The sequence below is a fragment of the Pseudomonas sp. LBUM1679 genome, assembly GCF_059695565.1.
Map to the genome: position 1 here is coordinate 6,195,782 of NZ_CP166774.1, position 460,291 is coordinate 6,656,072.

414 protein-coding genes, 11 tRNA genes, 6 rRNA genes, 1 other RNA gene and 15 pseudogenes (2 of these 447 cut by a window edge) are annotated in these 460,291 nt (G+C 58.0%); 168 read left to right on the forward strand and 279 right to left on the reverse strand.

The window, feature by feature from the left end; genetic code table 11:
• The 3 genes in view from mlaD to ACA062_RS28285 are tightly spaced (each overlapping or abutting the next) and all read right to left on the reverse strand, a layout consistent with a single transcriptional unit that may run on beyond the window.
• A protein-coding gene (gene mlaD / locus ACA062_RS28275) for an outer membrane lipid asymmetry maintenance protein MlaD (protein WP_338920668.1) crosses the window boundary here: on the reverse strand, positions 1-463 show its 5' portion. 5 nt of this gene lie to the left of the window's left edge; the window shows 463 of its 468 coding nt (coding positions 1-463); it begins with the start codon at positions 461-463; its stop codon lies off the left edge, out of view.
• Positions 463-1,260 (reverse strand): lipid asymmetry maintenance ABC transporter permease subunit MlaE, encoded by a 798-nt coding sequence (gene mlaE, locus ACA062_RS28280; protein ID WP_128873000.1) that lies wholly within the window; start codon positions 1,258-1,260, stop codon positions 463-465. Before mlaE ends, mlaD begins: the two co-directional genes overlap by 1 nt.
• Positions 1,260-2,069: an ATP-binding cassette domain-containing protein gene (locus ACA062_RS28285; protein WP_128873001.1), complete on the reverse strand. Its 810-nt coding sequence runs from the start codon at positions 2,067-2,069 to the stop codon at positions 1,260-1,262. Before ACA062_RS28285 ends, mlaE begins: the two co-directional genes overlap by 1 nt.
• A 277-nt stretch (positions 2,070-2,346) precedes the next feature.
• Here ACA062_RS28285 and ACA062_RS28290 point away from each other — a divergent pair, with 277 nt between their 5' ends.
• From ACA062_RS28290 to ACA062_RS28335, 10 genes are all read left to right on the forward strand, one after another.
• On the forward strand, positions 2,347-3,321 hold the full coding sequence (locus tag ACA062_RS28290; RefSeq protein WP_128873002.1) for a KpsF/GutQ family sugar-phosphate isomerase: 975 nt from the start codon (positions 2,347-2,349) through the stop codon (positions 3,319-3,321).
• A complete protein-coding gene (locus ACA062_RS28295; protein WP_497453976.1) occupies positions 3,321-3,845 on the forward strand; it encodes a KdsC family phosphatase in 525 nt (174 codons plus the stop codon). The genes ACA062_RS28290 and ACA062_RS28295 overlap by 1 nt, the downstream gene beginning before the upstream one ends.
• Before the next feature lie 7 nt (positions 3,846-3,852).
• Positions 3,853-4,425, forward strand: a complete 573-nt coding sequence (gene lptC, locus ACA062_RS28300; protein ID WP_497453977.1) for an LPS export ABC transporter periplasmic protein LptC — start codon at positions 3,853-3,855, stop codon at positions 4,423-4,425.
• Entirely contained in the window at positions 4,412-4,960 is a 549-nt protein-coding gene (lptA, locus tag ACA062_RS28305) for a lipopolysaccharide transport periplasmic protein LptA (RefSeq protein ID WP_497453978.1), read from the forward strand. The genes lptC and lptA overlap by 14 nt, the downstream gene beginning before the upstream one ends.
• The gene (lptB, locus tag ACA062_RS28310; RefSeq protein ID WP_128873006.1) at positions 4,960-5,685 is read left to right on the forward strand and encodes an LPS export ABC transporter ATP-binding protein; all 726 of its coding nucleotides are present in this window, start codon (positions 4,960-4,962) and stop codon (positions 5,683-5,685) included. The genes lptA and lptB overlap by 1 nt, the downstream gene beginning before the upstream one ends.
• Positions 5,686-5,864: 179 nt before the next feature.
• Entirely contained in the window at positions 5,865-7,358 is a 1,494-nt protein-coding gene (locus ACA062_RS28315) for an RNA polymerase factor sigma-54 (protein ID WP_497453979.1), read from the forward strand.
• Positions 7,359-7,432: 74 nt separating this feature from the next.
• Positions 7,433-7,741: a ribosome hibernation-promoting factor, HPF/YfiA family gene (hpf, locus tag ACA062_RS28320; protein ID WP_007941242.1), complete on the forward strand. Its 309-nt coding sequence runs from the start codon at positions 7,433-7,435 to the stop codon at positions 7,739-7,741.
• Positions 7,742-7,753: 12 nt separating this feature from the next.
• On the forward strand, positions 7,754-8,218 hold the full coding sequence (gene ptsN / locus ACA062_RS28325) for a PTS IIA-like nitrogen regulatory protein PtsN (RefSeq protein ID WP_497453980.1): 465 nt from the start codon (positions 7,754-7,756) through the stop codon (positions 8,216-8,218).
• A 2-nt stretch (positions 8,219-8,220) separates the two neighbouring features.
• Positions 8,221-9,078 carry an RNase adapter RapZ gene (gene rapZ, locus ACA062_RS28330; protein WP_128873009.1) on the forward strand — a complete coding sequence of 286 codons (858 nt, stop codon included), beginning with the start codon at positions 8,221-8,223 and terminating at the stop codon, positions 9,076-9,078.
• 15 nt (positions 9,079-9,093) lie between these two features.
• A complete protein-coding gene (locus tag ACA062_RS28335) occupies positions 9,094-9,369 on the forward strand; it encodes an HPr family phosphocarrier protein (protein WP_497453981.1) in 276 nt (91 codons plus the stop codon).
• Positions 9,370-9,477: 108 nt separating this feature from the next.
• On the opposite strand, the gene ACA062_RS28340 is transcribed toward ACA062_RS28335, so the two are convergent.
• The 5 genes from ACA062_RS28340 to pmbA form a co-directional block, all read right to left on the reverse strand.
• Positions 9,478-10,371, reverse strand: a complete 894-nt coding sequence (locus ACA062_RS28340) for a ZIP family metal transporter (protein WP_497453982.1) — start codon at positions 10,369-10,371, stop codon at positions 9,478-9,480.
• 19 nt (positions 10,372-10,390) lie between these two features.
• Entirely contained in the window at positions 10,391-10,855 is a 465-nt protein-coding gene (locus tag ACA062_RS28345; protein ID WP_497453983.1) for a DUF2753 family protein, read from the reverse strand.
• Between the two features lie 27 nt (positions 10,856-10,882).
• On the reverse strand, positions 10,883-12,259 hold the full coding sequence (locus ACA062_RS28350) for a class II fumarate hydratase (RefSeq protein ID WP_497453984.1): 1,377 nt from the start codon (positions 12,257-12,259) through the stop codon (positions 10,883-10,885).
• On the reverse strand, positions 12,240-12,647 hold the full coding sequence (locus ACA062_RS28355) for a FagA protein (RefSeq protein ID WP_497453985.1): 408 nt from the start codon (positions 12,645-12,647) through the stop codon (positions 12,240-12,242). Before ACA062_RS28355 ends, ACA062_RS28350 begins: the two co-directional genes overlap by 20 nt.
• Before the next feature lie 245 nt (positions 12,648-12,892).
• Positions 12,893-14,239, reverse strand: coding sequence for a metalloprotease PmbA (gene pmbA, locus ACA062_RS28360; RefSeq protein WP_497453986.1), 1,347 nt, complete (start codon positions 14,237-14,239; stop codon positions 12,893-12,895).
• A 107-nt stretch (positions 14,240-14,346) separates the two neighbouring features.
• On the opposite strand from pmbA, the gene yjgA reads away from it, so the two are divergent.
• Positions 14,347-14,871: a ribosome biogenesis factor YjgA gene (gene yjgA / locus ACA062_RS28365; protein WP_128873017.1), complete on the forward strand. Its 525-nt coding sequence runs from the start codon at positions 14,347-14,349 to the stop codon at positions 14,869-14,871.
• Positions 14,872-15,008: 137 nt separating this feature from the next.
• Here yjgA and tldD read toward each other — a convergent pair whose 3' ends face one another.
• The 8 genes from tldD to mreB all read right to left on the reverse strand — a co-directional run bounded on the left by tldD (position 15,009) and on the right by mreB (position 26,353).
• Complete coding sequence (gene tldD / locus ACA062_RS28370; RefSeq protein ID WP_497453987.1) at positions 15,009-16,451, reverse strand: metalloprotease TldD; 1,443 nt, start codon at positions 16,449-16,451, stop codon at positions 15,009-15,011.
• A gap of 5 nt (positions 16,452-16,456) precedes the next feature.
• Positions 16,457-17,317: a carbon-nitrogen hydrolase family protein gene (locus tag ACA062_RS28375; protein WP_497453988.1), complete on the reverse strand. Its 861-nt coding sequence runs from the start codon at positions 17,315-17,317 to the stop codon at positions 16,457-16,459.
• Between the two features lie 166 nt (positions 17,318-17,483).
• Complete coding sequence (locus ACA062_RS28380; RefSeq protein WP_497453989.1) at positions 17,484-21,287, reverse strand: YhdP family protein; 3,804 nt, start codon at positions 21,285-21,287, stop codon at positions 17,484-17,486.
• Positions 21,288-21,362: 75 nt separating this feature from the next.
• Entirely contained in the window at positions 21,363-22,820 is a 1,458-nt protein-coding gene (gene rng / locus ACA062_RS28385) for a ribonuclease G (RefSeq protein ID WP_461981396.1), read from the reverse strand.
• A 57-nt stretch (positions 22,821-22,877) separates the two neighbouring features.
• Positions 22,878-23,474 (reverse strand): Maf family protein, encoded by a 597-nt coding sequence (locus tag ACA062_RS28390; RefSeq protein WP_497453990.1) that lies wholly within the window; start codon positions 23,472-23,474, stop codon positions 22,878-22,880.
• Positions 23,475-23,556: 82 nt separating this feature from the next.
• A complete protein-coding gene (gene mreD, locus ACA062_RS28395; RefSeq protein WP_497453991.1) occupies positions 23,557-24,048 on the reverse strand; it encodes a rod shape-determining protein MreD in 492 nt (163 codons plus the stop codon).
• Positions 24,048-25,178, reverse strand: a complete 1,131-nt coding sequence (gene mreC / locus ACA062_RS28400) for a rod shape-determining protein MreC (RefSeq protein WP_497457506.1) — start codon at positions 25,176-25,178, stop codon at positions 24,048-24,050. Before mreC ends, mreD begins: the two co-directional genes overlap by 1 nt.
• 137 nt (positions 25,179-25,315) lie before the next feature.
• Entirely contained in the window at positions 25,316-26,353 is a 1,038-nt protein-coding gene (gene mreB / locus ACA062_RS28405) for a rod shape-determining protein MreB (RefSeq protein ID WP_002555108.1), read from the reverse strand.
• Positions 26,354-26,567: 214 nt separating this feature from the next.
• Here mreB and gatC point away from each other — a divergent pair, with 214 nt between their 5' ends.
• The 6 genes from gatC (at position 26,568) to ACA062_RS28435 (ending at position 31,787) form a co-directional block, all read left to right on the forward strand.
• A complete protein-coding gene (gatC, locus tag ACA062_RS28410) occupies positions 26,568-26,855 on the forward strand; it encodes an Asp-tRNA(Asn)/Glu-tRNA(Gln) amidotransferase subunit GatC (RefSeq protein WP_497453992.1) in 288 nt (95 codons plus the stop codon).
• Between the two features lie 16 nt (positions 26,856-26,871).
• Entirely contained in the window at positions 26,872-28,323 is a 1,452-nt protein-coding gene (gene gatA, locus ACA062_RS28415; RefSeq protein WP_497453993.1) for an Asp-tRNA(Asn)/Glu-tRNA(Gln) amidotransferase subunit GatA, read from the forward strand.
• Between the two features lie 10 nt (positions 28,324-28,333).
• Positions 28,334-29,779 (forward strand): Asp-tRNA(Asn)/Glu-tRNA(Gln) amidotransferase subunit GatB, encoded by a 1,446-nt coding sequence (gene gatB, locus ACA062_RS28420; RefSeq protein WP_497453994.1) that lies wholly within the window; start codon positions 28,334-28,336, stop codon positions 29,777-29,779.
• A gap of 147 nt (positions 29,780-29,926) precedes the next feature.
• Positions 29,927-30,298, forward strand: a complete 372-nt coding sequence (locus ACA062_RS28425) for a septal ring lytic transglycosylase RlpA family protein (RefSeq protein ID WP_497453995.1) — start codon at positions 29,927-29,929, stop codon at positions 30,296-30,298.
• Positions 30,299-30,348: 50 nt separating this feature from the next.
• Entirely contained in the window at positions 30,349-31,410 is a 1,062-nt protein-coding gene (locus ACA062_RS28430; protein ID WP_497453996.1) for a calcium/sodium antiporter, read from the forward strand.
• The gene (locus ACA062_RS28435) at positions 31,407-31,787 is read left to right on the forward strand and encodes a carboxymuconolactone decarboxylase family protein (RefSeq protein WP_497453997.1); all 381 of its coding nucleotides are present in this window, start codon (positions 31,407-31,409) and stop codon (positions 31,785-31,787) included. Before ACA062_RS28430 ends, ACA062_RS28435 begins: the two co-directional genes overlap by 4 nt.
• 139 nt (positions 31,788-31,926) lie before the next feature.
• Here ACA062_RS28435 and ACA062_RS28440 read toward each other — a convergent pair whose 3' ends face one another.
• The 9 genes from ACA062_RS28440 to ACA062_RS28480 all read right to left on the reverse strand — a co-directional run bounded on the left by ACA062_RS28440 (position 31,927) and on the right by ACA062_RS28480 (position 43,681).
• On the reverse strand, positions 31,927-32,868 hold the full coding sequence (locus ACA062_RS28440; RefSeq protein WP_497453998.1) for an AEC family transporter: 942 nt from the start codon (positions 32,866-32,868) through the stop codon (positions 31,927-31,929).
• Between the two features lie 181 nt (positions 32,869-33,049).
• A complete protein-coding gene (gene garD, locus ACA062_RS28445) occupies positions 33,050-34,603 on the reverse strand; it encodes a galactarate dehydratase (RefSeq protein WP_497453999.1) in 1,554 nt (517 codons plus the stop codon).
• A gap of 11 nt (positions 34,604-34,614) precedes the next feature.
• Positions 34,615-35,982, reverse strand: a complete 1,368-nt coding sequence (locus ACA062_RS28450) for an MFS transporter (protein WP_497454000.1) — start codon at positions 35,980-35,982, stop codon at positions 34,615-34,617.
• A 153-nt stretch (positions 35,983-36,135) separates the two neighbouring features.
• Entirely contained in the window at positions 36,136-37,581 is a 1,446-nt protein-coding gene (locus ACA062_RS28455) for an aldehyde dehydrogenase family protein (RefSeq protein WP_497454001.1), read from the reverse strand.
• A gap of 59 nt (positions 37,582-37,640) precedes the next feature.
• Positions 37,641-38,552, reverse strand: coding sequence for a 5-dehydro-4-deoxyglucarate dehydratase (kdgD, locus tag ACA062_RS28460; protein ID WP_497454002.1), 912 nt, complete (start codon positions 38,550-38,552; stop codon positions 37,641-37,643).
• Between the two features lie 555 nt (positions 38,553-39,107).
• Positions 39,108-39,857, reverse strand: a complete 750-nt coding sequence (locus tag ACA062_RS28465) for a FadR/GntR family transcriptional regulator (RefSeq protein ID WP_497454003.1) — start codon at positions 39,855-39,857, stop codon at positions 39,108-39,110.
• A gap of 178 nt (positions 39,858-40,035) precedes the next feature.
• On the reverse strand, positions 40,036-41,763 hold the full coding sequence (locus ACA062_RS28470; RefSeq protein ID WP_497454004.1) for an ABC transporter ATP-binding protein/permease: 1,728 nt from the start codon (positions 41,761-41,763) through the stop codon (positions 40,036-40,038).
• A gap of 96 nt (positions 41,764-41,859) precedes the next feature.
• Complete coding sequence (locus tag ACA062_RS28475; protein WP_497454005.1) at positions 41,860-42,426, reverse strand: response regulator transcription factor; 567 nt, start codon at positions 42,424-42,426, stop codon at positions 41,860-41,862.
• Positions 42,419-43,681, reverse strand: a complete 1,263-nt coding sequence (locus ACA062_RS28480) for an ATP-binding protein (protein ID WP_497454006.1) — start codon at positions 43,679-43,681, stop codon at positions 42,419-42,421. The genes ACA062_RS28475 and ACA062_RS28480 overlap by 8 nt, the downstream gene beginning before the upstream one ends.
• 420 nt (positions 43,682-44,101) lie before the next feature.
• Between ACA062_RS28480 and ACA062_RS28485 the strand changes: the two genes are divergently transcribed.
• The 9 genes from ACA062_RS28485 (at position 44,102) to ACA062_RS28525 (ending at position 55,969) form a co-directional block, all read left to right on the forward strand.
• Positions 44,102-44,818 carry an SIMPL domain-containing protein gene (locus ACA062_RS28485; protein ID WP_497454007.1) on the forward strand — a complete coding sequence of 239 codons (717 nt, stop codon included), beginning with the start codon at positions 44,102-44,104 and terminating at the stop codon, positions 44,816-44,818.
• Positions 44,819-45,184: 366 nt separating this feature from the next.
• Positions 45,185-46,810 carry an ABC transporter substrate-binding protein gene (locus tag ACA062_RS28490; protein WP_497454008.1) on the forward strand — a complete coding sequence of 542 codons (1,626 nt, stop codon included), beginning with the start codon at positions 45,185-45,187 and terminating at the stop codon, positions 46,808-46,810.
• A 301-nt stretch (positions 46,811-47,111) separates the two neighbouring features.
• Complete coding sequence (locus ACA062_RS28495; RefSeq protein WP_497454009.1) at positions 47,112-48,713, forward strand: ABC transporter substrate-binding protein; 1,602 nt, start codon at positions 47,112-47,114, stop codon at positions 48,711-48,713.
• 171 nt (positions 48,714-48,884) lie between these two features.
• Entirely contained in the window at positions 48,885-50,318 is a 1,434-nt protein-coding gene (locus ACA062_RS28500; RefSeq protein ID WP_497454010.1) for an OprD family porin, read from the forward strand.
• 77 nt (positions 50,319-50,395) lie between these two features.
• A complete protein-coding gene (locus ACA062_RS28505) occupies positions 50,396-51,991 on the forward strand; it encodes an ABC transporter substrate-binding protein (protein ID WP_497454011.1) in 1,596 nt (531 codons plus the stop codon).
• Positions 51,992-52,065: 74 nt separating this feature from the next.
• A complete protein-coding gene (locus tag ACA062_RS28510) occupies positions 52,066-53,076 on the forward strand; it encodes an ABC transporter permease subunit (RefSeq protein ID WP_497454012.1) in 1,011 nt (336 codons plus the stop codon).
• Between the two features lie 10 nt (positions 53,077-53,086).
• On the forward strand, positions 53,087-54,010 hold the full coding sequence (locus ACA062_RS28515) for an ABC transporter permease subunit (RefSeq protein WP_497454013.1): 924 nt from the start codon (positions 53,087-53,089) through the stop codon (positions 54,008-54,010).
• Between the two features lie 10 nt (positions 54,011-54,020).
• On the forward strand, positions 54,021-54,989 hold the full coding sequence (locus ACA062_RS28520; protein ID WP_497454014.1) for an ABC transporter ATP-binding protein: 969 nt from the start codon (positions 54,021-54,023) through the stop codon (positions 54,987-54,989).
• A complete protein-coding gene (locus tag ACA062_RS28525) occupies positions 54,989-55,969 on the forward strand; it encodes a peptide ABC transporter ATP-binding protein (protein WP_497454015.1) in 981 nt (326 codons plus the stop codon). Before ACA062_RS28520 ends, ACA062_RS28525 begins: the two co-directional genes overlap by 1 nt.
• A 212-nt stretch (positions 55,970-56,181) precedes the next feature.
• On the opposite strand, the gene ACA062_RS28530 is transcribed toward ACA062_RS28525, so the two are convergent.
• The 4 genes and pseudogenes from ACA062_RS28530 to ACA062_RS28545 all read right to left on the reverse strand — a co-directional run bounded on the left by ACA062_RS28530 (position 56,182) and on the right by ACA062_RS28545 (position 60,252).
• The gene (locus ACA062_RS28530; RefSeq protein WP_497454016.1) at positions 56,182-56,424 is read right to left on the reverse strand and encodes a hypothetical protein; all 243 of its coding nucleotides are present in this window, start codon (positions 56,422-56,424) and stop codon (positions 56,182-56,184) included.
• Between the two features lie 336 nt (positions 56,425-56,760).
• A complete protein-coding gene (locus tag ACA062_RS28535) occupies positions 56,761-58,350 on the reverse strand; it encodes a peptide chain release factor 3 (RefSeq protein WP_497454017.1) in 1,590 nt (529 codons plus the stop codon).
• Positions 58,351-58,568: 218 nt separating this feature from the next.
• Positions 58,569-58,739, reverse strand: a pseudogene (locus ACA062_RS28540) (IS5/IS1182 family transposase); the annotation flags it as partial.
• The gene (locus tag ACA062_RS28545) at positions 58,726-60,252 is read right to left on the reverse strand and encodes a hypothetical protein (protein ID WP_497454018.1); all 1,527 of its coding nucleotides are present in this window, start codon (positions 60,250-60,252) and stop codon (positions 58,726-58,728) included. The gene ACA062_RS28545 and the pseudogene ACA062_RS28540, both read right to left, overlap by 14 nt.
• Before the next feature lie 338 nt (positions 60,253-60,590).
• Here ACA062_RS28545 and ACA062_RS28550 point away from each other — a divergent pair.
• Together ACA062_RS28550 and ACA062_RS28555 are read left to right on the forward strand one after the other, a co-directional pair.
• A pseudogene (locus ACA062_RS28550) lies at positions 60,591-60,978 on the forward strand (transposase); the annotation flags it as partial.
• A gap of 103 nt (positions 60,979-61,081) precedes the next feature.
• Positions 61,082-61,834, forward strand: coding sequence for a hypothetical protein (locus ACA062_RS28555; RefSeq protein WP_497454019.1), 753 nt, complete (start codon positions 61,082-61,084; stop codon positions 61,832-61,834).
• A gap of 39 nt (positions 61,835-61,873) precedes the next feature.
• Here the strand turns inward: ACA062_RS28555 and ACA062_RS28560 are convergent, their stop codons facing one another.
• The 3 genes from ACA062_RS28560 to ACA062_RS28570 all read right to left on the reverse strand — a co-directional run bounded on the left by ACA062_RS28560 (position 61,874) and on the right by ACA062_RS28570 (position 64,691).
• Positions 61,874-63,472, reverse strand: coding sequence for a relaxase/mobilization nuclease domain-containing protein (locus ACA062_RS28560; protein ID WP_497454020.1), 1,599 nt, complete (start codon positions 63,470-63,472; stop codon positions 61,874-61,876).
• On the reverse strand, positions 63,469-63,813 hold the full coding sequence (locus ACA062_RS28565; RefSeq protein ID WP_497454021.1) for a hypothetical protein: 345 nt from the start codon (positions 63,811-63,813) through the stop codon (positions 63,469-63,471). The genes ACA062_RS28560 and ACA062_RS28565 overlap by 4 nt, the downstream gene beginning before the upstream one ends.
• Positions 63,814-64,481: 668 nt before the next feature.
• Positions 64,482-64,691: a hypothetical protein gene (locus tag ACA062_RS28570; protein WP_497454022.1), complete on the reverse strand. Its 210-nt coding sequence runs from the start codon at positions 64,689-64,691 to the stop codon at positions 64,482-64,484.
• Between the two features lie 331 nt (positions 64,692-65,022).
• On the opposite strand from ACA062_RS28570, the gene ACA062_RS28575 reads away from it, so the two are divergent.
• A complete protein-coding gene (locus ACA062_RS28575) occupies positions 65,023-66,531 on the forward strand; it encodes a type IV secretory system conjugative DNA transfer family protein (protein ID WP_497454023.1) in 1,509 nt (502 codons plus the stop codon).
• Positions 66,532-68,384: 1,853 nt separating this feature from the next.
• On the opposite strand, the gene ACA062_RS28580 is transcribed toward ACA062_RS28575, so the two are convergent.
• The 3 genes and pseudogenes from ACA062_RS28580 to ACA062_RS28590 form a co-directional block, all read right to left on the reverse strand.
• Positions 68,385-69,785, reverse strand: coding sequence for a hypothetical protein (locus ACA062_RS28580; RefSeq protein WP_497454024.1), 1,401 nt, complete (start codon positions 69,783-69,785; stop codon positions 68,385-68,387).
• Between the two features lie 255 nt (positions 69,786-70,040).
• Positions 70,041-70,916 carry a trypsin-like serine peptidase gene (locus ACA062_RS28585; protein ID WP_497454025.1) on the reverse strand — a complete coding sequence of 292 codons (876 nt, stop codon included), beginning with the start codon at positions 70,914-70,916 and terminating at the stop codon, positions 70,041-70,043.
• A 1,124-nt stretch (positions 70,917-72,040) separates the two neighbouring features.
• Positions 72,041-72,250: pseudogene (locus tag ACA062_RS28590) on the reverse strand (helix-turn-helix domain-containing protein); the annotation flags it as partial.
• Between the two features lie 11 nt (positions 72,251-72,261).
• Between ACA062_RS28590 and ACA062_RS28595 the strand changes: the two are divergent.
• Positions 72,262-72,621 (forward strand): annotated as a pseudogene (locus ACA062_RS28595) (RidA family protein).
• 26 nt (positions 72,622-72,647) lie between these two features.
• Here the strand turns inward: ACA062_RS28595 and ACA062_RS28600 are convergent.
• The 5 genes and pseudogenes from ACA062_RS28600 to ACA062_RS28620 form a co-directional block, all read right to left on the reverse strand.
• Positions 72,648-72,926 (reverse strand): annotated as a pseudogene (locus tag ACA062_RS28600) (transposase domain-containing protein); the annotation flags it as partial.
• A gap of 158 nt (positions 72,927-73,084) precedes the next feature.
• The gene (locus ACA062_RS28605; RefSeq protein ID WP_497454026.1) at positions 73,085-73,288 is read right to left on the reverse strand and encodes a hypothetical protein; all 204 of its coding nucleotides are present in this window, start codon (positions 73,286-73,288) and stop codon (positions 73,085-73,087) included.
• Positions 73,289-73,300: 12 nt separating this feature from the next.
• Positions 73,301-73,831, reverse strand: a complete 531-nt coding sequence (locus ACA062_RS28610) for a hypothetical protein (RefSeq protein WP_497454027.1) — start codon at positions 73,829-73,831, stop codon at positions 73,301-73,303.
• Between the two features lie 184 nt (positions 73,832-74,015).
• On the reverse strand, positions 74,016-74,570 hold the full coding sequence (locus ACA062_RS28615) for an ankyrin repeat domain-containing protein (RefSeq protein WP_497454028.1): 555 nt from the start codon (positions 74,568-74,570) through the stop codon (positions 74,016-74,018).
• A gap of 2 nt (positions 74,571-74,572) precedes the next feature.
• The gene (locus ACA062_RS28620) at positions 74,573-75,433 is read right to left on the reverse strand and encodes a hypothetical protein (protein ID WP_497454029.1); all 861 of its coding nucleotides are present in this window, start codon (positions 75,431-75,433) and stop codon (positions 74,573-74,575) included.
• A gap of 103 nt (positions 75,434-75,536) precedes the next feature.
• Between ACA062_RS28620 and ACA062_RS28625 the strand changes: the two genes are divergently transcribed.
• Genes ACA062_RS28625 through ACA062_RS28635 form a run of 3 tightly spaced genes read left to right on the forward strand, consistent with a single transcriptional unit; the run spans position 75,537 to position 77,417 of the window.
• Positions 75,537-76,229: a hypothetical protein gene (locus ACA062_RS28625; RefSeq protein ID WP_497454030.1), complete on the forward strand. Its 693-nt coding sequence runs from the start codon at positions 75,537-75,539 to the stop codon at positions 76,227-76,229.
• Complete coding sequence (locus ACA062_RS28630; RefSeq protein ID WP_497454031.1) at positions 76,222-76,848, forward strand: J domain-containing protein; 627 nt, start codon at positions 76,222-76,224, stop codon at positions 76,846-76,848. The genes ACA062_RS28625 and ACA062_RS28630 overlap by 8 nt, the downstream gene beginning before the upstream one ends.
• Positions 76,842-77,417, forward strand: a complete 576-nt coding sequence (locus ACA062_RS28635) for a TerY-C metal binding domain-containing protein (RefSeq protein ID WP_497454032.1) — start codon at positions 76,842-76,844, stop codon at positions 77,415-77,417. Before ACA062_RS28630 ends, ACA062_RS28635 begins: the two co-directional genes overlap by 7 nt.
• Before the next feature lie 46 nt (positions 77,418-77,463).
• Here ACA062_RS28635 and ACA062_RS28640 read toward each other — a convergent pair whose 3' ends face one another.
• Positions 77,464-77,793 carry a hypothetical protein gene (locus tag ACA062_RS28640; protein WP_497454033.1) on the reverse strand — a complete coding sequence of 110 codons (330 nt, stop codon included), beginning with the start codon at positions 77,791-77,793 and terminating at the stop codon, positions 77,464-77,466.
• Between the two features lie 85 nt (positions 77,794-77,878).
• Here ACA062_RS28640 and ACA062_RS28645 point away from each other — a divergent pair, with 85 nt between their 5' ends.
• Positions 77,879-78,334: a hypothetical protein gene (locus ACA062_RS28645; protein WP_497454034.1), complete on the forward strand. Its 456-nt coding sequence runs from the start codon at positions 77,879-77,881 to the stop codon at positions 78,332-78,334.
• Between the two features lie 34 nt (positions 78,335-78,368).
• Here ACA062_RS28645 and ACA062_RS28650 read toward each other — a convergent pair whose 3' ends face one another.
• Positions 78,369-78,866: a GNAT family N-acetyltransferase gene (locus ACA062_RS28650; RefSeq protein ID WP_497454035.1), complete on the reverse strand. Its 498-nt coding sequence runs from the start codon at positions 78,864-78,866 to the stop codon at positions 78,369-78,371.
• A 205-nt stretch (positions 78,867-79,071) separates the two neighbouring features.
• Between ACA062_RS28650 and ACA062_RS28655 the strand changes: the two genes are divergently transcribed.
• The gene (locus tag ACA062_RS28655; protein ID WP_497454036.1) at positions 79,072-79,449 is read left to right on the forward strand and encodes a hypothetical protein; all 378 of its coding nucleotides are present in this window, start codon (positions 79,072-79,074) and stop codon (positions 79,447-79,449) included.
• 69 nt (positions 79,450-79,518) lie between these two features.
• Here ACA062_RS28655 and ACA062_RS28660 read toward each other — a convergent pair whose 3' ends face one another.
• Positions 79,519-79,824 carry a hypothetical protein gene (locus tag ACA062_RS28660; protein WP_497454037.1) on the reverse strand — a complete coding sequence of 102 codons (306 nt, stop codon included), beginning with the start codon at positions 79,822-79,824 and terminating at the stop codon, positions 79,519-79,521.
• Between the two features lie 33 nt (positions 79,825-79,857).
• Positions 79,858-80,370: an antirestriction protein ArdA gene (locus tag ACA062_RS28665; protein WP_497454038.1), complete on the reverse strand. Its 513-nt coding sequence runs from the start codon at positions 80,368-80,370 to the stop codon at positions 79,858-79,860.
• 408 nt (positions 80,371-80,778) lie between these two features.
• Here ACA062_RS28665 and ACA062_RS28670 point away from each other — a divergent pair, with 408 nt between their 5' ends.
• The 3 genes from ACA062_RS28670 (at position 80,779) to ACA062_RS28680 (ending at position 82,674) form a co-directional block, all read left to right on the forward strand.
• Positions 80,779-81,507 carry a hypothetical protein gene (locus ACA062_RS28670; protein WP_497454039.1) on the forward strand — a complete coding sequence of 243 codons (729 nt, stop codon included), beginning with the start codon at positions 80,779-80,781 and terminating at the stop codon, positions 81,505-81,507.
• 13 nt (positions 81,508-81,520) lie between these two features.
• Positions 81,521-81,742, forward strand: coding sequence for a hypothetical protein (locus ACA062_RS28675; RefSeq protein ID WP_497454040.1), 222 nt, complete (start codon positions 81,521-81,523; stop codon positions 81,740-81,742).
• Positions 81,743-81,876: 134 nt separating this feature from the next.
• Positions 81,877-82,674 (forward strand): hypothetical protein, encoded by a 798-nt coding sequence (locus tag ACA062_RS28680; protein WP_497454041.1) that lies wholly within the window; start codon positions 81,877-81,879, stop codon positions 82,672-82,674.
• Positions 82,675-82,680: 6 nt separating this feature from the next.
• Here ACA062_RS28680 and ACA062_RS28685 read toward each other — a convergent pair whose 3' ends face one another.
• A complete protein-coding gene (locus ACA062_RS28685) occupies positions 82,681-83,415 on the reverse strand; it encodes a hypothetical protein (protein ID WP_497454042.1) in 735 nt (244 codons plus the stop codon).
• 299 nt (positions 83,416-83,714) lie between these two features.
• Here ACA062_RS28685 and ACA062_RS28690 point away from each other — a divergent pair, with 299 nt between their 5' ends.
• Positions 83,715-84,299, forward strand: a complete 585-nt coding sequence (locus tag ACA062_RS28690) for a recombinase family protein (RefSeq protein WP_497454043.1) — start codon at positions 83,715-83,717, stop codon at positions 84,297-84,299.
• A 237-nt stretch (positions 84,300-84,536) separates the two neighbouring features.
• Here the strand turns inward: ACA062_RS28690 and ACA062_RS28695 are convergent.
• The 17 genes and pseudogenes from ACA062_RS28695 to ACA062_RS28775 all read right to left on the reverse strand — a co-directional run.
• Positions 84,537-84,758, reverse strand: a pseudogene (locus tag ACA062_RS28695) (transposase domain-containing protein); the annotation flags it as partial.
• Positions 84,759-84,847: 89 nt separating this feature from the next.
• Positions 84,848-86,524, reverse strand: a complete 1,677-nt coding sequence (gene ltrA, locus ACA062_RS28700) for a group II intron reverse transcriptase/maturase (protein ID WP_497454044.1) — start codon at positions 86,522-86,524, stop codon at positions 84,848-84,850.
• 576 nt (positions 86,525-87,100) lie between these two features.
• Positions 87,101-88,406 (reverse strand): annotated as a pseudogene (gene tnpC / locus ACA062_RS28705) (IS66 family transposase); the annotation flags it as partial.
• Positions 88,407-88,489: 83 nt separating this feature from the next.
• The gene (tnpB, locus tag ACA062_RS28710) at positions 88,490-88,825 is read right to left on the reverse strand and encodes an IS66 family insertion sequence element accessory protein TnpB (protein ID WP_017279403.1); all 336 of its coding nucleotides are present in this window, start codon (positions 88,823-88,825) and stop codon (positions 88,490-88,492) included.
• On the reverse strand, positions 88,764-89,132 hold the full coding sequence (gene tnpA, locus ACA062_RS28715; protein WP_497457507.1) for an IS66-like element accessory protein TnpA: 369 nt from the start codon (positions 89,130-89,132) through the stop codon (positions 88,764-88,766). Before tnpA ends, tnpB begins: the two co-directional genes overlap by 62 nt.
• A gap of 298 nt (positions 89,133-89,430) precedes the next feature.
• Positions 89,431-89,547 (reverse strand): annotated as a pseudogene (locus tag ACA062_RS28720) (integrase); the annotation flags it as partial.
• Between the two features lie 4 nt (positions 89,548-89,551).
• A pseudogene (locus ACA062_RS28725) lies at positions 89,552-89,752 on the reverse strand (IS5/IS1182 family transposase); the annotation flags it as partial.
• Positions 89,753-89,895: 143 nt separating this feature from the next.
• Positions 89,896-90,642, reverse strand: coding sequence for a GntR family transcriptional regulator (locus ACA062_RS28730; RefSeq protein WP_497454045.1), 747 nt, complete (start codon positions 90,640-90,642; stop codon positions 89,896-89,898).
• 181 nt (positions 90,643-90,823) lie between these two features.
• Positions 90,824-92,329 carry an aldehyde dehydrogenase gene (locus ACA062_RS28735; RefSeq protein ID WP_497454046.1) on the reverse strand — a complete coding sequence of 502 codons (1,506 nt, stop codon included), beginning with the start codon at positions 92,327-92,329 and terminating at the stop codon, positions 90,824-90,826.
• A gap of 76 nt (positions 92,330-92,405) precedes the next feature.
• Positions 92,406-93,209, reverse strand: a complete 804-nt coding sequence (locus ACA062_RS28740; protein WP_497454047.1) for an ABC transporter permease — start codon at positions 93,207-93,209, stop codon at positions 92,406-92,408.
• Complete coding sequence (locus ACA062_RS28745; RefSeq protein ID WP_497454048.1) at positions 93,206-94,387, reverse strand: ABC transporter permease; 1,182 nt, start codon at positions 94,385-94,387, stop codon at positions 93,206-93,208. Before ACA062_RS28745 ends, ACA062_RS28740 begins: the two co-directional genes overlap by 4 nt.
• Positions 94,384-95,448: an ABC transporter ATP-binding protein gene (locus tag ACA062_RS28750; RefSeq protein WP_497454049.1), complete on the reverse strand. Its 1,065-nt coding sequence runs from the start codon at positions 95,446-95,448 to the stop codon at positions 94,384-94,386. The genes ACA062_RS28745 and ACA062_RS28750 overlap by 4 nt, the downstream gene beginning before the upstream one ends.
• A gap of 117 nt (positions 95,449-95,565) precedes the next feature.
• A complete protein-coding gene (locus tag ACA062_RS28755; protein ID WP_497454050.1) occupies positions 95,566-96,621 on the reverse strand; it encodes an ABC transporter substrate-binding protein in 1,056 nt (351 codons plus the stop codon).
• A 176-nt stretch (positions 96,622-96,797) separates the two neighbouring features.
• Positions 96,798-98,090: an NAD(P)/FAD-dependent oxidoreductase gene (locus tag ACA062_RS28760; RefSeq protein WP_497454051.1), complete on the reverse strand. Its 1,293-nt coding sequence runs from the start codon at positions 98,088-98,090 to the stop codon at positions 96,798-96,800.
• 36 nt (positions 98,091-98,126) lie between these two features.
• Positions 98,127-98,564, reverse strand: a complete 438-nt coding sequence (locus tag ACA062_RS28765) for a RidA family protein (RefSeq protein ID WP_497454052.1) — start codon at positions 98,562-98,564, stop codon at positions 98,127-98,129.
• On the reverse strand, positions 98,564-99,262 hold the full coding sequence (locus ACA062_RS28770) for a haloacid dehalogenase type II (RefSeq protein WP_497454053.1): 699 nt from the start codon (positions 99,260-99,262) through the stop codon (positions 98,564-98,566). Before ACA062_RS28770 ends, ACA062_RS28765 begins: the two co-directional genes overlap by 1 nt.
• Positions 99,263-99,558: 296 nt before the next feature.
• Positions 99,559-100,050: a DUF4147 domain-containing protein gene (locus ACA062_RS28775; RefSeq protein ID WP_497454054.1), complete on the reverse strand. Its 492-nt coding sequence runs from the start codon at positions 100,048-100,050 to the stop codon at positions 99,559-99,561.
• Positions 100,051-100,460: 410 nt separating this feature from the next.
• Between ACA062_RS28775 and ACA062_RS28780 the strand changes: the two genes are divergently transcribed.
• From ACA062_RS28780 to pyk, 7 genes are all read left to right on the forward strand, one after another.
• A complete protein-coding gene (locus ACA062_RS28780; RefSeq protein WP_497454055.1) occupies positions 100,461-100,748 on the forward strand; it encodes a hypothetical protein in 288 nt (95 codons plus the stop codon).
• 58 nt (positions 100,749-100,806) lie between these two features.
• A complete protein-coding gene (locus tag ACA062_RS28785; protein WP_497454056.1) occupies positions 100,807-101,898 on the forward strand; it encodes a D-alanine--D-alanine ligase family protein in 1,092 nt (363 codons plus the stop codon).
• 508 nt (positions 101,899-102,406) lie between these two features.
• Positions 102,407-103,111, forward strand: a complete 705-nt coding sequence (locus tag ACA062_RS28790; RefSeq protein WP_497454057.1) for a GntR family transcriptional regulator — start codon at positions 102,407-102,409, stop codon at positions 103,109-103,111.
• 286 nt (positions 103,112-103,397) lie between these two features.
• Positions 103,398-104,804, forward strand: a complete 1,407-nt coding sequence (locus ACA062_RS28795) for a glycerate kinase type-2 family protein (protein WP_497454058.1) — start codon at positions 103,398-103,400, stop codon at positions 104,802-104,804.
• Between the two features lies 1 nt (position 104,805).
• Positions 104,806-106,080, forward strand: coding sequence for a phosphopyruvate hydratase (gene eno / locus ACA062_RS28800; protein WP_497454059.1), 1,275 nt, complete (start codon positions 104,806-104,808; stop codon positions 106,078-106,080).
• A gap of 34 nt (positions 106,081-106,114) precedes the next feature.
• Positions 106,115-107,236, forward strand: coding sequence for a tyramine oxidase subunit B (locus ACA062_RS28805; RefSeq protein WP_497454060.1), 1,122 nt, complete (start codon positions 106,115-106,117; stop codon positions 107,234-107,236).
• Positions 107,237-107,565: 329 nt separating this feature from the next.
• Positions 107,566-109,011 carry a pyruvate kinase gene (gene pyk, locus ACA062_RS28810; RefSeq protein ID WP_497454061.1) on the forward strand — a complete coding sequence of 482 codons (1,446 nt, stop codon included), beginning with the start codon at positions 107,566-107,568 and terminating at the stop codon, positions 109,009-109,011.
• Between the two features lie 560 nt (positions 109,012-109,571).
• Here the strand turns inward: pyk and ACA062_RS28815 are convergent.
• Complete coding sequence (locus ACA062_RS28815; protein WP_497454062.1) at positions 109,572-109,739, reverse strand: CPCC family cysteine-rich protein; 168 nt, start codon at positions 109,737-109,739, stop codon at positions 109,572-109,574.
• Between the two features lie 311 nt (positions 109,740-110,050).
• Between ACA062_RS28815 and ACA062_RS28820 the strand changes: the two genes are divergently transcribed.
• Positions 110,051-110,227 (forward strand): hypothetical protein, encoded by a 177-nt coding sequence (locus ACA062_RS28820; RefSeq protein WP_497454063.1) that lies wholly within the window; start codon positions 110,051-110,053, stop codon positions 110,225-110,227.
• A 91-nt stretch (positions 110,228-110,318) separates the two neighbouring features.
• Here ACA062_RS28820 and ACA062_RS28825 read toward each other — a convergent pair whose 3' ends face one another.
• Positions 110,319-110,651 carry a hypothetical protein gene (locus tag ACA062_RS28825; protein ID WP_497454064.1) on the reverse strand — a complete coding sequence of 111 codons (333 nt, stop codon included), beginning with the start codon at positions 110,649-110,651 and terminating at the stop codon, positions 110,319-110,321.
• A gap of 534 nt (positions 110,652-111,185) precedes the next feature.
• Between ACA062_RS28825 and ACA062_RS28830 the strand changes: the two genes are divergently transcribed.
• On the forward strand, positions 111,186-111,365 hold the full coding sequence (locus ACA062_RS28830) for a hypothetical protein (protein WP_497454065.1): 180 nt from the start codon (positions 111,186-111,188) through the stop codon (positions 111,363-111,365).
• Positions 111,366-111,729: 364 nt separating this feature from the next.
• Here the strand turns inward: ACA062_RS28830 and ACA062_RS28835 are convergent, their stop codons facing one another.
• Genes ACA062_RS28835 through ACA062_RS28855 form a run of 5 tightly spaced genes read right to left on the reverse strand, consistent with a single transcriptional unit; the run spans position 111,730 to position 117,768 of the window.
• Entirely contained in the window at positions 111,730-112,683 is a 954-nt protein-coding gene (locus ACA062_RS28835; RefSeq protein ID WP_497454066.1) for a PDR/VanB family oxidoreductase, read from the reverse strand.
• 51 nt (positions 112,684-112,734) lie between these two features.
• Positions 112,735-114,252 carry an HAL/PAL/TAL family ammonia-lyase gene (locus ACA062_RS28840; RefSeq protein WP_497454067.1) on the reverse strand — a complete coding sequence of 506 codons (1,518 nt, stop codon included), beginning with the start codon at positions 114,250-114,252 and terminating at the stop codon, positions 112,735-112,737.
• Positions 114,249-115,289 (reverse strand): Ldh family oxidoreductase, encoded by a 1,041-nt coding sequence (locus ACA062_RS28845; protein WP_497454068.1) that lies wholly within the window; start codon positions 115,287-115,289, stop codon positions 114,249-114,251. The genes ACA062_RS28840 and ACA062_RS28845 overlap by 4 nt, the downstream gene beginning before the upstream one ends.
• A complete protein-coding gene (locus ACA062_RS28850; RefSeq protein WP_497454069.1) occupies positions 115,286-116,545 on the reverse strand; it encodes an aromatic ring-hydroxylating oxygenase subunit alpha in 1,260 nt (419 codons plus the stop codon). The genes ACA062_RS28845 and ACA062_RS28850 overlap by 4 nt, the downstream gene beginning before the upstream one ends.
• A gap of 20 nt (positions 116,546-116,565) precedes the next feature.
• On the reverse strand, positions 116,566-117,768 hold the full coding sequence (locus ACA062_RS28855; protein ID WP_497454070.1) for a mandelate racemase/muconate lactonizing enzyme family protein: 1,203 nt from the start codon (positions 117,766-117,768) through the stop codon (positions 116,566-116,568).
• 126 nt (positions 117,769-117,894) lie between these two features.
• On the opposite strand from ACA062_RS28855, the gene ACA062_RS28860 reads away from it, so the two are divergent.
• Positions 117,895-118,809, forward strand: coding sequence for a LysR substrate-binding domain-containing protein (locus tag ACA062_RS28860; protein ID WP_497454071.1), 915 nt, complete (start codon positions 117,895-117,897; stop codon positions 118,807-118,809).
• 90 nt (positions 118,810-118,899) lie between these two features.
• On the opposite strand, the gene ACA062_RS28865 is transcribed toward ACA062_RS28860, so the two are convergent.
• Positions 118,900-119,187 (reverse strand): DUF2934 domain-containing protein, encoded by a 288-nt coding sequence (locus ACA062_RS28865; RefSeq protein ID WP_497454072.1) that lies wholly within the window; start codon positions 119,185-119,187, stop codon positions 118,900-118,902.
• Positions 119,188-119,491: 304 nt separating this feature from the next.
• On the opposite strand from ACA062_RS28865, the gene ACA062_RS28870 reads away from it, so the two are divergent.
• Positions 119,492-119,815: a hypothetical protein gene (locus ACA062_RS28870; RefSeq protein ID WP_497454073.1), complete on the forward strand. Its 324-nt coding sequence runs from the start codon at positions 119,492-119,494 to the stop codon at positions 119,813-119,815.
• Between the two features lie 274 nt (positions 119,816-120,089).
• Here the strand turns inward: ACA062_RS28870 and ACA062_RS28875 are convergent, their stop codons facing one another.
• The 5 genes from ACA062_RS28875 to dndB all read right to left on the reverse strand — a co-directional run bounded on the left by ACA062_RS28875 (position 120,090) and on the right by dndB (position 126,266).
• Positions 120,090-120,929, reverse strand: a complete 840-nt coding sequence (locus tag ACA062_RS28875) for a hypothetical protein (RefSeq protein ID WP_497454074.1) — start codon at positions 120,927-120,929, stop codon at positions 120,090-120,092.
• Between the two features lie 365 nt (positions 120,930-121,294).
• Positions 121,295-121,654 carry a DndE family protein gene (locus tag ACA062_RS28880; RefSeq protein ID WP_497454075.1) on the reverse strand — a complete coding sequence of 120 codons (360 nt, stop codon included), beginning with the start codon at positions 121,652-121,654 and terminating at the stop codon, positions 121,295-121,297.
• Positions 121,638-123,638 (reverse strand): DNA sulfur modification protein DndD, encoded by a 2,001-nt coding sequence (dndD, locus tag ACA062_RS28885; RefSeq protein WP_497454076.1) that lies wholly within the window; start codon positions 123,636-123,638, stop codon positions 121,638-121,640. Before dndD ends, ACA062_RS28880 begins: the two co-directional genes overlap by 17 nt.
• Complete coding sequence (gene dndC, locus ACA062_RS28890) at positions 123,635-125,167, reverse strand: DNA phosphorothioation system sulfurtransferase DndC (RefSeq protein ID WP_497454077.1); 1,533 nt, start codon at positions 125,165-125,167, stop codon at positions 123,635-123,637. Before dndC ends, dndD begins: the two co-directional genes overlap by 4 nt.
• A 1-nt stretch (position 125,168) precedes the next feature.
• Positions 125,169-126,266: a DNA sulfur modification protein DndB gene (dndB, locus tag ACA062_RS28895; RefSeq protein WP_497454078.1), complete on the reverse strand. Its 1,098-nt coding sequence runs from the start codon at positions 126,264-126,266 to the stop codon at positions 125,169-125,171.
• A gap of 8 nt (positions 126,267-126,274) precedes the next feature.
• Between dndB and ACA062_RS28900 the strand changes: the two genes are divergently transcribed.
• From ACA062_RS28900 to ACA062_RS28910, 3 genes are read left to right on the forward strand one after another with little or no spacing between them, the layout of a single operon-like run.
• Positions 126,275-126,937 (forward strand): hypothetical protein, encoded by a 663-nt coding sequence (locus tag ACA062_RS28900; RefSeq protein ID WP_497454079.1) that lies wholly within the window; start codon positions 126,275-126,277, stop codon positions 126,935-126,937.
• Between the two features lie 9 nt (positions 126,938-126,946).
• Positions 126,947-129,022, forward strand: coding sequence for a hypothetical protein (locus ACA062_RS28905; RefSeq protein ID WP_497454080.1), 2,076 nt, complete (start codon positions 126,947-126,949; stop codon positions 129,020-129,022).
• The gene (locus ACA062_RS28910; RefSeq protein WP_497454081.1) at positions 129,022-130,245 is read left to right on the forward strand and encodes a hypothetical protein; all 1,224 of its coding nucleotides are present in this window, start codon (positions 129,022-129,024) and stop codon (positions 130,243-130,245) included. The genes ACA062_RS28905 and ACA062_RS28910 overlap by 1 nt, the downstream gene beginning before the upstream one ends.
• Before the next feature lie 1,183 nt (positions 130,246-131,428).
• On the opposite strand, the gene ACA062_RS28915 is transcribed toward ACA062_RS28910, so the two are convergent.
• The 10 genes and pseudogenes from ACA062_RS28915 to ACA062_RS28960 form a co-directional block, all read right to left on the reverse strand.
• Complete coding sequence (locus tag ACA062_RS28915) at positions 131,429-132,535, reverse strand: Fic family protein (protein ID WP_497454082.1); 1,107 nt, start codon at positions 132,533-132,535, stop codon at positions 131,429-131,431.
• Positions 132,536-132,918: 383 nt separating this feature from the next.
• Positions 132,919-135,735, reverse strand: coding sequence for a hypothetical protein (locus ACA062_RS28920; RefSeq protein ID WP_497454083.1), 2,817 nt, complete (start codon positions 135,733-135,735; stop codon positions 132,919-132,921).
• A gap of 238 nt (positions 135,736-135,973) precedes the next feature.
• Positions 135,974-136,912 (reverse strand): hypothetical protein, encoded by a 939-nt coding sequence (locus ACA062_RS28925; protein ID WP_497454084.1) that lies wholly within the window; start codon positions 136,910-136,912, stop codon positions 135,974-135,976.
• The gene (locus tag ACA062_RS28930) at positions 136,909-137,772 is read right to left on the reverse strand and encodes a hypothetical protein (RefSeq protein WP_497454085.1); all 864 of its coding nucleotides are present in this window, start codon (positions 137,770-137,772) and stop codon (positions 136,909-136,911) included. The genes ACA062_RS28925 and ACA062_RS28930 overlap by 4 nt, the downstream gene beginning before the upstream one ends.
• Before the next feature lie 223 nt (positions 137,773-137,995).
• A complete protein-coding gene (locus ACA062_RS28935) occupies positions 137,996-139,168 on the reverse strand; it encodes a tyrosine-type recombinase/integrase (protein ID WP_497454086.1) in 1,173 nt (390 codons plus the stop codon).
• A 17-nt stretch (positions 139,169-139,185) separates the two neighbouring features.
• Positions 139,186-139,458 carry a hypothetical protein gene (locus tag ACA062_RS28940; protein WP_497454087.1) on the reverse strand — a complete coding sequence of 91 codons (273 nt, stop codon included), beginning with the start codon at positions 139,456-139,458 and terminating at the stop codon, positions 139,186-139,188.
• 43 nt (positions 139,459-139,501) lie between these two features.
• Positions 139,502-139,741, reverse strand: coding sequence for a hypothetical protein (locus ACA062_RS28945; RefSeq protein ID WP_497454088.1), 240 nt, complete (start codon positions 139,739-139,741; stop codon positions 139,502-139,504).
• Positions 139,742-140,570: 829 nt separating this feature from the next.
• Entirely contained in the window at positions 140,571-141,272 is a 702-nt protein-coding gene (locus ACA062_RS28950; RefSeq protein WP_497454089.1) for a DUF1353 domain-containing protein, read from the reverse strand.
• Positions 141,273-142,119: 847 nt separating this feature from the next.
• Entirely contained in the window at positions 142,120-143,325 is a 1,206-nt protein-coding gene (locus tag ACA062_RS28955; protein WP_497454090.1) for a tyrosine-type recombinase/integrase, read from the reverse strand.
• A gap of 198 nt (positions 143,326-143,523) precedes the next feature.
• Positions 143,524-143,586, reverse strand: a pseudogene (locus ACA062_RS28960) (hypothetical protein); the annotation flags it as partial.
• 447 nt (positions 143,587-144,033) lie between these two features.
• Here ACA062_RS28960 and ACA062_RS28965 point away from each other — a divergent pair.
• From ACA062_RS28965 to ACA062_RS28985, 5 genes are all read left to right on the forward strand, one after another.
• Positions 144,034-144,750, forward strand: coding sequence for an ABC transporter permease (locus tag ACA062_RS28965; protein ID WP_497454091.1), 717 nt, complete (start codon positions 144,034-144,036; stop codon positions 144,748-144,750).
• 20 nt (positions 144,751-144,770) lie between these two features.
• A complete protein-coding gene (locus ACA062_RS28970; protein ID WP_497454092.1) occupies positions 144,771-145,664 on the forward strand; it encodes a glycine betaine ABC transporter substrate-binding protein in 894 nt (297 codons plus the stop codon).
• A gap of 12 nt (positions 145,665-145,676) precedes the next feature.
• Complete coding sequence (locus ACA062_RS28975; RefSeq protein WP_497454093.1) at positions 145,677-146,330, forward strand: ABC transporter permease; 654 nt, start codon at positions 145,677-145,679, stop codon at positions 146,328-146,330.
• Positions 146,327-147,484 carry an osmoprotectant ABC transporter ATP-binding protein OsmV gene (locus tag ACA062_RS28980; protein WP_150633942.1) on the forward strand — a complete coding sequence of 386 codons (1,158 nt, stop codon included), beginning with the start codon at positions 146,327-146,329 and terminating at the stop codon, positions 147,482-147,484. The genes ACA062_RS28975 and ACA062_RS28980 overlap by 4 nt, the downstream gene beginning before the upstream one ends.
• 467 nt (positions 147,485-147,951) lie before the next feature.
• Entirely contained in the window at positions 147,952-149,115 is a 1,164-nt protein-coding gene (locus tag ACA062_RS28985) for a type III PLP-dependent enzyme (protein WP_064679767.1), read from the forward strand.
• Positions 149,116-149,280: 165 nt separating this feature from the next.
• On the opposite strand, the gene ACA062_RS28990 is transcribed toward ACA062_RS28985, so the two are convergent.
• A complete protein-coding gene (locus ACA062_RS28990) occupies positions 149,281-150,048 on the reverse strand; it encodes a tetratricopeptide repeat protein (protein WP_497454094.1) in 768 nt (255 codons plus the stop codon).
• Between the two features lie 3 nt (positions 150,049-150,051).
• Entirely contained in the window at positions 150,052-150,732 is a 681-nt protein-coding gene (locus ACA062_RS28995; protein WP_497454095.1) for a Fe2+-dependent dioxygenase, read from the reverse strand.
• Positions 150,733-150,938: 206 nt separating this feature from the next.
• On the opposite strand from ACA062_RS28995, the gene ACA062_RS29000 reads away from it, so the two are divergent.
• The 3 genes from ACA062_RS29000 to ACA062_RS29010 are packed head-to-tail and all read left to right on the forward strand — an operon-like array spanning position 150,939 to position 156,024.
• Complete coding sequence (locus tag ACA062_RS29000) at positions 150,939-153,257, forward strand: TonB-dependent receptor (protein ID WP_497454096.1); 2,319 nt, start codon at positions 150,939-150,941, stop codon at positions 153,255-153,257.
• 29 nt (positions 153,258-153,286) lie between these two features.
• Positions 153,287-153,502 (forward strand): hypothetical protein, encoded by a 216-nt coding sequence (locus ACA062_RS29005; protein WP_497457508.1) that lies wholly within the window; start codon positions 153,287-153,289, stop codon positions 153,500-153,502.
• Positions 153,496-156,024: a PepSY domain-containing protein gene (locus ACA062_RS29010; protein WP_497454097.1), complete on the forward strand. Its 2,529-nt coding sequence runs from the start codon at positions 153,496-153,498 to the stop codon at positions 156,022-156,024. The genes ACA062_RS29005 and ACA062_RS29010 overlap by 7 nt, the downstream gene beginning before the upstream one ends.
• Before the next feature lie 133 nt (positions 156,025-156,157).
• On the opposite strand, the gene ACA062_RS29015 is transcribed toward ACA062_RS29010, so the two are convergent.
• Positions 156,158-157,699, reverse strand: a complete 1,542-nt coding sequence (locus tag ACA062_RS29015; protein ID WP_497454098.1) for an alkaline phosphatase D family protein — start codon at positions 157,697-157,699, stop codon at positions 156,158-156,160.
• Positions 157,700-157,912: 213 nt separating this feature from the next.
• On the reverse strand, positions 157,913-158,242 hold the full coding sequence (locus tag ACA062_RS29020; RefSeq protein ID WP_497454099.1) for a DUF6124 family protein: 330 nt from the start codon (positions 158,240-158,242) through the stop codon (positions 157,913-157,915).
• 537 nt (positions 158,243-158,779) lie between these two features.
• Here ACA062_RS29020 and ACA062_RS29025 point away from each other — a divergent pair.
• The 3 genes from ACA062_RS29025 (at position 158,780) to ACA062_RS29035 (ending at position 160,611) form a co-directional block, all read left to right on the forward strand.
• Positions 158,780-159,970 (forward strand): colicin E3/pyocin S6 family cytotoxin, encoded by a 1,191-nt coding sequence (locus ACA062_RS29025; protein WP_497454100.1) that lies wholly within the window; start codon positions 158,780-158,782, stop codon positions 159,968-159,970.
• Positions 159,967-160,197: a DUF7683 domain-containing protein gene (locus tag ACA062_RS29030; RefSeq protein WP_497454101.1), complete on the forward strand. Its 231-nt coding sequence runs from the start codon at positions 159,967-159,969 to the stop codon at positions 160,195-160,197. The genes ACA062_RS29025 and ACA062_RS29030 overlap by 4 nt, the downstream gene beginning before the upstream one ends.
• A 273-nt stretch (positions 160,198-160,470) precedes the next feature.
• The gene (locus ACA062_RS29035; RefSeq protein WP_497454102.1) at positions 160,471-160,611 is read left to right on the forward strand and encodes a hypothetical protein; all 141 of its coding nucleotides are present in this window, start codon (positions 160,471-160,473) and stop codon (positions 160,609-160,611) included.
• A 190-nt stretch (positions 160,612-160,801) separates the two neighbouring features.
• Here ACA062_RS29035 and ACA062_RS29040 read toward each other — a convergent pair whose 3' ends face one another.
• Genes ACA062_RS29040 through ptsP form a run of 3 tightly spaced genes read right to left on the reverse strand, consistent with a single transcriptional unit; the run spans position 160,802 to position 166,352 of the window.
• Positions 160,802-162,538: a PTS fructose-like transporter subunit IIB gene (locus tag ACA062_RS29040; RefSeq protein ID WP_497454103.1), complete on the reverse strand. Its 1,737-nt coding sequence runs from the start codon at positions 162,536-162,538 to the stop codon at positions 160,802-160,804.
• An 11-nt stretch (positions 162,539-162,549) separates the two neighbouring features.
• Positions 162,550-163,491, reverse strand: coding sequence for a 1-phosphofructokinase (pfkB, locus tag ACA062_RS29045; RefSeq protein ID WP_497454104.1), 942 nt, complete (start codon positions 163,489-163,491; stop codon positions 162,550-162,552).
• Entirely contained in the window at positions 163,491-166,352 is a 2,862-nt protein-coding gene (gene ptsP / locus ACA062_RS29050) for a phosphoenolpyruvate--protein phosphotransferase (RefSeq protein WP_497454105.1), read from the reverse strand. The genes pfkB and ptsP overlap by 1 nt, the downstream gene beginning before the upstream one ends.
• Positions 166,353-166,651: 299 nt before the next feature.
• On the opposite strand from ptsP, the gene cra reads away from it, so the two are divergent.
• Both cra and ACA062_RS29060 read left to right on the forward strand, forming a co-directional pair.
• Entirely contained in the window at positions 166,652-167,647 is a 996-nt protein-coding gene (cra, locus tag ACA062_RS29055; RefSeq protein ID WP_497454106.1) for a catabolite repressor/activator, read from the forward strand.
• 3 nt (positions 167,648-167,650) lie between these two features.
• Positions 167,651-168,427 carry a TatD family hydrolase gene (locus ACA062_RS29060; RefSeq protein WP_497454107.1) on the forward strand — a complete coding sequence of 259 codons (777 nt, stop codon included), beginning with the start codon at positions 167,651-167,653 and terminating at the stop codon, positions 168,425-168,427.
• A gap of 80 nt (positions 168,428-168,507) precedes the next feature.
• Here ACA062_RS29060 and ACA062_RS29065 read toward each other — a convergent pair whose 3' ends face one another.
• The 4 genes and pseudogenes from ACA062_RS29065 to ampD form a co-directional block, all read right to left on the reverse strand.
• Positions 168,508-169,221, reverse strand: a complete 714-nt coding sequence (locus tag ACA062_RS29065; protein WP_497457509.1) for a methyl-accepting chemotaxis protein — start codon at positions 169,219-169,221, stop codon at positions 168,508-168,510.
• A 144-nt stretch (positions 169,222-169,365) separates the two neighbouring features.
• Positions 169,366-170,505 (reverse strand): annotated as a pseudogene (locus ACA062_RS29070) (HAMP domain-containing protein); the annotation flags it as partial.
• 344 nt (positions 170,506-170,849) lie between these two features.
• Positions 170,850-171,686, reverse strand: coding sequence for a regulatory signaling modulator protein AmpE (gene ampE, locus ACA062_RS29075; protein WP_497454108.1), 837 nt, complete (start codon positions 171,684-171,686; stop codon positions 170,850-170,852).
• Positions 171,683-172,243, reverse strand: a complete 561-nt coding sequence (ampD, locus tag ACA062_RS29080; protein ID WP_497454109.1) for a 1,6-anhydro-N-acetylmuramyl-L-alanine amidase AmpD — start codon at positions 172,241-172,243, stop codon at positions 171,683-171,685. Before ampD ends, ampE begins: the two co-directional genes overlap by 4 nt.
• A gap of 150 nt (positions 172,244-172,393) precedes the next feature.
• On the opposite strand from ampD, the gene nadC reads away from it, so the two are divergent.
• Positions 172,394-173,242 carry a carboxylating nicotinate-nucleotide diphosphorylase gene (gene nadC / locus ACA062_RS29085; RefSeq protein ID WP_497454110.1) on the forward strand — a complete coding sequence of 283 codons (849 nt, stop codon included), beginning with the start codon at positions 172,394-172,396 and terminating at the stop codon, positions 173,240-173,242.
• 104 nt (positions 173,243-173,346) lie between these two features.
• Here nadC and ACA062_RS29090 read toward each other — a convergent pair whose 3' ends face one another.
• From ACA062_RS29090 to rlmE, 17 genes are all read right to left on the reverse strand, one after another.
• Entirely contained in the window at positions 173,347-173,652 is a 306-nt protein-coding gene (locus tag ACA062_RS29090) for a DUF6388 family protein (RefSeq protein WP_497454111.1), read from the reverse strand.
• A gap of 133 nt (positions 173,653-173,785) precedes the next feature.
• Positions 173,786-173,861 (reverse strand) — tRNA-Thr (locus ACA062_RS29095).
• Positions 173,862-174,076: 215 nt separating this feature from the next.
• A complete protein-coding gene (gene pnp / locus ACA062_RS29100; RefSeq protein ID WP_497454112.1) occupies positions 174,077-176,182 on the reverse strand; it encodes a polyribonucleotide nucleotidyltransferase in 2,106 nt (701 codons plus the stop codon).
• Between the two features lie 209 nt (positions 176,183-176,391).
• On the reverse strand, positions 176,392-176,661 hold the full coding sequence (gene rpsO / locus ACA062_RS29105) for a 30S ribosomal protein S15 (protein ID WP_003176135.1): 270 nt from the start codon (positions 176,659-176,661) through the stop codon (positions 176,392-176,394).
• Between the two features lie 117 nt (positions 176,662-176,778).
• The gene (gene truB / locus ACA062_RS29110) at positions 176,779-177,696 is read right to left on the reverse strand and encodes a tRNA pseudouridine(55) synthase TruB (RefSeq protein ID WP_150766383.1); all 918 of its coding nucleotides are present in this window, start codon (positions 177,694-177,696) and stop codon (positions 176,779-176,781) included.
• Between the two features lie 3 nt (positions 177,697-177,699).
• On the reverse strand, positions 177,700-178,101 hold the full coding sequence (gene rbfA / locus ACA062_RS29115; protein ID WP_150800591.1) for a 30S ribosome-binding factor RbfA: 402 nt from the start codon (positions 178,099-178,101) through the stop codon (positions 177,700-177,702).
• A gap of 159 nt (positions 178,102-178,260) precedes the next feature.
• Entirely contained in the window at positions 178,261-180,792 is a 2,532-nt protein-coding gene (gene infB / locus ACA062_RS29120) for a translation initiation factor IF-2 (protein WP_497454113.1), read from the reverse strand.
• A 27-nt stretch (positions 180,793-180,819) separates the two neighbouring features.
• Positions 180,820-182,301, reverse strand: coding sequence for a transcription termination factor NusA (nusA, locus tag ACA062_RS29125; RefSeq protein WP_008024459.1), 1,482 nt, complete (start codon positions 182,299-182,301; stop codon positions 180,820-180,822).
• Between the two features lie 47 nt (positions 182,302-182,348).
• Positions 182,349-182,807 (reverse strand): ribosome maturation factor RimP, encoded by a 459-nt coding sequence (gene rimP, locus ACA062_RS29130; RefSeq protein ID WP_497457510.1) that lies wholly within the window; start codon positions 182,805-182,807, stop codon positions 182,349-182,351.
• 138 nt (positions 182,808-182,945) lie between these two features.
• Positions 182,946-183,022, reverse strand: a tRNA-Met gene (locus ACA062_RS29135).
• Positions 183,023-183,118: 96 nt separating this feature from the next.
• Positions 183,119-183,204, reverse strand: a tRNA-Leu gene (locus ACA062_RS29140).
• 22 nt (positions 183,205-183,226) lie between these two features.
• Entirely contained in the window at positions 183,227-183,610 is a 384-nt protein-coding gene (gene secG, locus ACA062_RS29145; protein ID WP_017336473.1) for a preprotein translocase subunit SecG, read from the reverse strand.
• 4 nt (positions 183,611-183,614) lie between these two features.
• A complete protein-coding gene (tpiA, locus tag ACA062_RS29150) occupies positions 183,615-184,370 on the reverse strand; it encodes a triose-phosphate isomerase (protein ID WP_497454114.1) in 756 nt (251 codons plus the stop codon).
• Positions 184,371-184,436: 66 nt separating this feature from the next.
• Positions 184,437-185,774, reverse strand: coding sequence for a phosphoglucosamine mutase (gene glmM / locus ACA062_RS29155; RefSeq protein ID WP_497454115.1), 1,338 nt, complete (start codon positions 185,772-185,774; stop codon positions 184,437-184,439).
• 16 nt (positions 185,775-185,790) lie between these two features.
• A complete protein-coding gene (folP, locus tag ACA062_RS29160; protein WP_497454116.1) occupies positions 185,791-186,642 on the reverse strand; it encodes a dihydropteroate synthase in 852 nt (283 codons plus the stop codon).
• Positions 186,643-186,650: 8 nt separating this feature from the next.
• Positions 186,651-188,561, reverse strand: coding sequence for an ATP-dependent zinc metalloprotease FtsH (ftsH, locus tag ACA062_RS29165; RefSeq protein ID WP_138969134.1), 1,911 nt, complete (start codon positions 188,559-188,561; stop codon positions 186,651-186,653).
• Positions 188,562-188,760: 199 nt separating this feature from the next.
• Entirely contained in the window at positions 188,761-189,393 is a 633-nt protein-coding gene (rlmE, locus tag ACA062_RS29170) for a 23S rRNA (uridine(2552)-2'-O)-methyltransferase RlmE (protein ID WP_201114939.1), read from the reverse strand.
• Between the two features lie 105 nt (positions 189,394-189,498).
• On the opposite strand from rlmE, the gene ACA062_RS29175 reads away from it, so the two are divergent.
• Entirely contained in the window at positions 189,499-189,807 is a 309-nt protein-coding gene (locus ACA062_RS29175; protein ID WP_008057408.1) for a YhbY family RNA-binding protein, read from the forward strand.
• A gap of 9 nt (positions 189,808-189,816) precedes the next feature.
• Here ACA062_RS29175 and ACA062_RS29180 read toward each other — a convergent pair whose 3' ends face one another.
• The 8 genes from ACA062_RS29180 to grpE all read right to left on the reverse strand — a co-directional run bounded on the left by ACA062_RS29180 (position 189,817) and on the right by grpE (position 200,277).
• Positions 189,817-190,221, reverse strand: coding sequence for an MFS transporter (locus ACA062_RS29180; protein ID WP_497457511.1), 405 nt, complete (start codon positions 190,219-190,221; stop codon positions 189,817-189,819).
• A 28-nt stretch (positions 190,222-190,249) separates the two neighbouring features.
• A complete protein-coding gene (gene greA / locus ACA062_RS29185; RefSeq protein ID WP_497454117.1) occupies positions 190,250-190,726 on the reverse strand; it encodes a transcription elongation factor GreA in 477 nt (158 codons plus the stop codon).
• Positions 190,723-193,944, reverse strand: a complete 3,222-nt coding sequence (gene carB / locus ACA062_RS29190) for a carbamoyl-phosphate synthase large subunit (RefSeq protein ID WP_497454118.1) — start codon at positions 193,942-193,944, stop codon at positions 190,723-190,725. The genes greA and carB overlap by 4 nt, the downstream gene beginning before the upstream one ends.
• A gap of 117 nt (positions 193,945-194,061) precedes the next feature.
• Positions 194,062-195,198, reverse strand: a complete 1,137-nt coding sequence (gene carA / locus ACA062_RS29195) for a glutamine-hydrolyzing carbamoyl-phosphate synthase small subunit (protein WP_497454119.1) — start codon at positions 195,196-195,198, stop codon at positions 194,062-194,064.
• Positions 195,199-195,457: 259 nt separating this feature from the next.
• On the reverse strand, positions 195,458-196,261 hold the full coding sequence (dapB, locus tag ACA062_RS29200; protein ID WP_497454120.1) for a 4-hydroxy-tetrahydrodipicolinate reductase: 804 nt from the start codon (positions 196,259-196,261) through the stop codon (positions 195,458-195,460).
• A gap of 10 nt (positions 196,262-196,271) precedes the next feature.
• The gene (gene dnaJ, locus ACA062_RS29205; protein ID WP_019651071.1) at positions 196,272-197,396 is read right to left on the reverse strand and encodes a molecular chaperone DnaJ; all 1,125 of its coding nucleotides are present in this window, start codon (positions 197,394-197,396) and stop codon (positions 196,272-196,274) included.
• Between the two features lie 298 nt (positions 197,397-197,694).
• Positions 197,695-199,611 (reverse strand): molecular chaperone DnaK, encoded by a 1,917-nt coding sequence (gene dnaK, locus ACA062_RS29210; RefSeq protein WP_497454121.1) that lies wholly within the window; start codon positions 199,609-199,611, stop codon positions 197,695-197,697.
• Between the two features lie 102 nt (positions 199,612-199,713).
• Positions 199,714-200,277 carry a nucleotide exchange factor GrpE gene (gene grpE / locus ACA062_RS29215; RefSeq protein ID WP_497454122.1) on the reverse strand — a complete coding sequence of 188 codons (564 nt, stop codon included), beginning with the start codon at positions 200,275-200,277 and terminating at the stop codon, positions 199,714-199,716.
• 241 nt (positions 200,278-200,518) lie between these two features.
• Between grpE and recN the strand changes: the two genes are divergently transcribed.
• A complete protein-coding gene (gene recN, locus ACA062_RS29220; protein WP_497454123.1) occupies positions 200,519-202,192 on the forward strand; it encodes a DNA repair protein RecN in 1,674 nt (557 codons plus the stop codon).
• A 75-nt stretch (positions 202,193-202,267) separates the two neighbouring features.
• On the opposite strand, the gene fur is transcribed toward recN, so the two are convergent.
• Positions 202,268-202,672 carry a ferric iron uptake transcriptional regulator gene (fur, locus tag ACA062_RS29225; protein WP_003197684.1) on the reverse strand — a complete coding sequence of 135 codons (405 nt, stop codon included), beginning with the start codon at positions 202,670-202,672 and terminating at the stop codon, positions 202,268-202,270.
• A 97-nt stretch (positions 202,673-202,769) separates the two neighbouring features.
• On the opposite strand from fur, the gene ACA062_RS29230 reads away from it, so the two are divergent.
• Positions 202,770-203,297 carry an outer membrane protein assembly factor BamE gene (locus ACA062_RS29230; protein ID WP_497454124.1) on the forward strand — a complete coding sequence of 176 codons (528 nt, stop codon included), beginning with the start codon at positions 202,770-202,772 and terminating at the stop codon, positions 203,295-203,297.
• A 61-nt stretch (positions 203,298-203,358) separates the two neighbouring features.
• Here the strand turns inward: ACA062_RS29230 and ACA062_RS29235 are convergent, their stop codons facing one another.
• Genes ACA062_RS29235 through ACA062_RS29245 form a run of 3 tightly spaced genes read right to left on the reverse strand, consistent with a single transcriptional unit; the run spans position 203,359 to position 205,511 of the window.
• On the reverse strand, positions 203,359-203,673 hold the full coding sequence (locus tag ACA062_RS29235; RefSeq protein WP_497454125.1) for an RnfH family protein: 315 nt from the start codon (positions 203,671-203,673) through the stop codon (positions 203,359-203,361).
• The gene (locus ACA062_RS29240; protein WP_497454126.1) at positions 203,666-204,100 is read right to left on the reverse strand and encodes a type II toxin-antitoxin system RatA family toxin; all 435 of its coding nucleotides are present in this window, start codon (positions 204,098-204,100) and stop codon (positions 203,666-203,668) included. The genes ACA062_RS29235 and ACA062_RS29240 overlap by 8 nt, the downstream gene beginning before the upstream one ends.
• A gap of 7 nt (positions 204,101-204,107) precedes the next feature.
• Positions 204,108-205,511: a sodium-dependent transporter gene (locus tag ACA062_RS29245; RefSeq protein WP_150745439.1), complete on the reverse strand. Its 1,404-nt coding sequence runs from the start codon at positions 205,509-205,511 to the stop codon at positions 204,108-204,110.
• A 118-nt stretch (positions 205,512-205,629) separates the two neighbouring features.
• Between ACA062_RS29245 and smpB the strand changes: the two genes are divergently transcribed.
• Positions 205,630-206,112 carry an SsrA-binding protein SmpB gene (smpB, locus tag ACA062_RS29250; protein ID WP_007900551.1) on the forward strand — a complete coding sequence of 161 codons (483 nt, stop codon included), beginning with the start codon at positions 205,630-205,632 and terminating at the stop codon, positions 206,110-206,112.
• 172 nt (positions 206,113-206,284) lie between these two features.
• On the opposite strand, the gene ACA062_RS29255 is transcribed toward smpB, so the two are convergent.
• The gene (locus tag ACA062_RS29255) at positions 206,285-207,052 is read right to left on the reverse strand and encodes a GntR family transcriptional regulator (RefSeq protein WP_497454127.1); all 768 of its coding nucleotides are present in this window, start codon (positions 207,050-207,052) and stop codon (positions 206,285-206,287) included.
• A gap of 262 nt (positions 207,053-207,314) precedes the next feature.
• Here ACA062_RS29255 and ACA062_RS29260 point away from each other — a divergent pair, with 262 nt between their 5' ends.
• The 11 genes and pseudogenes from ACA062_RS29260 to ACA062_RS29310 form a co-directional block, all read left to right on the forward strand.
• Positions 207,315-209,009, forward strand: a complete 1,695-nt coding sequence (locus ACA062_RS29260; RefSeq protein ID WP_497454128.1) for a lactate permease LctP family transporter — start codon at positions 207,315-207,317, stop codon at positions 209,007-209,009.
• Between the two features lie 135 nt (positions 209,010-209,144).
• The gene (locus ACA062_RS29265) at positions 209,145-209,969 is read left to right on the forward strand and encodes a (Fe-S)-binding protein (protein ID WP_497454129.1); all 825 of its coding nucleotides are present in this window, start codon (positions 209,145-209,147) and stop codon (positions 209,967-209,969) included.
• Positions 209,966-211,420, forward strand: coding sequence for a LutB/LldF family L-lactate oxidation iron-sulfur protein (locus ACA062_RS29270; RefSeq protein WP_497454130.1), 1,455 nt, complete (start codon positions 209,966-209,968; stop codon positions 211,418-211,420). The genes ACA062_RS29265 and ACA062_RS29270 overlap by 4 nt, the downstream gene beginning before the upstream one ends.
• Positions 211,420-212,091: a LutC/YkgG family protein gene (locus tag ACA062_RS29275; RefSeq protein ID WP_497454131.1), complete on the forward strand. Its 672-nt coding sequence runs from the start codon at positions 211,420-211,422 to the stop codon at positions 212,089-212,091. Before ACA062_RS29270 ends, ACA062_RS29275 begins: the two co-directional genes overlap by 1 nt.
• Positions 212,088-214,898 (forward strand): FAD-binding and (Fe-S)-binding domain-containing protein, encoded by a 2,811-nt coding sequence (locus tag ACA062_RS29280; RefSeq protein WP_497454132.1) that lies wholly within the window; start codon positions 212,088-212,090, stop codon positions 214,896-214,898. The genes ACA062_RS29275 and ACA062_RS29280 overlap by 4 nt, the downstream gene beginning before the upstream one ends.
• Before the next feature lie 129 nt (positions 214,899-215,027).
• Entirely contained in the window at positions 215,028-215,306 is a 279-nt protein-coding gene (locus ACA062_RS29285) for a PA2433 domain-containing protein (RefSeq protein WP_497454133.1), read from the forward strand.
• 307 nt (positions 215,307-215,613) lie between these two features.
• Positions 215,614-215,892 carry a PA2433 domain-containing protein gene (locus ACA062_RS29290; RefSeq protein WP_497454134.1) on the forward strand — a complete coding sequence of 93 codons (279 nt, stop codon included), beginning with the start codon at positions 215,614-215,616 and terminating at the stop codon, positions 215,890-215,892.
• 95 nt (positions 215,893-215,987) lie between these two features.
• Positions 215,988-216,381: a transfer-messenger RNA gene (gene ssrA, locus ACA062_RS29295) on the forward strand.
• 264 nt (positions 216,382-216,645) lie between these two features.
• On the forward strand, positions 216,646-217,134 hold the full coding sequence (locus tag ACA062_RS29300; protein ID WP_497454135.1) for an isochorismatase family protein: 489 nt from the start codon (positions 216,646-216,648) through the stop codon (positions 217,132-217,134).
• Positions 217,135-217,486: 352 nt separating this feature from the next.
• Complete coding sequence (locus ACA062_RS29305; protein WP_497454136.1) at positions 217,487-217,657, forward strand: hypothetical protein; 171 nt, start codon at positions 217,487-217,489, stop codon at positions 217,655-217,657.
• Positions 217,658-217,830: 173 nt separating this feature from the next.
• Positions 217,831-218,049, forward strand: a pseudogene (locus ACA062_RS29310) (integrase domain-containing protein); the annotation flags it as partial.
• Positions 218,050-218,128: 79 nt separating this feature from the next.
• Here the strand turns inward: ACA062_RS29310 and ACA062_RS29315 are convergent.
• Positions 218,129-218,338, reverse strand: a pseudogene (locus tag ACA062_RS29315) (transposase); the annotation flags it as partial.
• A gap of 191 nt (positions 218,339-218,529) precedes the next feature.
• Here ACA062_RS29315 and ACA062_RS29320 point away from each other — a divergent pair.
• From ACA062_RS29320 to ACA062_RS29350, 7 genes are all read left to right on the forward strand, one after another.
• A complete protein-coding gene (locus tag ACA062_RS29320) occupies positions 218,530-219,135 on the forward strand; it encodes a RipA family octameric membrane protein (RefSeq protein WP_497454137.1) in 606 nt (201 codons plus the stop codon).
• A complete protein-coding gene (locus tag ACA062_RS29325; RefSeq protein ID WP_497454138.1) occupies positions 219,132-219,518 on the forward strand; it encodes a hypothetical protein in 387 nt (128 codons plus the stop codon). Before ACA062_RS29320 ends, ACA062_RS29325 begins: the two co-directional genes overlap by 4 nt.
• 644 nt (positions 219,519-220,162) lie before the next feature.
• Positions 220,163-221,233 (forward strand): PfkB family carbohydrate kinase, encoded by a 1,071-nt coding sequence (locus ACA062_RS29330; protein ID WP_497454139.1) that lies wholly within the window; start codon positions 220,163-220,165, stop codon positions 221,231-221,233.
• A 69-nt stretch (positions 221,234-221,302) separates the two neighbouring features.
• Positions 221,303-222,688 (forward strand): TIR domain-containing protein, encoded by a 1,386-nt coding sequence (locus ACA062_RS29335; RefSeq protein ID WP_497454140.1) that lies wholly within the window; start codon positions 221,303-221,305, stop codon positions 222,686-222,688.
• An 80-nt stretch (positions 222,689-222,768) separates the two neighbouring features.
• The gene (locus tag ACA062_RS29340; protein ID WP_497454141.1) at positions 222,769-223,383 is read left to right on the forward strand and encodes an 8-oxoguanine DNA glycosylase; all 615 of its coding nucleotides are present in this window, start codon (positions 222,769-222,771) and stop codon (positions 223,381-223,383) included.
• Entirely contained in the window at positions 223,380-223,973 is a 594-nt protein-coding gene (locus ACA062_RS29345) for a 7-cyano-7-deazaguanine synthase (RefSeq protein WP_497454142.1), read from the forward strand. The genes ACA062_RS29340 and ACA062_RS29345 overlap by 4 nt, the downstream gene beginning before the upstream one ends.
• Positions 223,973-224,440, forward strand: a complete 468-nt coding sequence (locus ACA062_RS29350) for a TIR domain-containing protein (RefSeq protein WP_497454143.1) — start codon at positions 223,973-223,975, stop codon at positions 224,438-224,440. The genes ACA062_RS29345 and ACA062_RS29350 overlap by 1 nt, the downstream gene beginning before the upstream one ends.
• A 74-nt stretch (positions 224,441-224,514) precedes the next feature.
• Here the strand turns inward: ACA062_RS29350 and ACA062_RS29355 are convergent, their stop codons facing one another.
• From ACA062_RS29355 to ACA062_RS29365, 3 genes are read right to left on the reverse strand one after another with little or no spacing between them, the layout of a single operon-like run.
• Positions 224,515-225,378 carry a DUF4231 domain-containing protein gene (locus tag ACA062_RS29355; RefSeq protein ID WP_497454144.1) on the reverse strand — a complete coding sequence of 288 codons (864 nt, stop codon included), beginning with the start codon at positions 225,376-225,378 and terminating at the stop codon, positions 224,515-224,517.
• Positions 225,378-225,857 carry a TIR domain-containing protein gene (locus tag ACA062_RS29360; protein WP_497454145.1) on the reverse strand — a complete coding sequence of 160 codons (480 nt, stop codon included), beginning with the start codon at positions 225,855-225,857 and terminating at the stop codon, positions 225,378-225,380. The genes ACA062_RS29355 and ACA062_RS29360 overlap by 1 nt, the downstream gene beginning before the upstream one ends.
• A 54-nt stretch (positions 225,858-225,911) precedes the next feature.
• Positions 225,912-227,165: a TRAFs-binding domain-containing protein gene (locus tag ACA062_RS29365; protein WP_497454146.1), complete on the reverse strand. Its 1,254-nt coding sequence runs from the start codon at positions 227,163-227,165 to the stop codon at positions 225,912-225,914.
• A 641-nt stretch (positions 227,166-227,806) separates the two neighbouring features.
• Between ACA062_RS29365 and ACA062_RS29370 the strand changes: the two genes are divergently transcribed.
• The 3 genes from ACA062_RS29370 (at position 227,807) to ACA062_RS29380 (ending at position 229,592) form a co-directional block, all read left to right on the forward strand.
• Positions 227,807-228,502, forward strand: coding sequence for a hypothetical protein (locus tag ACA062_RS29370; protein WP_497454147.1), 696 nt, complete (start codon positions 227,807-227,809; stop codon positions 228,500-228,502).
• A 412-nt stretch (positions 228,503-228,914) separates the two neighbouring features.
• The gene (locus tag ACA062_RS29375) at positions 228,915-229,298 is read left to right on the forward strand and encodes a DUF6124 family protein (RefSeq protein WP_497454148.1); all 384 of its coding nucleotides are present in this window, start codon (positions 228,915-228,917) and stop codon (positions 229,296-229,298) included.
• Positions 229,299-229,337: 39 nt separating this feature from the next.
• A complete protein-coding gene (locus ACA062_RS29380) occupies positions 229,338-229,592 on the forward strand; it encodes a hypothetical protein (protein WP_497454149.1) in 255 nt (84 codons plus the stop codon).
• A gap of 153 nt (positions 229,593-229,745) precedes the next feature.
• Here the strand turns inward: ACA062_RS29380 and ACA062_RS29385 are convergent, their stop codons facing one another.
• Both ACA062_RS29385 and ACA062_RS29390 read right to left on the reverse strand, forming a co-directional pair.
• The gene (locus tag ACA062_RS29385; RefSeq protein ID WP_497454150.1) at positions 229,746-230,945 is read right to left on the reverse strand and encodes a type II toxin-antitoxin system HipA family toxin; all 1,200 of its coding nucleotides are present in this window, start codon (positions 230,943-230,945) and stop codon (positions 229,746-229,748) included.
• Positions 230,946-231,194, reverse strand: a complete 249-nt coding sequence (locus tag ACA062_RS29390; RefSeq protein WP_497454151.1) for a helix-turn-helix transcriptional regulator — start codon at positions 231,192-231,194, stop codon at positions 230,946-230,948.
• 446 nt (positions 231,195-231,640) lie between these two features.
• On the opposite strand from ACA062_RS29390, the gene ACA062_RS29395 reads away from it, so the two are divergent.
• The 4 genes from ACA062_RS29395 (at position 231,641) to ACA062_RS29410 (ending at position 235,219) form a co-directional block, all read left to right on the forward strand.
• Entirely contained in the window at positions 231,641-232,075 is a 435-nt protein-coding gene (locus ACA062_RS29395) for a hypothetical protein (protein ID WP_497454152.1), read from the forward strand.
• A complete protein-coding gene (locus ACA062_RS29400; RefSeq protein WP_497454153.1) occupies positions 232,072-233,532 on the forward strand; it encodes an ATPase domain-containing protein in 1,461 nt (486 codons plus the stop codon). Before ACA062_RS29395 ends, ACA062_RS29400 begins: the two co-directional genes overlap by 4 nt.
• A 10-nt stretch (positions 233,533-233,542) precedes the next feature.
• Positions 233,543-234,565: a sensor histidine kinase gene (locus ACA062_RS29405; RefSeq protein WP_497454154.1), complete on the forward strand. Its 1,023-nt coding sequence runs from the start codon at positions 233,543-233,545 to the stop codon at positions 234,563-234,565.
• Between the two features lie 387 nt (positions 234,566-234,952).
• On the forward strand, positions 234,953-235,219 hold the full coding sequence (locus tag ACA062_RS29410; RefSeq protein WP_497454155.1) for a DUF6124 family protein: 267 nt from the start codon (positions 234,953-234,955) through the stop codon (positions 235,217-235,219).
• Between the two features lie 284 nt (positions 235,220-235,503).
• On the opposite strand, the gene ACA062_RS29415 is transcribed toward ACA062_RS29410, so the two are convergent.
• Both ACA062_RS29415 and pmrG read right to left on the reverse strand, forming a co-directional pair.
• A complete protein-coding gene (locus ACA062_RS29415; protein ID WP_497457512.1) occupies positions 235,504-236,337 on the reverse strand; it encodes a phosphatase PAP2 family protein in 834 nt (277 codons plus the stop codon).
• A gap of 26 nt (positions 236,338-236,363) precedes the next feature.
• Positions 236,364-237,035 (reverse strand): lipopolysaccharide core heptose(II)-phosphate phosphatase PmrG, encoded by a 672-nt coding sequence (gene pmrG / locus ACA062_RS29420; RefSeq protein ID WP_497454156.1) that lies wholly within the window; start codon positions 237,033-237,035, stop codon positions 236,364-236,366.
• Positions 237,036-237,510: 475 nt separating this feature from the next.
• On the opposite strand from pmrG, the pseudogene ACA062_RS29425 reads away from it, so the two are divergent.
• Together ACA062_RS29425 and ACA062_RS29430 are read left to right on the forward strand one after the other, a co-directional pair.
• Positions 237,511-238,437: pseudogene (locus ACA062_RS29425) on the forward strand (methyl-accepting chemotaxis protein); the annotation flags it as partial.
• Positions 238,438-238,581: 144 nt separating this feature from the next.
• Positions 238,582-239,295 carry a methyl-accepting chemotaxis protein gene (locus ACA062_RS29430; RefSeq protein ID WP_497457513.1) on the forward strand — a complete coding sequence of 238 codons (714 nt, stop codon included), beginning with the start codon at positions 238,582-238,584 and terminating at the stop codon, positions 239,293-239,295.
• 157 nt (positions 239,296-239,452) lie between these two features.
• Here ACA062_RS29430 and ACA062_RS29435 read toward each other — a convergent pair whose 3' ends face one another.
• The 4 genes from ACA062_RS29435 to ACA062_RS29450 all read right to left on the reverse strand — a co-directional run bounded on the left by ACA062_RS29435 (position 239,453) and on the right by ACA062_RS29450 (position 241,991).
• Positions 239,453-239,746: a helix-turn-helix domain-containing protein gene (locus ACA062_RS29435; RefSeq protein WP_497457514.1), complete on the reverse strand. Its 294-nt coding sequence runs from the start codon at positions 239,744-239,746 to the stop codon at positions 239,453-239,455.
• Positions 239,746-240,060 (reverse strand): hypothetical protein, encoded by a 315-nt coding sequence (locus ACA062_RS29440; RefSeq protein WP_497454157.1) that lies wholly within the window; start codon positions 240,058-240,060, stop codon positions 239,746-239,748. Before ACA062_RS29440 ends, ACA062_RS29435 begins: the two co-directional genes overlap by 1 nt.
• Before the next feature lie 105 nt (positions 240,061-240,165).
• Positions 240,166-240,378, reverse strand: a complete 213-nt coding sequence (locus ACA062_RS29445; RefSeq protein ID WP_497454158.1) for a FitA-like ribbon-helix-helix domain-containing protein — start codon at positions 240,376-240,378, stop codon at positions 240,166-240,168.
• A 155-nt stretch (positions 240,379-240,533) separates the two neighbouring features.
• Positions 240,534-241,991 (reverse strand): N-acyl-D-amino-acid deacylase family protein, encoded by a 1,458-nt coding sequence (locus ACA062_RS29450; RefSeq protein ID WP_497454159.1) that lies wholly within the window; start codon positions 241,989-241,991, stop codon positions 240,534-240,536.
• A 484-nt stretch (positions 241,992-242,475) separates the two neighbouring features.
• On the opposite strand from ACA062_RS29450, the gene ACA062_RS29455 reads away from it, so the two are divergent.
• On the forward strand, positions 242,476-242,727 hold the full coding sequence (locus tag ACA062_RS29455) for a hypothetical protein (protein WP_155001020.1): 252 nt from the start codon (positions 242,476-242,478) through the stop codon (positions 242,725-242,727).
• Between the two features lie 37 nt (positions 242,728-242,764).
• Positions 242,765-243,310 (forward strand): hypothetical protein, encoded by a 546-nt coding sequence (locus ACA062_RS29460; protein WP_497454160.1) that lies wholly within the window; start codon positions 242,765-242,767, stop codon positions 243,308-243,310.
• Between the two features lie 8 nt (positions 243,311-243,318).
• Here the strand turns inward: ACA062_RS29460 and ACA062_RS29465 are convergent, their stop codons facing one another.
• The 4 genes from ACA062_RS29465 to mdaB all read right to left on the reverse strand — a co-directional run bounded on the left by ACA062_RS29465 (position 243,319) and on the right by mdaB (position 247,645).
• Entirely contained in the window at positions 243,319-244,764 is a 1,446-nt protein-coding gene (locus ACA062_RS29465) for a SulP family inorganic anion transporter (protein ID WP_497454161.1), read from the reverse strand.
• Positions 244,765-244,982: 218 nt separating this feature from the next.
• Complete coding sequence (locus ACA062_RS29470; protein WP_497454162.1) at positions 244,983-245,876, reverse strand: NAD-dependent epimerase/dehydratase family protein; 894 nt, start codon at positions 245,874-245,876, stop codon at positions 244,983-244,985.
• A 103-nt stretch (positions 245,877-245,979) separates the two neighbouring features.
• Entirely contained in the window at positions 245,980-246,891 is a 912-nt protein-coding gene (locus ACA062_RS29475; protein ID WP_497454163.1) for a LysR family transcriptional regulator, read from the reverse strand.
• Between the two features lie 163 nt (positions 246,892-247,054).
• On the reverse strand, positions 247,055-247,645 hold the full coding sequence (gene mdaB, locus ACA062_RS29480; RefSeq protein WP_497454164.1) for an NADPH:quinone oxidoreductase MdaB: 591 nt from the start codon (positions 247,643-247,645) through the stop codon (positions 247,055-247,057).
• 160 nt (positions 247,646-247,805) lie between these two features.
• Here mdaB and ACA062_RS29485 point away from each other — a divergent pair, with 160 nt between their 5' ends.
• Positions 247,806-248,120: a putative quinol monooxygenase gene (locus ACA062_RS29485; RefSeq protein ID WP_497454165.1), complete on the forward strand. Its 315-nt coding sequence runs from the start codon at positions 247,806-247,808 to the stop codon at positions 248,118-248,120.
• Here ACA062_RS29485 and ACA062_RS29490 read toward each other — a convergent pair.
• Complete coding sequence (locus ACA062_RS29490; protein WP_497454166.1) at positions 248,110-248,874, reverse strand: sulfite exporter TauE/SafE family protein; 765 nt, start codon at positions 248,872-248,874, stop codon at positions 248,110-248,112. The two genes, ACA062_RS29485 and ACA062_RS29490, sit on opposite strands and share 11 nt — an antisense overlap.
• A gap of 234 nt (positions 248,875-249,108) precedes the next feature.
• Between ACA062_RS29490 and ACA062_RS29495 the strand changes: the two genes are divergently transcribed.
• The 4 genes from ACA062_RS29495 to ACA062_RS29510 all read left to right on the forward strand — a co-directional run bounded on the left by ACA062_RS29495 (position 249,109) and on the right by ACA062_RS29510 (position 251,502).
• Positions 249,109-249,993 carry a LysR substrate-binding domain-containing protein gene (locus ACA062_RS29495; protein ID WP_497454167.1) on the forward strand — a complete coding sequence of 295 codons (885 nt, stop codon included), beginning with the start codon at positions 249,109-249,111 and terminating at the stop codon, positions 249,991-249,993.
• Between the two features lie 45 nt (positions 249,994-250,038).
• Positions 250,039-250,614 (forward strand): NAD(P)H-dependent oxidoreductase, encoded by a 576-nt coding sequence (locus tag ACA062_RS29500; RefSeq protein ID WP_497454168.1) that lies wholly within the window; start codon positions 250,039-250,041, stop codon positions 250,612-250,614.
• A gap of 48 nt (positions 250,615-250,662) precedes the next feature.
• Positions 250,663-251,034, forward strand: coding sequence for a MerR family transcriptional regulator (locus ACA062_RS29505; RefSeq protein ID WP_497454169.1), 372 nt, complete (start codon positions 250,663-250,665; stop codon positions 251,032-251,034).
• A gap of 123 nt (positions 251,035-251,157) precedes the next feature.
• Positions 251,158-251,502, forward strand: a complete 345-nt coding sequence (locus tag ACA062_RS29510; RefSeq protein WP_128871164.1) for a cupin domain-containing protein — start codon at positions 251,158-251,160, stop codon at positions 251,500-251,502.
• Between the two features lie 244 nt (positions 251,503-251,746).
• On the opposite strand, the gene mmsB is transcribed toward ACA062_RS29510, so the two are convergent.
• Both mmsB and ACA062_RS29520 read right to left on the reverse strand, forming a co-directional pair.
• On the reverse strand, positions 251,747-252,634 hold the full coding sequence (gene mmsB, locus ACA062_RS29515; RefSeq protein WP_497454170.1) for a 3-hydroxyisobutyrate dehydrogenase: 888 nt from the start codon (positions 252,632-252,634) through the stop codon (positions 251,747-251,749).
• A gap of 10 nt (positions 252,635-252,644) precedes the next feature.
• Positions 252,645-254,171 carry a CoA-acylating methylmalonate-semialdehyde dehydrogenase gene (locus tag ACA062_RS29520; RefSeq protein ID WP_497454171.1) on the reverse strand — a complete coding sequence of 509 codons (1,527 nt, stop codon included), beginning with the start codon at positions 254,169-254,171 and terminating at the stop codon, positions 252,645-252,647.
• A 162-nt stretch (positions 254,172-254,333) separates the two neighbouring features.
• Between ACA062_RS29520 and ACA062_RS29525 the strand changes: the two genes are divergently transcribed.
• On the forward strand, positions 254,334-255,281 hold the full coding sequence (locus ACA062_RS29525) for a LysR family transcriptional regulator (protein ID WP_064679849.1): 948 nt from the start codon (positions 254,334-254,336) through the stop codon (positions 255,279-255,281).
• A gap of 35 nt (positions 255,282-255,316) precedes the next feature.
• On the opposite strand, the gene recD is transcribed toward ACA062_RS29525, so the two are convergent.
• The 10 genes from recD to aptA form a co-directional block, all read right to left on the reverse strand.
• Positions 255,317-257,425, reverse strand: a complete 2,109-nt coding sequence (recD, locus tag ACA062_RS29530; RefSeq protein ID WP_497454172.1) for an exodeoxyribonuclease V subunit alpha — start codon at positions 257,423-257,425, stop codon at positions 255,317-255,319.
• On the reverse strand, positions 257,422-261,111 hold the full coding sequence (recB, locus tag ACA062_RS29535; protein WP_497454173.1) for an exodeoxyribonuclease V subunit beta: 3,690 nt from the start codon (positions 261,109-261,111) through the stop codon (positions 257,422-257,424). Before recB ends, recD begins: the two co-directional genes overlap by 4 nt.
• Positions 261,108-264,560: an exodeoxyribonuclease V subunit gamma gene (recC, locus tag ACA062_RS29540; RefSeq protein ID WP_497454174.1), complete on the reverse strand. Its 3,453-nt coding sequence runs from the start codon at positions 264,558-264,560 to the stop codon at positions 261,108-261,110. The genes recB and recC overlap by 4 nt, the downstream gene beginning before the upstream one ends.
• 243 nt (positions 264,561-264,803) lie before the next feature.
• Positions 264,804-264,919, reverse strand: a 5S ribosomal RNA gene (gene rrf / locus ACA062_RS29545).
• A gap of 156 nt (positions 264,920-265,075) precedes the next feature.
• Positions 265,076-267,967: ribosomal RNA gene (locus tag ACA062_RS29550) — 23S ribosomal RNA — on the reverse strand.
• 250 nt (positions 267,968-268,217) lie between these two features.
• Positions 268,218-268,293 (reverse strand) — tRNA-Ala (locus tag ACA062_RS29555).
• A gap of 34 nt (positions 268,294-268,327) precedes the next feature.
• Positions 268,328-268,404: transfer RNA gene (locus ACA062_RS29560), tRNA-Ile, on the reverse strand.
• 165 nt (positions 268,405-268,569) lie between these two features.
• Positions 268,570-270,106: ribosomal RNA gene (locus ACA062_RS29565) — 16S ribosomal RNA — on the reverse strand.
• The 16S, 23S and 5S rRNA genes sit together here with 2 tRNA genes alongside, the layout of an rRNA operon.
• 635 nt (positions 270,107-270,741) lie before the next feature.
• Positions 270,742-272,235 (reverse strand): CoA-acylating methylmalonate-semialdehyde dehydrogenase, encoded by a 1,494-nt coding sequence (locus ACA062_RS29570; RefSeq protein WP_497454175.1) that lies wholly within the window; start codon positions 272,233-272,235, stop codon positions 270,742-270,744.
• Between the two features lie 145 nt (positions 272,236-272,380).
• Positions 272,381-273,730 (reverse strand): omega-aminotransferase AptA, encoded by a 1,350-nt coding sequence (gene aptA / locus ACA062_RS29575; RefSeq protein ID WP_497454176.1) that lies wholly within the window; start codon positions 273,728-273,730, stop codon positions 272,381-272,383.
• Between the two features lie 139 nt (positions 273,731-273,869).
• On the opposite strand from aptA, the gene ACA062_RS29580 reads away from it, so the two are divergent.
• The 3 genes from ACA062_RS29580 to ACA062_RS29590 all read left to right on the forward strand — a co-directional run bounded on the left by ACA062_RS29580 (position 273,870) and on the right by ACA062_RS29590 (position 276,236).
• The gene (locus tag ACA062_RS29580; RefSeq protein WP_064679855.1) at positions 273,870-274,790 is read left to right on the forward strand and encodes a LysR family transcriptional regulator; all 921 of its coding nucleotides are present in this window, start codon (positions 273,870-273,872) and stop codon (positions 274,788-274,790) included.
• A 206-nt stretch (positions 274,791-274,996) separates the two neighbouring features.
• Entirely contained in the window at positions 274,997-275,647 is a 651-nt protein-coding gene (locus ACA062_RS29585) for a TetR/AcrR family transcriptional regulator (protein ID WP_497454177.1), read from the forward strand.
• Between the two features lie 7 nt (positions 275,648-275,654).
• Positions 275,655-276,236 (forward strand): IMPACT family protein, encoded by a 582-nt coding sequence (locus ACA062_RS29590; protein ID WP_497454178.1) that lies wholly within the window; start codon positions 275,655-275,657, stop codon positions 276,234-276,236.
• Between the two features lie 519 nt (positions 276,237-276,755).
• Here ACA062_RS29590 and ACA062_RS29595 read toward each other — a convergent pair.
• Positions 276,756-277,202 (reverse strand): hypothetical protein, encoded by a 447-nt coding sequence (locus ACA062_RS29595; RefSeq protein ID WP_497454179.1) that lies wholly within the window; start codon positions 277,200-277,202, stop codon positions 276,756-276,758.
• 81 nt (positions 277,203-277,283) lie between these two features.
• Here ACA062_RS29595 and ACA062_RS29600 point away from each other — a divergent pair, with 81 nt between their 5' ends.
• From ACA062_RS29600 to ACA062_RS29610, 3 genes are all read left to right on the forward strand, one after another.
• Complete coding sequence (locus tag ACA062_RS29600) at positions 277,284-277,634, forward strand: MerR family transcriptional regulator (protein ID WP_497454180.1); 351 nt, start codon at positions 277,284-277,286, stop codon at positions 277,632-277,634.
• Positions 277,635-277,659: 25 nt separating this feature from the next.
• A complete protein-coding gene (locus ACA062_RS29605; protein ID WP_497454181.1) occupies positions 277,660-278,346 on the forward strand; it encodes an SDR family oxidoreductase in 687 nt (228 codons plus the stop codon).
• A gap of 258 nt (positions 278,347-278,604) precedes the next feature.
• Positions 278,605-279,963, forward strand: coding sequence for an 8-oxoguanine deaminase (locus ACA062_RS29610; protein ID WP_497454182.1), 1,359 nt, complete (start codon positions 278,605-278,607; stop codon positions 279,961-279,963).
• 123 nt (positions 279,964-280,086) lie between these two features.
• On the opposite strand, the gene ACA062_RS29615 is transcribed toward ACA062_RS29610, so the two are convergent.
• On the reverse strand, positions 280,087-281,175 hold the full coding sequence (locus ACA062_RS29615; protein WP_497454183.1) for a calcium:cation antiporter: 1,089 nt from the start codon (positions 281,173-281,175) through the stop codon (positions 280,087-280,089).
• Positions 281,176-281,532: 357 nt separating this feature from the next.
• Here ACA062_RS29615 and ACA062_RS29620 point away from each other — a divergent pair, with 357 nt between their 5' ends.
• Positions 281,533-282,486 (forward strand): adenosine deaminase, encoded by a 954-nt coding sequence (locus ACA062_RS29620; protein WP_128871456.1) that lies wholly within the window; start codon positions 281,533-281,535, stop codon positions 282,484-282,486.
• Positions 282,487-282,602: 116 nt separating this feature from the next.
• Here ACA062_RS29620 and ACA062_RS29625 read toward each other — a convergent pair whose 3' ends face one another.
• Both ACA062_RS29625 and vimR read right to left on the reverse strand, forming a co-directional pair.
• On the reverse strand, positions 282,603-283,337 hold the full coding sequence (locus tag ACA062_RS29625) for an ArsR/SmtB family transcription factor (protein WP_497454184.1): 735 nt from the start codon (positions 283,335-283,337) through the stop codon (positions 282,603-282,605).
• A gap of 133 nt (positions 283,338-283,470) precedes the next feature.
• Entirely contained in the window at positions 283,471-284,400 is a 930-nt protein-coding gene (gene vimR, locus ACA062_RS29630; protein WP_497454185.1) for a transcription regulator VimR, read from the reverse strand.
• Between the two features lie 119 nt (positions 284,401-284,519).
• Here vimR and ACA062_RS29635 point away from each other — a divergent pair, with 119 nt between their 5' ends.
• The 3 genes from ACA062_RS29635 to ACA062_RS29645 all read left to right on the forward strand — a co-directional run bounded on the left by ACA062_RS29635 (position 284,520) and on the right by ACA062_RS29645 (position 286,258).
• On the forward strand, positions 284,520-284,813 hold the full coding sequence (locus ACA062_RS29635; protein ID WP_497454186.1) for a putative quinol monooxygenase: 294 nt from the start codon (positions 284,520-284,522) through the stop codon (positions 284,811-284,813).
• Between the two features lie 30 nt (positions 284,814-284,843).
• On the forward strand, positions 284,844-285,857 hold the full coding sequence (locus tag ACA062_RS29640; protein WP_497454187.1) for a zinc-binding alcohol dehydrogenase family protein: 1,014 nt from the start codon (positions 284,844-284,846) through the stop codon (positions 285,855-285,857).
• A 230-nt stretch (positions 285,858-286,087) separates the two neighbouring features.
• Positions 286,088-286,258: a hypothetical protein gene (locus ACA062_RS29645; RefSeq protein WP_168187361.1), complete on the forward strand. Its 171-nt coding sequence runs from the start codon at positions 286,088-286,090 to the stop codon at positions 286,256-286,258.
• Between the two features lie 8 nt (positions 286,259-286,266).
• On the opposite strand, the gene ACA062_RS29650 is transcribed toward ACA062_RS29645, so the two are convergent.
• Both ACA062_RS29650 and ACA062_RS29655 read right to left on the reverse strand, forming a co-directional pair.
• Positions 286,267-287,463, reverse strand: coding sequence for a multidrug effflux MFS transporter (locus ACA062_RS29650; protein WP_497454188.1), 1,197 nt, complete (start codon positions 287,461-287,463; stop codon positions 286,267-286,269).
• 222 nt (positions 287,464-287,685) lie between these two features.
• Positions 287,686-287,883 (reverse strand): heavy-metal-associated domain-containing protein, encoded by a 198-nt coding sequence (locus ACA062_RS29655; protein ID WP_497454189.1) that lies wholly within the window; start codon positions 287,881-287,883, stop codon positions 287,686-287,688.
• A gap of 146 nt (positions 287,884-288,029) precedes the next feature.
• Between ACA062_RS29655 and ACA062_RS29660 the strand changes: the two genes are divergently transcribed.
• From ACA062_RS29660 to cueR, 3 genes are all read left to right on the forward strand, one after another.
• Complete coding sequence (locus tag ACA062_RS29660) at positions 288,030-288,413, forward strand: hypothetical protein (RefSeq protein WP_497454190.1); 384 nt, start codon at positions 288,030-288,032, stop codon at positions 288,411-288,413.
• A 184-nt stretch (positions 288,414-288,597) separates the two neighbouring features.
• Positions 288,598-290,991: a heavy metal translocating P-type ATPase gene (locus ACA062_RS29665; protein WP_497454191.1), complete on the forward strand. Its 2,394-nt coding sequence runs from the start codon at positions 288,598-288,600 to the stop codon at positions 290,989-290,991.
• On the forward strand, positions 290,988-291,401 hold the full coding sequence (cueR, locus tag ACA062_RS29670; protein WP_497454192.1) for a Cu(I)-responsive transcriptional regulator: 414 nt from the start codon (positions 290,988-290,990) through the stop codon (positions 291,399-291,401). The genes ACA062_RS29665 and cueR overlap by 4 nt, the downstream gene beginning before the upstream one ends.
• Before the next feature lie 95 nt (positions 291,402-291,496).
• Here cueR and ACA062_RS29675 read toward each other — a convergent pair whose 3' ends face one another.
• Positions 291,497-292,390 (reverse strand): PA4780 family RIO1-like protein kinase, encoded by an 894-nt coding sequence (locus ACA062_RS29675; RefSeq protein ID WP_128871446.1) that lies wholly within the window; start codon positions 292,388-292,390, stop codon positions 291,497-291,499.
• Positions 292,391-292,590: 200 nt separating this feature from the next.
• On the opposite strand from ACA062_RS29675, the gene arfA reads away from it, so the two are divergent.
• Positions 292,591-292,755, forward strand: a complete 165-nt coding sequence (gene arfA, locus ACA062_RS29680) for an alternative ribosome rescue factor ArfA (protein WP_017340991.1) — start codon at positions 292,591-292,593, stop codon at positions 292,753-292,755.
• Between the two features lie 62 nt (positions 292,756-292,817).
• Positions 292,818-294,140: a lytic murein transglycosylase gene (locus ACA062_RS29685; RefSeq protein WP_497454193.1), complete on the forward strand. Its 1,323-nt coding sequence runs from the start codon at positions 292,818-292,820 to the stop codon at positions 294,138-294,140.
• Between the two features lie 111 nt (positions 294,141-294,251).
• Here the strand turns inward: ACA062_RS29685 and ACA062_RS29690 are convergent, their stop codons facing one another.
• From ACA062_RS29690 to ACA062_RS29750, 13 genes are all read right to left on the reverse strand, one after another.
• Positions 294,252-295,202 carry a S66 peptidase family protein gene (locus tag ACA062_RS29690; RefSeq protein ID WP_497454194.1) on the reverse strand — a complete coding sequence of 317 codons (951 nt, stop codon included), beginning with the start codon at positions 295,200-295,202 and terminating at the stop codon, positions 294,252-294,254.
• Positions 295,203-295,374: 172 nt separating this feature from the next.
• The gene (gene lipA, locus ACA062_RS29695) at positions 295,375-296,397 is read right to left on the reverse strand and encodes a lipoyl synthase (RefSeq protein ID WP_497454195.1); all 1,023 of its coding nucleotides are present in this window, start codon (positions 296,395-296,397) and stop codon (positions 295,375-295,377) included.
• A 1-nt stretch (position 296,398) separates the two neighbouring features.
• The gene (lipB, locus tag ACA062_RS29700) at positions 296,399-297,046 is read right to left on the reverse strand and encodes a lipoyl(octanoyl) transferase LipB (RefSeq protein ID WP_128871443.1); all 648 of its coding nucleotides are present in this window, start codon (positions 297,044-297,046) and stop codon (positions 296,399-296,401) included.
• The gene (locus ACA062_RS29705) at positions 297,046-297,321 is read right to left on the reverse strand and encodes a DUF493 domain-containing protein (RefSeq protein ID WP_347902201.1); all 276 of its coding nucleotides are present in this window, start codon (positions 297,319-297,321) and stop codon (positions 297,046-297,048) included. The genes lipB and ACA062_RS29705 overlap by 1 nt, the downstream gene beginning before the upstream one ends.
• Positions 297,322-297,401: 80 nt before the next feature.
• Positions 297,402-298,559: a D-alanyl-D-alanine carboxypeptidase family protein gene (locus tag ACA062_RS29710; RefSeq protein WP_497454196.1), complete on the reverse strand. Its 1,158-nt coding sequence runs from the start codon at positions 298,557-298,559 to the stop codon at positions 297,402-297,404.
• Positions 298,560-298,741: 182 nt separating this feature from the next.
• A complete protein-coding gene (locus ACA062_RS29715; protein ID WP_497454197.1) occupies positions 298,742-299,758 on the reverse strand; it encodes a septal ring lytic transglycosylase RlpA family protein in 1,017 nt (338 codons plus the stop codon).
• Positions 299,758-300,768, reverse strand: a complete 1,011-nt coding sequence (gene mltB / locus ACA062_RS29720; protein WP_497454198.1) for a lytic murein transglycosylase B — start codon at positions 300,766-300,768, stop codon at positions 299,758-299,760. Before mltB ends, ACA062_RS29715 begins: the two co-directional genes overlap by 1 nt.
• Before the next feature lie 17 nt (positions 300,769-300,785).
• The gene (gene rodA / locus ACA062_RS29725) at positions 300,786-301,889 is read right to left on the reverse strand and encodes a rod shape-determining protein RodA (protein ID WP_168187363.1); all 1,104 of its coding nucleotides are present in this window, start codon (positions 301,887-301,889) and stop codon (positions 300,786-300,788) included.
• Between the two features lie 31 nt (positions 301,890-301,920).
• Positions 301,921-303,816 (reverse strand): penicillin-binding protein 2, encoded by a 1,896-nt coding sequence (gene mrdA / locus ACA062_RS29730; RefSeq protein WP_497454199.1) that lies wholly within the window; start codon positions 303,814-303,816, stop codon positions 301,921-301,923.
• Positions 303,817-303,826: 10 nt separating this feature from the next.
• Positions 303,827-304,294: a 23S rRNA (pseudouridine(1915)-N(3))-methyltransferase RlmH gene (gene rlmH, locus ACA062_RS29735; RefSeq protein ID WP_007937439.1), complete on the reverse strand. Its 468-nt coding sequence runs from the start codon at positions 304,292-304,294 to the stop codon at positions 303,827-303,829.
• 9 nt (positions 304,295-304,303) lie between these two features.
• Entirely contained in the window at positions 304,304-304,798 is a 495-nt protein-coding gene (gene rsfS, locus ACA062_RS29740) for a ribosome silencing factor (protein WP_497454200.1), read from the reverse strand.
• Between the two features lie 73 nt (positions 304,799-304,871).
• Entirely contained in the window at positions 304,872-305,561 is a 690-nt protein-coding gene (gene nadD, locus ACA062_RS29745) for a nicotinate-nucleotide adenylyltransferase (RefSeq protein WP_128871436.1), read from the reverse strand.
• Between the two features lies 1 nt (position 305,562).
• Positions 305,563-306,834, reverse strand: coding sequence for a glutamate-5-semialdehyde dehydrogenase (locus tag ACA062_RS29750; RefSeq protein ID WP_497454201.1), 1,272 nt, complete (start codon positions 306,832-306,834; stop codon positions 305,563-305,565).
• Positions 306,835-307,023: 189 nt separating this feature from the next.
• Between ACA062_RS29750 and ACA062_RS29755 the strand changes: the two genes are divergently transcribed.
• The 3 genes from ACA062_RS29755 to ACA062_RS29765 all read left to right on the forward strand — a co-directional run bounded on the left by ACA062_RS29755 (position 307,024) and on the right by ACA062_RS29765 (position 313,121).
• The gene (locus ACA062_RS29755; protein ID WP_497454202.1) at positions 307,024-307,719 is read left to right on the forward strand and encodes a DNA-3-methyladenine glycosylase; all 696 of its coding nucleotides are present in this window, start codon (positions 307,024-307,026) and stop codon (positions 307,717-307,719) included.
• A 131-nt stretch (positions 307,720-307,850) separates the two neighbouring features.
• Positions 307,851-309,167: a bifunctional DedA family/phosphatase PAP2 family protein gene (locus ACA062_RS29760; protein WP_497454203.1), complete on the forward strand. Its 1,317-nt coding sequence runs from the start codon at positions 307,851-307,853 to the stop codon at positions 309,165-309,167.
• 414 nt (positions 309,168-309,581) lie between these two features.
• Entirely contained in the window at positions 309,582-313,121 is a 3,540-nt protein-coding gene (locus ACA062_RS29765) for a calcium-binding protein (protein WP_497454204.1), read from the forward strand.
• A 130-nt stretch (positions 313,122-313,251) separates the two neighbouring features.
• Here the strand turns inward: ACA062_RS29765 and ACA062_RS29770 are convergent, their stop codons facing one another.
• From ACA062_RS29770 to ACA062_RS29780, 3 genes are read right to left on the reverse strand one after another with little or no spacing between them, the layout of a single operon-like run.
• Positions 313,252-313,842, reverse strand: a complete 591-nt coding sequence (locus ACA062_RS29770; RefSeq protein ID WP_497454205.1) for an LON peptidase substrate-binding domain-containing protein — start codon at positions 313,840-313,842, stop codon at positions 313,252-313,254.
• A 10-nt stretch (positions 313,843-313,852) separates the two neighbouring features.
• Positions 313,853-314,569: an LrgB family protein gene (locus tag ACA062_RS29775; RefSeq protein ID WP_497454206.1), complete on the reverse strand. Its 717-nt coding sequence runs from the start codon at positions 314,567-314,569 to the stop codon at positions 313,853-313,855.
• Positions 314,566-314,928: a CidA/LrgA family protein gene (locus ACA062_RS29780; protein WP_128871428.1), complete on the reverse strand. Its 363-nt coding sequence runs from the start codon at positions 314,926-314,928 to the stop codon at positions 314,566-314,568. The genes ACA062_RS29775 and ACA062_RS29780 overlap by 4 nt, the downstream gene beginning before the upstream one ends.
• 199 nt (positions 314,929-315,127) lie before the next feature.
• On the opposite strand from ACA062_RS29780, the gene ACA062_RS29785 reads away from it, so the two are divergent.
• The 3 genes from ACA062_RS29785 (at position 315,128) to ACA062_RS29795 (ending at position 318,083) form a co-directional block, all read left to right on the forward strand.
• Positions 315,128-315,583 carry a MaoC family dehydratase gene (locus ACA062_RS29785; protein WP_150767562.1) on the forward strand — a complete coding sequence of 152 codons (456 nt, stop codon included), beginning with the start codon at positions 315,128-315,130 and terminating at the stop codon, positions 315,581-315,583.
• 112 nt (positions 315,584-315,695) lie between these two features.
• On the forward strand, positions 315,696-317,414 hold the full coding sequence (locus ACA062_RS29790) for a C13 family peptidase (RefSeq protein ID WP_497454207.1): 1,719 nt from the start codon (positions 315,696-315,698) through the stop codon (positions 317,412-317,414).
• Positions 317,415-317,441: 27 nt separating this feature from the next.
• A complete protein-coding gene (locus ACA062_RS29795) occupies positions 317,442-318,083 on the forward strand; it encodes an oxidoreductase (protein ID WP_497454208.1) in 642 nt (213 codons plus the stop codon).
• Between the two features lie 13 nt (positions 318,084-318,096).
• Here ACA062_RS29795 and ACA062_RS29800 read toward each other — a convergent pair whose 3' ends face one another.
• From ACA062_RS29800 to ACA062_RS29815, 4 genes are all read right to left on the reverse strand, one after another.
• Entirely contained in the window at positions 318,097-318,381 is a 285-nt protein-coding gene (locus ACA062_RS29800; protein WP_497454209.1) for a YceK/YidQ family lipoprotein, read from the reverse strand.
• Positions 318,374-319,006, reverse strand: coding sequence for a flavin prenyltransferase UbiX (ubiX, locus tag ACA062_RS29805; RefSeq protein WP_064679975.1), 633 nt, complete (start codon positions 319,004-319,006; stop codon positions 318,374-318,376). The genes ACA062_RS29800 and ubiX overlap by 8 nt, the downstream gene beginning before the upstream one ends.
• The gene (mpl, locus tag ACA062_RS29810) at positions 319,003-320,352 is read right to left on the reverse strand and encodes a UDP-N-acetylmuramate:L-alanyl-gamma-D-glutamyl-meso-diaminopimelate ligase (protein ID WP_497454210.1); all 1,350 of its coding nucleotides are present in this window, start codon (positions 320,350-320,352) and stop codon (positions 319,003-319,005) included. The genes ubiX and mpl overlap by 4 nt, the downstream gene beginning before the upstream one ends.
• Before the next feature lie 184 nt (positions 320,353-320,536).
• Positions 320,537-322,450, reverse strand: coding sequence for a sigma-54-dependent Fis family transcriptional regulator (locus ACA062_RS29815; protein WP_497454211.1), 1,914 nt, complete (start codon positions 322,448-322,450; stop codon positions 320,537-320,539).
• Between the two features lie 385 nt (positions 322,451-322,835).
• Between ACA062_RS29815 and exaC the strand changes: the two genes are divergently transcribed.
• From exaC to ACA062_RS29865, 10 genes are all read left to right on the forward strand, one after another.
• Positions 322,836-324,356 carry an acetaldehyde dehydrogenase ExaC gene (gene exaC, locus ACA062_RS29820; protein ID WP_497454212.1) on the forward strand — a complete coding sequence of 507 codons (1,521 nt, stop codon included), beginning with the start codon at positions 322,836-322,838 and terminating at the stop codon, positions 324,354-324,356.
• Between the two features lie 189 nt (positions 324,357-324,545).
• Positions 324,546-325,826, forward strand: a complete 1,281-nt coding sequence (gene eutH, locus ACA062_RS29825) for an ethanolamine utilization protein EutH (protein ID WP_497454213.1) — start codon at positions 324,546-324,548, stop codon at positions 325,824-325,826.
• Positions 325,827-325,924: 98 nt separating this feature from the next.
• Positions 325,925-327,319: an ethanolamine ammonia-lyase subunit EutB gene (locus ACA062_RS29830; RefSeq protein WP_497454214.1), complete on the forward strand. Its 1,395-nt coding sequence runs from the start codon at positions 325,925-325,927 to the stop codon at positions 327,317-327,319.
• Positions 327,320-327,327: 8 nt separating this feature from the next.
• A complete protein-coding gene (gene eutC, locus ACA062_RS29835; RefSeq protein WP_497454215.1) occupies positions 327,328-328,152 on the forward strand; it encodes an ethanolamine ammonia-lyase subunit EutC in 825 nt (274 codons plus the stop codon).
• A 113-nt stretch (positions 328,153-328,265) separates the two neighbouring features.
• Positions 328,266-328,727 carry a GNAT family N-acetyltransferase gene (locus tag ACA062_RS29840; protein WP_497454216.1) on the forward strand — a complete coding sequence of 154 codons (462 nt, stop codon included), beginning with the start codon at positions 328,266-328,268 and terminating at the stop codon, positions 328,725-328,727.
• A 302-nt stretch (positions 328,728-329,029) separates the two neighbouring features.
• Complete coding sequence (locus ACA062_RS29845) at positions 329,030-329,686, forward strand: DedA family protein (RefSeq protein WP_128872456.1); 657 nt, start codon at positions 329,030-329,032, stop codon at positions 329,684-329,686.
• Positions 329,687-329,692: 6 nt separating this feature from the next.
• Complete coding sequence (locus ACA062_RS29850; RefSeq protein ID WP_497454217.1) at positions 329,693-330,514, forward strand: M90 family metallopeptidase; 822 nt, start codon at positions 329,693-329,695, stop codon at positions 330,512-330,514.
• A gap of 274 nt (positions 330,515-330,788) precedes the next feature.
• Complete coding sequence (gene ppa, locus ACA062_RS29855) at positions 330,789-331,316, forward strand: inorganic diphosphatase (protein WP_028620880.1); 528 nt, start codon at positions 330,789-330,791, stop codon at positions 331,314-331,316.
• Positions 331,317-331,544: 228 nt separating this feature from the next.
• On the forward strand, positions 331,545-332,291 hold the full coding sequence (locus ACA062_RS29860; RefSeq protein ID WP_497454218.1) for a S24 family peptidase: 747 nt from the start codon (positions 331,545-331,547) through the stop codon (positions 332,289-332,291).
• Between the two features lie 680 nt (positions 332,292-332,971).
• Positions 332,972-334,033 (forward strand): PDDEXK nuclease domain-containing protein, encoded by a 1,062-nt coding sequence (locus ACA062_RS29865; RefSeq protein WP_497454219.1) that lies wholly within the window; start codon positions 332,972-332,974, stop codon positions 334,031-334,033.
• Positions 334,034-334,126: 93 nt separating this feature from the next.
• Here the strand turns inward: ACA062_RS29865 and ACA062_RS29870 are convergent, their stop codons facing one another.
• The 6 genes and pseudogenes from ACA062_RS29870 to ACA062_RS29895 form a co-directional block, all read right to left on the reverse strand.
• Positions 334,127-334,942 carry a YfaP family protein gene (locus tag ACA062_RS29870; RefSeq protein ID WP_497454220.1) on the reverse strand — a complete coding sequence of 272 codons (816 nt, stop codon included), beginning with the start codon at positions 334,940-334,942 and terminating at the stop codon, positions 334,127-334,129.
• 3 nt (positions 334,943-334,945) lie between these two features.
• Complete coding sequence (locus ACA062_RS29875; protein ID WP_497454221.1) at positions 334,946-336,565, reverse strand: DUF2300 domain-containing protein; 1,620 nt, start codon at positions 336,563-336,565, stop codon at positions 334,946-334,948.
• Between the two features lies 1 nt (position 336,566).
• Positions 336,567-341,131 (reverse strand): annotated as a pseudogene (locus ACA062_RS29880) (alpha-2-macroglobulin family protein).
• The gene (locus ACA062_RS29885; RefSeq protein WP_497454222.1) at positions 341,128-341,808 is read right to left on the reverse strand and encodes a DUF1175 domain-containing protein; all 681 of its coding nucleotides are present in this window, start codon (positions 341,806-341,808) and stop codon (positions 341,128-341,130) included. The pseudogene ACA062_RS29880 and the gene ACA062_RS29885 overlap by 4 nt, the downstream one beginning before the upstream one ends.
• Positions 341,778-343,502 (reverse strand): DUF2138 domain-containing protein, encoded by a 1,725-nt coding sequence (locus tag ACA062_RS29890; protein ID WP_497454223.1) that lies wholly within the window; start codon positions 343,500-343,502, stop codon positions 341,778-341,780. Before ACA062_RS29890 ends, ACA062_RS29885 begins: the two co-directional genes overlap by 31 nt.
• Positions 343,503-343,537: 35 nt before the next feature.
• On the reverse strand, positions 343,538-344,329 hold the full coding sequence (locus ACA062_RS29895) for a YfaP family protein (RefSeq protein WP_497454224.1): 792 nt from the start codon (positions 344,327-344,329) through the stop codon (positions 343,538-343,540).
• 490 nt (positions 344,330-344,819) lie between these two features.
• Between ACA062_RS29895 and ACA062_RS29900 the strand changes: the two genes are divergently transcribed.
• The 4 genes from ACA062_RS29900 to ACA062_RS29915 all read left to right on the forward strand — a co-directional run bounded on the left by ACA062_RS29900 (position 344,820) and on the right by ACA062_RS29915 (position 349,963).
• Positions 344,820-345,062, forward strand: a complete 243-nt coding sequence (locus ACA062_RS29900) for an exodeoxyribonuclease VII small subunit (protein ID WP_064680011.1) — start codon at positions 344,820-344,822, stop codon at positions 345,060-345,062.
• Positions 345,059-345,946: a (2E,6E)-farnesyl diphosphate synthase gene (gene ispA, locus ACA062_RS29905; RefSeq protein ID WP_497454225.1), complete on the forward strand. Its 888-nt coding sequence runs from the start codon at positions 345,059-345,061 to the stop codon at positions 345,944-345,946. Before ACA062_RS29900 ends, ispA begins: the two co-directional genes overlap by 4 nt.
• A gap of 91 nt (positions 345,947-346,037) precedes the next feature.
• Positions 346,038-347,936 carry a 1-deoxy-D-xylulose-5-phosphate synthase gene (gene dxs / locus ACA062_RS29910; RefSeq protein ID WP_497454226.1) on the forward strand — a complete coding sequence of 633 codons (1,899 nt, stop codon included), beginning with the start codon at positions 346,038-346,040 and terminating at the stop codon, positions 347,934-347,936.
• 143 nt (positions 347,937-348,079) lie between these two features.
• A complete protein-coding gene (locus tag ACA062_RS29915) occupies positions 348,080-349,963 on the forward strand; it encodes a TonB-dependent receptor domain-containing protein (protein WP_497454227.1) in 1,884 nt (627 codons plus the stop codon).
• Between the two features lie 135 nt (positions 349,964-350,098).
• Here the strand turns inward: ACA062_RS29915 and ACA062_RS29920 are convergent, their stop codons facing one another.
• From ACA062_RS29920 to nrdR, 12 genes are all read right to left on the reverse strand, one after another.
• The gene (locus ACA062_RS29920; protein WP_497454228.1) at positions 350,099-350,899 is read right to left on the reverse strand and encodes a cobalamin-binding protein; all 801 of its coding nucleotides are present in this window, start codon (positions 350,897-350,899) and stop codon (positions 350,099-350,101) included.
• Positions 350,899-351,318, reverse strand: a complete 420-nt coding sequence (locus tag ACA062_RS29925) for an MFS transporter (protein WP_497454229.1) — start codon at positions 351,316-351,318, stop codon at positions 350,899-350,901. The genes ACA062_RS29920 and ACA062_RS29925 overlap by 1 nt, the downstream gene beginning before the upstream one ends.
• On the reverse strand, positions 351,315-351,932 hold the full coding sequence (gene ribA, locus ACA062_RS29930; RefSeq protein ID WP_497454230.1) for a GTP cyclohydrolase II: 618 nt from the start codon (positions 351,930-351,932) through the stop codon (positions 351,315-351,317). Before ribA ends, ACA062_RS29925 begins: the two co-directional genes overlap by 4 nt.
• A 252-nt stretch (positions 351,933-352,184) precedes the next feature.
• Positions 352,185-352,922, reverse strand: coding sequence for a substrate-binding periplasmic protein (locus ACA062_RS29935; protein WP_497454231.1), 738 nt, complete (start codon positions 352,920-352,922; stop codon positions 352,185-352,187).
• 22 nt (positions 352,923-352,944) lie between these two features.
• A complete protein-coding gene (locus ACA062_RS29940; RefSeq protein WP_128872471.1) occupies positions 352,945-353,448 on the reverse strand; it encodes a phosphatidylglycerophosphatase A family protein in 504 nt (167 codons plus the stop codon).
• Positions 353,445-354,410, reverse strand: a complete 966-nt coding sequence (thiL, locus tag ACA062_RS29945) for a thiamine-phosphate kinase (protein ID WP_497454232.1) — start codon at positions 354,408-354,410, stop codon at positions 353,445-353,447. Before thiL ends, ACA062_RS29940 begins: the two co-directional genes overlap by 4 nt.
• A 175-nt stretch (positions 354,411-354,585) precedes the next feature.
• Complete coding sequence (gene nusB, locus ACA062_RS29950; RefSeq protein WP_008153530.1) at positions 354,586-355,086, reverse strand: transcription antitermination factor NusB; 501 nt, start codon at positions 355,084-355,086, stop codon at positions 354,586-354,588.
• Complete coding sequence (gene ribH / locus ACA062_RS29955) at positions 355,083-355,559, reverse strand: 6,7-dimethyl-8-ribityllumazine synthase (RefSeq protein ID WP_128872473.1); 477 nt, start codon at positions 355,557-355,559, stop codon at positions 355,083-355,085. Before ribH ends, nusB begins: the two co-directional genes overlap by 4 nt.
• A gap of 91 nt (positions 355,560-355,650) precedes the next feature.
• On the reverse strand, positions 355,651-356,742 hold the full coding sequence (ribBA, locus tag ACA062_RS29960) for a bifunctional 3,4-dihydroxy-2-butanone-4-phosphate synthase/GTP cyclohydrolase II (RefSeq protein ID WP_064680021.1): 1,092 nt from the start codon (positions 356,740-356,742) through the stop codon (positions 355,651-355,653).
• Positions 356,743-356,773: 31 nt separating this feature from the next.
• Complete coding sequence (locus ACA062_RS29965) at positions 356,774-357,436, reverse strand: riboflavin synthase (protein ID WP_497454233.1); 663 nt, start codon at positions 357,434-357,436, stop codon at positions 356,774-356,776.
• 46 nt (positions 357,437-357,482) lie between these two features.
• Positions 357,483-358,616 (reverse strand): bifunctional diaminohydroxyphosphoribosylaminopyrimidine deaminase/5-amino-6-(5-phosphoribosylamino)uracil reductase RibD, encoded by a 1,134-nt coding sequence (gene ribD, locus ACA062_RS29970; protein WP_497454234.1) that lies wholly within the window; start codon positions 358,614-358,616, stop codon positions 357,483-357,485.
• Positions 358,613-359,077, reverse strand: coding sequence for a transcriptional regulator NrdR (gene nrdR, locus ACA062_RS29975; protein WP_003228656.1), 465 nt, complete (start codon positions 359,075-359,077; stop codon positions 358,613-358,615). Before nrdR ends, ribD begins: the two co-directional genes overlap by 4 nt.
• Before the next feature lie 128 nt (positions 359,078-359,205).
• On the opposite strand from nrdR, the gene ACA062_RS29980 reads away from it, so the two are divergent.
• The 3 genes from ACA062_RS29980 to trxA all read left to right on the forward strand — a co-directional run bounded on the left by ACA062_RS29980 (position 359,206) and on the right by trxA (position 361,401).
• The gene (locus ACA062_RS29980) at positions 359,206-359,664 is read left to right on the forward strand and encodes a YbaY family lipoprotein (RefSeq protein WP_497454235.1); all 459 of its coding nucleotides are present in this window, start codon (positions 359,206-359,208) and stop codon (positions 359,662-359,664) included.
• Positions 359,661-360,317, forward strand: a complete 657-nt coding sequence (locus ACA062_RS29985) for a class I SAM-dependent methyltransferase (RefSeq protein ID WP_497454236.1) — start codon at positions 359,661-359,663, stop codon at positions 360,315-360,317. The genes ACA062_RS29980 and ACA062_RS29985 overlap by 4 nt, the downstream gene beginning before the upstream one ends.
• A gap of 211 nt (positions 360,318-360,528) precedes the next feature.
• Positions 360,529-361,401, forward strand: coding sequence for a thioredoxin (gene trxA / locus ACA062_RS29990; RefSeq protein WP_497454237.1), 873 nt, complete (start codon positions 360,529-360,531; stop codon positions 361,399-361,401).
• Between the two features lie 307 nt (positions 361,402-361,708).
• On the opposite strand, the gene ACA062_RS29995 is transcribed toward trxA, so the two are convergent.
• Entirely contained in the window at positions 361,709-362,053 is a 345-nt protein-coding gene (locus ACA062_RS29995) for a hypothetical protein (protein ID WP_497454238.1), read from the reverse strand.
• 134 nt (positions 362,054-362,187) lie between these two features.
• Here ACA062_RS29995 and ACA062_RS30000 point away from each other — a divergent pair, with 134 nt between their 5' ends.
• The 5 genes from ACA062_RS30000 to ACA062_RS30020 all read left to right on the forward strand — a co-directional run bounded on the left by ACA062_RS30000 (position 362,188) and on the right by ACA062_RS30020 (position 366,350).
• Entirely contained in the window at positions 362,188-362,766 is a 579-nt protein-coding gene (locus tag ACA062_RS30000; RefSeq protein ID WP_497454239.1) for a DUF2796 domain-containing protein, read from the forward strand.
• Positions 362,767-362,908: 142 nt separating this feature from the next.
• Positions 362,909-363,619 carry an ABC transporter ATP-binding protein gene (locus tag ACA062_RS30005; RefSeq protein ID WP_497454240.1) on the forward strand — a complete coding sequence of 237 codons (711 nt, stop codon included), beginning with the start codon at positions 362,909-362,911 and terminating at the stop codon, positions 363,617-363,619.
• 1 nt (position 363,620) lies between these two features.
• A complete protein-coding gene (locus ACA062_RS30010; RefSeq protein ID WP_497454241.1) occupies positions 363,621-364,886 on the forward strand; it encodes an ABC transporter permease in 1,266 nt (421 codons plus the stop codon).
• A gap of 11 nt (positions 364,887-364,897) precedes the next feature.
• Positions 364,898-365,416 (forward strand): DUF3299 domain-containing protein, encoded by a 519-nt coding sequence (locus tag ACA062_RS30015; protein WP_497454242.1) that lies wholly within the window; start codon positions 364,898-364,900, stop codon positions 365,414-365,416.
• Between the two features lie 235 nt (positions 365,417-365,651).
• Positions 365,652-366,350 (forward strand): OmpW/AlkL family protein, encoded by a 699-nt coding sequence (locus tag ACA062_RS30020; protein ID WP_497454243.1) that lies wholly within the window; start codon positions 365,652-365,654, stop codon positions 366,348-366,350.
• A gap of 191 nt (positions 366,351-366,541) precedes the next feature.
• Here ACA062_RS30020 and pgnE read toward each other — a convergent pair whose 3' ends face one another.
• Positions 366,542-367,471, reverse strand: coding sequence for a UDP-N-acetylglucosamine epimerase PgnE (pgnE, locus tag ACA062_RS30025; RefSeq protein ID WP_497454244.1), 930 nt, complete (start codon positions 367,469-367,471; stop codon positions 366,542-366,544).
• On the reverse strand, positions 367,464-368,348 hold the full coding sequence (locus tag ACA062_RS30030) for a sugar nucleotide-binding protein (protein ID WP_497454245.1): 885 nt from the start codon (positions 368,346-368,348) through the stop codon (positions 367,464-367,466). Before ACA062_RS30030 ends, pgnE begins: the two co-directional genes overlap by 8 nt.
• Before the next feature lie 351 nt (positions 368,349-368,699).
• Between ACA062_RS30030 and ACA062_RS30035 the strand changes: the two genes are divergently transcribed.
• Positions 368,700-373,016 carry an Lhr family helicase gene (locus ACA062_RS30035; RefSeq protein WP_497454246.1) on the forward strand — a complete coding sequence of 1,439 codons (4,317 nt, stop codon included), beginning with the start codon at positions 368,700-368,702 and terminating at the stop codon, positions 373,014-373,016.
• Between the two features lie 179 nt (positions 373,017-373,195).
• Here the strand turns inward: ACA062_RS30035 and ACA062_RS30040 are convergent, their stop codons facing one another.
• A complete protein-coding gene (locus ACA062_RS30040; protein WP_497454247.1) occupies positions 373,196-375,313 on the reverse strand; it encodes a mechanosensitive ion channel family protein in 2,118 nt (705 codons plus the stop codon).
• Positions 375,314-375,592: 279 nt separating this feature from the next.
• On the opposite strand from ACA062_RS30040, the gene ACA062_RS30045 reads away from it, so the two are divergent.
• From ACA062_RS30045 to ACA062_RS30065, 5 genes are all read left to right on the forward strand, one after another.
• Positions 375,593-376,804 carry an MFS transporter gene (locus tag ACA062_RS30045; RefSeq protein ID WP_497454248.1) on the forward strand — a complete coding sequence of 404 codons (1,212 nt, stop codon included), beginning with the start codon at positions 375,593-375,595 and terminating at the stop codon, positions 376,802-376,804.
• A 216-nt stretch (positions 376,805-377,020) separates the two neighbouring features.
• Complete coding sequence (locus tag ACA062_RS30050) at positions 377,021-377,944, forward strand: DUF72 domain-containing protein (protein WP_497454249.1); 924 nt, start codon at positions 377,021-377,023, stop codon at positions 377,942-377,944.
• Positions 377,941-378,738, forward strand: coding sequence for an endonuclease/exonuclease/phosphatase family protein (locus tag ACA062_RS30055; RefSeq protein WP_497454250.1), 798 nt, complete (start codon positions 377,941-377,943; stop codon positions 378,736-378,738). Before ACA062_RS30050 ends, ACA062_RS30055 begins: the two co-directional genes overlap by 4 nt.
• A complete protein-coding gene (gene clsB, locus ACA062_RS30060; RefSeq protein WP_497454251.1) occupies positions 378,735-380,018 on the forward strand; it encodes a cardiolipin synthase ClsB in 1,284 nt (427 codons plus the stop codon). Before ACA062_RS30055 ends, clsB begins: the two co-directional genes overlap by 4 nt.
• Complete coding sequence (locus tag ACA062_RS30065) at positions 380,018-381,004, forward strand: lysylphosphatidylglycerol synthase domain-containing protein (RefSeq protein WP_497454252.1); 987 nt, start codon at positions 380,018-380,020, stop codon at positions 381,002-381,004. The genes clsB and ACA062_RS30065 overlap by 1 nt, the downstream gene beginning before the upstream one ends.
• Before the next feature lie 139 nt (positions 381,005-381,143).
• Here ACA062_RS30065 and ACA062_RS30070 read toward each other — a convergent pair whose 3' ends face one another.
• The 3 genes from ACA062_RS30070 to ACA062_RS30080 all read right to left on the reverse strand — a co-directional run bounded on the left by ACA062_RS30070 (position 381,144) and on the right by ACA062_RS30080 (position 384,293).
• A complete protein-coding gene (locus tag ACA062_RS30070) occupies positions 381,144-381,902 on the reverse strand; it encodes an alpha/beta hydrolase family protein (RefSeq protein WP_497454253.1) in 759 nt (252 codons plus the stop codon).
• Positions 381,892-383,001 (reverse strand): DUF3182 family protein, encoded by a 1,110-nt coding sequence (locus ACA062_RS30075; RefSeq protein ID WP_497454254.1) that lies wholly within the window; start codon positions 382,999-383,001, stop codon positions 381,892-381,894. The genes ACA062_RS30070 and ACA062_RS30075 overlap by 11 nt, the downstream gene beginning before the upstream one ends.
• Positions 383,002-383,300: 299 nt before the next feature.
• Entirely contained in the window at positions 383,301-384,293 is a 993-nt protein-coding gene (locus ACA062_RS30080; RefSeq protein ID WP_497454255.1) for a GlxA family transcriptional regulator, read from the reverse strand.
• A 101-nt stretch (positions 384,294-384,394) separates the two neighbouring features.
• On the opposite strand from ACA062_RS30080, the gene ACA062_RS30085 reads away from it, so the two are divergent.
• Both ACA062_RS30085 and ACA062_RS30090 read left to right on the forward strand, forming a co-directional pair.
• Positions 384,395-384,949, forward strand: coding sequence for a cysteine hydrolase family protein (locus ACA062_RS30085; RefSeq protein ID WP_497454256.1), 555 nt, complete (start codon positions 384,395-384,397; stop codon positions 384,947-384,949).
• Between the two features lie 149 nt (positions 384,950-385,098).
• Positions 385,099-387,297 carry an OsmC domain/YcaO domain-containing protein gene (locus tag ACA062_RS30090; protein WP_497454257.1) on the forward strand — a complete coding sequence of 733 codons (2,199 nt, stop codon included), beginning with the start codon at positions 385,099-385,101 and terminating at the stop codon, positions 387,295-387,297.
• 85 nt (positions 387,298-387,382) lie between these two features.
• Here the strand turns inward: ACA062_RS30090 and ACA062_RS30095 are convergent, their stop codons facing one another.
• Positions 387,383-387,907 (reverse strand): single-stranded DNA-binding protein, encoded by a 525-nt coding sequence (locus ACA062_RS30095; protein ID WP_007896798.1) that lies wholly within the window; start codon positions 387,905-387,907, stop codon positions 387,383-387,385.
• A gap of 9 nt (positions 387,908-387,916) precedes the next feature.
• A complete protein-coding gene (locus ACA062_RS30100; RefSeq protein WP_497454258.1) occupies positions 387,917-389,314 on the reverse strand; it encodes an MFS transporter in 1,398 nt (465 codons plus the stop codon).
• Positions 389,315-389,505: 191 nt separating this feature from the next.
• Here ACA062_RS30100 and uvrA point away from each other — a divergent pair, with 191 nt between their 5' ends.
• A complete protein-coding gene (gene uvrA, locus ACA062_RS30105; RefSeq protein WP_497454259.1) occupies positions 389,506-392,340 on the forward strand; it encodes an excinuclease ABC subunit UvrA in 2,835 nt (944 codons plus the stop codon).
• Between the two features lie 140 nt (positions 392,341-392,480).
• Here uvrA and bfr read toward each other — a convergent pair whose 3' ends face one another.
• The 55 genes from bfr to tyrS all read right to left on the reverse strand — a co-directional run bounded on the left by bfr (position 392,481) and on the right by tyrS (position 435,060).
• Positions 392,481-392,945 carry a bacterioferritin gene (gene bfr / locus ACA062_RS30110; RefSeq protein ID WP_084319637.1) on the reverse strand — a complete coding sequence of 155 codons (465 nt, stop codon included), beginning with the start codon at positions 392,943-392,945 and terminating at the stop codon, positions 392,481-392,483.
• Positions 392,946-393,094: 149 nt separating this feature from the next.
• Positions 393,095-394,549: a catalase gene (locus ACA062_RS30115; protein ID WP_497454260.1), complete on the reverse strand. Its 1,455-nt coding sequence runs from the start codon at positions 394,547-394,549 to the stop codon at positions 393,095-393,097.
• Between the two features lie 206 nt (positions 394,550-394,755).
• Positions 394,756-395,142: a 50S ribosomal protein L17 gene (rplQ, locus tag ACA062_RS30120; RefSeq protein WP_008145500.1), complete on the reverse strand. Its 387-nt coding sequence runs from the start codon at positions 395,140-395,142 to the stop codon at positions 394,756-394,758.
• A gap of 42 nt (positions 395,143-395,184) precedes the next feature.
• Positions 395,185-396,186, reverse strand: coding sequence for a DNA-directed RNA polymerase subunit alpha (locus ACA062_RS30125; RefSeq protein WP_003176403.1), 1,002 nt, complete (start codon positions 396,184-396,186; stop codon positions 395,185-395,187).
• 22 nt (positions 396,187-396,208) lie between these two features.
• Complete coding sequence (rpsD, locus tag ACA062_RS30130) at positions 396,209-396,829, reverse strand: 30S ribosomal protein S4 (protein ID WP_003210056.1); 621 nt, start codon at positions 396,827-396,829, stop codon at positions 396,209-396,211.
• An 18-nt stretch (positions 396,830-396,847) separates the two neighbouring features.
• Complete coding sequence (rpsK, locus tag ACA062_RS30135; protein WP_002555466.1) at positions 396,848-397,237, reverse strand: 30S ribosomal protein S11; 390 nt, start codon at positions 397,235-397,237, stop codon at positions 396,848-396,850.
• A 30-nt stretch (positions 397,238-397,267) separates the two neighbouring features.
• Entirely contained in the window at positions 397,268-397,624 is a 357-nt protein-coding gene (rpsM, locus tag ACA062_RS30140) for a 30S ribosomal protein S13 (protein ID WP_003186020.1), read from the reverse strand.
• 129 nt (positions 397,625-397,753) lie between these two features.
• A complete protein-coding gene (rpmJ, locus tag ACA062_RS30145; protein ID WP_002555468.1) occupies positions 397,754-397,870 on the reverse strand; it encodes a 50S ribosomal protein L36 in 117 nt (38 codons plus the stop codon).
• 27 nt (positions 397,871-397,897) lie between these two features.
• Positions 397,898-399,226, reverse strand: coding sequence for a preprotein translocase subunit SecY (secY, locus tag ACA062_RS30150; protein ID WP_064680055.1), 1,329 nt, complete (start codon positions 399,224-399,226; stop codon positions 397,898-397,900).
• Positions 399,227-399,664: a 50S ribosomal protein L15 gene (gene rplO / locus ACA062_RS30155; protein WP_064680056.1), complete on the reverse strand. Its 438-nt coding sequence runs from the start codon at positions 399,662-399,664 to the stop codon at positions 399,227-399,229.
• Positions 399,665-399,667: 3 nt separating this feature from the next.
• A complete protein-coding gene (gene rpmD / locus ACA062_RS30160; RefSeq protein ID WP_003186033.1) occupies positions 399,668-399,844 on the reverse strand; it encodes a 50S ribosomal protein L30 in 177 nt (58 codons plus the stop codon).
• A gap of 2 nt (positions 399,845-399,846) precedes the next feature.
• The gene (rpsE, locus tag ACA062_RS30165; RefSeq protein WP_007943782.1) at positions 399,847-400,347 is read right to left on the reverse strand and encodes a 30S ribosomal protein S5; all 501 of its coding nucleotides are present in this window, start codon (positions 400,345-400,347) and stop codon (positions 399,847-399,849) included.
• Positions 400,348-400,350: 3 nt separating this feature from the next.
• A complete protein-coding gene (gene rplR / locus ACA062_RS30170) occupies positions 400,351-400,701 on the reverse strand; it encodes a 50S ribosomal protein L18 (RefSeq protein ID WP_003186037.1) in 351 nt (116 codons plus the stop codon).
• 10 nt (positions 400,702-400,711) lie between these two features.
• The gene (gene rplF, locus ACA062_RS30175) at positions 400,712-401,245 is read right to left on the reverse strand and encodes a 50S ribosomal protein L6 (protein WP_003176412.1); all 534 of its coding nucleotides are present in this window, start codon (positions 401,243-401,245) and stop codon (positions 400,712-400,714) included.
• Positions 401,246-401,257: 12 nt separating this feature from the next.
• Positions 401,258-401,650 (reverse strand): 30S ribosomal protein S8, encoded by a 393-nt coding sequence (gene rpsH / locus ACA062_RS30180; RefSeq protein ID WP_003186040.1) that lies wholly within the window; start codon positions 401,648-401,650, stop codon positions 401,258-401,260.
• Between the two features lie 209 nt (positions 401,651-401,859).
• A complete protein-coding gene (rpsN, locus tag ACA062_RS30185) occupies positions 401,860-402,165 on the reverse strand; it encodes a 30S ribosomal protein S14 (RefSeq protein ID WP_003176414.1) in 306 nt (101 codons plus the stop codon).
• Positions 402,166-402,178: 13 nt separating this feature from the next.
• The gene (gene rplE, locus ACA062_RS30190) at positions 402,179-402,718 is read right to left on the reverse strand and encodes a 50S ribosomal protein L5 (protein WP_003176415.1); all 540 of its coding nucleotides are present in this window, start codon (positions 402,716-402,718) and stop codon (positions 402,179-402,181) included.
• 22 nt (positions 402,719-402,740) lie between these two features.
• Entirely contained in the window at positions 402,741-403,055 is a 315-nt protein-coding gene (gene rplX / locus ACA062_RS30195; protein WP_003176416.1) for a 50S ribosomal protein L24, read from the reverse strand.
• 11 nt (positions 403,056-403,066) lie between these two features.
• Positions 403,067-403,435, reverse strand: coding sequence for a 50S ribosomal protein L14 (rplN, locus tag ACA062_RS30200; protein WP_002555479.1), 369 nt, complete (start codon positions 403,433-403,435; stop codon positions 403,067-403,069).
• Positions 403,436-403,458: 23 nt separating this feature from the next.
• Positions 403,459-403,725 carry a 30S ribosomal protein S17 gene (gene rpsQ, locus ACA062_RS30205; protein ID WP_003176419.1) on the reverse strand — a complete coding sequence of 89 codons (267 nt, stop codon included), beginning with the start codon at positions 403,723-403,725 and terminating at the stop codon, positions 403,459-403,461.
• Between the two features lie 2 nt (positions 403,726-403,727).
• The gene (gene rpmC, locus ACA062_RS30210) at positions 403,728-403,919 is read right to left on the reverse strand and encodes a 50S ribosomal protein L29 (RefSeq protein WP_008030901.1); all 192 of its coding nucleotides are present in this window, start codon (positions 403,917-403,919) and stop codon (positions 403,728-403,730) included.
• A complete protein-coding gene (gene rplP / locus ACA062_RS30215) occupies positions 403,919-404,332 on the reverse strand; it encodes a 50S ribosomal protein L16 (RefSeq protein WP_007943783.1) in 414 nt (137 codons plus the stop codon). The genes rpmC and rplP overlap by 1 nt, the downstream gene beginning before the upstream one ends.
• 12 nt (positions 404,333-404,344) lie before the next feature.
• The gene (gene rpsC / locus ACA062_RS30220) at positions 404,345-405,031 is read right to left on the reverse strand and encodes a 30S ribosomal protein S3 (protein ID WP_003176422.1); all 687 of its coding nucleotides are present in this window, start codon (positions 405,029-405,031) and stop codon (positions 404,345-404,347) included.
• Between the two features lie 13 nt (positions 405,032-405,044).
• On the reverse strand, positions 405,045-405,377 hold the full coding sequence (rplV, locus tag ACA062_RS30225; RefSeq protein ID WP_003103908.1) for a 50S ribosomal protein L22: 333 nt from the start codon (positions 405,375-405,377) through the stop codon (positions 405,045-405,047).
• A gap of 13 nt (positions 405,378-405,390) precedes the next feature.
• On the reverse strand, positions 405,391-405,666 hold the full coding sequence (rpsS, locus tag ACA062_RS30230; protein WP_002555486.1) for a 30S ribosomal protein S19: 276 nt from the start codon (positions 405,664-405,666) through the stop codon (positions 405,391-405,393).
• Between the two features lie 16 nt (positions 405,667-405,682).
• Complete coding sequence (gene rplB, locus ACA062_RS30235) at positions 405,683-406,507, reverse strand: 50S ribosomal protein L2 (RefSeq protein ID WP_032884535.1); 825 nt, start codon at positions 406,505-406,507, stop codon at positions 405,683-405,685.
• Between the two features lie 14 nt (positions 406,508-406,521).
• Positions 406,522-406,821 carry a 50S ribosomal protein L23 gene (gene rplW / locus ACA062_RS30240; RefSeq protein ID WP_002555488.1) on the reverse strand — a complete coding sequence of 100 codons (300 nt, stop codon included), beginning with the start codon at positions 406,819-406,821 and terminating at the stop codon, positions 406,522-406,524.
• Complete coding sequence (rplD, locus tag ACA062_RS30245) at positions 406,818-407,420, reverse strand: 50S ribosomal protein L4 (protein WP_007896707.1); 603 nt, start codon at positions 407,418-407,420, stop codon at positions 406,818-406,820. Before rplD ends, rplW begins: the two co-directional genes overlap by 4 nt.
• 12 nt (positions 407,421-407,432) lie before the next feature.
• Positions 407,433-408,068: a 50S ribosomal protein L3 gene (gene rplC / locus ACA062_RS30250; RefSeq protein WP_003186059.1), complete on the reverse strand. Its 636-nt coding sequence runs from the start codon at positions 408,066-408,068 to the stop codon at positions 407,433-407,435.
• 80 nt (positions 408,069-408,148) lie between these two features.
• Positions 408,149-408,460: a 30S ribosomal protein S10 gene (gene rpsJ / locus ACA062_RS30255; protein WP_003186070.1), complete on the reverse strand. Its 312-nt coding sequence runs from the start codon at positions 408,458-408,460 to the stop codon at positions 408,149-408,151.
• A 158-nt stretch (positions 408,461-408,618) separates the two neighbouring features.
• On the reverse strand, positions 408,619-409,812 hold the full coding sequence (tuf, locus tag ACA062_RS30260; RefSeq protein WP_497454261.1) for an elongation factor Tu: 1,194 nt from the start codon (positions 409,810-409,812) through the stop codon (positions 408,619-408,621).
• 32 nt (positions 409,813-409,844) lie between these two features.
• The gene (fusA, locus tag ACA062_RS30265; protein WP_497454262.1) at positions 409,845-411,950 is read right to left on the reverse strand and encodes an elongation factor G; all 2,106 of its coding nucleotides are present in this window, start codon (positions 411,948-411,950) and stop codon (positions 409,845-409,847) included.
• A 30-nt stretch (positions 411,951-411,980) separates the two neighbouring features.
• Complete coding sequence (gene rpsG, locus ACA062_RS30270) at positions 411,981-412,451, reverse strand: 30S ribosomal protein S7 (protein WP_002555493.1); 471 nt, start codon at positions 412,449-412,451, stop codon at positions 411,981-411,983.
• 118 nt (positions 412,452-412,569) lie between these two features.
• Complete coding sequence (gene rpsL / locus ACA062_RS30275; protein WP_002555494.1) at positions 412,570-412,941, reverse strand: 30S ribosomal protein S12; 372 nt, start codon at positions 412,939-412,941, stop codon at positions 412,570-412,572.
• A gap of 216 nt (positions 412,942-413,157) precedes the next feature.
• Complete coding sequence (gene rpoC / locus ACA062_RS30280; RefSeq protein WP_497454263.1) at positions 413,158-417,357, reverse strand: DNA-directed RNA polymerase subunit beta'; 4,200 nt, start codon at positions 417,355-417,357, stop codon at positions 413,158-413,160.
• Between the two features lie 64 nt (positions 417,358-417,421).
• Positions 417,422-421,495, reverse strand: a complete 4,074-nt coding sequence (gene rpoB / locus ACA062_RS30285; protein ID WP_497454264.1) for a DNA-directed RNA polymerase subunit beta — start codon at positions 421,493-421,495, stop codon at positions 417,422-417,424.
• Positions 421,496-421,715: 220 nt separating this feature from the next.
• Positions 421,716-422,081: a 50S ribosomal protein L7/L12 gene (rplL, locus tag ACA062_RS30290; RefSeq protein WP_497454265.1), complete on the reverse strand. Its 366-nt coding sequence runs from the start codon at positions 422,079-422,081 to the stop codon at positions 421,716-421,718.
• An 80-nt stretch (positions 422,082-422,161) separates the two neighbouring features.
• Complete coding sequence (gene rplJ / locus ACA062_RS30295; protein ID WP_497454266.1) at positions 422,162-422,662, reverse strand: 50S ribosomal protein L10; 501 nt, start codon at positions 422,660-422,662, stop codon at positions 422,162-422,164.
• Between the two features lie 198 nt (positions 422,663-422,860).
• The gene (rplA, locus tag ACA062_RS30300) at positions 422,861-423,556 is read right to left on the reverse strand and encodes a 50S ribosomal protein L1 (protein ID WP_128872506.1); all 696 of its coding nucleotides are present in this window, start codon (positions 423,554-423,556) and stop codon (positions 422,861-422,863) included.
• Positions 423,556-423,987 (reverse strand): 50S ribosomal protein L11, encoded by a 432-nt coding sequence (rplK, locus tag ACA062_RS30305; protein WP_282379322.1) that lies wholly within the window; start codon positions 423,985-423,987, stop codon positions 423,556-423,558. Before rplK ends, rplA begins: the two co-directional genes overlap by 1 nt.
• A 117-nt stretch (positions 423,988-424,104) precedes the next feature.
• Positions 424,105-424,638: a transcription termination/antitermination protein NusG gene (gene nusG, locus ACA062_RS30310; protein WP_007896622.1), complete on the reverse strand. Its 534-nt coding sequence runs from the start codon at positions 424,636-424,638 to the stop codon at positions 424,105-424,107.
• Positions 424,639-424,647: 9 nt separating this feature from the next.
• Entirely contained in the window at positions 424,648-425,016 is a 369-nt protein-coding gene (gene secE, locus ACA062_RS30315) for a preprotein translocase subunit SecE (protein WP_150766964.1), read from the reverse strand.
• Positions 425,017-425,061: 45 nt separating this feature from the next.
• Positions 425,062-425,137, reverse strand: a tRNA-Trp gene (locus ACA062_RS30320).
• A gap of 169 nt (positions 425,138-425,306) precedes the next feature.
• Positions 425,307-425,382: transfer RNA gene (locus ACA062_RS30325), tRNA-Thr, on the reverse strand.
• Between the two features lie 26 nt (positions 425,383-425,408).
• Positions 425,409-425,482: transfer RNA gene (locus ACA062_RS30330), tRNA-Gly, on the reverse strand.
• A 24-nt stretch (positions 425,483-425,506) separates the two neighbouring features.
• A tRNA-Tyr gene (locus ACA062_RS30335) sits at positions 425,507-425,591 on the reverse strand.
• A 142-nt stretch (positions 425,592-425,733) separates the two neighbouring features.
• On the reverse strand, positions 425,734-426,174 hold the full coding sequence (locus ACA062_RS30340; protein ID WP_497454267.1) for a hypothetical protein: 441 nt from the start codon (positions 426,172-426,174) through the stop codon (positions 425,734-425,736).
• A gap of 7 nt (positions 426,175-426,181) precedes the next feature.
• On the reverse strand, positions 426,182-426,931 hold the full coding sequence (locus ACA062_RS30345; protein ID WP_497454268.1) for a pantothenate kinase: 750 nt from the start codon (positions 426,929-426,931) through the stop codon (positions 426,182-426,184).
• Positions 426,921-427,880: a bifunctional biotin--[acetyl-CoA-carboxylase] ligase/biotin operon repressor BirA gene (birA, locus tag ACA062_RS30350; protein WP_497454269.1), complete on the reverse strand. Its 960-nt coding sequence runs from the start codon at positions 427,878-427,880 to the stop codon at positions 426,921-426,923. The genes ACA062_RS30345 and birA overlap by 11 nt, the downstream gene beginning before the upstream one ends.
• A gap of 136 nt (positions 427,881-428,016) precedes the next feature.
• Positions 428,017-428,132 (reverse strand): 5S ribosomal RNA (gene rrf / locus ACA062_RS30355).
• 156 nt (positions 428,133-428,288) lie between these two features.
• Positions 428,289-431,180, reverse strand: a 23S ribosomal RNA gene (locus ACA062_RS30360).
• A gap of 239 nt (positions 431,181-431,419) precedes the next feature.
• Positions 431,420-431,495: transfer RNA gene (locus tag ACA062_RS30365), tRNA-Ala, on the reverse strand.
• A gap of 34 nt (positions 431,496-431,529) precedes the next feature.
• Positions 431,530-431,606: transfer RNA gene (locus ACA062_RS30370), tRNA-Ile, on the reverse strand.
• Between the two features lie 165 nt (positions 431,607-431,771).
• Positions 431,772-433,308, reverse strand: a 16S ribosomal RNA gene (locus ACA062_RS30375).
• Between the two features lie 552 nt (positions 433,309-433,860).
• On the reverse strand, positions 433,861-435,060 hold the full coding sequence (gene tyrS / locus ACA062_RS30380; RefSeq protein WP_497454270.1) for a tyrosine--tRNA ligase: 1,200 nt from the start codon (positions 435,058-435,060) through the stop codon (positions 433,861-433,863).
• A gap of 213 nt (positions 435,061-435,273) precedes the next feature.
• Here tyrS and ACA062_RS30385 point away from each other — a divergent pair, with 213 nt between their 5' ends.
• Positions 435,274-436,719 (forward strand): peptidoglycan DD-metalloendopeptidase family protein, encoded by a 1,446-nt coding sequence (locus ACA062_RS30385; protein ID WP_497454271.1) that lies wholly within the window; start codon positions 435,274-435,276, stop codon positions 436,717-436,719.
• 3 nt (positions 436,720-436,722) lie between these two features.
• Positions 436,723-437,814: an anhydro-N-acetylmuramic acid kinase gene (locus tag ACA062_RS30390; RefSeq protein WP_497454272.1), complete on the forward strand. Its 1,092-nt coding sequence runs from the start codon at positions 436,723-436,725 to the stop codon at positions 437,812-437,814.
• Between the two features lie 70 nt (positions 437,815-437,884).
• On the opposite strand, the gene erpA is transcribed toward ACA062_RS30390, so the two are convergent.
• Positions 437,885-438,235: an iron-sulfur cluster insertion protein ErpA gene (gene erpA, locus ACA062_RS30395; RefSeq protein ID WP_007947969.1), complete on the reverse strand. Its 351-nt coding sequence runs from the start codon at positions 438,233-438,235 to the stop codon at positions 437,885-437,887.
• A 166-nt stretch (positions 438,236-438,401) separates the two neighbouring features.
• Positions 438,402-439,436 (reverse strand): N-acetyl-gamma-glutamyl-phosphate reductase, encoded by a 1,035-nt coding sequence (gene argC, locus ACA062_RS30400; RefSeq protein WP_497454273.1) that lies wholly within the window; start codon positions 439,434-439,436, stop codon positions 438,402-438,404.
• 136 nt (positions 439,437-439,572) lie between these two features.
• On the opposite strand from argC, the gene hemJ reads away from it, so the two are divergent.
• From hemJ to coq7, 6 genes are all read left to right on the forward strand, one after another.
• Positions 439,573-440,001 carry a protoporphyrinogen oxidase HemJ gene (gene hemJ / locus ACA062_RS30405; protein ID WP_497454274.1) on the forward strand — a complete coding sequence of 143 codons (429 nt, stop codon included), beginning with the start codon at positions 439,573-439,575 and terminating at the stop codon, positions 439,999-440,001.
• A gap of 30 nt (positions 440,002-440,031) precedes the next feature.
• Positions 440,032-441,000: an NAD(P)H-dependent flavin oxidoreductase gene (locus tag ACA062_RS30410; protein ID WP_497454275.1), complete on the forward strand. Its 969-nt coding sequence runs from the start codon at positions 440,032-440,034 to the stop codon at positions 440,998-441,000.
• 91 nt (positions 441,001-441,091) lie between these two features.
• The gene (locus ACA062_RS30415) at positions 441,092-442,066 is read left to right on the forward strand and encodes a DUF805 domain-containing protein (protein ID WP_497454276.1); all 975 of its coding nucleotides are present in this window, start codon (positions 441,092-441,094) and stop codon (positions 442,064-442,066) included.
• A gap of 62 nt (positions 442,067-442,128) precedes the next feature.
• Positions 442,129-442,917, forward strand: coding sequence for an SDR family NAD(P)-dependent oxidoreductase (locus ACA062_RS30420; RefSeq protein WP_138969247.1), 789 nt, complete (start codon positions 442,129-442,131; stop codon positions 442,915-442,917).
• Between the two features lie 79 nt (positions 442,918-442,996).
• Positions 442,997-443,335, forward strand: coding sequence for a histidine triad nucleotide-binding protein (locus ACA062_RS30425; RefSeq protein ID WP_497454277.1), 339 nt, complete (start codon positions 442,997-442,999; stop codon positions 443,333-443,335).
• A 188-nt stretch (positions 443,336-443,523) separates the two neighbouring features.
• Positions 443,524-444,171: a 2-polyprenyl-3-methyl-6-methoxy-1,4-benzoquinone monooxygenase gene (gene coq7 / locus ACA062_RS30430; protein ID WP_128873946.1), complete on the forward strand. Its 648-nt coding sequence runs from the start codon at positions 443,524-443,526 to the stop codon at positions 444,169-444,171.
• A 156-nt stretch (positions 444,172-444,327) separates the two neighbouring features.
• Here the strand turns inward: coq7 and ACA062_RS30435 are convergent, their stop codons facing one another.
• Positions 444,328-444,750: an OsmC family protein gene (locus ACA062_RS30435; RefSeq protein ID WP_020295492.1), complete on the reverse strand. Its 423-nt coding sequence runs from the start codon at positions 444,748-444,750 to the stop codon at positions 444,328-444,330.
• Between the two features lie 244 nt (positions 444,751-444,994).
• Between ACA062_RS30435 and crp the strand changes: the two genes are divergently transcribed.
• Positions 444,995-445,639: a cAMP-activated global transcriptional regulator CRP gene (gene crp, locus ACA062_RS30440; RefSeq protein WP_497454278.1), complete on the forward strand. Its 645-nt coding sequence runs from the start codon at positions 444,995-444,997 to the stop codon at positions 445,637-445,639.
• A gap of 24 nt (positions 445,640-445,663) precedes the next feature.
• Here the strand turns inward: crp and ACA062_RS30445 are convergent, their stop codons facing one another.
• From ACA062_RS30445 to ACA062_RS30460, 4 genes are all read right to left on the reverse strand, one after another.
• Entirely contained in the window at positions 445,664-446,365 is a 702-nt protein-coding gene (locus tag ACA062_RS30445) for a lipoate--protein ligase family protein (protein ID WP_497454279.1), read from the reverse strand.
• 98 nt (positions 446,366-446,463) lie between these two features.
• Positions 446,464-447,300 (reverse strand): indole-3-glycerol phosphate synthase TrpC, encoded by an 837-nt coding sequence (gene trpC / locus ACA062_RS30450; RefSeq protein WP_497454280.1) that lies wholly within the window; start codon positions 447,298-447,300, stop codon positions 446,464-446,466.
• Positions 447,297-448,346 (reverse strand): anthranilate phosphoribosyltransferase, encoded by a 1,050-nt coding sequence (trpD, locus tag ACA062_RS30455; RefSeq protein WP_128873950.1) that lies wholly within the window; start codon positions 448,344-448,346, stop codon positions 447,297-447,299. The genes trpC and trpD overlap by 4 nt, the downstream gene beginning before the upstream one ends.
• Before the next feature lie 9 nt (positions 448,347-448,355).
• Positions 448,356-448,949 carry an aminodeoxychorismate/anthranilate synthase component II gene (locus tag ACA062_RS30460; protein ID WP_497454281.1) on the reverse strand — a complete coding sequence of 198 codons (594 nt, stop codon included), beginning with the start codon at positions 448,947-448,949 and terminating at the stop codon, positions 448,356-448,358.
• 406 nt (positions 448,950-449,355) lie between these two features.
• On the opposite strand from ACA062_RS30460, the gene estP reads away from it, so the two are divergent.
• Positions 449,356-451,263, forward strand: a complete 1,908-nt coding sequence (gene estP / locus ACA062_RS30465; RefSeq protein ID WP_497454282.1) for an esterase EstP — start codon at positions 449,356-449,358, stop codon at positions 451,261-451,263.
• 309 nt (positions 451,264-451,572) lie between these two features.
• Here estP and trpE read toward each other — a convergent pair whose 3' ends face one another.
• The 8 genes from trpE to ACA062_RS30505 form a co-directional block, all read right to left on the reverse strand.
• Positions 451,573-453,054, reverse strand: a complete 1,482-nt coding sequence (trpE, locus tag ACA062_RS30470; RefSeq protein WP_497454283.1) for an anthranilate synthase component I — start codon at positions 453,052-453,054, stop codon at positions 451,573-451,575.
• Between the two features lie 71 nt (positions 453,055-453,125).
• The gene (locus ACA062_RS30475) at positions 453,126-453,944 is read right to left on the reverse strand and encodes a phosphoglycolate phosphatase (RefSeq protein WP_128873954.1); all 819 of its coding nucleotides are present in this window, start codon (positions 453,942-453,944) and stop codon (positions 453,126-453,128) included.
• On the reverse strand, positions 453,941-454,615 hold the full coding sequence (gene rpe, locus ACA062_RS30480) for a ribulose-phosphate 3-epimerase (protein ID WP_028621492.1): 675 nt from the start codon (positions 454,613-454,615) through the stop codon (positions 453,941-453,943). The genes ACA062_RS30475 and rpe overlap by 4 nt, the downstream gene beginning before the upstream one ends.
• 255 nt (positions 454,616-454,870) lie before the next feature.
• Positions 454,871-455,695 (reverse strand): ABC transporter permease, encoded by an 825-nt coding sequence (locus tag ACA062_RS30485; protein ID WP_497454284.1) that lies wholly within the window; start codon positions 455,693-455,695, stop codon positions 454,871-454,873.
• A gap of 12 nt (positions 455,696-455,707) precedes the next feature.
• Positions 455,708-456,955 (reverse strand): ABC transporter permease, encoded by a 1,248-nt coding sequence (locus ACA062_RS30490; protein ID WP_497454285.1) that lies wholly within the window; start codon positions 456,953-456,955, stop codon positions 455,708-455,710.
• Between the two features lie 193 nt (positions 456,956-457,148).
• On the reverse strand, positions 457,149-458,192 hold the full coding sequence (locus ACA062_RS30495) for an ABC transporter substrate-binding protein (RefSeq protein WP_497454286.1): 1,044 nt from the start codon (positions 458,190-458,192) through the stop codon (positions 457,149-457,151).
• Positions 458,193-458,242: 50 nt separating this feature from the next.
• Positions 458,243-459,367: an ABC transporter ATP-binding protein gene (locus ACA062_RS30500; RefSeq protein ID WP_497454287.1), complete on the reverse strand. Its 1,125-nt coding sequence runs from the start codon at positions 459,365-459,367 to the stop codon at positions 458,243-458,245.
• A gap of 359 nt (positions 459,368-459,726) precedes the next feature.
• Positions 459,727-460,291, reverse strand: the 3' portion of a protein-coding gene (locus ACA062_RS30505) for a response regulator (RefSeq protein WP_497454288.1). The gene runs 89 nt beyond the window's last position; only the last 565 of its 654 coding nucleotides appear in the window; its start codon lies off the right edge, out of view; the stop codon is at positions 459,727-459,729.

Below are 460,291 nucleotides of genomic sequence, written 5' to 3' on the forward strand. Positions count from 1 at the left end.
TGGCTTCTTTGCTAACGGTATTGAGCAGGAATTTACCGATCAGGTCCTCGAGCACCAGCGACGACTGGGTGTCGTGGATGGTTCCACCATCCTTGAGCAAGCCTTCTTCGCCGCCCACGCTGATACCGATGTACTTCTCGCCCAACAGGCCAGCGGTCAGGATAGATGCAGTGGAGTCAGTCGGCAGATTATCTACCGTCTTCTCCAGCTGCATGGTCACTCTGCCGGTGAAACTGTCGCGGTCCAGATCGATCGCCGTGACCTTGCCGATGGTCACACCGGCCATGGTCACTTTAGCTCTGACCGTCAAACCGGCGATATTGTCGAAATAGGCATAAAGTTTATACGTATCGGTCGTTGCGCTCGGGGACAGGCCACTCACCCGCAACGCCAGCAACAGCAAAGCCAGGATGCCAGCCAGCAAGAAAAGGCCGACACCGATTTCCAGGGTGCGGTTTTGCATCAGAAATCTCCAAACATCAAGGCGGTCAGAATAAAGTCCAGGCCGAGCACTGCCAAAGAGGCATACACCACGGTCTTGGTAGTGGCACGACTGATCCCCTCGGAAGTGGGCTCGCAGTCATAGCCTTGGAATACGGCGATCCAGGTCACGACAAAGGCGAAGACGATGCTTTTGATGATGCCGTTGAGCACATCGTCGGCAAAGGTCACGCTGTTCTGCATGTTCGACCAGTAGGAACCTTCATAGACCCCCAGCCAGTCGACGGCCACCCACGAACCACCCCAGATGCCCACCACGCTGAAAATCATCGCCAGCACCGGCAGGGAAATGAAGCCGGCCCAGAGGCGCGGGGCGATGATGTACTTGAGCGGATCGACACCGATCATTTCCAGGCTGGACAATTGCTCGGTGGACTTCATGTTGCCGATTTCGGCCGTCAGGGCCGAACCTGCGCGCCCGGCGAACAGCAAGGCGGTGACCACCGGCCCCAGTTCACGCAGCAACGTCAGCGCAACCATCTGCCCGACCGCCTGCTCCGACCCATAGCTGGACAGGATGTTGAATCCTTGCAGCGCCAGCACCATGCCGATGAACACCCCGGAGACCACGATGATCACCAGGGACATCACGCCCACCGAATGCAATTGCTTGACCAGCAGCCCGAAACCGCCGCCGATACCGCCGCGGCCGAACAGGGCATGAAACAGGAATATCGCCGAACGGCCAAACACGGCCAACACATCGATGCCGGAATGACCGAAGCGGCGCACTCGTTCTAGCAGTGAAATCTTGCGCATCAACGCTTCCCCAGAAGATCTGCGCGGTAATCCGTCGCTGGAAAGTGATAGGCGACCGGTCCGTCAGGATCCCCCGTCATGAATTGACGGATACGGGGTTCACTGGAATTCATCAGTTCGTCAGGCGTGCCCTGCCCCAATACCTGCCCGTCACCCACCACATAGATGTAGTCGGCAATGCTCGCTGTCTCGGCCAGGTCGTGGGACACCACGATACTGGTGATGCCCAGCGCATCGTTGAGCAGGCGGATCAGGCGCACCAGCACGCCCATGGCGATCGGGTCCTGACCGACAAAGGGCTCGTCATACATGAGTATCTGCGGATCGAGGGCAATCGCCCGGGCCAGCGCGACACGGCGCTTCATGCCGCCGGACAGTTCGTCGGGCATCAGGTCGATGGCGCCACGCAAGCCCACGGCCTGCAATTTGAGCAGGACAATGTCCCGGATCATTTCTTCCGGAAGCTCGGTATGAACCCGTAGCGGAAAGGCGACGTTCTCGAACACATCGAGATCGGTGAACAGCGCGCCGCTCTGAAACAGCACACCCATGTGCTTGCGAGCATCGAACAGGTCGCTGCGCGACAGCTTCGGCAGGTTCTGACCGTTGACCCAGACTTCGCCCTTGGTCGGGCGCAATTGGGCACCCATCAAACGCAACAGTGTGGTCTTGCCACACCCGGAAGGCCCCATGATGCCGGTGACCTTGCCGCGCGGTATACGGATATCGACGTTATTGAAAATGCTGCGCGCACCGCGCTTGAAGGTCAGTCCCTTCAGCTCGACCGCGTAGGCGTTATCGGCACTCATCTAAACTCCTTGCGATGCAGCCTCTCACTCGGACGCCTGGCTTTCTTGCGAAAGCACATGCCTCCCCGGGCAGGCCGAACTGGCGGCGAACTATATCACTGCAAAGGCCAAGCGCCCAAGGCCCACGCCGGTTCATGTTCAGCAACATGACAGGGTGAAAGCGTGTATTTGGCGGGATTAAGTAACAGGGAGTGACAAAGCGCGACGAACTTGCGTGAGGGTTTCGATCATTACCGCTATAATCGCCGCCTTTTCATCAGGCTATACGATTTCCGACATGAGCCAATCCAGCGACCTGATTCAGTCTGCACAACGCACCATCCGCCTCGAACTGGAAGCCGTCACCGGCTTGTTGCCCCGTATCGACGCGGATTTCGTACGCGCTTGCGAGATGATTCTGGCCAGCAAAGGCCGCGTGGTCGTGGTCGGCATGGGCAAATCAGGGCACATCGGCAACAAGATTGCCGCCACCCTGGCCAGTACCGGCACCACGGCTTTTTTCGTGCACCCGGCCGAAGCCAGCCACGGCGACATGGGCATGATCACCCGCGATGACATCATCCTGGCACTGTCGAACTCCGGTTCGACCAATGAAATCGTGACCCTGCTGCCACTGATCAAGCGCCTGGGCATCCAGCTGATCAGCATGACCGGCAACCCCGACTCGCCGCTGGCCAAGGCTGCCGAGGTGAACCTCAACGTGCACGTCGAACACGAAGCCTGCCCGTTGAACCTGGCACCGACGTCGTCGACCACCGCGGCCCTGGTCATGGGCGACGCCCTGGCCGTTGCGCTGCTCGAAGCCCGCGGGTTTACCGCTGAAGATTTCGCCTTTTCCCACCCCGGCGGCGCCCTTGGCCGACGCCTGCTGCTGAAAGTGGAAAACGTCATGCACGCCGGGCAGGAACTGCCGCAGGTCCAGCGCGGCACCCTGCTCAAGGACGCGCTGATGGAAATGACCCGCAAAGGCCTGGGCATGACGGTGATCCTGGAAGCCGATGGTAAACTCGCCGGGATCTTCACCGACGGCGATTTGCGCCGCACCCTGGACCGCGCCATCGACATCCACCACGCCACCATCGACCAGGTCATGACCGTTCACGGCAAGACGGCTCGCGCTGAAATGCTGGCCGCCGAAGCCCTGAAAATCATGGAAGACCATCGAATCAACGCACTGGTGGTGGTGGACAAGGAGGACCGTCCGATCGGCGCCTTCAACCTGTCCGATCTGCTGCGTGCAGGAGTAATGTAATGACGACCGATCTGCTGGAACGCGGCAAGAACATCAAACTGGCGGTATTCGACGTCGACGGCGTACTGACCGACGGACGCCTGTACTTCCTGGAAGACGGCAGCGAATTCAAGACGTTCAACACGCTCGACGGCCAGGGCATCAAGATGTTGATGGCAGCCGGCGTGCAGACCGCTATCATCAGTGGGCGCACGACCCCGGTGGTCGAGCGACGCGCGAAAAACCTAGGCATTCCACACTTGTACCAGGGTCGCGAAGACAAACTGGTGGTGCTCGACGAGCTTCTTGCCAAACTCGACCTAAGCTATGAACAGGTCGCCTACCTCGGCGACGACTTGCCGGACCTGCCGGTCATTCGCCGCGTCGGCCTGGGCATGGCGGTGGCCAGTGCCGCCAGTTTCGTGCGCGAACACGCCCACGGCATCACCCAGGCCCGTGGTGGCGAAGGTGCCGCTCGCGAATTCTGCGAATTGATCCTGCGCGCCCAGGACCGCCTCGATGCGGCCAATGCCGCGTACCTGTGAGCCCACTATGCTGAGCAAAAAGATTCGCAAATTCCTGGTGTTCGGCTGCATCGCCGCCATTTTCGCGGCGGTCGGCTACTGGAACATCAGTCCGGAGCGTTTCCTCGACAAGCCGGTCGTCAAGGCCGATGAAACCCGGATCGACTGGTACGCGACCAACACCCATAGCGTGCAGTACCTGCCAGATGGCAAATTGCAGTACGACATGACGTCCGACAAGGTCGAACACCTCAAGGCCAGTGACGTGACGCTGGTCAGCAAACCGGACCTGAACATGTTCCGCGGTACCGAGTTTCCGTGGCATGTGCAGAGCGAACGCGGCGAAGTCAATTCCGGCGGAACCGAAGTCGAACTGATCGACTCGGTACGTATCGCCCGAACCGACGAAAAAAAGCGCACGACCATCATCACCAGCAGTCGCATGACCGTGTTCCCGCAGCAGCAATATGCGCAGACCGAGCAACCCGTTAGAATCGACGGCGCTGGTGGCGTGTCGACCGGCACGGGCATGAAAGCGTATTTGAAAGAAAGCAGGATACACCTGCTATCGAACGTAAGAGGACAGTATGAGGCTCGTTAAAACCCTCCCTATTTTGCTCAGTCTGGGCGCAGCACTGGGAAGCGTGAGCGCCTGGGCTCTGCCGGACGATAGAAACCAGCCTATCCGCATTCAGGCCGACGACGCCCAACTGGACGACAAGCAAGGCATCGCCACCTACAAAGGCGATGTGATCATCACCCAGGGCACGATGAAGGTCACCGGCAACACCGTGACCATCACCCGCACCGCTTCCGGCGACGTCGACGTGGTGACCTCGGTGGGCAACCTGGCCTACTTCGAGCAGATGCAGACTGCCGGCGACTCCAAGCCGGTTCAGGGTTATGGCGTCACTATCCAGTACCATGCCTCGCAAGACCGCGTCGTGCTGATCGATCGCGCCAAAGTCATCGACAAGGACGGCAACGTCACCCAAGGCGAAAAAATCGTCTACGACACGGTCAAGAAACTGGCTAACGCTGGCCGCGCCACCGGCACCAAAGTCACCGAAGAACGCCCGCGCATCGACATGGTGATCCAGCCGAAAAAGAAATCCGACGAGCAAAAGGCCCAGTAATGGCAACTCTGAAAGCTCAGCATCTGGCCAAGAGCTACAAGAGCCGCCAGGTCGTGCGCGACGTCAGCCTGTCCATCGACAGCGGTCAGATCGTCGGCTTGCTTGGCCCTAACGGCGCCGGCAAAACCACCTGCTTCTACATGATTGTCGGCCTGGTACAGGCCGATCAGGGCCGTGTACTGATCGACGACCTGGACGTCAGCCACCAGCCGATGCACGGTCGCGCGAAAGCCGGTATCGGCTATCTTCCGCAGGAAGCGTCGATCTTCCGTAAACTCTCGGTGGCCGATAACATCCTGGCGATCCTCGAGACCCGCAAGGAACTCGACAAGGCCGGTCGCCGCAAGGAGCTGGAAAGCCTGCTGCAGGAATTCCACATCCACCACATCCGCGACAACCTCGGCATGAGCCTGTCCGGTGGCGAACGCCGCCGCGTGGAAATCGCCCGCGCACTGGCCACCAACCCGAAATTCATCCTCCTCGACGAACCTTTCGCCGGCGTGGACCCGATTTCGGTGGGCGATATCAAACAGATCATCCACCACCTCAAGGCCAAGGGCATTGGCGTGCTGATCACGGACCACAACGTCCGCGAAACCCTGGATATCTGCGAAACCGCCTACATCGTCAACGATGGCCAACTGATCGCCGAAGGCGACTCTGCCACCATCCTGGCCAACGAACTGGTCAAGGAAGTGTATCTGGGCCATGAGTTCCGCCTGTAAGCGGTGTCCGCCTTGTCGCCCAAGCGCTTGTCTCGATAAAAAATCAACACTTTTTTATTGTTACAGCGCTCTAGGCAAACGCTAAAGTTTCGGGCATATAATTTGCTTATGTTTGGCGCTCCGGCGCCCTGTAGTGGATGGCGCATGTGCGCCGGCGAATAAGGTGTTAAGCCCCTGCCATGAAACCATCGCTAGTCTTGAGAATGGGCCAGCAGCTGACGATGACACCGCAGCTGCAACAGGCCATCCGCCTGCTCCAATTGTCGACCCTGGACCTGCAACAGGAAATCCAGGAGGCCCTGGAGTCCAATCCGATGCTCGAACGCCAGGAAGAAGGCGACGACTTCGATAACGCCGACCCCTTGGCCGACAAAGCCGAACAGCTCCCCAATGCCGACGTGTCGGAACCCTCCTACCAGGAAACCGCCCCGACGGTGGATAACCTCGAGGAAGGTGACTGGAACGAGCGCATTCCCAACGAACTGCCCGTCGATACCGCGTGGGAAGACGTTTACCAGACCAGCGCCAGCAGCCTGCCGAGCAACGATGACGACGAGTGGGACTTCACCACCCGTACGTCGGCCGGTGAAAGCCTGCAGAGCCATCTGCTCTGGCAACTGAACCTGGCACCGATGTCCGACACCGATCGCCTGATAGCCGTGACCCTGATCGACTGCATCAACAATCAGGGTTACCTGGACGAATCCCTCGACGAAATTCTCGAAGCCTTCGATCCGGAACTGGACATCGAACTCGACGAAATAGAAGCCGTCCTGCATCGCATCCAGCAATTCGAACCCGCCGGCATCGGCGCCCGCAACCTGGGCGAATGCCTGTTGCTGCAATTGCGCCAGTTGCCCGCCAAGACCCCTTGGCTGGCCGAGGCCAAGCGCCTGGTCAGCGATTACATCGACCTGCTTGGCAGCCGCGACTACAGCCAGTTGATGCGCCGCATGAAGCTCAAGGAAGATGAGCTGCGCCAGGTGATCGAACTGGTGCAGAGCCTCAACCCGCGTCCTGGCTCGCAGATCGAGTCCAGTGAAGCCGAATACGTCGTCCCCGATGTCATCGTGCGCAAGGACAACGAGCGCTGGCTGGTGGAGCTGAACCAGGAATCGGTGCCACGGCTGCGGGTCAACGCCCAATACGCCGGCTTCGTGCGCCGCGCCGACACCAGTGCCGACAACACCTTCATGCGCAATCAGCTGCAAGAGGCCCGCTGGTTCATCAAGAGCCTGCAGAGCCGCAACGAAACCCTGATGAAGGTGGCCACCCAGATCGTCGAGCATCAGCGCGGCTTCCTGGAATACGGCGACGAAGCCATGAAACCGCTGGTGCTGCATGACATCGCCGAAGCGGTCGGCATGCACGAGTCGACGATTTCCCGGGTGACCACGCAGAAATTCATGCACACCCCTCGGGGCATCTATGAATTGAAGTACTTTTTCTCCAGCCACGTCAGCACCTCCGAAGGCGGTGAATGCTCGTCCACGGCGATCCGCGCGATCATCAAAAAACTGGTTGCAGCGGAAAATCAGAAAAAGCCGTTGAGTGACAGCAAGATCGCTGGTTTACTGGAGGCACAAGGCATTCAGGTGGCTCGCCGCACCGTCGCCAAGTACCGCGAATCCCTCGGGATCGCGCCTTCGAGCGAACGCAAGCGGTTGATGTAGAGCCACGCCACAGCGTTCCAGTGGCAGGCATTTCTGCCTGCCGCTTTATGCACTGGCAACGAAGGAGAAGCTGTATGCAAGTCAACATCAGTGGACACCAACTGGAAGTGACCGAACCTCTTCGCACCTACATCGGCGAAAAACTCGAACGATTGGAGAGGCACTTCGACAAGATCACCAACGTGCAGGTCACGATGACGGTCGAAAAGCTGAAGCAGAAAATCGAAGCCACGCTGCATATTCCCGGCAATGAAGTCGTCGCCAACGCGGAACATACCGATATGTACGCGGCGATCGACGCATTGACCGACAAGCTGGATAAACAACTCAAAAAGCATAAGGAAAAGACCCAAAGCCTCCTCCAGGGCGCGACCGGTCGTTAACACTCCCAACCCATGATCCGACTTGAAAGCATCCTGACCCCCGGCCGTTCCCTCGTGAACGTGCCGGGCGGCAGTAAAAAGAAAGCCCTCGAACAAATTGCCAACCTAATCCATCGCGAAGTGCCGGATCTGGAGATGCAAGTTGTCTTCGAGGCGTTGATTGCCCGTGAAAAACTCGGTTCGACCGGTTTTGGCAACGGCATCGCCATTCCCCACTGTCGCCTCAAGGGCTGCACCTCACCCATCAGCGCCTTGATGCACCTCGACGCACCCATTGATTTCGACGCCATCGATGGCGCCCCGGTTGACTTGCTGTTCGTTCTGCTGGTCCCGGAAGCGGCTACCGATGCGCACCTGGAGCTGCTGCGTCAGATTGCCAGCATGCTCGATCGCAAGGAAGTACGCGAAAAGCTGCGCAGCGCCCCGAGCAATCAAGCCTTGTATCAGGTTGTCCTGGACGAGCAAAACGGTCCGTAATCATGCGCTTGATCATCGTCAGTGGCCGCTCCGGCTCAGGTAAAAGCACCGCGCTCGATGTTCTCGAGGACAACGGCTTCTACTGTATCGACAACTTGCCTGCCGGGCTCCTGCCGGAACTGGCCGAACGTGCGTTGATCCACACTGAACTCGCCCAGCCGCTGGTTGCCGTGTCCATCGACGCGCGTAACTTGCCGAGCCACCTTTCACGCTTCCCCGAGCTGCTGGAAGAAGTCCGCAGCCGGCATATCCAGTGCGATGTCCTGTACCTGGACGCCGACGAAGAAACCTTGCTCAAACGTTTTTCGGAGACCCGTCGGCGTCACCCGCTGAGCAACGCCAACCGTTCACTGGCGGAGGCGATCAGCGATGAAACCACCCTGCTCGGGCCGATTGCCGACCTCGCCGATCTCAAGGTCAACACCACCAACCTGAACCTGTATCAGCTGCGCGATACCATCAAGCTGCGCCTGCTGAATCAACCGGAGCCCGGTACGGCGTTCCTCGTGGAATCCTTCGGCTTCAAGCGTGGCATGCCGGTGGACGCCGACCTGGTGTTCGACGTGCGTTGCCTGCCGAACCCCTACTGGAAGCCGGAGTTGCGCGAACAGTCCGGGCTCGATAAGCCGGTCGCCGACTACCTGGCGGCACAGCCGGACGTCGAAGAAATGTTCCAGGACATTTCTACATACCTGCTCAAGTGGCTGCCGCGCTTTGCGGCCAGCAATCGCGCTTATGTCACCATCGCCATTGGCTGCACCGGCGGGCATCACCGCTCCGTCTACCTGACCGAACGCCTGGGTCAGGCCCTGCAAAAAACCCTGAAGAACGTCCAGGTCCGCCACCGCGACCTCAGCTAAAGGATTCACATCGCGATGCCTGCTCTGGAAATCGAAATCATCAACAAGCTGGGCCTGCATGCCCGTGCATCTGCAAAATTTGTCGGCGTGGCCGGTCAGTTCAAGGATTGCTCGATCAGGGTAGGACGCACCCCGGAGTCAACGGTCGATGGCAAAAGCATCATGGCGATGATGATGCTCGCGGCTGGCAAGGGCACCAGGATTTATTTGAGTACCGAAGGCGAGCAGGAACAGGAAGCGCTGGATGCGCTGGTGGCGTTGATCAATAACTACTTCGACGAAGGTGAGTAAACTCGCCCATGTAGGAGCGAGGCTTGCCCGCGAAGAACGATGACACGGCTCATCAGTTCCACTGCGTAACGGCATTCGCGGGCAAGCCTCGCTCCTACACAGGCCGTGTTACGCCAAAGCCGTATCCATCACCATCATCAAACAAAACCCGATCAACAACCCCAAGCTGGCCAGCTTGTCATGACCGTGTCGACGCGACTCGGGAATGACTTCATGGGTCACCACCAACAGCATCGCCCCCGCCGCCAGCGCCAACCCCAAAGGCAGCAGCATCTCGGCCAGGCTGACCAGCCAGGCGCATAACAGCGCGAAGACCGGCTCGACCAACCCTGACGCCGCGCCGATCAGGAATGCCTTGACCCGCGACATCCCTGCCCCGGCCAACACCAACGCAATCACCAGCCCTTCCGGCACATCCTGCAAGGCAATACCCATGGCCAGACTGTCGGCATCCGGCATCCCGCCACCGGCCGAGACGCCCACTGCCATGCCTTCCGGTATGTTGTGAGCAATGATGGCAAACACGAACAGCCAGATGCGCGGGGGAATCACCGGATGTTCAACGGTCCCCACGAGCATCTCCGGCGACGCACCGGACACCTTGCGATCCACCAGAAACAGCCCGAACGCACCGAGCATGATGCCGAAGCTGATCAAACCGCTGGCCGCCCAAGGTGTCAGCCCCAGGTTTTCTGCGGCCGAGATACCCGGAACGATCAGCGAAAACGCCGTCGCCGCGAGCATCACCCCGGCGCCGAAGCCCAGCAGCGTATCGCTGACCGCCTGGGGCATCTGCCGAATCACCAATACCGGCACCGCGCCCAACGCTGTGCCCAGAGCGCAGATCGCCCCGCCTTGCAGCGCGCGTAACAGTTTCGGCTCCAGGTCCAGCCATACCAGCCCTTGGGCACCCAACAAGGTCATGCCTGCCAGCAGTAACAGCGATCCCAGCGCGTAACGAAACATTCGTCCACTTCCGATCGCCAGTGTTTCAGTGCCCATAATCAGCCTTGGAAGATTTTTATAGAAGACTCAAGCCAGCGCCGCCTGATAGCGCGCGCAGACTTGTGGCCAATTGATCACGTTGCAGGGCAACATCCATGTCCAGCAAACGATGGCTGCGCGGGTACTCGCCGTGCTCGCTGATGAAATTCAGCAGCTCGACGTAGGTCTTGCTGCTCTGACGCCATGCCGCTTCACGCAAGGCCGGCGCCAGACGCGGGTCCTGCATGGTCTGCAATAACCGCTGATGGATGGCGCACAAATATTCGGCGCTCTCCTCCGGCTGATTCAGACGCAGATGCAGGTCTGCCAGGTTGTGGTGGGAAATCACGCAGGCCGCCACCGCTTCATCGGCATCCGCCCAGCGCTCGAACAACACCTGGGCCAGGGCCAATGCCTGCAAATACGCCTCGCGGGCATCGACCAGCTCGCCCAGCATGAAACAGCGATTAGCTCTTTCGATCGTGCGTTTCCAGTGCTCCATGGTGAGGCTCCAAAGCGCTAACGGTGATTACACGCCGCCTGCGGTGAGTTTTTCCGGGTCGAGCAACACCTCAAGCTGGTTGCGTGTGAGGTCGGTGTGTTCCAGGGCGACATCGATCACCGGACGCCCCTGCTGATAGGCCTTCTTGGCGATTTCAGCGGCTTTTTGGTAACCAATGATCGGGTTGAGTGCAGTGACCAGAATCGGGTTGCGCGACAGCGCTTCCTTGATCCGGGCTTCGTTGACCTTGAAGCTGGCGATGGCCTTGTCACCCAGCAGACGGCTGGCGTTGGCCAACAACTCGATGCTGCTCAACAGGTTCTGGGCGATGATCGGCAACATCACGTTCAGCTCGAAATTGCCCGACTGGCCGGCGATGGTGATGACTGTGTCGTTGCCGATCACTTGAGCCGCGACCATCGCTGTGGCTTCCGGGATCACCGGATTGACCTTGCCCGGCATGATCGAAGAACCCGGCTGCAAGGCTTCGAGCTCGATTTCACCGAGACCGGCCAGAGGGCCGGAGTTCATCCAGCGCAGGTCATTGGCGATTTTCATCAACGAGACCGCCGTGGCTTTAAGCTGCCCGGATACTGCAACCGCGGTGTCCTGGGAGCCGATCAGCGCAAACAGGTCCTTGCCCGGCGTGAACTGCACCTGGGTCAACTTGCGCAATTGCTGACTGAAACGCGCCGCAAACTCTGGATGTGCATTGATCCCGGTGCCCACCGCCGTGCCGCCTTGAGCCAGGGCTTGCAGGCTCGGCAGCAGGTCCTGCAGATGGCCAATGTTCGCCTTGAGTTGCTGCGCCCAACCGTTGAGCACCTGGCTCATGCGCACGGGCATGGCGTCCATCAGGTGCGTGCGCCCGGTCTTGACGTGGTGATGAACGGCCTCGGCCTTGCGCTCGATCACTTGCACCAGATGCAGCAGCGCGGGGAGCAATTGCTCATGCAACGCCAGCGCAGCGCTGACATGGAGGGTGGTCGGGATAATGTCGTTGCTGCTCTGGCCGCAGTTGACGTGATCGTTAGGGTTCACCGGCTCGCCGAGCAGACGGCTGGCCAGGGTGGCGATCACTTCGTTGGCGTTCATGTTGGAACTGGTGCCAGAGCCGGTCTGGAAGATGTCCACCGGGAAGTGCTGCATGAAGTCGCCCTCGAGCAGGCCCAGAGCCGCATCGACAATGGCTTTACCCTGGGACTCGCTGATTTGCTTGAGCTCGACGTTGGCACGGGCGGCGGCGGCCTTGGCCAGGATCAACGCGCGGATGAATTGCATGGGCATCGGTTTGCCGCTGATCGGGAAGTTGTCCACCGCGCGTTGGGTCTGTGCGCCGTAGAGCGCGTCTACCGGGACCTGAAGTTCGCCCATGCTGTCGCGCTCAATACGTGTCTTGGTCATCTGAAAATCCTTGCACCAGTTCTATGAGAGGAATCGAGGGTTGCAACTCGCAGGTCGCCAGTTGCCAGGTGTAGCTTTGCCAGCGCTTGAGGCGGCATTTGCACAGAGAGAGGCGCTCCAGCTCCCGCAGCGGACGCCAGGCCTGATCCAGGCAACAGGTCCGCCAGTGCCACGGCAGCGCGACGTCGGCGGCGGTGTCGAGCAGTAAACGCAAGGAGGTTTCGGCGATGGTCCAGGGTGAGGTCGCCGTGCAACACGCCAGGTACCGGCCTTCGGCCAGGTAGTGATCGATCAGGCGTGGCTCGTCGGGATCCATCGCGCAACGGATCTGGCGACTCATCCAGCGCCAGCTTTCGAGGTAAGGCTGCTCGTGCAAGGCAGAACTCATGATCCGGGCTCATTCGGTAATGAGATTTATTATTAGATGATAATGAGAAGCAAAACAACCCCGGCGATGTACTCAGTCCATTGTGGGAGCGGGCTTGCCCGCGATGAGTCCGGTACATCCAACATATTTGTCGCCTGATACACCGCCATCGCGGGCAAGCCCGCTCCCACAGGGTTCGCGTGAACCCAATAAAAAAAGGCGCGCCACCTGATGGGTGGTGCGCCTTTTCTGTGTAGCGGCCGGGATCAGCTACCCGCCACCATCATCTTCTCGATCAACACCGAACCGGTGCGAATGTTGCTGCGCAGTTCCAGATCATTCCCCACCGCAACGATCTGCTTGAACATGTCGCGCATGTTGCCGGCGATGGTCACTTCCTGGACCGCAAACTGGATTTCGCCGTTTTCGACCCAGTAACCGGCCGCTCCACGGGAGTAATCGCCGGTGACCATGTTCAGGCCCTGGCCCATCAGTTCGGTCACCAGCAGGCCACGCCCCATGCGCCGCAGCAGGGCAGCCTGGTCTTCGTCGCCATGGGTGACGAACAGGTTGTGCACGCCACCGGCGTTGGCGGTGCTCGGCATGCCGAGTTTGCGACCGGAATAGGTGCCAAGGATGTAGGACACCAGCTCGCCTTTTTCGACGAATGGCTTGGCGTAGGTCGCCAGGCCATCACCATCGAACGCCGCGCTGCCCAGTGCGCGCATCAAGTGCGGACGCTCATCGATGGTCAGCCATTCCGGGAACAGTTTCTGCCCCAGCGTGCCCTCGAGGAAGGACGATTTGCGGTACAGGCTGCCGCCGGAAATCGCCGAGAGGAAACTGCCGAACAAACCACCGGCCAGTTCCGCGGAAAACAGCACCGGCACTTCGCAGGTCGGCACCGGACGCGCGCCGAGACGGCTCGCCGCCCGTTGCGCGGCATGCTGGCCGATGCTCACCGGGTCGGCCAGCAGGCTGCCCTGACGGCTCACGTCGTACCAGTAATCGCGCTGCATCTGGCCGTCGGCCTCGGCGATCATGACGCAGCTCAGGCTATGCCGGGTCGAGGCGTAACCGCCGACAAAACCGTGGCTGTTGCCGTACACGCGGCAACCCTGGTGGGTACTGAGGCTGGTGCCATCGGCGTTCTTGATCCGGCTGTCGGCGGCAAACGCCGCCGCTTCACAGGTCAAGGCCATCTCGATGGCTTGTTCCGGAGTGATGTCCCACTGATGGAACAGGTCGAAATCCTGCAGATCCTTGGCCATCAGCGCGGCATCGGCCAGGCCTGCGGCTTCGTCTTCCGAGGTGTGCCTGGCGATGGCCAACGCGGCGGCAACGGTCTCGCGAATCGCCTCGGGGCCACTGGCCGAGGTACTCGCCGAACCTTTGCGCTGGCCGACATACAAGGTGATGCCAAAACCCTGGTCGCGGTTGAATTCGACGGTCTCGACTTCACGCTGGCGCACGGTCGTGGACAGCCCCTGCTCCAGGGACACCGCCACTTCACAGGCACTGGCGCCCTGGCGCTTGGCTTCAGCGATGATCTGCTCGACTTGTTCTTGCAGTGCCGGCAACGCTTGCGGGCCGACGCTTTCAACTGCACTCATGCTGTTCTCCACTCAAATTCTGCTTTCGGTAAGGCCTTCGAGCGACCGGGCCGGACAAGCGGCCCCCGACTGGTTATCATGGCGGCGTTTCTTTGCGGACGGCCACCATGGTTGATTCTTACGACGACTCCCTCGATACGGGAGAAAAAAGCAAATCCCAGGTCAAACGCGAGCTGCATGCTCTGGTTGGCCTCGGCGAGCGCCTTACAACGCTCAAGCCTGACTTGCTGGCAAAACTGCCGTTGACCGACGCCATGCGCCGGGCCCTGGCCGATGCGCCCAAGCACACCGCGAATATCGCGCGTAAACGGCACCTCATGTTCATCGGCAAACTGATGCGCGATCAGGACACTGACGCCATTCTGACTCTGCTCGATCAACTCGATGCCTCCACTCGGCAGTACAACGAACGATTCCATGGCCTGGAACGCTGGCGCGATCGCTTGATCGCAGGCGACGACGGCGTCCTGGAGAAGTTCGTCCTCGACTACCCGGAGGCTGATCGTCAGCAATTGCGCTCCCTGATCCGTCAGGCCCAGCACGAACTGGCGACCAACAAGCCACCGGCATCGAGCCGTAAAATCTTCAAGTACATCCGTGAGCTGGACGAGACTCAACGCGGCCTGCGCTGAGTAACGCCCAACCACATCCCCCGTAGGAGCTGCCGCAGGCTGCGATCTCTTGACTTTCGGTTTTGCAAAATCAAAATCAAAAGCAAGATCAAAAGATCGCAGCCTTCGGCAGCTCCTACGTGGGAGATGCATGTTTCTTACGATCCTGTGCCACCCACAGTGATCGCATCGATTTTCAGCGTTGGCTGGCCGACACCCACCGGCACCGACTGCCCATCCTTGCCACACGTCCCCACGCCGCTGTCCAGCGCCAGGTCGTTACCGACCATCGACACTTTGCTCATGGCTTCCGGGCCGTTGCCGATCAACGTCGCGCCTTTGACCGGGGCGGTAATCTTGCCGTCTTCGATCAGGTACGCCTCGCTGGTGGAGAACACGAATTTGCCGCTGGTGATGTCCACCTGACCGCCGCCGAGGTTGGCGCAGTAGATGCCGCGCTTCACCGAGGCGATGATTTCCGCCGGATCGCTTTCGCCCGCCAGCATGTAGGTGTTGGTCATGCGTGGCATCGGCAGGTGCGCGTAGGATTCACGGCGACCGTTACCGGTGCGGGCCACGCCCATCAGGCGGGCGTTGAGCTTGTCCTGCATGTAGCCTTTGAGTACGCCGTTTTCGATCAGCGTGGTGCACTCGGTCGGGGTGCCTTCATCGTCGACGCTGAGCGAGCCACGACGACCGGCCAGCGTGCCGTCATCGACGATGGTGCAGAGTTTGGACGCAACCATCTCACCCATGCGCCCGCTGTAGGCGGAGCTGCCCTTGCGGTTGAAATCGCCTTCCAGGCCGTGACCCACCGCTTCGTGCAGCAATACGCCGGACCAACCCGAGCCCAGCACCACCGGCAAGGTACCGGCCGGCGCGGGAATGGCTTCAAGGTTGACCAGCGCCTGGCGCAGCGCCTCACGGGCGTAGCCCATGGCGCGGTCTTCAGCGAGGAAATAGCGGTAGTCGGTACGTCCGCCACCGCCATGACCACCACGCTCGCGGCGACCGTTCTGCTCGACGATCACGCTGACATTGAAACGCACCAGCGGCCGCACATCCGCTGCCAGGCCGCCGTCGGTGGACGCCACCAGAATGCGTTCCCAGACGCCGGCCATGCTGACGGTCACTTGCTGGATGCGCGGATCGAGGGCGCGGGTCGCGACGTCGATGCGCTTGAGCAACTCGACTTTCTCGGCGCGGCTCATCACTTCCAGCGGGTTATCCGGCCCGTACAACTGGGCAACGTCCTGGGTGGTGAACGCCTGCACCGTGCCGTTCTGCCCGGCGCGGGAGATCGAACGTGCGGCGCGTGCCGCCGCCCCCAAGGCTTCCAGGGTGATTGCATTACTGTAGGCAAATCCGGTTTTTTCACCCGATTGCGCCCGCACGCCGACACCCTGATCGAGGTTGAAACTGCCTTCCTTGACGATGCCGTCTTCCAGCGCCCAGGACTCGGAAATCTGCCCCTGGAAATACAGGTCGGCCGCATCGATGCCCGGACCGGCCAGGTCGCCGAGCACGCCTTGCAGGCTCTCGATCGTTACGCCACCGGGCGCCAGGAGGTGTTCACTGACTGAGGACAACAACTCGCTCATATGTTTTACGCCTTAAATTCGTCGTTCCGGGCAGGTCGCTGTGCGCCCTGCGAGAAAAAGCGCCGGTGACTGGACACCGGCATCCGCGTCCTGATGGACGCCTGTTCGCTGCTATCCCGTTCGGCCAGCAGCACCGCCTCGCCTTGATCCTTTTGTGCCAGCACCCGCCCCCAAGGGTCGATGATTGCGGCATGCCCCCAGGTTTCCCGTGGCCCCGGATGGGTCCCACCCTGGGCGGCCGCGAGCACATAACATTGAGTCTCGATGGCTCGTGCGCGAATCAGCACGTCCCAATGGGCCGCGCCGGTCACCGCGGTAAAGGCCGACGGCGCGGTAATCAACTCCGCGCCGGCGGCACGCAATTCACTGTACAGCTCTGGAAATCGCAAGTCGTAACACACCGTCAGGCCGACTCGACCGACGGGCGTGTCCGCCACCACCACACCACTGCCATAAGCATAGTCATCGGATTCGCGATAACGCCCGCGATTGTCCGCCACGTCCACGTCGAACAAATGCAGCTTGTCGTAGCGCGCCACCGTTTCGCCCCGGTCGTTCACCAGCAACGAGCAGGCATGCACTTTCGCCGACGGTTGATCCACCGGCGGCAGCGGCAATGTGCCGGCCACTATCCATAAGTTGAGGTCGCGTGCGGTCTGTTTCAACCATGGCAGGATCGGCCCTTCGCCCGCTGCCTCGGCGCGGCCGATGTCGGCAACGTCGCGACGCCCCATGGCGGCGAAGTTTTCCGGCAGCACGGCCAGCTTTGCACCGCCGGTCGCCGCCTGTTCGAGCAGACGCCGAGCCTGAGCCAGGTTGGCCAGCACATCGCTTTGGCTGACCATTTGAATCACCGCGACTGACATGGTTTTTTCCTAATCTGGTGTTAACGCATACCTGTAGGAGCCGGCTTGCCGGCGAAGGCGTCTTCATGGGCGGTGCAAGGCTCGAGGCCGCCTTCGCCGGCAAGCCGGCTCCTACAGGGGTGGCGCCGCTTCGGCCATGCTACTCCATCGGGCCAGGGACGTGATTTCAAAAAGGCTTGTCGAAGGTGATTTTCGGATCTTTCCACGGCCCTTTGACGCTGTACTGCACGCTGGCAAAACGCGCCACGCGATCACCGATCAGCTTGTCGATCAGGAACAGCGCCCCGCCAATGGCCGGTGCGCCGACGATCAGTGCGGCGATCGGCAGGTTGTTGGTCACCGGCAAGGTCACCAGCAACTTGGCATCCACCCTGTCCCCTACCAGGTCCAGGGTGCCATTGAGTTCAAGATTGCTCGACGGCCCGGTCAACCGGATGGGTTCACGGGTGACGTACACGCCGTTGGTCGCCACCAGCAGGCCTTTGACCCGGTCGTAACTCAGGCCTTTGCCAAACAGGTCGGAGAAGTCCAGGCGCAGGCGGCGGCCGATGGAGTTGAAATTCAGCAACCCAAACACTCGCAATGCCTGGGCGCTGCCCTCGACTTCGACAAACTGGCCTTTATTCAACGAGGCGTCGAGGGTTCCGGAGAAGCGCTTGGTGGCCAACCAGGCTGGCGAACCCGGCCAGCGACCGTCGGCGTCCATGTGAAACTCTTCACTGGTGACGCTTGGCGCAAAGCCCCAGCCTTTCAACACATCGGCGAGGTTTTTGCCGCTGACCCGGCCCTTGAACCAACTGCTGCTGGAACCGGGCAGGCCTTCCCAGCCACCGCTACCTTGCAGGAGGATGCCCTTGAGGCCCAGGTCCAGGGTATTGAGCGCGATGCCCTTGGCGGTCGGACGCACTTTCAGCGACCAGCCGCCCACCAGATCCTGCCCCTGGAACAGTTGATTGATGGTGATATCCAGCGCCGGGATTTTCGTCGGGTCTACCGCGGCCAGCGGATCGGGCGATTTTTCGTCCGCCAGCACCGTCGGATCCGGTGCCGGCAACCGCACGTATTGCAGATTGATCGCAATCGGCGCGGCTTTGGCATCGGGGATGCTGGCGTGGCCCTTGACCTGTTGACTGTCGAGTTGCAGGGCCCACGCGCCCGGTTTGCGGTTCAACTGAACGGACGCCTGATCGAGGGTGGTACCGACACCGCTGAGTTTGCCGACCTTGAAATCCACACTGCTGAGCAACTGTTTGGCGTTACCGCCCGGGTCCTGGCCGGCGTATTTGTCCAGCAGGGCCTTCCACGGGCCGACATCCAGTTCCGCCAGCGCGCCACGCACCCGCAGGCCTTTGGCACCGGGCAGTACGGCATTGCCGCCACCGACGATCAACTCACCGCGACCGTCGGCAAAATTGCCGGGCGGCGCTGCGAAGGTGAAGTTGGCCAGCTCGCCATGGTTGACCCAGTAGCGCCGCTCCGGACCTTGCAGGGTCATGCGGAAGGTGGTGTCGCGACCCGCATCGGCCGCCAGGCCGAACGGCGCGGGCAAATCGAGCGCCACGCCCTTGAGACTGGAGCTGACCATCAATTGACTGCTGGCACCCTCAAGATTCAATTGCAGCTGATAGGGAATCAGGCCGGACACTGGCAACGGCTGGGTGACGCTCAACCAGTCCGTGAGTTTCTTGACCTCGACCTGACCCGAGGCGGCAACGCGGGTCTTGAGGTTGCCCGGGCTGCCATCGGCGAAAATCTGTGCGCTGACCGGTTTGTCGAAGGCGCGAGCGCTGATGTTCTGCCCGCTCAAGCCCTTGGCGCTGTCGAAACGGAAATCGCCCTTGAGCTGGGTCAGCTCCAGGCTCGGCTCGGCCAGTTTCAGGCGGGCCTTGGCCGTCTTGAAATCGACGAGGATCTTTGGCTGCTCGCCTTTGGCCAAGGGGATATCCAGTTTCAGCTTGCCCTGCAGATCACCCTCGCCTTCCCACCCGGCAAAGGTCTGGGCGGTGCCGATCGGTGCTTGCTGCAGAATCTTCAGGCCATCGCCCAAGCCGCCGGCGAACGCACCGTCGAGCAACAGGTGGCTGGTTTTGCCGCTCGCTACGTGGGGGATATTGACGTAGATGTCGCGGACCTGGGTGTCGAGCAACTGGCCCTTGCTGGCCAGGATGCGCACACCGCTGTCTTCGACGAACACGTCACCCGTGACCTTGCTGACATGTGGCCAGCCCGGCTGGAAGGCCAGCTCGGCATCGTGCACCTTGAAGAACAGGCTGATGCTGCGATCCGCGTCCGCCGCGCCTTTGTTCAGCGAGCCCTGATACTGGAAGAAACCCTGGTCCACCGCGCCTTTGATAATCGCCGTACGCAGCCATTCGTCCAGCGCCGGGCTGAGCACTTTCGGCAAGTACTTGGCGGTGTACTTGCCATCGCCGTCCACCAGGCCGACCCGCAGGTCCATGTAGTCTTCCTGGGTATGATCGAAATGCAGGCGGATCAGGAAATCACCGGCAATCTTGCCCTCCTCGCCCAGCACCTTCAGGTAAGGCGCAATCAGGGTGAAGCCTTCTTTGTCGAGCTTCCAGTTCAAGGTGGCGTTGGCCTGGATGTATTGCCAGGGCTTGGCGAAGATCGGGTCCAGGTGCAGGGAAAAATCCTTGCTGTCCATGCGCAACTCACCGCGGCCGAGGTCACCGCTGATGCTGCCGCTGACATTACGCGCCGCCGGAGCGCCGTGATAGGCGTCGAAGCCGACCCGGTCGAGGTTGGCGGCAAAGCTGAACTTGCTGTCGTCGGTGGCGTTGGGTCGGAAATCGATCAGCACATTGCGCAAGCCACCGGTCACCTTCAGCCGCTCCACCGCCGTGGAAACACCCTGGGGCAGTGGCCCCAACGCGTTAAGCAGGGGGGTGAGCGCGGTAAGGTCGAGGCGGTCGGCCTGTAGGTGCCAGAGCTCTTCAGTCTTGTCGGTGGCCACGCTCTGCCGCAGTTGCAGATGCGATTCCCAGCGAGTCTCGCCAAGGTTCATGGCCAGGGAATCCAGGCTCGCGAGGACGCCTTCGGCGCGGCGCTGGAAATAACCGTTGAGCGCCAGATTGTTGATCTGGATCGGCTTGCGGTCGGCGTAGGCGCCCTTGAGTTGCGGCGCATTCAAACGGATCGCGGCGCTTTGCAGGGCGCCCTTGTTCCAGTTCAGCCAAAGCTCGCCGCCCGCCTTGATCTCGGAGAAATTCCACTGTTGGGTCAGGCGCTCCGGCAGCCATTTCGACCAGTCGCTTTGCGGCAGACTCAGGTAGGCATCCGCCTCGCCGTCCTTCCACTCACTGGCGCGAATACGCGTACGCAGACTCATGGCCACCGGTTGGCCGTCGGGCAGGGTCAGGCGGGCGTCGAGTCGCTGGCGGGAGGCACCGGTTGTCAGACTCAAGCCAACGTAAGTCAGGGTCAGCGGTGGCTGATCCAGTGGCTGCAAGGTGATCTGGCTGTCGAGCACTGACAGCTGTTGGACCATTTGCAGGCGATTGAGCAGCTGCTGCGGATCAAGCGGCTGATCCTGCTGCACCGGCAGACCTTCCAGCGCCCAATGACCGTCTTCGCCTTCCTTGAGGCTGATCTTCAGGCCATTGAGTTCCAGGTGAGCGATGCGCGCTTCCCGTGCCAGCAGGCTGGCCCAGAGATCCGGCACCGCGCGCACCTGATCCAGGCGCAGGGCATTGGCGCCCTCGCCGACCATCACATCGTGAGCGAGCAGAACCGGCGCGAAACCGCTCCAGTTGCCTTCCAGTTCGCCGATATGCAGCGGCATGCCCAAGGCCGCACCGGCCTTTGTTTCGACTTCGGCGCGGTATTCAGCCACCAGAGGTGTCAACTCCCGGCCGAGACTGACGTAAAGTGCCATCAGCACCAGCACCAACGCGCACAGGCCCAGACCCCAGCGGGTCAGTGCGGCCAATATGCGTGTCAGACGCTCCATGTCAGTTGGCTCCCGTGTTAAAGACATTACAAAAAGCTGAGGCCAGCTGTTCTAGTGAGGTTGAAACACGACGGTTCAGAGCAGCACCACGTCGTATTGTTCCTGGGAGTACATGGTTTCCACCTGGAACCGAATGGTGCGTCCGATAAAACCTTCCAGCTCGGCGACATTGCCCGACTCCTCATCGAGCAAACGGTCGACGACTTTCTGGTTCGCCAATACACGATAGCCTTCGGCCTGATAAGCGCGCGCTTCGCGGAGGATTTCGCGGAAAATTTCGTAGCAAACGGTTTCCGGGGTCTTCAGCTTGCCGCGGCCCTGGCAACTGCTGCAGGGTTCGCACAACACTTGCTCCAGACTTTCGCGGGTACGCTTGCGGGTCATCTGCACCAGGCCCAACTCGGTGATCCCGATGATGTTGGTCTTGGCGTGATCGCGCTCCAGTTGTTTCTCCAGGGTGCGCAGCACTTGGCGCTGATGCTCTTCATCTTCCATGTCGATGAAGTCGATGATGATGATCCCGCCCAGATTGCGCAGGCGCAGCTGGCGGGCGATAGCGGTGGCGGCTTCGAGGTTGGTCTTGAAGATGGTTTCTTCAAGGTTGCGATGACCGACGAAGGCCCCGGTGTTGACGTCGATGGTGCTCATGGCTTCCGCCGGATCCACCACCAGATAGCCGCCGGACTTCAGCGGGACTTTACGCTCGAGGGCTTTCTGGATTTCGTCTTCGACGCCGTACAGGTCGAAGATCGGCCGCTCGCCAGGGTAATGCTCCAGGCGATCGGCGATTTCCGGCATCAGTTCGGCAACGAATTGCGTGGTTTTCTGAAAGGTCTCGCGGGAATCGATGCGGATCTTCTCGATCTTCGGGCTGACCAGGTCACGCAGGGTGCGCAGCGCCAGGCCGAGGTCTTCGTAAATCACACTCGGCGCGCCGATGGTCTTGATCTGGTCGTTGATCTGATCCCAGAGCCTGCGCAGGTAGCGGATGTCCATGAGGATTTCATCGGCGCCGGCACCTTCGGCGGCGGTACGCAAGATGAAACCGCCGGCTTCCTTGATGCCTTCCTTGGCCACGCAATCGGTGACCACTTGCTTGAGGCGCTCGCGCTCGGCTTCGTCTTCGATCTTCAGCGAGATGCCGACGTGGGCAGTGCGCGGCATGTACACCAGGTAGCGCGATGGGATCGACAGCTGAGTGGTCAGGCGAGCACCTTTGGAACCGATCGGGTCCTTGGTGACTTGCACCACCAGGCTCTGGCCCTCATGGACCAGCGCACTGATGCTCTCGACCGTCGGGCCTTCACGCAGGGAAATTTCCGACGCGTGAATGAACGCGGCGCGGTCCAGGCCGATGTCGACGAAAGCCGCCTGCATGCCGGGCAATACCCGCACGACCTTACCTTTGTAAATGTTGCCGACGATGCCGCGCTTTTGCGTGCGTTCGACGTGAACCTCTTGCAGGACACCGTTTTCAACCACCGCCACGCGCGATTCCATCGGCGTGATGTTGATCAGGATCTCTTCACTCATGGCAGGGTCTCGTTCAGGCATGTTCACGATAATGGCCGCATCTTGTCAGTACGACGCTCAGCGCGCGTTAAGGGTTTGCCAACAGGGTATGCCGAAATGGCCGAGCAGCTCCGAGGTTTCGCACAGCGGCAGTCCGACCACCGCCGAATAGCTTCCATTGAGCTGGGCGACAAACACCGCGCCCAGCCCTTGAATGCCGTAACCGCCAGCCTTGTCCCGCGGTTCGCCGCTGGCCCAGTAGGCCGCCGCTTCTTCGCGACTGATGGGGCGAAAACGCACCAGACTGCGCACAACCCGCGACTCGCAACGCTCACCGTCAAGCACGGCAATGGCGGTCAGCACTTCATGGTCCTGGCCTGCCAACATCATAAGCATGGCGCACGCGTCGGCTTCGTCCACCGGTTTGCCGAGAATTTTCCCGTCGAGCACCACGGCGGTATCGGCGCCCAGCACGCAGAAATGTGTCTCGGACACGACCAGACGGCGCCCGGCTTCGGCCTTGCCACGCGCGAGGCGTTCGACATAGGCCGAGGGCGATTCAAGGTTCAAAGGGGTTTCATCGATGTCCGCACTGATGACGGAGAACGGCACGCCGATCTGCGTGAGCAGTTCACGCCGACGCGGCGAGCCAGAGGCGAGGTACAGCTGTTTCATCAAGACATCTCCCTGTTTAGTGCCCTGCCTCACAAATACTGTTCCTTGGCTGGGCACCGGTACGGGCCAATGCCTGACCGAATCAATTGATTCTGTAACGTCGACGCAATCCACGCAAACCGTAGCTGACCCAAGGCCAGAGCAACGCACTGACCAGTGCCGGCAAGACCAGCGCCAGCGTTGGCTGACGATTGCCGGTCAGGGCGCTGAGCCATAGTTGAACCAACTGCGCGAGACCGAAGATCACCAGGATCACCAGGCTCTGCTGCCACATCGGGAACATCCGCAAGCGCTGCTGCAGCGCCAGCACCAGGTAGGTGATGAGCGTCAGGATCAACGCATTCTGGCCCAGCAGCGTGCCATAGAGCACGTCCTCGGCCAGGCCCAGGCACCACGCGGTCACCATGCCGACTTTCTGCGGCAAGGCCAACGCCCAGAACGCCAGCAGCAAGGCGAGCCACAGGGGGCGCAGGATCTCCATGAATTGCGGCAACGGCGAAACGCTGAGCAGCAGGCCGATGGCAAACGTCAGCCAGACTATCCAGTCGTTTCGGGAGGCGGTAGTACCGACCATTATTCTCTTCCCCCAGGGGTAGCCGGCGCGGAGACAGGCGGTTTGGCGGCAGGCCTCACGGCAGCGGGTTGAGCCGTCGGTGGTTTGGCGGGCGGCTTGGTGGCGGCAGGTTTGGCGGCGACAGGCTTGGCCGGGGTGGCCGTAGCGGCAGGCGTGGTCACCGGAGCAACCGGAGCGGCCGGAGCAGCAACGGCAGCCGGGATGACGGCTGCAGGTCTGGGCACGGTCGCGGGAATGATCGGTCCACCGCCGTGCTGATCCAGCGCTTCCTGGGCCTGGGCGGCATCGTTGGCGCGTTCTTCGGCTGTGCGGCTGTCACTGAATACCAACAACAGATAACGGCTGCGGTTCAAGGCCGCGGTCGGTACGGCGCGAACAATGGCGAACGGCTGCCCTGAGTCGTGGATCACTTCCCTGACCGTGGCCACCGGGTAACCCGCCGGGAAACGCTGACCGAGACCGGAGCTGACCAGCAGATCGCCTTCCTTGATGTCGGCCGTGTCTGCCACGTGACGCAGTTCCAGGCGTTCCGGGTTGCCGGTGCCGCTGGCAATCGCCCGCAGGCCGTTGCGGTTCACCTGCACCGGGATGCTGTGCGTGGTGTCGGTCAGCAGCAGCACACGGGAGGTGTAGGGCATCAATTCGACCACCTGGCCCATCAGGCCGCGGGCGTCGAGCACCGGCTGACCGAGCACGACACCGTCGCGCTCACCCTTATTGATGATGATGCGATGGGTGAAGGGGTTGGGGTCCATGCCGATCAGCTCGGCGACTTCGACCTTCTCGTTGACCAGCGCGGAGGAGTTGAGCAACTCGCGCAGCCGCACGTTCTGTTCGGTCAAGGCGGCAAGCTTTTGCATGCGGCCCTGCAACAGCAGGTTTTCGGTCTTGAGTTTTTCGTTTTCCGCGACGAGTTCGGTACGGCTGCCAAACTGGCTGGCCACACCTTGCCACAGCCGCTGCGGCAGGTCGGTGATCCAGTAAGACTGCATCAGCACCAGCGACATTTGGCTACGCACCGGCTTGAGCAGTGTGAAGCGGGCATCGACCACCATCAGCGCGACCGATAGCACGACCAGCACCAACAAGCGCACGCCCAGTGAAGGCCCTTTGGTGAAAAGCGGTTTAATAAGCCGCTCCTCCCAGGCAAATGTTCTCGTTATTCATAGGCAGACCGGCCTGGATGCAGACTGACAGAAGATAAACGCAACAGGCAGCACTGCAAAGTGCTGCCCAGGCGCCAACAGCATAGATGCAACCGGCGATATCACTCGCTGGAAAGCAGGTCCATGGTGTGTTTATCCATCATTTCCAAGGCACGGCCACCGCCGCGAGCGACGCAGGTCAGCGGGTCTTCGGCAACGATCACCGGCAGGCCGGTTTCCTGGGCCAGCAACTTGTCGAGGTCGCGCAGCAAGGCGCCACCACCGGTCAGCACCAGGCCACGCTCGGCGATATCGGACGCCAGTTCCGGCGGCGATTGCTCCAGCGCACTTTTCACTGCCTGAACGATGGTGGCCAGGGACTCTTGCAGAGCTTCCAGCACTTCATTGGAGTTCAGGGTGAATGCGCGTGGAACGCCTTCGGCCAGGTTACGGCCACGAACGTCGACTTCACGAACTTCGCCGCCCGGGTAGGCGGTACCGATTTCCTGCTTGATGCGCTCGGCGGTGGACTCGCCGATCAGGCTGCCGTAGTTGCGACGCACGTAGGTGATGATCGCTTCGTCGAAGCGGTCGCCGCCAACCCGTACGGATTCGGCGTAAACCACACCGTTCAGGGAGATCAGTGCGATTTCAGTGGTACCGCCACCGATATCGACAACCATCGAGCCGCGAGCTTCTTCAACCGGCAGACCGGCACCGATCGCGGCCGCCATCGGCTCTTCGATCAGGAAGACTTCACGGGCACCGGCACCGAGGGCCGATTCACGGATGGCACGACGCTCAACCTGGGTGGATTTGCACGGGACGCAAATCAACACACGAGGGCTGGGCTGCAAAAAACTGTTTTCGTGAACTTTGTTGATAAAGTATTGCAACATCTTTTCGCAAACACTGAAGTCAGCGATCACGCCGTCTTTCATCGGACGAATGGCAGCAATGTTGCCTGGCGTACGGCCGAGCATGCGCTTGGCCTCGGTGCCGACGGCAACGACACTTTTCTGGTTACCGTGCGTCCGAATGGCCACAACCGATGGTTCATTCAGGACGATACCGCGCTCACGCACGTAAATAAGGGTGTTGGCAGTGCCCAGGTCAATTGAGAGATCGCTGGAAAACATGCCACGCAGTTTCTTGAACATGGGGAAAGGACCCTAGGCAACGCGTGGGTAAAAAAGTGCGGCAAACTCTAACAACGACAGGGATTTTGGGCAAGGCGCCAATATGTTAAATTGGCCGCTTTTCTGTGCACCAAACCCCACAATCGCGGCCTTATGACCGTAGAAATGCGGTAGTGTTCCGACAATCTAACACACGGATAGCATCCGTTCTGTTTTCCTTCCACTGGAGAATCCCATGGCGCTTGAACGCTCCGACGTGGAAAAAATCGCTCATCTGGCCTGCCTTGGCCTCAATGAAGCCGATCTTCCACACATCACTTCGGCCCTGAACAGCATTCTCGGGCTGGTCGACGAAATGCAGGCGGTCAATACCGACGGTATCGAGCCGCTCGCCCATCCACTGGAAGCCAGCCAGCGCTTGCGCGCAGACGTCGTGACCGAGACCGATCATCGCGAGGCCTACCAGTCCATCGCACCAGCGGTCGAAAACGGCCTGTACCTGGTTCCGAAAGTCATCGACTAAAGGGAAAGAGCCTGCAATGCATCAATTGACTCTGGCCGAGATCGCCCGCGGTCTCGCCGACAAAAAGTTTTCTTCCGAAGAGCTGACCAAGGTCCTGCTGGCGCGCATTACCCAGCTCGATCCGCAGCTCAACAGCTTCATCAGCCTCACCGAAGACCTGGCGCTCCAGCAGGCCAAAGCCGCTGACGCCCGCCGGGCCAATGGTGAGAGCGGCGCCCTGCTCGGCGCGCCGATCGCCCATAAAGACCTGTTCTGCACCCAGGGCATCCGCACCAGCTGCGGCTCGAAGATGCTCGACAACTTCAAAGCACCCTACGATGCCACCGTGGTTGCCAAGCTGGCCGCTGCCGGAGCCGTGACCCTGGGCAAGACCAACATGGACGAATTCGCCATGGGTTCGGCCAACGAGTCGAGCTACTACGGCGCGGTGAAAAACCCGTGGAACCTGGAGCACGTTCCGGGCGGTTCGTCCGGGGGTTCGGCTGCTGCGGTTGCCGCTCGTCTGCTGCCGGCCGCCACCGCGACCGACACCGGCGGCTCGATTCGTCAGCCCGCCGCGTTTACCAACCTGACCGGCCTGAAACCGACGTACGGTCGTGTTTCGCGCTGGGGCATGATCGCTTATGCCTCCAGTCTCGATCAGGGCGGCCCGCTCGCCCGTACCGCCGAAGACTGCGCGATCCTGCTGCAAGGCATGGCAGGTTTCGATGCGAATGACTCCACCAGCATCGACGAACCCGTGCCGGATTACAGCGCCGGCCTCAACGAGTCGCTGCAGGGCCTGCGCATCGGCGTGCCGAAAGAATATTTCAGCGCCGGTCTCGATCCACGCATCGCCGAGCTGGTCATGGCCAGTGTCGAAGAGCTGAAGAAGCTTGGTGCCGTGATCAAGGAAATCAGCCTGCCGAACATGCAGCACGCGATCCCTGCGTACTACGTGATCGCCCCGGCGGAAGCGTCTTCCAACCTGTCGCGTTTCGACGGCGTGCGTTTCGGCTATCGCTGCGAAGACCCGAAGAACCTGATCGACCTGTACAAGCGTTCCCGCGGTGAAGGTTTCGGCCCGGAAGTGCAACGCCGGATCATGGTCGGTGCCTATGCCCTGTCGGCCGGTTACTACGACGCCTACTACCTGAAGGCGCAGAAGATCCGCCGCCTGGTGAAGAACGACTTCATGGCCGCCTTCAACGAGGTCGACATCATCCTCGGCCCGACCACGCCGAACCCGGCCTGGAAGCTTGGCGCCAAGAACAGCGACCCGGTCGCTGCCTACCTGGAAGACGTCTACACCATCACCGCCAACCTTGCCGGTCTGCCGGGCTTGTCCATGCCTGCAGGTTTCGTCGACGGGCTGCCGGTCGGCGTGCAATTGCTCGCCCCGTATTTCCAGGAAGGTCGCCTGTTGAACGTTGCCCATCAGTATCAATTGAATACTGACTGGCACACCCGCACCCCAACCGGCTTCTGAGGAGAAACACATGCAATGGGAAGTCGTGATCGGGCTGGAGATTCATACCCAGCTCACCACCCGGTCGAAAATCTTTTCCGGTAGTTCCACCACCTTCGGCTCCGAGCCGAACACCCAGGCCAGCCTGGTAGACCTGGGCATGCCCGGCGTGCTGCCGGTGCTGAACCAGGAAGCGGTGCGCATGGCGGTGATGTTCGGCCTGGCGATCGATGCCGAGATCGGCCAGCACAACGTGTTCGCCCGCAAGAACTACTTCTACCCGGACCTGCCGAAGGGCTACCAGATCAGCCAGATGGAATTGCCGATCGTTGGCAAGGGCCACCTGGACATCGCGCTCGAAGACGGCACGGTCAAACGCGTCGGCATCACTCGCGCGCACCTGGAAGAAGACGCCGGTAAAAGCCTGCACGAAGAGTTCACCGGCGCCACCGGCATCGACCTGAACCGCGCCGGCACGCCGCTGCTGGAAATCGTCTCCGAACCGGACATGCGCAGCGCCAAGGAAGCCGTGGCTTACGTCAAGGCTGTCCACGCGCTGGTGCGTTACCTCGGGATTTGCGACGGCAACATGGCCGAAGGCTCGCTGCGCTGCGACTGCAACGTGTCGATCCGGCCTAAAGGCCAGGTTGAGTTCGGCACGCGCTGCGAGATCAAGAACGTCAACTCGTTCCGCTTCATCGAGAAGGCGATCAACACCGAAGTGCAGCGCCAGATCGAGCTGATCGAAGACGGCGGCAGGGTGATCCAGCAGACCCGCCTGTACGATCCGAACAAGGACGAAACCCGTCCGATGCGCAGCAAAGAGGAAGCCAACGACTACCGTTACTTCCCCGATCCGGACCTGCTGCCCGTGGTCATCGAGAACTCGTTCCTCGACGACGTGCGCGCCACCCTGCCGGAATTGCCGCCGCAGAAACGCGAGCGTTTCCAGGCGCAGTTCGGCCTGTCGGTCTACGACGCCAGCGTCCTGGCCACCAGCCGCGAGCAAGCCGATTACTTCGAAAAAGTCGTGGGCATCAGCGGTGACGCCAAGCTGGCGGCCAACTGGGTGATGGTCGAGCTGGGCAGCCTGTTGAACAAACAGGGCCTGGACATCGACCAGTCGCCGGTCTCGGCCGAGCAACTGGGCGGTATGCTGCTGCGCATCAAGGACAACACCATCTCCGGCAAGATCGCCAAGGTGGTGTTCGAAGCCATGGCCAACGGCGAAGGCAGCGCGGACGAGATCATCGACAAACGCGGCCTCAAGCAAGTGACCGACAGCGGCGCCATCTCTGCAGTGCTGGACGAGATGCTTGCAGCCAATGCCGAACAGGTCGAGCAATACCGCGCGGCAGACGAAGCCAAACGCGGCAAGATGTTCGGCTTCTTCGTCGGCCAGGCCATGAAAGCCTCCAAAGGCAAGGCCAACCCGCAACAGGTCAATGAACTGCTGAAAAGCAAGCTCGAGGGCTGATCGGATTGGAGCCAGATATAAAGCCTGGCTCTACCCCTGTGGGAGCGAGCTTGCTCGCGATAGCGGTCCGGCACTCAACACAAGGTTGACTGTCAGAATGCATTCGCGAGCAAGCTCGCTCCCACACTTGTTTCGGGATACCTTTGAATGAAACGTTTGCTCAGTACCTGCGCCCTGCTCTCCCTGCTGGCCGGTTGTTCCAGCAACGACATCATCGATCCACACGGCTACGACAAGACCGGCACAGCCTCCTATTACGGCGCCAAACACCAAGGCAAACGCACCGCCAGTGGCGAGCGTTTCAACAAAAATTCCCTGACCGCCGCCCACCGCCAGCTACCCTTTGGCACACGGGTGAAAGTCACCAACCTGAACAACGACAAATCCTGTGTAGTGCGCATCAACGATCGCGGGCCACATACCCGTGGGCGTCTGATCGATGTTTCACACGAGGCTGCCGACCGGCTGGGCATGCTCAGAAGCGGCACCGCACGGGTTCGTGTGCAAGCCCTCGACTGACCGACGGAGCCTCGACCATCTTCGGACTTGCCGATTTACCGCTGCTCAGCGTGATTGAACTGCTCAGCGGCCTGTTGTTACTGATCGCCGGCGCCGAACTGATGGTGCGCGCCGCCGTGCGCCTGGCCGCGCGGCTGCATGTTCGCCCGCTGATCATCGGCCTGACCATCGTCGCCCTCGGCAGCAGCGCGCCGCAGATGGCGGTCAGCCTGCAAGCGACCCTGGCGCAAAACGCCGATATCGCCGTCGGCAGCGTGATCGGCAGCAGCATCTTCAACATCCTCGTCACCCTGGGGCTCTCGGCGCTGATTATCCCGCTGCGGGTGTCGCGGCAACTGGTGCACCTGGATATTGCGCTGATGATCGGCGCCAGCCTGCTGGTGTTCATATTGGCGTGGAATGAAGAGCTGACCCGGGTCGACGGCGTGCTGCTGCTGGCAGCGCTGGTGCTGTATCTGGGCTTGCTGCTGCGCCAGTCGCGGCACTCGGCCCGTCCGCAATCGACCACCCAGGATGTGGTGCAAGCGCCGTGGTTCAGCAGCCTGCTGATGATCGCCGTCGGTCTGGCGATGCTGGTATACGCCGGGCACCTGCTGTTGGGCGCGGCGGTGTCGGTCGCCACCGATCTGGGGCTTTCCGAGCGGATCATCGGCCTGACCATCGTTGCCGTCAGCACCTCCCTGCCGGAACTGGCCACCTCGTTGATCGCGGCGTTGCGCGGAGAACGTGAGATCGCCGTGGGCAACGTGATCGGCAGCAACCTGTTCAATCTGCTTGGCGTGCTGGGCGTTACCGCGCTGATCGCGCCATCGCCGCTGTCGGTGTCGCCCAATGCCCTGGATTTCGATTTGCCGGTCATGCTCGGCGTCGCAGCGCTGTGCCTGCCGGTGTTCTATTCCGGCTACCGGATGACCCGGGCCGAAGGCCTGCTGTTTCTGGGCCTGTACCTGGCGTACGGCCTGCATGTGGTGTCGTTCACCACCGGGATGCCGTTGGCTGGCAAGCTTGAACACCTGATGCTGTTTTTCGTCCTGCCGGCACTGGTGGCGTATTTGCTGTTCACGTCGCTGCGCGCCTGGCGTCGCCAACACCACAAGAGGGAATTGCCATGACCGATAATAAAAAGCCTGGCGTTAAAGTCCGCCGCCAAGTGATGGGCGACGCTTTCGTCGATCGCGCGCTGGGCAATGCCACCGAGTTCACCCAGCCCCTGCAGGATTTCGTTAACGAACACGCCTGGGGCAGCGTCTGGAACCGCGAAGGCCTGCCACTGAAAACCCGCAGCCTGATCACCCTCGCCGCGCTGACGGCGTTGAAGTGTCCGCAGGAATTGAAAGGCCATGTGCGCGGTGCGCTGAACAACGGCTGCACCGTGGAGGAGATTCGCGAGGCGCTGCTGCATTGCGCGGTGTATGCCGGTGTGCCGGCGGCCATCGACGCGTTTCGAGCGGCGCAGGAAGTGATCGATAGCTACCAGAAGCCTGAGTAACTGGTTGGCATTTGGGTTGGCAGTTAGATTGCTATCGCGAGCAAGCTCGCTCCCACAGGGGTTATGTGATCGACACAAACCCACTGTGGGAGCGAGCTTGCTCGCGATGAGGCCCTGAAGAACAGCACAAAACCTTCGGCTAAATCCACCCACCCCACTGCAACAAAAAGATCCCGACGTTGGTGGTGACCGCCGCCATCAAGGTGGTAATCACGATGATCGCTGCGGCCAGTTCATGATTGCCATTGGCCTGACGGGCCATGACAAAGCTGGCCGCGGCGGTCGGACTGCCGAAGTACAGGAACAGAATCCCCAGTTCCGCCCCGCGAAACCCCCAGAGCCAGGCACCCAGCGTCGCCAGGATCGGCAGGCTGATCATCTTTACCAGGCTTGAACTCAGCGCCATCGAGCCGCTTTTGCGCAATGCCGCCAGCGACAGGGTGCCGCCGATGCAGATCAGCGCCAAGGGCAAGGTGGTTTGCGCCAGGTACAGACCGGAGGTCTCCAGCCAACCCGGCAAACCGATCTTGAAGTAGGCAAACGGCGCCGCCGCCAACACGCTGATGATCAGCGGGTTGATCATCACGCTTTTAAAGATGCTCCACGGGTCGGACTTGATCACCGGGCTGTAGACCGCCAGCACGATGGTCGAGAGCGTGTTGTAGAACAGGATCACCAGCGCCGCGAGAATCGCCCCGAGGGAAATCCCATAGTCACCATACATGCTCGCTGCCAGCGCCAGGCCGATCACCCCATTGTTGCCGCGAAACGCACCCTGGGTGTAGATGCCGCGATCTTCACGCGGGCACTTCCAGATCGCCCAGCCCCAGGCAATGGCGAAGCAGACCAACGTGGCGATAGAGAAATAGATCAGCAGTGCCGGTTGCAACGCGGCGTGCAGGTCGGCATGCAGGATGCCCAGGAACAGCAATGCCGGCATGGTGACGTTGAACACCAGGGCCGACGCTGTGTGAATGAAGTTGTCGTTGATCCAGTCGATGCGCTTGAGCAGCACCCCCAGAAACAGCATGGCAAACACCGGCGCGGTGATGTTCAGGGTTTCGAGGAAGATAGCCAGCATGCCGGAGGTCACCTTGGGTGGGCGTCATTAGGGGGCTAATGATAAGCCACTGGGGACGTTGGCGTCTGGTAGACCGCTTTCGCTGGCAAGCCAGCTCCTACAGGTGCGCGTCGTACGCGTATTTTGTGCTCGACATAATTCCTGTAGGAGCTGGCTTGCCAGCGAAGCAGGCGACTCGGTCTCAGGTGATCGGTGCAGGGTTAAACAACGTGATGTCGTTATGCAGCTTGTGCCGCTCCGCCCACGTCTGCTTCTTGCCGCTGGCCACATCCAGGTAGTAGTGGAACAACTCCCACCCAAGGTCCTCGATCGAAGCCCGTCCGGTCGCAATCCGTCCGGCATCGATGTCGATCAGGTCGGGCCAGCGCTGCGCCAGTTCGGTCCGGGTCGAGACCTTCACCACCGGCGCCATCGCCAAACCATAGGGCGTGCCGCGACCGGTAGTGAACACATGCAAGTTCATCCCTGCCGCCAGTTGCAACGTTCCGCAGACAAAATCACTGGCCGGCGTCGCACAGAAAATCAACCCTTTGCGCTTGAAGCGCTCACCAGGGCCAAGCACCCCATTGATCGCGCTGCTGCCGGATTTGACGATCGAGCCCAGTGACTTCTCGACGATGTTCGACAGCCCGCCCTTCTTGTTGCCCGGCGTGGTGTTGGCGCTGCGATCCGCCTCGCCCTTGGCCAGGTAACGGTCGTACCAGTCCATTTCCCGCACCAGTTCCTGAGCGACTTCTTCGGTTTCGGCGCGGGACGTCAGCAGGTAAATCGCGTCGCGCACTTCAGTGACTTCGGAGAACATCACCGTCGCGCCGGCCCGCAGCAACAAGTCCGAGGCGTAGCCCAGCGCCGGGTTGGCGGTGATGCCGGAGAACGCATCGCTGCCACCGCACTGCATGCCAAGGATCAGCTCGGACGCCGGCACGGTTTCCCGGCGACGCTGATCGAGCTTCTTCAAACGGGTCTCGGCCAGCGCCATGATCTGCTCGATCATCTCGGTGAAGCCATGACTGGAATCCTGCAAGCGGTACAGCCACGGTTCGCTCAAATCCACCGAGCTGTCGTTCTCGTGCATCACCTGCCCGGCCTGCAACTTCTCGCACCCCAGGCTAATGACCAAGGCTTCGCCACCCAGGTTCGGGTTGCGCGCCAGGTTGCGCACGGTGCGGATTGGGATGTACGCGTCAGTCGCAGTAATCGCCACACCGCAGCCGTAGCTGTGGGTCAGCGCCACCACGTCATCGACGTTCGGGTACTTGGGCAGCAACTCGTCCTTGATGCGCTTGACCGCATGGTCCAGCACACCCGTGACGCACTGAACAGTCGTGGTAATCCCAAGAATGTTGCGCGTGCCGACGGTGCCGTCGGCGTTGCGATACCCCTCGAAGGTAAAGCCTTCCAGCGGCGCCTGTGCCGCCGGCACCTCGGTGGACAGCGGCAAGCTGTCCAGCGGTGGCGCGGTCGGCATGCGCAGTTGATCTTCCTTGACCCAGCTGCCGCGTGGAATCGGGTGTAACGCGTAGCCAATGGTCTGGCCGTAACGAATCACCTGCCCGCCCTCGGGAATATCTTCCAGGGTGACCTTGTGGCTCTGCGGCACGAAGTCCAGGGTGACCAGGCCGTCCGCAAACTCGGTGCCGGCCGGCACCCCCTGATCGTTGACCACAATGACCACATTGTCCCGCTCGTGCAGGCGGATGTAGCGCGGCGAGTCGGAATGTTCAATCAACTGCATGACGCCGCTCCTCAGGAATGCGCTTGGGATAATTTGCCGTTGGTTTCAGGTCCGCCGACAGGCGGCTCTTTCAACACCACACGTTTGATCGGGCCAACGATCACCAGATAGCTGAACACTGCAACCAGTGCGTTGCAACCGACGAACACCAGCGCCCATTTGAACGAACCGGTGGAACTGATGATGTAACCGATGACGATCGGGGTGGTGATGGAAGCGATATTGCCGAACATGTTGAACAGGCCACCACTCAAACCGGCGATCTGTTTCGGCGAAGTGTCGGACACGACTGCCCAGCCCAATGCGCCCACGCCTTTACCGAAGAAGGCCAGGGCCATGAAGCCGACCACCATCCATTCCACGTCCACGTAGTTACAGGCCACGATGCTGCTGGAGACCAGCAAACCGGCAATGATCGGTGCCTTGCGGGCGAAGGTCAGGGAATGGCCTCTGCGCAGCAGATAATCGGAAATCACGCCGCCGAGCACGCCACCAATGAAGCCGCAGATCGCCGGCAACGAGGCAATGAAACCGGCCTTGAGGATGGTCATGCCGCGCTCCTGCACCAGGTACACCGGGAACCAGGTCAGGAAGAAGTAGGTGATGCCGTTGATGCAATATTGGCCCAGATACACGCCGAGCATCATGCGGTTGGTCAGCAGCTGGCGGATGTAGTCCCACTTCGGACCGTCGACCTTTTTGCCTTTGCCTTTGTCCTGGTCCATGTCGACCATGCCGCCGTTGTCGGCGATGTGCTTGAACTCGGCGTCATTGATCATCGGGTGCTGGCGCGGGCTGTGGATAACCTTCAGCCAGATTCCCGAGAAGATGATGCCGATCACGCCCATGACGATGAACACGTGCTGCCAGCCAAAGCTGTAGACGATCCAGCCCATCAGCGGTGCGAACAACACGGTGGCAAAGTACTGCGCTGAGTTGAAGATCGCCGACGCCGTGCCGCGTTCCGCCGTCGGGAACCAGGCCGCGACGATGCGTGCATTACCGGGGAAGGATGGCGCTTCGGCCAGGCCCACCAAAAAGCGCAGCATGAACAGCGCAACCACCGCGGTAGACATACCGAATTCGCCGACATAGCCCTGCAGCACGGTGAACAGCGACCAGGTGAAAATGCTCAGCGCGTAGATTTTTTTCGAACCGAAACGGTCCAGCAGCCAGCCACCGGGAATTTGCCCGGCCACATAGGCCCAACCGAATGCAGAGAAGATATACCCGAGGGTGACCGCGTCGATGCCGAGGTCTTTTTGCAGGCTGGAACCCGCAATGGCGATAGTGGCCCGGTCGGCGTAGTTGATGGTGGTCACCAGAAAAAGCATGAGCAAAATCAAATAGCGGACGTGGGTCGGCTTGGTCGCTTGCATGTAGATGTACTCCCACTGATTATTTTTATGCGGGTAATAACAATGTTGTTTTTGTGGGAGCTGGCCTGCCAGCGATGCGGGCACCTCGGTATGTCAGTCACACCGCGGTGATGCCATCGCCGGCAGGCCAGCTCCCACAGGTATTGCGATGTATCAGGAACCGATGTAGCTGGTTTTCACCACGGTGTAGAACTCTTGCGCATAGCGACCTTGCTCGCGAGATCCATAGGATGAACCTTTACGCCCGCCGAATGGCACGTGGTAATCCACGCCCGCCGTCGGCAGGTTGACCATCACCATCCCGGCCTGGGAGTGGCGCTTGAAGTGGTTGGCGTACTTCAGCGACGTGGTGGCGATGCCCGCCGACAGACCGAACTCGGTGTCGTTGGCCATTGCCAGCGCAGCGTCGTAATCGGCCACGCGCACGATGTTGGCCACCGGGCCGAAGATCTCTTCGCGGCTGATGCGCATGGCGGCTTCGCTGTCGGCAAACAGCGTTGGCGCGAGGTAGTAGCCTTCGGTGTCGCAGGTCACCAGACCACCGCCGCTGACCAGACGCGCACCTTCGGACTGACCGATGTCGATGTACTTCAAGTCCTGTTCAAGCTGGGCTTGCGAGACGACCGGACCGATATCGGTGCCGGTTTTCAGCGCGTGGCCGACCTTGATCGACTTCATGCGCTCGGCCATGGCGTCGACGAACTGATCGTGAATCCCGGCGGTGACGATGAAACGGCTCGAAGCGGTGCAACGCTGGCCGGTGGAGTAGAACGCACTCTGCACCGACAATTCGACCGCTTGCTTGAGGTCGGCATCGTCGAGAATGATCTGCGGGTTCTTGCCGCCCATTTCCAGCTGCACCTTGGCCTGGCGCGAGACGCAGCTTACGGCGATCTGGCGACCGACACCCACGGAGCCGGTAAAGCTGATGCCGTCGACTTTCGGGCTCTGCACCAGTGCATCGCCCACCACTCGACCGCTGCCCATCACCAGGTTGAACACGCCAGCCGGGAACCCGGCGCGGGAGATGATTTCAGCCAGCGCCCAGGCGCAACCCGGTACCAGATCCGCCGGTTTCAGCACGACACAGTTGCCATAGGCCAGGGCCGGGGCGATTTTCCACGCCGGGATCGCGATCGGGAAGTTCCAGGGCGTGATCAGACCGACCACGCCCAGCGCTTCGCGAGTGACTTCCACATTGACGCCCGGACGTACCGACGGCAGGTAGTCGCCGGACAGGCGCAGGCATTCACCGGCGAAGAACTTGAAGATATTGCCGGCGCGGGTCACTTCGCCGATGGCTTCGGGCAGGGTCTTGCCCTCTTCCCGAGCCAGCAAGGTGCCTAGCTCTTCGCGACGGGCGAGGATTTCAGTGCCGATTTTATCCAGGGAATCGTGACGAGCCTGAATACCCGAGGTAGACCAGGCCGGGAACGCAGCGCGGGCGGCGTCGATGGCGGCGTGGACCTGGGCCAGATCGGCTTTGGCGTACTCGCCGATGGTGTCAGTCAACTCCGATGGATTGATGTTGGCGCAATAATCACTGCCCGCCACCCACTCACCGTTAATGTAGTTATCGAAACGCTTTGCATCAGCCACTGTGCTATCTCCTCACGCAAAAGGCCGCTGATTACTCAGCGGCCTTGCTTAATCGGTTGTTATTGCGCGCCCTGCTTGTCGATCAGTGCGGCCAGAGCTTCGTACTCTTCCGGCAACAGATCGGTCAGCGGTGCACGCACAGGACCTGCGTCGAAGCCTGCAATTTTTGCCCCGGCCTTGACGATGCTCACCGCGTAACCGGCCTTGCGGTTACGGATGTCCAGGTACGGCAGGAAGAAGTCGTCGATGATCTTGCCGACGGTGGCGTGATCTTCCCGGGCAACGGCGTGGTAGAAATCCATCGCGGTTTTCGGGATGAAGTTGAACACCGCGGACGAGTAAACCGGTACGCCCAGCGCCTTGTAGGCCGCGGCGTAGACTTCGGCGGTCGGCAACCCACCCAGGTAGCTGAAGCGATCGCCGAGGCGGCGACGGATCGACACCATCAACTCGATATCGCCCAGGCCATCCTTGTAGCCGATCAGGTTCGGGCAGCGCTCGGCCAGACGTTCCAGCAGCGGCGCGGTCAGGCGGCACACGTTACGGTTGTAAACCACCACTCCGATTTTCACCGATTTGCACACGGCTTCAACGTGGGCAGCCACGCCGTCCTGGCTGGCTTCGGTCAGGTAATGCGGCAACAGCAACAGGCCCTTGGCGCCCAGACGCTCGGCTTCTTGCGCGTATTCGATGGCTTGACGGGTCGAACCGCCAACGCCGGCCAGAATCGGCACGCTGGTTTCGCAGGTGTCGACGGCGGTCTTGATGATTTCCGAGTATTCGCTGGCCGCCAGAGAGAAGAACTCACCGGTGCCGCCTGCGGCGAACAGTGCCGAGGCGCCGTATGGGGCCAGCCATTCGAGACGCTTGATGTAGCCCGCGCGATGGAAATCGCCCTGAGCATTGAAATCGGTAACCGGGAAAGACAGCAGACCGGAAGAGAGGATGGACTTCAGTTCTTGTGGATTCATTATTCGAACACCCTGGGTAGCGACGTTATATGTGTGAGATAACCGTTCAGCTTTCGCCGAGTTGTAGGTCATCGTACAACTTAAATTATAACCGTCAACTGCATTTCATCGCCGCGGGTGAAAATTGTTGGACAGGATGGATGGGAGACGAATGTTTCCGGGCCTTCGGCTGATAAATATCGAATGCATAGAGGCCGTGCCCGATGGGCGATTAGAAGATACGTTGTCGGAAGAGATTGAGGATTAACGAGGGGAGCTGATTTCAAAAACGGCTAAGAGATGTGGTATGGCTACTGGCCCCTTCGCGAGCAAGCTCGCTCCCACATTGGAGTGTGGTGCACATGGAGTCTGTATTCACACCGGTCGAATGTGGGAGGAACGGCCAGGAAGTGTTGCAGGGCTGCAGGCCCCTTCGCGGGCAAGCTCGCTCCCACATCGGAGTGTGGTGCACATGGATTTTGTATTCACACCGGTCAACTGTGGGAGCGCGCTGGCTCCGGGCGGTGTTCCGACGAAGACGGACCATCAGGCGATACATTATCCAAATCAGAGAACTTACCCCCGCTGCGCCTCAGCCTCTTCATGGGCATGGCGCAACCGTTCACGGCTGTTGGTCAGGTGCAACCGCATGGCCGCGCGGGCCGCATCCGAATCCTGGCGGGCAATCGCGTCGTAGATCTCTTCGTGCTCACGGCTCAGGCGATTCATGTAGTGCTGCTGGTCATCATGGGCCAGGCGCGCCGAATTGAGTCGCGTACGCGGGATAATGCTGGTGCCCAGGTGGGTCATGATGTCCGTGAAGTAGCGGTTGCCCGTCGCCAGGGCGATTTGCAGGTGGAACTGGAAGTCCGACGCCACGGCATCACTGGCGTGGGAGACACTTTCATTCAACGCGTCCAGCGCCGCTCGCATCAGCGCCAACTGCTCGGCGCTGCGACGTTGGGCGGCAAGGCCGGCGGATTCCACTTCCAGGCTGATGCGCAGTTCGAGAATCGCCAGCACGTCACGCAGGGTGACCACGGTCGCCGGGTCGATACGAAAACCACTCGGGCTCGGGGTATCGAGCACGAAGGTGCCGATGCCATGACGGGTTTCAACCTGCCCGGCCGCCTGCAATCGCGAAATCGCCTCGCGCACTACCGTACGGCTGACGCCATGGGCCTCCATGATCGCCGACTCGGTGGGCAATTTGTCGCCGCGCTTGAGTTGACCGTCGCGAATCTGCTCGGACAGCACCGTCACCAATTCCTGTGCGAGGCTGCGGCGCTTGCGAGGGAAGCGTGGCGTGTCGATCGGGTTTTCCATGGTGAACGTCATTCTCGAAAAATTCGGCTGAATCCGCATCATAGCTCAACGCGGTTGTACGATCACCTACCACCCCTGTAGGAGCGAGGCTTGCCCGCGAAGAACGATGACACGGTTTCTCAATGGAACCGTGTCACGGCGTTCGCGGGCAAGCCTCGCTCCTACAAGGTGGTGGTATTCAGGCGGTTACGGCCTGGTCCACCAGATGCCCATTGTCGATACGAATGTGCCGTGGGTGGAAGCGTTTCAGGCTGCTGCGATGCCCGACGCTGACAATGCTCAACCCCGGTATTTCATCGATCAACGCCTGATACAGCGACGCCTCGTCCTCTTCATCCATCGCCGAGGTCGCTTCGTCCATGTACAGCCATTGCGGTGCATAGAGCAGCGCACGGGCGAACGCCAGACGTTGCTGTTCACCCGGCGACAGCATGCGCTGCCAGTGATTGGCTTCGTCCAGACGCGCCACCAGATGCGGCAAGCGGCAGGTTTCCAGCACATGCACGTAGCGCTCGTGCGGGTAAGTATCGCCGGACTGTGGATAACTCAGCGCCTCGCGCAGCGTGCCAATCGGCAGATAGGGTTTTTGCGGCAGGAACAGATACCGCGCCGCCGGCAGACGAATACTGCCGTGGCCCGCCGGCCACAAATGACCCATTGCCCGCAGCAAGGTCGATTTACCGCTGCCGGAACGACCGCTGAGCATGACGCGCTCGCCCTCCTCCACGGTCATGTCGGCGTTGGTCAACAGGTGACGGCCGTCAGCCAGGTCGAGACCCAGGTTGTGCACCTTCAACTCCGAACCTGAATTCTGCACATCGATCATCGGCGCGCGCTCCTCGTTGTCCGTCATGGCCTGGCGGAAACTCAGAAGCCGATCGCAGGTGGCGCGCCATTCGGCGAGGTCCTGGTACGCACTGATAAACCAGCTGAAGTTATCCTGGACGTTTGCGAACGCCGAGTTGATTTGCATCAGCTCACCCAGCTCGATCTTGCCAGTGAAGTAACGCGGCGCGGCGACCATGAACGGGAAGATAACTGCGATCTGCTCATAACCGGAAGTAAAGAAGGTCAGGCGCTTGGACACTTTCATGATGTCCCAGAAATTGTGCCAGACCAGCCCGAAGCGGCTACTCAAGCGACGATTTTCATTCGGCTCGCCGTTGTACAGTGCAATGCTTTCGGCATTCTCGCGAACCCGCACCATGGAGAAACGCAGGTCGGCTTCGAAGCGTTGTTGATTGTTGTTGAGGCCGATCAGGCGACGACCGATCAAATGCGTCAGCCAGCTGCCGATGGCGGCGTAGATCAGGGCGCACCAGAACATGTAGCCGGGAATGGTGAATCCGAACACTTCGATGCTGCCGGACACGCCCCACAAAATGATCGAGAACGAGACGAGGCTGACGACGTTGCGGATCAAACCAAGGCCCAGCCCCAGGGTGTTGGTGGTGAATTTGTTGAGGTCTTCGGAAATCCGCTGGTCCGGGTTATCGGTATAACCGCCCTGCTCCAGCTGGTAGTAATTCTTGTTGCCGAGCCAGCGCGAGAAGTGCTGCTCGGTGAGCCAGGCCCGCCAGCGAATCGTCAGCATCTGGGTCAGGTAGAGCCGATACACCGTGCCGAGAATCGCCACCGCGGCAATGCCGCAGAAATACAGGATCAACTGCCAGAAGGCTGCTTCGTCCTTCTTTTGCAGGGCGTTGTAGAAATCCTTGTACCAACTGTTGAGCCATACGGAAATCCACACGCTGAACAACGACAGCGCAATCACCGCGATCAGCAACGTCCAGGCCTTGCCCTTCTCTTCGCTGCGCCAGTATGGCGTGGTCATCGCCCAGACTTTTCGAAAAAACTGCCCGCGCACAGCATCGTTGACCGCGGAATATTCAGCGTTCTGATTCATGGATAAGGCTCGATAAAGAAAAGAACACACACGAACCGATCATAGATGATCGGTTCGGTTCCTCGCGAGGGCCGGCGATAATCGTTCAGCGCCGGTTCAGCGACGAACGGGACGCTTCTGCAGTTTGCGCTGCAGCGTGCGGCGGTGCATGCCCAAGGCGCGGGCCGTGGCGGAGATGTTGCCTTCGTGTTCGGTCAGCACGCGCTGGATGTGTTCCCATTGCAGGCGGTCCACGGACATCGGGTTTTCCGGCACCAGGGTGTCGAGGTCGGCGTGTTCGGACAGCAAAGCCGCCAGCACGTCATCGGCGTCCGCCGGTTTGCACAGGTAATTGCAGGCGCCGCGCTTGATCGCCTCGACGGCGGTGGCGATGCTCGAGTAACCGGTGAGGATCACCACGCGCATTTCCGGGTCCAGCTCCAGCAGCTTGGGCAACAGCACCAGGCCGGAATCGCCGTCCATTTTCAGGTCCAGCGCGGCATAGTCCGGCAGATCGGCCTGGGCGATGATCAGGCCTTCTTCGGCGGAACCGGCGGTGCTGACGCGAAAGCCGCGGCGAGCCATGGCGCGAGCCATGACGCGGGTAAAGGTTGCGTCGTCGTCTACCAGCAACAAATGCGGCAGTTCTTCGCCTTCGCCTTCGACTTGGATATCGTCACTCATGTTCGTCTCCTCGGGCGACACGGGGCAGGCGCAGCTCGGTGAGCGTGCCGCCTTCCTCATGACTGTAGAGTTTCACTGAGCCGCCGGCGCGTGTCACGCTGGCCTTGCTCAAAAACAGGCCCAGGCCGAAACCTTTGCCCTTGGTGGTAAAAAATGGCTTGCCGATCTGCTCGGCAATGGCCAGGGGCACACCGGCACCGTGGTCGCGGATGCTGATGGTCAGGTCCTCGGCATTCCAGTCCAGCGTCACCTGCAGCCCTTCGGGGCACGCATCGGCGGCGTTGTTGAGCAAATTCAGCAGCGCCTGGGTCAGGTCCGGCGGTGGCGCCATGCGTGGCACGGCTCCTTGGCCCAGGCGCTGGAAGCGATAACTGGCTTCCGGACGCATCAGGTGCCAGCGGTTCAGGGCTTCGTCGAGCCAGTCGGTGACGTCCTGCATCTCCACCGCCAACCGGCGATTGGCCTCCGCCGCCCGAACCAGCTGCTGCAAGGTTTCCTTGCAGAGCTTGACCTGATCCTGCAGCACACTCAGATCGTCCTGCAACATCGGGTCGGGATGGTCCTGGCGCATCTCCTTGAGCAACACGCTCATGGTCGCCAATGGCGTACCCAGTTCATGGGCGGCGCCGGCCGCCTGGGTCGCGACGGCCAGCAGCTGCTGGTCGCGCAGGCCCTCTTCGCGACGAATGGCACGCAGCTCTTCCTGACGACGCAACTCTTCGGCCATGCGCGCGGCAAAAAAGGTAATGACCGCCGCGGCCAGGGCGAAACTCAGCCACATCCCGTACACCTGCAGGTTTTCCCGAGCGATCGGGAAGGTTTGCAACGGGTAGAAACGCGCCAGCAACAGGGTGTACATCGTCAACGCGATACCGGACAAAATCACCGAATACCGCCACGGCAAGGTCACCGCGGCGATCGTCAGCGGCACCAGGTAATAAGAGACGAAGGGGTTGGTCGAACCGCCGGAGAAATACAGCAAGGCACTGTGGATGAACAGGTCGCACGCCAGTTGTACGGCGTACTCAAGCTCGGTGACCGGCCACGAGGTGCGCAGGCGAATCGCCGTGAACGCGCACAGCAGCATCGAGCAGCCGAGGGTCGCGGCCAGTTGGAACCAGGGCAGCGGCAGCAGCTCGAGCCAGTAAGCCAGGCCCACGGAACCGGCCTGGGCGGCCAGCACCAACGTGCGGATGAACGTCAGCCGCCAGAGATTCTGGCGAGTCGCGGAAGTGATTTGAACGGGGGCGAGCATGAGCTCTCCTGATGAGCGCTCCAGGCGGATCGCAGGGAGTATAACCAAGCACGGGGGCTGGCAGGCGAAAGTGCGGCAAACGGCCACATGGCACAACGTATTGTGATGCGCCCCCTGTAGGAGCTGGCTTGCCAGCGAAGGCGGTCTCGAGCCTTGCAGCGCCCATGAAAACGCCTTCGCCGGCAAGCCGGCTCCTACAGGTTTGGCGTTTTTCACAACCCCGCGATGCGCGTGCATTCAGGATAAATGTGGCGCCTAGGAGTGCTTCGCTGGCAAGCCAGCTCCTACAGAGAGACCGAGGTTGGCAGCCAACCATCTGTATAGAAGTTGTAACTGTGCGAACCGGATCATTAAAGTTAGAGTCTGATGGTTTCACGCAGGCTCGGACCTTAACCCCTGCGCATCGCCCAAGGAGTTTTCATGCACACATTTCGCCGCAGCGCCGCCCTTCTTGCCCTTAGCGTTGGCGCCGTTGCCAGTCTCCCGGCCCTGGCCGCCGACGAGCTGCATTACAACCAGATCGCCCTGCGCGCCGAAGTCAGTCAGGAAGTGGCCCGCGACCTGATGATCGTGACGCTCTACACCGAAGAACAGAACAGCGACCCGGCCAAACTTGCCGCCGACGTCAGCACTACCATGAACAAGGCGCTGGCCCAGGCCAAGCAGGTCAAGGACATCACCCTGCGCCAGGGCAGCCGCAACAGCTACCCGATCTACGACACCAAGGGCCAGAAAATCACCGGCTGGCGTGAACGCGCCGAACTGCGCCTGGAAAGTTCGGACTTCGCTGCCCTGTCGAAACTGACCGGCGAACTGCTCACCGACCTGAAAATGGGCGGCATGGACTTCGCCATCGCCACGCCAACCCGCAAGGCCAGCGAAGACGCGCTGCTTAAAGACGCGGTCACCGCCTTCAAGGCCCGCGCCCAACTGGCCACCGACGCGCTGGGCGGCAAGGGTTACAAAATCGTCAACCTGAACCTCAACAGCAACGGTTACCCACAGCCGTACATGCGTGGGCCGATGATGATGAAAGCCGCGAGCATGGACAGCGCGCCGGTCACACCGGAAGTTGAAGCGGGCACCAGCCAGGTCAGCATGACGGCGGATGGGGCGATCGAAGTGTTGATGCCTTGATTCGCTAACCAATAAGGAAACGGCGATCACTTGGGTGATCGCCGTTTTTTTTTGCCAGGCCAAAACCCACTGAGTGCCTACAATATGGGTTAGGTATAAATAAGTAACACCGCGCGCCAATCGAGTGCCTCAGGCACTACGATCGCCCTTTGTCTGTGCGCGGGTTGCACCGAAAAAACCCTGCGCAAACGGTCAAATGCGCAGGTAATTATACATTTGCGACATTAAGGTACGTTCGTGCCACTGTTTGAGGCCTCTCGCCATTCAACATCTTGCATTGGGTATGGCCCCTGCATAAGTATCCGCAGGCACGACTCACGAGGTCGTCCTCTAATTCCAAAAATGACAACAAATCATGAGGCCACCATGCTTAAACACGCGGTCATTCCGTTTTTAGTCGGCGCGAGCTTGTTAGCCAGCGCACCCTTCGCCCAAGCCGCGACTAACCTGGTGTTCTGCTCCGAAGGGAGCCCGGCCGGTTTTGATCCTGGTCAGTACACCACCGGAACCGACTTCGACGCCTCTGCAGAAACCATGTTCAACCGCCTGACTCAATTCGAGCGCGGCGGCACCGCCGTTATTCCTGGCCTGGCGACCAGCTGGGACATTTCCCCGGATGTGCTGACCTACACCTTCCACCTGCGTGAAGGCGTCAAGTTCCACACCACCCCGTACTTCAAACCGACTCGTGAGTTCAACGCCGACGACGTGCTGTTCACCTTTAATCGCATGATTAACAAGGATGACCCGTTCCGCAAAGCGTACCCGACCGAATTCCCGTACTTCACCGACATGGCCATGGACACCAACATCGCCAAGGTCGAGAAGGTTGACGATCGCACAGTCAAATTCGTCCTCAACAGCGTCGACGCAGCCTTCATCCAGAACCTGGCCATGAGCTTCGCCTCCATCCAGTCCGCCGAGTACGCGGCCCAGCTGCTCAAGGACGGCAAGCCCGGCGACATCAACCAGAAGCCGATCGGCACTGGCCCGTTCGTGTTCAAGAGCTACCAGAAAGACTCCAACATCCGCTACACCGGAAACAAGGACTACTGGAAGCCTGAAGACGTCAAGATCGACAACCTGATCTTCGCCATCACCACCGACCCGTCGGTACGTATCCAGAAGCTGAAGAAAAACGAGTGCCAGATCACCTTGTTCCCTCGTCCTGCCGACCTCAAGGCACTGCGCGAAGACAAGACCCTGAAGCTGCCGGAACAGGCCGGGTTCAACCTGGGTTACATCGCCTATAACGTCATGCCCGTGCTCAAGGGCCGCACCGACAACAACCCGTTGGCCGACCTGCGGGTCCGTCAGGCGCTGGACATGTCGGTGAACAAGCCACAGATCATCGATTCGGTGTACCAGGGCGCCGGCCAGCTGGCCGTCAACGCCATGCCGCCCACCCAATGGTCCTATGACACCACCATCAAGGATGCCAAGTACGACCCTGAGAAAGCCAAGGAGCTGCTCAAGGAAGCCGGCATCAAGGAAGGGACCCAGATCACGCTGTGGGCCATGCCGGTTCAGCGTCCGTATAACCCGAACGCCAAACTGATGGCAGAAATGCTGCAGTCGGACTGGAAGAAAATCGGTCTGAACGTCAACATCGTCAGCTACGAATGGGGCGAGTACATCAAGCGCTCCAAGGGTGGCGAGAACCAGGCGATGATCATCGGCTGGAGCGGCGACAACGGTGACCCGGACAACTGGCTCAACGTACTGTTCGGCTGCGACTCGCTGAGCGGCAACAACTTCTCCAAATGGTGCGACAAGGACTTTGACAAGCTGGTCAAAGACGCCAAGAAGACACCTGACCAGGCCAAGCGCACCGAACTGTACAAGCAGGCGCAACACCTCCTCAAAGACCAGGTTCCCATGACACCTATCGCTCACTCGACGGTGTTCCAACCCATGCGCGCCAACGTGCAGGATTTCAAGATCAGCCCATTCGGCTTGAACTCCTTCTACGGCGTCAGCGTCAGCAAATAAGGTGGTGCAACGGCGGCGTTTTGACGTCGCCGTTGCGTTGTCTACCGAGAAAGCAGGAAATTGCCTACATCCTGATCCACTGTTTACTACAGCAGCGGTTTCTGACGTGTCGCCTTTTCCTACGAGTCTTTCGGAATCTTCGTATTTACTGCCGGACCCATGGTTCATACCGTCGGGATCTGACCAGTTCAGCCGTGGGTCTTCGGTTATTGCTGCACGTCATGGCTTGAGATCAGTGAGGCCTCCTCGTCCCCGGACGGGAAACGTCTCATTGTCAAAAACACTAATAAAAGGGAGCGTCATGCGCCATTCCTTGGTTTTTTCCGCATTGCTGGGCACCGGCCTGCTGGCCGCCACTTCCATCAGCCAGGCCGCCAGCAACAGCCTGGTGTTCTGCTCCGAAGGCAGCCCGGCGGGCTTCGATACCGCGCAGTACACCACCGCGACCGATAACGACGCGGCCGAGCCGCTGTACAACCGACTGGCAGAATTCGAAAAAGGCGCCACCAACGTAGTCCCGGGGCTGGCAACCCGTTGGGATATTTCCGAGGACGGCCTCAAGTACACCTTTCACCTACGCGAAGGGGTGAAATTTCACACCACTGCCTACTTCAAACCGACCCGCGACTTCAATGCCGATGACGTGCTGTTCACGTTCAATCGCATGCTCGATCCGCAGCAACCCTTCCGTAAGGCTTACCCGACCGAATTCCCGTATTTCAACGGCATGAGCCTGAACAAGAACATCGCCAAGGTCGAAAAGACCGGGCCACTGACCGTGGTCATGACGCTTAACAGCGTGGACGCCGCGTTCATCCAGAACATCGCCATGAGTTTTGCCGCCATTCTTTCGGCCGAATACGCCGATCAGTTGCTGACGTCCGGCAGGCCGAGCGACATCAACCAGAAGCCGGTCGGCACTGGCCCGTTCGTGTTCAAGAGCTACCAGAAAGATTCCAATATCCGGTACACCGGCAACAAGCAGTACTGGGACCCGAGCCGGGTCAAGCTCGACAACCTGATCTTCGCCATCAACACCGACGCCTCGGTGCGGGTGCAGAAGCTCAAGGCCAACGAGTGCCAGATCACGCTGCATCCGCGCCCTGCCGACGTGACTGCGCTGAAGAACGACCCGAAGCTCAAGCTGATCGAGAAGCCTGGTTTCAACCTCGGCTACATCGCGTACAACGTGCGTCACAAGCCATTCGACCAGCTCGAAGTGCGCCAGGCACTGGACATGGCGGTGAACAAGCAAGGCATTCTCAACGCCGTCTACCAGGGTGCCGGCCAACTGGCGGTCAACGCCATGCCGCCGACCCAGTGGTCCTACGATGAGACCATCAAGGACGTCGCCTACAACCCGGAAAAAGCCAGGGAATTGCTCAAGGCCGCCGGCGTCAAGGAAGGCACCGAGATCACCCTCTGGGCGATGCCGGTCCAGCGTCCTTATAACCCCAACGCCAAATTGATGGCCGAGATGCTCCAGGCCGACTGGGCGAAGATCGGTCTCAAGGTCAAGATTGTCAGCTACGAATGGGGCGAGTACATCAAGCGCACCAAGAATGGCGAACACGACGTCAGCCTGATCGGCTGGACCGGTGACAACGGTGACCCGGACAACTGGCTCGGCACGCTTTACAGCTGCGACGCCATTGGCGGCAACAACTACTCCATGTGGTGTGATCCGGCTTACGACAAGCTGATCAAGGAGGCCAAGGTCGTCACCGACCGTGACCAGCGCACCGTGCTCTACAAACAGGCTCAGCAATTGCTCAAGCAGCAAGTGCCGATCACGCCTGTCGCCCACTCGACGGTCAACCAGCCGTTAAGCGCCAAGGTCGAAGGATTCAAGGTGAGTCCTTTCGGCCGTAACGTGTTCTCGGGTGTCAGCCTGGAAAAATAACCGATTAGCCACAACCGCCGGGGGCGCTTGCGCCCTCACGCAAGCGTATTGCCGCAATTCGTCAAATCGACCCGCAGCAAACGTTTGCGATGCCTTGAATGCGTTCTAAACCAATAGCCGGATCACCAAAAAAAGACCGGCATAAAAAAAAGAAACCAAGGAGCTTCACCCATGAAACTGAGCAGCACCGCGTTATTGGCCCTGGCCATCAGCAGCGTCACCGCCACGGCCTACGCAGAATCCCAGAGCCAGGCGTTTACCCCGGTTACCGTGAAAGAGAAAAGTGCCCAAAGTGCAGCCACCGGCTTCGTCGAAGGTCAGTCGATCAGCGGCACCACGCGTAACTGGTATGCGAATGAGCAACTGAAACGGGGCGGCCAGTTCGCTTACAAGAAAAACGGCGTGTCGACCGATACGGATCGCCGGATCAACTGGGTGCAAGGCACCATCATCAAGTACAACTCCGGTTTCACCGAAGGCACCGTGGGCATCAGCACCGAAGTGGCGGCCTACAACGCCATTGCCCTGGATCGTGATCGCAAGGACCTGGCGTCCAACAACGGCGGCGCACCGGGCACGCGTCCAGGCGCGGGCAACAACCGTACCCTGACCGAAGAAGGCGGCGACGCCGTAGACCAGTGGAGCAAGCTCGGCCTGGCCAACGTCAAGGCCCGTGTCTCCAACACCACCCTGACGGCCGGTCGCCAGAACTTCAGCAGCCCGATGGTCGATGTGATCGGTAACCGTCCACTGCCTTCAAGCTTCGAGGGTGTGAGCCTGCACAGCGAAGAGCTGGAGAACCTGTCCTTCGACCTCGGCACCTTCGATCGCAATTCTCCGCGTACGGAACAGAGCCAGCGCAAGTTCCGCACCGAATATGCCAACGGCATCGTTGAAAGCGATCACGTCCACACCGCCGGCATCACCTACACGCCATTTGCCAGCCTGACCACCAGCCTCTGGGCCACCCAGGCCGAAGACATCTGGAACCAGTATTACTTCGGTGCCTCTCACGTACTGGGCGACAGCCAGGTTTTGAGCCTGACCACCGGCCTGAACTACTACAAGACCCAGGAAGAAGGCAAAGCGCTGATCGGCAATATCGACAACGACACCTACTCCCTGTCACTCGGCCTGACCCACCAGGCCCACAGCCTGACCTTCTCGTACCAGGAAATTAACGGTAACGAGTACTTCGACTACCTGCACGAAACCAACGGCATCTACCTGGCCAACTCCCTGCTGTCGGACTTCAACGGCCCGAACGAGAAATCCTTCCAGGTGGCCTACGGTCTGAACATGGCCGAATACGGCGTACCGGGCCTGAAGTTCAACATCTACAGCGCACGCGGCTGGGGGATCGACGGTACTCACTACAAGGGTAACGAAGGCGTGGCGGGCAAAGGCTACGACGGCATCCAGGCCCAGGATGGCGAACATCACCAGGAATACGGCATCGGCGCTGCGTACGCGGTGCAGAGCGGCCCGCTGAAAGCCACTGCGATCCGCGCGACCTACACCACTCACCGCGCCAGCGAAAACCAGGCGGATGGCAGCATCAACGAGTTCCGTCTCGTGACCACCATCCCGTTCAACATTCTGTAAAACCCCCGCCAGACGCCTGACTCATCATGGGTCGGCCGTCTGGCTTGGGTCCTTTAACCGATTGCAGAGGGTTCTTGATGAACATGCTTGCCCTACGTGCGGCCATCGCGGCCGCGTTGCTGAGTGCCGCTGTCGGCGTCTCGGCCAAGCCCTTGGTGGTTTGCACCGAAAACAGCCCGGAAGGCTTTGACACAGCCCTGTACACGACTGCAGTCACCGCCGATGCCGCAGCCGAAACCATCTTCAATCGCCTGGCCGACTTCAAGCCCGGCACCACCGAAGTGATTCCGGCACTGGCCGAATCCTGGGACATCAGCGAGGACGGCCTGACCTACACCTTCCACCTGCGCAAAGGCGTCAGGTTTCACACCACTGACTACTTCAAGCCGACCCGCGACATGAATGCCGACGACGTGCTCTGGAGCTTCCAGCGTCAACTGGACCCGAATCACCCGTGGCACAAACAATCGAGCGTGGGCTTCCCGTACTTTGAAAGCATGGGCTTCAAGGAACTGCTCAAGAGCGTCGACAAAGTTGACGACAACACCGTCAAGTTCACCCTGACCCGTCGCGAAGCGCCGTTCCTGGCCGACATCGCCATGGCGTTCGCCTCGATCTATTCGGCCGAGTACGCCGACCAACTGCTCAAGGCCAACAAAACCGGCGACCTGAACAACAAACCGGTCGGCACCGGCCCGTTCGTTTTCCAGCGCTACAACAAGGACGCCCAGGTTCGCTTCAAGGCCAACCCGGACTACTTCCGTGGCAAGCCGCCGGCAGACGCGCTGATCCTGGCGATCGCCACCGACAACAACGTGCGCCTGCAGAAACTCAAGGCCAACGAGTGCCAGGTTGCGCTGTATCCGAAGCCGGATGACATCCCGAGCATCAAGAAAGACAGCCACCTGAAGGTTGATGAACTGAACGCGATGACCGTTTCGTACATCGCCATGAACACCACCCACAAGTACATGAGCGATGTGCGGGTGCGCAAAGCCATCGACATCGCCTTCGACAAGGAAGCGACGGTCAACGCCCTGTTCGGCAAGGGCAATGCCACGGTGGCAGTCAACCCGTACCCGGACACCTTGCTGGGCTACAACCACACATTGACCAATCCGCCCCGCGACCTGGACAAGGCGCGCGCCTTGCTCAAGGAAGCCGGCGTACCGCAAGGCACGGTGTTTACCCTGTTCACCCGCAACGGTGGTGGAGCGACCAACCCGAACCCGATGCTCGCCGCGCAGATGATGCAGGCTGACCTGGCGAAGATCGGCCTCACGGTCGACATTCGCGTCATGGAATGGGGCGAGATGCTCAAGCGCGCGAAAAATGGCGAACACGACATGGTGGCGGCCGGATGGGCGGGCGATAACGGCGACCCGGATAACTTCCTGACGCCTATGCTCAGTTGCGAGGCTGCTAAAAACGGCGAAAACTACGCGCGCTGGTGCAACGAGAAGTTCCAGGCGTTGCTCGATGAAGCCCGGGCCACAGTGAACCCGGACGAACGCGCGGCGCTCTATGAGCAAGCCCAGGCGATTTTCAACCAGGACCAGCCATGGATCAGCATGGCGCATACCCGTATGTTCACCGCAATGCGCAACAACGTAGAGGGCTATCACATTAGCCCGCTCACCACGAATAACTTCGCCACCACTTCGGTGAAGTAGATAAGAAAATTCCCGGTGTCCCTGACCCCAGGGACGCCGGGCACGCCTAACCGGCTGATGAGGTACACCACACGATGTTTAGTTTTATTGCCCGCCGACTGGGGTTGTTGATCCCTACGTTCTTCGGCATCACCTTGCTGACTTTCGCGTTGATTCGCATGATTCCGGGCGACCCCGTGGAAGTGATGATGGGTGAACGTCGGGTCGACCCCGAAATGCATGCTCAGGCAATGGAACGCCTTGGTCTGAACAAACCCCTGTATGCCCAATACCTGGATTACATCGGCAAACTGGCCCACGGCGATCTCGGCGAATCCCTGCGCACCCGGGAAAGCGTCTGGTCCGAGTTCAGTTCCCTGTTCCCCGCGACCCTGGAGCTGTCCATGGCCGCCCTGCTGTTCGCCGGCATCCTGGGCCTGCTGGCCGGGGTGATCGCGGCACTCAAGCGAGGATCCCTGTTCGACCATGGGGTGATGGGCATCTCCCTGGCGGGGTATTCGATGCCGATCTTCTGGTGGGGCCTGATCCTGATCATGTTCTTCTCGGTGTCCCTGGGTTGGACCCCGGTGTCCGGGCGGATCGACCTGCTCTATGACATCGAGCCACGCACCGGCTTCATGCTCATCGACACCTTGCTGGCCGATGACATGGGCGCGTTCCTGGATGCGTTGCATCACCTGATCCTGCCGGCCATCGTGCTCGGTACCATCCCGCTGGCGGTGATCGCGCGGATGACCCGTTCTTCGATGCTCGAAGTGCTGCGTGAGGACTACATCCGTACCGCCCGCGCCAAAGGCCTGTCGCCGTCGCGCGTGGTGTTCGTCCACGGCCTGCGCAACGCGCTGATTCCGGTGCTGACCGTGGTCGGCCTGCAAGTCGGCACGTTGCTGGCCGGTGCGGTCCTGACCGAAACCATCTTCTCCTGGCCCGGCATCGGCAAATGGCTGATCGAAGCCATTGGCGCACGGGATTATCCCGTGGTGCAGAACGGCATCCTGTTAATCGCCTGCCTGGTGATTCTGGTCAACTTCGTGGTGGACATCCTCTACGGCTTTGCCAACCCACGCATTCGTCATCAGCGCTGAGATCATGACCATGACCACTCCAGCTTCAACTCCAAATCAAGCGGTAACAGTCGATCAAAGCCTGCTTTACCCGTCGCCGTACAAAGAATTCTGGCACGCCTTCTCCCGCAACAAAGGCGCCGTTGCCGGCCTGATGTTCATGCTGCTGGTGATCTTCTGCGCGATCTTCGCGCCGTGGGTCGCGCCGCATAACCCGAGCGAGCAGTACCGCGACTTCCTGCTGACCCCACCGTCCTGGCTGGAAGGCGGGCAGATCCAGTTCCTGCTCGGCACCGATGAACTGGGTCGCGACCTGCTGTCGCGGCTGATCCACGGTTCGCGCCTGTCCCTGCTGATCGGCTTGTCGTCGGTGGTGATGTCGCTGATCCCCGGGATCCTGATGGGGCTGTTCGCCGGGTTCTTCCCGCGTATTTTAGGCCCGACCATCATGCGTCTGATGGACATCATGCTGGCCCTGCCCTCCCTGCTGCTGGCCGTGGCGATTGTCGCCATCCTCGGCCCTGGCCTGATCAACACCATCATTGCCATCGCCGTGGTTTCGTTGCCGTCCTATGTTCGTCTGACCCGCGCCGCGGTGATGGGCGAATTGAACCGCGACTACGTGACCGCCGCGCGCCTGGCCGGTGCCGGTCTGCCACGCCTGATGTTCGTCACGGTGCTGCCCAACTGCATGGCGCCGCTGATCGTTCAGGCCACCTTGAGCTTTTCCTCGGCGATTCTCGATGCCGCGGCACTGGGCTTCCTCGGCCTTGGCGTACAACCGCCAACCCCGGAGTGGGGCACCATGCTGGCTTCGGCTCGCGACTACATCGAACGCGCCTGGTGGGTGGTAAGTCTGCCTGGCCTGACCATTTTGCTCAGCGTGCTGGCAATCAACTTGATGGGCGACGGCTTGCGCGATGCGCTGGACCCGAAACTCAAGAACGCCGCCTGAGGAGATTCACATGTCACTGTTGGAAATCAAGAATCTCAACGTTCGCTTCGGCGACAAAAACGCCGTTCCGGTGGTCGACGGGCTCGATATCACCGTGGACAAGGGCGAAGTGCTGGCCATCGTGGGCGAGTCGGGTTCCGGCAAGTCCGTGACCATGATGGCGCTGATGGGCCTGATCGAACATCCGGGGATCGTCACCGCCGACGCCCTGAATTTCGACGGCAAGAACATGCTCAAACTGAGCAATCGTCAGCGTCGGCAAATCGTCGGCAAAGACCTGGCCATGGTCTTCCAGGACCCGATGACCGCACTGAACCCGAGCTACACCGTCGGTTTCCAGATCGAAGAAGTGCTGCGTCTGCATTTGAAAATGTCCGGCAAGCAAGCCCGCGCCCGCGCCATCGAGCTGCTGGAAAAAGTTGAAATCCCGGGCGCCGCCAGCCGCATGAACGCCTACCCGCATCAACTGTCCGGCGGCATGAGCCAGCGTGTTGCGATCGCCATGGCGATTGCCGGCGAACCGAAACTGCTGATCGCCGACGAACCGACCACTGCGCTGGACGTAACGATTCAGGCGCAGATCATGGACCTGCTGCTGGCCCTGCAGAAAGAACAGAACATGGGCCTGGTGCTGATCACCCACGACCTCGCGGTCGTGGCCGAAACCGCCCAGCGTGTGTGCGTGATGTACGCGGGGCAAGCGGTCGAAGTCGGTCAGGTGCCACAGTTGTTCGACATCCCGGCGCACCCGTACAGCGAAGCGCTGCTCAAGGCGATTCCGGAACACAGCCTCGGGGCCGCACGCCTGTCAACCTTGCCGGGCATCGTCCCCGGTCGTTACGACCGTCCGCAAGGCTGCCTGCTGTCGCCGCGCTGCCCCTACGTGCAGGAAAACTGCCGCACGCAACGTCCGGCCCTTGACCCGAAAAGCAACAGCCTCGCCCGCTGCTTCTACCCGCTGAATCAGGAGGTGGCGTAATGGCCGTCGTACTTACCGCCCGCAACCTGACCCGTCACTACGAAGTGTCCCGCGGCCTGTTCAAGGGCCACGCCACCGTGCGTGCCCTGAACGGTGTGTCGTTCGAACTGGAAGCCGGCAAGACCCTCGCTGTCGTCGGCGAATCGGGCTGCGGCAAATCCACCCTGGCCCGTGCCCTGACCCTGATCGAGGAGCCATCCTCCGGCTCCTTGAAAATCGCCGGACAGGAAGTCACCGGCGCCGACAAGGCCCAGCGCAAACAGCTGCGCAAAGACGTGCAGATGGTATTCCAGAGCCCCTACGCCTCGTTGAACCCGCGGCAGAAAGTCGGTGATCAGCTGGCCGAGCCGCTGCTGATCAACACCAACCTGAGCGCCACGGAACGCCGCGAGAAAGTCCAGGCGATGATGAAGCAGGTGGGCTTGCGCCCTGAGCACTACCAGCGTTATCCACACATGTTCTCCGGCGGTCAGCGCCAGCGGATCGCCCTGGCCCGGGCGATGATGCTGCAACCGAAAGTGCTGGTGGCGGACGAACCGACTTCGGCGCTGGACGTGTCGATTCAGGCGCAGGTGCTGAACCTGTTCATGGATTTGCAGCAAGAGTTCAACACCGCCTACGTGTTCATCTCCCACAACCTGGCGGTGGTGCGTCACGTCGCCGACCACGTGATGGTGATGTACCTCGGCCGCCCGGTGGAAATGGGTCCGAAAGAAGACATCTACACCCGTCCCCTGCACCCCTACACCCAGGCGCTGTTGTCGGCGACGCCGACCATCCACCCGGACCCGGACAAGCCGAAAATCAAGATCGTCGGCGAACTGCCCAACCCGCTGAACCCGCCGTCCGGCTGCGCGTTCCACAAGCGCTGCCCGTACGCGACCGAGCGTTGCAGCACTGAAGAACCGGCCCTGCGCCTGCTCGACAGCCGGCAGGTGGCGTGTCACTACGCCGAACAGTTCCTCGGCGGCGCGGCATAAGCAAACCTGGAACCGACACAAAAAACTGTGGGAGCGAGCTTGCTCGCGAAGGCGGAGGATCAGTCAATGAAAGTATCGACTGACACTCCGCTTTCGCGAGCAAGCTCGCTCCCACAGGGACTGCGTTTAACCCAGGGATAAGTGTTAACCAAACCTCTTCCACCGCGATTGCACATCAGTCGAGGCAGAAGAGGTTTTCTTTTGCCTGCGTTTTACGTCTGGCTGTCGTCCTCGCCCTCGTCACCGTCCATCGAATCGTCATCGCCCGCGCTGCCACCCTGCCCCTGGTCACCGGGCTCTGATTCGGATTTGGCGATCATCGTCTCGCTCTGCGTGCCCTGCCAATTCCAGGCCTGTTTGTCATGCTCCTGACATTCCGCCCACGCCGCCGACGAACCGAGGGACAGCAGCACCAACACCTTCAGCAACAACACACCGCGTAGAAACATGCTCATAGCCGATTCCCTCTTGCCCACGACGAACCCGGATGCCGTGGCGTATGTGCGAGATTCAGTTGCAATCGAGCGGGTTCTCAAAGTAGGACGTTGATGATCGCCGGGAAATGCCACGGGTGCAGAGAATGGTTTTGCATAAGGTTTATCGCCAAAGTCACTAACGCAGACGCCCTCCTGTGGGAGCGAGCTTGCTCGCGATAGCAATCCATCATTCAACAAATTTGGCGACTGGCAGTCAGCTATCGCGAGCAAGCTCGCTCCCACAGGGGAAAGTGTTGCCCCAAAGAAAAACCCCGCAGCTTTCGCAACGGGGCTTTTGGTGTTTCAGGTCAGCGCTTAATGATGCTCACGGGTCGCGCGGAATTTCACGTCCGGCCAGCGCTCTTCCATCAGCGCCAGGTTGACCCGGGTCGGGGCCAGGTAGGTCAGGTGACCGCCGCCGTCGATGGCGAGGTTTTCCACAGCCTTGATCTGGAACTCTTCGAGTTTCTTCTTATCGCTGCAATCGATCCAGCGCGCGGAATAGACGGTGATCGGCTCATAGGAGCACTCGACCTTGTATTCCTCTTTCAAACGACTGGCGACCACATCGAACTGCAGCACACCGACGGCGCCGAGGATGATGTCGTTGCTGCGCGTCGGGAAGAACACTTGAGTCGCGCCCTCTTCCGCCAGTTGCTGCAGACCCTGACGCAGTTGCTTGGATTTCAGCGGATCACGCAGGCGTACGCGACGGAACAGTTCCGGGGCGAAGTGCGGGATGCCGGTGAAGCCCAGGACTTCGCCTTCGGTGAAGGTGTCGCCGATCTGGATGGTGCCGTGGTTGTGCAGGCCGATGATGTCGCCAGCAAACGCTTCCTCAAGCTGCTCACGCTCGGAGGAGAAGAACGTCAGCGCGTCGCCGATCCGCACGTCCTTGCCGGTGCGCACGTGACGCATTTTCATGCCTTTTTCGTACTTGCCGGAGCAAATGCGCATGAAAGCGATACGGTCGCGGTGTTTCGGGTCCATGTTTGCCTGGATCTTGAACACGAAGCCGGCAAATTTTTCTTCGACCGGTTCCACGGTGCGCTCGTTGGCCACACGGGCCAGCGGTTTCGGCGCCCAGTCGACCACGGCGTCGAGCACGTGATCGACACCGAAGTTGCCCAGTGCGGTACCGAAGAACACCGGGGTCAGTTGGCCGTCGAGGAACTCCTGTTGATTGAATTCGTGGCAGGCGCCCTGTACCAGTTCCAGCTGATCAACGAAGCGATCGTACTCGTCGCCCAGGTGTGCGCGGGCTTCATCGGAGTCGAGTTTCTCGATGATTTTCACATCGGTACGTTCGTGGCCGTGACCGGCGGTGTAGACGATGATGTAGTCGTCCGCGAGGTGATAAACGCCTTTGAAGTCGCGGTAGCAACCGATCGGCCAGGTGATCGGCGCGGCCTTGATCTTCAAAACCGCTTCGATTTCGTCGAGCAGTTCGATCGGGTCGCGGATGTCACGGTCGAGTTTGTTGATAAAGCTGACGATCGGCGTATCCCGCAGACGGCAGACGTCCATCAGGGCGATGGTCCGAGGCTCTACACCCTTACCGCCGTCGAGGACCATCAAGGCCGAATCCACCGCCGTCAGGGTGCGATAGGTATCTTCGGAGAAGTCTTCGTGGCCCGGGGTGTCGAGCAGGTTGATCATGTGGTCGCGATACGGGAACTGCATGACCGACGTGGTAATGGAAATACCCCGTTGTTTTTCCATTTCCATCCAGTCGGAGGTGGCATGGCGGTCGGACTTGCGAGATTTCACCGTGCCAGCAATCGCAATCGCCTTGCCCATCAGCAAGAGCTTCTCGGTGATGGTGGTTTTACCGGCATCGGGGTGGGAAATAATGGCAAACGTGCGTCTGGCGTTGACTTCATTGACAATTTTACTATCGGACATCGCTTAAAATCTCGATTGTGTACGCTGATATGTACACAGTTAAAAAAGTACCTTTGGCCGATTGCAAAGGCCAACACAGAGAACCGCGCATTGTAACAAATGGCGGCCAAGAGTGCCCGGTACGATGGCGTCCATACTGTTGAGCGCAGCATCAGTAGGCCTGCCCACAAGAAGCCGTTCGGAGGCCTACCCCCAGCTTCACCCATACCCAACACGCTCTAGGCACGGTACGAAAAGTACTGTCGTAGACACGCCACTAGCAAGCGAAGTGACCATCGCTGCAAAATTTTCCGCCAGCTCGCAGTAGCGTGTACCCAGGCGGCGGTGCTCCTTTAGCCAGCCAATAGCCGTTCGATGGCATTATCACTCAGGCATCTATAGTGAGGTTTTGCTGAATGGCCACGCCTCGTTAGCCTTACATCTGTTCATAAATTCGCTTAAAGAAACACAAGAAAACTCTTCGATCCTAGTCGAAACTATCGTCGGATACAGCGTAATCATTGCATATCCGGCAAAATCCAATTTGGTGGTGAGATTGAACCTGTGAAAAAAATGCCTTTCGATGCTCTCAACATTATCCACCACCCAATTATATTTCTTTATGAATTTCGCGCTATAGCTGTCCGCCCCTTCAGTAAATTTATAGATATCGTCACGAAACATTTTTGCTTCTGTAGCGAACCCGACCTGCTTAACCTCTATTACCACCAGTAGTTTTTGGGCCTCATGAAAACCGATGAAATCAATCTCGCCAACTTCCGCTGGAATTTTCAATCGTTCAGTCTTGCTCGTGATCAACGTCTTAACCGAAGCAGACCCAGTTATACCTATCGTCCCCAAATTTTGTTCTACTACCTTTTCGAACCACCGACCAGCCTTAAGAGATAAGGCATCGAGAGCCTTGCTCACGCTCTTAGAGCGCCACTCAGATGGCAGCTTCCTAAATGGCACATCTGCAACTAGAAGCCCTAAAGCTTCAAAAGCCATTCGTCGGGAGAAGAATACAAAAGTCACACCATTATAGCGGTCTTTAAAAAACGCTCGCTTGTACGCACGAAACTCCTGCTTTGGTCGGAATAATACACGCTCCTCCATAGACTCGGCGCTCAGGGAAAACCCATCAATAATAAGCTCAGCCTGTGATGGCGTGATACCGAAGGCGCCTGCCATCGTAGCGACCGCTTCCTCCCATATAAAGCCACCAGCCTCTTCGGGTTGCTCACGATTACTATATGTGTCAATAATCCACCCAATCGTCTCAATAGTATTTTTATAACTAAGCCCCATCATCTCTACAAAGCTTGCATCTAATATTTCCCCGTGCGCCACGGAGTCATTAAGAAACATGGGGGATGGTATATATTTTGAAAAACCCTGAACCGACTCGCGAATATCAAACTTGATACTGCCGTCTTGCTCAACATTGAAATAGGTATGCTCGTTAGGATCAAGCTTCAATGTGACTTCATCATGAAGCATTTGATAACCATCGCTCCTCTGATACAGACTGATCAACTCTTCAGCAGCGATGAAGACCATGGAGATAGCGTCCTCTTGTTCCTCTTGGCTGGCGGCGATTTTGCTGTCATCCATTCTCGAAATACAGAGCAATTCCAGAATATGTTTTATAGCTCTCCGCGCATGGCCCGCATAACCCCAAAGTTCCTCATCATCCGCGGATAGCTTATTGAGCTTGTAAGCATCTGCTACTTTTCCGTAGCGTTCGTACTCCGCGGTTAGGAAAGATACAAATTCTCGGGAATCAACCTTGGGGAGATACTCATCCAAGATTTTGTAGTATTGGTCGTACATTAGATTTACGATACTGACAATTACTGACTTATCAATGTACACACCTGGGCTGAATCGCTTGAAAACGGCATCTCTGATTCTCTTGTACACCCTATTCTCATGTGCCTGGCTTGACCTGAAAATCTCAATACCACCAACATTGCGACTTTTTAGCACAAATCATTCCTCAACTTGACCACACACGTATCCATTGTTTAGGCAGCTAGCCCAGCATCAGAAAGCAAAGTGTTCGGATGCTACCACCATAGCGATGGCATATGGCCGCACTCCCCCTGAAATTTTGAGGGTTTCGCAGAGCGCAGAAGCCACCACCTTCTGCACGGACAGCCAGTTCCTAGGTTCTGTATGGAAACCTGTGAAGCCCCATCACAGCCCTCGGCGGCCTGACTTTTCGTAGAGTTCTCGCCTTTTAGGCGAAGGATTCTGCCATGCCCAAGCGATACGAACTTTCCGACGCAGATTGGAGATGGTCGCTGATCTTTTCACTGCTCATCAGCGCACTGGGCGCCCAAGAGCTGACAATCAGTGAGTTGTGGGTGCTTTGCTCGGGTGCAGTATGGCGGGACATGCCAGAGCCGTTCGGCCCATGGTCGACGGTCTATCAACGCTTTCGAGACTGGCGAAACCAAGGCACCTTCAACAAGATGCTCAAGCGGTTACACGTCAAGCTCAACGCGCAAGGATTGATTGACTGGAATCCCTGGTGCATCGACTCAACGGCAGTGAGGGCCACCCGAGCCTCTTCTGAAGCAGGTCAAAAAGGGGGCGGAAGAACCGAGGGACCACGCGCTTGGACGAAGTCGGGGTGGGTTAACGAGACTCCAAATGATATAAGTGGCGTTGCTGACATTTCGCTAGATGGGCAAGGTCGCTGGAAAGAAGACCTGAAAAAATAAATGCGCAGTGCAGGATACCAAGTGTGAAACTTAATACGAGCAGTTTAGATCACTATAAAGACTCTTTTTGCAGCGTTGGTTGGTTTATACCGTCATATGTAACACTTGGATACCTCAACCTGCTTTATAAGGCGATAAGTGACAAGGGTGAGTTTTTCAGTCAAGGTGATCTTGAAGCGGCGCTTTCTTTCATATATTCAGCAGATAATCTGGCGGCAATGATCACCGAGCGTTACCCGGCCACCCCCTATATACAAGACTATAAGATGATTATTGGAGAGGCAATCCAAGCTCATTTTCTTGGTCTTGATCACGTCGCGGTTGCTGGGTTAATGCCAGTGATAGAAGGCGTAGGAAAAAAACTAGCGGCTAGCCGAAGTGTCAAATACAGCTCGATCACGGATGTGTTTGTCAATCTTGCGACGGACTGTAAAAATTACTCCATAAAAAATAGTATTGGAGCAGTTGGAGAGATCATCTCGATGATGGACTCTTTTGTAGATTTTTCCAAAAACCATCTTTACACAAACTCTAATAACTACGCATTTACGGACAAGACAAATAGGCATGGAATTTTGCACGGCGCTTACTCCGACAATGACTACGGAGCACCCATTAATTTTTACAAATCAATAGCAGCAGTTGATTTTTTATGTTTTGTATCTGCATTTAGAGCGCAAATTTCGTGGTTTGCGCCGTCCCCGACTGAGCGTTCAAGGGAGATTGGTAACTATTATAGAGCGTGCGCGGCATTATCAAAGGTGAGCCCTATATAACGATATAGAAATCCATTTATCTTTGCTAGGTGGAGGGCGTTACCTCTCCCTGTCATGCTCATCACTTTTGCTATGAGTATGACAGGGAGAAATAGCTGGCTTAGGTTGTTCCGAGCCTCCGCTTTCCACCCGTTCTTGATGTCCTTTACGAGACGCCGCTGCTGCTCGTTCAAACGCGGCGATAAGATCGGGAGTATCTCTGAGCGGCTGGCGCTTTACCCTTTCAAAAGTTGCCAGCACATCGGGGGCAGCTCTCTCTGGCAGCAAATGCTCGTGATTAACGATCTCAACCAGCGACGGCATCACGCCATCCTCGCCGCGTGCCCTGACATGCTGATCGCGCTTGTTATCTCGCATGAATGCAGATAGCTCTCGCCTATCCACTTTTTCAAGGGATGATGCCTTGCGTTCAATGTCGATTGCCTGAAGCTTGAGGCGGAAATCCAAAGTCTTGGCATCCTGTGTTTGGCGTGCTTTCAGCTGAGCCTGCTGTTCGAGATGAGCGTGAATACGTTTGGCATCTTGATAATGGTGCAATTTCTGGCGTAAGAAATTGACTCCGCTGACCCTGCCCCAGAATTCAGACAAGCCCTTGGGGCGGTTTTGATACCGCTCCCGGCGAACGGCTTTCATCATGGCAAAGTGGCCTGTACGCAATTTGTCCCGCTCTGCCCGGTGCTTTTCCTTCTGCGCAAGACGCAGGCAATGTTGTCGATGCTTGAGTGCTTCTCGCTCCTGCTCTATCGCGCGACGCCGCTCCATCTGGCCGTGCTTCAGCTCGGCGAGCCGGTCGGCGTAGTTATCTTCTCTAACGGCTCGCTCGATCAGCTTGCGGTGCGCCGCAACAAGCTTCTCAGCCTCCTGGACGGTCGGCAGTGATTCACACGGGAACTCTTTCTCAAGAAACTCACGGATGTCCTTTGAACGAATGGACTTATCATCGACTAGCTTTGGTAGCGCGTTCACGTTGCCGTAAAGATCGACCAGAATATAGGGGCGATTTCCGGTGGCCAGCATGTAGCCCCGCTCGGCGAGCGCGTGCACGAACGACCGGGCGTCGTCACTCTGCTGCCAGGCTTCCGTAACCTGCCGCTTATGGTCTTCTTTGGAGAGCCCGGTCTGCCGTAGCTGCGCCTGCTCGTAGAGGGAGATCTGCCCGACCTTTCTGGACTTTTCATACCCAGCGGGAAGCGTCAGACCGTGATCACGGGCGAAACCCCGCGTCACCCGCATCAGCTTGTCCCGGTCAAAGGCCAGATGGACAGCTTTCTGATTATCAGCATCAATCCGTGACCAGACCACATGGCAGTGTTCACGACCATCCTTGATATGGAACACCACGGCGCGGGGTTGATCGCCTAACCCCAGGACATCCTCGGTGCGCCGAACATAGTCAAGGTATTGATCGCGCGTCAGCGGCCCCTGCGCGGGATTAGGGTTGATCGACAGGCTGTAGAGATACTTATCGCACCGGGTCAGCGTATCGGCCTGTACCTGCCACTCTTTGAAAGCACCGTGCAGATCTCCGGCAATGGCCCCTCGCAGATCAGCTACCTCGGCCAACTCATTGTCGTAGGCATTCAGAAGGTGAGTGGCCAGGTCTTGGCCGCTTCCCCGCTGTGAGGCAAAAGGGATCATGGGTCCCTCCCCAAGGCCAGCATGAGATAGCTTCTGATTTCAGCCAGCTCGTCCCGGCACTCCTGGAGAATCAGGCTGGGGCTGCTATCGGTGGACGAGCGACCAGCCTGCTCCAGCCGGTCGTTAATGCGGGCCGCTTGCGACAACAGCATGGCAACCATCTTCTGATCCAGCGGCGAAACACGTTTAGACCTGGGAGCGGTCCTGCCGAAAATGGCGTCAGTGATGTAGCCGTTAATGGACTGACCTGAGTTCTGCACCCGCGCGTGAAACTCCTCGCGCAACCTTTCGGGTGGGCGGTAAGAGATCGGCGCGTCGCGTTTATTCTTTGATCTGGTCATGCCGCCAACATAGCTGCTTCTAAAAAGCCGTCTCCTCCTGGTTTCCTCTCGTCTTCAGCACCGCGCAGTGGTCGATGGAATTCCAAAGGGAGAGCTGAATCTCTCTTTGGTCGGCACCGGGCCGAAACCCGGTCGTGGGTCCAGGGATGCGAAAGTCCCTGGTCGTGGGTTGCAAGGGGCGATGAAGTAGCCCTTTGCTCGATGGGTTCAGGGAGAGCCGAAGTCTCCCTGATCGTGTGCAACGGCGAAACGTTGCGTCTAATCCCTTAGCAAAAATGTTCCCTAGAACATTTGCGCTTAGGGATTCCAAGGGGGGATCGCGGGGGACTGGAAGTCCCCACGCAAGGTGGGCGTGGTACTACCACGCACACCTTGTGCTCACTTCGTTCGCAACTGGCCCTTGAGTCCAGTTTAAGGCTGGGGGTATGAAGATTTTCTAAAAGAAACGACGACTGCTGATGCAGTTTCCGAATTTCTTTTGCGCTCTTCATTGCCTGATAGCATTTGTTTTTGTGGATGTGAATACAAAAATCATAGGAGCCCGCGGACTGCATTGCGGCACTCGCAAATGCATGCGGGAGATTTAGGCGGATCATGACGGATTGATATGGATTGAAGAAAAAAGACGAGCCTTGCGGCTCGCCTTTTCTGTTTTCAATCAGCGATGGCTATTCGCCTGACTGGTCGGTGCTTTCGATTTCGTAAAGCATGAAGTCGGAGACGACCTGCGTCCCGGCTAACTTTATGTAGAACGATCCATCAGTATTTTTCCAGGCGACGCCGATGCGTTCGTACACGGCATTTTCGCCTGAGCCTTTACGCACCTTCGCGACGAAGCCGGGTTTCTTGGAGTCAGAGGCGGTTGTTTTGGTATTCATGTTGAGTCTCCTTTTTTGCTTGAGGCTGGGTTATTCCAGCGACGAGCCCCAGCAGCCAGCGAGCGACGACGTGTCATGGGCAACACGGGCCTGCACAGGGCGATAGCCCGAACAGGTGCAGGCTTGGCGCGGGCCGCCCATTGATACGCCGCCAGAGGTTTCGGCGAGCGATGGCTATGGGTAAAGGCTTATAGCTGGGATAAAAGCAGCCCAGAAAAGGGAGTATCTAAATACCGCAAACGCATGCTGACTGAGCGAGAGGATATCGGGGGGAAGGCTGCATACAAGCGCATGTAATGCTCGTGGCAACACCGACGGTGAGGCCAAAATCATGAGTGATTTCTTCAAGGAGTTTATGCGGGACGTACCGCGTGGCGACTCCACCCGCCCCTTACGGGAGCAGAAAGTTCCTCAAGCGCGGTGGATGATGCTCGAAGACATCGCAGCGAGCCGCACACTATCGTATGACCCACTCCAGCCGGGGAAAAAAGTCCTGATCGGTGCGATGGGGAAGCAACTCATTGGCATCGAGGATGACCGCCATATTCTTACCGTGGCGGGCTCCCGATCTGGTAAATCGGTCGGCCTGATCAGCAATTTGCTGTTCTATCCCGGAAGCATTCTGGCAACCGACCCCAAGGGCGAACTGGCTGATATTACGGCAGACAGACGCGCGGCCCTGGGGCAGAGGGTTTATGTCGTTGACCCCTTCGGGGTTTCCAGCAAAGCAGCCTCAAAATACCGCGCCTCGTACAATCCCATGAGTCTCCTGAAAACAGGCAGTGAAACATTTCTTGAGGATGCCGCGCTGATCGCCGAGTCGATTGTCGTGCAGTCAGCAGATCAGAAAGACCCGCACTGGGATGAGTCTGCCAAGAACTTTATCGAGGGCGTGATTATTCACGTCGCAACCTACTCTCGATACGACAAGGAACGGCATCTCATCATGGTGAGGGAGCTGATCAAGCGGGCACTATGGGTTGAGCCTGGAGATGATGAAGAGAAGGCAAAGCCTCTCCTCTATGAGGAGATGATGGACAACGGCTACCGGCTGCAAGACCGCGCGAAAACAGAAGACATTGGCAGCGCCGTCATGGCGGCGGCGCTCGATTTCTACGGCAAGAAAGGAGCGGAGCTTTCCGGTGTTCACTCGACGGTGAACCGGCACACCAAATTTCTCGACTACTCAGCCTTTCGCAAGGTTTTGAAAGAGCATGATTTTGATTTGTCGGAGCTGAAAAGCAATCCGACAGGCGTCAGTATCTACCTGTGTTTTCCCGCGACGCGGATCGAGATAGCCAGGCGTTGGATGCGGATTTTCATCAATCAACTGCTCGACACAATGGAGCGGGAAAAAACAATCCCGCCTACCCCCGTTCTGGCCTGCCTCGATGAGTTCCCGGTCCTTGGCTATATGAAGCAACTCGAAACCGCTTCCGGCCTGATTGCCTCATTTGGTGTGAAGCTCTGGGTCATCCTTCAGGACTGGAGCCAGGGTAAAGCTCTGTACGGCGAGCGGTGGGAAACCTTTGCAGGCAATGCCGGGATCATGCAGTTCTTTGGCAACAACGATATGGCGACGACTGAATATATTTCCAAGCTGCTTGGTAAAACGCAGGTGGAAGTCGCGCGCACGGGAGAGGTCGCGCAGGATCAACAGCACAAAGGGTTATCGGGCCGGTCGGAAGCTATCGAGCTTTACGACATGATGACGCCGGATGAAATCAGGCGACATTTCTCGCGCAGTGATCGGTTCAAACGACAGATCATCCTCTGGGCGGGCCGTCACCCGATGATGTTGCAACGGGTGATCTGGTACGAACTAGATAACTCAGCCTGATCGTTTTTGTCCTGATTGCAGACTAATAAACAGGCTTACGGAATCTCGTAGAAAACCATGGGCCTTGAGATATCCGTTGAGCCTTCGCATTGAACTCAAACGTCACATGTTCGTCTAGCGCATAAGCTGATGGCTATCTCCGAGAGAAATGTCGACAGTACAGCAAGACTTCACTCCCACTCACACTTTCATTCGGTTTCTACAATGGGAAAGCTACGGATCGATTACCAACATTCATGGCTGGCCGTAATCGGCCATAGCGTAAATTTAGACAGTGTCCGCTTTGGGATCGTCGCTTGTAGCCATTCGAAAGGCAGATGTCGACCCAAGCGGCCCTTCGCAAAGGGCATCTAACGACCGACTGTGTTGAAAAAGACGGTTTTCTGAAATGGCCAGCAGAGCGATCGATGAATACACTATTTTAGGACGCTGCCACCTGAATCTGAGTCCGGCAGCCACTCTCGGAAGTAATGACGTCAATCTCAGACGCGTGCTTTTCTGCTGCGGAAACCATGGCCGACTTTTTCAACAGAATCGACCCAAAGCTGACGCTGGTGACTGGCAGAAATCAGCCAAAAACGGACGCAAACGATTAAGCTAACGGGCGGCCGAACGCGCAGCTTTTGGACGTCCAGCTCACGAAGTGAGCGGCAGTTGAGCGCATTGTTAGAAACTTGGCTGCGGGTTTGGCCATGGATTGCTAACAAACTGAGATTGCATTTCGGAAAGTCGTTGGTTCTTTACTTGCTCGCCAATTGCATAGTAGAAATTATGATTCCCAGACGCATGGCGCATAGCTTGAACTGCCTGATCAAAATTGGCGGCTTTGTAGATTAAGTGATTGTAGAAGGACATATAGGCGACTGTTACGTCGGATAGAAATTCAGTGCTTGTATTTCCGATTAGAATATCGAATGCACTGTCAAATGCATTGACCATGTTTGCGGCGTTAAAGTCAATGCATGAGGGCATACAAACATATGGGTCATGACCCTTTGCTTAGTTGTGAGTTAATAAAAGACTCCGCAGTTCTGGCCAGCCAATAAAGGATCCATCTGTTAAGCCAACGCCGGGCTTTGAGCCGTGCACGCATAGATGTAAGAATGGAATTGCATTTTTATTTGTATCGGGCTGCATCTGGCGGATTGCTTCCGGGAGACGAGTACCTAATGCGGCTTTAAAGTCTTTTACATATGGCCAGCGTGTAGTAGCAAGGTATTCGGATCGCCCTGAGAGCGTCTCGTAAGGCCGTTCCAATGCTATAGCCGTCGAACAAATCATGGTGGTTTGGGGAGTCGACAACGAAGACAAATGGCTTGTTGACAATCTGAATCATTGGGAAAATATACTCCTTGTTTCTAACGCCCAGGTTCAGCCGCTGCCCTGCCGGAGAGCCGAAGGCCCGGAGGCAGGGACGTCGGTTGGAACCTTTTGTTAGACCGGGACCGCACAATTACGCATAGAGTGAAGCAAGATGCGGGACGCCGGGTAGCTCAATTGTCGCGAGCGGAAATTCGCTGCGGCGAGGTGCTACCCGCGGCTCAACTAACCGCTGATCTGAACCTCTGAGGACGCTCATGGACTATGGATGGAATCCATCGTCCATCCACTGCTGAAATTTGAGCAGGCTTTCTTCGCTCCAAGAAGGTCCTCCCTTCGGCATCCGATCGAAAGGGTCAGTGCTGGAAAGCCTAGAGAATGTATACCGTGCATGCCAATGGTCGGCGTACACATCACTGCCGGTCGGATCACACATGAATACCGCATCGGCCAAGGGCCAATGCCTCTTATCCATACAATTGAGATCTTTTTCTCGGAACAAAGGGACGATATCAGCGACGTACGAAAGCATATTAGTCAGTCTCCTTGGCATCCCATATAAAATTATGCTCTTTACGGGCGTTCGTAATTTGTTTCGGGAACTCGAAGTCTGTCGACCATGCGAAGTCTGCCGGGAAGTTGTTGCGGATTCGCGATCGACCCAGCTGAGGAAAATGCTTCGCGTAGTCCGCTCGACTTTTCTCAGGAATCGGCACCGGAGGTGAAGTATTAAGGAGCCAAATGGAGTCTGAAAATTCCATTTTACGAGCAGGCGAGATGCTAGTGGCCTCCGACTGCGTAACTGAATATTGGTGACAGCCAATGCAGTTTGTCTTGTCGTTGTTGATATGCCCTTCTACGTAAGGATTACTACACCAACTGGTGACCTTATCAAAAGGCGATGGACTCGCTTTCGCCGCCGCCGACATCGCGTTAAAGCTCCCTTTGATTGCTGCCGCGAGAGACGGATAGTCTTTCTCGTAGCTTTTCCATGGAGCGGGATCCATCTCGTTGAAGGCGCTGGTCACACACATCTTGTAGTTGCGCCAGACCCCTTGGTTATATCCGTTGATAGATGCCGGACGATCCGCGCCGAAGTCGTTGTTGGGCTGAGGATCCCACCACAAGGTCACCCAGATCCATTCGCGTGTGTCCTTGGTGGAAAAATGGATTGCGTCGAGGCCGTAGGTTACCGCGTCATCGGCTTTTACCGAGTACATCGTACTGGTCGAACGTCCCGCCGCCTTCCCAGAGCGCCATTTTCCGTTCAGCGAACCCAGTTGACGCTCAAGCGCTGGCCCCGAGGTGTCGAAAGCCCAACCGTCGCCGCCATCGTCAATCGGTGACCATGCCGTCTTGACCATTACTGCGCTTCGAGGAAACTCGTCGAGGCAGTAGGAAAACTGTGATTTTGTTCGGGGTGGTGTGTCCGCAGTCTCTCTTCGCGACGCACAGCCCTCAATACCACGCGCCTGGGTTAGTACGTGCTCAACGAAGCTCGGGCTGAACATTGTGAAGCCTTGCCCGAGATGCGCCCGCTTTCCAGTTGGATCAGGCACCTCAAGATTCTTCAGCTGCAACAATGTTTGATTCATGTTCGCACGAGTGAGGCTTTCGCCCAGATCTTTCGTGGAATACTCGACCAATGTCCGCTCAGCGATCCTCGTCTCACTCTCGCCACAGCTACTCTCACGACATTTCTTGAGATTGCCGACATACAAATCGATGACTGAATTGGCTTCAGCGTTACCATCGTCCTCATCCCCGCCCTCATACCATGTGTGCCACAGCGGCACGTCGATGGTCATGCCATCGACCTGCAGCTTTTGAGGCGCAAGCATCGATTCGACAATCTTCCAACCTACTTGCCGCCTTTGCGACATTTCGCGTTCTAAGCGGTCGAAAAGGGTCTTAGGGTCTTCATCGATGGGCACATAGTCTGCACCGCGTTTAATTGCAAGACGTCCCTCTCGGTCCGCCTCTGTCGTGCTTGTTCCCAGCGGGGGCAACGCGTTAAGTATCCGTACCGGCCCGGTTGAGCTCGCAGATTCTTGCGCCACACCTCGCGACTCTACTGCCGCGCCTGAAGTTTCGGACCTATTGCACCCCGCCAATGTCGTTAGCGCGACTACCGCCCAAAGATTAATGCTCAGGCTACGGAACATGCTGATTCTCCCTTTCCTTCATATTCAAACGAATGCGTTCCACTGCTCAATCAGCGCGGTCCATTCCGGGACGAGGAGCGGCCCAGAATTGCTCTCAACTCCGATTTCCGGAGGGACCGCGGTCTCGTCGTCCGTATGCACCGCGATAACGTGTGTATCGGAGTCATCTTGGACAGCTCCGAGCAACACCGGAGCACCACTCGCCCCTCCCAAAGTGTCGACGGTGTAAAACAGTCGACCCTCGATCACTCCAACCGAAACTCCAGAAGCTCGCTGTTGCGTAGAGTGAATTGCTCTTCGCCGAGAATATCCGCTTATCGTCAGCGGCTCACCTCCGACGATGACCTGGTCGGAGATGCCGCACGTGAACCAACCGACGACGCGCCCCAGGTCGTCGTCGAGATGGACTGCGCCAATGTCTACATTCCGTCCGGGGGCATCCAGCCACGCCTCCGTGGCGGAAAAGCGATTTGTGGCGTAGCTACCGAACGGGGCTTCGCTCCGATCACGGCCTGGAATTACCAATATTTTCGTCGCCCATCCGAGACCTTGTTGATGATCGAACACACAGTGGGCGGCGGTGACGACGAGATTTGGGCCCGCCAGCCAACCCGTGCCATAGGCAGGAGCGTCTGCTCCCGGCCACCAGATCTCGAGGGAGCAAATCATTCGCCACGGCGCGCGAACGGTGCTAGCTACAGGGTCCCGATCATCATCGCCAATGATGCTTTTGGTATCGAGACCAAAAAAACCGACGTCCTGTGGTGAAACTGCGTCAGACATCAATTGGTTGTGTGACGCATATCTATCACTCACGAGCGATAAATCCGCGCCGGAACTGCGATTGGCAACATCTTTTCTAGGGCGCCAGTTGGAGCACGACTGCAAACTCGATTTCATAGCAACTCCGTTAGCCACCAGCCGCCAATCACACATTTGAACCGCCCCCGGCTTTTCCGGAGGCCCCTTCCCTTGAGGAGGATTGAGCGATGAGCAAGTCACCGAAAAATTTATGCGGGCCTCGCTGGCGTAGTTCCAATTCCTGAGATTCGGTGTGAACCAAGGTGAAGCGATGCTTGTCATCGTAATAGGCAGCATAGATGAACTCAGGGATTATGTGAGATCGGCGTAGCGGCAGGTCACGCAGACAGAGTTTGCAGATCATCGCCAACGCCCCAGAGCGCTCTAACGTTTTTTTAAGGGGCAGGCGAAGGCGCAGGTTTTGCCTGTCCCAGCAAACGAAGTGAGCGCCTTGAACCGATTGTTAGACAGCGGGGCCAAGGCGAACAACGATGATGGATACCGCAGAGTGGCCGAGCCGCTGCGGGCGAGTGAGCCCGAAGCAGGTGGCAGAATTGAACTTCTTGTACGCCAGCCAGGACGGCGCCAGGGCATGACCCCCACACGGGCAGCATGACGGCTTTGCTAGCCGCGCAAAAGCGGCGAAGTGACGAGAGAAGTAGCGAGCACTAAACCAACTTCCATTCGGATGTGGCCACGTTTTTGCCTAAATAACTAGGAGACAGAAGTGGCGTAATGTTTCCGCCGTTTCTGTCGCATAGCGTTCCTTGTTCATGCGTGATCCCTTGAACCCACTGATTCGGACGTTCGAAGCGCGACATGGGCATAAGAGAAAAATCGACAAGACCTACTCAGAGGTTACGAAGTCGCCGGCTGAGTGTCTATGTCGGTTATGAGGGAGGCGCCTCCACCCGTGAGTGCCTGCTTCTGGCCGATCGTGTTGAAAAAGACGGTTTTCTGAAATGGCCAGGACAGCGGTCGGTGAATACACCATTTGACAACGCTGCCACGTGAAATTTGAGTCCGGCAACCTCTCTCGGAAGTAAAGATTTCAATCTCAGACGTATGCTTTTCTGCTGCGGAAACCATGGCCGACTTTTTCAACAGAATCGGCCGATAGTTGCCTACCGCGATGAAAATCCACTCAAAACTCTCATCTGTCTACGACCCGAAATCTGTTGTCCTTGAGAGTGGCTTTGACTAGTGCTCATCGGCGGTCATTGCTAATGCGACGAGACGTAGATTGATGGCGCGGACGGCATAGGCAGCGCATACGTAGCTTTCATCCATTCAATCTCTGCCTGGGGGGGTCGGCCAAAGAGGCGTTTGAACTCGCGGCTGAATTGCGAGGCGCTTTTGTAGCCTACATTGAACGCCGCATCCGAGGCGGTCATCGCGTTGCGCAGCATCAGTAATCGCGCCTGGTGTAATCGTTCCAGATGATATGAAATTGCTTTGCGAACATCCTGGTTACGCGCCAACTGTGAAGGTAGGGAACACTCTCTAGTACGCTGGCCAAGTAGGCCGTACGGCGGAGTTGTCAGTTATTGAAGACCTGGAGAAGCAGTTTCTGGCAGCGTGGGATAATCTCCGGCTCGTCTTGGCAGCCGGTGGCTGCAAATTTGAGGTAGTAATCGAAATGACGACTTATCACGTCGATATGCACCGCCACATGTCAATCTTCAGACGCGTGAAGGATGAAGTCTTTCCAAGGAGCAAATGTGCATGGACATGCATAGGTGTCAGTGAACTCGCTCGACCGGGTCTGCTAATGGAGATCAGATGCGTCGCGGTGCACCGATGAGTTTTCGCTATACACATCTGCATGTGTCAACCATAAATGGGTGTCAATCTATGGGGCAGCAGATCTGAAATTTCACTCGCCCGTTGTGTCGGCAGACGAGTCAAAACGTCCATCAGATAAGCTCACGGATCATGCCCATTCATGCGCGCAGACTGGATCAAACTCATGATCACCGCCGCCCTTTTTCCGCTGCGTAGCGATCCTGCGAAGAGCCTGTTTTTGCGCCGAAGGGCCCATGGTCGGATCTGGTTCTCCGCCCAATTATTATCAATGGGTACGACCCCATCATTGATAAGATAGAGCTCGAACTCCGATTTCATGACCCTTTTAACGGGGCGCGTACCAGTAGGTTGCTCTGAATGGCGCCGTAAATAAGCGCTCGCGGAGCACTACATTGATGCCCCTGCTAACAAGTTTAAAGGCGTCAAAGGAGCGCGCTTTTTAATAAGAAACAATCCAAAAATTATCTAGATAGGCCCCTTGAGATAAAATAATTGTCCATTTGGTCATCTGTGGGCTTCGGCTTAAATTTCTTAGCAATTCTCTTGACAAGTTCTTTTATTTTTTCATCCGCCAACCCAGTATTATTATTTTTCATATCGCGCACATAATCATCAATAAACCCTTGGGTTTCTTGAGGTAGATGATCATCTGATAGTCGATTCATATAGAGCCTCTCCTATATATCAGCCTTCAGATGATCAAGTATTTTCCTTGACTTCTCCTTTCCGTATATAATCTCTAGATTTTCTTCAAATTCTTCGTCGGACATATTGAACACTTGGCGCAGCTCTTCATCTATGCCGTTCAAATATTCATCTTTTTTCTCAGGAGAAATAAATTTTAGCAAATTGTTTTTGAGCAACAATTTTATCTCGGCGTCCCTATTTGCAAAAGCGTGTGCAAGTTTCATTGTATTTCCTCTCTCTGCAAGAATTTGTATTGCTATCCAAAAAATACCAATTGCTGGCCCTACAGTCAACAGAGTCCTAAATGACAGAGACAAAGATAACCATAACTTATTACTCTGCTGCCCGTTATCCCAGGAAATGCCTAAGGCAATATTTAGCCATTTGAAGATCTCGCCTTTGACATCATTCGAAATAACAACATCGATACTTATGACATAAAAGAATATAGATAATCCCACAAACAGACAGCTTAAAGACGCTAACATGCAACGCTGTTCTGATAGGCTTTCTTTATCCATAATCTTTACGATCCCTCATATCGCTTTAGCATGTAAAGGATGGTCGTTAGCATGTATTCAAGGAAGGATAGCACTGGATTTTCAAGGTGGAGGAAGTCGTAGCAAATATGAAACGCAACGCACCCTGGCCGGATTTCTCACGCCACGATCCGCTACAACGCCAGCTCATTCTGTGGAAAGGCAGTCAGGGTGCATCATCACCGATAATGTCGGCAGGTGACGAGCGGCTTTCCTCATACGCTTGCCGCACCTCTTTCTTCTGGAGAAGGAGGCCCACGGCATAATCCTTGCCCCACTCATAGGCCAATTCGGAGGCAACGCGCCCTTTGTTGTCCTTGAGCAGGTAATTGCATCGCCCAGTGTTCACCAGCAGTCGAATACAGGGACGAAAGCCTGTGGCTGCTGCATAGTGCAACGCTGTCATCCCAAATTTATCCTGGGCATTTACGTCAACGCCTAACTGTATGCCTAATTCGGCACTCAGTATATTTCCGTTTTTCACTGCGCGGATAAACACATGATTCTGATATTTTTCTCGTGATGCAATTCGTGCGGCGTTGGCCTCAGCATCCTGCTGCAGTGAGAGGGTATTTGCCTTACGCTCCTTCAAAACTTCTAGGAGTCTTCTCTTAGCATTTTCATTGGCAGGATCGTTATATCCATATAACTTCCTGAACGAGTGGGCATCAAGGAGAGATAGCCATAACAGCATTGCTTTCTTTTCTTCATCACCGGCCATTTTTATTTTTCCACTGTGCGGTCGGGAATGAAACGGCAGATATTAGGGAGAGTAACCGGCTCTTCATAATAAATATCCCGTGCCCATTGACCACGGCCTGTCACCTCACCGTTTCGCATAAGAAAAAAACCGTTAGTGGCATACTCATCATGCAGTTCGCCAGCTTGTGTATAGGTCATGCGGTCACCGGGAGTGACGCCATCCAAAAAGATGTGAAGGATGTTCAGGCGGGTAACGGGGAAGCCAAAACCTTTGCGGCAAGTCTTCCTGATAAATTCGTTGGCTTTGGAGTGGTGACCGCGAGAGGACCGCTTTAGATGTGTCCTTCCTGCGGCGCTTAACTCTAATTGTACGATCTCTTCGACTCGGACATATTTGCCGGAGGGATCCGGGGTCAAATGCAGGGAGATGGTTTTGCATCCCTTTTCGTTTGGAAAACGGGCTGCACTGTAGGTAAATACTCCTGAAAATGCAGAAACTAAATCTGGCACGTCTTCATAATCGTTGGCGAAATATTCATGCATGGCAAGAAAGGCAGCCAGATCCTGCCGCTCCTCCTGAAAAACCTCGGGACTAAGTAGATCTTCATCGAACAAAAAACGAGCAATATCCTGCATGCGATTTTTGCTCATACTTTTGGTTTTTCTCTCGCCAAAACGTCGCAGTGCTTCGTCATCGAATGCCAACTCTGAATCGTCTTCTTCGTACTTCTCTTGATTGGAGATTGAGCTTGTTAAGAGATCCCGCACCTGACACCAGGACGGCATCCGTCCATTGTGCTTGCTGATCGTGCGGTAACGGCTCAAGGCCGAGCGCAGCTTTTCGATCTGCCAGTCACTGAACTCGATCTCTTCAACATCCATATCCCTTCCCCTTCAAAAGCATTGGCGCGAGGAACCGGCGAGGAAAGCATCATTGATCATTGTGTCAGCGTAGCTCCTAACGCAATCAGTTGAGGACGTTGCCATGAACTCTCCGATGAAAAGCCCACTTACAGGGCGTCCCCCCACTAGGCAAAGGACCGACGAAGCCGGTCTGCTGTCGTTCAAGGTTACGCCGCGCGAACTGAACCCTTTCCGGGTCAAGCTGGCGAATGGGATCACCGCCGCCGTTGGGCTGGGGTTGGCCGCTGCGAATTTCATCCCCCTGCTCCAGGAGCCTCATCCGTATTTGCCCGACCTGGTGACAGCAATTGGGGTGACGGTGCTCGGATATTTCCTGTTGCGCCGGGTCACGTTGGAAGCGTGCCGGGTAACCACCCGGATCGAACTGAGAATGGACCAGGTCAAGGTCAGACGTTTGTCAGGTTGGGAGAGCTACGACCGCCGCATCGAGCATCGTTTTGTGTTGCTGCCGCATGACGAAGCTGAACATGAGCAGCGGAATCATGACTTAGCCACCCGTAAAGCAGCAGCGAACGGCCAAGTCGTTCAACCGCCGATTTATTACGGTGATTCCTTCCATGTCGTTCTGGTGTATGCGGGTCACCGCATTGATCTCCTGACCGTATATGGCAGACAGCAGGCGGCAGCCATCGTTGCCCGTTTGCAGCATTGCGACCAGCTCCTTGATGCCGAGGCGAAACGTGTCGGCGCGGGAATAAATCCCCACATCGATGGGGAATGGCATTACACCCCTGGAGGGCTTAACGATGTTTGACCAAATCTATCCCTACTTAAAAATCGTGGCCGCCGCAGGTGGCGGGATCATCGTCGCCTGTATCGCTTTCAACTTCTTGATGTGGCTGGCAGGGGCGCTTTACCGGCAGTCTCTAATCTTTATCGACTACACAGTGCGTCTCCTCATAAAAGGCTCCAGCTGGACGGGCTGTTATCTGGGCGCATTCGTCACCGGATGCGTGTCGCTGGTTTTCAACATCGTCCGGGGCACATGGATATTCCTTTATCAGCCGTGCTTTCTCGCGGGCAGGAATTTGTCCCGCGCCGTTGGCCAGTACGTAAAGCTGCGCCAGTTGTTCTGGAAGTACGGACGGCAGGAGTTTGCAACCTTCGGGCAATTCAAACGCCACATGCTGGGTGAAGAAGAACCTCCACCGAAGAAGAAGTCTGAAAAGCCTGCGCCAGAAAAAAGCGGTTATGCGCAGGCGCTCGAAGTGCTGGGTTTCTCGGAAGCTACGCCGCTCGATAAGACGATGCTTAAAAGCCGACATCGCGAGCTGGCGGCGATTCTGCACCCCGATAAAGCTTTTCCCAATCAGGTGTTCATGCAACAGGTCAACGATGCCGTTGATTACATCAAGAGGGCAAGAAAATGGTAACCAAACAGCAAGACAAGCCCCCGAGCTTGTTGGAGAAGGCACGACAGGAACTGGCAGCGTTCAACCGCAAGCAACGTGCTGAACCCCAGCCCGCGTCCATATCCAATACCGGGATCACCAAGCAGGAACCATCGCATGGCGAACAAATTCTTTGTTGCTCCAAGGTGCCGCAAGCATCGGCTGTTCTGATCCTGAAACTGCATGAGAAAGGCGCGGAAATCACCGACGTGATTGCGCGCCGCAATGCGTCAGTGTCCGCGCAAGGCGGCACACAAGCCGTGCACGATGATCAGAATACCCGCGCGTTGCTGCTAGGCAACTATCAGGGCTGCCCTCACTGCGATAACGCTGACCTGGTGCTGTGTCCCCGTTGCGGCAACCTGTCTTGCATTGGCAGCCAGTCGACGATGACGTGCCCGGTCTGTGAGCACAGTGCACGTGTGGTCGGCAGCGGGATCAGCCTGGAGGTTTCATGCGGAAAATCCGGGCAACAGGCAGGCTCGCAAACGGAGCAACAATTGCTGGCAAAACCGGCAGGGCGACCGGCCCTGCCCCACAGGCCTGGATAGGGCCATCTTAGGTGGAGATCACCGCAACGAGCGTGCGTGGCAGGGCTCAGGCAGAACCGAATGGCTCAGAGTCTTTGAGGAGCTTTGTCCGCAGTTCAACCAACGTTTCGCATTGGGTTGTCAGCTCTTCTTCGTTAATAAAATCGCGGCCTGTCTGCTGCAAGAACTGCTTGATCCAGAGGCGGCTGCCAATGGATCGGTCGTACAGATCTATGCAGAATGCGAACAGCACCCGTGCCAGAGCGCGAGCAATGGTACGGGGCGGCAGTCCCTGACGTTCAAGCCCGCGAACATGTGCCAGCAATTGCTGCTCAACCCATGCCGTGTCTGGCTCATTCAGAAGTTGGCTTAACGATATTGGCAGGTTCTCTCTCATAACACCCTCCTTGGAAAACTTTGCATCATTGATCCTTTCATATCGCGCACTCTTGCGTCCAGAAAATTCCACCGCGTGCATTATTATGAACTCAAACAAAGAGCAGTTTAAAGAAGCGGCACAAGGCGAAGACAAGGATAAGGCGCAGGCCGTTGCCGAGATAAAAGAGAAATTTCAGCAACGGCTTATCGAACTTGATGAGCAACAGACACTTCGCTGGACGGACGATATGGAAAAGGCAAAGCAGAAAGTTCTGCGCGAACATAACCAACTGGACTGCAAGCCCTCTTATGCACAACGGAAGACACTGACATCTAAACGTCTAAATGAACAAGCCGAACGCATCGTTAAAACGCAACATCTTAAGGAGTCCAATGAGATCAGAGCCAGCCTCCAGCATGAGATAGATAAAATTAAAAACTTAAACACGGCCGTCGAACCTAAGTCAGAGATCGCCCACGAAAGCCCGCGTGAAATCACGAAAATATTTAATGGCATTCCCAAAGAGCACGACGGCAATGAGCCGGAGCGTGAGCGTTGATTCCTAGCCAACTTTAACGTGATCACGTTATGCCCTACAGCTTGCGACAAACCATCTGAATCATGGTTTCCGGCTTGGTAATGCCTTCATATTCCTTCAAGTCCCACACTTCTTTTTCAAAGCCCAACCGCCGATAGTATTCTACAGCGTGATCTCCTGCGTTGACGCAAAGAGATTTAACCCCCTGACTCTTAGCAAACTCTTGCGTCAGAAGACCAAGCACGCGCCCATGGCCACTGCCCTGAAAATTTTCCGCGATGGCAACGGATCGGGTAGCGGCTCTGGCGTCATCAAACTGATCTAAAGTCGTCACCCCTACCGCCTCACCACGCCATTTAAGCAGTAGTAAACTTCTTTGCGCAGGTTGATGGAAGCACACATCGTGATAGTGCGGATCATATTCTTCGACGTCTTGCTGAAACAGCGATGTACGCTGAATCTCGTGAAATCTCACCCAGTCTTCAGTGCCCGGCTCAACTTTTACTATTTCATAAGACTTATCTTCCATGGCACTTTCTTTGAGTTTCGCCATTAAAATGTCAGTCTTAATTTATAGATCAAAAAAATTAAACAATAGTTAACTACCATACCCATCTAACCGGACGACCTCGCCATTTAAAATTTGACGACTCTTATCGCAACCTGAGGAGCCAATCAATTCGGCAATCCTGATCTATACTTGCCCTGCGTGCTCTTCATAACCAATAAGCATCTGTGCACAAAAAGGGAGTCAAAAAATGAAAAAACTTCACCTTGAAACAGTGCAGCGCGGTGTCTTGCAGGACATTGGGAATATTCAACCAGTCAGTGACGCTGATTACGAGGTATTGAGGGATCTAGGCGATATACTGCGTAAGCATAAATGCACGGATCGGTTCGGTGTTTGCCTGCTCCATAAACATTTCGACATAGCTGATGATGAAGAGCTTGTTGAAAAAGTCGATACTCAGGAGCGTATGGCAGTAACAAGCGTACAAAAAATATCTAAGCACACCGAGGGCACTATCGAGACGATGTGGCGATTTTGTGACGACATGCAAACCATCACAAAATGCGTAGTTAGGTGCAAATATATTTTTGGTCATCCCAGAGTACACGTCAAAGAGGGTTATTGAGTATTTATTGATATGGTTAATTAATAAACCTCAGCGCTTGAAATCGCGGCCCGGCAGGGCCGCGATTTTTTAAAACAGTGAGAGCTGCCGGGCTTGGACCTGTTCGTCGAGCCATGCCGGAGATTGAGCGGCGTACTCCAGCCACGCGCGCACGTAAGCTACCGCTCCGCCTTCGGCTGCGATGTTGTCGTCGCGCTCGAAGTACGAGCGATAGCCAGTGTCACTGATCGGCAACGGTGCTCGTCCTGCCGAGCTTACTTGTAGATGGGAGAGCGCATAGCCGTAGGTGGCGCGGTAGCTCTGCGACCAGTTCGGGATATACAGGGTCTCTATGGTGAGGCCCTGCCAGACGAAGGTTTCGCGGATGGTTGCCATGATGAAATCCTTTTCATGCGGTTGAGGGAGGCGTTAGCGGTTCCAGAACACATGCATCTGCCGGTAGCTCGCTTCAAGGGTGAACACGTCGCCATTTAATTCCATGTCACGGGCCATGGCGTCGTAGTCAATGTAATAGCGCAAGGCCTCGGGAATCTCCGTGGTTTCCTCAGTGATCTCCTGCGCGTAATCCGCCAGCGATTCATAGCAGCCACAATAATCCTCCTCGGCTACTTTCCTGGCCTCCTCGACGCTGGAAAACTGATCCAGTAGAGCCCCGCCGAACGCGGGGAATTCTTCGATAAAACAGGCGACCTCATGCGCGGCGTCAATTCCCGCGTATTCGCCTAGGCTGTAACCGTCAAAACCTTCGTAATCGTGAATCGCGTATTCCTCCGCGTCCCCGACCGGAGATTGCTCCAGCATGGCGTGGATTTGATCCTGAATATCTGACGCGTCCAATGTGGCATCGATCCATACGCCGTGGAGGTAGCCGCTGTTATAGGCGGCCAGATCTGCAACGTAAATTCTGGGTTCGGTACTCATGGTCTTGTCTCCTTCTAGGGCTTCGGGTGCATGTGCTTGAAGTCCGCACATGCACCCCTGCCCGTCGGCGAGACCGGGGAGGTAAAACGCAAGGGCTCGATGAAGGGAGGGGGATCACCCGGCCTGCACAAACCCATGCTTTTTATGGGTGCGGAAGGCTGGGGATACCCTTCATCGAGGCAAAGCTTCACCCTTGCGTTGCGCCAGGGACAGCGTCCCTTAGCGACTTTTCGCTCTTGCGGAAGAGACCATAAGGCCGGGACAAGGTGTTCCATTGGCCCGGTACGCATCAAGCGCATTAAGCCCGGTCAGGCGGCTCAACCGTCAGATTGCTTTCCCATACAGTGTATGGCTCTTTTTAGTCTATATTCTAGAAGCGCGCGTTTCACAATATTTTAGGAAGGCCACATGAAGCTCCTTTGGAATGTCCTTCGCGTATTATCGGCACTGGTTATTCCGGCAGCGGCCGCCCTTCTTACCTTGAAAAAAATTGACGACGAAAAATTTCTTATCGTCATTTTATGTTTTGGCGCGTACTTAATTGTTCGAGAGACAATCGAGTTGATGCCTGACCGAGAAATGGCAATTGACGCGAATCGCAAAGTACCCGCAGGCAATACGTTGCTAAAGGCAATGTTGGCAGAATGCAATTCCCTACTGGTCAGCAAGGGGATTTCCGTGCAATCCGATATACGAGCGAACGTAATGATGATTCATCATGGGTTGCTTGGAACCAGAATGCGGATTGTTTTTCAGTCGTCAATGGACAGGCGAACGGGCTATTTTGAGGCGGAAAGAGGGCAATCATGGAAAAAGAGTCAGGGGGCGGTAGGCCGAGTTTGGTCAAGCGGGACGGAAGATGTGTTCTGTAAATCGGACGTCGTATCTTGGAAACAAATCATCTCTTCGCTTTCAACTGACCAGAACAAGGTTGTAGGAAAAGTTGGGTCGATATATTCAGTTCCCATTCATAGCGAAAGGAAAAATTGTGTAATAGGCTTGCTAAATATTGACAGCAAATCCGAAGTTAAAGACTCTTATCTTGCGGATGAAGACATTAAAGGGATTGTTCGTGGATATACGAATGTGCTAAGACCATTATGTGCAGAAAACGGTATTTCAAAAACTGGTAAATAACGCGAGGTCGAAAATGAGCGAATTCTTCAACAAAATCGCTGGCTTGCTGGATTCGAGCCAATTCCAGTACGATGATTTTGATCCACCGGTTTCACTTCCACCCGGCACTAGAATTCTAGTTGCACCACCTGAGCTTCCAGAGGAAATCCGTTGGGCGAATATTACTGACGAGGGGAAGCGCGATGTTGACGCGGACGGCTGCATCACGGTTCCCCCCCGCGAGCTACATCGGTAACAGGCCCCCCAAAACGGGCGGTTTCCTTCTTCACGATTAACTACTTTTTAACTCTGTTCCCATAAGCTATTTCTATCCGACCCCTGCAATCCAAGGCTGCCGGACGTCTCGGCAAACGTTATGGGAAGAGCTTTATGACAAAGCAAGAGCCAGGTTCAGAGCTTCGCGGTTCCCTTGCGGGAGCAAGGGAAACTGCGGCAGATCGACGTAGCGATCTGCCGGACTCCACCGATGCAGACCCCGGCGCTCCCGAAAACGATCTTCACGACATCTCGAAAACCCTGTTTGGGGCGCAGGCCTCGACGGGCAAAGCCGTCTTCTCAGCCAGCCGTATGACGGTGAACCAAGACGCGCAGCAACATGCGTTCCGCGAGCAACAACAACGCAAAGAAGAGCGCGAAGCGCGTGAGCTGGCTAATCTCGCCCGTTGGAACACAGAGACAACCACGATCGGCGGCGTCCAGATGACGAACGCGCAAGCACAGACTGCCCGCCAAAATGTCATCGACAATGCCGATACCTATGCTGACTGGGCCGTTCGCAAGGGGCTTATTCGCGAGGACGAGAAGGACGAGTTCAAGGCAAGCGTCCGGCGTAAGAAAGAACTCGAAGACAAACGCGGTCGCGGAAGGATGACAGCAGCGGAGGCCGATGAAGAGTCGAGACTGGATCGGTCGCGCGTGGGCAATGCGATTGATCAGGCAACCGCTCAAAACCATCTCGATAAAGGCAATGCGCCATCAGCTTCGGCGGATCAGGCTCGTGCGGCGGTGTCTGCAGCATCGGCCCTTGATGGGGACCGCAAATCCCCATTCCAATCCGCGAAAGACTTGAGTAGTGCCTTTGCAGCGGTCGCTCCGCCCGTCCAACCAGCCTCCGCGCCTTCAGCGTCGCCAGCGCCCGAGATCACGGCCACCGGTCTCAGCCTGTAGCAGAGATCATTTCAATGCAGCAAGCCCGTACTCGGTGTACCTCGGATAGGCTAAGGTCGCATTGAGGATCGTTGCCCCGTCGGGCAACGAGCTGTATGCAATGCCGCCAACGATACCCCGTGACAGATGCGCGGGATCGTCGTTGATGCTTCCATTGACATTGCCCGAAACCGTTACCACGCCGCTGGTGGGCTGGTAGATGCCTGATGGGCACTTCGCAACAGTGAAGCCTTGGATCATTACCCGCTCTCCAAGCGGCTCGACGCGGCGAAGAACTTGATTCAGCGAAGAACAATTTCCCTGCGGAAACTTGCCCGCTAATTGGAGACGCTTGCAGTTCGTGAGAGCGTCCTCATCAGGGGCTTTCAGGAGTGCCGCATTGGGTATTCCCGCTGAGCGGGCGTCATATAGCCGTATGTCCGCCAGTCGCTCATAAACGCAAATCTGCCCTGCCCTATCTCCCAGCGGCTGGTCTGCCTTCAAGATGTAGCCGACTTTTCTGTCAGCACTCATTGTGAAAATCATGCCGAACAGCCGTTTGTCCGGAGTAATCATTTGCGCGGATGCAACCGAGTGCTGGTCCTCGACCTTGAGGCGAGCGGTCATTGCCGCTGGTGTGGCGCACTCGCCGACATCAGCGGCGTGGGCTATGCCAGAGCAAGCGGCAGCGAGCGCCAGAGGGAGAAGAATACATTTCAGCATTTGAGCTAAAGACGGCGCCTGAATCTGCACAGTCGTCATAACGGACTCCTTGATCGAAAGAGAACGTGATGCATTACATGCGCCGGTCCTGCACTCGGGATTCCGCCATGGGCATCACAGAGGGAACTCGTCAGGGGAACCAAATATGACGTTCCGAAAACGAACCCTTTTGGAATGTGGTGCTGTCGGCATTTAGACGTGTGCGGAGTCTCAGTAGCAATTGACTCTTTGGGGGCTCGTGAATAGAGTCCTTAAAGGTTCCTTTTCGGAACAACAGTACGTGCGGCTGTGTGACCCTCCTTTTGACGGTGGTGCCTGTCTGCGGGAAAGGCAGAACCATGAAGATCGGGTACGCCCGTGTATCGACAGAAGACCAGCTTCTTGACTTGCAAATCGAGGCCCTGCGACAGTCCGGGTGCGAGCGCATCTTTGAAGAGAAAAAATCCGGCACCCTAACGCATCGCCCGGCTCTCCACGCAACCCTGAGCACCCTGCGTGATGGCGACGTGCTAGTGGTCTGGAAGCTCGACCGCTTAGGCCGCTCTCTGCAAGATCTCATTAAGATCCTTGGGACATTAGAGCGGCGCGGAATAGGCTTCTGGTCAATCTCCGACCAAATTGACACCCAGACGCCAGCGGGCAAGCTGGTCTTTCACATCACCGGGGCTGTGGCGGAATTCGAGCGGACATTGATTTCTGAACGGACCAAGGCCGGCATGCGGGCGGCGCAACGGAGAGGCCGCAAGCCGGGGCGGCCAACGGCCCTGACACCATCCCAGGAATTAACCGTCCAACGTATGGCAATTTGCGATGAAATGCCTCTGGAGGTCATTGCTGCTCGTATGCAGGTCAGTAAGACGACAATCTGGCGAGCAGTGGCCAAGATCAGATCAGGGAAAAAGCGGCCAATCCCTAAAGTCTGACTACATTTTTTGGACGGAGCTCGTCTGCTCCGAAATAGCCCGGCCTGAATAAACGATGATTTTTGGATGTGATAGGTCAGGGAAATGCACGGGCGATGTGGTCAACTTGCAAAACGCAGAGAAGCGCATATGCGCAGACGAAAGGGTGACATGCAAAATCCCGACAGCAGATTTTGCATAAATAGCTGTCTGGTTTGCAGGCTCACCGTAAGCGTTCGCCCAACACACCTTGTGTGATTAAACGGGCGCCCACCTGTGCGGCAACAGCTCGGTTATCTCACTCGCACGCTGCGTCGGCAGGCGTGTAAGAACATCCTTCAAGTAAGCATACGGATCATGTCCGTTGAGCCGCGCCGACTGGATCAAACTCATGATCGCCGCCGCACGTTTACCGCTGCGTAACGAGCCCGCGAACAGCCAGTTCGAGCGCCCAAGAGCCCACGGCCGGATTTGATTGTCGGGTAGTCAGACGCGGTTGCCCGCGTCCAACCCCCTAAGAACCGTGCATGCGAGTTTCCCAGCACACGGCTCAAGCCTCTACTAAGGCGCTATTGGGCACCCGGTTGTACATCGTCGACGTTGGCAAATTGCACATCCCTTGGGCACCGCAGGTGGTAGATCTCAAGATTGGCGGCCGCATCCGTCCCACCGTGACTCAGCTTCACAACATGGCGGCTATGCCATGGTGTGTCTTTGGTGACCGGTTTAAGGCATGCGCAGCAGCGGCCACCTTGCTGTAGCCACACCCGATACAGCTTGGCTCGACCCTTTGGGGAGATAAGCATTCTTTTGCCCCATCGGGATTCGAAGTACTCATCCCATTCAGGGGCGTGAGGGTTGGCAGCAGCCTTGATCTTGATATGTCGCACAATTGGCGTGTCCGAGGCGTCCAATAACGTGTACTGACGCTTCCGACCATCGGCGGATTTTTCAGCACATGAGAATACCCATCGACGCGCCCCTTGTACTTTGAAATACCGATCCTTCACCCATCGGCGTGTCTTGCGAGGGTGGCGGCGTACCGCCCATCGCCAGAGCATTTCCCACACTGCGCTGTCCACCTGATTAAAGACCTTCTTGGCGACGACATGACTGTGATAGTTAGCCCAGCCCCGTAAAACCGGGTTGAGCAAACCTATCAAGTTAGCCTGCCGTATCGTTTTGTTGGTCTTGATCAACTCTCGCAGCTTGGCAAGTAGAGCCCCGATGTTCGCCTTGGACGGCTTGATCAGGAGCTTGCCGTTGTACTTGCGCAGGTTCCATCCGAGGAAGTCGAACCCGTCCCCTATGTGCGTTACTTTGGTTTTTTCCGGAGAGAGGACAAGTCCACGCTCTGCCAAGAAATCAACCACAGCGGGCCTGACTTCATTCTCCAGCCACTCTTTCGAACAGCCTGTGATGATGAAGTCATCTGCATAGCGCACCACGCGCATTTTTCGGGCTGTCCACTTCGCGTTGGGAAATTTCTTCGCCAGCATCGTTTCCAACCCATCCAGCGTCATGTTCGCCAACACCGGGGATATGATGCCTCCCTGCGGGGTTCCGGCGTGGCTGGGGAACAGTTGATTCTGGTAGACATAACCGGCCTGGAGCCATTTCTGCAAAATCGCCTTATCCATGGGAATGTTGGCGATCAACCAGTCATGGCTAATATTGTCGAAACAGCCGTGAATGTCGCCCTCTAACACCCACTCCGCGTTTGCTTTTCGTGACAGCACACCAAAGCACTGTGCGGCGGCATCCGCAGTTGAGCGTTCCGGCCTGAATCCATAAGAGTTCGGGTCGGCGGTGGTTTCCGCTATCGGTTCCAGCGCCAGCAAATGAAGCGCCTGCATGGCCCGGCATTTCATCGCGGGAATTCCGAGAGGTCTCGTCTTACCGTTTTTCTTCGGAATGAGGATTCTCCGAAGCGGAAGCGGCGAGTAGCCTCGCCGCTTCAACGACTCTATCGCACCGATCTTGGCCCTAGGCGTATTCCAAGTGACCTTGTCCACACCGGGGGTATTTTTGCCTTTGTTTTCAGACACACGTTTCACGGCTAGAGCTTTGCCGCTGAACGAGTGAGTCAGCAGCCATTGCAAGGCTCTCGCCTTGTTATGCCTGCCGTCTTGTACAGCCTTCACAATACGCGCTTGCAGCCCTTTGACACGACGTTGTACGGCGATCCAATCGATGCCGTCCCACGACGTGCCGGAAGGTGCACACGCCAATGTTGCTGCGTTCATTTGCTCTCCTTCCGTTGAAAGGGTTCTACCTACTCTCGTGTGAAGAGAGACCATGAGGACGTCTGCCCGCTTTCGCGTGAAGTGATGTTTCAACCTCTATCCAACCCATTACAGGACGGCGTTCGCTTTTTCCTCGTTCCTTCGCCCGCACCACCATGGGCAGTTTTTGCAAACTGCTTTCCCAATGGGAGCGATACGGGATTTCCACGTTCCGCCTACTGAAGTACGTCGGGTTAGGTGCCTGCTATCGACCGGGAGGTATGTGGGTCACGAACGCGTAGTCGAAAGACGCTATTCCCACCTCCATTACCGTTTTGGTTCGAGCGTGTAAGCCATTTCCGCTCGTTCAACTTAACGATCGTTGCGCAGATTCACATGCGTTCACCATACCGACTATCTAGTCCTTGTCCGGCTATGGCTGCCAGAAGAGTACGCCTCTCACGATTGATACCCCGCACCTTGCAGTGCCTCGTTCCATTGTCGAAGGCGCTCTTGATTCAGCCTTCTAGATTCACCCGGTGACACGGGTGGTTCCCGCAGGGGGGAACAACTTCATTAAGCGACTTCGTGTCGCACCTCGCACCAGTTATTATCGATGGGCACAGCACCGTCATCGAGATAGCGCGTCAGCGCTATCCAGCGTTTGAGGCTGTAATCCAGGGCCTTGGCGATGGCCGAACCCTCAGGCACAAGCTGTCTTTGGGCGGTCATCCAGGTATGAAGTGCGTCGGTGATTGGCGCTGCTTTTTCCTGCCGTATTCGCTGTCGATCACCCGGTTCCAGCTCGCGGACTTCTCGTTCAACTTCGTACAAGGCCGCGATGTAGTGCAGCGCTTTTTCGGCGATCTGGCTCTTGTTGGTCGCATGCAAGTCGAAGAACTTTCGGCGGGCATGGGCCATGCAGCCGATCTCCGTAACGCCCAGTTCAAAGCCTGCCTTGTAGCCGGCAAAGTCATCGCAGACCAGCTTGCCGTTCCAACTGCCCAGGAAGGCTCGGGCATGTTCGCCAGCGCGGCTTGGGCTGAATTCGTAAACGACCGCCGCCAGGTCGGAGAACTGACTGGTGGCATAGGCCCAGACATAAGCGCGATGAGTTTTTTTAGCGCCAGGCGTCAGCATTTGTACCGGCGTCTCGTCGGCGTGAACGATGCCGTGCGTCAGCACGGCTTCGCGCAGCGCATCGACTAGTGGTTGGAGTTGCACGCCGCAGTTGCCCACCCACTGCGCCAAGGTCGAACGGGCGATGGGCAGCCCGGCGCGACCGAAGATTTTTTCCTGACGATACAGCGGCAAATGATCAGCGAACTTGGCCACCATGACATGGGCCAGCAGGCCTGCGGTCGGTATGCCTTTGTCGATGACGTGCGCCGGTACCGGCGCCTGGATTAGCGTTTCGCACTGCTCGCAGGCCCATTTCCCACGGATGTGACGCTCGACGGTGAACACCGGGCGTGTAGTCGAGTTTTTCACTGGCATCTTCGCCGATGCGCTTGAGAGCACAGCCGCACTGGCAATGGCTGTTGTCCGGTTCGTGATGGATCAGCGTGCGAGGAAATTGCGGCGGCAGCGCTGCGCGCTTAGGTTGCTGGCGCACTTTGGCTTCGACTGGTGTCGGTTGCAGCGCCTCAAGCTCGGCTTCGATAGCGGCAATATCAGTATCGATCAAGTCGTCGAGCAAGCTGGCCTGATCTGGACTTAGTTGCTCGCTGCGTTTGGCAAACTTGAAGCGCTTGAGCAGCGCGATCTCGTGGGCCAGCTTCTCGTTGACCGACTTTTGATGATTGATCTGCTTGTCCATCGTCTCGACGCGCTGGATCAACTGCGCCGCCAAAGCACGCAGTTCTTCAGGGTTTAATTGATCGAGATTCGGATGCGAAGTCATGCCGCCGATTTTGCCAGAGAGGGCTATGGGCGGCGATAGACTGATGCGCCAATTGCGCTGGCAAGCAGGCCATGGCAGGCGAGTTAGAGCACCGTGATGGCTCCTCCGGAACCGACGCGTTGCCAAGGTAAGCCGAGCACCAAGGCTTGAAGTTGCTCTGCATCCAGCTCGACTTCAGAGCCGTGCCGCACGCCAGGCCAAAAGAAACGTCCTTGATTTAAGCGCCGGGCAGCAAGCCAAATCCCCAAGCCATCATGCACCAGCACTTTCATGCGATTGGCACGACGGTTGGCAAACAGATAAGCACAGTGCGGCTTCGCCGCACCGAACACCGCCACGACCCGCGCCAGCGCAGTTTCAGTGCCGGCGCGCATGTCCATGGGCTCGGTGGCGAGCCAGATGGAGTCGATGCGGATCATCGCAGCAGGTCTCGCAGGAAAGCAGAACACGCCGCTCCACGACTACGCCTTTTGGATGCGGCACTTCGATTCGGATCGTGGCAGGAAGGGCCTGATGCATCGGCACCGGCGGCGATGTCTTGACCGGGATGAAGGCGGTTTGAAGTGTCAGGTTTTTCTGCGCATGCACGCGTATCCATTTATGGACGAGGTTGGCGTTGAGGTTGTGGGTCAACGCGACATTGGCGATCGAGGTGTCAGGCTGCGCGCATTCGGCGATGACCTGGGCCTTGAAGGACTTTGAATAGGAACGGCGTTCTTGTGGCATAGGCGTCCGCTTAAAAAGGCTAAAAATGGTGTCCACTTAAATTTAGGTGGACACCATCGCCTCAAGCGACGGTGTCAGGAAGGTGTGTTGCCCGGACGGTTACGGCTCACCTAACCGCTATCTCCCATAAGTAAATTAGAGAAACCTATCAATTACAATTTGTGGGTACATACCCTTCTGGCAAGTGACGACCATTCATTACAGCAACCCGCTCCTGCTTACAAAGTTCAAGATCTACATTTTGGTAACGCAGAAGCCATTGCGCATATTGACGCTCATAGGCACTACGCTCTTTTTTATAAGCCGAGCCTATTCGAGCATATTGTCTGGTGGAGAGTTGGTCTGAGTCGTGCAGCCGGCACGGAAACAAGAAGTCTTCGCTGCGGAGGCGGGCCTGTTGCATCCAAGCCTCCAGAATCGTCGGTCTGCATGGATCGGAGCATGCTGGTGTTGGCTTTGGTGACGTGCGAACGCTCGTTCTGGAAGGCTCGCCATTCGCTGCGCAGTGCATTGCCGGCCAGGGAGCAGTAATCCTCGGCCTCTTCATTTCATTGGAAGTCGTTGCTCTGGCTAAATGACTGGCAAGCTTGGTCTAGCCTCCCATGCCAAACGTTAACGTTTGCTATGGGTTGCAGACGTTCCGAGAATGTACAGCTGACCGACACACTGATTGACCGAGAGAGAGTAAGCATTTGACACAGGGCATCCAAATCAGATCAGCGTATTCGCTGCGGCAGGACACATGACACGCTTATTCTGACCGTTACTTCGTAGAGGCTCTAGCACGTGGTTTAAGATGTTTTAAACGACCATCGGAGGCGTTATTGGGTGAATCATCAGGTATCATCTGCTGCAGATGGTCTATCAACGTCTTGCCCTCACTTAAATTGTGAGCCTCGGATAAGGTGCCGGCTGACTTGGCATCACCCTCCAAAATCGCGTCTACGAACGGTCGATGTTGCTCGACAATAGTCGAGCCATTCTCGATCAAAGAATCACTCGAGCGTATGTAAAGACGGATCTGTCGTTCAATGAATTCGTATTGGGATAGCAAACGACCATGGTCCGCCAAGGTAATGATCCCCTTGTGCAAAGCAAAGTCGGCTTCGGCTATTTTGTCCGGTTTCTCGGTCCGGCAAGCATCAACAAGCGTCTGAAAGTGCCGCGTCAGGCGTGTGCGCTTGTTGTCGTCGATGTTAGTTGCCACCAGCTGAGCCGCTAAACGTTCTACGCTTGAACGAAGCGTGTACAACTCCCAGACATCCTTCGTCGTAAGGGAAATGACTGTCCAGCCGGTATAGGGGATCAGTGTTGTCAGCCCCTCTTTTTCCAGTTGATGAAGGGCTGCACGGACTGTCGCACGGGAAAGCCCCATGTCTTCGGAAAGCAGGACCTCGGTCACGCGCGCTCCAGGCAAAATCTTGCCAGACATAATAGACGCCCGCAGCACATCAGCAGCTTGCACTTCTGCAGGTCGCTTTACGACCTTGGGAACTTTTAATAGCGTCACGTCTAGTCTCCCCTCGGTTTCAGATTCTCGAACCCCGGATGTTAGCAACTTTGCGGTAACAAACGAATAAAATTGTCGCCAATTTTATAGCTTCCCGGCGATGATGGCTTGTCGATGAGGTTGTGATGGGGAGCAACAGAGCGGCGTACTCCCCATGCAGGCGCGATAAAAGCTGCGAAATTCAGTCAACCCCGCGCAGTGATCGAATCCATATGGTCTTGGTCTGCAGATACTGCTGCATTGCTTCGACCCCCTTGTCCCGAGAGAGGGAGCCCGAACGTCGATAGCCGCCGAAAGGCGTCTTTACGTCACCCTCGCTAAACCCGTTAATGCCGACAACGCCACATGGGAGGTGACGAGCAAAGTGCAGCGCACGGTCAATGTCCCGGGTAAAGACGGAGGCATGCAACCCGTACTCGGTATCGCGTGCAATCTTCAGCGCCTCCTCATCGTTTTGCACCACGATAACGCCCAGCACCGGGCCGAAGATTTCCTCGCGGGCGATTACCATATCGGCCTTCACGTCATCAAAAACAACGGGGGCCAGAAAAAAGCCTTGCTGGTCGAGGTTGCGATTGCCACTGACCAGGCGCGCGCCCTCCTCTATGCCCTTATCGATGAAACCTTGCACCCGATCGCGCTGCTTGCTCGAAATCAGTGGCCCGATATCGGTTTCAGGGTTCAAGGGATCTCCTGTTTTCAACGAAGCCACTTTTGCCTTAACTTTTTGCAAGAACTCATCCTTGCGGCTTGCGTGGACGATCTGCCGCATATTCGCCGTGCAACTCTGCCCCGCATTCCACATTGCTGCGTTGACAGCATTGTCGATGAGATCGTCGGTCAACGGCGCGTCTTCAAGAACAATCAATGGGCTCTTGCCACCCAGCTCAAGCCCGACTGGTTTCAGGTTGCTTTCCGCCGCATAGCGAAGTATCAGCGCGCCGACAACACCGGAACCGGTGAAGGTCATTGCATCGATCCCCTCGTGCCGGCCCATCGCCTGGCCAATGTCATGGCCGTAACCTGGAAGTACGTTAAACACCCCGTCCGGGACGCCGGCCTGGGAGGCCAGTTCGGCCAAGCGAAGCGCTGTCAGCGATGTCAGCTCTGCCGGTTTGAGTATCACACTGCACCCGGCTGCCAATGCCGGAGCCACTTTCCATGCGGTCATCAGCAACGGGAAATTCCACGGAACAATCGCCCCGACCACGCCAATGGCTTCCTGAACCACAAGTGCCGTCGCCTCGTCACCGGTAGGCGCTACTTTGCCGAAGGTCTTGTCGATGAGTTCTGCGTACCACTGGAAAAAGTTCGGCACCTCGGTTCCGATCTCGTTCAGGCAGTCCTTGATGGGCTTGCCACTGTCCAGCGACTCCATTACTGCGAGTTCAGTCGCATTCTCCCGAATCAAACGAGCAAGTGTCAGCAGGACTTCCTTGCGATATTCCGGCCGGGACCGAGACCACACCCCGGAGTCAAAGGTCTCGCGGGCAACATCAACTGCCTGGTCCACATGCCTGGCGCTGCAAAACCAGACCGTGGAAAGGGGGCGGCCCGTCGCCGGGTTTACATTCTCGTAAACCACATCGCAGCCATCGACAAACCGTCCGTTTATATACGGTCGATCAGGCAACACCAATGAGGCCGCGACTTGATGGTAATACGAGGTGTCAAAGTGTCTTTGCATTTCGAGAGTCCAGTAAGGTGAGGATTAGCCTGTCAGCCCGATGACTGCGCGCAGTCATCGGGCTGACAGGCTGCGTTTACGCCAGCTTCACAACTCGGCCACGCGCCGCGTAAAGCCGCATGCGGGCAACAATCAAAACCAGGCCAATGGATATCGTTCCCATGATGAAGAGGAACGCCGCTGCTGCGATTTCGGGGCTGATGTTTTCGCGGATGCTGGAGAACATCTGCAATGCAAGCGTTCGCTGCCCTGGTCCTGCAATGAATAACGTCAGAACCACTTCGTCGAGCGATGTCGCAAAGGCTAGTACGGCCCCCGTCAGGACGCCGGGCAATGCAAGTGGCAGCGTCGTCGTGCGCAGGACTTTGAAGGGGGTCGCGCCCAGGCTGGACGCGGCCAGTTCAATCTTCGGATCGATCCCGGCAAGTGCGCCGGAAACACTGATGACCACGAACGGAACCGCTAAAACGGTATGCGCAACAATCACGCCGGTGTAACTGTTCGTCAGGCCAAGACGCTGCAAAAACATCTGCATCCCAACCCCCAACACCACCGCCGGCACCACCATCGGCAGCATGAACAAGGAGTTGGCCAAGCCACGCAACGGCATGGCTTTTCTACGTAGGCCCAGCGCGGCAAGCGTGCCCAGGCAAGTGGCCAATGCCGTCGCCCCCACTGCCATGATCAGGCTATTGACGATCGACATCTGCCAGGCCTGTGCCGTAAACAGTCGCTCAAACCAACGTAGCGACATCGAGGGTATCGGGTACACCAAGAATGAACTTGATGTGAACGCCAATGGCAGTACAGCCAGTAACGGTGCCAGCAAAAAAACCACCATGCATGCGCCAAAAATGATCAGTACCGGATTCGCTTTCATCGGGTCGCCCCCTCTTCACGGGTGGAAAGTCGCTGATAAACCGCGTACAGCACAATCGTGATGACCAACAGTACGAGACCAAGGGCGCTGGCCATCCCCCAGTTCGCGGCGCCGGTCGCATAGAAGGCAATCACCGAACTGATCATCTGGTCCTTTGGCCCACCGATCAGGGCCGGGGTGATGTAGTAGCCCACGGCTGACATGAACACCAGCAGCACGCCTGACGTGATGCCTCGCATGCTTAGCGGCAGCAGTACTTCGAAAAAGGCACGCAGCGGGCGCGCGCCCAAGGACCCTGCGGCGGGCATCAGGTTGCGCGGAATGCCCAAAATCACGCTGTAGATCGGTAAGACCATCAACGGCAATAGCACATGGGTCATGGCAATGATGACCCCTGTCCTGTTGAAGATCAGGGCAACGGGGGTATCGGTCAGATGCAGCATGATCAGTAACCGGTTTACCAGGCCGTTGTCCTGCAGGACGATGAACCACGCGGTGGTTCGCACCAGTAGCGATGTCCAGAGCGGAAGTAGTACCGCGCCGAGCAGTACGTTGCGCCATAGGCCATTGGCACTTGCCATCAATACGGCATACGGATAACCGATCAGCAGGCAAATCACAGTAATCGTGGCGGTCATGGAAAACGTACGGAGCATGATTACGCGGTTCGCCGACGTATCACTCGACATCTCGCCAATAGCGCCCCGGCTGTCTCGCTGCAAATCCACGGATGCGAGCAGAAACCGATCCGTCACCGGGGAAAGCGCACCCTTGATGGTTTGCCAGTAACGGACATCCCCCCACCGAGCGTCCACGCTCTTGAGGTCGACGGGGCCCTCACTGGCTTGCACTGCTGCCTGGGTGCGACTGATCAATGTGCGAAACCCCGGGTACGCGCTATTGAGACGACGCACCATCTCACCAACGGACTGCTGGTCGGATACGTTGCGAATGTCGGTAACGAATGCCTGTTCCATCTGCGCTCCGGGGAGCGATTGCCCATCCCAGTCGGCCGACGCTTGCTTGGTGAGTGGCAGTACACTCAGCACCGAGTTGTCCGAAACGGCTTGCTGCATGACTGTCCCCAGTGGCCATAGAAAAAACACCGCCATGAACAGGAACAATGGGACTACCAACAGCGCAGCAGACCGACGGTTTGCGCTAGAAAGAGTTTTCATGATGCGATCATCCAGCAATCCCGTGGATCAAAATAAGCCACCACCTGGGTACCTGTGGAACGCTCGGGGGCTGACCGGCACAGACGCGCGGTGAGGGTCAGATTATCTCCTGCCAACTCGGCGCGCAGATGGTCGCCCTGGTACACCGCGTCTACCATCTTCACAGGTAGGGAGTTGACCTTGTTCCCGCTATCGATAAGCGTCAGTCGTTCGGGCCGAACGGAAACCAGCACGTTCTGCCCCACGCTCAAGCCCGAAGACGACACACTGATCTTCACTCCCCCCTCCAGGACAACATCCGCCCGCTCTCCATCGATACAGACGAGCCGTCCTTCGAGCAGGTTCGTCTCGCCGATGAACTCTGCGACAAAACGACTCTTCGGTCGGTCATAAATTTCTCGCGGTGAGCCGATCTGCTCGATCTTGCCTTTGTTAAACACGGCGATACGATCCGACATCGTCAGGGCTTCGGACTGATCGTGGGTGACAAATACAATGGTTAGTCCCAGGCGATTGTGCAGCGCGCGAATGTCCAGTTGCATTTGCTCGCGCAACTGCTTGTCCAGCGCCCCCAGTGGTTCGTCCATCAGCACCACGCGAGGCTCGAAGACCAGTGCCCGCGCCAGGGCGACCCGCTGCTGCTGGCCTCCCGACAACTGGGTCGGACGACGATCACATTGCGCGGAGAGTTGCACCATATCCAGCGCCTTGGCCACCCGTTTCTTGATCTCGGTTCGATTGATGCCACGCATGCGTAGCGGGAACGCCACGTTTTCACCCACGGTCATGTGAGGAAACAATGCATAGTTTTGAAAGACGACGCCCATGTCGCGTTTGTGAGGAGGCAGGTCGTTAACAGTGACACCATTGACGATGATGTCGCCGCCAGTAACTGATTCGAATCCAGCGAGCATCATTAGTAACGTCGTCTTGCCGGAACCCGACGGCCCAAGAAGACTGACAAACTCACCTTCTTTGATATCTAGGGACAGATTGTCAATCACGCTGATCGATCCATAGTCCTTTGTGACGCCTGCGAAACGTATGCTGAAGTCATTCACGATGGGCACCCTCTGAGCCTGTTGTTGTTATGGTGCGGCTGCCGAAACAGCCGCATCTGTTTCGGTGTCAGGGCGTGCTGCAGCGCTCTCTTGCAGCCTTACCCCAACGGCACGCCCTTACTTCGCCAACCATGCGTTGTAACGTGCCGTAAGGTCTTCCAGATGGTCGTTCCAGAACGCTGCGTTCAACGCGATCGCGTTCTTCATGTTCTGCGGATTTGTCGGTAGATCAACAAAGTCGACTTCGGGAATCATCGACGCTGCATTACGATTGGGAACACCGTAGGACACGATGGTCGGCAACTTCGCCTGGTTTTCGGCGCGGCTGGCAAACGAGATAAGGTCCTGGGCCAAGGCTTTGTTCTCGGCCCCCTTGAGAATCACCCAGCTGTCGAGAGCGTAAATACTGCCGTCCCAGACCAGCTTGTAATTCTTGTGCTCAGTCTTGCTGATGTTGGTCAGGCGACCGTTGTAGACTGCCGCCATCACCACCTCGCCCGAGGCTAGGTATTGCAATGGCTGCCCGCCCGCTTCCCACCACACGATGTTCGGGCGCAGCTCATCGAGCTTGTGAAATGCGCGGTCGATCCCTTCGGGTGTAGCGAGTACCGCATACAAGTCCTTGGGCGCGACGCCGTCGGCGAGTAACGCGAATTCAAGGTTGTACTTGGCGCCCTTGCGCAGCGAGCGCTTGCCGGGGAATTTCTTCACGTCCCAGAAGTCCACCCAACTGGTTGGCCCCGTCGCCAGCTTGTCGGCGTCATAACCTAGTGCAACCGACCAGTAATAGACGCCTGCCCCACAGGGGCTGACGGCATCGGGCAGGTACTTGTCCTTGCCATTGATCTTGCTCCAGTCGAGCTTTTCAAAGATGCCGTCGGCACAACCGAGGTCAAGTACGTCCGACTCGACCTGAACGACATCCCAGTTCGGCTTTCCGGCCTTTACTTTGGCCTGAAGAACACCGTAGCCACCATTCCACGAGTCTTCGATGACCGGCTTGCCGACCAGCTTGGAGAAAGGCTCAAAGTAGATTTGCCGAAGCGCATCCTGGGTTACGCCTCCCCACCCGACGACGGTGAGATCCCGAGCCCATGCTTGCCCCGCTGTGACTGCAGAGGCCAAAACCACGACGGTGCCAATACAACGAGTGAACCTAAATTTCTGCAACATGATATTCCCCTTATCGTTACATCATGCGAAACCCTGCGCCGCGAAGCATGAGCAGGGAAGCAACCAACACCGGACAAAAATCACAAAACAGCTGCTGTACTGCTGGGTTCAAACAATCAACTACAGTCCGTGAACAGCGATGGGTTGCACTGGTGCATCGCCGCAAATTGCCTCCATCAATTCACGTCCATCATCCGGAAGTAACTCGACGCAACAGAGGCATAGAGCTGATTCAGGCCATGGAACGGAATACGCTTGAGCCGGGTTACCGGTAAACCCAGTTCCGAAGTGCGATCAAGCAGGTGAGCCGCGATGGACTGTCCCATCGCCGTCATCATTGCGATGCCGCGCCCCTGGCAGCCAAGCACCGCACTGATGCCCGGCGCGGGCTCATGCACGTGCGGCAGATAATCCGGCGTAACGGCCAGGCGACCTGACCAGGCGTACTCGATAGGCATACCCTGGAGCTGCGGGTATGTCGCCTGCATCGACCGGTACAAATGAGAGAAATCTTCAGCGGTCTTGGGACCGCCGGACTTGCCTTCGCCGCCCATGAAAAAACGTCCCGCCGGGTCCTTTCGGAAATATTGAATGAGATGGCGTGTATCCGCCGCATGGTGCCCTTCAGGCAGGATCGATGCGGCGAGGGAGGCCTCCAACGGAACCGTTGCAATCTGGAAAGAATGAATCGGAATGATGGTCTGCTTGAGGCCTGGCCAGAGACCATCGGTATAACCGTTGGTGGCGAGAATGACCTGAGGGGCGCGAACTTTCCCCCAAGGGGTCGTCAGTACCCATTTGCCAGAATCCTTTCTCAGGTCCTGGACGCGAGTATTGTCATAGAGCTGGGCACCTTCGCTGAGGGCTGCACGCGCCAAGCCGCGAACATAACTCAATGGCTGCAGGTTCCCGCCCCGAGGATCGATGATTGCCCCGGTATACGCCCGGCTACCGGTAATTCGGCAGGTTTGTACACGGTCGAGTGTGCGCACCTTGACGCCTCGGCGAATCCAGCCTTCGGCGCGACGCGCCAGGTCCGCCTCGGCACTTTCGCGATGCGCCGGCATCAGCCAGCCAGTGCGTTTGATATGGCATTGGATGTCATACCGGGCGACGATATCAAACACCTTGTCCGGGGCTTTGCCGGCGAAATCGAGCGCATGCTCCGCAATGTCACCGTGCTTGGCGAGAACGACATGCGGGTCAAGTTTGAGTCCCGGATTGATTTGTCCACCATTGCGACCCGACGCACCGTCGCCTACCAGGCCGGCCTCTAGTACTGCGACCGTCAATCCTTGGGAGGCCAGCTCAATCGCGGCGGACAAACCTGTGAAACCCGCGCCGACAATGGCGACATCCACTGCGATGTCTTCACGTAACGGCTGTAGCAACGGCGCACTCTCCGCCGTTGCTGTCCAGGCCGTCACGTCCAGTGGTTGAAGTACCGAATGGAGCATTTTCTTGTTCATTTTTCTACACCATGTCTGCGCGAGGGATAGCCGTTGTCATGCTTTATCGGGAACCGCCACGATCAATTCCACTTCGACTTTGTAGCCCGGGTCTGCAAGTGCCGGCACGATGACCAGGGTGGAACAGGCGCGCACCGTAGGGATGTATTTGTTTCGAATTGTCCGATAGATACCGATGTCATCGGTGCTGGTCAGATATGTGGTCGCCTTGACGATATGTTCCGGCGATGTGCCCGCTTCCTTGAGCAATTGCAGGATGTTCTGCCAAGTGATTTCGATTTGCTCCTGCGCGGTTTCGGCGAGGCGGCCGTCCGGGCCAACACCGACCTGACCCGAGGTGATCAGCAGCCGGGTACCGCGTTCGACCAGGGCTGCTTCCGAAAACTGAGTAGCGGGAGCCGGGCGATCGGAATAGTTCAAACGAGTAAACATGTTGCCTCCAGTGTGGTTTTCATCAAACGTTTGCAATGTCATTACCAACCCAACGACTTGAACAACTTGGGAACCTGTGAAAGGTCAGGAAGTACCGCGTTGGGCGTATAATCGTGCGGCGCCTTGCGCCCGGTGCCGCGATCAATCCAGACGCAGCGAAAACCGATATCTCGGGCAGCCGTGAGGTCGAGCAACGGTGAAGCGCAGATGTGCACGACTTCGTTTTTGTCGATGCCCAGTTCGCGGTATGCATGATTGAAAAGCTGTGGATTCGGCTTGTACGCCTGCGCCTGCTCGGCGGTGATGACACGGTCGATCGCGCCACCCAACTGCGCGACGTTGCCGGCGATCACCGAGTCCTCTGTGTTAGAGACAATGCACAGCTTGAAGCCCATCGACTTGAGTTCCGCCAAGGCCGTAACAACCTCGGGAAAAGGCGGCATTGCCGAAATTCGCGTTAGCAGGATTTCGAAGTCGGTTGAGTCGGTCGTTACACCGAAATGCGCCATCGCCTCGATAAAACTCATGGAGACAATCTTGCGAAACTTCATGAATGGCGCTGATTGCTCGAGCTCATGTTCCCGGTCGTCATGCCAGGCGATGATGTCCTTGATCGCGATGTCGGTACGACCGCGCTTTTCGAGGATTTCCGTGAGCGCCGCGCTGACACCCTCGTCCCACTGGATCAGGGTTCCGTAGCAATCAAACGTCAACCAGGTTGGTTTTTGACCGTTAAGCATTTCATCTTCTCCTCAAAAAATACCGCACTGTTTTCGCCGAAAATGCTTCGAGCCCAAGACGTGCTTTGCTTGACGCTCGACTGTTCGGGCAAATCTCGGGCAGCCCCCCTTACCCCCCGTTTCCTCAGGAGAGGATCCGGGTGTCTGGATTAGTAAAGCCATCCATGAGGGCCCTGAAAAATCTCAGACAGGACTTATCACCAGAACGAGTTTCAAATCGCTGACGTTGGCCCCTGTCGCGTCCGTTTTAACCGCATGAAAAATGCGCTCCAACGCCGGGGTTACATCGTGGAGGATCAGGGCGCGATGGCCAAACCCACTGGCGAGACAAACAGCGATGACGAGCCACCCGTGAAACAACTCAACACGATGTCACCGGCGCGAACTTCACGCAGCAACTCAACAGTTGCCGCCGCAGCTTCGAGCAAAGCCTCATCCGGAATCGGGTGACTGGCCAGACGCAACTCGATGTGTTTGAGGGCACCTTCTTGACCGTATCTGCATGTGACTTCGCCCTTGTGCATGCGCTCGCCGAGCAATTCATCGAGCGCCTTGGCAATTGGAAAACTCGCCTTGCAGGCGCCGACCACAAAAATCCTGCTGCCCTCTTCACCCCCGTAGAAGCGCCCTTCCATGAACAGGGCATAGCCTTCCATCGAGACTTGTCGGCGCAATGCGTTCCCGGGATCTGCGTAGGCAATGCCTGCCTCGGCGATGTCCAGTGCGAGGAGCCGTAATGCGGTCTCGCCTCTGGCAAGCAATGCCTCTTTATTCTTTATGCAACCCATCGCCTCGCACCCATTTTTGTTGCTGTCATTGCTGGTTGTTTAACGCGGCCGGCGGATTTCGTACTCCATCCGTTTTCGCGACATGGCTCAACATCGCTTTGAGCACCGTCAGCGCTCAACCTCCAAACCATCTGAGCCGATTATTGTTTATTGTCGACAATTTTGCAAGATCGGTTTCGACTCTTTTCTCCGCCGGAAAAAATATATTAAGCTATTGTTTTATAAGGGATAAAACAGAAATAATGTGATTTTCATGCCGCTCAACCTCGAGAAAATAGGAAATTATTTTTAAAATTTTTATAATTGATTATTGTCGACAATCATCCAGCTCCGTATGCTGAAACCGTTCCGGCTTGCACCGCGAAGGTGGGAGTCCGTCGTGTACACCCAATACCAAAGGGATACATTTCATGAGTGGCTCCAGCCGCGTTCCAACGATCGACCATTTCATCCTGGGCGCCGGTACCTGCGGAACCTCTGAACGCTTTCAAGAGGTCCGCGACCGCGAAACCAAAACACCTGATGCAGCCCTCACGACAGCGATCGTCAATGGGCTGCGCGAGCGCCGCGTGCTGATTTCTGCCACCGGTTTTGCGGCCAACACCCTGAAGATCCGTCCACCGCTGGTCTTTTCGGAAAAGGATGCAACGCGCCTCATTACCGAGACCGAAGTGGTACTTGCGAAACTGCTGAAGTAAAAAAGGAGCCCGGAGGTTTCCGGCTTTTCTTTGCGAGCGACGTTATTGGGAAGAGTTTATGAAAGTTGCAATTCTGTTTGGTGGTGCAGGTTCAGAATGCAAGGTGTCTGTGGCAAGCGCTCAACATATGTCCACTCATTTGCCGGAGGCGGAACTCTGGTACTGGTTGCCTGACCGCCGCGTTCAATTGATGGACAGATCACGGTTACTCACACATACGACCCCTTTCACTAACCCAATGGAGCCCGACGAGCACCGTCAGCCTTTTGCAGTCGACATCGTCGACGCCCTTCATCAAGCTAGGCAGCGTCATTTGACGCTGCTGTTGGCCTTGCACGGAGTAGATGGTGAAGATGGTACGTTGGCATTACTGTGCGAGGAGACAGGTGTAGCGTTCACCGGGTCGGGTAGCTATGCTTCCCGTCTCGCCTTCAACAAGCTCGCGACAAAAACGGTTGCAGAATCTTACGGTGTTCCTACACTGCCTCATCTGGTTCTGCCTGATGATGGGGCCAGGGTCGAGGCATGGGGTCGCTACTGGTTAAATGAATGTGGCGGAGTAGTAGCGAAGCCCGTTAGCGATGGTTCCAGCCACGGACTGTTCATGATCCGATCACCGGATCAGTGGGAAAGCTTCCTCAAGAAGCTCCCTGAGTTGCCCTATATGATCGAACCCCTGCTTACCGGAATCGAAGCAACCGTAGGCGTGATTGAACACGATGGCCTTGTCGCACTCGAACCGATAGAAATTCGTTTGCCAATCGCCACCGACTTCGACTTCGAATCCAAATATCTGAACCCGTTTGTCGAGAAACTCTGTCCCTCTACTCTGTCCTCTAAAATCGTAGGTTCGCTGAAGGCCCACGCAATTGCGGCCCATCAAGCGGTCGCTGCCGAAGGATACTCAAGAAGCGACTTTATTGTTCGCGATGCAGAGATCATCTTTCTGGAGATCAATACACTGCCTGGTATGACTAGCGCGTCATTGCTCCCGAAAGAGCTAGCAGCGGCCAATATCGACATTCGAACATTTCTCCAGCGACAAATCTTGTTGGGGCAGATCCGCATGGCTAGTGGCCGCTATACGGTACTTGCCTCCCCCGATGCTGACTGTGCATTACCAGAAAAACAGGTAACCAGAGAACCATAATGAAGATTCTTATGGGGACTAGGGCTTTCCACTGAGACAGACAGCCAAATAGAGGGCAGAGGGAACAACAGGGTTTTCTTGCCTTCGTGGAGGGACTTTTTGCCAGAAGCGGTCACCGCCCCATTGGGCGACGGTGGGGTCTAGCCATCCTTCCACGGGCAAGCGCGCCGAGTAAGTGGCTACGTTCGAATGCTTTCGGTCCTATCGCACGCAGATCGGCTTTGGTACCAAACAGTGCCGGTGTACTTCATACAGAAAGTGGCTGTAATCGCGCTCATAGTGGGTGGTGATGTCGTAGTCGGGCCGCGGCCGCCAGCGTTCGGGCAGGGCCTGTCCGAAGCGATCGACAAGCCCCTTCGCAAAGCTGTCAAACGTCAGATTCGTTCTGTACAACGTTGCTTTACCACGCGGGCTATCAGAATGCAGCCCTATCGGTCGACAGGTTTAGCTGCAGTGTAGATTGTAGATTGTTTGACAATCCGATTGTGTCCTTGCTATAAATGGCCCCATGAAAACGAACATAATCAATATCCCTAAAGTCCAAAAGCGAAGCACGGAAGTCAAAGCTGCCGATTTGCTTCGTGAAGCGATCATTTCTGGCGCTATTCCGCTGGGCGCGCGTCTGACTGAGATCAGTTCTTCCGAACAGCTAGGCGTATCGAGGGGTACCATCCGCGCCGCTTTCCATCAGATGGTGCAGGAAGGCCTGGTGATTCAAACGCCTTATACTGGGTGGTCGGTCATGAGCATGAGTCCCGAGGATGCTTGGGAACTTTACACGCTTCGTGGAAGTCTTGAAGCGCTGGCCTCCAGAATTGCAACACTGCGGGTTCAGCAGGAAGGGATTTCGGGATTTACTTTTACAACAATCAGTAAATCCGTCGACGCCCTCAAGATCGCATGCCTAGAGGGTGATAACCGTGCAATCGCCAGCGCTGATATGGCGCTGCACAAGACAATTATTGATGTCACCAAGCATTCACGCTTGATTGACCAGTACTCCCGTATTCAACCCCAAATTTCGATTTACATACGATCTAGCGATGCACTGGTTTCAGATGGTACGACAATCATATCTCAGCATCTGCCTTTGATTGAGGCGATCGAAGCGAAAGATGTGCAAGCAGCTATGAACTCAGCGATGCAGCACAATGAGACCGAAGGGGTCATATTGGTTGAGCATTTGAAAGCAATAAGTCATATGGTGCCTTAGAAACACAGCGCTACATCGTCAGGCGGCGACTGTTTTCTAATGCATGGTCGCTTAATAATGGGCATGAATGTCGGACTGTGAATGTCTGACTTCTAGCCCAAAAAAATTTGCATAAAATCATTGTTGGACAATCGACAATGTGCCAAGTGTCGATTCATGCTGATGCAAGATGTTGAGTAAGGATGTTCAAGGGATCATAAAAAAATTCGCCTAACCGTATTGTTGGACAATCGACAATCAGGCGGTGAGTAAATAAAAACCGGTACTACTGAACGCAGGAACTGAAATGAAAAAGATCCGAAATTACAGGGATTTGCTTGAGTGTGGCGATATCAGCTCTCGCCAGATCGTGCTTGAGATCGCCGACAAGACTCTTGTTCGCCTGGATAGCTATGAACGCATTCGCAGCATCATGCGGCTGGAAGGTGACGTATTACATGTAGGCACGAAAAGCTGGGATCTCACCAAAAAAAGGAACATTTACCTCCTTGGGGCTGGCAAAGCCTGTAATCACATGGCGATGGCCGTTGACCATGTGCTAGGTGATCGCCTCACTCGCGGTATTGCCATCGTCAAGATTCACGAAGCGTCTGACCGCTTCAACAAAACTGATGTTTATGTCGGCGGTCACCCGCTACCCAATGAAGAGGGACACCAGGCCTCACAGGAAATCATCAAGATCGTCGAGCAGGCGGACAAGGATGACCTGTTCATCGCGGTCATCAGCGGTGGTAGCTCTGCGTTAATGTCATGCCCACGTGAAGGGATCAGCCTGCAGGATGAGATCGATGCAACCAATGTCATGCTCAAGTCGGGTGCCGGCATTTATGAAATCAATGCGGTAAGGCGGCATATCTCCGCGCTGAACGGCGGCATGCTGGCCAAGCGCATCCAGGATATCGGCGCAGAGCTGATTGGTATTGGCATCAGTGACGCTGTAGGCACCCCTGCCACCGGCGATATTGCTCAACCCTACAAGGCATATAAAAGTACGCCTATCGGGCCGGATGCCACGACCCTAGATGATGCCCGAGCGACCATCGTCAATTTCAACCTGGCCGACAAGATGCCCCAAAGCATCGTCAATTATCTGAACACCGTCGGCCCCGAGGGTGAGACCCCCAAGGCGTTTCCAAACAATACCTATTACCTACTCAATACCTTGCCGGACTCCTGCATCTACGCCAAGGAAGCATGTGAGGCAATGGGAATTTCTGCGTTAATAGTTTCTTCCTTCCTTGAAGGTGAAAGCCGAGATGCCGGTACCTTCATGGCATCGATGGCGCGTGAAATCCAGGCCTACGGTAATCCAATTAAGCCGCCCTGCGTGCTGCTCAGCTCGGGCGAGGTGACGACGCAGATTCTGGACAACTCGGTCATCAAGGGCCACGGCGGGCCTGGCCAAGAAATGTCGGTCGGATTTGCTATTGCGGCAGCGAAGACGCCCGGCGCTTGCCTGCTTTCCATCGACAGTGAAGGCACGGATGGCACAACCAAAGTCGCCGGGGGCATCACTGACTCGCAGAGCCTCAAAGCGGCAACGGCTCAAGGGATCAACCTCTATCAAGCTCTTCGGGAACATAGCACTTTCGAAGCGCTAGAGGCCATTGGCTCTGCGATCTTCACCGGTAACACGGGTACCAATCTGTGCGATCTCAACATTGTTTATGTGCCAGCCGTAGGGGGTAACTGAGATGGCCGATAAAATTGTCTCCGTCAATGCACAGCAGATAATCGATTGTAAGTGCCGACCTGCTGTTGAAGTAGAAATTCGCACGGAGAGTGGTGCTGTTGGACGCGGCGCCGCGCCGACCGGGACGTCGGTAGGCATGCATGAAGCATTCGTTCTACGTGATGGCGATATTTCGTCTTACGGTGGTTTGACTGTGCATAAAGCCGTCGATGCAGTCATCAATGTGATCGGCCCAGCAATCATTGGTTTGGACGTCAATGACCAGCGTGCGATTGATCAGGTGATGATCAACTTGGATGGCACCTCGGACAAGCATGCGCTGGGCGGTAACGCGATCTATTCTACCTCGATTGCGGCTTTTCGTGCGGCAGCAGACGCTCAACGTATTCCGCTCTATAACCACATCGCTGGTGGCCCAATCGAGACTATTCCAGTTCCCTGCTTCAACGTGGTGAATGGCGGCAAATACAGCGATTTTACGCAATCGTTCAATGAGTTCCTCATCGTCCCGTACGGAACTGAGAGCGTCGACCATGCAATCGAAATGGCCGTAGCGGTTTTCCAGCACCTCAACGATGTGTTGACCGAACATCTCGGTCATAAACCAGGCGTGGCCAGCTCCTATGGATATGCTGCTCCAAGCGATGATCCGGAAGTAGTTCTGGAGCTCATGCAGAAAGCGATTATTCGTTCAGGTTATAGCGGATCGATTGCTTTTGCATTGGATTGTGCATCGAGCGAGTTTTACGACTCGAAAACCAAAACTTACCTGTTAAAAGGTAAGAGAGTCTCCTCGGATGAATTGATCGCTTATACAAAGCAGCTGACCGAAAAGTTTGATTTCGTGTTTGTAGAAGACTTGCTGGATGAGAATGATTGGGACGGCTATCAGAAAGCCAAAGTAGAGCTCCAGCGAACACTGATCCTAGGTGATGACCTGACTGTCACGAAAACGGAGTTCCTCCAGAAAGCGTACGACATGAACGCGATTGATGGGTTTGTTCTCAAGCCAAACCAGGTCGGCACTATCACGGAGTCCTTGGACGCTTATCGCTTCGCGGCTGATCGCGGAATGATCGCTGTGCCTTCGGGCCGTTCCGGCGGGGTTGTCGATGATGTCGTGATGGATCTCTCCGTGGGCTTGCAAGTCCCTTTCCAGAAAAACGGCGCCCCGCGCTCTGGCGAGCGCATCGAAAAACTCAATTTCCTCATGCGCGCAAACGCTCGCAACAAAGGCTGTCGCCTTTTTGACATCAAACCGCTGCTGCGCTTCTAACCGCTGGCCCCTCTAACAACAACGAGAGAAATGTATGTCCCCGAAAATCGATTTTACTTATCTGTCTGAAGCCGACATGGTTGCCGCTGGCGTGCTGGATGCCGAACGTTGCGTGGACGTTTGTGAAGAAACGTTCGGCCTCTTGGGCAAAGGCGACTACCTCATGGGCGGGGCCAACCACAACAGTCACGGTTTGAACATCGTTTTCCCGAAGGAAACGAATTTCCCCAACATGCCTGTGGCGGGGCCTGATCGTCGCTTTGCTGCGATGCCAGGGTACTTGGGTGGACGATTCGATGTCTGTGGCAATAAATGGTATGGCTCCAACCACGCCAACATGGAAAAAGGCCTGCCGCGTTCCATTTTGACCATGATGCTGAATGACAAGGATACAGGCGCCCCGCTTGCGCTGATGTCAGCCAACCTGCTGAGTGCTGCTCGCACCGGCGCAGTACCAGGTGTGGGCGCCAAGCATCTGGCAAATCCCAACAGCAAGAAAATGTCTGTTGTCGGATGTGGCCCGATCAACAAAGCTTGCTTCTCGTCAATAATTACAAAGCTGAAGTCCATTGAAGAGGTCGTATGTTTCGATCTGTTCCTCGATAAGGCCAATGAGCTGGCGGCCTGGATTACCGAAACCTATAACATTAAGGCTAGCGCTACGGACGACACTGAAACGGGTTTCCGTGACGCTGATGTCGTTACTGTAGCTGCCTCCCGTCTAAAGCCGCTATTCTTCAAGGACGAATGGATCAAGGCTGGTGCCACCATCCTGGTTTCGGGGCCGGTCAATACCGATGAATCCTTCCTGACAAGCGCGCGCATTGTCTATGACCATACGAAGCTGCACGAAGCCTACGTGGAAGACGCGATCGGTTCGGGAAACAAGGAAGGCTACTACAGTGGCGTGATTGGCGGCCCTCTGTATCGGCTCATCGACGCCGGCAAGCTACCAATCCTGACTGAATCCACCGGTCTGGGGGATGTCGTCAATGGTAAAAAAGCTGGCCGTACCTGTGCATCTGATCGCGTCATTTTCATCGCCTGCGGCATGTCTGTCTTTGACATCAGCTGGGGCTACGAGGTGCTGCAGAACGCGCAAGCCAAAGGTGTTGGAACTAAGCTAAATCTTTGGGACATTCCTCACCAGGGTTGAGAATAAATGCCGCAGCTAAAACTGCGGCATTTCCCTGAAAGTCATCCCTCCTCTCAACAAGACTTTGCTGCATCAGCCTTAAGTTCTTGCAAGCCTTCTAAATTGGCCCATGCCGCCACTCTCTTGCTTGCATGGTTTATATGCGAACCTGATTTCTTACCCAAGCATGGCCTGCGCCGGTCGCCAAGAGACGATTAATAGATAAATCTTGGAGATCTACCTGGTGTCGACATGAAATATTGCACCATCGCAACTTAAAATTTTTACAAGGGTTTGCCGTGTGCTTAGCGTTGAGCAGTTAACTTCCACAAAAAATTTGGGGTTTCGCAATGCACCGTAAGACAAAAATTGTCGCTACTATCGGGCCGGCGTCCGCATCGCCCGAGGTGTTTTCAAAAATGTTGCTTGCAGGCCTTGATGTGGCTCGCTTGAATTTCTCACACGGCACTGCTGATGATCATCGTCGCAATGCAATTATGATTCGCGAAATCTCTGCGTGTGCAGGCCGTGAGGTCGCCATCATGGCTGACCTTCAAGGGCCAAAAATTCGCGTTGGTAAGTTTGCTGATGGTCGAGTAACACTTAAACCAAGCGACCAATTTATTCTGTGCGCATACCCCGTCGCAGGCAGCGTTGAGCGTGTGTCGTTGGACTACCCCCAACTTGTTGATGAGGTTTCCAGCGGGGACGTTCTAGTGCTGAACGATGGTGCAATCGTACTGAATGTCCAATCTGTTGCAGATAACGAAATTCACACTACGGTACGAATCGGCGGTGAGCTGTCAAATAACAAGGGAATCAATCGACAAGGTGGCGGACTCTCTGCACCAGCGCTTACGTCGAAAGATATTAGCGACCTTGAAGTGGCCCTTGAGCTTGGAGCCGATCTAATTGCAGTTTCCTTCCCTAAAGCTGCATCGGATATGGAGCAGGCGCGAGCACTAGTTGAAAAGTTTTGCAAGAGCGAAACTGCGCGCCCCAAACTGATCGCGAAAATTGAACGCGCTGAAGCCATTCCTGCACTTCAAGAGATCATTGAGGCTTCTGATGGAATCATGGTCGCACGTGGTGACCTAGGCGTGGAGGTCGGTCTCGCCGCAGTCCCTGCATTACAAAAAATGATGATCAAGATGGCCAGGGCCTCTAATCGTCTAACCATTACTGCGACACAAATGATGGAATCGATGGTGACCAATTCGATTCCAACCCGCGCCGAAGTCTCCGATGTAGCCAACGCCGTACTGGACGGGAGCGATGCGGTAATGTTGTCCGCTGAAAGTGCCACAGGCCGTTACCCAGTGCAAACCATTGAATCAATTGTCAATATTTGCGAGGAGGCGATAAAGCTGCGGATCAGTCTTCCCGACACCGACCTTCTAATGCGAGATCTGGATAAGATCGATGAGGCAACCGCAGTCAGCGCCGTCTTTGCTGCCTATCGCTTACGGGCGTCCGCTATTATTGCCTTGACGGAGTCTGGAGCTGCGCCACTGTGGATGAGCAGACATACCTCCTCTATTCCGATCTATGGACTGACTCGATCAGTCGCAACTGCCCGCTGGATGACACTGTTCCAGAATGTTGAACCTCTCGTCGCAGAGTCCTGGACTAATCACGATGAAGTGATTGCAGGCGTCGAGAATTTACTGATTAGCCGAGGAGTTGTAAAGCCGGGTGATTTGATAGTCGTCACATCAGGTAAGCCTGGGGCGGCACTAGGGGGTACCAACTCGATGAAAATCGTCAAGGTGCGCGAGAAAGTTATTGTTAATTAATTTCACCGACAGCTGCAAACTTTACAAGCCTTAAATCTTGGCTCGCTTAGATTGGCTATAGCGTATCTTCCCACAACTAGAGTCACGAAATTAAGGCTCAAATGTTGAGCGAGGAGTAGACCTCTACTTCTTGCTCCACCTAGCAGGATTTAATAAACTTTCCTAACTCTCCGGCGCGAGTAAGGCCGACTTGCAGAGGTATGTAAATATAACTTATCACTGATGTAATTATGGTTAATCAGACTGCCATCATGCTAAGTATTTTGCTAACGCCATAAGTATTGCCAAATTCTTGGACAGGTGCACCTTTTACTGAGTTCCCGCCTTGGTTGGCGAGACTTCTCGCGGCAATGCGGCTTTTGCTGAAGTGGTTAGCCATTTCAACAATATAAGACCAAGAAAACAAACTATGTTCATAACCCTAAAGCGCATCTCTCCAGAAAATTTCGACCTGCTCGCAGACAAAAGAAAATGGAATTAATGATAAGCTCATGTCATTTTAGCTCTTTGTAGTCTTTTGATTTGGACTGCCATTGATCATTCCGCCCTCTATGAATCGTTTACGGTTCCTCGGCATCTGAAGGGGGGCGAACGCTTTGTATAAAACCATTTTTTATGGCTCCATACAGCAAGAAATTCTCCCTCGTTTTACTTAAGCTGATTCCGTTGGCACCAGGAGAGCGGAACAGCCTCATGGTGATCCCTCTTTTGCGTGCGGCGATTGCCATCTATCCATGGGACAGACATCCGGCTCACATCCGCTGAGGCCCTTAGCGCAAGCTATCGTCTCCCCATGCGCATGGATCAAGCGTAGCAGCGTCTTAGCCGCTCATCGCTGCATACAAACCGAAAAAATCCGTCGAGATTCCCGCAACCTGTCTTCATTGGCCTACACTCCTATCAGCTAACGGACTAGCGCCCCTTCGATAGAAAGCCCGCCGTGTGCGGGCTTTCTGTTTTCTGTGCGCCCAACACACTCATTGAGGAATGAGCTACGGCCCACCCAAAACTATTTCTGGTTACGCTGGCTAGCCTTCAATTGAATCAGATGATGATCGGTGAGGCCTTCGAGGAGATCGCGGCCTGGCTGGAAAAGGAAGGCGCAACAGAGACGGCGATGAAGCTTAGGGTTCGTGTTGGCGATCTGAGGTTCAACGCGGAAATAATGGATAAGGCGATTGTTGAACTGCTCAAATCGGATGAGAGCGTGCACTGATGGCCCTTATCAGGGACTTTTTCAAGGGTCACCTCCCACACTCGAACGTATGGAAGGTGACCCTTGGCTGATTATAGTTTTTGTCACATAGTTATTTGATCATCACCAAAAGTTTTTGCGAAAGCCTTCTATAAAAGCTCTCTCTGCTTCTCGGATTTTTTAGTTCAGTACAACACTCGGACAATGCTTTAATAGCGGCAGATTCCGTGAAGGCCCCTTTTAAAATATGAGGCTCTAACTTTTTGTCGTATATATATTGGAGTTCGTTATATCCATTGCACTGTCCGCACGCGATAAATTGTGAGTCTTTATGCCCTTTCGGATGCTCATCCTTGTAATCGTAAAGGGCATTAATATCTTTTATAGACTTCGGGGCAGCCTCATTTATTTTCTTCAAAAGCTCGCTAAACCAGTCGTTGCTCATAAGTATCCTTCCTCATTCCTGTATGACTTCAGAGCAGGTTACGCGACGCCTGAGAAAATGGCGAAGCATTGATGGCATAAGGCCTCACTTCTATGAAAAGCCTCATCGCAAGGTCGAAAAACCCTCATCGTGGCGAAACAGTACCTTTTCGTTGCGCCCGAGGCAGCGCCCTTGAGTCGCTTTGCCTTCTTTAGCGAAAGGGATCGTCGCGGGATAGCCGGGACAAGGCTTTCCATTGGCCCGGTGCACACCAAGCGCATAGAGCCCTGTCTGCGGGAGCAGCCGTCAGATTTTGCCAATATTTATCCCGGTTCTGATGTCGCTACCAGAGCGTTCATTTCTCTTTCGACCTCACGGCATACCTCGCGCCCTTTGGTTTGAGCTGTAGCACTGCCGTCGTCTCCTCCTGCCGCAAGTCATAAATGACTCCTTCTCTCGCGTTACGGCCCAGATGGGGTGCTGCGTGGCCGACGCCTGTGCTGGCACAGCGTGACAAGGCCGCGAAGGGTGGCCGAAAGACGTAGGAGACTTGAAATGAAACTGATAACGATCTTTGAACTGGCCGCAAAATCTGAAGGCGAACTGCGCGTGCTGTACCGGGAGGTCTTCAATGTCGCAGTACGCGGTGATCGGGAAAACCTGGAGCATCAGAATGCCCTGGCCTCGCTGGAAAATATCCACCGCGTGATGATCTCAAGGGCTTTGCGCCCATGAGGTCATGGTTGTTCTTGCTTCTCAAAGCAGATGCTTGCGTGACTTACGGTGAACACTCCCGATTGCGAGGGCATTTATGCCCCTCCATTTGGTCCGCAAGGGGGCATTGCTCGGACGGTAGACATTTTGGAGTGCCCTGCTTTTTGTTAGGTTCGCACTCGGGATGACAATAAGCAAAGGCGGTCTGTCGCGGCCTACGCCGCTTTGCCAACAGTCCATATATGAGTACTCGTGGTAAATCTTTGATAGCAGTCTGACTTAGTCGTGTGTCAGATGAGGATTCCCGCGTCACCCCAATATCCTCCGGCTTGCTATACCTCGTTCATAGCAAAGCCGGGACGAGGTGAATCCGGATGACGGTTAGCTAAAGCGCCAATACCAATCGTCGTGTTTTCGAGCGGGAACAACACGGCGTGAATTGGTCGTTCAACGCGTGCTCTTTGTCGCTCATGAAGACATCCCGATGATCCGGGATGCCCTCGATAACCGACGTCAAGCAGGCGCCGCAAACGCCCTGCTTGCAAGAAGAAGGCAGTTCGATACCGACGGCACACAGTATGTCGAGCACGCTCTTGTCCGCGGGTACTTGAAGGACCAATCCTGACTCTGCCAGCTCGACTTCGAATGCCTGATCGACATCGTGCTCTACGCTAGACACCGCAAAATACTCACGGTGAATCTGTTCAGTCGGCCAACCGAGTCCATGCGCTGCGTTTATTACATAGTCCATGAAACCCTTCGGGCCGCAGACATAGAGGTGCGTATCCGCACAAGGCGCAGCCAACACATGATTCACGTCCAACAATTGTTCCCGCTCGCCACTGTCAAAATGTAGGCGCACATAATCGGCAAAACCAGACGCAGCAATGTGTTGAAGAAATGCCGCGCGTTGCGGCTCACGCACGCAGTAGTGCAGTACAAACTCGCTACCTTCGTGGGCGAGTTGAAAGGCCATCGCGAGCATTGGCGTAATACCGATACCGCCACCCAGCAATACCGATCTGCGAGCCCCTACTTTTAACGGAAAGTGATTTTTCGGCGCACTGATGGACAATCGAACACCGACGCCAATATTTTCGTGCATGCCTCGTGACCCGCCTCGCGACTGCGGTTCGTATAACACGGCAATCAAATAGCGATCGCGCTCCAAGGGGCTGTTGCACAGGGAATATTGGCGAGTGATATCCGCGTTCACTCGCACATCGATGTGTGCGCCCGCCGTGAAGACCGGCAAGGGTTGCCCGTCCTCACGACACAGCTCAAAGCTGCAAACGCCTTCGGCCTCGTTGCGCTTTTGTACGACGATTACTTCAAACATGATTATGCACCGTTATCTAGTTACCCTGCCGCGAGCCCCACTCACTGGTGTTCATTGCACCCTGCAAAGAAAAAGCGTGTCGTCGGGTGCATAGCGCGCAATGAGTCGACTGAGCGCGGCAATGTCTTCGCCCAGCGGACGGTCATCGGCATAACGCGTCACGCGCGTGCGTACCGCATGATAAATCGCCAGCGTCAGGGGTGCCGGTTTCAGGTCTGCCTCCAACAAGTCGTAACACTGGCAAGCGGCCAACAGTTCAATGGCCAAAAGATTTTCAAGGTTGTCGAGTATCTCGTGGGCTTTCAACGCAGCCGGTGTCGCATGGCACAAGATGTCTTCTTGTAATCCGGAGGTGACGCCACCATCGAGACTGGCGGGCGCCGCGAGACGGCGGTTTTGTGCCACCAATGACGCAGCCGTGTATTGCGCGATCATGAACCCTGACTCAACACCGCTGCTGCCCGCCAGGAATGGGGGTAATCCACTAACCAACGGATTCACCAGGCGATCGATGCGACGTTCGCAAATAGCCCCCAATTGCGCCGTCGCAACGGCGATCTGATCCATGGCCAGTCCAATTCCCGCGCCCACTGCGTGGGCCTGAGAGTAAATCTCGGGCGCTTCAGGGCTGCCGCACACCACCGGATTGTCGGTGACACTGGCTAATTCGCGCTCAACCACTGTTAACGCCTGGGCCCACACATCGCGCACCGCACCATGCACTTGAGGAATGCTGCGCAGACTCAACGGGTCTTGGGTCTTGCGCCCGTTGGCGGCAAGTAAAATGCCGGAACCGGCGAGCAATGTGTTCAAGCGTTGACTGACCTGCATCAGTCCGGGTGATGTGCGCAACGCCATGGACACTGGATGCAATGCACGGATCTGGCAGCGCTGGGTTTCAAAGCTCAGCGCTGCAATGGTGTCAGCCCAGTCCATCAGTTGTCGGGTGCGCTCCAGCAACAAACTGCCGAGCCCCGTGACACAGGGCGAACCGTTCACCAAGCACAAGCCCTCCTTCGCTTCCAGCACCAGTGGTTTGATCCCCAGCCGATCCAGCGCAACTGCAGCGGGCATCCGCACGCCATCGAGCAGGCACTGGCCCTGTCCGATCAACAGTAAGCCGATGTGTGCCATGTGACTGATATAACCCACCGATCCGTGACGCGGAACTTGTGGGGTGCAACCGGCGTTGAGCAGCATGACCAGACGTTCGACCACCACCAGTCGCAATCCAGAATAACCGTGGGCATAGTTGTTGACGGCGGCGGCCATAATCGCCCGTGTTTCGCTAACGCCCAGTGGCCTGCCAACCCCCACGGCATGACTCATTAAAATGTTGCGCGACAAGGCGCTTTGCTGCGCCTTTGGCACCACCGTGTCGGACAGTGCACCGACCCCGGTGTTGACGCCGTAGGCACGCAGGTTGTTATCCACCACGCTTCGCACGATGGAGTGGGCGTTTGCAATGCGCGCTTTTGCGGCGTTCGACAATTCCAATACCGCTTGTTTAATGGCCACTTCGGCCACTTGCGCGGCACTCAAGGTTTGGTCAAGCAGAACCAGGCTCATTGGGCACCTCCGGCGCGCGCAACGGGTGGTCCTTGATCGGCATACCGTCCGATCAAATCCCAGAGTTCCAGGGGCACTTCGATACCGTTCTCATTGCCTTGGCGTGCCTGAAGTCGGCGATCACCAGGCAGGCGTACTTGCGGTTCGGCTTGTAGCGCGCCGAACAGCGCTTCAATCCGCGCCACGAATGCCGCCCCGCCAAAAGCTGCGGGATCGAAAGCGATGAGCAGTTGCCCGGTTCGAGGTGGCCCACCTTCGCAATCTCCGAAAGAAGACGCCTCAAACGAAAAGTTGGAACCGCTCAAGCCACCGGCAAGGATGTCGATCAGCAAGGCCAGGCCGGCGCCTTTGTAGCCACCAATCGGGCTCAGGCTGCCGGCCATTGCCGCGTCAGCATCGGTGGTCGGCTGACCGTCGACGTCCAGCGCCCAACCTGCCGGCAACGCGATGCCACGACGGTGCGCATCGATCACCGCCACCTTAGCCACCACACTTGAGGATTGATCAATCACCAGCGGCGGCCGCCCTGCCCGCGGGGTCGCAAATGCCAACGGGTTGGTGCCAAAAAACGCAGTCTTGCCGCCATGGGGCGCTATCGAAGGCGAGGCATTGGCAACCATCAAGGCGACCAGCCCTTGCTCTGCCAGTTCTTCGACAAAATAACCCAGCGAACCACACGCGTAAGACTGCCCCACCGCAAGCGCCGCCATGCCTTGGCGCCGTGCGGCCTCAACCAGCAACGGCAGACCCAGGGCCAACGCCGGGTGGGCGAATCCGGTGCACGCATCGACGCGGATCAATGAAGGAGCCAGCACCTCAGCGCTTGGTCGCGCTGCACCATCGACCTTGCCGCAAGCGGCGTGGTCGCAATAGGTCGGTAAATAAGACAAGCCCACAATCTGCTGACCATCACGCTCGGCAAACGCAATCGAGCGCGCCACGGCCCGAGCATTCTCGGGGCTGACATGGCTGGCCACCAGCGCGCTGGCGGCGCGTTTTTCAATTTCGGCCAGGCTGACAATAAGAGTGGCGGTCATGCGACGGTCTCCCGATGAATAAGTTGGGTTTGAGCCAGCGGTGCCAGCTCGGCAAGCATTTGATCGGCGTACCAGCGGATGAAGTCGCGGGTGCCGCCTTCGATAAACTCGGAGTACGGGCCGGGGCGATAGGCGCTGCCGCGAATCCCCAGTTGATTGTTTTCCGCCAGAAAGCGATCTTGGTCATTGGTGGCGGCCCAGATCTCCTTGAGCCGGTCGACCTGATAATCCACGCCCTCCTGAGCGTCCTTGTGTACCAGCCAGTGGGTGGTCACCAAGGTTTCTTCCGGTCCGATCGGCAATACTCGGAAGGTCACCGCGTGGTCCGCCTGAATATGGTTCCATGTGTTGGGCAGGCTCATCAGGCGTACCGAGCCCAAGTCGGGATCCGTCAAGTTTCCCAACAAGCGCGAGCACCCCGATTTCCCATCCACGGTCATCGACACACGACCATCGGTGAACGGTAGGCGTACCGCGCGGTAACGCTCGCTGCCTTGGGTGTGGGCATGCGGAATGCCCAGTCGGTCCCAGTCCGCCGCCTTGCGTTCGACCAACGCTTTGTATTCCGGCTTGATGCGCGGGTCATTCGGATCGTCGAACTCGGTGATGATGTGCATAAGTTCCGGGTGTGAACCCACGCAGTGATAGCACTCGCGGTTGTTCTCAATCACCAGTTTCCAATTGGCCTTTTCCACCAGTGTCTGGGTGTAGGCCACCTTGGCATCGTCCAGTCCATGAGGCAGCAGATAGGGTTCGACGTCCTGGCGAAACGGTTCGAAGTCGTTCGGCTCATCCGCGAAATTAATGAAGATATAGCCACCGACAACCCCTACCCCTACCTGTGTCAGCTGGAAGTCGGCACGATCGAAGTCATCGCCCATCAAGCGTGTACCGGTCAGTTGTCCTTGCAGGTCGTATGACCATTGGTGATACGGGCAGACCAGCCGCTTGGTGCTGCCGCGCTCCTCCAGACAAATCCGCGAGCCACGATGGCGACAGGTGTTATGGAACGCATTGACTTCGCCGTCCTGGCCACGAATGACAATCACCGAGTCACGCCCCACGTCCACCCGCAGCCAGTCACCGTGCTTGGGGATTTCGCAGGTCATGGCCGCGAACAGCCACTGACGGCGAAAAAACAACTGCATTTCCAGTTCGAAAAAATCCTGATCCACATAAAAGGGCTGGTCCAGCCCCCAGTCCTGGCGCCGCTTGGACAACAGCGCGTAGGCATGATCGATTACATTCTGATTCATGGCTTTGCCTCCAAAAAAGATCAGGCGAGCGGCAGGCGACGGAACGTGCCGGGCTTTTGCGCATAGTGGTATTTATTCATCGGGCCATGTTCGAGGAAGTGTTTATGGCCAAGCGCCAGGCGCTCCTGAGACAGGGTCACTCCCAGCCCGTGGCCTTCGGGCACCCGCACGGTGTTGTTGCGCGGTACGAATGGGCCCTCTTCAATCACGTCTGTGACCTGCATACGGAACAGCGACTGGTTCGGCTCGCGAATCCAGCCCAACGCTGCGCACAAATGCAGGTACACCGCACTGCCCACACCCGAATCGCCGCTGTAGCACCAGAAATCGATACCGGCATGCTCGCAAGCGCCGATAAATCGCAGCAGCCGGCCAATACCGCCTAGGGCCGCTGGGTTGCCGACAATCGCGTCGGGCACCTTGAGCACCATCGCTCGGGCAATGTCGGTGTTGTGAGTGGAAAACGGAATCGAGCAATGGCGGCGTAGTTCGACCATTTCTTCGATGGTCGAGACCGGGTCTTCCCAGTTGCGCACGCCAAGTTCTTCCAGCGGACGAATCAGCCGACGCGCCGTGGCCAACGAGTAGGCCTGGTTCGAATCGATACGCAGCATCACGTCATCCCCCAGGCGCTGGCGGATCAGCTCAAGCATGCGCAGGGACACTTTCGGATCGTGGGTGGAAAACTTGCCCTCGAAGAAGGTCGTACCGTAGGTCTCGTTGAGCATCACGCAGTAATCGGCCACCGCTTCCGGGGTCTGCTCGCCGCGCACCCGGGTGCCGTCCCGTTGCAACGGGCCATCGTTGCGGAGGGAAAAGTAGTCGGTGAACGGAATGTCCTTGCGCACGGCACCGCCCAGCAGCTGATACAGCGGTTGCTTCCAGGCCTTGCCCCGCAGGTCCCACAGCGCCATTTCCACCGCACCAAACGCCATGATGCGCGCATTGTCGTTGATACTCTGGACACCGGCGAAGTAAGGCAGGCAGAGGAACTCGGCTCCGGCAATGTCAAAGGCATCATGGCCAACCAATTTCGGTGCGATTTGATCGCGAATGATCGCCGCAGCGTGCCACGAGGGTGCCTCCCCCAAGCCGACCAGACCGTCCTCGGTTTCGACTTCAATGATGGTCGTGGAAAAGCCTGGCAGTTCACCGAAGACCCAGACGTAGGGTGCGTCCAGCGGTAGATTGATTGGCGTGGCTTTGATGCTTTTGATCTTCATCGCGTGGCGACTCCAGTAAATGGAAAGAGGTGCCGATCAATCTCATCCATGCTTCAAAGAACACTATGTGAGCCGGCATGACTAAGCTAATCTCTATAGTTATTAGAGTAAACGCGGTAAATTCTCATGCAATCCATGCTTCCAGATCATGCATTAAACAGCCCTGCCTTCAACCGTCGCTTGCCGCCGCTGCATGCGCTGGAAGTCTTCGCCGCGGCGGCGCGATGTGGCACGTTCAGCCGCGCCGCCAAGGAACTGTTCGTCACCCAGAGTGCGATCAGCCGTCAGGTGCAACAGCTTGAGGAACATTTGGGGGTCATGCTGTTTATCCGCCATAAGACCGGCCTGCGCCTGACCCCTGAAGCCGAAGCGCTGCTACCCGTGGTCGATGACGCCTTTGCACGCCTGACCACCATGTGCAACAGCCTGCGTAACGCCGGCCAGGTGCTGACCTTGCGCATGCCACCCACTCTGGCGACGCGCTGGTTCCTGCCGCTGTTGCCGGGGCTGCGCACGGTGATGCCGGATATGGACGTGCGAGTGACGACCTACGATGCGTGGGAGCCGCGTTTTGAAGACAGCGACATTGACGCCGCGATCATTCAAGGTCGAGGGGACTGGAAGGACGTCGAGGCCATCCCCTTGATGCCGGAACGACTGACTCCGGTTTGTTCGGCAGAATTGGCAAAGCGTCTCACCGAGCCTGCCGATCTGAAGCATCTGCCATTGCTGCATTGCTTCCCAATACAGGGTTGGAGTCGCTGGCTGGAAGCAGCTGGCGTAGAGGGCATTGCGTCTCATCGGGGCCAGTCGTTCGATACTCTGGACCTGGCGCTATCGGCGGCGACGCGCGGGCATGGTGTCGCACTGGGTGATCTGAATCTGGTGCGCGAAAGCCTGAACGATGGCGTACTTGTCGCGCCGTTCGATATCGAACTCGATCAGGGCATTTCTTACTTTTTGATTTATCCGTCACAACGGGCGCAGTTACCGAAAATTCGTGCGCTGAGAGAGTGGTTACAGGTCGCTCTGGAAGGCTGACCGTGAGCAGCTCGTATTTGCATCCTGCGTGCTCCCTCCGGCAGATCCGGATCGGTCAGGCTCTGGGGCCGGTTTTGGTCAGCGAGCCTATTACGAACGGCCCAGAAGTGCCGCCTTGTGCAAGTCTTCGTTTTCTGCCGGCCGGTCTTTCAGCAGGTTTTTCGCTGGTCCAAGTGACCTGCTGTGCGGGTATCGATTGAGCGACGCCGCTTTTCGTTGCTCCAGAGCCTGCATCAGGGGGACGGTTTTGAATGACCGCAGTTCAGCAGCGAGCTGATCTTGGGCGAGACGCCAATAGAAGAGTGCAGCTCCTTCAGGGCATGCATCCTTTTCCCACAGCGCATAAGCTCGTTCCCGGATTTTTGATTCATCAATCATTGACACTTTCCTGTGATTGGTCCGCTGTCTATTCACGTTGGCTCAACAACGTACTCAGAGCCGGATGGCCACGCTGCGTCGCTTCGGTTGGTACCGCAGATCCTATTAAAGCAGTCGATCTCTCTTTAGCAATGTTCAGGCAAAATCACGGCACCATGTAGGTGAAAAGGCCCCTACACTTTGATCCGGTGCGGGGGCCTGTTTTTTGCGGCGCGGAAACCATACCCCTCAGAGCTGGTCAACCCAGACCCGGCTCTCTGGTTTGCCGCACGGATCGCCACTTCCCCGAAAAGGAAATCCAGCCATGCCCTACGCCTACGAAGGCCCGGCCACCGTGACCGTCATGGCGCTGTACATGGGCCAGGAGCCCAATGAATTGACCACCCTGGAACTGCTGGTGGTGTTGAGCAACGCCGGCCCCCGCATCGCTCGGATGGAGTACGGCCGCTACCTGCAGGGCCCAAAGGACGCCAACGCGCTGCGTGTCGTGCTGCCTGACGGGAGGTTTCTGCACGGTCCGATCATCGATGGGCGCAACGATCCGGACGGCGGTTGGCTGGAATTTGAAGTGAAAGATCACGACCTGGGCCGCGTTCTGCCGGCCAACCTTTGCTGGCAATGGGTATGAGCGGGCGTCAACCACCCAGCGATCCATTGGCAACGTTAGTCCTCCCTGACGCAATCCGCGCCCAGGCCAGCAAGTTGCTGTGCGGTAATCAGTATGTGAACGTCCCGACTCCGTTCCAGACGTTAGGGCTGCGCGCTCACGATCCGCACTGTCGCGCCACAAGCACAGGATCGACAGCACATTGAGCGCATTGTCTAGGCGCTCCGCAATCAGGGACACCATCGCGTCTGCGCTATAGTGCACTTGACCCGCGACCGGCACGCTTCTGTTCTCGTCATTCCTGGATACTAAGGCCGTAGGTCCTATCAAAGCTCACAACCAGCGTACCATTCAGAGCTGATCTCCCCCATTGCAAGGCAATTTGCGCTTGAGACGCGCTACCATAGACCTTTCGAGCATGAGCGACTTGGATTTGCTCCCGATACGCGAGCCAGGAAACCTCCTCGTGATACACATTCGGGTAGTTGGCCTGGAGCAGCGTCGAAATGGTATCCACGACCAAGGGTTCTGGATGCTGAGACAGTTTGTCAAAGTCGAGGTTCTGGAGCGTCAGTACCAATTGTCTAGTTTTGATTTCCATACCCATAGAGCTAGCTGGCTTTGTCGCGGAGTCGTTAAATTCGACTAGTGCATTATTAGCGAGCAGGGTGTCGATGTACTGTTGAACCTTGGCGTAGAAGTCCTGCGGGTCCTGATTTGCAAACAGCCCAGCAGGCGAGAGGCAGTCTTTCCACATCCGCGCCCCCTCGCTGCGCTCTTTGAGCGTTCGGCGTCCGCTGGGGTGCCAATCAACTTTGAGTTCAATTTTCATTACTTTTGCCCTTTGAGTAGCAGAAGCGGGAATCCGCTCCTCATCAAACAAAGCTACTCCCCTAGGCAAGTAATTACAATTGTCAGAATCCACATTCAGTTCGTAAGCTTCCAGAATCTGCTGATGTACATGAGAATATCGCACCAACGCATCGTGCACATTTGACGGAGATGCGCCCGTGATCTTCGCAGCTTCCCCCTGTTTTACCCCTTCCACCAAGACCAGATGAGCGGCTTTGGTTGCAGGGCTCTCGCTATTACCCCTTATGAGTTTCACCAGAAGCTTAAACTGATTATTGGTCAATTGTTGTTGCCTCTGCTGTCATTGATGACCCCGTAAGCTACACGTGAATTTGGGGATTCACACCTAGCGGTGATACGATCCACGGCTGCGGGGCGGTACCGCTAATCGCTTTCAGTATGGAGTTGGCCTATAGCTTCTGACAAACCGTCCCATTGAGTTTAACTGAACAAATGTATGGCTAACTCCAAGCATCTACTTTACGGCCTGAGGAAGCCAGTCACACTAGAGAAAGCTTTTGATCAGCGGTTAACTGCGACTACTCAGGGCAGTGAAAAAAAGCGCTCATCGTTGAGACTCGGATTAAAGAAACTGATCACTCGCATGAAATCACAATTCCGCAAGTGATCAGCCGCAACTAATTAAGACTACTTACAAGCAATCAAAGCCAATTCTTTTATAGACTTAACATGTCCCATCTTGTGAAGACCAACCTCTACAAGAGACCCTATAATTTTGCCAAAATCAGGCTCTAATCCATTATCGTTAATGTATTGAGAAACCAGACAAAAATAAACATCAGTGTTCTCTCCAAATAACGTAGACGAATTAAACTCTTGGCCACTCAACTCAAGACCCGAAGAGTCATCTACATTAATAGAGTCCCGAAGCGCCAAACTTATCGCAAATCGACAAAGAATATTCGGCGTAACCCCTGTCTTGCTCTTTAAGTATTTTAGCTTATCGGTCGCCGCGACAGACACTCTAAGTCTATTTGGAAAATTCATTACCGTCTCCGACACGCTCAAAATATCCATCATGAACTTTGGTTGAACCCGACACATGATCGAAATCAAGATAATACGTATGTGAAATACTACTATCCAGATCACTATAAAAAGAGGGGTCAATTTCAGTATCTGTGGACAAAATTAAAACTTGATGGCTGGCTTGAGGAAAATAATGATCGACAATATTTTTTCTATGATAGGAATCTAGGCGTCCTAACGGAGTATCAATTATGACAGGAAGATTCCTGCCAGATGTTCTAGCTAATCCCTCAAGCAAGGCAATTGCATAAATTTGCTTCTCACCTGCAGACAATTCATTCTTGTTAATCTCAACACCAGATGCATCACGAAGCGTCACGTTATAGCTTTTCTCATCAATGGATATTGATAAACTATCCTGATTTTTCCTAGATAGTTTGTGCAACGCTTTCTCAAATTGACTTTCCAATTCCCGAATTTTTCGCTCAGAAGTCCGTTTAATAAACTCTTTTAAGATTAGCCTGGAGCTTTCCGCCAACTCAAATAAACGATTTTTATTAGAAGACTCTGTCATCTCGCTATATAAACGGTCAAGTTTCCTACTTACATCCAAAATGCTATTAACTAATTGACGAAGCTCACCCGCCAACTGAGAGCGGTATGCCTTTGCCTCCCCAAGCTCAACTGAAATAGATTGGAGTCTTGAAGTCAGTGGCTTAATTACTTCATCATCTGGTGCTCGACTCAAATTGACACCTATAGAGTCAATTTGTTCTTCAATATCATCCAACTGGGTAATTAGTGCCTCAGCCTTATTTAATTGATGCTTTCCTGAACTCTCCAAGCGTTGACTGATACTTGCAACCTGAGTATCTGACAAGTCATGGATCAGTGAACCTTTTTCGCTAAAAATCAAATCAGAAAAAAGAGAATCAAAAATACTTATAAGATCCTGCTGATTAGAAAACGCATCTACTTTACTGACGAAATCATTGCGCTTGGCTGCGATCATACCTCCGAGCTTCAGATCCAATTTCAACTTGCGTTCAAATTCAAGCGCGAAAAGAAGTTTACTCCCCAGTTCTTTTGTAATTGCTAGGGGCAAGGTGGATGAAACTACTTCTCGAAGTGCTGCTTCAAAATGCTCCTTCTTTAAGCGAAGCTCACCAAGGACTATTGTCTCATCCTTTTTTGTTATACTCCAAGCACCCCCTCGAGCATCGATTTCTTTCTGGAGCTTTTCAATATTTTTATTCAACTGTTTGAAAGAAATATCAACCGCCTGAAAATCACTCTGACGTGTAGCCAGAAGAGTTTTCAACGTAGCCAACTCAAGTTCTAGAGCTTCGATAGCTCTTAATTTCTCTTTTGATGCATCTTTTGCCGATCTAGTTCTGATAAGCACAGAAAGATCTGAGTCAAGCCGAGCAACAACATCTAGGCCCAACAACTTCTCAATAGAGCCTTTAAGCAAACTACCCGTGGTTTCTTCCGCAAGCTCTTTTATTTTCTCGCCATCAAAAAAGAATAGTTCAGACACACCAATTGGGATAAGCTCGTTTAAAAACGCTTGGGACTGTTCATATGACAACTCCGACTTTACGTCGCCATCGCATACGACTCTCAAGCTCTCCTTTACTTTTCCCGACTCAAGAAGCGCCCAGTCCCGCTTGACTTCATAGACATTAAACTGCCCATGATGAGCATGCCTAAATGTAATCTGGACCGACGAGTAGTGCGGCTTGACTAAACTACCAGCTGTCTTATGTATAGAAGCTGACAGATACTGATGATAGTCCGTCAACGAAACACTGCCAAGTATACCCCTCCCATATATTGCAAGTTTCAGGGCTGTTAGAATTGTTGTTTTACCAGCGCCATTAAGCCCGCCAAATAAAATTATTGGACGCTCTTTCCCTAAAATTTCCCGTGGAGTAAGATCGAAAGTGTGCTGACCACGAAAGACCCTGAAGTCCTGAAGTACTAGTTCATCAATAATCATTGAGTAAGACTTTCAATCAAGTTTTTCATAGCATTTGCTTCGTCAGTATAATATGTAGAGCTACGCGGTTCGGATTTTCTTTTACTTACACTTTCTAGATCTTCCCAATCTTGATCCAAGACAGATTCAATTTTATTCAGAATTCCTGATCGCTTCGACAACCCCATATATGATAGTTCAGTATCTATTAGGCGCATAATCATCGATGATGATATTCCTCGAGGAGAAGAAAGTTCATCTAAAAGCATCTCGTCGGGAGCAGTAAAAGCCCCAGCATCATTCTTTATCCAACTAATCTCTTCAGTTGAATATACGTCCGAAAAAATCTTAGGAACGGAGTCCTTCCAGTCTGGCTCATTGGGGTCACACAACCACTGCTGCCTTATATATTGAAGTTCGCTACGAGTGATAAGCTCAATATTGTGACCAGCCTGCCTTAAACTTTTCTCAATCTCAAGGAGCCGTTGCAACCACTCGCGCCTATAGGCCATGAGATAAGGTCCAGGGACATGTTTCGCTGTCTTCTCCTCGTCGTTCTCTATATCTTCAGAACGAGCAAAAGTAACTTTCCCTGTCCGTCGCCGGTGATTCCTATATTTAGTTTTGTTCTCAGGAAGAGAACTAAAATGAAGCAAATTCCTAAAATCCAGCAAAGGCTGCATCCAAGTATCTCCAGACTGAATGAGACCCTCGATTGCCTTGTCGTGCGTAACAACTGTACAAGTCCAGCATCCAAATCTGGAGTTTCCGCAGGACGGAGTACTAGTATCGATTACAAGTGGGCATTCACCTGCATTGGACCCCTTGTATAGCTCAAACAATACCCGATTACTACCGCCCCAGGGGCGCGGCGCGCTCATCAGATACTCCCAAACTTCATCCGAGGACCACGCTTCAATTGGCATGTAGGTATAGGCGTTGGGCAGCGAAGAGTGCCTACTTAATGCCGAACCGTCTATCTTATGTTTTGCTATAACCTGTGCTCGAGATGAGCTTTCTTGACTACGCGAGCCTAAAACAACTACGACCTCACCAAATGAGGCCACTTTATCTAATATAAACTCACTTACGGGATTAATTTTCATACGCTCAGTACACCATCTAAAACTTCTAGTTGGCGCAGGATAACCTCGACCTAACAGGTTTACCCAGAAGGTATTATCCATCTTGGGCATCACCGCATGCGCACTGATAGGCATGCAATTAGCCGCAGAGCTGTCGTTAATTGCCGCCAACGACGCCTTAATCATATCCACAACAACAGGGGTTTCAACTAATGTGTCAGACGACACAACATAAACGTGTTTAGTCCGCTTCTCCACCGGCAACAAAAAAATTGCAATATATGTTAAAGATAAAATAACGGTTGAATCTTTACCGCCACTGAACCCAACGACCCAAGGCCGGGAGTCCGCCAAGTATATATTTTGAATTTCTCGTACCAAATCAGCTACCGGCCGATTGGCAGCATGCATCGACGACACAAGCTCTTCGTGAGAGTCGTATATATAGATCTCTTCAGCACCCATATTAAACACCCCCCTCCAATGTAAGTTCAGCGTTCGAAAGTGGTACGCCCAACATAGTTTTAATATAAATAGCAGTTAGCGCTACATTCACGTGGCTTTTGCTGATTCGCCCATGACTTAATGCTCTGCCTTCCCAGTCCGGATTTGACCTAGACCAGTCGACAACTCTAAGTTTAGAAAGAACTGCAACCCATTCGTCCTTCGGACGAGTAACTAACTCTGCGCCAATAATCCCCAACGCTTGAAGAGTTACTGCATGTGCATGGACATATTGTTCCCGTAGCTCTGCAGTCGATACTTCTTTCTTCTTAGCCAAAAGCCAATCAGGCATCTGCGTTGCAACGGTTGCCCAATACAAAACTCCGAGCTCTTTTGCATCATTGGACACGACTTGACCTTTACTGATACGCAAAAGCGTCTTTGACGCATTCTTGATCGCACTAAGAGTAAATAGTTTTGTGCTTCTGTTGGAGATGCTCGACTTCTCCATCTCTGTCATTCTTTCGAAGATCTCAACATTCTTAACCATATATCTTGCGAGATCTGATATCGAATCACGGTGATCATACAAAGTACTTATTGAGTCACCTGGACGAACTGCGTGTTTATTCAAGTCAGCAAACATCTGCTGGCTGCGAGTGAGCCCTTCGTCAATAAAGAAAAGCACTGGTATATTATCGTAACCGATCTCAGGATTAGTCTTGATAGCCTCTTCGATAGCCGCTCGACGGTGCTGCCCATCATTGATCAAAATTTGAGCGCCCATATGGATTGACAGGGTGCCAATATTCTGCCCTATGCCGGTATCTGCAGAGGGTTCAAAAGCAACCACACCGTCGATTGAGGCGGTGATTGCAGACAGCGTATAATCGCGTGCATTATCGACCAGGTAGGCTGCAATTTCCGGGATTCTGGAATGGTTAAGCTTCCTCTGAGCACGTAGGTCTGCTGGAACCTCTTCCTCATTGAAGATAAACATCTTAGGAATCAAGCGCATGGGACACATCGCGATATAGCAAGGACGCCCTGATTGGATTCCCCTCACGGCTGGGAAAGTACTGGTGAAGCCATCAGCTATCGACATTTTTCTGGAAGTCATTTTTTGGCATGGAAGTTTTCAGTGCTAAATTTAACTTCCACACCCATTTTGGTCAACCCATGAGCATGCTTTGGTACTCGATTTCAGATGAAATCGACATCCCTCATTCGCCTGGCATCTATAGCTTCTCAGTAATCCTAGGCAGCAGGCAGAAAGCAGGGTTACTCGGCAAACACCCTTTTGATCCGGCGACGCTCATCACAGCCAAAGCTAGCTTGCTGCGTCGCCTAGGGCGTTTGGAGAGCATTTTTTCGTCTCGCTCCCTTGATGGCACACTTCGAGAATCCGGGAAAGGCAGTGGTGTAAGCGAAGGCTACATCGTAACTGCACGCCAGGTAACATTAAGTAGTTCGATTCGTCTTTTAGAATCCTGCGACCCTCTGGACGTTCCACTATTGCTTGATTCGTTAGAATCATTGAGTACTGTTCCAGCGCCAATTTATTTAGGTATGGCTAAGGAACAAACGTTAAACCAACGATACTTCCAACATAAATCGAACTTTCACAGTAGCAGCGAACGGGACAGTTTTGGCTATCGAATTAGAAGCTTAGGACTACGCTGGGATGACTTAATATATGGTTGTCACCCTATAGCTGATGCCAAGCCCCCGGTAAGAGCGCTCGAAACGCTACTGCATGCTTTGATAAAACCGCCATACTCAAATGGATAAAGATCAAAAATGAAAAAGTTTTCAGAAAATATTTACGATATCAGTTATATCGGTAGCTTTGGCCGTTTCTCATCAGGCAACTCTTTTCCTATCGACTATGTGCAAGCTTCATTCACAGCAGCAGACTTAGTCGATTTGAGCTTCGCCCAGGAATTACACCCGGACGGACAAGATTTTGAATTGCTGATGCAAAGAGACATTGATCACGAACGTGTCTTGCGCGATGTAGTACCTTATCTAAACCCGACAGAAAGGTCGGACCAGGAAATCAAGGATCGAGCGGTTTTCTTTCCGCCTCTTCTTGTAGCCGTAGTACCGGTGCAAGATAGAAAGATGCAGCCCTACTATCCGGACGAAGTCGTTACTATCGATACGGCGCAGTGTAGCGTCACTCGTGAGTGGCCAAGACAAATAAAGCTTGATTTTTTTACAGATGAGAGCGGAGCCAGCTATTCCCCTAGCCTGCTTATAAATGGAACAATGCAAAAAGTAGCATTACAACGTTCTCCGGTAAAAATTTCCATCAGGAGCCCGAAAGGTAATGAACAGGGTGCAAAACTTGTGGTGATAGACGGTCAACACCGTCTCGCCGCATTGCGGTACGTCTACGAACGAAAAAGTGAGCTATTAGAAGGCGTGTGTGTACCGGTTTGTATCTTGTTTCCCCCAAACAGTACTCAAGCCCATAGAGAGATGCTAGGCGACAAAGAGGTGTTAACGGTTCACTCCGTGTTCAGAACCCTTTTCGTCGACGTCAACACCACAATGCAGCATGTTGGTGGTCACTTCAATATTCTTCTATCTGACTCCTCGATCAGCGGAATAATTTGTCGAAAGTTCTGTGATCGGATCCTGAAAACCCGCGGAGAGGAGGCTCTGGCGCAGATCGAGTGGAATATCAAATCCAAGAAAGAATCAACAATAATAAAACGACCTTACTCCATAACCAGTATCGGCATACTAGACAAAGCACTTACAAAGATTTTCTCCGGCGGCACCGTCAGAAATAACAAGTCAATGCTGTTAGCTTACGCACTTGCACTTTCCGAGGTGGAAGAGCAGCTTAACCCTCAAGACAACGATTCCGATGACAATCGAGAGGTAGAGTGGGAGCGCTTTTCACTCAATCAGAAACGCATTATTGAGGCTCAGGTTGTAAAACATTTCGTACCTTGTTTAGAGGAGATATTTTTTGGTCTGGATGGTTTCAACACTTTATCAAATCAGTTTACTACCCAGATAGCTAAATTGAGAACAGAACGGGACGCGTCAAGAAACCCGACCCAGCACACCGCTGCACTGACTCAAATTCTTGAATACAAGCCTATCGATGATGACAAGTATCATGAGTCAGCAAAAAATATTTACGCTGAATTTGAAGAGTCTTTACGGGCATCCAACAAAGACAATGTAATATCATTTTTGCAATATGCGATCGTACAACGAGGCATATTAGAAGCCTGGAGCGTGGTGTTGGATCGGTGCAAGGATCTTGGTATCGCTCCTATTGACGCGACTAAAGCCTTCGTTCCAATCCTGAACCATGCATTGCGGGATGATGGGGAACTGTTCAAACCGCATAAAAAGTACATGCAATATACGGTTTGGGAGGCAATCAATATAAAACCAACGGAAGATTCGAAAACAGCTATTGCCAATTGTATATTGACGCTTTTCGCTACAGATGCCATTGCCTCGGATTTTGCAGCATCAGTTTCTCCCGCAGATTCTGAAAAACTACGTGACCGGCTGAACCGTCTGGGGTGTGAACGCGCGGGATCATTTATGAACCAATATCATGATGCCCGGCAACGGTATTTCATGAAAACATATCGAGTTGAATTTGCAACGCTCGATGATGGAGAGCGCGCGCTACTTATGAGTTTGGAAGAAGAACACAACAGACAACTCCAGGCAGTACGCCACAAGCAGATAAATCAAGATGAAGTGAGCAATGATTTTCTCAAAGCGGTTGCCAAACATGTCAACAGAGATGTGCAGGTTGCAATCGCAGATTTTAGAAGCGCCTTCGACTACGAATACGGTATTGCCATTGATTCGTCTGTTGAAATAGAAGGTGAATAGTGACTCTTTTAGAAGTCTCATTTACACCGGGAGCGCCACTCGATGAGGTGGCGCTTGAAATCTCTTGCTGTTTAGATACGATCAAGGCCGACTCACTTACACTGATTATTTCATCATCAGAAAAAACAGGGAAAGAGCTTTCTGTTGAATTAATCGCGCTGGGAATTGCACCGGTATCAACGTATATATCCGGGTGTGCGCTTTCCAATCTTGACCTGGCCTGCATTGCAATATTATGTGACATAGACAAGCCTTTAAAAAAGACATATAGATTTCAATTTGGAAATCCAAGCTTGACCCAGGTAAAACCATGGAGCTTGACCAATATAGTTTCCCAGCTCAGTATCCCAGAGATCCAGTTGAGAAAAATCAACTTTGACTGGTTTCCTCAATCTTCCAAACATTTGAGAGTATCTATCGATGATTACACTGCTTCTAATATTTCTGAGATCATCAGAGAAGGAATGATCGCACTGGGCGCAATTTTCCGCTTTGAAGAGCTTCGTACCGCGATAGGCTCATGCTCATTACCCCACGTAGTACAGTCAAGCTCTCACATTATATCTACGACAATAAGAGATGCTATAAAATACGCCAGAGACCTTCACTCCTCCAAGTCAATAGCATTTGATGAACTACGACTCTCGCTAGATCACTTATCGGATGGAAATTTAGCTGCAGACGTGTTTAACAACTCAGCCGCCGACTTGATTTTATACCGAAAAGTTTTAGTCTGGCAGTCGAGCTTGCATTTAGCTCTGGCAACCTCATTATCAAAAAGAGAAGGTAGTTCGAACTTGTCATTGCATCACTGCATCCGGACCATCGAGTGCTACCTGATTGGCATACTATCCGCCAGCAACAAACTATATTTGAATCACAAAGGTGTAGTGCTCTACTCGCACAATTCGACAACAGTTCAAGGTGTATCAGGATTACTGGCATTGTCTCCTGAAACGGTACCTTCCATCATCAAAGACATTGTTACCTGGAGAAATAAATCAGAGCTCGCCCACGGGATGCAACGATGGAACTCGGCCACAGCACTCCTGGCTTTATCTGAAGTAAAGAACTTCATTCACAGCATGGACTCTAAATACTCACAAGGTGAATTTTTTGTCCATCTGCGAAAAGCAAACTCGTTGAGTTTCCCTGAAGCAGTAGAATCAATTATAACCGTGACCAAACAAAGGATTAATGATTATCTAATCAAAATTATATAACAGCAATCGTGCTTCCCAGGCAGTTACATAATATACGTCGCATTGTATAACTTCCTCGATTCCTGGAATGGCAAGCTGGTTTGTGATGATTTTGCCGGCTACAAAGCCGGCTTCGAGAAAGGCATGGCCGAAATCGGCCGGTGAACAGAAGCCAATTGGCCGAAGAGGTGCTGGACTCGATTGGCGGCTAGCCCTGCCGCAGCACAATGATTTGGCGCAGAACAATATGTGTTTCAGTCCCGTAGATCGCAGCATCGTGCGGCCCTCAGCCCGACATAGCTCTCGCAGTTTTAGTTGAGCCTAAGCTATCCCGCGACGGTGGGCCCATAGTGCTGAGCGTGATTTCCCACACGATCATGGATGTGTCGGAGGCAGACCGCGTGTTTCTCGGATGATCAACTGCAAGGATGCTCTCGGCTCATCGACCGCGCAAAATCTCCGTAGAACAACTTATCGATCTGAGCGTGCCTAAAACCGCGAACATAGTCATGCCCGGATGCCTAAATGTACTTTAGTAATCAGTGGTTGCCGTTAATTAGTCTGCATTCTTCTCCATTTCAACTGTCCTCACTCTTAGGCTAATTCCTGCTGCGAGCACTCTCCGCATAGTTGTTGTGGTGCGATTAAAGCTCCTGGAGACTCGGTGCTGCTGTGGTGGTTACGCAATTACGAGAGTGAAAAGATCTAAATAAAGCAGTCCTGTTGAAAAAGTTCGATGAGCTCGTCGCGGAGATGAATTAGGTCGGTAAATACTTCAATAAAATCGTAGCCGATACGATAATGCCTCGTAAAGCCTCATCGCTAAGCCACCGGTGTGACAGATTCAGTAATCTACCTAAATCCAAGCTCATCCGGCAGTTTTTGCCACAGATTCGCCACAAGCCCAAAAAGCTCACGGCGGGCAATGCCGGATTTCTGCGGATTTGCGCGGGTGGAATTTTGTGGCAAAAACCACCAAAACGCTCCAATTTAAGATCAAAAACGACCGTTAAACCATTGATTTCATTATGGAGCGGGCGACGAGTCTCGAACTCGCGACCTACAGCTTGGGAAGCTATAAAAATATCTATGATTACAGATACTTAAGTGGCGTTCGCCACACACTTGCCACACACTTGCCACACACTTGCCACACGATTCTCAAGAAACATCCAAAGCCAGCAGTGACCATCCATAAAACTGGTCAAATGACTTCAATTTCGTAATGCGTATTACGACCTTCGCCAGCTTGCCTAAAAATACCGAGTTCAACGAGGTTCTGGAGGTCTCGCGCCGTTGTCGCTTTTGAAGCCCCCGTCATTTTCATGTATGTCTTCGTGCGCATATGAGTGCTTTCGTCTTGGCTGTTTTCCAGCATAAAGCTGATGATACTCATCTGCCTTTCATTCAACTTCCCACGATATCTGTCGAATATTTTGGTTTTGAATAGTGCAGCATTTATCGTTTGCTCAGTATCGTTTTGAGCATCCAGAATTGTGCGCGTGAAATAAGCGATCCACTCTGTAATGTCGTTGGAGGTTTGAGCGTCGCTCAAAGCCCCATAGTAGGCTTTTCGATTAGACTCAATGGCCTTTGACAGGCTCATGACGACAGGGCGGCCCAACCCCTGGGAAAGAGCCTTTTCAGACAAGGCACGCCCGATGCGGCCATTACCGTCTTCAAATGGATGGATGCTCTCAAAATAAAGATGCGCAATGGCAGAACGAACTGCGGGGCTTTTGAGGACGTTTTTACCGTTAGGCGCGGTGTCATTGAACCAGCGGATAAAGCCTGCCATTTCTTTCGGAACGTCGGAAGAGGATGGCGCCTCAAAATGGATGCGCTGTTTACCAAGAGGCCCGGAAACAATTTGCATCGGGTCCTCATGATTTCGCCATTGACCGACGATGAGACGTTTGACGAAGGGAGCCATAAGCCTGCTATGCCAGTCGAACAGCATCGTCTCAGTAAGAGGGGCTGTAAAGCTTTGCCGAACTGCGACCATCAGCTCACCGACACCCTGCGCCTTTTTGTCCCCGACCTCTTCATGAGCAAGGTTGAGGCCGAGATTGTTCCGGATCGAGGACATGACATCGGAGCGATGTATGAACTCTCCCTCAATCTCGGACGTTTTAACGGCCTCCGAAACCATGAGAGAGAGAATTGTTTCCTGCTGGGCACTGTCGGGTAACCCTTGCAGGAGTCCGGCGATATGGCCAGTTTTCTCTGCAAAGGCAAACAGAAGATCTTCCACGACCGAAAGATCGTAACGGAAGTTAGGCCAATCAGGTTGTTGCCAGTTATACGTCATGAGACGAATGTATCTCTTAATCGTCTCATTTCCAGCTAATTAATGAGACGATTAGCCTGATTAATCGTCTCATTAATATGGTTAATTTCACTTCATAGACGAATGAAAGGGCTCATGGTTTGGGAAGCTGTATAAATATGCGTAAGTACAAGCACTTAATTAGTCCCGCCACATAATTGCCACACAAAAAATGAATTCTTAACTGATATACATGAACCGTATTCGTTCATTTTTTAGCCAGCAAGGCGCTCCTGCTTGCTGGAAGGCCTTTGCTCCTACCTCTGTATCCGTACTATTCGGAAATTTAGGGAACAACCAGCGCGGCATTCGCCGCCCTGGCTGAATACTAGTCTCTCTACTTAGGATGTTTACTCTAGCTAATCCTAACTTTCGATCGTGTAGCCGGACAGTTTGAGTGTCGCCAACTCCAGCTCTGTGAGATCCAACTTTAGAGATGGGCTGCTACTCAGGGAGAGGAGCCATGTCGCAAATGGGCTAAGACCGGCGTAGAGATTTTTTTCGGAGAAATCTGCGCGAATGATCGGCTTGGTTCCCGTAAGGCTCGTAAAACCACGGAACATCACTGCCCGATGGCTAAAGACCACAGCCTGCCCTGTTCCCAAGTAAATCGTTTCGTGCCCGCCCTGGGCCATCTTCCATGGAATCTGCTTTTGACCATCTGCCACTGAGGCGCCCTGCAGCACTAGCTCCATTCCGGTAATTCGTACGCCTGGCAGATTTTCCCACATTGGGCTGTAGGTGGGATGATCCCAGCGAATCGTAAAAGAAAGGACCAGTTGCTTTAGGAACAGGTCCCACTGCGCTGGAGAAACCAACTCCCTAAGATCCAGTTCCACCTCGCCAGGTTCCAGTTCCCGGCGAGCTTCGTACCGCTCTTTCGCAGCCACCCAATCCTTAATCAGAAGCTTCTGATGGGCATAGGTAATTGTAGATACGTTTAAAGCGGAGAGTGGGGCATCAGTTGGGCGTCCGAAATGGTAAGCAAGCGCCTTGGTTTCGGCATGAACCATCGACGCGGCGAGCGCGAGTGAATCCAGGTAGATACGGCTCATAAGAACCTTGATATATGCTTCCGCAGGATCAGCAGCTCCTGAAAGCTCGGACTCAAGAGCCGCGACCGCACGGCTTCCAGCGGCAATCTGCGCTTGCATTTCCGTAAGGTGCGCCAGCAAGCCATTGTAGGCCAGCAAAGCTGCATTTCGAGACTCAACGCATTTCAAATACTCGTAGCCAGCCTCCCGATATTCATTCGCTTCTAGAAGGTCCGCATAGTCACGCGCAATCTTGTCAAAGCTTTCACGCTCCATCGTAAATTGGGGAATCTGTGCTTCCTTTTGAGCCGCCGTCAGCTCATCCATTCCCTTTCGTATAGCATCAACACCTTCAGCTACGGAATTGGCTCCTTTCCCGAGTTCTTTCAGGTCATCACTTAGAAGCTTGCTGTTATCCCACAGGGTTTGAAGGCTATCGTTATTAGCGGTGAAATCTCCATAGAGTTTTGTACCTGCCTGAGCTGCAGCAATGAAGCCAGCACCCCCGGTAGAAACACCGACGACAATCGTAGCGACCGCCGTAAGGGTAGTGGCCAAGTTGCAGCCATTGCTCTTTGCGTTGATCGCAGCAGTGAGCTCGGCCTCCTTCTGCATGAGTATTTCCTTCGCTGCTTCAATCTTGTCATCCAGTATAGGGATCTGTTCGAGCTGTGAGCGGGCTTCACCCGTAGCACGCTCGAACTCCACTTCAAGGGAAACTTTACGGTCTTTGGCGGCTGCAACGACGGCGCGAATCTGGTTGCGTTGTCTCTCAGCATTATCGCTCGCATCCCAATACGCGTTAAAGGCATCCTCAATCAACTTGGCCTGGGTGAGAACCGAAGTATTAATGTGCTGCGAGTAGGTTTCAAACGCGAGCAGCGGCGCTCGCTCCTTGGAATAGCCAAAGAAGTCCAAGCCAAGGTTCATCTTTCTCGCCATGGAGTAACCACGGGCCATGACTTCCTTCTTGATCAAGCTGGGCGATTCATCGGCAACACATACATGGAGCAGGAAACCTATGCGGTCTTTCAAATCAGAGCCGATCTGAAGTCCAGCGCTGCGGTATTGGTCCTCCGCGTAGAGAACCAAAAGCTCAAGAAAGGTTCCATCGAAGAGGTCTGCAAAATCAGCATAACTTGGAGTCTCTACATTGAGTTCACCATCCACGCCAACTGGTGCAACCTGACGCTCGGCGACTTCGGTTACCCTTAAATCGCCGCCTAGCCCTGGCTGGCCAGAAGACCCGTTATGCGAGTAGCCATATTCGCAGAAGCTACGAAGAACTTTTGCATCCTCCAGCGCCAACGCAGCCATCTGCAGCCGTGACAAGTTCGGTAAGTCTCGCACTACTATTGCCTTCCCAGTATTTAGTACGTGGCTAAATCCCCGGGGGTCTCGCGGGAAATCTGGCTCGCAATAAACTGGAATGCTAATCCTGCCACCAGGACCAAATTCACCACCCTGCCCTGGGTTACCTGCCTGCCCTGGATCACCATGACGCCCATGAGAGACATCTATGGCGCCATCGGGGAGAGCGTATTGAGGGTCCGAAGTAGAAATCAGGACAGCTCCGCCCGCCCCACCTTTTCCTCTTCTCCCAGGCAACCCGGCTTTGCCTCCTTGACCTCCATCACCGCCAGCGGTCCCAGGAGGATATTCGTTTGCCTTTTTAGCGGTTGCATCTTTTCCTGCAGGTCCAGCAGATCCCCTCTGACCATGCCCACCATCGCGAGGCCGCCCGCCCGCCCCACCCACTGCTGATGCCCTGATTGGACCTTGGATCTCATTGGCACGGATCGTCAGGGCACCGGCAGGCGAGCCATTACCGCCGTCATCACCATCAGGACCGGCCTCACCAGGGTTATGAGCACCCTCAATTCGTTGGTCTGGCTGGAAAGAAGGAATTCCGGCTAATCCATCCGTGCGGATTACACCGCCTGCCTCAAATCTGATCGTTCGGCAAATCAGGTTCAGGTTATGACCATCAGTAAGCACCTCGGACCGGACGACGATTTCATCTGCAAAGACTGTCGTAGGTTTGTCCCGGGCGACAACATCCCAGAGATCTATCGACAGAGCTGAAAGAACTGTCCGCTCGGTCAATCCGTCTTTAGAGAGTAAAAGCTGATTTCTTCCAAGGCCCATGATGCTCTCCATCTAGGTTAATGAACCGCCAAATTGAGGCTAGCATCCAGAAGGTTTATCGCCAGCATACTGACCTTAGGGGGGGACCCGCTCATCGGGGGCTCGAAGATAGTCCGGCATGGCGGATGGAAATGACTTGGCCGAACGCCTACTCATGGCCCCCCATTTCCGCATTCCACCTCCGTATGTAGGCTGATTAATGCCTCGTTGTATCACCGTATCCACAACCGGGTTAATTTCAAAAGGCACTGCGCAGCGCCACATTCAGGACTTGGCAGGCACGTTGGGCGGACATTGCAGCCGTCAAGAAGCTTCCTTGTCCGGTTGGCACAATTTCTCCCCGCGAGTGGATGGCTGCGGCCAGACCATTTGCAGTCAGCCAAAGCAAACCGCTATCTCCGGAAACAGTGCCTGGTGCATCGACCCTCAGGACGACATCACTGTTGTCGTCAACGCCATATTGGTCGACTCCGATCACCTCCGCACTACGAGGACCGGGTATCACACTTCCGACTTGCATAAGGCTTACAGCCTTTAACCTTTGGTTAAGGTACGGCGCCGAGAGAGCTAGAGCTGGCGCGTTCTGGGCGCGCGATCTCAGCAGCTCATCAGTAAGTCCGAACAATCCGCAATCTAGAAAGCCTCGTGAGCCACTAATCATCTCGCCACTTGGCGCAAACAAGATCAGCCCGGATTTGCCTGCCACAATGAACTGTCCGGAATCGCTGTCTTGCATGTAAATATTCGTAGCTGTGTATGGTAGACCGTCACTACCCAACATGCAGTGACCACAACTCAGTCCCCAAAGCCCATCCGGTGACTCTGCAAAGGCAGTAAGCGTTCCTTGAGTGAATTCGTCGCGGATATAGCGTCCATGGCGAAGACTTTGTAGCTCCATTTTTGGCCAGACCACAACATCCGTCAGCACCCGTTGGCCATCGATGGTGAGTTTCTGAGGAATTCGTTCACGAGGCGACAAGTCGTCCAACGGGATCTTTTCTTGCACCAGGTATGTGATGCATAAGCGTGGCTGTACTACTCCACGCTTGATTTTTACTCCGATCATAGAACCCAGGACTGCACAACGATTGTTGACTCGTTCGTCTGCAACTGCCCGTAAGGACCGCAAGACCTTTACGCCACTCCGAATAACGGAGCGAAGAGGACGATCACTCATTGGACTCTCCTCAGATGAATGCCTCCAGCATCTTCCTGGATTTCGTATAGTTCAAAGTCAAGCTGGGTGGCAGGTTCAGGGGTGATTGCTTCCACAATGTTGTCAAGGCGTGGCTTCCAAGTGGCGATGCGTTGTAACGCAGTGGTTCGCACGCTGGAGGCTGTACCTGGGTCCGGAAGCTTGGCAAAGTCTTTTGAAACACCAATCAGTTGATCGCCTAGCGCGGGAAGCAAATTAGTCTTTTCAGGGTGCTTGTCTACGACGTCTACGATATCGCGTAGGGCCTTCGTCACCCCCCCGACTACGAGTTGTTCAGACTGGTCCAACTTTTTCAAATCGGTAACCGCAGGAGCAGCAGTCATATCGCCAAACAGCGACCTAACAGCTGCCATGGTTTTTGTGTCTGGGATTTTCGCGGATTGCGTGGTAGTGCTCCCCGCTCCACTCTTGATCTGTTCCGCTTTGGCCAAAGTTTCGATAGCGCTCGCCCTTGAGGTAAGCAAGCCGCCGACGGCATTTATGAGCTCCGGAATTTTCGCGTCGGTGACCTGGCCAAATTGTGTCAGTTGACCGTGATCAAGCGAAAGCTTCAGATCCGCGGAACCAAAACCGGAGTGAGGAACGGCATAGATCACCTGTGATCGGTCAGTCAGATACTGTATTGAAACGTCTACCGGCTTATCTTTGGCCTGAGTGCGCACAACAAGCACGTATGGCTTGGAGCCATAGATCGGGATACCTGTTTTTTTTGTAAGATCGGGGGCTGAATAGAAATCCACGCCAGCGCATCCCGCCAACACGGCTGTGACCAGAACACCTATGCTCCCCCTGAAGTACAAAGCGTTCGTGCGCGACTTCATTATCCACCTCTCTGGTAAAACCATTCACATGACAGCTAACCGCCATCAACCTCGAATGAGCATAGCTGCAGAAAAAAAAAGCGCCCCTGCGCCCCCTCTTCTTCAGGGCTTTTGTTCCTACTTGGTAGTAAAATTAGGATGACGGGACAAATCTATTTTTTACTCAAAGGATATTGAGCGTGGAAAAAGAATCGCTAGCACGGTCAAAGAATCACCGTGGCGTCTATACTTTTTTCATGCGCGAAATCATACCACTGGTCCTCCCCTTCTCGTCGGTTCCACGGTCAATCAGATGACCATACACATCATAGGTGGTACTGATATCGGTATGCCCCATAAGCGTCTTGATCTTCGCAATGTCAGTTTTTTCTGCAATTAACATAGAGGCGAAGAAATGACGCAGGGAATACGGCGTGTACTTCGGTGAAACAGCCACTCTTCCATCGATTGTTTTGGCAATAACAAGCCCAGCTTTTTCTGACGCAGTAAAAAACCCGCGCTTCCGCCAGTTATCGAGCGATTGCCATCCACCGGTTGACGTTGGAAACACAAGGTCATAGTCGTTTTTTATGGCCAAATTGTGATGATAATGGGTAATCATCTTCAAAGTTTCAGGACTAATCTCGATAAATCGCCGTGAAGCTGGTGTTTTAGGTACGGAAAGCGCTCCGCTTCTATCAATTGCTCTCTCGACTTGTACCCCACCGTTCGCGATGTTACGTCCGGCGAGTGCCAAATATTCTTGCGGGCGCATTCCAGAGTCCACGGCCAGATACAGGATGGGGCGGTAACGCTCCCAAGCTTTTGCAACTCGCAAATTTTTTGAGTTTGCGAGATCATCCGCCGCCTTTAGCAACGCTTCTATTTCTTTTTGTGTTGGAATAGTAATTGGCTCAGAGTAACGCGTGTCTCTACGAATACTGACACCCGACGCCACATTCCTATCCACATAGCCACGTGAAGACATTTCGGCAAGAACTGCGTGAAAATAAGTAAGCGTCTTAGCGGCCAGGTAACGGCCATGTTCACTGATAAGCCATGACCTGAAATTGACGACATCCGGCTTTGTGAGCGCTGATATGTCCTTTGTCCAAGGATAGGATTTCATTAGCCCACCAATGTAGCTATAATACTTAAATGTAGCAGTAGAAACTGGGGCCCTTCCCTCGCGCCCTTCGGTTGCACATACTTTAAGCCACATATCAACCGCCTCTCGCACGGTTTTACCGTCTGCCTTCGATTTGCTGATCCAGCTTTGGGAATCATGCGAATAAGCTTTTGCTTCTTTTAATGTCCTGAAGCTTGCATAGGAGTATCCGACTTTTGATGAGTCATCCGCGTAGCGGACCTGATATGTGGCCCCCTTTTTCCCCATTCTTTTTCTAATATCTGACATGATTCTGTATATCGCAATTAACTTTTCCGGTCAAATACACTCCGTAGGTTGGACGCATTAATATGTGCATTATTTTGAGCATTCACCTGACAACTGGTGTAAATCTCCACCAAAAGATTCTTATCAATTTTTAATCGCCCATCAATGGGATCAACAAAAAATGGAAGCTTACGTTTTCCGTATGCATCCGGGTCTGCCGCCCGCTTTATTTGCCGTTGAGTAAGCTCAACTCCAGTTTCAGCGAGTACATTTCTTGCTTGTTCTATATTCACATAACGCGGATATTCCATGACAACATCTCCTATTCTTTTAACTGAAACATTCTACCTTTAATTATATTTTAAGCTCTTCGGCACAGCTCCGATAAGGGCCATAACTGAATAACTTATGAACTGGCTGCCCAAATTTGTTACGCAATACAACATCCTCTCCAAACTCATTGGTTGGATTTACGTACAAGGTTGCGCCTTTAAAGTACTCGACACCAAACTCTTCCTCCAGTTCCACAAGCTTTTCATAGAAGGCCTGACGCAATTGGGTCATCGTCATTTCCCCCTTCAGTATAATTTGCATTCTGAACATCTCTTTCTTTCACTTCTAAAGGTTAATGAACAATATTCTAATAGTGTTACAAGTTCAGTTTATAATCTCTTAATTTGTACACTTTTTGGTTGTGTTTTTGTCTCGATCAATCTGTATTAATCCGCCACGATCCGTCACGATCCGGATAGGCCTTGAGAGGAATGCGAGAGGCGGCTGGCGCAACGCCCTCATGTAGCGTGCTAGTCATGATCCCGAATGGGGAAATGAGATGACTGCCTATTATTCGACGAAAGATTTATGTGACCGTTTTCGCTGCTCTAGCCGTACGCTGTTTCGTCGTATGAGGCGAATAGTGAATCCATTCCCAGCCCCTTGTATGAAACACGTCGGGAGCTGCAATCTCTGGGATGCCGGCGATATTTTCGAGTGGGAGCAGCGCGAGCGCGATCGCACGCGCGCAGAACCTGAAATTCAGGTTCTGCAGCCGGTTAATTGCACAGACTTGCCCACGCTTCTGCATTCGACCTAACCAGCCAGATCTGACCAATACGCCTCGCAGCCGTGACCGATCGAAAAAGAGCCGAAGCTGCCTGTAATGGTGCTTAGAAGCTAAAGGCCGATGCAGATCGTTCTTTGCAAGATAACGGTCACTGATCGAACAGGCGCTGATCCCATGTGCGTGTAAGAAGGTTTGGAATCAGCATCTAGATGTCATGCACGCGAAACGGGATGTGGTCAGTAGGGTTCTCCCTTCGGAGGTCTTGAGAGTATTTCAGGCGAGCACCCTTTACACCAGCTTGTCAGTGCCCTCGATTAATCCGATGGTTTCAGCACATCGAGATATCGAAGTCGAATTTCGCTACTCGGTAATACCGCCGCTGGACGAAGTATCGAGCAACTCTTGTTTAGGATGCGCTCTGTCGGCCACATTCATTAATTCTTCAACCGAAAGCCCCCCTTTAGCCTCTGTCACTTCAATCATCGCTTCAATTGCCTTCAACTCAGAAGTATTGCTTATGTCATCTAACTTACTAGGTATTTGAATAAATACAGAGTCTTTGGCCTGAATGCAATTATCCGTCGACTCACAAGGGGTGCCAGGAATTAAATAGCCCCATCTCGGTCCGAACGCGTAAACAGCGTAGAACATCAGCTTGGCTTTACGAGACTCAAGACCACTGGCAATCATCGCACTGTAGAAAGCTTTATGGGTAGCTTTCCAAGGTCGAACATGACGGTCACAGTACCAGTCGTGTATGACGGCCGCACGAATGTAACCGTCTTCCCATGGCGATCCCACGAATGCCTGTAGGAGGACTGGGATCGATGCTCCATCGGTTTTCGTTCCTTTGTTTGTTTGCCACCCTATGCCAAATGAATCAATGTAACCAAAGTCCGCCTCAAGAAGTTTTTGCTTTGGCTCACCAGGCAGGTTAACTAGACCAAAGGTTCCAGTAAAACAGTTTCGATCCTGGATGCTTTTGCAACGTGCATCGGAAGCTTGTGAGCTAAACGCTATCAGCATCATCGAGCTAAATATAATGGATATCGCGATTTTCAAGGTCCATCTCCATTTGTGAGGCCTAAAATAGCGCAGCGTTTTATGGGAAAACGACCGTAATCAACTTTCATACCGATTCGTGGACTTTGAGACGCTAAAACGTAGCGTAGACGCGTTTTTTGCTGTCGGCCAGCCAGAACCTGTCGAACCAAGGATATTGCATCCTTCCCAAGCGAACAGTCGTTGCGTAGGAGCGAACTGTATTTCTTGCTGCGATGGATGGAGGCAAATTGCTTTAAGCCCCAGCATCCCAAAGATGGTTATTATCCACCTTGGCCCGATTCCCGCGCGCCCTGTCGTTCATCGCTGATGGCCTGTTTTTAATGTCCGTGACCTACCTGCTGTGGGATGCCTAGAACAAACACTGGAAACTCAAAGGCTCATTGGGTGCTCTGTCGACTGTGTGGGAGTGTCCAAACCTCACGGTCGCATGCGCTTTTAGTCATGCGCTTGGCTGTATAGCCCGGACACCATCGCCCTTAATGCTGGAGTTCGGAAGTGTGTTGGCTGGACGCTTACCGTTACTTCGTAAAATCTGCCAGCCTTTGGTTGGCAGTAGACCTGAAACTCCTGTAGGAACGCGATTTTCGATGCGGTTCTAATTGTCAAACTCGCTCTAAAACATTTTCACACAGCCTGGACCCGAAGCGGACGAATGGTTCAAAGCCTAAACCGACGCAAACCAGAACCAAAATGCACGACTGAACCTTCAGCGCAAAACACGGATTCAATCTCAGACACGTACTTTTCAGCCGTGGAAACCGAAGCCAACTTTTCAATACAATCGGACGATTGCTTCCTATCGCGAAGGGGCTTTAGCAGCGTCCCCTGTCCTTGAATTCAGCGGTTATACCGTTAGGGCAGTGAGCCGCAGCCACCAAGCGATGTAGGCGTCTTTCTGCTCAGTCAGATAGTCATACTGGTCGTAAACCTGCCAGCTCCCCGGAAGCTTGTGTCCGAGCATAATTTCGGCAATATGGGGCTCGGTGAGGGTCGAGAAATTGGTACGCGCGGTCTTGCGCAGATCGTGAACCGACCAATGCTGCATTTCATATTTCTCATGCCGCCGCAGCCACTGCATGATGTTGTAAGGCAGCTGCAAGGGGGCCCCTGCCCCCATCGGCTTTATCGTTCCACTATTCGTGAACAGGAATTCACCCTCGGCGCTGAGCGACATGGCGTGTTTGATCAGCACCTCAATCTCTGGGGGGATTGGACGCAGAAGCGGTTTCCCTGAGGCTTTACCCAGCTTGTGGTTTGCTATGGGCACTGTCCAAATCTTCTTGGCAAAGTCGAAATGTCTTTTTTCGCTAAGGCGCAGCTCGCTGTTGCGACAACCGTAGATCAGACAAAGCTTTAGAAAAATCTTGTTCTTGGTCGCCATGCGCGACTGATCCATGGCTTTCCACACCAGCTTTATTTCCTCATCGGAAAGGGAGCGCGACCCGGCATTTTTTTTAATCTGCAAGTCTTCCTTGGCGTTGATCTCCGATAGCGGGTGCGAGGGTATTAACCGGCGCTTCACACCCCATTTCAGCATCTGCTTGGCATTGACCAGGATACGTTCGGCGATACCAGGTCTTACTTTTGCCTGCCCTTCAAGAAGCGCCAGCCATTCGTGAAGAGTGACTTTCCCGGCAGGGAGCTTGCCGACTCTAGGGAATACATGGAGCTCGAAAGAACGCAGGATCTCTTGATGCCCCTTCTTGTTCCCTTTGCAGTACGTCTCGTACCACTGGCGAAACAACGACTCCACGGAATCAGCCTGGAGGATCGCCTGTTTCTCCAGTTGCTTCACCACCCTCGGATCATGCCCCTGCTCCAGCTGGGCGCGCAGGCGCTGCGTTTCTGTACGCGCCTGCTTGAGCGACATTAGCGGATAGGTGCCGAGATCAAGGCGGCAGGGGCGACCGTCATAGCGAAAGCGCAGCTGAAAAGTGATCTTCCCCTTCGGGGTCACACGCACACCAAATCCGTCGCGGTCTGATTTCTCTTCACGTGTGCTGCGGGGTTTGCCGTTGTTGGCCTTCAGCCATGCGTCTGAGATCGCCATGAGCTCTCCGGACTGCGTACATACTGTTCTGGGGCCCCGAAAGAGTGGTTTGTGTACGCCGCTATGTACACAAAGTGAGTGGCTCAGCTTGTCTTCGGTTGTCTCAGATTGTCGCGGCCGCGGGAATTTTCATCAATAAAATCAGTAGATTAAATCGGAATATGGCGGGGCCTGTCTTCGCCTGACTCAGAGGGTAATGTCAGGGTGGGAAATAATGGCGAAAGTGCGGCGTTTCGCGACTTCGGCGGCCTGTTTGGTCATGGGAAATCGCCTGGCAGGTGATTCAAAAAAGGGCCGCGATTATAGCCCAAGTTGAACCAGGAACCGAACCGTTGAGCACATTAGGGGTGGCCAAATGCTGCTTCAGATGGGAACCTTTCAGACCGTGGAGGCGTCCACTCCCCTGTTACGACTATTCGTCAGGGTTGAAAAAACAGCAAGTTAGCCTGACGAGGCTGCGCTTATGGCTCGATAAGCCGTACGTTTTCCCCCTGTAGGAGCGAGCTTGCTCGCGAAAAAACGTCCAGACAATGCGTTCATTCAGACCGCACGCGTCATCGTTGACGTCCATCGCGAGCAAGCTCGCTCCTACAAGGGAAAGCGCTCGGCATGAAGAGCTGCTTCTCGCGAACGTTGTTATCCCGGCAGCCAGGAATGGTCTGCCACACGGGACTGCGTTCGCCGACAAAGAAAAAAAGGAGTCCGCCTGTGGCTATTCGCTATGGCAAGGGGCTTGTAGGAGGTGCGGTTGTCGTCGCCCTCCTGGCCCTGCTGGTCCACTGGATTGGCATCAACACGATCGAACATTACCGCGACGATTTGTTGTTTTACCTGCAAGCTCACTTGATTCTCGTCCTCGTTTCCATGCTGGCCGCCCTTGTTGTGGGCATACCCGCCGGCATCTTCCTCAGCCGCCCGACCATGGTTGGACGCGCCGAACGCTTCATGCAGATCTTCAACATCGGCAACACCGTGCCGCCTCTCGCCGTACTGGCCATTGCCCTGGGCATCCTCGGCATCGGCAGCGGCCCCGCGATCTTCGCCTTGTTCCTCGCCTCGCTGTTGCCGATCGTGCGCAACACCTATGAAGGCTTGAAAAACGTTCAGGGTTCGCTCAAGGAAGCGGCCGTCGGCATTGGCATGACACCGACCCAGGTGTTGTGGCGGGTCGAACTGCCGAACGCCGTGCCGATCATCATCGGTGGCGTGCGCGTGGCGCTGGCGATCAACGTCGGTACCGCCCCCCTGGCGTTCCTGATTGGCGCCAACAGTCTGGGCAGCCTGATTTTCCCTGGCATCGCCCTGAACAATCAGCCGCAACTGATGCTCGGCGCGGCCTGCACCGCCCTGCTGGCCTTGCTGCTCGACGGCCTGGTGACACTCGCCAGCCGCCTCTGGCTCGAACGCGGGCTGCGCCCGTCTTAAGCCTCGGCAAAGGAATAATCATGAAAAGACTTAGCTTGTTATTAGGCTGCGCCCTGCTGCTCGCAGGATTTGCCCAAGCCGCTGAAAAACCGGTGATCCGCATCGGCGCCCGGGTGTTCACCGAACAAACCCTGCTCGCGGAAATCACCTCCCAGTACCTGCGCACCAAGGGTTACGACACCCAGGTGACCGGCGGTCTGGGCAGTAACCTCGCCCGCAGCGCTCAGGAAAGCGGCCAACTGGACCTGATATGGGAATACACCGGCGTATCGCTCGTGGCTTACAACCACATCACCGACAAACTCGACAGCGCTCAGTCCTACGCCAAGGTGAAAGAACTCGACGCGAAAAAAGGCCTGATCTGGCTGACGCCGTCGAAATTCAGCAACACCTACGCCTTGGCCCTGCCGGAAAAAACCGCGAAGGCTTATCCGCAGATCAACACCATCAGCGAGCTGAACACGGTGATGCAGGCTGAGGCGAAGACCAACCACCTCGTTGCCCTGGACACCGAGTTCGCTAACCGTTCCGACGGCATGGCCGGCATGGTCGACCTCTACGGCATGAACCTGACCCGTAAAAACACCCGCCAGATGGATGCCGGGCTGGTCTACACCGCGCTGCGCAATGGTCAGGTGTTTGCTGGCCTGGTCTATACCACCGACGGTCGTTTGAACGCCTTCAAGCTCAAACTGCTGGAAGACGACAAGCATTACTTCCCGGACTACACCGCCGCGCCGGTGGTGCGTCAGGAGTACCTGGACGCCCATCCGAAACTGGCGGAAGAAATCAAACCGCTGGCCGAGCTGTTCGATGACGCCACCATGCGTGCGCTGAACGCACGGGTCGATGTCGGCCACGAAAGCCCTTCATCCGTTGCCGCAGATTTCCTGCGCCAGCACCCACTCAACTGAGGAGGAAAAGACATGGAATTTCTGAACGCCTTTTCCCATCTCGACTGGGCGCAGGTCGCGCAATTGACCTGGCAGCACATCACCCTGGTCGGCATCGCCGTGACCCTGGCGATTCTGGTCGGCGTGCCGCTGGGCATCCTGATGACGCGCTTCCCGACGCTCGCCGGTCCCTTGCAAGCCAGCGCCACCGTGTTGCTGACCGTGCCGTCGATTGCCCTGTTCGGTCTGCTGCTGCCGTTCTACTCGAAGTTCGGCCAGGGCCTGGGCCCGATGCCGGCGATCACCGCAGTGTTTTTGTACTCGCTGCTGCCGATCATGCGTAACACCTACCTCGCCCTGACCGGTGTCGAACCCGGCATTCGCGAAGCCGCCCGCGGCATCGGCATGACCTTTGGCCAGCGCCTGCGCATGGTCGAACTGCCGATTGCCGTACCGGTGATCCTCGCCGGTGTGCGCACCGCCGTGGTGATGAACATCGGTGTGATGACCATCGCCGCGACCATCGGCGCCGGTGGCCTCGGTGTACTTATTCTCGCTTCAATCAGCCGCAGCGACATGTCGATGCTGATCGTCGGCGCCGTGCTGGTCAGTCTCCTGGCCATCTTCGCCGACCTGCTTTTGCAATGGCTGCAACGCACGCTGACTCCAAAAGGACTCATGAAATGATCGAACTTCAAAACCTCAGCAAGACCTTCCAAAGCAACGGCAAAGATGTGAAAGCCGTGGACTCGGTAAGCCTGACCGTCAATGAAGGCGAGATTTGCGTGTTCCTCGGGCCATCGGGCTGCGGCAAAAGCACCACGCTGAAAATGATCAACCGCCTGATCAAACCGACCTCGGGCAAGATCCTGATCAATGGCGAAGACACCACCGACCTCGACGCCGTGACCCTGCGCCGCAACATCGGTTATGTGATCCAGCAGATCGGTCTGTTCCCGAACATGACCATCGAGGAAAACATCACCATCGTTCCGCGCCTGTTGGGTTGGGACAAACAGAAATGCCACGACCGTGCCCGCGAATTGATGAGCATGATCAAGCTGGAACCCAAGCAGTACCTGAATCGCTACCCGCGCGAACTGTCCGGCGGGCAGCAGCAGCGGATCGGCGTGATTCGTGCGCTGGCGGCGGATGCGCCGTTGCTGCTGATGGATGAACCGTTCGGCGCAGTCGACCCGATCAACCGCGAGATGATCCAGAACGAGTTCTTCGAGATGCAACGGGCGCTGAACAAGACGGTGATCATGGTCAGCCATGACATCGACGAAGCGATCAAGCTGGGCGACAAGATCGCGATCTTCCGCGCCGGCAAGCTGCTGCAGATCGACCATCCGGACACCTTGCTCGCGCACCCGGCGGACGACTTTGTCAGCAACTTCGTCGGCCAGGACAGCACGCTCAAGCGGCTGTTGCTGGTGAAGGCCGAAGACGCAGCGGACAACGCCCCGTCGGTGAGCCCGGAAACCCCGGTGGCCGAAGCGCTGGAATTGATGGACGAACTGGACCGTCGTTATGTGGTGGTCACTGATGGTGAGAATAAGGCGCTCGGTTATGTACGACGTCGCGACCTGCACCGTCAGACCGGCACTTGCGCGCAATACCTGCGCGAGTTCAACGCCACCGCGGCGTACGACGAACATTTGCGCATCCTGCTGTCGCGCATGTACGAGTTCAACCGTTCGTGGCTGCCGGTGATGGATGCCGAGCGGGTGTTCCTGGGTGAAGTGACTCAGGAATCGATTGCCGAGTATTTGAGCTCCGGTAAGTCCCGTGGCGGCAAGACCAGCATCGTTTCGCCTGCGGAGACTGCTGTCGCCTGATCTGACGCCATCGCGGGCAAGCCCGCTCCCACAGTGGTTTCTGTCGTACACAAATCTTGTGTACACCAAGAATCCTGTGGGAGCGGGCTTGCCCGCGATTGGGCGCACCACAAATCCCCGCTGAAACCCCGCAAATATCCCTTCTACGGGAACATCACACTGTCATGCAGGTCCGTTACATCAGTAGATGTCCGGGACCGCACGACGGAAGCGTGCAATAACGCGACATTTTTTGTTGATCTCAAGCCCCTCACGCCCTAAAGTTCGCGCCGAACGTCCATGCTGGAAACGATCCATCCGGCTCAAGTACTGACGACGAGACAGCAAGGCCAAGGGAAAGCACCGCCTCCCGTGGCCTTTTTGCTTTCGGCGACATGCCTTGGGAAGTAGGCGAACCAAAGTGGGGATACGGAGGACGTTCATTTGCACCCATTGTTAATTTCAGTTTGCCCTTAGGAGTCTCCAGCATGTCGATCAACGTCGAAGATTATTTCGAGCGCGCCACCTTTGACAAAATGAAGGCGTTCGCCGACAAGCAAGAAACCCCGTTCGTGGTGATCGACACCGCGATGATCAGCCAGGCCTACGATGACCTGCGCGCCGGTTTCGAATTCGCCAAAGTCTATTACGCGGTAAAAGCCAACCCGGCTGTCGAGATCATTGACCTGTTGAAAGACAAGGGGTCGAGCTTCGACATCGCCTCGATCTATGAGCTGGACAAGGTGATGGACCGCGGCGTCAGCGCCGACCGTATCAGCTACGGCAACACCATCAAGAAATCCAAAGACATCCGTTATTTCTACGAGAAAGGCGTGCGCCTGTTCTCCACCGACTCCGAAGCCGACCTGCGTAACATCGCCAAGGCCGCACCGGGCTCGAAAGTCTACGTGCGCATCCTCACCGAAGGCTCGACCACCGCCGATTGGCCGCTGTCGCGCAAATTCGGCTGCCAGACCGACATGGCCATGGACCTGCTGATCCTCGCCCGTGACCTGGGCCTGGTGCCGTACGGCATCTCGTTCCACGTCGGCTCGCAACAACGCGACATCAGCGTCTGGGACGCGGCGATCGCCAAGGTCAAAGTGATCTTCGAACGCCTGAAGGAAGAAGACGGCATCGTACTCAAGCTGATCAACATGGGCGGCGGCTTTCCGGCCAACTACATCACCCGCACCAACAGCCTGGAAACCTACGCCGAAGAAATCATCCGTTTCCTCAAGGAAGACTTCGGTGACGACCTGCCGGAAATCATCCTCGAACCGGGCCGTTCGCTGATCGCCAACGCAGGCATTCTGGTCAGCGAAGTGGTGCTGGTTGCGCGTAAATCCCGTACCGCCGTCGAGCGATGGGTGTACACGGACGTGGGCAAATTCTCCGGCCTGATCGAAACCATGGACGAAGCCATCAAGTTCCCGATCTGGACCGAGAAGAAAGGCGAAATGGAAGAAGTGGTCATCGCCGGCCCGACCTGCGACAGCGCCGACATCATGTACGAAAACTACAAGTACGGTTTGCCGCTGAACCTGGCCATTGGTGATCGTATGTACTGGTTGTCGACCGGTGCCTACACCACCAGTTACAGCGCGGTTGAATTCAACGGCTTCCCGCCGCTGAAATCGTTTTACGTGTAAGCGCTGCACGCTGTAATCAAAAAGCCCATGACGCGTCATGGGCTTTTTTGTGTCTACAACATGTCCCTCGGAAAAACATGTCCCCGAAAACACCCCGCTCCCTGTAGGAGCCAGGCTTGCCGGCGAAAGCGCCCGTGAGATCGCCTTCGCCGGCAAGCCTGGCTCCTACAGGGGGAGACGTTCTTGCTCGAGTTCGGCGTGGCGCCGGGCATAGTCGGTTGCCAGGGCGCGAATCTGCTGATCGGTTGCGTTCAACAAAGCCTTGCTCGCCACCCGCAGGAAATTCAGATTTCCCCCCAACAACGCTTCACGCAACCAGACCAGCGCCTCCTCAATCTTGCCTTCATCCGCCAGCACAGCGGCATAACTGAACTGCCCGCGAAAATCCCCGCCGATCGCCGAGCGACGATACCAATCGCGTGCGGTCTGCGGATCCGCCGGGCAAACCTGCCCTTCTTCCAGGTATCGTCCCAACAGGTTCATCGACTTCGCATGGCCCAGCTCAGCCGCATGGCGATACAGATTCAGCGCTTGCAGCGGATCCTCGACCACTCCGCGCCCGGTCGCTAGCAGGTTGGCGTAGTTGTACATCGCCCAATCCAGTCCGGCTTCGGCGGCGGCACGATAATGCCTCGCGGCAGTTGAGGCGTCGGCGCTGCAACCCCAGCCATGTTCATGACAACGGCCAAGCATGTTGCGCGCCATCAAGTGCCCACGCTGCGCGGCGATCTCGAACCAGCGCAAGGCCAGTGGCTGATCCTGCTCAATGCCTTGTCCGTCCAGGAGGATCTGCCCCAACAGTGCCTGGGCATCAAGCACACCTTCGCGGGCGGCGATCAGAATCGCCTGGGCCGCGCGTGCAGGACTTTCCTCCAGCATGGCTTTAAGCCGGTTACCATCGAGAACTTCCTCCCGACGCAATTGATAACTCATGACCTACACCTCGACCCAGCGGCGCAACAGGTTGTGGTAAGTGCCGGTCAGGCGGATCAGCGAAGGATGGTCGGGAATGTCCTGCGTCAACTGCTGGATCGCCCCGTCCATCTCGAACAGCAAGGCGCGCTGGCTGTCTTCGCGGACCAGGCTTTGGGTCCAGAAGAACGAGGCAAAGCGCGTGCCGTGGGTGACGGCATTGACCTTGTGCAGGCTGGTGCCGGGGTACAGGACCATATCGCCGGCGGGCAGCTTCACCCGTTGGGTGCCGAAGGTGTCCTGGATTTCCAGCTCGCCGCCGTCATAGTCGTCGGGCTCGCTGAAAAACAGCGTCGCCGACAGATCGGTACGAACCCGCTCGATGCTGTTCTTTGGCTGGCGCACGGCGTTGTCGACATGAAAGTCGAAACTGCCACCGGCCGTGTAACAGTTCAGTAATGGTGGAAAGACCTTGTGCGGTAGCGCGGCTGACATGAACAGCGGATTTTTCCACAGCCGCTCCAGCATCGCCGCGCCCACTTCCTTGGCCAGTGGGTGCCCTTCAGGCAGTTGCAGATTGTGCTTGGCTTTTGCTGACTGATAACCGGCAGTGATCTTGCCATCCGCCCAATCGGCCTGTTCCAGAGCCTCGCGGATGCGCCGCACTTCTTCTTTAGCGAACAGCCCGGGAATGTGCAGCAACATGGGGAAGCACCTGAAGGCAAAAGGATGGCAATGGTATTGATTCTTATTGCCTGTGTAAAACCCTGGCGACGAATGAACCATCAAAAACCGTAAGGTTAAATTGTAAAGAATGTAAATTCAGTGCGAATAGTAATGTTTCGCAATTGATACGAATACCTGTTTACCCTATATTCCGCGGCCTCAAATCCTTGGGGAGGGGAATGCTCATGTCACGCCAACACTCACAATTACCGGTCAGTTCACCGCGTTTGCTCGCGTCTGCAATTGGCGTGGCGATCACTGCCGGCTCCGCTGGCCATATGGTTTTCGCTGCTGAAAAGACCGACGAGAAAGCGCCGAACAATGCGATTTCCCTGGATGCCACCGCCATTACCGGCGACGCTCAGGACGCGACTTCCTACCAGGTCGAGAAAGCCTCCTCGCCCAAGTACACCGCGCCGCTGGTAGACACCCCGCGCTCGATCACCGTCATCCCGCAACAAGTCCTCAAGGACACCGGCGCCCTCAATATGCAGGACGCGCTGCGCACCGTTCCCGGCATCACCTTCGGTGCCGGTGAAGGCGGCAACCCCCAGGGTGACCGTCCATTCATTCGTGGCTTCGATGCCCAGGGCGATACCTACCTGGACGGCGTACGCGATACCGGTTCGCAGAGCCGCGAGATCTTCGCCGTCGAGTCGATCGAAGTCAGCAAGGGCCCGAACTCCGCCATTGGCGGCCGTGGCGCTGCCGGTGGCAGCATCAACCTGGTCAGCAAGAAAGCACACCTGGGCGACTCGCTCGACGGTGGTTTCACCTGGGGCTCGGACCAGACCCAGCGCTACACATTCGACGGCAACTACCAGTTCACCGACACCGCCGCCGGCCGTCTGAACCTGATGAGCCACGAAAGCAACGTCGCCGGCCGGGACAAGGTCGATTACGACCGTTGGGGCATTGCGCCATCGCTGGCGTTCGGCCTGGGCACCGACACTCGCGTGAACCTCGATTACTACCACCTGGAAAGTAACGACACGCCGGATTCGGGCATTCCGTACACCATTCCAGCCGGCCTTGCTGCCGCCCGCACCAAGTCCAATCCGGACAAGCCTTACGCCGGTGGCGATGACAGCAACTTCTACGGTCTGGACCGCGATTTCCGCAAGGGCCGCACCGACACCGCGACCTTCGCCATCGAGCACGACCTGACCGATGCGTTGACCGTCAAGAACACCCTGCGCCACGGCAGCAGCATGCAGGATTACATCCTGACCCAGCCGGATGACAGCAAAGGCAACGTCAACAACGGCAGCGTCTGGCGTCGGGCCAACACCCGCGTCAGCAATACCGAGACCACCACCAACCAGACCGACCTGTTCGGTGAGTTTTACATCGCCGGCTTCAAGAACAACTTCTCCACCGGTATCGAGTTGAGCCACGAGGACAGCGAAAAATCCTCGTACAACGTCAACACCGACACCACGCCGGGCACCCCCGCAGTGGCCACGACCAATTGCACCCCGGCCCTGATCGGCGCGCCAAGCGGTTACAACTGCACCTCGCTGTCCAGTCCGAACCCGAACGACCCGTGGAACGGTGCGATTTCGCGCAACTACGCCGGCACCGACACCTCCAGCACCACCCGCGCGCTGTACGTGTTCGACACCCTGGAGTTGTCCGAGCAGTGGCTGGTGAACATGGGCCTGCGTTACGACCATTTCGACACCAAGTACAAAACCTACACCGCGGCCGGCAACACCACGGCCAAGGGTGACGACACCAGCGAATTCGTCACCGGCCAGTTCGGCGTGATCTACAAGCCGACTGAAAACGGCAGCATCTATGCCTCGTATGCCACTTCCGCCACGCCACCGGGCAACACCCTGGGTGAAGGTCAGGAAGGCAACCCGCTGAGCGGCACTCCGGATCGCAGCGGCAACCTGCTGAGCAGCGACATGGAGCCGGAAACCACCAAGAACTACGAAATCGGCACCAAGTGGGACCTGCTGAACGATCGTCTGTCCCTGACCGCCGATATCTTCCGCACAGAGAAAGACAACGCCCGGGTACAAGTCGACACCACATCCTTTGAAAACGCCGGCAAAACCCGCGTTCAAGGTGTCGAACTGTCGGCCACCGGCAAGATCACCGACAAATGGCAAGTCTTCGCCGGTTATGCCTACATGGACAGCGAGCAAGTCGACGGCGGCCCGTTGGGCGCGGCCAACGATGGCAATGAGCTGCCTAACACGCCGAAAAACAGCGCCAGCCTCTGGACGACCTACCAGGTCACGCCGAAGCTGACCATCGGTGGCGGTGCGTTCTACGTCGACGACGTATTCGGCAGCGTGGCCAACACCACCATGGTGGATGACTATGTGCGCTACGACGCCATGGTGGCCTACAAGCTGACCAAAAACGTCGACCTGCAGCTGAACGTGCAAAACCTGACCGACGAAACCTACTACGACAAAGCGTTCTCGACTCACTTCGCCAACCAGGCGGCAGGCCGTACCGCGTTGCTGAGCACCAACTTCCACTTCTGATAGAACCTGTAGGAGCGAGCTTGCTCGCGATGGTCGTCAACGATGACGCGGAAAACCTGACACCCCGCGTCGTTCTCGGGTTTTTCGCGAGCGAGCTCGCTCCTACAGTATTGGCATTGGGCCAGGCCCCGTTCATCCAGATGAACGGGGCCTTTGTGCGTAAAAAAGAATGCTTCTCGACAACCCACGGCATAATGCGCGCCGTGATGATTATTTTCGAACGAACAAGGCGAGCGACGTGTTGAAGAAAACCCTGTTCCAGTTGCACTGGTTTTTCGGCATCAGCGCCGGGCTGGTCCTGGCCCTGATGGGCATCACCGGGGCAACGGTATCGTTTCAGGATGAAATCCTGAGCGTGCTGAACCCGACCGTGTTGCAGGTCGAGAAGCAGGTCGCCGGCGTCCTGCCACCCGCCGAGCTGGTGGAAAAAATCGAAGGCGCTTCGGGCAAGAAAGTCGCGATGATCTGGGTCGAGACTGACAGCGGCAATGCCGCGCGGGTGTCCTTTACCCCGCCGCCGGGCGAACGCCGTGGCGAGATGCGCTACTTCAACCCGTACACCGCCCAATTCATGGGCGACGTCACCGGCCAGGACTTCTTCGGCTTCATGCTGCAACTGCACCGTTTCCTCGCCATGGGTGACACCGGCCGGCAGATCACCGGTGCCTGTACGCTGATCCTGGTGTTCTTCTGCCTGTCCGGCCTCTACCTGCGGTGGCCGCGCCAGTGGAACAGCTGGCGTGCCTGGCTGACCCTCGACTGGAAGAAAAAAGGTCGCAGCTTCAATTGGGATTTGCACTCGGTGGCGGGCACCTGGTGCCTGGTGTTTTACCTCCTGGCGGCGCTGACCGGGCTGTCCTGGTCCTATGAGTGGTACAACAAGGGCCTGACGCGGCTGCTGTCCGATTCGCCGCAGAATGAGCGCGTTCGCGGCGGCCGTGGTCCTGCACCCAGCGGCCCGGCGCCGACCGCCGACTACGCCGCGATGTGGAGCAGCATCTACAGCGCCGCTGGCCCGGCCTTGAGTGCCTACAACATTCGTATGCCGCCAGTGACCGGGCAACCGGCGACCGTGTTCTATCTGTTGAACAGCTCACCCCATGACCGGGCACTGAACCAGATCAGCCTCGATCCGGCCACCGGCATCGTCAAACGCCATGACCGCTATAGCGACAAAAGTCTCAAGGCGCAGTTGCTGACCAGCATTTACGCGCTGCACGTCGGCAGCTACTTCGGTATCGTCGGGCGGATCATCCTGACGCTCAGCGCGCTGACCATGCCGCTGTTCTTCGTCACGGGCTGGTTGCTGTACCTCGATCGTCGACGCAAGAAAAAGCAGATCAAGGACGCCCGCAAAGGCCTCGCGCAATCGGACAGCCATGCGCCAGCCTGGTTGATCGGCTTCGCCAGCCAGAGCGGGTTTGCCGAGCAATTGGCGTGGCAGACCGCCGGGCAATTGCAGGCCGCCGGCCTGCCGGTGAAGGTTCAGCCACTGGCCCAGGTCAGCGAGCAGGATCTGCGCGATTCCAGCAACGCGCTGTTCGTGGTCAGCACCTTCGGCGACGGTGAAGCGCCGGACAGCGCCCGGGGCTTCGAACGCAAGGTGCTGGGCCAGGCACCGAGCCTGGAGCGCCTGAACTATGCGGTGCTCGGCCTTGGTGATCGCCAGTATCAGCACTTCTGCGGTTTCGCCCGACGCTTGCACACCTGGCTGGGCGAGCACGGCGGCAAGACCCTGTTCGCCCCGGTGGAAGTCGACAGCGGCGACCCTTACGCCTTGCGTCACTGGCAGCAGCAACTCGGCCTGGTGACCGGACAGGCGCCCGTGGACACCTGGCAAGCGCCCGGCTATGACCACTGGACCCTGATCCGCCGGGAGTTGCTCAACCCGGACAGCAGCGGTTCGGGCGTGTACCTGCTGGGCCTCACCGCCCCTACCACCAGCAGCTGGCTGGCCGGTGACCTGGTGGAAGTACTGCCGCGCAATTGCCCGTGGGCGATCGAGCACTTCCTCGATGGCCTGGGCATTGACGGTCGAGCCGCGGTGACGCTCGATGACCTGTCGCAGCCGCTGGAGCAAGCCCTCGCCAGCCGACAGCTACCCCAGAACCGAGCCCATCTGGTCGGTCTGCACGCGCAAGCGCTGGTGGACGCCCTGGTGCCGTTGGCCATGCGCGAATACTCCATCGCTTCGATTGCCGCCGATGGCGTACTGGAACTGATCGTGCGCCAGGAACGGCATCCCGACGGCACGCTCGGCATCGGCTCCGGCTGGCTGACCGAACACGTGCCGGTGGGCAGCACCATCAGCCTGCGGGTACGACGCAACAGTGGTTTCCATCTGCCGACCGAGCCGGTGCCGATGATTTTGCTGGGCAACGGTACCGGGCTGGCGGGGCTACGCAGTCTGCTCAAGGCGCGGATTGCCGACGGGCAGCAACGTCATTGGCTGTTGTTCGGCGAGCGCAATCGCGAGCACGACTACCTGTGCCGCGACGAGCTTGAAGAATGGCTGATTTCGGGTGATCTGGAGCGGTTGGACCTGGCGTTCTCGCGGGATCAGGCCGAAAAGATCTACGTGCAGGATCGACTGCGCGAGTCGGCCGCGGAACTGAAGAAATGGCTGGCGGATGGCGCGGTCATTTACATCTGCGGCAGCTTGCAGGGGATGGCTTCAGGGGTGGATCACGTGCTCAACGAGCTGCTCGGAATCGAAGCGGTCGACCGCCTGATCGAGCAAGGCCGCTACCGCCGCGACGTCTACTGACCAGCCACAGTCCCTGTGGGAGCGAGCTTGCTCGCGATGACGGCTTAACATTCAACAACTATGGTGACTGTTACACCGCTATCGCGAGCAAGCTCTCTCCCACATTGATCGGGTGTCGGCTTGCCGATTCTTCTCAAACCGGCTGCAGTTTCTGCTCAAATACGCTCACCCCATCCAAATCCCGCAACACCACGTTCATCTCCCCCGTCTGCCCATCAATATTCACCTCACCAAAAAACTGAAACCCCGCAAACGGTGAAGTGTTCTGCGCCGGTGGCGCCTTCTCGAACACCACTTCAGGGCCAAAGGTCTTATCCAGCGGATCAGGGCCGAAGCTCCCCGCGTTCAACGGCCCGGCGACGAACTCCCAGAACGGTTCAAAATCCTGAAAAACCGCGCGATCCGGGTGGTAGTGATGGGCCGCGCAGTAATGCACATCCGCCGTCAGCCAGACGAAATTGCGCACCTGCTGCGCCCGCAGGAAACCCAGCAACTCGGCGATTTCCAGTTCACGCCCCTGGGCCGGCCCCGGATCGCCATTGGCCACGGCTTCCCAACGGGCCACGCCCGGGCTGACTTCACCGTCAGAGACACCCAGGCCGATCGGCATGTCGGCGGCGATGACTTTCCACTGGGCACTGGAGCCCTTCAGCTCACGCTTGAGCCAATCCAGTTGTTCACGGCCAAGAAAGGGTTTGGCGGCGCCAAGGTTGTCGTCGTTCGCCCCTCGATAACTGCGCATGTCGAGTACAAATACATCGAGCAACGGCCCATAACCGAGCTTGCGATAAATCCGGCCACCGCTATCGGCGCCCTGCAACCGCATCGGCGCATATTCGAGCCAGGCCTGGCGCCCGTGACTCACCAGGCTGTGGATATCTTTGTTGGTGTAACGCTCATCCAGCTGCTTGCCCGGCGACCAGTTGTTCACCACTTCGTGGTCGTCCCACTGCCAGATCTGCGGCACTTCGGCGTTGAAGCGCCGGATGTTTTCGTCCATCAGGTTGTAGCGGTAGTTGCCGCGATAATCGTCGAGGGTCTCGGCGACTTTGCTCTTGGCTGCGCTGGTGAGATTGCGCCACACGCGCCCACTCTCAGTCATAAGCTGCGCCGGCACCGGGCCGTCGGCGTAGATGGTATCGCCGCTGTGGATAAAAAAGTCCGGCAGGCGCAAACGCATGGCTTCGTAGATGCGCATGCCACCGATGTCCGGGTTGATGCCGAAACCCTGGCCGACGGTATCGCCGCTCCAGACGAAGCGGATGTCGCGGCGAGCCTGGGGCACGCTACGCAGATGACCGAACCAGGGTTCGCTGGCGACCCCGCTCTGGGCGTCTTCAAAATACACCCGATAGAAAATCGCCTGGTCGGCGGGCAGGCCGCTGAGTTCGACCCGGGCGGTGAAATCGGTGCGGGCATCGGCCAATGGCGAGACGAAGCGACGGGGGTTGCTGAACAGGCTGCGAGTGTCCCACTCCACCACCATCCGCGCCGGACGGTCGCTGCGGCTCCAGACCATCGCCCGGTCGCCCAGCAGGTCGCCGGACTGCACGCCATCGGTGAGTTGCGGACGATCCTGGACCGAGGCGATCACCGCTGGCGCCAAGCCTGGCAATAACAGGCCGGCGCCGACGGCTTGCATGACACGACGGCGACCGAGGTCGAATTCGCTCATGGGGTTCTCCCTTTTAAAAGGAAAACTAAAGCATGGTCGTATGACCCACACATGACATAAAAACCTGCCAACACCACAGATCCCTTGTGGGAACGAGACCGGCTTGCCGGCGAAGGCGCCGTGTCAGTCAACATCCACTTCACTGACAGGCCGCCTTCGTCGGAACGCCGCCCGGAGCAAGCCCGCTCCCACAGGTTCTGACGAAACCTGTAACTAGCCGGGCGGTTCGAGGTTATCCAGCACCCGGTTCACCGCCAGTTCTCCCAGCATGATCGACTGCTGAATCCCCAGCAGCGTGTTGCACTGCGATCCTTCCAGATACCTCGCGAAGTCACTCGCCATGACATTCGCTGATGCCAGCGATTCACAGGCGTATTCCAGCAGGGTCTGGTTGTCGATATCGGGGGCGATGAGGAAAATGTTGCTGGGTTGGCGCGGGGGATCGAGGACGCCGTCAGCGGCTTCTTCAAGGTTGTCAGAATCGAGGTTTTCGTTTGGGGATGCCGGGGCGGTGTCCGGTGGATTAGGCGTTACTTTGAACATAATTTGCTGCTCCAGAATGGCGCCGTTTCGCTTCTCTACTAAAAGAAGGGTGGCGGCTGTACGCAGGTTAGTAGACCGGGGAGTCAGCAATACCGGCGCGCCCGAAGGCGCCCTACGCACAACCACCATCAAGTGCAGGAATATGAATACCTGACTGAATGGAGCTCATGCACATTACTGACAACCATGGGCTACTAAACCCGATCACTGAGGATCAGTGACTCGAACTAAGTTACCGACGCCCCCCAAGGTGCACAAGCCGGCGGATTCTGGCGTAGTTGTAGGCAACGACGCAACGTCGTGTAGCCCTCAGGACAACGGCATTTTGATGTAAAGCATCGCGGTTTTCGGCGCCAAGTGCCGGGCCACAGCCGAACCCAAGCAATTACCCTCGCTCTCCAGCAACAACATGAAATAGGAAATTTCAGCGCCGTATTTCGGAAACGTCCTACCGCCAGCGCCTGAGCGATCCGGGTAAGGTCGTGGCAAAACCCGGCTAAACGCTGGGATTGTCCAAGGACGAACAAAGAAGCGCTGATGAAAAAGCTCGGTTTCCCGGAATCCCCGGACTTTCTGCCCGCCCCAACGCGACAACCCACCAGGGAGGAGATCCAAGCCTTCCGGGACGCCAGTGCAGCAGTATCCGCCAAGAACAAAAAGCATGCACTGGACGCCAATGCCCGTTGGGAGAGACATCAAAAAAAACAACAGGACGCCATCGACACAAAGCCCGATTCACAGCTTAACGGTTGCGTATTCGCCAAAAGCTGCAACCTCCCTGATGGCGTCATCAACCACCAAAATTCGACCGGGTTCGTCCCGCTCGAAAGACTGGCCGACTACGGATTGTGGGCCGTGCTGGGCACCGGCGCAGCGATCACCGCCGAAGGCATACCGCTCAAATGGGTGGCCGGTTCGGCCACGGGCGGCGCCCTCGCCCAACGGCTCGGCGGTTCGCTTGCCCTCGCTCTGATAGGCTCGGTGGCGGCTGGCACCGCGCGCGGGACAGTGGCGCTATTAATGCCGAACACCAGCCTTTCGCCCGATAGCGCCTTCTACAAGAAAGAGCAGTACGCGGAGCTCGATGCGGGACGAACCCGTGTGCGCATCAACGTGAAGACACTGCCTGATGGTTCCGTCAGCGCTTACGGCTTCTACACCGGCGGGAAAAAGGACTGGGAATTTGTCCCCGTCATCACGGCAAAAAAGCAAGGCGAGCAGTTCGTCGCCGACATAGGCAACGGCATCGGCCTGACCTGGACGCCAGCGGCGAATCCTGATGACGCACCGAGGATTCCAGCACTGGAAGGCGCCCCGCCACTGCCGACGATATGGGTGTACCCACCCACCGAACAAGCCAACAAGATACTGGTAAACCCCGAGCATCCGCCCGAGTATCAGGATGCAATCATCTGGTTTCCTGCCGATGCGGGGCTTGAGCCGATCTATATTGTTCTGAGCGTGCCTGGAGACTACAAATACCACCCGGCTCCTACGACACTCCCGGCTTTTCCAGATGCAAAACCTGCTCCATTAAAAACTTCAGTGCGTGGAGGGGGGAAAAAACGCCGACGATGGAAGGACCCCTCAGGAAGGATTTATGAGTGGGACTCACAGCATGGCACCGTTGAAATGTACACCAAGCAAGGAAAACATCTTGGAGAGTACGACCCGAAAACAGGGGAGCAAACCAAGCCTGCCAACCCGTCAAGGAAAGTAGAAAAATGAAGCATGTCATAGAAGTCTTCGACAGACAGACTGAGGAACTTCTCCTGAGTGTGGAAGTACCTAACAGCCGTCACCAAGAGCTAGCAAAACTAATGGATTGGCAAACACCGGAGGATGAGTTTGATGGCTACGACCTTTCTCCAGAACAAGTGCAAACACTTGAAACCTGGACCGGAAAAATACTGAGAGACGCGAACCATATCGTTCAGTTGGTGTGCATTGAGTAACGTGCTCCACCACCCTCCGTGCCGGACGGTTACTGCGCCTCCAGACCATCAGTGGTTGGTGGACGATACCGAAGCGATCACCGCTGACGCCAGGCCGGGCAGCAACAGGCCGGCGCCGCAGATCCCTTGTAGTAGCAAGCAGAATTGGCCTAATGATTTTGGACAGATCAATCGGGCGCTGGATAAGTACAACAAGCGTGGCAAACGGTTAGTTGGGGTGACTTGACTGTATTCGAGGTGGATTTGTCCCGGACCATTACCACGGAGTCCCTGATGCCGATAATGGCTTGGCATGAAGAAGAGGATGCCATGGCAAGCTACCTACTATCCGCCGCCCAGGTTACGGCAATAGAGAGTCTCGCCATGATTGAACTTCCCAAAGAGCTAATGCTGTATCTCAGCAGTTACGAGTGAACCTTGGGCGTCCCGCACTTGAATGCTCAAGTGTCAGATATTGTGGTTCTTGCACCTTTGCTCAGGCATGACACTCAAACCTGCCAACACAGCAGATCCCTTGCTCGCGATAGCGGCGTAACAGTCACTATTTTTGTTGAATGTTAAACCGTCATCGCGAGCAAGCTCGCTCCCACAGGGTTTGGGTGTGTCAGGCGTTGACCGGCGCTATGGCCAACTCCACCACTTCAGGCCGCTTGAGCAGTGCATACGCCACCGCCGTCAGCAGACTCCCGGCCACAATCGCCAGCAGATACAACAAGGCATGATTGATCGCATTCGGAATCGCCAGCACAAACAAACCACCGTGCGGCGCCATGAGTTTGCAGCCGAAGTACATCGACAACGCACCGGTCAGCGCACCACCGGCAATGCTCGCCGGGATCACCCGCAACGGGTCTTTCGCGGCAAACGGAATCGCGCCTTCGGAGATAAAGCACAGCCCCAGCACCAACGCCGCTTTACCGGCCTCGCGCTCAGTCTGGGCGAACTTGCGCCGGGCAATGAAGGTGGCGATACCGAGACCGATCGGTGGCACCATGCCGGCGGCCATGGTCGCGGCCATCGGTGCATAACTCTGTGACGCCAGCAACCCTACCGAGAAGGCGTAAGCGGCCTTGTTGATCGGTCCGCCGAGGTCGACGCACATCATGCCGCCGAGCAGCACACCGAGCAGGATCGCGTTGGTGGTGCCCATGCTGTCGAGGAAGTGCGTGAGCCCGGTGAGCATCCCGGCCACCGGTTTGCCGACCACGTAGATCATCACCAGGCCGGTGAACAGGCTCGCCAGCAACGGGATGATCAGGATCGGCTTCAGCGCTTCGAGACTTTGCGGCAATCGTGCATAGCGATTGATCGCCTGCGCGGCATAACCGGCGATGAAGCCGGCAATGATCCCGCCGATAAAACCGGCGCCTAAGGTGCTGGCCAGCAGACCACCGATCATCCCCGGTGCCAGGCCGGGACGGTCGGCGATCGAATAGGCGATGTAACCCGCCAGCAACGGCACCATCAGCTTGAACGCGGTCTCGCCCCCGATCTGCATCAGGGCGGCCGCGAGCGTGCCCTCCTCTTTGAACGCGGTGATGCCGAACACAAACGACAAGGCGATCATCAGGCCGCCCGCCACCACCATCGGCAGCATGAACGACACCCCGGTCAGCAGGTGTTTATAGACGCCGGTCTTCTCTTGCTTGGCCGGGCCTTTGCCGCCCATTGCAGCCGTTTCCTGCTTGCCTTCGGCCAGCGCTTTGTTCAGCGTCGCTTCGGCTTGCTTGAGCGCAATGCCGGTGCCGCACCGGTAAATCTTCTTGCCGGCGAACCGCTCGGTGGCGACTTCGATGTCCGCCGCCAGCAGCACCACATCGGCATCGGCAATGGCGGCGGCGCTCAACGGATTGCGCGCGCCGACCGAGCCCTGGGTTTCCACTTGCAGGTCGTAACCCAGGCGCTTGGCTGCCTGCTGCAAGGCTTCGGCAGCCATGAAGGTATGCGCGACGCCGGTCGGGCAAGCAGTCACTGCCACCAGGCGTGGTGCATTTTTGACCACAGCAGCAGGCTCGGTGACCGCCTGGGCGACGTATACCTGGGCTTCTTCAGCACCACGGCGCAGCACCGCTTCGACATCTTGCAGGGCCTGGGCCGGCGTGCTCTGGAACACCCGCTTGCCGACGAATCGCGACAGGTCCACCGGTGCGCTGGTCACCAGCAGTACCCACTCGGCGGCTTCGATCGTGGCCGCCGACAATTGACGTTCCGGATGCGCGGCATCGACGACTTCGACGCTGGTGCTCCAGCCCTGACGCTGGGCTGCGGCATCGAGCAGCCGGGCGCACAGCACACTGGTGACCATGCCGTTCGGGCAGGCCGTAACAATGGCTAACTTCATGACTAACCCTCTTATTGTTCTGTCAGGGGGCGTATGCGCACACCCTGTTCGAGCCGTGCCAACTGGGCGGTGTCGCCGATGCCAAAACCGATCTGGGTGACCGCCATCGCGGCAATCGCCGTGGCGGTGCGCAGGGTCTGTTCAGGCGTGTCGGCGCTGAGCAGACCGTGGAGCATGCCGGCCAGTAGCGAATCGCCCGCACCCACGGTGCTGGCGACGCTGACCTTGGGCGGCGTGGCATGCATGGCTGAACCGACACTGAACCAGTTCACCCCGTCGGCACCGTTGGAAATCACCACGTGTTCGATGCCTTGAGCGTGCAAGCGGCTCGCGGCCTCGGCCTGGGCAGAGACCGAAACCACCTCGCAACCGAGCACGTCGGCCAGCTCTTCGGTGTTGGGCTTGATCAGCCACGGCGCGGCCTTGAGCCCGGCACGCAAGGCTGCACCGCTGGAGTCCAGCGCCACGTTCAGCCCGAGGTTTTTCAAACGCACAATCAACGCCTGCAGCCATTCAGGGCTGATGCCTTGGGGCAGACTGCCGGCGACGACAACCGCATCATGACCGGGCGCCAGTTGATCCAGTCGATCGAGCAATGCCTGCTGCGCCGCTTCACTGACCAGAGGGCCGGGACCATTGATGTCGGTAATGCGTCCATCGCGTTCCGCCAGTTTGAGGTTGCTGCGCGTTTCGCCGGGGACGCGAATGAAGGCGTCGACAAACCCGCGCTTGGCGAACAGGGTTTCGAACGCCTGGAGATTATCCTCGCCGAGGAAACCGCTGACCGTGAGCTGATGCCCAAGGTCCGCCAGCACCTGTGCCACGTTCACCCCTTTGCCGGCGGCGTGGGTGTGCATCTCGTCGCTACGGTTGACCTGGCCGGGTTCCAGGCGCGGCAACTGGACGGTGAGGTCCAGCGCCGGATTGAGGGTCAGGGTCAAGATCTTGGCCATTACAGGGCCTCCACTAATGCGCGCACTTCATTCGCGCTGCCCACGGCCAGGGCCTGTTGGGCAAGGGTTTGAGTCTGGGCCAGGCTGAGTTCGCGGATGCGCGCCTTGACCTCGGCAATGCTGCGGCCCGACACGCTGAGCTCATCCACGCCCAGTCCGACCAGCACCGGCACCGCCAGCGGGTCGGCCGCCAGCTCGCCGCACACGCCGACCCACTTGCCATGGGCATGGGCGGCCCGCACGGTGATGTCGATCAGTTGCAGCACCGCCGGGTGCAAGCCGTCAGCCTGGGCCGACAAGGTTGGATGGCCACGGTCGATGGCCAGGGTGTATTGGGTCAGGTCATTGGTGCCGACGCTGAAGAAGTCGACTTCCTTGGCCAGCACCGGCGCCAGCAAGGCCGCCGAGGGCACTTCGATCATGATGCCCAATTGCAGATCGGCCACGGGAATTTCCAGGCGCAGGCGTTCGGTCATGTCCCGCGCCTGACGCCACTCATCGACGCTACCGACCATGGGAAACATGATGCGCAGCGGACGGTTATCCGCCGCACGGAGCAAAGCGCGCAATTGCGCCTCCATGATGTGCGGGCGTTGCAGGGTCAGGCGAATGCCGCGCACGCCCAGGAACGGGTTTTCCTCTTTGGCGATCGGCCAATAGGGCAGCGGTTTGTCGCCACCGACATCGAGGGTGCGCACCACCAGCGGCCGACCGGCCAGGCCATCGAGCACGCGACGGTATTCGACTTCCTGGGTCGCCTCATCCGGCGCTTGCGAGTGGGCCATGAAAATCAGTTCGGTGCGCAGCAGGCCAATGCCTTCGGCGCCCTGCTCCACCGCGCTGATGACGCCGGCGCTTTCGCCGATGTTGGCGAATACTTCCACGGCGTGGCCGTCGGTGGTCAATGCCGGTTGATGGCGTTGTTCGGCGGCGGCCGTCAGGCGTTGCTCGCGGGTGTCACGTTCTTCGGTGGCGCGCTGCAAGGTTGCAGCATCGGCGTCCACGTGCAGGCGACCGCGTTGGCCATCGAGCAGCAACGGCGTGCCCGGCGCCAGCAGCAATACCGCCGCACCCGCGCCCACCAACGCCGGAATACCCAGTGCCCGGGCGACGATTGCGCTGTGGGCGGTGGCACCGCCACGGGCAGTGAGAATACCGGCAACGCGAGTCGGGTCAAGACGGGCCACGTCCGACGGGCCGACTTCATCCATCACCAGAATGTACGGCTGCTCGGGCTCGCTCGGGGTTTCGACACCACAGAGTTGCGCCAGTACCCGGCGACCGATATCGCGCAAGTCAGCGGCACGTTCGGCGAGCAAGGCGTCCTGCAACGATTCCTGCTGTTTGGCAGCCGCTTCAATCACCGCCATCCACGCCGCTTCGGCGCTTTCGCCTTGCTTGAGGCGGGTGGCGACTTCATCGGTCAATTCCGGGTCGTCGAGCATTTCCTGGTGGGTGATGAAGATCTCGCGAATCGCCTTGGATTTGCTGCGCTCGATCAGGCCTTCGATGTCGCGACGCACCTGCGTCAGCGCCTGCTGGAGACGCTCGCGCTCGATGGCGGCGGATTCTCCGCGCAGCGGGTAGTCGATGGTTTGCAGCACTTGAATATGCGCCGGGCCGATGGCGATGCCCGGCGCCGCGGCGATGGCCTGAACCAGGCTGCCGGACTTGGGCGCGAGCAACACTTCAGCAATCTCGGTGAGCACTTCACGCTGCGGGCTCACGGCCGGCAGCGGCTCGACCTCTTCACCGAGGCCTTCTTCGATGGCCGCCAGCAACGCAGGCAAGGCATCGGCGGCCACGCTTGGCTCGGCAATGAACTCCAGTACCTGACCACGCCGGGCGCCGAGGCTGAGCAGCTTGCTCAAGCTCTTCACCGACACCGCGCTGTCCTGGCCATCGACGATGCGCACACGAATTTCGCCTTCGAAACTTTTCGCCAGTTGCGCGAGGATTTTCGCCGGACGCGCATGCAGTCCGTGGGCATTGGCCAGGGCGATGCGTGCGCTCGGCCAGTCCGCCGGCAGTTCGCCACCGAGCACTTCGAGAACTTTGCGGCTGCTGGTGGCGCGACCCAATTCATGGCCACGACCTTCGATCAACAATGCACAAAGCCGCTCCAGCAACGCCTGATGCGCTTCACCGAGGCTGGCCAGGCAGAACAGACCGCTCAACGGCTGACCGAGATAGCGTATCGGCTTGTCCGGGGTGACGAAGGCCAGGCCCGGCCGCTTGACCGTTTGCTCACTGTGCAACCACCACAGGCCGTCGCCCAGCGGCAACGCTTCGACCTGTTGCAGCACCGCGGAGAAACCGTTGCTCACGCAGTCGGCCTGACGCAATAAACGCGCACCGCGCCAGACCAGCTCTTCGAAATCATCGGCAGACACACCGAGGCCGATCATCTGTGCATCCAGCGCCAGCTCTTGCGGCGCGCCTTGCAGCAGTTTCAGCAAGGCTTCAGCGGAACTGGCGCGGCGCAGGGCCTGGCCCAGATCGGTCTCGCCAAGGGCACGGGTCAGCAGTTGCAGCAGGCGCAGGTGTTCGTCGGATTTGGCCGCAATACCGATCGCCAGGTAGACGATCTGACCGTCGCCCCAATCCACCCCCTCGGGAAACTGCATCAGCCGCACGCCGGTGGAAAACACCTGATCGCGGGTTTCCGGAGTACCGTGGGGGATGGCAATACCTTGCCCGAGAAAGGTCGAGCCCTGGGCTTCGCGCGCCTGCAAGCCGGCGAGATAACCCTCGGCCACCAGGCCATCGGCGACCAGGTGCCGGGCCAGCAGGTTCAACGCCGTGGACTTATCCACAGCCGATTGGCCCATGGAAATCTGCTCTATGGTGAGCTCGAGCATGCTTTCTCCTTTTTGGTGCCGGGCACCAGGTATTGTTGTGAATGATTCAGCTTAGGCGCTTGGCACGACCTTTTCAGAAGCCGTTTGGCAGTTTTGCGGCAGAACCGGCCAAATACGCTTTAAACGTAGAAAATACGCTTGCTGAAACGTTTAATCTAGATTGATTGGCACGTTACTCGATAATGTCTCATCCTTGAAGCCCAACTTGTCGGATGCGTTGAGACAAGGGTCGTCTGCCTGAATCGGGTAGGATTGGCGAAAATGTCGCGGCACGCTCGAAAAAACAAGGAAATCCCGGGTTGAAACTCAGTGATATTGCACAGTTGGCCGGTGTGTCCGTTACCACCGCCAGTTATGTCATCAATGGCAAGGCCGAACAGCAACGCATCAGCAGTGCCACCGTCGAACGCGTGCGCGCGGTCGTCGAACAACATGGCTTCACGCCCAACCCCCAGGCCGCCGGACTGCGCAGTCGGCACACCCGTACCCTGGGCTTCATCCTGCCGGACCTGGAAAACCCCAGTTACGCGCGGATCGCCAAACTGCTGGAACAAGGCGCCCGGGCGCGCGGCTATCAGTTGTTGATCGCCAGCTCCGACGATGCGCCGGACAGCGAACGGCAGTTGCTGCAACTGTTCCGCGCCCGACGCTGCGATGCACTGATCGTCGCCAGCTGCCTGCCGGCCGGTGATGACAGTTACCGTCAGTTGCAAGCCAAGGGCATTCCGATCATCGCCATCGACCGGGTGATGGAGCCTGAGCATTTCTGCTCGGTGATCAGCGATGACCGCGAGGCCAGCCTGCAGCTCACGCGCAGCCTGCTTGAGCCGTTGCCCAAGCAGATCGCGCTGATCGGCGCCCGCCCGGAACTGAGCATCAGCCAGGAGCGTGCGGCCGGTTTCAAAGAGGCGTTGGCCGGGTTTGACGGCGAAATCCTGATCGAACACGGCGAGTCGTTCAGCCGCGAGTGCGGCAAACAGTTGATGGACGAATTGCTCCAGCGCCTGGGCCATTTACCGGATGCGCTGGTGACCACGTCCTATGTGCTGCTGCAGGGCGTGTTCGATGCCTTGCACGATTTCCCGCTGAAGTCCCGCCCGCTGCGCCTCGGAACCTTTGGTGACACGCAGTTGCTGGACTTCCTGCCATTGCCGGTCAATGCCATGGCCCAACAGCATCAACTGATTGCCGACAAGGCCCTGGCGCTGGCGCTGGCCGCCATCGAGCAGTCCGATTACCAACCCGGCGTGCAGGCCATCGCGCGCACCTTCAAGCAGCGCATTCGCCAGGACTGAATCGTGGAGCTGATCGACAGCCACACTCATCTGGATTTCCCGGACTTCGACGAGGACCGCCAGGCGCTGCTGGCCGAGAGCCGCGCCCTCGGGGTGCGGCGGATGGTGGTATTGGGCGTGTATCAGGGCAACTGGCAGCGGGTCTGGGCACTGGTGCAAAGCGACCCCGACCTGCATGCGGCGTTCGGTTTGCACCCGGTGTATCTGGATGACCATCGCCCTGAAGACCTGAAAGAACTCGGCGACTGGCTGACTCGGTTATCCGGTCATCGACAGTTGTGTGCAGTGGGCGAGATCGGCCTGGATTACTTCATCGAGACCCTCGATCGCGAACGTCAGCAGGGGCTGTTCGAGGCGCAGCTTGGGCTGGGAAAAGACTTCAATCTGCCAGCGCTGATCCATGTCCGGCGCAGCCACGCGGCAATGATTGCCACGCTCAAACGGTTCAAGTTGAAACGCGCGGGGATCATCCACGCCTTTGCTGGCAGCAAGGAAGAGGCCCGCGAGTACATCAAGCTCGGTTTCAAACTCGGTCTCGGTGGCGCCGCGACCTGGCCACAGGCCCTGCGTATGCACCGTGTCCTTGCCGAACTGCCGCTGGAGTCGGTGGTACTGGAAACCGACTCACCGGACATGGCACCCGCCATGTTTCCCGGTCAACGCAACAGCCCGGCGCATTTGCCGGCGATCTGCGAGGCACTGGCGGAGATTATGGCGGTCAGCCCCGAGCAACTGGCGGCCGCCAGCACCGCCAATGCCTGTGAGTTGTTCAACTGGTAAATCACTGATTCACGCAACACCTGTGGGAGCGAGCCCCCTCGCCACAAAAGCTAGCTCCCACATTGGCGCCGGGTTGATTTTCAAACCCGGAACGCACTGATCAGCTGTTTGAGTTCCACCACCTGAGCCGACAATACACGACTGGCATCCTCGGTCCGGTGCGCACCTTCGGCGGTCCGCTCACCGGCGCGGTTGATCTCGACGATGTTCTGGTCGATGTCGTGAGCAACGGCGGTTTGCTGCTCCACCGCGGCAGCGATCTGCTGATTCTGGTCAACAATCATGCCGACAGCACCGAGAATATTTTCCAGCGCCTGCTGGACCTTTTCCGACTGCCCCACGGTGCCGCTGGCCATCTGATGGCTGGAACCCATGGCCTTCACTGCAGCGCCGACACCGCTGTGCAGACGGGCGATCATCTGCTCGATTTCTTCGGTCGATTGCTGGGTGCGCTTGGCCAGGGTCCGGACCTCATCCGCCACCACCGCAAAACCCCGGCCCTGCTCACCGGCCCGGGCGGCTTCGATGGCAGCGTTGAGGGCCAGCAGATTGGTTTGCTCGGCGATGCTTTTGATCACTTCCAGTACGCGACTGATGGACTGGCTGTCGCTGGCCAGTTGATTGATCACCCGCACCGACTGATCGATCTCGTTGGCCAGTGCAGCGATGCTGCCCTGTTGGGACTCCACGAGCCCGCGACCGCTGAGGGTCTCGTCGTTGACGCTGTGGGCGCTGCTGACTGCCGCAGCGGCACTGCGCGCCACCTCCAGAGAAGTCGCCGACATCTGGTTCATGGCCGTGGCGACCTGCTCGATCTGCGAACGCTGCCCTGCCACTGCCTGGCTACTCTGGGTGGAGACGTTTTCGACTTGCCCGGCCTGGCGCTCGACCTCGCCGACGGTCTGCCCCACCCGCTCGATCAAGTCATGGATTTTCTTCACGGTGGCGTTGAACACCTCGCCCAACTCGCCCAGTTCATCGCGACTGTTGGCATTGAAGGTCACCGTCATGTCGCCGGCCGCCACCTTGTCCATCATCGCGCCCAGGCGTTTGAGCGTGGTGCGGGTCGACGCGTAGAAGCCGCCGTAAAGGTAAAAAATCAATACAAACACCACCGACAACGCCACAGCCTGCAACACCATGTGAGTGCGGTTCTGATCCAGCCGCTGCTGCAATTGAGTGCCCAGAAACGTCAGGGTGGCTTCGTTGAGTTGATAAGTCTGATCCATCAGGCCTGTGACCTGATCGTAAAACGCCTGCCATGGCGCATCGAGGGTTTCGGCCATCACCACTTGTTCTTCGAACAGTTCATTGGCTTTTTTCAGCGACGCCTTACTGCTCTCCGCCTGGGTAGCCAGGGTTTCCCGTGCCGCTGTGCTGGAGCCCAGCGCATCCTGCAACTTCAAACCGTACTCGGCCTGCAGCTTTTCGATCTGTGCCAGCAGCTCGTCGAAACGGGTGCTCGACGATGAATTGAGAAAGCCCTGCCCCAAGGAATAAGCACCCATCGCCCGGCCGTCACCCAGGGTCTGGGTGACGATTGGCGTGACGTTGGTGATGAGTTCGCTCAGCTGACGCATGTCGCTTTGATTGTCACGGCTAAGCCCGGCCTGACTGGCGATGATCTGACTGAAAATGTGGGCATTGCCGAGTAACTTGCCGATCAGTGCACTTTTGCTCTGCTGGGAGCTTTCCGTTTGCTGGGCCTTGAACGCGACAATCATTTCATCGCGCTTGGTGTCGAAAACCGTGACCTGCTCTGGATCGGTGGCCATCGCCGCCAACCCTTGCAGCCGCGCCAGGACGCGTTGCTCCAGGGCATTGATTTTGCCCTCGACATTGCTGGCCTTGCCGGACTGACCGAGGATGACGTAGATCTGCACCAGGTTGTTCAGGGTTTCCAGATCGCGCCGCAACGTCAGGCTGCTGCCCAGCAGGTCGAGGCTTTGCAGTTCGACCCGGGTGTCCTGGAATTCGCGATAGGAATCGCGCACCAGATAGAAGTTGGTCACCAGCATCGGCACGAGGAACAGTACGCTGATCAGACTGAACTTCATGCCGAAACTCAGGCGGTTCATCAGCGCGACGGCGGGATAGAGCAAGCTCTTCACGGGTAGTCTCCCTTGGATTTCTTATTGTTATTCAGGCGAGGATCGAGAGCAGATGGCCACTATTCGATACTGTCTCTGTATAACTTAAATCGGCGGGAGGTTTTGTAACTTAAGGTTAACGGCGGGATATCGGTCTTCAGGCCGATGAACAACCTGTGGCGAGGGAGCTTGCTCCCGCTCGTCTGCGAAGCAGACGTAAAGCAGGCGACAAGCTTTCCTGACGAACAATCGTGGCAGTTTGGGGGCGCTTCGCACCCCAGCGGGAGCAAGCTCCCTCGCCACATTGGGTACGCTTTAGAGGTGTGTTTGAGTTATGGCAACACGGTCCACAACGCAAACCCCGCATACCAGAGCACCGCCGCGCGCAGCAGCAATTCCCAGATCCGGTCGAGGCTGTTGATGCCATCCGGTCCGACCACCGGCGCCGGAATTTCACCCGCCACCAGTCCGACCTTCTCGATCAACCGGGCGGCGCTGATGTTCCAGTTCAGCAGCTCGTGCAGCATCACCCGGCTGACCGCGACAAAGTTGCCGACCAAGGCAAAACTTGCCGCCAGCAACCGCACCGGCACCCAATCGAACGCGTGACGCAGTTGTGCCGCGCGCTCGACCACGGCCGGGTTCTGCCCGTGTTCTTCGGCCAGCGCCAGCAGTCGATAACTCAACGCGGCGACCGGCCCCAGCAGGAAATACCAGAAAATCACCGCAAAGAAGCTCTGGTACGCCTCCCACATCAGATGCCCCTGGACCCGCTCCAGCAACTGATCGGCGCTGTCGGCGCAGATACCCAGGTCGCGTTGCGCCACGTGGGCGGCGGCCTGCAGGTCTTCCCGACGCCAGGCATCGCGAAACGGGCCGAGACCGGCCAGCAGATCGCCGCGGCCCAGGCTGTAAATCACCACCAGCAAATGCACTGGCAACGCCAGCAGACCGTAAGCCACCGGCTCCAGCACCAGCAACAGCAAGCCCAGTAGCGCCACGGGCAACAACACCAGCATCACCAGGATCAGCCATGGCCGATTGACCAGACGCGCACTGGCCTCAAGCTTGTGCAGTTCGCGCACCCAACCGCCATCACGCTGGACCCGATGGCGCAGGGCCGAGAACTTCTCTATCCAGACCGCCAACAGCAACACCAGAAAACTCATTGTTGTTCCTCTTTTTCCAGAGCGGCGCGATAGCGTGCCCAGTCGAACGCTGGCCCCGGATCGGTTTTGCGGCCAGGGGCGATGTCGCTATGCCCGCAGATGCGCTGCGCGGTGATGGCCGTGAAGGTGCTTTGCAGCTGCCGGGTCAGGGCCGTCAACGCGTCATATTGCGCATCGGTGAACGGCAGATCATCCGTGCCTTCGAGCTCGATGCCCACGGAAAAATCGTTACAGGTTTCCCGACCTTCAAAAATCGAGACGCCAGCGTGCCAGGCGCGCTCAAGACACGAGACAAACTGAGTGACAGTGCCGTCACGTTCGATCAAGAAGTGCGCCGACACGCGCAGGTCGGCGATCCCTGCAAAGTAGGGATGTTCCGTGACATCCAGACGATTCTGGAAAAATTCCTGCACCTTGCCGGTGGCGAATTGTGCCGGCGGCAGGCTGATGTTGTGGATCACCAGCAGGGAAATTTCGCCCGGGGGGCGCGCATTGAAGTTGGGCGATGGGCACACATTCACGCCCTGACACCAACCGCTCGCGGGGTCCAACTGCATACAGATTCCTTCAACGACGACTGTGTTGGCGCCCAGTATGCCGCGATAGACCCTCAGGGCGCGATCACTTGCCGCGATTGAGCCGTTGCAGGGTTGGGTTGCTCCCCGCCATGGCCCTATAATCGAACCACTTTGTTTGTGGAGTCCGTTATGCCGAATCTACGTCTCGCCGATCTGACCGCCGAAATCGAAGCCAACGTGCGCCGTGCGTTGCGCGAAGACATCGGCAGCGGCGACATCACCGCACAGCTGATCCCGGCCGAACGTCTGGCCAAAGCCACCATCATCACTCGCGACGCCGCCGTCATCGCCGGCACCGCGTGGGTCGACGCGGTTTTCCGGCAACTGGACCCGCGGGTTGCCGTGCATTGGCAAGTGCGCGATGGCGAACGGGTGAAGCCCAATCAGGCGCTGTTCCACCTCGAAGGCCCGGCACGCTCGCTGCTGAGCGGCGAACGCTGCGCGTTGAACTTCCTGCAATTGCTGTCGGGGGTGGCCACCCGTGCGCAGGATCTGGCGGATTTCGTTGCCCAGACTCAGGTGAAGCTGCTGGACACCCGCAAGACCTTGCCCGGGCTGCGCCTGGCCCAGAAGTATGCCGTGACCTGCGGCGGTTGCCACAATCACCGTATTGGGCTGTATGACGCCTTTTTGATCAAGGAAAACCATATCGCCGCCTGCGGTGGCATTCCCGAGGCCATCAGCGCCGCACACAAGATTGCCCCGGGCAAACCGGTGGAGATCGAAGTGGAAAGCCTGGATGAGCTCAAAGAAGCGCTGGCGGCCGGTGCCGACATCATCATGCTCGATGAGTTGAGCCTGGATGACATGCGCGAAGCGGTGCGCCTGAACGGCGGCAAGGCAAAGCTGGAGGCCAGCGGCGGGATCAACGAAAACACGCTGCTGCCGATTGCGCAGACCGGGGTGGATTACATTTCGATCGGCGCGATGACCAAGGATGTGAAGGCAGTGGACCTGTCGATGCGACTGAGCCTCTGATTTGCGAAGCAAACCTGTAGGAGCCCGGCTTGCCGGCGATGGGGATCTCAAGGACGTAGCAAGGCTTGAGGCCGCCTTCGCTGGCAAGCCAGCTCCTACAGGGGTCAGACCACCAGATTATTCATCTCGCAGTACTCATCCCACTCGACGCCCAACACCTCGGCCGCCTCCTTGTGCAGCACCAGGCGCGCAGCCTCGAACTCTTCAGGGCTCGAGGTGTACTTGAGCGTCAGCTCCCACGGCTGCAAGCCCTGGGATTCCGCCTCATCCTCGAACGCCCACTGGATCTGGTCTTTCTGATCATCGGCGGGCAAGTCCTTGATCTCTTCAGCGAGCTGGGGGGATTCCAGCAAGTATTTCTTCAGCGCTTCTTCGTGCCGGGCTTCTTGAGTCAATTCTTTAACGGTCATGTCGTTCTCTCTGATCTTGGGGAATGGAAGATGGATCTGGATCATCAAGGATCTCTCTGACGCAAAAAACCGTGCAAACCCGGTTTATCTGGCCTTCAGAACCATTCGGGATCATCTGAAAACAAAGTGTCGCTGGTGCCCGAGACAGGAATCGAACCTGCGACCTTCGCGTTACGAGTGCGCTGCTCTACCGGCTGAGCTACACGGGCGGTGGGCTAAACCTAGCACTGACCATGGAGTCAGGCAACTTCACTTACTGTAAAAGCAAAAGATCGCAGCCTGCGGCAGCTCCTACATTGAACGCACGTAGGAGCTGCCGCAGGCTGCGATCTTTTGATCTTTCTGTACAGAGCAAAAAAAATGCCCCGCAGCTTTCACTGCGGGGCATCTCAACAACGTTGAAACGGTCAGCCGTGGGGAGTGATTAAACGCCCGAAGCCTTGGCCGCTGCCACGTCTTTGATGGACAGCTTGATACGGCCGCGGTTGTCCACGTCCAGTACCAGTACTTCCACTTCCTGGCCTTCTTTGAGGATGTCGGTCACTTTCTCAACGCGAGCGTCGCTCAGCATCGAGATGTGAACCAGACCGTCCTTGCCAGGCAGGATGTTGACGAATGCGCCGAAGTCGACGATGCGCTCAACCTTGCCGACGTAGATCTTGCCGATTTCAGCTTCTGCGGTGATGCCCAGAACGCGCTGACGTGCTGCTTCAGCCGCTTCCTTGGTTTCGCCGAAGATCTTGATCGAGCCGTCGTCTTCGATGTCGATCGAAGCCTTGGTCTCTTCACAGATCGCACGAATGGTCGCGCCGCCTTTACCGATGACATCACGGATTTTGTCGGTGTCGATTTTCATCGCGATCATGGTCGGAGCATTTTCCGACAGTTCGGTGCGGGACTGACCAATGATCTGGTTCATCTGACCGAGGATATTCAGGCGCGCTTCCAGGGCTTGGCCCAGAGCGATTTCCATGATTTCTTCGGTAATACCCTTGATCTTGATGTCCATCTGCAGCGCGGTAACACCTTTGGCGGTACCCGCTACTTTGAAGTCCATGTCGCCGAGGTGGTCTTCGTCACCCAGGATGTCGGTCAGGATGGCGAACTTCTCGCCTTCTTTAACCAGACCCATGGCGATACCGGCAACCGGTGCCTTCATCGGAACGCCAGCGTCCATCAGGGCCAGGGAAGCGCCGCAGACCGAAGCCATGGAGCTCGAACCGTTGGACTCGGTGATTTCCGACACCACACGAATGGTGTACGGGAACACGTCGGCAGCCGGCAGCATGGCTGCAATCGAACGACGGGCCAGACGGCCGTGACCGATTTCGCGACGACCGGCGCCACCCATGCGACCACACTCACCTACCGAGAACGGAGGGAAGTTGTAGTGCAGCATGAACGGGTCTTTTTTCTCGCCTTCCAGGGTGTCCAGCAGTTGTGCGTCACGGGCGGTGCCCAGAGTCGCGACTACCAGAGCCTGGGTTTCGCCACGGGTGAACAGAGCCGAACCGTGGGTCTTAGGCAGAACACCGACTTCGATGTTCAAAGGACGTACGGTCTTGGTGTCGCGACCGTCGATACGTGGCTTGCCGTTTACGATGTTTTCGCGAACGGTGCGGTATTCGATTTCGCCGAAAGCAGCTTTGACTTCGCTGGAAGAAGGCTGGCCTTCTTCACCGGACAGCTTGGCCACAACCTGGTCTTTCAACTCACCCAGGCGAGCGTAACGGTCGGCCTTGATGGTGATGGTGTAAGCCTGGGAGATCGCGTCGCCGAACTCGGCACGGATAGCGCCCAGCAGAGCAGTGGCTTCAGGCGCAGGAGCCCAGGTCCAGGTCGGCTTGGCAGCTTCAGCGGCCAGTTCTTTGACGGCGTTGATCACAACCTGGAACTCGTCGTGAGCAAACAGTACCGCGCCCAGCATCTGGTCTTCGGTCAGCTCTTTGGCTTCCGATTCAACCATCAACACGGCTTCCGACGTACCGGCAACGACCATGTCCAGGCTCGAAGCTTTCTGTTGTTCGTAAGTCGGGTTCAGCAGGTAGCCGGTGCTTTCGTGGAACGCAACGCGTGCACAGCCGATCGGGCCATCGAAAGGAATGCCGGAGATAGCCAGCGCAGCCGAGGTACCGATCATCGCAGCGATGTCCGGATCGGTCTTCTTGCTGGTGGACACGACGGTGCAGACAACCTGCACTTCGTTCATGAAGCCTTCTGGGAACAGCGGACGGATCGGACGGTCGATCAGTCGGGAAGTCAGGGTTTCTTTCTCGGAAGGACGGCCTTCGCGCTTGAAGAAACCGCCAGGGATCTTACCGGCAGCGTAAGTCTTTTCCTGGTAGTGAACGGACAGGGGGAAGAAGCCCTTGCCTGGATCGGCTTGCTTGGCGCCGACCACAGTCACCAACACGCTGACGTCGTCGTCAACGGTGACCAATACTGCGCCGGAGGCCTGACGGGCGATACGGCCAGTCTCGAGGGTAACGGTCGACTGACCGAACTGGAATTTTTTGATTACCGGGTTCACGGTGTCCTACCTTCTTTGTGGCTCTTGGGGAACTTGTTTTCTTGCGAAATTCTTGGGCAACGCCGGGAATCGGCCCGACTGTCATTGTCCAGGTGCTGCGTTCAGGTAAAGCAGGTGTCCAGATAAAACTTGAGGCTGGGAGCCTGCCATGCACCAGCGGGAAACCCGCTGACGAACGACAGACAACCAACCTCTAGCGCAATCGCTTATTAGCGACGCAGACCCAGGCGACCGATCAGAGCCTGGTAACGGCCCAGATCCTTGCCTTTCAGGTAGTCCAGCAGCTTACGACGCTGGTTTACCATGCGGATCAGACCACGACGGGAGTGGTGATCTTTACCGTTGGCCTTGAAGTGACCTTGCAGTTTGTTGATGTTGTGGGTCAGCAGTGCAACTTGCACTTCTGGCGAACCAGTGTCACCAACAGCTTGCTGGTAGTCAGCTACGATTTGAGCTTTTTCTTGAACGTCGAGAGCCATGAGGCAATCCTTTTATCAGGAAACTGTTTCAGAAAAACAGTCTCAATAGGCCAGGGACAAATCCCTGTATCTAAAAATGAGTAGTGACCGTGCCTATTAACAGCCACCCTCGTCCGGTCATTCTGACCGAATCAGTCGACGTGGCGCGATGCGCCCGTCTTCGCTCACTTCACCGATACCGATGAAGCGACCGTTGTGATCCTGTACCCGTACCATGCCGAACTTCGGTGCATCCGGGGCTCGTACCGGCTGGCCGTTAAGCCAGTAGAACGAGCTGTGCTCCGAGAACTGCAACAGTGGCCAATCCAGCAGGCCGCTGTCCGATGGCATCAGGAAGCGATCGACCGCTTCGTTGCCGCCTTCGGCATGTACCGCTTCCAACTCTTCCAGGGTGACCGTCTGGGCCAGCGTGAAAGGCCCGGCCTGGGTACGTCGCAGTTCAGCAACGTAAGCGCCACAACCGAGTTGCTCACCGATATCCTCCACCAGGGTGCGGATATAGGTGCCTTTGCTGCAATCCACCGCAAGCCGCGCAGTATCACCTTCAAAGGCCAGCAATTCCAAGCGCGCAATAGTAACAGAACGCGGTTCGCGCTCCACTACTTCGCCTGCACGGGCCAGCTTGTACAGCGGCTGGCCATCACGCTTGAGCGCCGAGTACATCGGCGGTATCTGACTGATTTGCCCACGAAAATTGGGCAGCACCGCTTCGACATCGGTGCGACCAACGGTCACCGGCCGCTCCAGCAAAACTTCACCTTCGGCATCGGCCGTGGTGGTGGTCTTGCCCAGTTGCGCCAGGGTTTCATAGGCTTTGTCGGAATCGAGCAGGTACTGCGAGAACTTTGTAGCTTCGCCGAAGCACAACGGCAACACGCCGGTGGCCAGCGGATCGAGACTGCCGGTGTGACCGGCCTTCTCGGCGTTCAGCAGCCAGCGAACCTTCTGCAACGCGGCGTTGGAGGTAAACCCCAGCGGTTTGTCGAGCAGAATGATGCCACTGACGTTACGACGGATGCGTTTGACCTGAGCCACCGATTACTCCTTGGCGTCTTCGGGTTCAGCGGCTACCGGGCGCTGACTGTCTTCAGCCACCGCACGCTCGATCAGGGCCGACAGGTGCGCGCCACGCACGACGCTTTCGTCGTAGTGGAAGTGCAGCTGCGGAACGCTGCGCAACTTCATTTCGCGGGCCAACTGCATGCGCAGGAAACCGGCGGCGGAGTTGAGCACCTTGATGCTTTGCGCGATGTCGTCGCTGTTGTCCTGGCCCATCACGGTGATGAAGATCTTGGCGTGACCGACGTCACGGCTGACTTCAACAGCGGTAATGGTGACCAGGCCGACGCGCGGGTCTTTGACTTCACGACGGATCAGCTGTGCCAGCTCACGCTGCATCTGATCGCCGATACGTTGGGTACGGCTGTATTCTTTTGCCATGTCTTGTTACCTGTTACTGCCTCACGGTGAAACCCGTGGGGTCTGAAAGCGGCAAACGCCCGGCCTGACAGAAGCCAGACCGGGCGTTGCGTTTAGAGTCCTGACGCCGTGCCGCGCACTTGCATGCGGCGGCTCGCCGTGGCCCTTGAAGTGCGCGAGTTAGAGGCTGCGAGCAACCTGAACCTTCTCGTAGACTTCGATCTTGTCGCCAGGTTTGACGTCGTTGTAGCTCTTCACGCCGATACCGCATTCCATGCCGGCACGTACTTCGGAAGCGTCATCCTTGAAGCGGCGCAGGGATTCCAGCTCGCCTTCGAAGATAACGATGTCTTCACGCAGTACACGGATTGGACGGTTACGGTGAACAACACCTTCGATCACCATGCAACCGGCGATCGCGCCAAACTTCGGCGAACGGAACACGTCACGCACTTCAGCGATACCCAGGATGTTCTCGCGAACATCGCTGCCCAGCATACCGGTGAGGGCTTTCTTGACGTCTTCGATGATGTCGTAGATCACGTTGTAGTAACGCATATCCAGACCTTCCTGCTCGACGATCTTGCGCGCGCCAGCATCGGCACGCACGTTGAAGCCAAACAGTACAGCGTTGGAGGCCAGTGCCAGGTTGGCGTCGGACTCGGTGATACCACCGACACCGCCACCGACAACACGCACTTGCACTTCGTCGTTACCCAGGCCGTTAAGGGCACCGTTCAACGCTTCCAGCGAACCACGGACGTCAGATTTGAGGACGATGTTAAGCGTCTTCTTCTCTGCCTGGCCCATGTTTTCAAAGATGTTTTCCAGCTTGCCGGCGTGAGCGCGAGCCAGTTTGACTTCGCGGAACTTGCCTTGACGGAACAGAGCCACTTCACGGGCTTTCTTCTCGTCCGACAGCACGCTCATCTCGTCGCCAGCGTCCGGGGTACCGTCCAGGCCGAGGATCTCGACAGGGATGGAAGGACCGGCTTCCTTGATTGGCTTGCCGTTCTCGTCGAGCATGGCACGTACACGGCCGTAGTTCGAACCGACCAGCACCATGTCGCCTTGGCGCAGGGTACCGTCTTGAACCAGAACGGTTGCAACCGGGCCACGACCTTTGTCGAGACGCGACTCAACCACAACACCGCGACCTGGGGCCGAAGGCGTTGCTTTCAGTTCCAGAACTTCGGCTTGCAGCAGGACAGCTTCGAGCAACTCGTCCACGCCAGTACCGACTTTCGCCGAGACCGAAACGAACGGCGTATCACCGCCCCACTCTTCGGAAGTCACGCCGTGAACCGACAGTTCGCTGCGGATGCGATCGAGATCAGCGCCCGGCTTGTCGATCTTGTTCACTGCAACAACCAGTGGAACACCAGCGGCCTTGGCGTGCTGGACAGCTTCAATGGTCTGCGGCATCACGCCGTCGTCCGCTGCAACTACCAGGATCACGATGTCAGTCGCCTTGGCACCACGAGCACGCATGGCAGTAAACGCGGCGTGACCCGGGGTGTCGAGGAAGGTGACCATGCCGCGTTCGGTTTCAACGTGGTACGCACCGATGTGCTGGGTGATACCGCCGGCTTCGCCAGCAGCTACCTTGGCACGACGGATGTAGTCGAGCAGCGAAGTCTTACCATGGTCAACGTGGCCCATTACGGTCACAACTGGCGCACGGGAGAACGTCTCACCTTCAAACTTCAAGGACTCGGCCAGGGAATCTTCCAGGGCGGTGTCGCTGACCAGGGTCACTTTGTGGCCCAGTTCTTCGGCTACCAGCTGAGCAGTTTCCTGATCAAGCACCTGGTTTATGGTCGCTGGAGTACCCAGTTTGAACATGAACTTGATGATTTCAGCAGCCTTGACCGACATCTGATTGGCGAGATCGCCAACAGTGATGGTCTCGCCGATCTGCACATCACGCACGACAGGGCCGGTTGGGCTCTGGAAACCGTGAGCGTTGCGTTTCTTCAGCTTGGCCTTGCCGCGACCACCACGACGGAAGCCATCGCTTTCTTCGTCGGTAGTACGTGGAGCAACGCGTGGAGCAGGCGCTTTCTCTTTGACCGAGGCACGATGCGGAGCGTTTTTACGCTCGCCGTCACCACCACCGCTGCGACGATTGTTATCGTCGGCGCGTGGTTTGTCCGGACGGCGCTGTTCGTTCTGCTTGTTGCGAACGTCTGCAGACGGTGCTGGAGCAGCAGCCACAACCGGAGCACTTTCACGCACAGGCTGGGCGGCCGCAGCAGGAGCCGCGACTGCGTCGTTGGTAGCGGTTTGCGCAGCAGCAGGCTGGCGACGCGCTTCTTCTTCGGCGCGACGCTTGGTTTCTTCTTCAGCCTTCTGACGTGCAGCATTGTCTACTGCGCGACGTTCATCCAGTTCGCGTTTGCGCTCGGCTTCGATTTCTTCCGGGCTGCGCTGTACGAAGACTTTCTTCTTGCGTACTTCAACGCTGATGCTTTTGCTGCCAGCAACACGCAGGGTGCTGGTGGTTTTGCGCTGCAATGTAATCTTGCGCGGTTCTTCCACTTTCGCCTTGTGGCTGCTCTTCAAGTGAGTCAGCAACGACTGCTTCTCACTATCGCTCACACCTTCATCGGCGGCGGTGTGCGGCAGACCTGCCTCACGCATCTGCTGCAACAGGCGCTCTACCGGTGTTTTGACCTCATCGGCCAGTTGTTTCACCGTGACTTGCGTCATGCACTTCTCTCCTCAGGCCGCGCCTAATTACTCGAACCAATGGGCTCGGGCGGCCATGATCAACTTGCCGGCACGATCATCGTCAATGCCGTCGATGTCGAGCAGATCGTCAATAGACTGCTCGGCCAGGTCTTCGCGGGTAATTACGCCGCGCACCGCCAGTTCCATCGCCAAATCCTTGTCCATACCCTCAAGCGAGAGCAGGTCTTCGGCCGGATGGGCGTCTGCCAGCTTTTCCTCAGTAGCGATGGCTTTGGTCAACAAACGATCCTTGGCACGAGCACGAAGCTCGTTGACGGTTTCTTCGTCAAAGCCGTCGATGTTGAGCATTTCTTCCAACGGTACGTAGGCAATCTCTTCCAGGCTGGTGAAGCCTTCATCTACCAGCACCTGTGCCAGGTCTTCGTCGACTTCCAGCTCGTCGATGAAGTTGCGCAGGATATCGCCGGTTTCTGCTTGCTGCTTAGCCTGGATGTCCGATTCGGTCATCACGTTCAGGGTCCAGCCAGTCAACTGGCTGGCCAGACGCACGTTCTGACCTCCGCGACCGATGGCCTGAGCCAGATTGTCTGCGCCAACGGCGATGTCCATGGCATGGGCATCTTCGTCAACGATAATAGCCGCCACTTCAGCCGGCGACATTGCATTGATCACGAACTGAGCCGGGTTGTCGTCCCACAGGACGATGTCCACACGCTCACCGCCCAACTCACCCGACACTGCCTGGACGCGCGAACCGCGCATGCCGATGCAAGCGCCTTGCGGGTCGATGCGTTTGTCCTTGGAGCGGACCGCGATCTTGGCGCGTGAACCCGGGTCCCGGGACGCAGCCATGACTTCGATCAGGCCTTCAGCAATTTCCGGCACTTCGATGCGGAACAACTCGATCAGCATTTCCGGCGCGGTACGCGACAGGATCAGCTGCGGGCCGCGGTTCTCGGTGCGGATTTCCTTGAGCAGCGCACGCAGGCGCACGCCAACCCGGAAGGTTTCGCGAGAGATGATGTCTTCGCGGGCCAGCAACGCTTCAGCGTTGTTGCCCAGGTCGACGATCACGTTGTCGCGGGTCACTTTCTTCACGGTGCCGGAAATGATCTCTCCCAGGCGCTCGCGATAGGCATCAACGACTTGAGCACGTTCGGCTTCGCGAACTTTCTGCACGATGACTTGCTTGGCAGTCTGTGCAGCGATACGGCCGAACTCGATGGATTCGATCTTTTCTTCGACGACGTCACCGACCTGAGCACCAGGGTGCGTTTCTGCAACCTTGCTCGGCCAGGTTTCGATGGCCGGATCGTCCAGGTCTGCTTCTTCGACGACCGTCCAGCGACGGAAGGTCTCGTAAGCGCCGGTGTGGCGATTGATTTCCACACGCAGATCGACTTCGTCCTCGAAACGTTTTTTGGTGGCAGTGGCCAGAGCCAGCTCCAGCGCTTCAAAAATTACGTTTGCCGGTACGCCCTTTTCATTGGATACCGACTCAACAACCAGCAGTACTTCTTTGCTCATCGTACGCCTCGCCTTTCGCAAGCCATTGGATCCGCGGGATCCGCGTCTCAGTCAAAACTGGGAATAATGTTGGCCTTGTCGATCATATCGATCGGCAACAGGAACTCATGGTCTTCAACCTGCACCACGACGTCCTGCTCTTCTACACCGCGCAGAAGGCCCTGAAAGTTGCGACGCCCTTCAAAAGGCGAGCGCAGCTTGATCTTCACTTGTTCACCGGCAAATTTTGCAAACTGCTCAATAGTGAACAGCGGGCGTTCCATGCCAGGCGAGGACACTTCAAGGGTGTATTCAACGGCGATCGGATCTTCAACATCCAGGATACCGCTGATCTGACGGCTGACGATGGCGCAATCGTCCACCAACACGCCGCCTTCTTTATCGATATAAACGCGCAACATTGAGTGGCGACCCTGAGCCGAAAACTCAATACCCCAGCATTCATAGCCCAGGGCCACGACCACCGGGGCCAACAAGGCCTGCAACTCTTCTAGCTTGCTCGACACCTGAACCCCCTCGTGCATGTATGTGCATGCTATGCAAAATAAAAAAATGGGCGAAACGCCCATCCTTGAAACGCCGTCGAACAGCGGCGTAGAAAGTGTCCAGCTAACAAAAAGCCCCTGAAAAGGGGCTCCTGAAACTGGTTGCGGGGGCCGGATTTGAACCGACGACCTTCGGGTTATGAGCCCGACGAGCTACCAGACTGCTCCACCCCGCGACAAAGCTGGGGCGGAAGTATACGACCGATCCCTGACAGGGTCAATGTAACCTTCCACCTACAAGAAAGCCCGCAACAGCGGGCTCTCCTGATAATTGGTACCGAGAAGGGGACTCGAACCCCTACACCCTATGGGCACAACCACCTCAAGGTTGCGTGTCTACCAATTCCACCACCTCGGCAATACTGCGTTTGAAACCCTTCTTACTTTTGCTCTTGAGCTGGAGGCACGTCAGTCGCTGGAGTAGCCGACTTTTGCTCTTGAAGCACCGGGACATCATCAGAAGCCGGTTGTTGCTTTGGAACTTCCAACACCGCTGGATTTGGCAAACCTACTTGAGTCAGCTGGTGAGCTTTCTCTTTAGCAAAGTAACCTAACCCTAAGCTGGTTATGAAGAAACCTGCGGCAAGTATAGCAGTAAACTTACTAAGAAAGGTAGAGGAACCTTGGCTTCCGAACACAGTATTTGAAGCACCTGCTCCGAAAGACGCGCCAGCATCCGCACCTTTACCCTGCTGCAGCAAAACCAGAGCAACTACGCCCAATGCACCCAGCAGATGAAAAACGACTACGACTGTTTCCAGCATTTTTTCAGTTTCCCGCGGCGCGACAGATCGCACCGAACTCATCTGCATTCAGGGACGCTCCACCAATGAGCCCCCCATCGATATCCGGCATGCCGAACAGTTCGACCGCATTGGCCGCCTTCACGCTGCCGCCGTATAGAAGCCGCACACCTTGTGCGACTTCAGAATTCTTTGCCGCCAACTGGGCGCGAATGGCTGCATGCACATCCTGCGCCTGTTGCGGCGAAGCCGTCAGCCCGGTGCCTATGGCCCAGACCGGCTCGTAAGCGATGACTGCCTTGGCAAAGACACCAACACCCAGCTCCTCGATGATACTGTCCAGCTGACGCCCGACAACCTCAAGAGTTTTCCCGGCTTCGCGCTGCTCGAGGGTTTCCCCTATGCACAACACCGGGATCAAGCCACATGCCTGTGCCGCTGCGAACTTGCGGATCAGCATTCCGTCCTGCTCGCCCATGATCTGGCGGCGTTCGGAGTGCCCGACAAGCACCAGGGAACAACCTGCATCCACCAACTGACTCGGTGCAACTTCGCCGGTCAATGCGCCTTGCATGGATTCCACCGCAGAGTTCTGCGCGCCGATCGAAATCGGCTGTCCTTGCAAGCCATCAATCACTTGATTGATATGCAGGCAAGGCGGGAATACCGCAACGTCAACATCGCTCGGCAAGTCCAGACGGCGGAGGCCGTCGATCAGCTCAGCGACGCTGGTGCGGGTACCGTGCATCTTCCAGTTACCAGCTACCATAGGGCGACGCATGCTGTACCTCGTCGGTCAAAGTGGGCGCAGATGTTACCCAACACAATCATGGCTGGCAAGCCGAATTCAGGCAGAAACTTCAGTAACCAGGTTTGCCAGCTCTTCGGCGTGGCCGCGAACCTGTGTTTCGTCTTCGCCTTCGACCATTACCCGCACCAACGGCTCCGTCCCGGACTTGCGCAACAGCACACGCCCACGCCCGGCCATGGCCTGGGTAACGCGCTCGCTGGCCGCCTTGACCGCCGGATGATCGAGGGGGCTTGCACCACCGCCGAAACGCACGTTGATCAGCACCTGAGGGCACTTGCGCAACGCCTGACGCGATTGCGCCAGCCCTTCGCTGCGCCGCTTCAGCGACATCAGTACCTGCAAGGCGGCAATGATCGCGTCACCGGTGGTGGTGTGACTGAAGCAGACAATGTGCCCCGAGTTTTCACCACCCACCAGCCAATCGCGCTCCTGCAACTCGGAGATGACGTACCGGTCGCCGACATTGGCCCGCACAAAAGGAATGCCCAGGTCCGCCAGGGCCAGTTCCAGCCCCAGGTTACTCATCAGCGTACCGACCACACCGCCCTGCAACTTGCCGCGCTCATGCAGATCGCGAGCAATGATGAACAGCAATTCGTCACCGTCGACGACAGCACCGGTGTGATCAACCATCTGTACCCGATCGCCATCACCATCAAAGGCGATACCCAAATCGGCGTGCTCGGCCAATACGGCAGCCTGCAACGGCTCCATATGGGTCGAACCGCAGTTGTCGTTGATGTTCAGGCCATTGGGGTGGGCAGAAAGCACAACGACTTCGGCGCCCAGTTCACGGAACACACTCGGCGCCACCTTGTAGGTCGCACCGTGAGCGCAGTCGAGCACGATCTTCAGGCCCGCGAAGCTGGTGCCGGTCGGGACGCTGCTCTTGCAGAATTCAATGTAGCGGCCCGACGCGTCGTTGATGCGCGAGACCTTGCCGATCTTGCTCGACTCGACCACGGTCATCGGGGTGTCGAGCAACTCTTCGATCATATGTTCGACTTCATCCGGCAGCTTGGTGCCCTTTCCGGAGAAAAACTTGATGCCGTTATCGTCGTGGGGATTGTGCGAGGCGCTGATCACGATGCCTGCTTCGGCATGGAAGGTGCGCGTCAGATAGGCGATGGCCGGCGTCGGCATCGGGCCCAGGAGCATCACGTCGGCACCTGCCGACGTCAGTCCGGCCTCAAGCGCCGATTCGAACATGTAGCCGGAGATCCGGGTATCCTTGCCTACCAGTACCTTGCAGGCGCCCATTTTGCGGAACGCCATACCCGCAGCCCAACCGAGCTTGAGCATGAAATCAGGCGTGATCGGGTATTCGCCGACGCGACCACGAATGCCGTCGGTACCAAAGTATTTTTTAGTCATAAGCGCTCCATCATTCTTATTCGGCTGATTCCACTGCGGCGATCATCCGCAGCACATCGACTGTTTCGGCCACATCATGGACGCGCAATATACGCGCTCCCTTGAATGAGGCCAGCGCCGCGAGCGCCAGACCGCCATACAGGCGCTCTCCGACCGGGCGATTCAAGGCCTGACCTATCATGCTCTTTCGCGAAACCCCGACCAGCAGGGGCCGCCTCAAGGCATGCAAGGCTTCCATATGCTTGAACAAGCTTAGATTGTGTTGCAGGTTTTTGGCGAAACCGAAACCCGGATCCAGAATGATCCGCTCGGCGGGAATCCCTGCCGCTGCACATTGCGCCATGCGCCCGGCAAGAAACTCGCCCACTTCCCGGGTCACGTCCTGATACTGCGGATTGTCCTGCATGTCGCCCGGCTCACCGAGCATATGCATCAGGCAGACCGGCAAGCCGGTGGCCGCGGCCGCATCGAGCGCGCCATCGCGCTGCAGCGAACGCACGTCATTGATCAACCCTGCCCCAAGTCGTGCGGTTTCGCGCATGACGGACGGGGTAGAGGTATCAACCGAGATGATCACATCCAGTTCGCGATGAATGCGCTCGACGATGGGCGCTACGCGCTCGAGCTCCTCCAGCGGTGAAACCGCCCTGGCACCCGGCCGGGTCGATTCGCCACCGACATCGATCAGCGTCGCGCCGGCGGCCACCATGGCTTCGGCGTGGCGCATGGCCGCATCGAGCTGGCTGTATTGGCCACCATCGGAAAAGGAATCGGGAGTGACATTGAGAATACCCATGACATGCGTCAGGGCCAAATCAAGAACCCGGTTGCCGCAAGGCAACCGGGTCGAGGACTGAACAGAAGTCATTTCAAACCTTAAACGTCAGCAGCCGGACCGCCGATAGGTGTTTCCGGACGCTCGCCCTGCGCCACCGGAGGCGTTCCGGAAGTACCGGTACCACCCGACCAGTCGCGAGGTTCGCGAGGCGTACGACCGGCCATGATGTCATCGATCTGATCGGCATCGATCGTTTCGTACTTCATCAAGGCATCAGCCATGGCGTCGAGCTTGTCACGGTTATCCGTGAGAATCTGCTTGGCGGTGCCGTAGCACTGGTCAATGATGCTGCGCACTTCGGAGTCGATCAGCTTGGCCGTCTCGCCGGAGAAGCTGGTGCCTTGACCGCCGCCGCCGCGACCGAGGAACACTTCACCCTCTTCTTCGGCGTACATCAGCGGACCGAGTTTTTCCGACAGGCCCCACTTGGTCACCATGTTCCGTGCAATCTGGCTGGCACGCATGATGTCGTTGGAGGCACCGGTGGTGACACCGTCGAAGCCCAAGGTCATTTCTTCAGCGATACGGCCGCCGTACAGCGAGCAGATCTGGCTGATCAACGCCCGCTTGGAGAGGCTGTAGCGATCTTCTTCCGGCAGAAACATGGTCACACCCAACGCACGACCGCGAGGGATGATCGACACCTTGTAGACCGGGTCATGCTCGGGCACGACACGACCGACAATGGCATGGCCGGCTTCGTGATAAGCGGTGTTCTGTTTCTCTTTCTCGGACATGACCATGGATTTGCGCTCGGCGCCCATCATGATCTTGTCTTTCGCCAGTTCGAATTCCTTCATTTCAACGATGCGCTTGCCGGCACGGGCGGCGAACAGCGACGCCTCGTTCACCAGGTTCGCCAGATCGGCACCGGAGAAACCAGGGGTACCACGGGCGATCACGGCCGGAGCCACGTCGTCACCCATTGGCACTTTGCGCATGTGGACCTTGAGAATCTGCTCACGGCCACGGATATCCGGCAGACCGACCACCACCTGGCGGTCGAAACGGCCCGGACGCAGCAGCGCCGGGTCCAGTACGTCCGGACGGTTGGTGGCCGCGATGACGATGATGCCGTCATTCATTTCGAAGCCGTCCATCTCTACCAGCAACTGGTTGAGCGTCTGTTCGCGTTCGTCGTGACCGCCACCCATGCCGGCGCCACGGTGGCGACCGACGGCGTCGATTTCATCGATGAAGATGATGCATGGCGCGTGTTTCTTGGCCTGCTCGAACATGTCGCGAACACGGCTGGCACCGACACCGACGAACATTTCGACGAAATCGGAACCGGAAATGGTGAAGAACGGCACCTTGGCTTCGCCGGCAATCGCCTTGGCGAGCAAGGTTTTACCGGTACCGGGAGGACCGACCATCAGCACGCCGCGGGGAATGCGACCGCCCAGGCGCTGGAACTTGCCCGGGTCACGCAGGAACTCGACCAGCTCACCGACTTCTTCCTTGGCTTCGTCGCAACCGGCAACGTCACCCAGGGTGGTTTTCACCTGGTCTTCGGAGAGCAGGCGCGCCTTGCTCTTGCCGAAGCTCATCGGCCCGCCCTTGCCACCGGCACCGCCCTGCATCTGCCGCATGAAGAACATGAACACGGCGATGATCACCAGGATCGGAAAGCTTGCGACCAGGAGCTGAGTCCAGATGCTTTGCTGTTCAGGCTGTTTGCCTTCGACCACGACGTGGTTGTCCACGAGGTCGCCGATCAGACCGTTATCCTGGATTGCCGGACGGATGGTCTTGAAGCTGTCGCCATCGTTGCGCTTGCCGGTAATCACATAGCCGTCGACGGCTACGCGCTCGACCTTGCCATCCTTGACCTGCTGGATGAAGTCGGAATAGTTGAGGGTCTGCGGCTCGTTAGGGCTGGAGAAGTTGTTCATCACCGTCACCAGGACTGCCGCGATGATCAACCACAGGATCAGATTCTTTGCCATATCGTTCAATTAACTACCCTCTGAAGCAAGCGCCGCTGGTGGCGCGCGCTTCGCATGATATTCACCGGCCTAACTTACTACATTACCTACAACTCTGGCAGGCGCCGTCTGTAACCCTTTGTGAAACACTTCCTACACAATATTCGCTATTTCTTACAAGGCGAAATACGAAAATCCTATCGCCCCGGTCGAAAACTCCCTATTCCTCACTGCGCCCGCGGAAGCCACGGCCCAGCAAGTACTGCTCGCGGGAGCGGTCGCGCGACGATTTCGGCTTGCGCGTCGTGACCTTCTCGAACTGCTTGCGCACGCTCTTGTGGTACTCGTCGAAACCTTCACCCTGGAAGATCTTGATCAGGAAATCACCACCCGGCTTCAGTACCCGAGTCGCCAGATCCAGTGCCAACTCGCACAGGAACATCGATCTCGGCATATCAACAGAGGCCAGTCCACTCATATTGGGGGCCATATCGGAAATCACAAGGTCTACTTCTTTATTTCCGACTGCCTCGAGGATCTGCGCCAACACGGCGTCTTCGGTAAAGTCGCCCTGAATGAAGGTCACATCAGGGATGCTGTCCATTTCCAGGATGTCGGAAGCGATCAACGTACCTTGCCCGCCAATCAGACGACTGGTCACCTGGGACCAGCCCCCTGGCGCGGCACCCAGGTCGATTACACTCATGCCCGGGCGGATCAAACGATCCCTCTCCTGGATCTCCAGCAATTTGTAGCTGGCACGGGAACGGTACCCGTCTTTTTGCGCCATTTTGACAAATGGGTCGTTGAAATGCTCTTGCAGCCACTTAAGGCTTGTCTTGGAACGGGCCACGGGCCACCTCGAAAATAAAACGGGTCGTGATTAACTGGGCGGTCCCGGACTCGCTCGGGTAAACTGGCCGCCGCTTTTTACAAGATCAGACGCAGGGGTCAGATTATGCCGCTCACTCAAGAGCAGAAGAAACAGTACAAATCCATTGGCCACCATCTGAAACCAGTTTTGATTGTGGCTGACAACGGTTTGACTGAAGGTGTGTTAGCCGAACTTGAACGCGCGCTAGCGGATCACGAGCTGATCAAAATCAAGCTCAACATCCTCGATCGCGAGTCGCGCCTGGCGAACATTGCAGAACTGTGCAAGGTCGGCAAAGCGGACCTGGTTCAGGTCATCGGCAAGATGGCACTGATTTACCGCAAGAACTTCAGCGTCAACAAGCAGCTGTCGAACGTTCATCGCTTCAAGTGATGGCAAGGGTCAAGGGTGTGCTTCGCGCACCCTGCCACTCCATCCCGGCACTGGTTGCAATACCAGCACCAACCCGGAAAACCCCAGAACCAGATAGCTGAACACCTGCCAACGCACCGCCTCCGGCCAGCCGAAGTGCACCGCGAAGTACATCGCACACGCATACAGCGCCGTCATCAGCAGTTGCCCGCGAATATCGCGCCATAGACTGGCAAGGCCCTCGGCCTGAACCAGCACCAAAGCCTGAAAAATCACACACACTGCGGCGAATCCCACCATCAGTGTATTGAGCATGCCCACAATTTCGTCGATCAGCAGCGGCGCCAGGCCAATATGACCCAGCACCGGCAGCAGACCGATATGCAACAGCCACAGGCCGCCCACCCATAACATCTGGGCCAGCTGCCAAAGCATGGCGCCCGCATGCAGCGGACGCCTTCTTTCAGATGTGGCGAACTTCGACAATCTCATACTCGATAACGCCACCTGGCGTTTTCACGGCAACCACATCGCCCTCTTCTTTGGCAATCAAGGCGCGAGCCAGTGGCGAACCCACCGAAATCTTGCCGAGTTTGAAGTCAGCCTCATCCTCACCCACGATGTGGTAAGTGACGCGTTCATCCGACTCGACATTGGCGATTTCAACGGTGGTGCCGAAAATCACTTTGCCGGTGTGAGGAATGGTCGTGACATCGATGATGACCTGGTTCTGAATCCGGCCTTCGATGTCACGAATCCGCGCCTCGACCATCCCCTGCTGCTCGCGGGCAGCATGGTATTCGGCGTTTTCCTTCAAGTCGCCCAGTTCGCGGGCCGTGCCGATGTCCTGGCTGAGCTTCGGACGGACGACCTTGGTCAGGTGAGCGTGTTCTTCTTCCAGGGCTTTGGCGCCCTGGACGGTCATTGGGTATTTGATCATGCCTTCAATCCTGCGTGTAGATCCTGCAAGCGACGCACGGTCTTCTCGGGACCGAACTTGAGCGCTTCGCAGATGGCTTCGCCTGCAGCAATAGTGGTGGTGCAGTAGATCTTGTGCTGTAAGGCATTGCGACGAATGGAGTACGAATCGGCGATCGACTGACGGCCTTCAGTGGTGTTGATGATCAAGGTGACTTCGTCGTTCTTGATCATGTCGACCACGTGCGGACGACCTTCGGTCACCTTGTTCACACGGCGCACTTTCAGGCCTGCGGCTTCGATCAGCCTGGCAGTACCGGCAGTGGCGACCACTTCAAAGCCCAAGTTGATCAGATCACGGGCCACGCCTGCAACCAGTGGCTTGTCATCGTCACGTACGCTGATGAACGCGGTACCGCCGGTCGGCAGCACTTCGCTGGCGCCCATCTGGGCCTTGGCGAATGCTTCACCGAAGGTGTCGCCCACGCCCATCACTTCACCGGTGGACTTCATCTCAGGGCCCAGGATCGGGTCCACACCAGGGAATTTGGCGAATGGGAACACCGCCTCTTTCACGCTGTAGAAGTTCGGGATGATTTCCTTGGTGAAGCCGATTTCCTTCAGGGTTTTACCGGCCATCACGCGTGCAGCGATCATGGCCAGGGAAACACCGATGCACTTGGACACGAACGGTACGGTCCGGGAAGCGCGCGGGTTGACTTCGATGACGTAGATGTCTTCGCCTTGCAACGCCAGCTGCACGTTCATCAGGCCGACCACGCCCAGCTCCAGGGCCATTTTCTTGACCTGTTCGCGCATTTCGTCCTGGATGTGCGCAGGCAGCGAGTACGGCGGCAGGGAGCAGGCGGAGTCACCGGAGTGAACACCGGCCTGCTCGATGTGCTGCATGATCGCGCCGATCACCACGTCAGTGCCGTCGCAGACCGCATCCACGTCCATTTCAATGGCGCAGTTGAGGAAGTGGTCCAGCAGCACCGGGCTGTCGTTGGACACTTTCACTGCATCGCGCAGGTAGCGCTTGAGTTCGTCTTCTTCGTAGACGATTTCCATCGCGCGACCGCCCAGTACGTAGGACGGACGCACCACCAGCGGGTAACCGATCTTGCTGGCGGCACGAATTGCTTCGTCTTCGCTGCGCACGGTGGCGTTTGGCGGCTGACGCAGGTTCAGACGCTCGACCATCTGCTGGAAGCGCTCACGGTCTTCGGCACGGTCGATGGCATCAGGGCTGGTACCGATGATCGGCACGCCGGCTTCTTCCAGGGCACGCGCCAGTTTCAGCGGGGTCTGGCCGCCGTACTGGACGATCACGCCTTTGGGCTTCTCGACGCGGCAGATTTCCAGCACGTCTTCCAGGGTCACTGGTTCGAAGTACAGGCGATCGGAGGTGTCGTAGTCGGTGGAAACGGTTTCCGGGTTGCAGTTGACCATGATGGTCTCGTAACCGTCTTCGCGCAGGGCCAGTGCCGCGTGTACGCAGCAGTAGTCGAACTCGATGCCCTGGCCGATACGGTTTGGACCGCCGCCGAGGATCATGATCTTGTCGCGGCCCGACGGCGCGGCTTCGCACTCTTCCTCGTAAGTCGAGTACATGTAAGCGGTATCGGTGGCGAACTCGGCCGCGCAGGTGTCAACGCGCTTGTAGACCGGGTAGACGTCGAGCTTGTGACGGTGGCGACGCAGGCTCTTCTCGGTCACGCCCAGCAGCTTGGCCAGACGCATGTCGGAGAAGCCTTTGCGCTTGAGCTTGAACATCATGTCGCGGTCGATGCTGGACAGACCCAGGGTCTTGACCTTCTCTTCTTCCTTGATCAGATCTTCGATCTGCACCAGGAACCACGGGTCGATCATGTTCATGCCGAAGATGTCTTCGACCGACAGGCCGGCGCGGAAGGCGTCAGCCACGTACCAGATGCGCTCGGCACCCGGCACGGTCAGCTCGCGCTTGAGGATGCTCATGCTTTCCGGGTTGCCCAGGTCGAGCTTTTCGTCCAGGCCGCAAACGCCCACTTCCAGGCCGCGCAGGGCTTTCTGCAGGGATTCCTGGAAGGTCCGGCCGATGGCCATGACTTCACCGACCGACTTCATTTGCGTGGTCAGGCGCGCGTCGGCTTTCGGGAACTTCTCGAAGGCAAAACGTGGCAGCTTGGTGACGACGTAGTCGATCGACGGTTCGAAGGATGCAGGAGTAGCGCCGCCGGTGATTTCGTTTTGCAGCTCGTCCAGGGTGTAGCCGATCGCCAGCTTGGCAGCGATACGCGCAATCGGGAAACCAGTGGCTTTCGAGGCCAGTGCCGAAGAGCGGGATACACGCGGGTTCATCTCGATCACGACCATACGGCCAGTGTCCGGGCAGATGCCGAACTGAACGTTGGAGCCGCCGGTTTCCACGCCAATCTCACGCAGTACCGCCAACGAGGCGTTACGCATGATCTGGTATTCCTTGTCCGTCAGCGTCTGAGCTGGCGCAACAGTGATCGAGTCACCGGTATGGACGCCCATCGGGTCGAAGTTTTCGATGGAGCAGACGATGATGCAGTTGTCTTTCTTATCGCGGACAACCTCCATCTCGTACTCTTTCCAGCCGATCAGGGATTCGTCGATCAGCAACTCTTTGGTCGGCGACAGGTCCAGGCCACGGGCGCAGATTTCTTCGAACTCTTCACGGTTGTAAGCGATGCCGCCACCGGTGCCACCCATGGTGAAGGACGGACGAATGATGCACGGGAAGCCGAGCTTCTCGAGCACCGCGTTGGCCTCTTCCATGCTGTGGGCGATACCGGAACGCGGGCAATCCAGACCGATGGATTTCATTGCCTTGTCGAAGCGCGAACGGTCTTCTGCCTTGTCGATGGTGTCAGCATTGGCGCCGATCATCTCTACGCCGAACTTCTCCAGAACGCCTTCGCGCTCCAGGTCCAGGGCGCAGTTCAGGGCGGTCTGGCCGCCCATGGTTGGCAGCAGCGCGTCCGGACGCTCTTTCTCGATGATCTTGGCAACGGTCTGCCACTTGATCGGCTCGATGTACGTGGCGTCAGCCATGTCCGGGTCGGTCATGATGGTCGCTGGGTTGGAGTTCACCAGGATGACGCGGTAGCCCTCCTCGCGCAGGGCTTTACAGGCCTGGGCGCCGGAGTAGTCGAATTCGCAGGCCTGGCCGATCACGATCGGGCCAGCGCCGAGAATCAGGATGCTTTTAATGTCTGTACGTTTTGGCATGGGTTGTCACTCAAATCCGCAGGTCAGTCGGCAAGCCGTCTTGTTCAATCTGTGAAGACTTGAGGGGGTCTCCGGTGTCGGGACCGCCCTCAAGCTTTGCTGCATCAAGGCGAGCGATCAGCGTCGCTTGGCCATTTCGTTGATGAAGCGATCGAACAATGGCGCTACGTCGTTCGGGCCAGGGCTGGCTTCAGGGTGACCCTGGAAGCTGAAGGCGCTCTTGTCGGTAAGCTCGATGCCTTGCAGGGTGCCGTCGAACAGCGATTTGTGGATCGCGCGGACGTTGCCTGGCAGGGTGGTCTCATCTACCGCGAAACCGTGGTTCTGACTGGTGATCATCACCACACCGCTGTCCATGTCCTGGACCGGGTGGTTGGCGCCATGGTGGCCGTGACCCATTTTCAAGGTCTTGGCGCCGGCGGCCAGGGCCAGCAGCTGGTGACCGAGGCAGATACCGAACACCGGGATGTCGGTTTCCAGCACGTCCTTGATCGCCTGGATTGCGTAGTCGCAAGGCTCGGGGTCACCCGGGCCGTTGGACAGGAACACGCCATCGGGATTGAGCGCCAACGCGTCAGCCGCAGGCGTTTGCGCCGGCACCACGGTCACGCGGCAACCGCGCGCAACCAGCATGCGCAGGATGTTCAGCTTGACGCCGTAGTCGTAGGCAACCACGTGATACGGCAGCTCGGAGGCGTCGATGGTCGCATGGCTGTCGGTTTTCAGGTCCCAGACCGTCGAGCGCCATTCGTATTGCTCTTTGGTGCTGACGACTTTCGCCAGGTCCATGCCTTTGAGACCAGGGAAGCCTTGCGCGGCGGCGATGGCCGCTTCTTCGGAAATGTTGTCACCGGCCATGATGCAGCCGTTCTGCGCGCCTTTCTCACGCAGGATGCGCGTCAGGCGGCGAGTGTCGATACCGGCGATTGCCACCACATTGTTGGCTTTCAGGTAGTCGGACAAAGACAGCTTGTTACGCCAGTTGCTCGCCACCAGCGGCAGGTCACGGATGACCAGGCCAGCGGACCAGACGCGATCGGACTCGGCATCTTCCGGCGTGGTGCCGGTATTGCCGATGTGCGGGTAAGTCAGGGTAACGATCTGTTGGGCGTAGGAAGGATCGGTAAGGATTTCCTGATAGCCGGTCATGGCGGTGTTGAACACCACCTCACCAACGGTTTGACCGTCGGCTCCAATGGCTTCGCCGCGAAAAATGCTGCCATCAGCAAGGGCGAGTATGGCTGGCTTAGTCAAGAAGACCTCCCGTAAATAAAGCCTGAAAGGGCGATCGCAGGTTGTAAAAAAGCGGAGTGACGTATGGACACGTCACCCCGCTTCTTCACCGAATAATTCTGCGCGCTTTTAGTGGACACACTAAAGCTGTAGCTTACAGAAAAAGGCATTTTTGGTCTACCGCCAATGAGCCCAAAAGGCCGGAGAATGCGACAGGACGTCGCTTGGCGGGGTAAAACCGGGTCCAGACGCTGAGTCTGGACCCGATTTCGGGCACATCTTAGCGCAGGTCGAGCACGTCTTGCATGTCGTAAAGGCCTGGCCCACGTCCGTCCAGCCACAAAGCCGCACGAACCGCACCCTTGGCGAAGGTCATGCGACTGGAAGCCTTGTGCGTGATCTCGACACGCTCACCGTCGGCGGCGAAGAGCACGGTGTGATCGCCGACGATGTCACCGGCACGCACTGTGGCGAAGCCGATGGTTTCGCGAGCACGGGCACCGGTCTGCCCTTCACGACCGTAAACCGCCACCCTCTTCAAGTCACGACCCAGCGCATCGGCAATCACTTCGCCCATGCGCACGGCAGTCCCCGACGGCGCGTCGACTTTATGCCGGTGGTGGGCTTCGGAGATTTCGATATCGACGTCGTCACCCAGCACACGGGCAGCCGTGTCGAGCAGCTTCAGGCACAGGTTGACGCCGACACTGAAGTTGGCGGCGAAGACGATAGGAATGTCCTTGCCCGCCTCGGCCAGCAACTGCTTCTCTTCAACGCTGAAGCCGGTGGTGCCGATGATCATCGACTTACCGTGCTTGCGGCAGAACGCGAGGTTCTTCAGGGTCACCGTCGGGTGCGTGAAGTCGATCAGCACGTCGAACTCGTCGACCACCCGACCCAGATCACCGGACAGTGGCACGCCGATACGACCCAGCGCCGCCAGCTCTCCAGCATCCGCGCCGACCAGCGAGCTGTCCGGGCGATCCACCGCCGCCGTCAGACCGGCACCCGGCGTTTGCTGCACGGCTTCGATCAGGGTTTTGCCCATGCGCCCGGCGGCGCCCATCACTGCAATACGTCGCATGCCTGTCTCCTTACAAATCGCCGAAGAAGCGCTTTACGCCTTCGAACCAACCGGTGGTTTTCGGCGAATGACTGTTATCGTCCGCCAGCGAGCTACGGAACTCTTCCAGCAATTCGCGCTGGCGACGCCCCAGGTTGACCGGGGTTTCGACCGCCACGCGACACATCAGGTCACCGGCACCGCCGCCCCGCACTGGCGCGACGCCTTTGCCGCGGACACGGAACTGCTTGCCGGTCTGAGTGCCCTCGGGGATCTTCAGTTTGACCCGACCATCAAGGGTCGGAATCTCCAGCTCGCCACCCAGCGCCGCGTCGACAAAGCTGATCGGCACTTCGCAGAACAGGTGTTTGCCGTCACGCTGGAAGATCGCGTGCTCGCGCACATTGATCACCACGTACAGGTCGCCGGTCGGGCCACCCTGCGCACCCGCCTCGCCTTCGCCGGACAGGCGAATGCGGTCACCGGTATCGACGCCGGCCGGCACTTTCACCGAGAGCGTCTTGTACTCTTCGACACGGCCTTCGCCGTGGCAGGAATCGCACGGATCGGAAATGATCTTGCCCTGGCCATGGCAGCGCGGGCAGGTCTGCTGCACTGAGAAGAAGCCTTGCTGCATGCGGACCTGGCCGATACCGCCACAGGTCGGGCACGTGACAGGCGAAGAGCCTTTCTTGGCTCCCGAGCCGTCGCACGGCTTGCAGTTGACCAGTGTCGGAACGCGGATATTCACGGTGGTACCGCGCACCGCCTCTTCCAGGTTCAGCTCCAGGGTATAACGCAGGTCGCTGCCGCGCTGAGCGCCGCCACGGGAACCACCGCGACCGCCACCGAAGAAGTCGCTGAAGACATCACCAAAGATGTCGGAGAAGTTCTGGCCGCCAAACCCGGCACCGCCGCCGCCCATGCTTGGGTCGACACCGGCATGGCCGTACTGGTCGTACGCCGCGCGCTTGCTGGAATCGGACAGCACTTCGTAGGCCTCGTTGGCCTCCTTGAACATCTCTTCCGACGCTTTGTCATCGGGATTACGGTCCGGGTGGTGTTTCATCGCCAGGCGACGGTAGGCCTTCTTCAGGTCCGCTTCGCTTGAGCCGCGCTCAACACCCAATACTTCGTAATAGTCACGCTTTGCCATAAGTCTTTGCACTCTTAAGGACGTTCGGCAAACCCCTCCTGAGCCTCGCCAAACTCGTTGAGCCCCAATACAGGCCCGGACCCAACTCACGTCAATTCAACGATCCTGGTCTTTGATTCAATACGGTACTTGCGGCTCGAAAAGCAGGAGCATTCCCGGCCATACCCTCAGCACCCGAGCGGTTGTCGCATGCTGTAAAAATTCGCTAACTCCAGACACGCCAACGCGGGAGCAAGCTCCCGCGCGGCGACATCCTACCAGTCACCGCCTGAAGGCAGTCAACCGGGCGACCAACAACTTACTTGTGGTCTTTGACTTCTTCGAACTCGGCATCGACGACGTCGTCGGCTTTTTCAGCTTTTTCGTCGTTCGGTGCCGCACCTTCAGCCGGCTGAGCCTGCTCGGCGTACATTTTCTGAGCCACTGGCGCGGAGACTTTGGACAACTCTTCAACCTTGGCGTCGATAGCAGCCTTGTCGTCGCCTTTGATGGCGGCTTCCAGGGCAACTACTGCAGCTTCGATTGCAGTCTTCTCTTCAGCGGTCACTTTGTCGCCGGCATCAGCGACCATTTTACGCGTCGAGTGAACCAGGGCGTCGCCCTGGTTGCGGGCGCCGGCCAGCTCTTCGAACTTGCGGTCTTCCTCAGCGTTCACTTCAGCATCACGAACCATCTGCTGAATTTCTTCCTCGGACAGACCGGAGTTGGCCTTGATCACGATCGACTGAGTCTTGCCGGTGGCCTTGTCTTTCGCGCCGACGTGCAGGATGCCGTTGGCGTCGATGTCGAAGGTCACTTCGATTTGTGGCACGCCACGTGGTGCTGGTGGAATCTCGGCCAGGTCGAACTTGCCCAGGGACTTGTTCTGTGCGGCTTGCTTGCGCTCACCTTGCAGCACGTGAATGGTCACCGCGCCCTGGTTGTCGTCGGCCGTCGAGAACACTTGCGATTTCTTGGTAGGAATCGTGGTGTTTTTCTCGATCAGCGCAGTCATCACGCCACCCATGGTTTCGATACCCAGGGTCAACGGGCTGACGTCGAGCAGCAGAACGTCTTTCACGTCGCCGGCCAATACCGCGCCCTGGATAGCAGCACCCATGGCAACGGCTTCGTCAGGGTTGACGTCTTTACGTGCTTCTTTACCGAAGAAATCGGTGACCAGCTTCTGAACCAGCGGCATACGGGTTTGACCGCCGACCAGGATCACGTCGTTGATCGCGCCAATCTCGATACCGGCGTCTTTCATCGCAATGCGGCAAGGTTCGATGGTGCGTTGAACCAGGTCTTCAACCAGCGCTTCCAGCTTGGAACGCGAGATCTTCACGTTCAAGTGCTTCGGACCGGTCGCATCTGCGGTGATGTACGGCAGGTTCACGTCGGTCGACTGGCTCGAGGACAGTTCGATCTTGGCTTTTTCAGCAGCTTCTTTCAGGCGCTGCATCGCCAGCGGGTCACCTTTGAGGTTCATGCCGCTTTCTTTCTTGAATTCGTCGACGAGGTAGTCGATCAGACGAATGTCAAAGTCTTCACCGCCCAGGAAAGTGTCGCCGTTGGTGGCCAATACTTCGAACTGGTGCTCGCCATCGACTTCAGCGATTTCGATCACGGAAACGTCGAAAGTACCGCCGCCCAGGTCATAAACGATCACGGTGTGATCGCCCTTGGCCTTGTCCATACCGTAAGCCAGCGCAGCTGCGGTCGGTTCGTTGATGATACGTTTAACGTCCAGGCCCGCGATGCGGCCGGCGTCCTTGGTGGCTTGACGCTGGCTGTCGTTGAAGTAGGCCGGAACGGTGATCACCGCTTCAGTCACTGGCTCGCCGAGGTAGTCTTCGGCGGTCTTCTTCATTTTCTTCAGAATTTCAGCCGAGATTTGTGGCGGTGCCATTTTCTGGCCGTTCACTTCAACCCAGGCGTCGCTGTTGTCAGCCTTGACGATCTTGTAAGGGACCATCTGAATGTCTTTCTGCACGACTTCTTCGTCGAAACGACGACCGATCAAACGCTTCACCGCATACAGGGTGTTGTGCGGATTGGTCACTGCCTGACGCTTGGCGGACTGGCCAACCAGGATTTCGCCATCGTTGGCATACGCCACGATCGAAGGGGTGGTACGCGTGCCTTCAGCGTTTTCGATGACTTTGGCTTTGCCGTTTTCAAGAATGGAGACGCAGGAGTTGGTAGTCCCCAGGTCGATACCGATAATTTTGCCCATGTTCACTCTCCCGAAACTTTGGATTTGGATGCCGCAGCAGTGGTGGCTAACTGCGGTAGCACTTAAACGCTTGACTTCTAAATGGGGGCCTTGCGGCTAATTTCAAGCCTGCTCGTCAATCGAAGGCGCAACTGGCGCGCTGGCTTTGCTGACCACGACCATGGCCGGGCGCAGCAGGCGACCATTGAGCTGATAGCCCTTCTGGAACACCTTGAGCACGCTGTTCGGCTCGACGTCGGCGCTTTCCTGCATGGCCATTGCCTGATGCTGCGATGCATTGAAGGGCTCGCCTTCAGGGTCGATCACTTCCAGCTGATAACGCTTCAGGGTGTCCTGGAACATTTTCAGGGTCAGTTCGATCCCTTCACGCATCGGACGAATGTTTTCGTCGTCAGGGTTGGACAACTCCAGGCCACGCTCGAGGCTGTCGATGATCGGCAGCAGGTCACCGGCGAATTTCTCCAGGGCGAACTTGTGAGCCTTCTCTACATCCTGCTCGGCGCGACGGCGGACGTTCTGCAGATCAGCTGCTACACGCAAAGCCTGATCATGAGCGCCAGCCAATTGCTCTTCGAGCACTTGTACACGAGCCGCCAGCTCATCACCCTCCTGGGCAGCCTGATCGGCGTCTAGATTTTGCGTATCCACTGTCTGTTCGTCAGCCATAGATTTCTCCTTTCAATATCGTCCGCGAGCTCAACTCGCGCTTCTGTCCCGGTATATGGGGCCGCAAATTCGAGCTTCAAGGGCCACTCGCTGATTAACCCTACAAAAAACAGCTGCATTGTCATTCCCGGGCGCACTAAGGATTTCGTCGGTCCAAGCAAATCGAGCTAAAGAGGGGCATTGTCAGTCAGAATAAAAACACTGTATAAATAACCAGACCTAATGCCTGGGAGCGGCCTTTATGCTGGTGCACCTGTCCGTACACAACTACGCCATCGTTGAACATCTCGATCTCGAACTCGATCGCGGGATGAGCGTGATCACAGGGGAAACCGGCGCCGGCAAGTCGATCATGCTCGACGCCCTGGGCCTGACCCTGGGCGATCGCGCCGACAGCGGCGTGGTCCGCCCCGGCGCCGACAAGGCCGATATCCTGGCCACCTTCGACCTGGTCGACATTCCGGAAGCCAGCACCTGGCTGGCCGAGCGCGACCTGGAGAGCGACGGCCCGTGCATCCTGCGCCGGGTGATCACTGCCGAAGGGCGCTCGCGCGGCTACATCAACGGCACCCCCTGCCCGCTCGGCGACCTCAAGGCCCTGGGCGAGTTGCTGATCGATATCCACAGCCAGCACGAACACCAGTCCTTGCTCAAGACCGACACCCACCGCCGCCTGCTCGACGAGTACGCCGGCGCGACGGACCTTGCCCGCCAGGTGCAACTGGCCGCCCAACGCTGGCGCCAGACGCGCCAGGAACGGGATCGTCTGTCCAACTCCGGCGACGAGCAGCGCGCTCGCCATCAGCTGCTCAGTTATCAACTCGAGGAGCTGGAAAACCTCGGCCTCGGTGAAAACGAGCTGGAGCAACTCGAGCAAGAGCACAAGAACCTGACCAACGCCGAAACGCTGCTGGGCATCTGCCGGCAAGTGGTCGAACAATGCAGCGAAAGTGATTCAGGCAATGTCCTGAATGCACTCACCGCCAGCCTCAACCGCCTGTCGAGCGTGAACAACTCGATCGGCGCCCTGGGCGAAGCCAGCAGCCTGCTGACCAGTGCGCAGATCCAGGTCGAGGAAGCCGTGGGCGAACTGAACCGCTTCCTGGATAATTTCGACGCCGACCCGGCGCGCCTTCAGTACCTGGAAGAACGACTGGACGCGATTTACACCATGGCGCGCAAACATCGCATTCAACCGACCGAGGTCGCGGATCTGCAACAGCGCCTGCTGGATGAAATCGAAACCCTGAATGCCAACGACGAATCCATCGAACGACTGAGCGATGAGCTGGCGTCCTACGCCCGTCATTATCAGGAGAAGGCCCGGGAACTGAGCGACCTGCGCCATCAGGCCTCAAGTAGCCTGGCAAGCGCCGTGGAGCAGGAAATCCAGCGACTGGGCATGCCGGGGGGGCGCTTCACCATCGAACTGCGCCCCAACAGCAGCGATGAATTGCTGCCCAACGGTCTCGAACAGGTAGAGCTGCTGGTGAGCGCCAACCCGGGGCAACCGCTCAAAGCCCTGGCAAAAGTGGCCTCCGGTGGCGAGCTGTCACGAATCAGCCTGGCGATTCAGGTCATCACCGCGCAAACCTCGCGCATACCGACCCTGGTCTTCGACGAAGTGGACGTAGGTATTGGCGGCCCGACTGCCGAGATTGTCGGCCAGTTGCTGCGTCGTCTCGGTGAACGCGGGCAGGTACTGACAGTGACCCACTTGCCGCAGGTAGCGGCACAAGGTCATCAGCATCTATTTGTGCACAAGGTGCGCGGCGAGGACGCAACCCGCACGGCGGTCTCCAAGCTGAACAAGAATGATCGTATCGAAGAAGTGGCGCGAATGCTGGGCGGCATCGATCTGACCAAGGAGTCCTTGGCTCACGCAAAAAAAATGGTCGTTACCGCAAAGATTTAGCAACGGCAGACAGCACGAAGGCGACCCTGGGGTCGCCTTCGTTCGTTTCGCGAACCTCAAGTTCGCGCGACATGCTTACTTTTTCTTGCGCACGTACAGTACAAGGTTGTGATCAACCATCTCGAAGCCATACTTGTCGACGATTGCCTTCTGCAGCCGCTCGATTTCTTCATCGAAGAATTCGATCACTTCGCTGGTTTCGACGTTGACCATATGGTCGTGATGCTTGCCGTCATCCAGCTCGAAGACCGCATGGCCTCCGTCGAAGTTGTGCCGCACCACAAGGCCCGCTGCCTCGAACTGGGTCAGGACACGGTAAACCGTGGCCAGACCGACGTCCTCACCAGCTTCCATCAGTGCCTTGTAGACGTCCTCGGCACTCATGTGGCGTTGCTCGGCGGAATCGAGCATTTGCAGAATCTTGACCCGTGGAAGGGTCACTTTGAGGCCGGCTTTGCGTAGTTCGCTATTTTCAACCATGGTCAGCTTTCTCGCGATGCTGCTTCGCAGCTTCTCTTAATGCGGGTATGATCGGCGTTTACGTTGTCCCAGCCAAGATAGTGGAAGTCGCCCACCGATGCAAAACACCAAGCTCTTGCTAACCAGTTTCACCTTTGTGGGACTGCTCGCACTCGCCGGTTGTTCATTCCCCGGGGTTTACAAAATCGACATCCAGCAGGGCAATGTCGTCACGCAGGACATGATAGACCAGTTACGCCCGGGAATGACCCGTCGGCAAGTACGGTTTATCATGGGCAACCCTCTGCTGACTGACACGTTCCATGCCGATCGCTGGGATTATCTGTATAGCCTGCAACCGGGTGGCGGTGAACGCCAACAGGAACGCATTAGCGTTATCTTCAACCCAAATGACCAACTTGTCAGCCTCTCCGGTGATTTCATGCCGGGCGTGAGCCGAGACGAAGCCATTCTTGGCAAGGACAGCGGCACCAGCGTGACCGCACCGGCAGAAAACGCCGAGAAGCCGAAACCGGAAAAACCGGTCAAGCCAGGTTCGTTGCTGGATCAGATCCAGAAGGACGTCGACGGCGTAGAAACCGTTCCGGTCCCGACTCCACAACCTCTGGAAACCTCGCCGCAGTAATGTGCGAGGCCATAAAAAACCCGGCATGCCCGGGTTTTTTATCGCCTGGCGTTTATTCGCGTCACTGATTCCGCGCCTTGGCCTCGGCCGCCTTGGCGGCGCGCAGCCGACGAACTTCTTTCGGATCGGCCAGCAGCGGCCGGTAAATTTCGATGCGATCCCCCGCCTGAACCGCACGACTGTCCGGATCGAGGATCGCCCTTGCGAAGATCCCCACAGGACAATCGGCCAGATTCAGTTCCGGAAATGCCTGACCGATGCCCGACTTCTGTAAAGCCGCTCGCACTGTCGTGCCTGCAGGCACTGTGACAGTGAGAAGCACCTGACGATCAACGGCGGCATACACCACCTCGACCTCGATCATGGCCTCAACCATGCATCTGCCTGGCCCGCTGGCAGAACGCATCCACCAGCGTATTGGCCGCCTGATTGAACAACGGCCCCAAGGTGGCGCGAATGATCGGCCCGGCGTAATCGAACGACAGATCCAGGCTGATCTTGCACGCCTTCTCGCCCAGCGGCTTGAACACCCACACGCCGTGCAGCTGATTGAACGGACCTTTTTCAAGGTTCATTTCGATCGACTGTCCGGGCACCAGGGTATTGCGCGTCACGAAATGCTGACTGAGCCCGCCCTTGGCTACGCCCACACTGGCGCGCATATGCTCGGGGGAGCTTTCCAGGACTTCGGCCGTCGAGCACCACGGCAGGAATTCCGGGTAACGCGCCACGTCGTTGACCAGGTCATACAGTGCTTGCGCGGGGTACGGCAGCAGGGCCGAACGTTGAATGTGTGTCGTCATGTCAGCGTCACTTCCACAGCTGGGCGGCAAACACTACGAGAATGCCGATGGGCGCCACATAGCGCATCAAGAACAGGGACAAGGCGAACAACATCGGGCTGCGGATCGACAACTCGTCGCGTACCGTTTCCCGACCCATCACCCATCCCGCAAACACTACGAAACATAAGCCACCGAGTGGCAACATGATTCGCGAGGTGAAGAAATCGATCACGCCGAAGAAGTCCAGGCCACCGGCCGCACCCCATTGGTAGAGATGGAACATCCCGCCTTCGTTCACGAAAAACTTGGCTTGCTTCCAGATATTGAAAGAAAAGACCGTGCCCAAACCGACAAACCAGCAGGTGAAGGCCAACCAGAACGTCACCCAGGCGCGGCTGACTTTAGTGCGTTCAACCAGGTAAGCCACCATCGGCTCGAGCAGGGAAATCGCCGAACTCCAGGCGGCAATCGCCACCAGCACGAAGAACACTACGCCCATCAATTGGCCGAAGGCTACGTTGCCAAAGGCAAATGGCAGGCTGACGAACATCAGGCCCGGGCCCTCGCTCGGGTTCAGGCCCGCGGCAAACACAATCGGAAACAACGCCAGGCCCGCGACCAGGGAAACGAACGTATCCAGCAGCGCCACGCCGACGATGGTGCCGGAAATCGACGAATCCTTCGGCATATAGGCGCCATAGATCATGATCGAACCAACGCCCACGCTCAGGGAAAAGAAGGCGTGCCCCATGGCCGGCAGCAAGCCGTCCAGGACTTTTTCCGGGTGGAAGTCGAACATGAAATGCACGCCCTCCATGAAATGGCCGGTGGTCATGCTGTAGCCCAGCAACACCAGAATCATCACGAACAGCAGCGGCATCATGATGCGCAGGCTGCGCTCAAGGCCGGCCACCACGCCCTTGGCGATCACGATGGCGGACAGCAGCATGAAAATCGTGTGCCAAAGTGTCAAGCGCCACGGATCGGCGATCACATTGCCGAAATATGCGCCAACCTGGTCTGCCGTCACCCCCTGAAAATCACCGCGCCCCATGTCGATGATGTAATCCAGCGACCAGCCGCCGACAACACTATAGAACGACAGGATCAGCAGCGCCGTGATCATCCCGGCGAAAGCCCCCCAGGACCACTTCGCCGAATGCCCCGCCTCCAGCGCCAACACCTTCAAGGCATTGGCCGGGCTCTGCCGGGCGCGACGGCCGATCAGGGTTTCCGCCAGCATGACCGGCACACCGATCAGCGCGATACAGGCCAGGAACATCAGCACGAAGGCACCGCCACCGTAGACGCCGACCATGTACGGGAATTTCCAGATACTACCCAGGCCCACGGCCGAACCGGTCGCGGCGAGTATGAAGACCCAGCGGCTAGCCCAACTGCCGTGGACAGAAACCTTGTCTGTCGACATCGTTATCACGCCCAAGCGTTCAAAAAAGAGGCCGCATTGTCCGGGATTCAATCAACCTGCTCAAGCACGTAGCGATACCGTAGCCGACTAGCGTGTAACTCCCTATAATGCCGCCCCTATGGCTAAACAGAAGAAACACCCAACAGGGACCATCGCGCAAAATAAAAAGGCGCGACACGATTACTTCATCGAGCACAAGTTCGAGGCTGGTCTGGTCCTGGCCGGCTGGGAAGTAAAAAGTCTGCGGGCAAGCAAGCTGCAACTGGTTGACAGTTATGTGCTGCTCAAGGATGGCGAAGCCTGGCTGCTTGGCAGCCACATTACGCCGCTGATGACCGCCAGCACCCACGTCATCGCTGATCCGACCCGCACCCGTAAATTGCTGCTCAACCGACGCGAGCTGGAAAAGCTGGCCGCTGCCGTGCAGCAAAAAGGCTACGCCTGCGTGTGCCTGTCCTGGTACTGGAGCAAGCACATGGTCAAGTGCGAGATCGCTCTGGGCAAGGGCAAGAAGGAATACGACAAGCGTGATACCGAACGCGAACGCGACGCCGGTCGCGAGTTGCAGCGTGCGGTGCGCAACAAGGGCAAGGAAGATTGATTCTTTCGCCTTGAGGTCCTCTTCGCGGGCAAGTCGGATCGCCGCACCGCCGCTCCCACAAGGTCCGTGGATGCCGATATTTTTGCGGCAAACCGAGAACCCTGTGGGAGCGGCGGTGCGGCGATCCGACTTGCCCGCGATGCGATCGCATAAACGATACAAAACCCACTGACTACATCCCCTTGCGCCGCTCCGCCCGAGCCATGCGCTGCACTTCCTGACGCACCTCTTCCAACACTTCCTGCACATACAAAATGTGCCGGCTGGAGACTTCCCGCGCCTGCTCCGCCCTGCCTTCGATAATCGCAAGGTACAACTCCCGATGCTGTGAAATCAGCATGTCGCGGGTTTCGGTGCGTTGCTTGTACATCCCGCCGATGTTGGTCACCACATTGCGCTTGAGCAGATCGAACAGCCCGCGAATCGTGTGCAGCAACACCGCGTTGTGGCTGGCTTCAGCGATCGCCAGATGGAATTTCGCATCCGCTGCGCCCTCTTCCGCACGGCTCACCTCATCGTGGCGCGTGTAGCAGTCCTGCAATTCGTTGAACGCCGTCGTTAGCCGTTCGCGATCGACATCCGTGGCACGCAACGCCGCGTAATAGGCGCAGGACGCTTCCAGGGTGTGACGAAACTCCAGCAGGTCGCGCTGGGCTTCAGGGTTGCTTTCCAGCAGATGCAGCAGCGGATCACTGAACGTCGATCCCAGCGACTCCACCACATAGTTGCCGCCCCCCTGGCGACTGACCAGCAAACCCTTGGCCGCCAGTTTCTGAATCGCTTCACGCAACGAAGGGCGTGACACACCAAACTGCTCGGCCAACGTACGTTCGGCCGGCAGACGCTCGCCCGCCTTCAGCGTGCCCTCGAGGATCATCCCCTCGAGCCGCTCGACAATATCGTCAGACAAACGGCGCTGACGTATCTGATCAAACCCCATAACTCACTTCTCCACGATCCCGACAGCTCGCCGGGCCTTCTATTCTGGCCGATCGGCGCTGAGTCGGCACCCTGGCAGATGGCATTGGACCGACCGCATCAGATGACCTGCGCACCGCGTATTCGACAAAAGTTGCAGGGCGACAAATTGACACGCCGCCCATAAGGCTTTTACCCTAGCCAACAGCGATTGTAAATTGGTATTACCAATTAACCAAGCCGCTGACCAGTGCCTGACCAACAACAATTAGGGGCCACCCCATATGCAAACCTGGCAACAGCTCTATAGTCCGCTCGGCAGTCTCGGCCTTTCCGCGCTCGCGGCCGTCATCCCCATCGTATTTTTCTTCCTGGCCTTGGCCGTGTTCCGCCTCAAAGGCCATGTGGCCGGCAGCATCACCCTGGCCTTGTCCATTGCCGTGGCCATCTTCGCGTTCCAGATGCCTGTCGACATGGCGTTCGCTGCCGCCGGCTACGGTTTCGCCTATGGCCTGTGGCCCATTGCCTGGATCATCGTCGCGGCGGTCTTCCTCTACAAACTGACGGTCAAGAGCGGGCAGTTCGAAGTGATCCGCAGCTCGGTGCTGTCGATCACTGACGACCAGCGCCTGCAAGTACTCCTGATTGGATTCTGCTTCGGTGCGTTCCTGGAAGGTGCCGCCGGTTTCGGTGCGCCGGTCGCGATTACCGCCGCGCTGTTGGTAGGACTGGGCTTCAACCCGTTGTACGCCGCAGGCCTGTGCCTGATCGCCAACACCGCACCGGTAGCCTTCGGCGCCTTGGGGATCCCGATCATCGTTGCCGGGCAAGTCACCGGCATCGATGCGTTCAAGATCGGCGCCATGACCGGCCGTCAATTGCCGCTGCTGTCGCTGTTCGTGCCGTTCTGGCTGGTGTTCATGATGGACGGCCTGCGCGGCGTGCGGGAAACCTGGCCGGCAGCGCTGGTGGCGGGCCTGAGCTTTGCCATCACCCAGTACTTCACCTCCAACTTCATTGGCCCGGAACTGCCGGACATCACCTCGGCCCTGGCCAGCCTGATTTCCCTGACCCTGTTCCTGAAAGTCTGGCAGCCGAAACGCGCCGCTGGCCAACATATCGTCGGCGCCGTCTCGGCGTCCGTGGTTACCGCCAGCGCCGGCGGCTTCGGCCTGCCGCGCAGCACCGTGGCGTCGCCCTACAGCTTCGGTGAAATTCTCAAGGCCTGGTCGCCGTTCCTGATCCTCACCGTGCTGGTCACTATCTGGACCCTGAAACCGTTCAAGGCGATGTTCGCGGCCGGCGGCTCGATGTACAGCTGGGTGTTCAACTTCGCGATCCCGCACCTGGATCAGATGGTGATCAAGGTCGCACCGATCGTAACCGCCCCGACGGCCCTGCCTGCCGTATTCAAGCTGGACCCGATTTCCGCGACCGGCACCGCGATTTTCTTCTCCGCGCTGATCTCGATGCTGGTGTTGAATATCAACCTCAGAACTGGTCTGACCACTTTGAAAGAGACCTTCTATGAGCTGCGCTGGCCGATTCTGTCCATCGGCATGGTGCTGGCGTTTGCCTTCGTCACCAACTACTCGGGCATGTCCTCGACCATGGCTCTGGTATTGGCGGGCACCGGCGCAGCCTTCCCGTTTTTCTCGCCGTTCCTCGGCTGGTTGGGTGTGTTCCTGACTGGTTCCGATACTTCGTCCAACGCACTGTTCAGTTCGCTGCAAGCGACCACCGCACACCAGATCGGCGTCAGCGACGTGTTGCTGGTAGCGGCGAACACCAGCGGTGGCGTGACCGGCAAGATGATCTCGCCACAATCGATCGCCGTGGCCTGCGCCGCGACCGGCCTGGTGGGCAAGGAATCGGATCTGTTCCGTTTCACCCTCAAGCACAGCCTGTTCTTTGCAACGATCGTCGGCTTGATCACCTACGCACAGGCGTACTGGTTCACCGGCATGCTGGTGCACTAAGCACGATAAGAAAAACCGACGCCGGACGCGGCGTCAGCTATTCACCACCCGGTCTGCAAGGCTGCTGAAAGCTTCCCTCTCTATATTCAGCAGCCTCAGCGGACGGATAACCGGGCCCACCCGGAGACACGCCTGATGAGCGAGCTTTTTTACAACGCTGTGCCGAACGCGACCCGTGTCGCCCCGCCACTGCCCGAGCCCCGGCAATACCCCAGCGAAAGACCGTCACGGGTCTACCTGTTCGGCACCTGCGTGGTGGACCTGTTCTACCCCGAAGCCGGGATGGATGCGATTCACCTGCTGGAACGCGAAGGCATCCGTGTCGAGTATCCGCAGGGGCAAAGCTGCTGCGGGCAACCGGCCTACACCTCGGGTTACACCGAGCAGGCGAGGACCGTGGCACGCTCGCAACTGGCGCTGTTTGCCGGGGATTATCCGGTGGTGGTGCCGTCGGGATCGTGTGCCGGGATGTTGCGCGAACATTACGCCGACTTGTTCAAGGACGAGCCGGACACGCTGAAACAGGTTCAAGCGCTGGCTGCCCGGACTTATGAACTGGCCGAGTTTTTGTTGTTTGTCTGCAAGGTGCAGCTCCAGGACAGTGGCGAGCCAGTCAAAGTAGCGTTGCACACCTCGTGTTCGGCGCGACGTGAGATGAACACCCACCTGCACGGCCGTGAGTTGTTGGCGCAGCTAGGCAATGTGGAGCGAGTCGAGCACAGCCACGAAAGTGAATGCTGTGGCTTCGGCGGGACTTTCAGCGTACGTATGCCAGACATTTCCGGCGCGATGGTGGCTGACAAGACCCGCTCGTTGAAGGAGTCCGGCGCGCACCAGGTACTCAGTGCCGACTGCGGTTGCCTGATGAACATCAACGGCTCGCTGGAGAAACAGCAGGAAGCGTTGCGCGGCCAACACCTGGCCAGCTTCCTCTGGCAGCGAACCGGAGGCGCCCGATGAACGCTTCCGCGATTATTCCTACGGTTGCCGTAGAAGAAGATTTCCGCACCCGGGCTCACAAGGCCTTGGGTGACCCGCAACTGCGAAACAACTTTCGCACTGCGATGGATTCACTGATGACCAAACGGGCAGCGTCCTTCAGCGATGCCCATGAAAGAGAACATTTGCGAGCGCTGGGCAATGCCGTCCGCGCCCGTGCGTTATCCAAGTTGCCCGACCTGCTCGAGCAGCTTGAACAAAACCTGACCCGCAACGGTGTGACAGTGCACTGGGCGGAAACGGTGGACGAGGCCAATGGCATCGTCTTATCGATCATCCGCGCTCACGAGGGGCGGCAAGTGATCAAGGGCAAATCGATGGTCAGCGAAGAGATGGAGATGAACCATGTCCTCGCTGAACAGGGCATTGAATGCCTGGAATCGGACATGGGCGAGTACATCGTCCAGCTCGACCACGAGAAGCCTTCACACATTATTATGCCGGCGATCCACAAGAATGCCGGTCAGGTCGCGTCCTTGTTCCACGACAAACTTGGCGTGGAATACACCAAGGACGTTGACCAACTCATTCAGATCGGTCGCAAAGTCTTGCGCCAGAAATTCTTCGAAGCGGACATCGGCGTCTCCGGCGTCAACTTCGCCGTGGCCGAAACCGGCACCCTGCTGCTGGTGGAAAACGAAGGCAACGGGCGCATGACCACTACGGTGCCGCCGGTGCACATCGCCGTCACCGGTATTGAAAAGGTCGTGGAAAACCTGCGCGATGTGGTGCCGCTCTTGTCGTTGCTGACCCGATCGGCCCTTGGCCAGCCGATCACCACCTACGTCAACATGATCTCCGGCCCGCGCAAGGAACATGAACTCGACGGCCCGCAGGAAGTGCACCTGGTACTGCTGGACAACGGACGCAGCCAGGCCTTTGCCGACAGTGAATTGCGCCAGACCCTGAACTGCATCCGCTGCGGCGCCTGCATGAATCATTGCCCGGTCTACACTCGCATCGGCGGTCACGCCTATGGCGAGGTTTACCCTGGGCCTATCGGAAAAATCATCACCCCGCACATGGTCGGCCTGGCGAAAGTCCCCGATCACCCGAGCGCTTCGTCCCTGTGCGGTGCCTGTGGTGAAGTCTGTCCGGTGAAAATCCCGATCCCCGCCTTGCTGCGGCGTCTGCGGGAAGAGAACGTCAAAGCGCCGGACAGCCCGCATCAAGTCATGCGCGGCCAGGGCAGCAAGTACTCGCGCAAGGAACGCTTTATCTGGAACGCCTGGGCCAGGCTCAACAGTTCGCCGACGCTCTATCGCCTGTTCGGCTTCTTCGCCACTCGCTTGCGCGCCCTCGCGCCGAGCAACGTCGGTCCGTGGACGCAAAATCACAGCGCACCGAAACCTGCTGCCCGTTCACTGCATGACATGGCCCGCGAGCATCTGGCCAAACAGGGAGACCGTTGATGAGCGCCAAGCACACTATCCTCGCCAAGCTGCGCCACAGTCTGACGGGCACCACGCCGGTGCCTGACGAGTTCGACGTCGAACTGGTGACCCGGCCCTACACCTACTCGCCCGAACAACGCATTGCGCAATTGCGCAAACTGATGGAAGCGGTGCACACGGAAATCCATCTGTCGTCCGGCGAAAGCTGGCCCGGGTTGCTGGCCCAATTGCTGCGGGATCGTCAGCTGCCGAACCTGCTGATCGCGCCGACCACGCCTCATGGTCAAAAGGTCACTCAACACTGGGCGAAAAATCCCGGGCTGCCGGCGCTCAAAGCCTACGACCGTCCGGTTGAAGAATGGAAAGCCGAGCTGTTCAACGACACCGCGGCCAGTCTGACCACCACCCTTGGCGCCATCGCCGCGACAGGCAGCCTGATTCTCTGGCCGACGCGGGAAGAACCGCGCCTGATGAGCCTGGTGCCACCGGTGCATTTCGCCCTGCTGAAGGCCAGTGAAATCCGCGACAACTTCTATGAAGTGCAGCAGGAATTCGAATGGGCCCAGGGTATGCCGACCAACGCGCTGCTGGTGTCGGGCCCATCGAAAACCGCTGACATCGAACAGGTCCTGGCCTACGGCGCCCACGGCCCGAAAGACCTGGTGCTGCTGATCCTGGAGGACCAATGAGTCTACCGACGGCTTTTCTGCAAGATGCACAACGGCTGATTCCCCAGGCACGACGTTTCGACGACCCGTTGTCGACCCTGGCCTTCGGCACTGACGCCAGTTTCTACCGGCTGATTCCGCAACTGGTGATTCGTGTCGAGTCCGAAGAGGAAGTGGTGGCGCTGCTCAGACTCGCGCAACGGGATCAGGTCCCGGTGACGTTTCGCGCCGCGGGTACCAGCCTGTCCGGCCAGGCCATCAGCGATTCGGTGCTGATCGTGCTTGGGGATAACTGGAATGGTCGCGAAATCCGTGATCAGGGCCGGCAGATCCGTCTGCAACCGGGCGTGATCGGCGCTCAGGCCAACGCCTGGCTGGCACCGTTCGGGCGCAAGATCGGCCCGGACCCGGCCTCGATCAACGCCTGCAAAATCGGTGGCATCGTCGCCAACAATGCCAGCGGCATGTGCTGCGGCACGGCGCAAAACACCTATCACACCTTGGCCGGTATTCGCCTGGTGCTGGCCGACGGCAGTCGTCTCGACACCGAAGATGCGGCCAGCGTTGCCGCGTTTCGCCACAGCCACGCGGCGCTGCTTGAGCGACTGGCAACCTTGGGCCGCGAGACCCGCGCCAATGTCGAACTGGCTGCGAGAATCCGCCACAAATACCGTCTGAAAAATACCACCGGCCTGTCGCTCAACGCCCTGGTGGATTTCGACGAGCCTGTGGATATCTTGAGCCACTTGCTGGTCGGTTCCGAAGGCACCCTCGGCTTCATCAGCGCGGTGACCTACGACACCGTGATCGATCACCCGAACAAGGCGTCGGCGCTGATTGTGTTCCCGGACGTAGAGACCTGCTGTAACGCAGTCACGGTGCTGAAAAGCCAACCGGTGTCGGCCGTGGAACTGCTGGACCGTCGCAGTCTGCGTTCGGTGCAGGACAAACCCGGCATGCCGGCTTTCGTACAGCACCTGTCGAACAATGCCTGCGCGCTGCTGATCGAATCCCGCGCCGCCTCGTCCACCTTGCTGCAAGAACAACTGACGCAAATCATGGCGTCGTTGACCTCGTTCCCTGTGGAGAAACAAGTCGACTTCACCGAAGACCCGGTGGAAAACGCCCGACTCTGGGCGATCCGCAAGGACACCTTCCCCGCCGTCGGCGCCGTGCGCAAAACCGGGACCACGGTGATCATCGAAGACGTGACCTTCCCCGTGGAACAACTGGCTGCCGGCGTAAACCGCTTGATCGAGCTGTTCGACAAACATCACTACGACGAAGCGATCCTTTTCGGACACGCCCTGGAAGGTAATCTGCACTTCGTCTTCACCCAAGGCTTCAACAACCCGGAAGAAGTCGCACGCTATCAAGCGTTCATGGACGACGTCGCACAGTTGGTGGCGGTGGAGTTCGGCGGCTCGCTGAAAGCCGAACACGGCACCGGTCGCAACATGGCGCCCTTCGTCGAACTGGAATGGGGCAGCGACGCGTACCAATTGATGTGGCAGCTCAAACGCCTGCTCGACCCCAACGGCATTCTCAACCCGGACGTGGTGCTCAGTGAAGATCCGCAGATCCACCTCAAGCACCTGAAGCCACTGCCGGCCGCCGACGAGATTGTGGACAAGTGCATCGAGTGCGGCTTCTGCGAGCCGGTCTGCCCCTCGAAAGGCCTGACCCTGAGCCCGCGCCAGCGCATCGTGATCTGGCGGGACATCCAGGCGAAGAAACGCGCCGGGGTGGACACCACAGAACTTGAAGCGGCCTACGAATACCAGGGCATCGACACCTGCGCCGCGACCGGCCTCTGCGCCCAACGTTGCCCTGTAGGAATCAATACCGGCGACCTGGTGAAAAAGCTCCGCAGCCGCAACGCGACCCATACGAAAACCGCCAACTGGCTCGAAGGCAATTTCGCCACCGCGTTGCAAGGCGCACGCTTCACCCTGCACGTGGCCAACGGCGCGCGGATGCTGTTGGGCGCACCGCGACTGGCGAAACTCTCGGCCACGCTGACGCGCTTATCCAAAGGTCAGGTCCCGCAATGGACCAACGCCATGCCGCAACCGGAAAAGGCCATTCGCTTCAGCCCGAGCGTGTCGGACCAGCGCCCTCGGGTGGTGTACCTGGCGGCCTGTGTGTCGCGGGTCATGGGTCCCGCGGCCGGTGATAAAGAGCAGATGTCGCTGTACGACAAAACCCGTGGCTTATTGGAAAAAGCCGGTTACCAAGTGGTGTTTCCAGACAACCAGGACAGCCTCTGCTGCGGTCAACCCTTCGCGTCCAAAGGCTACGCCGAACAGGCCGAACACAAACGCCAGGAACTGATCGGCGCGTTGCTGCACGCCAGTCGTGGCGGGCTCGACCCGATCTACTGCGACACCAGCCCCTGCACCTTGCGCCTGGTCCAGGACCTGGGCGAAGTTCGACTGGACCTGTACGACCCGGTGCGTTTCATCCGTACGCATCTGATGGATCGCCTGGACTTCACGCCGCAGGAAGCACCGATCGCGGTGCATGTCACCTGCAGCACCCAGCACCTGGGCGAAAGCCAGGCACTGATCGATCTGGCGCGCAAATGCAGCCAGAACGTGGTCATTCCCGAAGGTATTCACTGCTGCGGATTTGCCGGTGACAAGGGCTTCACCACACCGGAGCTGAACGCGCATGCCTTGCGTACGCTCAAGGATGCCGTGCAGCACTGCAGCGAGGGGATTTCTACCAGTCGCACCTGTGAAATCGGCCTGACGCAACACGGCGGAATCGACTACCACGGGTTGGTGTACCTGGTGGACCGGGTCACCCGGGCGAAGGCGACCTGAAGAAAAATAGAACCCTGACGCGCCGCCGCAGTCCACTGATCAAGCCCCGCAAAACGCGGGTCTTCCCCACACTCGGCAGCCCGTCCTGATGGCCAGCGATGCCTGGACCCTCAGCTCAAGGAGATACACATGAAACGTTCTGTACTGTTAGGTCTGTTCGTTACTGCTTCCATGATGGCGTCCACCTCGTTTGCCGCTGAAGAAGACCTCTGCTCGACCAACCTGCAAACCATCGAAAATGCCAAGACACAGATTTCTCCAGAGATGACAGATCAGGTGGCGGCCTCCGTCAAGAAAGCCAAAGCCGATCACGCATTGGGCACTAAGAAAGGCACCGAAGATTGCATCGCCGAGACTACTCAGACCATTCAGGATATTCAGAAGTCCAGTGACGGTGGCAAACAATAGCCCCAGCAAAATGCCAACCTTCGGGTTGGCCTTATGGGAATTGTTGGCGTATTGGCTCAACCCAAATACGAAGCAAACCAAAACCCGCCAATTGCGGGTTTTGTTGCATCTGGGGGTTTGGCAATCCGCTTTAGTGCCATTGCTCCTATCAAACAGTTTTTTCATAGCCTTTTTTGCAAAAACCGAATTCCTGCGCAGCGCCGTAGTCTTTTAAGTAGGCCCCCATCAATCGTGGCTTGTTTTCCGACCTCGGCCGAGCCGCCCGCTCATACGGCAGCACCGAGACCATCAGCTCAAGGAGATATCCATGAAACGTACCGCACTCGCTGGTCTGTTCATTTCTGCTGCAATGTTGGCCTCTCCCGTATTTGCTGCGGACAACAACCTTTGTACGAGCAAGCTGCAAGAGCTCAAAAGCAAAGTGAATTCACTGCCGGCGAGCACCAACAACACCACAATGGAGATCAAGCGACTGATGTCCAGCGCCGAAGCGTCCCAAGCCGCCGGGGACGACAAAAAATGCGTCACCGAGGCCACCCAGGCATCGTCACTCGCTGACCAACAGCGCAACCAACCCACCCCATAATCTGTGGTGGCCAACCTTTGGGTTGGCCTTCTCACGCGTGTTGGCGTACACTGCGCAGGCTTGTTGCTCACTTTGATTCACAGAGCAACAGGCTCGGGGCCGTTTAGGATTCGACGCCGGTTGCGAAACTTTAGGTGCATGCCGAGTTGGTAACAGAACTCGTAAATCCACTGTTGCAACTTTCTATAGTTGCCAATGACGAAACCTACGGGGAATACGCTCTCGCTGCGTAAGCAGCCTTAGCCCTTCCCTCCTGGTACCTTCGGGTCCAGCAATCATCAGGGGATGTCTGTAAACCCAAAGTGATTGTCATATAGAACAGAATCGCCGTGCAGTACGTTGTGGACGAAGCGGCTAAAACTTACACAACTCGCCCAATGCACCCTGCCCGTCGGGTCGCTGAGGGTTAACTTAATAGACACGGCTACGCATGTAGTACCGACAGCGGAGTACTGGCGGACGGGGGTTCAAATCCCCCCGGCTCCACCAAATACGAAGCAAGCCAAAACCCGCCCAGTGCGGGTTTTGTTGCATCTGGGGTTCAGTGTTCCAGAGGCCAACACCTACCCTGTGGGAGCGAGCTTGCTCGCGAAGAGGCCAGCCAAACCACCACAAATCCCCAGCGACCGCATCAACCACCGTCGCCCCGCCCCCTGTAGGAGCTGGCTTGCCAGCGAAGACGCCGGCCAACCCACCATAAATCCCCAGCGGCCAAACAAACCAGCATCGCCCCGACCACCCCCGGAGACGCCCATGCGCCAAGCCCTCCTCATCATCGACGTCCAACCCAGCTTCACCCCACCCCAATGGCTCATCGACGGCATCCGCACATTGATCGGCACCCTCCCCAGCGCCGCCACCGTCGAACGCCACGACGAATCCAAAACCCCCTTCCAGAAACAACTCGGCTGGCACCCGGCACCCGATGACGACAGCCTCATCCAGGCCGACCGAATCTTCATCAAGCACGGCTACGCGCCGTCACCGCAAACCATCGAATATTTGCACAGCCTGAAGGTGGAACGGGTATTGGTGTGCGGCCTGCAAACCGAAACCTGCTGCCTGGCGGCCGGGTTCGCGTTATTCGATGCGGGGTTGCAGCCGACGTTGATCACGGATTTGACGGTAGGGTCATCGCTGGATCGGACGGGTGGTTTGGGCGTCAGGCTTTGGGAGCATCATTTCAAGCACAGGGTGACGTTGGTAGAGCTGCAACGAGGTTTGAGCGGGATGCTGCCATGACAAGCTTAAGGTTTCAGTCCTAGGAAATTTCCTTCAACTCGCGGCGCCCGCCAGACACTGGCCCGCGAAAAGTAAATCTGTATGCTTTCGTTCACAAAGATTCGGTCACCCATTTGTGCTTCACCTTGGATTTTCTTCATACCAAAGGAATGACGATGACTCCTGATGAACAGCTCATGCAGAATGAAGCGATTTCCTTTGCCCGATCGAACAAGAAAGCCATAGCCAGGCGCCGAACCGACAGAGCGATATACCCTCCGGAGCAAGATCCTGTATCAGTATTTATGGCTGCCTCGCGACACACGCGGGCTGACTTAGTGGCCAAGCTCGGATTAGGATCAGGAGCGCATCAATGATTTCAATCAAGCTAGGCTTCTCCAAGGGCGCCAAGAGCCCCTTTGCTGATTTCATTCGCAATGCTAAGTCGGAGCAGAAAAAGCGTGTCTACAGCGAAGTGCTGACTGAAGCGACCAAGCAGCAAAACCTTGTGATAATGGAAGCTGAAGCCAAACGAGCTAACTGACTACGACTACTCAGCCAAAAAAACCGGTCAAGTGCCGGTTTTTTTTGCTCAGAATGGGCAAAACCAAAACCTCAAAGAAACACACGTAAGCGGCGAGTTATCCAAATCGGTACTGCCGAAGCTGATCATTTCCGAGCCGACCATTGAAGCCCTGATCGATAGTCTGTGCCAGGAGGGTTTGTCGGTCAGAGGACCGTCCCGGTTACAACGATGCGCGCCAGATTGATCGACAGACGCTGCAAGACTACGCCCCTTACCTACGCCAGCAAATCCAGCAATGTGAACTCTGCATCACTACCGCGCAGAACCGCCTGAGCAGCGTCAGCCGCACCCTTGCCGGGCTACGCGGTAATCAGGACGTGCGGATAGCCAGCCAACCCCAGTCGTCGGGATAGAAGCGCTCGACCGTACGCACCCGCCGGTCCCGTCGGATGGCAAGACCACCAACACGTAGATGTAGATCTTCTGCTAGATCGCGGGGTCGTGAGCAGGCCGGCCAGTATCGGCTGGAATGGCACCCTCAAAACCCACATTAACCAGGTCGAGTTCGACGACAACGACGTCGACTATGTGCAACGGATTGGTATCGCTGACAAAGTCGTCGAGGCTTTCAGGAAGTAAGATGCCTTGGCCTTGATGTTCATCGTGAATAGGAGTGGCGGAACCCACTCGGTTACGCATCGGTACATTTTCGCCACTGCAGCAACTTCCACACAAAACGGCATAGAGCCGCCACCTTTCAATGCCGTAGGTCCTGAGGTATATTCCTGCATTAAGCAGAAATGCAATGCTAAGCTTTATCTGCTGTCGTCCGCCGCTAATCTCAAACATTCGGCGTCAAAAAAGCGCGGTTCATCCCTTACCGGCACATAATGAACAGTCAGAACAACACTTCTAAACACTCGTTTGACGAGTTCAAGCTCTACTATGATTCCACAGAGAAAGTCACTGATAGACGCCTCGACACCAATCGCTGGAACTATTCCATCTGCATAGCGATCCTGATCGCCATCGCGACAATTACCAACTGGAGCCTAACGAACACAAAACTCCTGTGGGTGGGGCTCGCTGCGGACGTGCTTCTATGCCTGATGGCGATTTTATTTTGCGCGCTTTGGATCGGACAGATCCGTGACTTCAAGAACTTAAACAATGCGAAGTTCACTGTGCTCAATGAGATGGCGCCAAAGGTGGAGTTCGACGCGGGTAACCCGGGTGCAATCGTCTCTTTCTGCCCCTTCGACAAGGAGTGGGCAAAACTCACTGAGTTGAACGCACTTCAGGAAGTAGGGAGGTCCAATCTCATTGCCCTGAAGTCCTCAAATATCGAATACTTCATCCCCAAGGCTTTCGCTGCGCTCTTCTTGACCGTACTTCTTGCCTTGGCCTTAGTAGTAGCCAGCTACTGGCCGCCGTCGACGTTAGCACAAAAGGCTGAAGCACCCAAGGCAAGCGCTCAGCAGGCACGGACGCCATGAAACTCATTTACTTCGTTTCCCCGGTAGGCTCTGACCCCAGCTACGACACAAAACGGCAAGCGCTAGATTCAATTGCCCAGGAGTTGGAAGTTGAATTCTTCTTTCCGCTTGATCGGCACAAATCCTTCTCAGTAGGTACCGCAGTAGGGGATTTACACAGCGCGTGGCTTGTCATCGCTGACCTATCCCTTGAGCGCCCGAGCTGTTACTTCGAGGTTGGTCTTGCGCAGGGTATAGGAAAGCCTGTCGCCTTTATTGCAGCGATTGGCACTTCACTCCATCAAGCGGGCGGCACTGCGAACCTCCTGAGTTACCGTGACATCTCAGACTATCGAGAAGCAGTTCGCCAGGTAATTTTACGAAGACAACAAAGTGTAGCCTGACCATTGCATCGAATGCCGATACAATGGCGGGGGGCACGGGCTTCGTGCCGTCCGCAGACGTTCATGTCAAACGATGAGCAAACGTTCGCTTCTCTAGCCGGACTACGGGACCTTGCGAAGCCACAAGTCCGCCAATACTGGGATAGAACGGCTTTGGAAAGAGATGAACCTGACATTCAAGCGGCTGAGGCGTGGCCAAAGAACAAGGCAAACACATATGCTCTCTGATAGCTCATTATGGAATGCTTCTGTGACCGCACAATCATCATTTTTCTAAGGTGCGGAGTAGTAACCTCGAACGAATAATAAAAATATTGCGAAGCGCCTACCGATGGTGTTTATCTGTTGCGTCAAGCGATAATACCAAATTCTGCACGAGCTGTTCTCGGCGCGTTCCGGACTGAAATAGCACCGTCATAACACAAGTGCGGCGTAGCGCAAGCAGCTCAGCGAGGATGCAGAAATTCCTGGCCCAAAAAATTATGGAATGGAAGCTCCCAGGTATCGCGAGATACATAGGACCCCACTCGACTGGATAATTGGTTAATCGAGGGCAGGGAATGCATATCGTGGGGGGGCTTTACCGAGAGTTATGCGATATACCATCCTGGGACTCCACGATGGGTTCGGGGGGCCGCGCGGCGATGGCCACGATCGACTTGTCACCAGGCTCTGAATTTCATACCTACGCCTCCCCCGCCGACGATGCTGCGATTCTGGCGCTTCAAAGCAGGGGCGTGATTGCCACCACCGTTGCCCGTCCCTCGTCGATCGTCTTTGCCTATTTTCATCCTTTATCTTCCCCCCACGTCGAGCCGCCGCGAGAGGCACTCAGCCGCCTGCCTGTATTGCGGGTGACAGGGGAAGCGGTATTGCGATTCGGGTTTCTGGAGGGAGATGCAATCGTCACAGCCGACCGTGCTGTTTATGATCCACAGACCTGGCGTAACCCACAGCCATTTTCGGCAAATGGCTCGACTGCGGGCGAATTAGCGCTAGTGCTCAACGAGCTTGAGCTCCGTGAAGCTGCGGGCATCGACAACCTTGATCAAGCTGCACGTCACTTGATAAACGAGGCAGGCGCTCAGGTGGTTGTTGTTAAAAAAGGCGCTTGCGGTGCGTCGGTCTATGACTCCACGGGCAACGTCTCCCACGTGCCGGCTTACCGTTCAAGCAAGATTTTCAAAATCGGTACAGGGGACATTTTCAGTGCGGTATTTGCAGTTTATTGGGCGGAAAGAAAAATGCCTGCCGCCCAAGCCGCTGATTTGGCGTCTCGGTCAGTCTCACTTTATTGTGAAACACGCACATTTGAGTTTGACCCCCTTTCCCTTTCTCAGCGTCACCCCGTTGCTGCGAGAGTGGGTGCACGGATTTGCATTGAGGGGGGTACCGAATCCATCGGCCAACGTTACACCCTGGAAGAAGCCCGCTTTGCCTTGCGCGAACTGGGAATGGAGGTGATGTGTCCGGAGACGGAACAAGAAGCCGGCGCTTGGAACGCGGATGCCACGCTCGTCATCGATGATGGCCTATCCCCGCACGCGCTGATTCGAATTCGGAAAGATCAGGCGCAAGGAAGGCCTGTCGTCGTACTGCACGAGCGATCAAATACGACAATCTCGCTGACCACGGATATTGAGGCAACCGATGACTTCGCATCAGCCATCTACCTTGCAGCTTGGGCCGCAGGCTTAAGCGTATCCGTGAGCTGATCACAACAATAAATGGCATCGCCCTAGGGTTGTGCAATGGAATGTAACCAGTTGAGGCCCGACCAACCTATGGCGGACGTTTACATCATTTATGCCAAGGAAAACCGTGACACCGCGGTGAGGGTTCGAGACCTCCTCTCGTCCTCATGGAGTGTCTGGTTGGACGACCTTATCGTTGGCGATTTCAACTCAGTCATAAAAGAGAACATTCAGAGTACGAAATGCGTAATCGCGCTGTATTCATCCTTCGCGAGTAAACCAGCAGTGATGGGGGAGCTCAGCCTCGCGGGTAAATACGACAAAAAGGTCATCCCATTGATTCTGGATGACAGCGATCCGCCTTATCCGTATGGGCACTTCAGCAGCGTTGATTTCCGCGCATGGCAAGGAGACTTGGATGCAGAAGCAGTGAAAATGCTGCAGATGAAGATCGGCGAAGTCGTCAAACCTCGATGCCCGCCGAGTCGGCTTGAAGCAGTTCATAACGGAACGTTGCCGATTCCGAACGTGTTCATGTCCGTTTCGTCTCATGAGACCCAGTTCACACCCGCCGCGGCGCTGAGCGTGTTGAAGGCGCACAACACTGGATCAATCCTGGTCTCTGCATACGATCTGGTGAAATCCAAAGAACGCAAAAAGATGGTCAAGGAAATTCAGGCCTATCGCAGGCAAGGTGGGTTCGTCCTGATTGACTCAGGGAACTATGAAGCCGATCGCAGGGACGACAAGGACTGGACGCCCGCGCACTTCAAGGAGGCTTTGCTGGGGACACCGCATGACTGGGCATTTTGCTTTGATAAAATGACCCCGAATAAGAACCCGGACAAAGCAATTGAAGAGGTTGTCCGGGCAGTAAGACGAGATTCCAAACACACCCAGGCCCCTGTACTGCCCATCGTCCACGTGTCGCAAGATGAGCCCGGTTTGGCGCGCCTGCCTCAAATAGTGCGAGGCGTCTCCGAACAGCTCCGCCCTCCGGTCATCGCGATTGCTGAAAGGGAATTGGGTGCAGGCCTGGCGCTTCGGGCAAAAACGATGAAGCGAGTAAGGGCGGAACTCGACAAGCTGCCCTACTACCAGCCCATCCATCTGCTGGGCACCGGAAACCCATGGAGCATTGCAGTGTTGGTAGCTGCGGGAGCTGACACCTTTGACGGCTTGGAATGGTGCCGATTTTCCATTGACCCCAGACGGGGCCGCCTTCATCACTTCCAGCATTTTGACTTTTTCAGAAACGCTGGGGATCGCACACCGTTTCTCGACATGGTGGACGCCAACCCTGACATTGAATATGCGGGCCAGGTCGCCCTGTATAATCTGGAGTATTATGAAGAGTTTGGGCACATGATGCGCTCCATGATTGCAACCAAGGACGCCGAACTTTTCGCGACAGGCATCGTGCGAATGTTCAATGCCCAAGAGCTAAGAAAGCTCTTCCCGGAGATATTTCCATGACTAGCTATAGCGCCGAGGCGCTATCTAGAGCGGTAGCCGCAGTCTGCCCTGACATCCGCCTACGCATTGAGGAGGGGGTAGTGTCAGACGAACGCCACCTCTGGTGGGAGTTGTCATGCTGCATCCTGAGCAGCCAGGTACCCTACCCACTCGCCATGGCGGCAGCAGACGCAATCGACGCGCAGGGATTTCTTCATCAAACTGGAGGAAATCAGGAAGACCTCGCTGAGCGTTTATTTGGGGTGCTGAGCACCCCTCTGGATGTAGAAGGCAAAAAACGCAGCTACAGATTCCCCAAAGCCAAAGCTGGTCACTTAGCATCGACTTGGGCTGCGGTAGCAGGCACTGGCGGCTCCCTGAAAGCCTTGATCAGCAGGGACGTCAACGACGCACGAGCATGGCTGGTTGCTCACGCCTGCGGCATTGGGCCTAAGCAAGCGAGCATGTTCTTACGCAACTGTGGAGTCACTTATGACTTGGCAATCCTGGATCGGCATGTTCTCAATTACATGTCTGCACAAGGCATTTACTCAGGCGCTCAAGCGTCCATTTCTGGGCTGGTCCAGTACGGTCGTCATGAACAGCGCCTGCGCGACCATGCGCGGGAGATGGACTGTCCGGTCGGGCTGCTCGATTGGGCAATATGGATCGTCATGCGCGTCGCGAACCGCAAGCAGGAGGCTATTTTAGTATGAGCATCGTAACACTCGTTTCCGGGGGGCTGGACTCCACACTGGTCGCAAAACTGGCGATAGAAGAAGGCTTGCGAACTTATCCGCTCTTCGTTGATTACGGCCAGCGGGCACGTCATAGGGAGCTAGCTGCCTGTAGGCTGGCCATGAAGAAACTCGGCCTCCCCGAGCCCGAGATCGCCGATTTGTCGGGGTTCGGGAAATTGATACGTTCAGGACTTACGGATCCGAATCTCCACATCATCGACGACGCCTTCACGCCTGGCCGAAACATGCTTTTCCTGCTGATTGCGGCTGCATATGCCCATCAGAAAAATGCAGATGCCATTTCAATAGGCCTGCTTAATGAAAGCACCAGTTTGTTCCCCGATCAGACCTCTGGATTCCTGGCCGAGGCTGAGCGCATGATATGCCTATGCATGGGCAGACAGATCAAGGTACTCGCCCCGCTGGCGTTGTTCACAAAACCTGATGTCGTTGCATTGGCAGCCGAAAAGGGTATTACGCAGACCTATTCCTGCCATCTGGGTGAGGAAGATGCATGTGGTAACTGCATCGCCTGCAACGAATTCAAATTTGAGGGAAACCAGTAATGGGCGGGAGCAGCTCAGGTGGATGGAGCCGACTCGGCGATGTTAAATCGCTGGAGCAGAAAGCCAAAGCGGCACTTAACGAGGGCAAGCGCAACGTATTCATCAGTTTCGCGACTGAGGACATGGATGAGGTCAATCTGCTACGAGCTCAGGCGAAAAATGAAAATAACGATATCGAGTTCAATGACCACTCCGTGCGTGAGCCCTACGACAGCGTTCAGGCCGAGTACATCAAGCGCAAAATTTCAGAACGCATCAACCGCGCCTCGGTGACTGTTGTATATATCTCCAACGACACTGCTCAGAGCAAGTGGGTTAAGTGGGAGGTTGAGAAGAGCCTGGAGCTTGGGAAGAAAGTGGTGGCCGTGCACTCGGGTAGTCAGTTCAACGGAACCGAACCCAAGTGGATCTCAGACAATGGGATCAAGACTGTTGCCTGGTCGAAACTCGCTGACGAGCTCAAGTAGGCGAACAACGCGCAAGGACATTACGCCAGCTAACGCCCTATTTGGACAATCCGAAAACGCCAGCATCCATCCGTTTAGTTGTCCTTGCGCGCTTCCCACTGGGTATGTTCCCGCGAAAAGGCATTCTCAGCGTCGCCCACAAATTTCGACAAATCGTCATCTGCGACTAGCTCTTGCACTTGCTCTCGGAGGAGGGTGATTTCGTGCGCCGTAAGGGCATAAGAGGCAGAGAGCTCGGTGAAGCGCTTCGCCTGCATCCACGTCAGTAGGCTGGCTGCGACAGCTATCAACACATCGGTAGGAAAATACTGGTACTGCACGTTGGCGATCTTAATCAACGCGCAGATGACAGCGACCGCGTTCACGACGATTAGGGCGGTGAAAAAATACTTCGCCGCGCTGGTGTTGAATCTGGCCTTTCGCGAATACCAGTCCAACTGATCGTTGATACGAAACTCTACGTACGTATCACGTCGCGAAACGAAGTCACCGGCCCTTAGCTGCTTCATCACCGCTGTAAGTTGGTGCGCAGATAGATGACTGATCAGCTTGTCCGAAACCCCCGGATTTTGCCGCACCACCTGCGTAAGCTTTTTTAAGAGGTGTTGCTTTGCAGCCTCATCGCTTTCGTGAAAAGGTTCTGCCCTGGAAACGTAGCGCCACGTTATCGTCTTGATGGACTCAGCGACTGCACGTCCAGAGTACCAAAGCCGCTCTGGCCTCTTGGCCGCCAGGTAAACTGAGCTGGCTAATGCCCCTGCGAGCAGCGCGGCCTGGATAGCAGCCGAGATCCAATGCGGATAGTTGATAACTGACACGACCGCAGCTGCCACCAGTAACACCAGATTTACAATCAGGGCGGTTAGGAAATGCGTCTGAGCATCCCCTGAGAGCTTGTTGGCCGCTTGGTAGAGACCCGGAAAATCAGAGCTTTGCATCAAACGGCCTCATAACCGAGATTTTTGTACACGCTATCTGGAAAATGGTAATTCCCGCGCTGGCTGTTGGTAGGGTGCCCTAGCGCATGAGCGATGATAGCGGCCGAGTAAGGAACGAAGATTGCTCCGACGTCCTGCATGACGGGCGGACAGAGGTCTGCGTTGAGGTGACGGCCTCTATCCAGATTGACGCCGATCAGACTGCACCCCTTCTCTATCGCGACCTGAATTTCCCAACGCACATATTTGTGTTTTGATCGGGTATCTCTGCCGATCAAAAGCATGAAGGTGCCTGCCATGTCGATGCGCTCTCGACATTTCCGTTTGATATAGTCCTCATCCTCCGAGTCCAGGGCCATGTTCAGCTGGCAATCGGCGAAATTGAAATCTAAATGGGTGTTCTTTCGCCATGCTCCCATCAGCTCGTACATGTGCCGATCGGTGCTGCTAAAGCCCACAAATGTTCTAGGTAATCCCATTACTGCTCCTTGATTAGGTTGAGGCAACGCGAGAGCACTCGCACACCAGCGGGCTCACTTTTCGGCAGGAGAAAGCGTTGCCAGCCGCTCTGGCCTGATGGCGAACAGCTCATCCTTGCCAGCCATATAGGTGTCGATTTCCCACTGTGCGTCGGCTGCGCCCAAAAACTTATGCTCGAAAGCCCCGGCTTCGGTCGGGTTTTCGATGGCGAAATAGCAATTGGCTAACGTGGCGTAGATCCAGCGTTTGTCTGGGCGATCGAAAAAGTCCGTGGAGTCCAATAGGGGCAGCAGTGACTTCACAATCATCTGGCGAATTTTATGAGCGCACATGAAGTCGAAGACCTTTTCGGAATGCTCTGCCTGAACCTGGGCACGAAACTCGAAGCACAGCGCTAGGTTTTCGCCATTGTAATAGTCGCGTTTCACCTCGAATCCGCGTCGATAAAACTGGATCGCCGCATCGAGCGACTCACGGTCGCCTTCACGCAACCAAAGTCGCTTGGTGATCGCACCGGCCACGCCCACAGTCTCGGGGTCGTTCGAGGCCTCAGGATCCAGCGAGCGGATGATTTCAAGGCCGGCTCGCAATGCCGAAATCTCGTCGGGGAGCTTTGCCTTGTACGTGGTTAATGCCAGTTTCTGCAGAATGTCAGGTTCGCCAGGCTTCATGTCCCTGGCTGCTGCGAATTCCAGGCTCGCTAGATCGTGTCTGCTTTGGCGCATGAACTTCTCACCTTCACGCATATGACGAGAAAAGCGCTGTTGTGCTTCCTCGGCTTCCCCCAGCAACTCTTCGTATTCTTCGTCGGACATTTTTGGCGAGAGGAGCTTGGGGAGAAATGTGTAAACGGGGCTGTCGACGGCTTGGGCAGCCATTACAGCGCCAATGAGTTCCCCAAGATCCTTAACTGCCCTTTTGGCTTCTCGCGCCAGGATGTCGTCTCCGAAGTGCTGGTACCGAAATGTGCTGACATGATTCAGGTCAAAGTACAGCTTGCCCTGATCCTCATTCATGATGATGGTTGAGTTGGGTCTGAGTGCGTGCCGCACGCCCAACTCGTAAACTGCATTCACGTTTCCAGTAGAAATGTCGGCTATGACCAGATCGGCCCTAAGGAGCATCTCGTACATTTTTACGTCAATGAACCCAGACTGCGTGATTTCATCGGCCCTGATACACCTCAAGCCCTGAGCAGTGACGGCAGGCTCGATAATGGTCTCGTAGGTGGCATTCAGATCAAGCGTGCGGCCGGTTTCATACTCGGTTTTCTTGCCGAAACCCATCACGACAAAGCATACCTTCATTACAGTCTTCCCTTGCCAGCAAAACGTTCCGGGTAGGCTCGCAGACTGCTTACCACCACCTCGTCGAAAACGTGCAAATACCTACGAGCAGCATTAAACGCGATCAGCCGGACTGCCTCCGGTATGACATCAGTATGCGGCCACGCCGGCGCGTCGTGACAATGGCAAGTCCATTATCTGAGTGGTGCTGGCAACGACCGCCTTACATCCCCTGCCCTGACCGCTTGAAGGGGATTTCTCGACTAGACCGAATAGTAGCCTAGGTGCCCTGGGGAGGTAATTGCACTGACATCGTTCTATTCCCCGGCGGCATGGTCGAGGTCGTAGCTGCCCCCCACGACGCGAATGAAAGACGCGCCAGACAGTAACACGTATTTATGATTGTAGATGGCCACCACATTAGAGGCCATTTATCCTGACGCTAGGATCCAGGAGGATAGAAGGCTGAAAGGCTCCAGCGGCCTGCCATAAGCTCTACGATTGCTGAAGCGCCAGGAACTGGTACAGGATTGAGCGTGCAGGCTTCCTGCTAAGCAAGGGTGGGCTGGCGCCAGCTCGGGCCGAAGAAAAACTTAACGTCGTGTCCGGAATTAGTTGACCACTACAAACACCACCGAACAGAAGCATCTAGGAAGATGTACATGATTGCCCGTATTTCAGCCGCCTTCGCCGTTATGGTTTCTTTGGTTGCCCATGCCAACGCAGGGGTCGCACCTCTCGTCGAAACCCCTTCCAAAAACCGCGCCGAAGTCCTGACGTCCACTCAATCCATCAAAGGCCCGCTCACAGCGCAGCACCTGTCATCAAGCCATGTCGGTGATGCCATGGACCCCATCCAGCCGTTCGACCAAACACTCGAACTGCAGGGCATTCGTTTTCATGTGACGACGGCGCTGGTCGATGGAAATCGTGTGCTCTACATCGCCCCCCAAGGGCTGGAAATCGATAACTCGAAGGTGACTCACCCTTTCACCGGCAACATCGTTCGGGCGGAAGTTGCAGACCTTGATCGCAACGGCTCACCCGAGATTTACGTCTTCGTCAGATCATCGGGGAGCAAGATGGCGGGCGAGCTCGTTGCCTACTCCGCTAACCGCAAGAAATCGCTCAGCGAAATTTATCTGCCACCTGTCAATGACAACCCGAAAATTGCAGAGGGTTACCAAGGCGAGGATGAGTTTGCTGTGACGGAAAATGCGTTGGTGCGGCAGTTTCCGGTTTATGACGGTGCCGACGCAGGGGCGGGGCGGACGGGAAAAATGCGGCAGGTTCAGTACAGGTTGATCCCAGGGGAAGCTGGGTGGCTGTTGAGAGTTTTTCAGGTGAGCGAATACTGAGGCAATCTTTTGAAGGAGAAAGTTACTCTCAGCCAAAGACGCGCAGCTCCGGAGGCTGAGGCCCCAAAGAATCCTCCGCCAAATCGTGGCGCCCCTCCCTCTCCGTCCTAGGAAATTTCCTGCACAACGCGTCGCCTTCCATGAACTAGCGAACTCTGCCCTTAATAGATAGCCTTCAGATGTCGCTGCAAATAAGCGATCAGCTTTGACAGGCTGAAACCGGAACCTTCCACTCTACCTAATAAAACGGCATGCTTGCGCGCGTGCAGTTTTTTCATGGCGGCTGTGCGTGGGGCATCTTTGGATGCACCGGTTTCCTGTGTTTCCGGTCTGTCAACCTGCGTACAGCTGCCACCCTCCCTGTTTGACAGCAGGGGAATGGCAGTTCCTATGACAAACCAGGAATTAGACCATGAAAAAACACAGTCCCAACCCACCGGACGCCTCGCCGGATTTGGCACCCGATGCCCTTGATTTATCCAAGCTCTCCGAAGTCACCGAACCCCTCGTAAGCGCCCGCCTGCGCAACCCTCGTCTCCCCGATCCCGTCAGCCACGTCTTCACCATCCTCCCCGACATCGACACCCCCTCCCTGCTCGCTCACGCCTGCGAAACCCTGGCCTCGCTCAACGTCATGAGCACGGACCTTGCCTGCGAACTGCAAAGTTCTCGCCGCAACGTAGCGCTGGCGATCCAGCAGCTGGCGGTGGTGGCCGAACTGTTGGTAAACCGGGCGCTGGACAACCTGGACCCACCCGATGGATTGCCAGAGCCCCAACCCACCAGCCACCCCTGAGTGGCGACGTTCCTTTGTTACCGACTGGAGGTTTTTGTCATGGATCGATACATGCCGGTCACCGGCATCGATTGCAGCATTGCGGCGCTGTTGATCGACACCGAAGCGCCGCTGGACGTATTGCACGAAACCGCGGCCTACCGCATCCGCACGGCAACCCAATTGCTGGAGAGCTTCGCCGTAAACGAAAACGTTCACAGTGAACTGGCGCGGGTGTTGGTCGCTTCACTGCGCGACGGCTGCGATTTGTTGGACGTCGTCGGGCGGCGATTGCAAACGCAGGTTTTGATGTAGAAAGAAAATGGGCGACCGCTGAGGGCGCCCATTTTTAGACTGTCATCAAACGCAGCTTCATGCACAACGACTCAACAGAAGGTTTCACTTTATGTGACTTTCTGTGGAGTCCGCCTCCTCACAAAGCTTCTTTGATCGCACGCGTAGCGAAAATCACCCGAAAGTCAGGGCAAAGGGCGCCGCCGCTTTTTGAATCGCACTGACCACATGAGGTGCCTGCTCTCGATGCTGGGGATACCGTCCAAGTACTACTTCGAGTGAGGCAAGTATCTTCTGAATACGTAATCCAGGCTGTTCGATCTCGCATGTCTGCGCGAACTCCAGCAACCCTTGGCGAGAAGCAAATAATGACTTGTTCCCCGCCAGATCCAGCGCCAGAACATCCTCCGGGATATAAGCAGTGGTATTGACGATGTCATAAGCCGGCGCCAGGCGAGCATCGCGTTGCGTCGGCTCCGAGTAGAGCAAGCCATAGTTTTTCAAATGCGCATCGCCGTTGCCGACGATGCAGCTCAGGGCGACGCTATCGAAGAGCTGGTCGAGTGAGGATCGCAGATGCTGCGCAGGGCAAAACAAGCGAATGACCTTGGCGATTGCCGCGTAGCTTTTGCTGTATTTCTGATCGGCCGACAGTCCCATAAGTGCCGCCATATCCTCGAAGCCAATCGGGTTGAGTTGAGTGTCTCGATCAAAGCGGCGCATGACAAACAATCTGGCGTTGTCGGAAAGGTAAAACTCAGGGACCGGAATGCCCGCTTCCTTGGCAATCGACATGCAAAGGAACTCGTTGATCGCCAGACCAGGAAACTCGTCACGGCCACTCTTGATGATCAGATCCGAGGTTTTCGAGGTGACTCGTGGCAAGTCGGTCTCCTGCTGTTCAGGCACCAACACTTTGGGTTGAACACCTGAAATGCCTGCACGCAGGATGTAGCGATCAAGCAGGTCGGCAAAGATATCTTCCGCGCCGTCCCACGTCAGAATCTCTTCGAGTCTTTCTCCTGGAAATGTCTGTTCTCCAAGCAGGGCATCGACCGCTTCCGAACGCACCTGAACTCTGCCGATGGGTGAGCTGCTACCGGAAAGCGCGAGCAACAGCATGGGATCGACGTTCACAGTCTTGGCCAGGCGATTACGTAATTGTTCCAGTACGTACCCTTCCGGCAGATTCATCTGAAAGATTGGGTGCAGGTCTCGTCGACGGAACTCATCAGGTCGCACGGGCATCGACAAGCTGATTGCCATGGACGACAACGCCTCTTCGTCGTAGCGGAAAATAAAATCCGCCGCACTGGTGAACATCCGGCCGCTGCGTCCTTCAGGAGTGCTGACGAAAAGTGAGGTCATTTTCATTCAGAACAGTTCCGCAAGTTCTTCAAGGGTCGGCATGGCCGCTGGAACAACGTTCAATTCACAATCCAAAGCGCCTAATACCCGCGCATAGGCCACCATGCTCACGGATAGAACGCCCTTTTCCACGGCAATGACTTTTTGCCGCGTCAGCCCGGCTAGTTCGGCCAGCTGTGCTTGCGTGTGGCCACGATTGATACGCTTCTCGCGTATTTGCTTGGCAAGACGCGATACCAGAAGGGAGTAATCCATGTTCAGCTACCGTTACATTCAAACTTAAATGTAGCGCATACATGACATTAAAGCGACCCCAACCACTCTCCTGTTGCAGCCACACGAACAACGTGTTCGATCGCGAGTACTACAGCTCGCCCGCCCTCTCTGGCAATTACGGCGCGCCACGCAACGTCATGACCAGTTTCAAGTACAACTTCTGACGTCGCACGATCACCGATGAGCGAGCGCACCGGCTAAAGGTGCGCCATGCAGATGAATTTTTCTTCACCCCACCGCCCCTCGACAACCGGTACATTGCGCTCGCTCTTCAAGAAACTACGGTTTGCCCGCCCTCCCGCGGGCTTTTTTTTGCCTTTTGTATGGTCAGCTGCATTCTGTAATCACCCTCCTCTGACGCAAAACACTCCCAACACCTCCATAGGGTGTACCATCAAAGGCTGTCCATCAGATATCAGTTAGCCATGTCCACGCTAAGCGAAGAGAGCCGTCAGATCGTAGCTTCTCTGACGCACCGCGTTGGTCCCAACGCTGACATTGCGACCGTCGCACACGCGATCGCTTCGATATTGCAGGCTATGGACGCAGCCCTCACGCCCATCCTTGGCCAGCAAGGAGTTGCCGCGCTTTATCGCCGCAGCCTTCATTTGTGCGCCGCCAATCATCCGCGCCTGGCCGGCACCTATGACAGTGTGCAGGCCTCCCTGGATCTGACTGCCCTCAAGTCCGTACTCGTTGAGCAAAACGCAGCCGATGCACTGTTTTTCGGTGAAGTGTTGCTGACTACTTTCTACCAGCTGCTGACCACGCTGATCGGGCCCTCGCTCACCGCACGTTTGCTTCGTGGCGTGTGGGAACCTTCTTTGAGCGACACCCTTTCGCAGGAAACTTCGCCATGAGCACCAAAGTGACTATCAACCGTCTGGCCACCGGCGTGCCAGGACTGGACGAGGTGCTGGGCGGAGGTTTGCCGGAGTTTTCGTTCAACCTGATCGCCGGCCCGCCTGGCTGCGGCAAAACCACCCTGGCGCATCAAATGATGTTTGCCCTGGCGACGCCTGAACGCCCGGCGTTGTTCTTTACCGTACTCGGCGAGCCGCCGCTGAAGATGCTGCGTTATCAGCAGCAATTCGACTTTTTCGACAGCGAAGCGATCAACCAGTCAATTCGCTACGTCAACCTGGCCGACGACACCCTGGCCGGGGATCTGGACGAAGTGCTGCGGCGGATCGTCAGCGAGGTGGAAGCGCATTCACCGGCACTGGTGTTTGTCGACTCGTTCCGTTCGGTGGTGCTGGCCAGCCAGACCCAGGACAACCCCAACAACAACCTGCCGCAGTTCGTTCAGCAGTTGGGCATGTTGATGACCACCTGGCAGGCGACGACCTTCCTGATTGGCGAATACTTCACCGAAACCGACACCAATCCGATTTTCACCGTCGCCGACGGCCTGATCTGGCTGCGCCAGAGCGTTCAACGCAATTCCATGGTGCGCAAGATGGAAATCATGAAGATGCGCGGTCAGCCGACACTCCCGGGGCTGCACACCTTCCGCATCGCCACGTCGGGCATTAAAGTCTTTGCGCCTGCGGCACTCAACCCGGATGAAGCGCCGCAACAGTTCCCGATCAAGCGGCTGAAAATGGGCGTGCCGCAGCTCGACGAGATGCTCGGCGGTGGCCTGCCCCGTGGTTATTCCTTGCTGGTGGCCGGGCCGTCGGGCTCGGGCAAAAGCATTCTGGCCTCGACATTCCTCGCTGAAGGCGCGCGCAATGGCGAAACCGGCGTGATTGCAGTGTTCGAGCAACGACCCAATCACTCCCAGAACGCCACCCTCGCCAGCCTGATCCAGAGTGGCCAGGTCGGTCTGGTGGACAGCCGTGCCCCGGACCTGTCCATCGACGAAATCGTGCAGTTGTTGTTGAGCGAGATCACCCGGCTGAAAGCCACCCGCGTCGTCATCGATTCGCTGTCGGGCTTCGAGCTGGCGCTGGCGCCGACCTTCCGCGAAGACTTCCGTGAGTCGCTGTCGCGCATGGTCACCGCGCTGACCAGGATCGGCGTCAGCGTGTTGATGACCTCCGAGCTGGAAGACCGCTACACCGATCTGCGTTTCAGCCCTTACGGTACGGCGTTTCTCACCGACGCAATCATCGTCCAACGCTATATCGAAGTGCAGAGCCGCTTGCTGCGTATCATGGCCGTGGTCAAGGTCCGGGCCAGCGCCCATTCCGATGAATTGCGCCTGTACCGCATCGACCATAATGGTTTACAGATCGGCGAGATGTTGCCGGAGCAGGAAGGATTGCTTGGGGGTCGGCCAACCCGGCAGCGTTCTGACAAAGACCACGGATGAGCGAACCATCATGAATGAGGCTAACAGCAAGAACGAGCAAGCCATGGCCACCGCCGCTCGCGAACTGTTCCTGCTCGGCCAGAAAACCGTCGAGGCGCGAGCCGTACTGGCGGCGCTGCAAAAGGAGCTGAGCGAGGCCAACACCCAGCTCGTCGATAGCCAACAGGTCGAGCAACTGATCGAGGCCAATCAGCAATTGGTCCTGGCGATTCTGTCATTGCAGTCGGATGCGGAAAAACCCCAACGCTCAGCCGAAGAACACCAGCGTTACCTGGAGATGCGCGAAACCAACGAACAATTGGTGCGTGCCGTCCTCAGTGCGCAGCACTTGCAAGCGTCGGCCGAGCACAGCCTGGCCCAGCAACGAAACATCCTCACCCTGGTGGCGCACGAACTGCGCAATCCGCTGACGCCCATCAGCATGATCGCTGGCCGACTGGTGCGGGTGCCGAGTGCAGAGCTGCCCCGAATGCAGGCCCTGATCGAAAGCCAGGTGCAGCACATGTCGCGGCTGGTGGACGATTTGCTCGACGTCTCCCGCGTCAGCACCGGCAAGTTGCGCCTGGATCGTCGTATCGTCGATATGCTGCAAATCATTCAGGAGACCATCGCCGTGTGCAGCCCGGTGATGGCCGCTCATCATCTGCACTTCACGGCTGAATTGCCCGAAGGTGCGCTCGCAGTGAACGGCGATCCGGTACGGCTCACGCAAATCCTTGGCAACCTGCTGGGCAACGCGGCCAAGTACACCCAGGCGGGCGGCACGGTCACGCTGTCGGTGACCACCGAAGACAATCTGCTGCAGATGAGCATTGGCGATAACGGCATCGGCATTTCTGCCAAGGCGCTGCCTTTTATCTTCGAGCCCTTCGTGCAGGATGTTCACGCCGTCGGCTTCAACCGTGCAGGCCTGGGCATTGGCCTGACAGTGGTTCGCGAGCTGGTCGAGGCCCATGGCGGCACGGTCATCGGCATGAGCGACGGCGACGGCAAGGGCAGTACCTTTATTGTGACGTTGCCGTTGGCGGTTTGAGTTTTTCACTAATCGCCATGGAACACCTGACCCGCGCTGGTCCCGGCGTCTTGCGTGACAGGTCCTACGGATGAAGAAAACCAGAAGAAAAATCCCACAGGACTTTAAGGTTGTCGGTCGGAAGTCCGCTCAATAACCTTTGGCAGTCGCTGAAAACTCAGTGATCGGGTGTGAGATCCCGGCAAAAAGTATGCATCTAGCGCCAGTGCCTTCATAATTGGCGCCAGCTTATCCGCTGCCAGAAAATGCGTTATGGCGGCTGTGTGCGGGCAGACTTAGGTCTGGCCGGGTGCCTACTACCGGTGATCTCACACTGCACATAGCTGCCACCTCTTCGCCGCTTGAGATCCGGCAAGTGATGGCTCCCATTTCAGTAGGAGTTTTCACATGGATAAATTAACCCCCGATCCCCCCTTCGAAACCGCCAGACCCTATAGCCCCAACACCCTGTTCATGGTCGTCCCGGACATGGACACCGAAAGCCTTCTGGCCCATGCCTGCGAGTCATTGGCTTCAGCCAACGTCATGGCCAATGATTTCGCCACCTACCTGAACGGTCCGCAGCGCAACACCGCGCTGGCCATTGCGCAGATCATCATGTTGGCGGAATTGGCCGTGAACCGGGCATTGGATAACGTCGATCCGCAGGGGTAGGCAGGCGTTCATACAGGTGAACCGCGTTATCGTTCATCGCGGGCAAGCCCACTCCCACATGATCGATGCCGTGTGCGGACTTTGTGTTCGCCGCAGATCCCTGTGGGAGCGGGCTTGCCCGCGAAGGCGGCGGCACATTCAACACCCATGCAAGCTGACCCACCGCTTTCGTCGGAACGCCGCCCGGAGCAAGCCCGCTCCCACAGTTTTGATCGCTGTCGTGCCCGGACTTTGTGGTCGCTGCAGATCCTCTGTGGGAGCAGGCTTGCCCGCGAAAATCCATCTCAATTGACGGGCTGAGGCTGAGCCACTGACGCCGGTTCTTCATGCTTTTGTAGAACCGGCAACTCCAGCCGAGCTCGCCCATAAAACGCCAGCGCCGTCAGCAAACACGCCAGCCACACGAAGATCCCCGCCCAAAAGGTGTGGGACATGTAGTGCCAGCCTTGCAGAACCCGCGTCGTGCCGTAGACGAAACCGAGCGCCAGCGAGCCGTACATCAGCGCTTTCGAATAGCGCCAGCGGTAGCGGCGCGCGACGAAGTACAAAGCCAGCATGGTAAAGCCACCCGAAGCGTGACCGCCCGGCCAGCAACGCCCGTCCCCGGCAACGTTCAGCAGATCGAAATTCTGGTACCACTCCTTGTGTTCAATCTTTCCACCGTACTGGGTCGTTTCGATCGGGCAATACACACTGGTATGGCCCTTGAGGTAATGGATGACTCCCGTGCTGATGGAGAATGCGAACACCACATACAGAAAATCACGGCGGTGCCTGCTGGCGAATCGAAGCACCGGAGCGACCTTGATTTTTTCCAGGAGCGCGATGATTTTCGAATGTTTTTCAGACTTCAGACGCGGCCAGAGAAACGACAGCAAGGCGCCAACGATCGCGATCTCGCCGGTCCAGTTCGGGATGATCCGCGTCCATTTGTGGGTGATCTTTTCGAACAAATGGATTTGATCCAGCGGGAACACTTTCGCAGTCGGGTCATAGAAAAGATCGCTGAAGGCGATGTCGATGCTGGTCAGGTCGAACATCAGGAAAACCACGAGCGCACAGGCCAGCGGTATGCCGAAGTTCACCGAGTAAAAACGCAAACGGGAGGAAGTCAGCATTGAGCGCCCTGATCGAGAAAGTGAATTCATTCGCTGGTCACCGAGCGCCAGTCCGAGGCTTCGATGAAACCGAGCATGCGCGGTGCCTGTAACGTTTCGGCCGAAATGAACAAGGAAGCGCCATAACCCAGGGTCGAGCTTGGCAACTTGAGGTCTTTCAGCAGTTGCGACATGCATTCGCTGTGGGTGACCAGAATCAGATTGCGGCCGGCCACTTTGTGCGCCAGGGCGTCACGCAACATGGTGCCCTTGCAGTTGATCAACCAGTCTTCATCGAAACTGATCTTGTTGAACATATAGCCGGCGGTCTGCGCTGTCCGCATGACCGGGCTGTTGTAGATGTCGGCCTTGTTCAAGCCCAGTTGCTCGAACTGAGCACCCACCGCCACTGCCACGCGGCGAGAACGCTCGGTGATGCCGTCATTGCCGCTCAGGCAGGCTGCCGAGGAGTGATCGCAACGTTCGACATGGCGCACCAGTACGATCATGTCACCTTTGGCCCAGCCGGCCGCCAACGCACGGGCGCCGGCCACATTGCCGTCGGCCAGGTCCGGCACGGCGGCGGGTCGCAACAGCCATACCGTCAACGGGATCACCAGCAGCGCCGAAGCCAGCACCACAGCCCCGTTGCGATAGAGGGCCAAACGGCTCAGGTCGAGGGAGCGTTTAATCCCGAACAGACTCAGTCTCAATTCCACATCAAGCCGCCTCGCCGGCATGCATCACTGTCATTCGATGCCGCGAGGGTAGAGAGGCGCGCGTTGGCTGGGGGTGAAACGATTGTGAAAAAAAGCTTAAAAACAACAGCCAAAGATCGCAGCCTGCGGCAGCTCCTACATTGGAACGCGCACTCCTGTAAGAGCCCTGCGGGAGCCCTGTAGGAGCTGTCGAGTGAAACGAGGCTGCGATCTTTTGATCTCCCTACAGTTCCCAACCTCGCTGCCGATACACACCTGCTACCTACCTTGCTGGCTCCCAAAAACAACAATCTTCCAGCCAACCGACGATCAAGAAGCACAACGTTCCTGGAGGAATTTGATGAATAGCTGGTTCGGCAATATCAGCGTGAACCTGAAACTGGGCCTGGGGTTCGGCCTGGTCCTGGCCCTGACCTGCCTCCTCGCCCTGACCGGCTGGACGAGCCTGGGCGGTTTGATTGACCGCAGCAACTGGATGAGCGACATCACCCAGCTCAATGCCGGCCTGACCAAACTGCGCGTGGTTCGTCTGCAATACATGCTGACCAACGGCGACGAAACCGCCGCGCAAAACGTACAGGCCACCCTGGACGCGTTCTCCGCCCAGCAGCAAGCACTGCTGGCTAAATTCAAGAGCCCGGAAAACCTCAAGTTGTTGAGGGAACAAGGCGCCGTCATCGAGGCTTACAAGACGTCCCTGGACAAAATGCGCAGCGCCTACCGCACCGGTAACAGCGCCCGCGACGTCATGGGCAGCAACGCCGAAACCGCCAGTAAACTGATCGACGCCATCAACACCGCCGTGCTGCAAATGCCCCCGAGCGATCAGCGCTTCGAACAGTTCCAGGCCATCACGGCCGCCAAGGAAGCCTTCTTGCTGACCCGCTACGAAGTGCGCAGCTACACCGCCACCACCAATCCCGAGACCGAACAAAAAGCCGTCCGCCAACTGGATATGGCGATTGCCAGCCTGAAGTCACTGGACGGGCATTTCGCCGAGACTCAGCCTGACGCCCTGCGCCAGCTGGAAACCGCGCTGAACAATTACCGCAGTGCCTTGCAGGCTTATAAAAACGCCAGCAACGACGCCGTCCAGGCGCGCAAGGAAATGACCGACCAGGGCGCCGCCATCGTGTCCCTGAGCGATCAGTTGTATCAGATTCAGCTCGAGCGCCGTGACGCCGAAAGCGCCCAGGCCCGCACCCTGCAACTGATCAGTACCCTGCTGGCATTGTTGGTGGGCATCATTGCTGCCGTCATCATCACTCGCCAGATCACCGGCCCGTTGCGCGACACCCTGGCCGTGGTTGAGCGCATCGCCAGCGGCGACCTGTCCCACGACGTCAAAGTGACTCGCCGCGACGAACTCGGTGTGTTGCAGCAAGGCATTGCGCGCATGGGCGTTACCCTGCGCGATTTGATCAGCGGCATTCGCGATGGCGTCGCCCAGATTGCCAGCGCCGCCGAAGAGTTGTCGGCCGTCACCGAGCAGACCAGTGCCGGGGTCAACAGCCAGAAGATCGAGACCGATCAGGTGGCCACGGCCATGCACGAGATGACAGCCACGGTGCAGGAAGTCGCGCGCAACGCCGAGCAAGCGTCCCAGGCCGCAGCTGCCGCTGACGGCGAAGCTCGCGAGGGCGACAAGGTGGTCAACGAAGCCATCGCCCAGATCGAACGCCTGGCCAGTGAAGTGGCGCGTTCAACCGAAGCCATGAATGTGCTGCAACAGGAAAGTGACAAGATCGGCAGCGTCATGGACGTGATCAAGGCCGTCGCTGATCAGACCAACCTGCTGGCGCTCAACGCCGCCATCGAAGCAGCCCGTGCCGGTGAAGCCGGTCGGGGTTTTGCCGTGGTGGCCGACGAAGTCCGTGGCCTGGCCCAACGCACCCAGAAATCCACCGAAGAAATCGAAGGCCTGGTCGCCGGTCTGCAGAATGGCACCCAACAAGTGTCGGCGGTGATGAACAACAGCCGCACCCTGACCGACAGCAGCGTGGCGCTGACCCGCAAGGCCGGCGTGTCACTGGAAAACATCACCCGCACGGTGTCCAACATCCAGTCGATGAACCAGCAGATCGCGGCTGCCGCCGAGCAGCAAAGCGCCGTGGCCGAAGAGATCAGCCGCAGCATCGTCAACGTGCGCGACGTGTCTGAACAGACGGCCGCCGCCAGCGATGAAACGGCTGCGTCCAGTGTTGAACTGGCACGGTTGGGCAATCAGTTGCAGATGATGGTGAGTCACTTCCGGGTGTAGACGGTAACGTCTATTGAATCCCGCTGAAGGTCTCTGTGAGAACAGCAAGCCATTAACTTAACTTGCAGCAAACGTAAAAAACAACAAACCCCGCAATTAGCGGGGTTTGTTGTTTTTCGGGCGCGATGGCAATGGAGCACATCGAGATACAAGTACCCTAGCGCTGCTCAAGAGCCGCCAACACATGCCCAGGGTCATTGTGTATGGCGCGCAACAGCGCTCGTGCAGGACCTTCTGGCTCCCGCCGACCTTGCTCCCAGTTCTGGAGCGTTCCCAGCGCAACATCAATCGCTTTGGCAAACCGTGCCTGTGATAGCCCTGTGGCCTTGCGAATCATTTTGACCTTTACCGCGTCAACGTGAAACTCACGCGATGGCGGACGCTCGCCGCGATCAATCTCGTCCATCTGGGTCATGCTTTCGACCAGACGGTTGAATAGATTCTTTTCCATCATTTCCACCCTCTGTTTAATTCGATCAGTACTTTCTTTTCGGCTGGGGAGAGATCATCTTTGATCCCCTTGCGGTAGATCAGAATCAACCGGATCTGATAGGCCGGTGAGATGTGGTAGTAGATCACCCTGACCCCACCTCTCTTACCTTTCCCGTTCGCGGCCCAGCGGACCTTTCTCAATCCATTGGTCCCTTGAATCACATCACCGGCCACGGGGTTCTCGGCCAGGTACTCTTGAAATTCGCCGTAGCTTTCATCGCTCAGAAGCTCGCCAAGGTCTTCTGTAAAAATAGGGGGCTCAATGAATATCATCTTGATGCGCTATCCGTCATTGGCGTACATGCAGGATAGTCACTCATGCCTTGGCGCGCAACACCCTGCCGATCATTCGATGGCCAAACAACCTATATGCCCGCTCTATCGAGCAGGCAGATCCAACTCAACTCCACCCTCGGCTCTGAACCGACTGCTGATTCGAGTACCCAGTCCTCTTGCACAATCGTTCTGATGGAACGCCTGCGTCAGTATGAAGTGAGCTTCTTCCTCCATTGAACGACCATTGCGGCCTGCCGAGATGTGGAGCAGTTCAAAGAGCTCTGGGTCAAGATTGCCAACGGTAATACTGGACATAGGCAACTCCTGTGCTCGTAGAATTGATCCGACGAACCTATCACGAGATTCTGGATTTCTCTGCTGCCTCCATGAGACAAAGATAAAAAGATCGTCCGAACGCGGCCCGAGCCTTCGGCAGCTCCTACATTGCTATGTGTTTCTGCGTACCACGATCAATGAAAGCCTCTGCGCAAATCCCCTTCCCGCGCCAGAAACCGCCCTGCCCTTTTGCCATTCGCCTGCCCCTCGCAGTAACTCAACACGCCATTGACCCAAACCCTATCAATCCCTTCCGCTGCCCGTTGCGGGTCATTGAAGTCCGCCACGTCGCGAATGGTCACGGGATCGAACAACACCAGATCCGCCCAGTGTCCTTCGCGGATTTCGCCCCGTTGCTTCAAGCCGAACCGCGCTGCCGACAATCCGGTCATCTTGTGCACCGCGGTGTGCAGTGGAAACAGCCCCACATCGCGACTGAAATGTCCCAGAACCCGTGGGAACGCGCCCCACAAGCGCGGATGCGGAAACGGGTCTTCCGGCAAACCGTCGGAGCCCACCATCGACAGCGGATGCGCGAGGATTCTTCGTACATCGGCCTCGTCCATGCCGTAATACACGGCGCCAGCCGGTTGCAGGCGGCGGGCGGCATCGAGCAGCGGCACGCCCCACTCGGCGGCGATGTCCATCAGGTCGCGGCCGCCCAACTCCGGGTGCGGCGTGGACCAGGTGATGGTGATGCGATGGGCATCGGTCACTTGCTTGAGGTCCAGGGTCGATGAGCTCGCGGCATAGGGATAACAGTCGCAGCCCACCGGATGAGTTTTCGCTGCCTGTTCAAGGGATGCCAGCAGTTGCGGACTGCGCCCCCAGTTACCGGCGCCGGCACATTTGAGGTGGGAAATGATCACCGGGGTTTTCGCATGGCGGCCGATCTGGAACGCCTCATCCATGGCCTCCAGTACTGGCTCGAATTCGCTGCGCAAATGGGTGGTGTACACCGCGCCGAACGCGCTCAGCTCTTCGGTCAGTTGCATCACTTCGTCGGTGGAGGCCGAGAACGCGCTCGCATACGCAAGACCTGTGGACAAGCCCAATGCACCCGCCTCCAGGCTTTCACGCAACTGGTCGCGCATCGCGCCGATTTCCTCAGGCGAGGCGCTGCGAAACAGGTCGTCGAGGTGATTGCTGCGCAATGCGGTGTGGCCGACCAGGGCCGCCACGTTCAGCGTGGTATTCGCCGCTTCGACGGCGGCGCGGTAGTCGCTGAACGTCGGATAAACAAACGCAGCGGCTGTGCCGAGCAGGTTCATCGGATCGGGCGGATCGCCACGCAAACTCACCGGCGCAGCGCTGATCCCGCAGTTGCCGACAATCACCGTGGTCACCCCCTGGCTGAGCTTGGGCAACATCTGAGGCTGGCGGATCACCACCGTGTCGTCGTGGGTGTGCACGTCGATGAAACCTGGCGCCAATACGCGGCCGGCGGCGTCGATTTCTTCGGTGGCGCTGGCATCGTGCAGGTCACCGATGCGCTCGATACGGCCGTTCAGGATCGCCACGTCGGCGGGATAACCGGGGGCGTTGCTGCCATCGATGATCAGGGCGTTGCGAATCAGCGTGTCGTACTTCATGTCAGTCTCCATTTGCGCTGCATGTAGCATATTTCTTTTTGTTTGATATGAATCTTCTTCTGATTTAGTGCTCCTAGCCACGTTGCCGGAGACGGCACGCTGAGCTGTCGCGCCAGGCGCGGACCTGATCCCACACAAGGCAGTCAGTTAAATTTCACAGGGATGCGAAATGATTTTTCTCTCTTGGCCACGGGATTACTTGGCCGATCACGACACAGTGCGCCCAGTCTTCACAGCCTCGCAGTCTGCCAATTGCATTGCGGTGATGGGGTTGTTGCTGGGACTGTGCGGCAGTTTTCCGCCCTGGCCGCTGATCCGCCGGCGCCCGCCCAACAATTACTGTTGCAGCCGTCGCGAGATCTGGATCTGTGTACCCAGCCAAGTTTCCGCACACTGAAGGCGTGCACGCCTGCCCACTGAAGAGACAAAACTTGCGCTGTGCCTGATGCCAGCGGCGATCTATCAAAACAAGGAAAACAATTCCATGAAATTTGCTATCGGTGCAGGTTTGCTGCTGACGTTAAGCGGCTGTGTGACGATGTCGGGTGAGTATCAGGTCAGTGGCCAGGATGCTTCGGGAGCGCCACTGAAGATGGGCACAGTGACCACTCAGGGGCGCGGCATCTACACCGTGCGTAATGCCCTGTGCCAGGCGTCACCCGGTGCGACCGTGATCATTCGTGACAACGCGACAGGCAAGGAACTGAGCGGCGAGAGCCCTTATCAGTGTCGCTGAGGCGATTGGCTTTTCGTCTGGATCAAGGGATCTTTCCATGAGAACAATACTGGTTACGGCCATTGCGTTGACGTTGAGCGGCTGCGGTAACCTGGCCAACGTGCGCTCCTATTCCACGCCTTACGCGGAGCCAACGTCGGGTAACACCGCGCGCATGCGGGTGATCACCAATGGCATGGCGCGCGGAGTGCCGGCGCGGGGCTGCATCGACTGGAGCAGTCCCGGTGCCGGGGTCATGGCAGTGGCGCAGTCGGGGTTCGCCAGTCGCAATGGACAAAACCTGGGCATGCCGGTCAGTCAGACCCAGGTGCAAGCCGCGGATCTGGTGCGCACAGAACTCAAGGTCCCGGCCAATCAGCCGTTTACGGTGAACTTCCAGAGCCAGGGAAGCGTGTCCAACGGGTATTCCTACAGCTGCCAGCAAAGCTTGCGTTTCACCCCGCAGGCCGGCAAGGACTATGAGCTGATCATGCTCGAAAGCGGCCAGTGCCTGATGTCGCTGCAACGTCTGGATACCACCGGCAACCCATCGACAGTGGCGCTGGAAACGGCCCGATTGTGCAACGCATCAGACGCCCTGTAGCCGTCGAATCAGCCGAGTTCGCCCCCTGCCCGCTTGAGCATTTGCTTGCAGCGCTCGGACAGGTGAAACACGTGCAGATGTTTGCCGGCCTTGGTATAGCGCTCACGCAGGGTTTTCAGCGCGGCGATCGCCGAGTAGTCGACGAATCTCAGGTGACGACAGTCCAGGGTCACATGCGCAGGGTCGTTGGCAGGATCGAACTGATTGAGGAAAGGTGCAGTCGAGGCGAAGAACAGCGTGCCATGCAGGTGATACAGCTTGCTGCCGTCGGCTTCGATATGAGCGTCGGCATAGAGCTCGCGAGCCTGTTGCCAGGCGAAGTTCAGCGCGGCAATGATGATCCCGCAGAGCACCGCAGTGGCCAGATCGGTGAACACCGTAATCACCGTGACGGCGATGATCACCAACACGTCGTTCAGCGGCACCTTGTTCAGCACCCGCAATGAAGCCCAGGCAAATGTCTGCTGTGAGACCACGAACATCACCCCGACCAGTGCGGCCAGCGGGATACGCTCGATCAGCGGCGACAGAAACAGGATGAACACCAGAATCAGCACACCGGCCACTACACCGGACAGTCGGCCACGACCACCGGAGCTGAGGTTGATCACCGTCTGACCGATCATCGCGCAGCCGCCCATGCCGCCGAACACACCGGAGACCATGTTGGCCGCCCCCAGCGCCACGCATTCGCGATCCGGGAAACCACGGCTTTCGGTAATCTCGTCGGTGAGGTTCAGGGTCAGCAGGGTTTCCAGCAGGCCGACCAGCGCCATCAAAATCGCGTAGGGGGCGATGATGTGCAGGGTTTGCAGATTCCAGGGGATGTCCGGCAGCGCAAAGGTCGGCAAGCCACCGGCAATATGCGCCATGTCGCCCAGGGTGCGGGTGGGCAGGCCGAGCAGATAAACCGCGAGGCCAACGCCCAGAATCGCCACCAGTGCCGGCGGCACGGCACGGGTCAAACGTGGCAGCAGGTAGACGATGGCCATCGTCACCGCCACCAGCCCCGTCATCAGGTACAGCGGCGCCCCGCTCAGCCAGGCGTCACCGCTCTTGAAGTGCTCCAGTTGGGCCAGGGCAATGATGATCGCCAGGCCGTTGACGAAGCCGAGCATCACCGGGTGCGGCACCATGCGCACCAGTTTGCCGAGCTTCAGCAGTCCGAACGCCAGCATGATCAGCCCACCCAGCAGCACAGTGGCCAGCAGGTACTGCACACCGTGCTGCACCACCAGCGCGACGATCACCACCGCCATCGATCCGGCGGCGCCGGACACCATGCCGGGCCGCCCGCCGAAGAGCGCGGTCAGGGTGCAAATGATGAAGGCGCCGTAAAGCCCCATCAAAGGATTGAGATGGGCAACCAGGGCGAAGGCGATGCATTCGGGCAGCAAGGCGAAAGAGGTGGTGAGCCCGGCCAGGACATCGGCGCGCAGAGGTTTTGGTTTCATGGTTTACCCAACATATTGGCCGCGGGGGAATGGCCGGTAAAGAGGGTGCGGATGTTACGGAATTGAGGGCGGCCCGGCCAGTTGTTGGGCTGCTGAAAATGCCATCGCGAGCAAGCTCGCTCCCACAGGGTTTTGTGTCATTCGCCCATTGCGTGAGCGACACAAAACCTGTGGGAGCGAGCTTGCTCGCGATGGCAGCGACACGATCTAAAGCGAACTCAAACCATCTCGTCCCGGATCCACTCAACCACCGAGGTCCGCTTCGGCGCCCAGCCCAGCAGTTCACGCGCATGCTTGCCGCGAACCCGGCTGTTGGAACCCAGGCCATAGTTGGCCATTTCATAACCCCATTCGGCTTCGGCCTCTTTCAGCGGCCAGTCTTGTGGCGCGCCCAGCTTCAGCGCTTGGGCAATCGCAGTGGTCATGTCGATGAACGACGCCTCACCGCTTTCGACGAAGTAGAAGGTGCCGGGTACGTTTTTGGTCAGCGCCAGCAGGTACACGGACACCACGTCTTCGATGTGCACGTTGGACCAGATGTTCTGGCCCGGGCCGACATGCCGGACCACACCGCTTTTGCGTGCCTGCTTCAGCAAGCGCGGCAACTGTACGCTGTCACGATGGACGCCCAGGCTGTGACCGTAGATCAGGGTGTTGCAGATAACGGCTGAGTTCACCCCGTCTTTGGCGGCGGCGAGGACCAGGTTATCGATGGCCACGCGAGCAGCCTTGTCGACCGTCGGCTCCGGCAGGCTGTCTTCGTAATAGACGACGTCGCTGGATTTACCACCCGACGCATCGCCGACGATGCTCGACCCGCTGGTGTGCAGGAACACTTTGTTGGAGCCGCGCAGCGCATCGAGCAAGGCGTCCACTGCGCCGCGATGGTCGCTGCTGGCGGCATTGATGACGGCATCGGCAGCCCGGGCCTGTTCGGCCAGTAGTGCGCTGTCGTCCAGCGTGCCGATCACTGGGGTGATGCCCAGTGCGCTCAGTTCATTGGCTTGTTCGGCGCTGCGCACCAGGCCGGTAACCTTGTGACCTGCCCGGACCAGACCGGTGGCGATGGAGCCGCCGATAAAACCGGCAGCGCCGGTAATGAATACGTTCATGGAGAAACTCCCTGCGTCAGTAAGTGATGCAACCAGTATCGAGGAGTGATGCCTGGGGAAACAGGCAGCGTGGCCCAATTCACTCTTGCGCAGGGATCACGAATCAGCCCTTGAAGTCCGCTATCGCGTATTCCGCCAATTTGCCCTGGATGAAGTCCAGGAAGCACTGGATGCGCAGGGCCAGTTGCGAGTTACGGTAGTACACCGCATTGATCGGCTGACGATAACCGCTATTGAACTCCGCCAGCAGCAGTTGCAGACGCCCGGCGCGGATGTCGTCGATCGTCATGAAATGCGACAGGCTGGCGATGCCCTGGCCTGCCAGTGCCAGGTGCCGGATCGTCTCGCCGCTTGAGGCGCTGATCGATGCCTGGATCGGCCAGCGATCACCGTGCACATAACGCAGCGGCCACTGGTTGAGGCCTTCGTTCTGGGTAAAGCCCAGCAGCGTGTGCCCGGACAAATCCGCCACGGCAAGCGGTACGCCGTGTTTTTCAAGGTACGCCGGGCTGGCGACGATGTGCAGCGGGCTGCAGCCCAGGGAGCGGGCGTGCAAGGTCGAGTCAGCCAGCGTGCCGATGCGGATGGCGATGTCGGTGCTTTGCTCGAGCAGGTCGATGATCAAATCGTTGCTGTTGAGTTCGAGCTGGATGTCCGGATAGAGACTGCGAAACTCATCGATATACGGCACGATGGCATGCAGCATGAACGGCGAGGCAGCGTTGATCCGCAGGCGCCCGGACGGGGTTTGCTGGCGTGAGGTCAGGCGCTCTTCAAGTTCGTCCATCTGATCGAGAATCAGCTTGGCGTGCTCGAAGAAGTACTTGCCCTCTTCGGTCAGGTCCATGCGCCGCGTGGTGCGGTTGATCAGTGTGGTATCGAGCTTGGCTTCCAGCCTGGACAAGGTGCGGCTGACTGCTGAAGGCGTTTGCCCGACCTGCTCGGCCGCAGCGGAAATCGACCCGCATTCAATCACGCAGACGAAAATCTGCAATTCATCGGATCTGGCTTTCACGGGTGTCCTCTCACAATAGGCATGGCTTGAATCGCCAAGATCGCAGCCTTCGGCAGCGCCTACAAGGATTGCGCCTCCCCGAATCCTGGGTGTACGCCATCTGTAGGAGCTGCCGCAGGCTGCGATCTTTCCCGCCGTTGCGACGGATACTAGCCGGAAAAATTCAGGCAGGCAGACCAAACACCTCGGTCAAATGCTGCTCGTAACGCGCCACATCGCCCTCGATATTCGGGCGTTTCATCACGTCAACACTCAGGAAGGTGGGCAACCCGGTCATGCCGAGGAATTCGTTGGCCTTGTGAAACGGGAAGTACACCGCGTCCACGCCCTTGGCTTCGAAGAAGTCGGTGGGGTCGTCGAATGCTTGCTGCGGTGCGTTCCAGGTCAGCGACAGCATGTATTGCTTGCCTTGCAACAGACCGCCGCTGCCGTATTTCTGCGACGCGTCGGAACGGGTACGGCCGTCACTGGCATAGAGGCTGCCATGACCTTCGGTGAAGACTTCATCGATGTACTTTTTGACAGTCCACGGTGCGCCCATCCACCAGCCCGGCATCTGATAAATGATCACGTCGGCCCAGAGGAATTTGGCAACTTCTTCGGCGACGTCGTAACCCTCGTCGATGAAGGTGGCTTTCACGTCCACGCCGCCGCGATCCAGCACACTCAGCGCGGCGTCATGCAGCGTGGTGTTGTAGCGGCCATCAGAGTGGGCGAACTTTTTGCCGCCATTGAGCAACAGGACTTTTTTCATCAGAGGTCTCGGAAGGTTGGAATTCGATGGCGGCAGACTATCGATCTGCCTCGCGTGGAATAAGCGCTGAATTCACAAAAATCATTTGACCAATACGCACGAATCGACAGGCGATTGTTGCCATAAGCTAGTTTCGATTCTTAACTGAAGGACATTTCTGATGAGTGAAATTCAAGGCTTCATCCTGCACGCCAAGACCCGCCCGAAAAAATCCGCTGCCTTCGAAGCGCTCTTCCATGGCTATGTGCAAGCGAGTCGCGCCGAGCCCGGTTGCATCGAATACCACATGCTGCGCGACAAACAGGACCCGACGCTGTTTATCTTCTTCGAGATCTGGCAGTCCCAGGCTCACTTGGACGTGCACTCGAACCTGCCGCACATGAAGCAGTTCCTCGAGCAGCGCGATGAGTACCTGGAACGGGATTTCGAGATCCGCGCCATCGACATGCTCAGCCCGTCGTCCGCTACCCGCTGATCAGCAAGTGGCCACCGAGCACGCCGAGGCCGATGAAGAACACACGCTTGAACAGCACGGCACTGATCCGCTGGCGCAGCCATTGCCCCAGCAACATGCCAAGCACCGCCGGGATCAGCGCCAGCAACGACGCACTCAACTCGCCACCGCCCAGGGCGCCGCGCCATGCCAGGCCGGCGGCCAGGGCCAGGGTCGAGACGGTGAATGACAGGCCCAGCGCCTGCACCAGTTCATCCTTGCTCAAACCCAGCGCTTGCAGATACGGTACCGCCGGAATCACGAAGACCCCGGTGGCCGAGGTGATCACACCCGTCACCAGCCCGCAAAGCGGAGCGAGCCAGTGCTCGCTGCTACCGCTGATGCGCAAGGTCGGCAGGAACAGACCGCTCAACGCGTACAGCAACAACGCCGCCCCCAGTCCCCGCACCACCCAGTGACCACCCGTCATGCCGATCCACACCGTGCCGGCAGCGGTGCCGATGAAGATCGCCAGCAGCATCGGCCACAACCGTTTGACCAACCCCGATAAATGCCCGCCAAAGGCCAATTGCCAGACGTTGGTGAGGGTCGCGGGGATGATCAACAACGCCGCAGCCTGCGACGGCGCCATAGCCAGACCGAGCAGGCCCATGGCGATGGTGGGCAGGCCGAGGCCGATGACCCCCTTGATCATGCCGGCCAGCAGGAAGGTGGCGATGACCAGCAATGTAAGGCTAAGACCAAGGTTTTGGTAGAACGTTGCGAGCGTATTCATGGGCTTATCCTGGGCCTGGATTGGCTGCTTGGAAATCTGTCATATACTGAGGCTGCCTCTTGATATGGTAGAGGCTGAAGCTTTCGCTGGGGCTACTGACGTCTTCGCGGGCAAGCCCGCTCCCACAGGGATCACCGTCTGCCGCAAATCGAGCGTCCACTGAAGATCAAATGTGGGAGCGGGCTTGCCCGCGAAGGCGTCAGACCAGACAACTAACATCCAGAGGCAGCCTCGATGCACTTCGACATGACCGACCTGCGCCTCTACCTCAACATCCTCGACACCGGCAACATCACCGCCGGCGCTGCCCGCAGTCATCTGTCCCTCGCCGCAGCCAGCGCACGAATCCGCGCCATGGAATCCTCACTCGGCACCGACTTCTTGCAGCGCGGTCGTCGCGGTGTCACGCCAACCCCCGCTGGCAAAGCGCTGGCGCAGCACGCTCGCGTCTTGCTGCAACAGGCCGAACGCATGCAGCAGGATCTGGCCGACTACGCCCAAGGCGTCAAAGGCCAAGTACGGCTGTTGTGCAACACCACAGCGATCACCGAGTACCTTCCAGAGTTGCTCGCGGACTTCCTGCGCGAGCACCCCAACCTCGACATCGACCTGCAAGAACTGCCCAGCACTCGCATCACCCACGCCTTGCGCGAGGGCGCGGCAGACCTCGGCATCGTGTCCGACGCCGTAGACACCGATGACCTGCAGACCCGCCCGTTTCGTGACGATCCGCTGGTGCTGATCATGCCGCGCGATCATCCCTTGGCGGACGCCGGTTCAGTCAGCTTCAGCGACACCCTGCACCACGACTACGTCGGCCTGAACGCCAACAGCGCCTTGGCCGTCTACCTTGAAGAACAGGCACTGCACGCAGGCGCGCGCCTGCAGATCCGGATCCGCGCCGATGGTTTCGACGGGGTAATGCGCATGGTCGCCCGGGGGGCGGGACTGGCGATCGTGCCACTCGCTGCAGTCGAACGCAGGTCCAGTGAAACGTCCTTCAAGGGCCTCGCCCTGCAAGAACCCTGGGCCCAGCGCAAGCTCCTGCTCTGCGCCCGGGACTTCGCGGTGTTGCCCGGTTACGCCAAGGCCTTGCTGCACGCCTTGACTCTCCCCTGAGGGGCAGACTTTACCCTTGGAGTTTCCTCTTCAAGGACAGAAACGATGGGCAAGCGAATTCTGGTGATTCTGGGTCATCCGTCGAGCAACAGCTTCTGCGCTGCGCTCGCCGAGCGTTACACACAATCGGCGTTGCGCGCCGGACATGAGGTGCGCCAGTTGTTTCTGGGCAGGATGGACTTTGACCCGGTGCTGCGTGAAGGCTATCAACAGGTTCAACCACTGGAAGCGGACTTGCGCCAGGCCCAGGCAGACATCCTGTGGGCCGAGCATCTGACGCTGGTTTATCCAATCTGGTGGGGTGGAATCCCAGCCTTGCTCAAGGGATTTTTCGATCGGGTATTCCTGCCCGGTTTCGCCTTCAAATATCGCGAAGGCAAAGCCTTTCCCGAGAAGTTGCTGCACGGTCGTAGCGCGCATTTACTGGTGACGATGGACACGCCACCCTGGTACTACCGCTGGGTCTATCGCATGCCCGGACTGCACCAGATACGGAAAACCACCCTCGCCTTCTGCGGCATCGAGCCACAACGCACACTCACGTTCGGCCCGATTCTCGGCGCAAGCCCACGACAGCGTGAAGCCTGGCTGTTGCAAGCCCAGGCTATCGCCAGCCGCTGAGTCTGCCGATAATGCGCCGGGCTGTATCACGGCAAAAAGGGACTTTTCATGTACATCGGCCAAGCCGCGCAACGCTCGGGAACCACGATCAAGAGCATCCGCCATTACGAGTCGATCGGCTTGCTGCCGGCTGCCCGGCGCTTGGGTAAATACCGCGTCTACGACCAGCAAAGCGTCGACCTGTTGATCTTCATCAAATGCGCTCAGCAGCTGGGGTTCCGGCTCAAGGAGTTGCAGGCGATCTTTGCCGGTCATCAAGGCCAGGCCATGCCCTGGGCACTGGCGCAGCAGGCCATCGTGGCCAAGAAGCGCGAAATAAGCGAGCGGATTGCCACGCTCGCGCACCAGCACGAGCAATTGGTCGAGTTCGAGGGCAGTCTCCTGCAGGCCCGGATCGATTGTCCGCTGGAAAGTCTTTGAGGGTATGGCGCGTTTCTGGACAGTTCGATGTCGACCCCAGACAACTGACCGGCGAACCGACGCTATAGGGTGCGTCTTCAGTTCTCGAACGCTACTTCTTATAGCTCAAGGCCCGGAGTCCACATGACCGCATCCATTACCGTTCTTCGCGACACCCACCCGCTGCCGGTGCTCGACGCCTGCAAATGGGAAAAACTCGAAGGCGACCCGCATACCGTCAACCTCAATGCCTACACCAGCGAAGACGGCAGCAAGATCATGGGCACCTGGATCTGCACGCCGGGCAAGTGGTACGTGGAATACGTGAAGTGGGAATACTGCGATTTCCGCGAGGGGTACTGCATTATCACCCCAGAAGGAAAGGAGCCGATCCATCTGCGCGCCGGTGATATTTTCGTCATCGAGCCGGGCATGAAAGGCACCTGGGAAGTGGTGGAGACCGTGCGCAAGTATTTCGTGTTTGCCTGATATAAAAAACCGGGAGATCACCCGACGTGATCTCCCGGTAAGTACGCTTTCAGAAATGACATTTCAGCTCTGTGGCGAGGGAGCTTGCTCCCGCCCGGCTGCGCAGCAGTCGTAAAAGCGGCCAAATGCGTTTATCACTGAAACACCGCATTCGCCGGTTTCAGGTCCGCTTCGCGAACCAGCGGGACGATGCGGCGCCCCGACAAGCTCCCTCGCCACAAAAGCCCCTGTTTGGCACAAATCGTTATTGCGGTTTGCGATAGCTGTTAATGATCGCCGAGAAGTCCTTGCCACCTTCCCCACGCTGACTCATCGCCTGATACAACTGCTGCGCCACTGCGCCCAACACCACCGGCTGGTGAGCCTGGCGTGCCGCTTCCGTGGCCAGCCCCAGGTCCTTGAGCATCAGTTCGGCACCGAAACCGCCGGTGTAGCCGCGCGATGCCGGCGCCGTTTCAACGATGCCCGGGTACGGGTTGTACATCTCCGAGCTCCAGCAACGTCCGGTCGAACTGTTGATGACGCCCGCCAGCACCGTGCTGTCGATTCCCAGCGCCTCGCCCAGCGCCATGGCTTCGCTGACGCCGACCATGGAAATCCCGAGCAGCAGGTTGTTGCAGATCTTGGCGATTTGCCCGGTGCCGACTTCGCCGCAACGGACGATGTTACGGCCCATCTGCGCCAGCACCGGTTGCAGGGTGGCGAACAATTCAGGTGTGGCACCGACCATGAACGTCAGGGTCCCGGCGGCCGCACCGCCAGTACCGCCGGAAACCGGCGCATCGGCCATGGCCACGCCTTGTCTGGCGGCGGCCGCGGCCACATCACGGGCGGTCTGCGGATCGATGGTGCTGCAATCCACGGCCGGCACGCCCTTGGCGATACCCGCCAGCACCCCGTCTTCGCCCAGCCAGACGCTGCGCACATGCACCGCGGCAGGCAGCATGGTGATCACCATTTCGGCACCCTCTGCCGCTTCACGGGCCGAAGCGCTGATGCTGCCACCCAGTTGCTCCAGCTCTGCCAGAACGGTGGTGTTCAGGTCGACCAACCGCAGCGAATGGCCGGCCTTGATCAGGTTGCGCGCCATCGGCGCGCCCATGTTGCCGAGACCGATAAAAGCGATTTTCATGTCCGGCTCCTTAACGCAAGTTGATGGTGGTGTTCACACCGTCGTTGACGCTGTCGTCATCGAACCAGCGACTGGTGACAGTCTTGGTCTGAGTGTAGAACTGCACCACTTGCTTGCCATACGGGCCGAGGTCGCCGAGTTTGGAACCGCGTGAACCGGTGAAGCTGAAGAACGGCACCGGTACCGGAATCGGGATGTTGATGCCGACCTGGCCGACGTCGATTTCGGTCTGGAATTTACGCGCTGCCGCACCGCTTTGGGTGAACAGGCCCGTGCCGTTGCCGAACGGGTTGGCGTTGACCAGGGCAATGGCCTCGTCGAGGGTGTCGACTTCCAGCACCACCAGTACCGGACCAAAGATTTCCTGGGTGTAGATCTGCATATCAGGCTTCACGCCGGAGAACAGGGTCGGGCCGACGAAGTTGCCTTTTTCGAAGCCTGGAACGGTCACGTCGCGACCATCGAGCTCAAGCTTGGCGCCTTCCTTGATGCCGCTTTCGATCAGATCGAGAATCCGTGCCTTGGCACGTTTGGAAATCACCGGCCCCACATCAGTGCCCGGCTCGCTGCCGGCATTCACCGTGAGTTTCTGTGCCAGTGCTTTCAGGTCTGGCAGCCATTGCTTCGCCGCACCCACCAACACCACCACCGAAGTAGCCATGCAACGTTGACCGGCCGCACCGAAACCGGCACCCACCAACGCATTGAGTGCCTGGACGCGATTGGCATCCGGCAGCACCACGGCGTGGTTCTTCGCGCCCATCATCGATTGCACGCGTTTGCCGTGTTTGCCGGCCAGGTCGTAGACGTGGGTGCCGACCGCCGTCGAACCGACGAAAGACACCGCCTTGATGTCCTTGTGAGTGCAGAGCGCGTCCACCACGTCCTTGCCGCCATGCACGACGTTGAGCACGCCCGCCGGCACGCCGGCTTCGATCGCCAGTTCCACCAACAGCATGGTCGACATCGGGTCCTGTTCGGACGGCTTGAGCACGAAGGTGTTGCCGCAGGCGATGGCCATCGGGAACATCCACAGCGGAATCATCGCCGGGAAGTTGAAAGGGGTGATACCGGCGCATACGCCGATCGGCTGACGCAGGGTGTAGGTATCGACACCGCCGGCGACGTTCTCGGCGAATTCGCCCATTTGCAGGCTGCCGATGGAGCAGGCGTGCTCGACCACTTCCAGGCCACGGAAGATATCGCCTTCAGCGTCGGCGATGGTTTTGCCCTGTTCGTTGCTGAGCACCACGGCGATGCGCTTGGAGTGCTCGCGAATCAGCGCCTGGAGCTTGAGCATGATGCGCATCCGCGCGCCGATCGGCGTCAGCTTCCAGGTCTGGAAGGCGCGGTGGGCGGCGCTGATCGCGGCGTCCACTTCCTGCGCGGTGGCGAATGGAACCTTGGCCAGCACTTGCTGGGTGGCCGGGTTGATGATGTCGTGCCATTCGGTGGTCTGGGACTCGACCCACTCGCCGTCGATCAACAGCTTGACGTTTTGAACGGTGGTTTCGTTTGGCGTGAGCGATGCGTTCATGCTGGTCTCCTGGACGTTGTTGTTATCTAGAGAACTATCGGGGGAGCCAAGGCGAAAAAGCCGCCTTGCGATTAGACGTGTGTCGCGAATTGGTTGTCGGACTGTTTTTGGAGTATAGATGTGCAAACTTCTAATAAGAACGCACATAAAAGCCGGTCCATCATGCAAAAAAACATCACGTCCTTAGGTTCGCTGAACTGGGATGACCTCAAGTTTTTCCTCGAAGTCGCCCGCACCCGCAAGGCCAGCACCGCGGCCAAGCGCCTGGCGGTGGACTACACCACCGTGTCGCGGCGCATCAGTTCACTGGAAGCGGCGCTGGGTACCTTGCTGTTCGAAAAATCCCGGACCAGCGGGTTCGTCCTGACCGCCGAAGGTCAGCGGCTGCTCGGTTACGCCGAGTCGATCGAAAGCACCCTGCACATGGCCTGCGAGCAGGTCTCGGGGTCTGGTGTGGCGTTATCCGGCCATGTGCGCATGGGCTGCACCGAAGGTTTCGGCAGCTTTTTCATCACGCCGCAGCTGAGCCATTTCGTCGACGCCTACCCGGCGATCTCGGTCGACATCCTGCCGCTGCCGCACTTCATCAGCCTGTCCAAGCGCGAGGCCGACATCGTGATCGCCCTGGAGCGACCGGAGCACGGTCCGTACGTCTGCTGCAAACTCTGCGACTACCGATTGCAGCTCTATGCGACCCAGGACTATCTGGACAAGCACCCACCGATCCGCCGCCCGGCAGACTTGGGTAAACATTCATTCATCAGTTATGTCGACGACCTGGCGTTCAGCTCGGAGCTGTTGTACCTGGCCAATGTACTGCCGGGCGCCAGCGCCAACTTGCGCAGCACCAGCGTGATCGCGCAATTCGTCGCGGCCCAGCAAGGACGGTCGCTGGCGATTCTGCCGTGCTTCCTGGCCGCCCAGGATTCGCGCTTGCTGGCGGTGTTGCCGCAAGAGATCACGATCACCCGACAATTCTGGATGTACTGCCGCGAGGACCTGCGCAAGCTCAAGCGGATCACCTTGTTGTGGGATTACATCCGCGCGGTGACTGAGCAGAATCAGGGCCTGTTGATGGGAGAGAGCCGGGACATGTTGTTCGCCGATTAGTCGTCGGCGTTCGCACAGTGTCCGTCGCCCCACTTTCAATCACTCGCCAAGGGCATCTCCTCCAGCTCCAGCATCAACCCGCTCAAGCGCTTGACCTTGCGCCGCACCGCCTCTTCGAACACCCCGGCGCGCGGCTCGATCAAAGTGAACCAGTGCTTGGCCCGGGTAATGCCGGTATAGATCAGCTCCTTGGTGAGGACCGGGTTGAGGGCGTCCGGCAGAATCAACGCCGTATGGGCAAATTCCGAACCCTGGGATTTGTGGACAGTCATGGCGTACACGGTTTCGACATCATTGAGTCGGCTCGGCAGGACAAAACGCACGCCGCCCTGCCCGTCATTGCGTGGGAACGCCACACGCAGCACCCGCTTCCCGGCATCGGGTCCATCACGTTCCGGCAACTTGAGCGCGATGCCGATATCGCCGTTCATCAAGCCCAGGCCATAGTCGTTGCGGGTCATGAGCACCGGGCGGCCTTCGTACCATTGGTGGTCACTGTCGATCAGCCGCGCCTTGAGCAGCGCAGCGGTCACTCGTTGATTCAAGCCTTCCACGCCCCAGGGTCCCTTGCGCACGGCGCACAACAACTGGAACGCGTCGAAGGCTTGCAACACGCTACGTGCCCAGTCGACCCAGGATTGATCATGCAGGGGTTTGTCGAGCGCTGGCCGCTGGCTGCGCAGCAAGGTCAGGTAATGCCGATATCCTTGCGGCCCGTCGCCATGCCCCTCGAGCAACAGGCGTTCCAGCGCCCGGTCCTGCTCACCCTTGAGGGACAGGCAAAACACATCGTCGTGACTGCGCGTCGCCAAGAGCTTGCGCGCTTGTTCAGGGTGCTGCTGGTTGACCCAGCGCGCCAGTTGTCCAATGCCGCTGCCCTCGCCGAACCGCCGTGAATGGCGCAGCATCACCACCTGCTGGGCGAGTGGATGAGTTCCATCGATGTCCTCATGCAAACCGCTGGCATCCAGGCGTTCGCCGCTGACCGACTCCAGCCACTGCCGGGTCTGCGGGCTGTACCAACCGGCCTCGGCATCGCGGCACAGGTCGCCGAGCACGGCGCCGGCCTCCACCGACGCCAGCTGGTCCTTGTCACCCAGCAGCACCAGTCGGGCATGGGCCGGCATGGCGTCGAGCAGGTTGGCCATCATTTCCAGGTCGATCATCGAGGCTTCGTCCACCACCAGCACATCCAGCGGCAGGCGATTGCCCGCGTGATGCCGGAAATGGCGGGTACCGGGACGGCTGCCGAGCAGGCGGTGCACGGTGGTGACGTCCGACGGGATCTTTTCCCGTACCGCTTCAGCGACTTCCAGGGTGCGGACCTGGGCACTGATGGACTCGGTCAGCCGCGCCGCGGCTTTGCCAGTGGGGGCGGCGAGACGGATGCGCAAGGGTTTGCCTGCCTCCACCGCTGGCGCCTGGAGCAGCGCCAGCAAGCGCACGACGGTCGTGGTCTTGCCGGTGCCCGGGCCACCGGTGACGATGCTGAAGGCACTGCGGGTCGCCAGGGCGCAGGCGAGTTTCTGCCAGTCGATCACTTCGCCGGGCCTGGCCGGACCGAACAGACCGGTCAGGCGCTGGGATAAATCATCCGGGGTTGTTTCGTGCTCCGCCAGACGTTGGCGCAGCGAGTGATCGATACGCCGTTCGTAAGCCCAGTAGCGACGCAGGTACAAGCGCTTGCCGGACAATACCAACGGCCGCTGTTGCGCCGCCTCACGGCCATCGACTGCCAACGCGACCAGATTGCTGGCGGCCAGCACCTTGCACCAGTGAGCGCCGTCCAGTGCCTGGAGCAATTGCGACGGCAACAGCATCGCGTCACTGTGCAGATCACCTTCGGGCGGCAACGACAGGGCGAAGTCCGGCTCTTTGAGGGTCTCGAACAGATCCAGGCAGACATGCCCGTGCCCGAGCTGGTGACTGGTCAATGCCGCGGCCAGCAGCACCAGCGGATCATCATCGGGCGCGAGTTCATGCAGAAAGGCCACGAAGGCCTTGTCCAGCGCCCGCAACCAGCCGCGTTCGACCCAGCGCGTGAGCAACAGCAACAAGTCATCGGCGCGACTCAAGGGGGCCAGGTCCGCCAGGCTGTCGGCGGCCAATGGCGTGGGCAGCAAATCGGCGAAGGTGCGACTCATAACAGTTCTCCCTGTTCCCAGGCCGGTTCTGCCTTGGGTTCCGGCTTGCCCTGGAACATCCGGTCCAGGCGCTCGATCAGTTCTTTTGGCGGACGGGCGAAGTACACGCCCTGGCTGGGTGCGCGCGTTCCCCGCAGGAACAGGTACAACGCACCGCCGACATGCCGGTCGTAATCGTAATCGGCAAGCCGCGCCTTGAGCTGACGATGCAGGGCCAGCAGGTACAGCACGTATTGCAGGTCGTAACGGTTGTCGAGGATCGACTGCTCCATGGCCTGCTCGGTGTAGGCCATGTCATCGACACCCAGCCAGTTGGATTTGTAGTCGGCGACGTAGTAGCGGCCATCGTGCTCGAAGGTCAGGTCGATGAAGCCCTTGAACATGCCGTTGAGCAACACCGGTTCGGCCGCCACCCGTGCCACACCGTTGTGGGTGTATTGGCGCACGAGCTCATCGAGCTTGAGTACATCCACCTTGTGGCTGGCGAACCAGAATTCCATCTCGACGCGGTATTGGCTCAGCTGACCGAAAATCACCGGCGTCTGTCCGGCGCCGATGTGCAGCGGGGATTTGAGCAGGTGCTGCAGCCAGTCGCTCAAGGCGCTGATCCAACCTTCCCAGCCGCGACGGTTGCAGCGCCGGGCGATGGCGTCTTCCACCGCTTGCGGGGGCACGGCAAAACCTTCATCACCGGCCCACTCCAGCAAGCCATGGAGAAAAGTACCGGGGCCCGGGCCACGGGGGAATCGATGGATGTCCGCGCCACCGGCCACCACTTCTCGTGGTGCTTGCGGATCGAGGCGTTCATCGTCGAAGAGATTTTGCGCTTGCGGACTTTCGGGGGCTTCGTCACTGCCTGCGCTCAGGCGCTCGCCAATACGCAAGGCACTGTAAGAGGCGATCCACCAGTTTTCACTGGCCTTGCGCTTGGGGATCCGTGCAGCGAGCAGTGCCGCTTCGTTGTGGGGCGGATGGTAATGCCCGGGGCTTGCTTCCGGCATTTCACCGTAGCTCAGGGCCGGGCAGTCCTGCTGCAGGTCTTGCAGCCAACGCTGCAACCCGGCCGACTCAGCCAATGGCGCACCGCCCCCCAGCAGATAACCCAACGCCGACAGGTGCAGCACCGAGCCGTGGTTATTGCCGCGCTTGAGGTCGGTTACCCCGAGCCAGCAGGCATGTTGCGCCCGGGTCAGGGCCACATAGAGCAACCGCAGATCCTCGGCCAGACGCTCGTCGTCGGCCAGGGCAATCAACTCGGCCGTCGGTTTCAGGGTCACCTGGGCCTTGCCGCTGGCGTCGTGGTAATGCAGCGGCAGACGGCTGCCATCCACCGGCTTCGCCGAGCAAATGAACGGCAAGAACACCAAGGGGTACTCAAGCCCCTTGGACTTGTGAATGGTCACGACCTTGACCAGTTGTTCATCGCTTTCCAGGCGCAGGATCTGTTCTTCGCCAGCCTGACCGGACAACGCCAGGTGCTCGGACAAATGCCGGATCAGCACCTGCTCGCCATCGAGCTCGGCAGCCGCCTGTTGCAGCAATTCGGACAGGTGCAGCAGGTTGGTCAACACGCGCTCGCCATCGCTGCGCGCGATCAACGCCTGGGGCAAGCGGAAGTCATGCAGCAAGCGCCGCAGCATGGGCAACACACCCTGCTTGCGCCAGAGTTCGCGATAACCGCGGAACTGCATGACCCGCGCTTCCCAGGCCAGTTCGTCCTGATTCAACCGTTCCAGTTCGGCCAGCGACAGGTTCAGCGTGATGCAAGCCAGTGCAGCCCGCAGTGGACGCTCGACATCCGGCTCGGCGCACGCCTTGAGCCAGGTCAACACGTCGTGGGCTTCCTGGGCGGCGAACACCGAGTCCTTGTCCGACAGGTAAACACTGCGCACGCCCCGGGCCGAGAGTTCGGCGCGCACGGCCTGGGCCTCCTTGCCGTCACGCACCAGGATCGCGATATCCGCCGGCAACAGACCGCGAAAATCTTTGCCATCCTGGATGAAGCCCGCACGACCTTGTTGCCCGCCGTTGAGCAACGCCGTGATTTCACTGGCGCAAGCGGCGGCCAGTTGTTGCCGGTACACCGCACCGGAAAGTGGCTGTTCGGCAGACAGGTGCCAGACATTCAGGGCGGGGACAGCCCGGCCTTCAATGTGCAGCGCTTCTTTGCGCCCCTGGGACTCGACGGGCAGGAACGGCACCGGGTTCTCGCCGTTCTTTTGACGAAACAGGAAAGCGCCCCGCCCGGACTCGCGCGACTCGGCACGCTCGAACACATGGTTGACCGCACTGACCATGCCATGACTGGAGCGGAAGTTGGTGCCCAGGGTATGCAGGCGGCCTGCAGTGGCCTGGCGGGCGCGCAGGTAGGTATAGATGTCGGCACCGCGGAAGGCATAGATCGCCTGCTTCGGGTCGCCGATCAGGAACAGACCGCTTTCGGGGTTATTGTCTTCGATGCGATAGATGCTTTCGAAGATCCGGTATTGCACCGGGTCGGTGTCCTGGAATTCGTCGATCAACGCCACCGGAAACTGTTCGCGGATCAAGGTGGCCAGGCGCTCGCCGCCCTCGGATTGCAAGGCTGCATCGAGGCGCAGCAGCATGTCATCGAAGCCCATTTCCGCGCGACGACGTTTCTCTTCCTCGAACCGTGCACCCACCCACTGGGCGGCATGTTGCAGAACCGCTGCATCGGGGGTCGGCAATCCATCGAGGCTGAGCTTCAGGCCAGGCATCGCCTCCAGACCGGGGTGACGGGGCGGCTCACCTTTCCAGGCTTCAGCCATGCCATCCGGCGTCAGGCGGGTGAAACCGGTGCCGATGTCCAGTTGTTCGAGAGATTCGTCTTCGGCCCAGGCTTTGATTTTTTCGAACCAGGGCTCGAAGTAACGCGCCTGCATCTTGCGCCCGTCGACGCTCTTGCTCACCACGCCCTGATGGCACAGCGCAAGCAACTCGTCTGCCCACTGGCGCCAGGGCATCTTGAGGTCGAGCAAGACGGTTCGTCGCTCTACCAAGCATTGCGCGATCAGCTCGGCGGGCTCTTTACCCGCGACATTGTCACGCTCGCTGGCAAACAACCCGCGTACTCGCGGCAGCAATGCCGCCGGGCCGCCCCAGTTGCTGCGAACCCAGTGCAGCGCATCGCCTTGCATCGGGTAGCAGAACATTCGCCAGTAATCGCGCAGGACCTCACCCAGCAAATCGCTGTGATCGGTTTCCAGGGTCTGGGTAAACAGGCTGCCACTGTCGAACGCGTGCTCGCGCAACATGCGCTGGCACCAACTGTGGATGGTCGAGACGGCGGCTTCGTCCATCCATTGGGCGGCGATATCCAGGCGGTTCGCGCAACCGGACCACTGCTCGGGCAGGTACTGATCACGCAGCTCGGCGATCAGCGCATCCGGCGCCGGGGTTTCCTCGCGGAAAAACCGTGCGGCCTCGGCCAGACGCGTGCGAATACGTTCGCGCAGTTCTTTGGTGGCCGCATCGGTGAAGGTCACGACCAGGATGTGCGGAGGCAACAGTTCACGTCCGAACCCGCCCGGCTCCCCGCCGTGGCCCAGGACCAGGCGCAGATAGAGCGCGGAAATGGTGAAGGTCTTGCCGGTCCCGGCGCTGGCTTCGATCAGTTGGCTGCCACGCAGCGGGAAGGCCAGGGCCAGCGGTGTTTTCGTGGTCATGGGCGCGCTTCCTCGCTGGTCAGTGAACGCCAGGGCGCTTCCAGCAGTGGCCGATACAAGGCGTCGCACCAATCGGGGAACGTCTCGTCGGCCATCAGCACGTCGTAGTCGGCGAACTGACGACCCAGCGCCGGGCTTTCACGGCGCTCGCCATCCGTGGTCAGGCCATCGCCTTCATAGGCCTTGCGTGCAGCGGCCTGGGCTTTGACCGGATCGGTCTGACCCAGCCAGGCGAAAGCAGTTTTTACCGCAATCGGCAGCGGTTGGCGCATTCCGGTTTGCCAGGCCAGCAACAGGTTGCCCAGAATCCGCGAAGCGGCACCCTGCTCCATCGGAGCGAGCAGCAGGCTGTCGTCGCTGGCCACCAACGCCGTGGTCAGCGCCATGCCACTGGCGCAGGCCACCAGGTGGTTGACCCATGGCCGCGTCAGGCGATGCCATTTGCGCGACTTGATCGAACCGATGCTGTTGGGGATCGTCGTGACCGACAGCAAACCACCGTCGGCACGCTGATGCAGGCCGCTGAGCCAACCTTCCAGGCGCAGGCCTTGCAGCTCCAGACTCACCGGCAGCGCGCTGGTGAGCGGTGTCGGCCATAACGCCAGCAGTTGCCGGTAGCGCTGCAGCAGATCCGGCAAGGGCTCGATCAATTCTCGCTGCAGGCTTTCGCCAAACCCGGCCATGGGCAGCAACCCGCTGTGTTGCAGGCGTCTGGCCTGCGCCTCCAGCGCCTGATCGGTGTGATCCGGCTGTCCCAGCGCCGCTTCGAGCAGCCTGTCGCTGAGGCTGTAGCGTTGCAGCGCGTCGAGTACAAAGGGCTCTTCATCGGCCAGAGGTACGTCTGCCGCTTCGAAGAACACCTTCAGGCGCTGGCTGAAGAAATGTCGTATCGGATTGCGCAGGAAATCCTGCAATTGACCGAGGCTCAGGGGCTCTTCCTGAAGGTAGGCAGCGAGGACTTCGATCGCCGTCTCGGGCTCGCTCGCTTGATGGAGCACCTGCCATTCGTTGGCATAGCTGAACAGGTCATCGCCTTCGTGGAAATAACGGGCGCTAAAGGGTTGCAACGGGTGTTCCTGAGTCATCGCCTCGAGCAGGTCTGCGTCCGCTGCGTGCAATCGCCAGCCGCTGGCCAGATGGTCGCGCAGCTGGCCAATCAGCACCGATGCAGGCCGCTCGCTGTTATCTCGGATGCTGCGGCCGACCCAGCTGATATACAGTTGGTCACGCGCCGACAGCAGCGCCTCCAGCAGCAGATAGCGGTCGTCTTCGCGCCGGGAGCGATCGCCGGGGCGGTAATCGCTGCCCATCAGGTCGAAGTCCAGTGGCGGTTGCGCCCGCGGATAATCGCCGTCATTCATGCCCAGCAGGCAGACCAGCTTGAACGGGATCGCGCGCATGGGCATCAAGGTGCAGAAGTTGACCGCACCGGCCAGGAATCGCTGGGACAAGCGACCTTGATCCAGCCCGGCCAGCCAGGCTTCACGGACGACGGTCAGCGGTAACTCGTCGCGCAAGCCGACTGATTCACAGGTCTCGAGCCAGGTTTCACGCAACGCTTCGAGCTGGGACAGCAAGTAGTCGTCATGCTCATTGCTGGCCAGAAAGAACAACTGCACCAGCGCTTGCAATCGCATGCCCCACTGCTTGGGCGGAGCAGGCCGAGAGAGTTCCTGGTGGGCGATCTCCAGCGCATCCAGCAGCGCGACCAACGGACCGATGAGCGCGGCATCCAGACCACCGATCTCATCGTAGGGCTCAATGCCCTCGCAGGCACCGGCGCTGCCTACGGCATAACCGAGCAGCATCCGTCGCAGACCGAAACGCCAACTGTTCTGCTCCAGCTCCGCCGGCAGGCCGAGACCTGCACGCTGCTCGGCGTTCATGCCCCAACGAATGCCGGCGCCTTCGATCCAGCGGTGCAGGGTTGGCAGGTCACGCTCCTCCACCGCGAAGCGTGCGCGCAGTGCCGGAACGTCCAGCAAGTCGAGGATTTCGCTCACCGGGAAACGACTGTCAGGCAGTTTGAGCAGATGCTCGACAGCGATCAGTAGCGGATCACGGCCACGTTGGCCCTGGTCTGCCAGCGTGAAGGGAATGAAGCGCGGATCATGGCGCTCAAGTTGGCCAAACACCGCTCGAATGTGCGGTGCGTAGCTGTCGATATCCGGAACCATCACGATCACGTCGCGCGGTCTCAACTGCGGGTCGGCACTGAAGCGCGCGAGCAATTGGTCGTGGAGGATTTCCACTTCGCGCTGAGCGCTGTGGGCAATGTGAAAACGGATCGATTCGTCCTTCTCCAGATCGATCGCAGGCCAGCGCTCGCGAGTCTCGTTCAGGGGACGTAATTCAAGAATGTCGTCCTGCAACTGGTTGAGCATGTTCTGCGGTTGACTGTCGCTGAACAGATCAATGCGCCCATCGCGAAATGCCGAACGATAGCTGTTGGGGTCATCGTAGCTGTCGAGCAGGTTGATGTAGTCCCGCCCCTGCTTGCCCCATGCCGCCAGCAGCGGGTGGGCATGCTGATGCAGGGTTTGCGGGTCGAGCACAATCGGCATGCCGTGCTTGCGCGCCTGGCGCTTGTACTGATGCCGCAACAGGTCTTTATCGGCGACGATGTCTGCCCAATGGTGACGACAGGGGTTATGCACGCACAGCAAAACCTGGCTGAAACGAGACAGGCCGGCCAGGGCTTCCAGGGCTTGAGCCGGCAGCGAGGAAATCCCGAAAACGATCACCCGGGAAGGCAATCCGCCGGGTGCCACTTCGAGGTTGTTGATGCGTTCGATGAACCGCTGATGGACACCGGCACGGCTTTGCGCCATGCCTTGTTCCCCCACATCCAGCAACAGTGCACGCCACAATTCTGCCTGCCAGCAGTTGGCCGGGGTCAGGGGGTTGGTTTCGCCTCTGCCGTTGCGTAATTGATGGCGGCCTTCGGCCCAGTCTTCGAGCCAGTCGGCCCGGTATACCTGGTATTGGTCGAACAGATCCGCCAGGCGCTCGGCCAACTGGTAGCGCTTGCGTAAATCGCTGTCATTGGCCAGGAAGCGCTGCAGGGGCTCGAAGTGCGGTTGATTGATCAATTGCGGAAGCAGGCGCATCAGGCGCCAGGTCAGCGGGGCTTTGTCGAGCAGGGATTTAACCGGGATTTCATCACGGCCAAGGACCATGCGATAAAGCTGCCACATGAAACTGCCCGGTAACTGCACGTCGATGGCGGCGGCGATGCCACAGCCACCCATGTCGTCATCTTCCGGGTCTTCGGCCAGTGCCAGCTTCAGCCATTGGGCGATGCCGTTGCTCTGTACCAGGGCGATTTCATTTTCCAGCGGCGCCAGCGGGTAGCGCCGCATCCAGCTGACCACTAGGCTGCGCAATTCGTCCAGGCGGTTGCCGTGAACCACCATAAAACCAGCACTGAGGGACGTCGCGTCCGGCATAAAGGCTTCCTTGGGGAAAGCAAAATCGAGGAATGAACTTTAGCATTGAAGGCGATGTATGTAGGAGCGAGCTTGCTCCGGGCGGCGTTCCGACGAAGAACTTCAACGATGACGAGGACTGCCTGGATGTGCGCGGTGCCCTCCCGTTCTTCGCGAGCAAGCTCGCTCCTACAGGATTTCGCTTTATTCCAGGCAAAAACAAAACCCCTACCTGCATACGCAGATAGGGGTTTCGGAATTTAATCTTGACGATGACCTACTCTCACATGGGGAAACCCCACACTACCATCGGCGATGCATCGTTTCACTGCTGAGTTCGGGATGGGATCAGGTGGTTCCAATGCTCTATGGTCGTCAAGAAATTCGGGTACCGAGTCGCGGCCTGATGGCCTCGCTTCAGCAAAGTGGGTATGTGATAGTTTTCGGTGTTTTGCGAGATCGAACTTTCGGTTCGTTTCGTCTTCACACACCGCAATCTGGTGCCTTTTCAGGCTCACAAATTGCTTGGGTGTTATATGGTCAAGCCTCACGGGCAATTAGTATTGGTTAGCTCAACGCCTCACAGCGCTTACACACCCAACCTATCAACGTCGTAGTCTTCGACGGCCCTTCAGGGGACTCAAGGTCCCAGTGAGATCTCATCTTGAGGCTAGTTTCCCGCTTAGATGCTTTCAGCGGTTATCTATTCCGAACATAGCTACCCGGCAATGCCACTGGCGTGACAACCGGAACACCAGAGGTTCGTCCACTCCGGTCCTCTCGTACTAGGAGCAGCCCCTCTCAAATCTCAAACGTCCACGGCAGATAGGGACCGAACTGTCTCACGACGTTCTAAACCCAGCTCGCGTACCACTTTAAATGGCGAACAGCCATACCCTTGGGACCGGCTTCAGCCCCAGGATGTGATGAGCCGACATCGAGGTGCCAAACACCGCCGTCGATATGAACTCTTGGGCGGTATCAGCCTGTTATCCCCGGAGTACCTTTTATCCGTTGAGCGATGGCCCTTCCATACAGAACCACCGGATCACTAAGACCTACTTTCGTACCTGCTCGACGTGTCTGTCTCGCAGTCAAGCGCGCTTTTGCCTTTATACTCTACGACCGATTTCCGACCGGTCTGAGCGCACCTTCGTACTCCTCCGTTACTCTTTAGGAGGAGACCGCCCCAGTCAAACTACCCACCATACACTGTCCTCGATCCGGATAACGGACCTGAGTTAGAACCTCAAAGTTGCCAGGGTGGTATTTCAAGGTTGGCTCCACGCGAACTGGCGTCCACGCTTCAAAGCCTCCCACCTATCCTACACAAGCAAATTCAAAGTCCAGTGCAAAGCTATAGTAAAGGTTCACGGGGTCTTTCCGTCTAGCCGCGGATACACTGCATCTTCACAGCGATTTCAATTTCACTGAGTCTCGGGTGGAGACAGCGCCGCCATCGTTACGCCATTCGTGCAGGTCGGAACTTACCCGACAAGGAATTTCGCTACCTTAGGACCGTTATAGTTACGGCCGCCGTTTACCGGGGCTTCGATCAAGAGCTTCGCGTTAGCTAACCCCATCAATTAACCTTCCGGCACCGGGCAGGCGTCACACCCTATACGTCCACTTTCGTGTTTGCAGAGTGCTGTGTTTTTAATAAACAGTCGCAGCGGCCTGGTATCTTCGACCGGCATGGGCTTACGCAGTAAATGCTTCACCCTCACCGGCGCACCTTCTCCCGAAGTTACGGTGCCATTTTGCCTAGTTCCTTCACCCGAGTTCTCTCAAGCGCCTTGGTATTCTCTACCCAACCACCTGTGTCGGTTTGGGGTACGGTTCCTGGTTACCTGAAGCTTAGAAGCTTTTCTTGGAAGCATGGCATCAACCACTTCGTGTTCTAAAAGAACACTCGTCATCAGCTCTCGGCCTTAGAATCCCGGATTTACCTAAGATTCCAGCCTACCACCTTAAACTTGGACAACCAACGCCAAGCTGGCCTAGCCTTCTCCGTCCCTCCATCGCAATAACCAGAAGTACAGGAATATTAACCTGTTTTCCATCGACTACGCTTTTCAGCCTCGCCTTAGGGACCGACTAACCCTGCGTCGATTAACGTTGCGCAGGAAACCTTGGTCTTTCGGCGTGGGTGTTTTTCACACCCATTGTCGTTACTCATGTCAGCATTCGCACTTCTGATACCTCCAGCAAGCTTCTCAACTCACCTTCACAGGCTTACAGAACGCTCCTCTACCGCATCACCTAAGTGATACCCGTAGCTTCGGTGTATGGTTTGAGCCCCGTTACATCTTCCGCGCAGGCCGACTCGACTAGTGAGCTATTACGCTTTCTTTAAAGGGTGGCTGCTTCTAAGCCAACCTCCTAGCTGTCTAAGCCTTCCCACATCGTTTCCCACTTAACCATAACTTTGGGACCTTAGCTGACGGTCTGGGTTGTTTCCCTTTTCACGACGGACGTTAGCACCCGCCGTGTGTCTCCCATGCTCGGCACTTGTAGGTATTCGGAGTTTGCATCGGTTTGGTAAGTCGGGATGACCCCCTAGCCGAAACAGTGCTCTACCCCCTACAGTGATACATGAGGCGCTACCTAAATAGCTTTCGAGGAGAACCAGCTATCTCCGAGCTTGATTAGCCTTTCACTCCGATCCACAGGTCATCCGCTAACTTTTCAACGGTAGTCGGTTCGGTCCTCCAGTTAGTGTTACCCAACCTTCAACCTGCCCATGGATAGATCGCCCGGTTTCGGGTCTATTCCCAGCGACTAGACGCCCTATTAAGACTCGCTTTCGCTACGCCTCCCCTATTCGGTTAAGCTCGCCACTGAAAATAAGTCGCTGACCCATTATACAAAAGGTACGCAGTCACCCAACAAAGTGGGCTCCCACTGCTTGTACGCATACGGTTTCAGGATCTATTTCACTCCCCTCTCCGGGGTTCTTTTCGCCTTTCCCTCACGGTACTAGTTCACTATCGGTCAGTCAGTAGTATTTAGCCTTGGAGGATGGTCCCCCCATATTCAGACAAAGTTTCTCGTGCTCCGTCCTACTCGATTTCATGACTAAGAGATTTTCGCGTACAGGGCTATCACCCACTATGGCCGTACTTTCCAGAACGTTCCGCTAATCTCAAAGCCACTTAAGGGCTAGTCCCCGTTCGCTCGCCACTACTAAGGGAATCTCGGTTGATTTCTTTTCCTCAGGGTACTTAGATGTTTCAGTTCCCCTGGTTCGCTTCTTAAGCCTATGTATTCAGCTTAAGATACCTAACTTATGTTAGGTGGGTTCCCCCATTCAGACATCTCCGGATCAAAGTCTGTTTGCCGACTCCCCGAAGCTTTTCGCAGGCTACCACGTCTTTCATCGCCTCTGACTGCCAAGGCATCCACCGTATGCGCTTCTTCACTTGACCATATAACCCCAAGCAATCTGGTTATACTGTGAAGACGACATTCGCCGAAAATTCGATAATACTCAATTAAGAGCAACTCACAAATTTTACCTTAGCCTGATCCAACACCAGTGAAAGTGTTGTCCAGTCTATCTTTCTATCACATACCCAAATTTTTAAAGAACGATCTAATCAAAGACTAGAAATCAACATTTAGCCTTCATACGAAGGAAATGCTCATTTCTAAGCTTTCAACAAACAGAAGCAGTAGTGGTGGAGCCAAACGGGATCGAACCGTTGACCTCCTGCGTGCAAGGCAGGCGCTCTCCCAGCTGAGCTATGGCCCCGTATTTCTACAGGCGTTTCCCACACAAGCAAAATTGGTGGGTCTGGGCAGATTCGAACTGCCGACCTCACCCTTATCAGGGGTGCGCTCTAACCAACTGAGCTACAGACCCAATTTCGAGCTACTCAGGCCGACCTCACCCTGCTCTTTACCACAAAGCATGGGGTGCGCTCTAACCAACTAAGCTACAACCTGATTACGGGCTGCTTCTAAATCGTCTTCTTCAATGAATCAAGCAATTCGTGTGGGAACTTATGGAGCAGCTGATGTCGTCGATTAAGGAGGTGATCCAGCCGCAGGTTCCCCTACGGCTACCTTGTTACGACTTCACCCCAGTCATGAATCACACCGTGGTAACCGTCCTCCCGAAGGTTAGACTAGCTACTTCTGGTGCAACCCACTCCCATGGTGTGACGGGCGGTGTGTACAAGGCCCGGGAACGTATTCACCGCGACATTCTGATTCGCGATTACTAGCGATTCCGACTTCACGCAGTCGAGTTGCAGACTGCGATCCGGACTACGATCGGTTTTCTGGGATTAGCTCCACCTCGCGGCTTGGCAACCCTCTGTACCGACCATTGTAGCACGTGTGTAGCCCAGGCCGTAAGGGCCATGATGACTTGACGTCATCCCCACCTTCCTCCGGTTTGTCACCGGCAGTCTCCTTAGAGTGCCCACCATTACGTGCTGGTAACTAAGGACAAGGGTTGCGCTCGTTACGGGACTTAACCCAACATCTCACGACACGAGCTGACGACAGCCATGCAGCACCTGTCTCAATGTTCCCGAAGGCACCAATCCATCTCTGGAAAGTTCATTGGATGTCAAGGCCTGGTAAGGTTCTTCGCGTTGCTTCGAATTAAACCACATGCTCCACCGCTTGTGCGGGCCCCCGTCAATTCATTTGAGTTTTAACCTTGCGGCCGTACTCCCCAGGCGGTCAACTTAATGCGTTAGCTGCGCCACTAAGAGCTCAAGGCTCCCAACGGCTAGTTGACATCGTTTACGGCGTGGACTACCAGGGTATCTAATCCTGTTTGCTCCCCACGCTTTCGCACCTCAGTGTCAGTATCAGTCCAGGTGGTCGCCTTCGCCACTGGTGTTCCTTCCTATATCTACGCATTTCACCGCTACACAGGAAATTCCACCACCCTCTACCATACTCTAGCTTGTCAGTTTTGAATGCAGTTCCCAGGTTGAGCCCGGGGATTTCACATCCAACTTAACAAACCACCTACGCGCGCTTTACGCCCAGTAATTCCGATTAACGCTTGCACCCTCTGTATTACCGCGGCTGCTGGCACAGAGTTAGCCGGTGCTTATTCTGTCGGTAACGTCAAGACAGCAACGTATTAGGTAACTGCCCTTCCTCCCAACTTAAAGTGCTTTACAATCCGAAGACCTTCTTCACACACGCGGCATGGCTGGATCAGGCTTTCGCCCATTGTCCAATATTCCCCACTGCTGCCTCCCGTAGGAGTCTGGACCGTGTCTCAGTTCCAGTGTGACTGATCATCCTCTCAGACCAGTTACGGATCGTCGCCTTGGTGAGCCATTACCTCACCAACTAGCTAATCCGACCTAGGCTCATCTGATAGCGCAAGGCCCGAAGGTCCCCTGCTTTCTCCCGTAGGACGTATGCGGTATTAGCGTCCGTTTCCGAGCGTTATCCCCCACTACCAGGCAGATTCCTAGGCATTACTCACCCGTCCGCCGCTCTCAAGAGAAGCAAGCTTCTCTCTACCGCTCGACTTGCATGTGTTAGGCCTGCCGCCAGCGTTCAATCTGAGCCATGATCAAACTCTTCAGTTCAAACATCTTTGGGTTTTTAAGAAACCCTAAACTTGGCTCAGCAATCGTTGGTTACATCTTTGATTTCTCGCGGAGTAACTTGTGATGCTGATAATCTTGTTGACTATCAGTCTGACTCCACAAGCACCCACACGAATTGCTTGATTCAGTTGTTAAAGAGCGGTTGGCTAAGAACTTTCGTCTCAACCGAGGCGCGCATTCTACGCTTTCCTCTGCTGCTGTCAAGCGGTTATTTTCAGAAGTTTTCAAAGTTTCCTTTGCAACTTCAACCACTTGCGCTTCCGATCTCTCGTCAGCGGGAGGCGAATTCTACAGCGTTACTCGCTGCTGTCAACACCTCTTTTTCTCCGCTTTCGACCGAGAAGATCGAACCGTTGATAAGCCGACAACACACTGCCTGACCAACTCCTTCTGGGCCTCGATGAACTGAAGCAACTCGCTGCCGAAAACTGCGTAACTCTTTGTTTACCAAGGAGTTTTCCGTTTCGACTGCGCCGGAAGTGGGGCGAATTATAGACTTCCAGAATCTGCCGTCAACACCTAATTTAACAATTCTGTCATATAAGGCAAAAAACCCCGAAAACACGAAGGCCGGCCCCCCTTCAAGAGAGGGTGCCGGCCTTTTTCCCTTCTACTTACAAGCTAGGAAATGCGAATTGCGACGCCTCATGGCTCGCCCGTTGCGGCCAGCGCTGGGTAATGGCCTTGCGACGCGTGTAGAAACGCACGCCATCCGGACCATACGCATGCAAGTCGCCAAACAGCGAACGCTTCCAGCCACCAAAGCTGTGATAAGCCACTGGCACCGGCAACGGCACGTTGACGCCAACCATACCGACTTCGATCTCATCGCAGAACAGCCGCGCCGCTTCCCCATCACGGGTAAAGATGCAGGTGCCGTTGCCATACTCGTGATCGTTGATCAGTTGCATGGCCTCTTCCAGGCTGTTGACGCGCACAACGCACAGCACCGGCCCAAAGATCTCTTCTTTATAGATGCGCATTTCTGGCGTGACGTTGTCGAACAGGCAGCCACCCAGGAAGAAGCCTTCCTCATGACCGGCCACGCTCAGACCACGACCATCGACGACCAGCGAGGCACCCGCCGAAACGCCGTCTTCTATATAGCCACTGACTTTGTCACGAGCCTGACCGGAAACCAGCGGCCCCATGTCCAGACCACAGGTCGTACCGGCACCGATTTTCAGCGCCTTGATCTGCGGCGTCAGTTTGGCCACCAACGCATCCGCCACCTGGTCACCGACGCACACCGCCACCGAGATCGCCATGCAACGCTCACCGCAGGAACCGTAAGCTGCGCCCATCAGTGCGCTGACGGCGTTATCCAGATCCGCATCCGGCATCAGCACCGCGTGGTTCTTCGCCCCGCCCAGCGCCTGGACGCGTTTACCGCGCTTGGTGCCTTCGGCATAAATGTATTCGGCAATCGGCGTCGAACCCACGAAGCTCAGCGCTTTGACTTCCGGCGCTTCGATCAGCGCATCCACCGCCACCTTGTCGCCGTGCACTACGCTCAAAACGCCTTTAGGCAAACCGGCTTCCAGCAATAGCTGAGCGATCAGCAGCGTCGAGCTTGGATCACGCTCGGACGGTTTCAGGATGAAGCAATTGCCACAGACAATCGCCAGCGGATACATCCACAGCGGCACCATGGCCGGAAAGTTGAACGGCGTAATACCGGCGACCACGCCCAACGGCTGGAAGTCCGACCAGGCATCGATGTTCGGGCCGACGTTGCGGCTGTATTCACCCTTGAGGATTTCCGGCGCAGCGCAAGCGAACTCGACGTTCTCGATGCCCCGCTTCAGTTCACCGGCAGCATCCTCGAGTGTCTTGCCGTGTTCTTCGCTGATCAGTTGCGCGATACGCGCTTCGTTCTGCTCCAGCAGTTGCTTGAAGCGGAACATCACCTGAGCACGTTTGGCCGGTGGCGTATTACGCCAGGCCGGAAACGCAGCCTTGGCCGAATCAATGGCCTTCTGGATGGTTTCGCGGCTGGCCAATGGAAGCTTATGGATGGCCTGGCCGGTCGACGGGTTGAACACGTCGGCGGTACGACCATCTTCGGTGACCAGTTCGCCGTTGATCAAATGCGGGATAAGGCTCATGCAGGGCTCCAGAAAAGTTGTCCACAGGCGCCCGCTTCGGGACGCCTGCTATTTGAATGTCTTTTGCAGGAGCCTGGCTTGCAGCGATGGCGGTCTCAAGGACGCCATCGCCGGCAAGCCAGGCTCCTACAGGGGCTATGCGGGATCAGTCGATTTTGTTCAGCACTTCACCGACCGCGTCGAACAGACGATCAAGGTCTTGCGGCTTGCTGTTGAAGGTTGGGCCGAACTGCAGGGTGTCGCCGCCGAAGCGCACGTAGAACCCGGCTTTCCATAGCGCCATGCCGGCTTCGAACGGACGCACGATGGCGTCGCCGTCACGCGGTGCGATCTGGATCGCGCCGGCCAGGCCGTAGTTACGAATGTCGATAATGTTCTTCGAACCCTTCAGCCCGTGCAGCGCATTTTCGAAATGCGGTGCGACTTCGGCCACGCTCTGCACCAGGTTTTCCTTTTGCAGCAGGTCAAGTGCTGCCAGACCCGCGGCGCAAGCCACCGGGTGGGCGGAATAGGTATAGCCGTGGGGGAATTCCACCGCGTACTCAGGCGTCGCCTGGTTCATGAAGGTCTGGTAGATCTCGGAGCTGGCAATCACCGCACCCATCGGGATCGCGCCGTTGGTGACTTGCTTGGCGATGCACATCAGGTCCGGGGTCACGCCGAAGCTGTCAGCGCCGAACATCGAACCGGTCCGGCCGAAACCGGTGATCACTTCGTCGAACACCAACAGGATGCTGTGTTGATCACAGATCTCGCGCAGACGCTTGAGGTAACCCTGTGGCGGAACCAGTACCCCGGCAGAACCGGCCATGGGTTCTACGAACACTGCCGCGATGTTCGAAGCGTCGTGCAACTCGATCAGCTTGAGCAGTTCATCGGCCAGGGCGATACCGCCCTCTGTCGGCATGCCACGGGAATAGGCATTGCTCGCCAGCAAGGTGTGCGGCAGGTGATCGACGTCCATCATCGCCTGACCGAACATTTTGCGGTTGCCGTTCACGCCGCCGAGGCTGGTGCCGGCGATGTTCACACCGTGGTAACCACGGGCACGGCCGATCATTTTGGTCTTGGTCGACTGACCTTTCAGGCGCCAGTAGGCGCGGACCATTTTCACTGCGGTGTCGGCGCACTCGGAACCCGAATCGGTGAAGAACACGTGATTCAGGTTGCCCGGGGTCAGGTCGGTGATTTTCTCGGCCAGCTGGAACGACAGCGGATGCCCGTACTGGAAGCCTGGCGAATAATCGAGGGTGCCCAACTGCTTGGCGACCGCTTCCTGGATTTCCTTGCGAGTGTGCCCGGCGCCGCAGGTCCACAGACCGGACAGCGAATCGTAGACCCTACGGCCCTTGTCATCGATCAGCCAGCTGCCCTCGGCACCGACGATCAAGCGCGGATCGCGCTGGAAATTGCGGTTGGCGGTGTAAGGCATCCAGTGAGCATCGAGCTTCAGCTGGCTGGCCAGGGAAGACGGGGCGTTTTCGGGCAAGTTCATGAGCAAAACCTCGCAGGGCAATAAGCGGCATAGAGATCAAAAGCGTTCTTGCAGCTAAATTGCCACGGGGGTAAAGTCGGTGAAATCCAACTTTTCTAACGTTCAGTCAGCCTTCCACTAAACTTTGAGTCATTAGAGCATGAGCAGCCGTCGCCCCGATCCGTTGGCACAAGTCAGCGACTTTGATATCCGCCTGCTGCGGATTTTTCGCAGTGTGGTGGAATGCGGCGGTTTCTCCGCGGCGGAATCGGTACTGGGGATCGGCCGTTCGGCCATCAGCCAGCAGATGAGCGACCTGGAGCAGCGCCTCGGCCTGCGGCTGTGCCAACGCGGTCGTGCCGGGTTTTCCCTGACCGAAGAAGGTCGCGAGGTTTACCAGTCGGCGTTGCAACTGTTAAGTGCCCTGGAAAGTTTCCGCACCGAAGTCAACGGTCTGCACCAACACCTGCGCGGCGAGTTGACCATCGGCCTGACCGACAACCTGGTCACCCTCCCCCACATGCGCATCACCCACGCCCTGGCGCAACTGAAAGAACGGGGCCCGGATGTGCAGATTCAGATCCGCATGATTGCGCCCAACGAAGTCGAACAAGGCGTACTCGACGGTCGCTTGCATGTCGGCGTGGTGCCGCAGGCCAGTGCGCTGTCGGGCCTGGAATATCAGCCGCTCTACAGCGAACGTTCGCTGCTGTATTGCGCGGTCGGTCATCCGCTGTTTTATGTCGACGACAAACAACTGGACGACGAGCGCCTCAACAGCCAGGACGCCATCGCGCCGACCTTCCGTTTACCGGCCGAGATCCAGGCCCATTACCAGGCGCTCAATTGCACCGCCAGCGCGTCCGACCGTGAAGGCATGGCCTTCCTGATCCTGACCGGACGTTACATCGGATACTTGCCGGACCACTACGCCAGCCTCTGGGTACAGCAAGGTCGCTTGCGTGCACTGAAACCGACAGCGCGTTTCTATGACCTGAGCCTGGCGTCGGTCACACGCAAGGGCCGCCGCCCGCATCTGGTGCTGGAAAGTTTCCTCGAAAGCCTGGCCGCGACGCGCTGAAAGCGATGGAAACCTGTAGGAGCGAAGCTTGCTCGCGAAAGCGGTATGTCAGCTGTATTTGATATCGACTGACACGCCGCCTTCGCGAGCAAGCTTCGCTCCTACAGGGTTGTGGTGTTCAGTTTTATCGCATCAGGACTTGTCTGATCCCCATGGGTACGCTATCAACGCACTGGTTGCGCCCACCCACCTGTTCGGAAGTGCCTATGACCTTTGAAGTCCCAGCCCACGGTGGCAAACCCGCCAGCCGCATTCGCCAGAAGAATGAAGAGACCATCATCAAAGCGGCCGAAGACGAGTTTGCCCGTCACGGGTTCAAAGGCACGAGCATGAACACCATCGCCCTGAATGCCGGACTGCCCAAAGCGAACCTGCATTACTACTTCACCAACAAACTCGGTTTGTACGTGGCGGTGCTGAGCAATATCATCGAACTGTGGGACAGCACCTTCAACACCCTGACGGCCCAGGACGATCCGGCTGAAGCGCTGACCCGGTATATCCGCGCCAAGATGGAGTTCTCGCGACGTCAACCTCAAGCCTCGCGGATCTTCGCGATGGAAGTCATCAGCGGTGGCGAATGCCTGACCGAATATTTCAACCAGGACTACCGCGCCTGGTTCCAGGGTCGGGCGGCGGTGTTCCAGGCGTGGATCGACGCGGGCAAGATGGACCCGGTCGACCCGGTCAACCTGATCTTCCTGTTGTGGGGCAGCACCCAGCATTATGCTGACTTCGCCACGCAGATCTGTCGTGTCAGCGGACGCAGCAAACTGACCCGGCAGGACATGGAAGACGCCGGCAATAACCTGATCCGAATCATCCTCAAGGGCTGCGGCCTGACCCCCACTGTCTAAGACACTTATGCCTTTTACCCTCAGCGACTTCTGTGAATACCGCGAAGAGATTCGCAAAAGCCGCTTCATCACCTTTGCCGCACCCATCGGCAGCCCGGCTGACGCCCAGGCGTTCATCGAGCAGCACAGCGATTTGAATGCCACGCACAACTGTTGGGCGTGGAAGCTCGGCGATCAATACCGCAGCACCGACGATGGCGAACCTGGCGGCACCGCCGGGCGGCCGATTCTGGCGGCGATCGAAGCCCAGGATTGCGATCAGGTCGCAGTGCTGGTGATCCGTTGGTACGGCGGTATCCAACTCGGCACCGGTGGCCTCGCCCGGGCGTACGGCGGCGGTGCCAACAAGTGCCTGCAAGCGGCGCCGAAAATCGAGTTGATCAGTCGGGTGCCGGTGAGTTGTGCCTGTGCGTTTGCCGAGTTGGCATTGGTAAAACTTCGGGTAGCCGAGGCAGGGGGTTTGATTGTGGAGGAAACCTTCACGGCCAATGGTGTCGAGTTGCGACTGGCCGTTGGCGCGGCCCGGATCGACACCCTGCAATCGCAGCTGGCTGACCTGAGTCGCGGACGCATTTTGTTGCAGCACTAATCGCACCAACAACGTTCACTGCCCGTTCGTCACAGCGATGTACTTGCCCACAACTGCTGTGCACCCGGCTGTGGATAACCTGAGCACATCCGCCTGTAACCCTTCTGTCATGCGGCTTTGCGGCCGTTGTACACTTTTCGTCCAATGTGCCATCAAAATAACTAAATCCACGTAAAAACAAACAGTTAGCTCGGTTTATCACCTTTATGATAAAGCCACCGCTTGCTTATGCCCGAGCCTGGCGCTTGCGCACAAATACTGTGGAGCAATCTGTGGATAACCCGTTCATGACTGTCGCCGCCCCACATCCGGCATGGGCTGGTTGCGGCTGCTCGTTTTTTGACCAGAGCCGCTGAGCAAAACCGGAGCCTGATCAAGGGTTTTGCTCTTAAGTAGTGCCTGATCAGGGATCGACATAGTGCAAGGTGCCTCTCTCAACGCCTTGGTCTGCGCGGGCATTACCGCAGATTTTGAGGGCCCCATCGCGGGCAAGCCCGCTCCCACAGGTTTATTTGTCGTTCATAAATCTGTGTTCGCCGGAGATCCTTGTGGGAGCGGGCTTGCCCGCGATGACGCCCGAACCGGCAACACTTGAGCAACGCCCCACGCCAATTCGAAGAACAGGAAAATCACCAACAACGAAGTGGCGCCATGGAGCACGGCATAGAGCTGCCAGGTGGCGAACAGGAATCGCCCCACCGCGTCATACCGCCCATACACCTGTTGCGGATCGCGAATCCGCAGCACCGCCCATACGCACACAATCGAGCCCAACAGATTCGCCATCAGCATGTGCATCGGCGCGAACGGCGGCAGCGCTCCAGGCAGATCCAACGCCTGACTCAAACCCGACAACACCCCATGCAACGCCGCGAAACTCCAGGGCGTGACAAACGCCGCCGTGACGATCAGGTCGTACCACGCACTGCCGCGTACCAGTTGACGATATTGCGTTGAAGTCCACATCGGCATTGCTCCATAAATACAGGGAGCAACAAGGCTAAAGCCTGGAGTATGCTCCAGGGTCAAGCCCCTCGAGACGTCCTGATGCGCATCGGTGAATTAGCCCAGGCCAGCGCTGTCAGCCGCGACACGCTGCGCTTCTACGAGCAGCGCGGATTGATCGCGGCGCAACGCAGCGCCAACGGGTATCGCGACTACCCGGCGGACATGGTGCAACTGGTGCTGTACATCAAGACCGCTCAACGGCTGGGCTTTACCCTGGGTGAAATCGGCAACAGCGTCGCCGCCTTGTGGCAGTCGCCCGATCCGGACCGCGCCGTCACGCAACTGCTGCAAGACAAGCTCAAGCTGATCGAAACCCGCATGGCCGAACTCGACGCGTTGCGCCATGAGTTGCAGCAACGCATCGGGCAGCATTGTCCTTTGAATCCGTGATCTTCATTTATCAAGGAAACCACTCATGTCTACGGCAAAAACCGCACTCATCATCGGTGCCTCCCGGGGCTTGGGCCTCGGCCTGGTGAAAACCCTGCTGGCCGATGGCTGGCAAGTCACCGCCACCGTGCGCAACCCACAGAACGCCGAAGCCTTGGAGGCGTTGGGCGCGGTGCGGATCGAGAAACTCGACATGGACGATCAGCAGGCGGTGATCGCCCTGAGCCAACAACTCAAGAACGAAGTGTTCGACCTGTTGTTCGTCAATGCCGGGGTCAAGGGGCCGGACGTTCAAACACCGGGTGGCGCGACGCTGGCCGAAGTCGGTCAGCTGTTCTTCACCAATGCCGTGGCCCCGATCAATCTGGCCCAGCGCTTCGCCGGGCAGATTCGCCCAGAGACCGGCGTGCTGGCATTCATGAGTTCGGTGCTGGGCAGCGTGACCATGCCCGACGCGCCGGAACTGGCGTTGTACAAGGCCAGCAAGGCGGCGCTGAACTCCATGACCAACAGTTTCGTGACGCAGTTGGGCGAGCAGAAACTCACGGTGTTGTCGCTGCATCCGGGTTGGGTGAAGACTGACATGGGCGGTGAAGGCGCGGATATCGATGTGCAAACCAGCACTCGCGGTCTGATTGATCAAGTCAACGCGTACACTGGCAAGGGCGGGCATCATTTTGTGAATTACAGGGGTGAAACCATTCCCTGGTAAACACCGCGGGCCTCTCCCCTGTAGGAGCTGGCTTGCCAGCGAAGGTGTGTCAGCTACATTGATGTCGACTGACACACCTTCGCTGGCAAGCCAGCTCCTACGGGGGGGGTCATTCGTCGTCTGGTCGGGGTGGGCTTGCCCGCAACGCAGTTTTGTTCGAAACTGCGCACCTCGTCCCCCGCGGCGACCCTGGATCAGCAGACAGGGCAACACTGAGCTGGCAACCCTGAACTCAAATTTTCAGAGGAGCCGGCCACTATGCCTGCGACCCGTACCTGGTTAAAAAACCCCCTCGCGATCTTCACGGCCAATGACCTCGATGCCCGTGGCGGCCTGGTGCTGCAAGACGGTTTGATCGTCGAAGTGCTCGCTGCCGGCCAGCAGCCTTCCGCACCCTGTGGACAAGTATTCGATGCCCGCGAGCATGTGATCCTGCCGGGGCTGATCAACACCCATCACCACTTCTATCAAACCCTGACCCGCGCCTGGGCGCCGGTGGTCAATCAGCCGTTGTTCCCGTGGCTGAAAACCCTGTACCCGGTCTGGGCACGCCTCACTCCTGAAAAACTCGCCCTCGCCAGTAAAGTCGCGCTGGCCGAGCTGCTGCTGTCCGGCTGCACCACCGCTGCCGATCACCATTACCTGTTCCCGCAAGGCCTGGAAAATGCGATCGACGTGCAAGTCGAGAGCGTTCGTGAACTGGGCATGCGCGCCATGCTCACTCGCGGTTCGATGAGCCTCGGCGAAAAGGACGGCGGCCTGCCACCGCAGCAGACCGTGCAGGAAGGCGAAGTGATCCTGGCCGACAGCCAACGGCTGATCGCCGAGTACCACGAACGAGGTGACGGCGCGCACATCCAGATCGCGTTGGCGCCCTGCTCGCCTTTTTCGGTGACCCCGCAAATCATGTCGGCCAGTGCAGAACTGGCCAATAAACTCGACGTGCGCCTGCACACCCACCTGGCAGAAACCCTCGACGAAGAAGACTTCTGCCTGCAGCGTTTCGGCCTGCGCACCGTGGATTACCTGGACAGCGTCGGCTGGCTCGGCCCGCGTACCTGGCTGGCGCACGGTATCCATTTCAACCCGGATGAAATCGCCCGTCTCGGCGCGGCGGGCACCGGGATTTGCCATTGCCCGAGTTCGAACATGCGCCTGGCTTCCGGCATCTGCCCGACCCTGGACCTGACCGCCGCCGGCGCCTTGCTCGGCCTGGGCGTGGACGGTTCGGCCTCCAACGATGCCTCGAACATGATGCTCGAAACCCGTCAGGCGCTGTACATCCAGCGGCTGCGTTACGGCGCGGAAAAAATCACCCCGCAATTGGTGCTGGGATGGGCCACCAAGGGCTCCGCGCAGCTGCTCGGGCGCACGGACATCGGTGAACTGGCAGTGGGCAAGCAGGCGGATCTGGCGCTGTTCAAGCTCGATGAACTGCGTTTCTCCGGCAGTCATGATCCGGTGTCTGCGTTGTTGCTGTGCGGCGCGGACCGGGCGGATCGGGTGATGGTGGGCGGCAAGTGGCGGGTGATTGATGGGCAGGTTGAAGGGTTGGATCTGAAAGGATTGATTGCGGATCATAGTCAGGCGGCTCGGCAGTTGATTGCCGGCGTCTGACACAACACCAAAAAAAACTGTGGGAGCGGGCTTGCCCGCGATGGCGGTCTGTCAGCCAACAGATATGTTGAATGTAAGGGCCTCATCGCGGGCAAGCCCGCTCCCACAAGGTTTTGTGTGTTCTTAAAGACCGAGTAGCGACAACATGATGAAGGTCGCAAACAATACAAAGTGGGTCATCCCTTCGATGGCATTGGTTTCGCCATCGTTGAGGTTGATCGCGCTGACGATCAGGGTGAGAAAGACCATCACGGTCTGCACCGGGGTCATTGCCATCTGGAATGGCTGGCCCGTGTAGAGCGCCATCGCTTCCATCACCGGCACTGTCAGGATCACCGTCGACAGCGACGCGCCCATGGCGATGTTGACCACCGACTGCATGCGGTTGGCCAGCGCCGCGCGCAACGCCGTCAGGATTTCCGGTGCCGCGGAAATCGCCGCCACCAGGATCGCCGTGATCACCGGCGGTGCCCCCGAACCTTCCAGCCCCAGGTCGAGGGTCTTGGACATCACTTCGGCCAATGCGCCGATCACCACCACACCAAACACCAGCGTCCCGATACTCAATGCCAGGTTGATCGGCTCCGGCTCTGAGGTCGGTTCCTTTTTGCGACGTTTTTGCGGATAGCTGTAGCTGAAGAAATAGCTATGCGGCCCGACCTGCATGCGCAGGAACAGGGTGTAGAGCACGACCATCGCGCCGATGGTGAAAGCCGAATAGAGTTTCCAGTTCGCCTCCGGGATGAACTCCGGCACCACCATGGACACGCCCATGGCGGTGAGGATCATCACGCTGTAGCTGCGTGCCGAGTCGTCGTTGTAGGACTGTTCGCCATGCTTGATCCCGCCCATCAACGCAGCCAGGCCGAGGATGCCGTTGATGTCGAGCATCACCGCGGAATAGATCGTGTCGCGCACCAGTGTGGGCGACGCTTCATTGCTCATCATGATCGCAAGGATCACCACTTCCACCAGTACCGCGGCCAGGGTCAGGATCATCGTGCCGTAGGGATCGCCGACTTTTTCGGCGAGCAGTTCGGCGTGATGGGCGACGCGCATGGAGGCGATGACAATGAAAGCGACCAGCACCAGGCCGGCGGTCAGCGCGATGGGCTGGCCGCTGTGCAACATCCAGTGCTCCAGCGGATAGGCGACGGAGGCGGCGATCAGGGCCAGCAGCAGAAACTTTTCTTGCTTGATGAGTGTGAGCATTGCGGGCCTTTTTGCCGGGTGAGGCGAAATCAGTGGGGTGAGCTACTGACTGCGGGGCGACGCTAACGTTTCGTTACACCTTAGCGCACCTGTGGCTGGCAAACGCGCCAGGCCAGGCACTTTCATTAGCCTTTCGGGCCTCTTCGCGGGCAAGCCCGCTCCCACAGGGACTGCGCTGCTGTTGGGAACGAGACCGGCTTGCCGGCGATGGCTGTCACGCGGTTTCGCGTTTCGCCGATACCTGCGCCTATCGACGGGAACAGGCGGCGGTTCGATGAACCGCCTGGTCAGGTTTTGCCAATTGTCGCCTCGGGCACCTGTAGAATGCTCGCCATCTGCACCTGATGAGAAAAGACTATGTACGACTGGCTGAACGCCCTGCCCAAGGCAGAACTGCACCTGCACCTGGAAGGCTCGCTGGAACCCGAGCTGCTGTTCGCCCTCGCCGAACGCAACAAGATCGCCCTGCCGTGGGGCGATGTCGAAACCCTGCGCAAGGCGTACGCCTTCAACAATCTGCAAGAGTTTCTCGACCTCTATTACCAGGGTGCCGACGTGTTGCGCACTTCCCAGGATTTCTACGACCTGACCTGGGCCTATCTGTTGCGGTGCAAGGCGCAGAACGTGATTCACACCGAACCGTTCTTCGACCCACAGACCCACACCGACCGTGGCGTGCCGTTCGAAGTGGTGCTCAACGGCATCGCCAGCGCGCTCAAGGATGGCGAGCAGCAACTGGGCATTACCAGCGGCTTGATCCTGAGCTTCCTGCGCCACTTGAGTGAAGAACAAGCCGAGAAAACCCTCGACCAGGCGCTGCCGTTCCGCGATGCGTTTGTTGCCGTTGGCCTGGACAGTTCGGAAATGGGTCACCCGCCGAGCAAGTTCCAGCGCGTGTTCGATCGGGCCCGCCACGAAGGTTTCCTGACCGTCGCCCACGCCGGTGAAGAAGGTCCGCCGGAGTACATCTGGGAGGCTCTGGACCTGCTGAAGATTCAGCGCATCGACCATGGCGTTCGCGCCATCGAAGACGAGCGCTTGATGCAGCGGATCATCGACGAACAGATTCCGTTGACCGTGTGCCCGTTATCGAACACCAAGCTTTGCGTGTTCGACCACATGTCCCAACACAACATTCTCGACATGCTGGAACGCGGCGTGAAAGTGACCGTGAACTCGGATGACCCGGCATACTTCGGTGGGTATGTGACCGAGAACTTCCACGCGCTGTATACCGATCTGGGCATGACCCAGGATCAGGCCAGGCGATTGGCGCAGAACAGCCTGGATGCGCGGCTGGTCAAACCCTAAGCATCACCGCAAACCCTGTAGGAGCTGGCTTGCCAGCGAAAGCGGACTCACATTCAACATCAATGCTGAATGTGATGGCCTCTTCGCTGGCAAGTCGGATCGCCGCACCGCAGCTCCTACAGCACCACCTGCAGCTCGGTCTCCTTGGCAAATCGATGAATTTCCCGCTGCCCTGCAGCGGTGATTTGCACAGCTGGCGAATCATTGGACACGCTCACCCAACCAGACTGCATGAACAATTGCAGCAACGCCGCGCCCAGTGAACCGCCCATGTGCGGACGTCTTTCGCTCCAGTCAGGACAAGCGCAGGCGGCTCCGCTGGTGCTGTTCGCCAGCGCCTGGACGAACACTCCGCGTATTGCCAGTTGCGTGGCGCCCTTGTGAGTGATCGACACCCGCTGATCGAACTGTTCGATCCAGCCCGCATTCAGCAGTCGCTGGTAGAGGTCGGCGGCCAAAGTACCGCCCAGATGATCGTTGCACAGCCTGGCGCGCAACAATGGCGAAGGCGCTGCCTGAGTCCTGGAGAGGGGTGTATTGCGTTTGAAAATAGCCGGGAGGTCCTGGGGTGTGCTGGCAATCGTCGCACTGGCCAATGCTTCTATAGCAGCAGCGACTTCGGGTGCGGCAAGCCGAAAAAACCGCTTGCGCCCGCGAATTTCGACTTTCAACAGACCACCGGCGGACAGACGCCCCAGGTGGGCACTGGCCGAAGACGGTGACACGCCGGCCAGCAATGCCAGCTCTTCGGATTGTCGCGCCGAGCCGTCCATCAAAGCCCACATCATTGCGCTGCGCTTTGGGTCAGCCAGCAATGCGGCGATCTGGCTGATGCAAGGTGCATGTTCCATGTATTCACTCCCTGTTGAATCGTTTCGTCTACTGCTCAATGGCATAGTATAAGCGGGTTAATCGCTGGATCCTGTCCTGCGTAACCCTGGGGTGGTGATAGTTCCTGAGGGAAATTTCGCTATTTTCCTGCGACTAATGACCTTCGCCCGAGAACGTCGGAAATTGACTACTTGAACTGGCGCAGCGGCTGACGAGCATTTCCCGCAACAGGTTCACCGGTTTACTCAATTGCGCGCGATGGGCGCACAGCAGATTCAGTGGTGCGCGCTCACATTGCAGCTCCGGCATCAGCACCTTTAACCGACCCGCCAGCACATCGGCGGCGACATCAAGCCAGGATTTGTAGGCGATTCCGGCACCCGCGACAGCCCACAGTCGCACCACATCGGCATCATCGCTGAAGCGATCACCGCTGACCGTCAGGCTGACCTCGCGTTTGCCGTCATGAAAACTCCAGTGATCGTGGACCCGGCTGCCGAGCATGAACAGCAGGCAATTGTGTTGCGCCAATTGCTCAAGCTGTCGTGGCTCACCCTGCCGAGCCAGGTAACTCGGGGCGGCGCAAAGAACGCGGCGATTCTGCGGGGCGATGGGTAGCGCCACCAGGCTCGAGTCTTCCGGCTCGCCGTACCTGAGGGCTATGTCCACCGGTTGGCGGAACAGGTCGGCGATGCGGTCCCCCAGTAGCAGGCGCACCGTGAGTCCGGGATGCTCGCGCTGAAACTCGTCGAGCCACGGCAGCAGCAGGTTTCGACCGAAATCCGAAGGCGCCGACAGCTGCAAGATCCCACTGACCTGATCCTGACTACCGGCCAACAACCGGCGACCCTCGTCGAGATTGCTCAACGCCGCCCGGGCGTATTCGAGAAACCCCTCGCCCTCGGCGGTCAGGCGCAGGCTGCGTGTGGAACGGGCGAGCAAACGGGCGCCGAGTTGCTGTTCGATACGCTTCAACGCCGCGCTGGCCACCGCAGCGGACATGTCCATCCCGCGCGCCGCCGCCGACAGACTGCCCAGGTCCGCTGCCCGGACGAACAATTGCAAATCATCGAAACGCAGCATTTCCAGCCTCGATTATCAAAAAAATATTGAAAGAGACTGCTCTTTTAGCGGGTTTTATCTTGCGTAGAAATAGCCAATCATCTGCCCATCGAAATCACCCCCCTCTCACGGAGTCGAATATGTCCCAGCCGTTTACCGCCATTGCCACCCTGATCGCCAAAGCCGGCCAGCAGGGCGCCCTCGAACAGCACTTACAAGCGCTGCTGGAACCCACCCGTGCCGAGGCCGGTTGCGGTCAATACGATCTGCATCAGGACCTCGCCAATCCGCTGGCCTTCTACATGATCGAACAGTGGAGCAGCGACGAGGCCCTGCAAGCCCATGACGCCAGCGCGCATATCCAGAATTTTCGGGCCAGGGCCGGCGATTTCCTCGAACACTTCGAACTCAAGCGCCTGCGCATCCTGGCCTGATCGTTCTGTTATCAATTTTCGGAGTCCTCCATGAAAGCCATTGCTTATTACGCCTCCCTGCCAATCAGCGACGAGACCTCCCTGCAGGACATCGAACTGCCGGAACCGGTTGCCGGTCCGCGCGACCTGTTGGTGGAAGTCAAAGCCATCTCGGTCAACCCGGTCGATACCAAAGTCCGCCAGAACGTCCAGCCGGAAGGTGGCATGCCAAAAGTGCTGGGCTGGGACGTGGCGGGCGTGGTCAAGGCCGTCGGCAGTGAAGTGACCTTGTTCAAGGCAGGCGACAAGGTGTTCTATGCCGGATCCATCGCTCGCGCCGGCGGCAACAGTGAGCTGCATGTGGTGGATGAGCGGATCGTCGGCCATATGCCCACATCCCTGGGTTTCGCCGAAGCCGCCGCGCTGCCGTTGACCGCCATTACTGCCTGGGAACTGCTGTTCGAACGCTTGCAAGTGCACGAAGGCCAGACCGATGAAGGTCAGAGCCTGTTGATCGTCGGAGCGGCCGGCGGAGTCGGGTCGATCCTGACTCAACTGGCCAGCCGGCTGACCGGACTGAAAGTCATCGGCACCGCCTCCCGTGCGCAAACCCGAAGCTGGGTCAGCGAGCTGGGCGCCGATCTGGTGATCGATCACAGTCAGCCGCTGAGCGAAGAACTCAAACGTGCCGGCATCGAGCAGGTCACCCATGTGGCCAGCCTGACCCAGACTGATCATCACCTGGATCAACTGATCGAGGCGCTGGCGCCACAAGGCAAACTGGCGCTGATCGATGACCCGAAGGCCCTCGACGTGACCAAGCTCAAGCGCAAGAGCCTGTCGCTGCACTGGGAGTTCATGTACACCCGCTCACTGTTCGAGACCGCGGACATGATCGAGCAACACGAACTGCTCAATCGCGTCGCGCAGCTGATCGACGCCGGGACGCTGAAAACCACGGTAGGCGAGCATTTCGGTACGATCAACGCGGCCAACCTGCGCCGTGCCCATGAGCTGCTGGAAAGTGGTAACTCAAGGGGAAAGATTGTGCTGGAAGGGTTCTGAAGATTTAAAACCTGAAAATCAATTGATCGCAGGCTGCGGCAGCTCCTACAGGATCAGTGAACATCCGAAATATTCGGATACACATCGATCAATGCAGGAGCGGCTGCAGGCCGCGGTCTTGCGCGCTAAAACCGTCAGTCAGAGAGTTGACCGTTGTCACAATTGCGACCGTATTCAGGTCTACAATCGTGGCCACTGCAAAGCAATCTTTTACATAAAGGAGGTCAGCAATGAAGATCCTGATAAAAGAATTGGCAAAATCCCAGTGGCAGGTCCGCCTGGACCAACATGCCGTGACCTTCCGTAGCGAAGCCGAAGCTCGCGCCTTCACCCGAACCCTTGAAGCGCGCTTGCACGCGCCCCATCAATTTCCCGACCAGCAGCAACGCGCGGCTGGCTGAGCCTGTCCTCAGACCTGGGCTTGCGCCAGTGCCCGGGCATTTTGCAAACGTCGGGTGAGCATCGCCACGCTCACCACCAGAATCCCGCACAGACTGATGACCATGGCCATCGGCACGGCGCTGCCATCGTGCAAAGCACCCACCAACGCCGCAGCTCCGGCGGCGACGCTGAACTGCAGGCAACCGAGCATCGCCGACGCACTGCCGGCCCGGGCGCCCTGCCCGCTCATGGCACAGGCCGAGGCGTTAGGCAGGATGCAACCCAGGCTGGAGATGCAGATGAACAGTGGAATCAGCAGTGGCCACAGTTGCGCGGTGTGCATTGAAGTGACGGCCAGCAGCGCCAGGCCGGCACCGAGGTAGATCCAGACCGTGCGGGTCAGCAGAAACGCCGGGCCACGCTTGGCCAGCATGCGTGCATTGACCTGCGCCACCAGGATGAATCCCGCCGCATTGGCACCGAACAACCAGCCGAAATGCTCGGCCGGCACGCCATAGAGTTTGATAAACACAAAGGGTGAGCCGGCAATGTAGGAAAACATCCCGGCGATGGCGATGCCACCTGTCAGGGCGTGGCCGAGAAACACCGGATCCGCCAACAGCCGAGCGTACTGACGCAGCGCCCCGGACAACGGTTGGCGTGGCACATGGGCGGGCATGCTTTCCGGCAGCCCGAGGGCGACAGCCAGTCCCACCAGCGCACTGAAAAAGGTCAACACGAGAAAGATCGACTGCCAGCCGGTGGTGTTGACCAACAGCCCACCCAGCATGGGTGCCAGAATGGGGGCCAGCCCCATCACCAGCATCAGTTGCGAAAAGACCTTCGCCGAACCCACCGCATCGCATTTATCGCTGACCACCGCGCGGGAGATCACCATCCCCGCGCAACCACCCAGGGCCTGAACGAAGCGCGCACCGATCAGCCATTCCAGGTTCGGCGCAAACGCGCAGGCCAGGGAGGCGGCAGTGAACAGGCCGACACCGGTCAGCAAGGGAATGCGTCGCCCGAAGCGATCCGCCACCGGGCCATAGGCCAGTTGACCGATGGACAAGCCGAGAAAATAGGCCGCCAGGGTGATTTGAACGTGCTGTTCATCGGTGCCAAACGCGAGCGCCATTGCCGGGAAGGCCGGCAAGTAGAAATCGATCGCCAGCGGGCCGAAGGCGCTGAGGGCGCCAAGAATCAAAATGGTACGAAAGTTCATCAGGCATCCAGTGGGACAGGTCGGCAGCCCCACAGTCTAGCCGCGCATGGCCCCCTTGAACATTCTGTTAGGTCGCTAACTATTAAAAATCACTCGATGAATGCACATCGCCCTGTAGGAGCTGGCTTGCCAGCGAAGGCGGCGTAACTGCCAACACGTATGTTGAATGTTATGGCCTCTTCGCTGGCAAGCCAGCTCCTACAGGGGGGGTTGCACTTGACCTCAGGCGACTTTCGCTTCGTAGCCTTCTTCGGTCATCAGCGCGATCACTTGATCCGCCGTCAGCGCACTCTCTACCCCGACTTCTTTCGCCGCCAGATCGACCCGTACGCTAGCCGCCGGATCCTTCGCTTGCAGCGCCTGAGTGATGGCTTTGACGCAGTGACCGCAAGACATGCCTTGAACGTTGAACACTTGCATGGGAGAACTCCTTTGAGTGGATTGCGAGCAGTCTGGAGCTTGCCACCATGGCAAGGTCAAGTTCTGCAGGTACTGCCGGACTGGCAATCATCGCCGCGCTCGGCCAAGCTGCGCCCATCAGTGATTCGACTTCAGGAGGTTCAGCCATGCGCTGGTCAGCTCTCAGCCTGCTTGGCTTCATCAGCCTGTTTGCCGCGACACCTGCGGTACACGCCGCCGGGGAGGACTATGGCGTGCTGATCATCTCCCGCGAGCGCCTGGAAATCGCGACCTCCTGCGAGATCGGCGTGTACATTCAGGACCTGTTGGCAGCGCGGCTGTTCCAGGAACAGAGCACCGCGTTCAATCTGCCGCCGGGCAATGTGTCCCTGCGCTTGAAACTGCTGCCGGGACAGGCCCCGGGGTGCAACCCGGGGATGCTGGCGCCGGGCTCACAGAACGTTACGCTCAAGGCCGGGGATGTATTGAAGTTCCGGATTGCGATGACGCAGGAGGGGATGTATTTGAAGCCTGCGGCTTTAGAGTATTGAGTTGCCTGTTAAAAGATCGCAGCCTGCGGCAGCTCCTACATTGACCGCGTGTGAACCCAATCCTGTAGGAGCTGCCGCAGGCTCGGGCCGCGTTCGGACGATCTTTTGATCTGAATCATGGCGCTTGACCTTGCCCGCATGGCAAGGTTGATCCTGTAGGCATCTTCTACAGGGAGCGCGACCGATGTCCGAATCCACCACTTTCGATCTGCCGATTGCCGGCATGACCTGCGCCAGTTGCGCCGGGCGTGTCGAGCGTGCCTTGAGCAAAGTCATCGGCGCCAGTGCCGTCAGCGTCAACCTCGCCACCGAGCAGGCCCGGGTTCAAGCGCCCGGCGACAGCCTGCCGGCATTGATGGACGCCGTGCAGCAAGCCGGCTACAGCGTACCGCAGCAGACCCTGGAGTTGAGCATCGACGGCATGACCTGCGCTTCCTGTGTCGGCCGGGTCGAACGTGCGCTGGCGAAGGTGCCGGGGGTGAAGCGTGTCAGCGTCAACCTGGCCAACGAACGCGCCCACCTCGAGTTACTCGGCCAGATCGATCCACAGGCTTTGATCGCCGCCGTGACCAAAGCGGGTTACGGCGCCAGCGTCCGGGAAGTCGAACACCCGCCAACCGACCATCAGCAACAGCGTCTGCACCGCGAGCGGTGGGCCTTGATCATGGCGATCGTCCTCGCCCTGCCGCTGGTGTTGCCAATGGTGCTGCAACCCTTCGGCGTGCACTGGATGCTCCCGGCCTGGGTGCAATTTGCGCTGGCGACGCCCGTGCAATTCGTCTTCGGTGCGCGTTTTTATATCGCCGCGTGGAAAGCCGTGCGTGCCGGTGCCGGCAACATGGATTTGCTGGTGGCCTTGGGCACCAGCGCCGGTTATGGCTTGAGTCTTTACGAATGGGCCACCGCCGCCGGGCGCACGCCGCACCTGTACTTCGAAGCCTCGGCGGTGGTGATTGCGCTGGTGTTGCTGGGCAAATACCTGGAAAGCCGCGCCAAGCGCCAGACCGCCAGCGCCATCCGCGCCCTCGAAGCCTTGCGTCCGGAGCGAGCGATTCAAGTGATCGACGGTCGTGAGCAGGACGTAGCCATCAGCGCCTTGCGCCTCAACGATCTGGTCATGGTCAAACCCGGCGAACGCTTCCCGGTGGACGGCGAAGTCATCGAAGGCCAGAGCCACGCCGACGAAGCACTGATCAGCGGCGAAAGCCTGCCGGTGCCGAAACAGCCCGGCGACAAGGTCACCGGCGGCGCCATCAATGGCGAAGGCCGGTTGCTGGTTCGCACCCAGGCCCTGGGCGCGGAAACGGTACTGGCACGGATCATCCGCCTGGTGGAAGACGCTCAAGCGGCGAAGGCGCCGATCCAGAAACTGGTGGATAAAGTCAGCCAGGTATTCGTCCCTACGGTGTTGCTGATCGCGTTGGCGACCTTGATCGGTTGGTGGCTGTATGGGGCGCCCATGGAAACGGCGCTGATCAACGCCGTTGCGGTGTTGGTGATTGCCTGCCCTTGCGCACTCGGGCTGGCCACGCCGACGGCGATCATGGCCGGCACCGGTGTGGCGGCGCGCTACGGGATTCTGATCAAGGACGCCGAAGCGCTGGAGCGTGCCCATGAAGTCAGCGCGGTGGTGTTCGACAAGACCGGCACGCTGACCTCGGGTGCGCCGCGCATTGCCCATTTGAGCGCGATCGACGCTGACGAAGCCGCTCTGCTTCAAAAGGCCGGGGCGCTGCAGCGCGGCAGTGAACATCCGTTGGCAAAGGCCGTGCTGGACGCTTGCGCCGAACGTGGCTTGAATGTGGCCGATGTCAGTGACAGCCAGTCCCTGACCGGGCGCGGCATTGCCGGCACCCTCGAGGGTCGGCGGCTGGCGCTGGGCAATCGGCGCCTGCTGGAAGAGAGCGGTTTGAGCGCCGGTCCATTGGCTGAGCGCGCAAGCGCATGGGAAACCGAAGGCCGGACCCTGTCCTGGCTGATCGAGCAAAGTCCCGAACCGAAAGTACTGGGCTTGTTCGCCTTCGGTGACACCCTCAAGGCCGGCGCGCTGCAAGCGGTGCAACAACTGCGCGCACGCAACATCAGCAGCCACCTGCTGACCGGCGACAATCGCGGCAGTGCCAACGTGGTCGCCGAGGCGCTCGGCATTAAAGATGTCCACGCCGAAGTGCTGCCGGCCGACAAAGCCGCCACCGTCGCCACACTCAAGAAAACCGGGGTCGTGGCAATGGTCGGCGACGGCATCAACGATGCCCCCGCCCTGGCGGCTGCCGACATCGGCATCGCCATGGGCGGCGGCACCGACGTGGCCATGCACGCCGCCGGAATCACGTTGATGCGCGGTGATCCACGGCTGGTGCCGGCGGCGCTGGACATCAGCCGCAAGACCTACGCGAAGATCCGGCAGAATCTGTTCTGGGCCTTCGTCTACAACCTGATCGGCATTCCGCTGGCAGCCGCAGGCTTGCTCAACCCGGTGCTCGCCGGCGCGGCCATGGCGTTGTCGAGCGTCAGCGTGGTGAGCAATGCGCTACTGTTGAAAACCTGGAAGCCCAAGGAACTGGAGGAACACCCATGAACATCGGCCAAGCGGCCCGCCAGAGCGGACTGAGCGCCAAGATGATTCGTTATTATGAATCCATCGGCCTGCTGAAGGCCGCCCATCGTACCGACAGTGGCTATCGAGTGTATGGCGACGACGACCTGCACAACCTGGCGTTCATCAAGCGCTCCCGCGACCTGGGATTTTCACTGGAAGAGGTCGGCAAATTGCTGACCCTCTGGCAGGACCGTCAACGCGCCAGCGCCGACGTCAAGGCGCTGGCCCGGCAGCATATCGAGGAACTGGACCGCAAGATCCTCGAGCTTGGCCAACTGCGCGACACGCTGCAGGACCTGGTCGAGCACTGCCAGGGCGATCACCGTCCCGATTGCCCGATCCTCAAAAATCTTGAGTCGGGCTGCTGCGCCGCGACTGCTCGCGCCTGAACGCCATCAATCCTTGAATGTGGGGAGCGAACCCCTACGAGGAGTTTGCGTTCTGCACAAAAAACCCGGCCGAAGCCGGGTTTTTTATTGACCTGTCACTGCATCCAGGGCGGAGGCGGTTCTTCGGTCTTGCCTGGTGGCGCGTCGTCTGCGGCGCGTACCGCCTGCTTGCGTTCTTCATCGAGGCGTGCGGCCTCGATTTCGCGCAGGATGCCGCCAACGTCAGCCATCTCTTCCGGCTCGTCGAACTCACCGGTCAAAGCACTGGCCGGGTGCAGGGTGCCGGCTTCGTACAGCGCCCACATTTCCTTGGCGTACCGGGTCTTCTTCAACTCCGGGGCAAACCGCCCGAAGTAGGACGCCATGTTGCCCACATCCCGCTCCAGCATGCTGAACGCGTGGTTGTTACCCGCCGCATCCACCGCCTGCGGCAAGTCGATGATCACTGGACCGGTCGGGGTCAGCAGCACGTTGAATTCCGACAAGTCACCGTGCACCAGACCGGTACACAACATCAGCACGATCTGCGAAATCAGGAACGCGTGGTATTCGCGCGCCTGGTCCGGCTCCAGCACGACGTCGTTCAGGCGTGGTGCGGCATCGCCATATTCATCGGCGACCAGCTCCATTAGCAGCACGCCTTCCAGGAAGTCGTAAGGCTTGGGCACCCGAACGCCCGCACCGGCCAGACGGAACAATGCCGCCACTTCGGCATTCTGCCAGGCGTCTTCGGTTTCTTTCTTGCCGAACTTGGAGCCCTTGGCCATCGCTCGGGCCTGACGGCTGTTGCGTACCTTGCGACCTTCCTGATACTCGGCCGCCTGACGAAAACTGCGTTTATTCGCCTCCTTGTAGACCTTCGCGCAACGTAACTCGTTACCGCAGCGCACCACGTAAACAGCTGCTTCTTTACCACTCATGAGTGGGCGCAGCACCTCGTCGACCAGACCGTCCTCGATCAGGGGTTCAATGCGTTTTGGAGTCTTCATCAGCTTTTATTGGGGGTCCTTTATTACCAAACACGCGAAAGTCATTCGTTATACGGCAATCCACTCATTCGGGGGAGGGGTTGCCGACCTATGAACGGTGCAAACACACACAATGTGTCGGAAAAATTTGCCTTATAGACAAAACCACCACTTCGGCAGATCATTTTCCCCGCAAAATCCCTCACTCAAGAGATCCGTCCATGAGCAAAAAGCCATCGAAAAATGGCCCGAACAAGGCCAAGTCCATCATCGCCCAGCCACTGTTCCGCAGCCGTCAGGAACGAGCCGGCAAAGGCAAAGGCAGCTACCGCCGCGAAGCCTTCCAGTCTGACAACTGGGAGGCTTCTTACTTTCTGGCGGCCTGAAAGGCAAGCAATCGCTCAACATGTTAAGGTCTGCACCTGATTCGTATTCCCTGGACCTGTGCATGCCCCTTTGTCTTTCCCGTCGTTGGCACGTTCGCCAACTGATAGCTGCCTCCAGCCTCATTTTGCTAGTCGCCTGCGCGGAAAAACCGACCGCCGCCGACGCCCAACCGCTTCAGACCCTCCCCGTCGCGACAGCCCCTGCGGTGATCCCTCCCGTGGTGCCGACCGGTGACAACCTCGACATCCAGCCGACCCAGACCTTCGCCGAATGGCAGGCGGGTTTTCGCCGGGATGCGCTGGCCGCCGGCATCCGCGCCGATCTGTTCGACCGCGCCTTTGCCAATGTCAGCCTGGACACCAGCGTGATCCGCGCCGACCGCAGCCAACCGGAATTTTCCCGCCCGGTGTGGGAGTACCTCGACGGCGCCCTTTCGCCGCTGCGGGTACGCAAAGGCCAGGCGCTGGTCGGCCAATATGCCGACATCCTGCAAAGCATCGAGCAGCGCTATGGCGTCGATCGTCAGGCACTGGTTTCGGTGTGGGGCATGGAGAGCAACTTCGGTCAGTTCCAGGGCAGCAAGTCGGTGATCAACTCCCTGGCGACCCTGGCCTATGAAGGCCGGCGTCCCGGGTTCGCCCACGCGCAATTGATTGCCGCACTGCAAATCCTGCAACAGGGTGATATCGAACCGGAGGCGATGCTCGGTTCCTGGGCCGGGGCCATGGGCCAGACCCAGTTCATCCCGACCACCTACAACACCCACGCCGTGGACTTCGACGGTGACGGCCGGCGCGACATCTGGGGCAGCCCTGCCGATGCACTGGCCTCGACCGCGCACTACCTGCAAAGCTCGGGCTGGCAGAAAGGCCAGCCGTGGGGCTTCGAAGTACAACTGCCCGGTAGCTTCAACTACGTTCTGGCCGATGGCACGATTCGCAAGAGTGTTGCCGAATGGCTGCAACTCGGTGTCGCCCTGCCCAATGGCGCCCAGGTTCCGCCTGGTTCCGAACAGCTGTCCGCGGCCCTGCTGCTGCCGGCCGGTTATCGCGGCCCGGCGTTCCTGGTCCTGGATAACTTCCGTGCGATCCTCAAGTACAACAACTCGTCGTCCTACGCGTTGGCTGTCAGCCTGTTATCCGAGCGTTTCAACGGTGCTGGCCTGATCAGCGGTACCTGGCCGAAAGATGATATGCCGCTGAGCCGCACCGAGCGGATCGAACTGCAAAGCCTGCTGAGCGCGCAGAACTACGATGCGGGCACTGCCGACGGCATCATCGGCGCCAATACCCGCAAGGCGATCCGCAGTGCACAGCAGACGTTGGGCTGGCCGGCGGATGGGTATCCGACGCACAAGTTGCTCGAAGGTTTGCGCAACCGATAGATAGCCGTATGGCTGATGCCGCTTTCGCGGGCAAGCCCGCTCCCACAGGTCAGTCGCTATCCCTGTGGGAGCGGGCTTGCCCGCGATGACTGACTGTCAGGCAACCAAGCTCTAAGCCTTGATCACCACATCCTGCTCCAACACCAATTCCTTGTTCCCCGCATCCAGCCTCACCAACGCCCCCATCGGCAACGTCAGGTTCGGATCGCAATGCCCGCTGCGCCACCCGGACAACACCGGTATCCGCAACGGCGCGAAGGTCTGCTTGAGCAAGCGTTCCAGCGCCGCGACATCAACGCCCGCTACATCCCCCACCAGCACCCCGCGCAGCTTGTGCAGCGTGCCGGCCAGTCGCAGATGGGTCAGCAGCCGATCAATGCGATACAGCGGCTCGTTGATATCTTCGATGAACAGAATGACACCCTCGGCATCCATTTCATAAGGCGTGCCCATGGTCGCGGCAATCATCGACAGATTGCCCCCCAGCAAGCGCCCGTGAGCGACACCAGGCTCAAGGGCGGTCAACGGGTAAGCCACCGGGTGCGTCAGCACACTGCCCGCCTTCATCTGCCCCCTGAGCATATTGAAAAACGACGACTCGGTCGGCTTTTGCTTTTCGCCCAACAGATCCGCGTTAAGCATCGGACCATGGAAGGTCACGAAGCCCGCGTAACGGCTGATTGCCAGGTGCAGCGCGGTGATGTCGCTGTAGCCGATGAATGGCTTGGCGTTGTTGCGCAATAGCTCGAAGTCGATGCGATCAAGCAATCGCGGCGTACCGTAACCGCCGCGAAGACAGATGATTGCCTCGACCTCGCTGTCGGCAAATGCGGCGTGCAGGTCATTGAGCCGCACTTCGTCGCTACCGGCCAGGTAACCATCCCGCTCGTACACGCCGGGATACACCCGCACCGAATAACCGCGCGCGCGCATCCAGGCGATGGCTTTGTCGGTGTCCAGCGCTGCTGGACCGGCGGGTGCGATGACACCGATCAACCCTTGCGACGGCAAGGCCGGAACAGGCGCATGAGGACAAAGCGTGTGGGTGGGTCTAACAGTCATCCATGAATCTCCCTGTGTGAAAACGATAAGCACACAGTAGTCAGGAACGGGGACAAACAGAAGAGGTCAGTCGACCCGCAGGTTGCAGGAAAAAACTGTAATGGGTGTAGGCCGGGCATTAAAATGCCCGCAAGACAAAATATCCTTGCGGGCTCTTTCTACGTCGCCGGTATCAGGAGGACATCAGCTCGGCCTTGACCAGCTTCGCCTGCTCGTCGGCGTGGTACGAGGAACGTACCAGCGGGCCGGAAGCGACGTTTTTGAAGCCCATCTTGTAACCTTCCTCGGCGAACCAGGCGAACACGTCCGGGTGCACGAAACGCTGCACCGGCAAGTGGCTGCGGGACGGTTGCAGGTACTGGCCCAGGGTCAGCATGTCGATGTCGTGTTCGCGCATGCGCTTCATGACTTCGATGACTTCTTCGTCGGTCTCGCCCAGACCCAGCATCAGGCCGGACTTGGTCGGAATGTGCGGCATCATCTGCTTGAAGCGTTGCAGCAGGGTCAGCGACCACTGGTAATCCGAACCCGGACGCGCGGCCTTGTACAGGCGCGGCACGGTCTCCAGGTTGTGGTTGAACACATCCGGCGGCTCGGCAGCGGTGATGTCCAGCGCGACGTCCATGCGGCCACGGTAATCCGGGACCAGGGTTTCGAGCTGCACGTTCGGCGACAATTTGCGGATCTCGCGGATGCAGTCGGCAAAGTGCTGGGCACCGCCGTCGCGCAGGTCGTCGCGGTCAACCGAGGTGATCACCACGTATTTCAGTTTCAGGTCGGCGATGGCAATGGCCAGGCTTTGCGGCTCGTTGACGTCCAGAGGCTTCGGACGACCATGGCCGACGTCGCAGAACGGGCAGCGACGGGTGCAGATGTCACCCATGATCATGAAGGTCGCGGTGCCGCCGGAGAAGCACTCGCCCAGGTTCGGGCAGGACGCTTCTTCGCACACACTGTGCAGCTTGTGTTTGCGCAGCAGGGCCTTGATGCGGTCGACTTCCGGCGAAACCGGGATGCGCACGCGAATCCAGTCGGGTTTCTTCGGCAGTTCGGTGGTCGGAATGATCTTCACCGGGATACGTGCAACCTTCTCGGCGCCGCGCAGCTTGACGCCGGCTTCAACCTTGGCACGCGGGGCCGGACGCTCGGTAACATCCAGCGTCGGGATCATGGTTTGCACTGCATCAGTAGTCATATCAGTCGATTCCGCCCGTTAGGGTCGTCTGCTCAGCATAGTCGAGGTGTTTGACGAGCTGCGCGCGCAGCCGGGCACTTACCTCGGCAAATTCAATCGATCCTGCGTGATCGCTCAGCTGGGTCATCGCCAGCCCGGCGTAGCCGCAGGGATTAATCCGTCGAAACGGTTCCAGGTTCATATCCACGTTCAGGGCCAGGCCATGAAAGGAGCAACCGTGGCGGATCCGCAGACCCAGAGAAGCGATTTTCGCCCCGTCGACGTAGACACCCGGGGCATCCGGCTTGGCCGCGGCCGTGACGCCGTAACTGGCCAACAGCTCAATCAGACAGTGTTCCATGCGGGTGACCAGGTCACGCACACCGAAACCCAACTTGCGCACGTCAAGCAACAGGTAAGCCACCAATTGGCCGGGGCCATGGTAAGTCACTTGACCACCGCGATCGACCTGCACCACCGGAATATCCCCCGGCAGCAACAAGTGTTCAGCCTTGCCGGCCTGGCCCTGGGTGAATACCGGCGGGTGCTCGACCAGCCAGATCTCGTCCGCGGCATCGCTGCCGCGTTCGTTGGTGAAGCGTTGCATGGCATGCCAGACCGGCTCGTAAGCCATCTGGCCAAGCTCGCGAAAGCCCAGCGTGCCAGACATCACAGCACCATGTGCACGAAACCGGTGGCCCGCAACTCGCTGTTGATGTCGTACAGCTGCTCTTGACCGGTGGCGATGATGTGCAGCTGGATGGTCGTGTACTTGCCGTTGGTACTCTGGCGCTCGGCCAGGGTCTTGTGGTCAACGGTGGCGTGTTTCTCAAGGATCGCGATGATCGTGTCCTTGAAACCCACACCGGTGTCGCCGATTACCTTGATCGGGTAATCAGCACAGGGAAATTCGATTTTTGGCGCCTTTACTTCGGTGTCTGTCATGGCGTAACGGCCTCGTAAGCCGTGGCAACGGACATGGCCGCGCTCCGGATTGGAACGGGGCCATGCGAGTCCACACTAATTCAGTTGAACAAGCCGTAGAAGAATAGACGGATGCTATCCCACATGCGGCGGAAGATACCACCCTCGTCGACCGCGTCGAGGGCGATCAGGTCGGCGCTGTGCACCACCTTGTCGTCCAGCTTCACTTCGACTTTACCGATCACGTCGCCCTTGGCGATTGGCGCAATCAGTTGCGGGTTCATGGTCATGCTGGCGGCGAGCTTTTTCAGCTGGCCTTTGGGCAGGGTCATGGTCAGGTCTTGGGCCAGGCCGGCCTTGACCTGGTTGGTGGTGCCTTTCCAGACAGGCGCCTGAGCCAGCTCGGCACCTTTCTGGTAGAAGGTCTGGGTTTCGAAGAAGCGGAAACCGTAAGTCAACAGCTTCTGGGTCTCAGAGGCACGCGCCACTTCGCTGTTGGTGCCGAACACCACGGCGATCAGGCGCATGCCATCACGTACGGCCGAAGACACCATGCAGTAGCCGGCTTCGTCGGTGTGGCCGGTTTTCAGACCGTCGACGGTCTTGTCGCGCCACAGCAGCAGGTTACGGTTAGGCTGCTTGATGCCGTTCCAGAAGAACTCTTTCTGCGAGTAGATCGCGTAGTGAGCCGGGTCTTCGTGGATGATCGCGCGGGCCAGCACAGCCATGTCGTGAGCCGACGAATAGTGCTCAGGGTTCGGCAGACCGGTCGGGTTCATGAAGTGGCTGTTGGTCATGCCCAGGTCGGCCACGGTTTTGTTCATCATGTCGGCGAACGCGTCTTCGCTGCCGGCGATGTGCTCGGACAACGCAACACTGGCGTCGTTGCCCGACTGGATGATGATGCCGTGCAGCAAGTCGCTGACGGTGACTTGCGAGCCGACCTTGATGAACATCCGCGAACCGCCGGTACGCCAGGCGTTTTCGCTGACGGTCACCGGATCGTTTTCACCGATCTGGCCACGACGGATTTCCAGGGTCGCGATGTACGCGGTCATCAGCTTGGTCAGGCTGGCCGGTGGCAGACGCTGGTCACCGTTGTTCTCCACCAGCACGTTGCCGCTGCTGGCATCCATGAGCACATAGGATTTGGCGGCCAGTTGCGGTGGCGAAGGCATCATCTCGACCGCAAAGGCGGCAGGCGAGAGGAGCAGCGGGACTAGCAGGCACAGGCGTTTGGCAAAGGTGGTGATGTTCATCCGTCTCTCGAAATCGCTAATGGAAACTGCCCAGAGGCAAAACTAATCAGATGACCTTCTAACGGGCCATCGCGTGTTCAGTTGTTCACTCAGAACCCTTGCCGGGCTTTTGTTCTAAAACGAGCCAACAACCAGGTTCACCCCCCAAGACCGCAAGTGAACCTTCAATCAAGTACTACGTGTTACTCGGCGGTGACCAGGCTCGGCGAACCGAGATTGGCCAGGCGCACGCTGTTCTGCACTTGCTGGATTTCACCCGGCGAGCCGATCGGCCCCAGGCGAACCCGATGCAGTGTCTGTTGGTTACGCACGATCGAGCTGATGAACACCGGAGCGCTCACCATCCCGCTGAGCTTCGATCTCAGGAGTTCTGCAGCGTCCGGGTTGGCGAACGCGCCCACCTGCAGATACTGGCCAGAGGCTGGTGCAGAAGCGTTTTTTTTTGCATCGATCGGCACAGGTACGACGGCCGCGGCGTGTTGCTGCGGCGGTGGCGTCCATTGTTCAACGGTGCCGGCCGAAGCCGTGATCACCGGGGCGTTATTTTGCGCGATTTTCGGCTCGTTGAGCATCAACGGTGCCGGACGCCCTTTGGCGGCCCACCATTGCTGCGGATCGATGCCTTCGACCTTGACCCGCGCCGTGCCGGTTTCGGCATAACCGAGCTTCTTGGCGGCGGCATAGGACAAGTCGATGATTCGGTCAGAGTAGAACGGTCCGCGGTCGTTGACGCGCAGGACCACGGTCTTGTTGTTGTCCAGGTTGGTCACCCGAACGTAACTCGGCAGCGGCAACGTCTTGTGCGCGGCACTCATGCCGTACAGGTCATAGACCTCGCCGTTGGCGGTGTTCTGGCCGTGGAATTTGGTGCCGTACCAGGACGCCGTGCCCGACGCGACGTAGGTTTTGGAGTCCTGCTGCGGGAAATACGTCTTGCCCAACACGGTATACGGGTTGGCTTTATAAGGACCGCTGTGCAGGGTCGGCGTCGCATCAGGAATGCGTGATACGTCGACGTCCCACCATGGCGCACCGTCTTTGTGGGCGCGGTTGATGTCCAGACCTGGCGTTGCGCGCACCGCGGTGGTGGGAGCAGACTTCGGCGTCGGCGAGCGGCTGGTCGAACAACTGGCGACCAGCACCGTCAACGCGGCGAATGCCATCAGCTTCAGGGGTTTATTCATAGGCAATGCCCGCATTACTTGACGCCCCGTGCTTGGACCAGCTGTTCAGACAGTTGATGTACGGCCATGGCGTACATCACGCTGCGGTTATAACGCGTAATCGCGTAAAAATTCGTCAGGCCCATCCAGTATTCAGGACCCTTGTCACCTTCCAGGCGGAATGCCGTGACCGGCATATCATCGCGCAGCGCATCATGACTTGACCACCCTAGCGCTCGCAACTCCCCGACGGTTTTAGTCGGTTCGATACCGGTGGTCAAACCTTCGTCCACCTGATCGCCGCGCACATCGGCGCGGCTGACCACGGGTTCACCGGCCACCCAGCCGTGGCGCTTGAAGTAACTGGCGACGCTGCCGATGGCATCGTCCGGGTTGTTCCAGATATTGATGTGGCCATCACCGTCGAAATCCACCGCATAGGCGCGAAAGCTGCTCGGCATGAACTGCGGCAAGCCCATCGCCCCGGCATAAGAGCCCTTGAGGGTCAACGGATCGACCTGCTCTTCACGGGCCAGCAGCAGGAACTCACGCAATTCCTTGCGGAAAAATTCGGCACGGGGAGGATAGTCGAAACCCAGGGTCGACAAGGCGTCGACGACCCGGAAATTTCCGGTATTACGTCCGAAAAAGGTCTCGACACCAATGATCGACACAATAACCTGCGCCGGCACGCCGTATTCCTGTTCCGCACGAGCCAGTACTGCCTCGTGCTGACGCCAGAAGTCCACACCACGGGCGATGCGCGCATCGGTGATGAACATCGGGCGGTACTCGCTCCACTGCTTGACCCGCTCGGCGGGCTTCGAGATCGCGTCCAGGATCGATTGCTTGCGCTCGGCTTCGCGGAACACGCCCATCAGCTGTTCACCGGCAAAACCGTAGTCGCGGGTCATTTCACCGACGAATTCGGCCACCTGGGGTGAGCCTTCGTAATCGCCGGCCAACGCGTCCTGCGCCGAGCCAAGGATGCTTACCAGGCCGACCCATGGCGCGTATCGAGTCGCCCAGCCACGCATTACTTGCATTGAAATCTTCACCTTATTCAAACTTGTGCGATCCACTTACGATGGGTATGGATCGACATCAAAACCCCAAACGCTGACAGCAGCGTCACCAGCGAAGTTCCTCCGTAGCTAATGAACGGCAACGGCACCCCCACGACTGGCAACAGGCCACTGACCATACCGATGTTGACGAAAACGTAAACAAAAAACGTCATGGTCAGGCTGCCCGCGAGCAATTTGCCGAACAATGTCTGGGCCTGGGCGGTAATGACCAGCCCGCGACCGATCAACAGCAGGTAAATCAGCAGCAGTGCGCAGATGCCCACCAGGCCGAATTCTTCACCCATGACCGCAATAATGAAGTCGGTATGGCTTTCCGGCAGGAAGTCCAGGTGCGACTGGGTGCCCAGCAGCCAGCCCTTGCCGAACACGCCGCCGGAACCGATGGCGGCCTTGGACTGAATGATGTTCCAGCCGGTGCCCAGCGGATCGCTCTCCGGGTCGAGGAACGTCAGGACTCGCTGCTTCTGGTAATCGTGCATGACGAAGTACCACATGGCGACAGCCACCGGCACGGCGGCGGCGAGCACGCTGAGGATCCAGCGCCAGCGCAGGCCGCCCATGAACAGCACGAACGCGCCACCCGCCAGGATCAGCAATGAAGTGCCGAGGTCGGGTTGACGCACGATCAGGATGAATGGCAAGCCGATCAGAAACAAACTGACGCCCACGTGCTTGAGCTGGGGCGGCAAGGTGCGCTTGGACAGGTACCAGGCGATGGTCGCCGGCATCAGGATCTTCATGAATTCCGAGGGCTGGAAGCGGATCACCCCGGGAATATTGATCCAGCGCGTGGCGCCCATGGCGTTGTGGCCCATGATGTCCACCACCACCAGCAAAAGCACGCCGAGCACATAACCGACCGGCACCCAACGGGCCATGAAGCGTGGCTCGAACTGGGCAATGACGACCATCGACACCAAGCCGATACCGAACGAAGTGGCTTGCTTGGCCAGCAGGTCCCAGCTCTTGCCGCTGGCCGAATACAGCACGAACAGGCTGCCGGCGGCGAGGGTCAGCAACAGGATCAACAGCGGGCCGTCGATATGCATGCGTTGCAACAGCGTCGCACGACGACGCATCACATCCTCGCTGGAGAGAATGCGATCGAAATTACTGTTCACGGGCCGTAGCCTCCGCGCTGATTGGGCTGGCGTATTCGGCTTTCAACCGACCGTTCTGGTCCAGGAGCCAGGCGTCCATGATTTGACGCACCACGGGTGCCGCAACGCCGGAACCGGACTCGCCGTTCTCGACCATCACCGACACCACGATCTTCGGGTTGTCGGCCGGCGCGAAGCCGACGAACAAGGCGTGGTCACGATGGCGTTCCTGGACCTTGGAACGGTCGTATTTCTCGCCCTGCTTGATCGCGACCACCTGGGCCGTACCACTTTTACCGGCAATGCGGTATTGCGCACCGAGCGCCGCTTTGCGTGCCGTACCCCGGGCGCCGTGCATCACCTGCTGCATACCGTGGTTGACCTTGGTCCAGTCGGACGGGTCGCGCAGGATGATGTCCGGCATCGGATTTTCGTCCTTGGGCCGCTCGCCTTCGACGGTCTTGGCCAGGTGCGGACGGTTCCAGACACCCTTGTTCGCGACCAGCGCCGTTGCCTGGGCCAGTTGCAATGGCGTTGATTGCATGTAGCCCTGACCAATCCCGAGAATCAGCGTTTCGCCCGGGTACCAGACCTGACGCCGGGTTGTACGCTTCCATTCACGTGTAGGCATCAGCCCCGGCGACTCTTCGAACATGTCCAGCGAAACCTTCTGGCCGATGCCGAACTTGCTCATGTACGCCGACAAGCGATCGATTCCCAGTTTGTGGGCCAGGTCGTAGAAGTAGGTGTCGTTGGACCGCATGATCGCCGTGTCCAGATCGACGTAGCCATCGCCGGAACGGTTCCAGTTACGGTATTTGTGATCGTAGTTGGGCAACTGGTAATAGCCGGGGTCATACACCCGACTCGACGCGGTCACAACGCCAGCATCCAGGCCGGCAATTGCCACTGCCGGTTTGATGGTCGAGCCCGGCGGGTACAGGCCGCGCAGCACGCGGTTGAACAGCGGTCGATCAATGGAATCGCGCAGCTCGGAATAGGCCTTGAAACTGATGCCGGTGACGAACAGGTTTGGGTCAAAACTCGGCTGACTGACCATCGCCAGGACTTCGCCGGTTTTCGGGTCCAGCGCCACCACTGCGCCACGGCGACCGCCGAGCGCAGCTTCGGCGGCCTCCTGCAATTTGATGTCCAGGCTCAGGACGATGTCCTTGCCGGAAATCGGTTCGGTACGTTTGAGTACCCGCAGCACGCGGCCACGGGCGTTGGTCTCGACTTCTTCGTAACCGACCTGACCGTGCAATTCGGGCTCGTAGAAGCGCTCGATACCGGTTTTGCCAATTTGATGGGTGCCGCTGTAACTCACCGGATCCAGAGATTTAAGCTCTTTCTCGTTGATCCGCCCCATATATCCCACCGAGTGCGCAAAGTGCGCGCCCTGCGGATAGTGACGCACCAGCTGCGCGACCACTTCCACCCCCGGCAGACGGAACTGATTCACCGCAATGCGGGCGATCTGTTCTTCGGTCAGCTCGAACAGGATCGGCACCGGCTCGAACGGCCGGCGCCCCTGGCGCATGCGTTTCTCGAAGATCACCCGGTCCTCGGGCGTCAGTTCCAGCACCTCGACGATCACGTCGAGCACTTGCTGCCAGTCGCCGGAGCGCTCGCGGGTCATGCTCAGGCTGAAGCTGGGCCGGTTATCGGCCACCACCACGCCATTACGGTCGAAGATCAGCCCGCGAGTCGGCGGAATCGGCTGCACATGGACGCGGTTGTTTTCCGACAGGGTCGAGTGGTACTCGTACTGAATCACCTGGAGGAAATACAGCCGCGCGATCAGCACACAGATCAGCACCACCACCGCAATTGCGCCGAACACGACGCGGCCACGCACCAGACGGGCGTCTTTTTCGTGGTCCTTGATGCGGATCGGCTGGGGCATGAGGGCAGAACTACTTGTGGTAAGGGTGGCCGGACAGCACTGTCCAGGCACGATACAGCTGTTCGCCGATCAGAATGCGTACCAGCGGGTGCGGCAAGGTCAACGGCGAGAGCGACCAGCGCTGATCGGCCCGGGCACAGACTTCCGGCGCCAGCCCTTCGGGGCCGCCGACCATGAAATTCACCGTGCGCGAGTCCAGCCGCCAGCGATCGAGCTCGACCGCCAGCTGCTCGGTGCTCCAGGGCTTGCCGTGGACTTCGAGGGTGACAACCCGCTCGTTCGGCCCGACCTTGGCCAGCATGGCTTCGCCTTCCTGACGGATGAAGCGCGCCACGTCGGCGTTCTTGCCGCGGGTGTTGAGCGGTATTTCCACCAGTTCCAGCGCCAGCTCGGACGGAAGACGCTTGGCATATTCATGCCAGCCTTCTTCCACCCACTTGGGCATGCGTGAACCGACGGCGATCAGTCGCAGTCGCACAGCGGTCCCTTATTGCTGGTCTTTGTTGAGCTTGACGAAGTGCTCATGGGTGTTTTCCGGGCTGTGGTGAGCCGCGTTCAGCGCACGGCTCTGTTCCGCACCGGACCACAGACGCTCCAGGTCGTAAAACTGACGAGCCGAGGCGGTCATCATGTGGACGATGACATCATCCATGTCCAGCAGCACCCAATCGCTGTCGCCCTTGCCTTCTTCACCCAATGGCTTGACGCCCCGGGCCTTGACCGCCTCGCGGACCTTATCCAGCATCGCGCCGATCTGGCGGTTGGACGTACCGGTAGCGATGATCATGAAGTCCGTGATGCTCTGCTTTTCACGAACGTCGATGACCTGGATGTCCTGGGCCTTGACATCTTCCAGGGCCGCAACGGCGACCTTGACCAGCTCTTCGCCGCGCAGCTCGGGGCCGGTTTGGACCTCTACTGGCAGCGGGGCGCTCTTGAACGTGCCTTTGCGCTTTACTTTAGTTACGTCTTTGTCAGTCATATAAAACTCGTTTTGCTCGTATGTTCGGGCGCTTCAATACACGTCATTACGTGCCTGGAAGCATGCCCTCTTTTCAGTTCGACGCACGGTAGAGACCGTGCGCATCGATGTAGGCCAGGACCGCGTCGGGCACCAGGAAACGTACCGACTTACCGCTGGCCAGCAGTTGACGGATCTGGGTGGCGGATACCGCAAGCGGTGTCTGCCAGACGAATGCAATCTGTCCGCTCGGCCCTTTGAGGGCCAGCGGGTCGCTCACCGAGCGCGCTGCCAGCAGGTTGCGCAAGGCATCCGGCGGTTCGCTGTCGGCATCCGGGCGTTGCAGCACCAGGATGTGGCAATGCTGGAGCAACTCTTCCCAGCGGTGCCAAGTGGGCAGGCCGCAAAATGCGTCCCAGCCCAAAAGTAGAAAAACCTGGTCCTGCGCGGCCAGTTCGGCACGCATCAGCTCCAGGGTATCGATGGTGTAGGACGGTTTGTCCCGCTGCAATTCGCGGGCATCCACCACCAACGGCGCCACACCGGCCACCGCACACTCGACCATCGCCAGACGGTCCTTGGCCGACACCTGCGGCGTACCGCGATGAGGCGGCCTGGCGCTGGGTGTCAGGCGCAGTTCATCGAGCGCCAGCGATTCGGCGACTTCCAGCGCACCGCGCAAATGGCCGATGTGCACTGGATCGAAGGTCCCGCCCAGCATGCCGATGCGGCGAGGCGCAGGTTCGCGGGTGGTGACCGGGGCGGACGGTTTGAGGTCGCCCAACTCAGACCGACGCCTGGCCGCGCAACTGACCGTCCCCGACCACGATGTACTTCTCGCAGGTCAGACCTTCGAGCCCCACCGGGCCGCGGGCGTGCAGCTTATCAGTAGAAATGCCGATCTCGGCACCCAATCCGTATTCGAAGCCATCGGCGAAGCACGTCGGGGTGTTGATCATCACCGACGACGAATCGACTTCCGCGACGAAGCGGCGGGTGTCTGCCAGGTTCTCGCTGACGATCGAGTCGGTGTGATGCGAGCCGTACTTGTTGATGTGCTCGATGGCCTGGTCCAGCCCGTCGACCACGCGGATCGAGAGGATCGGTGCCAGGTATTCGGTGTTCCAGTCATCTTCTGTTGCCGCAACCGCCTCGACGATCGCCCGGGTACGTTCGCAACCACGCAGTTCGACGCCTTTTTCGCGGAACTGTGCAGCCATCGATGGCAGGAAGTCTTTGGCCACGGCTTGATCCACCAGCAGCGTTTCCATCGCGCCGCAGATGCCATACCGGTAAGTCTTGGCGTTGAAGGCGATGCGTTGGGCTTTCTGCAGGTCGGCGTGGGCGCTGACGTAGACGTGGCAGATGCCATCCAGGTGCTTGATCACCGGCACTCGCGCATCGCGGCTGACCCGTTCGATCAGGCCACGGCCGCCACGGGGCACGATGACGTCGACGTAATCAGGCATGGTGATCAGTGCGCCAACGGCGGCGCGATCGGTGGTTTCGACCACTTGCACCACGGCCGCCGGCAGATCGGCCTCGGCCAGGCCGCGCTGGATGCAGGCGGCAATGGCACGGTTGGAGTGGATGGCCTCGGAGCCGCCGCGCAGGATGGTCGCGTTGCCGGACTTCAGGCACAGGCTGGCCGCATCGATGGTCACGTTGGGCCGCGATTCGTAAATGATCCCGATCACGCCCAGCGGCACACGCATCTTGCCCACCTGAATCCCCGAGGGGCGATAACTCATGTCGCGGATCGCACCGACCGGATCCGGCAGCGCGGCCACCTGACGCAAACCGACGATCATGCCGTCGATACGTTCCGGGGTCAGCGCCAGACGCTCCAGCAGGGCCGGCTCAAGACCGTTGGCGCGGCCAGCCGCCAAATCCAGCTCGTTGGCGGCTGTCAGCTCGGCGCGAGCAGCGTCCAACGCATCGGCAGCAGCCTGCAATGCGCGGTTCTTCTGCGCAGTGCTGGCACGGCCGATGATGCGAGAAGCTTCGCGGGCGGCGCGACCCAAACGGGTCATGTAGTCAAGAACGGACTCAGTCATGGTCTGGAGTGGTCTTTGATAAGGTCTTGGTAAAGAGTAAAGCGGCAGATTATAGCTGTCGCGTCCCGGGACTAACAGCGGTGACAGGCGGATGGTCGAAAACGAGGGCAATTTGCCGACGTTCAGCCGTGATTAAGCTGCAAATTGTTATCATCACGACTCAATCAGCCCTGATAAACCCCGTTCATCATGACCAACCTGACTGTTCGTGCGTCCGAAACGAGCCTGCCCACGGCGCTCCCGGACGCGTTTTTCGACCGAGACGCCCAAACGCTCGCCCGGGAATTACTGGGCAAAGTGATCCGGCATCGGGTCGGTGAACTCTGGCTGAGCGCTCGAATCATCGAGACGGAAGCCTATTACTTCGAGGAAAAAGGCAGTCATGCCTCCCTTGGCTACACAGAAAAGCGTAAGGCTTTGTTTCTGGATGGTGGTCACATCTATATGTATTACGCCCGTGGCGGCGACTCCCTGAACTTCAGTGCTCAAGGTCCCGGCAATGCGGTGTTGATCAAATCCGGCTATCCCTGGGTCGATGAATTGAGCGGACCGGCGAGCCTGGCGCAAATGCTGTTGAACAATCCGGATGCCCAGGGCCGCCCTCGCCCCTCGCAAAAGCTCTGTGCCGGACAGACCTTGCTCTGCAAGGCGCTGGGCCTGAAGGTGCCGATCTGGGACGCCAAGCGCTTCGACCATGAAGTACTGCTGGTGGAAGATATCGGGCCCGCGCCCGGCCACATCATTCAAACCACGCGCCTGGGCATTCCCCATGGGCGTGACGAACACCTGATGTACCGCTTCGTCGATGCCGCCTATGCCGCCTACTGCACGCGCAACCCGCTGCGACGAGGGCAAGTCGAAGGCCGCAATTACTTTTTGCTGTAAACACACCCCCCCTGTAGGAGCTGACGAGTGAAACGAGGCTGCGATCCTTTGATCTTGCTTTTAAAAGATCAAAAGATCGCAGCCTGCGGCAGCTCCTACGGGGTTTATCGATAAGTTGGGAGATGTTTTTTATGGGCCCATGGCTCGATAGCGTGACCGGATGGTTGACGGTCAACCCGCAATGGCTGGCCGCCGCGGTGTTCATAGTGGCCTTTGTGGAATGCCTGGCAATTGCCGGGCTGATCGTCCCCGGCACGGTATTGCTGTTTGCCGTCGCGGTTCTGGCCGGCAGTGGCGCGCTGTCGTTGAGCGAAACCCTGCTGCTGGGGTTCGTCGCCGGAGTGCTGGGCGATATTGTTTCGTACTTCGTGGGGCGGCATTTCCATCAGAACATCCGGCGCCTGCCCGGGCTGCGCCATCACCCGGAATGGATCGCCGGGGCCGAGGCCTATTTCCAGCGTTATGGCATTGCCAGCCTGCTGGTTGGACGCTTCATCGGCCCGTTGCGGCCCATGCTGCCGATGGTCGCCGGGATGTTCGACATGCCGTTCCCGCGCTTCGCCGCCGTCAGCCTGCTGGCCGCCGCTGGCTGGAGCGTCGCCTACCTGCTGCCTGGGTGGGCCACCGGCGCGGCGATCCGCCTGCCGTTACCGGAAGGTTTCTGGCTGCAGGCGGGCATCGTCGCCGGCAGTGTCGCGGTGATGATCGGCTTGAGCGTGACCAGCAGTCTGCGCCGCCATCGCCGGGCGACGACCTGGATCAGCGGCATGAGCCTGCTGATCCTGATCGGCCTGTTCATCGGTTATCCGCACCTGACCGCCCTGGATCAGGGCGTGATGACCCTGGTGCAGGAACACCGCGGCCCGATGCTGGATGAAATGGCGGTCACCTTCACCCTGATCGGTGAGTTCCGCAACATGCTGCTGTTCAGTGCCCTGCTCACTGGTCTGCTGTTGCTTTGCCGACAATGGCGTCAGGCGCTGTTCGCAGGTGGCACCCTGCTCTGCACCGCCTTGGCCAATACCGCGACCAAAAACTTCTTCGCCCGGGTTCGCCCGGAAGTGCTGACTGATCCTTTGACCAGCTACAGCATGCCCAGCGGCCACGCTTCTGGTTCGTTTGCCTTGTTTCTGACCCTTGCCGTACTCGCCGGCCGCGGACAGCCGCCACGGATGCGCCTGACATGGCTGCTGCTGGCCTGCCTGCCGGCGCTATCAATCGCCTTGTCACGGGTTTATCTCGGTGCGCACTGGCCGACCGACGTGCTGGCCGGCGCCATGCTGGCTGCGTGCGTGTGTGCCGCGAGTTTGTGGCTGAGCCAGCGCCAGACACCCCTCAATGCCATGCCGTTCAAGGTCTGGTGGCTGATCCTGCCGGCGTTGCTGGCCTTGTTCAGTTTTTTCGCCCTGCGCCATCTGCCGCATGCAATGTTGCGCTACGCGTACTGACACCACGGGCTCGCCACTCTATTCGCCAACAGCAAAGAGCGCCCTTCTCGCCACTCTTCAAGGATTTCACCGACGAGAGTGGCGCTTGATCCCGTGAATCGAACATCTGCGTCGCAACCGCGTCTTTTCAGAATAATCAGTCAAGCCAATAATCGAAGTTACATATTTTTCCATAACTTCCAACGTCTGCACCTTTCACAACATGGAAAATCAATTACATTAAAGTCAATGGCGTGAACTATCAATTTCCTGATCAAACTTCCAATCTGCCACAGATAAAAAAAGATACAACCACGACAGCGTAATTACGACTCACCGTCTTTCGGCAAAAAACCCATAGAATCGCTACGCGTAGTCGCCGAACAGCATCCAGCTATCAGTGTTTCATACAGTCATTATTTAAAGGATTAAACAATGGCACAACTTATCGAACCCGCCGTAGAAAACTCAACCCACAGTACCCTTCAAGTGACGGCGATCAGCGTCTCAGCCAACATTCATGCGCCCGCCGCCGGCCGAATCGACAGTGCGCCAGTATTGCCACCTGTGCTGACGCCACCGCCGGACCCTACGGTGCCAGGCCAACGATCCCGTCACACACTGAAAATCCTCGACGAACATTTCGGGCCATTGCAATTCGGCAATTCCAATGTCACTCGCGTAGAACTCAAGGCCATGGGCGCGACGGTGCATGGCCGCGCCATCAGCTCGGCAAATGCGAACATACCAGTGCCCGATCAGGACTTCGTCGACGGACTGAGCTTCGACACAACCAAGGTCGAGGGCCGGGTAAAGTCCGCAAAAACCCCGGACAGTGCCACCGTCGCCACTCTTTTCTATGAAATCGCCATAAGTCGCTCGGCCGACGCCCAGCCCATGTTCGCCACCACCGACCTGCCTGTGCCCGGCAACTCTATGGATCGCTTGAACAAGCTTGGGAATGCGGCGCAAAAAATCGACATCCATCACGTCGACTCCCTTAACAATCATCCCGCTTGGGTCAACAAGGGCAAAAGCTACCTGCAGGGCGGTACGGGCGTGGGCTTGCAAGCCTACGGAATCTACAGCGGCTTCATGGGGGCGATGGAAGCTCTCAAGACCGGTGACGTGGGCGAAGCTGCGTTCAACGCCGGATCGATTGTGAGTGAATTCGGTTCATTGATCGTCGAGCGCGGCCTGGCAAAGGGTGGCGACGCGATGATCAGGAACGGCTCAATCGTATTCAGCCGGTTTTCCGCCACCTCGGCAGGTGCCGTATTCAGCCGGGGGGGCGGGTTATTTGCCAGCGCGATCACCCTGCCGTTCGACATTATCAGTGCCGTTAAATCCTTTAATGCCGCAGCCGCCTCCCAAGGCAAGGAGGCCCAGGACCATTACGTCAGTGGTGGCTTGAGCGTGGCTGGCGCTGGTGTCAGCCTGGTCTTGGGCGTGGCGGCACTTGCCGGATTCGGTAGCACCGCCGGTCCCATTGGACTCGTCGCCGCGGCCGTGCTCATTGCTGGAGCGGAAATTTACCGGGCGGCCCGGGTCGTGGACGACATCGATGACTACATTGAACTGACCGCGCACCAACGTTTGCGCTCAGGCTGGTTCGCCTTCACCCGGCAGGAGCTGGATCAGGACGTCATGGATCACTACAAGATCGCCAAAGCCCGTAGCGACCACGGCAAACAGCTGGAAATATCCGCAAAGGACTTGCTTCAAAACGAGCATTACAAACACTACCTGGAATACGTCGTAAACGGCAGTTTCAACGTCGAGTTGAAGCCCGTGGAAATTTGGCGCCATCAATGGAACGAGGAAGCCGGGGAGCCGCCGTTCAAGCTCGATAACGAACCGGTCATCGTTGGCAGCGATGACATCATCGACGCTCGTGACGGGTTGCCGCAAAACCTCAAAGGCAGCGTCAAAGGTAGCCCCGGCGAAAACAAAGGCGTGTTATGGCGACTCGGCGATGGCAACGATCAGGTCTTCGGCGTCAAGGACCAGCCCAATCTCTTCAGCTATCGGGAGGGCGCCAAGGCACTGACTGGCGGTGACAAGGATGATGGGTTTTACTTCGAAACAACCGAAGCGCAACTGAACCGGTCAGTGAGACCTGAACGAATCACTGTTCTTGACGGGGGAGAGGGTTCCGACACGCTGGCCTTCGAAGGCACCCGCCCGGCCCCGGATACCCGTAACACCCGCGACAACGTTGATACTCGCCACATCGGCTATGACGTCAATCTGCAAACCGGAAAGGCTACCTTGCGCAGTCACGACCCGGTGATAGACGAGATCACGGTCGCGCAAATCAGCTCCATCGAAAACGTCTCGACATTGCGCGGTGGGACCAATCGGGTCACCGGGAGCGACAAGGCCGAGCGAATCTCGGCCAACGGTAACGACCATGTCATTGCCGGAGCCGGTGACGACACAATCGCCATCCGCGGGGCGGACTGCCGGATTGATGGCGGCCCCGGGAAGGATCACTACTACATCGCCGACACATCGGCTCGAGTGACGATTGTTGAAGACGGCGAACAATCGAGCCTCATCGAGTTTGGCTGGCCCATGGAGAGCATTCAACGCTGGCAGATCGTTGATACCTCGCTGGTCGTCAGCTCGTTACGTGGCAAGGATGGCGAACTCCCTGAACACCTGTTGACCATCGAGAATGTTTACACGCGCGTCGACGGTCAGCGTCAGGTGACAAATAGCCAGTTGCTGTTTAAAACCCAGGACGGTTACGAGATCGTGCCCATCTTGCCTGTTCACCTGACTGATTCATCCTTTTACGACGTCGAATGCATAGTGACCGTCATCGGTCAGCCCGTGCCTGCTCCGCACATTATCAACAGCGGAACCGTAGTGATCGCGGAGCAGAAATCGAAGCGCTACTTTGTTTCACGGGCTGGCCTCAGGGTCGATTTCATTGCGTATGCCGATACGCCTACAACCTCCAGCACCCTTTATCTGGATTATAAATATGAAGAAATACATGAAATCAGGGCCAACTACCAGGTAATAGTAAGCGAAGGTGTTTCCGGTTACACATTCCTCCGTTATAGCCGCTTCACTATATGGATCCAACTTCCATCAAGAATCATTAATTTCACGGGTGTCATTAGAGAAAGGCCGCAGGAAAAACCCGCAAGCACCCCTAATTCAAGTATCAAGTCCGCCGTCATAGAGTGCGTACAAGACATCGTACTGGTCATGCAGGACGGCGAATCCTATCGATTGATGCCGCCCGATATCCCCTATCAGGAGGATGCTGCTGCTCCGGGCTATAAATCCCGTCTCACCAAGATGTGCCTAAAGCGTCGACACGGCAACTACAGGTTTATCCGGCCAAAACGGATAAAACCCTATCTGCTCGCCACTACCCCCCAAGCGGTTAACTTCCCACCCACTCCCCACGCCGGTATATATGCCCTGCAAGGCCAAGCTTCAACCTACGACGTGTACCTTATCAGCAACACCACGTTCAGCCTGTCAACACCAGGCGCAATGACACAAACATCCAACGCATCGACCTGGGCCATCTTCAGTAGAGACTTGACAGAAACCGTAACACGCAACGAAATACGGCTGACGTCCGAATACCTGCGAATCGGTAGCGCAGTGCTCCAGTTGCCGAGTCTGGATCACGCAGGACCGGTGGAATCCATTAGCGTGGCGACTTCATCCGGAAATATTTATTCCGTCGAACTGTTATTTGAAGTGCTGCAACTTTACGTGATCAACGCACAGGGCTACGCAAGCGTCGACGCGTTGTTGGCTGACATCCAGGTGCACAGAGAGCGAAACGAACTGGCCGTGAAAATCGTGGTTAAAAACATAGGCGTCTCATCACTGGACGGCACGGTGTATTACAACTCGACGAACGATTACTGGGGTATCGATACGGATCTGAAGTGGCGCATCAAACCCGAGGACCTGATCATAGAACCGATCCAGAACGCTTGATCCCTGATTAACTTATTTGGCCATGCAGACCCGGCGTGACGTATATCGGCACGCCGGCGCTTGCCTCATTCAGTCGAGGGACTGGCTGAATCATTACAAATGGAGTGCGACCCTTACGCGCCAGAAGAAATTAAGCAAACAACTCCCCCTGCAACTCATCCAGCAGCGCCTGGATCGCATCCAGTCGCTGCTGCGGATCATCGAGTTGCAGCAGGTCAATCTTGTCCAACTCGGCGAATGGCAGCAGGTACGCCAACTGATTGGCCAGCGACTGTTGCCCGGCCGCTTCGGTGCCCATGTTCAGTGCTTCGACCATCGGGTGTTCCGCCAGGGCCTTGAGCAGCGCGACCAGGTCGGCGTCCTCGTCCTGGAGCGGTTGCTCGGGCTCGTCTTCCAGCCATTCGACCTCGGCGACAATCAACTGATCGCGCTGTACTTCGGTGCGCACAACGTGGAAACGCCGACCGCCCTGCACTCGAATGCCCAGCAGGCCATTGTCCTGCTGTTTGAAATCGGTGATCAGCGCTTCACACCCGACCAGCGCATAGCCCGCCGGAGCGATGCCGACTTCTTCGCCATCGAGGATGCACACCACGCCGAAGCCGCCCCCCTGTTTCATGCAGCGGCCGATCATGTCCAGGTAGCGCGCCTCGAAAATCTGCAAGTCGAGGATGCAGCCAGGAAACAGCACCGTGTTCAGCGGGAAAAGCGGCAAGCTCATAGACATTTCCTTACACCACCATCGACACCGCCAACGGCAGGAACACCGCCGTGGCCACGCCCATCAGACTCATCGCCAGCGCCGCAAAGGCGCCACACTCATCACTTTCCTGCATTGCCACCGCCGTGCCGACCGCATGGGCGGTCATGCCCAGGGCCATGCCGCGAGCCTCAGGACTGTGGACACCGAGCCTGGTCAACAGACTTGGCCCGAAGATCGCTCCGATCACGCCGGTAATCAATACGAACACCGCCGCCAACGCCGCGACGCCACCGATCTGCTCGGCCACCAGCATCGCAATCGGTGAGGTCACCGACTTCGGCGCCATGGTCATCAGGATCATGTGTTCGGCGCCAAACCACCAGCCCAGCAACACGCCCATGCCCGTGGCAACCACACCGCCTATCACCAGCGTAGTAAATATCGGCCAGAACAACTGCCGAATCCGTCGCAGGTTGAGGTAAAGCGGCACAGCCAGCGCGACCGTTGCGGGGCCGAGCAGGATACTGAGGATCTCGGTGCTCTTGCGGTATTCGGCGTAGGTCAGGCCGCAACCCACCAGCACACCGATCACCAGCAGCATGGAAACCAGCACCGGCTGCAGAAAGATCCAGCGGGTTTTCTCGAACGCCGCCAGCACCAGTTGATAGGCGCCCAGGGTCACGCCAATGCCGAACAACGGATGATGAATCACTGACGTCCAGGCCCCGTGCCAGTCGAAGATCATTGGCCGTCCTCGTGTGGCGCGTGACGCTTGATCATGCGTTGCATCAAGACACCGGCAAACGCCAGGGACAGCACCAGCGACAGCACCAGCGCGCCGACGATGGCCCAGAAATCCGCCGCGATATCGGCGGCGTAAACCATCACGCCCACCGCCGGCGGCACCAGCAGCAACGGCAGGTAACGCAGCAGACTGCTGGCCGCCAGATTCAGCGGCTCACCCACCTGGCCACGGCTGATCAAAAACACCAGCAACAGCAGCAGGCCGATGATCGGCCCCGGTAGCACCGGCACAAACAAATGGTTGAGGGCGGTGCCGAGCAATTGGAACAGCACCAGCCATGTCAGGCCACGTAACAACATCCTTCATCTCCCGCAAAACCCGTCACCCGCAGTGACGGGTCGAACATTATAAGCATGCCGACGCTATGGATCGGCATTCGCAGATAACATGGACAGTTGACCGGAGCCATTTGCCATGTTGATCTAAAGTGGTAACCCCGGGAGGTCAAATCCCCCCACCTCAAAAACTATAAAACCGATGAACCCAAGGAGAGTCTCGATGCCCTATGTTCCCGTTGCAGAGCTCAAAGATTATGTCGGCAAGGAACTCGGACGTTCCGAATGGCTCACCATCGATCAGGCGCGTATCAACCTGTTCGCCGAAGCCACTGGGGACTACCAGTTTATCCATGTCGACCCGGTCAAAGCCGCGCAAACGCCATTTGGCAGCACCATTGCACACGGTTTCCTGTCGCTGTCGTTGATACCCAAACTGATGGAAGACATCCTCGTCATGCCTGAAGGCTTGAAGATGGTGGTCAACTACGGCCTCGACAGCGTGCGTTTCATTCAGCCGGTCAAGGTCGACTCGAAAGTGCGACTGAAGGTCGATCTGACCGAAGTCACCGAGAAAAAACCCGGCCAATGGCTGCTCAAGGCTACCGCCACCCTGGAAATCGAAGGCTCGGAAAAACCGGCGTATATCGCTGAACCCTTGTCCCTCTGCTTCGTGTAACCCATCCCGGAGGCGAAGCAGCTCATGCTGTTTCGCGCCCTCTCCTTTCTCCTGGCTATATTAGGGCACAGAGCTGCGGCATACTCGGTCGCCTAATTGCCCGGATCCCGCTATGCGCTCACTAGCACTCCTTGCCCTGACCCTGTTGCTCACCGCTTGCGGCGATGGCGAATCCCTGTTGCCTCCCGACGCCCGCCTGCCGGATGGCGGTCGCTATCGCGGCGATCTGGTCAATGGCTTGTTGCAAGGCCAGGGCCGCGTCGACTATCCGAACGGCAGCTGGTATGCCGGCGGGTTCGACCAAGGCCAATGGCATGGCCAGGGTGAATGGCATGGCAGTAATGGCGAAGTCTATCGCGGGGCCTTCAATCAAGGCCTGTTCGACGGCAACGGGCAACTGAGCACCAGCGGCAGCAGCTATTCCGGCGGCTTCAAAGGCGGGCGCCGGGACGGTGAAGGCACCCTCAAAGAAAACGGCATGACCTATCGCGGGGAATTCAAAGCCGATCAATACTCGGGGCTCGGGCGTCTCGAACTCGAAGACGGCAGCTCGTATCAGGGCCAGTTTGCCCACGGCAAACCCAATGGCGAAGGCCAGCGTGGCGATGCCAGCGGCAATCAGTTCACCGGCCATTTCGTCGACGGTCAGCTCGAAGGCAACGGGACATTCAACAGTGCCGATGGCGACATCTACGTCGGCGGTTTCAAGAACAATCAACTGCACGGCAAGGGCCGCTACGAGAACGCCGACGGCGATGTCTGGCTCGGCCTGTTCAAGGAAGGTTCGCTCAACGGCAAGGGCGAGATGATCGGTGCCGACGGCAGCCACTATATCGGCCAGTTCAACGACTGGCGCTTTACCGGCCAAGGCCGATTGAACCTGCCTGATGGCAGCTTCTATATCGGCCAGTTCGACGTCGACAATTACAACGGTCACGGCACGCTGGTACTGACCGATGGCACGGTGCAGAGCGGTACATGGGTCAACGGCCAGCGCGTGCGCGATGCCAACGGCAAGTTACTGCCCGACCCGCTGGAGCTCGGCTTGCTGGCCCAGGGCCGCCTGCTCGACGACGCGCTGGCCAACATACCGGCCTCGACCCCGGCGATCGAGCTGTACACCCTGACTCTCGGTGGTGACGGCAAGCAAAGCGTGTTCCTGCGCGAGTCCGACTACGTCAGCAACATGCTCGCCAGCCGCTTCGGTGCCTTTGGCCAGATCCGCCTGGTCAACCATCGCGACCACCTTGTCGACCGGCCAATGGCCACCCGGGAAAACCTGCGCCGCGCTGCCTTGACACTGGCCGAGCGCAGCGGCCCGGAAGATTTGATTTTTCTTTACCTGACCAGCCACGGCACCAGCGAGCATGAACTGGTGCTCGACCAGCCGCGCATGGAGCTGTCCGACCTGCCGGCCGACGAACTCGCTGCCGTCCTGGCACCGCTGAAAAATCGCGACAAGATCATCGTGATTTCGTCCTGCTACTCCGGCGGCTTCATCCCGGCCCTTAAAGACGAACGCACCCTGATCATGACGGCCTCGCGGGCCGACCGGGTGTCTTTCGGCTGCTCTGAACAAGCCAACTTCACTTACTTTGGCGATGCCTTGTTTGCTCAGGCGCTGAACCAGACCGACGACCTGGAACACGCCTTCAAGCTGGCCAGCGCCACCGTGGCCGAGCGCGAACTGGCAGACAGCTTCGAAGCTTCCGAGCCGCAGATCTGGGCACCAAAAACCGTGCTCTCCCACTGGCAACTGCTACGCAAACAGCAAGCACGAAAGGCATTGCAAAGTACCTCTATCCCCAGCAAGGATGCAAAGAGCAACTAAGCTGAATAGTATCAAGGGAGAAACACTATGTACTTGACGCCTCAGCACGTATTGCTTGCCGGAGCTACCGGTTTGACCGGTGAGCATCTTCTCGACCGTCTGCTCAATGAGCCAACGATTTCGCGAGTATTGGCGCCATCACGCCGGCCATTGGCCGAGCATCCCCATCTGGAAAATCCGGTCGGCGACCCATCGGTGTTTCTGCCGCAATTGAACGGTCGCGTCGACATCGCCTACTGCTGCCTTGGCACCACGATCAAGCAGGCCGGCTCGGAACAGGCGTTTCGCGCGGTGGACCTGGACATGGTGGTGGCGTTCGCCAAACGTGCACGGGAGATGGGCGCACGGCACCTGATCGTGATCAGTGCCTTGGGGGCCGATCGCAGATCCCCGATTTTCTACAACCGGGTCAAAGGCGAGATGGAATACGCATTGCGCGCGCAGGACTGGCCGCAACTGACCATTTGCCGACCTTCGTTGCTGCTGGGCGAACGCATTGAACCGCGGATGGCCGAGCAATTCGTTGGGCCCTTGTCCCGCTTGATCCCTGGCAAATATCGCGGTATCGAAGCCTGTCAACTGGCTCGCGCCATGTGGCGGCTGGCGCTGGAAGAACAGGATGGGGTGCGGATTGTCGAGTCGGATGAGTTGCGCAAGTTAGGTAAATAAGATCTTTTGATTTTTACAATCCGCCCGTCGCCTGAAAACTCACTCCCAACACTGTCAGCACTGACAGCGGCAACAACAACGTGTCGAGCAAGGCGCTGGCCGGCAGGTCGACGCCTGGGTAGGCCGGCGCTTCGGCGCCGAAGCGGTCCATGGCGCAGCAACCGCCATTCATGGCATACATATCCAGTCGAGTCCCCGAGTACACCACCGGCGCCCCCGGCTTGGCGGCATCGAGCGTGCGCGCGGTGGCGCAAGCCGTCAGCTGCGACGCCAGCACAATCACCAGCAGCTTATTCATCGCTGCTCAGATGGTGCTCGCCCCAACGCGGCAGCATGTCCTGGGGAATGTTCAGCAGGTTGAGAATCCGCGCCACGACGAAATCGATCAGATCATCGATCGTTTGCGGCTGATGATAGAAGCCCGGCGACGCCGGCAAAATCGTCACACCCATGTTCGACAACTTGAGCATGTGTTCCAGATGGATGCTCGAATATGGCGCCTCGCGCGGCACCAGGATCAACTGGCGACGCTCCTTCAACGTGACGTCGGCGGCACGTTCGATCAGATTATTGCAGGCCCCCGTCGCAATGGCCGACAAGGTACCGGTGGAACACGGTACCACCACCATTGCCGCCGGCGCGCCAGAGCCCGAGGCCACCGGCGACATCCAGTCTTCCTTGCCGTACACCCGAATCTGCCCGGCGGCCGCGCCGGTGTATTCGGTGAGGAAGGCCTGCATCATTTGCGTCTTGGGTGGCAACGTAACGTCGGTCTCGGTAGCCATCACCAGTTGCGCCGCCTTGGAGATCAGGAAGTGCACCTCGCGGTCTTCGCGAATCAGGCAGTCCAGCAGGCGTAAACCATACTGGGCACCCGAAGCGCCGGTCATCGCCAGCGTGATGCGTTCCGGACCATTGTTCATTGCAGCGCCTCGGCAAGTTTGCCGTGCAGGCCGCCGAAGCCGCCGTTGCTCATGATCACCACGTGAGTGCCGGGCTGGGCCTGGCTCTTCACGCGCTCGATGATGCCTTCCAGCGAGTCGCTGACGATTGACGGCACCGTGCACAACGCGGCGGTTGCGCCCAGGTCCCAGCCAAGGTTGGCCGGTGCGTACCAGATCACCTGGTCGGCATCGACCACGCTTTCCGGCAAGCCATCACGGTGAGCGCCGAGCTTCATCGAATTGGAGCGTGGCTCGATGATCGCAATCAACGGCGCGTCGCCGATGCGCTTGCGCAGGCCGTCGAGGGTGGTGGCGATGGCGGTCGGGTGATGAGCGAAGTCGTCGTAAATAGTGATGCCACCGACTTGCGCGACGATTTCCATCCGGCGCTTCACGCTTTTGAAGGCACTCAGCGCGGCGATGCCCATGGATGGCACGACGCCGACGTGACGGGCCGCAGCCAAAGTGGCCAGCGCGTTGGCAACGTTGTGCTGGCCGGTCATGTCCCACTCGACGACGCCTTGGGTGACGCCTTCGAACATCACTTCGAATGCCGAACCGTCTTCGCTCAACAACTTGACCTGCCACTGACCGCCAGCACCGGTGGTTTGCACTGGCGTCCAGCAACCCATTTCAATAACGCGCTGCAAGGCAGGCTCGGTGGTTGGATGGATCACCAGGCCTTCGCTCGGAATCGTCCTCACCAAATGGTGGAACTGCCGCTCGATGGCTGGCAGATCGGGGAAGATATCGGCGTGATCGTACTCAAGGTTGTTCAGAATCGCGGTGCGCGGGCGGTAATGCACGAACTTGGAGCGTTTATCGAAGAAGGCGCTGTCGTATTCGTCGGCTTCGATGACGAAGAAAGGCGTGTCACCCAGGCGCGCCGACACCGAGAAGTTCTGCGGCACGCCGCCGATCAGGAAACCCGGGCTCATGCCCGCATGTTCCAGCACCCAGGCGAGCATGCTGCTGGTGGTGGTCTTGCCGTGAGTACCGGCAACCGCCAGCACCCAGCGACCTTGCAGGACGTGATCCGCCAGCCATTGCGGGCCGGAAACGTAAGGCAGGCCTTTGTTCAGCACGTATTCGACGGCCGGGTTGCCGCGGGACATGGCGTTGCCGACCACCACCAGATCCGGTGCCGGATCGAGCTGCGCCGGGTCGTAGCCTTGGGTCAACTCAATGCCTTGTGCCTCCAGCTGAGTGCTCATCGGCGGATAGACGTTGGCATCGGAGCCCGTCACGTGATGGCCCAGCTCTTTGGCCAGAACCGCCATCGAACCCATGAAAGTGCCGCAGATACCAAGAATATGAATGTGCATAGTCGACCTCGTAAAACATGGCCGCAGGTTAGCCCAGGAAGGGGAAATTCGCACTCAGTGTTTGAAGATCACCGCCGTCTCTGTAGGAGCGAGGCTTGCCCGCGAAGGCAATTACGCGGTTTAACGGATGGACCGCGTTATCGTTATTCGCGGGCAAGCCTCGCTCCTACAGGGCCGGCGTGGCCTAGCGGGCGATACCGTGTTTACGCAGCTTTCTATAGAGGGTGTTACGGCTGACACCGAGCTGCTCGGCCGTGTGGGTCATATGCCAACGTGTCTGCTCCAGCGCATTGAGCAGCGCCAGCCGCTCGGCATCCTCCAGCGGATGCTCGGATGGCGATTCGACGGCCACGACCTGCGCCGGCCGAGCCTGGCGAATCATCGCAGGCAAATCCTCCAGCCCAATCCGCCCGCCGTCACACAACGCGGCCAACGTACGCAGTACATTGCGCAACTGCCGTACATTCCCTGGCCAGGCAAACCCCAGCAACGCCTGCCGTGCCGGCGCGTCGATGATGACCGTTTCGCCGCCAGCTTCTTCGGCCAGCAAAAAATCGAGCAGCTGGGATTTATCACTGCGCTCGCGCAACGCCGGCAGTGCCACTTCCAGCCCGTTGAGCCGGTAATACAAATCCTCGCGGAAGCTGCCGTCCTGCACCCGTTCCAACAGATTGCGGTGAGTGGCACTGATGATTCGGACATTGACCGACTCCGGCTCGCCGCCAATCGGTACCACCTGACGATCCTCCAGCACCCTTAACAGCCGGGTCTGCAAGGCCAGCGGCATGTCGCCGATTTCATCGAGAAACAAGGTACCGCCATCGGCCTGCTGCAACTTGCCGCGCATGCCCTCCTTGCGCGCCCCGGTGAAACTGCCGCCGCGATAGCCAAACAACTCGCTCTCGATCAGGCTTTCAGGAATGGCCGCGCAATTGAGCGCGATGAAGGCTTTTTCGGCCCGTTGACTGGCGTGGTGCACGGCTTTCGCGAAGGCCTCCTTGCCCGTCCCCGTTTCGCCGTTGATCAGCAATGGCACGTCACGCTCGAAGACTCGCAGGCACTTGCGAAAATCGTCCTGCAGCGCCGTGTCGCCCAGACAGATCCCGGACAGCCGGGGACGCTCGGCAACCATCGGACTGCGCACCAGCGGCACCGGAATGCTGCGTGGTTGCCCTCGCAGCAGGGCAAACAGGCTCCGCCCGTCACGGGTGCGCAGCGGCCAACTGGCGCTGGCATTGACGCTCGCACGCCCGAGCAGCTCATCCAGCGAGCAGTCGAAAAACGCCTCGACCGGTTTACCCAGCAACCCGCCGCGGATATGTCCCAACAGATTCAGTGCGCTCTGGTTGACGGCGCTGATTCGCCCTTCGCCGTCGAACGCCAGCAGCCCTTCGCTGAATAACCCGACGGACTCGGCCTGAAGATGAAAACGCAGCAACCATTGATTGTCGAAGTAACGCAGGAAATAGCAGCTCTCGATCATCTTCGCCGACAGATTGACCAGCGCCATGGTGTGGAACTGACTCTGCCGCGAGACCTCGTGGCGCGCGGAGGATACGTCAAGCACCGCCAGCAGTTCGCCATGGGGATCGAATACCGGGCTCGCCGAACAGGTCAGGCCCGTATGGCGACCGCGAAAGTGTTCGTCCTGGTGGATGGTCAGGGACTGACGCTCTACCAGGCAGGTGCCGATGCCATTGGTGCCCTCACAGGCTTCGCTCCAGTCGGCGCCAAGCCAAAGCCCGGCGCGCTCGAAGATTTTTCGCTCGGTGGGTGCAGTGACGCAGTTGAGAATGACCCCGCGGGCATCGGTGAGCAGCACCGCGTGGCCGGCGCCGGAGAGTTGCTGATGAAGGCTGGACATTTCGTTGCCGGCAATGTGCAACACCTGCTGCAAGCGTTCGCGACTTTCTAGGAGGCGCCCATGTTCCAGCACTGTCGGGGCCATGGTCAGGGCCGGGTCGAGGTGGTAGTCCTCAAGACAGCGCAGCCAGGAGCGGGCAATGGAGGGATCACTGCCTGGCCCCTGCAGGTGTGATTTCCCCTGAGTGACGGTCAACACCTGCTGGGCATGGCGACTCAAATGGTTGTAGTGCATTTCTTATTGTTCTCTCCGAGCGGTTTACACCGCCCCGTAGGAGCTGTCGAGTGGAACGAGGCTGCGATCTTTTGATCTTGTTTCTTAAAGCAAAATCAAAAGATCGCAGCCTCGTTTCACTCGACAGCTCCTACGGGGGTTGCACCGAGCATCCCCCAGCCGAGCTTGCATTGCAATGCTGGCAATACCGGCCGTGCCATAAACGGTACAAAGTGTCACAGAGGCTGTACCGAAAGCGTCACAGCCTGCACCCGCCTGTCCGACAAAAATCGCGCAAGACCTTGATTTCCCTGAGCTGCAGCGCAGTGGCCCGACCTTTGCTCTACGCTTATAACAAGCGCACATGCGCGCTCTCTTATAAGTACAAAAGCCAAGGAGAACTATCATGCGTTACGCTCACCCCGGTACTGAAGGCGCTATCGTTTCGTTCAAGAGCAAATACGGTAACTACATCGGCGGCGAGTTCGTCGCGCCTGTCAAAGGTCAGTACTTCACCAATACCTCGCCAGTGAATGGCCAACCGATTGCCGAATTCCCACGCTCCACGGCCGAAGACATCGACAAGGCCCTGGACGCTGCCCATGCGGCCGCCGATGCCTGGGGCGCCACGTCCGTCCAGGCGCGTTCGCTGGTGCTGCTGAAAATCGCCGACCGCATCGAACAGAACCTGGAAGTCCTGGCGATCACCGAGTCCTGGGACAACGGCAAAGCCGTGCGCGAAACCCTCAACGCCGACATCCCGCTGGCTGCCGACCATTTCCGCTACTACGCCGGCTGCATCCGCGCCCAGGAAGGCAGCGCCGCCGAAATCGACGGCAACACCGTGGCCTATCACATCCATGAACCGCTGGGCGTAGTCGGGCAGATCATCCCGTGGAACTTCCCGATCCTGATGGCCGCCTGGAAACTCGCCCCGGCGCTGGCTGCCGGCAACTGCGTGGTGCTCAAGCCTGCCGAACAAACCCCGCTGGGCATTACCGTACTGATGGAGCTGATCGGCGACCTGCTGCCACCCGGCGTGCTCAACGTGGTGCAGGGCTTCGGCAAAGAAGCCGGCGAAGCCCTGGCCACCAGCAAACGCATCGCCAAGATCGCCTTCACCGGCTCGACCCCGGTCGGCTCGCACATCATGAAGTGCGCCGCCGAAAACATCATTCCGTCCACCGTGGAGCTGGGTGGCAAGTCGCCGAACATCTTCTTCGAAGACATCATGCAAGCCGAACCGAGCTTCATCGAGAAGGCGGCTGAAGGCCTGGTGCTGGCGTTCTTCAACCAGGGCGAAGTCTGCACCTGCCCGTCCCGCGCCCTGGTGCAAGAATCGATCTACGACGACTTCATGAAAGTGGTGATGAACAAAGTCCTGCAAATCAAACGTGGCGACCCGCTGGACACCGACACCATGGTCGGCGCCCAGGCGTCCGAGCAGCAATTCGACAAAATCCTGTCGTACCTGGAAATCGCCAAGGGCGAAGGCGCCGAGCTGCTGACCGGCGGCAAGGTGGAAAAACTCGAGGGCAACCTGGCGACCGGGTATTACATCCAGCCGACCCTGCTCAAGGGCACCAACAAAATGCGCGTGTTCCAGGAAGAAATCTTTGGCCCGGTGGTGAGCATCACCACCTTCAAGGACGAAGCCGAAGCCCTGGCCATCGCCAACGACACCGAGTTCGGCCTCGGTGCCGGCCTGTGGACCCGCGACATCAACCGCGCCTACCGTATGGGCCGCGCGATCAAGGCCGGTCGGGTGTGGACCAACTGCTATCACCTGTACCCGGCGCATGCCGCGTTCGGTGGCTACAAGAAGTCCGGCGTCGGCCGTGAAACCCACAAGATGATGCTCGATCACTATCAGCAGACCAAAAACCTGCTGGTGAGCTACGACATCAATCCGCTGGGCTTCTTCTGATCGTTCCTCCCGGCGACTTCGGTCGCCGGGAGGCGCTTTACTATCAGCCCCTCTACTGTTCTCACATCGGATTCGGCGCCCATCAGCAGCCGAATGCATTGCAGCAACCGTAAATCCCCAAACGGCACTGCGCCAATCGTGCACGCAGCGTCCGCGCTTGAAAAAAACAACAATAAGGAGGGACAACGCATGGATCAGATCGGCAATTACGTGCTCTATCTCATCATGCTCTGCGCCGTACTCGGTGCCTTCGCGGCGATCTACAACAGCGATGAAGGGCTTGGTAAAGAATTCATGGAAGGCATCCACGCCACGGGCCACATCTTCGTGCCGGCGGCGGGCATCATGGCTTCCATCCCCTACCTGACTGTGGTCATCGAAAAAGCCTTCGGTCCGTTCTTCAGCTCCCTGGGCGCCGACCCGGCCCTGGCGGCGACCATGATCATCGCCTCGGACATGGGCGGCTATCACCTGGCCTCGGCGCTGGCGGCTAGCAAAGAAGCGCTGGTGATGGCGCTGATCACCGGTTTCATGGGCGGTGCGACCATCGTGTTCTCGATCCCCATGGGTCTGGCGATGCTCGACAAGCGCGACCACAAATACATGGCCCTGGGCATCATGTCGGGCATTTTGACCATCCCGCTGGGCGTACTGATCGCCAGCGTCATCCTCGCGTTCAGTAACCCGCTGGTACGGGACCTGGTGTCCACCAACGGCGAAGCCACCTATCAATTGGCCTTGGGCGTGGGCAGCATCTTCGCCAACCTGTTGCCGATCCTGATTTTCGTCGTGGGCCTGGCCTTGGGACTACGGTTCCTGCCCGACCTGATGATCAAGGGTTTCATCATCTTCGGCCGTACGATGGACGCTGCCATCAAACTGGTGTTGGTGTTCTCCATCGTCGAGTACTTCACCGGCGTGTTCACACTGGTGTTCGGCAGCTGGGGCTTCCACCCGATCATCGCGGACGCCGAAGACCAGACCCGCGCCCTGGAAACGGCCGGCTACATCGGCATTATGCTGGCCGGTGCGTTCCCGATGGTTTATCTGCTGCGCAAATACCTGGGTAAACCGCTGGAAAGCCTGGGCAGCAAGATCGGACTGAGCGCCGTCGGCAGTGCCGGCATGCTGGCGACTATCGCTAACATCCTGGCCATGTTCCGCCTGGTGCGCTTCATGCCCCCCAAGGACAAAGTGATCAACATCGCCTTCGGCGTTTGCGCCGCGTTCCTGCTGGGCGACCACCTGTCGTTCACGGCGAACTTCCAGCCCACCATCATCCTGCCGGTGCTGATTGGCAAGATAAGTGCAGGTTTCATTGCCGTGGGCCTGGCGTATTGGCTGTCGGTACCCAAGGCCTTGCAACTTGAAGCTCAGGATCGCGCCGCCGGGATCATCGCCGAGGGCGAATACCTCGGCCTGCCCCTGCCCGAGCCCCTTGCGCCGAACGGCATCAAGGCGACGGCCTGAGTCTGCTGCATTGAGGTGCGTTGATGACACAGGGCGTGGCATTCTGAGGAATCGCCAGCACTGGGCAGCGCACCTTCCTATTTGAAACGGAGACAGAAATGGCACGTTTTTCCCATACCGTCGGCGCCCAGGTCTACTGCTTCGACGATCTGAAGGAAGTCATGGCCAAGGCCAGTCCGGCGCGCTCCGGAGACTTCCTGGCCGGTGTCGCGGCACTCAATGATGGCGAGCGGGTGGCCGCGCAGATGGCGCTGGCGAACATCCCGCTCGCCCACTTCCTGCAGGAAGTACTGATTCCCTACGAGTCCGATGAAGTCACCCGGCTGATCATCGACACTCACGATAAACAGGCGTTCGCGGCAGTCAGCCACCTCACCGTCGGCGGTTTTCGCGACTGGCTGCTCAGCGATGCCGCCGACGAACACAGCCTGCGCGCCCTCGCTCCCGGCCTGACTCCGGAAATGGCCGCCGCCGTGTCGAAACTCATGCGCGTGCAGGATCTGGTGCTGGTGGCGCAGAAAATCCGCGTGGTCACCCGATTCCGCGGCACGCTGGGCCTGCGCGGCCGGTTATCCACGCGCCTGCAGCCGAACCACCCCACCGACGAACCCGCCGGCATCGCTGCGAGCATTCTCGACGGCCTGCTGTACGGCAACGGCGACGCGATGATCGGCATCAACCCGGCCACCGACAGCATCGCTTCGATCTGCGCGATGCTGGAAATGCTCGATGCGATCATCCAGCGCTACGAAATCCCCACTCAAGCCTGCGTGCTGACCCACGTCACCACCTCGATTGAAGCCATCAATCGCGGGGTTCCGCTGGACCTGGTGTTTCAGTCGATCGCTGGTACCGAAGCGGCCAACGCCAGTTTCGGCATCAACCTGAACGTTCTGCAGGAAGGCTACGACGCCGGTTTGAGCCTGAATCGGGGCACCTTGGGCCAGAACCTGATGTATTTCGAAACAGGTCAGGGCAGCGCCCTGTCAGCCAACGCCCACCACGGCCTCGATCAACAGACTTGCGAAACCCGTGCCTACGCCGTGGCGCGACATTTCAAACCGTTCCTGGTGAACACCGTTGTAGGATTCATCGGCCCGGAATACCTCTACAACGGAAAACAGATCATCCGTGCCGGCCTCGAAGATCACTTCTGCGGCAAGCTTCTGGGCGTACCGATGGGTTGCGACATCTGCTACACCAACCACGCCGAAGCCGACCAGGACGACATGGACACCCTGCTGACCCTGCTGGGCGTGGCCGGGATCAATTTCATCATGGGCATCCCCGGCTCCGACGACATCATGCTCAACTACCAGACCACTTCGTTCCACGACGCGCTCTACGCTCGCCAGACCCTGGGCCTGAAACCGGCGCCGGAGTTCGAAAAATGGCTGGCGAAAATGGGCATCTTCACGCAGGCGGACGGCAAAATTCACTTCGGCGACAGCCTGCCGCCGGCTTTCCGTCAGGCCATGGCGCAACTGGGATGAGTGTTGTAATGGATAAACCACCTGTTGATCAGCAAAACCCATTGCTGGAGCTGCGCCGCCTGACGCCCGCGCGGATTGCCTTGGGCCGCACCGGCACCAGTATGCCCACCCATGCGCAGCTGGATTTCCAGTTCGCCCACGCCCAAGCCCGGGATGCGGTGCACTTGCCGTTCGACCATGCCGCGCTCGGTGCGCAATTGGCGGCGCGCGGACGGGAAAGCCTGTTGCTGCACAGCGCGGCAACGGACCGTAACAATTACTTGCAGCGCCCCGACCTGGGGCGAAAATTGAGTGATGCGTCGGCCCAGACCCTGCGCGATCTCGCAGCGGCCAATCCCGGCGGTGTCGATCTGGCCATCGTCGTCGCCGACGGCTTGTCGGCCCTGGCCGTTCATCGCCACACCGTGCCATTTCTGACCCGGATGGAAGAACAGATCGAGGCTGAGGGCTGGTCTGTTTCACCTGTGGTGCTGGTTGAGCAAGGCCGCGTTGCCGTGGCCGACGAAATCGGCGAGTTGTTGGGCGCCAGGATGGTCGTCATCCTGATCGGTGAACGCCCTGGCCTCAGCTCGCCAGACAGCCTGGGGTTATATTTCACCTACAATCCAAAGATCGGCCTGACGGATGCTTATCGCAATTGCATCTCCAATGTGCGACTCGAAGGCCTGAGTTATGGCATGGCGGCACATCGTTTGCTTTATCTGATGCGCGAAGCCTGCCGGCGGCAGTTATCGGGGGTCAATCTCAAGGACGAGGCTCAGGTTCAGACGCTGGAGTCGGACGCTGGTGCAGACACGAAAGGTAATTTCCTACTCAACCCGCCGCATGCCTGAACCGTTTCCGCATTGCGTTTCCATTCCGGTTTCAGGCAGGATCGATGCACGGCCGCCAGGGGTTTCCCATCGCCGTCATCACGTAAGTCAGCCACTTGAAGACGAGACCTACCATGCGGATTATTCAAGCGACCCTCGAACACCTGGACCTGTTGACCCCATTATTCGTCAAATATCGCGAGTTTTATGGCTCGTTGCCGTATCCGGACTCGTCCCGGGCGTTCCTCGAGAAACGCTTGCGTCGCAAGGAATCGGTGATCTACCTGGCCCTGGCTGATGACGACACCCAGCGACTGATGGGGTTCTGTCAGTTGTACCCGAGCTTTTCGTCGCTTTCGCTCAAGCGCGTGTGGATTCTCAACGACATCTACGTCGCCGAAGATGCCCGCCGCCAGCTGGTGGCCGACAACCTGATCCGCACGGCGAAGAAAATGGCCAAGGAAACCAATGCCGTGCGCATGCGTGTATCCACCAGCAGCAACAACGAAGTGGCACAGAAAACCTACGAATCCATAGGGTTCAAGGAAGACACCGAGTTCAAGAACTACGTGTTGCCGATCAGCGACGAACTCTGATCCACACCGGATGACTGTAGGAGCGAGCTCGCTCGCGATGTTCGTCAACGTTAACGCTGCAAGCCTGACACCCCGCAGCGTTCTCAGGTGCATCGCGAGCAAGCTTGCTCCTACAAAAAACTACCGCACCCGCCATCCGTCTTGTGCGAAATCCCCCGCTACAAACTCGACGCGCTTTTCACCCCCCAGCCCGTATAATGCTGACCTTTCCGGCTTGTAAGAAAAACTACCCCCATCCGTAGGCTTTCGCGAAGTCATCCGCACAGGCCTGCCGAGTCGGGCCGACACCACAGGTGCCCTCCATGGATTTCAACCCGCTCGACCTTATCCTGCATCTCGATGTTTACCTCGACTTGCTGGTGAACAACTACGGGCCATGGATCTACGCCATCCTGTTTCTGGTGATCTTCTGCGAGACCGGCCTGGTGGTGATGCCATTCCTGCCGGGCGATTCCCTGCTCTTCATCGCGGGTGCCGTCGCGGCCGGTGGCGGCATGGACCCGGTGTTGCTCGGCGGCTTGCTGATGCTGGCGGCGATCCTTGGCGACAGCACCAACTACGTGATCGGACGAACGGCGGGCGAAAAGCTCTTCAGCAACCCGAACTCGAAGATCTTCCGTCGCGATTACCTGCAACAAACCCATGATTTCTACGACAAGCACGGCGGCAAAACCGTGACCCTGGCGCGCTTCCTGCCGATCATCCGCACCTTTGCACCGTTCGTCGCCGGTGTGGCGAGAATGCCGTACCCGCGTTTCTTTGGCTTCAGCGTCCTCGGTACCATCCTGTGGGTCGGTGGCCTGGTTACGCTCGGTTACTTCTTCGGTAACGTACCCTTCATCAAGCAAAACCTGTCGCTGCTGGTGGTCGGCATCATCCTGCTGTCGCTGGTACCGATGATCATCGGCGTCGTCCGCAGCCGCTTCGGCAACGCCGCGTCCAAAGCCCACCCACGCTGATCCGGCATGTGGTCGCTTAGCGCCTGGCGTCGCCGGCGCATACTGGGCAAGCACCCGATTGCCGATGACATGTGGCAGCGGGTGCGCCATCACCTGAGTTTCCTCGATGGCATCAGCGCCGCCGAAGACCAATGGCTGCGCGAAGCCTGCGTGCTGTTTCTCGACGACAAACACCTGACCGCCCTGCACGGCGTCGAACTTCACCAGGAGCAACGCCTGCTGCTTGCCGCCCAGGCGCAACTGCCGCTGCTGCATCTGGGCGATCTGAACTGGTATCAGGGATTCCACGAAATCGTCCTGTACCCCGACGACTTCCTCAGCCCCCAACGCCATCGTGACGCCAGCGGCGTCGAGCACGAGTGGGATGGCGAGCACAGCGGCGAGGCCTGGCAACAAGGCCCGATCATCCTCGCCTGGCCCGGCGTGATGGCCAGCGGCGGCTGGGAAGGCTACAACCTGGTGATCCACGAACTCGCGCACAAACTCGACATGCTCAACGGCGACGCCAACGGCCTGCCACCGCTGCACGCGGACATGCGAGTCAGCGACTGGGCCAAGGTCATGCAAGAGGCCTACGACGACCTCGACCGCCAATTGGAGCGCAATCCCGACGCCGAAACCGCCATCGACCCGTACGCAGCGGAAAACGCCGCCGAGTTTTTCGCGGTCACCAGCGAATACTTCTTCAGCGCCCCGGATTTGCTGCACGAGGCGTATCCTGAGGTCTATCAACAGCTGAAGCTGTTTTACCGGCAGGACCCGCTCGCCCGGCTGCGGCAACTTCTAGCCGAGAACCCGGTCTATCAGGCACACGAGGCACACGACTAGTGCTCCTGTCTCACCGATACGTCGCTCTTTTGACGAGTGGCCGTTGTGGCCAGGCAAGGCGCCGCGACGAGTCATAGCTGGCTATGGCGAGGAGCGGCAACGCAGCATGGCCGCAACGGACGCCGTCAAAAAGCGATAGTATCGGTGAGACAGGACACCCCGGTCTCTACGACCTCTGGTACATGGCATCGGTGGCGGAATATGCCTATAATCGCCGCCACTTTTTGGTCAATCCGGCCAAGTGTTTTTGGTCAACTAACGGGGGCACCGCCCAATGAGCTACAGCAAGATTCCGGCTGGCAAAGACCTGCCGAACGACATCTACGTCGCGATCGAGATCCCGGCCAACCACGCGCCGATCAAATACGAAATCGACAAAGACAGCGATTGCCTGTTCGTTGACCGTTTCATGGCCACCCCGATGTTCTACCCGGCCAACTACGGTTTCATCCCGAACACCCTGGCCGACGACGGTGATCCCCTCGACGTGCTGGTCGTGACCCCTTACCCGGTTGCTCCCGGTTCGGTCATCCGTGCCCGTCCGGTCGGCATCCTGCACATGACCGACGACGGCGGCGGAGATGCCAAAGTCATCGCAGTCCCACACGACAAGCTGTCCCAGCTGTACGTCGACGTGAAGGAATACACCGATCTGCCGCCTCTGCTGCTGGAACAGATCAAGCACTTCTTCGAGAACTACAAAGACCTCGAAAAAGGCAAATGGGTGAAGATCGAAGGCTGGGGCGACGCAGAAGCCGCTCGCACCGAGATCATGAAGTCGGTTGCTGCCTACAAAGGCTAAAGCCAGCTGTCAGCGCTTCGCTGCAAGCTGCAAGAAAACCCCGGTTGATCCGGGGTTTTTTGTGGGCGCCTGAAAAACCTTCTTTAAACACGCCGTATAGAAGTCTGCGAACATGGGTTTTGTTGTTTAATTTCCCACAAACGCGTCTTACATCCGGTCTGAATTTCCCTCGTAAATTGAACAGTTCGTTTATTCAAAGCCCCACGCGGCGCCAGTAGACTCGCTTTCATGAAAAAGAACACTAGCGGTCCACGGTTTAAAGCGCTCCTCGAAGCGGCGAACATTACGACAACAGGATTCGCCGAATTCCTGGATACGGCGCCGCAAAACGTCCACAACTGGTACACCCGCGGTGTGCCCGCCCATTGCATGGAAGAAGTCGCCAGAAAACTGTCCGTGAACAGTCAGTGGCTGAAAACCAGCGAAGGCCCGAAAGACCCCAAGGAGCTGCGTCTGCTCGACGAGTCCGGCAACACCTTCGACGCCCAGGCGATTCGCGGCATCTACCGGGTCATCGAGCCGACCGATGTCGAACTGCCCTTCTACAAAGAAACAGCCATCACCCCCGGCACCCACAAAACCCAGGTCGTGAAGGACCCCAGCCAAACCATCCGCCTGCCTCGCATCGATCTCGACTCCCTGGAAATCAACCACGCCGACGCCATCTGCGCGCGCATGATCGGCAACAGCATGGCCGAAAAGATTGAAGACGGCTCCCTCCTCGCCATCGACCGCGGGCTCACGCAAATTATCGATGGCGAGATTTACGCCATCGAGCATGACGGTATGTTGCGGATCAAATATCTGCATCGGATCCCGGGCAACGCATTACGCATGCGCAGCCACAACAGCGCCGAATACCCGGATGAGATCTTCAGGGCTTCGCAAATCGAAGAGCAGAACATCAGGGTCTTGGGCTGGGTATTCTGGTGGTCGACCCTCAACAAACGCAGGCCGCCGGTGCCGTTTCTGTAATGCCGCGGTTCTTCCTCCGCCACCCCACACCCTTTGTAGGAGCTGGCTTGCCAGCGAAAGCGGCAGAACATTCACCCTCGAAATCCAGGTCTGCTCCATGGTCTAAAGAATCCCCGACAGCCCTACCACACACACCAAGCTGGGAATTCCCCAAAAAAATCAGTATGCTGCGCCCCACATTTGCGCATCGACCCTTCCCAAGGCTCAGATCGCACCGACCCGGCAGATCACTTTCTCGCCGAGTCCCACAGCCGGACGCAAGATCCGGGTGTACGTTTTGAAGGCTGTTGCGGTTTACCAAAAATGAACCAAGCCAGTCCCCGAGAAGCCGGCCACAAGCCGGCTTTTTAATGTCTGTCGAAAAGCTTCTTATCCAGTGTCAGCAGTGCTGACACTATTCTTTCGTTTGGCGATAGAGGCCTAAGAGTAAGCAGTTTCGCTTTCTTTTGAAGGAAATATCCTAGAAAGTCCAACCTGCTTGCGCCTGATAAATGCACTGACTAATCTTCGACCGTCACTGCCAAATCAGTAATGGATTAGCAGTCCACCGTTTGGCTCGGTGCAGAGTGTTCCCATTCGCTCGGCGCTTTTTTATGGCCTCGCCTTTCTATTGACCTCTATTCCGAGATGGCGGCAAACGCGGCGAAGGCCGCGCCGAAAAAGCCACAAGGGAAAAAAGCATGAGCGATACCCCCGCTAGCATGACCATGCCGCCCGAAGGCTATGGAGATTGGCTGGCCGACCTCAAAGGCCGCATCCATAATGCCCAGCAGCGCGCCACTCTGGCGGTGAACCGCGAACTGGTGCTGCTCTACTGGCAGATCGGTCACGATATTTTGTCCCGGCAAGCTCAACAGGGTTGGGGAAGCAAGGTAATCGACCGCTTGGCTCAGGATTTGCGCACGGCTTTTCCGGATATGAAAGGGTTTTCCCCACGCAACCTCAAGTACATGCGCGCCTTTGCCGAAGCGTGGCCGGACGCGGAATTTGTGCAACAGGCTGCTGCACAATTGCCTTGGGGTCACAATCTGGTGCTGCTGGATAAGCTGCAAGGCCCTGAAACCCGCCGCTGGTATGCCGCCCAGGCCATCGAGCACAACTGGTCGCGCAACATTTTGGTCATGCAGATAGAGACCCGTCTGCTGGAGCGAAGCGGCAATGCAGTCAGTAACTTCGATAGTCACCTGCCCAAACCGCAGTCCGACCTGGCCCGCGAATCACTGAAAGACCCGTACCGTTTCGACTTCCTCGGCCTGACGCTTGATGCCCAGGAGCGCGAGATCGAAAACGCTCTGGTCAAGCATGTCACCGAGTTCTTACTGGAGCTAGGTGCAGGCTTTGCCTTCGTCGGCCAGCAAGTGCTGCTGGATGTAGGCGGTGACGAATTCTTCATCGACCTGCTGTTTTATCACCTCAAGCTACGCTGCTATGTGGTAATCGAACTCAAGTCTGGCAAGTTCAAGCCCGAGCATTTGGGTCAGCTGAGTTTTTACCTCACTGCAGTAGATTCCCAGCTCAAGCATCCGCAGGACGGCCCGACCATTGGCCTTCTGCTGTGCAAGAGCAAGAACAAGGTAGTGGCCGAATATGCCCTGCGTGATAACGCCCGCCCCATCGGCGTTGCGGAATACCAATTAGTGGAATCCCTGCCGGCAGAGCTGCAAACGAGCCTGCCCAGCATTGAACAGATCGAGCGCGAGCTGGCAAGCGATGAGGCATCCATGGAGGACGACTCACCATGACGGAACAGATCTATAAACCCCACTAATGGACTGGCAAGTGACTCCACCGGGGGAGTCTATGTAATGCCACTCTGCGTTTGCTGTATTTGAGCCTCACGGATAACTAAACCCCTTAACCAACGTCAACTCCCCCACCGCCCGCATCGGCACCAGGAACGTCTCCATCTTTTCGTCAGGCGTCCCTTCCTCCGTAATCACCGTCACCTGCGCCGTCGTCAGCGGCTGATCCGCCTCCTCCTGCCCCTCCTCATCACTCCGATACCCGCCTCCGAAGTAGTTCACGTAAACGAGGTACTGACCTTTGATCGGCGCAGGCATGGCGAAGATTTCCGGGCCGTAGCCTGTCGTCACGTCGACATCCAGCGCAGCACCATTGGCAACGACGCGATCGCCGTACCAGACGTGCGCGCCATCCGGGGTTATCAGGTGCAGGTCCAGATCCGTGCCATCGCTGTCCCACGCCAGCAGCACGCGCAATTTGGCTGGAGTGGCGCCGCCGCTGGTATTGAGGAATTGCGTGCGGTGGCGTTGCTGGCCATCCGGGCTACGGACTTCGACGCTGTTGCTGCCGTTGGGGAATGAGAACGGTCGATCAAAACGGCCAGCGGGGTCGATCTTCAGCGGCATGCTGACGCCATTGACGATCAACCGGCCGGGTTCATTGGATTTGGGCGTGGCTTTGATCTGGCCAGTGATGCGTGCGGTGTTGGCCTGCCCGACCGGGGTGTTCACCGAGGACGCGGGATAATTGACGACTTGGCGGAAGGTTTCGCCTTCACCTTCGGGTGCACCGGTACGCCAGCCGCCCATTGGCGTGTCGAGTTTGACTGCGGCGTCGGCGGCCGTCGTCATCGGCAATACGCAACAGGCGCAAAGGAACAGCAAGCCCTGTGGATAACGGAGTTTCATGGTCTATTCCAGCAAGAGGTGGCGGGCGAGCCCTTCGATGTAGGTTTCATCCTGACCGTTGGGGTGTGCTTCGAAGGCCAGGTGCAGGTATTCGTGGGTCAGGTCGAGACGGTCTTGCAGCGACAGCACGCCGCGCACGTAGATGCGCTGGCGTTCGCGGTCGACGTAGGGGCGGCCGAAGGTCAGGCGGCAGACGGCGAAGGTGCTGACTTCGTTGTAGCCGGTTTCGCTTTCCAGGCGTTGGCGCCAGCCGCGGCGCTGTTGTTGTAGCCAGTCCTGGGCGGCGGGGAGTGCTTCGCAGGAGGCCACGGGATTGTCCCAGCGACTGAGGCTGGCGCGTGGATAGGCGTGCAGCAGGATGGCGTCGTAGCGCTGGCCGGCGTTGGCTTGTTCGACGGCTTGTTGCCAGGAGAGTTGGTCCGGGCCGGGCTGGTCGGAGTGGTAGGTGACGGTGCTGCCGGCGAGGACCAGATCGCTGGTCCAGGCGGCGATGTTGCGTGATTCGGCGGTGGCTGGACGTGGGGCGACGCGTTGCCGGTTGCTGCTGTCGTCGATGCTCAGGCAGTCGCCGTTGCGGGTGGCGTTTTGCAGCAGGTACGTACGGATCGCGACGGCCAGGGCTTTGGCGGCTTCGGCGGGTTCGGGTCTGGCTTCGCGCTGGAGGACACGGGCGACGTATTCTTCGCGGTCCAGACGGGCGATCAGTTTGTCTTCCACCAAAAACAGTTCGCCGTCGCTGTGAATATCGAGTTGATTGCCGTTGGTGAATTCGACGCGGTAGTCGCCCTGCATAGGTCCGGACGCAATGACACGATCCCCCGCCAGAATGCGCGCAATCGGATAACGGGAAAACAGGCCAACTTCGACGCAACGCCCCGCGTCTGCCGGCCACTCAACCGGCAACACAGAAGCCAACGCCCCACCGTAGTTACGCAAGACCATTTGACTGGTCCCACGCCCACCAGCCCAAACCGGCGTGCCATCCACCGTCCACCCGGCAAAACCACCCTGACGCGACGAAGGGTCCTGATCCCCCAACCAGCTCCAGGTTTTCACCCGCAACCGGCCACCGAGTTCGCCCACAACATTGCCATCAGCCGCATTCAACACCACATCCAGCAACACCCGCCGAGCTTGATCCTGCGCCGGCATCACGGCCAGCATTCGCAGCAACTCAGTCACTGAAACTCGCGTGGAAGGCTGTAACGAAGCAAAATCCAGCAACCACTCCGGTGCCTGCCGCGCCTGCCAATACGTGCGCCAGTCAGCGCCAGCAATGCGCAACCGCTGCGGCTCAAAGTACAAACCGCACGACTTCACCAAGGCCTGATCGCGCTCAATCCTGCCGCCCGCCGTGCAGCAGTAAACTTCCTCTTTCGACTGACCGCGACATTCGTAAGCCGACTCATGGACATTGGTATCCACCAGCCAGCCGTACACAAACAACTTCCACACACTGCCCAGCGGAGTCTGCACATCAGCAGGCAACGGCTCGCGCGCGATCACCTGAGTCCGGCTCAACGACAGCAACTCACCTTTAAAAGCCAGCCGCAGCGGCTCCTCCTGCGCTGTCGCCAGCGCAGGGATCAAACACAGCAGCCACCAGACCAGAGGTCGGGTCATGTCAGTTGACCGTGACCTGGCCGAGGGCCGGTTTTTGCTCTTGCGCTTGGTGCTGCGGCGCGTAGACCTGAATGAAACGCGCCGGCGGCAGGTTGAACTGGCCTTTCTGCGAGAAGCGCACCAGATGCCGCAGGCGCAACTCGCCACTCAAGGCATCGACCGGAATCGCGTAAACCATTTGCCCCGGTTCGAAACGCGCTTTCTCCAACGCGGACGGTTCGGTGCCGGCCTTGCCCATGAGCTTGATGCCCCACGTGGTGCGTTCGACATCGGCGCCCGGTGGCAGCGGCACTTCGAGCATGCCGTAGCGCAGCGGTTTGGCGGCTTTGCTGGTGATGATCACTTCGTCCAGGTAGAGGCTGTCGCTGGACAACGGCTTGTTGCCGACCGCTTCCAGTTTGAAGTTGAACGCTTCGTCACCCGGCACCAGACGGGACAGGCGACGGGTGATGGTCACGGCCGACGGTTCGACCGGAGGTTGCCGGGTCTGATAACTCAACGCGGCCCGCACCGGACGCTCTTGCGCCCCGTCCAGGGACAGCACCGCAGGCACGGGCGAAGCACCCTGCCACGTCCAGTAAACTTCACCGGTCGCCCCCTGCTCCTGCTTCCAGCCGTCATCCGGTTTGAGCGCGACAGCGGGCGACGCCTGCTCGATACCGTGCTGCAACCAGGTCAGCGCCAGTGCGCGCTCCAGCGTCGATTGCCGGGGTAGCAAACGCTGCAACAACGCGTGAGCGTGAGCCTGATCGAACGCTTGCAGCGATAGATTCAACGCTTCAGCAAACGGCTGGGAACTGACGTCCAGGCGCTGCTGCGCATCCGCCAGTTGCCGAGTGAACGCCTGCGGCACATCGACCTGCGCCTGGCGCGCCAAAGACGCGGTCAACACGCGAGCACTGGCCAACCCAAGCGCCGAATCCGGATCGCTCATGACGATGCTGTCCTCGCCATCTTCCATCAGATTTGCGGCATGACCCTCGCCGGCATTTGCCAGGTCATCCATCAATCCGCTGAGCAAGGTGTTCACCGGCAGTTGCATCTGTTTGGCGAAGGACACAATCAGCGCCCGCTGCAACAGCGGCGTGTTCTTCGCCTGTTTCGCATAGACCTCCAGCACCCGCTGCCAATGCTCCGGCGGCAGGCTCAACCCCAGCGCCTTGCTGGCATGCCAGTCGGCGTAATAGGCGTAAGCGGTGAGAAACGCATCCGGCTCACCGTCCATGCCCCACCAGGTGAAGCTCGCCGAAGGCCCGGCCATTTGCACCAGCCGCAGGCGGCTGTTCTGCATGATCAGGCGCAAGCGATCGCGGATCCGCGGATTCGACGACAAGGTCGGATACGCAATGCTCAACGGCAGCAAACGACTGGCCGTTTGTTCGACGCCACCGTAGGGATAACTCAACAGATCGTCGAGTGCCGAGCGGAACAGCGCTTGCGGACTGTCATCCAGACGCAGGCGAATATTCGTCGCGTCCGCTGGCAAGGTCAGCGGCGTATCACCGCTGACCACGTCCAGGCTTTGACTTTGGGTCACTTGCCAGCCTTCGCCGGTCGCGGTCAGTCGCACAGCCAAAGCATCAGCCGTTTTACCGTCCTGCACCAGCTCAGCCGTCCACTCGCCACTGGCCAACGCGAACGCTGGCAGCGCGATGTAGTTGATGCCGTTATTCAGCGTCGCGGGAACGCGTTGTTTGGTACCGCCGAAATGAATCACCAACTCAGCCATGACCGGTTTCTCGGCCTGACTGAAAGCGAACACGCCGAGATCCGGTTTGTCGCCCGCGCGGAATTTGGTCGGGCCGCTCCACTTCAAGTACAGCGGTTTTTCCGAGCGTACGAATTGCTTTTTCTGCCCGACCTGACCGTCATCGGCGATGGCCCGGGCGGTGATGCGCCAGCGGGTCAAGGAATCCGGCATCTTGAAGGTGAAGCGGGTTTTACCATTGGCATCGGTCACCAATTCCGGCTGCCAGGCAGCGGTGTCGACGTCTTCACGACGCGGCCGCTCCAGCACTTTTACCCCGCGCTCGCTGCGGTTGGCCTTGCCCGGCGTGCCAGGGCTGCCCGGCAATGCCACGTCGTAGCTGATGAACGACAGACTGGCGCTGGTGCGCACGTTGTTGCGGCGCGGGTGGTAGAAAAACTGGTCGATGGTCGGCGCGACTTCCGGTTGCAGCGCATAGATCATTTCGTCCACCACACTGACTGTGAGGTGCGCTGGAACAGGCTTGCCAGCGAACTGCGTGGTCAAGTCCACCGACACGGTATCGCCCGGCTGATACGACTCTTTGTCCGTGGCAATCGCCACGTCGATTTGCGGCGCGATCACCTTGATACCGGCGTTCTGGAAGCTGTACTGACCACCCTTGGTGTAGAGCACGGAGAACGTCAGGTTCGGCGCAAAATTGTCCCTCACCGGGATTCGCGCGCGATATTGGGTCTCGCTGAGTTTTTCCATCTTCAGCCAGTCGCCGCCCTTGGACAGCAGCGCTGTGGCCTCAACCTTGTCGCGCTCCAGCGACAGCAGTGCGTCGATGATCGGCTCAGGGAACGTGATCAATGCTAGGGCTCGTCTCCGGCCTTGTACTCGGGTTTATCGAGGACGATTTCCACGGTGCCCGGCACGGCTTTGACGCCGTCGCCAGTGACCGAATGACCGGTGGCACCCACCACGCGGCCATGGTCATCCTTCAACGTCAGGTTGTAAGTACCCGGACGGTCGAAGGCCAAGGTGAAGCCTTTGTCTTTCGCGGCGAGTTCGCCCTCGCCGATGGTCTGGTCTTCCAGACGCACCCAACTGTAGCTGCTCGGCATAACCGATTGGCTTTGCTCGCTGCCGCCTTCATTCAGATAACTGAACGCAACTTTGTCGCCCGCCGCGCTGAAACGCTGGGGCGCACGCAGACTGAAACTCGCGGCGCCGCGGTCGATGAGGATTTCCTTGGTGGTCTTGACCCGGTACGCCGCGCCGTCGCTGGCAAACACGGTGAGCATGTAGCGGCTCGGCTTATCGGCAGCCGGCAGGTCGAGTGTCGCGTTGCCCTTGGAGTCGGTGGTCAGTTCGGTGCTGGTCAGTTCCACCGGGAATTGCCCGAGGTATTGCAGTTCGTTGTCGACCATCGACAGTTGCTGGGCGCGCAGGCTCAGGCTCAACTTGGCGTTGGCCACCGGTTTACCGTCCGGGTACAGCAGCACAAGGCTGCCTTTCACCGGTTCGCCGGTGCGGTAATCCTGTTTGGCCAGGTTCAGGGAAATCTCGAAGTGCGGCTTGATGTATTCAGCGACACGGAAGGCACTGCTGTAGGCCTGATCCTTGTAGTTGAAACGCAGTTCATAACCACCCGCTACGGCATTGTCCGGCAATTGGAAGCGACCTTGGGTCCCCGCCTTGGAATCGAGTTTCAGCGCCAGGGATTGCAATGCGGTGCCGGTGGCATCGAGCACGGTGACGTTGACGTCGGCGGCGGTCGGCTGCACCGAGTCACGAGCATTCTTGAACTCGCGACCGACGATTTTCAGCGACACCCAATCCCCCGGCCGATACAGCGGCCGGTCGGTAAAGGCATAGAGTTTGGTGTCGTAGATTTCGCTGTCGTAGTAGAAGTTTTCAGAGACGAACACCCCACCCTCTTCGTCCTCGCCAATCACGAACGAACGCTCGGGGCTGACGTGTTTCAACCGCAGCAACCCATCGGCATCGGTGGCGCCACTGCTCATCACGCCCAGGCCATCGGTCCACAGCACATTGACCTTCGGTACCGAACTGCCTTGGTGTTTGCGCGCGGCCCAGACCAGCAACTCGTCACCGGCAATCTTGCTCACCGCCACGGTGTTGGAGACGAAGACCATGGTGGTTGCGCGGTACTTGCCGATCAGTGCTTCCACCAGATACAGACCCGGTTTCAGGTTGCCCAACGGGATGTACACGTTGCCCGGTGCAACGCTGACAAACTCGCTGGAAGAGCCGGCGAGGTTCACCCCGGCAGGCGGCTGGATCGGTTTGGCTTGCCACAGCGGATAACGGAATTGGCTGATCACCGGCAAACCTGGAATCAGCGCAAATTGCGGCTGCGCGTCGTAGGGCGTTGGCGCGGCGATGGCAGTCCCCATCTTCAATTCCGGCACTTCTTCGGTGACTTGTTTACGCGACTCGTAGGAAAACGCCCGTTGCATCACTCGGCGGGATTTTCGGTACCAGTTGTCCCACAGGTACGCGAGGGTATTCGACAGGCCTTCGCCTTTGAATTGACCATCACTGACCACCCGGTGCAGGTTCTTCTGGCGCTTGAGGAAATCCAGTGGCTTGTCGATCCGATACACGCGAATGTCGGCACCGCCGTATGGCTCCATGCGGAACCGGCGATAGTCACGGCCCGGCGCTTCGAGGCGCACCATCGCCTGTTCATCGCTGGCGAAGCTGCTGTCGGCCAACAGGAAAAAGCTTTCACCGGCCACTGCCGTGTAGCCGCTTGGCTCGACGGTATCTTCAGCGTTGACCACCGAAAAAGGCAGCACCAATACCATCAGCAGAGGCAAAAAACGCAGCATGCGGGCACCGATCATTGGGAGAGAAAGTTCAGTCGATAGACGCCGATGAAGTTGGGGTTGGCTGCGTCGGGAATCCATCGGGTGTCCTTCCATGTCATGAGTTGCTGCAGGCTCGCGGAACGCATGCCGTTGTCTGTAGGGGGGGGTGGGGGGGGCGAACTGGAGCCGGTGTGATAGACGATGTAGCGGCCCATCCAGATCATCAAGTGCTGGTCGTCACCCTGATCGAAAAACATCAGGTCGCCGGGCCGGGCCTGCGCTATGTCGCGGCCGACCAAATGGCTGTTGAACTGGATCAGTTTGATCGCATTGACGTAAGGCCCGACCTTGCCGCCGCCCTGCTGCCATTGCCGGGCGAGGCCTCGTTGGGCCTCGCTCAATGGCAGTTCCGGTGGCAAGTAGCGGTTGGACAGGCCATTGCTGCGCAGCCATTTATCGTCATGGACTTTCAGCGCTTCGTTGGCGGCGAACCGCACCAGGCCGGCGCAGTCCTGCTGGTACCAGCGCGGGCTCGGGCCCTGGGTCAGTTGTTCCTGGGCGATGCGCACGAACCAGGCGCGGAATACCTGGGATTGCTGCGGGTCGAGCGCTGCAGCTTCGCTGGCAAAGACGCGACTACCCAGCAGCATCGCCAGCAGGCCGAGGCCTCGGATAAGTGCGCTCACAGGGCTTTCCACTCCAGCGGCAACCATTGCCAGTGGCCATCGGGCTCGCTGCCTTCGGGCAAGGTCAGGGCATATTTGCCATAGCCACCGAGTGTGCGCAGTTTCGGGATCAGGTAGGTTTGCGCGGCGTTGTAGAACACCGGTTCCATGTCCTGCGGCAGGCTGTCGAGGGTTTCCTGTTGCATCAGTTGCGCCATGGAGTCCGGACCGAAGTAGATCGGCATCAGCAAGTCTTTCGGCACGACGTCGGCCATCGGCGGGAAGCGTTTATCCAATGTGTCGAGGGCTTTATCCAGCAACTTGTCGTCGAGGGAGAACAACAGCGTCGAACCGTGACGCGCCAGGCTCACACGCATGAATGCCTTGCCAGTGATCGCGTCCGGTTGCTCGGCATCCTTGGCGTTATAGGGGCCGAAGTTAGAGCTGACCTGGCGCTGCCACTGATGGCTTTCACCTGCCTGCTTCTCGACCACCGGGAATATATGCGCTTGGACCTTGCCTTCGTAAGCGCCGACCATTGAGCCGAACAATTTGCCCAGATCGCCATCGAGCTTGGCGCTGTCATCGTCGTTCAGGCTGGCCACCAACAATGGCGTGTACAGCCGCGAATCGGCATACCAGCACAGGCCGGCGGCACCCGCCATGTGTTCGGTCAGGGCCTGTGCAACCGCATCGTCAGCGCCGAGTTTTACCAGCAGTGGTTGCTGTTGCTCGGCGGCCAGGGGCAAGGCCACACAAGCGCTGGCCCCCATGGGCATGGCTTGCCAGATCGGCTTGAAATCGAAGTCCGGCTGGTTTTCCAGTTCATCCATGGCGAGAAAGCTGTGCCAGCCTTTGTCGTCCATTTCGAAGCGCAGGCCGGCGAAGTTGGGGATGAAGCGCTGATAACCCATGGCCAGGACGCTGGCATTAACCGACAAACGTTGTTTCACCTCAGGCGTGCGAGGTTGCAGGCCGAAGGCTTCGGGGAACAATTTGTCGCCATCGAGCAATGCGGCGATGGCCTGGGTCGAGATGCTGCCCGGCTCTTCAGTCATGCCGCTGCCTGGATCATAGAGCCTGGACGGATTCGACAGCACCACCAGTTTGTCGCCATGGGAGGCGAACACCAGGGCCTTGCTGGCGTTGTAGTTGAGCTGATAAAGCGCCACGTCGTCGGCACCGACTTTCACCTCGCCAAGCCTGGTCAGCTGCGTATCATCCAGCGCGACCTTGGCCAGCGGCTCCAGCACCTTGGCCAGGCCACCGCGATCCATCACCAACAGGAAATCCTTGAGCCGGCCATCCGCCCCGCGCCACAGCGCCACGTCCGCCGGCTGATCGAACAGCTGTTCGATCAGACTGTCCTGCAGTTTCAGGTCATGCTCGTAAATGATCCGCCGCAGACTGCCGATCAGCCCGAGACGATCGGCATGGGCTTGGTAATAAAAGACGAAATCTTCGGTAAGGGTTTCCTTGAGAAACGGCACCGCCAGCAAGTCCTTGGGCAATTGGCTCAAGGAATGGGTTTCGAGCAGACCGTCCGGCCGGCTCATGCCCAACTTGTCGCTGGCCAATTGCGCCGGCGGCGCCTTGGGCTGGTGCATGAACCAGCCCAATCCGCCCGCCACACCAGCCACCAGGCACAGTCCGCCCAGCAGCACCGGCCAGCGCCGGGAAGGTTTGGCGGCGGGTGCGTCGGCGGGCAGAGTCACGGCCGGTAAAAGGGTGTTATCGCTCATTTCACAAAACCCAAATCATCCGTGGTGCAGGATGCTCAATAGTTGAAAGTCTTGACCAGCAGCAGGTCACCGATCGCACGCAGGGGCACGATGAAGGTCTCGCGTTTCTCGTCGACGGTGTTTTCGTTCAGTACCAGGTTGATTTGCGAGGTGATCACCTGGTTCTGGTTGCCGCGCTCATCGAAGTTATAGCCGCCACTGCCGAAGTTGCCCCAATAGTTCACATAAACCAGATAGGTGCCCTGCATCGGCGCGGTCATGGTGAACATTTCCGGGCCGGGGCCGTCGACGCCATCCGGGTCCAGGCCACCGCCGTTGTTCATCGCCGGGCGCGCCCAGAACGCATGCTGGCCGTCGGGGGTAACGATGTGCAGATCGAGCTCGGCCTTCGGATCATCCCAACCCAGCACCACACGAATCCGCACTGGAGTGCGCAGGTTGTTGGCTTCATAGAATTGAACGCGCTTGAGCGACTGGCCTTCGGCACTGCGCACTTCGACGCTGTTGGAGCCGGCGCCAAAGGCATACGGCCGGGCGAAACGTCCCTGGTCGTCGGTGTACAGATTGAGAGGATTACCATTGACCGCCAGGGTATGGGGCCCGCGCTGGGTGCCGATGGCCTTGAGCTGGCCTTCGATCATCGTGCGATTGCGCTGCACGCCGCGGTCGATGGGCGGCGTGGGATAGGCGACCTGAAGATATTCACTGCGGTCCAGCAGGCCGTTGTAACGCCAGCCGCCTACCGGTTCCGATATCTCAGCCGTAGCTTCGGCCCTGGCAGCGGTGACGCAGACCAGCCCCATCAGCAACAGCAGCAATGAACGCATGTGACGCCTCCTGCCATGCCTGACGAAACCTTGCGCCTGATCCTCGGCGCGTTGCAGGTCCAAACCCTGCGTTTCGTCTTAAAGCCCCGTGACTGTGGGGTCGTAGAAGACCCGAAGATTAGCCATTCAGCGGTTTTTTAACAATCAGACAGCTCTCTATTTGCTGTAGGAACCATGGGATTTGCCGGGCGTGAGCCGAATAGCGCGCTTATTCGGCTCACAAAATGAGCCGAATAACCCGCAGCCCTTGTGGCGAGGGGCTTGCCCCCGTCCGGCTGCGCAGCAGTCGTAAATCGCCGAATGCGGCGTCCCTGACAAAACGGCGGTGTCTGGTTTTGGGGCCGCTGCGCGGCCCAACGGGGGCAAGCCCCCTCGCCACAGGGTCGAGTTCACTCACGAAGCACATTGGCCGAAACACTCCGCTCATTTGCCCATACCCCCCATGTCTGCTAGTGTCGCGCCGGTTTAACGTCAACCGGAAATAGCCGCCATGGCCCGCAAAAAAGCTGCACTGGATTTCGAACAATCGCTCGCTGAACTGCAAACGCTGGTCGAGCGTCTGGAGAATGGCGAATTGTCGCTGGAAGACTCGCTGACGGCTTTCGAGCAAGGCATCGGCCTGACCCGCGATTGCCAGGCGGCGCTGGCCCAGGCCGAACAAAAGGTTCAAGTGCTGCTCGAACGTGATGGCGAGTTGGCCGAGGAACCCTTCGACGCGGATTTGCCAGAATGATTGCAGCGTATTCGGCAACCAGCCAGGCCCGTGTCAATGCGGCACTGGAAAGCCTGTTCATCGCGCCAGGCCCCGAGCTTGCACGTCTTTACGAAGCCATGCGTTACAGCGTGATGAATGGCGGTAAACGGGTGCGTCCGTTGCTGGCATACGCCGCCTGCGAAGCGCTGGGCGGCAAGGCTGAGCACGCCAATGGCGCGGCGTGTGCCGTGGAGCTGATCCACGCCTACTCCCTGGTGCACGACGATTTGCCGGCCATGGATGACGACGACCTGCGTCGTGGCCAGCCGACTACCCACAAGAAATTCGACGAAGCCTGCGCGATCCTTGCTGGCGACGGTTTGCAGAGCCTGGCCTTCAGCGCCCTGCTCGACCCGCGCATGAGCGCTGCGGATGCCGAGATCCGCCTGCAAATGGTCAGCGCCCTGGCGTTGGCGGCAGGCCCGGCCGGCATGGTCGGCGGCCAAGCCATCGACCTCGGTTCGGTCGGTCTGAAGCTCGATCAAAAAGCCCTTGAGTACATGCATCGGCACAAGACCGGTGCGCTGATCGAGGCCAGCGTCCAACTCGGCGCCCTGGCCAGCGGCCGTGCCGAGAAAGACCAATTGAAGTCGCTGCAGGCTTATGCACAAGCCATCGGCCTGGCGTTTCAGGTGCAGGACGACATTCTCGACGTCGAAAGCGATACCGAAACCCTCGGTAAACGCCAGGGTGCCGACATCGCGCGGGACAAGCCGACCTATCCGGCCCTGCTCGGCCTCGACGCAGCCAAGGCCTACGCCCTGGAACTGCGCGATCAGGCCCTGCATGCACTGCGACCGTTTGACGCGGCCGCCGAGCCGTTACGCGACCTGGCCCGTTATATTGTCGACAGGCGCAGCTAAGGCGTATCCGCCAAGTTAAAAGCAACGCGTGGGCAGGGGGCGATGCATCAGGTAAACTGCCGCATCTTTTATACCTATAACGATTCGCCTGATGCCCACGACGTTTCATGAGATTCCCCGCAAGCGCCCGACCACGCCCCTGCTCGACCGTGCCAACACGCCGGACGGCCTGCGCCGGTTAGGCGAAGCCGAGCTGGAAACCCTGGCCGATGAGTTGCGCCTGGAATTGCTCTACACGGTCGGTCAGACCGGCGGGCATTTCGGTGCCGGCCTGGGCGTCATCGAGCTGACCATCGCGTTGCATTACGTCTTCGACACCCCGGACGACCGGCTGGTGTGGGACGTGGGTCATCAGGCCTATCCGCACAAAATCCTCACGGGTCGTCGCGAGCGCATGGGCACCCTGCGCCAGAAAGACGGCGTCGCCGCTTTCCCGCGTCGCTCCGAGAGCGAGTACGACACCTTTGGCGTCGGCCACTCCAGCACGTCGATCAGCGCAGCGCTGGGCATGGCCATCGCCGCCCGCCTGCAGAACAGTGATCGCAAGGCGATTGCCGTGATCGGCGACGGTGCGTTGACTGCCGGCATGGCGTTCGAGGCGCTGAACCACGCGCCGGAAGTGAACGCCAACATGCTGGTGATCCTCAACGACAACGACATGTCGATCTCGCGCAACGTTGGCGGGTTGTCGAACTACCTGGCGAAGATCCTTTCCAGCCGCACTTACGCGAGCATGCGCGAAGGCAGCAAAAAGGTCCTGTCGCGCCTGCCCGGTGCCTGGGAAATCGCGCGTCGCACCGAAGAATACGCCAAAGGCATGCTGGTGCCTGGCACGCTGTTCGAAGAGTTGGGCTGGAACTACATCGGCCCGATCGACGGCCACGATCTGCCGACCCTGATCGCCACCCTGCGCAACATGCGCGACCTGAAAGGTCCGCAATTCCTGCACGTGGTGACCAAGAAAGGCAAAGGCTTCGCCCCGGCAGAAGTCGACCCGATCGGCTACCACGCCATCACCAAACTCGAACCCGTGGACGCGCCGGCCGCTGCGCCGAAAAAAGCCAGCGGGCCGAAGTATTCCGGTGTGTTCGGCGAATGGCTGTGCGACATGGCCGCTGCCGACTCGCGGTTGGTGGGCATTACCCCGGCGATGAAAGAAGGCTCGGACCTGGTGGCGTTCAGCGAGCGTTTCCCGCAGCGCTACTTCGACGTGGCGATTGCCGAGCAACACGCCGTGACCTTCGCCGCCGGCATGGCGTGCGAAGGCGCAAAACCGGTGGTGGCGATCTATTCGACGTTCCTGCAACGGGGGTACGACCAGCTGGTGCATGACGTTGCGGTGCAAAACCTCGACGTGCTGTTCGCCATCGACCGCGCAGGCCTGGTGGGTGAAGATGGCCCGACACACGCGGGCAGCTTCGACCTGTCGTTCCTGCGCTGCATCCCCGGCATGTTGGTGATGACCCCGAGCGACGAAAACGAACTGCGTAAAATGCTCACTACCGGCCACCTGTTCGACGGTCCGGCGGCGGTGCGTTATCCGCGTGGCTCCGGCCCGAATGCGACGATCGAGAAAGACCTCGATCCGATCGAAATCGGCAAGGGCGTGGTTCGCCGCCAGGGCAGCAAGGTCGCCCTGCTGGTGTTCGGCGTGCAGCTGGCCGAGGCGTTGAAAGTTGCCGAGACGCTGGATGCGACCGTGGTCGACATGCGCTTCGTCAAGCCGCTGGATGAAGCACTGGTTCGCGAGATCGCCGGCAGCCACGAGCTGTTGGTGACCGTCGAAGAGAACGCGATCATGGGCGGTGCCGGCGGCGCGGTCAGCGAGTTCCTCGCCCGGGAAAACATCCTCAAGTCGGTCCTGCATCTGGGCTTGCCGGACAGCTACGTCGAGCACGCCAAGCCTGCGCAGATGCTGGCGGAGTGCGGGTTGGATGAGGCCGGGATCGAGGCTTCGGTGCGTGAGCGCCTGAAACTGCTGAACATCTAAAGGAACATATAACTCCCTGTGGGAGCGAGCTTGCTCGCGATAGCGGTCTGCCAGTCGACACATTTGTTGACTGACACACCGTCATCGCGAGCAAGCTCGCTCCCACAATTGTTCGCGTCATGCTGCCTGTACGGATTGCCCCAATGAAACTCTCGCGCTTCGCCCTCCCCCTTCTCCTGCTGCCCACCGCTAACGTAATTGCCGAAACCTTCGAACGCGACCAGGCCCTGAAACTGCCGGACGTGCTGATCAGTGCCAACCGCCAGGTCGAAGCCCGCAACGACAGCAGCGCCGCCAATACCGTGTTCACCCGCGAAGACATCGATCGCCTGCAACCGGGCAGCGTCACGGATCTGCTGCGTCGGGTACCGGGGGTGCAGATCGGGCAAACCGGCGGGCGCGGCAGTCTGCCGGGGGTGTACATACGCGGAACCAAGTCGGCGCAGAGCCTGGTGCTGGTCGACGGTCAACGCATCGGCAACTCCACCTCCGGTGACAGCAACCTGCAACACATCAATATCGAGCAGGTCGAGCGCGTGGAAGTGCTGCGCGGCTCGCGTTCGGTGATCTACGGCAGCGATGCGATTGGCGGGGTCATTCAGATATTTACCCGTCGTGGCAGCGAACAAGGCCTGCATCCGCGCCTGCACGTGGGCTTTGGCAGCAACCAGACCTGGGAACGCAGCCTCGGGCTATCCGGAGGCGATGAGCAGACCCGCTTCAACCTCGGCGCCAGCCTCGATGAAACGGCCGGGATCAATCGCACCCACGCGTCTTATCCGAGCGATGGCGATCACGATGAGTACCGCAACAAGTCGCTCAGTTTAAGCCTGAGTCATGCCCTCGACGATGACATCGAAATCGGCGCCAACCTGCTCGATAACCGTGGCAAAAGCGCGTTCGACAATCCGTTCGGCCGCTTCGACATGACCACGTTCGAATCGGTCCAGGAACAGCCCTACAACGAATTCACGGTCAGTGGCGTCAGCAGTTACCTTGACGCAAAGATCAACGAGGTGTGGAAAACCCGCGTCGAAGTCGGCCACAGCGAAAACCGCGAGAAGACACTCGACAAGCTCAGCGAGGAGCGCAGCGTGTTCAACACTTATCGCGACTCGGTGAACTGGCAGAACGATCTGACCCTGAACGACCGCAACAGCCTGATCCTCGGCGGCGACTGGTACGAAGACCGCATCAACAGCAGCACACCCTTCGACGAAGACAGCCGCTGGAACCGCGCGGCGTTCATCCAGCATCGCTATCAGGCGGACAGCTTCTCCACGGAACTGGGATTGCGCCGCGACCAGAACCAGCAGTTCGGCGGCCAGAACAGCTGGAGCGGCACCTTCACCCTGCCGCTGGACCCGGACAACGACCTGTTGCTGACCTACAGCGAAGGCTTCCGCGCACCGACCTTCAACGACCTGTATTACCCGGACTTCAGCAACCCTGATCTCAAGCCCGAGACCTCGAAAAGCTACGAGCTGCAATGGCGCAGTCAGCTGACTGCAACCAGCCGGCTGGAAGCTTCGCTGTATCGCACGGACCTGGAAGACGCGATTATTTTCGGCAGCAACTCGCGGCCGCAGAACGTTGCCTCGGCCCGGATCAACGGGTTTGAAGCGGCATTGAAGCAGGAGCTGTTTGGCTGGCAGAGTAACCTCGCAGTGGCAATCATCGACCCAAGGGATCGCGACAGTGGCCACACGCTAGCCCGTCGTGCACGACGGACCTTGAGCCTGGATCTGGATCGGCAGTTCGACCGCCTGGGCCTCGGCGCCAGCTGGCAGGCGGTGAGCAGCAGCTATGACGACGAGAACAATCAGCAGCCGTTGGGTGGGTATGCACTGCTGGGGTTGCGCAGCAGTTGGGAACTGAATCCTGAGGTCAAGCTTGAGCTGAAGGTGGATAACCTGCTGGACAAGGGTTACAGCCGGGCGCAGTACAGCCATGACGATAGCCAGTTTGGGTACCGCGAGGAAGGTCGGGCGTGGATGTTTGGGGTGACCTGGACGCCGGAGTTCTGATCTGAAGTTTGCGGCGTCTCGACCGGCCTCATCGCGGGCAAGCCCGCTCCCACAGGGTCTAGCGTGTCCACATTATCTGTGTACGCCGAAGAATCCTGTGGGAGCGGGCTTGCCCGCGATGGCCGCACCTCGGTCTCAGAGGTCCGGCGCAATCACTTGGCATAGTTTGGCCGTCGCTTCAATCATCTGCCCACTCGGCCGTTCCAGGCCTTTGTCCGTCACCAGCAGCAATTGCCCCCGCGCCACCGCCGCCACCTGCGGCCACACCTTCCACGCATCGAGCTGCGCCTGATCACCGGCCAGAATCACCTCGGGATTGCGCTGCAACACCGCTTCGATACTGACTTGGGGCGCCGGCAATGCCAGGTCGGCGAACACATTGCGCGCGCCGCACACCTCAAGCGCATCACTGATGATCTGCCCGCCACCGACGGTATACAGCGGCCGATCCCAGACCTGGTAAAACACCCGCAACGGCACATCCCGACGATAACGCTGGCGCAACGAATCCAGTTGCCGACGCAAATTCCCCGCCAATGAAACACCACGCTGCGGCCTGCCGAGTTGCGTGGCAATCGCCTCGATCTGCGCGGTGAGTTGTTCAAGGTTGTGGGGTTCGGCGACGTAGGTCGGTATGTTCAGCCGCTTGAGTTGCTCACGCTGGGCCGGGCCGACGCTGCCGGGCCAGAGCAGCAGCAAGTCGGGTTTCAGGCTGAGCAGTCGCTCCATGTCCAACTGACCATAGCGGCCAACCGAAGGAATATCTGTGAGTTCAGCTGGACGCTCACCGGCATCCAGCACCCCCACCAGAAGGTCGGCTGAACCCAGTTCGACGACGATTTCGGAGAGAGAGGGCGCCAGGCTGACCACGCGCTCGACTGCAGTCGCCGAGCCGCTGGCGGCCAGCAGCAACACTGCCAGCCAGACGTTGCGCATCAACCGAGTTGACGCGGAATACGGTAGAGGTAGAACAGCACCAGGGTCGACAGCGCCAGCAGCATCAGTGGCACCGCTTCAAGGCCGACGAACACCGCCAACGCACCGATCCAGGCCGGCAGGGCGGCGGCGAGGAATGCGGTACGACGCTTGGCGGCCAAGGCAATCCAGGCGGCGGGCTCTTCAGGGGTGTCGAGGGCTTTTTGGGTGGCGATCAGCCCGTGTTTGTAGCCACCAAAGAATTTCAGGCTGACAAACATCGAGGCCACACCGGCGATGAACAATGGCATCGCCAGCACCGGCAGGATCGCCTCGCCCTGGCCAAACACGCCGTTGATCACAAACAGTGGCACCAGGGCCAGCGCCAGGTATTGCCACCAATTGACGGACAGTCGCCGCCGCACCTGACCGCGGGTCACGCCCGGTCTACCTCGCCCTGGTGCTCGTTGCCCATCATGTGGTCGAGCTTGCTGGCCTTGGTGGCCAGGTACAGTTTGTTATGCGGATTGTGGCCGGTGTGCAGCGGTACGCGCTCGGCGACCACGATACCCATGTCGGTCAAGGCTTTGACCTTGCGTGGATTGTTGGTCATCAAACGCAGGGATTCCACGCCCAGGTGCTGCAGCATCGGCAGGCACATGGCGTAATCACGCTGATCGGCGGCAAAGCCCAGGCGCTCGTTGGCCTCGACGGTGTCGGCACCGCCATCTTGCAACTCATAAGCGCGGATCTTGTTCAGCAAGCCAATACCACGGCCTTCCTGGCGCAAGTAAAGCAATACGCCACGGCCTTCACGGGCGATGGCCTGCAAGGCTGCTTCGAGCTGCGAGCCGCAATCGCAGCGCTGGCTGAACAAGGCATCGCCCGTCAGGCATTCGGAGTGCAACCGGCCGAGTACCGGGGCACCGTCGACGAACTCACCCAGACTCAGCACGACGTGCTCGCGCCCGTTTTCCTCATCGAGAAAGCCGTGCATGGTGAATTGCGCAAAAGGCGTTGGCAGCTTGGAAGCGGCGACAAAAACGACAGGCACCGGTGTGCTCCTGATCTATAGGTACTGGAGATTCGCAGACGCGGCATTGTAACAGCAGGTTCCAGCGGACGCTTAGGCTGAATTATGGGGCATAACGATCAAAATGTTTGATATCGGGCCCACCCCATTCCTCTGTGGGAGCGAGCTTGCTCGCGATAGCGGACGGTCAGCTAATAATAGAGGTGACTGACAATCCGCTATCGCGAGCAAGCTCGCTCCCACAGGAGTCCTCGCCAGCCACGTGATCGGTGTTCAATTCGAATCAAATGGATAGGGTTGCTTCCAGCGCTCGAAAATTGGTTTCAGCCGCCCGCTTTTCACCAATTGTTCCATGCGTTGGTCGAACAGCGCCATCAATGCACGGGCCCTGGGTGTATCGGCGAAGCACAGGTACAGCGGCAACTCCGCTATATGGGTGCGACGGAACTGCGAGGGATCCCTGGCCCGCTTGACGACGTAGTCGACCTCGGTCAGCGCATCGATGTAAAAGTCGGCGCGATTGTGAACCAGCATCGACAGAATTCCGGTACGCCGCAAGACTTCGTTGTAGCGACGCACGTTGGGCAGGTAGTCCTGATAATCGTAGCCGCGGACCCAGGCCAGTCGGTAGTTGCCCAGGGTTTCCGGGGTCGGCGCCGGGTTGCTGGACAGACCCAGGGCATAGATGTGATCGGTATCGAAGCGCCAGCGCGGGTAGAGCAAGTCGCTGGCCTCGTCGCGATAGGAGCCGACACAGGCGTCCACTTCACCCCGCTGGGCCAGCCCCATGGAGCGCACGTAGGGCTCGGTACGGATATCCAGCTTGACCCCGGCCGGCTCGAACACCTCGCGCAACACGTCCCAGCCCAGACCGTGACCGTCAGCGGCGGTGTAGTCTTCCCAGTCTTCGCTGGCCAGATGAATCACGGAGGGGGTCGTCGGTTCATCCGCCGCCTGGGCCAGGGCACCAAACATCGCGAACACCATTACCAGCAACCAGCGTCGAGCCATCCCTAGTCCCCTGTTCCGCCACTCAGGCGAAAATCCATACCAGTCCCTGCATCGCCAACCACGCAAACACCCCGGCCAATACATCGTCGAGCATGATCCCGACGCCACCATGCACATGCCGGTCGATCCAGTGAATCGGCCACGGCTTGAGGATATCGAAGAAACGGAACATCAGAAAACCTGCCAGCAACCAATACCAACCTTCCGGTACCAGCCACAGGGTGATCCACATCCCGACCATTTCGTCCCAGACGATGCCTTCGTGGTCGTGTACCCGCAAATCGTCGGCCACCTTGCCGCACAGCCAGAAGCCGAACAGCATGGTGATGCCCAGCATCAGCCAGTAACCCCAGTCGGGCAACATCTGCCATAACGGGATAAAGGGTAGCGCAACTAACGAACCCCAGGTGCCTGGTGCTTTTGGCAGGGTGCCCGAGCCAAAGCCGAACGCGATGAAATGCCAGGGGTTGCGCCAGACCGAGGGCGGTACGAATTCCGCCGGGACTTGATTGGGATGATCTGTCACGGTGTCTCCCGAAAATGTTGATAACCCCGGGTTTGCGGGGTGATGTCTTGTCCGTCGGCATCCAGCAATGTCACGCCCTGCCCCGCGATGACGCGTCCGACCACATGGATCGGCCAGCCGTCAGCCAGCAATGGCGCTAACTCGACGGTCGGCAAGGTGAAGGCCAGCACGTAATCGTCACCGCCGCTGAGCGCTGCCGCTTCGGCGCCCGACTGACCGAGCAAGGCCACTAAAGCCTTCGACAGCGGCAAACGGTCCCGTTCAACTTGAATGCCGACCTTCGATGCCAGGGCTATATGCCCACAGTCGGCGAGCAGGCCGTCGGAGATGTCCAGCGCCGAGGTCGCCTTGCCCCGCAACGCCATCCCTAGCCCCAGCTGCGGTTGCGGCGACCAGTAATGCGCCAGCAGCGGATCGGCGATAGCCGGTTCAGCCGTACGCTGGCCGAGCACCAGCGGCAAGGCGCCGGCGGCATTACCCAACTCACCGCCAACGCACAACAGGTCGCCTGGCTTCGCGCCGCCACGGGTCAACGCCAAACCACTCGGCACACGCCCGAACACGGTCATGGTCAGGCTCAATGGCCCACGGGTGGTATCGCCGCCTACCAGTGCCACACCGCAGCTCTGCGCCATGAGGTTCAAACCACGGGCGTAGGCCTCCAGCCAATCGGCAGTCACCGCTGGCAAGGTCAAGGCAAGGGTAAAGGCAACGGGAATGGCGCCCATGGCAGCCAGGTCGCTGACGGCCACGGCCAGCGAGCGCTGACCGAGCAGAAACGGGTCGCAGGGGTCTGCGAAATGCACACCGGCCACGAGGGTGTCGGTGGAAATCGCCAACTGCTCCCCAAGGGGAACAGCCAGCAAGGCGCAATCATCACCGATCCCCAGAGCAACGCCCTCGCCGCCTTGCGCACAGGGCGCGGCGGCGAAGAAATTGCGGATCAGCTCAAACTCACCCATAGGGGTGTCCTCTCTCACCAATACTGTTCATTTTCAAGCGGCGTCTGGTGTCGCCATACTGCGTTGCCGCTCCTTGCCATAGCACGCTATGACTCGTCGCGGCGCCTTGTCTGGAAACACCAGCCACTCGCTAAAAAACGAACGTATCGGCGAGACAGGACACTGCAAGCGCCGATCAGCGCTTGAACGCCTTCACTTCAGCTTCACGCAGACGCGGGGCCAGTTTGTCGAGTACACCGTTGACGAACTTGTGGCCGTCGGTGGAACCGAAGACTTTCGCCAGCTCGATACCTTCGTTGATCACAACGCGGTACGGCACGTCGACGCGCTTGAGCAGTTCCCAGGTCGACAGGCGCAGAACGGCCAGTTCAACCGGGTCCAGCTCTTCGATGGTGATGTCCAGGCACGGCGTCAGTGCAGCGTCGATCTCAGGCTTGTGAGCCGGAACGCCGTGCAGGATGTCGTGAAAGTAAGCGGCATCGACATCGCTGAAATCGTTATCGACCCGAAACTGCGCTTCGATCTCGTTCAAAGATTGCTTGGCCATGTGCCATTGGTACAGCGCCTGGGTCGCGAGCTGACGGGCTTCGCGACGCTTGACGCTTTTCGATGGCTTGCCGGCATCCGCAGGCTTTGGATCGCGCGGGTTGAAACGATCGCTTTCGTCGCTAATCACTTGGCCTCCAACTGCGCCAGCAGGCTGACCATTTCCAGGGCGGACAGGGCAGCTTCAGCACCTTTGTTGCCGGCCTTGGTGCCGGAACGTTCGATGGCTTGCTCGATGGAATCAACGGTCAGCACGCCGAAAGCGACCGGCAAACCGAACTCCATGGACACCTGGGCCAGGCCCTTGGTGCACTCGCCCGCCACGTATTCGAAGTGCGGAGTACCGCCACGAATGACCGCGCCCAGGGCGATGATGGCTGCGAACTCGCCTTTCTGAGCGACTTTCTGCGCAACCAGCGGAATTTCGAAGGCGCCAGGCGCACGGATGATGGTGATGTCGCTTTCGCTCACGCCATGGCGAACCAGGGCATCAACTGCACCGCTGACCAGGCTTTCAACCACGAAACTGTTGAAGCGGCCCACTACCAGAGCGTAGCGGCCTTTAGGGGCGATGAAGGTACCTTCGATGGTCTTCAGGGTCATTCGTTAGATCTCTTAAAGAGCCGGGACGCGTTTTCTACGCATCCCTCAGTGATTTGTTAACCGCGAATACAGGCCCGCAAACTGCCGGTCATTATTCGGAGGGCACGTATTCTACAACTTCCAGATCGAAACCGGATATCGCATTAAATTTCATCGGCGCACTCATCAGGCGCATTTTGCGCACGCCCAGGTCCCGAAGGATCTGCGAACCGGCACCGACGATGCTGTAGGTGGTCGGTTTTTTCGCCGGCACGTGCTCCGCGGTTTCACGGATGTGTGCCAGCAACACGTCGCCATCGAGCGGGTGGCCGAGCAACAGCACCACGCCGCTGCCGGCCTCGGCGACCGCGGCCATGGCGGCGCGCAGGCTCCAGCGGCCGGGCTGCTTGACCATCAGCAAGTCGCGTAGCGGGTCCATGTTGTGCACCCGGACCAGGGTCGGCTCTTCGCCGCACACGGTGCCCAGGGTCAACGCCATGTGCACGTCGCCTTCCACGGAATCACGATAGGTCACCAGATTGAATTGGCCCAGTTCGCTGTCCAGTGGCTGCTCGGCAATCCGCTGAACGGTACGCTCGTGGATCATCCGGTAGTGAATCAGGTCGGCGATGGTGCCGATCTTGATGTTGTGTTCGGCCGCAAAAGCCTCAAGCTCGGCGCGACGGGACATGGTGCCGTCGTCGTTCATCACTTCGCAGATCACCCCGCTCGGCTCGAAACCGGCCATGCGCGCCAGGTCGCACGCCGCTTCAGTGTGGCCGGCACGGGCCAGGGTGCCGCCGGCCTGGGCCATCAGCGGGAAAATGTGACCGGGGCTGACGATGTCTTCAGCCTTGGCGTCTTTCGCGGCGGCGGCCTGCACGGTGCGCGCACGGTCGGCAGCGGAAATGCCGGTGGTCACGCCGGTGGCCGCTTCGATGGACACGGTGAACTTGGTGCCGAAACCGGAACCGTTGCGCGGCGCCATCAAGGGCAGCTTCAGCAGTTCGCAGCGCTCGCGGCTCATCGGCATGCAGATCAGGCCACGGGCGTGCTTGGCCATGAAGTTGATGTGTTCGGGCTGGCAGCACTCGGCGGCCATGATCAGGTCGCCTTCGTTCTCGCGGTCTTCGTCATCCATGAGGATGACCATCTTGCCTTGGCGGATATCTTCAACCAGTTCTTCGATGCTATTGAGCGCCACAAGGCACCCCCCTTCTTTCGAAATTTGAGCTTCAGGATTTGAGGTAGCCGTTTTGGGCCAGAAAGCTTTCGGTAATGTTACTGGAAGTCGGCTCTGCGGCCTTGTCGCCCAACAGCAGGCGCTCCAGGTAACGGGCCAGCAAGTCGACTTCCAGGTTCACCCGGCGACCTGGCTGGTACAACGCCATGATGGTTTCGCTCAGGGTGTGCGGAATGATCGTCAGCAGGAACTCGGCGCCATCGACCGCGTTCACGGTCAGGCTGGTGCCGTCGACGGTGATCGAGCCTTTATGGGCGATGTACTTGGCCAGATCGGCAGGGGCGCGGATGCGGAATTCCACGGCCCGCGCATTCTCGGTTCGGGCAACCACTTCGCCCACGCCATCGACGTGACCGCTGACCAGATGCCCGCCGAGGCGAGTGGTCGGGGTCAAAGCTTTTTCCAGGTTGACCGGGCTGCCGCTTTTGAGGTCATTCATGGCGGTGCAGTCGAGGGTTTCACGGCTGACGTCTGCGGCAAAACCGTTACCCGGTAATTCAACCGCCGTCAGGCATACGCCGTTGACCGCAATGCTGTCGCCCAGTTTGACGTCGCTCAAATCGAGCTTGCCGGTGTCTACGTGTACCCGCACATCTCCGCCTTTTGGGGTCAATGCACGAATACTGCCGATGGATTCGATGATGCCGGTAAACATGGAGTCCTCCTCGAGAACAAAGCCGTCACGTGGCGCAGGCCGGGAATTATACGCTCGCCGCTGGCGCAGGAATGGCAATGACTCGCCAATCATCGCCAACCGCGCGGATTTCAGTGATTTTGAGCTCGGGCGCGTCTTTCATCTGCGCCAGCGGCCAGTCCAGCAGCGGCCGTGCCGAGGAGCCAAGGAACTTGCCGGCGATGAAAATCTGGAATTCGTCCACCAGTCCCTGCCGGGCAAAGGCGCCGGCGAGACGCGGACCCGCTTCGACCAACACTTCGTTGACGCCACGATGGGCGAGCTCGACCAGCAGTTTGCGCAGGTCGACCAGGCCATCGTCACCGGCCACGATCAGGCATTCCGGACCGTTGGCGTATTGCTCTTCGATGGCCATGCAGGTGGCAACCAGCGCCGGGCCGGCCTTGAAGAACGGCGCATCCAGCGGCACGCGCAGGCGGCCGTCGATCAGCACGCGCAGCGGCGGACGGCTCATCGCCAAAGCCGTTTGTTCCGCGTCCAGGCCCAACTCATCGGCACGCACGGTCAAGCGGGCGTTGTCCGCCAGCACCGTGTCGGCGCCGGTCAGCACCACGCTGGCCTGTGCGCGCAGGCGTTGTACCGCCGAACGCGCTGCAGTGCCAGTGATCCACTGGCTTTCGCCGCTGTCCATCGCCGTGCGACCGTCCAGGCTCATGGCCAACTTGACCCGCACGAACGGCAAGCCGTGTTCCATGCGTTTGAGGAAGCCTTCATTGAGCTTGCGCGCCTCGCCTTCCAGCACGCCGCTTTCGGTCGCGATGCCGGCCTGGGCCAGGCGTTGCAGGCCGCGACCGGCGACTTCCGGGTTCGGGTCCTGCATCGCCGCAACCACTCGCGCCAGCCCGGCATTCACCAGCGCATCGGCGCAGGGCGGCGTGTGGCCGTGATGGCTGCAAGGTTCGAGGGTCACGTAGGCCGTGGCGCCCCGCGCCTTGTCGCCAGCGGCGCGCAGGGCGTGGACTTCGGCATGGGGTTCGCCGGTGCGCACATGCCAGCCTTCGCCGACGATTTGCCCGTCACGCACGATCACGCAGCCCACCCGTGGGTTGGGGTGTGTCGTGTAATGACCTTTGCGCGCCAGTTCCAGCGCGCGGGCCATGTAATGGGTGTCGAGAATGGCTTGTTCTGGGGAGATGGTCATTCTTTCACCGGCTCTCGGGCCAGGCGATCGATCTCTTCGCGGAACTCGTTGAGGTCCTGGAAGCGCCGATACACGGAGGCGAAACGAATGTAGGCGACTTCGTCGAGCTTTTGCAGCTCGGCCATCACCAGTTCACCGACCACGAGGGATTTGACCTCGCGCTCGCCGGTGGCGCGCAGTTTATGTTTGATGTGCACCAGCGACGATTCGAGGCGCTCGACACTCACCGGGCGCTTCTCCAGCGCACGTTGCATACCGGCGCGCAGTTTTTCTTCGTCGAACGGCTGGCGGCTGCCGTCGGTTTTGATCAGGCGCGGCAACACCAGTTCAGCCGTCTCGAACGTCGTGAAACGCTCGCCGCAGGCCAGGCATTCGCGCCGGCGGCGCACCTGTTCGCCTTCGGCGACCAGACGCGAGTCGATGACCTTGGTGTCGTTGGCACCGCAGAAGGGACAGTGCATGGTGGCAGGCAACAAAAAAAGGGAGGGCCATGGTAGCGCATCCGGGTGGCAAGACAAGCCATAGGCTTTGCGGTATACAGACGGGTTATATCGTTTGATCCATGGATTTCACCCAGCTGGAGCCACCAATGTCCATACGACCGCTCATTTTGCTCAGTCTTTTCAGCCTGCTGGTGGCCTGTAGCAGCGATGCGCCCCAGCCACCGACACCCGGCCCTGCGCCGCAACAGGCGCAAAAGAAAGCCAAGGAGTCTGCCGACCTCGGCCCGTTGCCCGCGTATCAACGTGAATTGAGCGGCACCTTGCAAGGCGTGCCGGCCGGCGCAGAAGTCGAACTGGCGCTGCTGGTGATCGACAACCAGGACCGCCCGCAACAATTGCTCGCCAGCTCCAGCCTGATCGGCACCAACCAGGTGTTGCCATTTCGCCTGCGTTTCAACCCCGAATCCTTTCCGGCAGGGGCCCGCGTTGAACTGCGTGGCCGCGCCAGCCAGTCCGGTCAGTTGATTTTGCACCTGCCGTCGCAAGCCATCACTCAGCCAACGACCCAGGCGATGGGTCAACTGCAGTTCGTCAAAGCACCATGATTGCACCGCTCGACCTGCAACAGGCGTTGGCCGGACTGCTCGGTGATGCACAGCTGGTGGCCTGTGCCTTGCCCGAAACCGAACTCAAGCTTTGGCTGATCGACGGCGACAACATGGACCGCGCCTTCAGCCCGGAAGAAACCCGACGGATTCTGCATGAGCCGCCGTACTGGAGTTTCTGCTGGGCCAGCGGGCTGGCGGTGGCGCGCTATCTCGCCCGATTCCCTGAATGGGTCAAAGGCAAGCGGGTGCTGGATTTCGGTGCCGGTTCCGGGGTGGCGGGGATTGCCGCCGTCAAGGCCGGGGCGCTGGAAGTGGTGGCGTGTGACCTGGACCCGCTGGCACTCGCCGCGTGTCGGGCGAATGCCGCGCTCAATGAGGTACAGCTCAGCTACTCTACCGACTTTTTTGCCGAGGCGGATCGGTTCGATCTGATTCTTGTGGCCGACGTGCTGTATGACCGGGCCAATCTGCCACTGCTCGACGAATTCCTGAGCCGTGGCCGGGAGGCGTTGGTGGCGGATTCGCGGGTGAGGGATTTCCGTCATCCGCTGTATCAGCGCATCGAGATGCTGGAAGCGATGACCTTGCCCGATCTTGCCGAGCCCGAAGAGTTCCGGCATGTGAGCCTCTACCACGCGCGGCGCGGCTAAAAGCATCGCGAGCAAGCTCGCTCCCACAGTGGTTTTGTGTGGAATACGGATTTTGCGCAAGGCCCGAATCCCATGTGGGAGCGAGCTTGCTCCGGGCGGCGTTCCGACGATAGCGGCTTATCAGACACCAGAAGACTCACTGTCACCCCGCTTCCGGCCGCCCCCCACCAAGCCGTATAGTTGCCCCATTCACGCTTCCAAGAGATCCCCCATGAGTCAGGAAACGCCGTACATCTTCGACGCCACCACTGCCGACTTCGAGCAATCGGTGATCGAGAACTCTTTCCACAAACCGGTACTGGTGGATTTCTGGGCCGAATGGTGTGCGCCGTGCAAGGCGCTGATGCCGATGCTGCAAACCATTGCCGAGAGCTATCAGGGCGAGTTGCTGCTGGCCAAGGTCAATTGTGACGTCGAGCCGGACATCGTCTCGCGCTTCGGCATTCGCAGCCTGCCGACGGTCGTGCTGTTCAAGGACGGTCAGCCGGTGGACGGTTTTGCCGGTGCGCAACCGGAGTCCGCGGTCCGCACAATGCTTGAACCTCATGTGCAGATGCCGCCGCCCGCGGCGGCCGATCCATTCGAACAGGCTCAGGCGCTGTTCGATGATAACCGCTTTGCCGACGCCGAAGCCGCCCTCACAGTGCTGCTGGGCGAAGACAACACCAACGCCGGTGCGCTGATTCTTTACGCCCGCTGCCTCACCGAACGTGGCGAGCTGGGCGAAGCGCAAACCGTGCTCGACGCGGTCAAGAGCGATGAACACAAGGCGGCCCTGGCCGGTGCCAAGGCACAGATCCAGTTTCTCGGCCAGGCCAGGGACCTGCCGGATGCGGCGGACCTGAAAGCGCGCCTGGCGAAAAACCCGCAGGACGATGAAGCGGTGTACCAACTGGCGATCCAGCAGCTGGCCCGCCAGCAGTACGACGCAGCGCTGGATGCCTTGCTCAAGCTGTTCATCCGCAATCGCAGCTACAGCGAAGGCTTGCCGCACAAGACGTTGCTGCAGGTGTTCGAACTGCTGGGCAACGATCACCCGCTGGTGACCACGTATCGCCGCAAGTTGTTTGCTGCGCTGTACTGAGTGGCACTGACAAACCGCGTCATCGTTCTTCGCCAGCAAGCCGGCTCCTACGGTATCGGGATCAGCCCAAATCCCCCGAACACCTCAAACCTTGTAGGAGCTGGCTTGCCAGCGAAGAGGCCGTCACATCCAGCATTAATACTGCCTGACACGCCGCTTTCGCCGGCAAGCCGGCTCCTACAGTATCGGGATCAGCCCCAATCCCCCGAACACCTCAAACCCTGTGGGAGCTGGCTTGCCAGCGAAGAGGCCGTCACATTCAGGATTAATGTTGCCTGACACGCCGCTTTCGCCAGCAAGCCGGCTCCTACAGCCAGCGGTACAGTGGCGTATCTCCGCCGCTCTCTACTTTCACATCAGAGCAATGCCGCAGTCGCACCAGCAACCGTTTGCCCGATGCCGCGCTGCCAGTCAGCCCTTCAAGCTGCTCCAACAGATCCGGCCCGCTCAATTGCCCGGCCTTGCGCAGCAGGTCCTTGGCAATCTGCCACAGCGCCTCATCCTGATTCACCGGCCTGGCCGGCGCAGCACTGGCCGCGGCCTCGGGTTTGCTCACCTGCAACTGCGCACCCAGCCGTGCCCAGTCAGCGTCATCCAGCTCCAGCGTCAAATCCACCGGCCAGTCGCCGATGCTTCCGCGTATACGCAACATAAGTCTGCTCCTGCACATTTCTGACTCACATGCTCCCATGGGACTTGTGCAACGCCAAGCGGGCGGTCAAACTCTCCGCACTTACGTTATAAGATCACATAACAAAACATTCATTTTACTTCCGGAGACTCGTCATGCGCCGTCTGCTTCTCGCTCTGCCGTTTGCCTTGCTGCCGCTGGCCGCGGCCCATGCTGCCGATGAACACGACCATGAGCACGGCAGCCTTGGCACCCACGAACACGGCGTCGGTCGCTTGAATGCAGCGCTGGACGGCCAGGCCCTGGAACTGGAGCTGGAAAGCCCGGCGATGAACCTGGTGGGTTTCGAACACGTCGCCGCCACCGGCGCGGACAAGGCCAAGGTCGCCGCCGTCCGTGCGCAGCTGGAAAAACCATTGGCGCTGTTCAATCTGCCAAAAGCCGCCGGCTGCGTGGTGGCGACCCAGGAACTGGAAAGCCCGTTGTTCGGCTACAAACCGGATGCCGATGATGATCACGACCATGACGCCAAGGACGAGCATCACCACGACCACAGCGACATCCACGCGCATTACCAATTCAGTTGCTCGTCACCGGGCGCACTGAAGACGCTGGACCTGGCGAACATCTTCAACACCTTCCCGGCCACCCGGAAAATTCAGGTACAACTGATCGGCCCGAGCGGGCAGCAAGGGGTTGAAGTGACGGCCCAGGCGGCCGTCATCAAATTCTGAATCCACCCCCGCCCCCTGTAGGAGCTGTCGAGTGCAACGAGGCTGCGATCTTTTGACTTTAAAAGATCAAGATCAAAAGATCGCAGCCTCGTTGCACTCGACAGCTCCTACAGGGGTCATCAGCGCTCATGAAACCGGTGTTATGACCCAAGCACTCATCGAACTCAACGACCTGGGCTTCAGCTGGCCCGGTCACCCGCCACTGCTGGATATCCCGGCGTTTCGCCTGGAGCCGGGTGAAACCCTGTTCCTCAAAGGCCCCAGCGGCAGCGGCAAGACCACCCTGCTCGGCCTGCTCGGTGGCGTGCAGAAACCCGATCGCGGCAGCATTCGCCTGCTTGGCCAGGAGCTGACCGAACTCGGCGCCGGCGCGCGTGATCGTTTTCGTGTCGATCACACCGGCTACATCTTCCAGCAATTCAATCTGCTGCCGTTTCTCTCGGTGCGCGAGAACGTCGAGCTGCCCTGCCACTTTTCCAGACTGCGCGCCGAACGGGCGATCCAGCGCCACGGCAGCGTCGATCAGGCGGCCGCCATCCTGCTCGCGCATTTGGGCCTGACGGATGAAAGCATCCTCGGCCGCCGCGCCGATTCGCTGTCCATCGGCCAACAGCAACGGGTCGCCGCCGCACGGGCGTTGATCGGCCAGCCGGAACTGGTGATCGCCGACGAACCGACTTCGGCCCTGGATTACGACGCCCGGGAGAATTTCATCCGCTTGCTGTTCGCCGAATGCCGCGAGGCCGGATCGAGCCTGTTGTTCGTCAGTCACGACCAGAGCCTGGCGCCGTTGTTCGATCGCAATCTGTCGCTGGCCGATCTCAATCGCGCCGCCACTCCGTTCGAGGTCTGAGATGTATTTGTTCCGTCTAGCCATGGCCAGCCTGGCTAACCGCCGCTTTACCGCGATCCTCACCGCGTTCGCCATTGCCCTGTCGGTCTGCCTGCTGCTGGCCGTGGAGCGGGTGCGCACCGAGGCCAAGGCCAGTTTCGCCAGCACCATCAGCGGCACCGACCTGATTGTCGGCGCCCGCTCCGGCTCGGTGAACTTGCTGTTGTACTCGGTATTTCGCATCGGCAATGCCACCAACAACATCCGCTGGGACAGCTTCGAACACTTCGCCAACAACCCGAAAGTGAAGTGGGCGATCCCCATGTCCCTGGGTGACTCCCACCGCGGATATCGGGTGATGGGCACTACCGAGGCGTACTTCGAGCATTACCAGTACGGCCGCCAACAACACTTGGAGCTGGCCGACGGTCGTGCCTTCGCCACCGATCCGTTCGAAGTGGTGCTCGGCGCCGAAGTCGCCGATGCGCTGCACTACAGGCTTGGCGACAAACTGGTGCTGGCCCACGGCGTGGCCGTGATCAGCCTGGTCAAGCACGATGACAAACCGTTCACCGTGGTCGGCATTCTCAAGCGCACCGGCACCCCGGTAGACCGCACGCTGCACATCAGCCTCGGCGGCATGGAGGCGATCCATGTCGATTGGCACAACGGTGTACCGGCGCGCGGCAACGGTCGGATCAGCGCCGATCAGGCGCGCAACATGGACCTGGCGCCGCAAGCGATCACCGCGTTCATGCTCGGTCTCAACAGTAAGATTTCGACCTTTGCCCTGCAGCGCGAGATCAATGAATTCCGTGGCGAACCGATGCTGGCGATCCTGCCGGGAGTGGCGTTGCAGGAACTGTGGAGTTTGATGAGTACAGCGGAAAAGGCCTTGTTCGTGGTGTCGCTGTTCGTGGTACTGACCGGGTTGATCGGCATGCTCACCGCCATTCTCACGAGTCTCAACGAACGGCGGCGCGAGATGGCGATTCTGCGCTCGGTGGGCGCCCGGCCGTGGCACATCGCAACCTTGCTGGTGCTGGAGGCGTTTGCGTTGGCGCTGTCGGGGGTGATAGCCGGCGTGGCGCTGCTCTATGTGGGCATCGCCGCCGCCCAGGGTTATGTCCAGGCGAATTACGGCTTGTATCTGCCCCTCGCCTGGCCAAGCGAATATGAATGGACGCTGCTCGGTGGCATCCTGTGCGCCGCCTTGCTGATGGGCAGCGTGCCGGCCTGGCGCGCGTATCGCCAATCCCTGGCCGATGGCCTGTCGATCCGACTATGAGGACGCTGAATATGCCCCGCGCTGTGCTTGCGCTGTTGATGCTGGTCGCCCTGCCGCTGTGGGCGGCCGCGCCGAAAGACCTGACCTGGTCGGAAATGATCCCGCCGGACGCCGCACCGGAAGTGCCGAACATGTCGCCACTGCACGACCTGTCGCAAATGGGTGACGCGCTGGCTGCAGAATCGGCGCCCGCGGCCAGGCAGGACATGCCGAATGCGCCGGTGGTGAACACCCTCGATGGCCAGAACATCCGTTTGCCAGGCTACATCGTGCCGCTGGAAGTCAGTGAAGAAGGTCGCACGACGGAGTTTTTGCTGGTGCCCTATTTCGGCGCCTGCATTCATGTGCCGCCACCGCCGTCGAACCAGATCGTGCATGTGAAAAGCGAAGTCGGTGTGAAGCTCGATGAGTTGTATCAGCCGTACTGGATCGAAGGTGCGCTGCAGGTCAAGGCGTCGAGCAGTGAGTTGGCGGATGCCGGGTATCAGATGGAGGCGGACAAGATTTATGCGTATGAATTGCCGGAGTGAACCCGACAGTTATGTGTCGCCTATAAGTCAGCCATCGTCGGAATGCCGCCCAGACCAAGCTCGCTCCCACATGATTTAGGTGATCCCTGTGGGAGCGGGCTTGCCCGCGATGGGGCCCTCAAGAACACTACAAAAACCGAGGCCATCACTGTTTCATTGAGCTGAATCAAAAGACCGGATCAGACGCCTGCGTACCATTGGACATCGAACATTTTCAACGTCCTTTGGAGCCCCCATGCACAAGTCCTTGCTCAGCGCCTCGCTGTTCGCCCTCGCGCTCGCAGCCCCGCTCGCCTACGCCCATGAAGCCGGCGACATCATCGTTCGTGCCGGTGCCATCACCGTCAACCCGAAAGCCGACAGCTCCAGCGTCAAGGTCGATCAGGGCCCGTTGGCGGGTGCCGACCTGGGCGGCAAGGCCACCATGAGCAGCGATACGCAATTGGGCCTGAACTTCGCTTACATGCTCGACAGCCATTGGGGGATCGAGCTGCTCGCGGCCTCGCCGTTCGAACATGACGTGAAGCTCAAGGGCACCGCCCTGGGAGCGGCCAACGGCAAGCTCGGCAGCCTGAAACACCTGCCGCCGACCTTGAGTGTCGTGTACTACCCACTGGACGCGAAGTCCGCGTTCCAACCGTATGTCGGTGCCGGTATCAACTACACCTGGATCTATGACGAGCACGTCGGCAGTGAAGCCAGCGCCAACGGTTTCAGCAACTTCAAGGCGAAGAATTCCTGGGGCATGGCGTTTCAGGTCGGCGCTGATTACATGCTGACCGACAACGTGATGATCAACGCCCAGGTGCGCTACATCGACATCGATACCACTGCGACGGTGGAAAATAATGCGGTGGCGCAGGGCACCCGGGCCAAGGTCGATGTGGACGTGGATCCGTTCATCTACATGGTGGGTCTGGGTTACAAGTTCTAAGACAGATTTGACCGGCTTTTGTGGCGAGGGAGCTTGCTCCCGCTGGGCTGCGAAGCGGCCCCACTCTCTACCTGAAAAGAATGGGACTGCTGCGCAGTCCAGCGGGAGCAAGCTCCCTCGCCACAGGTTCAGTTTCACGCTTAACTGATCGGAATTAGCCTCAACAGGCGCCTTTTCATGTCATCAATGACTCAGCGTCCCAGCAACCGCGCCAGGCCAACGCTCAGCGGGGTCTGCTGCGGATAGGTAAAACGCTCCAGCAATCGACGGTTGTCCGCCCGTGAATGGCGAATGTCGCCAGAGCGCGCCGGGCCGTAGCTCACGGGCGGCAACTGACCGACTACCGCCTCCAGCGCTTCAAGCATTTGCTTGAGGGTGGTGGCCTGGTTCCAGCCGACATTGACTGCGCCAACCTCGACCTGTGGTTTCTCGATGGCTTGCACCAGCAAGTCGACCAGGTCTTCGACGTAGACAAAATCACGCGTCTGCTCGCCATCTCCGAACACGGTGATCGGCAGGCCTTTCTGCGCCCGCTCGCTGAAAATGCTGATGACGCCGGAATACGGCGAGGACGGATCCTGTCGCGGGCCGAAGATGTTGAAGAAGCGGAAGATCACCGGTTCCAGAGCATGCTGGCGACGGTAGAAATCGAAGTAATGCTCGCTCGCCAATTTGTCCGATGCGTACGGCGTCAACGGGGCTTTGGGCGTCTCTTCATCGATCGACTCACCTTCGCCGTTATTGCCGTAGACCGCTGCGCTGGATGCAAACAGCACCCGCTTGATGCCGGCCTGGCGCATGGCTTCGCAGACATTCAGCGAGCCAATGAAGTTGCTCTGGTGAGTCTTCACCGGATCGTCCACCGACGCCTGCACCGAAGCCACCGCCGCCAGGTGCGCGACCGCGCTGCAGCCGACCATCGCCCGCGCCACCAGCGCCGCGTCGGCGACATCGCCCAAAATCAGTTCGACCTTGGGGTTATCCAACGGCAGATTAGTGCGTTTTCCGGTGGACAGGTCATCGAGAATCCGCACCGAATGGCCCTTGGCGAGCAAGGCATCCGTCAGGTGCGAACCGATGAAACCGGCACCGCCGGTGATGAAAACAGGGCCGTCAGCCATGGCGATAAAACCTATCCAGTAAGCCCGGGAGTGCCGCGCGCCAGGCGCGGGGCTTGATGCCGAACGTGTGCAGAATTTTCTTGCAGGCCAGCACCGCGTGTTGCGGCTCCTCGGCGGCATCCGGACGCGTGGCGTGAGCCTGGGCGGTCGGTGCTTCGATGGCCAGCGGATGCAACGCACGGGCTTCGGTCAGGATCGCCTGCCCCAGCGCCAGCGGCGTGGTCGCCTCATGTCCGGCGTAATGATAGGTGCCCCACAGCGGCGCGGCACAATCGAGTTGCTTGAGCACCGAAATGATCACCCGGGCGGCGTCATCCACGGGCGTCGGATTGCCCCGACGGTCATCGGCCATCAGCAGCTCTTCGGGGGTTTCTGCCCGAGCGAGGAAACGCCCGAGGCTGCCGTCGGGACTGTCATCGAGTAACCAGCCGAAACGCAGCAGCACATGCTGCGGACAGGTGGCACGCACACTTTTCTCGATCCGCCACAAGGCCTGACCGCGCAGCCCCAGGGGCACAGGTTCGTCTTTTTCGCTGTAGGCCGTTGCCCGGGAGCCATCGAACACGCGATAGCTCGACGGTTGCAGCAGAACGATGTTGTGATGCTGGCACAGCTCGGCCAGACGCTCGATCGCCCGTTCCTGCCCGGCCAGACGCTGCTCGCTGACCACCTCCGCCTGGAACCAGTCGAAGTAGTAGGCGAGGTTGATCAGCGCGTCCGGGCGGGTGTCGTCGAGCAGTTGCGTCAGGCTCGCGGCATCCCAGCCGTCTTGCGGTGGGCGGGGGGCGAGGAAGCCGATGTCTTCCTCCGCACCGAGGCGAATCAGCGCCTGCCCAAGGGCATTTCCGCCGCCCAGTAACATAAGGCGCATTCGCATAGAGTCAGCAGGCCCAGTCTGATTGGAACAATGGCTTATCGACACTGCACGCGGGCAATGTCGTCGATAGTGCCGGAATCGTTGCATTTTGCGGGTTTAGAGCGCAACCGTCATCCGTAAAGTGTACATCGCCCGGATTTGTGCTGATGCAACCGGCCTCATCGTCGGATCGCCGCCCGGGGCAAGCCCGCTCCCACAGGGATCTCCTGTGAATACAATATTTATGAACAATCGAGAACACTGTGGGAGCGGGCTTGCCCCGGGCGGCGATCCGACGATGAGGCCCTATAGACCAATAGAGGTCTTGAGCGGTACTTGCATCTTCAGCCCCCCACCCGCATAAATTACCCCATGAATCTGCCCATCCCCGCAGACAGCGCCTTGACAGGCTTCCACCCCGCCGTCAGCGCCTGGTTCAGCCACACGTTCCCGACGGTCACCGCCGCCCAGGCCCGGGCGTGGCCGTTGATTCGCCAGCACCGTTCAACATTGATCGCCGCCCCCACCGGGTCCGGCAAGACCCTCACCGCGTTTCTCGCGGTCATCGATGACCTGGTCCACCGCGGCCTGGAAACCGACGGCGGCTTGCCCGACGAAACCCTGGTGGTCTACGTCTCGCCGCTGAAAGCCTTGTCCAACGACATCCAGATCAACCTGCAAAACCCCTTGGCCGGCATTACCGAACAATTGCGCCTGATGGGCCTGCCCGAACTGCAGATCACTACCGCCGTGCGCACCGGCGATACGCCGCAAAAAGACCGCTCGGCCATGCGCAGGACAGCACCGCACATTTTGGTGACCACGCCGGAATCCCTGTACGTGCTGCTTGGCTCCGACTCCGGCCGGCAAATGCTCAAGACTACACGTACAGTCATCGTCGACGAAATCCACGCCATCGCCGCCAGCAAACGCGGCAGCCACCTGGCCCTGAGCCTGGAACGCTTGCAGGCACTGTGCACGCAACCCTTGATGCGCATCGGCCTGTCTGCCACGCAAAAGCCGATCGAAGCGGTCTCGCGTTTTCTGGTCGGTCGCGACCGCACGTGCGACATCATCGATATCGGCCACGCCCGGCCGCGCGACCTGGACATCGAAGTGCCGCCCGTGCCGCTATCGGCGGTGATGGCCAACGACGTCTGGGAACTGGTGTATGACCGCCTCGCCGCCCTCGCCCGCGAGCACCGGACCACGCTGATCTTCGTCAACACCCGGCGCCTGGCCGAACGGCTGAGCCGGCACTTGAGCGAGCGTCTGGGCAAGGACGCGGTCGCCGCCCACCATGGCAGCCTGGCCAAGGAATTTCGCCTCGACGCCGAGCAACGGCTCAAGCGCGGCGACCTGCAGGTGCTGATCGCGACCGCCTCGCTGGAATTGGGGATCGACATTGGCGACGTCGACCTGGTCTGCCAGATCGCCTCGCCGCGCTCGATTGCCGGGTTCCTGCAACGGGTCGGCCGCTCCGGGCACCAGGTAGGCGGCACGCCCAAGGGGCGGTTGTTTGCCACCACCCGCGATGACTTGATCGAATGCATCGCCCTGCTCGACTGCGTACGCCGCGGCGAACTCGACGCCTTGCAAATTCCCCGGGCACCGCTGGACGTACTCGCGCAACAGATCATCGCTGAAGTCAGCTGTCAGGAATGGCAGGAGCAGGCACTGCTGGAGATGTTCCGCCGGGCTTCGCCTTATGCCGAACTCGACGAACAGCATTATCAGGCGCTGCTGCACATGCTCGCCGACGGCTACAACGGTCGCCAGGGCATCCGCAGCGCTTACCTGCACCGCGACGCCGTGACCCGCACGTTGCGCGGTCGTCGGGGCAGCAAACTGACCGCCGTGACCAGCGGCGGGACCATCCCGGACAACGCCGACTACAGCGTGCTGCTGGAGCCTCAAGGGCTGAACATCGGCAGCGTCAACGAAGACTTCGCGGTGGAAAGCATCGCCGGCGATGTCTTCCAGTTAGGCAACACCTCTTATCGAATCCTGCGGGTGGAAACCGGCAAGGTCCGGGTCGAAGACGCTCAGGGTCAACCGCCGACCATCCCGTTCTGGCTGGGTGAAGCGCCCGGTCGCAGCGATGAACTGTCGTTTGCCGTGGCACGCTTGCAAGGGCAACTCGATGACCTGCTGGGCGCCACGCCCGGTGACTTGCAGCCCGCGCTCGACTGGTTGACCGACACCCTGGGCCTCAATCTGGCCAGTGCCGGGCAACTGGTGGATTACCTGGCCCGTGCACGGCTGACCCTCGGCGCGTTGCCATCCCAGGACACACTGCTGATGGAGCGGTTTTTCGACGAGTCCGGCGGCACCCAACTGATCATCCACACCCCGTTTGGCAGCCGCATCAACCGCGCCTGGGGCCTGGCCCTGCGCAAGCGTTTCTGTCGCACCTTCAATTTCGAATTGCAGGCGGCCGCCAGTGAAGATGCCATCGTGCTGTCGCTGTCCAGCAGCCACAGCTTTGAGCTGGATGACGTCTGGCGTTATCTGCACAGCCACAGCGCCGAGCACATCCTGACCCAAGCGGTGCTCGAAGCGCCGCTGTTCGGCGTACGCTGGCGCTGGAATGCCGGGGTAGCGCTGGCGCTGCCGCGTTACACCGGTGGGCGCAAAGTCGCACCGCAGATCCAGCGGATGAAAAGCGAAGACCTGATCGCCGCCGTGTTTCCCGATCAGCTTGCCTGCGTGGAAAACCTCGCCGGCGAACGGGAGATTCCCGAGCATCCCCTGGTGGAACAGACCCTCGACGACTGCCTCCACGACGCCATGGACTGTGAAGGCTGGCTGGCTTTGTTGCGCCGCATGGAGCGTGGCGACGTGCGCCTGATCAGCCGCGACCTGCCAGCCCCCTCGCCGCTGGCGGCAGAAATCCTCAGCGCCCGGCCCTACACCTTTCTCGACGATGCGCCGCTGGAAGAGCGTCGCACGCAAGCCGTGCTCAATCGTCGCTGGACCGATCCGCAATCCACCGACGACCTCGGGGCGCTGGATGCCGAGGCCATTCAAGCCGTGCGCGACGAAGCCTGGCCCGCGCCCACGGGCATCGATGAAATGCATGAGGCGTTGATGAGCCTGGCGTGCATCACCGATGCCGAGGCGCAGGCCAATCTTCATTGGCGCGAATGGCTGAACGCCTTGGCCGACAGCGGCCGCGCCAGTCGCTTGCAGATCAACCCGGCGCAATCGCTGTGGCTGGCGCTGGAGCGACTGACCTGCCTGCAGGCGATTTTCCCCCACGCCACATTGTTGCCGCCGCTGGAGGCGTTGCCGGGTTTCGATGAAGTCTGGGACACGGACGCAGCCGCACTTGAAGTGGTTCGCGCGCGGCTCAGCGCCTTTGGTCCGTTACCGCTGCAAGCGATTGCCGAACCCTTGGGATTACCGACGACTCAGGTCACCCAGGCGCTGGCCCAACTGGAGCGCGAAGGTTATGTGCTGCGCGGCCTGTTCACAACCGGTGCCCCGCAGGAAGAGTGGTGCGAACGGCATCTGCTGGCGCGCATTCATCGCTACACGGTCAAGCGTCTGCGGCGGGAAATCGAGCCGGTAGCGTTGCAGGCGTTCATGCGTTTTCTGTTTGACTGGCAGCATCTGTCCGCGGCGACCCAAGGCCAGGGCAGCGCGGTGTTGCCGGCGATTGTCGGTCAGTTCGAAGGCTACCCTGCCGCGGCTTCGGCCTGGGACAGCGACATTCTGCCGGCGCGGATCAAAGGGTATTCGGCGAGCTGGCTGGATGATCTGTGCCGCAGCGGCAAGCTGGTCTGGACCCGCCTGACCGCGCGCAACAAGAGCGCCAGCATGGCGTTGCGCAGCACGCCGATTCTGCTGCTGCCGCGAAGCCAGGTCGGGTTGTGGAGCAGTCTGACCGAGCAAACCCCAGTCGGCGAACTGTCGCCGAAAACGCAAAAGGTTCACCAAGCCCTCAGCCAACACGGCGCACTGTTTTTCGATGAGCTGATGCACGAAGCGCACCTGCTGCGCTCGGAGCTGGAAATCGCCTTGCAGGAGCTGGTAGGCGCCGGACTGGTGAACGCCGATAGCTTCGCCGGCCTGCGAGCACTGATCACCCCCGCCAGTAAACGCCAGGCCCGTAGCAGCCGACGCGGGCGCGGGGCCTTTGTCGGCGGGATGGACGACGCCGGGCGCTGGGCCTTGCTGCGCCGCGCAGCTGCCGCGCCGGTGGTGGATAACCCGCGTCCGGCGCCGACGCCGAGCGATACCCTTGAACATATCGCCATGACCTTGCTGCGCCGCTATGGCGTGGTGTTCTGGCGCCTGCTGGAACGCGAGGCGGACTGGCTGCCGAGCTGGCGGGAATTGCTGCGCACCTTCCATCGGCTGGAGGCGCGCGGTGAGATTCGTGGCGGGCGGTTTGTCAGTGGTCTGGCGGGCGAGCAGTTCGCATTGCCTGAAGCAATTGCGTTGCTGCGCGAAGTTCGGCGCCGGGCCCCTGACGGAAGTCTGGTGGCGGTGTGCGGGGTTGATCCGCTGAACCTCGCGGGCACGCTGTTGCCAGGCGCGAAAGTGCCGGCGTTGGCGAGTAATCGGTTGGTGTATCGCGATGGGTTGCCGGCGGCTGCGGAGATTGCTGGCAAGCAGCATTTTTGGCTGGAGCTGGATCAGCAAGCCAGTGCTGAGGTTCGTAGCAAACTGATCCGGCATTGATGTTGTCTGGCCGGGCCCCATCGCGGGCAAGCCCGCTCCCACAGGGATCGGTGTTGAATGCAAAATCTGCAAACAACAGAGAACCTGAGGGGGATCTATGTTGAATGCAAAATCTGCAAACAACAGAGAACCTGTGGGAGCGGGCTTGCCCGCGATGAGACCCTCAGCAGCAACACAAATCATTGGGTGCGCGGCTGATCCGGCAGCAACACCGACGAGTGCTCCGGTACAGCCCCGCCATCCTCCGGCTCATCCACATGACGCGAGGGCATCAAAACCTGCTGTGGATAAGTCTGCGCGAAATGCACCCACGGGCTGTTATCCACAAGCTTTTTCAAGCGCTGATTGAACGCCCGGCTCACCGCATATTGCCCGCCCGACACGGTGCGGAACTGCGCCGTCAGTACCACGCCGTTGAGGTCCATCTTGTCGACGCCAAACACATCCAGCGGCCCTTGCAGGTTGTACTTGAGGAACGCGTCGTCACGGATCGAATCACCCGCCTCGCGGATCAGTTCGATGGCCTTGTCCACGTCAGTGTCGTAGGTGAACTGCACCGAGAAAAACGCGTAAGCGAATTGTCGCGATTGGTTGGTCACCGCCTTGATCTGGCCGAACGGCACCGAGTGCACGAACCCCTTGCCGTCACGCAGGCGCAACGTGCGGATGGTCAGGCCTTCGACCGTACCGGCGTGACCGGAATCGAGCACCACCCAGTCGCCGATCGACAAGGTGTCTTCAATGATGATGAACAGCCCGGTGATGACGTCCTGCACCAGTTGCTGCGAACCGAAACCGATGGCCAGGCCGACCACCCCGGCACCGGCCAGCAGCGGCGCGACGTTGATGCCCAAGTTGGCCATGGTGGTGATCGCACAGATCACCACCAGGATGATTTTGATCGCGTTGCGCAGCAGCGGCAGGATGGTTTTGACTCGCGTACTGGGTTGCGCCGCGCGTTTGTTGACCGGCGGTTTCAGCGCTTCCTGGATCGCCGTATCGAGTACCACCCAGAGCAGCCAGGTGACCAGAAAGATAAGCCCGATGCTGCTCAACGAATCGCTGATCGCCCGGCCCACCGAGTTGCGCTCGGCAAACTCGAACAGCGACACCCCCCAGATCCGCCCGAGGATTTCAATGAAAGCCACGGCCATGACAATCCGCGACAAGGCGTGCAGCAGGCTGAGAAACCGTTCCTTGTAGGCGCTGCTGCGCTTGAGCGCTTCGGCCTGGCTCGACTTGAACATGTGCTGGAAGATCGTGCTGAGAAATACCGTGGCAATCAGCAAAATGGTGGTGAACAGCGCACAGCGCAGCGCCTTTTGATTGTCCTCGCCGACGCCGATCAGGTTGATCGCCGAGACCATGACCATCAGCAGAATCGGCCAATACCAGAGCCCGGAAAAAATCCGTAGCGATTCCTGCAGCGAAGGCTGTTTGAGGCGTTGGGCCAGCGGTCGATTGCGGATCAGGTGCGCCACCGGGCGACGCAGGCGGATCACCAGCAAACCGAAGATGATCGAGGCGAACAGACCGGTAAACACCGCAATGCTGCTGGTGATGTTGCCGCCCAGTTGCCGGGCGATTTGCGGGCTGGTCAAGGCGTCGCTGAGCGCTGCGAGGAAGCCGATCAGGAACAGCGGTTTGGGGCAGTAATCGCGTATGAGCTGCACCGCCGTGCGCTTGTGTCCGGTGTTGAACATGACAATCACGCAGAGCAGCATCGAGGTGGAGAAAATGCCGCTGCTGGTGGCGTAGGCGAAGCACAACGCCAGGGCGCGCCCGACCGAGGCTGGCAGGAAGTGGCTGATATAGAGCGTCAAGGGCAGGCAGATCACGGCCGGCAAGGTGTAAGGCAGCAAGTAGGTGAGCAAGTCCTGGCTGCGTTGGCGGGTCCGCAGCCAGCGCCCCTGGTTCAGGCGTTTGGCGAGAATGCCACCGAGTACGGTGAGCAAGGCAAAGACGCCGAGCCAGACCCCGGACAACATCAGAAAATCACCCGCCACGCTCCAGCCTGAACGACTCGAGGGCCGATTGACCAGCTTGTCCACTTCATCCACCGCCCGATCGGCCCGCAGGCGCCAGGCGTCGACCAGGTTTTCGTTGAGGTCGAGCTTGTCCTGAACGTCGTCGATGCTGGAGCTGATGGCCCCGAGCAGACCGCCCTGCACCAGTGGTTCGGGCTTTGCGGCTTCCTCGGCGACGGCGGGAACACCCGGCAGCGTGGCGGCTTCCAGCTCGTTGCTACCCAGAATCAGCAACGCCCCCAGTAGTATCGCGGTCTTGAATTTGAGCAAAACGCGGAGCTCCTTGAAAAGGGTCTGTTAGGAACTGATTGGTAAATGGCGGTCAAGTTCACCGTATAGGAGCCGGCTTGCTGGCGAAGGGGCCCTTGAACATTTTGGTGTAGTTGAGACCGCCTTCGCCGGCAAGCCGGCTCCTACAGGGGACCGCGTGATCCCGGCCGGGCGATCTTTGCGCCCAGATCAAATATCAAATGCCCATCTCTCTATTTTTCCGCACAACCGAAACCCCGACACTGCGCTCCATCAACCAAATCCACCGGAGTTGCAGCCATGCCCATTGCCTTGCTCGCGCTGACCCTCAGCGCCTTCGCCATCGGGACGACAGAGTTCGTCATCGTTGGCTTGTTACCCACTATAGGCGCCGACCTCGGCGTCAGCCTGCCGTCCGCCGGGCTGCTGGTCAGCCTCTATGCCCTGGGTGTTGCCATCGGTGCCCCGGTATTGACTGCCCTCACCGGTAAAGTCCCGCGCAAATTGCTGCTGTTGTCGCTGATGGTGCTGTTCACCCTCGGCAATCTGCTGGCCTGGCAAGCACCCAGCTACGAATCGCTGATCATTGCACGGATCGTCACCGGTCTGGCCCACGGGGTGTTTTTCTCGATCGGTTCGACCATCGCCACCAGCCTGGTGCCAAAGGAAAAAGCGGCCAGCGCGATCGCCATCATGTTCACCGGCCTGACCGTGGCGCTGGTCACTGGCGTGCCGCTGGGGACCTTCATCGGTCAGCATTTCGGCTGGCGTGAAACCTTCCTCGCCGTGTCCGCGTTGGGAGTGATCGCTTTTATCGGCAGCCTGCTCTATGTGCCGAAGAACATCACCCACAGCAAACCGGCCTCGCTGCTGGAGCAATTGCAGGTGCTCAAGCAACCCCGCTTGCTGCTGGTGTATGCCATGACCGCAGTCGGCTACGGCGGATCATTCATCGCGTTTACCTTCCTGGCGCCGATTCTTCAGGACATTTCAGGTTTCAGCGCCGGCACTGTCAGCCTGGTGTTGCTGGTTTACGGAATCTCGGTGGCGGTCGGTAATATCTGGGGCGGCAAACTGGCAGACAAACATGGCCCGATCAGCGCCCTGAAAATCATTTTCGCCCTGCTCGCCGCGGTACTGTTCGTGCTGACCTTTACCGCGGGCAACCCATGGTTGGCCCTGGCGACCGTGCTGGTCTGGGGAGCAGTCGCGTTCGGTAACGTACCGGGCCTGCAGGTTTATGTAGTGCGCCAGGCCGAACACTACACCCCAAATGCAGTGGATGTGGCTTCCGGGCTGAACATCGCCGCCTTCAACCTCGGCATTGCCGGTGGCGCCTGGGGCGGTGGATTGATCGTCGCTCATCTGGGCTTGATCCATACCGCGTGGATTGGCGGGCTGGTGGTGCTGGTGGCGCTGGCGTTGACTGCCTGGAGTGGTCGTCTCGATCGCCTCGGTCCGGTGTATGTGCAACCCGCTGAAGGCGCCACCCGCGTAGTCACCGGCCACTGATCAACCCCCTGTGGGTGCGAGCTTGCTCGCGATGATGGCGGCACATTCAACAGGGATGTGACTGATGGACCGCTATCGCGAGCAAGCTCGCTCCCACATTAGAGCGTTGGTGTTCTTCAGAGTCTGTACCGTCCGTAATACCGTCGAAACTTTATCCCTCGCCCCGCAGTCATCAAAAGACTAGGGCAGTCCGAGGACCATTAGACGGGAGGCGATATGGCGGCGATTCACATTGGCATTTCAGGTTGGCGGTACACGCCCTGGCGGGGGGATTTCTACCCGAAGGGACTGACCCAGAAGCGCGAATTGCAATTCGCGTCGCGGGCCGTCAACAGTATCGAAATCAATGGATCGTTTTACGCCCTGCAACGGCCCGAACATTACGCCCAGTGGTACACCGAAACGCCGACGGGCTTCGTGTTCAGTGTCAAAGCGCCACGCTTCATCACCCACATCAAGCGCCTGCGTGACATTCACACACCCCTGGCGAATTTTTTCGCCTCCGGGGTGCTGGAACTCAAGGACAAACTCGGTCCGATTCTCTGGCAGCTCCCGCCCAACTTCAAATTCAACGCTGAACTGTTCGAGACCTTCCTGCAACAACTGCCGCACGACACCGAACAGGCCGCCGCCCTCGCCCGTCAACATGATTCGCACGTGGATCACGCCAGCATGAAGGCTTACAAGAACAAGCCTTTGCGTCATGCCGTGGAAATTCGCCACGAAAGCTTTATCGACCCGGCCTTCGTCCGTCTGCTCAAACGCTACAACACCGCCTTGGTCATCGCCGATACCGCGGGTAAATGGCCATATCGCGAAGACATCACCAGCGACTTCGTCTACCTGCGCCTGCACGGCGCCGAGGAACTTTACGCCAGTGGCTACACACCACAAGCGCTGAAACGCTGGGGCGACCGCATCGAGGCCTGGCACCAGGGCAATCAACCGAGCGACCCACAGTTGATCGCGCCGAAGCAAAAGCCCAAGGTGCGCAAGTCCCGCGAGGTGTTCTGCTATTTCGACAATGACATCAAAGTTCGCGCGCCCTTCGATGCGCGCAGCCTTCTGCAGCGTTTGCATCTCGATAAAACCCTCGCCACTGTCCCCGGTGAGCCCGCTGCCGAAGGAGTGCTGCCATGAATAGTTCCGAGCAGCTCAGCGTATCGGATGATCAGCCACACACCATTGCCTCGGTACGCCGCTTCACCGTACTGACGGTCAACACCCACAAGGGATTCACCGCCTTGAACCGGCGCTTCATCCTGCCCGAATTGCGCGAAGCGGTACGCAGCGTGTCCGCCGACGTGGTGTTTTTGCAGGAAGTTCACGGCACCCACGAGCATCATCCGGCGCGTTACAGCAACTGGCCGGAAATGCCGCAGTATGAATTCCTCGCCGACACCCTGTGGCCGCAGTTCGCCTATGGGCGCAACGCGGTCTACCCGGCGGGGGATCACGGCAATGCGCTGCTGTCGAAATTCCAGATCATTCGCCATGACAATCTCGACGTTTCCATCAGCGGCCATGAGAACCGGGGCATCCTGCATTGCGTGCTGCGCCTGCCCGGCGACGGTCAGGAAGTGCACGCCATTTGCGTTCACTTGGGTCTGCGCGAAAGCCACCGTAATGCACAGCTGAAGCTATTGGCCAGCCGTCTTGCAGAGTTGCCGGCCGAGGCCCCGGTGGTGGTCGCCGGTGACTTCAACGACTGGCGCCAGCGCGCCGACGCGCTGCTCAAGCCCTGTGGTCTGCGAGAAGTGTTCGCCGAACTCCACGGTAAACCGGCACGCAGTTTCCCGGCGCGCCTGCCGGCGTTGCGCCTGGACCGCATCTATGTGCGCAATCTCAAGGCCAGCCGACCGCAAGTGTTGGCGGCGCGCCCCTGGTCCCACCTTTCCGATCACGCACCGCTGTCGGTGGAGATCGAGCTATGAGCAGCCCGTCGATGGAAAAAACCAGCGTGGAACACTTATCCACAACCCCAGCTGTCCGTGAACCCGGCACGGTCGACGTCGATTACGGCTGGCAGGGCAACAATCTCGTGGAGTTGCTGGAAAACGGCGAAGCTTATTTCCCTCGGGTGTTCGAGGTCATGCGCCAGGCCAAGAGTGAAATCCTCCTGGAAACCTTCATCGTGTTCGAGGACAAGGTCGGCAATGAACTGCAGCAAGTGCTGATCGATGCCGCCAGACGCGGCGTGCGGGTCACCGCCAGTCTCGACGGTTTTGGCTGCGGCGAACTGAGCACCGCCTTTCTCGCGGCGTTGAGCGAGGCCGGCGTGCGCATTCAGATATTCGACCCGGCGCCCAAGCATCTGGGCATCCGCACTAACTGGTTCCGCCGCCTGCACCGCAAGATTGTGGTCGTAGACGGCACGATTGCGTTCATTGGCGGGATCAACTTTTCCGCCGACCATCTGGCTGACTTCGGTCCCGAGGCCAAACAGGACTATTCGGTGGAAGTGCAAGGCCCGGCCGTGGCCGACATCCATCACTTCGCACTGCTGCAAAGCGGCCGGCCGGCCCGGGCCAAATATTGGTGGCAACGTCGCCGGCAGCGTCGCCAGGAACTGGCCTTCACCGATCACGACGGCCAGGTGCGTCTTGTCTATCGCGACAACGGCGAGCACACCACCGATATCGAAGAGGTTTACCGCCAGGTGCTGCGCAGCGCCCAACGGCGCGTGGTGATCGCCAACGCCTACTTCTTTCCGGGTTATCGCCTGCTGCGCGAAATCCGCAATGCGGCCCGGCGTGGCGTCGATGTGCGGCTGATTCTGCAAGGCCAGCCCGACATGCTGGTGGCCAAACTCGCGGCGCGCATGACCTATGACTACCTGCTCAAGTCCGGCGTGCAGATTTATGAATATTGCGACCGCCCGCTGCACGGCAAAGTCGCGCTGGTGGATGAGGACTGGAGCACAGTGGGGTCGAGCAACCTGGACCCGTTGAGCCTGTCCATGAACCTGGAAGCCAACGTGTTGATCCGCGATCGCGCCTTCAACCGGATACTGTCCGCCCGCCTCGAGGACCTGAGCGACAATCACTGCAAGGCCATGTCCGCAGACAAGTCACCCCGCGGACGGGTCTGGCACATGACTGTCGGCTTCCTGGTGTTTCACTTCCTGCGACACTTCCCGGCCTGGGCCGGTTGGCTGCCGGCGCACAAGCCACGCCTGAAACCTTTTTCCCATACCGCCCGGAGTGACACTTGATGAGCCACTCTGAGACGCAACCGGCGACCCACGCCGATCACCCGCACAAGTCGCGCTGGAGCCGCTGGAAAAAACCGCTGACGATGCTGTTTTTCCTGGCGCTGATCGTACTGTTCACGATGCTCGCGCAGCGCATCGAATGGGATGAAGTGTTCAACAACCTCGCTGATTTCAAGGTACGCACGCTGATCATCGCGTCCGGGCTGACCGTGGTGAGCTTTCTGGTTTACGCCTGCTTCGACCTGATCGGCCGTACTTACATCCGCCAGGACCTGACCTGGAAGCAAATCCTGCCGGTGGGCATTATCAGCTACGCCTTCAACCTCAACCTGAGCGCCTGGGTGGGTGGCATCGCCATGCGTTATCGCCTGTATTCGCGACTCGGGGTGAGCAAAAGCAACATCGCGAAGATCCTTGGCCTGAGTCTGGCGACCAACTGGTTCGGCTACATGGTCATTGCCGGTGCCGTGTTCACCAGCGGACTGGTGCGGATGCCGCCAGGCTGGAAGCTGAGCACCGGCGCGCTGCAAGGTGTGGGCGTGTTGTTGCTGTTGGTGAGCGCGGGATACCTGGTGGCGTGTCAGTTTTCCCGGCGCCGGGAATGGTCGATCCGCGGAGTGGAGATCAATCTGCCGTCCCTGCGCATGGCGATCTTGCAACTGGCCCTCGGGGCGTTGAACTGGTCGCTGATGGCGGCGGTGATTTTCACCCTGTTGCCGAGCAAACTGGACTATCCGTTGGTGCTTGGGGTGCTGTTGATCAGCGCAATCGCCGGAGTGATCACGCATATTCCTGCCGGGCTTGGGGTGTTGGAGGCGGTGTTCGTGGCGCTGCTGCAACATGAGGTTTCAAGGGGGAGTCTGGTGGCAGGGTTGCTGGCTTATCGGGCGATTTATTTCATCTTGCCGCTGTTGATTACGGTGGTGATGTATCTGATCGTGGAAGCCAAGGCCAAGTCGCTGCGGATCTCAAAGAAACCTTCTTGAGCGTTGTGGCGAGACGGATGCCGTCATCGCGAGCAAGCTCGCTCCCACAGTTGATCGGAGCTGGTCAAAGATCCTGAGATCGACACAAATCACTGTGGGAGCGAGCTTGCTCGCGATTGATCGCAAGAACACCACCCGGTCAACTGGATTGAATAATGCTCAACCGCTCACCCACCACCATCTCTGTAATCCAGTCCACCAGAATCGAGGTATACGCCTGTTGCGAAATCGGGTCGCTCAAGGCGTGGTCCGACCCGTCGATAATCCGGTGTGTCAGGGAATGCGTCTGTTGACAGGCCGCCCGGTAACTCATGATGGTGGCGTGCGGCACATAGTCATCGGTTTCGGACTCGACCAGCAGCACATCCCCGGTAAATTGCGAACAGGCATGCAGCGCACGATTGCCGTCGGCGCGAACCAGCGTGCTGCGGTAGTCACGCAGGTCGGGCTTGTCCAGGTCACGCTTGGGTGTGTTCCATTGATCGTCGCGATACAGCGCCGGCACTCGCAACGCCAACCAGCGCACGGGGCGCAACGACGTCAGGATCGACGCCAGATACCCCCCATAACTGGTGCCGACCACGGCAATCGCCGAGGTATCGAGCGCCGGATGGGCCAGCAACCGGTCATAAGCCGCCAGCAGGTCGCGCAGGTTGTCCTCACGCGTCACCCGTGTCAGCGGAATGCCTGTGCCCCCAGTGTGCCCGCGCAAGTCGAACGTCAGGCAAACGCAACCCAAACCGGCGATGCCTTTCGCCCGTTCCAGGTCGCGCTCCTGGCTGCCGCCCCAACCGTGCACGAACAGCACGCCCGGGACTTTTGACTTGGGGCTGAGAAAGGTCCCGGTCATCTGTTCATCATCGATGTCGATCTGAATGGTTTCGCTTCTAGCCGTCATAGGATTTAACCGTTACGTACTTGAGTAGAAAATCACTGTTTTGCGCCGGCCCGCGGTAGACCTCGATGGCGTCCGCGGGCAGGGGCTGATCGATGTAAGTTTCCACCGAAGACACGCGAATCGCACGCATCCCCGGATCGTTGACGAAGCTCTGCAACGCTGCCACTTCAGCACTGCTGGCACCGCCCATGCGCCAGGATTGCTCCAGTACGCCGCTGCGCGGCTTGCCGTTACTGTCCAGTCCCTGGGCAATGTCGTAGTTGCGCCGCGAGGCGTAGAAACCTGGATAAGATTCATCCGCGGCGCTGTCGAAGACCTGCGCTTGCCAGATCGCCAGCCGCACATCGTCAGGCAGTGCCAACTCGAGCAAGTCCTCGTAATAACCCTGCACCACGAGCAGATTGGAGCCTCCATAAACCTGCTCGCCTTGACCGTCTTCGGTCAAGTATTGATCACCGCAGTAACTCAGCACCCTGCCGCCGATGAAGCTCTGGCCGACGCTGTGGGTGATGACATTGTCCAGATCCTGCTCGAGCACCACGCCTTCGGTGAACAGCGTTTCGGCATCGGGCCGGGCAAGAATCGCATCAAACTGGTCGAGGCTTTTGATCACTTCCTGACCGCGTCCGGCGCAGGCATGGATGGGCTTGAGGCGAATGGGACCGGTGTAGAGCAGGTGTTCTGCCGCAGGACGCGCATCGTCCAGAGAAAAAACACTGAGACCATCAAGCACAACACTGCGCACGCGCTCGGAAAACAGCGACGACCACCCTTGCGGGGCGTGAGCATTTTTACTGCGCAACCCGTGGCTGATGGCTTTGGTGCAGATGAAGTCATGGTCGACGTAACCACCCCACAAATCATCCGGCCCTTTTACGCCCAACTCCAGGGCGGCGGCGGCGCCGACCAGGGTTTGGGTCGGCAACAGATAAAGGTCATGGCCGCGGTGTAATCCAGGGTCGTAACTGCCACCGAATTTGAGCCCGAGGATGTGCGCCAGCCAACGGGCCAGCGCGCGATTGGTTTCGACTTCGTGCAGTGGAGCGCCGGGGTGCACCGAATGGGCGACCACCAGTTTCTTGCGGTTTGTTGGGGTCATGCATCCCCCTTCAATCGGCGTGATGAATGTAGTTTCAGGGGTGCAGAGATCAGGCCAAGGATGGCTGGCACGAAACGGTTTTCAAATCAGGCAGTTGTGGGGAGGATAATGGCATTTAGCCTGTTTGATTCTGCACGACCTCGGTTTCAACTCCTGCATTCTGCACGACTCAAACTGTGGGAGCGAGCTTGCTCGCGATGGGGCCATAACATTCAACATTGATGCTGCCTGACAGATCGCTATCATTGGAGCGCCGCCCGGAGCAAGCTCGCTCCCACAAGGGGCCTGGGGTGATCCCCTTACCGAGTTGCGGCAGTTGGAGACACCCCAAACCGCGCCCGATAATCACTCGGCGCCAACCCGGTAATCTTTTTGAACATTGCCCGAAACGCCCCAGGATCCTGATACCCGACGGTCCAGGCGATATGATCGATAGTGCCATTGGTGAACTCAAGCATTTCCCGGGCCTTGCCGACCCGCAGATGCTGGCAGTACTCGGTGGGTTTCAAGCCGGTCGCCGCGCGGAATCGGCGCAGGAACGTGCGCTCTTCCAGCCCTGCCCGCTCGGCCATCGCCGTCAGCGACACATCGGTCGCGCCAGTGCTTTGCAGCCAATGCTGAACCTTGAGTATCGACGCATCGCCATGGCTGAGAATCGGGGAAAAATTGCTGCCGCACTCGCTCGCGCTGTCGCTGTGTTCGACCACCAGGAACCGCGCGGTGCTGGTGGCGATGCTCGGTCCGAGCAGACGGTCCACTAGACGCAAACCCAGCTCGGACCAGGCCATCAAGCCGGCCGTCGTAATCAAGTCGCCGTCATCGACGATCGGCGTATCGGCCTTGAGCCTGATCGCCGGATAACGCTCGGCGAACGTCTTGGCCGAGGTCCAGTGGGTGGTGGCGCTGCGACCGTCGAGCAGGCCGCTTTCGGCCAACAGAATCGAGCCCACGCAGACGCCACCCAGGATCGCGCCATTGGCATGTTGCTGACGAAGCCAGCGGATCAACGCCCGGGGTGCCTGGCCTTCGGAAAAACCGGCGATAGACGGGGGTATCAATACCGCAACCAATGCGCGGTCCAGGACGGGATGGCTGTCATAGACCCGCTCGGGGACCTGCTCGCCATCGACCTGCCAATGGCTGACCCGCAACTGCGGCAACTGCGCACTCTGGTGCTCGGCGGCAATCCGGTTCGCCACGGCGAACAAGTCTGTCAGCCCGTGCACCGCGGCCATCTGCGCGCCGGGATAGATCAGCACACCCAGTTCGACGATTGCCCTTTCTGCATCCATTGTCAGTTTTCCCCCTGTTATTGTCGGTGCGGCCAATCCTCGGGCGGCCTGCCTGCCCCGATACTTCATTCCACACCAAGACACACTTCGAGGAAACAATCATGGCCAAGCAAGCACTCATCGTAGTCGATATCCAGATCGACTACTTCCCCCAGGGCAAGTGGCCACTGGTCGGTGCCGACGCCGCTGCGGACAACGCCGTACGCTTGCTCAAAGCCTTTCGCGACGCCGGTGATTCGGTGGTGCACATCCGCCACGAGTTCGCCTCCGACGATGCACCGTTCTTCACCCCCGACTCCGAAGGCGCGAAGCTGCACCCCAAAGTCCTCAACCGCGCCGACGAGCCGGTCGTACTCAAGCACTTCGTCAATTCGTTCCGCGAAACCGAACTGAAATCGATCCTCGACGAGCAAGGCATCAAGGAACTGGTGGTGGTTGGCAGCATGAGCCACATGTGTGTCGACGGCATCACCCGCGCCGCAGCCGACATGGGCTACACCGTCACCGTCATTCACGACGCCTGTGCCTCCCGCGATCTGGAATTCAATGGTCTTACCGTTCCGGCAGCCCACGTACACGCGGCCTTCATGTCGGCCTTGGGTTTTGCCTATGCGAGCGTGGTGTCCACCGACGAGTTCCTGGCCGCCAACGGCTAAAACGCCCTAAAAACCAAAAGGCCAGTAGCGCTCGCCCGTTATTGGCCTTTTGGTAAACCTGGCTCAGGACCAGACAACCACAAGACTTACCGCTGAAAAGCCGGATAATGGCGGCCAAATCGTCTATCCCGTTATTCTGGTAATCCCCCATGGAAATCAAGGTCAACTTTCTCGACAACCTTCGGCTTGAAGCCAAGTTCGATGACTTCACGGTGGTGGCCGATCAACCTATCCGCTACAAGGGCGATGGCTCGGCACCGGGTCCGTTCGACTACTTCCTGGCTTCGTCGGCACTGTGTGCGGCGTACTTTGTGAAGTTGTACTGCAGCACGCGCAATATCCCCACCGATAACATCCGCCTGTCGCAGAACAATATTGTCGACCCGGAAAACCGCTACAACCAGATTTTCAAGATCCAGGTCGAATTGCCGGCGGACATCTCGGACAAGGACCGCCAGGGCATCCTGCGTTCCATCGACCGTTGCACCGTGAAAAAAGTGGTGCAAGCCGGGCCTGAGTTTGTGATCGAAGAGGTGGAAAACCTCGACGCCGATGCCCAGGCGTTGCTGATGCCTGCTGCTAATTCCGAGACAGGCACCTATATCGCGGGCAAGGATCTGCCGCTGGAGCAGACCATCGCCAATATGTCGGCCATCCTGGCGGACCTGGGCATGAAGATTGAAATCGCCTCGTGGCGCAATATCGTGCCCAATGTGTGGTCGCTGCATATCCGCGATGCGCACTCGCCGATGTGCTTTACCAACGGCAAGGGTACGACCAAGGAAGGCGCGTTGGCGTCGGCGTTGGGCGAGTTTATCGAGCGACTCAACTGCAACTTCTTCTACAACGACCAGTTCTGGGGCGAAGACATCGCCAATGCAGCGTTTGTGCACTACCCGGATGAACGCTGGTTCAAGCCTGGCCGTAAAGATGCACTGCCGGCCGACATTCTCGACGAGTATTGCCTGAAGATTTACAACCGCGACGGCGAGCTGCGTGGCTCCCATCTGATCGATACCAACTCGGGCAATGAAGAGCGCGGCATCTGCTCGCTGCCGTACGTGCGCCAGTCGGACGGCGAAGTGGTGTATTTCCCGTCCAACCTGGTTGAAAACCTGTTCCTGAGCAACGGCATGAGTGCCGGTAACACCCTGGCCGAAGCCCAGGTGCAGTGCCTGTCGGAGATCTTCGAGCGCGCGGTCAAACGCGAAATCATCGAAGGTGAATTTGCCCTGCCCGATGTGCCGGCCAATGTGCTGGCGAAATACCCCGGGATACTGGCCGGGATTCAGGCGCTGGAAGAACAGGGATTCCCCGTGCTGGTGAAAGATGCCTCCCTGGGTGGTGAATTCCCGGTGATGTGCGTCACGCTGATGAACCCGCGTACCGGCGGTGTATTCGCCTCGTTCGGTGCGCACCCGAGCCTGGAAGTGGCGCTGGAACGCAGCCTGACCGAATTGCTGCAGGGTCGCAGCTTCGAAGGCCTCAACGACTTGCCCCAGCCGACGTTTGAAGGCCATGCGGTGACCGAGCCGAATAACTTCGTCGAGCACTTTATCGACTCAAGCGGCGTGGTGTCGTGGCGCTTCTTCAGCTCGAAGTCGGATTACGAGTTCGTCGAGTGGGACTTCTCCGGCCAGGGTGAAAACTCGAATGCCGAGGAAGCCGCGACCTTGTTCGGCATTCTCGAAGGCATGGGCAAGCAAGTGTACATGGCGGTCTACGAGCATATCGGCGCTAAGGCCTGCCGCATCCTGGTGCCGGACTATTCGGAAATTTATCCGGTTGACGATCTGATCTGGGATAACACCAACAAGGCGCTGTTCTTCCGCGCCGATATCCTGAACCTGCATCGCCTGGACGAAGACGAACTGCGAGCGCTGGTCGAGCGTCTGGTGGAAAGCGAGCTGGACGACTACACCGACATCACCACCTTGATCGGCATCGATTTCGACGACAATACCGCCTGGGGTCAGCTGACGATCCTGGAGTTGAAGCTGCTGATTTATCTCGCCTTGCAGCAAGTTGAAGAGGCTAAAGAAGCGGTGGAAATGTTCTTGCAGTACAACGACAACACGGTTGAGCGTGGCTTGTTCTATCAGGCCGTCAACGTAGTGCTGGAAATGAAGCTGGACGAAGACCTGGAACTGGAAGACTACGAGGCCAATTTCCGCCGGATGTTTGGCAACGAACGGATGGATGCAGCGATCGGCTCGGTAGACGGCAGCGTGCGCTTCCATGGCTTGACGCCGACCAGCATGAAACTGGAGGGGCTCGATAGGCACCTGCGCCTGATCGACAGCTACAAAAAACTGCACATGGCTCGGGCTAACGTGACTGCTATGTAGGAGCGCAAAAGAAACCCCCCGACCAGTCAAGAGGACCGATCGGGGGTTTCGAGGCTAAACCTTACAAGAAAGTCTAAGTCGTATCCTAGAACGGGATATCGTCATCAAAGCTGTCGAAATCCGGAGCCGGCTGCGGAGCGGCCTGCTGCTGTGGAGCCGGACGCGACTGTTGCGGTGCCGACTGCTGCGGACGCGGAGCCTGTTGGCGTGGGGCTGGAGCGGACTGCTGGTAGTTATTGCCCCCGCCTTGTTGATCGCCCTGCTGTGGACGGCCGCCCAGCAGTTGCATGGTGCCTTGCATGTCGACCACGATTTCAGTGGTGTAACGCTTGATACCGTCTTTTTCCCACTCGCGGGTCTGCAGTTTGCCTTCGATGTAGACCTGCGAACCTTTACGCAGGTATTCGCCGGCGATTTCCGCCACCTTGCCGAACATCGACACACGGTGCCATTCGGTTTTCTCGACCTTCTGACCGGTTTGCTTGTCGGTCCACTGTTCGCTGGTCGCCAGACTCAGGTTGGTCACGGCGTTACCGTTCGGCAGGTAGCGAACTTCGGGATCCTGGCCGCAAGTGCCGACCAATATGACTTTGTTAACCCCACGGGCCATAACGTTCTCCTAGGCTTCGCACGCTGTCGCGGCCGGGTTGTTCACCAGACGCTCGAGGGTGGTGCGATCCAATAGTTCTGTGTCCAATTTGATGTAAATGGCCGCTTCATCCGCGACTATCACTGCATCTGTTACCCCTACGACGGCCATCAGGCGCTCGACCAGACCCGCTTCGCGGATTGCCTCGGGCGACAGCGGCAAGCGCAGGCTCGTGACGTAGGGAGGTTCGCGCATGGTAACAGCAAAGGCCAACCAGAGGGCAGCCAGCCCGGCGCATCCGAGGAAGACAACCGACAAACCGCCATGCTGAAACAGCCAGCCGCCAAGGATCCCGCCCAACGCCGAACCGAGAAACTGGCTGGTGGAATAAACCCCCATCGCCGTGCCCTTGCCGCCCGCTGGTGAAACCTTGCTGATCAGCGATGGCAGTGAAGCTTCCAGCAAGTTGAACGCGGTGAAGAACACCACCGTCCCTATCACCAGAGCCCGCAAGCTATCGCCGAACTGCCAGAAGAATAGCTCAGTGAGCATCAGCGTCAGCACTGCGCCCAGTAAAACTCGTTTCATTTTGCGTTTCTTCTCGCCGTAGATGATGAACGGGATCATGGCGAAGAAGGAAATCAGCAGCGCAGTCAGGTACACCCACCAGTGCTGCTCCTTGGGCAGACCGGCATTTTCGACCAGGGCCAGGGGCAGTGCAACGAAGCTCGACATCAACATCGCGTGCAACACAAAAATGCCCAGGTCCAGGCGCAGCAGGTCCGGATGCTTGAGCGTCGGCAGCAGCGCCTGACGCGCGACGCCGGACTCGCGATGCTGCAACGGTCCGGTGGAGCGCGGCACCATGAACATCACGATCAGGATGCCAAACAGCGCCATGCCGCCCGTGGCCAGGAACAACCCGGACAGACCGAAAGCGCGCGTCAGTAGCGGCCCCACCACCATGGCGACAGCGAACGACAGACCGATGGTCATGCCGATCATGGCCATGGCCTTGGTCCGGTGCTGTTCGCGGGTCAGGTCCGACAACAGCGCCATCACCGCCGCTGAAATCGCCCCGGCACCTTGCAGGATGCGTCCGGCAATCACGCCCCAGATCGAATCGGCATTGGCCGCCAGGACGCTGCCGAGGGCGAAGACGATCAGTCCCAGGTAAATCACCGGTCGGCGGCCGATGCGGTCGGAAATGAAACCGAAAGGAATTTGAAAAATCGCCTGGGTCAGGCCGTAAGCGCCAATCGCCAGCCCGATGAGGGCCGGGGTCGCTCCCGCCAGATCCATGCCATAGGTCGCCAGTACCGGCAACACCATGAACATGCCAAGCATACGGAACGCGAACACCAGGGCCAGACCGCTTGCTGCGCGTGTCTCACTGCCACTCATGCGTTCGCTGTGGGGATCGTGCATGGAAAAACCTCATGTGAACCGGCGGCGATTCTACCAGTCCCATCGATTGACGGGGTATATCGCGACGCTTTGACGCGCTCCGCTGACAGACTCTTCATGTAAGGCAACAATCCGCTCGTTTGATAGTGTGCATCCATCCAGTATTTGGCCGTATACTCCTACGTTTTCGACGCCCGCCAAGCGAGGCCACTTTGGACAAGATCCTGATTCGTGGGGCCCGAACCCACAACCTGAAGAACATCGACCTGACCCTGCCACGGGACAAACTGATCGTTATCACCGGCCTGTCCGGATCCGGCAAATCGTCCTTGGCATTCGACACGCTGTACGCCGAAGGCCAGCGCCGCTACGTCGAATCGCTGTCGGCCTACGCCCGGCAGTTCCTGTCGATGATGGAAAAGCCTGACGTCGACACCATCGAAGGTTTGTCGCCAGCCATTTCCATCGAACAGAAATCGACCTCGCACAACCCGCGTTCGACGGTCGGCACCATCACTGAAATCTACGACTACCTGCGCCTGCTCTACGCTCGCGTGGGTATTCCGCGTTGCCCGGATCACGACATTCCGCTGGAAGCCCAGACCGTCAGCCAGATGGTCGACCTGGTCCTCGCGCAACCGGAGGGCAGCAAGCTGATGCTGCTGGCCCCGGTAATCCGCGAGCGTAAAGGCGAACACCTGTCGGTTTTCGAAGAGCTGCGTGCACAAGGCTTCGTTCGGGCCCGGGTCAACGGCAGGCTGTGCGAGCTGGACGAGTTGCCGAAGCTGGATAAACAAAAGAAGCACTCGATCGATGTGGTGGTCGACCGCTTCAAAGTGCGCCCCGATCTGCAACAGCGTCTGGCCGAGTCGTTCGAGACCGCGCTGAAGCTGGCGGACGGCATCGCTCTGGTGGCGCCGATGGACGACGAGCCGGGTGAAGAGATCATCTTCTCCGCGCGCTTCGCTTGCCCGATCTGCGGCCACGCCATCAGTGAGCTCGAACCCAAGCTGTTCTCTTTCAACAACCCGGCCGGTGCGTGCCCGACCTGCGATGGCTTGGGCGTGAAGCAGTTCTTCGACATCAAGCGACTGGTCAATGGCGAACTGACCCTGGCCGAGGGCGCGATACGCGGCTGGGACCGGCGCAACGTGTATTACTTCCAGATGCTCGGGTCGCTGGCCTCGCACTACAAGTTCAGCCTGGAAGTGCCGTTCAACGAACTGCCGGCCGATCAGCAGAAATTCATCCTGCATGGCAGTGGCTCGCAGAACGTCGATTTCAAATACTTGAACGACCGTGGCGATATCGTCAAACGCTCGCACCCGTTCGAAGGGATCGTGCCGAACCTCGAGCGTCGCTACCGCGAAACCGAGTCGGCCTCGGTCCGTGAGGAATTGGCCAAGTTCCTCAGCACCCAGCCTTGCCCGGATTGCCGTGGTACCCGTCTGCGTCGCGAAGCGCGGCACGTTTGGGTCGGCGAGAAAACGCTGCCGGCGGTGACCAATCTGCCGATTGGTGATGCTTGCGAATATTTTGGCGTGCTGAAGCTGACCGGTCGCCGCGGTGAGATTGCCGACAAGATTCTCAAGGAAATCCGCGAGCGCCTGCAGTTCCTGGTCAACGTGGGTCTTGATTATCTGTCGCTGGATCGCAGTGCGGATACGCTGTCTGGCGGTGAGGCCCAGCGGATTCGCCTGGCCAGCCAGATTGGTGCTGGCCTGGTGGGGGTTCTGTACATCCTCGACGAGCCGTCGATTGGCCTGCACCAGCGCGACAATGACCGATTGCTCGGTACGCTCAAGCACCTTCGGGATATCGGCAACACGGTGATTGTGGTCGAGCACGACGAAGATGCGATTCGCCTGGCCGATTACGTGGTCGACATTGGCCCGGGCGCTGGCGTGCATGGTGGGCATATCGTCGCCGAGGGCACGCCGGCTGAGGTCATGGCTCACCCTGACTCGCTGACGGGCAAATATCTGTCGGGACGTGTAAAGATCGCCGTTCCAGCCAAACGCACTCCGCGCAATAAAAAGTTGTCGCTGTCGCTCAGAGGCGCCCGTGGCAATAACTTGCGTGATGTCGATCTGGACATCCCGATCGGCCTGCTCACCTGCGTGACCGGCGTGTCCGGTTCGGGCAAGTCGACGCTGATCAACAATACGCTGTTTCCGTTGAGCGCCACGGCACTCAACGGTGCCACGACCCTGGAGGCTGCCGCCCACGACAGCATCAAGGGCCTCGAGCATCTGGACAAGGTGGTCGACATCGACCAGAGCCCGATCGGGCGTACGCCGCGCTCCAACCCGGCGACCTATACCGGGTTGTTCACGCCGATTCGCGAACTGTTCGCCGGCGTACCGGAGTCCCGCTCGCGTGGCTATGGTCCAGGACGTTTCTCCTTCAACGTGAAGGGCGGCCGCTGTGAGGCCTGCCAGGGCGATGGCCTGATCAAGGTAGAGATGCACTTCCTGCCGGACATCTATGTCCCGTGCGACGTCTGCAAAAGCAAGCGCTACAACCGTGAAACGCTGGAGATCAAGTACAAGGGCAAGAGCATTCACGAAACCCTGGAGATGACCATCGAGGAAGCTCGAGTGTTCTTCGACGCGGTTCCGGCGTTGGCGCGCAAGCTTCAGACGCTGATGGATGTGGGCCTGTCGTACATCAAGCTGGGGCAATCGGCGACCACGTTGTCGGGGGGTGAAGCCCAGCGGGTGAAACTGTCTCGCGAACTGTCCAAGCGCGACACCGGCAAGACGTTGTACATCCTCGATGAGCCGACCACCGGCCTGCACTTCGCGGATATCCAACAACTGCTCGACGTCCTGCATCGTCTGCGCGACCACGGTAATACCGTGGTGGTCATCGAGCACAACCTCGACGTGATCAAAACGGCCGACTGGTTGGTGGATCTGGGGCCGGAAGGCGGTTCCAAGGGCGGGCAGATCATTGCTGTCGGCACGCCGGAAGAAGTGTCGGAGATGAAGCAATCGCATACCGGCTTCTATCTCAAGCCGTTGCTGGAGCGCGACAGGGCCTGAATCAGGCCCATGAAAAAGCCCCTGTCACGTTGTCGGTGACAGGGGCTTTTTGTTAAGAACCTGTAGGAGCCAAGCTTGCTGGCGATAGCGGTCTCATTGACGCCTTCGCCGGCAAGCCGGGCTCCTACAGTTCCGCAGCATCAGAACTGCGATTGCAGGTAATTCTCCAGCCCGATCAACTTGATCAAACCCAGCTGCTTCTCAAGCCAGTAGGTGTGATCTTCTTCGGTGTCATTCAGCTGAATACGCAGCATCTCGCGGCTGACGTAGTCCTTGTGCAGCTCGCAGAGCTCGATGCCCTTGCAGAGTGCCGCGCGCACTTTGTATTCCAGGCGCAGGTCGGCAGCGAGCATGTCCGGCACGGTGGTGCCGACATCCAGGTCGTCCGGACGCATGCGAGGCGTGCCTTCGAGCATCAGGATCCGGCGCATCAGGGCGTCGGCGTGCCCTGCTTCTTCTTCCATCTCGTGGTTGATACGTTCGTAGAGCTCGGTGAAACCCCAGTCCTCGTACATCCGCGAATGGATGAAATATTGATCACGCGCCGCCAGCTCGCCGGTCAGCAACGTGTTGAGGTAATCGATTACGTCTGGGTGGCCTTGCATCGCCCTACATCTCCCTGCTTGAAAGTCTGTAGTTTGAACCAACCTGAGCGCAAGGTCACTCACTTGACGCAATAAAAGCGAAGATGTTCTGAGAAAAGCAGCTTAAATAACGCAAAAACCGCTCAAATGAGGGCGGTTCTGCTTCTCGTTTAGACTTCGTTAAGCTGTACGCCCAAAACCTTTGCGATTGCTTCTCCATACGCCTGATCGGCCCTGAAGAAATGCTGCAATTGACGGTCAATCACATCACCGGAAACCCCGGCCATTGCACCGGCAATGTTGTTGACCAGCAGGGTTTTCTGCTCAGCGCTCATCAAACGAAACAGTGCACCGGCGTGGCTGTAGTAGTCGGTGTCTTCGCGGTGATCGTAGCGATCCGCCGCGCCACTCAGAGCGAGAGCGGGCTCGGCATAACGAGGTGCTTGTTTCGGCGACTCGACGTAGCTGTTTGGCTCATAGTTAGGTGCCGCACCGCCATTGGCGCCGAACGCCATCGACCCATCACGCTGGTAGCTGTTCACTGGACTGCGAGGCGCGTTCACCGGCAGTTGCTGGTGGTTGGTGCCGATACGGTAGCGGTGAGCATCCGCGTAAGCGAACACCCGTCCCTGCAGCATGCGGTCTGGCGACAACCCGACGCCGGGTACCATGTTGCTCGGACCGAACGCAGCCTGCTCCACTTCTGCGAAGTAATTCAGCGGATTGCGGTTGAGTTCCAGCTCGCCGACTTCGATCAGCGGAAATTCTTTCTGCGACCAGGTCTTGGTGACGTCGAAAGGGTTCTCATAGTGCGCCGCAGCTTGAGCCTCGGTCATGATCTGAATGCACACGCGCCATTTCGGAAAATCCCCGCGCTCGATGGCTTCGAACAAATCACGCTGTGCGTAATCCGGATCGGTACCGGCCAGGCGTGCCGCATCTGCCGGGGCAAGGTTTTTGATCCCTTGCTTGGTCTTGTAGTGCCATTTCACCCAGTGCCGCTCGCCATTGGCGTTGATCAGGCTGTAGGTGTGGCTACCAAAGCCGTGCATGTGACGGTAACCGTCGGGAATGCCGCGGTCCGAGAACAGAATGGTGACCTGGTGCAACGCCTCAGGTGAATGCGACCAGAAGTCCCACATCATCTGCGCGCTTTTCAGGTTGCTTTGCGGCAGGCGCTTTTGGGTGTGGATAAAGTCCGGGAATTTGAGAGGGTCACGGATGAAAAATACCGGCGTGTTGTTGCCGACAATGTCCCAGTTACCTTCCTCGGTATAGAACTTCAGGGCGAAACCACGTGGATCGCGCTCGGTGTCGGCCGAACCGCGCTCACCGCCGACGGTGGAAAACCGCAGGAAGGTTGGGGTTTGCTTGCCGATGGACTCAAACAGCTTGGCGCTGCTGTACCCGGTGATGTCACGCGTTACGGTGAACGTACCGTAAGCACCCGAGCCTTTGGCGTGTACACGGCGCTCAGGGATGTTTTCACGGTTGAAGTGGGCAAGCTTCTCGATCAGGTGGAAGTCGTCGAGCAGCAGCGGGCCACGAGGGCCGGCGGAACGGGAATTCTGGTTGTCGGCGACAGGAGCGCCACTGGCGGTCGTAAGCGTTTTGTTTTGGCTCATGCGATCTCATCCTTTGTCAGTCTTGAACTGCCGGCTAATCGGCTGACTCGGATTATTGACCATGAACATGACGTCATCAAATTTATTAACTAGCTAGCATCGATAGAAAAATACTAATTCATAGCATGACGGTGACCACCCAAGGCTTTTCAAGCGCGCACAAAAAACCGGGCACTAGGCCCGGTTTTTCGTTTCAGACTGACGTCTTACTCAGCGGATACAGCTTCACCACCGGCAGGACGATCAACCAACTCGACGTACGCCATAGGCGCGTTGTCGCCAGTGCGGAAGCCGCACTTGAGGATGCGCAGGTAGCCACCCTCACGGGTAGCGTAACGCTTGCCCAGGTCGTTGAAGAGCTTACCAACGATAGCTTTCGAACGAGTACGGTCGAAAGCCAGACGGCGGTTAGCCAGGCTGTCTGTCTTGGCCAAAGTGATCAGCGGCTCAGCAACGCGACGCAGTTCTTTAGCTTTCGGCAGTGTAGTTTTGATCAGCTCGTGCTCGAACAGCGACACTGCCATGTTTTGAAACATGGCCTTGCGGTGCGAGCTAGTGCGGCTCAGGTGACGACCACTTTTACGATGACGCATGGTTCATTCCTTACCAAACACAACGTTCGGTGATTACGACGATCAGGCAGTCGCCTTGTCGTCCTTCTTAAGACTTGCAGGCGGCCAGTTGTCGAGGCGCATGCCGAGGGACAGACCGCGGGAGGCCAGAACGTCCTTGATTTCAGTCAAGGATTTCTTGCCAAGGTTCGGAGTCTTCAACAGCTCTACTTCGGTACGCTGAATCAGGTCACCGATGTAGTAGATGTTTTCCGCCTTAAGGCAGTTAGCCGAACGTACAGTCAGTTCCAGATCGTCAACCGGGCGAAGCAGGATCGGATCGATCTCGTCTTCCTGCTCGATTACCACTGGTTCGCTGTCACCTTTGAGGTCGACGAACGCAGCCAACTGCTGTTGCAGAATGGTTGCAGCACGGCGGATAGCCTCTTCAGGATCCAGGGTACCGTTGGTTTCCAGATCAATAACCAGCTTGTCCAGGTTAGTACGCTGCTCGACACGGGCGTTTTCCACCACGTATGCGATACGGCGAACCGGGCTGAACGAAGAGTCAAGCTGCAAGCGACCGATGCTGCGGCTTTCGTCTTCATCGCTCTGACGCGAGTCTGCCGGTTCATAACCACGACCACGAGCTACGGTGAGCTTCATGTTCAAGGCGCCGTTAGACGCCAGGTTAGCGATTACGTGATCGGGGTTAACGATCTCGACATCATGATCCAGCTGAATATCGGCAGCGGTAACCACCCCCGAACCCTTCTTCGACAAGGTCAGCGTAACTTCGTCACGGCCGTGCAGCTTGATAGCCAGACCTTTAAGGTTCAACAGGATTTCAATTACGTCTTCCTGTACACCTTCGATGGCGCTGTACTCGTGGAGCACACCGTCAATCTCGGCCTCGACTACTGCACAGCCGGGCATTGAGGACAACAGGATGCGGCGCAGCGCGTTGCCCAGGGTGTGGCCAAAACCACGCTCGAGAGGCTCGAGAGTGATCTTGGCGCGGGTTGGACTGACAACCTGCACATCAATATGGCGGGGTGTCAGGAACTCATTTACCGAAATCTGCATGGATGCACCTATTTTCTAGCCCTTACTTGGAGTAGAGCTCGACAATCAGGCTTTCGTTGATGTCGGCGGACAGATCACTGCGAGCTGGAACGTTCTTGAAAACGCCCGACTTCTTCTCAGTGTCTACTTCTACCCATTCTACGCGGCCACGTTGGGCACACAGATCGAGAGCTTGGACAATGCGAAGTTGGTTCTTTGCTTTCTCGCGAATCGCGACCACGTCACCAGCACGAACCTGGTACGACGGCACGTTTACGGTCTGACCGTTAACGCTGACGGATTTGTGCGATACCAGCTGACGGGATTCGGCACGAGTAGAGCCAAAACCCATACGGTATACAACGTTGTCCAGACGGCATTCGAGCAGTTGCAACAGGTTTTCGCCGGTTGCACCTTTCTTGCCAGCAGCTTCTTTGTAGTAGCCGCTGAATTGACGCTCGAGAACGCCGTAGATACGACGGACCTTCTGCTTTTCACGCAGTTGGGTGCCGTAATCGGACTGGCGACCGCGGCGTTGGCCGTGGATACCAGGTGCTGCTTCAATGTTGCACTTCGATTCGATCGCGCGCACGCCGCTCTTCAGGAAGAGATCGGTGCCTTCGCGACGAGCGAGTTTGCATTTTGGACCAATGTAACGAGCCATTCTTTACAATCTCCTGGATTACACGCGGCGCTTCTTCGGCGGACGGCACCCGTTGTGCGGGATTGGCGTCACGTCGGTGATGCTGGCGATCTTATAGCCACAGCCGTTCAATGCACGGACAGCAGACTCACGACCTGGACCTGGACCTTTGACGTTAACGTCGAGGTTTTTCAGGCCATATTCCAGCGCAGCTTGACCAGCACGTTCAGCAGCTACTTGAGCAGCAAACGGGGTGGACTTGCGGGAACCGCGGAAACCCGAACCACCGGAGGTAGCCCAAGAAAGCGCGTTACCTTGACGGTCGGTGATGGTCACGATTGTGTTGTTAAAAGATGCATGGATGTGGGCGATGCCATCAACCACTGTCTTTTTAACTTTTTTACGAGGACGAGCAGCAGGTTTTGCCATGATAATTTTCCTGTCGATTCGCTGGGGCGATTACTTGCGGATCGGCTTACGCGGACCTTTACGGGTACGCGCGTTAGTCTTCGTACGCTGACCGCGCACTGGAAGACCACGACGATGACGCAGACCGCGATAGCAACCGAGGTCCATCAAACGCTTGATTTTCATGTTGATTTCGCGACGCAGGTCACCTTCAGTGGTGAACTTCGCCACTTCGCCACGCAGCTGTTCAATCTGCTCGTCGCTCAGATCCTTGATCTTTGCGGCTGGGTTTACCCCAGTCACTGCACAAATTTTCTGTGCAGTTGTGCGACCAACACCATAGATGTAGGTCAGCGAGATAACAGTGTGCTTGTTATCTGGAATGTTAACGCCTGCAATACGGGCCATTCAGTGGGACTCCAATTGACAGCTACCTACGCCCCGGAAGCCAAGAAATAGGGCGCGAGATAATATCGCTGTAATAACAAATAATCAACCCGGCAGCGCACTAGCTGCCGGGCTTCAAGCGGATCACACTCAGCCTTGGCGCTGTTTGTGACGCGGTTCCGCGCTGCAAATTACTCGAACAACACCTTCGCGGCGAATAATCTTGCAGTTGCGGCACAGCTTTTTCACCGATGCACGAACTTTCATCACCAACTCCTCGAACCTTATGGGTACTCAGCGCAACATGCCGCTGCCGTAGCCCTTCAGGTTGGCTTTCTTCATCAGGGATTCGTACTGGTGCGAAACGAGGTGCGATTGTACTTGGGACATGAAGTCCATCACAACCACGACGACGATCAGCAACGAGGTCCCGCCAAGGTAGAACGGAACGTTTGCTGCAACCACCAGGAACTGGGGCAACAGGCACACGGCCGTCATATATAGAGCACCGAACAGGGTCAAACGGGTCAGAACGCCATCAATGTAGCGCGCCGACTGCTCGCCTGGACGGATGCCCGGAATAAAGGCACCGGACTTCTTCAGGTTTTCCGCTACGTCTTTCGGATTGAACATCAACGCCGTATAGAAGAAGCAGAAGAAAATAATCCCTGCACTAAACAGCAGAATATTCAACGGCTGACCAGGAGCGATCGACTGCGAGATGTCCTGCAACCAGCCCAAACCTTCGGACTGGCCGAACCAGGTACCCAACGAAGCCGGGAACAGCAAGATGCTGCTCGCGAAAATAGCCGGAATAACACCGGCCATGTTCACCTTCAGCGGCAAGTGGCTGGTCTGCGCAGCGAAGACCTTGCGGCCCTGCTGGCGCTTGGCGTAGTGAACAGCAATACGCCGCTGACCACGCTCAATGAACACCACGAAACCGATAATCGCTACTGCCAGCAAACCGATGGCAACCAGGGCGAAAATGTTGATATCACCCTGACGCGCAGACTCGAAAGACTGCCCGATCGCTCTCGGAAGACCGGCGACGATACCTGCGAAAATCAACATCGAGATACCGTTGCCAACACCACGCTCAGTAATCTGCTCACCCAGCCACATCATGAACATCGCACCAGCCACAAAAGTGGATACCGCGACGAAATGGAAGCCAAAGTCACCAGTGAACGATACGCCCTGCCCCGCCAGACCAATGGACATGCCAATGGCCTGAACAAGAGCGAGGACGACAGTGCCGTAGCGGGTGTACTGGGCGATCTTGCGACGCCCAGCTTCACCTTCCTTCTTCAACTGCTCCAGTTGCGGGCTGACGGCGGACATCAGTTGCATGATGATCGATGCCGAAATGTACGGCATGATCCCCAGTGCAAAGATGCTCATCCGTTCCAGCGCGCCGCCGGAAAACATGTTGAACAAGCTAAGAATGGTCCCCTCATTCTGTCGAAACAGGTCCGCGAGTCGGTCCGGGTTGATACCTGGAACCGGGATGTGTGCGCCTATTCGGTAGACGATAATCGCCAGGAACAGAAAACGCAGACGAGCCCAGAGTTCAGACATACCGCCTTTGCCGAGCGCAGAGAGAGCACCTTGCTTAGCCATTTATTCCTCGAACTTGCCGCCAGCTGCTTCGATAGCCGCACGCGCACCTTTGGTGGCGCCGATTCCCTTTCCGATGGTGACAGCGCGAGTAACTTCGCCGGACAGCATGATTTTCACACGCTGTACGTTGACGTTGATCACGTTGGCATCTTTCAGGGACTGCACGGAGACGATGTCGCCTTCCACTTTAGCCAGCTCGGACAGACGCACTTCTGCGCGGTCCATGGCCTTCAGGGAAACGAAACCGAACTTCGGCAGGCGACGATGCAGCGGCTGTTGACCGCCTTCAAAGCCTGGAGCAATGGTGCCACCGGAGCGGGAGGACTGACCTTTGTGGCCACGGCCACCGGTCTTGCCCAAACCACTACCGATACCACGGCCCGGACGATGCTTTTCGCGACGGGAACCCGGCGCTGGACTCAGATCATTGAGTTTCATCGATTAACCCTCGACACGCAGCATGTAGTAAGCCTTGTTGATCATCCCGCGATTCTCGGGAGTATCAAGTACTTCTACAGTGTGACCGATGCGACGCAGACCCAGACCCTTAACGCACAGTTTGTGGTTAGGGATGCGGCCGGTCATGCTTTTGATCAGCGTAACTTTAACGGTAGCCATGATCAGAAGATCTCCTTGACGCTTTTGCCACGCTTGGCGGCAATGGATTCAGGAGACTGCATGGCCTTCAAACCTTTGAAAGTGGCGTGAACCACGTTTACCGGGTTAGTCGAACCGTAGCACTTGGCCAGAACGTTCTGAACGCCAGCAACCTCGAGGACAGCACGCATAGCGCCGCCAGCGATGATACCGGTACCTTCAGAAGCAGGCTGCATGTACACCTTCGAAGCGCCGTGACCGGACTTCATTGCGTACTGCAGCGTGGTGCCGTTCAGATCAACTTGGATCATGTTGCGGCGAGCAGCTTCCATTGCCTTCTGGATCGCAGCAGGCACTTCACGTGACTTGCCACGGCCGAAGCCAACACGCCCTTTACCATCACCAACCACGGTCAACGCGGTGAAAGTGAAGATACGGCCGCCTTTAACGGTTTTGGCTACGCGGTTAACTTGAACCAGCTTCTCAATGTAGCCTTCGTCGCGCTTTTGGTCGTTATTTGACATAACTTAGAACTCCAGCCCAGCTTCACGAGCAGCATCAGCCAGCGCCTTGACGCGGCCGTGGTACTTGAAGCCAGAGCGGTCGAAAGCCACCTGCGAGACGCCAGCGGCTTTTGCACGCGTAGCGACCAGCTGGCCAACCTTAGTGGCCGCGTCGATGTTGCCAGTGGCGCCATCACGCAGTTCTTTATCCAAAGTCGAGGCAGATGCCAGGACTTTGTTGCCGTCGGCCGAAATGACCTGGGCGTAGATGTGCTGCGACGAGCGGAACACGCAGAGACGCACGACTTCGAGTTCGTGCATTTTCAGGCGTGCTTTGCGAGCGCGACGCAGTCGAGTAACTTTTTTGTCGGTCATTTGCTATGCCCTACTTCTTCTTGGCTTCTTTACGACGGACGACTTCGTCCGCGTAGCGCACACCTTTGCCTTTGTACGGCTCTGGTGGACGGAAGTCGCGGATCTCGGCGGCCACTTGACCTACCAGCTGCTTATCGATGCCCTTGATCAGGATATCGGTCTGGCTAGGAGTCTCAGCGGTGATGCCTTCCGGCAGTTCATAATCCACTGGGTGCGAGAAGCCAAGAGCCAGGTTCAGCACTGTGCCTTTTGCTTGCGCTTTGTAACCAACACCGACCAGCTGGAGCTTGCGCTCGAAGCCTTGGCTTACGCCTTGGACCATGTTGTTTACCAACGCACGAGTGGTACCAGCCATTGCGCGAGTCTGTTGATCGCCATTGCGAGCAGCAAAACGCAGCTCACCGGCTTCTTCAACAATCTCAACGGACGAATGGATGTTCAGTTCGAGAGTGCCCTTGGCACCCTTCACCGAAAGCTGTTGGCCTGCGAATTTGACTTCGACACCGGCTGGCAGCTTAACGGGGTTCTTAGCGACGCGTGACATGCTTATCCCCCCTTAGAACACAGTGCAAAGAACTTCGCCGCCGACACCGGCAGCGCGCGCAGCACGATCCGTCATCACACCTTTGTTGGTGGAGACGATAGACACACCGAGACCGCCACGAACTTTCGGCAGATCATCGACGGACTTGTACTGACGCAGGCCTGGACGGCTAACGCGCTTCACTTCTTCGATGACCGGACGGCCTTCGAAATATTTCAGCTCGATAGACAGCAGTGGCTTGATTTCGCTGCTGATCTGATAACCCGCAATGTAACCTTCGTCCTTCAGGACTTTGGCAACAGCTACCTTCAAAGTAGAAGATGGCATGCTTACGACGGACTTTTCAGCCATCTGGGCATTACGGATTCGAGTTAGCATGTCCGCTAACGGGTCCTGCATACTCATGGGCTAGACGCTCCTAATACACAAAAAATTAGCCTTGCGGCTACTACGTGTCGCCGAGCCATCCATGCGAAAAAAGCACGGGCTCAGGCGAGCCGGGTATTCTAGACACACCCCACAAATGAATCAAGCCCCAAAAGGGGCTTGATTCAAGTTCAAGGTCACCGGTGGTCAGGATCTTGCGAGCCTGGACACCGAGACTTTGACAGTGCTTACCAGCTGGCTTTAACCAGACCAGGTACGTCACCACGCATTGCAGCTTCACGCAGCTTGTTACGGCCAAGGCCGAACTTGCGGTAAACGCCGTGTGGACGACCGGTCAGGCGGCAGCGGTTACGCATGCGCGAAGCGCTTGCGTCACGTGGCTGCTTCTGCAGAGCGACTGTAGCTTCCCAACGTGCTTCTGGACTTGCGTTCAGATCAACGATGATAGCTTTCAGTGCTGCACGCTTTTTGGCGTACTTGGCAACCGTGAGCTGACGCTTCAGCTCGCGGTTTTTCATGCTCATCTTGGCCATTTTCCTACTCCAATCAGTTGCGGAACGGGAATTTGAAAGCACGCAACAGGGCGCGACCTTCATCATCGTTCTTGGCAGTGGTGGTCAGGGTAATGTCCAGACCGCGGAGAGCATCGATCTTGTCGTAGTCGATTTCCGGGAAGATGATCTGCTCTTTAACGCCCATGCTGTAGTTACCACGACCATCGAAGGACTTGGCATTCAGGCCGCGGAAGTCGCGGACCCGAGGCAGGGAGATCGACAGCAGACGATCCAGGAATTCGTACATACGCTCACGGCGCAGAGTCACTTTGACGCCGATCGGCCAACCTTCACGGACTTTAAAGCCAGCGATGGATTTCCGAGCGTAAGTCACAACGACTTTCTGACCGGTGATCTTTTCAAGATCGGCAACAGCGTGCTCGATGACTTTTTTGTCACCGACCGCTTCGCCCAGACCCATGTTCAGGGTGATTTTGGTAACGCGTGGAACTTCCATCACGTTCGAAAGCTTAAGTTCTTCCTTAAGCTTCGGTGCGATTTCTTTCCAGTAAATCTCTTTTAGTCGTGCCATGGTCTCATCTACCTAGCAGTGTTCAAGCATCAACCGCTTTTTGGGTCGACTTGAAGACACGAATTTTCTTGCCGTCTTCTACTTTGAAACCAACGCGATCAGCCTTGTTGGTTTCGCCGTTGAAAATGGCGACGTTAGAAGCGTCCAGTGGAGCTTCTTTTTCGACGATACCGCCTTGCACGCCCGACATCGGGTTAGGCTTGGTATGACGCTTGACCAGGTTCAGACCACCGATAACCAGACGGTTATTAGCGAGAACCTTAAGCACCTTACCGCGCTTACCTTTGTCTTTGCCGGCGATCACGATGATCTCGTCGTCACGACGAATCTTTTGCATGTCGGATCTCCTTACAGCACTTCTGGGGCGAGCGAGACGATCTTCATGAACTTCTCAGTACGAAGTTCACGGGTCACTGGCCCAAAGATACGGGTGCCGATCGGCTCTTGCTTGTTGTTCAGAAGAACAGCAGCGTTGCCATCAAAGCGGATAATGGAGCCATCAGCACGACGTACGCCGTGACGAGTGCGGACTACAACAGCAGTCATCACTTGGCCTTTTTTCACTTTACCGCGAGGAATTGCTTCCTTGACGGTAACCTTGATGATGTCACCGATACCAGCGTAACGACGATGGGAGCCACCCAGCACCTTGATGCACATAACGCGGCGTGCGCCGCTGTTATCGGCCACATCGAGCATGGATTGAGTCTGAATCATATAATTTCTCCGACCCCTAGTCCTTAGACTTCCACAGCGCGTTCGAGAACATCAACCAGCGCCCAAGACTTGGTCTTGGCCAAAGGACGAGTTTCACGAATAGTGACTTTGTCGCCGATGTGGCACTGATTGGTTTCGTCGTGCGCGTGCAGCTTAGTCGAACGCTTAACGTATTTACCGTAGATCGGGTGCTTTACGCGACGCTCGATCAGAACGGTGATGGTCTTGTCCATTTTGTCGCTGACAACACGGCCAGTCAGCGTACGGACGGTTTTTTCGGCTTCAGCCATGATTACTTACCTGCCTGCTGTTTGAGCACAGTCTTCACGCGAGCGATGTCACGCTTAACTTGCCGGAGCAGGTGAGACTGCCCCAACTGGCCAGTTGCTTTCTGCATACGCAGATTGAACTGGTCGCGCAGCAGGCCGAGCAGTTGCTCGTTAAGCTGCGGCGCGTCTTTTTCACGAAGTTCGTTCGCTTTCATCACATCACCGTCCGTTTAACAAAAGCGGTGGCGAGCGGCAGCTTTGCAGCAGCCAGGGCAAAAGCCTCACGCGCCAGCTCTTCAGAAACGCCCTCGATTTCATACAGGACTTTGCCTGGCTGAATCTGGGCAACCCAGTACTCCACACTACCCTTACCTTTACCCATCCGAACTTCGAGGGGCTTTTTGGAAATAGGCTTGTCCGGGAATACACGGATCCAGATCTTGCCGCCACGTTTAACGTGACGGGTCAGTGCACGACGCGCTGACTCGATCTGACGAGCGGTGAGACGACCACGAGCTACAGACTTCAGCGCATACTCGCCGAAGCTGACTTTGCTACCGCGCTGAGCCAGACCACGGTTGTGGCCTGTCATCTGCTTGCGGAACTTCGTACGCTTTGGTTGCAACATTTGGCGTACCCCTTACTTAGCAGCTTTTTTACGAGGCGCTGGTGCTTGTGGTTTCAGTTCTTCTTGGCGACCACCAATTACTTCGCCCTTGAAGATCCAAACCTTTACACCGATCACACCGTAAGTGGTGTGAGCTTCGTAGTTGGCATAGTCGATGTCGGCACGCAGGGTGTGCAGTGGCACACGACCTTCGCGATACCATTCAGTACGTGCGATTTCAGCACCGCCGAGACGACCGCTCACTTGGATTTTGATGCCTTTGGCACCAATGCGCATGGCGTTCTGTACAGCGCGCTTCATAGCGCGACGGAACATTACGCGACGCTCCAGCTGCTGAGCTACGCTCTGCGCAACCAACATACCGTCGAGTTCCGGCTTGCGGATTTCTTCGATATTGATGTGCACAGGCACACCCATTTGTTTGGTCAGGTCCTGACGCAGTTTCTCAACATCTTCACCTTTCTTCCCGATAACGATACCTGGACGAGCGGTGTGGATGGTGATACGTGCAGTTTGAGCCGGACGATGGATATCGATACGGCTTACGGACGCGCTTTTTAGTTTGTCTTGGAGATACTCGCGCACCTTCAGATCAGCGAACAAATAGTCCGCATAAGTCCGACCGTCTGCGTACCAGACGGAGGTGTGCTCCTTGACGATTCCCAGGCGAATGCCAATGGGATGTACTTTCTGACCCATCTCTTCGACTCCGTTACTTGTCAGCAACCTTGACAGTGATATGGCAAGACCGCTTGACGATGCGATCAGCACGGCCTTTGGCACGTGGCATGATTCGCTTCAGCGAACGCCCTTCGTTGACGAAAACGGTGCTGACTTTAAGGTCATCAACGTCTGCGCCTTCGTTATGCTCGGCGTTGGCTACGGCCGACTCCAGCACTTTCTTCATGATCTCGGCGGCTTTCTTACTGCTGAAAGCCAACAGGTTGAGCGCTTCGCCCACCTTCTTCCCGCGGATCTGGTCGGCGACCAAGCGGGCTTTCTGGGCGGAGATTCGAGCGCCCGACAACTTAGCGGCTACTTCCATCGTTCCTTACCCCTTAACGCTTGGCTTTCTTGTCTGCCACGTGCCCACGATATGTGCGGGTACCGGCAAACTCGCCTAGTTTGTGGCCGACCATGTCTTCGTTCACGAGAACTGGAACATGTTGACGACCGTTATGCACTGCAATGGTCAAACCGACCATTTGTGGCAGGATCATCGAACGACGCGACCAGGTTTTCACTGGTTTGCGATCGTTCTTTTCCGCCGCCACTTCGATCTTCTTCAGTAGGTGAAGATCAATAAAAGGACCTTTTTTCAGAGAACGTGGCACTGTCGTATCCCTCTATTTACTTGCGACGACGGACGATCATTTTGTCGGTACGCTTATTACCACGAGTCTTCGCGCCCTTAGTCGGGAAGCCCCATGGCGATACCGGATGACGACCACCAGAGGTACGACCTTCACCACCACCATGCGGGTGGTCAACCGGGTTCATGGCAACACCACGAACGGTTGGGCGAACGCCACGCCAGCGTTTGGCACCAGCTTTACCCAGCGAACGCAGGCTGTGCTCGGAGTTCGAGACTTCACCCAGGGTCGCGCGGCATTCAGCCAGCACTTTACGCATCTCACCAGAACGCAGACGCAGGGTCACGTAGACACCTTCACGAGCGATCAGCTGAGCCGAAGCACCAGCGGAACGAGCGATCTGTGCGCCTTTACCTGGCTTCAATTCGATGCCGTGTACGGTGCTACCAACTGGAATGTTACGCAGTTGCAGAGCGTTGCCCGGCTTGATCGGTGCCAGAGCACCTGCGATCAGCTGGTCGCCAGCACTCACGCCTTTAGGCGCGATGATGTAGCGACGCTCGCCATCTGCGTACAGCAGCAGAGCGATGTGAGCAGTACGGTTTGGATCGTATTCGATACGCTCGACAGTGGCAGTGATGCCATCTTTGTCGTTGCGACGGAAATCGACCAGACGATAATGCTGCTTATGGCCACCACCGATGTGACGAGTGGTAATGCGACCATTGTTGTTACGACCACCAGTCTTCGATTTTTTCTCGAGCAGCGGTGCGTGAGGAGCGCCTTTATGCAGCTCCTGGTTGACCACCTTGACCACAAAACGGCGGCCAGGGGAAGTCGGTTTGCATTTAACGATTGCCATGATGCACCCCTTCCTTACTCAGCACTGCTGCTGAAATCGAGATCTTGGCCTGGCTGAAGGGAGATAACTGCCTTCTTCCAGTCATTACGCTTGCCCAGACCGCGAGCAGTGCGCTTGCTCTTACCCAGAACGTTCAGGGTAGTAACACGCTCTACTTTCACGCTGAACAGGCTTTCGACGGCCTTCTTGATTTCCAGCTTGGTTGCGTCAGTTGCAACCTTGAAAACGAACTGGCCTTTCTTGTCAGCCAGAACCGTAGCCTTCTCGGAAACGTGCGGGCCAAGCAGAACTTTAAATACGCGTTCCTGGTTCATCCCAGCAGCTCCTCGAATTTCTTCACGGCCGACACGGTGATCAACACCTTGTCGTATGCGATCAGACTAACTGGATCGGAACCTTGCACGTCACGTACATCAACGTGTGGCAGGTTGCGAGCAGCCAGGTACAGGTTCTGATCAACTACTTCAGACACGATCAAGACGTCAGTCAGGCCCATGCCGGTCAGTTTGTTCAGCAGATCTTTGGTCTTCGGTGCATCAACAGCGAAGTCCTGAACCACTACCAGACGATCAGTACGCACCAGCTCAGCAAGGATGGAACGCATTGCTGCGCGATACATCTTCTTGTTCAGCTTCTGGGTGTGATCCTGAGGACGAGCTGCGAAAGTGGTACCGCCGCCACGCCAGATTGGGCTACGGATAGTACCGGCACGAGCACGGCCAGTACCTTTCTGACGCCAAGGGCGCTTACCGCCACCACGAACGTCGGAACGGGTCTTTTGCTGCTTGCTACCTTGACGGCCGCCGGCCATGTAGGCCACGACTGCTTGGTGAACCAGCGTCTCGTTGAATTCGCCGCCAAATGTCAGTTCGGAAACTTCGATCGCTTGAGCGTCATTTACATTTAATTGCATGTCAGCTTCCCCTTAACCGCGAGCCTTGGCTGCTGGACGTACAACCAAGTTGCCGCCAGTAGCGCCAGGAACAGCACCCTTGACCAACAACAGATTGCGTTCAGCGTCCACGCGCACTACTTCCAGGGACTGCACGGTCACGCGCTCAGCGCCCATATGACCGGACATTTTTTTGCCCTTGAATACACGACCAGGAGTCTGGCACTGGCCGATAGAGCCTGGAACGCGGTGGGACACGGAGTTACCGTGGGTATTATCTTGCCCGCGGAAATTCCAACGCTTGATCGTACCCTGGAAGCCTTTACCCTTGGACTGACCGGTTACATCAACCAGTTGACCAGCGGCGAAGATTTCAGCGTTGATCAGATCGCCGGCCTGGTACTCGCCTTCTTCAAGGCGGAATTCCATTACGGTACGACCAGCGGCAACGTTCGCTTTAGCGAAGTGGCCAGCTTGAGCAGCTGTAACACGCGAAGCACGACGCTCGCCTACAGTGACTTGCACTGCACGATAGCCATCGGTCTCTTCAGTTTTGAACTGGGTGACGCGATTCGGTTCGATCTCAATGACCGTGACCGGAATGGAGACACCTTCTTCGGTGAAAATACGGGTCATACCGCATTTACGACCGACTACACCAATAGTCATGTTGTAAACCTCATGAGTGTACGGGGCTTTCACCCGCTATGGCCGCCCATTTCAGAGCGTTACACGACTAAGACCGAGTCTTAGCCGAGGCTGATCTGCACTTCCACACCGGCCGCAAGATCAAGCTTCATAAGTGCATCAACGGTTTTATCCGTTGGCTGGACGATGTCCAGAACGCGCTTATGAGTACGGATCTCGTACTGGTCACGCGCGTCTTTGTTGACGTGCGGGGAGACCAGAACGGTGAACCGCTCTTTACGGGTAGGCAGTGGAATTGGACCACGCACTTGAGCACCAGTACGTTTCGCGGTTTCCACGATTTCCTGGGTGGATTGGTCGATCAGGCGATGGTCAAAAGCCTTCAACCTGATACGGATTTGCTGATTTTGCATTGGATTTCAGACTCCGGCTGCTATTCCCACCGAGCGCAATACGCCCGTTAAAAGGAGGCGCAATTCTATAGACGCCCCATATGGGTGTCAACCCAATAAAAAAGCCCCCCGCTGAGCGGGGGGCTTCTTCAACTCATCGAAGCTTGCTCGAAAAGAGCTTACTCGATGATTTTGGCTACGACGCCAGCGCCGACGGTACGACCGCCTTCACGGATAGCGAAACGCAGACCGTCTTCCATTGCGATGGTCTTGATCAGGGTGACAACCATTTTGATGTTGTCGCCTGGCATTACCATTTCAACGCCTTCCGGCAGTTCGCAGTTACCGGTCACGTCAGTGGTCCGGAAGTAGAACTGTGGACGGTAGCCTTTGAAGAACGGAGTGTGACGACCGCCTTCTTCTTTGCTCAGTACGTACACTTCAGCTTCGAACTTGGTGTGCGGCTTGACCGAACCCGGCTTGACCAGAACCTGGCCACGCTCAACGTCGTCACGCTTGGTACCACGCAGCAGAACGCCGCAGTTCTCGCCAGCACGACCTTCGTCGAGCAGCTTGCGGAACATTTCAACACCGGTGCAGGTGGTGACAACAGTGTCACGCAGACCTACGATTTCCAGCGAGTCCTGGATCTTAACGATACCGCGCTCGATACGGCCAGTTACAACAGTACCGCGACCGGAGATCGAGAATACGTCTTCGATTGGCATCAGGAACGGCTTGTCGATAACACGGACTGGATCTGGAATGTAGCTGTCCAGAGTCTCAACCAGTTTACGAACGGCAGTGGTGCCCATTTCGTTGTCGTCTTGGCCGTTCAGAGCCATCAGAGCCGAACCGATGATGATCGGAGTGTCGTCGCCTGGGAAGTCGTAAGTGCTCAGCAGATCGCGCACTTCCATCTCAACCAGTTCCAGCAGCTCAGCGTCGTCAACCATGTCAGCCTTGTTCAGGAAGACAACGATGTACGGAACGCCAACCTGACGGGACAGCAGGATGTGCTCACGGGTTTGTGGCATCGGACCATCAGCGGCCGAGCAAACCAGGATAGCGCCGTCCATCTGAGCAGCACCAGTGATCATGTTCTTCACATAGTCAGCGTGACCTGGGCAGTCAACGTGAGCGTAGTGACGGATCAGCGAGTTGTATTCAACGTGCGCGGTGTTGATGGTGATACCACGAGCCTTTTCTTCCGGAGCGCTGTCGATCTTGTCGAAAGCAACAACGGCCGAACCGAAAACTTCGGAGCAGACGCGAGTCAGAGCAGCGGTCAGCGTGGTTTTACCGTGGTCGACGTGACCGATGGTGCCAACGTTGACGTGCGGGAGGGTACGGTCAAATTTTTCTTTAGCCACGACAATTAACTCCTAGCCTAAAGGGGGCTGAATCAGCCTTGTTTTTTGGTAACGGTTTCGACGATGTGCGACGGAGCCGTATTGTATTTTTTGAATTCCATAGAGTAGCTTGCGCGACCTTGGGACATGGAGCGAACGTCGGTTGCGTAACCGAACATCTCACCCAACGGAACCTCGGCACGAATCACTTTGCCGGAAACCGTATCTTCCATACCCAGGATCATGCCGCGACGACGGTTAAGGTCGCCCATCACGTCACCCATATAGTCTTCAGGTGTAACAACCTCTACCGCCATGATCGGCTCAAGCAACTCACCGCCACCCTTCTGGGCCAGTTGCTTGGTCGCCATGGAAGCAGCCACCTTAAACGCCATCTCGTTGGAGTCGACGTCGTGGTAGGAACCATCAAACACGGTAGCCTTCAGGCCGATCAGCGGATAACCGGCAACAACGCCGTTTTTCATCTGCTCTTCGATACCCTTCTGGATAGCCGGGATGTATTCCTTAGGAACCACACCACCCACTACTTCGTTCACGAATTGCAGACCTTCCTGACCTTCGTCAGCAGGCGCAAAACGGATCCAGCAATGGCCGAACTGACCACGACCGCCGGACTGGCGAACGAACTTGCCTTCAATTTCGCAGCTCTTCGTGATGCGCTCACGGTACGAAACTTGAGGCTTACCGATGTTGGCTTCGACGTTGAACTCACGGCGCATCCGGTCAACCAGGATGTCCAGGTGCAACTCGCCCATGCCGGAGATGATCGTTTGACCAGTCTCTTCATCAGTCTTGACGCGGAAAGACGGGTCTTCCTGAGCAAGCTTGCCCAGAGCGATACCCATTTTTTCCTGGTCGTCCTTGGTCTTAGGCTCTACGGCAACCGAAATAACCGGCTCCGGGAAGTCCATGCGAACCAGGATGATTGGCTTGTCAGCGTTGCACAAAGTCTCACCAGTGGTGACGTCCTTCATGCCGATCAAGGCCGCGATGTCACCAGCGCGCACTTCCTTGATTTCTTCACGGGCGTTTGCGTGCATTTGCACCATACGACCCACGCGCTCTTTCTTGCCTTTGACCGAGTTGATCACGCCGTCGCCGGAGGCCAACACGCCCGAGTAAACGCGGACGAAGGTCAAGGTACCCACGAATGGGTCGGTAGCGATCTTGAACGCCAGCGCCGAGAACGGCTCGCTGTCGTCTGCATGACGCTCCATTTCCTGGGTCTCGTCATCCGGGTCGGTACCCTTGATGGCAGGAATGTCGGAAGGAGCCGGCAGGTAGTCGATCACGGCGTCGAGAACCAGGGGAACGCCCTTGTTCTTGAAGGAAGAACCGCAAACAGCCAGGACGATCTCACCAGCGATAGTACGCTGACGCAGAGCGGCCTTGATTTCCGCGTTGGTGAGCTCTTCACCTTCGAGGTACTTGTTCATCAGCTCTTCGCTGGCTTCGGCCGCAGCCTCAACCATGTTGCCGCGCCACTCGTCAGCCAGTTCCTGCAGTTCAGCAGGGATAGGCTTGCGAACTGGAACCATGCCTTTGTCAGCGTCGTTCCAGTAAACAGCTTCCATGGCCATCAGATCGATCTGACCCTGGAAGTTGTCTTCGGAACCGATGGCCAACTGGATCGGCACCGGGGTGTGACCCAGACGCTGCTTGATCTGGCCGATCACGCGCAGGAAGTTCGCACCAGCACGGTCCATCTTGTTTACGTAAACAAGACGTGGAACGCCGTACTTGTTGGCTTGACGCCATACGGTTTCCGACTGAGGCTCAACACCCGAGGTGCCGCAGAACACAACGACCGCGCCGTCGAGAACACGCAGGGAACGTTCAACTTCAATAGTGAAGTCAACGTGGCCCGGGGTGTCGATGACGTTGAAGCGGTATTGGTCCTTGTGCTGCTTCTCGGAACCCTGCCAGAAGGCGGTGATGGCAGCAGAAGTAATGGTAATACCACGCTCCTGCTCCTGCACCATCCAGTCTGTGGTCGCGGCGCCGTCATGCACCTCGCCCATTTTGTGACTTTTGCCAGTGTAAAAAAGGACGCGCTCGGTGGTGGTGGTTTTACCAGCATCCACGTGAGCAACGATACCAATGTTACGGTAGCGGTTAATCGGTGTAGTACGAGCCATAAAGCCCTCGCAAAATTAGTGACGCTAAAATTAGAAGCGGTAGTGCGAGAAAGCCTTGTTGGCTTCAGCCATACGGTGCACGTCTTCACGCTTCTTAACTGCAGCACCTTTGCCTTCGGCAGCGTCCAGCAGTTCGCCGGCCAAACGCAGAGCCATAGACTTCTCGCCGCGCTTGCGGGCGAAGTCTACCAACCAGCGCATTGCCAGAGCATTACGACGGGACGGACGAACTTCAACCGGAACCTGGTAAGTAGCACCGCCTACACGGCGCGACTTCACTTCGACCAGCGGAGCGATGGCGTCGAGAGCTTTCTCGAAGATTTCCAGGGGGTCGCTGTTCTTGCGTTCTTTAACCTTTTCCAGCGCGCCATAAACGATACGCTCGGCAACGGCTTTCTTGCCGCTTTCCATTACGTGGTTCATGAACTTGGCCAGGATCTGGCTGCCGTATTTTGGATCGTCAAGCACTTCGCGCTTGGCTGCTACGCGTCTTCTTGGCATGGATAAGCCCTCAAACGGTCTTCAGGTTCGCTCGGAATCGGTGCCCTTTCGGGACGCCTCCGACCTTACTCTTATCGACTCAGAAAAATAGAAAATCGGTTTTTACAAAAAGCCACTACTACTTAGGCTTCTTGGTACCGTACTTCGAACGACCCTGGTTACGACCTTTAACGCCGGAAGTATCCAAAGAACCGCGTACGGTGTGGTAACGAACACCTGGCAAGTCTTTTACACGACCGCCGCGGATCAGTACCACGCTGTGCTCTTGCAGGTTGTGGCCTTCACCGCCGATGTACGAGGAAACCTCGAAACCGTTGGTCAGACGCACACGGCATACTTTACGCAGTGCCGAGTTAGGTTTTTTCGGCGTGGTGGTATACACACGGGTGCATACGCCACGACGTTGCGGGCAGTTCTGCAGCGCAGGCACGTCGGATTTCTCGACGATACGCTTACGCGGCTGACGTACCAGCTGGTTGATAGTTGCCATCTACTAGCTCCACTGTTGTCTTGCGACGCTATTGTCTTGCAAGAAAAGCAAAATGGCAGGAACGAATTCCCGCCAAATTTAGGGGTACAAGAGTCTAAAGAGGATCTTGCCCCCAGTCAAGGCAAGGCCCCGACCTCCCCGCTCATCCAACCTCGACAAATTGTCTCGATTCGATGAACGGAGCGGCCGGGGCCCCACGCTTATTTACTGCAGAACTCAGTTACCGCTCGAGTTCAGCGCTTCGGTCAGTGCAGCTTCCACTTCACTGGCGCTTACGCGCAACGGTTTGTCAGCATCACGGCGACGCTTACGCTCGCTGTGATAAGCCAGACCGGTACCGGCCGGGATCAGACGACCCACGACTACGTTTTCTTTCAGGCCGCGCAGGTAATCGCGCTTGCCGGTTACCGCCGCTTCGGTCAGTACGCGAGTGGTTTCCTGGAAGGAAGCCGCCGAGATGAACGATTCGGTGGACAACGACGCCTTGGTGATACCCAGCAACACACGAGTGAACTTGGAAACGAATTTCTCGTCGCCAGCCAGACGCTCGTTCTCTACCAGAACGTGAGTCAACTCCATCTGGTCGCCCTTGATGAAAGTCGAGTCGCCGGATTCAGCGATTTCAACCTTACGCAACATCTGACGCAGGATGGTCTCGATGTGCTTGTCGTTGATCTTCACGCCTTGCAGACGGTAAACGTCCTGGATCTCGTTCACGATGTACTTGGCCAGCGCACTCACACCCAGCAGACGCAGAATGTCGTGTGGATCGCTCGGACCGTCGGAGATAACTTCGCCGCGGTTTACCTGTTCGCCTTCGAAGACGTTCAGGTGACGCCACTTCGGAATCAGCTCTTCGTACGGATCGGTACCGTCGTTCGGGGTGATAACCAGACGGCGCTTGCCTTTGGTCTCTTTACCGAACGCGATGGTGCCGCTGACTTCCGCCAGGATCGAGGCTTCTTTCGGACGACGGGCTTCGAACAAGTCGGCAACACGCGGCAGACCACCGGTGATGTCACGGGTCTTCGAAGTCTCTTGCGGAATACGCGCGATAACATCACCGATCGCGATTTTCGCACCGTCCGCTACACCGACCAGGGCGTTGGCAGGCAGGAAGTACTGAGCAATTACGTCGGTACCCGGCAGCAAGAGATCCTTGCCGTTGTCATCAACCATCTTCACAGCAGGACGGATATCTTTACCGGCAGCTGGACGGTCTTTGGCGTCGAGTACTTCAATGTTGGTCATACCGGTCAATTCGTCAGTCTGACGCTTGATCGTGATGCCTTCTTCCATGCCCACGTAGGTCACGGTACCTTTCATTTCGGTAACGATCGGGTGAGTGTGCGGATCCCACTTGGCCACGATTGCGCCAGCGTCGACCTTGTCACCTTCTTTAACCGAAATCACAGCACCGTACGGCAGCTTGTAACGCTCGCGCTCACGACCGAAGTCATCAGCGATCGCCAGCTCACCGGAACGGGACACAGCAACCAGGCAACCATCCACTCGCTCAACGTGCTTCAGGTTATGCAGACGGACGGTACCGCCATTCTTCACCTGAACGCTGTCGGCTGCGGAGGTCCGGCTTGCCGCACCACCGATGTGGAACGTACGCATGGTCAGCTGGGTACCCGGCTCACCGATGGACTGGGCAGCGATAACGCCGACCGCTTCACCGATGTTCACCTGGTGACCACGAGCCAAGTCACGGCCGTAGCACTTGGCGCAAATGCCGAAGCGGGTTTCGCAGCTGATCGGCGAACGCACGATCACTTCGTCGATGCTGTTCAGCTCGATGAACTCGACCCACTTCTCGTCTACCAGTGTGCCGGCAGGAACGATGATTTCTTCGGAACCTGGCTTGAACACGTCACGGGCGATAACACGACCCAATACGCGCTCACCCAGCGGCTCAACAACGTCACCGCCTTCAATGTGCGGAGTCATCACCAGGCCATGTTCGGTGCCGCAATCGATCTCGGTTACTACCAGATCCTGCGCCACGTCTACCAGACGACGAGTCAGGTAACCGGAGTTCGCCGTTTTCAACGCGGTATCCGCCAAACCTTTACGAGCACCGTGAGTGGAGATGAAGTACTGAAGTACGCTCAAACCTTCACGGAAGTTCGCAGTAATCGGCGTTTCAATGATGGAGCCGTCCGGCTTGGCCATCAGACCACGCATACCGGCGAGCTGACGGATCTGCGCAGCAGAACCCCGTGCGCCCGAGTCGGCCATCATGTACATCGAGTTGAAGGACTCTTGGTCGACTTCGACGCCATGACGGTCGATGACTTTCTCTTTCGAGAGGTTGGCCATCATCGCCTTGGAAACTTCGTCGTTCGCCTTGGACCAAAGGTCGATCACTTTGTTGTACTTCTCGCCCTGGGTTACCAGGCCGGAGGCGTACTGACTTTCGATTTCTTTCACTTCATCAGTAGCAGCATTGATGATGCGGGCTTTTTCATCCGGGATAACGAAGTCGTTAACACCGATGGAAACGCCGGAAATGGTCGAATAGGCAAAACCGGTGTACATCAACTGGTCAGCGAAGATCACGGTCTCTTTCAAACCAACCACGCGGTAGCACTGGTTGATCAGCTTGGAGATCGCCTTTTTCTTCATCGGCTGGTTGACGACGTCGTACGACAGGCCAGGTGGAACAACCTGGAACAACAGCGCACGGCCGACAGTGGTGTCGACGATACGGGTGTTCTTGACGCTGCCGCCATCACGATCGTTGACGGTTTCGTTGATCCGCACTTTGACTTTAGCGTGCAGTGCGGCTTCGCCGGCACGGAACACACGGTCAACTTCCTGCAGATCCGCGAACACACGACCTTCGCCCTTGGCGTTGATCGCTTCACGAGTCATGTAGTACAGACCCAATACAACGTCCTGCGAAGGAACGATGATTGGCTCACCGTTGGCTGGCGACAGAATGTTGTTGGTCGACATCATCAACGCACGCGCTTCCAACTGGGCTTCCAGTGTCAGCGGTACGTGCACGGCCATTTGGTCGCCGTCGAAGTCGGCGTTGTACGCAGCACAGACCAGAGGGTGCAGCTGGATAGCCTTACCTTCGATCAGTACCGGTTCAAACGCCTGGATACCCAGACGGTGAAGGGTCGGTGCACGGTTGAGGAGAACCGGGTGTTCGCGGATAACTTCAGCGAGAACGTCCCAGACTTCCGGCAGCTCACGCTCGACCATCTTCTTGGCAGCTTTGATGGTGGTCGCGAGACCACGCATTTCCAGCTTGCCGAAAATGAACGGCTTGAACAGCTCGAGAGCCATTTTCTTCGGCAGACCGCACTGGTGCAGACGCAGGGTTGGACCAACGGTAATTACCGAACGACCCGAGTAGTCAACACGCTTACCGAGCAAGTTCTGACGGAAACGACCTTGCTTACCCTTGATCATGTCAGCCAGGGATTTCAGAGGACGCTTGTTCGAACCAGTGATAGCGCGGCCACGACGACCGTTGTCGAGCAGTGCATCGACGGCTTCCTGCAACATACGCTTTTCGTTGCGCACGATGATGTCCGGAGCGGACAGATCGAGCAGGCGCTTCAAGCGGTTGTTACGGTTGATCACTCGACGATACAGATCGTTGAGGTCGGAAGTCGCGAAACGACCGCCATCCAGCGGGACCAGTGGACGCAGATCTGGCGGCAGAACCGGCAGAACGGTCAGCACCATCCATTCTGGAAGGTTGCCGGAACCCTGGAAGGCTTCCATCAACTTCAGACGCTTGGACAGCTTCTTGATCTTGGTTTCGGAGTTGGTTTGCGGAATTTCTTCACGCAGACGGCCAATCTCGTGTTCCAGGTCGATAGCGTGCAGCAGTTCACGGACAGCTTCGGCACCCATGCGGGCATCGAAATCGTCGCCGAACTCTTCCAGCGCTTCGAAGTACTGCTCGTCGTTGAGCAGCTGACCTTTTTCAAGGGTGGTCATGCCTGGATCGATAACGACATAGCTCTCGAAGTAGAGAACGCGTTCGATATCACGCAGGGTCATGTCCATCAGCAAGCCGATACGCGACGGCAGCGATTTCAGGAACCAGATGTGGGCAACCGGCGAAGCCAGTTCGATGTGCGCCATGCGCTCACGACGAACTTTGGCCAGCGCGACTTCAACGCCGCACTTCTCGCAGATCACACCACGGTGCTTCAAGCGCTTGTACTTACCGCACAGGCACTCGTAATCCTTTACCGGGCCAAAGATCTTGGCGCAGAACAGGCCGTCACGTTCAGGTTTGAACGTACGGTAGTTGATGGTTTCCGGCTTTTTAACTTCACCGAACGACCACGAACGGATCATCTCAGGCGATGCCAATCCAATACGGATGGCGTCGAACTCTTCGACTTGACCCTGGTTTTTCAGCAAATTCAGTAGGTCTTTCAAGGCCTTTCCTCCTGGCGGAGCAGAGAGCGGGCAATCCTGCCCCGCTCTCGATTCGCGTCACGTGTTATTCGGTTTCCAGATCGATATCGATGCCGAGGGAACGAATTTCCTTGATCAACACGTTGAAGGACTCGGGCATGCCCGGCTCCATACGGTGATCGCCGTCCACGATGTTTTTGTACATCTTGGTCCGGCCGTTCACATCGTCCGACTTCACTGTGAGCATTTCTTGCAGAGTGTAAGCAGCACCGTATGCTTCCAGTGCCCAGACCTCCATCTCCCCGAAACGCTGACCACCGAACTGCGCCTTACCACCCAGCGGCTGCTGGGTAACCAGGCTGTACGAACCGGTAGAACGAGCGTGCATCTTGTCGTCTACCAAGTGGTTCAGCTTCAGCATGTACATGTAGCCAACAGTAACCGGGCGCTCGAACTTGTTGCCGGTACGGCCGTCGGTCAGCTGCATCTGGCCGCTTTCTGGCAGGTCTGCCAGTTTCAGCATGGCCTTGATTTCGCTTTCCTTGGCACCGTCGAACACTGGAGTGGCCATTGGAACGCCGCCACGCAGGTTCTTCGCCAGATCCAGGATTTCCTGGTCGGAGAAGCTGTCCAGATCTTCGTTACGACCGCCGATCTCGTTGTAGATCTCGTGCAGGAACTTGCGCAGATCGGCAACTTTACGCTGCTCCTCGATCATGCGGTTGATCTTCTCGCCCAGGCCTTTGGCCGCGAGGCCCAGGTGGGTTTCAAGGATCTGACCAACGTTCATACGCGAAGGTACGCCCAACGGGTTGAGGACGACGTCGACCGGGGTGCCATTGGCATCGTGCGGCATGTCTTCAACCGGCATGATCACGGAGACCACACCTTTGTTACCGTGACGACCGGCCATCTTGTCGCCCGGCTGGATGCGGCGACGGATTGCCAGGTAAACCTTGACGATTTTCAGCACGCCTGGAGCCAGGTCATCGCCCTGCTGCAGTTTGCGCTTCTTGTCTTCGAACTTGTCGTCCAGCAGACGGCGGCGATCAACGATGTAGGCCTGGGCCTTCTCGAGTTGCTCGTTCAGAGCATCTTCAGCCATGCGCAGTTTGAACCACTGACCATGCTCAAGACCGTCGAGAATTTCGTCGGTGATGTCCTGACCCTTCTTCAGACCGGCGCCGCCTTCGGCTTTGTGGCCGACGAGAGCGGAACGCAGACGTTCGAAGGTCGCGCCTTCAACGATACGGAACTCTTCGTTCAGATCCTTGCGGATCTCGTCGAGTTGAGTCTTCTCGATCGACAGTGCACGAGCATCACGCTCAACGCCGTCGCGAGTGAAGACCTGTACGTCGATGACGGTACCCTTGGTGCCAGTAGGCACACGCAGGGAGGTGTCTTTAACGTCGCTGGCTTTTTCACCGAAGATGGCACGCAGCAGTTTTTCTTCCGGAGTCAGCTGGGTCTCGCCTTTCGGAGTGACCTTACCCACCAGGATGTCGCCTGCGCCAACTTCAGCACCTACGTAAACGATACCGGCTTCGTCCAGCTTGTTCAGTGCAGCTTCACCCACGTTCGGGATGTCTGCAGTGATTTCCTCTGGCCCAAGCTTGGTGTCACGCGCCACACAGGTCAGTTCCTGAATGTGGATCGTGGTAAAGCGATCTTCTTGAACAACTCGTTCCGACAGGCAGATGGAGTCTTCGAAGTTGTAACCGTTCCAGGCCATGAACGCGATGCGCATGTTCTGACCCAGTGCCAGTTCACCCATGTCGGTGGACGGGCCGTCAGCCATGATGTCGCTGCGCTGAACCCGATCACCTTTACGCACCAGCGGACGCTGGTTGATGCAGGTGTTCTGGTTGGAGCGGGTGTATTTGGTCAGGTTGTAGATGTCGACACCAGCTTCACCGGTTTCAACTTCATCATCAGCAACACGAACCACGATACGGCTGGCATCAACAGAGTCGATCACGCCGCCACGACGAGCCACGACGCAAACGCCGGAGTCACGGGCTACGTTACGCTCCATGCCGGTACCGACCAGCGGCTTGTCAGCGCGCAGGGTGGGTACAGCTTGACGCTGCATGTTCGAACCCATCAACGCACGGTTGGCGTCATCGTGCTCGAGGAACGGGATCAGCGACGCTGCAACCGAAACTACCTGCTTCGGCGATACGTCCATCAAGGTGACGTCTTCCGGCGCCTTGACGGTGAACTCGTTCAAGTGACGAACAGCTACCAGTTCGTCGATCAGCATCTTCTTGTCGTTCATCGTGGCCGAAGCCTGAGCGATCACGTGATCAGCTTCTTCGATGGCGGACAGGAACACGATCTCGTCGGTGACCAGAGCGTCTTTCACCACACGGTACGGGCTCTCGAGGAAGCCGTACTGGTTGGTGCGCGCATACGCGGCCAGGGAGTTGATCAGACCGATGTTCGGACCTTCCGGCGTTTCAATCGGACATACACGACCGTAGTGAGTCGGGTGTACGTCACGCACTTCAAAGCCAGCACGCTCACGAGTCAAACCGCCAGGGCCGAGTGCAGACACACGACGCTTGTGGGTGATCTCGGACAGCGGGTTGTTCTGGTCCATGAACTGGGACAGCTGGCTGGAACCGAAGAACTCTTTCACCGCCGCAGCCACTGGCTTGGCGTTGATCAGGTCTTGCGGCATCAGGCCTTCGCTTTCAGCCATCGACAGACGCTCTTTGACCGCACGCTCAACACGTACCAGGCCAACGCGGAACTGGTTCTCGGCCATCTCGCCTACACAGCGAACACGACGGTTACCCAAGTGGTCGATGTCATCGACGATGCCTTTACCGTTACGGATGTCGACCAGAGTCTTCAGTACCGCGACGATGTCTTCTTTGCACAACACGCCCGAACCTTCGATCTCGGTACGACCGATACGACGGTTGAACTTCATCCGGCCGACCGCAGACAGGTCATAGCGCTCAGGGCTGAAGAACAGGTTGTTGAACAGAGTCTCGGCAGCGTCTTTGGTTGGCGGCTCGCCTGGACGCATCATGCGATAGATCTCGACCAGCGCTTCCAATTGGTTGCTGGTGGAGTCAATCTTCAGGGTGTCGGAGACGAACGGACCGCAGTCGATATCGTTGGTGTACAGAGTCTCGATGCGAACAACCTGGGCCTTGGCGATTTTTGCCAGGATCTCAGTGTTCAGCTCGGTGTTGCACTCTGCCAGGATTTCGCCGGTTGCCGGATGCACGATGGCCTTGGCGGTAGTGCGACCCAGGACGTAGTCCAGAGGCACTTCCAGGGTCTTGAGACCGGCTTTTTCGATCTGGTTGATGTGGCGCGCGGTAATACGGCGACCAGCCTCAACGATGACCTTGCCCTTCTCGTCCTGAATATCAAGAACAGCGATTTCACCGCGCAGACGCGAAGCAATCAGTTCCAGACTGAGGGTTTCGCCGCTCAGGTGGAAAACGTTGGTGGTGTAGAACGCGTCGAGCACTTCTTCAGTGGTATAGCCGAGCGCGCGCAGCAGTACCGATGCAGGCAGCTTGCGACGACGGTCGATACGCACGAACACGCAGTCTTTCGGGTCGAACTCGAAGTCCAGCCACGAACCGCGGTAAGGAATGATGCGCGCGGAGTACAGCAGTTTGCCGGAGCTGTGCGTCTTGCCACGGTCGTGGTCGAAGAACACGCCTGGAGAACGGTGCAGCTGGGAAACGATTACTCGTTCGGTACCGTTGATTACGAAGGTACCGTTCTCGGTCATCAGGGGGATTTCACCCATGTAGACTTCTTGCTCTTTGATGTCCTTGATCGCTTTGTTCGACGATTCTTTGTCGAAAATGATCAGGCGCACTTTTACCCGCAAAGGTACGGCGTAAGTTACACCGCGCAATACGCATTCTTTGACATCAAATGCCGGTTCGCCCAGGCGATAACCGACGTACTCCAGCGCAGCATTGCCGGAGTAGCTGATGATCGGGAAAACGGATTTGAAGGCCGCATGCAGGCCCACGTCGCGGAACTGATCTTTAGTCGCTCCCGCCTGCAAGAATTCACGATACGAATCCAGCTGGATTGCCAGGAGATACGGCACATCCATGACGTCCGGCAACTTGCTAAAGTCCTTGCGGATACGTTTTTTCTCAGTATATGAGTAAGCCATCAGCGTTCCCCAGCTTGGTCACCTGCTTGTTTGGCCCCTCCCGACGGGAGCAGCCAGAAAATCGTGCAAACCCCATGGTTTGCGCCACCGCATCGGGTGGTTACAGCTCGTTACCAGCACCGACCCAGTCGGCTGCCAATAACGGAAAAAGGCCGGTGGCAAGAGCCACCAGCCATCAGCCTTTCGCTTAACGCTCGGGCTGGAGACGCAAAGTCGATGCTTACTTCAGCTCGACTTTAGCGCCTGCTTCTTCCAGAACAGCCTTGGCTTTGTCAGCTGCGTCTTTCGAAACAGCTTCCAGAACCATGCCTGGGCAGCCGTCAACTACAGCCTTGGCTTCTTTCAGGCCCAGACCGGTCAGCTCACGTACAGCCTTGATCACGTTAACTTTCTTCTCGCCAGTCTCAACCAGATTGACGTTGAATTCAGTTTGTTCTTCAACAACGGCAGCAACAGCAGCAGGACCTGCGGAAGCAGCGGCAGCGGAAACGCCGAACTTCTCTTCCATGGCCTTGATCAGCTCAACGATTTCCAGAACGGATTTTTCGCCGATTGCTTCGATGATTTGCTCGTTAGTCAGAGACATGACTATAAATTCCTGTATTGGGGTGACAGCCTACGCGGCCATCGAAATAAACAAAAAACGCTGAAAGGAGTCGCTCAGCCTTAGGCTGCAGCAGCTTCTTTCTGGTCGCGAAGAGCCGCCAGAGTACGAGCCAATTTGCTGGTTGCGCCTTGAATCACGCTCATCAGCTGAGAAATTGCTTCGTCACGGGTCGGCAGGCTTGCCAGTACGTCGATCTGATTAGCTGCGAGGAACTTGCCCTCGAACGCAGCTGCCTTGATCTCGAACTTGTCCTGACCTTTTGCGAACTCTTTGAAGATACGGGCAGCAGCGCCCGGATGGTCTTTGGAGAATGCAATCAAGGTCGGGCCGGTGAACACGTCGTTGAGCACGTCATATTGAGTGCCAGCAACGGCGCGCTTGAGCAGGGTGTTACGTACAACACGTACGTAAACGCCAGCTTCACGAGCCTCTTTACGGAGTCCGGTCATAGCGCTTACTGTCACGCCGCGGGCATCAGCCACAACAGCAGACAGGGCAACATTGGCAGCCTTGTTGACTTCAGCGACGATGGCCTTCTTGTCTTCAAGTTTAATTGCCACGGGAAAAACTCCTGCTTGTTACCGTTTCATCCAACCGAAGCCGGATGTCGTTTTGGTGTCTGATTCGGTAAGGAACCGGGAGCACCATCTGCGTAGGCTTGAGGTTTAAGACTTGCGTCGCCTACGGTCTTGGATAGCCCCCGCCAGGCAGGGACCCCAATCTTTCAATTGGCGCAATCGCTTGCGCCAATTTTTGTCTTACGCTTCCAGCGAACCTTGGTCGATGACCAGGCCCGGGCCCATGGTGGTGCTCAGGGTGATGCGCTTGACATAAATGCCTTTCGAGGAAGCCGGCTTGATGCGCTTCAGATCAGAGATCAGGGCTTCAACGTTTTCCTTCAGCTTGACGGCGTCGAAGCCGACTTTGCCAACGGAGGTGTGAATGATGCCGTTTTTGTCGGTGCGATAACGAACCTGACCAGCCTTGGCGTTTTTAACCGCGGTAGCTACGTCTGGGGTTACGGTGCCGACTTTAGGGTTAGGCATCAGGCCACGTGGACCGAGGATCTGACCCAACTGGCCTACAACGCGCATGGCATCCGGGGATGCGATAACGACGTCATAGTTCAGGTCGCCGCCTTTCATTTCGGCAGCCAGATCGTCCATACCTACACGGTCAGCGCCGGCAGCCAAAGCGGCCTCAGCAGCTGGACCCTGGGTGAACACAGCAACGCGAACAGTCTTGCCAGTGCCGTGTGGCAGCACAGTAGCGCTACGAACGACCTGGTCGGATTTACGCGGGTCAACACCCAGGTTTACAGCAACGTCGAAGGACTCGCTGAACTTGACAGTCGACAGCTCAGCCAGCAGGGCGGCAGCGTCTACAAAGTTGTAGGACTTGCCTGCTTCGATTTTGCCGGCGATAGCCTTTTGACGTTTGGTCAACTTAGCCATTACACACCCTCCACGTTAAGGCCCATGCTACGAGCAGAACCGGCGATAGTACGCACGGCTGCATCCATATCAGCTGCAGTCAGATCCGCGTTTTTGGTTTTCGCGATTTCTTCCAGCTGAGCACGGGTCACGGTGCCAACCTTAACGGTGTTCGGACGAGCGGAACCGCTGGCCAGACCGGCCGCCTTCTTCAGCAGAACCGAAGCAGGGGTGGATTTGGTTTCGAACGTGAAGCTACGGTCGCTGTAGACAGTGATGATCACTGGAGTCGGCAGGCCTGGCTCAATACCCTGAGTACGGGCGTTGAAAGCCTTGCAGAATTCCATGATGTTCACGCCGTGCTGACCCAATGCAGGACCAACAGGTGGGCTTGGGTTAGCCTGAGCGGCCTTCACTTGCAGCTTGATGTAAGCGGTAATTTTCTTGGCCATGAGGCACTCCAATTACGGGTTCAAACGCCTCGAAAGGCTCCCCGGTTACTTGCGCGTTTATCCCAGTGACGACAAAACCCCACAGCCTGAGGCTGCGGGGTTGGGATGCTTGTTCAGCTAGACCTTTTCGACCTGGCTGAACTCAAGCTCTACCGGAGTAGAGCGTCCGAAAATAAGCACTGCCACTTGGATCCGGCTCTTTTCGTAGTTAACTTCTTCAACCGTGCCGGTAAAATCGGCAAACGGCCCGTCGTTGACACGTACCGACTCGCCTGGCTCGAACAACGTCTTCGGCTTCGGCTTGTCGCTACCGTCAGCGACACGACGCAGAATCGCTTCTGCCTCTTTATCTGTGATCGGTGCAGGCTTATCAGCAGTACCGCCGATGAAACCCATCACCCGAGGCGTATCCTTGACCAAGTGCCAAGTACCCTCATTCATGTCCATCTGGACCAGCACATAACCCGGGAAGAATTTGCGCTCGCTTTTGCGTTTCTGGCCATTACGCATTTCAACCACTTCTTCAGTGGGAACCAGAATTTCGCCGAAGCCATCTTCCATGCCAGCCAGCTTTACGCGCTCTACCAACGAGCGCATGACATGCTTCTCGTAACCGGAGTAAGCATGCACAACGTACCAACGCTTAGCCACGGGACACCCTTAGCCGACAATCAAGGAAACAAGCCAGCCGAGCAGGGAATCAAGCCCCCACAACAGCAACGCCATAACCAGGACAACAGCCACAACAATCAACGTGGTCTGCGTGGTTTCTTGGCGAGTTGGCCATACGACTTTACGAATCTCGGTGCGAGCTTCCTTTACCAGCACAAAGAAAGACTTGCCCTTGACTGTCTGCAGGCCTACAAAGGCAGCTACAGCAGCAATGACAAGCAAAGCAAGTACACGGTACAGGATCGGCGAAGCAGAGTAATACTGATTGCCAACAACGCCAACAACCACCAAAGCAGCTACTGCTAGCCACTTGAGCAGATCGAAGCGAGAGCCTTGAGCTTCAGCTTTAGGAGTCATCTATGAAGATCCTGTGAAAAGAAAGCCAAACCCACCAAGTGAATCTGGCAGGTCAGGAGGGAATCGAACCCCCAACCTACGGTTTTGGAGACCGTCGCTCTGCCAATTGAGCTACTGACCTAGAACAAAATCAGGCCGACCATTATGCCGGCCCGAAAAAGACTTTACAACAATTTACTCAATGACCCTTGCACTCCACCAGCACTGGGGCTCAAAGCGCCCTCAGGGACAACGAAACACAACCAGACCATTAAAACAAAGGCAGATATTTTCATATCTGCCTTGTTATATGGAGCTCTTGAGCGGATTTGAACCGCTGACCTCACCCTTACCAAGGGTGTGCTCTACCAACTGAGCTACAAGAGCGTAACACTTTGCAGGATCTGCAAACTTGGAGCGGGTAGCGGGAATCGAACCCGCATCATCAGCTTGGAAGGCTGAGGTTCTACCACTAAACTATACCCGCGAGGCTTGCAGCTCTCGCTAAAAATGGTGGAGGGGGAAGGATTCGAACCTTCGAAGTCGTAGACGTCAGATTTACAGTCTGATCCCTTTGGCCGCTCGGGAACCCCTCCTAAGCGAGCCGGCATTCTATACTACGCCGGCCTTCTGTCAAGCATTTTCTCATTAAAAACCTGAGGTTAGCTGCGTTGACCTCGCTTCGTAGCGTTAACCGTTAAAGGTGTTCACTGCGGAGCGGGCGCCATTCTATGCAAACTATTGAGCAGGTGCAACCCCCTCGCACGGCATTATTTTATGTTTTAACTCATTGAATTCTTTGGAAAGGTTTTTCAGCTGCGAATCATCCAACCAACGCCGGCTTTCGGGTGCCACACGCACCCAGTAACCTGCAGATTCAGCGGAATCCTTCGGCAATGACTGGAATTTGATTTCCATGCCATTCAATCGCCGCTCGACCGCCTGCGCAGCGTCCTGACGTGCAAAACCGCCCAGATACAGGCAACCATCATCGGCCCGGGGCGATTTTTCTTTATCTCGAGCCGCGTCACTCGCCTCGCTCAACAGGCGGATATCCTGCTGCGAACCTCGGTACAAGCTCAACGGCGTGACATCTTTCGCACGCAAAGGCGCCTCTTGTTGATGCCAGACGTAATAGAACACATTGAGAACGAGCAGCAGCAGGAACAACCAACGCATAAAAACCTCAGGACAAGGGACATGCCATAGCCAAGCCTACGAACACCAGGTCTGGAACCACCCTGGCATCAGGCACGATCCCGGAGACCAGATCTGCATCCCCCCCAGTGAGGAACACAGTAAAATCATCTCCCCAGTAGCTGCGTGCCATCTCCAGCTGGGTCAGGACAAAGCCCCTGAGCATCAGCGAGCACCCTCGCTCCACCGCCTCGACGGTGGTGCGACCCGGGACGAGACTTTCCAGGGCGCGCTCTGCGGCGAGATCCCCATAGCGGATTCTACGAGTATGGGTCCGCAGCTGATTGCGCATCAGAGGCATTCCTGGGCAGATGAATCCGCCGAGATGCTCCCCATCGCCGGCAATAAAGTCGGCAGTGACTGCGGTACCGAAATCGAGCACCAGGCAGGCACCCGAGGCCAGGTGAAACCCGCCGAGCATCGCCAGCCAACGATCAAGCCCCAGCCGCTCGAATTCCTCATACCCGTTACGAACACCAGACATTTCGCGAGCCGGTGCCGCACAGACCGCCGACACACCGAAAGCTTGCGTGAGCAGGGCAATCAACGCCTGGGTTTCTTCAGGGGTCCTGACACTGACCAACCGGCAAAACTTGAGAGCGATCCCCTTGAGCGCCTCCAAGCTCTCCAGCAAAGCAAGATCCGAATCAACGACGCCCTCACCCACCACCCGACGGACATCCGCATGGAGCACCCGCCACTTGATGAAACTGTTTCCACAATCGAGCTCAAGAATCATCACGCAACCTCAGGCTGAGCTCACCACCACTAAAGACTTTTTCCAAACCACCCACCTTCAAGCGCAAGGCACCCTGGTTATCAATACCCAGCACTTCGCCATCTATTTGGTTTACGCCTGCAATCAGCGACACAGCGCGCCCCTGCCAAAGATGATTTTGCTCCCACTCCGCCTGGATAGCTGAAAATCCGCCGACCTGATGCTGACTCAAATAGGCCTGGAGCTTCTCCCCCAAGGCGGCAACGAGGTGATTGCGATCAAATACCTTGCCCGACTCAAGCCGCATGGAGGTCCACTGCTGATCAACCTCGTCAGTCATCTGCATGTTCACATTAATCCCGACACCCAAGACCACATGGCATACATCAGCGGGATCCCCCACCAATTCGAGCAATATCCCTGCGATCTTTTTTTGCCCTACCAGAACATCATTCGGCCACTTCAGCCCTGCTGCCGAAATACCAAGCTCTCGCAAGGCCTGCATTACCGCAAGCCCGACGACCAGGCTCAAGCCCTCCAGCTGCCGCATTCCCCCCTCAATGCGCAACACCAGGCTGTAATAGATGTTTTCCGCAAAAGGGCTGGCCCATTTTCGCCCGCGCCGCCCTCGCCCGGCAGTCTGCCGCTCGGCAAGCACCAGGAATGGCGCAGCCTGGCCGCGCTCGATGGCGCGCAAGGCTTCGGCGTTGGTGGAGTCGATTGAGTCGAAGACCAGAACGGGCCAGTCACAGGAAGGGGCCCGCTCTCTGATGCCAAGAGGATCAAGCAGCGTCAAGGGTGCAGCCAGCTGATACCCGCGCCCGCGCACTTTGTGAATGGACAAGCCAAGTTCAGCTTCCAAATGCTGAAGCTGCTTCCATACCGCGCTACGACTGATACCCAAGGCAATGCCCAGGGCCTGGCCGGAATGAAACCGACCATCTTTAAGAAGCTCTAACAACGTCAGCATGCAAGTCTCGCCTCACAATGAGGCCCGCATGATAGCCATGCACCGAGCCGTTGCATAGAAACCCTGGGGGTCGGATTTCCTGCGGGCAAAAACAAAACCCCTACCTGCATACGCAGATAGGGGTTTCGGAATTTAATCTTGACGATGACCTACTCTCACATGGGGAAACCCCACACTACCATCGGCGATGCATCGTTTCACTGCTGAGTTCGGGATGGGATCAGGTGGTTCCAATGCTCTATGGTCGTCAAGAAATTCGGGTACCGAGTCGCGGCCTGATGGCCTCGCTTCAGCAAAGTGGGTATGTGATAGTTTTCGGTGTTTTGCGAGATCGAACTTTCGGTTCGTTTCGTCTTCACACACCGCAATCTGGTGCCTTTTCAGGCTCACAAATTGCTTGGGTGTTATATGGTCAAGCCTCACGGGCAATTAGTATTGGTTAGCTCAACGCCTCACAGCGCTTACACACCCAACCTATCAACGTCGTAGTCTTCGACGGCCCTTCAGGGGACTCAAGGTCCCAGTGAGATCTCATCTTGAGGCTAGTTTCCCGCTTAGATGCTTTCAGCGGTTATCTATTCCGAACATAGCTACCCGGCAATGCCACTGGCGTGACAACCGGAACACCAGAGGTTCGTCCACTCCGGTCCTCTCGTACTAGGAGCAGCCCCTCTCAAATCTCAAACGTCCACGGCAGATAGGGACCGAACTGTCTCACGACGTTCTAAACCCAGCTCGCGTACCACTTTAAATGGCGAACAGCCATACCCTTGGGACCGGCTTCAGCCCCAGGATGTGATGAGCCGACATCGAGGTGCCAAACACCGCCGTCGATATGAACTCTTGGGCGGTATCAGCCTGTTATCCCCGGAGTACCTTTTATCCGTTGAGCGATGGCCCTTCCATACAGAACCACCGGATCACTAAGACCTACTTTCGTACCTGCTCGACGTGTCTGTCTCGCAGTCAAGCGCGCTTTTGCCTTTATACTCTACGACCGATTTCCGACCGGTCTGAGCGCACCTTCGTACTCCTCCGTTACTCTTTAGGAGGAGACCGCCCCAGTCAAACTACCCACCATACACTGTCCTCGATCCGGATAACGGACCTGAGTTAGAACCTCAAAGTTGCCAGGGTGGTATTTCAAGGTTGGCTCCACGCGAACTGGCGTCCACGCTTCAAAGCCTCCCACCTATCCTACACAAGCAAATTCAAAGTCCAGTGCAAAGCTATAGTAAAGGTTCACGGGGTCTTTCCGTCTAGCCGCGGATACACTGCATCTTCACAGCGATTTCAATTTCACTGAGTCTCGGGTGGAGACAGCGCCGCCATCGTTACGCCATTCGTGCAGGTCGGAACTTACCCGACAAGGAATTTCGCTACCTTAGGACCGTTATAGTTACGGCCGCCGTTTACCGGGGCTTCGATCAAGAGCTTCGCGTTAGCTAACCCCATCAATTAACCTTCCGGCACCGGGCAGGCGTCACACCCTATACGTCCACTTTCGTGTTTGCAGAGTGCTGTGTTTTTAATAAACAGTCGCAGCGGCCTGGTATCTTCGACCGGCATGGGCTTACGCAGTAAATGCTTCACCCTCACCGGCGCACCTTCTCCCGAAGTTACGGTGCCATTTTGCCTAGTTCCTTCACCCGAGTTCTCTCAAGCGCCTTGGTATTCTCTACCCAACCACCTGTGTCGGTTTGGGGTACGGTTCCTGGTTACCTGAAGCTTAGAAGCTTTTCTTGGAAGCATGGCATCAACCACTTCGTGTTCTAAAAGAACACTCGTCATCAGCTCTCGGCCTTAGAATCCCGGATTTACCTAAGATTCCAGCCTACCACCTTAAACTTGGACAACCAACGCCAAGCTGGCCTAGCCTTCTCCGTCCCTCCATCGCAATAACCAGAAGTACAGGAATATTAACCTGTTTTCCATCGACTACGCTTTTCAGCCTCGCCTTAGGGACCGACTAACCCTGCGTCGATTAACGTTGCGCAGGAAACCTTGGTCTTTCGGCGTGGGTGTTTTTCACACCCATTGTCGTTACTCATGTCAGCATTCGCACTTCTGATACCTCCAGCAAGCTTCTCAACTCACCTTCACAGGCTTACAGAACGCTCCTCTACCGCATCACCTAAGTGATACCCGTAGCTTCGGTGTATGGTTTGAGCCCCGTTACATCTTCCGCGCAGGCCGACTCGACTAGTGAGCTATTACGCTTTCTTTAAAGGGTGGCTGCTTCTAAGCCAACCTCCTAGCTGTCTAAGCCTTCCCACATCGTTTCCCACTTAACCATAACTTTGGGACCTTAGCTGACGGTCTGGGTTGTTTCCCTTTTCACGACGGACGTTAGCACCCGCCGTGTGTCTCCCATGCTCGGCACTTGTAGGTATTCGGAGTTTGCATCGGTTTGGTAAGTCGGGATGACCCCCTAGCCGAAACAGTGCTCTACCCCCTACAGTGATACATGAGGCGCTACCTAAATAGCTTTCGAGGAGAACCAGCTATCTCCGAGCTTGATTAGCCTTTCACTCCGATCCACAGGTCATCCGCTAACTTTTCAACGGTAGTCGGTTCGGTCCTCCAGTTAGTGTTACCCAACCTTCAACCTGCCCATGGATAGATCGCCCGGTTTCGGGTCTATTCCCAGCGACTAGACGCCCTATTAAGACTCGCTTTCGCTACGCCTCCCCTATTCGGTTAAGCTCGCCACTGAAAATAAGTCGCTGACCCATTATACAAAAGGTACGCAGTCACCCAACAAAGTGGGCTCCCACTGCTTGTACGCATACGGTTTCAGGATCTATTTCACTCCCCTCTCCGGGGTTCTTTTCGCCTTTCCCTCACGGTACTAGTTCACTATCGGTCAGTCAGTAGTATTTAGCCTTGGAGGATGGTCCCCCCATATTCAGACAAAGTTTCTCGTGCTCCGTCCTACTCGATTTCATGACTAAGAGATTTTCGCGTACAGGGCTATCACCCACTATGGCCGTACTTTCCAGAACGTTCCGCTAATCTCAAAGCCACTTAAGGGCTAGTCCCCGTTCGCTCGCCACTACTAAGGGAATCTCGGTTGATTTCTTTTCCTCAGGGTACTTAGATGTTTCAGTTCCCCTGGTTCGCTTCTTAAGCCTATGTATTCAGCTTAAGATACCTAACTTATGTTAGGTGGGTTCCCCCATTCAGACATCTCCGGATCAAAGTCTGTTTGCCGACTCCCCGAAGCTTTTCGCAGGCTACCACGTCTTTCATCGCCTCTGACTGCCAAGGCATCCACCGTATGCGCTTCTTCACTTGACCATATAACCCCAAGCAATCTGGTTATACTGTGAAGACGACATTCGCCGAAAATTCGATAATACTCAATTAAGAGCAACTCACAAATTTTACCTTAGCCTGATCCAACACCAGTGAAAGTGTTGTCCAGTCTATCTTTCTATCACATACCCAAATTTTTAAAGAACGATCTAATCAAAGACTAGAAATCAATATTCACAATGGAATACTCATTTCTAAACTCTAACGTCAGAAGCAGTAAATGGTGGAGCCAAACGGGATCGAACCGTTGACCTCCTGCGTGCAAGGCAGGCGCTCTCCCAGCTGAGCTATGGCCCCGTATTGCTACAGGCGTTTCCCACACAGGCAAAATTGGTGGGTCTGGGCAGATTCGAACTGCCGACCTCACCCTTATCAGGGGTGCGCTCTAACCAACTGAGCTACAGACCCAATTTCGAGCTACTCAGGCCGACCTCACCCTGCTCTTTACCACAAAGCATGGGGTGCGCTCTAACCAACTAAGCTACAACCTGATTACGGGCTGCTTCTAAATCGTCTTCTTCAATGAATCAAGCAATTCGTGTGGGAACTTATGGAGCAGCTGATGTCGTCGATTAAGGAGGTGATCCAGCCGCAGGTTCCCCTACGGCTACCTTGTTACGACTTCACCCCAGTCATGAATCACACCGTGGTAACCGTCCTCCCGAAGGTTAGACTAGCTACTTCTGGTGCAACCCACTCCCATGGTGTGACGGGCGGTGTGTACAAGGCCCGGGAACGTATTCACCGCGACATTCTGATTCGCGATTACTAGCGATTCCGACTTCACGCAGTCGAGTTGCAGACTGCGATCCGGACTACGATCGGTTTTCTGGGATTAGCTCCACCTCGCGGCTTGGCAACCCTCTGTACCGACCATTGTAGCACGTGTGTAGCCCAGGCCGTAAGGGCCATGATGACTTGACGTCATCCCCACCTTCCTCCGGTTTGTCACCGGCAGTCTCCTTAGAGTGCCCACCATTACGTGCTGGTAACTAAGGACAAGGGTTGCGCTCGTTACGGGACTTAACCCAACATCTCACGACACGAGCTGACGACAGCCATGCAGCACCTGTCTCAATGTTCCCGAAGGCACCAATCCATCTCTGGAAAGTTCATTGGATGTCAAGGCCTGGTAAGGTTCTTCGCGTTGCTTCGAATTAAACCACATGCTCCACCGCTTGTGCGGGCCCCCGTCAATTCATTTGAGTTTTAACCTTGCGGCCGTACTCCCCAGGCGGTCAACTTAATGCGTTAGCTGCGCCACTAAGAGCTCAAGGCTCCCAACGGCTAGTTGACATCGTTTACGGCGTGGACTACCAGGGTATCTAATCCTGTTTGCTCCCCACGCTTTCGCACCTCAGTGTCAGTATCAGTCCAGGTGGTCGCCTTCGCCACTGGTGTTCCTTCCTATATCTACGCATTTCACCGCTACACAGGAAATTCCACCACCCTCTACCATACTCTAGCTTGTCAGTTTTGAATGCAGTTCCCAGGTTGAGCCCGGGGATTTCACATCCAACTTAACAAACCACCTACGCGCGCTTTACGCCCAGTAATTCCGATTAACGCTTGCACCCTCTGTATTACCGCGGCTGCTGGCACAGAGTTAGCCGGTGCTTATTCTGTCGGTAACGTCAAGACAGCAACGTATTAGGTAACTGCCCTTCCTCCCAACTTAAAGTGCTTTACAATCCGAAGACCTTCTTCACACACGCGGCATGGCTGGATCAGGCTTTCGCCCATTGTCCAATATTCCCCACTGCTGCCTCCCGTAGGAGTCTGGACCGTGTCTCAGTTCCAGTGTGACTGATCATCCTCTCAGACCAGTTACGGATCGTCGCCTTGGTGAGCCATTACCTCACCAACTAGCTAATCCGACCTAGGCTCATCTGATAGCGCAAGGCCCGAAGGTCCCCTGCTTTCTCCCGTAGGACGTATGCGGTATTAGCGTCCGTTTCCGAGCGTTATCCCCCACTACCAGGCAGATTCCTAGGCATTACTCACCCGTCCGCCGCTCTCAAGAGAAGCAAGCTTCTCTCTACCGCTCGACTTGCATGTGTTAGGCCTGCCGCCAGCGTTCAATCTGAGCCATGATCAAACTCTTCAGTTCAAACATCTTTGGGTTTTTAAGAAACCCTAAACTTGGCTCAGCAATCGTTGGTTACATCTTTGATTTCTCGCGGAGTAACTTGTGATGCTGATAATCTTGTTGACTATCAGTCTGACTCCACAAGCACCCACACGAATTGCTTGATTCAGTTGTTAAAGAGCGGTTGGTTAAGAACTTTCGTCTCAACCGAGGCGCGCATTCTACGCTTTCCTCTGCTGCTGTCAAGCGGTTATTTTCAGAAGTTTTCAAAGTTTCCTTTGCAACTTCAACCACTTGCGCTTCCGATCTCTCGTCAGCGGGAGGCGAATTCTACAGCGTTACTCGCTGCTGTCAACACCTCTTTTTCTCCGCTTTCGACCGAGAAGATCGAACCGTTGATAAGGCGACAACACACTGCCTGACCAACTCCTTCTGGGCCTCGATGAACTGAAGCAACTCGCTGCCGAAAACTGCGCAACTCTTTGTTTACCAAGGAGTTTTCCGTTTCGACTGCGCCGGAAGTGGGGCGAATTATAGACTTCCAGAATCTGCCGTCAACCCCTGATTTCAGCTTTATTCGGATTTAAGCGTAATACGCGCAAATGCCTTCTTTCCGGCCTGGCAAACATGCGTCGCACCCAGTGCATATATAAAGGTGCGATCAACCACCTCGCCATCTATACGCACACCACCAGAACCGAGTAGATCACGCGCCACGGCAGAGTTCTTCACCAGGCCCGCCTTATTAAGGACGGCAGCGATCGGCATATCTTCGGTCGCCGTCAATTCGATCTCCGGCAGATCATCCGGCAGCTCGCCTTCCTTCATACGGTTGCCCGCCCCACGATGAGCAGTGGCCGCAGCCTCCTCGCCATGGAAACGCGCAACAATTTCTTCAGCCAGCTTGATCTTGATGTCTCGTGGATTGGCACCCGCCTCGACATCCGCGCGGAATGCGTCGATCTCATCCATGGAGCGGAAGCTGAGCAATTCGAAGTAACGCCACATCAGCACATCAGGAATGGAGACCAGCTTGCTGTACATGACGCCCGGCGCTTCCTGAATACCGACGTAGTTGCCCAAGGACTTGGACATCTTCTTTACGCCATCCAGGCCCTCGAGCAACGGCATGGTCAGAATACACTGAGGCTCCTGGCCATAACCACGTTGCAGCTCACGCCCCATCAGCAGGTTGAACTTCTGGTCGGTTCCGCCAAGCTCGACGTCCGCGCGCAACGCGACAGAGTCGTACCCCTGCACCAGCGGATAGAGGAACTCATGAATGGCAATCGGTTGATTGGTCGTATAGCGCTTGTCGAAGTCGTCGCGCTCGAGCATGCGCGCAACGGTGTACTGCGAAGTCAGGCGAATGAAGTCAGCCGGCCCCATCTGATCCATCCAGGTGGAGTTGAACGCCACCTCGGTCCTGGCCGGATCAAGGATCTTGAACACCTGCGTCTTGTAGGTCTCGGCATTTTCGAGAACCTGCTCGCGGGTGAGCGGAGGACGCGTTGCGCTCTTGCCGCTCGGATCACCGATCATCCCGGTGAAGTCACCTATCAGGAAGATCACCTGGTGACCCAGGTCCTGGAACTGGCGCAGCTTATTAATAAGCACGGTGTGGCCCAGGTGCAAATCCGGCGCGGTCGGATCGAAGCCCGCCTTGATACGCAGCGGCTGGCCACGCTTGAGCTTTTCGATCAGCTCGGACTCGACCAACAGTTCTTCCGCACCACGTTTGATCAGCGCTAGCTGCTCTTCAACCGACTTCATAACAGACCCGCAAGGCTCGAATTCAAAGGGGACCAACCATACAAGATCGCGCGGCAAATACAAAGTTTTGCCCGGCGCACGGACGCCAATCCACCGACAGAGCGTCCGCGGACTTGCTTCAGAGATGATTTGGTTATATTTTATACAGTTATTTCATCTTCATCATGTCATTCATCTTTTCCAATTCATCTTTTTCAAAGTCAAACATTACCTATGACCAAAGAACCGTCTAAAGCGCCGCCGCTTTACCCGAAGACCCACCTGCTCGCAGCGAGTGGCATCGCCGCTCTCCTGAGCCTGGCGCTTCTGGTATTTCCTTCCAGTGATGTTGAAGCCAAAAGAACGACCCTGAGTCTTGAACTGGAAAGCCCTGCTGAACAACTGACACAAGATCAAGACGCTGCTGAAGCCGTCCAGGCCACAAACGAGCCGCAAGAGTCCCCTTTCGCGCAGATCGAAAACAGCGCCGAAGAGACCGCGCAAACCGCTCAGGCCGCGTCGGAACCTGCACCCGCGCCGGCAGCAGCACCTGCGCCCGCCATCGAAGAGAAGAAGGCTCCCAGCCACAGGGAAGTGGTCGTCGCCAAGGGTGACACCCTCTCCACTCTGTTCGAGAAAGTCGGCCTCCCCGCCGCTTCGGTGCATGAAGTGCTGGCCAGTGGCAAACAAGCCAAACTGTTCAGCCAGCTCAAGCGCGGCCAGAAGCTCGAGTTCGAACTCAACCCGCAAGGCCAACTGATCAATCTGCACAGCAAGGTCAGCGATCTTGAAACCATCAGCCTGACCAGGAACGACAAGGGTTATGCCTTCAACCGCATTACCGCCAAACCGACCGTGCGCTCTGCCTACGTTCACGGTGTGATCAACAGTTCGCTGTCGCAATCTGCCGCTCGCGCAGGCCTGTCCCACAGCCTGACCATGGACATGGCCAGCGTGTTTGGTTATGACGTCGACTTCGCCCAGGACATTCGCCCGGGTGACCAGTTCGACGTGATCTACGAGCAGAAAGTCGTCAATGGAAAAGCTGTCGGCAACGGCCCGATCCTTTCCGCGCGCTTCATCAACCGCGGCAAGACCTACACCGCCGTGCGTTACACCAACAAACAAGGCAACAGCAGCTACTACACCGCTGATGGCAACAGCATGCGCAAGGCGTTCATCCGTACCCCGGTGGATTTCGCGCGCATCAGCTCGAAATTCTCCATGGGCCGCAAGCACCCGATCCTGAACAAGATCCGCGCGCATAAAGGTGTCGACTACGCGGCACCACGTGGCACGCCGATCAAGGCTGCCGGCGATGGCAAAGTACTGTTGGCCGGTCGCCGCGGCGGCTACGGCAATACCGTGATCATCCAGCACGGCAATACCTACCGCACGCTTTACGGCCACATGCAAGGTTTCGCCAAGGGCGTCAAAACCGGCGGCAGCGTCAAGCAGGGCCAGGTGATTGGTTATATCGGCACCACCGGGCTTTCCACCGGCCCGCACTTGCACTATGAGTTCCAGGTCAATGGCGTGCACGTCGACCCGCTGGGCCAGAAGGTGGCGATGGCCGATCCGATCTCCAAGGCCGAACGCGCACGCTTCCTCGCGCAGAGTCAGCCCTTGATGGCGCGCATGGACCAAGAGAAAGCCACCATGCTGGCTTCGAAGCGCTAAGCCATGACGCTCTATATAGGTGTGATGTCCGGGACCAGCCTTGATGGACTGGACATTGCACTGATCGAGCAAACCTCGGCGATCCGGTTGATCGCCACGCACTACATCCCGATGCCTGACTCCCTGCGCACCGAGCTGCTTGGCCTGTGCGCCAGTGGCCCGGACGAGATCGCCCGCTCCGCCATCGCCCAGCAGAACTGGGTGAAGCTGGCCGCGCAGGGTATTGGCGCCCTTCTTGATCAACAACTCCTGAAACCTGCAGACATTCGTGCGATTGGCAGCCACGGCCAGACCATTCGCCATGAACCGTCGCGCGGATTTACGGTGCAGATCGGCAACCCTGCCCTACTGACCGAGCTGACCGGCATCACCGTCGTCAGCGACTTCCGCAGCCGCGACGTCGCGGCGGGCGGGCAAGGCGCACCCTTGGTTCCGGCCTTTCACGAAGCGTTGTTTGAAGAACAGGCCGGTAACCGCGCGGTGTTGAACATCGGCGGCTTCAGCAATCTCAGCCTGATCGAACCTGGCAAACCTGTAGCCGGTTTCGACTGTGGTCCTGGTAATGTGCTGTTGGATGCCTGGATTCACCAGCAACGCGGCGACCACTTTGACCGTGACGGCCAATGGGCTGCCAGCGGCAAGGTCGAACCTGTTCTGCTGAAGGCATTACTCAGCGATCCGTTTTTTGTGACCCAGGGACCGAAAAGCACCGGTCGCGAGGTGTTTAACCTGCCGTGGCTGACCCGGCACCTGTCACCGTTGCCCACTTTCGCCGCCGAAGACGTGCAGGCAACATTGCTTGAGCTGACGGCACTGACCATCGTCGAGTCATTGCAAAGTGCTCAATCGGATACCCGGCAATTACTGGTTTGCGGCGGCGGTGCGCACAACGCCACGTTGATGGACCGTCTGGCCAGCCTGCTGCCCAAGGCAAAAGTCAGCAGCACCGCGGCTTGCGGTGTCGACCCGGATTGGGTTGAAGCCATGGCCTTTGCCTGGCTAGCCCACTGCTGCCTGGAAGGCATTGCAGCCAATCGCCCCAGCGTCACCGGCGCCCGAGGCCTGCGCGTATTGGGCGCCATCTACCCCGCCTGAATCCGAATTCCAGACAGCAAAACGCCGCAGGGCCCTAAGGCCATGCGGCGCCTGGTGAAGCTCTGCGCGATCAGATCGAGAACGAAGAGCCGCAGCCACACGTGGTGGAAGCGTTCGGATTCTTGATGACGAAACGCGAACCTTCCAGACCTTCCTGATAATCCACCTCGGCACCTGCCAGGTACTGGAAGCTCATCGGATCGACGACCAGACTCACACCCTCGCGCTCGACGATGGTGTCGTCATCGGCCACTTCTTCATCGAAGGTGAAGCCGTACTGAAAACCTGAACAACCGCCGCCCGTAACGAATACGCGCAGCTTCAAGCGATCATTCCCCTCTTCATCGACCAGGCTCTTCACCTTGTGCGCGGCACCGTGGGTGAATTGCAAAGCCGTGGGGGTGAAGGATTCGACGCTCATGCTGACTATCTCCCGGCGTTACGCCGCCATATTGCGTGATGGCGTGCATTATCCGCTTCTCCTAGAAAATCGGTCAACTATTGTTACGGTATATCAATCGAACCCATCGCTCGTCCGGAATGCAAAAAGGCCCGTCAGACGGGCCTTTTTGTCGAGCGCAACAGACTTACGGCAGCATGCCGGCGTGGGACAGACCCAGGCGTTCATCCAGTCCGAACAGAATGTTCAGGTTCTGCACAGCCTGACCCGACGCGCCTTTGACCAGATTATCGATCACCGACAACACCACCACCAGATCACCGTCCTGCGGCCGATGCACGGCGATCCGGCACACGTTGGCACCGCGCACGCTGCGGGTTTCCGGATGACTGCCCGCAGGCATGACATCGACGAACGGTTCGTTGGCATAACGCTTTTCAAACAGCGCCTGCAAATCCACCGAGCGATCCACGACGTTGGCGTAGAGCGTGGAGTGAATGCCACGAATCATTGGCGTCAGGTGCGGCACGAAAGTCAGACCGACGTCCTTGCCCGCTGCACACCGCAGACCCTGGCGGATTTCCGGCAAGTGACGGTGCCCTTTGACCGCGTAGGCCTTCATGCTTTCCGAGGTCTCGGCATACAGCGAACCTACGGAGGCGCCACGGCCAGCACCGCTGACACCGGATTTGCAGTCTGCGATCAAGCGAGTGGTATCGGCCAGACCGGCTTCGAGCAACGGCAGGAAACCCAATTGCGTGGCCGTCGGGTAGCAACCGGGTACGGCAATCAGGCGAGCCTGTTTGATCTGCTCACGATTGACTTCCGGCAAGCCATAGACCGCCTCCTCCAGCAATTGCGGCGCACCGTGCGGCTGACCGTACCACTTGGCCCATTCATCCGCGTCTTGCAGACGGAAGTCGGCCGACAGGTCGATGACCTTGGTCCCGGCCGCGAGCAAGTCACCCGCCAAGGCATGGGCAACACCGTGAGGCGTTGCGAAAAACACCACGTCGCAAGCGCCCAGGGTCTTGATGTCCGGAACGCTGAACGCCAGGCCATCGTAATGGCCGCGCAGGTTCGGGTACATATCAGCCACGGCCAGACCGGCCTCGGATCGGGAAGTGATCACTGCCACTTCAGCTTGCGGATGCTGCGCCAACAGACGCAGCAGTTCGACACCGGTGTAACCCGTGCCGCCGACGATACCGACCTTGACCATAAACCTGCCCTCAACGAACTCACTGGAAAGCCGTCGATCATAGGGCCCGTATCGTCCTGCGACAACCGCCAAGGTGACGTGCGGAGCCTCAAGCCTCTACTATCACGCTTACCGTGAACCTGGGAATAACTGAAAAATGCTCTATCTATGGCTCAAAGCTTTGCACATCGTCAGCATGGTCTGCTGGTTTGCCGGCTTGTTCTACCTGCCGCGCCTGTTCGTCTACCACGCGCAAAGCGAGGACAGCATCAGCAAGGAACGCTTCAGTATCATGGAGCGCAAGCTGTACCGCGGCATCATGGGACCGGCGATGATCGCCACGCTGATTTTCGGCATCGCGCTGATCGCCTTGAACCCCGGCATATTCAGTCAGGGCGCCTGGATTCACGCGAAGTTGACGCTGGTGGTGATCCTGATCGGCTACCACCACATGTGCGGCGCCCAGGTGAAACGTTTTGCCCGTGGCGAAAACACCCGCAGCCATGTCTTTTATCGCTGGTTCAACGAAGTGCCGGTTCTGATATTGCTGGCTATCGTAATTCTGGTCGTCGTTCGGCCGTTCTGATTTCAAGCACAACTTACCGGGGTATTTCCAATGTCGCTGCCCGCTTTGCTCGAACAACGTTTGCGCCTGCCCGTGGTGGCAGCGCCGATGTTCCTGATTTCCAACCCGCAACTGGTGCTCGCTTGCTGCCGAAATGGTGTGGTGGGCAGCTTTCCCGCGCTGAATCAACGTGAGAGCAGTGGCTTCAAGGCCTGGCTGGAAGAAATCGAAACAGGGCTGGCGACACTGGACAACCCTGCGCCTTACGCGGTGAACCTGATCGTCCACAACAGTAACCCGCGCCTGCAAGCGGACCTGGATATCTGCATCGAGCACAAAGTGCCGATCGTGATTACAAGCCTTGGTGCCGTGAAGGAACTGGTCGAAGCCGTCCACGGCTATGGCGGCCTGGTGTTCCACGACGTGACGACCCGTCGTCATGCCGAGAAAGCGGCCGAGGCCGGGGTCGACGGCTTGATCGCCGTGGCGGCGGGTGCCGGTGGACACGCCGGCACCTGGAGCCCGTTTTCGCTGATTGCCGAGATCCGCCAGTTCTTTGACAAGACCTTGCTGCTGGCCGGTTGCCTGAACCACGGCCACGAGATTCTTGCCGCGCAATTGCTCGGCGCGGACCTGGCCTACTTCGGTACGCGATTCATCGGCACTACCGAAAGCCATGCCCCTGACGCCTACAAGCAGATGTTGCTGACGTCCAGAGCCGCGGACATCGTCCATACTCCAGCAGTGTCAGGCGTACCGGCGAGCTTCATGCGCCAAAGCCTGGAGGCCGCCGGTTTCGACATGGCGGCATTGCAAGGCAAGGGTGAGGTCAACTTCGGCTCCAAGCTCAAGCCGTTGAGCGATGAAGCCAAAGCCTGGAAAACCGTATGGTCCGCGGGCCAGGGCGTCGGCGAAATCGATGACCTGCCGAGTGTCGATCAATTGGTTGCACGTCTGGACGATGAATACCGCCAGGCCCTGGAACAGGCGGCACAGCTGCGTGAACGCTGGCCGCGCTGACAGGACAACTCGGCCAGTCGCTCCCGGCTGGCCTTAAACGCCGGCCGCGTAGCACTCCATTCAAATTTTTTCGCGACAAGGATGCCTCGCCATGAGCGAAAACCGTTACAAGATCGTATTCGACGGCGCTCTGCTGCCTGGTGTCGAGGCCACCACTGCCAAACTCAATCTCGCCGAGCTATTCAAATCCGATGTCGCGGCCATCGAGCGGCTGTTCAGTGGCCGGCCGGTTGCACTCAAACGCGACCTGTCACAGGCCGATGCCCAGACTTATCTGCAGGCGCTGACGAAAACCGGCATCGCTGCCCGGATCGAAAGTGAACCCCAGGTCGAACTGAACCTGTCAGAGGTGCACGAACACACGCCTGCCGACCCACCTCCATCGCCAGATCCGGAATCACCCTACGCACCGCCGCGCGCGGCTGTCGGCGAAACGCTGCCGGAGTTCGCCCCGCTCAAGGCATTCAGTTTCGAAGGCCGTATCGGCCGCTTGCGCTATCTGGCCTGGACGATGGTCCTGATGCTGGTGACGCTTGGCATCAGCACCGTGCTGGGGTTTTTCGGCCTCGCCCTTATCAGTACGGACTCCAGCGCCGGCCTGATTCTCGGGGGGTTGTTGGCCTTTATTCTCATCGTGGTACTCGGGTTCGTCAGCATCCAGTTCAGCGTCCAGCGCCTGCATGATATCGGCTGGTCCGGCTGGCTCTGGCTGCTGACGCTCGTGCCGTTCGTGGGCAGCTTCTTTCCGTTCGTGATGATGATTATGCCGGGCAACCACACCGCCAATCGATACGGTGCACCGCCACCGCCCAACAGCCCAGCGGTCAAGGTCCTGTCTGCGCTATGGCTGGTGTTTGTCGCGATCCTGTTGATCGGCGGGCTGACCGGCGGGCTCACTGCGATCCATAGCGAATACGAAAGTGCCACCGAGCGCCGCTACGAAAGTGACTCGGTCACCACCGAGGAGATCGAAGATCAAACCGCTGTGGAAGCAGAGCCTGCGCCAAATTCAGCTGACGATGCAGCCGAAGAAGCCCGGCCCCCTGTAGACTCTGCGAAAGAATGAACAGCGCTTCCCGCCCGTGACACCTGCGTCGCCGGCGCGGAGCTGTTGCGATGGAGAACTGCATGACCCGTTACGCTCTGATCACTGGCGCTTCCAGCGGCATCGGCCTGGCGATGGCCGAAGCGCTGGCCCGGCGCGGCCGCAGCCTGATTCTGGTGGCCCGACAGCGTGATCAGCTGGAAAGCATTGCAATTGAACTGACTCAACGTTTTGGCGTGGAAGTGTTATTCCGGGCCTGTGACCTGGGCGAACCGTTGCGTCTGTCCGGGTTTCTGCTGGAACTGGAGGAAGGTGATCGCCAGATCGATCTGTTGGTCAACTGCGCCGGCATGGGTACCTGCGGTCCTTTCCTGGCCCAGGACTGGATGACCGAGCAGGATCTGATCGAGGTGAACATCCTCGCCCTCACCCGCCTGTGTCATGCGGTCGGCAACAGCATGGCCTTGCAGGGTGGCGGGCAGATCCTGAACGTCGCCTCGGTCGCAGCATTCCATCCGGGCCCGTGGATGAGCACTTATTACGCCAGCAAAGCCTATGTGTTGCATTTTTCCGAAGGGTTGCGCGTCGAGTTGAAGAAATGTGCGGTCAAGGTTTCGGTGCTCTGCCCTGGCCCGACTCGCACAGCATTTTTCCGCACCGCGCAACTGGACACCGGCAAACTGGTCGACAGCAAACTGCTGATGAGCCCCGAGGAAGTCGCGCTCTACACGGTGCGCGCCCTGGAGAAAAATCGCGCCATCATCATTCCCGGCCGACGCAACCGCTGGCGCGCCTTTCTGCCGCGCCTTGGTTCACGCTGGCTGACCCGGACAATTGCCGGCATGGTCAACAAGGCCTACTGTCCGCGCTGAATACTCCTACGGCAAAACACTGGGCGGGTGCATCTCCCATGGGTACACTCAGTCCAGCCCAAACAACGGAGAAACTGCTGTGGATACTCTGTTCACCAAGATCATCAACCGGGAAATCCCGGCGAAGATCATCTACGAGGACGACCAGGTACTGGCCTTCCACGATATCACCCCACAGGCACCGGTACACTTTCTGGTGATCCCGAAAAAACATGTGCGCACCCTTAACGACCTCACCGAGGACGACAAGGCATTGGCCGGGCATATTCTGTTCACGGCCCAGCGTCTGGCCTTGGAACTGGGCTGCGAAGAAGGTTTCCGTGTGGTCATGAACTGCAATCCGCTGGGCGGGCAGACGGTCTATCACATTCATATGCATGTATTGGGTCAGCGCCAGATGCATTGGCCGCCGGGCTGATCCACCATCGTCCTCTGTAGGAGCCGGGCTTGCTGGCGATGGCGATCGCCGATGTTGAGGTGATCTTTTGCACGCCATCGCCGGCAAGCCGGCTCCTACAGATCAAGCCTGCGACGCAATGACCCAGCGCAAACCTTCACCGGCCGATTGGGTTAAACTGGCCGCCGAGATTCTTCCCGGAGGTCAGCATGACTACCCAACGTCACTACTCGCCGATTGACCGTCTTCTGCTGCAAGCCGATGCCGCGATGCGCACCCTGCTGCCCTCCAGCGGCCAACCGTACCGTCCGTCGCCCGCCATTGTGCAGCCGGATGCGAAAATGAGCGACGAAGACACCCGGCACGTGGCCGGCCTGATGCGTATCAACCATACCGGCGAAGTCTGTGCCCAGGCGTTGTATCAGGGTCAAGCCCTGACCGCCAAACTGCCGCAAGTGCGGGCCGCCATGGAACACGCTGCCGAAGAAGAAATCGACCATCTGGTCTGGTGCGAGCAACGTATCCATCAGTTAGGTAGCCACACCAGCATTCTCAATCCCCTGTTTTACGGCATGTCGTTCGGGATTGGCGCGGTGGCCGGGCTGATCAGCGACAAAATCAGCCTGGGTTTCGTTGCGGCTACCGAGCATCAAGTCTGCAAGCACCTGAACGAACACCTTGAGCAACTGCCGGCGGAAGATGAAAAGTCCCGGGCGATCCTCGAACAGATGCGCATCGATGAAGAGCAGCATGCTGAAAGCGCGCTGGATGCTGGCGGTTTCCGCTTTCCGGCGCCAGTGAAATTCGGGATGGGTCTGTTGGCCAAGGTGATGACCAAGAGTACTTATCGGATCTGACGGCTGCGTTGTTTGATAGGGTCTCTTCGCGGGCAAGTCGGATCGCCGCACCACCGCTGCCACAGCGGTGGATTTTCAGCCCATAAAAAGGCGACTGCCGTAAGGTAGTCGCCTTTTTATTGCTTGTAGCTTCAGTCTGCCCTGTTGCGCGGCGATTCAACCGAGCTCGACGATCTCGTAATCGTGGGTGATTGCAACACCGGCCGCGCCGAGCATGATCGACGCCGAACAATATTTCTCTGCAGACAGTTCGATGGCGCGTTTGACCTGGGCTTCTTTCAGCCCACGGCCTTTGACCACAAAGTGCATGTGGATCTTGGTAAAAACTTTCGGATCCTCGGTCGCGCGTTCCGCTTCGAGGAAAGCTTCGCAGCTTTCGACAGCCTGGCGGGACTTCTTGAGGATACTGACCACGTCGAAATTGCTGCAACCGCCAACACCCAGCAGAAGCATTTCCATTGGCCGGACACCCAGGTTGCGACCGCCGGCTTCAGGCGGACCGTCCATGACCACGACATGACCGCTGCCGGATTCGCCGAGGAACATGGCTTCGCCAGCCCATTGGATGCGTGCCTTCATCGCCAAGACTCCACTGTATAAAAAAGGGTCGCCAGCTTAGCACAGGGCCCTTGATTGACAGCGCTCGCCTTCCGGGACATACCTGCCGCGCCCGTAGGTAAATGCTCGAATATTGCAGGAAGTGTCTGTTAAGCTGCGCCAATTAGCTGGCGCATAGCCAGCCTCGTTGCTGACAACAACGATTGCAGTCTTCGCCAGCCCCTAGAAAAACCAACACTCCGTGCAGTCTTTTCGGGATAGAACCATGGTTGCTATTGCGCCCACGCCCAAAATCAAAAACCTCGACAAACTGTTGATGCATTGCCAGCGCCGTCGCTACCAGGCCAAGACCCATATCATCTGCGCCGGAGATCGCTCGGACACGCTGTTCTTCATCATCAAAGGCTCGGTCACCATCCTGATCGAGGACGACGATGGCCGCGAAATGATCATCGCCTACCTGAACACCGGGGACTTTTTTGGTGAACTGGGTCTGTTTGAACAGGCCGGCCTGGAACAGGAACGCAGCGCTTGGGTGCGCGCCAAGGTTGAATGTGATGTCGCGGAAATCAGCTATGCGAAATTCCGCGAGTTGTCCCGGCAGGATCCGGACATTCTTTACGTACTCAGCGGGCAAATTGCACAACGTCTGCGCAACACCACCCGCAAGGTGGGTGACTTGGCGTTTTTTGACGTGACCGGACGTGTTGCTCGCTGCCTGCTGGAACTGTGCAAACAGCCAGATGCCATGACCCACCCCGACGGCATGCAGATCAAGGTGACCCGTCAGGAAATCGGACGGATCGTAGGCTGCTCCCGTGAAATGGTCGGACGCGTGCTCAAGGATCTGGAAGAGCGTGACCTGGTGGACGTCAAAGGCAAGACCATGGTGGTCTTCGGTACGCGCTAAGCTCGAAAACTCAAGCGTTGAAAATCAAGCACCGAGCATCTCTGCCAGCAATTGGCGGTACAGCCCGTCGAGCCGTTCCAGTGCATCCGGGGCGGCGTATTTTTCATGCAGGGCGATGTGGCTCTCGGCGCGAACCCGCTGTTCAAGACCACAGGCTTCATTGAAGCGGTTGACTGCCGCGACCATCGACTCGCGCTCGTTATCCAGTAACAAAGCACCGTGTACCAACCCTACCGGACGCGACCCGCCTTTGCTCTGGCGCCAGCGCTGAGCGGTGCCGACCATCTTGCGTCCATCGAGGTTGACGTTGAAACGGCCATCGCAGAATGCCCCATCCACTTCCCCCAGGGACGAGACACCGCCCAACTCATCCAGCAGCTGACAAATCGGATCGCAGAGTCGCCGGTAGGCGGTTTCGATACGGTTCTGGTCACCTTCGTTGCGGGGTGGTGCGTAGACCAGTGCGATGTTGATGGTCGATGCCGATTGCGGTACTGGCTCACCGCCAGTTTCGCGCAACAACACAGGCCAACCTGCCGCCGCCGACACCTCGCACGCGGCGTCGAACCCGGGTAGACGATTCAATCGGCGCGGCATGACCAGCGCCCTGTCACTTGGTTGCCAGAACAGCAGGCCAAATTCCGAGTCACCGGTACATACATGGGCCAACAGGTCCTGTTCGGCAAGCAAGCCGGTTTCGACGGTAAGAGAGGTTGGATGGGACATGGATGACTCCGTAAGACATGAAGTCTTTGGGGTGCTTGATGGCCTCTTTGCGGGCAAGCCCGCTCCTACAGGGGATCGGGTTGCCAGCAAAGATATCGTCAGTCGAGCGTGGAGCCGCTGACAGGAACGCCGCGTTCAGGGAAAAACAGACGCTGCAACTCGGTACCCGGATTTTCAGCTCGCATGAACGCCTCGCCGACCAGGAACGCATACACGTCGCTGATTTCCATCAGTTCGACATCGGCTCGATTGAGAATGCCGCTTTCGGTAATCACCAATCGATCACGCGGGATACGCGGCAACAGATCAAGCGTGGTTTCCAGATTGACGTCGAAGGTGTGCAGGTTGCGGTTGTTGACGCCGACCAGCGGAGTGTCGAGTGTTTTCAACGCCCGTTCCAGCTCATCGCCATCGTGGACCTCCACCAGCACATCGAGGCCAACACTTTTGGCCACGGCCGCCAGCTCGGCCATTTTCACGTCATCCAATGCGGAAACGATCAACAGCACGCAGTCAGCGCCCAGGGCGCGGGCTTCGACGATCTGGTACGGATCGATCATGAAGTCCTTGCGGATCACCGGCAGTTTGCACGCCGCACGCGCCTGTTGCAGATACGCATCGGCACCCTGGAAGTAATCGATATCGGTGAGCACCGACAGGCAGGTCGCCCCGCCCCGCTCGTAGCTGACAGCGATGTCGGCGGGAACGAAGTGCTCGCGGATCACGCCTTTGCTCGGCGAGGCTTTCTTGATTTCAGCAATGACTGCAGGCTGCTTGAGCTTGGCCTGGTCGATCAATGCCTTGGCAAACCCACGGGGTGCATCGGCCACCTTGGCCAGGCTTTCCAGCTCGGCGAAGCTGACACGAGCACTGCGCTCGGCGACTTCCTGGACTTTGCGGGCCAGAATGTTTTCCAGAACCGTCGGTACACTCATCCCTCATTCTCCACCTTGAATACCGCGGTAAACGCACCCAACTCCTCGAGTTTTTCCCGAGCGAGACCGGTGTGCAGCGCATCGTGCGCCAGGGCGACGCCCTCTTTCAACGTGCTGGCCAGGTCAGCGGCATACAGCGCGGCACCGGCATTGAGCACGATCATCTCGGCGGCTTTCTGACCGTTTTCGGTCTTGCGCTTGCCCAAAGCATCGCGAATCAGTTCAAGTGACTGGGCCGGACTTTCAACCACCAGACCATACAAACTCTGGCTCTTTATACCGAGGTCTTCCGGCTGGACCCAGTATTCTGTTATTTCGTCGTTTTTCAGTTCAGCCACATAGGTGGGTGCCGCCAGGCTGAACTCGTCCAGACCGTCCTGGGAATGCACCACCAGCACATGTTTGCTGCCCAGACGCTGCAACACCTCGGCCAATGGCCGGCACAACGCCTGATTGAACACACCCACTACCTGATGTTTCACCCCGGCCGGATTCGTAAGCGGGCCGAGCATGTTGAACAAGGTACGCAAGCCCAACTCCCGGCGCGGGCCGGCAGCGTGCTTCATGGCACTGTGGTGGGTCTGGGCAAACATGAAACCGATGCCGACGTTATCGATGCAGCGTGCCACTTGAACCGGTGTCAGGTTCAGGTAGATCCCTGCTGCTTCCAACAGGTCGGCACTGCCGCTTTTACCCGAGACCGCACGGTTACCGTGCTTCGCCACGGTGCAACCGGCTGCCGCGACGACAAACGAAGAAGCGGTGGACACGTTGAAAATGTTCGCACCGTCACCGCCGGTGCCGACGACATCGACGACGCCGTCCAGCGTCTTGAGTTCGACCTTGTCCGCCAGTTCGCGCATGACCGACACCGCACCCACGATCTCATCGATGCTCTCGCTCTTCATACGCATGGCCATCATGAACGCGCCAATCTGCGCGTCGGTGCACTGCCCGGTCATGATTTCGCGCATCACATCGCGCATTTCGTCGGTGCTGAGGTCGAGATGGTCGACGATACGGCTCAGGGCTGTCTTGATGTTCATTAAAAGTCCTTAGCGCGTGCCGCCGGTTTGTTTGAGAAAGTTGGCGAGCAGCTCGTGACCCTGTTCGGTCAGGATCGACTCAGGGTGGAACTGCACACCTTCGATGTTCAATGTCTTATGGCGCAGGCCCATGATCTCGTCCACCGAGCCGTCTTCAAGCTGGGTCCAGGCGGTCAACTCGAGGCAGTCCGGCAGGGTTTCGCGCTTGACGATCAGCGAGTGATAGCGGGTGACCGTCAGCGGATGATTCAAACCTTCAAAAACGCCTTTGTCCGCATGGAACACCGGGCTGGTCTTGCCGTGCATGACGTGACGGGCACGGACCACATCGCCGCCAAACGCCTGGCCGATGGATTGATGGCCCAGGCAAACACCCAGAATCGGCAGTTTGCCGGCGAAATGCTTGATCGCTTCGATCGAGATACCGGCTTCGGTCGGGGTGCAAGGACCGGGTGAGACGACGATCCGCTCCGGATTGAGGGCTTCGATCTGGGCAATGGTGAGCTCATCGTTGCGCACGACTTTGACCTGGGAGCCAAGCTCACCAAGGTACTGCACAACGTTGTAGGTAAAGGAGTCGTAGTTATCAATCATCAGCAACATGGCGTTAAGAACCTCTTGAATTCACTGACTTTATTTCAACCTTCGAACGATTTACCCGCAGCGTCCTGCGCTTTGTCAGTCGCCGGGATTGCGCAGCAAAGCGGGTTGTCTTGCGGGTAAAAGAAGGCGAAGCGGTAAAGATCCGGCCGGGCCGGCAGAAGGATTCAGGCGCGCCAACGCCAACGGGCGTGTGCCTTGATGACTTGATCCAGAAGTTTGCTGACGATCAACACGGGGAAGGTCTCATTTATACGTATTGGCACAGTAACTTAGCTGGGCAGAGCGTGCAATATGGGGCGATCGAAGCGCGATGAAACAATCGAGGGTTCGCGCCGAATGGCAACAGACTCTATAGTTTTTGGCACGGTCGTTTCGCTCACTAAAACAATAACAAACGGAATTGCTCATGATCAGACAGACGTTGGCTGTACCGCTTGCCGGCTGCTTGCTCGCTATGGCCTGCACCCAGGCTATCGCGGCGCCCAACCCTTATTCGAACTTCATCGTCTTTGGCGATAGCCTCAACGATGCCGGACAGTTTACCGACACGGGCGGCCCTCCCGGTTCGACCCTGCGCTTCACCAACCGGACCGGACCGGTTTACCAGGACGGCAGCGGCGAAGTCTATTCCGCAAACTCGACCCAACTGCTGGGTGGAAGGCTCGGGTTTTCACCGGACCAGACGGCCGCCTCGACCTCGGCGGCGCGTGCGAGCCAGGGACTACCGGACGGTAATAACTGGGCCGTTGGCGGTTACCGCACCGACCAGATCCTGACCTCAATCACCACCGCCTCCGCCACGGGCGAACGCACGCGTTCGGGCTATCTGCCGACCAACGACTTCAGCGCCGATCCTAACGCTCTGTATTATCTCTCCGGGGGCGGTAACGACTTTCTTCAGGGACAGGTACAAAGTGGTGCTCAGGCAAATGCGGCGGCGGACCGACTGGCCAACAGCGCCCAGGTTCTGCAAACCGCCGGTGCTCGTTACATTATGGTCTGGCTGCTGCCCGACCTGGGTTTGACACCTGCCATCAATGGCACTCCGCTGCAGACACCCACCTCACAACTGAGCAGTGTCTTCAACCGGCAACTGATCACTCGACTGGCGGGGATCGATGCCGAAATCATCCCGCTGAACATTCCGCTGCTGTTGCAGGAAACCTTCGCCGCTCCGGCGCAATTCGGGTTTGCTACAGGCCAGAACCTGACGGCGACTTGCTTCAGCGGTAACGGCTGCACCGAAAATGCTACGTATGGCATCAACAGTGCCACTGCGGATCCCGGCAAACTGATTTACAACGATGGTGTCCATCCAACCGAAGCCGGGCAAAAACTGATTGCCGACTACGCCTATTCCTTGCTGGCAGCACCTTGGGAGCTGACCCTGTTGCCGGAAATGGCCCACGCCACGTTACGTGCGCACCAGGATGAACTGCGCAGCCAATGGCAATCGGACTGGGAGAACTGGCAGGCGGTCGGCCAATGGCGCGCAATTGTCGCCGGTGGCGGCCAGCATCTGGATGTCGACAGCCAAAGCAGCAGCGCCAGCGCCGACGGCAGCGGTTACAACCTGAACATCGGCGGCAGCTACCGCCTCAATGAAGCCTGGCGAGTCGGTGTGGCGGCAGGTTTTTATCGGCAGAACCTTGAAGCTGGCAGCAATGATTCGGACTACAAGCTCAACAGCTACCTGGCCACCGCCTTCGCCCAGTTCCAGCAGAATCGCTGGTGGGCCGATGCCGCGTTGACCGGCGGCAAGCTGGACTACGACAATCTCAAACGCAAATTCGACCTGGGTGCCAGCGAAAGGGCGGAAAAGGGTGATACCGATGGCCATCTTTGGGCCTTCAGCACCCGCCTCGGCTACGACATTGCGCAGCCGGGCAGCGAATGGCACTTGTCGCCGTTCATCAGCGCCGATTACGCGAAAGTGGAAGTCGACGGTTACTCGGAAAACGGCAATCGTTCCACGGCGCTGACTTTTGATGACCAGAAACGCGATTCGAAACGGCTGGGCGCCGGTCTTCAGGGTAAATACCAGATCACCCCGCAGACTCAAGTGTTCGGCGAATACGCCTTCGAGCGGGAATACGAGGATGACACTCAGAAAGTGAACATCGCCCTAAATAGTCTGCCTACGCTGGACTTCGAGCTCGACGGTTACACACCGCAAAGTCATTTGAATCGCGTGAGCCTGGGCGTTAGCCACAAATTGACGGCTGATCTGGCGTTGCGTGGTGGGTACACGTTCCGCAAGGACGATGACTTTACCCAGCAAGGGCTTAGCGTTGGGGTTGCGCTGGACTTCTGATTCGACACACCCCAAAGGGCACCGGGCGGTGTAGGAGCTGGCGCAGCCTGCGATCTTTTGGCGGCCTTGAAATCACCGAAGGTCAAGGTCAAAAGATCGCAGCCTTCGGCAGCTCCTACCGGGGTGAAGTGCAGGCACAAAAAAACGCGGCGTCCTCTCAGGCGCCGCGTTTTTATGGTGGTGAGGCCCTTGTGGGAGCGGGCTTGCCCGCGATGGCGACCTGTCAGTCAGCATAGATGTTGAATGTACCGGCCTCTTCGCGGGCAAGTCGAATCGTCGCACCGCCGCCCCCACAGGTTTTGCGTGAACTCAGGCGTCCGGGGTTTGCTCGGCCAGCGCCACCGCACGGAACATCGCGCGGCGTTTGTTCAGGGTTTCTTCCCATTCCAGCGCCGGCACCGAGTCGGCGACAATGCCGCCACCGGCCTGCACGTGCAGCTCGCCGTTCTTGATTACCGCGGTGCGGATCGCAATGGCGGTGTCCATGTTGCCGTTCCAGGCGTAGTAACCGACCGCTCCGCCATACACGCCACGCTTGACCGGCTCCAGTTCGTCGATGATTTCCATCGCGCGAATTTTCGGCGCCCCGGACAAGGTGCCGGCCGGCAGAATCGCCCGCAGTGCATCCATCGCCGTCAGCCCGGCCGTCAGTTGCCCGGTGACGTTGGACACGATGTGCATGACGTTGGAGTAACGCTCGATCACCATCTTTTCGGTGAGCTTCACCGAGCCGATTTCCGAAACGCGACCGGTATCGTTACGGCCCAGGTCGATCAGCATCAAGTGCTCGGCGATTTCCTTGGCGTCGGACAGCAGGTCTTTTTCCAGCGCAACATCGGCCTCTTCATTGGCGCCCCGCGGACGGGTGCCGGCGATCGGGCGGACGGTGATCAGGTTGTCTTCGACCCGCACCAGCACTTCCGGCGAACTGCCGACGACGTGGAAGTCGCCGAAGTTGAAGAAGTACATGTAGGGCGTCGGGTTGAAGCAGCGCAGCGCCCGGTACAGATCGATCGGCGCAGCCTTGAAGTCGATCGACATGCGTTGGGACGGTACGACCTGCATGCAGTCACCGGCCAGGATGTATTCCTTGATGGTGTCGACGGCTTTTTCGTAATCGTCCTGGGTGAAGCTTGAACGGAATACCGGATCGGCAGACTGCTGCTTGCTGAAATCCAGGCCTCGGCGTGGTGCGATCGGCTGACGGAGTTTTTCCAGCAGCGCTTCAAGACGTGCCTGTCCGAGTTCGAAAGCATCGGCCTGCGACGGATCGGCCAGGACAATCGCGTGCATCTTGCCGGCGAGGTTGTCGAACACCACCACCGCGTCGGAGACCATCAACAGAATGTCCGGCACGCCCAGCGGATCCGGGTTCGGGCATTTGCCCAGACGCTTCTCCACATAACGTACGCAGTCGTACCCGAAGTACCCCACCAGGCCGCCATTGAAACGCGGCAGGCCGGGGATGGTCGGCACGTTGTAACGGGCCTTGAACTCTTCGACGAAGGTCAGCGGGTCTTCAGCTTCATGGCTTTCGATCTCGACGCCGTCGTGGGTCACGCTGACGTGATGATCGTGAACCCGCAGCACGGTGCGGCATGGCAAACCAATGATCGAATAACGGCCCCACTTTTCGCCGCCCTGCACCGATTCGAGCAGGTAGGAGTTCGGCTCATCGGCCAGTTTCAGGTAGATCGACAGCGGGGTGTCGAAGTCGGCCAGGGTTTCGCAGGCAAGCGGGATGCGGTTGTAGCCGGCAGCGGCCAAACGCAGGAATTCTTCGCGGATCATGGGGTAGCCTCGTGGCTTGAGGGTCTGACAGTCAGGTATGCAAACGCGCCGGGATGCCGGCCAGGAACAAGTCAGGCGCGCCAACGCCAGCGGGCCAGGGCCTTGATGACTTTCATCCAGAGTTTGCGAGTGACCACCACGATGGCGTTTCCAGAAGGGGGTTGGACAGCGTCGGCCAACGTTATCTCAGCGGCCGGATCCAGGCAACCGCGAATTAGCTTGCGCAGATCGTCGATCACCAGCGCCGGCGACTCTTCGGCAATCGGCCGGCCATGGTTATAGCCATAACTGAGCGCCACGCATTTGACCCCCGCCGCTTTCGCCGCCTGTACATCGCTGCGCGAGTCGCCGACGAACAACGACTGGGATGCCGGAATGTTGGCCATTTTCATGACGAAAAACAGTGCGGCCGGGTCCGGTTTCTTCTGTGGCAAGGTGTCGCCACCGATGATCCATTTGAAGTAACGACCGATTTTCATCTGATCCAGCAGCGGTGCGACGAAGCGCTCCGGCTTGTTGGTGATCAGGGCCATTTCCACGCCTTGCTTGTTCAGCCACTTGAGGGTGTCACGCACGCCAGGGTAAACCACCGTCAGCTCGTGACCGTCCTCATAAAAGCCGTTGAACAACTCCAAGGCATGCTCGGCCTCGACCTCATCGACCCCCTCGGCGTCGATGTGGTTGGCCAGTGCCCGGCGCACCAGCATGTGCACACCGTTGCCGACCCAATCGCGCACCGACTCGATCCCGGCAGGTGCGCGGCCGAGTTTGAGCAGCATGTTATCCACAGCCGCCGCGAGGTCGGGGACCGAATCGACCAGCGTGCCATCCAGATCGAACATCACCAGCCGCGGCAGAGCGCCCGGGAATAGCTGCTCAAAGCCACTCATGGGCGGGTCAGCGCCAGTTCGGAACGCATCTTTTCAATCACCTCTTGGTAGTTCGGTGCATTGAAGATCGCCGAGCCGGCGACGAAGGTATCGGCACCAGCGGCGGCGATTTCGCGAATGTTGTTCACGTTCACGCCGCCGTCGATTTCCAGGCGGATATCACGACCGGAGGCATCGATCAGTGCCCGCGCTTCACGCAGCTTGTCGAGGGTGCCTGGAATGAACTTCTGCCCGCCGAAGCCCGGGTTGACGCTCATCAGCAAGATCATGTCGACCTTGTCCATCACGTACTTGAGCACGTCCAGCGGCGTGGCCGGATTGAACACCAGGCCCGACTTGCAGCCGCCTTCGCGGATCAACTGCAGGGAGCGGTCGACGTGCTGCGTGGCTTCCGGGTGGAAGGTGATGTAAGTCGCGCCGGCCTCGATGAAGTCGCCGACAATGCGGTCCACCGGGCTGACCATCAGGTGCGCGTCGATCGGCGCGGTCACGCCGTACTTGCGCAGCGCGGCGCAGACCATCGGGCCGATGGTCAGGTTCGGCACGTAATGGTTGTCCATGACATCGAAGTGAACGAAGTCGGCGCCGGCGGCCAGGACGTTGTCCACTTCCTCACCCAGACGGGCGAAATCGGCGGAGAGAATCGACGGAGCAATGACGAAGGGCTGCATGACGCACCTTTTTTGAGCAGAATCTCGATGGCGCGCATTGTATACCGCATGCTTTGACGCGCGCACCGTGACGCGATAATCAGTAGACCGCCCGGTAGATCTTTTCGATATCGACGGTGCTCGATTTACGCATTGTCCCTGTAGGAGCCGGCTTGCTGGCGAATAGCATAACGCCGTGTGTCAGGTGAACCGCGTTGTGCCATTCGCCAGCAAGCCGGCTCCTACAGGGGGCGGCGTCAAATATAACGACCGGTGTCAGACCTGGGCGGTACGCAGTTTTTCGCTGCGGCCACGCAGCCATTCCAGGGTCAGCAACAGGATCACCGAGAAGGCGATCAACAACGTTGCCGCGGCGGCAATGGTCGGGCTGAGATTTTCGCGGATACCGCTGAACATCTGTCGTGGCAAGGTCGCTTGCTCGGGACCGGCGAGGAACAGGGTCACCACCACTTCATCGAACGAGGTGGCGAACGCGAACAGCGCACCGGAAATCACCCCGGGAGCGATCAACGGCAAGGTCACGCGACGGAACGCCGTCAGCGGTGAAGCCCCCAGGCTTGCAGCGGCCCGCACCAGGTTTTGATTAAACCCCTGCAACGTCGCCGACACCGTAATGATCACGAACGGCACACCCAACACCGCATGCACCACGATCAGAGAGAAGAAGCTGTTGCCCAGCCCCAGCGGGGCGAAGAACAGATAGCTGGCCACACCGATGATCACCACCGGCACCACCATCGGCGAAATCACCAGCGCCATCACCAGCGGCTTGCCCCGGAAGTCGCCACGGGTCAGGCCAATCGCCGCCAGCGTACCGAAGATCATCGCCAGCACCGTGGCCGCCGGGGCGACGATGATGCTGTTCTTCAGCGCCCGCATCCATTCCGCCGAAGCGAAAAAGTCGTGGTACCACTGCAGCGAGAAGCCTTGCAGCGGGTACACCAGGAAACTCCCTGAGTTGAACGACAGCGGAATGATCACCAGCACCGGCAGGATCAGGAACAACAGGATCAAGCCGCAGAGAATCCGCAAGCTGTAGAACCACACCCGCTCAATGGGCGACATATAAGGACTCAGCATTTCATTCCCCCCTTAGCTCAGGCGCAGGCGACTGGCGCCCACCAGCCAGTTGTAAATCAGATACAGCACCACGGTCGCCAACAGCAGCAGCCCACCGAGCGCGGTCGCCATGCCCCAGTTGATGCTGGTGTTGGTGTAGAAGGCGACGAAGTAACTGACCATTTGATCGTTCGGGCTGCCCAGCAAGGCCGGGGTGATGTAGTAGCCGATGGCAAGGATGAACACCAACAGGCAACCGGCGCCGACGCCGGCATAGGTTTGCGGGAAGTACACCCGCCAGAAACTGGCGAACGGGTGGCAGCCGAGGGAAATCGCCGCACGCATGTAAGTCGGCGAGATGCCTTTCATCACGCTGTAGATCGGCAGGATCATGAATGGCAGCAGGATGTGCACCATCGAGATGTAGACCCCGGTACGGTTGAACACCAGCTCCAGCGGCTTATCGATGATGCCCATGGCCATCAGACCGCTGTTGATCAGGCCGCCCGATTGCAGCAGCACGATCCACGCCGCGACCCGCACCAGAATCGAGGTCCAGAACGGCAGCAGAACGAGAATCATCAGCAGGTTGCTTTGCCGCGATGGCAAGTTCGCCAGCAGATAGGCCAATGGATAAGCCAGCACCAGGCAGATCACGGTGATGATCAGGCCCATCCAGAAGGTTCGGGCGAAGATATCGAGGTAGATGGCCTGATCGGGGGTGGCGGGGGCGATTTCGCCGAGGTCGTCGATCCGGTGGTCCACCGCCGCCAGCAGGTAGTACGGCGTAATGCTGCTGGTGTTGCGGCGTACGGCTTGCCAGTAGGCCGGGTCGCCCCAGCGCTCGTCGAGACCTTCCAGCGCTTCTTTATAAGAGGCCGGTTCGGTGGCGAACGGCAAGGCGCGTGCGGTTTTGGTCAGCAGGCTGCGATAGCCGGCCAACTCCATGTTCAAGCGCTTGGACAGGTCGCCCAAGGTCTGATTCTTGCGGGCTGCGGCCAGGTCTTCACTGGCCGCCTTGTAAACCGGTTCAGCGGGCAGGCCGCGGCCGTCCCAGCTGGCGATGGCCGCCACGGTGCGCGGCATGCCGCCGACCACTTCCGGGTTACCGACGCTTTTGTAGAGCAGCGCCACGATCGGCACCAGGAACACCAGCAGCAGAAACAGCACCAGCGGCGCGATCAACGCCTGGGCCTTCCAGCGGTTGATCCGCTCGGCATGCTTGAGCCGCTGCTTCAAGGTGGGGTCTGTGCCCGCGTTCAGGGGAATGGCGGTGGCCATGGCGTACTCCGGAAATCTTTGATCGTTGCAAAGGAAGGCAAGCCACCTCTGTTCTTAATCGCTACACATCACCCCTGTAGGAGCGTGGCTTGCCCGCGAAAGCGTCGGCACATTCAACATTGATGCTGACTGACACGCCGTCTTCGCGGGCAAGCCACGCTCCTACAGGAGTGGATAAGCCCACGGGGTGGTCTTATTTTGCAGCCCAGGAATTGAAACGCTGTTCCAGTTGCTCGCCGTTGTCAGCCCAGAAGCTGACGTCGATCTGCACCTGGTTGGCGATGTTTTCCGGGGTGGTCGGCATGTCCTTCAGGATATCCTTGGCCAACAGCGGCACGGCTTGTACGTTGGCCGGGCCGTAAGCGATGTTTTCCGAATAGGTCTTCTGCTGTTGCGGCTGCACCGAGAACGCGATGAATTTCTTCGCCGCTTCAGCGCGCTTGGCGTCCAGACCTTTTGGAATGGCCCAGGCGTCGAAGTCGTAGATGCCGCCGTTCCACACCACTTTCAGGTTGCTTTCTTTCTGCACCGCAGCGATCCGGCCGTTGTAGGCCGAGCTCATGACCACGTCACCGGAAGCGAGGTATTGCGGCGGTTGTGCGCCGGCTTCCCACCACTGAATGCTTGGTTTGAGCTCATCGAGCTTCTTGAACGCGCGATCCTGACCATCCTTGCCGGCCAGCACTTTGTAGACGTCTTTCGGCGCAACGCCATCAGCCATCAGTGCGAATTCCAGGGTGTACTTGGCGCCTTTACGCAGGCCGCGTTTACCCGGGAATTTCTTGGTGTCCCAGAAATCGACCCAGCTGGTCGGTGCGGTTTTCAGCTTGTCGGCGTTGTAGGCCAGCACGGTCGACCACACGAAGAAGCCCACGCCGCACGGCTGGATAGCGCCTTTGACATAGTCTTCATTCTTGCCGAACAGCGCGGGATCGAGTTGCTCGAACATGTCTTCGTCGCAACCACGGGACAGTTCCGGCGATTCAACTTCCACCAGGTCCCAGGACACGCTCTTGGTGTCGACCATGGCCTTGACCTTGGCCATCTCGCCGTTGTACTCGCCCGCCACGATCTTGCCGTTGCCTGCCGCTTCCCACGGTGCGTAGAAGGCTTTGACCTGCGCCGCCTTGTTCGCCCCGCCAAAGGACACCACGGTCAGGTCCGGGCCCGCCGCCATCGCGTGTGCCGCACCGATCATGCCCATGACCAAAGCGGTGAATTTCAGGGATCTCAACATTTATTGTTCTCTCCACGTGCAGGGTTGGTGTTGTTGAAGCAGGAGGGCGATCAATGCGCCTCTAGAAGCGGGTCGAGCGCGCGAACGTGTTCGACCTGCCAGCCAAGCGGTACCACGTCGCCAACCGCCAGCTTGGGATCGAGCTCGGCAATCGGTTGTTTCACGAAGAAGTCGGTCTTGCCGCAGACTTCCAGGCGAACCCGGACGTGGTCGCCCAAATAGATGAATTCCGCCACCCTCCCCGAGAAGCGGTTGACGCAGGATTCGCTCGAACCATTGAGGCTCACGCGTTCCGGGCGAATCGACAGCGTGACGGGCTCGCCGGTCTTGCCGACATTGACCGCCAGGGCTTCAACCTTTTCACCGCGACCGAGCTCGACGACGCAGCGGTCACCGGTGTGGCTATGCAAGCGGCCATTGAGACGGTTGTTCTCGCCGATGAAGTTGGCGACGAAGGTGTTCTTCGGTTCTTCATAGAGGGAACGTGGCGCAGCGATCTGCTGGATTTCGCCCTGATGGAATACCGCCACACGGTCGGACATGGTCAGGGCTTCGCCCTGGTCGTGGGTCACGTAGACCACCGTTACGCCCAGGCGCTGGTGCAGATGCTTGATCTCCATCTGCATGTGTTCGCGCAATTGTTTGTCCAGCGCACCGAGAGGTTCGTCCATCAGCACCAGTTGCGGTTCGAACACCAAGGCACGGGCCAGGGCCACACGTTGTTGCTGACCACCGGACAACTGCGCCGGATAACGCTGGGCGAACGCATCGAGCTGGACCATGCTCAGGACTTTTTTGACCTTGTCGCTGACATCGTTCTTGTTCAAACCGCGCACGGTCAACGGGAACGCCAGGTTCTCGGCCACCGTCATGTGCGGGAACAACGCGTAGTTCTGGAACACCATGCCGATGTCGCGCTTGTGCGGCGGCACGTTGTTGATGGAGCGCCCGGCCAGCAGGATTTCGCCGGCGGTCGGGGTCTCAAAACCGGCGAGCATCATCAGGCTGGTGGTCTTGCCGGAGCCGGACGGCCCGAGCAAGGTGAGGAATTCGCCTTTGCGAATGTCCAGGTTGAGGTCTTTGACGATCAGGTTCTCGCCGTCGTAGCTCTTCTGCACTCCACGAAAGCTGACCAGAATGTCGCTGGCCCCTGCGCTTGAATCGACCTGGCTCATACCCACACCTTTGTTGTTGATGACTGCTGTGGACTAAGCCTAGTGGACACCAGTGACCACGCAAATCGGGGCGCAGGAGAGAATGGCCTCAGCCGGATGGAAGGTTGGGGGTAGGGATTGCCCTACAAGGATGGCGGGAATAGATAGAGACAGCGGCAGGTTTGAAGCTGCAAGCCACAAGACCGGGCAAAAGCGGATTTGAAGGCGTGTCGTAAATGGACATGCCACCACTATCCCTGTGGGAGCGAGCTTGCTCGCGATGACGGCAGCACATTCAGCATTTCTGTCACTGACCCGCCGCTATCGCGAGCAAGCTCGCTCCCACAGGGGGTTGCAGTGAATCAGTGGGATTCGATGTATTAGAGGAGCTTGTGCTCCATCGCGTACTTCACCAGTTCCGCCAGGGAGGTGATGTTGAGCTTCTGCATCAGTCGCGCCTTGTGGGTGCTGATGGTCTTGCTGCTCAAAGCCAGTTGCTGGGCGATGTCGTTGACGTTGGCGCCTTGCGCCAGGCGTTCGAACACCGAGAATTCACGCTCCGAGAGCAACGAGTGCAACGGCCGCGAGTCGGTAAGACCGACTTCGAAGACCATGCGATCGGCCAGGTCCGGATCAATGTAACGCCCGCCCGCGGCGACTTTGCGGATCGCGGTCAGGAGCAGGGCCGGATCGCTGTCCTTGGTGGCGTAACCGGCGGCGCCGACCTTCAACGCACGGGCGGCCATTTGGGCTTCGTCGTGCATCGACAACACCAGAATCGCCGGTGGATTGTTCATTGCGCGAATCCGCGGAATGGCTTCCAGACCATTGACCCCAGGCATGGAGATATCCAGCAACACCACTTCGCAGGGAACATGACGCAAGGTTTCGAGCAACTGCTCGCCATTGCTCGCCTCCCCTACCACCAGAAGGTCCTTGGCCAGG

Excerpts from the sequence above, each read along its gene's own strand:
- ACA062_RS29640 (WP_497454187.1), top strand. The coding sequence starts at position 284,844 with ATGAAAGCCATTGCTTATTACGCCTCCCTGCCAATCAGCGACGAGACC.
- cueR (WP_497454192.1), top strand. The coding sequence starts at position 290,988 with ATGAACATCGGCCAAGCGGCCCGCCAGAGCGGACTGAGCGCCAAGATG.
- ACA062_RS28635 (WP_497454032.1), top strand. The coding sequence starts at position 76,842 with ATGGTAACCAAACAGCAAGACAAGCCCCCGAGCTTGTTGGAGAAGGCA.
- ACA062_RS28350 (WP_497453984.1), bottom strand. The coding sequence starts at position 12,259 with ATGACCAAGACACGTATTGAGCGCGACAGCATGGGCGAACTTCAGGTC.
- ACA062_RS29715 (WP_497454197.1), bottom strand. The coding sequence starts at position 299,758 with ATGCGGGCATTGCCTATGAATAAACCCCTGAAGCTGATGGCATTCGCC.
- ACA062_RS28850 (WP_497454069.1), bottom strand. The coding sequence starts at position 116,545 with ATGAATCAGAATGTAATCGATCATGCCTACGCGCTGTTGTCCAAGCGG.
- rpe (WP_028621492.1), bottom strand. The coding sequence starts at position 454,615 with ATGCAGCCCTTCGTCATTGCTCCGTCGATTCTCTCCGCCGATTTCGCC.
- rpsM (WP_003186020.1), bottom strand. The coding sequence starts at position 397,624 with ATGGCCCGTATTGCAGGCGTTAACATTCCAGATAACAAGCACACTGTT.
- pgnE (WP_497454244.1), bottom strand. The coding sequence starts at position 367,471 with ATGGCTGACGGCCCTGTTTTCATCACCGGCGGTGCCGGTTTCATCGGT.
- ACA062_RS29395 (WP_497454152.1), top strand. The coding sequence starts at position 231,641 with ATGTCCACGCTAAGCGAAGAGAGCCGTCAGATCGTAGCTTCTCTGACG.
- rplQ (WP_008145500.1), bottom strand. The coding sequence starts at position 395,142 with ATGCGTCATCGTAAAAGTGGTCGTCACCTGAGCCGCACTAGCTCGCAC.
- ACA062_RS29235 (WP_497454125.1), bottom strand. The coding sequence starts at position 203,673 with ATGGTTGAGGCCATGATCGAGGTCGAGGTGGTGTATGCCGCCGTTGAT.
- ACA062_RS29325 (WP_497454138.1), top strand. The coding sequence starts at position 219,132 with ATGAAACTCATTTACTTCGTTTCCCCGGTAGGCTCTGACCCCAGCTAC.
- ACA062_RS28900 (WP_497454079.1), top strand. The coding sequence starts at position 126,275 with ATGGAAGTTTTCAGTGCTAAATTTAACTTCCACACCCATTTTGGTCAA.
- eutH (WP_497454213.1), top strand. The coding sequence starts at position 324,546 with ATGGATCAGATCGGCAATTACGTGCTCTATCTCATCATGCTCTGCGCC.
- ACA062_RS30100 (WP_497454258.1), bottom strand. The coding sequence starts at position 389,314 with ATGCACGATCCCCACAGCGAACGCATGAGTGGCAGTGAGACACGCGCA.
- ACA062_RS30435 (WP_020295492.1), bottom strand. The coding sequence starts at position 444,750 with ATGAAGGCACGCATCCAATGGGCTGGCGAAGCCATGTTCCTCGGCGAA.
- ACA062_RS28390 (WP_497453990.1), bottom strand. The coding sequence starts at position 23,474 with ATGAAACAGCTGTACCTCGCCTCTGGCTCGCCGCGTCGGCGTGAACTG.
- ACA062_RS28990 (WP_497454094.1), bottom strand. The coding sequence starts at position 150,048 with ATGAGTTATCAATTGCGTCGGGAGGAAGTTCTCGATGGTAACCGGCTT.
- ACA062_RS30065 (WP_497454252.1), top strand. The coding sequence starts at position 380,018 with ATGAGCCACTCTGAGACGCAACCGGCGACCCACGCCGATCACCCGCAC.
- ACA062_RS29450 (WP_497454159.1), bottom strand. The coding sequence starts at position 241,991 with ATGAAGTACGACACGCTGATTCGCAACGCCCTGATCATCGATGGCAGC.
- ACA062_RS28930 (WP_497454085.1), bottom strand. The coding sequence starts at position 137,772 with ATGAAGTCGCGCACGAACGCTTTGTACTTCAGGGGGAGCATAGGTGTT.
- rplB (WP_032884535.1), bottom strand. The coding sequence starts at position 406,507 with ATGGCAATCGTTAAATGCAAACCGACTTCCCCTGGCCGCCGTTTTGTG.
- dxs (WP_497454226.1), top strand. The coding sequence starts at position 346,038 with ATGCCCACGACGTTTCATGAGATTCCCCGCAAGCGCCCGACCACGCCC.
- ltrA (WP_497454044.1), bottom strand. The coding sequence starts at position 86,524 with ATGAACGCAGCAACATTGGCGTGTGCACCTTCCGGCACGTCGTGGGAC.
- ACA062_RS28920 (WP_497454083.1), bottom strand. The coding sequence starts at position 135,735 with ATGGGCCTTGGAAGAAATCAGCTTTTACTCTCTAAAGACGGATTGACC.
- ACA062_RS28315 (WP_497453979.1), top strand. The coding sequence starts at position 5,865 with ATGAAACCATCGCTAGTCTTGAGAATGGGCCAGCAGCTGACGATGACA.
- mpl (WP_497454210.1), bottom strand. The coding sequence starts at position 320,352 with ATGCACATTCATATTCTTGGTATCTGCGGCACTTTCATGGGTTCGATG.
- ACA062_RS29635 (WP_497454186.1), top strand. The coding sequence starts at position 284,520 with ATGTCCCAGCCGTTTACCGCCATTGCCACCCTGATCGCCAAAGCCGGC.
- ACA062_RS28345 (WP_497453983.1), bottom strand. The coding sequence starts at position 10,855 with ATGGAGCACTGGAAACGCACGATCGAAAGAGCTAATCGCTGTTTCATG.
- ACA062_RS29270 (WP_497454130.1), top strand. The coding sequence starts at position 209,966 with ATGAACGCTTCCGCGATTATTCCTACGGTTGCCGTAGAAGAAGATTTC.
- gatB (WP_497453994.1), top strand. The coding sequence starts at position 28,334 with ATGCAATGGGAAGTCGTGATCGGGCTGGAGATTCATACCCAGCTCACC.
- ACA062_RS28665 (WP_497454038.1), bottom strand. The coding sequence starts at position 80,370 with ATGAGTACCGAACCCAGAATTTACGTTGCAGATCTGGCCGCCTATAAC.
- ACA062_RS28570 (WP_497454022.1), bottom strand. The coding sequence starts at position 64,691 with ATGAATACCAAAACAACCGCCTCTGACTCCAAGAAACCCGGCTTCGTC.
- ACA062_RS28995 (WP_497454095.1), bottom strand. The coding sequence starts at position 150,732 with ATGTTGCTGCACATTCCCGGGCTGTTCGCTAAAGAAGAAGTGCGGCGC.
- ACA062_RS29520 (WP_497454171.1), bottom strand. The coding sequence starts at position 254,171 with ATGAACGCATCGCTCACGCCAAACGAAACCACCGTTCAAAACGTCAAG.
- ACA062_RS29035 (WP_497454102.1), top strand. The coding sequence starts at position 160,471 with ATGCCGATAATGGCTTGGCATGAAGAAGAGGATGCCATGGCAAGCTAC.
- mmsB (WP_497454170.1), bottom strand. The coding sequence starts at position 252,634 with ATGAAAATCGCTTTTATCGGTCTCGGCAACATGGGCGCGCCGATGGCG.
- trxA (WP_497454237.1), top strand. The coding sequence starts at position 360,529 with ATGAGTCAGGAAACGCCGTACATCTTCGACGCCACCACTGCCGACTTC.
- ACA062_RS29850 (WP_497454217.1), top strand. The coding sequence starts at position 329,693 with ATGTGGTCGCTTAGCGCCTGGCGTCGCCGGCGCATACTGGGCAAGCAC.
- ACA062_RS29615 (WP_497454183.1), bottom strand. The coding sequence starts at position 281,175 with ATGCTCACACTCATCAAGCAAGAAAAGTTTCTGCTGCTGGCCCTGATC.
- ACA062_RS29005 (WP_497457508.1), top strand. The coding sequence starts at position 153,287 with ATGGTCGTCAACGATGACGCGGAAAACCTGACACCCCGCGTCGTTCTC.
- ACA062_RS29965 (WP_497454233.1), bottom strand. The coding sequence starts at position 357,436 with ATGTTTACCGGCATCATCGAATCCATCGGCAGTATTCGTGCATTGACC.
- ACA062_RS29000 (WP_497454096.1), top strand. The coding sequence starts at position 150,939 with ATGTCACGCCAACACTCACAATTACCGGTCAGTTCACCGCGTTTGCTC.
- ACA062_RS29915 (WP_497454227.1), top strand. The coding sequence starts at position 348,080 with ATGAAACTCTCGCGCTTCGCCCTCCCCCTTCTCCTGCTGCCCACCGCT.
- ACA062_RS28340 (WP_497453982.1), bottom strand. The coding sequence starts at position 10,371 with ATGGGCACTGAAACACTGGCGATCGGAAGTGGACGAATGTTTCGTTAC.
- vimR (WP_497454185.1), bottom strand. The coding sequence starts at position 284,400 with ATGCTGCGTTTCGATGATTTGCAATTGTTCGTCCGGGCAGCGGACCTG.
- ACA062_RS29830 (WP_497454214.1), top strand. The coding sequence starts at position 325,925 with ATGGCACGTTTTTCCCATACCGTCGGCGCCCAGGTCTACTGCTTCGAC.
- recB (WP_497454173.1), bottom strand. The coding sequence starts at position 261,111 with ATGACCACGAAAACACCGCTGGCCCTGGCCTTCCCGCTGCGTGGCAGC.
- garD (WP_497453999.1), bottom strand. The coding sequence starts at position 34,603 with ATGCAGTTGATTGAACATTCCGACTCGCCGCGCTACATCCGCCTGCAC.
- dndD (WP_497454076.1), bottom strand. The coding sequence starts at position 123,638 with ATGATTATTGATGAACTAGTACTTCAGGACTTCAGGGTCTTTCGTGGT.
- erpA (WP_007947969.1), bottom strand. The coding sequence starts at position 438,235 with ATGAGCGTCGAATCCTTCACCCCCACGGCTTTGCAATTCACCCACGGT.
- rpoB (WP_497454264.1), bottom strand. The coding sequence starts at position 421,495 with ATGGCTTACTCATATACTGAGAAAAAACGTATCCGCAAGGACTTTAGC.
- ACA062_RS29380 (WP_497454149.1), top strand. The coding sequence starts at position 229,338 with ATGGATCGATACATGCCGGTCACCGGCATCGATTGCAGCATTGCGGCG.
- ACA062_RS30045 (WP_497454248.1), top strand. The coding sequence starts at position 375,593 with ATGCCCATTGCCTTGCTCGCGCTGACCCTCAGCGCCTTCGCCATCGGG.
- tyrS (WP_497454270.1), bottom strand. The coding sequence starts at position 435,060 with ATGAAGTCGGTTGAAGAGCAGCTAGCGCTGATCAAACGTGGTGCGGAA.
- ACA062_RS30070 (WP_497454253.1), bottom strand. The coding sequence starts at position 381,902 with ATGACGGCTAGAAGCGAAACCATTCAGATCGACATCGATGATGAACAG.
- ACA062_RS29980 (WP_497454235.1), top strand. The coding sequence starts at position 359,206 with ATGTCCATACGACCGCTCATTTTGCTCAGTCTTTTCAGCCTGCTGGTG.
- ACA062_RS30385 (WP_497454271.1), top strand. The coding sequence starts at position 435,274 with ATGACCAAAGAACCGTCTAAAGCGCCGCCGCTTTACCCGAAGACCCAC.
- rpsK (WP_002555466.1), bottom strand. The coding sequence starts at position 397,237 with ATGGCAAAACCTGCTGCTCGTCCTCGTAAAAAAGTTAAAAAGACAGTG.
- rplC (WP_003186059.1), bottom strand. The coding sequence starts at position 408,068 with ATGACTATTGGTGTAGTCGGTCGTAAATGCGGTATGACCCGTATTTTC.
- ACA062_RS28655 (WP_497454036.1), top strand. The coding sequence starts at position 79,072 with ATGAAAAAACTTCACCTTGAAACAGTGCAGCGCGGTGTCTTGCAGGAC.
- ACA062_RS30485 (WP_497454284.1), bottom strand. The coding sequence starts at position 455,695 with ATGCTGAGTCCTTATATGTCGCCCATTGAGCGGGTGTGGTTCTACAGC.
- ACA062_RS28785 (WP_497454056.1), top strand. The coding sequence starts at position 100,807 with ATGAAAGTTGCAATTCTGTTTGGTGGTGCAGGTTCAGAATGCAAGGTG.
- ACA062_RS29655 (WP_497454189.1), bottom strand. The coding sequence starts at position 287,883 with ATGCAAGTGTTCAACGTTCAAGGCATGTCTTGCGGTCACTGCGTCAAA.
- ACA062_RS29385 (WP_497454150.1), bottom strand. The coding sequence starts at position 230,945 with ATGAAAATGACCTCACTTTTCGTCAGCACTCCTGAAGGACGCAGCGGC.
- ACA062_RS29350 (WP_497454143.1), top strand. The coding sequence starts at position 223,973 with ATGGGCGGGAGCAGCTCAGGTGGATGGAGCCGACTCGGCGATGTTAAA.
- folP (WP_497454116.1), bottom strand. The coding sequence starts at position 186,642 with ATGACTTCTGTTCAGTCCTCGACCCGGTTGCCTTGCGGCAACCGGGTT.
- rpsN (WP_003176414.1), bottom strand. The coding sequence starts at position 402,165 with ATGGCCAAGATGAGCATGAAAAACCGCGAGCTGAAGCGTCAGCTCACG.
- ACA062_RS30460 (WP_497454281.1), bottom strand. The coding sequence starts at position 448,949 with ATGTTGCTGATGATTGATAACTACGACTCCTTTACCTACAACGTTGTG.
- dnaK (WP_497454121.1), bottom strand. The coding sequence starts at position 199,611 with ATGGGCAAAATTATCGGTATCGACCTGGGGACTACCAACTCCTGCGTC.
- rpmD (WP_003186033.1), bottom strand. The coding sequence starts at position 399,844 with ATGGCTACCGTTAAAGTTACGCTGATCAAAAGCATGACCGGCCGCATC.
- ACA062_RS29750 (WP_497454201.1), bottom strand. The coding sequence starts at position 306,834 with ATGACTGAGTCCGTTCTTGACTACATGACCCGTTTGGGTCGCGCCGCC.
- rpsH (WP_003186040.1), bottom strand. The coding sequence starts at position 401,650 with ATGAGTATGCAGGACCCGTTAGCGGACATGCTAACTCGAATCCGTAAT.
- ACA062_RS29400 (WP_497454153.1), top strand. The coding sequence starts at position 232,072 with ATGAGCACCAAAGTGACTATCAACCGTCTGGCCACCGGCGTGCCAGGA.
- estP (WP_497454282.1), top strand. The coding sequence starts at position 449,356 with ATGATCAGACAGACGTTGGCTGTACCGCTTGCCGGCTGCTTGCTCGCT.
- ACA062_RS29505 (WP_497454169.1), top strand. The coding sequence starts at position 250,663 with ATGTACATCGGCCAAGCCGCGCAACGCTCGGGAACCACGATCAAGAGC.
- gatA (WP_497453993.1), top strand. The coding sequence starts at position 26,872 with ATGCATCAATTGACTCTGGCCGAGATCGCCCGCGGTCTCGCCGACAAA.
- ACA062_RS29285 (WP_497454133.1), top strand. The coding sequence starts at position 215,028 with ATGAAACGTTCTGTACTGTTAGGTCTGTTCGTTACTGCTTCCATGATG.
- ACA062_RS28940 (WP_497454087.1), bottom strand. The coding sequence starts at position 139,458 with ATGGAATATCCGCGTTATGTGAATATAGAACAAGCAAGAAATGTACTC.
- ACA062_RS28825 (WP_497454064.1), bottom strand. The coding sequence starts at position 110,651 with ATGAGCAACGACTGGTTTAGCGAGCTTTTGAAGAAAATAAATGAGGCT.
- ACA062_RS29625 (WP_497454184.1), bottom strand. The coding sequence starts at position 283,337 with ATGGAACATGCACCTTGCATCAGCCAGATCGCCGCATTGCTGGCTGAC.
- ACA062_RS28975 (WP_497454093.1), top strand. The coding sequence starts at position 145,677 with ATGGAATTTCTGAACGCCTTTTCCCATCTCGACTGGGCGCAGGTCGCG.
- mreB (WP_002555108.1), bottom strand. The coding sequence starts at position 26,353 with ATGTTCAAGAAACTGCGTGGCATGTTTTCCAGCGATCTCTCAATTGAC.
- ACA062_RS28775 (WP_497454054.1), bottom strand. The coding sequence starts at position 100,050 with ATGGGTTGCATAAAGAATAAAGAGGCATTGCTTGCCAGAGGCGAGACC.
- rplN (WP_002555479.1), bottom strand. The coding sequence starts at position 403,435 with ATGATTCAGACTCAATCCATGCTCGATGTGGCCGATAACAGCGGCGCA.
- ACA062_RS28525 (WP_497454015.1), top strand. The coding sequence starts at position 54,989 with ATGGCCGTCGTACTTACCGCCCGCAACCTGACCCGTCACTACGAAGTG.
- ACA062_RS29290 (WP_497454134.1), top strand. The coding sequence starts at position 215,614 with ATGAAACGTACCGCACTCGCTGGTCTGTTCATTTCTGCTGCAATGTTG.
- nadC (WP_497454110.1), top strand. The coding sequence starts at position 172,394 with ATGCCGAATCTACGTCTCGCCGATCTGACCGCCGAAATCGAAGCCAAC.
- ACA062_RS30075 (WP_497454254.1), bottom strand. The coding sequence starts at position 383,001 with ATGACCCCAACAAACCGCAAGAAACTGGTGGTCGCCCATTCGGTGCAC.
- dndB (WP_497454078.1), bottom strand. The coding sequence starts at position 126,266 with ATGACTTCCAGAAAAATGTCGATAGCTGATGGCTTCACCAGTACTTTC.
- ACA062_RS29300 (WP_497454135.1), top strand. The coding sequence starts at position 216,646 with ATGCGCCAAGCCCTCCTCATCATCGACGTCCAACCCAGCTTCACCCCA.
- tpiA (WP_497454114.1), bottom strand. The coding sequence starts at position 184,370 with ATGCGTCGCCCTATGGTAGCTGGTAACTGGAAGATGCACGGTACCCGC.
- ACA062_RS30125 (WP_003176403.1), bottom strand. The coding sequence starts at position 396,186 with ATGCAGATTTCGGTAAATGAGTTCCTGACACCCCGCCATATTGATGTG.
- ACA062_RS30080 (WP_497454255.1), bottom strand. The coding sequence starts at position 384,293 with ATGGATGCAGAAAGGGCAATCGTCGAACTGGGTGTGCTGATCTATCCC.
- hemJ (WP_497454274.1), top strand. The coding sequence starts at position 439,573 with ATGCTCTATCTATGGCTCAAAGCTTTGCACATCGTCAGCATGGTCTGC.
- ACA062_RS29610 (WP_497454182.1), top strand. The coding sequence starts at position 278,605 with ATGCCTGCGACCCGTACCTGGTTAAAAAACCCCCTCGCGATCTTCACG.
- ACA062_RS28765 (WP_497454052.1), bottom strand. The coding sequence starts at position 98,564 with ATGACATTGCAAACGTTTGATGAAAACCACACTGGAGGCAACATGTTT.
- ACA062_RS30005 (WP_497454240.1), top strand. The coding sequence starts at position 362,909 with ATGACCCAAGCACTCATCGAACTCAACGACCTGGGCTTCAGCTGGCCC.
- rpmC (WP_008030901.1), bottom strand. The coding sequence starts at position 403,919 with ATGAAAGCGAACGAACTTCGTGAAAAAGACGCGCCGCAGCTTAACGAG.
- ACA062_RS29470 (WP_497454162.1), bottom strand. The coding sequence starts at position 245,876 with ATGAACGTATTCATTACCGGCGCTGCCGGTTTTATCGGCGGCTCCATC.
- ACA062_RS28435 (WP_497453997.1), top strand. The coding sequence starts at position 31,407 with ATGACCGATAATAAAAAGCCTGGCGTTAAAGTCCGCCGCCAAGTGATG.
- ACA062_RS28690 (WP_497454043.1), top strand. The coding sequence starts at position 83,715 with ATGAAGATCGGGTACGCCCGTGTATCGACAGAAGACCAGCTTCTTGAC.
- ACA062_RS29460 (WP_497454160.1), top strand. The coding sequence starts at position 242,765 with ATGAGAACAATACTGGTTACGGCCATTGCGTTGACGTTGAGCGGCTGC.
- ACA062_RS29675 (WP_128871446.1), bottom strand. The coding sequence starts at position 292,390 with ATGAAGACTCCAAAACGCATTGAACCCCTGATCGAGGACGGTCTGGTC.
- ACA062_RS29935 (WP_497454231.1), bottom strand. The coding sequence starts at position 352,922 with ATGGCTCGACGCTGGTTGCTGGTAATGGTGTTCGCGATGTTTGGTGCC.
- ACA062_RS28535 (WP_497454017.1), bottom strand. The coding sequence starts at position 58,350 with ATGTCCGATAGTAAAATTGTCAATGAAGTCAACGCCAGACGCACGTTT.
- mltB (WP_497454198.1), bottom strand. The coding sequence starts at position 300,768 with ATGCAAGTAATGCGTGGCTGGGCGACTCGATACGCGCCATGGGTCGGC.
- ACA062_RS29605 (WP_497454181.1), top strand. The coding sequence starts at position 277,660 with ATGTCTACGGCAAAAACCGCACTCATCATCGGTGCCTCCCGGGGCTTG.
- ACA062_RS28615 (WP_497454028.1), bottom strand. The coding sequence starts at position 74,570 with ATGGCCGGTGATGAAGAAAAGAAAGCAATGCTGTTATGGCTATCTCTC.
- ACA062_RS29785 (WP_150767562.1), top strand. The coding sequence starts at position 315,128 with ATGCCCTATGTTCCCGTTGCAGAGCTCAAAGATTATGTCGGCAAGGAA.
- ACA062_RS29335 (WP_497454140.1), top strand. The coding sequence starts at position 221,303 with ATGGCGGACGTTTACATCATTTATGCCAAGGAAAACCGTGACACCGCG.
- ACA062_RS29690 (WP_497454194.1), bottom strand. The coding sequence starts at position 295,202 with ATGACTGTTAGACCCACCCACACGCTTTGTCCTCATGCGCCTGTTCCG.
- rplA (WP_128872506.1), bottom strand. The coding sequence starts at position 423,556 with ATGGCTAAGTTGACCAAACGTCAAAAGGCTATCGCCGGCAAAATCGAA.
- nrdR (WP_003228656.1), bottom strand. The coding sequence starts at position 359,077 with ATGCACTGTCCCTTCTGCGGTGCCAACGACACCAAGGTCATCGACTCG.
- rplP (WP_007943783.1), bottom strand. The coding sequence starts at position 404,332 with ATGTTGCAACCAAAGCGTACGAAGTTCCGCAAGCAGATGACAGGCCAC.
- ACA062_RS28830 (WP_497454065.1), top strand. The coding sequence starts at position 111,186 with ATGAAACTGATAACGATCTTTGAACTGGCCGCAAAATCTGAAGGCGAA.
- ACA062_RS29280 (WP_497454132.1), top strand. The coding sequence starts at position 212,088 with ATGAGTCTACCGACGGCTTTTCTGCAAGATGCACAACGGCTGATTCCC.
- pmbA (WP_497453986.1), bottom strand. The coding sequence starts at position 14,239 with ATGAGTGCAGTTGAAAGCGTCGGCCCGCAAGCGTTGCCGGCACTGCAA.
- ACA062_RS29620 (WP_128871456.1), top strand. The coding sequence starts at position 281,533 with ATGTACGACTGGCTGAACGCCCTGCCCAAGGCAGAACTGCACCTGCAC.
- arfA (WP_017340991.1), top strand. The coding sequence starts at position 292,591 with ATGAGCAAAAAGCCATCGAAAAATGGCCCGAACAAGGCCAAGTCCATC.
- ACA062_RS29320 (WP_497454137.1), top strand. The coding sequence starts at position 218,530 with ATGAACAGTCAGAACAACACTTCTAAACACTCGTTTGACGAGTTCAAG.
- secG (WP_017336473.1), bottom strand. The coding sequence starts at position 183,610 with ATGCTGGAAACAGTCGTAGTCGTTTTTCATCTGCTGGGTGCATTGGGC.
- ACA062_RS30410 (WP_497454275.1), top strand. The coding sequence starts at position 440,032 with ATGTCGCTGCCCGCTTTGCTCGAACAACGTTTGCGCCTGCCCGTGGTG.
- ACA062_RS29790 (WP_497454207.1), top strand. The coding sequence starts at position 315,696 with ATGCGCTCACTAGCACTCCTTGCCCTGACCCTGTTGCTCACCGCTTGC.
- pfkB (WP_497454104.1), bottom strand. The coding sequence starts at position 163,491 with ATGGCCAAGATCTTGACCCTGACCCTCAATCCGGCGCTGGACCTCACC.
- ACA062_RS28815 (WP_497454062.1), bottom strand. The coding sequence starts at position 109,739 with ATGGCAATCGCCGCACGCAAAAGAGGGATCACCATGAGGCTGTTCCGC.
- ACA062_RS29500 (WP_497454168.1), top strand. The coding sequence starts at position 250,039 with ATGGGCAAGCGAATTCTGGTGATTCTGGGTCATCCGTCGAGCAACAGC.
- ACA062_RS29175 (WP_008057408.1), top strand. The coding sequence starts at position 189,499 with ATGCCGCTCACTCAAGAGCAGAAGAAACAGTACAAATCCATTGGCCAC.
- birA (WP_497454269.1), bottom strand. The coding sequence starts at position 427,880 with ATGCTGACGTTGTTAGAGCTTCTTAAAGATGGTCGGTTTCATTCCGGC.
- ACA062_RS28805 (WP_497454060.1), top strand. The coding sequence starts at position 106,115 with ATGTCCCCGAAAATCGATTTTACTTATCTGTCTGAAGCCGACATGGTT.
- ACA062_RS29985 (WP_497454236.1), top strand. The coding sequence starts at position 359,661 with ATGATTGCACCGCTCGACCTGCAACAGGCGTTGGCCGGACTGCTCGGT.
- ACA062_RS28735 (WP_497454046.1), bottom strand. The coding sequence starts at position 92,329 with ATGCAAAGACACTTTGACACCTCGTATTACCATCAAGTCGCGGCCTCA.
- ACA062_RS29900 (WP_064680011.1), top strand. The coding sequence starts at position 344,820 with ATGGCCCGCAAAAAAGCTGCACTGGATTTCGAACAATCGCTCGCTGAA.
- ACA062_RS29815 (WP_497454211.1), bottom strand. The coding sequence starts at position 322,450 with ATGCACTACAACCATTTGAGTCGCCATGCCCAGCAGGTGTTGACCGTC.
- ACA062_RS29355 (WP_497454144.1), bottom strand. The coding sequence starts at position 225,378 with ATGCAAAGCTCTGATTTTCCGGGTCTCTACCAAGCGGCCAACAAGCTC.
- ACA062_RS28935 (WP_497454086.1), bottom strand. The coding sequence starts at position 139,168 with ATGTCAGATATTAGAAAAAGAATGGGGAAAAAGGGGGCCACATATCAG.
- ACA062_RS29645 (WP_168187361.1), top strand. The coding sequence starts at position 286,088 with ATGAAGATCCTGATAAAAGAATTGGCAAAATCCCAGTGGCAGGTCCGC.
- ACA062_RS28660 (WP_497454037.1), bottom strand. The coding sequence starts at position 79,824 with ATGGCAACCATCCGCGAAACCTTCGTCTGGCAGGGCCTCACCATAGAG.
- ACA062_RS28865 (WP_497454072.1), bottom strand. The coding sequence starts at position 119,187 with ATGATTGATGAATCAAAAATCCGGGAACGAGCTTATGCGCTGTGGGAA.
- rapZ (WP_128873009.1), top strand. The coding sequence starts at position 8,221 with ATGCGCTTGATCATCGTCAGTGGCCGCTCCGGCTCAGGTAAAAGCACC.
- ACA062_RS30030 (WP_497454245.1), bottom strand. The coding sequence starts at position 368,348 with ATGCGAATGCGCCTTATGTTACTGGGCGGCGGAAATGCCCTTGGGCAG.
- ptsP (WP_497454105.1), bottom strand. The coding sequence starts at position 166,352 with ATGCTCGAGCTCACCATAGAGCAGATTTCCATGGGCCAATCGGCTGTG.
- lptB (WP_128873006.1), top strand. The coding sequence starts at position 4,960 with ATGGCAACTCTGAAAGCTCAGCATCTGGCCAAGAGCTACAAGAGCCGC.
- ACA062_RS28375 (WP_497453988.1), bottom strand. The coding sequence starts at position 17,317 with ATGTCAGTCGCGGTGATTCAAATGGTCAGCCAAAGCGATGTGCTGGCC.
- ACA062_RS29345 (WP_497454142.1), top strand. The coding sequence starts at position 223,380 with ATGAGCATCGTAACACTCGTTTCCGGGGGGCTGGACTCCACACTGGTC.
- ACA062_RS29685 (WP_497454193.1), top strand. The coding sequence starts at position 292,818 with ATGCCCCTTTGTCTTTCCCGTCGTTGGCACGTTCGCCAACTGATAGCT.
- ACA062_RS29795 (WP_497454208.1), top strand. The coding sequence starts at position 317,442 with ATGTACTTGACGCCTCAGCACGTATTGCTTGCCGGAGCTACCGGTTTG.
- ACA062_RS28955 (WP_497454090.1), bottom strand. The coding sequence starts at position 143,325 with ATGGCGATCTCAGACGCATGGCTGAAGGCCAACAACGGCAAACCCCGC.
- rodA (WP_168187363.1), bottom strand. The coding sequence starts at position 301,889 with ATGCGTCGTCGTGCGACGCTGTTGCAACGCATGCATATCGACGGCCCG.
- ACA062_RS28740 (WP_497454047.1), bottom strand. The coding sequence starts at position 93,209 with ATGAAAGCGAATCCGGTACTGATCATTTTTGGCGCATGCATGGTGGTT.
- ACA062_RS29585 (WP_497454177.1), top strand. The coding sequence starts at position 274,997 with ATGACCTTTGAAGTCCCAGCCCACGGTGGCAAACCCGCCAGCCGCATT.
- ACA062_RS28840 (WP_497454067.1), bottom strand. The coding sequence starts at position 114,252 with ATGAGCCTGGTTCTGCTTGACCAAACCTTGAGTGCCGCGCAAGTGGCC.
- ACA062_RS29275 (WP_497454131.1), top strand. The coding sequence starts at position 211,420 with ATGAGCGCCAAGCACACTATCCTCGCCAAGCTGCGCCACAGTCTGACG.
- dapB (WP_497454120.1), bottom strand. The coding sequence starts at position 196,261 with ATGCGACGTATTGCAGTGATGGGCGCCGCCGGGCGCATGGGCAAAACC.
- ACA062_RS29660 (WP_497454190.1), top strand. The coding sequence starts at position 288,030 with ATGCGCTGGTCAGCTCTCAGCCTGCTTGGCTTCATCAGCCTGTTTGCC.
- ACA062_RS29445 (WP_497454158.1), bottom strand. The coding sequence starts at position 240,378 with ATGTCCAGTATTACCGTTGGCAATCTTGACCCAGAGCTCTTTGAACTG.
- ACA062_RS28680 (WP_497454041.1), top strand. The coding sequence starts at position 81,877 with ATGACAAAGCAAGAGCCAGGTTCAGAGCTTCGCGGTTCCCTTGCGGGA.
- carB (WP_497454118.1), bottom strand. The coding sequence starts at position 193,944 with ATGCCAAAACGTACAGACATTAAAAGCATCCTGATTCTCGGCGCTGGC.
- fusA (WP_497454262.1), bottom strand. The coding sequence starts at position 411,950 with ATGGCTCGTACTACACCGATTAACCGCTACCGTAACATTGGTATCGTT.
- ACA062_RS29465 (WP_497454161.1), bottom strand. The coding sequence starts at position 244,764 with ATGAAACCAAAACCTCTGCGCGCCGATGTCCTGGCCGGGCTCACCACC.
- clsB (WP_497454251.1), top strand. The coding sequence starts at position 378,735 with ATGAGCAGCCCGTCGATGGAAAAAACCAGCGTGGAACACTTATCCACA.
- fur (WP_003197684.1), bottom strand. The coding sequence starts at position 202,672 with ATGGTTGAAAATAGCGAACTACGCAAAGCCGGCCTCAAAGTGACCCTT.
- glmM (WP_497454115.1), bottom strand. The coding sequence starts at position 185,774 with ATGACTAAAAAATACTTTGGTACCGACGGCATTCGTGGTCGCGTCGGC.
- ACA062_RS29775 (WP_497454206.1), bottom strand. The coding sequence starts at position 314,569 with ATGATCTTCGACTGGCACGGGGCCTGGACGTCAGTGATTCATCATCCG.
- ACA062_RS28500 (WP_497454010.1), top strand. The coding sequence starts at position 48,885 with ATGAAACTGAGCAGCACCGCGTTATTGGCCCTGGCCATCAGCAGCGTC.
- ACA062_RS30090 (WP_497454257.1), top strand. The coding sequence starts at position 385,099 with ATGGAAATCAAGGTCAACTTTCTCGACAACCTTCGGCTTGAAGCCAAG.
- ACA062_RS29240 (WP_497454126.1), bottom strand. The coding sequence starts at position 204,100 with ATGACGACACACATTCAACGTTCGGCCCTGCTGCCGTACCCCGCGCAA.
- ACA062_RS28625 (WP_497454030.1), top strand. The coding sequence starts at position 75,537 with ATGAACTCTCCGATGAAAAGCCCACTTACAGGGCGTCCCCCCACTAGG.
- ACA062_RS28610 (WP_497454027.1), bottom strand. The coding sequence starts at position 73,831 with ATGGATAAAGAAAGCCTATCAGAACAGCGTTGCATGTTAGCGTCTTTA.
- ACA062_RS29065 (WP_497457509.1), bottom strand. The coding sequence starts at position 169,221 with ATGAACCAGATGTCGGCGACTTCTCTGGAGGTGGCGCGCAGTGCCGCT.
- ACA062_RS29405 (WP_497454154.1), top strand. The coding sequence starts at position 233,543 with ATGAATGAGGCTAACAGCAAGAACGAGCAAGCCATGGCCACCGCCGCT.
- trpE (WP_497454283.1), bottom strand. The coding sequence starts at position 453,054 with ATGATCCGCGAAGAATTCCTGCGTTTGGCCGCTGCCGGCTACAACCGC.
- rng (WP_461981396.1), bottom strand. The coding sequence starts at position 22,820 with ATGAGTGAAGAGATCCTGATCAACATCACGCCGATGGAATCGCGCGTG.
- ACA062_RS28855 (WP_497454070.1), bottom strand. The coding sequence starts at position 117,768 with ATGAAGATCAAAAGCATCAAAGCCACGCCAATCAATCTACCGCTGGAC.
- ribH (WP_128872473.1), bottom strand. The coding sequence starts at position 355,559 with ATGACCCTGAAGACCATCGAAGGTACCTTCATCGCCCCTAAAGGCCGC.
- ACA062_RS28285 (WP_128873001.1), bottom strand. The coding sequence starts at position 2,069 with ATGAGTGCCGATAACGCCTACGCGGTCGAGCTGAAGGGACTGACCTTC.
- ACA062_RS28770 (WP_497454053.1), bottom strand. The coding sequence starts at position 99,262 with ATGCTTAACGGTCAAAAACCAACCTGGTTGACGTTTGATTGCTACGGA.
- ACA062_RS29040 (WP_497454103.1), bottom strand. The coding sequence starts at position 162,538 with ATGAAGTTAGCCATTGTTACGGCCTGCCCGAACGGCATGGTCACCAGT.
- ACA062_RS29245 (WP_150745439.1), bottom strand. The coding sequence starts at position 205,511 with ATGTCGACAGACAAGGTTTCTGTCCACGGCAGTTGGGCTAGCCGCTGG.
- mlaE (WP_128873000.1), bottom strand. The coding sequence starts at position 1,260 with ATGCGCAAGATTTCACTGCTAGAACGAGTGCGCCGCTTCGGTCATTCC.
- ACA062_RS28515 (WP_497454013.1), top strand. The coding sequence starts at position 53,087 with ATGACCACTCCAGCTTCAACTCCAAATCAAGCGGTAACAGTCGATCAA.
- rpsO (WP_003176135.1), bottom strand. The coding sequence starts at position 176,661 with ATGGCTCTCGACGTTCAAGAAAAAGCTCAAATCGTAGCTGACTACCAG.
- ACA062_RS29490 (WP_497454166.1), bottom strand. The coding sequence starts at position 248,874 with ATGAATACGCTCGCAACGTTCTACCAAAACCTTGGTCTTAGCCTTACA.
- ACA062_RS28745 (WP_497454048.1), bottom strand. The coding sequence starts at position 94,387 with ATGAAAACTCTTTCTAGCGCAAACCGTCGGTCTGCTGCGCTGTTGGTA.
- bfr (WP_084319637.1), bottom strand. The coding sequence starts at position 392,945 with ATGCAAGGCCACCCAGACGTAATCGATTACCTCAACACGTTGCTGACC.
- ACA062_RS28425 (WP_497453995.1), top strand. The coding sequence starts at position 29,927 with ATGAAACGTTTGCTCAGTACCTGCGCCCTGCTCTCCCTGCTGGCCGGT.
- grpE (WP_497454122.1), bottom strand. The coding sequence starts at position 200,277 with ATGGCTGACGAACAGACAGTGGATACGCAAAATCTAGACGCCGATCAG.
- rplX (WP_003176416.1), bottom strand. The coding sequence starts at position 403,055 with ATGCAAAAGATTCGTCGTGACGACGAGATCATCGTGATCGCCGGCAAA.
- ACA062_RS29015 (WP_497454098.1), bottom strand. The coding sequence starts at position 157,699 with ATGAGCGAATTCGACCTCGGTCGCCGTCGTGTCATGCAAGCCGTCGGC.
- recN (WP_497454123.1), top strand. The coding sequence starts at position 200,519 with ATGCTGGTGCACCTGTCCGTACACAACTACGCCATCGTTGAACATCTC.
- rpsQ (WP_003176419.1), bottom strand. The coding sequence starts at position 403,725 with ATGGCTGAAGCCGAAAAAACCGTCCGTACGCTGACTGGCCGTGTTGTC.
- ACA062_RS29375 (WP_497454148.1), top strand. The coding sequence starts at position 228,915 with ATGAAAAAACACAGTCCCAACCCACCGGACGCCTCGCCGGATTTGGCA.
- ACA062_RS30340 (WP_497454267.1), bottom strand. The coding sequence starts at position 426,174 with ATGCGTTGGTTGTTCCTGCTGCTGCTCGTTCTCAATGTGTTCTATTAC.
- ppa (WP_028620880.1), top strand. The coding sequence starts at position 330,789 with ATGAGCTACAGCAAGATTCCGGCTGGCAAAGACCTGCCGAACGACATC.
- ACA062_RS28560 (WP_497454020.1), bottom strand. The coding sequence starts at position 63,472 with ATGATCCCTTTTGCCTCACAGCGGGGAAGCGGCCAAGACCTGGCCACT.
- ACA062_RS30390 (WP_497454272.1), top strand. The coding sequence starts at position 436,723 with ATGACGCTCTATATAGGTGTGATGTCCGGGACCAGCCTTGATGGACTG.
- greA (WP_497454117.1), bottom strand. The coding sequence starts at position 190,726 with ATGATCAAATACCCAATGACCGTCCAGGGCGCCAAAGCCCTGGAAGAA.
- ACA062_RS30020 (WP_497454243.1), top strand. The coding sequence starts at position 365,652 with ATGCACAAGTCCTTGCTCAGCGCCTCGCTGTTCGCCCTCGCGCTCGCA.
- ACA062_RS28645 (WP_497454034.1), top strand. The coding sequence starts at position 77,879 with ATGAACTCAAACAAAGAGCAGTTTAAAGAAGCGGCACAAGGCGAAGAC.
- ACA062_RS30055 (WP_497454250.1), top strand. The coding sequence starts at position 377,941 with ATGAATAGTTCCGAGCAGCTCAGCGTATCGGATGATCAGCCACACACC.
- ACA062_RS29870 (WP_497454220.1), bottom strand. The coding sequence starts at position 334,942 with ATGAAACTCCGTTATCCACAGGGCTTGCTGTTCCTTTGCGCCTGTTGC.
- secE (WP_150766964.1), bottom strand. The coding sequence starts at position 425,016 with ATGACTCCTAAAGCTGAAGCTCAAGGCTCTCGCTTCGATCTGCTCAAG.
- rpsD (WP_003210056.1), bottom strand. The coding sequence starts at position 396,829 with ATGGCTCGTTACATTGGTCCAAAATGCAAACTCGCTCGTCGCGAAGGC.
- tnpB (WP_017279403.1), bottom strand. The coding sequence starts at position 88,825 with ATGATCCGCATCGACTCCATCTGGCTCGCCACCGAGCCCATGGACATG.
- ACA062_RS28845 (WP_497454068.1), bottom strand. The coding sequence starts at position 115,289 with ATGACCGCCACTCTTATTGTCAGCCTGGCCGAAATTGAAAAACGCGCC.
- ACA062_RS28650 (WP_497454035.1), bottom strand. The coding sequence starts at position 78,866 with ATGGCGAAACTCAAAGAAAGTGCCATGGAAGATAAGTCTTATGAAATA.
- ACA062_RS29265 (WP_497454129.1), top strand. The coding sequence starts at position 209,145 with ATGAGCGAGCTTTTTTACAACGCTGTGCCGAACGCGACCCGTGTCGCC.
- ACA062_RS29455 (WP_155001020.1), top strand. The coding sequence starts at position 242,476 with ATGAAATTTGCTATCGGTGCAGGTTTGCTGCTGACGTTAAGCGGCTGT.
- ACA062_RS29030 (WP_497454101.1), top strand. The coding sequence starts at position 159,967 with ATGAAGCATGTCATAGAAGTCTTCGACAGACAGACTGAGGAACTTCTC.
- recC (WP_497454174.1), bottom strand. The coding sequence starts at position 264,560 with ATGCCGGACGCGACGTCCCTCAGTGCTGGTTTTATGGTGGTTCACGGC.
- rplL (WP_497454265.1), bottom strand. The coding sequence starts at position 422,081 with ATGTCTCTGACTAACGAGCAAATCATCGAAGCAATCGGCGAAAAATCC.
- ACA062_RS30500 (WP_497454287.1), bottom strand. The coding sequence starts at position 459,367 with ATGAGCCAGGTCGATTCAAGCGCAGGGGCCAGCGACATTCTGGTCAGC.
- ACA062_RS30115 (WP_497454260.1), bottom strand. The coding sequence starts at position 394,549 with ATGAGCCAAAACAAAACGCTTACGACCGCCAGTGGCGCTCCTGTCGCC.
- ACA062_RS28605 (WP_497454026.1), bottom strand. The coding sequence starts at position 73,288 with ATGAATCGACTATCAGATGATCATCTACCTCAAGAAACCCAAGGGTTT.
- ACA062_RS28485 (WP_497454007.1), top strand. The coding sequence starts at position 44,102 with ATGCACACATTTCGCCGCAGCGCCGCCCTTCTTGCCCTTAGCGTTGGC.
- ACA062_RS28985 (WP_064679767.1), top strand. The coding sequence starts at position 147,952 with ATGTCGATCAACGTCGAAGATTATTTCGAGCGCGCCACCTTTGACAAA.
- thiL (WP_497454232.1), bottom strand. The coding sequence starts at position 354,410 with ATGGGTGAGTTTGAGCTGATCCGCAATTTCTTCGCCGCCGCGCCCTGT.
- ACA062_RS30495 (WP_497454286.1), bottom strand. The coding sequence starts at position 458,192 with ATGTTGAGATCCCTGAAATTCACCGCTTTGGTCATGGGCATGATCGGT.
- ACA062_RS28565 (WP_497454021.1), bottom strand. The coding sequence starts at position 63,813 with ATGACCAGATCAAAGAATAAACGCGACGCGCCGATCTCTTACCGCCCA.
- ACA062_RS29495 (WP_497454167.1), top strand. The coding sequence starts at position 249,109 with ATGCACTTCGACATGACCGACCTGCGCCTCTACCTCAACATCCTCGAC.
- ACA062_RS29800 (WP_497454209.1), bottom strand. The coding sequence starts at position 318,381 with ATGAATAAGCTGCTGGTGATTGTGCTGGCGTCGCAGCTGACGGCTTGC.
- ACA062_RS29600 (WP_497454180.1), top strand. The coding sequence starts at position 277,284 with ATGCGCATCGGTGAATTAGCCCAGGCCAGCGCTGTCAGCCGCGACACG.
- ACA062_RS29090 (WP_497454111.1), bottom strand. The coding sequence starts at position 173,652 with ATGACCGTTAAAGAATTGACTCAAGAAGCCCGGCACGAAGAAGCGCTG.
- crp (WP_497454278.1), top strand. The coding sequence starts at position 444,995 with ATGGTTGCTATTGCGCCCACGCCCAAAATCAAAAACCTCGACAAACTG.
- ACA062_RS29770 (WP_497454205.1), bottom strand. The coding sequence starts at position 313,842 with ATGAGCTTGCCGCTTTTCCCGCTGAACACGGTGCTGTTTCCTGGCTGC.
- rpsC (WP_003176422.1), bottom strand. The coding sequence starts at position 405,031 with ATGGGTCAGAAAGTACATCCCATTGGCATTCGCCTGGGAATCGTCAAG.
- ACA062_RS28860 (WP_497454071.1), top strand. The coding sequence starts at position 117,895 with ATGCAATCCATGCTTCCAGATCATGCATTAAACAGCCCTGCCTTCAAC.
- ACA062_RS29580 (WP_064679855.1), top strand. The coding sequence starts at position 273,870 with ATGAGCAGCCGTCGCCCCGATCCGTTGGCACAAGTCAGCGACTTTGAT.
- rplK (WP_282379322.1), bottom strand. The coding sequence starts at position 423,987 with ATGGCCAAGAAAATTACCGCTTACATCAAGCTGCAAGTGAAGGCCGCT.
- ACA062_RS29570 (WP_497454175.1), bottom strand. The coding sequence starts at position 272,235 with ATGAGCCTTATCCCGCATTTGATCAACGGCGAACTGGTCACCGAAGAT.
- exaC (WP_497454212.1), top strand. The coding sequence starts at position 322,836 with ATGCGTTACGCTCACCCCGGTACTGAAGGCGCTATCGTTTCGTTCAAG.
- ACA062_RS28790 (WP_497454057.1), top strand. The coding sequence starts at position 102,407 with ATGAAAACGAACATAATCAATATCCCTAAAGTCCAAAAGCGAAGCACG.
- ACA062_RS29435 (WP_497457514.1), bottom strand. The coding sequence starts at position 239,746 with ATGGAAAAGAATCTATTCAACCGTCTGGTCGAAAGCATGACCCAGATG.
- ampD (WP_497454109.1), bottom strand. The coding sequence starts at position 172,243 with ATGCAGTTGGACCCCGCGAGCGGTTGGTGTCAGGGCGTGAATGTGTGC.
- ACA062_RS30035 (WP_497454246.1), top strand. The coding sequence starts at position 368,700 with ATGAATCTGCCCATCCCCGCAGACAGCGCCTTGACAGGCTTCCACCCC.
- rplW (WP_002555488.1), bottom strand. The coding sequence starts at position 406,821 with ATGAACCAGGAACGCGTATTTAAAGTTCTGCTTGGCCCGCACGTTTCC.
- smpB (WP_007900551.1), top strand. The coding sequence starts at position 205,630 with ATGGCTAAACAGAAGAAACACCCAACAGGGACCATCGCGCAAAATAAA.
- ACA062_RS29710 (WP_497454196.1), bottom strand. The coding sequence starts at position 298,559 with ATGAACATCACCACCTTTGCCAAACGCCTGTGCCTGCTAGTCCCGCTG.
- kdgD (WP_497454002.1), bottom strand. The coding sequence starts at position 38,552 with ATGAATCCACAAGAACTGAAGTCCATCCTCTCTTCCGGTCTGCTGTCT.
- ACA062_RS30010 (WP_497454241.1), top strand. The coding sequence starts at position 363,621 with ATGTATTTGTTCCGTCTAGCCATGGCCAGCCTGGCTAACCGCCGCTTT.
- ACA062_RS29390 (WP_497454151.1), bottom strand. The coding sequence starts at position 231,194 with ATGGATTACTCCCTTCTGGTATCGCGTCTTGCCAAGCAAATACGCGAG.
- ACA062_RS28670 (WP_497454039.1), top strand. The coding sequence starts at position 80,779 with ATGAAGCTCCTTTGGAATGTCCTTCGCGTATTATCGGCACTGGTTATT.
- ACA062_RS28520 (WP_497454014.1), top strand. The coding sequence starts at position 54,021 with ATGTCACTGTTGGAAATCAAGAATCTCAACGTTCGCTTCGGCGACAAA.
- rpsG (WP_002555493.1), bottom strand. The coding sequence starts at position 412,451 with ATGCCAAGAAGACGCGTAGCAGCCAAGCGCGAAGTGCTTGACGATCCA.
- ACA062_RS29840 (WP_497454216.1), top strand. The coding sequence starts at position 328,266 with ATGCGGATTATTCAAGCGACCCTCGAACACCTGGACCTGTTGACCCCA.
- lptC (WP_497453977.1), top strand. The coding sequence starts at position 3,853 with ATGCTGAGCAAAAAGATTCGCAAATTCCTGGTGTTCGGCTGCATCGCC.
- ACA062_RS29025 (WP_497454100.1), top strand. The coding sequence starts at position 158,780 with ATGAAAAAGCTCGGTTTCCCGGAATCCCCGGACTTTCTGCCCGCCCCA.
- ACA062_RS28490 (WP_497454008.1), top strand. The coding sequence starts at position 45,185 with ATGCTTAAACACGCGGTCATTCCGTTTTTAGTCGGCGCGAGCTTGTTA.
- ACA062_RS30095 (WP_007896798.1), bottom strand. The coding sequence starts at position 387,907 with ATGGCCCGTGGGGTTAACAAAGTCATATTGGTCGGCACTTGCGGCCAG.
- ACA062_RS28880 (WP_497454075.1), bottom strand. The coding sequence starts at position 121,654 with ATGAATTTTCCAAATAGACTTAGAGTGTCTGTCGCGGCGACCGATAAG.
- ACA062_RS30420 (WP_138969247.1), top strand. The coding sequence starts at position 442,129 with ATGACCCGTTACGCTCTGATCACTGGCGCTTCCAGCGGCATCGGCCTG.
- ACA062_RS29755 (WP_497454202.1), top strand. The coding sequence starts at position 307,024 with ATGACCAACCTGACTGTTCGTGCGTCCGAAACGAGCCTGCCCACGGCG.
- eutC (WP_497454215.1), top strand. The coding sequence starts at position 327,328 with ATGGATAAACCACCTGTTGATCAGCAAAACCCATTGCTGGAGCTGCGC.
- ACA062_RS30345 (WP_497454268.1), bottom strand. The coding sequence starts at position 426,931 with ATGATTCTTGAGCTCGATTGTGGAAACAGTTTCATCAAGTGGCGGGTG.
- secY (WP_064680055.1), bottom strand. The coding sequence starts at position 399,226 with ATGGCTAAGCAAGGTGCTCTCTCTGCGCTCGGCAAAGGCGGTATGTCT.
- ACA062_RS28970 (WP_497454092.1), top strand. The coding sequence starts at position 144,771 with ATGAAAAGACTTAGCTTGTTATTAGGCTGCGCCCTGCTGCTCGCAGGA.
- ACA062_RS28760 (WP_497454051.1), bottom strand. The coding sequence starts at position 98,090 with ATGAACAAGAAAATGCTCCATTCGGTACTTCAACCACTGGACGTGACG.
- ACA062_RS29305 (WP_497454136.1), top strand. The coding sequence starts at position 217,487 with ATGATTTCAATCAAGCTAGGCTTCTCCAAGGGCGCCAAGAGCCCCTTT.
- eno (WP_497454059.1), top strand. The coding sequence starts at position 104,806 with ATGGCCGATAAAATTGTCTCCGTCAATGCACAGCAGATAATCGATTGT.
- rpsJ (WP_003186070.1), bottom strand. The coding sequence starts at position 408,460 with ATGCAAAATCAGCAAATCCGTATCAGGTTGAAGGCTTTTGACCATCGC.
- ACA062_RS29180 (WP_497457511.1), bottom strand. The coding sequence starts at position 190,221 with ATGCTTTGGCAGCTGGCCCAGATGTTATGGGTGGGCGGCCTGTGGCTG.
- rpmJ (WP_002555468.1), bottom strand. The coding sequence starts at position 397,870 with ATGAAAGTTCGTGCATCGGTGAAAAAGCTGTGCCGCAACTGCAAGATT.
- rplE (WP_003176415.1), bottom strand. The coding sequence starts at position 402,718 with ATGGCACGACTAAAAGAGATTTACTGGAAAGAAATCGCACCGAAGCTT.
- ACA062_RS29330 (WP_497454139.1), top strand. The coding sequence starts at position 220,163 with ATGGCCACGATCGACTTGTCACCAGGCTCTGAATTTCATACCTACGCC.
- ACA062_RS28335 (WP_497453981.1), top strand. The coding sequence starts at position 9,094 with ATGCCTGCTCTGGAAATCGAAATCATCAACAAGCTGGGCCTGCATGCC.
- ACA062_RS29705 (WP_347902201.1), bottom strand. The coding sequence starts at position 297,321 with ATGACAGACACCGAAGTAAAGGCGCCAAAAATCGAATTTCCCTGTGCT.
- ACA062_RS28510 (WP_497454012.1), top strand. The coding sequence starts at position 52,066 with ATGTTTAGTTTTATTGCCCGCCGACTGGGGTTGTTGATCCCTACGTTC.
- ACA062_RS29430 (WP_497457513.1), top strand. The coding sequence starts at position 238,582 with ATGCACGAGATGACAGCCACGGTGCAGGAAGTCGCGCGCAACGCCGAG.
- ACA062_RS28675 (WP_497454040.1), top strand. The coding sequence starts at position 81,521 with ATGAGCGAATTCTTCAACAAAATCGCTGGCTTGCTGGATTCGAGCCAA.
- rplO (WP_064680056.1), bottom strand. The coding sequence starts at position 399,664 with ATGAAACTCAATGATCTGAGTCCAGCGCCGGGTTCCCGTCGCGAAAAG.
- ACA062_RS30015 (WP_497454242.1), top strand. The coding sequence starts at position 364,898 with ATGCCCCGCGCTGTGCTTGCGCTGTTGATGCTGGTCGCCCTGCCGCTG.
- rplV (WP_003103908.1), bottom strand. The coding sequence starts at position 405,377 with ATGGAAGTAGCCGCTAAGTTGTCGGGCGCTCGAATCTCCGCCCAGAAA.
- pyk (WP_497454061.1), top strand. The coding sequence starts at position 107,566 with ATGCACCGTAAGACAAAAATTGTCGCTACTATCGGGCCGGCGTCCGCA.
- dnaJ (WP_019651071.1), bottom strand. The coding sequence starts at position 197,396 with ATGGCAAAGCGTGACTATTACGAAGTATTGGGTGTTGAGCGCGGCTCA.
- ACA062_RS30000 (WP_497454239.1), top strand. The coding sequence starts at position 362,188 with ATGCGCCGTCTGCTTCTCGCTCTGCCGTTTGCCTTGCTGCCGCTGGCC.
- ACA062_RS30475 (WP_128873954.1), bottom strand. The coding sequence starts at position 453,944 with ATGAGTGGCTTTGAGCAGCTATTCCCGGGCGCTCTGCCGCGGCTGGTG.
- ACA062_RS28915 (WP_497454082.1), bottom strand. The coding sequence starts at position 132,535 with ATGACGTATAACTGGCAACAACCTGATTGGCCTAACTTCCGTTACGAT.
- ACA062_RS28620 (WP_497454029.1), bottom strand. The coding sequence starts at position 75,433 with ATGGATGTTGAAGAGATCGAGTTCAGTGACTGGCAGATCGAAAAGCTG.
- ACA062_RS29895 (WP_497454224.1), bottom strand. The coding sequence starts at position 344,329 with ATGCGTTCATTGCTGCTGTTGCTGATGGGGCTGGTCTGCGTCACCGCT.
- ACA062_RS28450 (WP_497454000.1), bottom strand. The coding sequence starts at position 35,982 with ATGCAAGCGACCAAGCCGACCCACGTCCGCTATTTGATTTTGCTCATG.
- ubiX (WP_064679975.1), bottom strand. The coding sequence starts at position 319,006 with ATGAACAATGGTCCGGAACGCATCACGCTGGCGATGACCGGCGCTTCG.
- ACA062_RS29415 (WP_497457512.1), bottom strand. The coding sequence starts at position 236,337 with ATGCTGACTTCCTCCCGTTTGCGTTTTTACTCGGTGAACTTCGGCATA.
- ACA062_RS29885 (WP_497454222.1), bottom strand. The coding sequence starts at position 341,808 with ATGGTTGCCGCTGGAGTGGAAAGCCCTGTGAGCGCACTTATCCGAGGC.
- ACA062_RS29255 (WP_497454127.1), bottom strand. The coding sequence starts at position 207,052 with ATGGGGTTTGATCAGATACGTCAGCGCCGTTTGTCTGACGATATTGTC.
- ACA062_RS29525 (WP_064679849.1), top strand. The coding sequence starts at position 254,334 with ATGCAAAAAAACATCACGTCCTTAGGTTCGCTGAACTGGGATGACCTC.
- ACA062_RS29595 (WP_497454179.1), bottom strand. The coding sequence starts at position 277,202 with ATGTGGACTTCAACGCAATATCGTCAACTGGTACGCGGCAGTGCGTGG.
- ACA062_RS28585 (WP_497454025.1), bottom strand. The coding sequence starts at position 70,916 with ATGAAATCGAGTTTGCAGTCGTGCTCCAACTGGCGCCCTAGAAAAGAT.
- ACA062_RS29510 (WP_128871164.1), top strand. The coding sequence starts at position 251,158 with ATGACCGCATCCATTACCGTTCTTCGCGACACCCACCCGCTGCCGGTG.
- hpf (WP_007941242.1), top strand. The coding sequence starts at position 7,433 with ATGCAAGTCAACATCAGTGGACACCAACTGGAAGTGACCGAACCTCTT.
- rplR (WP_003186037.1), bottom strand. The coding sequence starts at position 400,701 with ATGACCGACAAAAAAGTTACTCGACTGCGTCGCGCTCGCAAAGCACGC.
- ACA062_RS28980 (WP_150633942.1), top strand. The coding sequence starts at position 146,327 with ATGATCGAACTTCAAAACCTCAGCAAGACCTTCCAAAGCAACGGCAAA.
- ACA062_RS30415 (WP_497454276.1), top strand. The coding sequence starts at position 441,092 with ATGAGCGAAAACCGTTACAAGATCGTATTCGACGGCGCTCTGCTGCCT.
- ACA062_RS29890 (WP_497454223.1), bottom strand. The coding sequence starts at position 343,502 with ATGAGCGATAACACCCTTTTACCGGCCGTGACTCTGCCCGCCGACGCA.
- ACA062_RS29920 (WP_497454228.1), bottom strand. The coding sequence starts at position 350,899 with ATGCGCAACGTCTGGCTGGCAGTGTTGCTGCTGGCCGCCAGCGGCTCG.
- ACA062_RS30445 (WP_497454279.1), bottom strand. The coding sequence starts at position 446,365 with ATGTCCCATCCAACCTCTCTTACCGTCGAAACCGGCTTGCTTGCCGAA.
- ACA062_RS29875 (WP_497454221.1), bottom strand. The coding sequence starts at position 336,565 with ATGACCCGACCTCTGGTCTGGTGGCTGCTGTGTTTGATCCCTGCGCTG.
- ACA062_RS28925 (WP_497454084.1), bottom strand. The coding sequence starts at position 136,912 with ATGAGTGATCGTCCTCTTCGCTCCGTTATTCGGAGTGGCGTAAAGGTC.
- ACA062_RS28530 (WP_497454016.1), bottom strand. The coding sequence starts at position 56,424 with ATGAGCATGTTTCTACGCGGTGTGTTGTTGCTGAAGGTGTTGGTGCTG.
- ampE (WP_497454108.1), bottom strand. The coding sequence starts at position 171,686 with ATGAGTTTTCTGGTGTTGCTGTTGGCGGTCTGGATAGAGAAGTTCTCG.
- ACA062_RS29590 (WP_497454178.1), top strand. The coding sequence starts at position 275,655 with ATGCCTTTTACCCTCAGCGACTTCTGTGAATACCGCGAAGAGATTCGC.
- ACA062_RS29665 (WP_497454191.1), top strand. The coding sequence starts at position 288,598 with ATGTCCGAATCCACCACTTTCGATCTGCCGATTGCCGGCATGACCTGC.
- ACA062_RS29410 (WP_497454155.1), top strand. The coding sequence starts at position 234,953 with ATGGATAAATTAACCCCCGATCCCCCCTTCGAAACCGCCAGACCCTAT.
- ACA062_RS28465 (WP_497454003.1), bottom strand. The coding sequence starts at position 39,857 with ATGGAAAACCCGATCGACACGCCACGCTTCCCTCGCAAGCGCCGCAGC.
- ACA062_RS28685 (WP_497454042.1), bottom strand. The coding sequence starts at position 83,415 with ATGACGACTGTGCAGATTCAGGCGCCGTCTTTAGCTCAAATGCTGAAA.
- ACA062_RS28945 (WP_497454088.1), bottom strand. The coding sequence starts at position 139,741 with ATGCAAATTATACTGAAGGGGGAAATGACGATGACCCAATTGCGTCAG.
- ACA062_RS28780 (WP_497454055.1), top strand. The coding sequence starts at position 100,461 with ATGAGTGGCTCCAGCCGCGTTCCAACGATCGACCATTTCATCCTGGGC.
- ACA062_RS28575 (WP_497454023.1), top strand. The coding sequence starts at position 65,023 with ATGAGTGATTTCTTCAAGGAGTTTATGCGGGACGTACCGCGTGGCGAC.
- ftsH (WP_138969134.1), bottom strand. The coding sequence starts at position 188,561 with ATGGCAAAGAATCTGATCCTGTGGTTGATCATCGCGGCAGTCCTGGTG.
- ACA062_RS28505 (WP_497454011.1), top strand. The coding sequence starts at position 50,396 with ATGAACATGCTTGCCCTACGTGCGGCCATCGCGGCCGCGTTGCTGAGT.
- infB (WP_497454113.1), bottom strand. The coding sequence starts at position 180,792 with ATGACGCAAGTCACGGTGAAACAACTGGCCGATGAGGTCAAAACACCG.
- ACA062_RS28290 (WP_128873002.1), top strand. The coding sequence starts at position 2,347 with ATGAGCCAATCCAGCGACCTGATTCAGTCTGCACAACGCACCATCCGC.
- ACA062_RS28475 (WP_497454005.1), bottom strand. The coding sequence starts at position 42,426 with ATGAGTGACGATATCCAAGTCGAAGGCGAAGGCGAAGAACTGCCGCAT.
- ACA062_RS29765 (WP_497454204.1), top strand. The coding sequence starts at position 309,582 with ATGGCACAACTTATCGAACCCGCCGTAGAAAACTCAACCCACAGTACC.
- ACA062_RS29865 (WP_497454219.1), top strand. The coding sequence starts at position 332,972 with ATGAGCGATACCCCCGCTAGCATGACCATGCCGCCCGAAGGCTATGGA.
- tldD (WP_497453987.1), bottom strand. The coding sequence starts at position 16,451 with ATGAGCGAGTTGTTGTCCTCAGTCAGTGAACACCTCCTGGCGCCCGGT.
- trpD (WP_128873950.1), bottom strand. The coding sequence starts at position 448,346 with ATGAACATCAAGACAGCCCTGAGCCGTATCGTCGACCATCTCGACCTC.
- rpsE (WP_007943782.1), bottom strand. The coding sequence starts at position 400,347 with ATGTCAAATAACGACCAAAAGCGCGACGAAGGCTACATTGAGAAGCTG.
- rplD (WP_007896707.1), bottom strand. The coding sequence starts at position 407,420 with ATGCAATTAAATGTAAATGACGCTCAAGCGATCGAAGTTTCCGAACTG.
- ACA062_RS28755 (WP_497454050.1), bottom strand. The coding sequence starts at position 96,621 with ATGTTGCAGAAATTTAGGTTCACTCGTTGTATTGGCACCGTCGTGGTT.
- tnpA (WP_497457507.1), bottom strand. The coding sequence starts at position 89,132 with ATGCCACAAGAACGCCGTTCCTATTCAAAGTCCTTCAAGGCCCAGGTC.
- rsfS (WP_497454200.1), bottom strand. The coding sequence starts at position 304,798 with ATGACTGACAAAGACGTAACTAAAGTAAAGCGCAAAGGCACGTTCAAG.
- lptA (WP_497453978.1), top strand. The coding sequence starts at position 4,412 with ATGAGGCTCGTTAAAACCCTCCCTATTTTGCTCAGTCTGGGCGCAGCA.
- ACA062_RS29260 (WP_497454128.1), top strand. The coding sequence starts at position 207,315 with ATGCAAACCTGGCAACAGCTCTATAGTCCGCTCGGCAGTCTCGGCCTT.
- recD (WP_497454172.1), bottom strand. The coding sequence starts at position 257,425 with ATGAGTCGCACCTTCGCCGATTTGCTGCCCACGCCATTGGCCGCCGAC.
- argC (WP_497454273.1), bottom strand. The coding sequence starts at position 439,436 with ATGGTCAAGGTCGGTATCGTCGGCGGCACGGGTTACACCGGTGTCGAA.
- rplF (WP_003176412.1), bottom strand. The coding sequence starts at position 401,245 with ATGTCACGCGTCGCTAAGAACCCCGTTAAGCTGCCAGCCGGTGTCGAA.
- rpsL (WP_002555494.1), bottom strand. The coding sequence starts at position 412,941 with ATGGCAACTATCAACCAGCTGGTACGTCAGCCGCGTAAGCGTATCGTC.
- ptsN (WP_497453980.1), top strand. The coding sequence starts at position 7,754 with ATGATCCGACTTGAAAGCATCCTGACCCCCGGCCGTTCCCTCGTGAAC.
- gatC (WP_497453992.1), top strand. The coding sequence starts at position 26,568 with ATGGCGCTTGAACGCTCCGACGTGGAAAAAATCGCTCATCTGGCCTGC.
- ACA062_RS28495 (WP_497454009.1), top strand. The coding sequence starts at position 47,112 with ATGCGCCATTCCTTGGTTTTTTCCGCATTGCTGGGCACCGGCCTGCTG.
- ACA062_RS30050 (WP_497454249.1), top strand. The coding sequence starts at position 377,021 with ATGGCGGCGATTCACATTGGCATTTCAGGTTGGCGGTACACGCCCTGG.
- ACA062_RS28870 (WP_497454073.1), top strand. The coding sequence starts at position 119,492 with ATGCCCTACGCCTACGAAGGCCCGGCCACCGTGACCGTCATGGCGCTG.
- ACA062_RS28470 (WP_497454004.1), bottom strand. The coding sequence starts at position 41,763 with ATGAATCAGAACGCTGAATATTCCGCGGTCAACGATGCTGTGCGCGGG.
- lipA (WP_497454195.1), bottom strand. The coding sequence starts at position 296,397 with ATGACTACTGATGCAGTGCAAACCATGATCCCGACGCTGGATGTTACC.
- ACA062_RS29845 (WP_128872456.1), top strand. The coding sequence starts at position 329,030 with ATGGATTTCAACCCGCTCGACCTTATCCTGCATCTCGATGTTTACCTC.
- coq7 (WP_128873946.1), top strand. The coding sequence starts at position 443,524 with ATGACTACCCAACGTCACTACTCGCCGATTGACCGTCTTCTGCTGCAA.
- ACA062_RS28795 (WP_497454058.1), top strand. The coding sequence starts at position 103,398 with ATGAAAAAGATCCGAAATTACAGGGATTTGCTTGAGTGTGGCGATATC.
- ACA062_RS29760 (WP_497454203.1), top strand. The coding sequence starts at position 307,851 with ATGGGCCCATGGCTCGATAGCGTGACCGGATGGTTGACGGTCAACCCG.
- aptA (WP_497454176.1), bottom strand. The coding sequence starts at position 273,730 with ATGAACTTGCCCGAAAACGCCCCGTCTTCCCTGGCCAGCCAGCTGAAG.
- ACA062_RS28480 (WP_497454006.1), bottom strand. The coding sequence starts at position 43,681 with ATGCTCGCCCCCGTTCAAATCACTTCCGCGACTCGCCAGAATCTCTGG.
- ACA062_RS30490 (WP_497454285.1), bottom strand. The coding sequence starts at position 456,955 with ATGGCCACCGCCATTCCCCTGAACGCGGGCACAGACCCCACCTTGAAG.
- ACA062_RS28295 (WP_497453976.1), top strand. The coding sequence starts at position 3,321 with ATGACGACCGATCTGCTGGAACGCGGCAAGAACATCAAACTGGCGGTA.
- ACA062_RS29020 (WP_497454099.1), bottom strand. The coding sequence starts at position 158,242 with ATGTTCAAAGTAACGCCTAATCCACCGGACACCGCCCCGGCATCCCCA.
- ACA062_RS28630 (WP_497454031.1), top strand. The coding sequence starts at position 76,222 with ATGTTTGACCAAATCTATCCCTACTTAAAAATCGTGGCCGCCGCAGGT.
- ACA062_RS29650 (WP_497454188.1), bottom strand. The coding sequence starts at position 287,463 with ATGAACTTTCGTACCATTTTGATTCTTGGCGCCCTCAGCGCCTTCGGC.
- ACA062_RS28355 (WP_497453985.1), bottom strand. The coding sequence starts at position 12,647 with ATGAGTTCTGCCTTGCACGAGCAGCCTTACCTCGAAAGCTGGCGCTGG.
- ACA062_RS29370 (WP_497454147.1), top strand. The coding sequence starts at position 227,807 with ATGATTGCCCGTATTTCAGCCGCCTTCGCCGTTATGGTTTCTTTGGTT.
- ribD (WP_497454234.1), bottom strand. The coding sequence starts at position 358,616 with ATGACCATCTCCCCAGAACAAGCCATTCTCGACACCCATTACATGGCC.
- ACA062_RS29365 (WP_497454146.1), bottom strand. The coding sequence starts at position 227,165 with ATGAAGGTATGCTTTGTCGTGATGGGTTTCGGCAAGAAAACCGAGTAT.
- ACA062_RS28835 (WP_497454066.1), bottom strand. The coding sequence starts at position 112,683 with ATGTTTGAAGTAATCGTCGTACAAAAGCGCAACGAGGCCGAAGGCGTT.
- ACA062_RS28905 (WP_497454080.1), top strand. The coding sequence starts at position 126,947 with ATGAAAAAGTTTTCAGAAAATATTTACGATATCAGTTATATCGGTAGC.
- ACA062_RS30085 (WP_497454256.1), top strand. The coding sequence starts at position 384,395 with ATGGCCAAGCAAGCACTCATCGTAGTCGATATCCAGATCGACTACTTC.
- ACA062_RS29780 (WP_128871428.1), bottom strand. The coding sequence starts at position 314,928 with ATGTTGTTACGTGGCCTGACATGGCTGGTGCTGTTCCAATTGCTCGGC.
- ACA062_RS28440 (WP_497453998.1), bottom strand. The coding sequence starts at position 32,868 with ATGCTGGCTATCTTCCTCGAAACCCTGAACATCACCGCGCCGGTGTTT.
- ACA062_RS29485 (WP_497454165.1), top strand. The coding sequence starts at position 247,806 with ATGAGTGAAATTCAAGGCTTCATCCTGCACGCCAAGACCCGCCCGAAA.
- ACA062_RS29860 (WP_497454218.1), top strand. The coding sequence starts at position 331,545 with ATGAAAAAGAACACTAGCGGTCCACGGTTTAAAGCGCTCCTCGAAGCG.
- mreD (WP_497453991.1), bottom strand. The coding sequence starts at position 24,048 with ATGGTCGGTACTACCGCCTCCCGAAACGACTGGATAGTCTGGCTGACG.
- ACA062_RS29230 (WP_497454124.1), top strand. The coding sequence starts at position 202,770 with ATGCAAAACACCAAGCTCTTGCTAACCAGTTTCACCTTTGTGGGACTG.
- ispA (WP_497454225.1), top strand. The coding sequence starts at position 345,059 with ATGATTGCAGCGTATTCGGCAACCAGCCAGGCCCGTGTCAATGCGGCA.
- trpC (WP_497454280.1), bottom strand. The coding sequence starts at position 447,300 with ATGAGTGTACCGACGGTTCTGGAAAACATTCTGGCCCGCAAAGTCCAG.
- lipB (WP_128871443.1), bottom strand. The coding sequence starts at position 297,046 with ATGTCTGGCACGCTGGGCTTTCGCGAGCTTGGCCAGATGGCTTACGAG.
- mdaB (WP_497454164.1), bottom strand. The coding sequence starts at position 247,645 with ATGAAAAAAGTCCTGTTGCTCAATGGCGGCAAAAAGTTCGCCCACTCT.
- yjgA (WP_128873017.1), top strand. The coding sequence starts at position 14,347 with ATGGTTGATTCTTACGACGACTCCCTCGATACGGGAGAAAAAAGCAAA.
- ACA062_RS29440 (WP_497454157.1), bottom strand. The coding sequence starts at position 240,060 with ATGATATTCATTGAGCCCCCTATTTTTACAGAAGACCTTGGCGAGCTT.
- ACA062_RS28640 (WP_497454033.1), bottom strand. The coding sequence starts at position 77,793 with ATGAGAGAGAACCTGCCAATATCGTTAAGCCAACTTCTGAATGAGCCA.
- dndC (WP_497454077.1), bottom strand. The coding sequence starts at position 125,167 with ATGGGTGCTGAAGAGATCTATATATACGACTCTCACGAAGAGCTTGTG.
- rbfA (WP_150800591.1), bottom strand. The coding sequence starts at position 178,101 with ATGGCAAAAGAATACAGCCGTACCCAACGTATCGGCGATCAGATGCAG.
- ACA062_RS28380 (WP_497453989.1), bottom strand. The coding sequence starts at position 21,287 with ATGGAGCGTCTGACACGCATATTGGCCGCACTGACCCGCTGGGGTCTG.
- ACA062_RS29995 (WP_497454238.1), bottom strand. The coding sequence starts at position 362,053 with ATGTTGCGTATACGCGGAAGCATCGGCGACTGGCCGGTGGATTTGACG.
- nusA (WP_008024459.1), bottom strand. The coding sequence starts at position 182,301 with ATGAGCAAAGAAGTACTGCTGGTTGTTGAGTCGGTATCCAATGAAAAG.
- mrdA (WP_497454199.1), bottom strand. The coding sequence starts at position 303,816 with ATGCCCCAGCCGATCCGCATCAAGGACCACGAAAAAGACGCCCGTCTG.
- ACA062_RS29360 (WP_497454145.1), bottom strand. The coding sequence starts at position 225,857 with ATGGGATTACCTAGAACATTTGTGGGCTTTAGCAGCACCGATCGGCAC.